Source organism: Dolomitihabitans soli, assembly GCF_022213955.1.
GTDB classification, from domain to species: Bacteria; Actinomycetota; Actinomycetes; order Streptosporangiales; family Streptosporangiaceae; genus Streptosporangium_A; species Streptosporangium_A soli.
Map to the genome: position 1 here is coordinate 57,672 of NZ_JAKNTW010000001.1, position 450,680 is coordinate 508,351.

At 70.7% G+C, this 450,680-nt stretch carries 418 protein-coding genes, 2 tRNA genes and 1 pseudogene (2 of these 421 cut by a window edge); 211 read left to right on the forward strand and 210 right to left on the reverse strand.

The window, feature by feature from the left end; genetic code table 11:
• The 5 genes from MBA17_RS00235 to MBA17_RS00255 form a co-directional block, all read right to left on the reverse strand.
• Positions 1 to 291, reverse strand: the start of a protein-coding gene (locus tag MBA17_RS00235; protein ID WP_455432660.1) for an acetate--CoA ligase family protein. Its footprint begins 1,713 nt before the window's first position; the window shows 291 of its 2,004 coding nt (coding positions 1-291); its start codon is at positions 289 to 291; the stop codon falls past the left edge of the window.
• A gap of 78 nt (positions 292 to 369) precedes the next feature.
• On the reverse strand, positions 370 to 1,932 hold the full coding sequence (locus tag MBA17_RS00240; protein ID WP_238494136.1) for a class I adenylate-forming enzyme family protein: 1,563 nt from the start codon (positions 1,930 to 1,932) through the stop codon (positions 370 to 372).
• Positions 1,933 to 1,947: 15 nt separating this feature from the next.
• On the reverse strand, positions 1,948 to 2,289 hold the full coding sequence (locus MBA17_RS00245) for a VOC family protein (RefSeq protein WP_238494137.1): 342 nt from the start codon (positions 2,287 to 2,289) through the stop codon (positions 1,948 to 1,950).
• Complete coding sequence (locus MBA17_RS00250) at positions 2,286 to 2,648, reverse strand: Zn-ribbon domain-containing OB-fold protein (protein WP_238494138.1); 363 nt, start codon at positions 2,646 to 2,648, stop codon at positions 2,286 to 2,288. Before MBA17_RS00250 ends, MBA17_RS00245 begins: the two co-directional genes overlap by 4 nt.
• 26 nt (positions 2,649 to 2,674) lie before the next feature.
• Positions 2,675 to 4,672 carry a protein kinase domain-containing protein gene (locus MBA17_RS00255; RefSeq protein WP_238494139.1) on the reverse strand — a complete coding sequence of 666 codons (1,998 nt, stop codon included), beginning with the start codon at positions 4,670 to 4,672 and terminating at the stop codon, positions 2,675 to 2,677.
• Between the two features lie 211 nt (positions 4,673 to 4,883).
• On the opposite strand from MBA17_RS00255, the gene MBA17_RS00260 reads away from it, so the two are divergent.
• The gene (locus tag MBA17_RS00260) at positions 4,884 to 5,624 is read left to right on the forward strand and encodes an SDR family NAD(P)-dependent oxidoreductase (protein ID WP_238495004.1); all 741 of its coding nucleotides are present in this window, start codon (positions 4,884 to 4,886) and stop codon (positions 5,622 to 5,624) included.
• Positions 5,625 to 5,641: 17 nt separating this feature from the next.
• Here MBA17_RS00260 and MBA17_RS00265 read toward each other — a convergent pair whose 3' ends face one another.
• Positions 5,642 to 6,829 (reverse strand): serine hydrolase domain-containing protein, encoded by a 1,188-nt coding sequence (locus MBA17_RS00265; protein WP_238494140.1) that lies wholly within the window; start codon positions 6,827 to 6,829, stop codon positions 5,642 to 5,644.
• Positions 6,830 to 6,860: 31 nt separating this feature from the next.
• Here MBA17_RS00265 and MBA17_RS00270 point away from each other — a divergent pair, with 31 nt between their 5' ends.
• The gene (locus MBA17_RS00270; protein WP_238494141.1) at positions 6,861 to 7,772 is read left to right on the forward strand and encodes a cyclase family protein; all 912 of its coding nucleotides are present in this window, start codon (positions 6,861 to 6,863) and stop codon (positions 7,770 to 7,772) included.
• A 20-nt stretch (positions 7,773 to 7,792) separates the two neighbouring features.
• On the opposite strand, the gene MBA17_RS00275 is transcribed toward MBA17_RS00270, so the two are convergent.
• The 4 genes from MBA17_RS00275 to MBA17_RS00290 form a co-directional block, all read right to left on the reverse strand.
• The gene (locus MBA17_RS00275) at positions 7,793 to 9,289 is read right to left on the reverse strand and encodes an AMP-binding protein (protein ID WP_238494142.1); all 1,497 of its coding nucleotides are present in this window, start codon (positions 9,287 to 9,289) and stop codon (positions 7,793 to 7,795) included.
• A 17-nt stretch (positions 9,290 to 9,306) separates the two neighbouring features.
• Positions 9,307 to 10,365 carry an LLM class flavin-dependent oxidoreductase gene (locus MBA17_RS00280; protein WP_238494143.1) on the reverse strand — a complete coding sequence of 353 codons (1,059 nt, stop codon included), beginning with the start codon at positions 10,363 to 10,365 and terminating at the stop codon, positions 9,307 to 9,309.
• 103 nt (positions 10,366 to 10,468) lie between these two features.
• Complete coding sequence (locus tag MBA17_RS00285) at positions 10,469 to 10,672, reverse strand: DUF397 domain-containing protein (RefSeq protein ID WP_238494144.1); 204 nt, start codon at positions 10,670 to 10,672, stop codon at positions 10,469 to 10,471.
• 1 nt (position 10,673) lies between these two features.
• Complete coding sequence (locus MBA17_RS00290; RefSeq protein WP_238494145.1) at positions 10,674 to 11,531, reverse strand: helix-turn-helix domain-containing protein; 858 nt, start codon at positions 11,529 to 11,531, stop codon at positions 10,674 to 10,676.
• A gap of 116 nt (positions 11,532 to 11,647) precedes the next feature.
• Between MBA17_RS00290 and MBA17_RS00295 the strand changes: the two genes are divergently transcribed.
• A complete protein-coding gene (locus MBA17_RS00295) occupies positions 11,648 to 12,046 on the forward strand; it encodes an ATP-binding protein (RefSeq protein WP_238494146.1) in 399 nt (132 codons plus the stop codon).
• Here MBA17_RS00295 and MBA17_RS00300 read toward each other — a convergent pair.
• Both MBA17_RS00300 and MBA17_RS00305 read right to left on the reverse strand, forming a co-directional pair.
• Positions 12,043 to 12,714 carry a MerR family transcriptional regulator gene (locus MBA17_RS00300; protein ID WP_238494147.1) on the reverse strand — a complete coding sequence of 224 codons (672 nt, stop codon included), beginning with the start codon at positions 12,712 to 12,714 and terminating at the stop codon, positions 12,043 to 12,045. The two genes, MBA17_RS00295 and MBA17_RS00300, sit on opposite strands and share 4 nt — an antisense overlap.
• Before the next feature lie 15 nt (positions 12,715 to 12,729).
• Positions 12,730 to 13,347, reverse strand: coding sequence for an HAD family hydrolase (locus tag MBA17_RS00305; RefSeq protein ID WP_238494148.1), 618 nt, complete (start codon positions 13,345 to 13,347; stop codon positions 12,730 to 12,732).
• A gap of 150 nt (positions 13,348 to 13,497) precedes the next feature.
• On the opposite strand from MBA17_RS00305, the gene MBA17_RS00310 reads away from it, so the two are divergent.
• Positions 13,498 to 14,586: a thiolase C-terminal domain-containing protein gene (locus MBA17_RS00310; protein ID WP_238494149.1), complete on the forward strand. Its 1,089-nt coding sequence runs from the start codon at positions 13,498 to 13,500 to the stop codon at positions 14,584 to 14,586.
• Here the strand turns inward: MBA17_RS00310 and MBA17_RS00315 are convergent.
• From MBA17_RS00315 to MBA17_RS00330, 4 genes are read right to left on the reverse strand one after another with little or no spacing between them, the layout of a single operon-like run.
• A complete protein-coding gene (locus MBA17_RS00315; RefSeq protein WP_238494150.1) occupies positions 14,551 to 15,450 on the reverse strand; it encodes a FadR/GntR family transcriptional regulator in 900 nt (299 codons plus the stop codon). The genes MBA17_RS00310 and MBA17_RS00315 overlap by 36 nt on opposite strands.
• A 1-nt stretch (position 15,451) precedes the next feature.
• Complete coding sequence (locus MBA17_RS00320) at positions 15,452 to 16,591, reverse strand: L-talarate/galactarate dehydratase (protein ID WP_238494151.1); 1,140 nt, start codon at positions 16,589 to 16,591, stop codon at positions 15,452 to 15,454.
• A 32-nt stretch (positions 16,592 to 16,623) separates the two neighbouring features.
• Positions 16,624 to 17,382 (reverse strand): sulfite exporter TauE/SafE family protein, encoded by a 759-nt coding sequence (locus MBA17_RS00325; protein ID WP_238494152.1) that lies wholly within the window; start codon positions 17,380 to 17,382, stop codon positions 16,624 to 16,626.
• 3 nt (positions 17,383 to 17,385) lie between these two features.
• Positions 17,386 to 18,213 carry an IclR family transcriptional regulator gene (locus tag MBA17_RS00330; RefSeq protein ID WP_238494153.1) on the reverse strand — a complete coding sequence of 276 codons (828 nt, stop codon included), beginning with the start codon at positions 18,211 to 18,213 and terminating at the stop codon, positions 17,386 to 17,388.
• A 107-nt stretch (positions 18,214 to 18,320) separates the two neighbouring features.
• Between MBA17_RS00330 and MBA17_RS00335 the strand changes: the two genes are divergently transcribed.
• The 5 genes from MBA17_RS00335 (at position 18,321) to MBA17_RS00355 (ending at position 23,685) form a co-directional block, all read left to right on the forward strand.
• The gene (locus MBA17_RS00335; RefSeq protein WP_238494154.1) at positions 18,321 to 19,262 is read left to right on the forward strand and encodes a 5-dehydro-4-deoxyglucarate dehydratase; all 942 of its coding nucleotides are present in this window, start codon (positions 18,321 to 18,323) and stop codon (positions 19,260 to 19,262) included.
• Positions 19,263 to 19,285: 23 nt separating this feature from the next.
• Complete coding sequence (locus tag MBA17_RS00340; RefSeq protein WP_238494155.1) at positions 19,286 to 20,578, forward strand: glucarate dehydratase family protein; 1,293 nt, start codon at positions 19,286 to 19,288, stop codon at positions 20,576 to 20,578.
• Positions 20,579 to 20,643: 65 nt separating this feature from the next.
• The gene (locus MBA17_RS00345) at positions 20,644 to 21,651 is read left to right on the forward strand and encodes a Bug family tripartite tricarboxylate transporter substrate binding protein (protein WP_238494156.1); all 1,008 of its coding nucleotides are present in this window, start codon (positions 20,644 to 20,646) and stop codon (positions 21,649 to 21,651) included.
• On the forward strand, positions 21,648 to 22,181 hold the full coding sequence (locus MBA17_RS00350) for a tripartite tricarboxylate transporter TctB family protein (protein ID WP_238494157.1): 534 nt from the start codon (positions 21,648 to 21,650) through the stop codon (positions 22,179 to 22,181). The genes MBA17_RS00345 and MBA17_RS00350 overlap by 4 nt, the downstream gene beginning before the upstream one ends.
• A 16-nt stretch (positions 22,182 to 22,197) precedes the next feature.
• Positions 22,198 to 23,685 (forward strand): tripartite tricarboxylate transporter permease, encoded by a 1,488-nt coding sequence (locus MBA17_RS00355; RefSeq protein WP_238494158.1) that lies wholly within the window; start codon positions 22,198 to 22,200, stop codon positions 23,683 to 23,685.
• A 194-nt stretch (positions 23,686 to 23,879) separates the two neighbouring features.
• On the opposite strand, the gene MBA17_RS00360 is transcribed toward MBA17_RS00355, so the two are convergent.
• On the reverse strand, positions 23,880 to 24,860 hold the full coding sequence (locus MBA17_RS00360) for an N-acetylglucosamine kinase (RefSeq protein WP_238494159.1): 981 nt from the start codon (positions 24,858 to 24,860) through the stop codon (positions 23,880 to 23,882).
• 80 nt (positions 24,861 to 24,940) lie between these two features.
• Here MBA17_RS00360 and MBA17_RS00365 point away from each other — a divergent pair, with 80 nt between their 5' ends.
• The 5 genes from MBA17_RS00365 to MBA17_RS00385 are packed head-to-tail and all read left to right on the forward strand — an operon-like array spanning position 24,941 to position 29,888.
• Positions 24,941 to 25,813 carry a MurR/RpiR family transcriptional regulator gene (locus tag MBA17_RS00365; protein WP_238494160.1) on the forward strand — a complete coding sequence of 291 codons (873 nt, stop codon included), beginning with the start codon at positions 24,941 to 24,943 and terminating at the stop codon, positions 25,811 to 25,813.
• 5 nt (positions 25,814 to 25,818) lie between these two features.
• Positions 25,819 to 26,571 (forward strand): sugar isomerase domain-containing protein, encoded by a 753-nt coding sequence (locus MBA17_RS00370; RefSeq protein ID WP_238494161.1) that lies wholly within the window; start codon positions 25,819 to 25,821, stop codon positions 26,569 to 26,571.
• A 36-nt stretch (positions 26,572 to 26,607) separates the two neighbouring features.
• Positions 26,608 to 28,035 (forward strand): N-acetylglucosamine/diacetylchitobiose ABC transporter substrate-binding protein, encoded by a 1,428-nt coding sequence (gene ngcE, locus MBA17_RS00375; protein ID WP_238494162.1) that lies wholly within the window; start codon positions 26,608 to 26,610, stop codon positions 28,033 to 28,035.
• A gap of 42 nt (positions 28,036 to 28,077) precedes the next feature.
• The gene (locus MBA17_RS00380; protein ID WP_238494163.1) at positions 28,078 to 28,968 is read left to right on the forward strand and encodes a carbohydrate ABC transporter permease; all 891 of its coding nucleotides are present in this window, start codon (positions 28,078 to 28,080) and stop codon (positions 28,966 to 28,968) included.
• A gap of 11 nt (positions 28,969 to 28,979) precedes the next feature.
• On the forward strand, positions 28,980 to 29,888 hold the full coding sequence (locus MBA17_RS00385; RefSeq protein WP_238494164.1) for a carbohydrate ABC transporter permease: 909 nt from the start codon (positions 28,980 to 28,982) through the stop codon (positions 29,886 to 29,888).
• Here MBA17_RS00385 and MBA17_RS00390 read toward each other — a convergent pair.
• Together MBA17_RS00390 and MBA17_RS00395 are read right to left on the reverse strand one after the other, a co-directional pair.
• Positions 29,881 to 30,564 (reverse strand): DNA alkylation repair protein, encoded by a 684-nt coding sequence (locus MBA17_RS00390; RefSeq protein WP_238494165.1) that lies wholly within the window; start codon positions 30,562 to 30,564, stop codon positions 29,881 to 29,883. The two genes, MBA17_RS00385 and MBA17_RS00390, sit on opposite strands and share 8 nt — an antisense overlap.
• On the reverse strand, positions 30,561 to 31,238 hold the full coding sequence (locus MBA17_RS00395) for a TetR/AcrR family transcriptional regulator (protein ID WP_238494166.1): 678 nt from the start codon (positions 31,236 to 31,238) through the stop codon (positions 30,561 to 30,563). The genes MBA17_RS00390 and MBA17_RS00395 overlap by 4 nt, the downstream gene beginning before the upstream one ends.
• Positions 31,239 to 31,410: 172 nt before the next feature.
• Here MBA17_RS00395 and MBA17_RS00400 point away from each other — a divergent pair, with 172 nt between their 5' ends.
• The 3 genes from MBA17_RS00400 to MBA17_RS00410 all read left to right on the forward strand — a co-directional run bounded on the left by MBA17_RS00400 (position 31,411) and on the right by MBA17_RS00410 (position 35,375).
• Positions 31,411 to 32,805, forward strand: a complete 1,395-nt coding sequence (locus MBA17_RS00400; RefSeq protein WP_238494167.1) for an alkaline phosphatase D family protein — start codon at positions 31,411 to 31,413, stop codon at positions 32,803 to 32,805.
• Positions 32,806 to 32,879: 74 nt separating this feature from the next.
• Entirely contained in the window at positions 32,880 to 34,424 is a 1,545-nt protein-coding gene (locus MBA17_RS00405) for a glycoside hydrolase family 3 protein (RefSeq protein WP_238494168.1), read from the forward strand.
• Positions 34,425 to 34,517: 93 nt separating this feature from the next.
• Entirely contained in the window at positions 34,518 to 35,375 is an 858-nt protein-coding gene (locus MBA17_RS00410; protein ID WP_238494169.1) for an ATP-grasp domain-containing protein, read from the forward strand.
• Here MBA17_RS00410 and MBA17_RS00415 read toward each other — a convergent pair.
• The 4 genes from MBA17_RS00415 to MBA17_RS00430 all read right to left on the reverse strand — a co-directional run bounded on the left by MBA17_RS00415 (position 35,324) and on the right by MBA17_RS00430 (position 39,256).
• Positions 35,324 to 36,082, reverse strand: a complete 759-nt coding sequence (locus MBA17_RS00415; protein WP_238494170.1) for an SDR family oxidoreductase — start codon at positions 36,080 to 36,082, stop codon at positions 35,324 to 35,326. The two genes, MBA17_RS00410 and MBA17_RS00415, sit on opposite strands and share 52 nt — an antisense overlap.
• 56 nt (positions 36,083 to 36,138) lie before the next feature.
• Positions 36,139 to 37,440, reverse strand: coding sequence for a DUF2252 domain-containing protein (locus tag MBA17_RS00420; protein WP_238494171.1), 1,302 nt, complete (start codon positions 37,438 to 37,440; stop codon positions 36,139 to 36,141).
• 77 nt (positions 37,441 to 37,517) lie between these two features.
• A complete protein-coding gene (locus MBA17_RS00425) occupies positions 37,518 to 38,720 on the reverse strand; it encodes an acyl-CoA dehydrogenase family protein (protein ID WP_238494172.1) in 1,203 nt (400 codons plus the stop codon).
• A complete protein-coding gene (locus MBA17_RS00430) occupies positions 38,717 to 39,256 on the reverse strand; it encodes a flavin reductase family protein (protein ID WP_238494173.1) in 540 nt (179 codons plus the stop codon). Before MBA17_RS00430 ends, MBA17_RS00425 begins: the two co-directional genes overlap by 4 nt.
• A gap of 131 nt (positions 39,257 to 39,387) precedes the next feature.
• On the opposite strand from MBA17_RS00430, the gene MBA17_RS00435 reads away from it, so the two are divergent.
• The 5 genes from MBA17_RS00435 (at position 39,388) to MBA17_RS00455 (ending at position 43,807) form a co-directional block, all read left to right on the forward strand.
• Complete coding sequence (locus MBA17_RS00435; protein WP_238494174.1) at positions 39,388 to 40,545, forward strand: thiolase C-terminal domain-containing protein; 1,158 nt, start codon at positions 39,388 to 39,390, stop codon at positions 40,543 to 40,545.
• A 2-nt stretch (positions 40,546 to 40,547) separates the two neighbouring features.
• Positions 40,548 to 40,934, forward strand: coding sequence for a Zn-ribbon domain-containing OB-fold protein (locus MBA17_RS00440; protein WP_238494175.1), 387 nt, complete (start codon positions 40,548 to 40,550; stop codon positions 40,932 to 40,934).
• A gap of 468 nt (positions 40,935 to 41,402) precedes the next feature.
• The gene (locus MBA17_RS00445) at positions 41,403 to 42,152 is read left to right on the forward strand and encodes a GntR family transcriptional regulator (RefSeq protein WP_238494176.1); all 750 of its coding nucleotides are present in this window, start codon (positions 41,403 to 41,405) and stop codon (positions 42,150 to 42,152) included.
• Between the two features lie 219 nt (positions 42,153 to 42,371).
• Positions 42,372 to 42,971 (forward strand): GNAT family N-acetyltransferase, encoded by a 600-nt coding sequence (locus tag MBA17_RS00450; RefSeq protein WP_238494177.1) that lies wholly within the window; start codon positions 42,372 to 42,374, stop codon positions 42,969 to 42,971.
• A 155-nt stretch (positions 42,972 to 43,126) separates the two neighbouring features.
• A complete protein-coding gene (locus MBA17_RS00455) occupies positions 43,127 to 43,807 on the forward strand; it encodes a copper homeostasis protein CutC (RefSeq protein WP_238494178.1) in 681 nt (226 codons plus the stop codon).
• 18 nt (positions 43,808 to 43,825) lie between these two features.
• On the opposite strand, the gene MBA17_RS00460 is transcribed toward MBA17_RS00455, so the two are convergent.
• From MBA17_RS00460 to MBA17_RS00480, 5 genes are all read right to left on the reverse strand, one after another.
• Positions 43,826 to 45,019 carry a DUF6986 family protein gene (locus MBA17_RS00460; protein WP_238494179.1) on the reverse strand — a complete coding sequence of 398 codons (1,194 nt, stop codon included), beginning with the start codon at positions 45,017 to 45,019 and terminating at the stop codon, positions 43,826 to 43,828.
• A 282-nt stretch (positions 45,020 to 45,301) separates the two neighbouring features.
• Positions 45,302 to 46,606: an FAD-dependent oxidoreductase gene (locus MBA17_RS00465; RefSeq protein ID WP_238494180.1), complete on the reverse strand. Its 1,305-nt coding sequence runs from the start codon at positions 46,604 to 46,606 to the stop codon at positions 45,302 to 45,304.
• A 126-nt stretch (positions 46,607 to 46,732) separates the two neighbouring features.
• Positions 46,733 to 48,682 (reverse strand): AMP-binding protein, encoded by a 1,950-nt coding sequence (locus MBA17_RS00470; RefSeq protein ID WP_238494181.1) that lies wholly within the window; start codon positions 48,680 to 48,682, stop codon positions 46,733 to 46,735.
• A 115-nt stretch (positions 48,683 to 48,797) separates the two neighbouring features.
• Positions 48,798 to 49,847 carry a phenylacetate--CoA ligase family protein gene (locus tag MBA17_RS00475; protein ID WP_238494182.1) on the reverse strand — a complete coding sequence of 350 codons (1,050 nt, stop codon included), beginning with the start codon at positions 49,845 to 49,847 and terminating at the stop codon, positions 48,798 to 48,800.
• Complete coding sequence (locus MBA17_RS00480) at positions 49,844 to 50,911, reverse strand: LLM class flavin-dependent oxidoreductase (RefSeq protein ID WP_238494183.1); 1,068 nt, start codon at positions 50,909 to 50,911, stop codon at positions 49,844 to 49,846. Before MBA17_RS00480 ends, MBA17_RS00475 begins: the two co-directional genes overlap by 4 nt.
• Positions 50,912 to 51,027: 116 nt before the next feature.
• Between MBA17_RS00480 and MBA17_RS00485 the strand changes: the two genes are divergently transcribed.
• Positions 51,028 to 51,561 carry a hypothetical protein gene (locus MBA17_RS00485; RefSeq protein ID WP_238494184.1) on the forward strand — a complete coding sequence of 178 codons (534 nt, stop codon included), beginning with the start codon at positions 51,028 to 51,030 and terminating at the stop codon, positions 51,559 to 51,561.
• A gap of 215 nt (positions 51,562 to 51,776) precedes the next feature.
• On the opposite strand, the gene MBA17_RS00490 is transcribed toward MBA17_RS00485, so the two are convergent.
• A complete protein-coding gene (locus tag MBA17_RS00490; protein ID WP_238494185.1) occupies positions 51,777 to 52,748 on the reverse strand; it encodes an acyl-CoA dehydrogenase family protein in 972 nt (323 codons plus the stop codon).
• Between the two features lie 132 nt (positions 52,749 to 52,880).
• On the opposite strand from MBA17_RS00490, the gene MBA17_RS00495 reads away from it, so the two are divergent.
• Positions 52,881 to 54,623, forward strand: a complete 1,743-nt coding sequence (locus tag MBA17_RS00495) for a proline--tRNA ligase (protein ID WP_238494186.1) — start codon at positions 52,881 to 52,883, stop codon at positions 54,621 to 54,623.
• Positions 54,624 to 54,664: 41 nt separating this feature from the next.
• On the opposite strand, the gene MBA17_RS00500 is transcribed toward MBA17_RS00495, so the two are convergent.
• The 4 genes from MBA17_RS00500 to MBA17_RS00515 are packed head-to-tail and all read right to left on the reverse strand — an operon-like array spanning position 54,665 to position 58,437.
• Positions 54,665 to 56,152: a tripartite tricarboxylate transporter permease gene (locus MBA17_RS00500; protein ID WP_238494187.1), complete on the reverse strand. Its 1,488-nt coding sequence runs from the start codon at positions 56,150 to 56,152 to the stop codon at positions 54,665 to 54,667.
• A gap of 1 nt (position 56,153) precedes the next feature.
• Positions 56,154 to 56,624, reverse strand: a complete 471-nt coding sequence (locus MBA17_RS00505) for a tripartite tricarboxylate transporter TctB family protein (protein ID WP_238494188.1) — start codon at positions 56,622 to 56,624, stop codon at positions 56,154 to 56,156.
• Positions 56,621 to 57,616 carry a Bug family tripartite tricarboxylate transporter substrate binding protein gene (locus tag MBA17_RS00510; RefSeq protein ID WP_238494189.1) on the reverse strand — a complete coding sequence of 332 codons (996 nt, stop codon included), beginning with the start codon at positions 57,614 to 57,616 and terminating at the stop codon, positions 56,621 to 56,623. The genes MBA17_RS00505 and MBA17_RS00510 overlap by 4 nt, the downstream gene beginning before the upstream one ends.
• Complete coding sequence (locus MBA17_RS00515; protein ID WP_238494190.1) at positions 57,613 to 58,437, reverse strand: alpha/beta hydrolase family protein; 825 nt, start codon at positions 58,435 to 58,437, stop codon at positions 57,613 to 57,615. Before MBA17_RS00515 ends, MBA17_RS00510 begins: the two co-directional genes overlap by 4 nt.
• A 130-nt stretch (positions 58,438 to 58,567) precedes the next feature.
• Here MBA17_RS00515 and MBA17_RS00520 point away from each other — a divergent pair, with 130 nt between their 5' ends.
• A complete protein-coding gene (locus tag MBA17_RS00520) occupies positions 58,568 to 59,665 on the forward strand; it encodes an ArsR/SmtB family transcription factor (RefSeq protein WP_238494191.1) in 1,098 nt (365 codons plus the stop codon).
• Positions 59,666 to 59,669: 4 nt separating this feature from the next.
• Here MBA17_RS00520 and MBA17_RS00525 read toward each other — a convergent pair whose 3' ends face one another.
• The gene (locus tag MBA17_RS00525) at positions 59,670 to 60,191 is read right to left on the reverse strand and encodes a ferritin-like domain-containing protein (RefSeq protein WP_238494192.1); all 522 of its coding nucleotides are present in this window, start codon (positions 60,189 to 60,191) and stop codon (positions 59,670 to 59,672) included.
• Between the two features lie 14 nt (positions 60,192 to 60,205).
• Positions 60,206 to 60,709, reverse strand: coding sequence for a hypothetical protein (locus MBA17_RS00530; RefSeq protein WP_238494193.1), 504 nt, complete (start codon positions 60,707 to 60,709; stop codon positions 60,206 to 60,208).
• A 198-nt stretch (positions 60,710 to 60,907) separates the two neighbouring features.
• Between MBA17_RS00530 and rimP the strand changes: the two genes are divergently transcribed.
• The 8 genes from rimP to truB all read left to right on the forward strand — a co-directional run bounded on the left by rimP (position 60,908) and on the right by truB (position 68,923).
• The gene (gene rimP, locus MBA17_RS00535; protein ID WP_238494194.1) at positions 60,908 to 61,405 is read left to right on the forward strand and encodes a ribosome maturation factor RimP; all 498 of its coding nucleotides are present in this window, start codon (positions 60,908 to 60,910) and stop codon (positions 61,403 to 61,405) included.
• 22 nt (positions 61,406 to 61,427) lie between these two features.
• Positions 61,428 to 62,420, forward strand: coding sequence for a transcription termination factor NusA (nusA, locus tag MBA17_RS00540; protein ID WP_238494195.1), 993 nt, complete (start codon positions 61,428 to 61,430; stop codon positions 62,418 to 62,420).
• On the forward strand, positions 62,404 to 62,709 hold the full coding sequence (locus tag MBA17_RS00545; protein ID WP_238494196.1) for a YlxR family protein: 306 nt from the start codon (positions 62,404 to 62,406) through the stop codon (positions 62,707 to 62,709). Before nusA ends, MBA17_RS00545 begins: the two co-directional genes overlap by 17 nt.
• Before the next feature lie 145 nt (positions 62,710 to 62,854).
• Positions 62,855 to 66,073 (forward strand): translation initiation factor IF-2, encoded by a 3,219-nt coding sequence (infB, locus tag MBA17_RS00550; protein WP_238494197.1) that lies wholly within the window; start codon positions 62,855 to 62,857, stop codon positions 66,071 to 66,073.
• A 78-nt stretch (positions 66,074 to 66,151) separates the two neighbouring features.
• Positions 66,152 to 66,451, forward strand: a complete 300-nt coding sequence (locus tag MBA17_RS00555) for a DUF503 domain-containing protein (protein ID WP_238494198.1) — start codon at positions 66,152 to 66,154, stop codon at positions 66,449 to 66,451.
• A 63-nt stretch (positions 66,452 to 66,514) separates the two neighbouring features.
• On the forward strand, positions 66,515 to 66,991 hold the full coding sequence (rbfA, locus tag MBA17_RS00560; protein WP_238494199.1) for a 30S ribosome-binding factor RbfA: 477 nt from the start codon (positions 66,515 to 66,517) through the stop codon (positions 66,989 to 66,991).
• Positions 66,988 to 68,031, forward strand: coding sequence for a DHH family phosphoesterase (locus MBA17_RS00565; protein ID WP_238494200.1), 1,044 nt, complete (start codon positions 66,988 to 66,990; stop codon positions 68,029 to 68,031). The genes rbfA and MBA17_RS00565 overlap by 4 nt, the downstream gene beginning before the upstream one ends.
• Positions 68,024 to 68,923 carry a tRNA pseudouridine(55) synthase TruB gene (truB, locus tag MBA17_RS00570; RefSeq protein WP_238494201.1) on the forward strand — a complete coding sequence of 300 codons (900 nt, stop codon included), beginning with the start codon at positions 68,024 to 68,026 and terminating at the stop codon, positions 68,921 to 68,923. The genes MBA17_RS00565 and truB overlap by 8 nt, the downstream gene beginning before the upstream one ends.
• 99 nt (positions 68,924 to 69,022) lie before the next feature.
• Here truB and MBA17_RS00575 read toward each other — a convergent pair whose 3' ends face one another.
• On the reverse strand, positions 69,023 to 70,060 hold the full coding sequence (locus MBA17_RS00575) for a TRM11 family SAM-dependent methyltransferase (RefSeq protein WP_238494202.1): 1,038 nt from the start codon (positions 70,058 to 70,060) through the stop codon (positions 69,023 to 69,025).
• Positions 70,061 to 70,199: 139 nt separating this feature from the next.
• Between MBA17_RS00575 and MBA17_RS00580 the strand changes: the two genes are divergently transcribed.
• From MBA17_RS00580 to MBA17_RS00620, 9 genes are all read left to right on the forward strand, one after another.
• Entirely contained in the window at positions 70,200 to 71,153 is a 954-nt protein-coding gene (locus tag MBA17_RS00580; RefSeq protein WP_238494203.1) for a bifunctional riboflavin kinase/FAD synthetase, read from the forward strand.
• Between the two features lie 164 nt (positions 71,154 to 71,317).
• Complete coding sequence (gene rpsO, locus MBA17_RS00585; RefSeq protein WP_238494204.1) at positions 71,318 to 71,587, forward strand: 30S ribosomal protein S15; 270 nt, start codon at positions 71,318 to 71,320, stop codon at positions 71,585 to 71,587.
• Between the two features lie 339 nt (positions 71,588 to 71,926).
• Positions 71,927 to 74,251, forward strand: coding sequence for a polyribonucleotide nucleotidyltransferase (locus MBA17_RS00590; protein WP_238494205.1), 2,325 nt, complete (start codon positions 71,927 to 71,929; stop codon positions 74,249 to 74,251).
• 68 nt (positions 74,252 to 74,319) lie between these two features.
• Entirely contained in the window at positions 74,320 to 75,630 is a 1,311-nt protein-coding gene (locus tag MBA17_RS00595) for a M16 family metallopeptidase (RefSeq protein ID WP_238494206.1), read from the forward strand.
• 23 nt (positions 75,631 to 75,653) lie between these two features.
• A complete protein-coding gene (gene dapB / locus MBA17_RS00600; RefSeq protein WP_238494207.1) occupies positions 75,654 to 76,391 on the forward strand; it encodes a 4-hydroxy-tetrahydrodipicolinate reductase in 738 nt (245 codons plus the stop codon).
• Between the two features lie 306 nt (positions 76,392 to 76,697).
• Entirely contained in the window at positions 76,698 to 77,348 is a 651-nt protein-coding gene (locus tag MBA17_RS00605; protein ID WP_238495005.1) for a GntR family transcriptional regulator, read from the forward strand.
• A 104-nt stretch (positions 77,349 to 77,452) separates the two neighbouring features.
• Positions 77,453 to 78,805, forward strand: coding sequence for an MFS transporter (locus tag MBA17_RS00610; RefSeq protein WP_238494208.1), 1,353 nt, complete (start codon positions 77,453 to 77,455; stop codon positions 78,803 to 78,805).
• Positions 78,802 to 79,746 carry a dihydrodipicolinate synthase family protein gene (locus MBA17_RS00615; RefSeq protein ID WP_238494209.1) on the forward strand — a complete coding sequence of 315 codons (945 nt, stop codon included), beginning with the start codon at positions 78,802 to 78,804 and terminating at the stop codon, positions 79,744 to 79,746. Before MBA17_RS00610 ends, MBA17_RS00615 begins: the two co-directional genes overlap by 4 nt.
• Entirely contained in the window at positions 79,743 to 80,879 is a 1,137-nt protein-coding gene (locus MBA17_RS00620) for a mandelate racemase/muconate lactonizing enzyme family protein (protein ID WP_238494210.1), read from the forward strand. Before MBA17_RS00615 ends, MBA17_RS00620 begins: the two co-directional genes overlap by 4 nt.
• A gap of 316 nt (positions 80,880 to 81,195) precedes the next feature.
• On the opposite strand, the gene MBA17_RS00625 is transcribed toward MBA17_RS00620, so the two are convergent.
• From MBA17_RS00625 to MBA17_RS00655, 7 genes are all read right to left on the reverse strand, one after another.
• Complete coding sequence (locus tag MBA17_RS00625; RefSeq protein ID WP_238494211.1) at positions 81,196 to 82,080, reverse strand: 1,4-dihydroxy-2-naphthoate polyprenyltransferase; 885 nt, start codon at positions 82,078 to 82,080, stop codon at positions 81,196 to 81,198.
• Positions 82,077 to 82,688, reverse strand: coding sequence for a GNAT family N-acetyltransferase (locus MBA17_RS00630; protein ID WP_238494212.1), 612 nt, complete (start codon positions 82,686 to 82,688; stop codon positions 82,077 to 82,079). The genes MBA17_RS00625 and MBA17_RS00630 overlap by 4 nt, the downstream gene beginning before the upstream one ends.
• A 126-nt stretch (positions 82,689 to 82,814) precedes the next feature.
• The gene (locus tag MBA17_RS00635) at positions 82,815 to 83,357 is read right to left on the reverse strand and encodes a CGNR zinc finger domain-containing protein (RefSeq protein WP_238494213.1); all 543 of its coding nucleotides are present in this window, start codon (positions 83,355 to 83,357) and stop codon (positions 82,815 to 82,817) included.
• Between the two features lie 96 nt (positions 83,358 to 83,453).
• A complete protein-coding gene (locus MBA17_RS00640) occupies positions 83,454 to 84,101 on the reverse strand; it encodes a hypothetical protein (protein WP_238494214.1) in 648 nt (215 codons plus the stop codon).
• Between the two features lie 4 nt (positions 84,102 to 84,105).
• The gene (locus MBA17_RS00645) at positions 84,106 to 86,376 is read right to left on the reverse strand and encodes a M48 family metalloprotease (protein ID WP_238494215.1); all 2,271 of its coding nucleotides are present in this window, start codon (positions 86,374 to 86,376) and stop codon (positions 84,106 to 84,108) included.
• 103 nt (positions 86,377 to 86,479) lie between these two features.
• Positions 86,480 to 87,001: a hypothetical protein gene (locus tag MBA17_RS00650; protein ID WP_238494216.1), complete on the reverse strand. Its 522-nt coding sequence runs from the start codon at positions 86,999 to 87,001 to the stop codon at positions 86,480 to 86,482.
• Between the two features lie 581 nt (positions 87,002 to 87,582).
• A complete protein-coding gene (locus tag MBA17_RS00655) occupies positions 87,583 to 88,986 on the reverse strand; it encodes an aminotransferase-like domain-containing protein (RefSeq protein ID WP_238494217.1) in 1,404 nt (467 codons plus the stop codon).
• A 103-nt stretch (positions 88,987 to 89,089) separates the two neighbouring features.
• On the opposite strand from MBA17_RS00655, the gene MBA17_RS00660 reads away from it, so the two are divergent.
• From MBA17_RS00660 to MBA17_RS00680, 5 genes and pseudogenes are all read left to right on the forward strand, one after another.
• The gene (locus MBA17_RS00660; RefSeq protein WP_238494218.1) at positions 89,090 to 90,151 is read left to right on the forward strand and encodes a DMT family transporter; all 1,062 of its coding nucleotides are present in this window, start codon (positions 89,090 to 89,092) and stop codon (positions 90,149 to 90,151) included.
• Positions 90,152 to 90,220: 69 nt separating this feature from the next.
• Positions 90,221 to 91,243 (forward strand): hypothetical protein, encoded by a 1,023-nt coding sequence (locus MBA17_RS00665; RefSeq protein ID WP_238494219.1) that lies wholly within the window; start codon positions 90,221 to 90,223, stop codon positions 91,241 to 91,243.
• A 742-nt stretch (positions 91,244 to 91,985) separates the two neighbouring features.
• Positions 91,986 to 92,492: a GntR family transcriptional regulator gene (locus MBA17_RS00670; RefSeq protein WP_238494220.1), complete on the forward strand. Its 507-nt coding sequence runs from the start codon at positions 91,986 to 91,988 to the stop codon at positions 92,490 to 92,492.
• Positions 92,493 to 92,534: 42 nt separating this feature from the next.
• Positions 92,535 to 92,741: pseudogene (locus tag MBA17_RS49075) on the forward strand (GntR family transcriptional regulator); the annotation flags it as partial.
• 57 nt (positions 92,742 to 92,798) lie between these two features.
• Positions 92,799 to 93,014: a winged helix-turn-helix domain-containing protein gene (locus MBA17_RS00680; RefSeq protein WP_238495006.1), complete on the forward strand. Its 216-nt coding sequence runs from the start codon at positions 92,799 to 92,801 to the stop codon at positions 93,012 to 93,014.
• Here the strand turns inward: MBA17_RS00680 and MBA17_RS00685 are convergent.
• The 3 genes from MBA17_RS00685 to MBA17_RS00695 form a co-directional block, all read right to left on the reverse strand.
• Positions 92,978 to 93,913 (reverse strand): GlxA family transcriptional regulator, encoded by a 936-nt coding sequence (locus MBA17_RS00685; protein ID WP_238494221.1) that lies wholly within the window; start codon positions 93,911 to 93,913, stop codon positions 92,978 to 92,980. The two genes, MBA17_RS00680 and MBA17_RS00685, sit on opposite strands and share 37 nt — an antisense overlap.
• Positions 93,913 to 94,521: a cysteine hydrolase family protein gene (locus MBA17_RS00690; protein ID WP_238494222.1), complete on the reverse strand. Its 609-nt coding sequence runs from the start codon at positions 94,519 to 94,521 to the stop codon at positions 93,913 to 93,915. Before MBA17_RS00690 ends, MBA17_RS00685 begins: the two co-directional genes overlap by 1 nt.
• A gap of 297 nt (positions 94,522 to 94,818) precedes the next feature.
• Entirely contained in the window at positions 94,819 to 95,358 is a 540-nt protein-coding gene (locus MBA17_RS00695; protein ID WP_238494223.1) for a GNAT family N-acetyltransferase, read from the reverse strand.
• 357 nt (positions 95,359 to 95,715) lie between these two features.
• On the opposite strand from MBA17_RS00695, the gene MBA17_RS50165 reads away from it, so the two are divergent.
• Positions 95,716 to 96,231 carry a DinB family protein gene (locus MBA17_RS50165; RefSeq protein WP_455432661.1) on the forward strand — a complete coding sequence of 172 codons (516 nt, stop codon included), beginning with the start codon at positions 95,716 to 95,718 and terminating at the stop codon, positions 96,229 to 96,231.
• Positions 96,232 to 97,054: 823 nt separating this feature from the next.
• Here the strand turns inward: MBA17_RS50165 and MBA17_RS00705 are convergent.
• The 3 genes from MBA17_RS00705 to MBA17_RS00715 form a co-directional block, all read right to left on the reverse strand.
• Positions 97,055 to 98,941 (reverse strand): HNH endonuclease signature motif containing protein, encoded by a 1,887-nt coding sequence (locus MBA17_RS00705; protein WP_455432662.1) that lies wholly within the window; start codon positions 98,939 to 98,941, stop codon positions 97,055 to 97,057.
• 1,335 nt (positions 98,942 to 100,276) lie between these two features.
• On the reverse strand, positions 100,277 to 100,933 hold the full coding sequence (locus tag MBA17_RS00710) for a JAB domain-containing protein (RefSeq protein WP_238494226.1): 657 nt from the start codon (positions 100,931 to 100,933) through the stop codon (positions 100,277 to 100,279).
• A gap of 761 nt (positions 100,934 to 101,694) precedes the next feature.
• Complete coding sequence (locus MBA17_RS00715) at positions 101,695 to 102,429, reverse strand: GntR family transcriptional regulator (RefSeq protein WP_238494227.1); 735 nt, start codon at positions 102,427 to 102,429, stop codon at positions 101,695 to 101,697.
• A 276-nt stretch (positions 102,430 to 102,705) separates the two neighbouring features.
• Here MBA17_RS00715 and dapA point away from each other — a divergent pair, with 276 nt between their 5' ends.
• The 4 genes from dapA (at position 102,706) to MBA17_RS00735 (ending at position 108,087) form a co-directional block, all read left to right on the forward strand.
• Complete coding sequence (gene dapA / locus MBA17_RS00720) at positions 102,706 to 103,629, forward strand: 4-hydroxy-tetrahydrodipicolinate synthase (protein WP_238494228.1); 924 nt, start codon at positions 102,706 to 102,708, stop codon at positions 103,627 to 103,629.
• Positions 103,630 to 103,686: 57 nt separating this feature from the next.
• A complete protein-coding gene (locus tag MBA17_RS00725; protein WP_238494229.1) occupies positions 103,687 to 105,372 on the forward strand; it encodes a ribonuclease J in 1,686 nt (561 codons plus the stop codon).
• A gap of 410 nt (positions 105,373 to 105,782) precedes the next feature.
• Complete coding sequence (locus MBA17_RS00730) at positions 105,783 to 106,559, forward strand: IclR family transcriptional regulator (protein ID WP_238494230.1); 777 nt, start codon at positions 105,783 to 105,785, stop codon at positions 106,557 to 106,559.
• Positions 106,560 to 106,602: 43 nt separating this feature from the next.
• Complete coding sequence (locus tag MBA17_RS00735; RefSeq protein ID WP_238494231.1) at positions 106,603 to 108,087, forward strand: aldehyde dehydrogenase (NADP(+)); 1,485 nt, start codon at positions 106,603 to 106,605, stop codon at positions 108,085 to 108,087.
• 578 nt (positions 108,088 to 108,665) lie between these two features.
• Here the strand turns inward: MBA17_RS00735 and MBA17_RS00740 are convergent.
• The 7 genes from MBA17_RS00740 to MBA17_RS00770 all read right to left on the reverse strand — a co-directional run bounded on the left by MBA17_RS00740 (position 108,666) and on the right by MBA17_RS00770 (position 117,635).
• The gene (locus MBA17_RS00740) at positions 108,666 to 112,055 is read right to left on the reverse strand and encodes a phosphodiester glycosidase family protein (protein ID WP_238494232.1); all 3,390 of its coding nucleotides are present in this window, start codon (positions 112,053 to 112,055) and stop codon (positions 108,666 to 108,668) included.
• A gap of 423 nt (positions 112,056 to 112,478) precedes the next feature.
• A complete protein-coding gene (locus tag MBA17_RS00745) occupies positions 112,479 to 113,678 on the reverse strand; it encodes an ABC transporter permease (protein ID WP_455432663.1) in 1,200 nt (399 codons plus the stop codon).
• Positions 113,675 to 114,382 carry an ABC transporter ATP-binding protein gene (locus MBA17_RS00750; protein ID WP_238494233.1) on the reverse strand — a complete coding sequence of 236 codons (708 nt, stop codon included), beginning with the start codon at positions 114,380 to 114,382 and terminating at the stop codon, positions 113,675 to 113,677. The genes MBA17_RS00745 and MBA17_RS00750 overlap by 4 nt, the downstream gene beginning before the upstream one ends.
• Complete coding sequence (locus MBA17_RS00755; protein WP_238494234.1) at positions 114,379 to 115,419, reverse strand: peptidoglycan-binding protein; 1,041 nt, start codon at positions 115,417 to 115,419, stop codon at positions 114,379 to 114,381. Before MBA17_RS00755 ends, MBA17_RS00750 begins: the two co-directional genes overlap by 4 nt.
• Positions 115,416 to 115,940 carry a hypothetical protein gene (locus MBA17_RS00760; protein ID WP_238494235.1) on the reverse strand — a complete coding sequence of 175 codons (525 nt, stop codon included), beginning with the start codon at positions 115,938 to 115,940 and terminating at the stop codon, positions 115,416 to 115,418. The genes MBA17_RS00755 and MBA17_RS00760 overlap by 4 nt, the downstream gene beginning before the upstream one ends.
• A 13-nt stretch (positions 115,941 to 115,953) precedes the next feature.
• Positions 115,954 to 116,733: an ABC transporter permease gene (locus tag MBA17_RS00765; protein ID WP_238494236.1), complete on the reverse strand. Its 780-nt coding sequence runs from the start codon at positions 116,731 to 116,733 to the stop codon at positions 115,954 to 115,956.
• Positions 116,730 to 117,635: an ABC transporter ATP-binding protein gene (locus MBA17_RS00770; protein ID WP_238494237.1), complete on the reverse strand. Its 906-nt coding sequence runs from the start codon at positions 117,633 to 117,635 to the stop codon at positions 116,730 to 116,732. The genes MBA17_RS00765 and MBA17_RS00770 overlap by 4 nt, the downstream gene beginning before the upstream one ends.
• A 169-nt stretch (positions 117,636 to 117,804) precedes the next feature.
• On the opposite strand from MBA17_RS00770, the gene MBA17_RS00775 reads away from it, so the two are divergent.
• Positions 117,805 to 118,971, forward strand: a complete 1,167-nt coding sequence (locus MBA17_RS00775; RefSeq protein WP_238494238.1) for a sensor histidine kinase — start codon at positions 117,805 to 117,807, stop codon at positions 118,969 to 118,971.
• Positions 118,968 to 119,633, forward strand: a complete 666-nt coding sequence (locus MBA17_RS00780; protein WP_238494239.1) for a response regulator — start codon at positions 118,968 to 118,970, stop codon at positions 119,631 to 119,633. The genes MBA17_RS00775 and MBA17_RS00780 overlap by 4 nt, the downstream gene beginning before the upstream one ends.
• A 6-nt stretch (positions 119,634 to 119,639) precedes the next feature.
• Here the strand turns inward: MBA17_RS00780 and MBA17_RS00785 are convergent, their stop codons facing one another.
• The 8 genes from MBA17_RS00785 to MBA17_RS00825 form a co-directional block, all read right to left on the reverse strand.
• Positions 119,640 to 120,962 carry a pectate lyase family protein gene (locus tag MBA17_RS00785; protein ID WP_238494240.1) on the reverse strand — a complete coding sequence of 441 codons (1,323 nt, stop codon included), beginning with the start codon at positions 120,960 to 120,962 and terminating at the stop codon, positions 119,640 to 119,642.
• 83 nt (positions 120,963 to 121,045) lie between these two features.
• On the reverse strand, positions 121,046 to 122,371 hold the full coding sequence (locus MBA17_RS00790) for an ABC transporter substrate-binding protein (protein ID WP_238494241.1): 1,326 nt from the start codon (positions 122,369 to 122,371) through the stop codon (positions 121,046 to 121,048).
• 97 nt (positions 122,372 to 122,468) lie between these two features.
• Positions 122,469 to 124,427, reverse strand: coding sequence for a DUF6807 family protein (locus MBA17_RS50170; RefSeq protein WP_455432664.1), 1,959 nt, complete (start codon positions 124,425 to 124,427; stop codon positions 122,469 to 122,471).
• A complete protein-coding gene (locus MBA17_RS00805) occupies positions 124,424 to 125,512 on the reverse strand; it encodes a mandelate racemase/muconate lactonizing enzyme family protein (protein ID WP_238494242.1) in 1,089 nt (362 codons plus the stop codon). Before MBA17_RS00805 ends, MBA17_RS50170 begins: the two co-directional genes overlap by 4 nt.
• Positions 125,512 to 126,393, reverse strand: coding sequence for a 5-dehydro-4-deoxyglucarate dehydratase (locus tag MBA17_RS00810; RefSeq protein WP_238494243.1), 882 nt, complete (start codon positions 126,391 to 126,393; stop codon positions 125,512 to 125,514). Before MBA17_RS00810 ends, MBA17_RS00805 begins: the two co-directional genes overlap by 1 nt.
• On the reverse strand, positions 126,394 to 127,299 hold the full coding sequence (locus MBA17_RS00815; protein ID WP_238494244.1) for an NAD-dependent epimerase/dehydratase family protein: 906 nt from the start codon (positions 127,297 to 127,299) through the stop codon (positions 126,394 to 126,396).
• Positions 127,296 to 128,180, reverse strand: coding sequence for a carbohydrate ABC transporter permease (locus MBA17_RS00820; RefSeq protein ID WP_238494245.1), 885 nt, complete (start codon positions 128,178 to 128,180; stop codon positions 127,296 to 127,298). The genes MBA17_RS00815 and MBA17_RS00820 overlap by 4 nt, the downstream gene beginning before the upstream one ends.
• Positions 128,180 to 128,998 carry a carbohydrate ABC transporter permease gene (locus MBA17_RS00825; protein WP_238494246.1) on the reverse strand — a complete coding sequence of 273 codons (819 nt, stop codon included), beginning with the start codon at positions 128,996 to 128,998 and terminating at the stop codon, positions 128,180 to 128,182. The genes MBA17_RS00820 and MBA17_RS00825 overlap by 1 nt, the downstream gene beginning before the upstream one ends.
• Before the next feature lie 346 nt (positions 128,999 to 129,344).
• On the opposite strand from MBA17_RS00825, the gene MBA17_RS00830 reads away from it, so the two are divergent.
• Together MBA17_RS00830 and MBA17_RS00835 are read left to right on the forward strand one after the other, a co-directional pair.
• The gene (locus MBA17_RS00830; RefSeq protein ID WP_238494247.1) at positions 129,345 to 130,328 is read left to right on the forward strand and encodes a LacI family DNA-binding transcriptional regulator; all 984 of its coding nucleotides are present in this window, start codon (positions 129,345 to 129,347) and stop codon (positions 130,326 to 130,328) included.
• A 4-nt stretch (positions 130,329 to 130,332) separates the two neighbouring features.
• Positions 130,333 to 131,358 (forward strand): aldose epimerase family protein, encoded by a 1,026-nt coding sequence (locus tag MBA17_RS00835; RefSeq protein ID WP_238494248.1) that lies wholly within the window; start codon positions 130,333 to 130,335, stop codon positions 131,356 to 131,358.
• A gap of 170 nt (positions 131,359 to 131,528) precedes the next feature.
• Here MBA17_RS00835 and MBA17_RS00840 read toward each other — a convergent pair whose 3' ends face one another.
• On the reverse strand, positions 131,529 to 132,815 hold the full coding sequence (locus tag MBA17_RS00840) for a tetratricopeptide repeat protein (protein WP_238494249.1): 1,287 nt from the start codon (positions 132,813 to 132,815) through the stop codon (positions 131,529 to 131,531).
• A gap of 158 nt (positions 132,816 to 132,973) precedes the next feature.
• Between MBA17_RS00840 and kduI the strand changes: the two genes are divergently transcribed.
• From kduI to MBA17_RS50175, 3 genes are read left to right on the forward strand one after another with little or no spacing between them, the layout of a single operon-like run.
• The gene (gene kduI / locus MBA17_RS00845) at positions 132,974 to 133,777 is read left to right on the forward strand and encodes a 5-dehydro-4-deoxy-D-glucuronate isomerase (protein ID WP_238494250.1); all 804 of its coding nucleotides are present in this window, start codon (positions 132,974 to 132,976) and stop codon (positions 133,775 to 133,777) included.
• A complete protein-coding gene (gene kduD / locus MBA17_RS00850) occupies positions 133,777 to 134,523 on the forward strand; it encodes a 2-dehydro-3-deoxy-D-gluconate 5-dehydrogenase KduD (protein ID WP_238494251.1) in 747 nt (248 codons plus the stop codon). Before kduI ends, kduD begins: the two co-directional genes overlap by 1 nt.
• A 13-nt stretch (positions 134,524 to 134,536) precedes the next feature.
• Positions 134,537 to 135,301: an IclR family transcriptional regulator gene (locus MBA17_RS50175; protein WP_238494252.1), complete on the forward strand. Its 765-nt coding sequence runs from the start codon at positions 134,537 to 134,539 to the stop codon at positions 135,299 to 135,301.
• Between the two features lie 34 nt (positions 135,302 to 135,335).
• On the opposite strand, the gene MBA17_RS00860 is transcribed toward MBA17_RS50175, so the two are convergent.
• Complete coding sequence (locus tag MBA17_RS00860) at positions 135,336 to 136,253, reverse strand: sugar kinase (protein WP_238494253.1); 918 nt, start codon at positions 136,251 to 136,253, stop codon at positions 135,336 to 135,338.
• 67 nt (positions 136,254 to 136,320) lie between these two features.
• On the opposite strand from MBA17_RS00860, the gene MBA17_RS00865 reads away from it, so the two are divergent.
• Positions 136,321 to 136,506, forward strand: coding sequence for a tautomerase family protein (locus MBA17_RS00865; RefSeq protein WP_238494254.1), 186 nt, complete (start codon positions 136,321 to 136,323; stop codon positions 136,504 to 136,506).
• A gap of 64 nt (positions 136,507 to 136,570) precedes the next feature.
• Here MBA17_RS00865 and MBA17_RS00870 read toward each other — a convergent pair whose 3' ends face one another.
• Complete coding sequence (locus MBA17_RS00870) at positions 136,571 to 138,061, reverse strand: sodium:solute symporter family protein (RefSeq protein WP_238494255.1); 1,491 nt, start codon at positions 138,059 to 138,061, stop codon at positions 136,571 to 136,573.
• A gap of 252 nt (positions 138,062 to 138,313) precedes the next feature.
• On the opposite strand from MBA17_RS00870, the gene MBA17_RS00875 reads away from it, so the two are divergent.
• The 7 genes from MBA17_RS00875 to MBA17_RS00905 all read left to right on the forward strand — a co-directional run bounded on the left by MBA17_RS00875 (position 138,314) and on the right by MBA17_RS00905 (position 146,540).
• On the forward strand, positions 138,314 to 139,759 hold the full coding sequence (locus MBA17_RS00875; RefSeq protein WP_238494256.1) for a pectate lyase family protein: 1,446 nt from the start codon (positions 138,314 to 138,316) through the stop codon (positions 139,757 to 139,759).
• A 211-nt stretch (positions 139,760 to 139,970) separates the two neighbouring features.
• The gene (locus MBA17_RS00880; RefSeq protein WP_238494257.1) at positions 139,971 to 142,487 is read left to right on the forward strand and encodes a DNA translocase FtsK; all 2,517 of its coding nucleotides are present in this window, start codon (positions 139,971 to 139,973) and stop codon (positions 142,485 to 142,487) included.
• Positions 142,488 to 142,565: 78 nt separating this feature from the next.
• Entirely contained in the window at positions 142,566 to 143,342 is a 777-nt protein-coding gene (locus MBA17_RS00885; RefSeq protein ID WP_238494258.1) for a helix-turn-helix domain-containing protein, read from the forward strand.
• Positions 143,343 to 143,442: 100 nt separating this feature from the next.
• Positions 143,443 to 144,852, forward strand: a complete 1,410-nt coding sequence (gene rimO, locus MBA17_RS00890; RefSeq protein ID WP_238494259.1) for a 30S ribosomal protein S12 methylthiotransferase RimO — start codon at positions 143,443 to 143,445, stop codon at positions 144,850 to 144,852.
• Positions 144,852 to 145,442, forward strand: coding sequence for a CDP-diacylglycerol--glycerol-3-phosphate 3-phosphatidyltransferase (gene pgsA, locus MBA17_RS00895; protein WP_238495009.1), 591 nt, complete (start codon positions 144,852 to 144,854; stop codon positions 145,440 to 145,442). Before rimO ends, pgsA begins: the two co-directional genes overlap by 1 nt.
• The gene (locus MBA17_RS00900; RefSeq protein ID WP_238494260.1) at positions 145,439 to 145,930 is read left to right on the forward strand and encodes a CinA family protein; all 492 of its coding nucleotides are present in this window, start codon (positions 145,439 to 145,441) and stop codon (positions 145,928 to 145,930) included. Before pgsA ends, MBA17_RS00900 begins: the two co-directional genes overlap by 4 nt.
• A 253-nt stretch (positions 145,931 to 146,183) precedes the next feature.
• Complete coding sequence (locus MBA17_RS00905) at positions 146,184 to 146,540, forward strand: helix-turn-helix domain-containing protein (protein WP_238494261.1); 357 nt, start codon at positions 146,184 to 146,186, stop codon at positions 146,538 to 146,540.
• A 15-nt stretch (positions 146,541 to 146,555) separates the two neighbouring features.
• On the opposite strand, the gene MBA17_RS00910 is transcribed toward MBA17_RS00905, so the two are convergent.
• Together MBA17_RS00910 and MBA17_RS00915 are read right to left on the reverse strand one after the other, a co-directional pair.
• A complete protein-coding gene (locus MBA17_RS00910) occupies positions 146,556 to 147,515 on the reverse strand; it encodes a DNA-formamidopyrimidine glycosylase family protein (RefSeq protein ID WP_238494262.1) in 960 nt (319 codons plus the stop codon).
• A gap of 89 nt (positions 147,516 to 147,604) precedes the next feature.
• Positions 147,605 to 148,054, reverse strand: a complete 450-nt coding sequence (locus MBA17_RS00915; RefSeq protein ID WP_238494263.1) for an RrF2 family transcriptional regulator — start codon at positions 148,052 to 148,054, stop codon at positions 147,605 to 147,607.
• 278 nt (positions 148,055 to 148,332) lie between these two features.
• Between MBA17_RS00915 and MBA17_RS00920 the strand changes: the two genes are divergently transcribed.
• Positions 148,333 to 149,511 carry an ROK family transcriptional regulator gene (locus MBA17_RS00920; protein ID WP_238494264.1) on the forward strand — a complete coding sequence of 393 codons (1,179 nt, stop codon included), beginning with the start codon at positions 148,333 to 148,335 and terminating at the stop codon, positions 149,509 to 149,511.
• Positions 149,512 to 149,528: 17 nt separating this feature from the next.
• Here the strand turns inward: MBA17_RS00920 and MBA17_RS00925 are convergent, their stop codons facing one another.
• From MBA17_RS00925 to MBA17_RS00940, 4 genes are all read right to left on the reverse strand, one after another.
• Positions 149,529 to 150,995, reverse strand: a complete 1,467-nt coding sequence (locus MBA17_RS00925) for a glycoside hydrolase family 3 protein (RefSeq protein ID WP_238494265.1) — start codon at positions 150,993 to 150,995, stop codon at positions 149,529 to 149,531.
• Between the two features lie 158 nt (positions 150,996 to 151,153).
• Positions 151,154 to 152,005, reverse strand: a complete 852-nt coding sequence (locus MBA17_RS00930) for a carbohydrate ABC transporter permease (protein ID WP_238494266.1) — start codon at positions 152,003 to 152,005, stop codon at positions 151,154 to 151,156.
• Positions 152,002 to 153,027: a carbohydrate ABC transporter permease gene (locus MBA17_RS00935; RefSeq protein ID WP_238494267.1), complete on the reverse strand. Its 1,026-nt coding sequence runs from the start codon at positions 153,025 to 153,027 to the stop codon at positions 152,002 to 152,004. The genes MBA17_RS00930 and MBA17_RS00935 overlap by 4 nt, the downstream gene beginning before the upstream one ends.
• 2 nt (positions 153,028 to 153,029) lie before the next feature.
• Positions 153,030 to 154,364, reverse strand: a complete 1,335-nt coding sequence (locus MBA17_RS00940) for a sugar ABC transporter substrate-binding protein (protein ID WP_238494268.1) — start codon at positions 154,362 to 154,364, stop codon at positions 153,030 to 153,032.
• A gap of 228 nt (positions 154,365 to 154,592) precedes the next feature.
• Here MBA17_RS00940 and MBA17_RS00945 point away from each other — a divergent pair, with 228 nt between their 5' ends.
• Together MBA17_RS00945 and MBA17_RS00950 are read left to right on the forward strand one after the other, a co-directional pair.
• Positions 154,593 to 155,807 carry an ROK family transcriptional regulator gene (locus MBA17_RS00945; protein ID WP_238494269.1) on the forward strand — a complete coding sequence of 405 codons (1,215 nt, stop codon included), beginning with the start codon at positions 154,593 to 154,595 and terminating at the stop codon, positions 155,805 to 155,807.
• Positions 155,808 to 155,839: 32 nt separating this feature from the next.
• A complete protein-coding gene (locus MBA17_RS00950; RefSeq protein WP_238494270.1) occupies positions 155,840 to 156,484 on the forward strand; it encodes a M15 family metallopeptidase in 645 nt (214 codons plus the stop codon).
• Positions 156,485 to 157,084: 600 nt separating this feature from the next.
• Here MBA17_RS00950 and MBA17_RS00955 read toward each other — a convergent pair.
• On the reverse strand, positions 157,085 to 159,124 hold the full coding sequence (locus MBA17_RS00955; protein WP_238494271.1) for a cellulose binding domain-containing protein: 2,040 nt from the start codon (positions 159,122 to 159,124) through the stop codon (positions 157,085 to 157,087).
• Positions 159,125 to 159,741: 617 nt separating this feature from the next.
• Here MBA17_RS00955 and MBA17_RS00960 point away from each other — a divergent pair.
• Positions 159,742 to 160,842: a carboxylate-amine ligase gene (locus MBA17_RS00960; RefSeq protein WP_238494272.1), complete on the forward strand. Its 1,101-nt coding sequence runs from the start codon at positions 159,742 to 159,744 to the stop codon at positions 160,840 to 160,842.
• Between the two features lie 348 nt (positions 160,843 to 161,190).
• Here MBA17_RS00960 and MBA17_RS00965 read toward each other — a convergent pair whose 3' ends face one another.
• Positions 161,191 to 161,607 (reverse strand): winged helix-turn-helix transcriptional regulator, encoded by a 417-nt coding sequence (locus tag MBA17_RS00965; protein WP_238494273.1) that lies wholly within the window; start codon positions 161,605 to 161,607, stop codon positions 161,191 to 161,193.
• A 97-nt stretch (positions 161,608 to 161,704) separates the two neighbouring features.
• On the opposite strand from MBA17_RS00965, the gene MBA17_RS00970 reads away from it, so the two are divergent.
• Positions 161,705 to 162,607, forward strand: coding sequence for an NAD(P)-dependent oxidoreductase (locus tag MBA17_RS00970; protein ID WP_238494274.1), 903 nt, complete (start codon positions 161,705 to 161,707; stop codon positions 162,605 to 162,607).
• A gap of 183 nt (positions 162,608 to 162,790) precedes the next feature.
• On the opposite strand, the gene MBA17_RS00975 is transcribed toward MBA17_RS00970, so the two are convergent.
• The gene (locus tag MBA17_RS00975) at positions 162,791 to 167,485 is read right to left on the reverse strand and encodes an ATP-dependent helicase (RefSeq protein ID WP_238494275.1); all 4,695 of its coding nucleotides are present in this window, start codon (positions 167,483 to 167,485) and stop codon (positions 162,791 to 162,793) included.
• A 107-nt stretch (positions 167,486 to 167,592) separates the two neighbouring features.
• Here MBA17_RS00975 and MBA17_RS00980 point away from each other — a divergent pair, with 107 nt between their 5' ends.
• Both MBA17_RS00980 and MBA17_RS00985 read left to right on the forward strand, forming a co-directional pair.
• On the forward strand, positions 167,593 to 168,081 hold the full coding sequence (locus tag MBA17_RS00980; RefSeq protein ID WP_238494276.1) for a VOC family protein: 489 nt from the start codon (positions 167,593 to 167,595) through the stop codon (positions 168,079 to 168,081).
• Positions 168,082 to 168,368: 287 nt separating this feature from the next.
• A complete protein-coding gene (locus MBA17_RS00985) occupies positions 168,369 to 168,563 on the forward strand; it encodes a DUF3046 domain-containing protein (RefSeq protein ID WP_238494277.1) in 195 nt (64 codons plus the stop codon).
• A gap of 37 nt (positions 168,564 to 168,600) precedes the next feature.
• Here the strand turns inward: MBA17_RS00985 and MBA17_RS00990 are convergent, their stop codons facing one another.
• Positions 168,601 to 168,870 carry a hypothetical protein gene (locus tag MBA17_RS00990; protein WP_238494278.1) on the reverse strand — a complete coding sequence of 90 codons (270 nt, stop codon included), beginning with the start codon at positions 168,868 to 168,870 and terminating at the stop codon, positions 168,601 to 168,603.
• A gap of 260 nt (positions 168,871 to 169,130) precedes the next feature.
• Here MBA17_RS00990 and recA point away from each other — a divergent pair, with 260 nt between their 5' ends.
• Together recA and recX are read left to right on the forward strand one after the other, a co-directional pair.
• Positions 169,131 to 170,267 carry a recombinase RecA gene (gene recA / locus MBA17_RS00995; RefSeq protein WP_238494279.1) on the forward strand — a complete coding sequence of 379 codons (1,137 nt, stop codon included), beginning with the start codon at positions 169,131 to 169,133 and terminating at the stop codon, positions 170,265 to 170,267.
• 283 nt (positions 170,268 to 170,550) lie between these two features.
• A complete protein-coding gene (gene recX, locus MBA17_RS01000; protein ID WP_238495010.1) occupies positions 170,551 to 171,210 on the forward strand; it encodes a recombination regulator RecX in 660 nt (219 codons plus the stop codon).
• 252 nt (positions 171,211 to 171,462) lie between these two features.
• Here recX and MBA17_RS01005 read toward each other — a convergent pair whose 3' ends face one another.
• A complete protein-coding gene (locus MBA17_RS01005) occupies positions 171,463 to 172,236 on the reverse strand; it encodes an endonuclease/exonuclease/phosphatase family protein (RefSeq protein WP_238494280.1) in 774 nt (257 codons plus the stop codon).
• A gap of 748 nt (positions 172,237 to 172,984) precedes the next feature.
• Here MBA17_RS01005 and rny point away from each other — a divergent pair.
• Positions 172,985 to 174,604, forward strand: a complete 1,620-nt coding sequence (rny, locus tag MBA17_RS01010) for a ribonuclease Y (protein WP_238494281.1) — start codon at positions 172,985 to 172,987, stop codon at positions 174,602 to 174,604.
• A 47-nt stretch (positions 174,605 to 174,651) separates the two neighbouring features.
• Here rny and MBA17_RS01015 read toward each other — a convergent pair whose 3' ends face one another.
• The 5 genes from MBA17_RS01015 to MBA17_RS01035 all read right to left on the reverse strand — a co-directional run bounded on the left by MBA17_RS01015 (position 174,652) and on the right by MBA17_RS01035 (position 180,157).
• Complete coding sequence (locus MBA17_RS01015) at positions 174,652 to 176,682, reverse strand: S9 family peptidase (RefSeq protein ID WP_238494282.1); 2,031 nt, start codon at positions 176,680 to 176,682, stop codon at positions 174,652 to 174,654.
• A 144-nt stretch (positions 176,683 to 176,826) separates the two neighbouring features.
• On the reverse strand, positions 176,827 to 177,735 hold the full coding sequence (locus MBA17_RS01020) for an amino acid ABC transporter permease (protein ID WP_238494283.1): 909 nt from the start codon (positions 177,733 to 177,735) through the stop codon (positions 176,827 to 176,829).
• Positions 177,732 to 178,400, reverse strand: coding sequence for an amino acid ABC transporter permease (locus MBA17_RS01025; protein ID WP_238494284.1), 669 nt, complete (start codon positions 178,398 to 178,400; stop codon positions 177,732 to 177,734). The genes MBA17_RS01020 and MBA17_RS01025 overlap by 4 nt, the downstream gene beginning before the upstream one ends.
• 75 nt (positions 178,401 to 178,475) lie before the next feature.
• Positions 178,476 to 179,357: a glutamate ABC transporter substrate-binding protein gene (locus MBA17_RS01030; RefSeq protein ID WP_238494285.1), complete on the reverse strand. Its 882-nt coding sequence runs from the start codon at positions 179,355 to 179,357 to the stop codon at positions 178,476 to 178,478.
• Between the two features lie 44 nt (positions 179,358 to 179,401).
• A complete protein-coding gene (locus tag MBA17_RS01035; protein ID WP_238494286.1) occupies positions 179,402 to 180,157 on the reverse strand; it encodes an amino acid ABC transporter ATP-binding protein in 756 nt (251 codons plus the stop codon).
• A 143-nt stretch (positions 180,158 to 180,300) separates the two neighbouring features.
• Between MBA17_RS01035 and miaB the strand changes: the two genes are divergently transcribed.
• From miaB to lpdA, 3 genes are all read left to right on the forward strand, one after another.
• Positions 180,301 to 181,782 carry a tRNA (N6-isopentenyl adenosine(37)-C2)-methylthiotransferase MiaB gene (gene miaB / locus MBA17_RS01040; RefSeq protein WP_238494287.1) on the forward strand — a complete coding sequence of 494 codons (1,482 nt, stop codon included), beginning with the start codon at positions 180,301 to 180,303 and terminating at the stop codon, positions 181,780 to 181,782.
• Between the two features lie 883 nt (positions 181,783 to 182,665).
• The gene (locus MBA17_RS01045) at positions 182,666 to 183,403 is read left to right on the forward strand and encodes a class III extradiol dioxygenase subunit B-like domain-containing protein (protein WP_238494288.1); all 738 of its coding nucleotides are present in this window, start codon (positions 182,666 to 182,668) and stop codon (positions 183,401 to 183,403) included.
• Between the two features lie 9 nt (positions 183,404 to 183,412).
• Entirely contained in the window at positions 183,413 to 184,813 is a 1,401-nt protein-coding gene (gene lpdA / locus MBA17_RS01050) for a dihydrolipoyl dehydrogenase (RefSeq protein WP_274384764.1), read from the forward strand.
• Positions 184,814 to 185,122: 309 nt separating this feature from the next.
• Here the strand turns inward: lpdA and MBA17_RS01055 are convergent, their stop codons facing one another.
• Positions 185,123 to 185,770 (reverse strand): O-methyltransferase, encoded by a 648-nt coding sequence (locus MBA17_RS01055; protein ID WP_238494289.1) that lies wholly within the window; start codon positions 185,768 to 185,770, stop codon positions 185,123 to 185,125.
• Here MBA17_RS01055 and MBA17_RS01060 point away from each other — a divergent pair.
• From MBA17_RS01060 to MBA17_RS01095, 8 genes are all read left to right on the forward strand, one after another.
• Entirely contained in the window at positions 185,769 to 185,924 is a 156-nt protein-coding gene (locus tag MBA17_RS01060) for a hypothetical protein (protein ID WP_238494290.1), read from the forward strand. The two genes, MBA17_RS01055 and MBA17_RS01060, sit on opposite strands and share 2 nt — an antisense overlap.
• Positions 185,925 to 186,067: 143 nt before the next feature.
• Positions 186,068 to 186,472: a DnaJ family domain-containing protein gene (locus MBA17_RS01065; protein ID WP_238494291.1), complete on the forward strand. Its 405-nt coding sequence runs from the start codon at positions 186,068 to 186,070 to the stop codon at positions 186,470 to 186,472.
• Between the two features lie 165 nt (positions 186,473 to 186,637).
• On the forward strand, positions 186,638 to 187,168 hold the full coding sequence (locus tag MBA17_RS01070) for a methylated-DNA--[protein]-cysteine S-methyltransferase (protein ID WP_238494292.1): 531 nt from the start codon (positions 186,638 to 186,640) through the stop codon (positions 187,166 to 187,168).
• Between the two features lie 33 nt (positions 187,169 to 187,201).
• Entirely contained in the window at positions 187,202 to 188,146 is a 945-nt protein-coding gene (gene miaA, locus MBA17_RS01075; protein ID WP_238494293.1) for a tRNA (adenosine(37)-N6)-dimethylallyltransferase MiaA, read from the forward strand.
• On the forward strand, positions 188,104 to 188,913 hold the full coding sequence (gene dapF, locus MBA17_RS01080; RefSeq protein WP_238494294.1) for a diaminopimelate epimerase: 810 nt from the start codon (positions 188,104 to 188,106) through the stop codon (positions 188,911 to 188,913). Before miaA ends, dapF begins: the two co-directional genes overlap by 43 nt.
• A 39-nt stretch (positions 188,914 to 188,952) precedes the next feature.
• On the forward strand, positions 188,953 to 189,702 hold the full coding sequence (locus tag MBA17_RS01085; RefSeq protein ID WP_238494295.1) for an SCO6745 family protein: 750 nt from the start codon (positions 188,953 to 188,955) through the stop codon (positions 189,700 to 189,702).
• A gap of 42 nt (positions 189,703 to 189,744) precedes the next feature.
• Positions 189,745 to 192,027 (forward strand): tetratricopeptide repeat protein, encoded by a 2,283-nt coding sequence (locus tag MBA17_RS01090; RefSeq protein WP_238494296.1) that lies wholly within the window; start codon positions 189,745 to 189,747, stop codon positions 192,025 to 192,027.
• Between the two features lie 131 nt (positions 192,028 to 192,158).
• Positions 192,159 to 192,851 (forward strand): HNH endonuclease family protein, encoded by a 693-nt coding sequence (locus MBA17_RS01095; protein ID WP_238494297.1) that lies wholly within the window; start codon positions 192,159 to 192,161, stop codon positions 192,849 to 192,851.
• Between the two features lie 10 nt (positions 192,852 to 192,861).
• On the opposite strand, the gene MBA17_RS01100 is transcribed toward MBA17_RS01095, so the two are convergent.
• From MBA17_RS01100 to MBA17_RS01110, 3 genes are read right to left on the reverse strand one after another with little or no spacing between them, the layout of a single operon-like run.
• The gene (locus tag MBA17_RS01100; RefSeq protein ID WP_238494298.1) at positions 192,862 to 193,227 is read right to left on the reverse strand and encodes a PepSY domain-containing protein; all 366 of its coding nucleotides are present in this window, start codon (positions 193,225 to 193,227) and stop codon (positions 192,862 to 192,864) included.
• Between the two features lie 36 nt (positions 193,228 to 193,263).
• Positions 193,264 to 194,532 (reverse strand): sensor histidine kinase, encoded by a 1,269-nt coding sequence (locus MBA17_RS01105; RefSeq protein WP_238494299.1) that lies wholly within the window; start codon positions 194,530 to 194,532, stop codon positions 193,264 to 193,266.
• A 31-nt stretch (positions 194,533 to 194,563) separates the two neighbouring features.
• Positions 194,564 to 195,253: a response regulator transcription factor gene (locus MBA17_RS01110; protein WP_238494300.1), complete on the reverse strand. Its 690-nt coding sequence runs from the start codon at positions 195,251 to 195,253 to the stop codon at positions 194,564 to 194,566.
• 93 nt (positions 195,254 to 195,346) lie between these two features.
• On the opposite strand from MBA17_RS01110, the gene MBA17_RS01115 reads away from it, so the two are divergent.
• The 3 genes from MBA17_RS01115 to MBA17_RS01125 all read left to right on the forward strand — a co-directional run bounded on the left by MBA17_RS01115 (position 195,347) and on the right by MBA17_RS01125 (position 198,179).
• Positions 195,347 to 195,832: a hypothetical protein gene (locus MBA17_RS01115; protein ID WP_238494301.1), complete on the forward strand. Its 486-nt coding sequence runs from the start codon at positions 195,347 to 195,349 to the stop codon at positions 195,830 to 195,832.
• Between the two features lie 341 nt (positions 195,833 to 196,173).
• Positions 196,174 to 196,971, forward strand: coding sequence for an SAM-dependent methyltransferase (locus MBA17_RS01120; protein ID WP_238494302.1), 798 nt, complete (start codon positions 196,174 to 196,176; stop codon positions 196,969 to 196,971).
• A gap of 266 nt (positions 196,972 to 197,237) precedes the next feature.
• The gene (locus MBA17_RS01125) at positions 197,238 to 198,179 is read left to right on the forward strand and encodes an SPFH domain-containing protein (protein ID WP_238494303.1); all 942 of its coding nucleotides are present in this window, start codon (positions 197,238 to 197,240) and stop codon (positions 198,177 to 198,179) included.
• On the opposite strand, the gene MBA17_RS01130 is transcribed toward MBA17_RS01125, so the two are convergent.
• The 6 genes from MBA17_RS01130 to aceB all read right to left on the reverse strand — a co-directional run bounded on the left by MBA17_RS01130 (position 198,157) and on the right by aceB (position 204,883).
• Positions 198,157 to 198,387, reverse strand: a complete 231-nt coding sequence (locus MBA17_RS01130) for a DUF2277 domain-containing protein (RefSeq protein ID WP_238494304.1) — start codon at positions 198,385 to 198,387, stop codon at positions 198,157 to 198,159. The two genes, MBA17_RS01125 and MBA17_RS01130, sit on opposite strands and share 23 nt — an antisense overlap.
• Before the next feature lie 65 nt (positions 198,388 to 198,452).
• On the reverse strand, positions 198,453 to 199,187 hold the full coding sequence (locus MBA17_RS01135) for an IclR family transcriptional regulator (protein WP_455432691.1): 735 nt from the start codon (positions 199,185 to 199,187) through the stop codon (positions 198,453 to 198,455).
• 5 nt (positions 199,188 to 199,192) lie between these two features.
• Positions 199,193 to 200,464 carry a (Fe-S)-binding protein gene (locus MBA17_RS01140; RefSeq protein WP_455432665.1) on the reverse strand — a complete coding sequence of 424 codons (1,272 nt, stop codon included), beginning with the start codon at positions 200,462 to 200,464 and terminating at the stop codon, positions 199,193 to 199,195.
• 85 nt (positions 200,465 to 200,549) lie between these two features.
• Complete coding sequence (locus MBA17_RS49090; RefSeq protein ID WP_274384765.1) at positions 200,550 to 201,761, reverse strand: FAD-binding oxidoreductase; 1,212 nt, start codon at positions 201,759 to 201,761, stop codon at positions 200,550 to 200,552.
• On the reverse strand, positions 201,761 to 203,212 hold the full coding sequence (locus tag MBA17_RS01150) for an FAD-linked oxidase C-terminal domain-containing protein (RefSeq protein WP_238494307.1): 1,452 nt from the start codon (positions 203,210 to 203,212) through the stop codon (positions 201,761 to 201,763). The genes MBA17_RS49090 and MBA17_RS01150 overlap by 1 nt, the downstream gene beginning before the upstream one ends.
• A gap of 81 nt (positions 203,213 to 203,293) precedes the next feature.
• The gene (gene aceB / locus MBA17_RS01155; protein WP_238494308.1) at positions 203,294 to 204,883 is read right to left on the reverse strand and encodes a malate synthase A; all 1,590 of its coding nucleotides are present in this window, start codon (positions 204,881 to 204,883) and stop codon (positions 203,294 to 203,296) included.
• 250 nt (positions 204,884 to 205,133) lie between these two features.
• Here aceB and MBA17_RS01160 point away from each other — a divergent pair, with 250 nt between their 5' ends.
• The 4 genes from MBA17_RS01160 to MBA17_RS01175 all read left to right on the forward strand — a co-directional run bounded on the left by MBA17_RS01160 (position 205,134) and on the right by MBA17_RS01175 (position 210,899).
• Positions 205,134 to 205,832 carry a DUF4097 family beta strand repeat-containing protein gene (locus MBA17_RS01160; RefSeq protein WP_238494309.1) on the forward strand — a complete coding sequence of 233 codons (699 nt, stop codon included), beginning with the start codon at positions 205,134 to 205,136 and terminating at the stop codon, positions 205,830 to 205,832.
• A 456-nt stretch (positions 205,833 to 206,288) separates the two neighbouring features.
• Complete coding sequence (gene hflX / locus MBA17_RS01165; RefSeq protein WP_238494310.1) at positions 206,289 to 207,740, forward strand: GTPase HflX; 1,452 nt, start codon at positions 206,289 to 206,291, stop codon at positions 207,738 to 207,740.
• Positions 207,741 to 208,733: 993 nt separating this feature from the next.
• Positions 208,734 to 209,939, forward strand: a complete 1,206-nt coding sequence (hutI, locus tag MBA17_RS01170; RefSeq protein ID WP_238494311.1) for an imidazolonepropionase — start codon at positions 208,734 to 208,736, stop codon at positions 209,937 to 209,939.
• Positions 209,940 to 210,035: 96 nt separating this feature from the next.
• Positions 210,036 to 210,899, forward strand: a complete 864-nt coding sequence (locus tag MBA17_RS01175; protein ID WP_238494312.1) for a DegV family protein — start codon at positions 210,036 to 210,038, stop codon at positions 210,897 to 210,899.
• Between the two features lie 1,171 nt (positions 210,900 to 212,070).
• Here the strand turns inward: MBA17_RS01175 and MBA17_RS01180 are convergent.
• Positions 212,071 to 212,226 carry a hypothetical protein gene (locus MBA17_RS01180; RefSeq protein ID WP_238494313.1) on the reverse strand — a complete coding sequence of 52 codons (156 nt, stop codon included), beginning with the start codon at positions 212,224 to 212,226 and terminating at the stop codon, positions 212,071 to 212,073.
• Here MBA17_RS01180 and MBA17_RS01185 point away from each other — a divergent pair.
• Positions 212,219 to 212,608, forward strand: coding sequence for a ComEA family DNA-binding protein (locus MBA17_RS01185; RefSeq protein WP_238494314.1), 390 nt, complete (start codon positions 212,219 to 212,221; stop codon positions 212,606 to 212,608). The genes MBA17_RS01180 and MBA17_RS01185 overlap by 8 nt on opposite strands.
• Positions 212,605 to 215,028, forward strand: a complete 2,424-nt coding sequence (locus MBA17_RS01190; protein WP_238494315.1) for a ComEC/Rec2 family competence protein — start codon at positions 212,605 to 212,607, stop codon at positions 215,026 to 215,028. The genes MBA17_RS01185 and MBA17_RS01190 overlap by 4 nt, the downstream gene beginning before the upstream one ends.
• A 130-nt stretch (positions 215,029 to 215,158) precedes the next feature.
• Here the strand turns inward: MBA17_RS01190 and MBA17_RS01195 are convergent, their stop codons facing one another.
• The 6 genes from MBA17_RS01195 to MBA17_RS01220 are packed head-to-tail and all read right to left on the reverse strand — an operon-like array spanning position 215,159 to position 220,318.
• Complete coding sequence (locus MBA17_RS01195) at positions 215,159 to 215,929, reverse strand: enoyl-CoA hydratase/isomerase family protein (protein WP_238494316.1); 771 nt, start codon at positions 215,927 to 215,929, stop codon at positions 215,159 to 215,161.
• On the reverse strand, positions 215,910 to 217,400 hold the full coding sequence (locus MBA17_RS01200; protein ID WP_238494317.1) for a tripartite tricarboxylate transporter permease: 1,491 nt from the start codon (positions 217,398 to 217,400) through the stop codon (positions 215,910 to 215,912). Before MBA17_RS01200 ends, MBA17_RS01195 begins: the two co-directional genes overlap by 20 nt.
• Entirely contained in the window at positions 217,397 to 217,849 is a 453-nt protein-coding gene (locus tag MBA17_RS01205; protein WP_238494318.1) for a tripartite tricarboxylate transporter TctB family protein, read from the reverse strand. Before MBA17_RS01205 ends, MBA17_RS01200 begins: the two co-directional genes overlap by 4 nt.
• Positions 217,849 to 218,814 (reverse strand): tripartite tricarboxylate transporter substrate binding protein, encoded by a 966-nt coding sequence (locus tag MBA17_RS01210; protein WP_238494319.1) that lies wholly within the window; start codon positions 218,812 to 218,814, stop codon positions 217,849 to 217,851. The genes MBA17_RS01205 and MBA17_RS01210 overlap by 1 nt, the downstream gene beginning before the upstream one ends.
• The gene (locus tag MBA17_RS01215) at positions 218,814 to 219,197 is read right to left on the reverse strand and encodes a thioesterase family protein (protein ID WP_238494320.1); all 384 of its coding nucleotides are present in this window, start codon (positions 219,195 to 219,197) and stop codon (positions 218,814 to 218,816) included. Before MBA17_RS01215 ends, MBA17_RS01210 begins: the two co-directional genes overlap by 1 nt.
• Complete coding sequence (locus MBA17_RS01220; RefSeq protein WP_274384766.1) at positions 219,194 to 220,318, reverse strand: CaiB/BaiF CoA transferase family protein; 1,125 nt, start codon at positions 220,316 to 220,318, stop codon at positions 219,194 to 219,196. The genes MBA17_RS01215 and MBA17_RS01220 overlap by 4 nt, the downstream gene beginning before the upstream one ends.
• 104 nt (positions 220,319 to 220,422) lie before the next feature.
• On the opposite strand from MBA17_RS01220, the gene MBA17_RS01225 reads away from it, so the two are divergent.
• From MBA17_RS01225 to holA, 7 genes are all read left to right on the forward strand, one after another.
• A complete protein-coding gene (locus MBA17_RS01225; protein WP_238494322.1) occupies positions 220,423 to 221,151 on the forward strand; it encodes a GntR family transcriptional regulator in 729 nt (242 codons plus the stop codon).
• Positions 221,148 to 221,546, forward strand: coding sequence for an FAS1-like dehydratase domain-containing protein (locus tag MBA17_RS01230; RefSeq protein ID WP_238494323.1), 399 nt, complete (start codon positions 221,148 to 221,150; stop codon positions 221,544 to 221,546). The genes MBA17_RS01225 and MBA17_RS01230 overlap by 4 nt, the downstream gene beginning before the upstream one ends.
• Positions 221,543 to 221,905 (forward strand): MaoC/PaaZ C-terminal domain-containing protein, encoded by a 363-nt coding sequence (locus MBA17_RS01235; protein WP_238494324.1) that lies wholly within the window; start codon positions 221,543 to 221,545, stop codon positions 221,903 to 221,905. Before MBA17_RS01230 ends, MBA17_RS01235 begins: the two co-directional genes overlap by 4 nt.
• A gap of 133 nt (positions 221,906 to 222,038) precedes the next feature.
• Complete coding sequence (locus MBA17_RS01240) at positions 222,039 to 223,268, forward strand: homoserine dehydrogenase (protein WP_238494325.1); 1,230 nt, start codon at positions 222,039 to 222,041, stop codon at positions 223,266 to 223,268.
• Positions 223,265 to 224,512, forward strand: coding sequence for a 3-oxo-tetronate kinase (otnK, locus tag MBA17_RS01245; RefSeq protein ID WP_238494326.1), 1,248 nt, complete (start codon positions 223,265 to 223,267; stop codon positions 224,510 to 224,512). Before MBA17_RS01240 ends, otnK begins: the two co-directional genes overlap by 4 nt.
• Positions 224,513 to 225,106: a 3-oxo-tetronate 4-phosphate decarboxylase gene (otnC, locus tag MBA17_RS01250; RefSeq protein ID WP_238494327.1), complete on the forward strand. Its 594-nt coding sequence runs from the start codon at positions 224,513 to 224,515 to the stop codon at positions 225,104 to 225,106.
• Positions 225,107 to 225,188: 82 nt separating this feature from the next.
• Positions 225,189 to 226,166, forward strand: a complete 978-nt coding sequence (gene holA / locus MBA17_RS01255; RefSeq protein WP_238494328.1) for a DNA polymerase III subunit delta — start codon at positions 225,189 to 225,191, stop codon at positions 226,164 to 226,166.
• Between the two features lie 42 nt (positions 226,167 to 226,208).
• Here holA and MBA17_RS01260 read toward each other — a convergent pair whose 3' ends face one another.
• The gene (locus MBA17_RS01260) at positions 226,209 to 226,700 is read right to left on the reverse strand and encodes a MarR family winged helix-turn-helix transcriptional regulator (protein WP_238494329.1); all 492 of its coding nucleotides are present in this window, start codon (positions 226,698 to 226,700) and stop codon (positions 226,209 to 226,211) included.
• Positions 226,701 to 226,770: 70 nt separating this feature from the next.
• On the opposite strand from MBA17_RS01260, the gene MBA17_RS01265 reads away from it, so the two are divergent.
• Positions 226,771 to 227,955 carry an MFS transporter gene (locus tag MBA17_RS01265; RefSeq protein WP_238494330.1) on the forward strand — a complete coding sequence of 395 codons (1,185 nt, stop codon included), beginning with the start codon at positions 226,771 to 226,773 and terminating at the stop codon, positions 227,953 to 227,955.
• Positions 227,956 to 227,996: 41 nt separating this feature from the next.
• Here MBA17_RS01265 and MBA17_RS01270 read toward each other — a convergent pair whose 3' ends face one another.
• The 6 genes from MBA17_RS01270 to MBA17_RS01295 form a co-directional block, all read right to left on the reverse strand.
• A complete protein-coding gene (locus MBA17_RS01270; protein ID WP_238494331.1) occupies positions 227,997 to 228,695 on the reverse strand; it encodes an ABC transporter ATP-binding protein in 699 nt (232 codons plus the stop codon).
• The gene (locus MBA17_RS01275; RefSeq protein ID WP_238494332.1) at positions 228,688 to 229,611 is read right to left on the reverse strand and encodes an ABC transporter ATP-binding protein; all 924 of its coding nucleotides are present in this window, start codon (positions 229,609 to 229,611) and stop codon (positions 228,688 to 228,690) included. The genes MBA17_RS01270 and MBA17_RS01275 overlap by 8 nt, the downstream gene beginning before the upstream one ends.
• 196 nt (positions 229,612 to 229,807) lie before the next feature.
• Positions 229,808 to 232,453, reverse strand: a complete 2,646-nt coding sequence (locus MBA17_RS01280) for an FtsX-like permease family protein (protein ID WP_238494333.1) — start codon at positions 232,451 to 232,453, stop codon at positions 229,808 to 229,810.
• Complete coding sequence (locus MBA17_RS01285) at positions 232,450 to 235,770, reverse strand: ABC transporter permease (protein WP_238494334.1); 3,321 nt, start codon at positions 235,768 to 235,770, stop codon at positions 232,450 to 232,452. The genes MBA17_RS01280 and MBA17_RS01285 overlap by 4 nt, the downstream gene beginning before the upstream one ends.
• A gap of 356 nt (positions 235,771 to 236,126) precedes the next feature.
• On the reverse strand, positions 236,127 to 236,399 hold the full coding sequence (gene rpsT / locus MBA17_RS01290; RefSeq protein ID WP_238494335.1) for a 30S ribosomal protein S20: 273 nt from the start codon (positions 236,397 to 236,399) through the stop codon (positions 236,127 to 236,129).
• A gap of 114 nt (positions 236,400 to 236,513) precedes the next feature.
• A complete protein-coding gene (locus MBA17_RS01295) occupies positions 236,514 to 237,530 on the reverse strand; it encodes a glycoside hydrolase family 18 protein (RefSeq protein ID WP_238494336.1) in 1,017 nt (338 codons plus the stop codon).
• A 71-nt stretch (positions 237,531 to 237,601) separates the two neighbouring features.
• Here MBA17_RS01295 and lepA point away from each other — a divergent pair, with 71 nt between their 5' ends.
• Complete coding sequence (gene lepA / locus MBA17_RS01300; protein WP_238494337.1) at positions 237,602 to 239,440, forward strand: translation elongation factor 4; 1,839 nt, start codon at positions 237,602 to 237,604, stop codon at positions 239,438 to 239,440.
• Between the two features lie 98 nt (positions 239,441 to 239,538).
• Positions 239,539 to 239,865 carry a hypothetical protein gene (locus MBA17_RS01305; RefSeq protein ID WP_238494338.1) on the forward strand — a complete coding sequence of 109 codons (327 nt, stop codon included), beginning with the start codon at positions 239,539 to 239,541 and terminating at the stop codon, positions 239,863 to 239,865.
• 41 nt (positions 239,866 to 239,906) lie between these two features.
• Here MBA17_RS01305 and MBA17_RS01310 read toward each other — a convergent pair whose 3' ends face one another.
• The 8 genes from MBA17_RS01310 to MBA17_RS01345 all read right to left on the reverse strand — a co-directional run bounded on the left by MBA17_RS01310 (position 239,907) and on the right by MBA17_RS01345 (position 247,921).
• Positions 239,907 to 241,298, reverse strand: coding sequence for an extracellular solute-binding protein (locus MBA17_RS01310; protein WP_238494339.1), 1,392 nt, complete (start codon positions 241,296 to 241,298; stop codon positions 239,907 to 239,909).
• A 10-nt stretch (positions 241,299 to 241,308) separates the two neighbouring features.
• A complete protein-coding gene (locus MBA17_RS01315) occupies positions 241,309 to 242,574 on the reverse strand; it encodes an alpha-L-fucosidase (RefSeq protein WP_238494340.1) in 1,266 nt (421 codons plus the stop codon).
• Positions 242,575 to 242,590: 16 nt separating this feature from the next.
• On the reverse strand, positions 242,591 to 243,418 hold the full coding sequence (locus MBA17_RS01320; RefSeq protein ID WP_238494341.1) for a carbohydrate ABC transporter permease: 828 nt from the start codon (positions 243,416 to 243,418) through the stop codon (positions 242,591 to 242,593).
• Positions 243,415 to 244,374 (reverse strand): carbohydrate ABC transporter permease, encoded by a 960-nt coding sequence (locus MBA17_RS01325; protein WP_238494342.1) that lies wholly within the window; start codon positions 244,372 to 244,374, stop codon positions 243,415 to 243,417. Before MBA17_RS01325 ends, MBA17_RS01320 begins: the two co-directional genes overlap by 4 nt.
• 21 nt (positions 244,375 to 244,395) lie before the next feature.
• Positions 244,396 to 245,550: an ROK family transcriptional regulator gene (locus MBA17_RS01330; RefSeq protein ID WP_238494343.1), complete on the reverse strand. Its 1,155-nt coding sequence runs from the start codon at positions 245,548 to 245,550 to the stop codon at positions 244,396 to 244,398.
• 213 nt (positions 245,551 to 245,763) lie between these two features.
• Positions 245,764 to 246,075, reverse strand: coding sequence for a transcriptional regulator (locus MBA17_RS01335; RefSeq protein ID WP_238494344.1), 312 nt, complete (start codon positions 246,073 to 246,075; stop codon positions 245,764 to 245,766).
• On the reverse strand, positions 246,072 to 246,536 hold the full coding sequence (locus tag MBA17_RS01340) for a hypothetical protein (protein WP_238494345.1): 465 nt from the start codon (positions 246,534 to 246,536) through the stop codon (positions 246,072 to 246,074). The genes MBA17_RS01335 and MBA17_RS01340 overlap by 4 nt, the downstream gene beginning before the upstream one ends.
• A 113-nt stretch (positions 246,537 to 246,649) precedes the next feature.
• Entirely contained in the window at positions 246,650 to 247,921 is a 1,272-nt protein-coding gene (locus MBA17_RS01345) for a glycoside hydrolase family 18 protein (protein ID WP_238494346.1), read from the reverse strand.
• Positions 247,922 to 248,789: 868 nt separating this feature from the next.
• Between MBA17_RS01345 and MBA17_RS01350 the strand changes: the two genes are divergently transcribed.
• Both MBA17_RS01350 and hemW read left to right on the forward strand, forming a co-directional pair.
• Positions 248,790 to 249,416: a hypothetical protein gene (locus tag MBA17_RS01350; protein WP_238494347.1), complete on the forward strand. Its 627-nt coding sequence runs from the start codon at positions 248,790 to 248,792 to the stop codon at positions 249,414 to 249,416.
• 39 nt (positions 249,417 to 249,455) lie between these two features.
• Positions 249,456 to 250,679 carry a radical SAM family heme chaperone HemW gene (gene hemW / locus MBA17_RS01355; RefSeq protein WP_238494348.1) on the forward strand — a complete coding sequence of 408 codons (1,224 nt, stop codon included), beginning with the start codon at positions 249,456 to 249,458 and terminating at the stop codon, positions 250,677 to 250,679.
• Between the two features lie 24 nt (positions 250,680 to 250,703).
• Here hemW and MBA17_RS01360 read toward each other — a convergent pair whose 3' ends face one another.
• Genes MBA17_RS01360 through MBA17_RS01370 form a run of 3 tightly spaced genes read right to left on the reverse strand, consistent with a single transcriptional unit; the run spans position 250,704 to position 253,378 of the window.
• On the reverse strand, positions 250,704 to 251,999 hold the full coding sequence (locus MBA17_RS01360) for a DUF4870 domain-containing protein (protein ID WP_238494349.1): 1,296 nt from the start codon (positions 251,997 to 251,999) through the stop codon (positions 250,704 to 250,706).
• Positions 251,996 to 252,832 (reverse strand): DUF3097 domain-containing protein, encoded by an 837-nt coding sequence (locus MBA17_RS01365; RefSeq protein ID WP_238494350.1) that lies wholly within the window; start codon positions 252,830 to 252,832, stop codon positions 251,996 to 251,998. The genes MBA17_RS01360 and MBA17_RS01365 overlap by 4 nt, the downstream gene beginning before the upstream one ends.
• A 27-nt stretch (positions 252,833 to 252,859) precedes the next feature.
• Positions 252,860 to 253,378, reverse strand: coding sequence for a hypothetical protein (locus MBA17_RS01370; protein ID WP_238494351.1), 519 nt, complete (start codon positions 253,376 to 253,378; stop codon positions 252,860 to 252,862).
• 595 nt (positions 253,379 to 253,973) lie between these two features.
• Between MBA17_RS01370 and hrcA the strand changes: the two genes are divergently transcribed.
• From hrcA to MBA17_RS01385, 3 genes are read left to right on the forward strand one after another with little or no spacing between them, the layout of a single operon-like run.
• The gene (hrcA, locus tag MBA17_RS01375; RefSeq protein ID WP_238495012.1) at positions 253,974 to 254,990 is read left to right on the forward strand and encodes a heat-inducible transcriptional repressor HrcA; all 1,017 of its coding nucleotides are present in this window, start codon (positions 253,974 to 253,976) and stop codon (positions 254,988 to 254,990) included.
• 11 nt (positions 254,991 to 255,001) lie between these two features.
• Complete coding sequence (gene dnaJ / locus MBA17_RS01380; protein ID WP_238494352.1) at positions 255,002 to 256,141, forward strand: molecular chaperone DnaJ; 1,140 nt, start codon at positions 255,002 to 255,004, stop codon at positions 256,139 to 256,141.
• On the forward strand, positions 256,138 to 256,869 hold the full coding sequence (locus MBA17_RS01385) for a 16S rRNA (uracil(1498)-N(3))-methyltransferase (RefSeq protein ID WP_238494353.1): 732 nt from the start codon (positions 256,138 to 256,140) through the stop codon (positions 256,867 to 256,869). The genes dnaJ and MBA17_RS01385 overlap by 4 nt, the downstream gene beginning before the upstream one ends.
• A gap of 142 nt (positions 256,870 to 257,011) precedes the next feature.
• Here the strand turns inward: MBA17_RS01385 and MBA17_RS01390 are convergent, their stop codons facing one another.
• Positions 257,012 to 257,686: a hypothetical protein gene (locus tag MBA17_RS01390; RefSeq protein WP_238494354.1), complete on the reverse strand. Its 675-nt coding sequence runs from the start codon at positions 257,684 to 257,686 to the stop codon at positions 257,012 to 257,014.
• Complete coding sequence (locus MBA17_RS01395; RefSeq protein WP_238494355.1) at positions 257,683 to 258,228, reverse strand: SigE family RNA polymerase sigma factor; 546 nt, start codon at positions 258,226 to 258,228, stop codon at positions 257,683 to 257,685. Before MBA17_RS01395 ends, MBA17_RS01390 begins: the two co-directional genes overlap by 4 nt.
• Before the next feature lie 212 nt (positions 258,229 to 258,440).
• On the opposite strand from MBA17_RS01395, the gene MBA17_RS01400 reads away from it, so the two are divergent.
• From MBA17_RS01400 to MBA17_RS01435, 8 genes are all read left to right on the forward strand, one after another.
• Positions 258,441 to 258,785, forward strand: coding sequence for a histidine triad nucleotide-binding protein (locus MBA17_RS01400; RefSeq protein ID WP_238495013.1), 345 nt, complete (start codon positions 258,441 to 258,443; stop codon positions 258,783 to 258,785).
• A 64-nt stretch (positions 258,786 to 258,849) separates the two neighbouring features.
• Positions 258,850 to 259,890, forward strand: a complete 1,041-nt coding sequence (locus MBA17_RS01405; protein ID WP_238494356.1) for a PhoH family protein — start codon at positions 258,850 to 258,852, stop codon at positions 259,888 to 259,890.
• On the forward strand, positions 259,890 to 260,369 hold the full coding sequence (gene ybeY, locus MBA17_RS01410; RefSeq protein ID WP_238494357.1) for an rRNA maturation RNase YbeY: 480 nt from the start codon (positions 259,890 to 259,892) through the stop codon (positions 260,367 to 260,369). The genes MBA17_RS01405 and ybeY overlap by 1 nt, the downstream gene beginning before the upstream one ends.
• Complete coding sequence (locus MBA17_RS01415; RefSeq protein ID WP_238494358.1) at positions 260,366 to 261,670, forward strand: hemolysin family protein; 1,305 nt, start codon at positions 260,366 to 260,368, stop codon at positions 261,668 to 261,670. Before ybeY ends, MBA17_RS01415 begins: the two co-directional genes overlap by 4 nt.
• A gap of 298 nt (positions 261,671 to 261,968) precedes the next feature.
• Positions 261,969 to 262,646: a hypothetical protein gene (locus MBA17_RS01420; protein WP_238494359.1), complete on the forward strand. Its 678-nt coding sequence runs from the start codon at positions 261,969 to 261,971 to the stop codon at positions 262,644 to 262,646.
• Positions 262,647 to 262,684: 38 nt separating this feature from the next.
• Positions 262,685 to 263,011, forward strand: coding sequence for a cytidine/deoxycytidylate deaminase family protein (locus MBA17_RS01425; protein WP_238494360.1), 327 nt, complete (start codon positions 262,685 to 262,687; stop codon positions 263,009 to 263,011).
• Positions 263,008 to 263,922: a GTPase Era gene (gene era, locus MBA17_RS01430; RefSeq protein WP_238494361.1), complete on the forward strand. Its 915-nt coding sequence runs from the start codon at positions 263,008 to 263,010 to the stop codon at positions 263,920 to 263,922. Before MBA17_RS01425 ends, era begins: the two co-directional genes overlap by 4 nt.
• A gap of 84 nt (positions 263,923 to 264,006) precedes the next feature.
• On the forward strand, positions 264,007 to 264,312 hold the full coding sequence (locus tag MBA17_RS01435) for a hypothetical protein (RefSeq protein WP_238494362.1): 306 nt from the start codon (positions 264,007 to 264,009) through the stop codon (positions 264,310 to 264,312).
• A 55-nt stretch (positions 264,313 to 264,367) separates the two neighbouring features.
• On the opposite strand, the gene MBA17_RS01440 is transcribed toward MBA17_RS01435, so the two are convergent.
• The 3 genes from MBA17_RS01440 to MBA17_RS01450 form a co-directional block, all read right to left on the reverse strand.
• Complete coding sequence (locus tag MBA17_RS01440; protein WP_238494363.1) at positions 264,368 to 265,279, reverse strand: saccharopine dehydrogenase family protein; 912 nt, start codon at positions 265,277 to 265,279, stop codon at positions 264,368 to 264,370.
• 166 nt (positions 265,280 to 265,445) lie between these two features.
• Positions 265,446 to 265,916: an SAM-dependent methyltransferase gene (locus tag MBA17_RS01445; protein ID WP_238494364.1), complete on the reverse strand. Its 471-nt coding sequence runs from the start codon at positions 265,914 to 265,916 to the stop codon at positions 265,446 to 265,448.
• A gap of 132 nt (positions 265,917 to 266,048) precedes the next feature.
• Positions 266,049 to 266,420 (reverse strand): DoxX family protein, encoded by a 372-nt coding sequence (locus tag MBA17_RS01450; RefSeq protein ID WP_238494365.1) that lies wholly within the window; start codon positions 266,418 to 266,420, stop codon positions 266,049 to 266,051.
• 385 nt (positions 266,421 to 266,805) lie between these two features.
• Here MBA17_RS01450 and MBA17_RS01455 point away from each other — a divergent pair, with 385 nt between their 5' ends.
• Positions 266,806 to 267,645, forward strand: a complete 840-nt coding sequence (locus MBA17_RS01455) for a class I SAM-dependent methyltransferase (RefSeq protein WP_238494366.1) — start codon at positions 266,806 to 266,808, stop codon at positions 267,643 to 267,645.
• Between the two features lie 119 nt (positions 267,646 to 267,764).
• On the opposite strand, the gene MBA17_RS01460 is transcribed toward MBA17_RS01455, so the two are convergent.
• Together MBA17_RS01460 and MBA17_RS01465 are read right to left on the reverse strand one after the other, a co-directional pair.
• A complete protein-coding gene (locus MBA17_RS01460; RefSeq protein ID WP_238494367.1) occupies positions 267,765 to 268,010 on the reverse strand; it encodes a transposase in 246 nt (81 codons plus the stop codon).
• A 374-nt stretch (positions 268,011 to 268,384) separates the two neighbouring features.
• Positions 268,385 to 269,041 carry a TetR/AcrR family transcriptional regulator gene (locus MBA17_RS01465; RefSeq protein ID WP_238494368.1) on the reverse strand — a complete coding sequence of 219 codons (657 nt, stop codon included), beginning with the start codon at positions 269,039 to 269,041 and terminating at the stop codon, positions 268,385 to 268,387.
• A 374-nt stretch (positions 269,042 to 269,415) separates the two neighbouring features.
• Between MBA17_RS01465 and MBA17_RS01470 the strand changes: the two genes are divergently transcribed.
• Entirely contained in the window at positions 269,416 to 271,035 is a 1,620-nt protein-coding gene (locus MBA17_RS01470) for an ABC-F family ATP-binding cassette domain-containing protein (protein ID WP_238494369.1), read from the forward strand.
• Complete coding sequence (locus MBA17_RS01475) at positions 271,032 to 271,778, forward strand: HEAT repeat domain-containing protein (RefSeq protein WP_238494370.1); 747 nt, start codon at positions 271,032 to 271,034, stop codon at positions 271,776 to 271,778. Before MBA17_RS01470 ends, MBA17_RS01475 begins: the two co-directional genes overlap by 4 nt.
• 53 nt (positions 271,779 to 271,831) lie before the next feature.
• On the opposite strand, the gene MBA17_RS01480 is transcribed toward MBA17_RS01475, so the two are convergent.
• The 6 genes from MBA17_RS01480 to MBA17_RS01505 form a co-directional block, all read right to left on the reverse strand.
• Positions 271,832 to 272,641, reverse strand: coding sequence for an urease accessory protein UreD (locus tag MBA17_RS01480; protein WP_238494371.1), 810 nt, complete (start codon positions 272,639 to 272,641; stop codon positions 271,832 to 271,834).
• Positions 272,638 to 273,315, reverse strand: coding sequence for an urease accessory protein UreG (ureG, locus tag MBA17_RS01485; RefSeq protein WP_238495014.1), 678 nt, complete (start codon positions 273,313 to 273,315; stop codon positions 272,638 to 272,640). Before ureG ends, MBA17_RS01480 begins: the two co-directional genes overlap by 4 nt.
• 94 nt (positions 273,316 to 273,409) lie before the next feature.
• Positions 273,410 to 274,309 (reverse strand): urease accessory protein UreF, encoded by a 900-nt coding sequence (locus tag MBA17_RS01490; RefSeq protein ID WP_238494372.1) that lies wholly within the window; start codon positions 274,307 to 274,309, stop codon positions 273,410 to 273,412.
• Positions 274,309 to 276,024: an urease subunit alpha gene (locus tag MBA17_RS01495; RefSeq protein ID WP_238494373.1), complete on the reverse strand. Its 1,716-nt coding sequence runs from the start codon at positions 276,022 to 276,024 to the stop codon at positions 274,309 to 274,311. Before MBA17_RS01495 ends, MBA17_RS01490 begins: the two co-directional genes overlap by 1 nt.
• Positions 276,014 to 276,340, reverse strand: a complete 327-nt coding sequence (locus tag MBA17_RS01500; RefSeq protein ID WP_455432666.1) for an urease subunit beta — start codon at positions 276,338 to 276,340, stop codon at positions 276,014 to 276,016. The genes MBA17_RS01495 and MBA17_RS01500 overlap by 11 nt, the downstream gene beginning before the upstream one ends.
• Positions 276,337 to 276,639, reverse strand: a complete 303-nt coding sequence (locus MBA17_RS01505; protein WP_238494374.1) for an urease subunit gamma — start codon at positions 276,637 to 276,639, stop codon at positions 276,337 to 276,339. The genes MBA17_RS01500 and MBA17_RS01505 overlap by 4 nt, the downstream gene beginning before the upstream one ends.
• Positions 276,640 to 276,869: 230 nt before the next feature.
• Between MBA17_RS01505 and urtA the strand changes: the two genes are divergently transcribed.
• The 7 genes from urtA to MBA17_RS01540 all read left to right on the forward strand — a co-directional run bounded on the left by urtA (position 276,870) and on the right by MBA17_RS01540 (position 283,893).
• The gene (gene urtA, locus MBA17_RS01510) at positions 276,870 to 278,096 is read left to right on the forward strand and encodes an urea ABC transporter substrate-binding protein (RefSeq protein WP_455432667.1); all 1,227 of its coding nucleotides are present in this window, start codon (positions 276,870 to 276,872) and stop codon (positions 278,094 to 278,096) included.
• Positions 278,097 to 278,189: 93 nt separating this feature from the next.
• On the forward strand, positions 278,190 to 279,056 hold the full coding sequence (gene urtB / locus MBA17_RS01515; protein WP_238494375.1) for an urea ABC transporter permease subunit UrtB: 867 nt from the start codon (positions 278,190 to 278,192) through the stop codon (positions 279,054 to 279,056).
• Positions 279,053 to 280,126 carry an urea ABC transporter permease subunit UrtC gene (gene urtC, locus MBA17_RS01520; protein ID WP_238494376.1) on the forward strand — a complete coding sequence of 358 codons (1,074 nt, stop codon included), beginning with the start codon at positions 279,053 to 279,055 and terminating at the stop codon, positions 280,124 to 280,126. The genes urtB and urtC overlap by 4 nt, the downstream gene beginning before the upstream one ends.
• Positions 280,123 to 280,881, forward strand: coding sequence for an urea ABC transporter ATP-binding protein UrtD (gene urtD, locus MBA17_RS01525; protein ID WP_238494377.1), 759 nt, complete (start codon positions 280,123 to 280,125; stop codon positions 280,879 to 280,881). The genes urtC and urtD overlap by 4 nt, the downstream gene beginning before the upstream one ends.
• Positions 280,868 to 281,560, forward strand: coding sequence for an urea ABC transporter ATP-binding subunit UrtE (urtE, locus tag MBA17_RS01530; RefSeq protein ID WP_238494378.1), 693 nt, complete (start codon positions 280,868 to 280,870; stop codon positions 281,558 to 281,560). Before urtD ends, urtE begins: the two co-directional genes overlap by 14 nt.
• A gap of 315 nt (positions 281,561 to 281,875) precedes the next feature.
• Entirely contained in the window at positions 281,876 to 282,859 is a 984-nt protein-coding gene (locus MBA17_RS01535) for a transporter substrate-binding domain-containing protein (RefSeq protein ID WP_238494379.1), read from the forward strand.
• Positions 282,860 to 282,915: 56 nt separating this feature from the next.
• Positions 282,916 to 283,893, forward strand: a complete 978-nt coding sequence (locus tag MBA17_RS01540) for a hypothetical protein (RefSeq protein WP_238494380.1) — start codon at positions 282,916 to 282,918, stop codon at positions 283,891 to 283,893.
• Positions 283,894 to 284,015: 122 nt separating this feature from the next.
• On the opposite strand, the gene MBA17_RS01545 is transcribed toward MBA17_RS01540, so the two are convergent.
• Together MBA17_RS01545 and MBA17_RS01550 are read right to left on the reverse strand one after the other, a co-directional pair.
• Positions 284,016 to 284,999, reverse strand: coding sequence for a GNAT family N-acetyltransferase (locus tag MBA17_RS01545; protein ID WP_238494381.1), 984 nt, complete (start codon positions 284,997 to 284,999; stop codon positions 284,016 to 284,018).
• Positions 285,000 to 285,041: 42 nt separating this feature from the next.
• Positions 285,042 to 285,290: a DUF2630 family protein gene (locus MBA17_RS01550; protein ID WP_238494382.1), complete on the reverse strand. Its 249-nt coding sequence runs from the start codon at positions 285,288 to 285,290 to the stop codon at positions 285,042 to 285,044.
• A 153-nt stretch (positions 285,291 to 285,443) separates the two neighbouring features.
• Between MBA17_RS01550 and MBA17_RS01555 the strand changes: the two genes are divergently transcribed.
• Together MBA17_RS01555 and leuA are read left to right on the forward strand one after the other, a co-directional pair.
• Positions 285,444 to 285,710 carry a hypothetical protein gene (locus tag MBA17_RS01555; protein ID WP_238494383.1) on the forward strand — a complete coding sequence of 89 codons (267 nt, stop codon included), beginning with the start codon at positions 285,444 to 285,446 and terminating at the stop codon, positions 285,708 to 285,710.
• Between the two features lie 347 nt (positions 285,711 to 286,057).
• Positions 286,058 to 287,743, forward strand: coding sequence for a 2-isopropylmalate synthase (gene leuA / locus MBA17_RS01560; protein ID WP_238495017.1), 1,686 nt, complete (start codon positions 286,058 to 286,060; stop codon positions 287,741 to 287,743).
• A gap of 250 nt (positions 287,744 to 287,993) precedes the next feature.
• Here leuA and MBA17_RS01565 read toward each other — a convergent pair whose 3' ends face one another.
• A complete protein-coding gene (locus MBA17_RS01565; protein ID WP_238494384.1) occupies positions 287,994 to 288,692 on the reverse strand; it encodes a TetR/AcrR family transcriptional regulator in 699 nt (232 codons plus the stop codon).
• Positions 288,693 to 288,810: 118 nt separating this feature from the next.
• Here MBA17_RS01565 and MBA17_RS01570 point away from each other — a divergent pair, with 118 nt between their 5' ends.
• A complete protein-coding gene (locus MBA17_RS01570) occupies positions 288,811 to 289,755 on the forward strand; it encodes an NAD-dependent epimerase/dehydratase family protein (protein ID WP_238494385.1) in 945 nt (314 codons plus the stop codon).
• 16 nt (positions 289,756 to 289,771) lie between these two features.
• Here the strand turns inward: MBA17_RS01570 and MBA17_RS01575 are convergent, their stop codons facing one another.
• Positions 289,772 to 291,100, reverse strand: coding sequence for an FAD-dependent oxidoreductase (locus tag MBA17_RS01575; RefSeq protein ID WP_238494386.1), 1,329 nt, complete (start codon positions 291,098 to 291,100; stop codon positions 289,772 to 289,774).
• A gap of 195 nt (positions 291,101 to 291,295) precedes the next feature.
• Positions 291,296 to 292,177, reverse strand: a complete 882-nt coding sequence (locus MBA17_RS01580; protein ID WP_238494387.1) for a carbohydrate kinase family protein — start codon at positions 292,175 to 292,177, stop codon at positions 291,296 to 291,298.
• 190 nt (positions 292,178 to 292,367) lie between these two features.
• Between MBA17_RS01580 and MBA17_RS01585 the strand changes: the two genes are divergently transcribed.
• Positions 292,368 to 293,144, forward strand: coding sequence for a type I phosphoribosyltransferase (locus MBA17_RS01585; protein ID WP_238494388.1), 777 nt, complete (start codon positions 292,368 to 292,370; stop codon positions 293,142 to 293,144).
• Entirely contained in the window at positions 293,141 to 294,193 is a 1,053-nt protein-coding gene (locus MBA17_RS01590; protein WP_238494389.1) for a thiamine-phosphate kinase, read from the forward strand. Before MBA17_RS01585 ends, MBA17_RS01590 begins: the two co-directional genes overlap by 4 nt.
• On the opposite strand, the gene MBA17_RS01595 is transcribed toward MBA17_RS01590, so the two are convergent.
• Positions 294,187 to 294,381 carry a hypothetical protein gene (locus MBA17_RS01595; protein WP_238494390.1) on the reverse strand — a complete coding sequence of 65 codons (195 nt, stop codon included), beginning with the start codon at positions 294,379 to 294,381 and terminating at the stop codon, positions 294,187 to 294,189. The genes MBA17_RS01590 and MBA17_RS01595 overlap by 7 nt on opposite strands.
• On the reverse strand, positions 294,348 to 295,058 hold the full coding sequence (locus MBA17_RS01600; RefSeq protein ID WP_238494391.1) for a viperin family antiviral radical SAM protein: 711 nt from the start codon (positions 295,056 to 295,058) through the stop codon (positions 294,348 to 294,350). The genes MBA17_RS01595 and MBA17_RS01600 overlap by 34 nt, the downstream gene beginning before the upstream one ends.
• 409 nt (positions 295,059 to 295,467) lie before the next feature.
• Between MBA17_RS01600 and MBA17_RS01605 the strand changes: the two genes are divergently transcribed.
• Positions 295,468 to 296,340 carry a Gfo/Idh/MocA family protein gene (locus MBA17_RS01605; RefSeq protein WP_238494392.1) on the forward strand — a complete coding sequence of 291 codons (873 nt, stop codon included), beginning with the start codon at positions 295,468 to 295,470 and terminating at the stop codon, positions 296,338 to 296,340.
• Between the two features lie 13 nt (positions 296,341 to 296,353).
• Here MBA17_RS01605 and MBA17_RS01610 read toward each other — a convergent pair whose 3' ends face one another.
• Positions 296,354 to 297,241 (reverse strand): trypsin-like serine peptidase, encoded by an 888-nt coding sequence (locus tag MBA17_RS01610; protein WP_238494393.1) that lies wholly within the window; start codon positions 297,239 to 297,241, stop codon positions 296,354 to 296,356.
• A gap of 271 nt (positions 297,242 to 297,512) precedes the next feature.
• Positions 297,513 to 298,799 carry a Glu/Leu/Phe/Val family dehydrogenase gene (locus tag MBA17_RS01615; RefSeq protein WP_238494394.1) on the reverse strand — a complete coding sequence of 429 codons (1,287 nt, stop codon included), beginning with the start codon at positions 298,797 to 298,799 and terminating at the stop codon, positions 297,513 to 297,515.
• Between the two features lie 1,173 nt (positions 298,800 to 299,972).
• On the opposite strand from MBA17_RS01615, the gene MBA17_RS01620 reads away from it, so the two are divergent.
• The 9 genes from MBA17_RS01620 to MBA17_RS01660 are packed head-to-tail and all read left to right on the forward strand — an operon-like array spanning position 299,973 to position 310,829.
• The gene (locus tag MBA17_RS01620) at positions 299,973 to 300,674 is read left to right on the forward strand and encodes an HAD family hydrolase (protein ID WP_238494395.1); all 702 of its coding nucleotides are present in this window, start codon (positions 299,973 to 299,975) and stop codon (positions 300,672 to 300,674) included.
• Positions 300,674 to 301,678, forward strand: a complete 1,005-nt coding sequence (locus MBA17_RS01625) for a Gfo/Idh/MocA family protein (protein WP_238494396.1) — start codon at positions 300,674 to 300,676, stop codon at positions 301,676 to 301,678. The genes MBA17_RS01620 and MBA17_RS01625 overlap by 1 nt, the downstream gene beginning before the upstream one ends.
• Positions 301,675 to 302,856 (forward strand): DegT/DnrJ/EryC1/StrS family aminotransferase, encoded by a 1,182-nt coding sequence (locus tag MBA17_RS01630; protein ID WP_238494397.1) that lies wholly within the window; start codon positions 301,675 to 301,677, stop codon positions 302,854 to 302,856. The genes MBA17_RS01625 and MBA17_RS01630 overlap by 4 nt, the downstream gene beginning before the upstream one ends.
• Before the next feature lie 47 nt (positions 302,857 to 302,903).
• A complete protein-coding gene (locus MBA17_RS01635) occupies positions 302,904 to 303,743 on the forward strand; it encodes a Stf0 family sulfotransferase (RefSeq protein ID WP_238494398.1) in 840 nt (279 codons plus the stop codon).
• On the forward strand, positions 303,740 to 304,900 hold the full coding sequence (locus MBA17_RS01640) for a glycosyltransferase family 4 protein (protein ID WP_238494399.1): 1,161 nt from the start codon (positions 303,740 to 303,742) through the stop codon (positions 304,898 to 304,900). Before MBA17_RS01635 ends, MBA17_RS01640 begins: the two co-directional genes overlap by 4 nt.
• On the forward strand, positions 304,897 to 306,024 hold the full coding sequence (locus tag MBA17_RS50180) for a Gfo/Idh/MocA family protein (protein ID WP_238494400.1): 1,128 nt from the start codon (positions 304,897 to 304,899) through the stop codon (positions 306,022 to 306,024). Before MBA17_RS01640 ends, MBA17_RS50180 begins: the two co-directional genes overlap by 4 nt.
• Positions 306,021 to 307,133: a hypothetical protein gene (locus tag MBA17_RS01650; protein WP_238494401.1), complete on the forward strand. Its 1,113-nt coding sequence runs from the start codon at positions 306,021 to 306,023 to the stop codon at positions 307,131 to 307,133. The genes MBA17_RS50180 and MBA17_RS01650 overlap by 4 nt, the downstream gene beginning before the upstream one ends.
• A complete protein-coding gene (locus MBA17_RS01655; RefSeq protein WP_238494402.1) occupies positions 307,120 to 309,033 on the forward strand; it encodes an ABC transporter ATP-binding protein in 1,914 nt (637 codons plus the stop codon). Before MBA17_RS01650 ends, MBA17_RS01655 begins: the two co-directional genes overlap by 14 nt.
• Positions 309,030 to 310,829, forward strand: coding sequence for an ABC transporter ATP-binding protein (locus tag MBA17_RS01660; RefSeq protein WP_238494403.1), 1,800 nt, complete (start codon positions 309,030 to 309,032; stop codon positions 310,827 to 310,829). Before MBA17_RS01655 ends, MBA17_RS01660 begins: the two co-directional genes overlap by 4 nt.
• Here the strand turns inward: MBA17_RS01660 and MBA17_RS01665 are convergent.
• The 11 genes from MBA17_RS01665 to MBA17_RS01715 all read right to left on the reverse strand — a co-directional run bounded on the left by MBA17_RS01665 (position 310,820) and on the right by MBA17_RS01715 (position 320,778).
• A complete protein-coding gene (locus MBA17_RS01665) occupies positions 310,820 to 311,362 on the reverse strand; it encodes a D-glycero-alpha-D-manno-heptose-1,7-bisphosphate 7-phosphatase (protein WP_238494404.1) in 543 nt (180 codons plus the stop codon). The two genes, MBA17_RS01660 and MBA17_RS01665, sit on opposite strands and share 10 nt — an antisense overlap.
• Positions 311,363 to 311,384: 22 nt before the next feature.
• A complete protein-coding gene (locus MBA17_RS01670; protein WP_238494405.1) occupies positions 311,385 to 311,963 on the reverse strand; it encodes an NUDIX hydrolase in 579 nt (192 codons plus the stop codon).
• Between the two features lie 12 nt (positions 311,964 to 311,975).
• On the reverse strand, positions 311,976 to 312,953 hold the full coding sequence (locus tag MBA17_RS01675; protein ID WP_238494406.1) for an NAD-dependent epimerase/dehydratase family protein: 978 nt from the start codon (positions 312,951 to 312,953) through the stop codon (positions 311,976 to 311,978).
• Entirely contained in the window at positions 312,950 to 313,672 is a 723-nt protein-coding gene (locus MBA17_RS01680) for an NTP transferase domain-containing protein (protein WP_238494407.1), read from the reverse strand. Before MBA17_RS01680 ends, MBA17_RS01675 begins: the two co-directional genes overlap by 4 nt.
• A gap of 2 nt (positions 313,673 to 313,674) precedes the next feature.
• Positions 313,675 to 314,631 (reverse strand): phosphotransferase, encoded by a 957-nt coding sequence (locus MBA17_RS01685; RefSeq protein ID WP_238494408.1) that lies wholly within the window; start codon positions 314,629 to 314,631, stop codon positions 313,675 to 313,677.
• 31 nt (positions 314,632 to 314,662) lie between these two features.
• A complete protein-coding gene (locus MBA17_RS01690; RefSeq protein ID WP_238494409.1) occupies positions 314,663 to 315,616 on the reverse strand; it encodes an aminotransferase class IV in 954 nt (317 codons plus the stop codon).
• Positions 315,609 to 316,823, reverse strand: coding sequence for a glycosyltransferase family 4 protein (locus MBA17_RS01695; protein ID WP_238494410.1), 1,215 nt, complete (start codon positions 316,821 to 316,823; stop codon positions 315,609 to 315,611). The genes MBA17_RS01690 and MBA17_RS01695 overlap by 8 nt, the downstream gene beginning before the upstream one ends.
• 83 nt (positions 316,824 to 316,906) lie before the next feature.
• Positions 316,907 to 317,923 (reverse strand): GHMP family kinase ATP-binding protein, encoded by a 1,017-nt coding sequence (locus tag MBA17_RS01700; protein WP_238494411.1) that lies wholly within the window; start codon positions 317,921 to 317,923, stop codon positions 316,907 to 316,909.
• Positions 317,916 to 318,950 (reverse strand): nucleotidyltransferase family protein, encoded by a 1,035-nt coding sequence (locus MBA17_RS01705; protein ID WP_238494412.1) that lies wholly within the window; start codon positions 318,948 to 318,950, stop codon positions 317,916 to 317,918. Before MBA17_RS01705 ends, MBA17_RS01700 begins: the two co-directional genes overlap by 8 nt.
• An 11-nt stretch (positions 318,951 to 318,961) precedes the next feature.
• The gene (locus tag MBA17_RS50185) at positions 318,962 to 319,597 is read right to left on the reverse strand and encodes a D-sedoheptulose-7-phosphate isomerase (protein ID WP_238494413.1); all 636 of its coding nucleotides are present in this window, start codon (positions 319,595 to 319,597) and stop codon (positions 318,962 to 318,964) included.
• A 110-nt stretch (positions 319,598 to 319,707) separates the two neighbouring features.
• Positions 319,708 to 320,778 (reverse strand): amidohydrolase family protein, encoded by a 1,071-nt coding sequence (locus tag MBA17_RS01715; protein ID WP_238494414.1) that lies wholly within the window; start codon positions 320,776 to 320,778, stop codon positions 319,708 to 319,710.
• Positions 320,779 to 321,351: 573 nt separating this feature from the next.
• Between MBA17_RS01715 and MBA17_RS01720 the strand changes: the two genes are divergently transcribed.
• Positions 321,352 to 322,944 (forward strand): alkaline phosphatase D family protein, encoded by a 1,593-nt coding sequence (locus MBA17_RS01720; RefSeq protein WP_238494415.1) that lies wholly within the window; start codon positions 321,352 to 321,354, stop codon positions 322,942 to 322,944.
• On the opposite strand, the gene rocD is transcribed toward MBA17_RS01720, so the two are convergent.
• The 5 genes from rocD to MBA17_RS49120 all read right to left on the reverse strand — a co-directional run bounded on the left by rocD (position 322,910) and on the right by MBA17_RS49120 (position 327,842).
• Positions 322,910 to 324,136 carry an ornithine--oxo-acid transaminase gene (gene rocD, locus MBA17_RS01725; RefSeq protein ID WP_238494416.1) on the reverse strand — a complete coding sequence of 409 codons (1,227 nt, stop codon included), beginning with the start codon at positions 324,134 to 324,136 and terminating at the stop codon, positions 322,910 to 322,912. The two genes, MBA17_RS01720 and rocD, sit on opposite strands and share 35 nt — an antisense overlap.
• Entirely contained in the window at positions 324,133 to 324,933 is an 801-nt protein-coding gene (ddaH, locus tag MBA17_RS01730) for a dimethylargininase (RefSeq protein ID WP_238494417.1), read from the reverse strand. Before ddaH ends, rocD begins: the two co-directional genes overlap by 4 nt.
• A gap of 111 nt (positions 324,934 to 325,044) precedes the next feature.
• A complete protein-coding gene (locus MBA17_RS01735) occupies positions 325,045 to 325,494 on the reverse strand; it encodes an Lrp/AsnC family transcriptional regulator (RefSeq protein ID WP_238495018.1) in 450 nt (149 codons plus the stop codon).
• 63 nt (positions 325,495 to 325,557) lie between these two features.
• The gene (locus MBA17_RS49115; protein ID WP_274384771.1) at positions 325,558 to 326,271 is read right to left on the reverse strand and encodes a DUF5941 domain-containing protein; all 714 of its coding nucleotides are present in this window, start codon (positions 326,269 to 326,271) and stop codon (positions 325,558 to 325,560) included.
• Entirely contained in the window at positions 326,268 to 327,842 is a 1,575-nt protein-coding gene (locus MBA17_RS49120) for a CDP-alcohol phosphatidyltransferase family protein (RefSeq protein ID WP_274384772.1), read from the reverse strand. The genes MBA17_RS49115 and MBA17_RS49120 overlap by 4 nt, the downstream gene beginning before the upstream one ends.
• 147 nt (positions 327,843 to 327,989) lie before the next feature.
• Between MBA17_RS49120 and recO the strand changes: the two genes are divergently transcribed.
• Complete coding sequence (recO, locus tag MBA17_RS01745) at positions 327,990 to 328,718, forward strand: DNA repair protein RecO (protein WP_238494418.1); 729 nt, start codon at positions 327,990 to 327,992, stop codon at positions 328,716 to 328,718.
• 19 nt (positions 328,719 to 328,737) lie between these two features.
• Positions 328,738 to 329,514, forward strand: coding sequence for an isoprenyl transferase (locus tag MBA17_RS01750; protein WP_238494419.1), 777 nt, complete (start codon positions 328,738 to 328,740; stop codon positions 329,512 to 329,514).
• A 6-nt stretch (positions 329,515 to 329,520) separates the two neighbouring features.
• Here MBA17_RS01750 and MBA17_RS01755 read toward each other — a convergent pair whose 3' ends face one another.
• The 6 genes from MBA17_RS01755 to MBA17_RS01780 form a co-directional block, all read right to left on the reverse strand.
• Positions 329,521 to 330,069 carry a CGNR zinc finger domain-containing protein gene (locus tag MBA17_RS01755; protein WP_238494420.1) on the reverse strand — a complete coding sequence of 183 codons (549 nt, stop codon included), beginning with the start codon at positions 330,067 to 330,069 and terminating at the stop codon, positions 329,521 to 329,523.
• Positions 330,070 to 330,168: 99 nt separating this feature from the next.
• On the reverse strand, positions 330,169 to 330,558 hold the full coding sequence (locus tag MBA17_RS01760) for a Fur family transcriptional regulator (protein WP_238494421.1): 390 nt from the start codon (positions 330,556 to 330,558) through the stop codon (positions 330,169 to 330,171).
• Positions 330,555 to 331,388, reverse strand: coding sequence for a metal ABC transporter permease (locus tag MBA17_RS01765; RefSeq protein ID WP_238494422.1), 834 nt, complete (start codon positions 331,386 to 331,388; stop codon positions 330,555 to 330,557). Before MBA17_RS01765 ends, MBA17_RS01760 begins: the two co-directional genes overlap by 4 nt.
• The gene (locus MBA17_RS01770; protein WP_238494423.1) at positions 331,381 to 332,184 is read right to left on the reverse strand and encodes a metal ABC transporter ATP-binding protein; all 804 of its coding nucleotides are present in this window, start codon (positions 332,182 to 332,184) and stop codon (positions 331,381 to 331,383) included. The genes MBA17_RS01765 and MBA17_RS01770 overlap by 8 nt, the downstream gene beginning before the upstream one ends.
• An 86-nt stretch (positions 332,185 to 332,270) precedes the next feature.
• The gene (locus MBA17_RS01775; protein WP_238495019.1) at positions 332,271 to 333,242 is read right to left on the reverse strand and encodes a metal ABC transporter substrate-binding protein; all 972 of its coding nucleotides are present in this window, start codon (positions 333,240 to 333,242) and stop codon (positions 332,271 to 332,273) included.
• A gap of 46 nt (positions 333,243 to 333,288) precedes the next feature.
• Positions 333,289 to 333,726 carry a DUF6703 family protein gene (locus MBA17_RS01780; RefSeq protein ID WP_238494424.1) on the reverse strand — a complete coding sequence of 146 codons (438 nt, stop codon included), beginning with the start codon at positions 333,724 to 333,726 and terminating at the stop codon, positions 333,289 to 333,291.
• A gap of 148 nt (positions 333,727 to 333,874) precedes the next feature.
• Between MBA17_RS01780 and MBA17_RS01785 the strand changes: the two genes are divergently transcribed.
• From MBA17_RS01785 to ppdK, 10 genes are all read left to right on the forward strand, one after another.
• Complete coding sequence (locus MBA17_RS01785) at positions 333,875 to 334,165, forward strand: antibiotic biosynthesis monooxygenase family protein (protein WP_238494425.1); 291 nt, start codon at positions 333,875 to 333,877, stop codon at positions 334,163 to 334,165.
• An 83-nt stretch (positions 334,166 to 334,248) separates the two neighbouring features.
• The gene (locus MBA17_RS01790; RefSeq protein WP_238494426.1) at positions 334,249 to 335,634 is read left to right on the forward strand and encodes a glycine--tRNA ligase; all 1,386 of its coding nucleotides are present in this window, start codon (positions 334,249 to 334,251) and stop codon (positions 335,632 to 335,634) included.
• A 224-nt stretch (positions 335,635 to 335,858) separates the two neighbouring features.
• Positions 335,859 to 336,035, forward strand: coding sequence for a hypothetical protein (locus tag MBA17_RS01795; RefSeq protein WP_238494427.1), 177 nt, complete (start codon positions 335,859 to 335,861; stop codon positions 336,033 to 336,035).
• Entirely contained in the window at positions 335,993 to 337,015 is a 1,023-nt protein-coding gene (locus tag MBA17_RS01800) for an AAA family ATPase (protein WP_455432669.1), read from the forward strand. The genes MBA17_RS01795 and MBA17_RS01800 overlap by 43 nt, the downstream gene beginning before the upstream one ends.
• Positions 337,015 to 337,926, forward strand: coding sequence for a DUF58 domain-containing protein (locus MBA17_RS01805; RefSeq protein WP_238494429.1), 912 nt, complete (start codon positions 337,015 to 337,017; stop codon positions 337,924 to 337,926). Before MBA17_RS01800 ends, MBA17_RS01805 begins: the two co-directional genes overlap by 1 nt.
• The gene (locus MBA17_RS01810) at positions 337,923 to 338,870 is read left to right on the forward strand and encodes a VWA domain-containing protein (RefSeq protein ID WP_238494430.1); all 948 of its coding nucleotides are present in this window, start codon (positions 337,923 to 337,925) and stop codon (positions 338,868 to 338,870) included. The genes MBA17_RS01805 and MBA17_RS01810 overlap by 4 nt, the downstream gene beginning before the upstream one ends.
• Positions 338,871 to 338,880: 10 nt before the next feature.
• A complete protein-coding gene (locus MBA17_RS01815) occupies positions 338,881 to 339,954 on the forward strand; it encodes a S1C family serine protease (protein WP_238494431.1) in 1,074 nt (357 codons plus the stop codon).
• Positions 339,955 to 339,965: 11 nt separating this feature from the next.
• Positions 339,966 to 340,637 carry a response regulator transcription factor gene (locus MBA17_RS01820; protein WP_238494432.1) on the forward strand — a complete coding sequence of 224 codons (672 nt, stop codon included), beginning with the start codon at positions 339,966 to 339,968 and terminating at the stop codon, positions 340,635 to 340,637.
• Positions 340,634 to 341,845 (forward strand): sensor histidine kinase, encoded by a 1,212-nt coding sequence (locus MBA17_RS01825; protein WP_238494433.1) that lies wholly within the window; start codon positions 340,634 to 340,636, stop codon positions 341,843 to 341,845. The genes MBA17_RS01820 and MBA17_RS01825 overlap by 4 nt, the downstream gene beginning before the upstream one ends.
• A 361-nt stretch (positions 341,846 to 342,206) precedes the next feature.
• Positions 342,207 to 344,837, forward strand: a complete 2,631-nt coding sequence (ppdK, locus tag MBA17_RS01830; RefSeq protein ID WP_238494434.1) for a pyruvate, phosphate dikinase — start codon at positions 342,207 to 342,209, stop codon at positions 344,835 to 344,837.
• Positions 344,838 to 344,896: 59 nt separating this feature from the next.
• Here the strand turns inward: ppdK and MBA17_RS01835 are convergent, their stop codons facing one another.
• Entirely contained in the window at positions 344,897 to 347,575 is a 2,679-nt protein-coding gene (locus tag MBA17_RS01835) for a hypothetical protein (RefSeq protein ID WP_238494435.1), read from the reverse strand.
• 408 nt (positions 347,576 to 347,983) lie between these two features.
• On the opposite strand from MBA17_RS01835, the gene MBA17_RS01840 reads away from it, so the two are divergent.
• Complete coding sequence (locus tag MBA17_RS01840; RefSeq protein ID WP_238494436.1) at positions 347,984 to 348,469, forward strand: hypothetical protein; 486 nt, start codon at positions 347,984 to 347,986, stop codon at positions 348,467 to 348,469.
• A gap of 1,156 nt (positions 348,470 to 349,625) precedes the next feature.
• On the opposite strand, the gene MBA17_RS01845 is transcribed toward MBA17_RS01840, so the two are convergent.
• The gene (locus MBA17_RS01845; RefSeq protein ID WP_238494437.1) at positions 349,626 to 350,885 is read right to left on the reverse strand and encodes an esterase/lipase family protein; all 1,260 of its coding nucleotides are present in this window, start codon (positions 350,883 to 350,885) and stop codon (positions 349,626 to 349,628) included.
• A 666-nt stretch (positions 350,886 to 351,551) separates the two neighbouring features.
• Here MBA17_RS01845 and MBA17_RS01850 point away from each other — a divergent pair.
• Positions 351,552 to 352,781: a deoxyguanosinetriphosphate triphosphohydrolase gene (locus tag MBA17_RS01850; protein ID WP_238494438.1), complete on the forward strand. Its 1,230-nt coding sequence runs from the start codon at positions 351,552 to 351,554 to the stop codon at positions 352,779 to 352,781.
• A gap of 56 nt (positions 352,782 to 352,837) precedes the next feature.
• Here MBA17_RS01850 and MBA17_RS01855 read toward each other — a convergent pair whose 3' ends face one another.
• Positions 352,838 to 353,752, reverse strand: a complete 915-nt coding sequence (locus MBA17_RS01855) for a M23 family metallopeptidase (RefSeq protein WP_238495020.1) — start codon at positions 353,750 to 353,752, stop codon at positions 352,838 to 352,840.
• A gap of 124 nt (positions 353,753 to 353,876) precedes the next feature.
• On the opposite strand from MBA17_RS01855, the gene dnaG reads away from it, so the two are divergent.
• The 4 genes from dnaG (at position 353,877) to MBA17_RS01875 (ending at position 358,979) form a co-directional block, all read left to right on the forward strand.
• Positions 353,877 to 355,784: a DNA primase gene (gene dnaG, locus MBA17_RS01860; protein ID WP_238494439.1), complete on the forward strand. Its 1,908-nt coding sequence runs from the start codon at positions 353,877 to 353,879 to the stop codon at positions 355,782 to 355,784.
• A gap of 206 nt (positions 355,785 to 355,990) precedes the next feature.
• Positions 355,991 to 357,127 (forward strand): RNA polymerase sigma factor RpoD, encoded by a 1,137-nt coding sequence (gene rpoD / locus MBA17_RS01865; protein ID WP_238495021.1) that lies wholly within the window; start codon positions 355,991 to 355,993, stop codon positions 357,125 to 357,127.
• A 92-nt stretch (positions 357,128 to 357,219) separates the two neighbouring features.
• A complete protein-coding gene (locus tag MBA17_RS01870; RefSeq protein ID WP_238494440.1) occupies positions 357,220 to 358,509 on the forward strand; it encodes an amylo-alpha-1,6-glucosidase in 1,290 nt (429 codons plus the stop codon).
• On the forward strand, positions 358,506 to 358,979 hold the full coding sequence (locus MBA17_RS01875; RefSeq protein WP_238494441.1) for a hypothetical protein: 474 nt from the start codon (positions 358,506 to 358,508) through the stop codon (positions 358,977 to 358,979). Before MBA17_RS01870 ends, MBA17_RS01875 begins: the two co-directional genes overlap by 4 nt.
• 33 nt (positions 358,980 to 359,012) lie before the next feature.
• Here the strand turns inward: MBA17_RS01875 and MBA17_RS01880 are convergent, their stop codons facing one another.
• A complete protein-coding gene (locus MBA17_RS01880) occupies positions 359,013 to 359,333 on the reverse strand; it encodes a YtxH domain-containing protein (protein ID WP_238494442.1) in 321 nt (106 codons plus the stop codon).
• Between the two features lie 166 nt (positions 359,334 to 359,499).
• Here MBA17_RS01880 and MBA17_RS01885 point away from each other — a divergent pair.
• Both MBA17_RS01885 and MBA17_RS01890 read left to right on the forward strand, forming a co-directional pair.
• Positions 359,500 to 359,575: transfer RNA gene (locus tag MBA17_RS01885), tRNA-Asn, on the forward strand.
• Between the two features lie 256 nt (positions 359,576 to 359,831).
• On the forward strand, positions 359,832 to 361,079 hold the full coding sequence (locus MBA17_RS01890; RefSeq protein ID WP_238494443.1) for a nitric oxide synthase oxygenase: 1,248 nt from the start codon (positions 359,832 to 359,834) through the stop codon (positions 361,077 to 361,079).
• Positions 361,080 to 361,101: 22 nt separating this feature from the next.
• Here the strand turns inward: MBA17_RS01890 and MBA17_RS01895 are convergent, their stop codons facing one another.
• Positions 361,102 to 362,061 carry a TetR/AcrR family transcriptional regulator C-terminal domain-containing protein gene (locus tag MBA17_RS01895; protein WP_238494444.1) on the reverse strand — a complete coding sequence of 320 codons (960 nt, stop codon included), beginning with the start codon at positions 362,059 to 362,061 and terminating at the stop codon, positions 361,102 to 361,104.
• Between the two features lie 145 nt (positions 362,062 to 362,206).
• Between MBA17_RS01895 and MBA17_RS01900 the strand changes: the two genes are divergently transcribed.
• Together MBA17_RS01900 and MBA17_RS01905 are read left to right on the forward strand one after the other, a co-directional pair.
• Positions 362,207 to 363,562: a carotenoid oxygenase family protein gene (locus MBA17_RS01900; RefSeq protein WP_238494445.1), complete on the forward strand. Its 1,356-nt coding sequence runs from the start codon at positions 362,207 to 362,209 to the stop codon at positions 363,560 to 363,562.
• Between the two features lie 59 nt (positions 363,563 to 363,621).
• On the forward strand, positions 363,622 to 364,395 hold the full coding sequence (locus tag MBA17_RS01905) for an enoyl-CoA hydratase-related protein (protein WP_238494446.1): 774 nt from the start codon (positions 363,622 to 363,624) through the stop codon (positions 364,393 to 364,395).
• Between the two features lie 62 nt (positions 364,396 to 364,457).
• Here MBA17_RS01905 and galK read toward each other — a convergent pair whose 3' ends face one another.
• On the reverse strand, positions 364,458 to 365,579 hold the full coding sequence (gene galK, locus MBA17_RS01910; protein WP_238494447.1) for a galactokinase: 1,122 nt from the start codon (positions 365,577 to 365,579) through the stop codon (positions 364,458 to 364,460).
• A 47-nt stretch (positions 365,580 to 365,626) separates the two neighbouring features.
• On the opposite strand from galK, the gene MBA17_RS01915 reads away from it, so the two are divergent.
• Complete coding sequence (locus MBA17_RS01915) at positions 365,627 to 366,547, forward strand: 1-aminocyclopropane-1-carboxylate deaminase/D-cysteine desulfhydrase (protein ID WP_238494448.1); 921 nt, start codon at positions 365,627 to 365,629, stop codon at positions 366,545 to 366,547.
• Positions 366,548 to 366,663: 116 nt separating this feature from the next.
• Here the strand turns inward: MBA17_RS01915 and MBA17_RS01920 are convergent, their stop codons facing one another.
• A complete protein-coding gene (locus MBA17_RS01920) occupies positions 366,664 to 367,806 on the reverse strand; it encodes an ROK family protein (protein WP_238494449.1) in 1,143 nt (380 codons plus the stop codon).
• Positions 367,807 to 367,910: 104 nt separating this feature from the next.
• Here MBA17_RS01920 and MBA17_RS01925 point away from each other — a divergent pair, with 104 nt between their 5' ends.
• Genes MBA17_RS01925 through MBA17_RS01950 form a run of 6 tightly spaced genes read left to right on the forward strand, consistent with a single transcriptional unit; the run spans position 367,911 to position 372,716 of the window.
• Positions 367,911 to 368,639, forward strand: a complete 729-nt coding sequence (locus MBA17_RS01925; protein ID WP_238494450.1) for an amino acid ABC transporter ATP-binding protein — start codon at positions 367,911 to 367,913, stop codon at positions 368,637 to 368,639.
• 20 nt (positions 368,640 to 368,659) lie between these two features.
• Positions 368,660 to 369,574, forward strand: coding sequence for a glutamate ABC transporter substrate-binding protein (locus tag MBA17_RS01930; protein ID WP_238494451.1), 915 nt, complete (start codon positions 368,660 to 368,662; stop codon positions 369,572 to 369,574).
• Entirely contained in the window at positions 369,574 to 370,218 is a 645-nt protein-coding gene (locus MBA17_RS01935; protein ID WP_238494452.1) for an amino acid ABC transporter permease, read from the forward strand. The genes MBA17_RS01930 and MBA17_RS01935 overlap by 1 nt, the downstream gene beginning before the upstream one ends.
• On the forward strand, positions 370,215 to 371,024 hold the full coding sequence (locus MBA17_RS01940; protein ID WP_238494453.1) for an amino acid ABC transporter permease: 810 nt from the start codon (positions 370,215 to 370,217) through the stop codon (positions 371,022 to 371,024). The genes MBA17_RS01935 and MBA17_RS01940 overlap by 4 nt, the downstream gene beginning before the upstream one ends.
• The gene (locus MBA17_RS01945) at positions 371,017 to 371,967 is read left to right on the forward strand and encodes an asparaginase (RefSeq protein ID WP_238494454.1); all 951 of its coding nucleotides are present in this window, start codon (positions 371,017 to 371,019) and stop codon (positions 371,965 to 371,967) included. The genes MBA17_RS01940 and MBA17_RS01945 overlap by 8 nt, the downstream gene beginning before the upstream one ends.
• The gene (locus MBA17_RS01950; RefSeq protein ID WP_238494455.1) at positions 371,964 to 372,716 is read left to right on the forward strand and encodes a copper homeostasis protein CutC; all 753 of its coding nucleotides are present in this window, start codon (positions 371,964 to 371,966) and stop codon (positions 372,714 to 372,716) included. The genes MBA17_RS01945 and MBA17_RS01950 overlap by 4 nt, the downstream gene beginning before the upstream one ends.
• 270 nt (positions 372,717 to 372,986) lie before the next feature.
• On the opposite strand, the gene MBA17_RS01955 is transcribed toward MBA17_RS01950, so the two are convergent.
• Positions 372,987 to 374,459, reverse strand: a complete 1,473-nt coding sequence (locus tag MBA17_RS01955; protein WP_238494456.1) for a M48 family metallopeptidase — start codon at positions 374,457 to 374,459, stop codon at positions 372,987 to 372,989.
• A 42-nt stretch (positions 374,460 to 374,501) separates the two neighbouring features.
• Entirely contained in the window at positions 374,502 to 375,122 is a 621-nt protein-coding gene (locus MBA17_RS01960) for an HNH endonuclease family protein (protein ID WP_238494457.1), read from the reverse strand.
• 168 nt (positions 375,123 to 375,290) lie between these two features.
• Here MBA17_RS01960 and MBA17_RS01965 point away from each other — a divergent pair, with 168 nt between their 5' ends.
• Positions 375,291 to 375,776 (forward strand): SigE family RNA polymerase sigma factor, encoded by a 486-nt coding sequence (locus MBA17_RS01965; RefSeq protein ID WP_238494458.1) that lies wholly within the window; start codon positions 375,291 to 375,293, stop codon positions 375,774 to 375,776.
• Positions 375,773 to 376,960: a TolB-like translocation protein gene (locus MBA17_RS01970; protein WP_238494459.1), complete on the forward strand. Its 1,188-nt coding sequence runs from the start codon at positions 375,773 to 375,775 to the stop codon at positions 376,958 to 376,960. The genes MBA17_RS01965 and MBA17_RS01970 overlap by 4 nt, the downstream gene beginning before the upstream one ends.
• Positions 376,961 to 377,103: 143 nt before the next feature.
• On the opposite strand, the gene mads6 is transcribed toward MBA17_RS01970, so the two are convergent.
• Positions 377,104 to 378,567 carry a methylation-associated defense system protein kinase MAD6 gene (gene mads6, locus MBA17_RS01975; protein WP_238494460.1) on the reverse strand — a complete coding sequence of 488 codons (1,464 nt, stop codon included), beginning with the start codon at positions 378,565 to 378,567 and terminating at the stop codon, positions 377,104 to 377,106.
• 157 nt (positions 378,568 to 378,724) lie between these two features.
• Between mads6 and MBA17_RS01980 the strand changes: the two genes are divergently transcribed.
• Positions 378,725 to 379,354, forward strand: coding sequence for a DJ-1/PfpI family protein (locus MBA17_RS01980; RefSeq protein ID WP_238494461.1), 630 nt, complete (start codon positions 378,725 to 378,727; stop codon positions 379,352 to 379,354).
• The gene (locus MBA17_RS01985) at positions 379,351 to 379,824 is read left to right on the forward strand and encodes a MarR family winged helix-turn-helix transcriptional regulator (protein WP_238494462.1); all 474 of its coding nucleotides are present in this window, start codon (positions 379,351 to 379,353) and stop codon (positions 379,822 to 379,824) included. Before MBA17_RS01980 ends, MBA17_RS01985 begins: the two co-directional genes overlap by 4 nt.
• A gap of 105 nt (positions 379,825 to 379,929) precedes the next feature.
• Here the strand turns inward: MBA17_RS01985 and MBA17_RS01990 are convergent, their stop codons facing one another.
• The 4 genes from MBA17_RS01990 to MBA17_RS02005 form a co-directional block, all read right to left on the reverse strand.
• A complete protein-coding gene (locus MBA17_RS01990) occupies positions 379,930 to 380,640 on the reverse strand; it encodes a type 1 glutamine amidotransferase (RefSeq protein WP_238494463.1) in 711 nt (236 codons plus the stop codon).
• 70 nt (positions 380,641 to 380,710) lie between these two features.
• On the reverse strand, positions 380,711 to 380,932 hold the full coding sequence (locus MBA17_RS01995; RefSeq protein WP_238494464.1) for a hypothetical protein: 222 nt from the start codon (positions 380,930 to 380,932) through the stop codon (positions 380,711 to 380,713).
• Between the two features lie 63 nt (positions 380,933 to 380,995).
• The gene (locus MBA17_RS02000) at positions 380,996 to 381,733 is read right to left on the reverse strand and encodes an SDR family oxidoreductase (protein WP_238494465.1); all 738 of its coding nucleotides are present in this window, start codon (positions 381,731 to 381,733) and stop codon (positions 380,996 to 380,998) included.
• Entirely contained in the window at positions 381,730 to 382,959 is a 1,230-nt protein-coding gene (locus MBA17_RS02005) for an acyl-CoA dehydrogenase family protein (RefSeq protein WP_238494466.1), read from the reverse strand. The genes MBA17_RS02000 and MBA17_RS02005 overlap by 4 nt, the downstream gene beginning before the upstream one ends.
• Before the next feature lie 77 nt (positions 382,960 to 383,036).
• On the opposite strand from MBA17_RS02005, the gene MBA17_RS02010 reads away from it, so the two are divergent.
• Both MBA17_RS02010 and MBA17_RS02015 read left to right on the forward strand, forming a co-directional pair.
• A complete protein-coding gene (locus MBA17_RS02010) occupies positions 383,037 to 383,708 on the forward strand; it encodes a TetR/AcrR family transcriptional regulator (protein WP_238494467.1) in 672 nt (223 codons plus the stop codon).
• 239 nt (positions 383,709 to 383,947) lie between these two features.
• A tRNA-Ile gene (locus MBA17_RS02015) sits at positions 383,948 to 384,024 on the forward strand.
• 222 nt (positions 384,025 to 384,246) lie between these two features.
• Here MBA17_RS02015 and MBA17_RS02020 read toward each other — a convergent pair.
• The 3 genes from MBA17_RS02020 to MBA17_RS02030 form a co-directional block, all read right to left on the reverse strand.
• Positions 384,247 to 385,545 (reverse strand): M1 family metallopeptidase, encoded by a 1,299-nt coding sequence (locus MBA17_RS02020; RefSeq protein WP_238494468.1) that lies wholly within the window; start codon positions 385,543 to 385,545, stop codon positions 384,247 to 384,249.
• 23 nt (positions 385,546 to 385,568) lie between these two features.
• Positions 385,569 to 389,690, reverse strand: coding sequence for a Pls/PosA family non-ribosomal peptide synthetase (locus MBA17_RS02025; RefSeq protein WP_238494469.1), 4,122 nt, complete (start codon positions 389,688 to 389,690; stop codon positions 385,569 to 385,571).
• A 296-nt stretch (positions 389,691 to 389,986) separates the two neighbouring features.
• Positions 389,987 to 391,321, reverse strand: a complete 1,335-nt coding sequence (locus tag MBA17_RS02030; protein ID WP_238494470.1) for an MFS transporter — start codon at positions 391,319 to 391,321, stop codon at positions 389,987 to 389,989.
• Between the two features lie 111 nt (positions 391,322 to 391,432).
• Between MBA17_RS02030 and MBA17_RS02035 the strand changes: the two genes are divergently transcribed.
• The 3 genes from MBA17_RS02035 (at position 391,433) to MBA17_RS02045 (ending at position 393,437) form a co-directional block, all read left to right on the forward strand.
• Positions 391,433 to 392,239, forward strand: coding sequence for an SAM-dependent methyltransferase (locus MBA17_RS02035; protein ID WP_274384776.1), 807 nt, complete (start codon positions 391,433 to 391,435; stop codon positions 392,237 to 392,239).
• Between the two features lie 105 nt (positions 392,240 to 392,344).
• Positions 392,345 to 393,214: a hypothetical protein gene (locus MBA17_RS02040; protein WP_238494472.1), complete on the forward strand. Its 870-nt coding sequence runs from the start codon at positions 392,345 to 392,347 to the stop codon at positions 393,212 to 393,214.
• 82 nt (positions 393,215 to 393,296) lie between these two features.
• A complete protein-coding gene (locus MBA17_RS02045) occupies positions 393,297 to 393,437 on the forward strand; it encodes a hypothetical protein (protein WP_238494473.1) in 141 nt (46 codons plus the stop codon).
• A gap of 6 nt (positions 393,438 to 393,443) precedes the next feature.
• Here MBA17_RS02045 and glpK read toward each other — a convergent pair whose 3' ends face one another.
• From glpK to MBA17_RS02075, 6 genes are all read right to left on the reverse strand, one after another.
• A complete protein-coding gene (gene glpK / locus MBA17_RS02050; protein WP_238494474.1) occupies positions 393,444 to 394,961 on the reverse strand; it encodes a glycerol kinase GlpK in 1,518 nt (505 codons plus the stop codon).
• 38 nt (positions 394,962 to 394,999) lie between these two features.
• A complete protein-coding gene (locus MBA17_RS02055; protein WP_238494475.1) occupies positions 395,000 to 395,818 on the reverse strand; it encodes an MIP/aquaporin family protein in 819 nt (272 codons plus the stop codon).
• A gap of 337 nt (positions 395,819 to 396,155) precedes the next feature.
• Positions 396,156 to 397,280: an acyltransferase family protein gene (locus MBA17_RS02060; protein WP_238494476.1), complete on the reverse strand. Its 1,125-nt coding sequence runs from the start codon at positions 397,278 to 397,280 to the stop codon at positions 396,156 to 396,158.
• The gene (locus MBA17_RS02065; protein ID WP_238494477.1) at positions 397,277 to 397,909 is read right to left on the reverse strand and encodes a TetR/AcrR family transcriptional regulator; all 633 of its coding nucleotides are present in this window, start codon (positions 397,907 to 397,909) and stop codon (positions 397,277 to 397,279) included. The genes MBA17_RS02060 and MBA17_RS02065 overlap by 4 nt, the downstream gene beginning before the upstream one ends.
• Positions 397,910 to 398,022: 113 nt before the next feature.
• Entirely contained in the window at positions 398,023 to 398,847 is an 825-nt protein-coding gene (locus MBA17_RS02070) for a hypothetical protein (protein WP_238494478.1), read from the reverse strand.
• Entirely contained in the window at positions 398,844 to 400,220 is a 1,377-nt protein-coding gene (locus MBA17_RS02075; protein ID WP_238494479.1) for a Na+/H+ antiporter NhaC family protein, read from the reverse strand. The genes MBA17_RS02070 and MBA17_RS02075 overlap by 4 nt, the downstream gene beginning before the upstream one ends.
• A gap of 236 nt (positions 400,221 to 400,456) precedes the next feature.
• On the opposite strand from MBA17_RS02075, the gene MBA17_RS02080 reads away from it, so the two are divergent.
• Positions 400,457 to 401,263, forward strand: coding sequence for an SDR family NAD(P)-dependent oxidoreductase (locus tag MBA17_RS02080; RefSeq protein ID WP_238494480.1), 807 nt, complete (start codon positions 400,457 to 400,459; stop codon positions 401,261 to 401,263).
• A 2-nt stretch (positions 401,264 to 401,265) separates the two neighbouring features.
• Here the strand turns inward: MBA17_RS02080 and MBA17_RS02085 are convergent, their stop codons facing one another.
• Genes MBA17_RS02085 through MBA17_RS02095 form a run of 3 tightly spaced genes read right to left on the reverse strand, consistent with a single transcriptional unit; the run spans position 401,266 to position 405,061 of the window.
• A complete protein-coding gene (locus MBA17_RS02085; RefSeq protein ID WP_238495022.1) occupies positions 401,266 to 403,467 on the reverse strand; it encodes a xanthine dehydrogenase family protein molybdopterin-binding subunit in 2,202 nt (733 codons plus the stop codon).
• A gap of 2 nt (positions 403,468 to 403,469) precedes the next feature.
• Positions 403,470 to 404,441 carry an FAD binding domain-containing protein gene (locus MBA17_RS02090; RefSeq protein WP_238494481.1) on the reverse strand — a complete coding sequence of 324 codons (972 nt, stop codon included), beginning with the start codon at positions 404,439 to 404,441 and terminating at the stop codon, positions 403,470 to 403,472.
• On the reverse strand, positions 404,441 to 405,061 hold the full coding sequence (locus MBA17_RS02095; protein WP_455432670.1) for a (2Fe-2S)-binding protein: 621 nt from the start codon (positions 405,059 to 405,061) through the stop codon (positions 404,441 to 404,443). The genes MBA17_RS02090 and MBA17_RS02095 overlap by 1 nt, the downstream gene beginning before the upstream one ends.
• A gap of 194 nt (positions 405,062 to 405,255) precedes the next feature.
• On the opposite strand from MBA17_RS02095, the gene MBA17_RS02100 reads away from it, so the two are divergent.
• Positions 405,256 to 406,044 (forward strand): SAM-dependent methyltransferase, encoded by a 789-nt coding sequence (locus tag MBA17_RS02100; RefSeq protein ID WP_238494482.1) that lies wholly within the window; start codon positions 405,256 to 405,258, stop codon positions 406,042 to 406,044.
• Positions 406,045 to 406,301: 257 nt separating this feature from the next.
• Here MBA17_RS02100 and MBA17_RS02105 read toward each other — a convergent pair whose 3' ends face one another.
• Positions 406,302 to 407,393 (reverse strand): amidohydrolase/deacetylase family metallohydrolase, encoded by a 1,092-nt coding sequence (locus MBA17_RS02105; RefSeq protein ID WP_238494483.1) that lies wholly within the window; start codon positions 407,391 to 407,393, stop codon positions 406,302 to 406,304.
• A 94-nt stretch (positions 407,394 to 407,487) separates the two neighbouring features.
• On the reverse strand, positions 407,488 to 408,246 hold the full coding sequence (locus MBA17_RS02110; RefSeq protein ID WP_238494484.1) for an IclR family transcriptional regulator: 759 nt from the start codon (positions 408,244 to 408,246) through the stop codon (positions 407,488 to 407,490).
• A 204-nt stretch (positions 408,247 to 408,450) separates the two neighbouring features.
• Between MBA17_RS02110 and MBA17_RS02115 the strand changes: the two genes are divergently transcribed.
• Positions 408,451 to 409,704: a threonine synthase gene (locus MBA17_RS02115; protein WP_238494485.1), complete on the forward strand. Its 1,254-nt coding sequence runs from the start codon at positions 408,451 to 408,453 to the stop codon at positions 409,702 to 409,704.
• 103 nt (positions 409,705 to 409,807) lie between these two features.
• On the opposite strand, the gene MBA17_RS02120 is transcribed toward MBA17_RS02115, so the two are convergent.
• From MBA17_RS02120 to MBA17_RS02130, 3 genes are all read right to left on the reverse strand, one after another.
• Complete coding sequence (locus tag MBA17_RS02120) at positions 409,808 to 411,280, reverse strand: S1 family peptidase (RefSeq protein ID WP_238494486.1); 1,473 nt, start codon at positions 411,278 to 411,280, stop codon at positions 409,808 to 409,810.
• A 78-nt stretch (positions 411,281 to 411,358) separates the two neighbouring features.
• A complete protein-coding gene (locus MBA17_RS02125; RefSeq protein ID WP_238494487.1) occupies positions 411,359 to 412,318 on the reverse strand; it encodes a LysR family transcriptional regulator in 960 nt (319 codons plus the stop codon).
• Positions 412,319 to 412,358: 40 nt separating this feature from the next.
• Positions 412,359 to 413,441, reverse strand: a complete 1,083-nt coding sequence (locus MBA17_RS02130; protein ID WP_238494488.1) for an LLM class flavin-dependent oxidoreductase — start codon at positions 413,439 to 413,441, stop codon at positions 412,359 to 412,361.
• Positions 413,442 to 413,510: 69 nt separating this feature from the next.
• Here MBA17_RS02130 and MBA17_RS02135 point away from each other — a divergent pair, with 69 nt between their 5' ends.
• From MBA17_RS02135 to MBA17_RS02180, 10 genes are all read left to right on the forward strand, one after another.
• On the forward strand, positions 413,511 to 413,729 hold the full coding sequence (locus MBA17_RS02135) for a DUF6158 family protein (protein ID WP_238494489.1): 219 nt from the start codon (positions 413,511 to 413,513) through the stop codon (positions 413,727 to 413,729).
• A complete protein-coding gene (locus tag MBA17_RS02140) occupies positions 413,722 to 413,967 on the forward strand; it encodes a hypothetical protein (protein WP_238494490.1) in 246 nt (81 codons plus the stop codon). Before MBA17_RS02135 ends, MBA17_RS02140 begins: the two co-directional genes overlap by 8 nt.
• Before the next feature lie 31 nt (positions 413,968 to 413,998).
• Positions 413,999 to 414,763, forward strand: a complete 765-nt coding sequence (locus tag MBA17_RS02145; RefSeq protein WP_238494491.1) for a putative hydro-lyase — start codon at positions 413,999 to 414,001, stop codon at positions 414,761 to 414,763.
• 120 nt (positions 414,764 to 414,883) lie between these two features.
• On the forward strand, positions 414,884 to 415,639 hold the full coding sequence (locus tag MBA17_RS02150) for a GntR family transcriptional regulator (RefSeq protein WP_238494492.1): 756 nt from the start codon (positions 414,884 to 414,886) through the stop codon (positions 415,637 to 415,639).
• Between the two features lie 15 nt (positions 415,640 to 415,654).
• Positions 415,655 to 415,882, forward strand: a complete 228-nt coding sequence (locus MBA17_RS02155) for a 4Fe-4S dicluster domain-containing protein (protein ID WP_238494493.1) — start codon at positions 415,655 to 415,657, stop codon at positions 415,880 to 415,882.
• Positions 415,883 to 415,892: 10 nt separating this feature from the next.
• Positions 415,893 to 416,243: a type 2 periplasmic-binding domain-containing protein gene (locus MBA17_RS02160; RefSeq protein ID WP_238494494.1), complete on the forward strand. Its 351-nt coding sequence runs from the start codon at positions 415,893 to 415,895 to the stop codon at positions 416,241 to 416,243.
• The gene (locus MBA17_RS02165) at positions 416,243 to 418,963 is read left to right on the forward strand and encodes a fumarate reductase/succinate dehydrogenase flavoprotein subunit (RefSeq protein ID WP_238494495.1); all 2,721 of its coding nucleotides are present in this window, start codon (positions 416,243 to 416,245) and stop codon (positions 418,961 to 418,963) included. Before MBA17_RS02160 ends, MBA17_RS02165 begins: the two co-directional genes overlap by 1 nt.
• A 324-nt stretch (positions 418,964 to 419,287) precedes the next feature.
• The gene (locus MBA17_RS02170; RefSeq protein WP_238494496.1) at positions 419,288 to 421,981 is read left to right on the forward strand and encodes a cellulose binding domain-containing protein; all 2,694 of its coding nucleotides are present in this window, start codon (positions 419,288 to 419,290) and stop codon (positions 421,979 to 421,981) included.
• A gap of 253 nt (positions 421,982 to 422,234) precedes the next feature.
• The gene (locus tag MBA17_RS02175) at positions 422,235 to 422,747 is read left to right on the forward strand and encodes a TIGR02611 family protein (protein ID WP_238494497.1); all 513 of its coding nucleotides are present in this window, start codon (positions 422,235 to 422,237) and stop codon (positions 422,745 to 422,747) included.
• A 237-nt stretch (positions 422,748 to 422,984) separates the two neighbouring features.
• Complete coding sequence (locus tag MBA17_RS02180) at positions 422,985 to 423,767, forward strand: TolB-like translocation protein (RefSeq protein WP_238494498.1); 783 nt, start codon at positions 422,985 to 422,987, stop codon at positions 423,765 to 423,767.
• Between the two features lie 251 nt (positions 423,768 to 424,018).
• Here the strand turns inward: MBA17_RS02180 and MBA17_RS02185 are convergent, their stop codons facing one another.
• Together MBA17_RS02185 and MBA17_RS02190 are read right to left on the reverse strand one after the other, a co-directional pair.
• Entirely contained in the window at positions 424,019 to 424,621 is a 603-nt protein-coding gene (locus tag MBA17_RS02185) for a dihydrofolate reductase family protein (protein WP_238494499.1), read from the reverse strand.
• Positions 424,618 to 425,463 carry a metalloregulator ArsR/SmtB family transcription factor gene (locus tag MBA17_RS02190; protein WP_238494500.1) on the reverse strand — a complete coding sequence of 282 codons (846 nt, stop codon included), beginning with the start codon at positions 425,461 to 425,463 and terminating at the stop codon, positions 424,618 to 424,620. The genes MBA17_RS02185 and MBA17_RS02190 overlap by 4 nt, the downstream gene beginning before the upstream one ends.
• A gap of 185 nt (positions 425,464 to 425,648) precedes the next feature.
• Here MBA17_RS02190 and MBA17_RS02195 point away from each other — a divergent pair, with 185 nt between their 5' ends.
• Together MBA17_RS02195 and MBA17_RS02200 are read left to right on the forward strand one after the other, a co-directional pair.
• Positions 425,649 to 426,056 (forward strand): YciI family protein, encoded by a 408-nt coding sequence (locus MBA17_RS02195; RefSeq protein ID WP_238495024.1) that lies wholly within the window; start codon positions 425,649 to 425,651, stop codon positions 426,054 to 426,056.
• 6 nt (positions 426,057 to 426,062) lie between these two features.
• A complete protein-coding gene (locus tag MBA17_RS02200; RefSeq protein ID WP_238494501.1) occupies positions 426,063 to 427,208 on the forward strand; it encodes an RNA polymerase sigma factor in 1,146 nt (381 codons plus the stop codon).
• Between the two features lie 246 nt (positions 427,209 to 427,454).
• Here MBA17_RS02200 and MBA17_RS02205 read toward each other — a convergent pair whose 3' ends face one another.
• Complete coding sequence (locus MBA17_RS02205) at positions 427,455 to 427,940, reverse strand: MarR family winged helix-turn-helix transcriptional regulator (protein ID WP_238494502.1); 486 nt, start codon at positions 427,938 to 427,940, stop codon at positions 427,455 to 427,457.
• A 145-nt stretch (positions 427,941 to 428,085) separates the two neighbouring features.
• On the opposite strand from MBA17_RS02205, the gene MBA17_RS02210 reads away from it, so the two are divergent.
• Genes MBA17_RS02210 through MBA17_RS02220 form a run of 3 tightly spaced genes read left to right on the forward strand, consistent with a single transcriptional unit; the run spans position 428,086 to position 430,808 of the window.
• Positions 428,086 to 429,492, forward strand: coding sequence for a DHA2 family efflux MFS transporter permease subunit (locus MBA17_RS02210; protein WP_238494503.1), 1,407 nt, complete (start codon positions 428,086 to 428,088; stop codon positions 429,490 to 429,492).
• Between the two features lie 57 nt (positions 429,493 to 429,549).
• Complete coding sequence (locus MBA17_RS02215; protein WP_238494504.1) at positions 429,550 to 430,146, forward strand: RNA polymerase sigma factor; 597 nt, start codon at positions 429,550 to 429,552, stop codon at positions 430,144 to 430,146.
• Between the two features lie 5 nt (positions 430,147 to 430,151).
• Entirely contained in the window at positions 430,152 to 430,808 is a 657-nt protein-coding gene (locus tag MBA17_RS02220) for a hypothetical protein (protein ID WP_238494505.1), read from the forward strand.
• A 292-nt stretch (positions 430,809 to 431,100) separates the two neighbouring features.
• Here MBA17_RS02220 and MBA17_RS02225 read toward each other — a convergent pair whose 3' ends face one another.
• Complete coding sequence (locus MBA17_RS02225; protein WP_238494506.1) at positions 431,101 to 432,297, reverse strand: alpha/beta hydrolase family protein; 1,197 nt, start codon at positions 432,295 to 432,297, stop codon at positions 431,101 to 431,103.
• 171 nt (positions 432,298 to 432,468) lie between these two features.
• Between MBA17_RS02225 and MBA17_RS49125 the strand changes: the two genes are divergently transcribed.
• From MBA17_RS49125 to MBA17_RS02235, 3 genes are all read left to right on the forward strand, one after another.
• On the forward strand, positions 432,469 to 432,594 hold the full coding sequence (locus MBA17_RS49125; protein WP_274384778.1) for a hypothetical protein: 126 nt from the start codon (positions 432,469 to 432,471) through the stop codon (positions 432,592 to 432,594).
• A gap of 85 nt (positions 432,595 to 432,679) precedes the next feature.
• Entirely contained in the window at positions 432,680 to 434,503 is a 1,824-nt protein-coding gene (locus MBA17_RS02230) for a glycoside hydrolase family 15 protein (protein ID WP_238494507.1), read from the forward strand.
• 73 nt (positions 434,504 to 434,576) lie between these two features.
• Complete coding sequence (locus MBA17_RS02235) at positions 434,577 to 435,050, forward strand: DUF1203 domain-containing protein (protein ID WP_238494508.1); 474 nt, start codon at positions 434,577 to 434,579, stop codon at positions 435,048 to 435,050.
• 209 nt (positions 435,051 to 435,259) lie between these two features.
• Here MBA17_RS02235 and selD read toward each other — a convergent pair whose 3' ends face one another.
• The 8 genes from selD to MBA17_RS02275 form a co-directional block, all read right to left on the reverse strand.
• On the reverse strand, positions 435,260 to 436,249 hold the full coding sequence (gene selD / locus MBA17_RS02240) for a selenide, water dikinase SelD (protein ID WP_238494509.1): 990 nt from the start codon (positions 436,247 to 436,249) through the stop codon (positions 435,260 to 435,262).
• Positions 436,250 to 436,375: 126 nt separating this feature from the next.
• Positions 436,376 to 436,684 (reverse strand): hypothetical protein, encoded by a 309-nt coding sequence (locus MBA17_RS02245; RefSeq protein WP_238495049.1) that lies wholly within the window; start codon positions 436,682 to 436,684, stop codon positions 436,376 to 436,378.
• Between the two features lie 179 nt (positions 436,685 to 436,863).
• On the reverse strand, positions 436,864 to 437,334 hold the full coding sequence (locus MBA17_RS02250) for a hypothetical protein (RefSeq protein ID WP_238495050.1): 471 nt from the start codon (positions 437,332 to 437,334) through the stop codon (positions 436,864 to 436,866).
• 96 nt (positions 437,335 to 437,430) lie between these two features.
• Complete coding sequence (locus MBA17_RS02255; RefSeq protein WP_238494510.1) at positions 437,431 to 437,589, reverse strand: hypothetical protein; 159 nt, start codon at positions 437,587 to 437,589, stop codon at positions 437,431 to 437,433.
• 251 nt (positions 437,590 to 437,840) lie between these two features.
• A complete protein-coding gene (locus MBA17_RS02260) occupies positions 437,841 to 438,407 on the reverse strand; it encodes a hypothetical protein (RefSeq protein ID WP_238494511.1) in 567 nt (188 codons plus the stop codon).
• Entirely contained in the window at positions 438,397 to 438,909 is a 513-nt protein-coding gene (locus MBA17_RS02265) for a hypothetical protein (RefSeq protein ID WP_238494512.1), read from the reverse strand. The genes MBA17_RS02260 and MBA17_RS02265 overlap by 11 nt, the downstream gene beginning before the upstream one ends.
• Positions 438,906 to 439,640: a hypothetical protein gene (locus tag MBA17_RS02270; RefSeq protein WP_238494513.1), complete on the reverse strand. Its 735-nt coding sequence runs from the start codon at positions 439,638 to 439,640 to the stop codon at positions 438,906 to 438,908. Before MBA17_RS02270 ends, MBA17_RS02265 begins: the two co-directional genes overlap by 4 nt.
• 257 nt (positions 439,641 to 439,897) lie before the next feature.
• Positions 439,898 to 440,218, reverse strand: a complete 321-nt coding sequence (locus MBA17_RS02275; RefSeq protein WP_238494514.1) for a GroES family chaperonin — start codon at positions 440,216 to 440,218, stop codon at positions 439,898 to 439,900.
• Between the two features lie 73 nt (positions 440,219 to 440,291).
• On the opposite strand from MBA17_RS02275, the gene MBA17_RS02280 reads away from it, so the two are divergent.
• Entirely contained in the window at positions 440,292 to 440,930 is a 639-nt protein-coding gene (locus tag MBA17_RS02280) for a DUF1349 domain-containing protein (protein ID WP_238494515.1), read from the forward strand.
• A gap of 28 nt (positions 440,931 to 440,958) precedes the next feature.
• Here the strand turns inward: MBA17_RS02280 and MBA17_RS02285 are convergent, their stop codons facing one another.
• The 3 genes from MBA17_RS02285 to MBA17_RS02295 are packed head-to-tail and all read right to left on the reverse strand — an operon-like array spanning position 440,959 to position 443,716.
• Positions 440,959 to 441,759: an ABC transporter ATP-binding protein gene (locus tag MBA17_RS02285; RefSeq protein WP_238494516.1), complete on the reverse strand. Its 801-nt coding sequence runs from the start codon at positions 441,757 to 441,759 to the stop codon at positions 440,959 to 440,961.
• The gene (locus MBA17_RS02290; RefSeq protein ID WP_238494517.1) at positions 441,756 to 442,775 is read right to left on the reverse strand and encodes a FecCD family ABC transporter permease; all 1,020 of its coding nucleotides are present in this window, start codon (positions 442,773 to 442,775) and stop codon (positions 441,756 to 441,758) included. Before MBA17_RS02290 ends, MBA17_RS02285 begins: the two co-directional genes overlap by 4 nt.
• Positions 442,772 to 443,716 carry a FecCD family ABC transporter permease gene (locus MBA17_RS02295; protein ID WP_238494518.1) on the reverse strand — a complete coding sequence of 315 codons (945 nt, stop codon included), beginning with the start codon at positions 443,714 to 443,716 and terminating at the stop codon, positions 442,772 to 442,774. Before MBA17_RS02295 ends, MBA17_RS02290 begins: the two co-directional genes overlap by 4 nt.
• A gap of 200 nt (positions 443,717 to 443,916) precedes the next feature.
• Between MBA17_RS02295 and MBA17_RS02300 the strand changes: the two genes are divergently transcribed.
• Positions 443,917 to 444,930: an ABC transporter substrate-binding protein gene (locus tag MBA17_RS02300; RefSeq protein WP_238494519.1), complete on the forward strand. Its 1,014-nt coding sequence runs from the start codon at positions 443,917 to 443,919 to the stop codon at positions 444,928 to 444,930.
• Positions 444,931 to 444,943: 13 nt separating this feature from the next.
• Here the strand turns inward: MBA17_RS02300 and MBA17_RS02305 are convergent, their stop codons facing one another.
• Positions 444,944 to 447,349 carry a helicase-associated domain-containing protein gene (locus MBA17_RS02305; protein WP_238494520.1) on the reverse strand — a complete coding sequence of 802 codons (2,406 nt, stop codon included), beginning with the start codon at positions 447,347 to 447,349 and terminating at the stop codon, positions 444,944 to 444,946.
• Positions 447,350 to 447,717: 368 nt separating this feature from the next.
• Entirely contained in the window at positions 447,718 to 448,260 is a 543-nt protein-coding gene (locus MBA17_RS02310; protein ID WP_238494521.1) for an ATP-binding protein, read from the reverse strand.
• 193 nt (positions 448,261 to 448,453) lie between these two features.
• On the opposite strand from MBA17_RS02310, the gene MBA17_RS02315 reads away from it, so the two are divergent.
• The 4 genes from MBA17_RS02315 to MBA17_RS02330 form a co-directional block, all read left to right on the forward strand.
• The gene (locus MBA17_RS02315; protein ID WP_455432692.1) at positions 448,454 to 449,314 is read left to right on the forward strand and encodes a helix-turn-helix domain-containing protein; all 861 of its coding nucleotides are present in this window, start codon (positions 448,454 to 448,456) and stop codon (positions 449,312 to 449,314) included.
• Entirely contained in the window at positions 449,315 to 449,551 is a 237-nt protein-coding gene (locus tag MBA17_RS02320; protein WP_238494522.1) for a DUF397 domain-containing protein, read from the forward strand.
• A 129-nt stretch (positions 449,552 to 449,680) separates the two neighbouring features.
• Complete coding sequence (locus MBA17_RS02325) at positions 449,681 to 449,929, forward strand: hypothetical protein (protein WP_238494523.1); 249 nt, start codon at positions 449,681 to 449,683, stop codon at positions 449,927 to 449,929.
• Positions 449,930 to 449,995: 66 nt separating this feature from the next.
• Positions 449,996 to 450,680, forward strand: partial view of a hypothetical protein gene (locus MBA17_RS02330; RefSeq protein ID WP_238494524.1) — the 5' portion only. Its footprint extends 77 nt past the window's final position; only the first 685 of its 762 coding nucleotides appear in the window; its start codon is at positions 449,996 to 449,998; its stop codon lies off the right edge, out of view.

The window sequence follows — 450,680 nt, forward strand, 5'->3', positions numbered from 1 at the left end:
CAGGCCCACGATCAGCTCCGTCCCCGCGGGCGCCTGCTCCTCGATCAGGAAGCCGTCGGGAGCGATGCCCCGGGCGAGCAGCGCGGCGAGCATGTCGCCGGCCGCGGCGGCCGGGTCGGTCACGTTCAGGCGGACGGCCCCCACGTCTGATTTGTGGACCAGGTCCGGACCGTACGCCTTGACGACCAGCGGCCTGCGGAGATCGTCGGCCGGGGAGAAGTCCGGGTCGCCGGTCGTGATGACGACACCCGTGGGGACCGGGATGCCGGCTTCTCGCAGGAGTGACTTCACCTCGTGCTCGGGTACCACTGGGCGGCCTCTCTCACGGTGCGCGCCGTGGCCGGCGGCGGCATTCAGGGGCGCGCGGGTTCAGGGGGTGGGGTAGAGGGGGCGGAGGGCCTGGCGGAGGAGTTTGCCGGGGCCGCCGGAGGCGTCCTGGGTGTGGGGGAGCCGGTCGGTGACGACGATGTGGTCGGGGTGCTGGTGACGGGGGAGGGAGCCGGTGAGGGCGGCGGCCAGTTCGCCGGGGTCGAGGGCGTGGCCGGCGCGGGGCACCACGGCCAGCAGGATCCGCTGGTCGGCCGCGTCCTGCCCGTCCGTGTGGGCGGGGACGCCGACCGCGCCGGCTTCGGCCACGCCGTCGAGGGCGGTGGCGGCGTCCTCGATGACGGCGGGCTGGGTCCAGTGGCCGTCCTTGAGGATGGAGTCTTCGCGCCGGCCCAGGACCGTCAGGTTGCCGTCGGGGGCGAGCACGCCGAGGTCGCCCCCGACGTACCAGCCGTCACGCAGCACCTCGGCGTTCCTGCCGGGGAGCCCGTCGTAGCCGGCCATCCGGTGCGGCCCGGCGAGGTTGATCTCGCCGGGGCGGCCCACCAGGCGCTCGCCCGCGGGGCCGGTGACGCGGACCGCGCACGAGGTGCGGGCCACGCCGGACGCGCCGAGCGGGGTGCTGCCGTCGTCGACCCGGCCGAAGCAGGTGTAGGGGGCCTCGGTCTGGCCGTAGTAGCAGTACACCCCCGCGCCGGGGAGCCGCTCCTTCATCCGGGCGAGCAGCGCGGCGGGCAGCGGCTCGCCGCCGAGCATGATGACCCGCAGCGAGGAGAGGTCGGCGGCGGCGTGGTCGTCGGAACCGAGCAGGGCCGAGTAGAAGGACGGGATCTGCGAGACGTGGGTGACCCGCTCGCGGGGGACGACCCGCAGGAAGTTCGCCGGGCCCCAGTCCTGCTCCAGCACCAGCCGCATGCCGGCGTAGAGGGCGGGGCCGACGAGGGCGGGGAAGCCGATGCCCCAGATGATCGCGCCGGTGCCGAGCACCGGGTCCGGGCCGCGGGGCACGTCGAGCCAGATCTGCGCGGTGGCCAGCGACCCGGCGTGGGTGTGGACGACGGCCTTGGGCAGGCCGGTCGTGCCCGAGGTGTAGTAGAGCGCGAGCGGGTCGTCGTGGTGCCCGCCGAGCGCGGGCTCCTCCTCGCCCGCCGCGGCGGTCAGCTCGTCGAGGTCGAGCGCGTCCCGGCCGGGTCCGCCGATCTTGATCCAGGTGGTGACGCCGGGGAGCGACGGGCGGATCCGGGCGACGGCCTGCTCGACGGTCGCGTCGTAGACGAACGCGGTGCACCGGGAGTGCTCGACGACGGCCTGGAGCGTCTCGGCGGGCCAGTAGGGGTTGAGCGCGGCGGTGACCGCGCCGAGCTTGGCCTGCGCGAGGTACACCTCCGCCACGTGCAGCGTCTCGTTGAGCAGTGCGGCCACCCGCCGCCCCGGCGAGATCCCGGCCGCGCGCAGCGCGTGCGCCCGCCGGTTGACCGTCCGGTTGAGCCGGTCGTAGGTGAAGCTCCGCTCGCCGCAGTAGGTGAGCGCGACGGCGTCGGGGGTGCGCAGCGCGCCCGCGGTGAGGACGGCGTAGGCGTAGTTGCCGTAGGGGGATGACACCATGGCCTCCAGGGCCTGCTACAACGGCGAGTAGAGCACGAACACGTTCCCCGAGGGGTCGCTCAGTACGGCGCGGATCTCGTGCGGGCCGCTCGAAGGCTCCGCCACCACCGCCGCGCCCGCCGCGGTCAGCTCCTTCACGGTGGCCGCCAGGTCGTCCACCTTGTACGACGGCGCGGTGACCGCCCCCGCCACCTGCTCCTCAGCGGTCACCAGGGCGATCGTCGTCCCGCCGCCGTCGAGCGCCGCGAACCGGTCGCCGTCGCGGAACTTGACCGCCAGCCCGAGGGTCCCGGAGTAGAACGCCAGCGCGGCGTCCAGGTCGGCGACGGGAATCAGCACGTTGCCCAGCTTGCTCATGCGGGTCTCCACACGGGTAGGTCGTTCTCGAACATGACACGGACCCGCATGCCGACGGTCACCCGCTCGGGCGGGCAGCCGACGACGCTCCCGAACGCGCGGGCGCCCTCGGGCAGGTCGATCCAGGCCAGCACGTACGGCTCACGCCCGCGGAAGGCGGGCACGAACGAGCGGTACACGATGGTGAAGGTGTGCACGATACCGTCGCCGCCGACCGGTTCGAAGGGCAGGTCCGTACCGCCGCAACGGGGACATTCCGCGGCCGGCAGGTGGACGCGCGCGTCGCATGCCGTACAGCGCTGGATGGCCAGCTCGCCGCGCCGGCAGGCCGTCCAGTAGGGATCGGGGTCAGCTCCCATCGATGGCCAAGCTAGCGCACGCTTGGTCACTCGGCAAGGGCCCGATCTTGCGCCGGAGACGCGCCCGTGTCCTCCGGCGGCGCGGCCGTCCCGGGGTCGCCTGACGGCTGGACGCCGGTGGGGGAGGGCTGGGGGCAGGCGGGGCCGTCCAGGGCCGCCTCGCTGATCTGCGGGCCGGTCGCCGCCGCGCGGACGGTGCTGACCAGGACCCCGAGGTGCGCCCGATCTCCGCAGGTGATCGCCTCGGGAGCGCGGCCGAACTCGACCGTGTACGTGGTGCGGCCCTTCAGGGTGCGGGTGTCCGTGTGCACGGTTCTGGCCGGGCCGTCCCCCTCCCGCCTGGTGAACGAGACGCCCAGCCGTACGGGGCCCGGGCCGTCCGTGGTGACCCGCGCGGTGCCCGCCGAGCCGTTCCACGACAGCACCCGCACCTCCAGTACGGCGGGCGCCGCGCACGCCGGGCCGCGCACCGTGGCGGTACGGGAGGCGGTGCCGCCGCCGGGAACCGTGGTCACGGTGAGCCGCCGGTAGACGGTCACCTCGCAGGGCGGCGGCGCGAAGGTGTTCGTGACGACGGTGGCGTAGGCCGTCGACCCCGACAGGGTGAACGTCTGCGGGGGCGCGGCCGCCAGGTGGTCGCGGCTCCGGCCCTCGGCGAATCCGGCGGTCACGGTGACCTTCCCGCCCGTCGACGCGGCCACGGCGATGGTGCCCCTGACTCCGTCGAAGCCGGAGACGCGTAACGAGCCGACCCGGTGGGCGACGGGCGATGCCGCCTTGGTCGGGGCGACGGCGGGGTTCTGGGCGGGCTTCTCGGCCGGAGGGCCGGTGGCTGCCTGGCCGGTGTTCGCGGTCTCCGGGGTGCGGACGGGCAGGGTGGGCGGCGGGCCGGCGGCCTCGGTCTCCGGGGAGCGTGGCGGGGTGGCGAGGAAGGTGTCGGGAGAGCCGTCCGCGGGGCCTCTGTCGGAGGTGAGCACGATGGTGGTGACCGCGGCGGCCGCGAGCGCCGCGATGACGGCGAACCGCGGCCTGGCCAGGTGCGCCGGGCGGGTCCTCGGCCGCCGCCGCTCCCCGCCGCCCCTGCCGGGCAACAGGCCGAGGCCGGCGGATCGCGCTCCGGGCGGGCGGGCGTTCCTGGTCCGGGGTCCGGGAGCGGGGCCCGCCAGCGGGAAGTGCAGGGCGAGCGGCGTGGCCAGTTCGGCGAGGTGTCGCCGGCCGCGCTTCTCCCACTCCGCCCCGTACGCCGCCCCGGCCGCGCGCTCCAGCGCCTCGATGAAGTCACGTGCCGTCGCCGGGCGGGCGGCGGGGTCGGGGGAGAGTCCGTCCGCGACCAGTTCGCGCACCGACCCCGGCACCTTTCTGAGCGTGTCGTCCTCCGGTGGCCGCCCGGTCAGGCACTCGACGAACACGCACGTCGCCGCGTACAGGTCGGCCGCCACGCCGCCGTCCGGTGGCGCCTCGGCCACCGTCGGCACGGGGGCCGGCAGGGGGTAGGGTGGTGGCCCCTCGGGGAGGGCGAGGCCGAAGTCGGCGATCTTGCCGGCGCCGTCGGCCTGGACCAGCACGTTCTCCGGCCGGTAGGCCCGATGCGCGATCCCCGCGTCGTGGGCGGCGGCGAGACCGAGCAGCGAGCCGCGCAGCAGGGCCAGGGCGGCCTCCGGGCTGGTCGTGCCGCGCTCGGTGAGAATCGTGCGCAGGGAGACGCCGTCCACCAGTTCCATCACCAGCGCCGCGCTCGTCGGCGTCTCGACGTACTCGTGCAGCCGCACCACGTGCGGGCTCTCCAGCTCGACGAGGCGGCCCGCCTCCTCGCGGAAGCGGGCCAGGAAGCCCGGGTCGGCCCACAGCAGGGGCCGCAGAAACCTGATCGCCACATACGCGCCGGTGGCGGCATAGGTGGCGAGGACAACCCGTCCGGCGCCCCCCGTGCCGAGCCGGCGTACTTCGTGGTATCCCGGAACCATCCGCCCCCCATGGAGTGCCTGTGATCTCTCGACGGTCTCACCCGGGTCGTCGGTTGTCACGATTCCCACTTTTTCGCTATTTGCAGGGCTCTGGGCACTGGACTGTGGCCTCACGGTGATGTCGTGACGCGTGGGGTTCGGGGTGCCGTGTTACGCTCCTGCCGAGCAAGCGCTCGGGCAAGATGGGTCGCCTGCCGGCCGTACGGCGGTGCCGGTCAGGGAGACGCGGCGGGGCGACCTGGCCAGGTTTCCGGAGCTCCGGGAGGCGTGCATGATCGACGGCTGCGGGCTGGCCGGCCGTACGGCGATGGTGACGGGCGGGGCGGGGGCCATCGGCGCGGCCGTCTGCGCCGACCTGGCCGCGCTCGGCGCGCGGGTGATCGTGGCCGACGTGGACGAGGCCGGCGCCGCCGAGGTGGCGGACGGCCTGCCGGGGGCCGTACCCGAGCGGGTGGACCTCGCCGAGCCCGCCTCGATCGCCGAGCTGTGCGCGCGGGCGGGGCGGATGGACATCGTGGTGCACAACGCGGGGATCTCGATCGTCGAACCGTTCACCGGCAGCGACCCGGACGACTGGGACCTGATGTGGCGGGTCAACCTCCGCGCCCCCATGCTGCTCACCAAGCTGCTGCTGCCGGGCATGCTGGCCGGCGAATGGGGGCGGCTGGTCTTCGTCTCCTCAGACGGCGCGCGGGCCGGATCGGGCGGGGAAGGGGCGTACGCGGCGACCAAGGCGGGCCTGTTCGGGCTGGCCAAGACGCTCGCCAGGGAGGCGGCCCCGGCCGGGGTGACCAGCAACGTGGTCTGCCCGGGGCCCACCGACACCCCGATGCTCCGCCGGATCGACGCGGAACGGCCCGGCCTCGTCGCCAAGATCGCCCGAACCATCCCGCTGAGAAGGCTGGGCGCCCCCCGCGACGTGGCGGGTCTCATCGCCTACCTGTGCACCGAGCGGGCCGCCTACATCACCGGCCAGACGCTGTCGGTCAGCGGCGGGATCACGATGCACTGATGGGACCACGGCCGGGATCACAGCGAGTCGTAGACGGCCTCGGCCAGGTGGTAGGCGCGCAGGCTGCCGGTCAGCGCGCGGGCCATCTTGTTCATCACATAGGCCATGCCGAGCCCGTGCTCGGGGTCGCCCAGGCCGAGCGAACCGCCCATCCCGGTGTGCCCGAAGGCGGTCTTCGCGCTCTTCGCCGGGGCGAAGAAGGTCATCGCGGGGCGCATGTAGCCCAGGCCGAACGAGCTGTCGATGATCAGCACGCGGTCGGATCCCGCCACCCTGGGCCGCAGTGCGTCGCGCAGGGTCGTCTCCTTGAGGATCCGCCCGGCGATCAGCTCGCGGTAGAAGGCCGCCAGGCCGCGCGCCGTGGTCACCATGCCGAGCGCCGGCCAGCCCGCGCGCAGGATCACCGGGTGGTTCGCGCTGCCCTTGAGCAGGTGCATCGGCGGGTTGGTCAAGGCCCTGTTCATCAGGCTGTCCTTGTCGGCGGTGGCCCTGGCCAGCTCGTGGGCGGTGTCGCCGGGCTTCCCGGGCAGCTCCGTGACCCCGGTGGCCCCGGTGCCGGCCGTACGCTCGCCGGCGGACAGCCGGGCGGTGCGCTCCACCACGTCGCCGGGGGCGCCGACCCACAGTTCCAGGCCGCAGGGCCCGGCGATGTCGGTCGCCACGATCTCGCCCACGGACTTGCCGGAGACCCTGCGGACCACCTCGCCGACCAGGAAGCCGTAGGTCAGCGCGTGGTAGCCGTGCGCGGTGCCCGGCTCCCAGACGGGGGCCTGCCCGGCCAGGCGGTCGGCGATCGCCGGCTGGTCCTCGAACTCCGTCACCGGCACCTGCTCCTCGATGACCGGCAGCCCGGCCTGGTGGGTCAGCAGGTGTTCGACGGTGATCCGCGACTTGCCGGCGGCGGCGAACTCCGGCCAGTAGTCGGCGACCGGGGCCGTGATGTCGAGATGGCCGCGCTCGGCGAGCGAAAGCAGGACGGTCGCCGTGACGGCCTTGGTGCACGAGTAGGCCAGCACGGGCGTGTGCCGCTCCCACGGCCGGCCGGTGTGCCGGTCGGCCACGCCGCCCCACAGGTCCACGACGGTCTCGCCGTCGTGCACGACGGCGAACGCCGCCCCCAGCTCCTCGCCCTGGGCGAAGTGCCGTTCGAACACCTCGCGCACGGGTGCGAACCGCGGATCGCAGTGGCCGTGGACAACCGTCATGCCAGACCTCCGACTAGAAGGAAGCTCTAGTTTGCCACCCGAGCCTAACAACTGGGGCCGCTTCGGCCCAGACGATCAGCGGGGGACGCTGAACCTCCTCACCCCGCCCGTGGTGCTCGCCGCCCTGGCCGCCGCGACCACCGGCCAGGTGATCAGCCTGGCGATGCCGATCCGCGGCGCCACCTCCTCACCGGCCCCCACCACCGTTCCGCATCTGCGCGGCAGGCCGCTGCCCCAGCACTTCATGTCCGTGGACGGCGGCGACTACGCGGCCGGCGCCCGCGCGATCGGCGCGGGCCTGCGCCTGGCCGACGACGCCCTGGTGGTCACCCCGCACGGCACCACCACCCACATGGACGCCCTCTGCCACATGTGGGCGGGCGAACAGCTCTACAACGGCCACCCCGCCGCTCGCGTCCGCTCCTACGGCGCCACCCGCTGCGGCATCGAGGTGGCGGGCGGCGTCGTGGCCCGCGGCGTCCTGTTCGACGTCCCCCGCCACCTCGGCCTGGACCACCTGCCCGCCGGCTTCAGGATCACGGCAGCGCTGCTGGAGGAGATCCACCCCGAGGTACGGCCCGGCGACGTGGCCGTGGTCCGCACCGGCTGGCCGCTGGTGTGGAACCGGTCGCGGGAGGAGTACTGGTCGGGGCAGCCGGGTCTGTCGGCGGCGGCGGGCCGCTGGCTGGCCGCCCGCGACGTGGCCATGGTGGCCTGCGACAACGCGGCCATCGGCGGCCTCAACGCCGACCAGCTCGCCGACGAGGCCCTCGACGACGACCTGCACCTCATCCTGCTGTGGCGGCACGGCATCCACCTCGCGGAGATGCTCTGGCTGGAGGACCTCGCGGCCACCGCCCGCACCGACTTCCTCTTCACCGCCGCCCCCCTCGCGATCGAGGGCGGCACCGGCAGCCCGATCAACCCGCTGGCGATCCTCTGACCGGGGCGCACCGGGCCGTCTCAGGTGGCTCCTGGGTAGCCGCCGCCACCGTGCGCGGCGTCGAGGAGGTCGTAGTCGGGGAGGTGCCCCTGCTTCGGGATGGAGTCGGTGAAGACGACCTGCCGGGGCTTCTTGTAGGAGGCGACCTGGCCCAGCACGTGCGCGATGAGCTCGTCGGCGGTCGCGTCGCCGGAGCGGACCACGACGGCCTTGACGGACTGGTGCCAGCGCTCGTCCGGGACGCCGATCACGGCTGCGTCCTGGACCGCGGGGTGGGACTTCAGGGCGCGTTCGACCTCGGCAGGGTAGATGTTCTCGTTGCCGGATTTGATCATGCGGAGCAGGGGGCCGATGAAGGTGATGGTGCCGTCGGGTTCGCGGCGGCCGAGGTCGCCGGTGTGATGCCAGCCAAAGGCTGATTTAGCGGCGTTTAGCGCTGGTCTGTTGAAATATCCGGAAAAAAGGGATTTTCCGCGTGCGCAGATCTCGCCCACCTCCCCCTGCGCGACCTCCGACCCGTCGGCCGCCAGCAGACGTACCTGGACCAGCGGTGACGGACGGCCCGCGAACCCGATGGCTCCGGGCGCCAGGCCGAGGAAGGTGAGCATCCCGCCCACCTCCGTCTGGCCGTACCCGCCCATCTTCGACCGGCACCACGGCGAGTCGTCCACGGTGATCATCGCGTCCCACTCGGGCGAATGGGCGACGAAGCGCAGCGAGGACAGGTCGTACGCGCCGTCCGCGTTGGCGGCGGTCACCGCGTCGATCATCGGGCCGAACAGGAACGCCTGGGTGACCCGCTCGGCCTCGACCAGGCGGCACACCTCGGTCGCGTCGAAGGCGGGCGTGATCACGTTGGTGCCGCCGATCTGGAAGGTCGCCAGGCAGAACATCATCGTGCCCACGTGATACAGCGGGCCGTTGCTCAGGAAGATGAAATCCGGCTCCATCTGCCTGACCACCAGCAACGACGCGCCGTGCGCGAGCAGCGCCGCGCTGCTGAGCAGGGCCGCGCGGGGACGGCCGTCGAACGCGGCGGTGTAGAGCGCGAGCACCGGCGCGGAGTCGTCCACCTCGGCGGGATCCGGCTGGACTCCGCCAGGCGGCCCGCCGCCCGCCAGGAGGTCCTCATACGCGGTCCCGGCCGGCACCCAGCCCGGACCCGCCAGCGTCTCCGCCGCCGCCGACTTCTCCCAGACGACCACCTTGGGCGCGAGGTCGTCGACGACGAAGGCCAGCTCACCGGCCGACTGCCGCCAGTTCGCCGGGCAGAAGACCGCGCCGAGCCGGGAGCAGGCGAACAGCAGCTCCAGTACGGCATGCGAGTTCCGGCCGAGCCACAGCACCCGTTCGCCCGCCGTGACCCCCCGGCGGGCCAGCGCCCCGGCGAGCCGGGTGACCCGGGCGTCGAGTTCGGGGTAGCCGAGCCGTACGTCGCCGTCGACGACCGCCGTGCCCCCCGGACGGCTGCGGGCGTGTTCGGCCAGCAGGTCGGACAGCGTGAGGGAGTGGATCATGGAGGCTCCCGGGGGGATCAGCGGAAGGCGGGCATGACCTCGGCCGCGAAGAAGCGCATGACCTGCTTCATCTCGTCGAGGGGGAGCGGGCGGGTGCTGCCGAAGTCGCACAGCAGGTTGCCGAATCCGGCCTCCGCCAGCACGGTGATCTGCTCGATGACGCGTGCGGGGTCCCCGATGACCTCAAGCTGCTCCCAGCGGAAGTCGTTGCTCACCGTGCCGCCCTTGAGATAGCGGTCCTGGTAGTACTCGAAGCCCTGGGCCACGTCGCCGGTGCGCGGGTCGATGGGCGCGCTCCGCTCGTTGAAGATCCGGGCCCGGTCGAACATCGCCTCGAACCTCGCCTGGTCCTCGCGGGCCTGCTCGGCCGTCGGGGCGACGTAGACGCTGCGGGCCACCACGAGTTCGGCGTCGTCCGGGGTGTGACCGGCGGCGGCGGCGGTCTCCCGCCAGGTCGCCGCGGCCTTCACCACCTTGCGGAAGGTCGCGGCGGGGTCGGCGAGGATGGGCAGGCCGCGCTCGCCGTACAGAGTGACGGTCTCGGGGGAGACGGCGGCCACGTGGATGGGCGGGTGCGGGTCCTGGAGGGGGCGGGGGACCAGCGACACCTCGGCGCCGGTCCGGTAGAACTTGCCCTCGTGCCGGTAGACGTCGCTGGTCCACAGGCCGAGGATCATCTCCAGCGCCTCGTTGAACCGGTCGCGCGCCTCGGCGAGGTCGATGCCGAAGCCCTCGAACTCGGCGCTCTGGTAGCCGCGTCCGATGCCGAGGTCGAGCCGGCCGCCGGAGAGCAGGTCGACCTGGGCGGCCTCCTCGGCGACGTGCACGGGGTTGTGCAGGGGGAGCACCACGATGCCGGTGCCGAGCCGCAGCCGGGAGGTGCGGGCGGCGAGGTGGGCGAGCACCGTGAAGAGGTTCGGTGCGACGCCGTAGTCACGGAAGTGGTGCTCGGCCAGCCGTACGCCGTCGAAGCCCAGTTCCTCGGCGAGTTCGGCGAGCTCCAGATGGTAGTCGTAGACCTCCTTGAAGCTCTGGCCGTCGAACCGGTGGAAGAGGTGGAAGGTCGAGAACTTCATCGGCAGCTCCTCCGGAACAAGCGCTCGCTTGGGAGCGTATCACGGCCGACGAAAACCGCCGCCCGCGCCGGTGGGCGCGAGCGGCGGAAGAGGGTGCCGTCGTTCAGCGGTTCAGGTCGAACTCTCCGTCCTTGACGCCGCGGACGAAGGCGCTCCACTCGGGCCCGGTGAAGGCCAGAACGGGCCCGCTGGGATCCTTGGAGTCACGGACGCCGATGGCGGTTCCGGCCTGAGCGACTTCGACGCAGTTGCCGCCGTTGCCGCTGTGCGTGCTCTTGTACCAGTCCGACGAGCTGAAATCTGTCATCTCAACGCTCTTTCAACGTAATTCTCTCGGCCACGTCGCGAATCAGGGCCGCCGAGTCGCCCGTGTTGAACGCGGCCGCGCGCAGATGGTCGAAGACCCGTTCCGCGGTGGTCGCGTCCTCGGACTCCTCGAGATACACGCACCCCATGAGGTGCTCGAGGTAGAGCACATCCGGGTAGCCGTCGAACGTCAGCAGCACGAACGGGCCGTCGATCGCCGCGTGAACTCCCGCACTGTACGGCAGGACCTGTAGCGACACGTTGGCCCGCTCGCCCAGCTCCAGCAGATGCCTGAGCTGCTCGCGCATCGTCTCGGGACCGCCCACCATGCGGTGGAGCGCGGCCTCCTCGACGATCTGCCAGACGTTGAGCGGATTCTCCGCCATGGTGACCCTCTTCTGCCGGGCGAGCCGCACGTTCACGGCGCGTTCGGTCTCGTCCGAGCTACGCAGGCGAGACCCCAGTAACACGGCGCGGGCATACGCGCCGGTCTGGAGGAGCCCGGGGATCACCTGTGATTCGTAGCTGCGGTAGGTCACGGCCTCGGCCTCGAAGCTGAGGAACTGGCTGAAGCCCTCCTTGAGCACGTCACGATAGGGATGCCACCACCCCTGACGCCGTGCCTCGCGGGCGAGCCGGATCAGCTCCTCGCGCTCCGCGCCGTCGACCGAATAGGCCTCGCACAGCTCCATCACCTCACCTGAGGTGATGCGCATGCGCGCGGTCTCCATGCGGCTGATTTTGGACTGGTCCCAGCCGAGCAGTCGTGCGGACTGCTCGCCACTGAGGCCCTTCCCCTCCCGGATGCGGCGGAGCTCATGCGCGAGACGCCTACCACGCACCGTGGGAACGTAAGGCATTGCTTCTCCGCATTATGGTCCGATTCCCTTGCGGCGCCCCTGATGGCGCGACAAGGTGTAACCATACGGCTACGGAGCCGATGCGGGGGCGGTTTCGGCGAGCTCTAGGGGGAGCCATGAGGACGGCCAGGTTGCTGGGATCGTTAGCCATCCCTGGCACGGCTGCCGCGGCGGCGGAGGCGCGCCACTACCTGCGGGCGGTGCTCGACCCGGGACGGCACGCGATCGACGAGGTCACCCTCCTGGCCAGCGAACTCGTCACCAACGCGGTCGTGCACACGGCCTCGGGCAGGGGCGGCACGATCAAGGTGAGCGTCATGGAGTGCCCCGGCGGCATCCTGGTCGAGGTCGCCGACGAGGGCGGGCACACCGCCCCGGTCCTGCGTCAGGCGGACGACTTCGACCTGAACGGCCGCGGCCTCTTCCTCGTCGACACCCTGGCGGCCGACTGGGGCCACCAGGAGGAGGGATGCGGCCGTACGACCTGGTTCCTGGTGGCGTGCGGCCACACTTAGTGCGTCGCGTGAGTGGTCACCGTCGCGGGCCGACCGGTTCGGCCGACTCGTTTGGCCGACTCCGACTCGTGGGCGAGGCGGCGCATGACGTCGAAGACCTTCCCGTAGAGGACCGTGCCCGTCACCAGGTGCTCGACCGCCTTGTCGCGGGGGCCGTCGAAGGGGACGCGGGCCAGCTCGTGATCGGCGACCAGCCGGTGGGCCGCCTCCGCGTAGGGGCGCAGCGCCTCGGCCGAGAAGCCCATGCCGAGCCGGTCGAGCGTCACGATCATCTGGGCCAGTTCCGCGCGGGTGGGCGCGTCGGGGTGGATCTCCCAGTCGAGGCCGGCGATGAAGTCGTCGGCCCGCTCGCGCGCGGCCTGCCAGTCGGCGTCGTCCGGATGCGGCTCGACCTCGGGGGCCAGGGCGTAGTGCGCGACGCCGAGCAACTCGTGAATCCCCAGCTCCTCGTCCTGCACCGCCGCGATCACCCGGTGGATCGTGGCGAGCGGCAGCCGTCCGACTTCGAGCAGGGCACGGATCAGGCGGAGCCTGCGCAGGTGCGACTCGTCGTAGACGGCCCTGGTCGCAGAGGTCTGTTCGCCCTGGGGGAGCAGCCCTTCACGCAGGTAGTACTTGATCGTGGGGATGGGCACCTGGGACGCCGCGCTCAGTTCGGAAATGCGCATAGTTAGATAGTAGCGCTAGCCAATTAGTCCCGCCTGCGGCCGGGGCAGCGCGGGCCGTACGTCGATGACCCGCATTCCGGCGGTCAGCGCGGCGGCCACCCCCTCGTCGGTGTCCTCGTAGGCCACGCACTCGGCGGGCCGGACGCCGAGGCGCTGGGCGGCCAGCAGGTAGATGTCGGGGGCGGGCTTGCCGTGCTGTACGTCGTCCTTGGTGACGATCGCCGCGAACAGCGGGTGGAGGCCGGTCGTGCGCAGGCTGGCCTCGACGGAGACGCGGGCGCCGCCGGAGGCGACGGCCATCGGGACCCGCCCGTGGTTGGCCCGCGCGATGGCGGCGACGGGGGCGTGCGGCAGGACCGTGTCGACCAGCCAGGCGAACGCGTCGAGCGCCGCGGCGCGTACGGCCTGCCGGTCGAGCGGCTCGCCCGTCTCGGTCTCCAGTGCGGTGAGCAGGGCGTCGGCGGACAGCCCCGTCCTCGCCTGGTACCACTCCGGCGTGAGGTCCACTCCGTGGTCGGCCAGCGCCTGCTGCCAGGCCTTCTCGTTGGCCGCCGCGCTGTCGACGAGCGTGCCGTCGCAGTCGAAGATCAGGGCGGAGTACGGCGGGACGGGGTGGAGTCGAGGATCGAGCATGGCTGCCTTAAGGAGGGGCTAGGGATCACCCGATCCTATAGAACGGCGGGGACGATCATTGCTGAGCAAGCGCTTGCTGAGTGTCGGGGTACCGGGCTAGCGTGATGGCGGGCCGGCCCACCGGAGCGGGCGGCTGTGAGGGAGCCGGCCGTGCAGGGTTTCGCGGGCAGGGCCGCGATCGCGGGAATCGGCCTGACCGAGCTCACCCGGCGGTCGGGCCGTACCGAGCTGGAGCTGGCGGTACACGCCGCCCGGCTCGCCCTCGGCGACGCCGGGATGCCGCCCGCCGCGCTGGACGCCGTGCTCAGCTACCACATGAACGACTCGGCGCCGTCGCTCCAGGTCGCCCGGGCCCTGCGGCTGGAGACGATCGGCTGGCACAACGACATCTCCGGAGGCGGCTCCCAGACGGCCTCCATCCTGGGGGACGCGGCCATGCTGATCGCGAACGGCGTAGCACGAAATGTCCTGATCTATCGGGCGATGAACGGCCGCTCGGGCACCCGGATGAACACCGCCTCCACCGGCCCGCAGGAACACTTCACCCTCCCGTACGGCATGGCCGGGCCCATCCCGATGTTCGCCCTCGCCGCCACCCGCTACCTCCACGACACCGGCCTCACCGCCGAGCACCTGCACGCCGTCGTCGCCCAGTCCAGGCAGAACGCCGCCGCCAACCCGCGCGCCCTCAGGCGCGCCCCGCTCTCCCTCGACGAGTATCTGGCCGCGCCGTACATCAGCGCGCCGCTGCGGGCCGCGGACTGCTGCCAGGAGACCGACGGCGCGTGCGCGCTGGTCCTCACCGACGCGCGGCTGGCGCCGGAGGCACCGCGCGTGCGGGCCGTGGTGCGCGGCGGCGGGCCGGGCTGCTCGGCGATGGACCGGGCGCCCGACGTGAGCGCGATCTTCTCCGGCACGGTCGCCCCGATGCTCTGGGCCGCCTCCGGCATGCGACCGGGCGACGTGGACGTGGCTCTGCTCTACGACGCCTACTCCTGGCTCGTGCCCCGCCAGCTCACCGACTTCGGCCTGGTCCGCCCCGCCGGCCTGGGCGACTTCCTACTCGCGCGCGGGCACGCCGGGGTGAACCCGCACGGCGGGCTGCTCTCCGAGGGCTATGTGCACGGGCTGAACAACGTGGCGCAGGCCGTACGGGAACTGCGCGCGGGGCGGGAGACGGCGCTGGTCACCGGTTTCGGCGGCTCATACGGCAGCGCCGCGCTGCTCACCCGTGCCTGACGACCGTGGCCGTTTCGGAGAACCGCCCCGAGCCCGCCCCGAGGATCCCCTCGCACCCTCGCGCCCGCCGCCCCCGTCGCCGCCCTCGCGCCCGTCGCCGGCCTCGCCCCCGTCACCGGCTTTGTCCGTGGCCCGGCTGATGGCGTCCGTGCTCTTGTCCGTGGCCTCGCCGGGGGAGCCGTCGGTGGTGGTGGCGTGGGCGCTGAGCAGGCGGGCCTGGCTGTTGCCGAGGTGGACCCGGGCGGCGGCGCGGGCGCCTTCCGCGTCCTGGCGCTCGATCGCGGCATGGATGTTCTCGTGCTCGGCGACGATCGTGGCGAAGTGCTCCTCCCGGCCGGGGAGCAGCCGGTCGCGGGGGACCACGATCATGGCGGCGCCGAGCGACTTCAGCAGGTCGGCGAAGTAGCGGTTCTCCGTCGCCAGCGCGATCCTGAGGTGGAAGCGGAAGTCGGCGGCCACGGCCGCCCCGGGGTTGCCGGCGCACCCGGCGAAGTCGTCGAGCGCCTCGCGCAGCGCGCGCAACCGCGGCTCGCTCCGCCGGGCCGCCGCGATCCCGGCCGCCTCCACCTCGAACGCCGTGCGGAAGGCGAGCAGGTCGAGGGCGTCCGGCAGGGTCAGCCCGGCCGACCGGTCCGGCGCGAACGTGGTGGAACTCGGCCGGGCGAGGACGAAGCTGCCGCGCCCCTGGTGGGTCTCGATCAGCCCGGCCGCCTGGAGCCGGGAGATCGCCTCGCGGACCACGGTCCGGCTCACGCCGTACGTCTCGACCATGCTGTTCTCGGTCGGCAGGCGCTCGCCCGGCCGGATCACACCCTCCTGGATGTGCGCCGTCAGGCTCTCGACGAGCCGCTGGGTCAGGCTCATGTCAGCCCGTGCGGGTGCCGAACTCGGATCGTTCCGTGGTCCACTTGGCCGCCTGCTCACTCGGGGTCACGCCGAGCCCGGGGCGGTCCGGCACCACCATCCTGCCCTCCCGGATCTCCAGGCGCTCCTCGAAGAGCGGCTCCAGCCACTCGAAGTGCTCCACCCAGGGCTCCAGCCCGTACGCCGCGGCGAGATGCACGTGGATCTCCATCGCGAAGTGCGGGGCCATGTGCAGGCGGTTGTGCTCGGCGAGCGACGCCAGGCGCAGGAAGGGGGTGACGCCGCCGATCCGCGGCGCGTCGGGCTGGACGATGTCGGCGCCGCCCGCGCGGATCAGCTCGGCGTGCTCGGCGACGCTGGTGAGCATCTCGCCGGTGGCGATCGGGGTGTCGAGCGAGGCGGCGAGCGCGGCGTGGCCGGCGTTGTCGTAGGCGTCGAGCGGCTCCTCGATCCACACCAGGCCGAACTGCTCCATGACCCGGCCCATGCGCTGGGCCGTGGCACGGTCCCACTGCTGGTTGGCGTCGACCATCATCGGGACGCCGTCGCCGAGGTGCTCGCGCACGGCCCCGACCCTGGCCAGGTCGACGCGCGAGTCAGGGTGGCCCACCTTGAGCTTGATGCCGCCGATGCCGCGTTCCAGCGAGGCCGTCGCGTTCTCGATGACCTGCTCGATGGGGGTGTGCAGGAACCCGCCCGAGGTGTTGTAGCACCGGACGGAGTCGCGGTGCGCGCCGAGGAGCTTGGCGAGGGGCAGGCCGGCCCGCTTGGCCTTCAGGTCCCACAACGCGATGTCGAGTGCCGCGATGGCCTGCGTCGCGAGCCCGCTGCGCCCGACCGAGGCGCCGGCCCAGACGAGCTTCTCCCACAGCCGCGCGATGTCGTTCGGGTCCTCACCGAGCAGTTCGGGGGCGATCTCCCTGGCGTGCGCGTACTGTCCCGGGCCGCCGGCCCGTTTGGAGTAGCCGAAGCCGAAGCCCTGGTGGCCGCTCTCCGCGCCGATCTCGGCGAACAGGAACGCGATCTCCGTCATCGGCCGCTGCTTGCCGGTGAGCACTTTGGCGTCGCTGATCGGCGTGCTCAGCGGCAGGTAGACCGAGGACAGCCGCACCCAGGCGATGCGGTCGGCGGAAGTCGTCACGAAGGCTCCTCATCGTATGAATCGTGCAGTCATCATACAAGTTGAGTCGCGGAAAGCCAGAGGTGGACCGCCAGCCCCAGCCCGGCCAGGGCGATCGCGATGCGCAGCGGCTTCTCCGGGAGCCGCCGCACGACCATCGGGCCCAGCCAGCTCCCGGCCAGGCAGCCGACCGCGAGCACGCCGGCGGCGAGCCAGTTCACCGGGGCGAAGAAGGCGTAGGCCACCCCGGCCGTGGCGTTGGCCGCTCCGGTGGCGAGGTTCTTGACCGCGTTGGTCACCGGCAGCGGCTCGGTCACCGACACGGACAGTACGGCGAGCATCAGCACACCCGCCGCCGCGCCGAAGAAGCCGCCGTACAGGCCGACCACCACGACCGCCCCCGCGAGCGGCAGCGCCGGGCTCGCCGCACGGGAGTCGGCCAGTCGCCGCAGCGGGTCGCGGGCCAGCAGCAGCACGGACCCCAGCGCGATGAGCCAGGGCACGACGAGCTCGAACGTCGAGGACGGGGTGCTGAGCAGCAGCAGCGCCCCGAGCGATCCGCCCGCGGCGGCCAGGACGACCAGTTTGATGACGCGGCGCCGCTGCCCCTTGAGCTCGGCGCGCGATCCGGCGGCGGCGCCGACCGTGGTCGAGAACAACGCGACCGTGTTGGTCACGTTGGCCACGATCGGCGGCATCCCGAGGGCCAGCAGCGCCGGGTAGCTGAACAGCGACGCCAGGCCGGCGATCGAGCCGGCCAGGCCGGAGGCGACACCGGCCAGTGCGAGCAGGGCGGTGGAGGCGGGATCCAACCGTCAGATTCCGGCGGTGGCGGAGAGATCCATCGGGGCCATCCGCTCGATGGCCTGCTTGGTGCGCTTCATCGCCTCGACGATCTCCTGCGTCCGGCCCTCGGTGAGATTGGAGATGGGCACCGAGCAGCTGATCGCGTCGGTGGCCGGGCTGGAGTAGTGCAGGGCGAACGCGAAGCACTTCACCCCGGCGTAGTTCTCCTCGTTGTCGATCGCGTAGCCGCGTTCCCGGGTCAGCCTCAGGTCGCCGACGAGCGCCTCGTGGTCGGCCAGCGTGTTGGGGGTCAGCGGGGTGAGCTGCGCCGGGACGTGCGCCCCGATCCCGGTCTCGATCCGCTCGGCCAGCAGCGACTTGCCCATGGCCGTGCTGTAGGCGGGAAGCCTGCGCCCGACGCGGCTGAACGGCCGGAGGTACTGGCTCGACTCCTTGGTGGCCAGGTAGACCATGTCCTCCCCGTCGAGCCGGCCGAAGTGGATGGTCTCGTCGAGACGTACGCTGAGGTCGTTGATGTGCGGCTGGACTATGCGCAGGTAGGGGTCGGTGTCGAGGTAGGTGGTGCCCGCGAGCAGTACGCGTATGCCGATGCTGTAGAGCGTGCCGGTCGGATCCACCCGGACCCAGCCGTGCTCGACGAGAGTGCGGATGAGGGCGTAGACGCTGCTCCTCGGCGCGCCCAGCGCGTCGCTCAGTTCCCGCAGACGGGCGGGCCGGTTCTGCCGGGAGGCGAGTAGTTCCAGGATCTCGACGGTGCGCGCCGCGGACTTCACTCCCCGCACGCCGGTCTGCGTCTCGACGCCGGCGCCACTCGTGGAGTCTTCGGGAAGGGTCATCGCACCTCATCCATTTGTTACCAATTTATTTCCCAGAGTGTTGACACCTTACCAACTGTGAAGCAAGACTGCTCGCCACATGTCAAGCATCTACATATGGAGACGGGTTGGCGACTACGTATACAAGTGCCAAGGAGCGGCTCAGCCAAGGCATGGCCGCCGCGGTCCTGTCTTTCCCGCTCACGCCCTTCGACGCTGACGGCCGGATCGACACCGACGCCTTCCGGACGCACCTCCGCGACCAGGTCGCGATGCGCCCCGGCGCGCTGTTCCCCTGCTGCGGCACGGGCGAGTTCTTCTCCCTGGCGGAGGACGAGTACGAGACGCTCATCCGCGCCGCCGTGGAGGAGGTGGCCGGCGCCGCCCCCGTAGTCGCGGGCGCCGGGTACGGCTGGGCCCAGGCCACCCGGTTCGCGGCCATCGCCGAGAACGCCGGGGCCGACGCCCTGTTGCTGATGCCGCCCTACCTGGTGGACGCTCCCCAGCACGGCCTGGTGGAGCACGTGCGCCGGGTCGCCGAGAGCACCACGTTGCCGATCATCGTCTACCAACGGGCGCAGATGAAGATCGAGCTGTCGAGCATCGCCGGGCTCGCCTCGATCCCGAACGTGATCGGGTTCAAGGACGGCCACTCCGATCTCGACCGGTTGCAGCGGCTCAAGCTCGCCGCCCCGAGTGACTGGCTGTTCTTCAACGGCGCCACCACGGCCGAGATGCAGGCGCGGGCCTACCGGAGCTTCGGCATCCCCGCCTACTCCTCGGCCGTGCACGCCTTCGCGCCGGAGATCGCGCAGTCGTTCTTCCGCGCCTTCCACGACGACGACCACGAGCGCATGGACCTCCTGCTGCGCGAGTTCTACGTCCCCTTCGTGGAACTGCGCGACCAGGGGATCGGCTACGGCGTCTCGCTCATCAAAACCGCGGCGAGGCTGCGCGGGGCGAAGGTCGGCTCGGTACGCGCGCCGCTCGCCGACCCGTCGCCGGAGCACGTCGAGGAGCTCGACGCCCTGCTGACCAAGGGACTCGCCCTCGTGGGCGTCCAACGCTGACGGTTTGAGAAAGAAGGAGTTCCATGTCCCGCCCCATGCCCACGATCGTCAGGGCGACCGTGACCCCGATCCTGATCAGCGACCCGCCGCTGCTCAACGTGCTCGGCGTCCACCAGCCCTACACCCCGCGTTCCATCGTCGAGATCGAGACCGACACCGGCGTCGTGGGGATCGGCGAGACGTACGGGGACAGCGACTACCTCGCCGTGGCCCGCGCGCTCGCGAAGACGGTCGTCGGCCGGCCGCTCACGTCGCTGAACGGGCTGAGTGACCTGGCCTACGAGTCGGCCGGCCTGACGGTCGAGGCGGGCAAGGAGTTCGACCCCGCCGGACTGCGCGGCAGCCGTACGAACGAGAAGCTCATCCGGAGCGTCGTGTCGGCCTTCGAGGTCGCGAGCCTGGACGCGCTGGGCGTCACGCTCGGCCTGCCCGTGCACGCGCTGCTCGGCGGCAAGGTCAGGGACCGCGTCGACTACAGCGGTTACCTGTTCTACCGGTGGGCCGAGCACCCGGTCGACGACGCTCCCACCGACACCTGGGGGGCCGCGCTCGATCCCGAGGGCATCGTCCGCCAGGCGCAGCGCTTCGCCGACGACTACGGCTTCACCTCCTTCAAGCTCAAGGGCGGCGTGTACGAGCCCGAGCAGGAGGTCGCGGCCATCAGGGCGCTGGCCGAGGCGTTCCCCGGCTATCCGCTGCGGCTGGACCCCAACGGCGGCTGGTCGGTCGACGCCGGCGTGCGCGTCGCCGAGGAGCTCGGGGGTCTCCTCGAATACCTGGAGGACCCGACCACCGGCATCGACGGGATGGCCGAGGTGCGCGCGCGGACCGGGGTCATGCTGGCGACGAACATGTGCGTGACCACGTTCGGCGAGATCCCCGAGGCGTTCGCCAAGGACGCCGTGCAGGTGGTGCTCTCCGACCACCACTACTGGGGCGGGCTGCAGGCCACCCGTGAGCTCGCGGCGCTCTGCCGTACCCACGGGGTGGCGCTGTCCATGCACTCCAACACCCACCTGGGCGTGAGCCTGGCCGCGATGACCCACGTGGCGAGCGTGATCCCCGACCTCGAGTACGCCTGCGACAGCCACCGCCCCTGGCAGACCGAGGACGTCATCACCGAGCCGCACACCTTCAAGGGCGGCGCCATCGAGGTCTCCGACGCGCCGGGGCTGGGCGTCACGCTCGACCGTGACGCGATGGCCGCCCTGCACGAGCGGTGGGTACGGCTCGGCGTGCGCGACAGGGACGACGTGGCCGCCATGCGGAAGGCCGATCCCACCTGGGTGCAGCCGCCGCTTCCCCGCTGGAAATGACGACCGGTACAGACGACCGATACTGACGACCGGCCCTGACGACCGGCACTGACGAAGGAGAACTGATGATGGTTGGCACAACCGGCCGCATCCGCCGCCGGGTCGGCGGCGTGCTGCTCGCCGCGGTGGCGCTCACGGCCTCCGCCTGCTCCGTCCAGGGCGGCAGCGCCGGCGACGGCGCGGCCTTCCCGAGCAAGGCCGTGGAGTTCACGGTCCCGACCGAGCCGGGCGGCAGCACCGACCTGGTCACCCGTGCCCTGGCCAAGAGCATCGAGGAGCCGCTCGGCGCCCAGGCCGTCGTGGTCAACAAGCCGGGGGCGAACGGCAAGATCGCCGGCAAGGACGTCTTCAACAGCAAGCCGGACGGTTACCGGATCGCCGTGATGCCGCAGTCGCTGTTCGCGATCGGCCCGCTGATGGTCGAGGACCCCGACGCCATCAAGCTGGAGGACATGACCTTCATCAAGGGACTGGCCGTGGAGGACTACGTCCTCGTCGTCCCGGCGAGCTCGAAGTACAAGACGCTCAAGGACCTGGTCGCGGCCGGCGACGTCAAGTACGGCACCACGGGCGCGGGCACCGGCAGCCAGCTCTCCCAGGCGCTGCTGTTCGGCTCGGCGAAGATGGACTCGACCCCCGTGCCCTTCGACGGCGGCGGGCCCACGCTCACCGCGGTCATGGGCAGCAAGGTCGACGTGGCCTCCGTGCAGATCGCCGAGGCCGCCAAGCAGGTCGAGGCGGGCAAGCTCCGGGCGCTGGTGGTCTTCTCGGGCAAGCGGCTGGAGGCGTTCCCCGACGTGCCGACGGCCACCGAGGCCGGTTACGGCGTCGTCGTCGACCAGCGCAGGTTCGTCGCCGGTCCGGCCGGAATGCCGAACGACGTGCGCGACAAGCTGGCCGCCTCCATCGACAAGGCCGTGGCCTCCAGCGAGTACGGCGACCTGCTGAAGAACAACTACATCGGCCGCTGGGACGTCAGCGGTGACGAGGTCGCCGCGCAGCTCACCAAGAGCCAGGAGACGTTCAAGGCCCTGATCGCCAAGCTGGGCATCGACCTCACGGGACAGCGATGACCGCTGACGACGCGCAGCGGACCGAGATCTCCGGGATCCGCCCGGAGCCGGTCGGCGGCGACGACCCCCCCGCCCCGCCCAGCGCGTCGTACGCGCGCCGGCAGAATCTGCTGGCCGCCGCGATACCGCTGGTGATCGGAGTGATCGCCGGGATCATGTCCTGGCAACTGGGGGTCGGCGGCCTCGCCGACCCCGGCCCGGGGCTGTGGCCGCTGACCGTCAGCGTCGCCATGGTGGTCGTCGCGGTGGTGCTCCTGTTCCAGTCGCGGCCGACGGGCGGTGAGGAGGCGTTCACCAAGGAGGCCAGGCTCGTCGTCGTCGCGGTCGTCTCCCTGGTCGGGTACGCGCTGCTGTTCGAGACCGCCGGGTTCGAGATCCCCACGGTCGCGCTGCTGGTCCTGTGGCTGAAGGTGCTCGGCCGCGAGAGCTGGTGGATGACCGTCTCCGTCGCGCTCGGCACGACCGCGGCCCTGTACCTGATGTTCGTCATCGGGCTCGGAGTGTCGTTGCCCCACCGCCTGTCCTTCTGAACGAGGCCATCTGACCATGGATTTCTTCTCGCCGGTGATCGCCGGGTTCGGGGTCGTCTTCCAACCCGAGAACCTGATCTACTGCCTGCTCGGCGTCACGCTCGGCATGCTGGTGGGCGTCCTGCCCGGCCTCGGGCCCGCGGCCACGATCGCCGTGCTGTTGCCGATCACCTACACCATCGAGCCCACCGCCGCCATCATCATGCTCGCCGGAATCTTCTACGGCGCGCAGTACGGCGGCACGATCACCTCGGTGCTGCTGCGGCTGCCGGGTGAGGCCTCAAGCGTGGTCACCGCGATCGACGGCCACGAGATGGCCAAACAGGGCCGGGCGGGCTCCGCGCTGGGCATCGCGGCGATCGGCTCCTTCATCGGCGGCACCGTGTCGATCCTCGCGCTGACCTTCGTCGCCCCCCTGGTGGCCGGGGCCGCGCTGGACTTCGGTCCGGCCGAGTACACCGCGCTCGCCCTGCTCGGCATCATGATGGTCGCCACGCTCGGCACCGGAGCCCCGGTCAAGAGCATCCTGATGGCCACCCTGGGCCTGCTGCTGGCGACGATCGGCCAGGACCCGCTGGCCGGCACCTCCCGGTTGACGTTCGGTAGCGACCAGCTTCTCGACGGCATCGACTTCGTGATCGTCGCGATGGGGTTGTTCGGCGTCGGGGAGATCCTCTACAACCTGGAGTCCCTGCGCAGGAAGACCCCGCCGCCGACCCCGGTGGGCTCGGTCTACCCGTCGCGCGCCGAGATCAAGGAGTCGAAGGGCGCGATCTCGCGCGGCTCACTGCTGGGTTTCCTGCTGGGCATCCTCCCCGGCGGCGGCGCCACGATGTCCTCGATGGTGGCGTACGCGGTGGAGCGGAAGGTCACCAAGCAACCGGCGAAGTTCGGCAAGGGTGCCATCCAGGGCGTCGCGGGGCCGGAGACCGCCAACAACGCGGCCGCCACGTCGTCCTTCATCCCGCTGCTCACGCTGGGCATCCCGGCGAACGCCACGATGGCCGTCATGTTCGGCGCGCTGCTGCTCCAGGGCATCACGCCGGGCCCCCTGCTGGTGCAGGAGAAGCCCGACCTCTTCTGGGGCGTCATCAACTCGATGTACGTGGGGAACCTGCTGCTGCTCGTGATGAGCCTGCCGTTGATCGGGCTCTTCGTGCGCATCCTGAAGATCAGGCCCGCGATCCTGGCCCCGCTGACGATCCTGATCACGATGATCGGCGTCTACACGGTGCGCGGGAACGTCTTCGACATGTATCTGATGATCGGCCTGGGCGTGCTCGGGTACCTGATGAAGAAGGTCGGCTTCGAGCCCGGCCCGCTGGTGCTCGCCTTCGTGCTCGGCAGCATTCTGGAGTCGTCGTTCAGGCGCTCGATGCGCATCTTCGACGGGCAACTGACCGGCTTCCTCACCCAGCCGATCGCCGCGGTCCTGCTGGGCGCCCTGCTGCTCATCCTCGTCGGGCCCCCGGTGATCCGCGCCCTGCGCTCGCGCGCCACCTGACCGGCGTCCGGTCCGGGCCGTCCGCGCCGTCCGGACCGCGGCGCCGCCCGGCGCGCGGCCGTTCCGGCGTCTCGCGGCCCGTGCGGACGTGAGCCGGTAGGACGTGGACCGGCAGGACGTGAACCGGCAGGGACGTGCCACCTGACCGGCGCCGCTCAGCACGGCGGCCGGCGGGTGGCCGCGGGTGCGACCCGTCAGGTGGCGGGCCGGACGAAGACCTTGTGGGAGGGGACGGCACGGTCGCCGAGGATCTGCAGGGCGGCGAGCCAGGCGGCGGCGCCCGCGCCGTCCCCCGCCACCGCGACCGGTGCGCTCCAGCGGTCCCGCAGCAGGCCGGTCACGGCCTCCTGCACGGGGCCGGCGGTGGTAAGCACGCTGCCGGCGAGCACGATGGGGGTGTCCTCGTCGAGGTCGCGCGCCGCGGCGACGGTGCCGACGAGCAGCAGCGCCGCCTCCGCGACGATGTCGCGGGCGACCGGGTCTCCCTCCGTGGCGGCCTGGCTGACCAGCGGGCCGAGGGCGGCCAGCGTCAGCGGGGGACGGCTCTGGGCCACGCCGATCAGCCGGTTGGCCAGGTCCCTGCCGCCGCCTGCGTTCTCCCCGGGGAGGAGCGCCTGGACGACGAGCCGGGTGAGCGGACCGTCGGCCAGGCCCATGGCGAGGCGGTGCACGACGGCCTTGGCGGCCTGGTGGCCGAGCCAGTAGCCGGAGCCGTGGTCGCCGAACAGCCAGCCGAGGCCGTCGGCGAGCCTGCCGCGCTCGCGGCCGGTGATGCCCGCGGCGACGGCGCCCGTGCCGGAGATGAGCACGGTCCCTGACGGTTCGGGCGTGCCCGCCGCGAACGCCACCAGCACGTCGCCGATCACCTGGGGCGGGGCGGCGACTCCCAGCTCGGCGAAGGCCGCCTCGACGACGGATTTGCCATGGCCGTCGAGGAACGCCTCGCTGCCCGCGACGCCCACCACTCCGGCGAGCACCGGGGCCTCTCCGTACTCCCGCAACGCCTGTCCGGCGGCGGTGGCCAGGGCGGTGGTGGCGGCGGCGATGCCGTGCGCGGTCGGGTTGCCGCCGCCGGCTCGGCCACGGGCGATCCGCGTGCCGTCGAGCGAGGCGACCACCGCGCGGGTGGACGTGCCTCCCGCGTCAATCCCAAGAACAACCCCGGCGTCAGTCACAAGGCCATCTTGGGTCTTGACTCCTGCGCCTTGCAAGAATAATTTTCACCCTATCGCTCGTTCGGTGAAAGGAATTGCCTGTGGCCGGCGGTGCGCTGGGACGTATCAAGACGGAATTACCCGGGCTGCCCGAGGCCGTGCGCAGGGTCGGCGAGCAGATCCTCGCGGATCCGGGTGAGGCCGCCCGATCGACGATCATCGCGCTGGCCGAGCGCAGCGGCAGCTCGCCCGCGACGGTCACCCGATTCTGCCGGATGTTCGGCTTCGCGGGGTACGCCGAGCTGCGGGTGGCGCTGGCCACCGAGACCGGCCGCGCGGCGCAGGCGGGCTGGGGAGCGGGGATGGGCCGGGAGATCGGCCCGACCGATCCGCTGGACACGGCGATCGAGATGATGGCCGCCGCCGACGCGCGGCTGATCCAGGAGACCGCGGCGCAGCTCGACGCCGACGTGGTCGCGAAGGTCGCCGACGCCGTCGTCGCCGCCAACCGGGTGCTGCTGTTCGGCGTCTCGATCAGCGGGGCCGTCGCGGGGATGCTGGAGGCGCGGCTGCGCCGGATCCGGGTCCCGTGCTGGAGCTACACCGACGCGCACGAGGCGCTCGCCGACGCGGCGCTGCTCACCGCCGCCGACGTGGCGATCGGCATCTCGCACCGGGGGCGCACCCGGGAGGTGCTGGAGGCGCTGGGTGAGGCGGGCGGCCACGGCGCGACGCTGGTGGCGGTGACCTCGTTCGCCCGCTCGCCGCTCGCCGAGCTGGGCGACCTGGTGCTGACCACCGCGGGCCGCCACGTGGAGACGTTCCGGCCGGGCGGACTCGCCGCGGTCCACTCGCAGCTCTTCGTGCTCGACGCGGTCTACGTGGGCGTCGCGCAGCGGACCTACGAGCGGGCCAGGAACGCCTACGACCTGACCATCAACGCCGTCGAGAGCCATCGCGTGGGAAGGAGCTGACGAACGTGGACATCGGGGCGCCCGCTTACGTGCGGCGAATCGAGAGCCTGATCGCCGAGGTCGCGGAGTCGCAGGCGAAACCCGTCGCGCAGGCCGCCGCACTGATCACCGCGGCGCTGCGCGCGGACGGAATGATCAACGCGTTCGGCTCCGGCCACTCGGAGGCGATCGCGATGGAGATCGCCAACCGGGCGGGCGGCCTGGTGCCGGCCAACCGGCTGGCCCTGCGCGACCTGGTCCTGTACGGCGGCGCGCCGATCGACGTGTTGCGCCCCGGCGAGCTGGAACGGGATCCGTTGGTCGCCCAGCGGGTCTACGACCTGGCACCGATAGAGCCGCAGGACGTGTTCGTGCTGATCTCCAGCTCCGGGGTCAACGGCTCGGTGGTGGAGCTGGCCGGCATCGTCAAGGACCGCGGCCACCCGCTGATCGCCATCACCTCGGTGCGGCACAGCACGGAGATGACCTCCCGCCATCCCTCAGGGCGGAAGCTGCTCGACCTCGCCGACGTGGTGCTCGACAACGGCGCGCCGTACGGGGACGCGATTCTGCCGTTGCCCGGCGGGGCCGCGGCCGGCGGGGTGTCGACGATCACGTCGGCGCTGCTCGCCCAGATGATGGTCGCGGAGGTCGTCCGCGAGCTGATCGAGGCGGGCGAGGACCCACCGCTCTACCTGTCGGCCAACGTGGCCGGCGGCGACGAGCACAACCGCGCCCTGGAGGGCCGTTACGCCGGCCGGATCCGCCGGAGCGCCTGACCTACCTGCTCTACCTCAGCACACGAGGAGTACCCCATGGCCCACACCCCCCTTACCCGCCGTGAGCTGCTTCGCAGCGCGGCGCTCGCGGGCATCCTGCTGCCCGCGGCCGGTGCCCTGTCCGCCTGCGCGACCCCAGCCGGGAACACCGGCGCGCCGACGGCCCCGACCGCGGGCGCCAAGAGCGCGACCAATCCCCTCGGCATCGCCGATGACAAGCCGTTCGAGGTCGTGATCTTCGACGGCGGCCTCGGTGACGCCTACTTCACCGACATCCACCAGCCGCTGTTCAAGACCAAGTACCCCAAGATCGAGATCAAGCACTCGGCGACCAAGGAGGTCGCCAAGACGCTCCAGCCCCGGCTGGCGGGCGGCACCCCGCCCGAGGTCATCCACAACCAGGGCGCCAACGCCATGGACACCGGCGCGCTGGTCCAGGACGGCCAGCTCTTCGACCTGACCACGCTGCTCGAAGCGCCGAGCTGGGACGACCCGAACGTCAAGGTCCGCGACACGATCCTGCCCAGCGCGATCGAGCTGGGCACCTACGACGGCAAGTACAGCGTGCTGACCTACACCAGCGGCGTCTGGGGGATCTGGTACTCCAAGAAGCAGTTCGACGAGAACGGCTGGCAGGCGTCGCCCAAGACGTGGGACGAGTTCCTGGCGCTGCTGGAGACGATCAAGAAGTCGGGCAAGTGCGCGCCCTTCACCTACGCGGGCAAGCACCCCTTCTACGTCTACGAGACCATCCTCACGCTCGCCGCCAAGATCGGCGGGATCGACGTGCTGAAGCGGATCGACAACCTGGAGGACGGCGCCTGGAAGGCGGAGCCGGTCAAACAGGCCGCGACCGCCTTCGCCGAGATCGGTGCGAAGTACCTCATGCCGGGCACTGCCGGTCTCGACCACGTCCAGACCCAGACCGCGCAGAACAAGGGAAAGGTCGCGCTGCTGCCCTGCGGCGTGTGGCTGGAGAACGAGCAGAAGGACAGCACCCCGGAGGGCTTCGACTACGCGGTCTTCCCGCTGCCCGACTTCAGCGCCTCCGACGCCATGCCGTACGGCACCGTGCACGCCCGGCCCGGTGAGGACTTCTTCGTCGCCGCCAAGTCGGCCAACCCGCTGGCGGGCGTGGAGTTCATGCGGGGCATGCTCTCCAAGGAGGCGGCGGGCAAGTACGTCGAACTGGTCAGCACGCCGTCGGTGGTGAAGGGCGCGGCCGAGGGCCTCCAGCTCAAGCCCGGTCTGACCAGCGCCAACGCCATGCTCAGCGCGGCCGGTGACAACACCACCTACTTCCGCTTCCGGCAGTGGTACCTGCCGATGCACGACGAGGTGGCCGCCGCGACCGGGCAGCTCATGAACGGCAGGCTGACCGTCGAGAAGTGGATCGAGCGGATCGAGAAGAAGGCGGCGGACATCAAGGCCGACTCCTCGGTCAAGAAGTTCACCAGGACCTGAGGACCTGATGGGACACGGCGGAGCGGCGGCGGGGAGCGCCCGATGAGGTATGGCAGTTCGCGGTTCATCATCGGGTTCCTCGCCGCCCCGGTTCTGATCTACGCGATCTACGTGATCGCACCGTACGCGCAGGCGTTCTACATCGCGCTGACCAACTGGCGGGGGGTGAACGCGACCCCCGAGTTCATCGGCCTGGAGAACTTCCGGCGGCTGTTCGGCGACGGCATCTTCTGGAAGGCGGTCGGGCACAACGCCCTCCTGCTGGTCCTGCTGCCGGTGCTGACCCTCGGCATCGCGCTGTTCTTCGCCTTCCTGCTGAACGTCGGCGGCAAGTCGGGGGTCAGCGGGATCTGGGGCTCGAAGATCTACCGGGTGGTGTTCTTCTTCCCCCAGGTCCTGGCGATCGCCATCGTGGCCGCCCTGTTCCAGCAGGTCTTCAGGCCCGACTCCGGCGGCATGATCAACTCCGTGCTGCCGGAGCCGGTGGGGTTCCTCTCCGACCCGGACATCGCGCTGTGGTCGATCCTCGGCGTGCTGGTCTGGCAGGCCGTCGGGTTCTACGTCGTGCTGTTCTCCGCGGGCATGGCCTCGATCCCCAAGGACCTGTTCGAGGCGGCGGCGATCGACGGGGCGAGCCGGGTGAGCCTGTTCTTCCGGGTGACGCTGCCCCTGCTGTGGGACACGATCCAGGTGGGCTGGGTCTACCTGGGCATCGCCGCGCTCGACGTCTTCGCCATCGTCTGGGTGATGACGGCCGAGCACGGCGGGCCCGACTCCTCCACCACGGTGATGGCCGCCGAGATCTACCGCAACGCCTTCCACTACTTCCAGTTCGGCTACGCCTCGGCCATGGGCGTCGTGCTGTTCTTCTTCACCGTCGGCTTCGCGGCACTGGCCCTGCGCCTGTCGCGACGCGAGCGGGTCGAGTTCTAAGGGGCATCGTGGTGTCAGACAGCGTGCCGATCTCCCGGTCGGAGGCGCGCGCGATCCGCAAGAGCGTCCTCGGCCCCGCGTGGTGGGCGACGTCGCAGATCGTGCTGCTGGTGTGGACGGTGCTGGTCGCCGTCCCGATCGTGTGGACGTTCCTCGCCTCGATCAAGACCGAGGTCGAACTGGACGACGCGTGGTCGCTGCCGGCCGTGCCGCGGTTCGACAACTACGCCAGAGCCTGGGAACAGGCCCATATCGGGCAGTACATGCTGAACAGCATCCTGGTCGTCGCCTTCGGGGTGGCCGGGACGATGCTGCTCGGCTCGATGGCCGCCTATGTGCTGTCCAGGTACCGGTTCCGCGGCAGCAGGCTGCTCTACCTGCTGTTCGTGTCGGGTCTGGCCTTTCCCGTCTACCTGGCGCTGACCCCGTTGTTCTTCGTCGTGCAGAACATGGGCACGGTCCCGGTGATCGGCCAGTTCATCGGCCTGAACTCGCACGGCGGGCTGGTCCTGGTCTACATCGCCTACTCGCTGCCGTTCACGGTCTTCTTCCTCGCGGCGTTCTTCCGCACGCTGCCCACGGCGGTGGCCGAGGCCGCGCTGGTGGACGGGGCCTCGCACACCCGGGTCTTCTTCCAGATCATGCTGCCGATGGCCAAACCGGGGATCGTCAGCATCACCATCTTCAACATCCTCGGCCAGTGGAACCAGTACCAGATCCCGCTGGTGCTGCTCGCCGGGGCCAAGGAGAAGTGGGTGCTTACCCAGGGCATCGCCGACATCTCCACCGCGGCGGGCTACGACGCCGACTGGGCGGCGCTGTTCGCCGCGCTGAGCATGGCGATCCTGCCCATGCTGATCGTCTACACGATCTTCCAGCGGCAGATCCAGGCCGGGCTCACCGCGGGCGCGCTCAAGTGACCGGCAGGTTGCGCAGCGCCTCGCGGCGGCTCAGCCCGCTGATGCCCTTGTGGTCGGCGTAACGGACGACCTCGTCCGGCTTCACCTTGGCGTACTCCCGCAGGGCCCAGCCGATGGCCTTGCGGGCGAAGAAGTCGGTGTCGGAGAGGCTGGGCTCGATGCAGGCGTAGAGGAGACCGGTGTCGGTGCGCTCCTTGAACCTGTTCTGGCAGAGGATCGAGGTGCGCCGCTTCCACAGGTCATCGCCGCGGGCCCAGTCCAGCATGAGCGGGCGCATCGTGTCGGGGAAGGCGCCGAGCAGCCCGCCCACCCGGTGGACCGCGAGTTCGTCGACGTAGTCCCACCAGGCGCCGGTGACGATCATCTCCTCGTACATCGGGATCGTGTAGAGGGTCTGCCACGTCTTGTACAGGCGGAAGCCGGTCAGCTCGATCGCCGCGTAGCGTTCCTCGCGGTACTCCGCCTCGCGCCACAGGCCGAGCACGGCCCTGCGCCACTCGGGCGCGGCGCCGAGGCGGTGGCCGGTGAAGACCTTCTTCAGCGCGGCGCGGCGGGGCGACGCCTGCACTCCGAGGAACGGCATCTCCGACTTCATGTAGGCCCGCATGACCTCGGCCTTGGCGGGCTCGGCGGCCGCCGAGAGCGCGAGCCGTACGGCCTGGTGGAGGGGGCTCATGCGCGCTGGCTGCTCCGCTCGCCGGTGGCGACTCCGTCGAACAGGACCGTGATGTAGTGCTCGGCGAGGCCCGCGGTGTTGAGCTTGCCGCCGGGCCGGAACCAGCGCACCGCGACCCAGATCGTGTCGCGGATCATCCGGTAGGTCAGCTTGGGGTCGACGTCGGCGCGGAACTGGCCCTCGGCCTGGCCGCGCTTGATCTGCTCGATCCACAGGCGCTCGACCTCGTCCTCGGCCTTGACCAGGTAGTCGAAGCGGTCGCCGGGCAGGGAGCGGAGGTAGCTCCAGTCGTTCTGCATCACGGTGATCGCCGCGCGGTGGGGCTCCAGGGTGCCGAAGCCGATGCGCACCATCTCCGACAGCACCGTGCGGGGGTCGCCCCCCCGCTCCAGGGCCGCGCGGTAGCGGCCGAGCAGGTCGCGCAGGAAGTCGGAGAGCACTTCATCGACGATGGTCTCTTTGGAGTCGAAGTGGTGATAGAGACTTCCGGAGAGAATGCCCGCCTCGTTGGCGATCTCACGGACCGTCGTGGCCTGGAAGCCCTTGCGAGCGAAGATCTCGGCGGCGAGTTTGACGAGATGGTCGCGGCGCTCCGAGGCGGCGCCTGAGGCGGGCACGCGCTTGGCGCTCTGGCGCTTCGTCGCGGTGCCACCGGAGTTCTTTCGCGTGTTCACGTCCTCCATTATGGGCCCTTGCTCAATCGCTTGTTCACATTACGCGCCCAGCTCACCGCCGCCCTGGAGCGTGACCAAGCGCTTGATACAATCAACCGGCGGCCGTACCGTGGACGCTCTTCCTCACCGGCAGGACACTGGACAATCGGCGCACACGGGCGTTGTGTGGGGCATGGCGAAGCTCGGTTATCCGTTCACCCTGGGGGTCGCGTCGGGGGAGCCCGCGCCTGACGGGGTCATCCTGTGGACCCGGCTGGCGCCGGTCCCGTTCGACCCCGATCCCGCGCGGCCGGGCGGCATGCCCGCGCGGTCGGTGCCGGTGCGCTGGCAGGTGGCGGAGGACCCCGCCTTCGCCCGGATCGTCCGGCAGGGCACCGCGTCGGCCGCCCAGGCGTGGGCGCACAGCGTGCACGTGCGCGTCGACGGGCTGCGGCCCGCCACCGACTACCACTACCGCTTCTCTGTCGGCGCCCCGTTCGGCGCGGAGACCAGCCCGGCCGGCCGTACCAGGACCGCGCCCGCCCGCGACTCCACCGCGCCCGTCAGGTTCGCGGTCGCGTCCTGCCAGCGTTACGAGCACGGCCACTTCACGGCGCACCGCCACCTCGCCGCCGAACTCCCCGACGTGGTCTTCCACCTCGGCGACTCCATCTACGAGTACGGCAGGCCCGCCGTCCCCAAGCCGGGCCGCTACGTCAGGCCGCTCGAACCGCCGGAGCGCGAGTGCCTGTCGCTGCACGACTACCGCAACCGGCACGCGCGTTACCGCACCGACGCCGACCTGCGGGCCGCGCACGCCGCCGCGCCCTGGGTGGTCACCTGGGACGACCACGAGGTGGACGACAACTACGCGGGTGTCCGCCCGGCGGACGGCTCGCCCCCGGCCGCGTTCCTGCGCCGCCGCACGGCCGCGTACCGGGCCTACTACGAGCACATGCCGCTCAGGGTCAGGCCGGTGGGCGAGGAACTGCGCATGTATCGGTGGCGGCCCTACGGCGGGGTGGCCGACTTCCTGGTGCTCGACGCCCGGCAGTACCGCGCGGGGGCGGACATGCTCGGCCCGGCGCAGGAGCGCTGGCTGCTCGACCGCCTCAGGAGCGCTCGCGCCCGCTGGAAGGTGCTCGTCCAGCCGCTCTTCTTCGCCAGGCGGGCGTTCCCCGGGCCGCTGGGGCCGACGTTCAGCACGGACGCCTGGGACGGGTTCGCCGAGCAGCGCGCCCGGGTGCTCGCGGCGGCCGGGGAACGGCTGGTGGTCCTCAGCGGCGACGTCCACAACAACTGGGCCTGCGACCTCGACGACGACGCGGGGCGGCCGGTGGGCGTGGAGTTCGTCGGCACCGCGATCACCAGCGCGCCGTCCGGCGCCGGCGGCGGGCCGATCCTCGCGGCCAATCCGCACATCAAGTTCTTCGACGATCACCGGGGCTACCTGGCGGGGACGGCGGGGCCGGCCGGGTTCGAGATCGCCTACCGGGTGGTGGACTTCGTCGACCGCCCGTCCGGGCAGCTGGGCACCGCCGCCCGCTTCGGAGTGCGGGAGGACCGAGTCGTACGGCTGGACGTTTGAAATCCTAAGGTCAGCCTACTAGCAAATAGGAAACTTTCCTATTAGATTGTCGGCATGCTCAAGAGCGGTGACGCATGAGCCGGCGTGAGCACGAGCTGCTTCGCCTGGCCGACACGGTCCTCCTTCCCGGCTTCGAGGGGAAGGCACCACCCGACTGGTTGCGACGACGGCTGGCGCAGGGGCTGGGGGGAGTCGTCCTCTTCTCCCGCAACATCGACGGTCCCGGCCAGGTCGCCGAGCTGACCGAGGCTCTGCGCGCGGAGAACCCGGACGCGATCATCGGCATCGACGAGGAGTCGGGCGAGGTGACCCGGCTGGAGGCGGCCTCCGGGAGCAGCCGGCCCGGCAGCTTCGCGCTGGGCGTGGTGGACGACGTCGAACTCACCCGGTCCATGGCCGGCGGGCTGGGCGAGGACCTGGCCAGGGCGGGGGTGACCGTCAACTTCGCGCCGTCGGCCGACGTCAACTCCAACCCGGACAACCCGGTCATCGGGCTCCGCTCCTTCGGCGCCGACCCCGGGCTCGTCGCCCGGCACACGGTCGCCTGGGTGCAGGGCCTGCAGTCGGCCGGGGTCGCCGCCTGCGTCAAGCACTTCCCCGGTCACGGGGACACGTCCGTCGACTCCCACCACGCCGTGCCGTACGTCGGGGCGACCGCCGGACAGCTGGCGGAGGTGGCGCTGCGGCCGTTCCGCGCGGCGATCGACGCGGGCGTGCGGGTCGTGATGACCGGGCATCTGCTCGTCGCCGCGGTCGATCCCGAACGGCCGGCCACGCTGAGCCGTAAGATCCTCACCGGCCTGCTCCGTGACGAGCTGGGCTTCGGCGGGCTCGTCATCACCGACGCCATCGAGATGTCCGCGGTCTCCGGACGGCACGGCATCGGCGGCGCGTCCGCGCTGGCCATCGCCGCCGGGGCGGACGCGATCTGCGTCGGCGGGGAGAACGCCGACGAGCGGACCGCGGCGCTGGCCCGGGAGGCGATCGTGGCCGCGGTGGTCGAGGGCAGGCTCCCCGAGGAACGGCTGGCGGAGGCGGCCCACCGGGTACACGCGCTCGCCTCGTGGACCGCCGCGTCCAGGCACAGCGGTCCTCCCTCTGCCGGGCACGACGGGCTGGGCGACGGGCCGGCCCTGGGGCTCGAAGCGGCCCGCCGCGCGCTGCGGATCACCCGCCGGTCGGCTGCGGCCGGCTTCCCGCTGGCCGGGCCCGCGCACGTGGTGGAACTCGCCCCGGAGATGAATTTGGCGATCGACAAGGGCACGCCCTGGGGGGTCGGCGGGCCGCTGGCCGAACTGTCGCCCGGCACCACCGTCGTCCGTCTCACGCCCTCGACCGCCACCGGGGGCGCGGTCGAGGGCGTGCTCCGGGAGGCGTCCGGCAGGCCGCTCGTGGCGGTGGTGCGCGACGCCCACCGGCACGCCTGGCAGACGGACGCGCTCGCGCACCTGCTCGCCGCCAGGGCCGACACGGTCGTGGTCGAGATGGGCCTGCCCGGCCGGTGCGACCTCGGCGCGATCCACATCGCCACCCACGGGTCGGCCCGGGTGTGCGGCATGGCCGTGGCCGAGATCCTCAGCGGCAAGGTCGTGGTGGACCTGCCGGTCCCTGCGGGGTGAGCCCTCCGCTGCGGGCCGGTACGGCGCGCAGGTAATCGCTACGTACCATGTATCGGATTATTTCCTGATGAAGGGCGATATATGGGACTCCCCGTGGCATACGTGACGTTCGCCGACCCCGACGGCCATGACGACGAGCGGGAGACCGCCCTCGCCGCGTGGGCCGCGGCCGGGATCGAGGGGAGGGCCGTGCGCTGGGACGACCCGGCGGCCGACTGGGCGGCGTACGAGGCCGCCGTCGTCCGTTCGACCTGGGACTACGTCGAGCGCAGGGCCGAGTTCCTGGCCTGGGCGCACCGGGCCGCCGAGCGGACCCGGCTGCTCAATCCGGCGCCCGTGATCGAGCGCAACACCGACAAGACCTACCTGCGTGACCTGACCGCCCCCATCGTCCCCACCCACTGGACCGAAACCGGGCTCCCCGTCTGGGACGAGTACGTGGTCAAGCCCTCGATCTCGGCCGGCGCCCGGGACACCATCCGCACCCGGGACCGGGGGGAGGCCGAGCGGCACGCCGGAATGCTCCGCGCCCACGGCAGGACGCCGATGATCCAGCCCTACCTCGACATGGTCGAAGCCGAGGGGGAGACCTCGCTGCTGTTCTTCAACCGCAGGTTCAGCCATGCCGTACGCCGGAGCGCCATGCTCGCGGGGGGCGCCACCGCTGCGGACAACGCCGTCTCGACCCCCCGTGACCCCGCCCCCGACCAACTGGAGCTCGCCGAGAGCGTGCTCGCCGGCGTCGAGGGGGACCTGCTGTACGCCAGGGTCGACCTGGTACGCCTGGCCGGCGGCGCGCCCGCCCTGATCGAGCTGGAGCTGACCGAGCCCTACCTCTACCTGAGCAGCAGCCCGGAGGCTCCGGCGAACCTCGCCAGGGCGCTGCGGGAGCTGCTCGGTCAGCGGGTGGAGCTGCCCCCGTCGACCGGGATGACCGCCCCGGTCAGGTAGGAGCCGGCGCGGGAGGCGAGGTAGATCGCGGTGCCCGCCATGTCCTCGGGGCGGCCGATCCGGCCCAGCGGCACATTGGCGGCGATCGACGAGCGGATGCCCGGGTCGTCGAGCGCGAAGGCCATCATCTTGGAGTCGAACGGCCCGGGGGCGATGGCGTTCACCGTGATCGACTCGGTAGCGAGCTGGTGGGCCAGGTGACGGGTGAGCATGTGCACGCCGGCCTTCGCGGCCGAGTAGGCGTAGTTCTCGATGCCGGGCACCCGGAGGCCGTCGATGGACCCGATGTTGATCACCCGGGCCGGGTCGTCGGGGGCCGCCGCCGCCCGCAGCAGCGGGAGGAAGCGCGTGGTCAGGTAGAAGACGCCCTTGACGTTGATCCCCCAGAGCTTGTCGAACGCGTGCTCCGGGTACTCCTCGAGCGGCGCCCCCCACGTCGCCCCCGCGTTGTTGACCAGCACGTCCACCTTGGTCTCCGCGCCCGACACCGCCTCGAACAGCGTGTCGACGCCCGCCCCGGTGGACAGGTCGGCGGGCACGGCGACGCAGCCGAGTTCCGCCGCGGTCTTCTCCACCTCGGGGGCCTTGCGCGAGGAGATGTAGACCGTCGCGCCGGCCTCGACGAAGCCGGTCGCGATCATCTTGCCGATTCCGCGCGAGCCGCCCGTGACGACGACCGTCTTGCCTTCCACCGAGAACAGGTTCATGCGTCCCGATGATGCCGTACGGCTTCCGCCTCGTCCATACCGACTGGTCGGTTTCGTCAGACCCCCGGCAGCCGGCCGTTCCTGAACAGGTCGACGAAGATCTGGTGATCGGCCCTGGACCGGGCCCCGTAGGCGTGCGCGAAGTCGAGCAGCATCGCGACGAACCCCTCCTCCGCGCCGGTCACCGCCGCCACGATCGCCTCCTCCGTCGAGTAGTCGACCAGGTCGTGGCTGGACTCGTCGTCGGCCACCGCGTGCATCCGCGCCACCGCCCGCCCCAGCTCGCCGACCACCGAGGACAGCTCCGCCGGCTCGTCCACCTCGTCCCAGTCGAGATCCGCGGAGTACGGCGAGACCTCGGCGACGAGTTGCCCCACGCCGTGCAGAGTGGTGTAACCCAGCCAGGGATCGGCGTACGCCTGCAGCGCCCGCTGCGACTCGGCGGTCCGGTGCCCCTGGTGCAGGAAGTAGCCGTGCACCTTCTCGTCGTCGATGTAGCGGGCCACGGCGGGCACCTGAGCCTGTTTGATGTAGAGGACGACGTCGTTCTCCAGCGCCTGGGTGGGCCCTTCGAGCAGCAGGTTGTACGACGGCAGCCCGGCGGAGCCGATGCCCACCCCATGGCGCAACGCGACGTCCTTGATGACGTGCTCCACCGGCCGCGCCCCGCCCGGCAGCGTCGTCAGATAGTCGTGGAACGCCTCCTCGACCTCCCGCCTGGCGACCGCGTCGACCGGCCGCCGCCCGGCCATGACCGCGAACCGCCGGTCGTAGTCGTCGATCATGGTCTCCACGTCGAGCAGCGCGACCCGGGTGTTCAGCCGCGCGATCTGCAGCACCCGGTGCAGCACGCCGGTGGTGGTGTCGAGGGTCAGCGCGCCGATCGCGCCGTCCCCGCCCCGCGCGATCGCCGTCAGTTCGGTGAGGTAGGCGTGCGCGAAGCCGGTGACCAGCGCGCCGATCACCTCGTCGGAGAGCGCCTTGGCGTAGCCGATCAGCGCCACGCTGGCCGCGAACCGCTTGAGGTCCCAGGTGAACGGCCCGACGTACGCCTCGTCGAAGTCGTTGACGTTGAACACCAGGACCCCGGAGGCGTTCATGTAGGTGCCGAAGTTCTCCGCGTGCAGATCGCCGTGGATCCAGACCCTGCGGGTGCGTTCGTCGAGGAACGACTCGTCCGCGAACTCGCCCGCCAGGTCCGCGTAGAACAGGCACGCGCTGCCCCGGTAGAACGCGAACGGTGACGCCGCCATCTTCCGGAACTTCCGCCTGAAGGCCGCCGGGTCGCGATGGATCGAGTCGCCGAATTCGGTGAGCAGGACCTCGATGATGTGCGCCGCGCGCCGATCGTCACCCATGGCTCGAACGCTAGGCGCAACGGACCGCTCACACCAGGTCCACTTCCGGCGCGCCGCCCGCCCCGGCCCCGCTCGCCCTACGGCGTGCCCGGTGTGCCTGGTATGCCGGGTGTCCGCGGCTCCTTCGGCAGGCCGAGCGTGCGTTCGGCGATGATGTCCCGCTGGATCTCGCTCGACCCCGCGTAGATCGTGTCCGCGCGGCTGAACAGATAGAGCCGCTGCAGGTCGTTCAGCTCGTACGGCCCGCCGTCCGCGACCAGCCCGGCCCGCCCCTGTACGGCCTGCGCCAGCTCGCCCAGCCGGCGGTGCCACTCCGACCAGTACAGCTTGGCGATCGACACCTCGGGCCCCGGCTCGCCGGCCGACACCGAGGTCATCGTGCGCAGCGCGTTGAAGCGCATGATCTTCAGCTCCAGCCAGGCGCGGACCAGCCGGTCACGCAGCACGGGATCGTCCGCGGCCCCGGTGCGGCGGGCGGTCTCGATCACCGTGCCGAGTTCGCGTCCGAAGCCGATCTGCTGGCCGAGCGTCGAGGCCCCGCGTTCGTGACCGAGGGTGGCCATCGCGACCCGCCAGCCCTCGCCCGGCCTGCCCACCACGTTGGCCGCCGCCGTGCGCGCCCCGTCGAAGAAGACCTCGCTGAACTCGCTGGTCCCGGTGAGCTGGACGATCGGGCGCACCTCCACGCCCGGCCCGGTCATCGGGACCAGCAGGTAGGACAGCCCCTGATGGCGGGTGGAGCCGGGTTCGGTGCGGGCGAGCACGAAGCACCAGTCGGCGACGTGGGCCAGGGAGGTCCACACCTTCTGGCCGGTGATCACCCAGTCGGCGCCGTCGAGCGCCGCCCGGGTGCGGACGCCCGCCAGGTCGGAGCCGGCGTCCGGCTCGGAGTAACCCTGGCACCACAGCTCCTCGCCCCGCTGGATCGGCGGCAGGAACCTGCGCTTCTGCTCCGGGGTGCCGTGGTCGAGGATGGTGGGGCCGAGCAGTCCTTCGCCGATGTGGCCGACCCTGCCGGGCGCGCCCGCCCTGGCGTACTCCTCGTGGAAGATCACCTGCTCCGCCAGGGTGGCGTCGCGCCCGCCGTACTCCTTCGGCCAGCCCAGGCAGGTCCAGCCGGCCCGGCCGAGGTGGCGTTCCCAGGCGAGCCGCACCTCGTGGCCCTCGTGTTCGCGGCCGGGTCCGCCGAGGCCGCGGGCGTGCGCGAACTCGCCGGTCAGGTTGTCCTCCAGCCAGGCGCGGACCTCTTCTCTGAAGGTCGCGGCCGCGCTGAAGGTCACGGCTGGAAGCGGCCGTAGCCGCCGCGGAAGAAGACCAGCGGGCCGCCCTCGGCGTGCGCGTCCAGCTCGTGCACCCGGGCGACGACGATCACGTGGTCGCCCGCCTGGTGCTCCGCCTCGATCGTGCACTCGATCCAGGCCAGCGCGCCGTCGAGCACCGGGTTGCCGCGCGGGGAGTCGCGCCAGCCCAGGCCGGCGAACTTGGCGCCGCCCCTGGCCGCCAGCCGGCCGGAGAGCTCCCGCTGGTGCTCGCCGAGCACGTTGACGCAGTGGGTCTCGGCCGCCCTGACCAGCGGCCAGCTCGTGCTGGTGTGCGCGACGCAGAAGGCGACGAGGGGCGGGTCGAGGGAGACGGAGGTGAAGGAGTTGGCCGCCAGCCCGCACGGCTCGCCGCTGACCGGGTCGATCGCCGTGATCGCGACGACTCCGGTCGCGAACCGTCCGAGCACGGACCTGAAGTGCAGGGGGTCCACGGGTGCGGGGTGCGGGCGCCCGTCGCCGTCCGGCGCGACCAGCCGGGCGGGGTGGGGTGTCATCGTCGCACTCTCCTCATCGGCGGTGCCGTCGCCGCACCGCGCACTAGACCAAGCGCTTGCTTGGACGATAGGGGCGGTCCCGCGGAGGTGTCAAGCTTGCCTTTCGGCCAAGCGCTTGCTTCGATTGCGTGATGAACGGGCTGCGGGACCGCACCGCGCTGGCCGGCGTCGGCTACACCGGGTTCAGCAAGGACTCCGGCGTCAGCACCCTCACCCTGGCCTGCGAGGCGATCCTCGCGGCCCTGTCGGACGCCGGGCTCACCACGGACGACGTGGACGGCATCGCCACGCACCGGGTGGGCGACTCCGCCGCGCCCTCGGTGGTCGGTCCCGCGCTGGGCGTCCACGAGCCGTCGTGGTACCTCGACCAGTTCGGCGGCGGCAGCGTCTCGCACGCGGTGGTGGGCCAGGCGATGCTCGCCGTGGCGGCGGGGGTGGCGCGGACCGTCGTGTGCTACCGGGCGATCAACGCCCGGTCGGAGTTCCGGATGGGCGGCACCGGCCGTGGCGCGCCGCCCGGGCCGGAGGTGCAGTACCAGGCGCCCTACGGCTACGTCGCGCCGCCGCAGCAGTTCGCCATGTATGCGAGAGCCCACATGACGAAATATGGCACAAAAGCTGAGCATTTCGGGCAGTTGGCCGTAACGCAACGCGCGAACGCCGTACGCAACCCCCGCGCCCTGATGCGCACCCCCATCACCATGGACGACTATCTGGCCAGCCGCTGGATCGCCGAGCCGTTCCGGCTGCTCGACTGCTGCCTGGAGACCGACGGCGCGTGCGCGCTGGTCGTCACGACCGCCGAGCGGGCCGCTGACCTGCGCCGGCCCCGCGTGCTCGTCTCCGCGGCGGCCTGGGGCGGCGGCGACTCGTTCCTGTCGGGCGGGCGCGTCGACACCACGGTCTCCGCCGCCGCGGAACTGGCCCCGCGGTTGTACCGGGCGGCCGGGATCGGGCCGGAGGAGGTGGACGTGGCCGAGATCTACGACTGCTTCACCTACTCGGTGATCGTCCAGCTTGAGGACTATGGGTTCTGCGCGAAGGGGGAGGGCGGGCCGTTCGCCGCCTCCGGGGCGATCGGGCCGGGCGGGCGGATCCCGGTCAACACGCACGGCGGATTCCTGTCCGAGGGCTACGTGCACGGTATCAACCACATCGCCGAGGCGGTATCCCAGCTCAGGGGAGACGCCGGCGAGCGCCAGGTGGCGGGGGCGCAGGTGGCCCTGTCCACCGCGCAGCCCGGCTACGTCCTGCCGGCCACCTCGGCGCTGATCCTCAGAAGGGGCTGATCATGCGTCCGGTGCCCGACCGCGACTCCGCCGAGTGGTGGGCGGCGGTGCGGCGGCGCGAGCTGGCCGTACAGGAGTGTGCGGGGTGCGGGACGTGGCGCTTCCCCGCGCGGGCCTACTGCCCGGTGTGCCGGGCCCGGGAATGGCGGTGGCGGGTCACGGACGGCCGCGCGCGGGTGTCGAGCTGGATCGTCGCCCACCAGCGTTTCCATCCGGCTCTCGCGCCGCCGTACACCGTGGTCAGGGTGTGTCTCGCGCAGGCGCCCGGGTGTGTGCTGTACGGGACCTGGGTCGGCGGTGGGGAGCCGGTGGCCGGTGAGCCGGTGCGGGCGGTCTTCACCGAGGTGGACGAGGGGCTCACGCTGATCGCGTGGGAGCCCGCCGGCTAGGCCGACCAGAGGGGCCGATCAGAAGAGGGGAGAGTGCCCTGGCGGGCGTGGGGGACCCGCCAGGACACTTCCCTTTTCCCGGCGCGACGGCGCCAGGACCCCGGCGAGGGATGGGGTCCTGGGCCGTTGGGCCGCGCCGGGAGTCGGTGGGGATGACGGCCGTTGGCCGCGGTCGGCTCGGTGAGATCCGAGAGCACGGACATGTCGTTCGCGTTGCTCTGGTAGGTGTGGGTGAGCCCTGACGGTGTGACGTGTAGCGCAGCGAACGCGTCACCTCGCCGGGGGTCGTGCCAGGGCAGGTACGGCGTACCCGCGCGGACCGGCAGCATTGGCCTTCACCCCCTCGCCGACCTTTCGATGGTTTTGTACCAACGTTTGGATAATGCGGGTCAACAGGGGGCGCGGTCAAGGCCTGAGTTTCACACTAGAACCAGATCGTCTAGATTCGTTGGCACAAAAGGGGTGAATGTGGCACGGTCGACGCTGTACCAGCAGGTGGCCTCAGAGCTTCGCAGGGCCATCTACTCCGGTGACCTGGGTCCCGGGGACCAGCTTCCGACCGAAGCCGACCTCATGCACCTCCACCGGGTGAGCAGGAACACCGTCCGGCTGGCGCTGGGCGAACTGGTCAACGAGGGGCTGGTGACCCGCACCCCCCGGCGCGGCACCATCGTCCGCGACCGCCGCCCGCTGCTGATGTACCCCCAGCGCGAACTCCAGCCCCAGCCGGCCCACTCGCCCAGGGAGGCGTTCGGCTTCGCCGTGTCCCAGGAGGGCCGCGAGCCGAGCCAGAAGATCGAGGTCTCGATCGTGGAGCCGCCGGAGGAGATCGCCATCCGGCTGGAACTGCCCGACCAGGGCCTGGCCGTGGTACGGCGCCGCCTGCGGTTCGTGGACGGCCAGCCGTACAACACCAACGACTCCTACTTCCCGCAGGCGCTGGTGGCCGACTCCGAGATCGTCAGGCCGGTCGACATCATGCGCGGCGCCAATCTGGTGCTGGAGGAGCTCGGCCACCCGCAGGTGCGCGTCGTGGACGACATCTCGGCGCGGATGCCCACCCCGACCGAGGTCCGGCGGCTGGAGCTGGAGCCGGGTACGCCCGTCATCGAGTATCTCCGGGTCGGCTACGACGCCGACGACATTCCGGTCCGGGTGGCGATTTCGGTCCTGCCCGCGGACAAGCACCTGATCAGGTACGAGCTCAAGCGCCCCTGAGCGGCACGCCCTCGCCCCTGACTGGCGTGGCTTCGCACCCCTGACAAGTTCGGCAAACGCACTCCTGACGTGCCACAAGAGTCTCCGATGCCCCGGTGGGCAGGCGCGAAGGGTGTTAGACACTTTCCCAAAAATCCGATTTGTACCACGGATTCCGCCTGCCATCACCTGAACACAGTCCGTGTTCACTTCACCACATTTCGCAACAGGAGGCTCATCATGCACCCCAGTCACGCCCTCAAGCGTCCGACCCTCACCCTCCGTAAGGCGGGGCACGCCGACCTGCCCGCGGCCCTCGCGCTGCTCGCCGAAGCCGCCGAGTGGCTGTACCGCCGCGGCGTGCGCCAGTGGCCGCGCGAGGGTTTCGGTCCCCAGCGCATCGAGCCGCTCATCGACGAGGGAGTCCTTTATCTCGCCGACGACGGTGCCGCGCCGGTGGCCGTGGTCGCCGTCGACGACCACGCCGACCCCGAGTTCTGGGCGTCCGCCGACGATCCCGGCGCCGCCCTGTACGTGCACAAACTGGCCGTATCCCGCAGCCTGGCGGGCCGACGGGTGGGCGACGCGCTGCTCGACTGGGCGGGCCTGCTCGCCCTCGCGTCCGGCAGGCGGTGGCTGCGCCTGGACTGCGCCAAGGACAACCACGGCCTCCAGGCCTACTACCGCAGGTCCTTCACCCACGTACGCACGGTGGACCTGCCGCACCGCGCCTCCGGCGCCCTCTTCGAGCGCCGGGCCGGCGTCTCGGGCGAGGCCACGGGAGTGATTCTGCGCGACCGTACGGCATGGCCGGCCACCCAGGTGCTGGTGGAGGTCTGAATGCGGCCCGAGCGCAGACCCGAGCGGAGGCCGGTGAGAGACAAGTCTGAGAAAAGGCCCAGGCGAAGGTCTGGGCGAAGGGCTGAAGGGAGATACCACGCCTTTTAAGGGTGCAAGCCGTACAGGTGGTAAACCCCACCCGATAGCCTCAAGTCATGACCGGATCGCTGCTTGAGGTGATCGCGCTCGACTTGCGCGACGCCATCGCCGCCGAGGAAGGCGGCGCGGACCGCCTGGAGATCGTCGCCGACATGGCGTCCGACGGTCTCACCCCGGCGGTCGGGACGGTCGCGGCGATCGCCAAGGAGTGCGCGTTGCCGCAGATGGTGATGCTACGGCCGGCCCCGGGGTTCACCGCCACCGACGAGGAGATCGAGGGCCTGCGGCAGAACGCGCGGGCCCTCGCGGAGGCGGGCGCGGCGGGGTTCGTGTTCGGCTTCCTCGACGCCGGGGGAGCCGTGGACCTCGTCGCGACCGAGGCGCTCATCCACGCCGTCGCACCGCTGCCGTGGACCTTCCACCGGGCCGTGGACCACGCCGCCAACGTCCAGGCGGCCTGGCGCGCGGTTCGCCTGCTGCCCAACCTCGCCACCGTGCTCACCGCCGGCTCTCCCGCCGGCGTGGGCGACGGCATGGCCACGCTGAAGACCCGCGCCGACGCGGGCGACGCCCCGCTGATCCTGGTGGGCGGCGGCCTCCGGCGCGAGCACGTGCCCGTCCTGCTCGACTACGGCCTGCGCGCCTTCCACGTGGGCAGCGCCGTACGCGGCTCCTGGGCCGAACCCGTCGACGCGCGGCTGGTCCGCCTGTGGCGCGGATTCATCGACGCTCCTTGAGCGTGCGGGCCCCTGCCGTCAGGCGGGGGAGGAGCCGCGCCGCGAGAGCGCGTGACCGGCGCGGGTGAGAGCCGCCGTCAGGGTCCTGATCGTGGCGGGCTCGTCGAGCACGCCGCCGCCCGCCGTACGCCGATCCTGCCAGGCGCCGACACGGCCGGCGTACTCGTCGCGGTGGGCCAGGTGGAAGGCGTACGTCGCCGCGTACCGGCTCACCAGGTGCGAGGGATGCATGTCCCAGCCCTGGTAGAAGCCGTGCGCCAGGGAGTGGCGGACCAGAGCCGCGTGCCGCCGCCACAGCGCGCGGACGTCGGGACCCGAGGCCGACGCGGGCGAGGCCGCCAGCGAACCGTCGCACAGCTCCACACCCGTCCCCGCGAAGACCGTCTGCATCACGTGCCTGGCGTGGTCGCACGCCGGATGGTCCAGGCGCTGCTCGTGCGGAGGCAGCCCGCAGGCGGCGGTGTAGTCGAAGACCCCGAAGTGGGCCGCCGCCAGGCGCCCGCCGAGCGCGGGCACCAGATCCGCCGAGCGCTGCAGGAACAGCACCGTCTGCGGCGCCTCCACCTGGAGCTCGAACCGCAACGTCCCCCCGGGAAGCCGCAGCCCTTCCTCCAACTCGGCGAGGCAGGCCGCGAACTGGCCCAGATACGCCTCCATGAGCACCTTGGGGAAGGTCACGGTGAACCCGCCGGGCAATTGCCCCACCCGCCGGGTGACGGCCGTCAGGAAGCCGTCCAGGGTCCTGAGGGAGCGCCCGGGATCGCCGTCCGCGAAGGACTTCACCCGCAGGCCCCACCGCCGCGGCAGCCGTCCGGCGGCGTACAGCGCGGCGACCGCCTCCGCCGCCGCCGCGGCGTGCTCGTCCTCCTGCGCGGGATCACGCACGCCGTACCCGTCCTCGAAGTCGATCCGCAGATCCTCGACCGGCTCCGTGTTCAGCTTGTCCGCCACCAGCCGGTGTACGTCCGCGGCCTGCCCGTCCGGCACCTCGAACACCTCCGCCAGGTCGCCTGCGGAGGCCAGATGTACGGCCAGCAGCTCCCGCGCGGCCTCCCCCCACGAGGCCACCGTGTGCACGCCGAAGACGTCGGCCGGCACGTAGACGGTGTGTACCGGCTGCCAGGCGGGCTCCCGCGCGGGAAACCGGCCCGACTGCTCCAGATGAGCCTCCGCGAACCCCTCGACCGGCATTCCACCCAGCGTGACGTCCACCACGATCCTCCCAAAACGAACAACCAACCCCTGAGCCCTGAACCCGGCCCCGAACCCCCGAGCTTCTGCGCCCGAGTCTCCGGGCCGTTCGCGCGCCCGGAACCATGCCCGAAGTCCGGGATCGGCCCGCTTCTGAGCCGCTGTTCCCCGGACCGCTCGCGAGGCCCCGAGTCGGACCGCGTCCCGGGGTGACGGAACCGCTCGCGAGCGCCGCATCTCGGACCGCGTCCGGGGGTTACCGGAACCGCTCGCGAGTTCCGCGGCTCCCTGGACGCCCGTGGACTACTTGCGGCCGCAGGCGGCGAGCATGGCGGCCAGGCCGACGAGTTTCACCCGTTCGCCCCTGCCCAGGGTGCGGGCGAGTGCCGCCTCGGCCTCCTCGATCGCCAGCCACTCCTGGTAGGTCACCGGCTGTACGCCGCGCTCGGCGAGCAGGTCGTCCAGGCTCGTCAGCCCCGCCGGCCGGTCACCTTCGAGGTCGGCGAGCAGGGTGCGGACCGTCTCCGCAGCATCGGACTTGTTGGTGCCGATCACGCCGGTGGGGCCACGCTTGAGCCAGCCCGACACGTACTGCCCCCGGGAGACGCGCCCGGCCTCGTTGGGCACCGTCGAGGTGCCGGCGTCGAACGGCACACCGGGCAGCGGCACGCTCCGGTAACCCACCGAGCGCAGCACCATGCCGACCGGGATCGTCTCGAACTCGCCCGTGCCCACCACCCGGCCGTCGGCCAGCGCCGTACGCTCCAGCTTCAGCGCCTCCACCCGGCCGGACCCGAGGATCTCCACGGGACGCAGCCAGAACCGCACGTCGAGGCGGCGCGGGCGGCCCACCGGCTCGCGCGCCGCCCAGCCGCGCAGCACCTCGACGTTGCCGCGGATCTGCCGTGACAGCGCGGAGACGTCGCTGTCGCCCGCCTCGTCGGGCCGGACCCAGACGTCGGCGTTGCCGAGTTCGCCCAGCTCGCGCAGCTCCTTCAGGGTGAACTTGGCATGCTCGGGCCCTCTGCGGCCGATCATGTGGATCGCCTTGACCTGGCTGTCCGCGAGCCGTGACAGCACCTCCACGGGGACGTCGGTGGAGCTCAGCTCCTCGGCCGTCTTGGCGAGGATCCGCACCACGTCGACCGCCACGTTGCCGACGCCGATCACGGCCACCTCGGGGCTGTCCAGGGTGAACGCGTCAGCGGACATGTCCGGATGCCCGCAGTACCAGTTGACGAAGTCGGTGGCCGCCACGCTGCCGGGCAGGTCCTCTCCCGGGATGCCCATCCGCCGGTCGACCATCGCGCCGGTCGCGTAGACCACCGCGTCGTAGCAGCCGGCCAGGTCCTCGACGGTCACGTCGCGCCCCAGCTCGATCCCGCCCAGGAAGCGGACGCCCGGCAACTCCAGCACCTTCCGCAGGTAGCCGGCGATGGACTTGATCGACGTGTGATCGGGCGCCACGCCGTATCTGACCAGTCCGTACGGCGTTGGCAGGCGTTCGAGCACGTCGACCTCGACCGGGCCCCCGGCCTGCTTGGTCAGCGCCTCGGCCGTGTAGATGCCGGCGGGTCCTGATCCTACGATCGCCACGCGAAGCGGCACGTCGATCTCCTCACGTCTGCACTATCGGCAGGTCACAGTTGCGATTCTGCATCACCGGCACCGTACGCGGCCAGACGTGAGAGACCGTCGTGATCCCCAACGGGTCACAGTTGCGACTCTGACAGGTCAGGTTCGACCGGGGTGGTGGTGAACCGGCCAGTCGTCGACGGGCTGGTCGTGATCTCCCGCCCTGAGCGCGCGCTTGTCGATCTTTCCGTTGGCGTTGGCCGGCAGTTCGGGCAGCACGACGACCCGGCGTGGCACCTTGTGCCCGGACATGTTCTCTCGCGCCCAGGTGATGATCTTGTCCGGCTCTGCCGTCGTACCCTGCCTGGCTACCACGAAGGCCCAGCCGACCTCGCCCAGTCGCCGGTCGGGCACTCCGATCACCGCCGCCTGGGCCAGCGAGCCCTCGCGCAGCAGCAGGCTCTCCACCTCGGCGGGGGACACGTTGAATCCGCCCACGATGAACAGTTCCTTCTTGCGGTCCACGATCGCCAGGTTGCCCGCCTCGTCGAGGGTGCCGATGTCGCCGGTGTGCAGCCAGCCGTCCCTGATCGCCTCGGCCGTCTTGTCGGGTTCGCCCCAGTACCCCCGCATCACCCCGTACCCCCGCTGCAGGATCTCCCCCCGCTCGCCGGCTGGCACCTCCACGCCCCGCAGGTCGACGATCTTGACCTCGATGCCGGGTACGGGCCGTCCGGTACTCGCCGCGATGACCTCCACCGGATCCTCCGCCCTGGTCATCGAGACGACCGTGCCCTCCATCAGCCCGTACGCGTTGATCATCCGCTCCAGGCCGACCTCGTCCAGCAGCCGGTGGATCAGCTCCGCCGGCACCGCCGCCGCGCCGCAGATCGCCACCCGCAACGCGTGCCCGCCGGTGTCGACCTCGTCGAGCAGCCGGTGGAACAGCGTCGGCGGGCCCGCCAGGATGGTGACCCGGTCGCGCTGGATCAGCTCGCGCAGGCCGTCCGGCGTGAAGACGGCGACCGGGATCATCGTCGCCCCGCGCAGCACCGAGGCCACCATCCCGGCGTTGAGCCCGAAACCGTGCGCGAACGGCGCGATGATCGGATACCTGTCTCCCTCGCGCAGCGTGACGATGCCCGCCCAGTCCCAGTAACCCCGCACGACCTGCGCGTGATCGAGCATCACCCCTTTGGGCGTACCGGTGGTGCCGGAGGTGGACATGATCTCGCAAAGATCGTCCGGCCGTACGGCCAGCGCCCGCTCCTCGGCCGTCCGCTCACTGACGGCCGCCCCGCCCGCCAGCAGCCCACCCCGCGTGAGCCTGCCCGCCACGCCCCCTGCCACGGTGCCGGGCAACGAGTCGGGAAGAACCTCCAGCGGGGTGCCGGTCGGGGTGCTCGGCGGTGGGTCAGGTGAGCCGTCGGGTGGTGCGTCGGGCAGCGCGTCGGGCGGAGTGGTTGGCGGGGCGTGGAGCGGGGTGTCGGTCGGGGTGCCGGGTGGGGTGCCCGGCGGTGGATCAGGTAAGCCGCCGGGCAGCGCGTCGGGCGGAGTGGCCGGCGGAGCGTGGAGCGGGGTGTCGGACGGGGTGTCGGACGGGGTGTCGGACGGGGTGCCGGGTGGGGTGCCCGGCGGTGGATCAGGCAGCGGGTCAGGCGGTGGGTCGGGTAAGCCGCCGGGTGGCGTGTCCGGTGGGGGGCCGGGCAGGACGATGTGTTGCACGACGGTGTCGGTCAGCAGGTCGGCGAAGGGAGGTCCGCTCGGGCGTTCCCCGGTGATGAGCACGCGGGTCCCGGTCGCGTCGAGCACGCCGGCCGCCTCGATCCCCTTGTACCGCGACGACAGCGGGACGAGGACCGCACCCGCGTCCCACACGCCGAAGGCGGCGATCACCCAGTCCGGGTCGTTGAGCCCCCAGACGGCGACCCGGTCGCCCGGCTCCACGCCGAGCGCGATCAGCCCCCTGGCGAACGCGCGGGTGCGGTCCAGCAGGTCGCCGAGGGACAGCCGGACGTCTCCCGCCGCGACCACGATCACCTCCGGCCGCCTGGCGGCCCGGTCACGCAGCATCCGGGGGATCGTCCCCCAGCCGGGCACGGGTTCCATGCGTCGCCCTCCCTGCCAGTTCTGCTTGAGCTGCCCGTCCGACCTGGCCTGACCTGCCTGACCCGCCTGACCTGCGCTGCCTGCCCGACCTGCCTGACCTGCGCTGCCTGCGCTGTCAGCCGGTGAGGCCGGTCCGATCGCGGCCCAGGTGGTGTCCTCGCAGGTCGGTCACCGTGCCGGGGCTGGGCGCCTCGGCGATCTCTCCGGCGACCTCCACGGTGATCGACACCGGGGTCAGCGATCTGACCGTCTCCTGGATCCGGCTCCGCCACATCGGGTTGCCGACCAGGCTCGCCCTGCCGAAGGTCACGGTCAGCGTGGCGGCGTCGAGGGTTCCGGGCCTGGACAGCGTCAGGTTCCAGGTGGCGACGCCGTCGATCCTGGACAGGGCGCTCTCCACGCGGGCCAGCGAGAGCCACACGCCGCGCACGAGCACGTGCTCGCCGACCGTGTGCTCGGGCGCGGCCGGTTCACCCGCCGCGCCGACCCTGGCCACCTGCCCGGTGCGCAGCACGGTCTCCCCCCGCGCGATGACCAGCTCCGCGAGCCCTTCGGGGTACGGCGGGCCGGGCAGGAGGTGATCCTTGCCCGGAGCCGCCAGCCCGAGTCCGCTGCCGGTCAGTGGTGTCAGCGCGGCGGACTGCGAGGATCTCCAGGCCAGCGCGCCGCCGTGGAACGGGCTGGCGTAGACCTCGGTCACCTCCGCCCCGAACTCGCCCGCCAGGTGCCCGAGGGTGCGCTTGGTGGCGATCTCGCCGGTCAGGATGAGCTGCCGCAGTCCGAGGTCCAGCGGGTCGAGGAGGAATTCCAGGTGCAGGCGGGCGAGCAGGTCCATGGCGCCGGTCGGCGTGCTGACCAGGGCGGTCGCGCCGAGCACGCGGAGCGCGTGGTGCAGGCGCAGCCGTCCGCGCGGGCCGATCGACGCCGCCGCGGCCGCGGTGCCGGCCGCCGCCTGCGCCCACAGCGGGCCCGCGGGTTCGGCCAGGGCGACCATGACCCGGTCGTTTCCGCCGATCCCGGCGGCTCGGAGGGCGGCGCGGGTCAGTTCGGTGTCCTCCGCCGTGAGCGGCATGACACTGCCCGCGTCGGGGGCCATCAGGAGCAGGCCGCCGGCCGTACGGGCCGTGGCGCACAGGTCGTCGCGGGTCAGCCAGCGCCGGGTCACCGGGCGACCTCGGCCATGAACAGCTCGATCGACGCGCAGACCGCGTCGTGCGGGAGGCCGCCCACCTGGGCCTGCATGATCAGGTCGGTGGCGCCCGCCTCGGCGATCCTGGCCAGGGCCTTGCGTGAGCCCTCCACGTCGTCGATCACCACCATGTGGTGCTCGCGCAGCGTCTCCATGGCCTCCTCGGGCGGGAGCCCGGCGGCGAGCTGCCCGAGCACCCGATGGGTGGCGTGCCGCGCGTCGTAGTAGCCGGGCGGGGTGACCAGGTTGACCTGGCGCCTGATGTACCAGAGGACCGGGTCGGCGGCGACGGCGTACGCCTCCTCCCTGGTGGGCGCCACGAACCAGGGGATCATCAGGGCGATCCGCCGGGTCGCCGGGTCGAAGCCGTGCTCGGCGAGGCGCTCCTTGTATTTGGCGATGTCCTCCGCCACGTCGTCGATGCCCTTGACCATGGTCATGCCGAGCAGGTTGTAGCCGTGCCCGGCAGCCGCGAGATAGCCCTCGAGGGAGGTGGAGGCGACCCAGACCGGGGGATGCGGCACCTGCGCGGGACGCGGGTAGACGGCGACGTCGGGGATCTCGAAGAACTCGCTGGACCGGGTCACCGGCTCACCGTCGGCGTTCCAGATGGCCAGCACGGCCTCCAGGGAGTCCTCCCAGATCTTCCTCGACTGCTCGAAGGGGCGCTGGAACGCCTGGTACTCCAGGGGGGAGGCGCCGCGGCCGGTGCCGAACTCGACCCTGCCGCCGGAGAGCACGTCGAGCGTCGCCACCCGTTCGGCGGTGCGGATCGGCGACTGGAAGGGGAGCAGCACCACGCCCAGCCCCAGCCGGATGCGCCCGGTGCGCTGGGAGATCGCCGCCAGCACCAGGTCGGGGGCGGATGAATGGGAGAAACCCCTGGTGAAGTGGTGCTCCACGAACCAGGCGGTGTCGATGCCCAGCCGGTCTCCCAGGACGACCTGATCGATCACATCGCGGAAGGTCCGCTGTTCGACCTCGCGGGTTCGCCCGCGCACCTCCAGCTCGTAACCCAGGCTGATCCGTAGGGACGTCATCCGCGCCTCCGTCACTGCTTCCTAACAAGCGCTCGCTTGGTGAGATTACCAGTCAGGTGAGAACGCAACAAGCCAGGGCTTGCGGGGAGGGCCTGACGCGATCAGAGTGGGGTTCCGTGACCTCTGGGGCGCAGAACCGGCGAAGAACGGGCGAACGACGCCCCAAGGACGGCACGCCCGCAGAGGCCGGCGCCGGCCCGCCGTCCGGCGAGGACCCTCCGATACCCTCCGCGCCTCGCAAGCCGGTCGATGGGCCCAGGTACGAGGCGCTCGGGCGGGTGATGGCGGTGCTGGCGACCGAGGCCGAGCTGATCGAATCGTGCCGTGACCTGATGTGGTGGCCGGGCCCCGACGGCAGCTGGCACATCGAATGGCGCGACGGGCCGCTCGCCTCCGAGGTCGCCACGCTGCTGGCGGGACACGTCCGCGACCCGGCCCTCGCCGACACCCCGGTCGTCCTCGGCGAACCGGCGGCCCGCGCGTTCGCCGAGGTCGACGTGCTGGGCGTGCGCTTCGTGCTGCGCGCCATCGACCCGCTGGGCCGCGAGCGCGTACTGGCCCGCCGCAGCCTGTGGCGGCTGCGCGAGGCCCTCGACACCACCCGCTCCACCACCGCCCGCCACCCGTGGGAAGAACTGCTCGGCGGCTAGCCGGCACGCATGCCCACGCGGCCGGCAGGGCTCCACAAAACCCGGCTCGCAAGCCCCGACTCACAGACCGGGCTCACAGACCGGGCTCACAGACCGGGCTCACAGACCGGGCTCACAGACCGGGCTCACAGACCGGGCTCACAGACCGGGCTCACAGACCGGGCTCACAGACCGGGCTCACAGACCGAGCTCACAAACCAGGGCTTAAACCCGGTTCACAGACCCGCGGCGCTCGCCAGGCGGGCGCGGTGTGACTGGGGCGGGCCCAGGAGTTGGGCGTCGGAGGTGGCGCGCTTGAACGCGAGGTGGGCGTCGTGTTCCCAGGTGATGCCGAGCCCGCCGTGGATCTGGATGTTCTCGCCGGCGGCGGCGAGGTACGCCTCGGTGCAGTAGGACCCGGCGATCGCGGCCACCACCGGCAGGTCGGCTGGATCCGCGCGGGCCGCCGCGTACGCCGCCGAGCGGGCCGACTCCACCAGCAGCAGCACGTCGGCGAGCTTGTGCTTGACCGCCTGGAACGACCCGATCGGCCGGCCGAACTGGTGCCGCCGCAGGGCGTGGGCCACGGCCGACGCGAGACAGCGCGAGGCCCCGCCCACCTGCTCGGCCGCCAGCCCGGCGACGCCCGTGTCGCGCACCATGGCCGCCGCCGCGCCGTCTCCGGCCCGCCGCGCCGGGACGCCGTCGAAGGTCAGCTCCACCAGCGGACGCGTCCGGTCCAGCGTCACGTACGGCACGCGGCGCGTGGGCACGGCCTCCACCAGGGCGTCGCCCACGAAGGCCAGCACGATCTCGCCGTCGAGCGCGTGCCCGGCGGTTCCGGTGAGCCGGTCGCCCGTGAGGGTCAGATCGGCGTCGGACGGGAGGATCACGGTCGCGGTCGCGGTGCCGGCGGCCAGCGCGGGGAGCAGCCGGGACATCGCGTCCTCATCGCCGCCCGCGACCAGCGCCGACGCCGCGAGCACGACGGTCTGGAGGTAGGGCAGGGGTGACAGGGCGCGGCCCAGCTCCTCGCAGACCACGGAGACCTCGGCGAGGCCGCGGCCCGCTCCGCCGTACCGTTCGGGGATGGCGAGGCCCGCTATGCCCAGGTCGCCGCAGATGCGCTCCCAGGAGGTGCCGGGGCGGGCGTCGAGAAAGGACCTGACGGTGTCGCGCAGTTCGCGCTGGTCGTCGCTCAGCCTCACGGGGAGAGCATAGACCAAGCGAGTGCTTGCTCGTCGCGGCGGAATATCCTCTTCGTGCCCGCCGCCGAGCCGATAACCTGTAAGCCTTCACCGGCCCATGTCAGCGGGCCCGTCAATCCACTGGGAGTAGCCGTGCTACTGCGAATGTCGTCGTTGTTTCTTCGCACCCTGCGGGACGACCCGGCGGACGCGGAAGTGCCGAGCCACAAGCTCCTCGTCCGCGCCGGCTACGTCCGCCGCGTCGCGCCCGGCATCTACTCGTGGCTGCCGCTGGGCAAACTGGTCCTGGAGAACGTCACCAGGATCGTCCGCGAGGAGATGAACCGGATGGGCGGCCAGGAGGTGCTCTTCCCCGCCCTGCTGCCCCGCGACTACTACGAGGCGAGCGGCCGCTGGACCGAGTACGGCGACCTGCTGTTCCGCCTCAAGGACCGCAAGGGCGCCGACTACCTCCTCGGGCCCACCCACGAAGAACTGTTCACCGACATGGTCAAGGGGGAGTATTCCTCCTACAAGGACTTCCCGGTCACGCTCTACCAGATCCAGACGAAGTACCGTGACGAGGCCAGGCCCCGCGCCGGGATCCTGCGCGGTCGCGAGTTCGTGATGAAGGACTCCTACTCCTTCGACCTCGACGACGACGGCCTCAAGCGCTCCTACGAGCAGCACCGCGAGGCGTACATCAAGACGTTCGAGCGGCTCGGCATCGACTACCGGATCTGCTTCGCCATGTCCGGCGCGATGGGCGGCTCCGCGTCGGAGGAGTTCCTGGCGCCCGCGCCGAGCGGCGAGGACACCTTCGTCTCCTGCCACTCCTGCGGCTACGCGGCCAACGCCGAGGCGGTCACCACGCCCGCGCCGCCCGAGGTGACGGGGGAGCGGCCCCCGCTCCGGGTGCTCGACACGCCTGGCACGCCGACCATCGAGACCCTGGTCGACTTCGTCAACGAGCGGTTCGGCCTCGGCGTGACCGCCGCGCACACGCTCAAGAACGTCGTGCTCAAGGTGCGCACCCCCGGCAGCGACAAGGCCGAGACCCTGGTCGTCGGCGTGCCCGGCGATCGGGAGGTCGACTTCAAGCGCCTGGAGGGGGCGCTGGCCCCCGGCGTGCCCGAGATCTTCGAGGCGGCCGACTTCGCGAAGCACCCCGGCCTGGTCCGCGGCTACATCGGCCCGCAGGTGCTCAAGGACCTCGGCATCACCTATCTGGTCGACCCGCGCGTCGTCACCGGCAGCTCCTGGGTCACCGGCGCCAACGAGCCGGGTAAGCACGCCGCCGACGTCGTGGCCGGCCGTGACTTCGTCCCCGACGGCACCATCGAGGCCGCCGAGATCCGGGCCGGTGACGAGTGCCCGCGCTGCGGCTCGCCGGTGTCCATCGACAGGGGCATCGAGATCGGCCACATCTTCCAGCTCGGCCGCAAGTACGCCGACGCGGCCCAGCTCGACGCCCTCGGTCCCGACGGCAAGCAGATCCGGATCACCATGGGCTCGTACGGCATCGGCGTCTCCCGCGCGCTCGCGGTGATCGCCGAGCAGAAGCACGACGAGCTGGGCCTGGTGTGGCCGCGCGAGGTCGCCCCCGCCGACGTGCACATCGTCGCCACCGGCAAGGACAACCAGATCGAGGTCGCGCTCGACCTCGCCGGCGAGCTTGAGGCCACCGGCCTGCGGGTGCTCGTCGACGACCGGAAGGGCGTGTCGCCCGGCGTGAAGTTCAAGGACGCCGAGCTGCTCGGCGTGCCCACCATCGTGGTTATCGGCCGTGGCCTCGCCCAGGGCGTCGCCGAGCTCCGCGACCGGGTGACCGGCGTCAAGGAGGAGATCCCGCTCGCCGAGGCCGCCGCACTCGTCGCCGCCGCCTGCCGTACCTGACGAAACCGGCCCGCCGCCCCGCGAGGGGCGGCGGGCGCGTTCTACTTCTTCGTGCGGCCGCGGCGGAGTACGGCGGGGCCGGCCAGGCAGGCGACCGCGATCAGCAGGATGACCAGCGAGACCGGGCGGGTGAGGAAGACCGTCGGGTCGCCCTCGCTGAACGCCAGCGCGCGCCGGAACTGCACCTCCATCAGCGGGCCCAGCACCGCGCCCAGGATCAGCGGCGCCACCGGATAGCCCGCGCGGCGCAGTACGAAGCCCAGCAGGCCGAACCCGTAGGCGATGAACACGTCGAACACGCTCTGGGAGATCGAGTAGACGCCCAGCGTGGCGAAGGTCAGGATGGCCGGGGTGAGCACCGCCGCGGGCACGCTGAGCAGCTTCACCCAGAGCCGGATCAGCGGCAGGTTCAGCACCAGCAGCATCACGTTGCCGATGTAGAGGCTGGCGATCAGCGTCCACACCAGAACGGGCTGCTGGTCGAAGAGCAACGGGCCGGGCTGCACGTTGTAGATCTGGAAGGCGATCAGCAGCATGCTCGCCGTGGCCGACGTCGGGATGCCCAGGGTGAGCAGCGGCACCAGCACCCCGGAGAACGCCGCGTTGTTGGCCGCCTCCGGCCCCGCGACCCCCTCGATGGCGCCCTCGCCGAACTCCTCCTTGTGCTTGGAGAGCCGCTTCTCGACGTTGTAGCTGAGGAAGGTGGGCAGCTCCGCGCCGCCCGCGGGCAGCGAGCCGATCGGCAGGCCGAACGCGGTGCCGCGCAGCCACGGCTTCCACGACCGGCGCCAGTCCTCGCGGGTCATCCCGATCTTTCCGCTGACCGCGACCGTCCCCGGCCCGTCGGTGTGCCGTCCGGCGGCCGTCGAGACGGCCTCGGCCACGGCGAACAGGCCGACCGCGAGGGCCACCACCGACAACCCGTCGTACAGCTCGGGGATCCCGAAGGCGAGGCGCGGCTGGCCGGTCATCCCGTCGATGCCGACCATGCCGATCGCCAGGCCGAGGAAGAGGCTGGACAGCCCGCGCACGATCGAGGAGCCCATCAGCGAGGTGACGGTGACGAACGCCAGCACCATGATCGAGAAGTACTCGGCGGGCTGGATCAGCTTGGCGATGTTCGACATCGCCGGCGCGAGGAAGGTGATCACCACGGTGGAGATCGTGCCCGCCACGAACGATCCGATCGCCGCCGTGGCCAGAGCCGCCCCCGCCCGGCCCTTCCTGGCCATCGGGTACCCCTCCAGCGTGGTGGGGATCGAGGCCGTCTCGCCGGGGATGTTGAGCAGGATGGCCGTCGTGGAGCCGCCGTACATGCCGCCGTAGTAGATGCCGGAGAACATCACGAAGGCGCCGATCGGATCGAACACGAAGGTGAGCGGCAGCAGCAACGCGATCGTGGTCGCCGGGCCGAGGCCGGGCAGCACGCCGACCAGCGTGCCGAGGGTGACGCCGACGACGGCGAGCAGCAGATTCTGCAGGCTGAGCGCGTGGCCGAACCCGTCGAGCAGGTTACCGAGGACGTCCATCTCAGATCGCCAGCCTGATGAGTCCCGGCGGCAGCGCGATGCCGAGGACCCGGTCGAACACGAAGTAGGTCACCAGCGCCAGCACCAGCGCCACCGCGACGTCGCGCAGCGGCCTGCGGCTGCCCAGGACGCGGGCCACGGCGGCGAAGAAGAGCGTGGTCGCCTGCCAGTAGCCGACCGGCGTGAGGATCAGGGCGTAGACCACCAGCGCGCCGACCAGCAGCAGCACCGAGGGCCAGTGCGTCTCCTCGCCGCCTGCCGTGCCCTCCCTGAACGCCTGCACCACACCGGCCACGGCGACGGCCGCCATGCCTGCCCCGACGAGGAGGGGAAAGGCCCGCGGGCCGACCGCCTGGTACCCGTTCCCCTCCGGGATCATGAACGCCTGGGCCAGCACCACCACGGCGGCGACCAGGAATCCGGCGGCCACGATCCGCCGCGACCGGCCAGGGGCGCCCGCTTCTTCGTTCACTCGCCCAGCCCGAGTTCGCCGAGGATCGTGGTGACCTGCTTGCGCTGTTCGGTCAGGACCTTCCCGAACTCCGCTCCCGGGGTCCAGTCCTCGGTCCAGTTGTTCTGTTCGAGCAGCTTCTTCCAGCACGATGTCTGGCGCATCCTGTCGACCAGCTTGATGACGTCCTGCTGCTGCTCGGGGGTCAGCCCGGCGGGCGCGAGCACCCCGGCCAGCGTCGAGACGGCCTGGTCGGCCAGGCCCAGCTCCTTCATCGTCGGCGCGTCCACGCCGGCGGCCCGCTGGTCGCCGTCCACGGCCAGCACCTTGAGCGTGCCGGCCTCGATCTGCGGGCGCAGCTCCGCCACCGTGTCGATGCCGACCGTGGCGGCCCCGCTGAGCAGCAGGTTCATCGACTCGCCGCCGCCGGCCGTGGGCACGTAGTTGATGTCCTTGGCCGAAATGCCCTGGCTCTTGGCCATCCCCGCCACGGTCATCTGGCCGGGCCCGCCCAGCGACCCGCCGGTCCACTTGACGCTCCGCGGCTTGCGCTTCATCACGGCGAGCAGCTCGGTGAGCTCGCCGTACGGCGAGGCCTTGGGCACCACGATGGCGCTGGGACCCCTGCTCAGCCCGGCGATGGGGGTGAGGCTCGTCAGGTCGACGGGGGAGTCGTTGTTGACGATGCCGCCGAGCATGGTGACGCTGTCCATGACCATCAGCTGGTACGGGTCGCCCTGCTTCTTCGCGAACTGGGCCAGGCCGATCGTGCCGCCCGCCCCGGGGACGTTGGTGACGGTGGCCTCCACGGAGGCGACCTTGCACTGGCTGAGCGCGTTGGCGACGCCCCTGGCACGGGTGTCCCAGCCGCCGCCGGGACTGCCGGGCGCCATGATCGACAACGCCTTGCTCGGGTAGGCGGCGTCGGCCGACTCGGCGGCGTCGCCGACGGCGCAGCCGCTCGCGAGCGCGGTCATCGCGACGGTGACGGCGGCGAAATTCATGATCTTCATGTGAGCTCCCGGGGGGTGAGAATCGAGGCGAAGAAGTCCTGGACCGGCGCGAGCACCCGCATCGGCTCGTGCGCGACGCCGTCGACCATGTCGAACCTGACCCGGATGCCGTGCTCCTCGAAGTTGTCGCGGAGGGCCATGAGCCGTTCGATCCGGGTGCTGCCGTGGGCGTCGGCGCCGTCCATCCAGTTCGAGTCCCCGGCGTTGTTGATCTCCCAGGTCTCGGTGTCCGCAGCGCCCACGACCATCTGGACGGGCACCTCCCGCAACTCCTCCACGCGGGGGGCGCTGCCGAACTCCGCTTCGAATCCCCGTAGCCCGATCCACCACGGGCTACCGCGATCGATGTACGTTATCCGCCCTGGTGCACCAATTGAAACGCCGAGCAGCCGATCCGGGTGCAGGTAGGCGAACCGGTGGGCGAACTGGCCGCCACCGGAGAAGCCGTGCAACAGGAACCTGCCGGTCGCCACGTTGAAGCGCTCTCCCACCTCCTCCACCATGGAAAGCAGCAACCGGTCGAACCTGATGTCGCCGTAGCGGATGAACTTGAAGTTGTGCAGGTCCGCCGGGTCGCCGATGCCGGCCGGGAAGAGCGGCGCGAGCACCATGCACCCGTGCTCCTCGGCCCAGCTCGCGAAGTTGTCCCGGTACTGCGGCCCGCGCCGCCCCGTCCCGTGCTGCAGTACGGCGAGCGGCACCGGGTCCGCCGTGACCGAATGCGCGGACGGCACATAGAGGCAGTAGGAGAAACGCTGGTCATGGCGCGAGGCGAAGATCGTGGTCGCCCCCGCCGAATAGAACCCGGTGGGGTGCTTCACTTGCCCACCCTCAACTGACGCCATTTGTCCGGTCCTCCAAAGTCGCATGTCAGAGGCACACCTTGGAGAACACGGCGGGCCGTCACAAGAGGATTGACGGCAATGCGGTAATCGCCTGCACACTGAGGGGATGACCGTGACGTTGCTGCTCGGGTCGCCGCACGAGCGGTCGGTCCTCCTCCACCAGTCCCCGCTGGCCGAGCTGTGCGCCTGCCTGCACGCGCTCGACGAGCCGGGGCACCATCCGGGCAGCGCGCGCTGGGTCGCGACGGCCCACAGCGAGGTCGACGACACCCTGCTGGCCCGCGCGGTGACCTGGGCGCCGCTGTGGAGCGCGTTCCGCGCCCGCTACCTGCTGCCCGTGTCGGCCGCCACCAAGGCCACCCTCGACGCCGAGCTGGCCGGGATCGAGGCGCTGCCCCCGGCCGACTTCGTCGCGATGACCGTGCAGGCGCTGATCGGCAAGAACGACACCGCGCTCGCCGGCCCCGACCTGAGCGACGGGGTGATGCACCGCCTCTGGCTGATCTCCTCCAGCAGGCTGGAACTGGGCCTGCGGTTGCGGGAGGACCCGGGCGGTTTCCGGCGGCGGCTGCTCGACTTCCTCGCGGACTTCTCCGCCGCCGCCTTCGAACGGGAGTGGCCGCAGGTCAAGCCGTTGCTGGAGCACGACGCCGCGCTACGCCGCCGAGCCCTGCGCCGGCGCGGCCCCCTGGTGCTCGGCGACTTCCCGACGGCCACCACGCACGACGACCCGCCCCGCGTCACCCTCGACAAGCTCTACAACGCCACCGCGCGCATCGACGAGCACCGGCCGTGCATCCTGATCCCCACCGTCCACGGCAGGCCGCACTTCGTGGTCAAGCACTTCCCCGGCTATCCCGTCGTGATCCAGCACGGGATCGAGCACGGGATTCAGCAGGGGGTCGAACACGGCGCCGCCGACGACCCGGTTCCCTCCCTGGAGACCGTACGGCGCCGCCTGGCCGCGCTCCAGGACCCGACCAGGCTCAAGCTCTGCTACGCAATCCTGCGCAACCCCGTGGCGACGGCCGAGCTGGCCACGCAGCTCGGGATGACCGCGCCGCAGGTCTCCCGGCACCTGCGCAGGCTGCGGGAGGCCGGGCTGGTCCACTTCCACCGGCGTGGCCCCGTCGTCTACTACCAGCTCGACGCCGAGGCGATCGGCAGGCTGGGACCGGACCTGCTGTCGGTGCTCTACCGCTGAGCGGTCACCCTCCGGGAGCCGCCGAGGCGGGGGCGTCGGCCGGGGTCGCCTGGGTCGTCGGGGTGGCGGGCGCGGGGGACGGGGTGGCGGGCCGCAGGCCGGGCAACGCGGTGATCTCCGGGCGCAGGCCGTACGACCTCGTGACGGACTCCTGCATGGCCAGGGCGGCGAGCCGGCGCACGGGCCCGTCGTCGACCGCGACCAGCTCCAGGTAGACGGCTGTCACGCCCTCCTCCACGAGGGTGGCCAGGCGCACGGCCTCGGCGGAGGTGCCGGGCCGCAGCGGCAGCGTGTAGGAGGGCTCGGCCTCGACGGGGGTGCCGCCGCGCCCGTTGATCAGCGTGCGGAGCTGGTCGCGCCGGTTGCGATGGGCGGCGTGGGCGGCGGTCAGCAGGGACCGCTGCCGCCCCTCGACGCGGGCCGCGCCGAGACTGTAGGCGTAGACGGCGGCGTGCTCGGCGGCCAGCGCCTTCAGCAATGCCGCCAACAGGGCGTCCCGGGCGCTCACAGTGGTCGTGGCGCTCACAGTGCTCACAGTGCTCAAAGGGGCCTCGACAGGGCTTGGACGTGCGCGGCCTCGCAGGCGCCGATACTGGCCAGGAGCTGGGCGAGTGGCGGGGAGACCGACTGGAGCTGCTTGGGCCTGGCGGCGGCGGCCTTGCGTTCGGTGTCGCGCAGCCGGGTGCGCGACACCTTCCCGGGCGAGGCGCCCCCCGAGGGAGCCGGCGACGCGGTCTGTGCGGTGACCGGTGCAGTCGCCGGTGTGGTGGCGGGCGGGAGCCGGCGCCGGAGCTCCGCCAGATGCACCTTGTGCCGCTCAAGGAACGGGAGAAGGGCGGGCTCGTCGGCCGCGGCCCTCTCGTACAGCGCGATGGTCCGCTCCTTGCCGGCGATGACCTGCCGCAGCAGCTCCACCTGCGGATCGGGTGGGGCGGGGGCCACCGGCTCGGGCTCGTTCGCGGCGCACCCGGCCATCGCGGCGACGGCGGCTCCCATGGCGCCACCGCGGATCAGGGCGCGCCGGGTCAGGCGACGCGGACGCACGGATGGGCCTCCCGGACAAGACGCTGCTGTATCTCTCTGCCGACGCCCTAGCATGGTACGGCCCGCCGCGAGGAGATGGCCGCAGGCGGGCTCGCACGCTGGAGAGTGGCGCTCTTTCCGTCCCAGGGTGTGGATAGGCTGGTTAACCGCATGGGCGAGGTCCGCCCGATTGAGATCGTGACAAAATAGGAGGTCGGCATGGGAAGAGATTCATCCCGTGACCGCCTGATGAAGCTCCTTGATCCCGTGGTCGTGGGTGAGGGGCTCGATCTGGAGGATGTCACGGTCACCCCGGCGGGCAAGCGGCGGGTGCTGCGCGTCATCGTCGACCGTGACGGTGGTGCGAGCCTCGACGACATCGCCGACGTGAGCAGGGCGATCTCGGCGGCGCTCGACGCCGACGACGTCATGGGCGGCACCCCGTACATGCTCGAGGTCACCTCTCCGGGCGTGGACCGGCCGCTGACGGAGCCGAGGCACTGGCGCCGCGCGGCGGGCCGCCTGGTCAAGGCCGAACTCGGTGATGGCACGGAGGCCGAGGGCCGGGTGCTCGTGGCCGACGACTCAGGAGTGGAGCTCGACGTGTCGGGCACACCACGCCGATTTGACTTCAAGGACCTCACCCGTGGCCGGGTGCAGGTCGAATTTCGCCGGCTAGACGACGCTGACGACGGCGACGACGGCGAAGAGGGCTAAGGGGGGCCTCGTGGATATCGACATGAGCGTTCTGCGCAGCCTGGAGCGGGAGAAGGACATCTCCTTCGAGCTGGTGGTCAAGGCGATCGAGGATGCGCTGCTGATCGCCTACTTCCGCACCGAGGGCGCGGCCGCCAAAGCCAGGGCGCAACTCGACCGGGATACCGGTCATGTCACGATCTGGGCGGCGGAGATCGATGAGGGCGGCGAGATCGCCAGAGAGTACGAGGACACTCCGGGAAACTTCAGCCGTATCGCGGCGACCACCGCCAAGCAGGTGATCCTGCAGCAGTTGCGCGACGCGGAGGACGAGGTCAACTTCGGCGAGTTCGCCAGCCGCGAGGGCGAGCTGGTGGCGGGCATCATCCAGCAGGGCAAGGACCCTCGGGTGGTGCTGGTCGACCTCGGCAAGATCGAGGCGGTGCTGCCGCACAACGAGCAGGTGCCCGGCGAGGACTACGTCCACGGCGAGCGGATCCGCTGCTACGTCGTCCAGGTCAAGAAGGGGCACAAGGGGCCGTCGGTGACGCTCTCGCGTACCCATCCCGGCCTGGTGAAGAAGCTGTTCGCGCTGGAGGTGCCGGAGATCGCCGACGGCACCGTGGAGATCGCCGCCGTCGCCCGCGAGGCGGGCCACCGTACGAAGATCGCCGTGCGGTCCCGCAGGCAGGGGGTGAACCCCAAGGGCGCCTGCATCGGGCCGATGGGGTCACGGGTGCGTAACGTCATGACGGAGCTCCACGGCGAGAAGATCGACATCATCGACTGGTCGGACGAGCCCGCCGACTTCGTCGGGAATGCCCTTTCTCCCGCCCGCGTTTCTCATGTTGAGGTGCTGGATGCCGAGGCCCGCGTGGCCAGGGTGACCGTGCCCGACTACCAGTTGTCCCTGGCGATCGGCAAAGAAGGGCAGAACGCCCGGCTCGCGGCACGCCTCACGGGATGGCGGATCGACATCCGTCCGGACACGATGATCGGGGATGCCGCCGGTCCCTACGATGCGTCAACAAGGTAAGCTGAAATATGGTGGCCAGGCGGCCCCGCTGAGAACATGTGTGGGCTGCCGGGTTCGCACGGTCAAGTCCGAGCTGCTCCGCCTGGTGCTGGTCGAGGGTGTTATCGTCCCCGACCTGCGAGGGCGGCTACCAGGTCGAGGTGCGTCACTGCATCGAAACCTCGGTTGCCTGGAGCTCGCCGAGCGTCGCCGAGCACTCCCACGCGCGTTTCGTGTCGCTGGGACGCTCGATGTGACGCGGGTGCGTGCCCACCTGGAGGAGCGAGACGAAGATGGAGGAACCGCGTGAAGGTTGCCAACTGTCATGTAGGACGCCGAGTTGATGGGCGGGTCAGATAGCGATGAGCGCCTGATGAGCATGCGGCGATGAGTACGACTAGGTAGCGACGGTCCGGCGGCACTGCAAGCCTCCCCGGGCCGAGTAAGGGAGTGCAGTGGCGAAGGTCCGGGTCTACGAGCTCGCCAAGGAGTTCGGCGTTGAGAGCAAGGTCGTAATGGCCAAGCTCCAGGAGATGGGCGAGTTCGTGCGTTCGGCGTCCTCGACCATAGAGGCGCCGGTGGTCCGAAAGCTCACGGAAGCGTTCTCGGGCGGGTCCAAGGGGTCGTCCGACAGATCAAGGTCGTCCCATAGGGCGACGCCCCGGCCGGGTGACAGCCAGGCCGGCAATGGTGCTCAGGCACCCAGTAGCAATGCCCCCAAGCCGGGGCCGAGGCCGGGCCCCCGGCCCACCCCGGGTCCGGCGAGTGGGCCGAGTCCCGTGGTGAGCGCGCCGAGTCCGGTGGAGAGCGGGCCGAGTCCCGCGACCCCGGTGCCGCCGCGCCCGCCTGTGCCGATGCCGCACAGCCCGCAACCGCAGGCCGAGCAGCAGCCGGTTCAGCAGCCGCCGGCACCGCAGCAGCGTCCCGAGGCCGTCCAGCGGCCCGAGGCCGCTCGCTCGGCGCCTCCGGCGCAGCGGCAGGGGCCTTCCGGTCCCAAGCCGGGCCCACGCCCCGCGCCGCGTCCCGCCGCCCAGCAGAGTCCCGCGGCTCCGGCCGCCGGTCCGGGTGCGGGTGCCGGTGCGGGCACAGGTGCGGGTGGTGGCCGTCCGGCCGGCGGCGGGAAGCCGGGACCGCGTCCCGGCCCTCGTGGTCCGCGTCCGGGCAACAACCCGTTCTCCTCGAACGCCAGCGGTATGGGCCAGCCCCGTCCGCCGCGCGGTGGCGGCCGTGACAGCGGTCCTCCTCGCGAGGCAGGTGCGGGCGCCGGAGCCGGAACCCGCGAGCCGCGGCGTGACGGCGGCGGTCAGGGCCCTGGTCAGCGTGAAGGCGGCATGCCGCGTCCGCCCGCGGGCCGTACCGGTCCGCCCGGTGCGGCAGGTCCCCGGCCCGGTGCCGGTGGCCCGCGTCCCGGCGGCGGTCCCGGTGCCGGTGGTCCGCGTCCCGGTGGTCCGCGTCCCAACCCGATGATGATGCCGCAGCGCCCTGCCCCCGGCCCCGGTGGCGGTGGCGGTGGCGCCGGTCGTCCTGGTGGCGGCGGTGGTCGTCCTGGTGGCGGCGGTGGCGGCGGTGGTCGTCCTGGTGGCGGCGGTGGCGGCGGTGGTCGTCCTGGTGGCGGCGGCGGCGGTTTCGCCGGTCGTCCCGGTGGTGGCGGCGGCGCCGGTGCTCGCACCGGAACCGGTGGTCCCGGTGGTGGCGGCGGTGGTTTCGCCGGCCGTCCGGGCGGCGGTGGCCGCGGTCGCGGCGGTGGCACGGCAGGCGCGTTCGGCCGCCCAGGCGGTCGGCCCGCGCGTGGCCGCAAGTCGAAGCGGCAGAGGCGCCAGGAGTTCGACAACATGCAGGCCCCGGCGATCGGTGGCGTGCAGGCTCCCCGCGGTGGCGGTCAGACGATCCGTCTCCCGCGTGGCGCCTCCCTGTCCGACTTCGCCGACAAGATCGGTGCGAACCCCGCGTCGCTGGTGCAGATCATGTTGCACCTCGGCGAGATGGTGACCGCCACCCAGTCGGTGAACGAGGAGACGCTTCAGCTCCTGGGCGCCGAGCTCGACTACGTCATCCAGGTCGTCAGCCCGGAGGAGGAGGACCGGGAGCTTCTCGAGTCCTTCGCCATCGAGTTCGGCGAGGACGAGGGCGACGAGGGCGACCTCGCCGCGCGTCCGCCGGTCGTGACCGTCATGGGTCACGTCGACCACGGTAAGACGAAGCTGCTCGACGCGATCAGGAACACCAACATGGTGGCGCGCGAGGCGGGTGGCATCACCCAGCACATCGGCGCCTACCAGGTCGAGACCCAGCATGAGGGACAGGACCGCAGGGTCACCTTCATCGACACCCCGGGTCACGAGGCGTTCACCGCCATGCGTGCCCGTGGTGCCCAGGCGACCGACATCGCGGTGCTGGTCGTCGCGGCCGACGACGGTGTGAAGCCGCAGACGATCGAGGCCCTGAACCACGCGCAGGCGGCGGCGGTCCCGGTCGTGGTCGCGGTCAACAAGGTCGACAAGGAGGGCGCGGACCCGGGCAAGGTGCGGGCCCAGCTCACCGAGTACGGCCTCGTCGCCGAGGAGTACGGCGGCTCGACGATGTTCGTCGACATCTCCGCCAAGAACGGGACCGGCATCGAGAACCTTCTCGAGGCGATCCTGCTCACCGCGGACGCCGAGCTCCAGCTGCGGGCCAACCCGTCGATGGACGCCCAGGGCCTCGCCATCGAGGCGAACCTCGACAAGGGCCGTGGCCCCGTCGCGACCGTGCTGGTTCAGCGCGGCACGCTGCGGGTCGGTGACTCGATCGTCTGTGGCGAGGCCTTCGGCCGCGTCCGGGCGATGCTCGACGACAACGGCGAGGCCGTGACCGAGGCAGGCCCGTCGAGGCCGGTCCTGGTCATGGGTCTGACCGCGGTGCCGAGCGCCGGTGACAACTTCATAGTGGTCACCGACGACCGGATGGCGCGTCAGATCGCCCAGCAGCGTGCGGCACGCCAGCGCAGCGCCGACATGGCGCGGTCGGGTCGCAGGCGCACCCTCGAAGAGCTCTTCAAGGACATGGAGAAGGGCCAGGTCGACGAGCTCAAGCTCATCATCAAGGGCGACGTCTCCGGTTCCGTCGAAGCCCTCGAGGACGCCCTGCTCAAGATCGACGTTGGCGAAGAGGTCAACCTCAGGGTTCTGCACCGCGCTGTCGGTGCGATCACCGAGTACGACGTCAACCTCGCCATCGCCGACGAGAACGCGGTCATCATCGGCTTCAACGTCCGGCCGGAAGTCCGTGCACGCGACCTCGCCGAGCGCGAGGGCGTGGACATCCGCTACTACTCGGTCATCTACCAGGCGATCGAGGAGGTCGAGGCAGCCCTCAAGGGCATGCTGAAGCCGGAGTTCGAGGAAGTCCAGATGGGCACCGCCGAAGTCCGCGAGGTCTTCAAGGTGCCGAAGATCGGCAACGTGGCGGGCTGCCTGGTCCGTTCGGGCACGATCGTCCGCAACAGCAAGGCCAGGATCATCCGCGACAATGCCGTCGTGGCCGACAACCTGACCGTCTCCTCACTGCGTCGTTTCAAGGACGACTCGACCGAGGTCCGCGAGGGCTTCGAGTGTGGTATCGGCGTCGGCTACAACGACATCAAGCTCGACGACGTCATCGAGACGTTCGAGATGCGGGAGAAGCCGCGCGCCTGACGCTTCTCGCACCCGCCGGGGTACGGCTCGCATGCCTACCCCGGCGGGACCGGGAGCGTCTCGCGGGGCGAGGCTGACATGTACGTTGGTGCTCTGACTTTGGACATCCTGCTCGGCGACGTTCACTCGCTGAAGCAGAAGCGCTCGGTGGTGCGTCCCATCATCGCCGAGGTGCAACGACGGTTCCCGGGTGTGGCCGTCGCCGAGACCGGGAATCAGGATCTGCACCGCCGTGCCGAGATCGGGATCGCGGTGGTCTCCGCCTCCGCCGCGAACTGCGGCGAGGTGCTGGAGGGGTGCGAGCGCCTGGTGGCTTACCGCCCGGATATCGAGTTGCTGTCCGCCAAGCGGCGGCTCTACAACGAAGACGAGGATTGACGCCAGACGACCGGCCGGAGCCGCCCTCCGCGCCGGTCGTCTTCGCCAGGAGGGGGAGCGAATATGGACGCCGCACGCGCGCGTAAGCTGGCCGATCGGATCCAGCAGGTGGTGGCGGAGATGCTCGAGCGCAGGATCAAGGATCCCCGGCTGGGGTTCGTGACGGTCACCGACGCACGCATCACCGCCGACCTGCGGGACGCCACGGTCTTCTACACCGTGTTCGGTTCCGACGCGGAACGCGCCGACAGCGCCGCCGCACTGGAGAGCGCCACCGGCGTCATCCGTTCGGAGGTCGGCAGGCAGACCGGGCTGCGCCACACCCCTACGCTGACCTTCACGCACGACCCGCTGCCCGACAGCGCCAAGCACATCGACGGCCTGCTGGCCGAGGCCAAGGCCAGGGACGACGAGATCGCCAAGCGGGCCGAGGGCGCGGTGCACGCCGGCGAGGCCGACCCGTATCGCAAGCCCGGTGAGCCGGAATCCGAGGAAATCGGCGACGAGCCGTCTGACCACGCGGGATACTCCGCAACGTGACGGGAGACGACCGGCTCCACGGCGCCGGCTGCCGGGTGCCGGAGCAAGATTGGGCCAGGGCCATCGAGCTGATCTCCTCGGCGCCCGAGGTCGCTCTCGCCTGCCACGTGTCGCCCGACGGTGACGCGCTGGGCTCGATGCTCGCCACCGGGATGGCGCTGCGCGTCCTCGGCAAGAACGTGGTGGCCTCCTTCGGCGACCAGCGCTTCGCGGTGCCCCGGCTGCTCCGCTTCATGCCCGGCCAGGAGTTGCTGGTCGAGCCCGCCGCCTACCCGGAGTCGCCGGCCCTGATGGTCACGTTCGACGCCTCCACCGTCGACCGGCTCGGCCTGCTGGGCGACAGCGCCGTGAAGGCGAGGGAGCTGGTCGTGCTGGACCACCACCCCTCGAACACGGGGTTCGGCACGATGGGGCTGATCGATCCCGCCGCCGCGGCGACCGCGGTGGTCGCCGAGGAGCTGATCCACCGGCTCGGTGTGGCCGTCGATCGCGACATGGCCGTCTGCCTGTACACCGGCCTGGTGACCGACACCGGTTCGTTCAGACACGCCTCCACCACGCCCGCCGCGCACGCGATGGCGGGCCGGTTGATCGCGACCGGTCTGCGCACCGACGAGATCGCGCGCGAGCTGTGGGACCGTTCCCCGTTCGGCTACCTCAAGGTCCTCGGCGCGGCGCTCGACCGGGTCGTGCTCGAACGGGAGTCGGCCGGCGGCCTCGGCCTGGTGTGGACCTACGTCCCCCGGCTCGACCGGGCGTCGTACGGCCTGCCGTACGACGAGGTGGAGGGGATGATCGACGTCATCCGGCGGACCGACGAGGCCGAGGTCGCCGTGGTCGTCAAGGAGGACGACGAGGGCGCCTTGCAGGTGTCGACCAGGTCCAAGGGCGCGGTCGACGTCGCCCGTGCCTGTTCGGCGCTGGGCGGCGGTGGCCACAGCCGGGCGGCCGGCTTCACGTCGCACCTTCCCGTCGAGGAGACCATGGCCGCGCTGCGTGGCCTGCTCTCCGCCACTCCTGAGGACGTTCGAGATGAGTAGGGCACGTGCCGACAGGGTTCCGCCGCCCAGCGGGCTGATCATCGTGGACAAGCCGTCCGAGTGGACCTCGCACGACGTGGTCGGCAAGCTGCGGGGCTTGGCGGGCACCAGGAAGGTCGGCCACGCCGGCACGCTGGACCCGATGGCCACCGGTGTGCTCGTGGTCGGCGTGGAGAAGGCGACCCGGCTGCTCGGCCACCTCGCGCTCACCGAGAAGGGCTACGACGCGACGATCCGCCTGGGCCAGTCCACCAACACCGACGACGCCGAGGGCGAGATCATCGCCACGGCCGACGCGGCGGGAGTGGCGGAGGACGACATCGTGGCCGGCGTGGCCAAGCTGACCGGACACATCATGCAGGTCCCCCCGCAGGTCAGCGCGATCAAGGTGAACGGCGAGCGGTCCTACAAACGCGCCAGGGCGGGGGAGTCCTTCGAGCTGCCCGCCAGGCCGGTCACCGTCTCCGGTTTCGAGATCGTCTCGATCCGCAGGACCGGGCACACCGTCGACGTCGACGTTTCGGTGACCTGTTCGAGCGGCACCTACATCCGCTCTCTCGCCCGTGACCTCGGCGACGGTCTGGGCGTCGGTGGCCACCTGACCTACCTGCGCCGTACCCGGGTCGGTCCCTACGATCTCTCCCAGGCCCGCACGATCGACCAGCTCGCGACCGAGTGCGTGATCATGCCCATCGCCGAGGCGGTGGACGCGGCCTTCCCGCGCCGGGACCTGACCGCCGAGGAGGCCGCGTCGGTCTCGCACGGCGGGCGGCCCGCCGCGACCGGTCTGGGCTCCGGCCCCATCGGCGCCTTCGCCCCCGACGGCACGCTGATCGCCCTGCTGGAGGAACACGGCAAGATCGCCAAGCCGCTGGTCGTCTTCGTGGCCTGAGCCTCGGACGCCTCGGGCGGGTCGGTTTGATCGGGCGGTGGCAGGTGGCCGGGCCCGATCCGCTGTCCGGCGGACCGGCCCGCCTCGCAAGGCCGAGCTTCAGGCGGGTACGCGGGCGATCAGGATGTCGCGGGTGATGGCCTGGTCGACCCGATGCTCGAAGGCGCGGTAGTCGGCCGAGTCGAGCACGTCGAGCCCGCTCGCTTCCATGATCTTCGCCAGCTCGTCACGGCGGGCGACATAGGTGTTCCAGGAGATGCCCATCGCGCCACCGGGCCGGAGCAGATCGCGCCAGAGCGGGATGGCCGCCTGCAGGAGCTGGAGCGGACTGCGCGACAGGGCGGACCCCGCGCCCCGGCTGCCGTGCTGCACGCCGTACGGGGCGTCGGTCACCAGCAGGTCGAAGGAGTGGGCCTTGAGCAGTTCGCGGCTTCGGAGGGTGTCCGCGTTGATCATGGTGACCTGGTCGACCCGGCCGGCCTTGTAGAGCTCCTTGGTGCGGCCGAGGGTGACGTGCAGGCGTCTGCCGAGCTGGGTGCGGTCGCGCCTGATCGGGGTGATCTCGGCGGAGTGCTTGAGCCGCCGGTTCTTGAGCCAGGTGCGCAGGAAGGTGGCGTAGGCGTCGAAGTCCTTGCCGTCGAGGTCGATCCCGGTGGCGTCGTAGCCGTACATCAGCGCCTGGTTCAGCGTGGTGCCGCGGCCGCACATCGGGTCCAGCACCGACAGCTTTCGGTCCAGCAGGCCGGACGGCCGGTCGGTGGACAGTGCGGTGATGTTCAGCAGCAACCTGGTGAAGTGCTCGTTCGTCTTGCCCGCGTACTTCTGGATGGTGATCAGATCGCTGGCGAACTTGTCGAGCGGATGTACGGCGAGCGGTCTGAGCAGCTCGCCCTCCATCGCGAACAGCGCGTACATCGACGAGAGGTTGGACAGGAACGCGATGTCGGACGCGTCCAGCTCCGACGCCTCGAAGGTGACATAGGGGACACCGCCGATCATGGTCTCCGCGATGTCGCCCGCCTTCCCGCCGAGGGCCGTGCCGTTGAAGACGGCCAGCTCGCTCCTCGTCAGCCGGACGGCGCTTTCGCCGTAAACCCGGTTGAAGGCGGGTAGAATCAGAATCGCGTATCTGGCCATGGACCTGTTATTCGAGTGGGCGACGGGGTTGGCGGCCCGATTATAACGGGCTAGACGCTCCTACCCCGGTGCGGCGCGATGCGTGCGAGCATGGCAGTCTTATGCCGGGAAATCCGTCCACCGGAGGATCGAGGTCAACGTGCGGAGCTGGCACGGACTCGGCGATGTGCCCGCAGGCTGGGGCAGGTCCGTCGTCACGATCGGGGTGTTCGACGGTGTGCACCGCGGGCATCGGCTGATGGCGGAGCGCGCGGTCGCGATGGCGCGGGAGATGGGCGTGCCCTCGGTGGCCGTCACCTTCGACCCGCATCCGGGCGAGGTGGTCAGGCCCGGCACCCATCCACCCCGGCTGACCTCACCCCGGCACCGCATCGAGCTGCTGGCCGCCCTGGGCGTCGACGAGGTGTGCGTGCTGCCCTTCACCCTGGAGTTCTCCCAGATGACTCCGGACGAGTTCGTGCAGACGGTGCTGGTCGACCGGCTGCACGCGGCGGGCGTCGTGGTGGGCGAGAACTTCAGGTTCGGTCACCAGGCGGCCGGCGACGTCGAGACACTGCACACCCTGGGCGACAAATACGATTTCGTGGCGGAGGCGGTTCCCCTGGTCAGCAACGGCGAGGCGATCTCCTCCAGCCTGGTGCGCGAGCGCCTGGTCGTCGGCGACGTGGCGGGCGCGGCCGACGCGCTCGGCCGCTCGCACCGCGTCGAGGGCGTCGTGGTCCGGGGCTACCAGCGCGGGCGGCAGCTCGGCTTCCCCACCGCCAACGTCGAGTCGCCGCAGTTCACCGCGATCCCCGCCGACGGCGTCTACGCCGGTTGGCTGCAGTGCGTGCCGGTGGGCAACATCCCCGCGCCCTACGCGGGCGAGCGCTGGCCGGCCGCCATCTCGGTCGGCACCAACCCGACTTTCGAGGGCGTGCCCCGCACCGTCGAGGCCCACGCGATCAACCGCGACGACCTCGACCTGTACGGCGCGCACGTCGCCGTCGACTTCGACGCCCGGCTTCGCGACAACCTGAAATTCGACTCCATCGAGGCGCTCGTCGCCCAGATCCACCGTGATGTCAGCGAGGTCGGCCGCCTCACCTCCTGATGGTCTCCGGCTGCGATGCGTGATGGTAGCCTTACATGTCGGCTACACATCGGCGGCGATTGACGCTGCCCGTCTGATGCCACTCGCCACGGCGACTGTAGGTACGCACGGTCGTTCGGGCTATCCCATTTGCGCGTGCCCCTGGAAATAGACAGAGGAGAGCTGTGTCCCTCGACACTGCCGCCAAGAAGACGATCATCGCTGAGTATGCCACCGCTGACGGCGACACCGGGTCTCCGGAGGTCCAGATCGCGCTGCTCAGCAAGCGGATCTCTGAGCTCACCGAGCACATGAAGACCCACAAGCACGACTTCCACAGCCAGCGCGGCCTGCTGCTGCTCGTCGGCCGCCGCCGCCGTCTGCTGAAGTATCTGCAGAACAAGGAAATCGCACGTTACCGTTCGCTCATCGAGCGGCTGGGCCTGCGCCGATAGTGTGAAAGGGGAGCGGCGCTCGCGCCGCTCCCCTTCTACTGTCCCGCGGTGGAGATCCGCCGGGGACCCCGGATTCCGGATTTGGGGATCCGGATAGGGAAAGGCCCGGCGCGTCGCCAGTGGCGGCGCCGGGTCGCTCAGCAAACTGAATAGCCGAGAAAGCCCCCGCGTCCGCACAGCAAGCGCGCCCCGTGGCGTCGGAGGGCCGGTCCTCGGTAGTGGCTTCCGGTGGTGAAGAACGAATGAACCGGGCGCTTCGATCGAAGACCGGCGCTGCACCTGACGGGGAGCCGGCACAATCTGGACGCGGGAGAGACCGACCCGAAGAGGAGGTCCCCCGTGGAGGGTGTCCACAGCACGGAAGCCGTGATAGACAACGGCTCTTTCGGCACGCGAACGATCCGGTTCGAGACCGGGCGCCTCGCGCGCCAGGCGGCGGGTTCGTCCGTCGTCTACCTTGACGACGAGACGATGGTTCTGTCCGCCACCACCGCCTCCAAGAATCCGAGGGAGAACCTCGACTTCTTCCCGCTCACCGTGGACGTCGAGGAGCGGATGTACGCCGCGGGCCGGATCCCCGGCTCGTTCTTCCGGCGGGAGGGCCGTCCCTCCGAGGACGCGATCCTCACCTGCCGCCTGATCGACCGGCCGCTGCGCCCGTCCTTCGTCAAGGGCCTGCGCAACGAGATCCAGGTCGTGGCGACCGTCATGGCGCTGCACCCCGACCACCTGTACGACGTGGTGGCCATCAACGCGGCGTCCCTGTCCACGCAGCTGGCCGGGCTGCCGTTCTCCGGCCCGATCGGCGGCGTCCGCGTCGCCCTGATCGACGGCCAGTGGGTCGGCTTCCCGACCCATCCGGAGCTTGAGCGGGCCACCTTCGACATGGTGGTCGCCGGTCGCGTCCTCGAAGACGGCGACGTCGCGATCATGATGGTCGAGGCCGAGTCCACCCGCGACACGCTCAAGCTGGTCGCGGAGGGCGCGGTCGCGCCGACCGAGGAGACCGTCGCCCAGGGCCTCGACGCGGCGAAGCCGTTCATCAAGGTCCTGTGCGAGGCGCAGGCCAAGGTCGCTCAGGTCGCCGCCAAGGAGACCGCCGAGTACCCGATCTTCCTCGACTACCAGGCCGACGCGTACGACGCGGTGGCCGGCGCGATCACCAGCGAGCTGACCTCGGCGCTGACCATCGCCGGCAAGCAGGAGCGCGAGGCGGAGCTCGACCGGGTCAAGGCCCTGGCCGCGGAGAAGCTGATCGGCGACTTCGAGGGCCGCGAGAAGGAGCTCAGCGCCGCCTACCGGTCGCTGACCAAGAAGCTCATGCGCGAGCGGGTCATCTCTGAGGGCGTCCGCATCGACGGCCGCGGGGTGAAGGACATCCGCCAGCTCGGCGCCGAGGTGCACGTGGTGCCCCGGGTGCACGGCTCGGCGCTGTTCGAGCGCGGCGAGACCCAGATCATGGGCATCACCACGCTGAACATGCTGCGCATGGAGCAGATGATCGACACGCTCAACCCTGAGCGGACCAAGCGCTACATGCACAACTACAACTTCCCGCCGTATTCCACCGGGGAGACCGGCCGCGTGGGTTCGCCCAAGCGCCGCGAGATCGGCCACGGCGCGCTCGCCGAGCGGGCGCTGATGCCCGTGCTGCCCACGCGTGAGGAGTTCCCCTACGCGATCAGGCAGGTGTCGGAGGCGCTCGGCTCCAACGGCTCGACCTCGATGGGCTCGGTCTGCGCCTCCACCATGGCGCTGCTCGACGCCGGTGTGCCGCTGAAGAAGATGGTCGCCGGCATCGCGATGGGCCTCATCCACGAGGGCGGCGACTACGTCACGCTGACCGACATCCTCGGTGCCGAGGACGCCATGGGCGACATGGACTTCAAGGTCGCCGGCACCGACGAGGTCATCACCGCGCTCCAGCTCGACACCAAGCTCGACGGCATTCCCGCCACCGTGCTCGGCGCCGCGCTGAAGCAGGCCAAGGCCGCCCGTCTGGCGATCCTCGACGTGATGCAGGAGGCGATCGACTCTCCGGCGGAGATGAACCCGACCGCGCCGCGCATCATCACGATCAAGGTTCCGGTCGACAAGATCGGCGAGGTCATCGGCCCCAAGGGCAAGATGATCAACCAGATCCAGGACGACACCGGCGCCGAGATCACCATCGAGGACGACGGCACCATCTACATCGGTGCCACGGACGGTCCCTCCGCCGAGGCCGCCCGCAGCTCGATCAACGCGATCGCCAACCCGCACATGCCCGAGGTCGGCGAGCGCTACCTCGGCACCGTCGTCAAGATCGCCGCGTTCGGGGCGTTCGTGTCGTTGCTGCCGGGCAAGGACGGCCTGCTGCACGTCTCGCAGATCCGCAAGCTGCACGGCGGCAAGCGCATCGAGAACGTCGAGGACGTCATGAGCGTCGGCGAGAAGGTCCAGGTGGAGATCGCCGAGATCGACTCGCGTGGCAAGCTCTCCCTGGTCCCGGTCGAGGTCATCGACCAGGAGAGCAGCGAGGTCAGCCAGGACGACGGCGACAGCCGTACCGAGCAGGCCCCGCGGGAGCCCCGCGAGGAGCGTGGCGGCGAGCGGGCCTCCGGGTCCGGCGACCGTCCCAGGCGGACCCGCACCCGAAGCGGGCGTGACGACCGCAACTCGTGACATCCGAGCAGTAACGACGTAGCGGGCGGCCCGGGAGCGGGCCGTCCGCGGAAAGCGTTGAACAGGTTTTGAACACAATCACTCTGCACCCCGGCAAGGACGGCGCCGGGGTCGTGCGGCGCACCGTCCTCCCCGGTGGCCTCCGGGTGGTGACCGAGACCATGCCGACCGTGCGATCCGTCGCGATCGGCATGTGGGTCGGCATCGGCTCCCGCGACGAGGCCCCCGAGCACATGGGAGCCACCCACTTCCTCGAGCACCTGCTCTTCAAGGGCACCCCCAAGCGTGACGCGCTGGAGATCTCCGCGGCCATCGAGGGGATCGGCGGTGAGATCAACGCCTTCACCGCCAAGGAGTACACCTGCTACTACGCGCGGGTGCTCGACGAAGACCTTCCGCTGGCCATCGACGTGCTCGCCGACGTGGTCACCTCCTCCCTGATCACCGAGGAGGACGTCGAGTCGGAGCGCGGCGTGATCCTCGAAGAGATCGCCATGCACGACGACGACCCGTCGGACGTCGTGCACGAGCAGTTCTCCGGCGAGCTGTACGGCGACACGCCGGTCGGCCGGCCCATCCTCGGCACCGTCGAGTCGATCGGCTCGCTGACCAGGGACCGGATCCTGGAGTACTACCACCGTTACTACCTTCCGCCGCACACCGTCGTGTCGGTGGCGGGCAACGTCACCCACGAGGCCGTGGTGGAGCTGGTCGCCACCGCGTACGAGCGGGCGGGGGCGCTGGGCGGCGACGCCGAGCCGGCCCCGCCGCGCCTGTCAGGTCCCGGCGTCGACTCCAACTCGGGCGTCCGCGTGGTGGACCGGCCCACCGAGCAGGCCAACCTGGTGCTCGGCACCACCGGCATCTCCCGGACCGACGACCGGCGTTTCGCCCTCGGCGTGTTCAACGCGGCGCTGGGCGGCGGCATGTCCTCTCGCCTGTTCCAGGAGATCAGGGAGAAGCGCGGGCTGGCGTACTCGGCTTACAGCTACACCTCCCAGTACGCCGACACCGGGCAGTTCGGCATCTACGTGGGGTGCCTCCCCTCGAAGATCGACGAGGTGCTGAAGATCTGCAAGGAGGAGATCGCCCGGCTGCTCGCCCGCGGGATCACCGACGAGGAGATCGCCAGGGGCAAGGGGCAGATGCGCGGCGGGCTCGTACTGGGCCTGGAGGACACGGGTTCCCGGATGTCGCGGATCGGCAAGAGCGAGCTCGTCTACGACCGGCTCATGCCGATCGACGAGGTGCTCGGACGGATCGAGGCGGTCACCCCCGAGGAGATCGTCGAGGTGAGCCACGACGTGCTGCGACGCCCGTTGACGCTCGCCGTGATCGGACCCTACGCGGGCAAGGACTTCTCCTCGGCGATCGGCTGACCCGCAGACGATAGGCTGTGCACGTGATCAGGGTTGGTGTACTTGGGGCGCGTGGGCGCGTCGGTGTCGAAGTGTGCAAGGCCGTCCACGCGGCCGCCGACATGGAACTGGTGGCGGCGGTCGACAAGGACGACTCCATCGAGGCCCTAGGGGCCGCCGAGGTGGTCGTCGACTTCACCCACCCCGACGTGGTGATGGACAACCTGCGCTGGTGCATCGCGCACGGCGTGCACCCCGTGGTGGGCACGACGGGCTTCGACGAGGCCAGGCTCGACACGGTCAGGGAATGGATCGCCGCCACACCGGGCGCCAACGTGCTGATCGCGCCCAACTTCGGGATCGCCGCGGTGCTGATGATGCACTTCGCGCAGCAGGCGGCCAGGTTCTTCGACTCCACCGAGATCATCGAGCTGCACCATCCGAACAAGGCCGACGCCCCCTCCGGCACCGCTCGCCGTACGGCCGAGCTGATCGCGGGGGCCCGGCGCGAGGCCGGGCTGGGCGCGATGCCCGACGCGACGAGCGCGGAGCTCGGCGGGGCGCGGGGCGCCGACATTGACGGGGTGCGCGTGCACGCCGTACGGCTGGCGGGGCTGATCGCGCACCAGGAGGTGCTGCTCGGCGGCGGCGGTGAGACCCTCACCATCAGGCACGACACGATGGACCGCGCGTCGTTCACGCCGGGCGTGCTGCTCGGTGTCCGGCGGGTCCGCGACCTGCCCGGGCTCACGGTCGGCCTGGATCACCTGCTGGATCTCTGACACCTGGTCCCTGACCACACCACGGCCTCACCTGGCGCAGCCGCGGATCGGTCGCGGCGGCGATGGCGCTTGCATGTCCGGGACGCCGCACATATCTGGCTCCGCGAGACCGCCGCACGGGCGGGCGGCATGGCGTGCCCGTGATCGACGCTTCCCGCTGGTAGGAGCCCCGAGCGCGCCCGGCGGCGTGCCGGAGATGTTTCCGCCTCGTCACGCCGCCATTACCTTGCCTTAACGCCCCGCTGGCTCTAGGGTCGCATCTAATATATCGCATATGATGCGCCATCCGAGGAGTCTTCAGTGGCGATGCCAGTCTTCAGTCCCGGTGCGTTGCCGTCTCGTACGGCGCACGTGCTCGAGAGCATCAAGGCGGCGATACTCAACGGCCGGTTCAAGCCGGGCACCTCGCTGGTCGAGACTGATCTGGCCAGCCAGTTCGGCGTCTCGAAGACACCGGTGCGCGAGGCGCTGAAGGCACTCGAGAGCACCGGGCTCGTCGTCATCCGTCCCTACAGCGGCACCACAGTGCGCCAGCTGAGCGACGAGGACGCGATCGGCGTCTATGACATGCGTCTGCTCCTCGAACCGGAGGCCGTACGGCGCAGCGTCGCCGCCGCTGCCGACTTCTCAGAGGTGGTGCGGGCACTCGACCGGGCGTCGCACGCGGCGGACGCGTCGACGCGCAGCACCGCCAACCGCGACTTCCACCGAGGTCTCTACGCGGGCTGCGGAAACCCGCTGCTCATCCGCACCCTCGACGGGCTACGCGACCAGACCGCGCTCGTGTCGGTCTCCTCGTGGTCGCGTACCCCGACGTGGCAGGAGGAGGCCGAGGAGCACGCCGCGATCCTGGCCAAGGCTCGCGACGGCGACGGCGACGGCGCGGCCGTACTCCTCCGCCGGCACATCGAAGGCTTCGTGGCCAGACATCTGGGGAGGGAAGCCCTCACCCGATGAACAGCAAGATGCGGCCCGTTCTCCGCCAAGATCCCGAGCCGCATCTCTGAACACCCACGCTTCCCGTAGGGAGCGTCTCTGTCACCCCCGTCAGAGGAGCAACAATGCCTGATTCTACGCCTGCCAGCGCGCCGTCGGCCCGCCGGCGCAGCCACATGCGATGGACGATCGTCGGATTCTCGTCCCTCGGTCTGACGATCGCCTACCTCGATCGCGCGGCGCTCAGCGTCGCGATGCCGTTCATGTCCGAAGAGTTCGAGATCAGCCCTGCCATCCAGGGAATCCTGCTCTCCTCGTTCTTCTGGACCTACGCCCTGTTCCAGATCCCGTCCGGTTGGCTGCTGGACCGGTTCGGCCCGAGAGTGATCTACCCGCTCGCGGTCGGCTGGTGGTCGATCTGGACGGTCTTGATGGCCGCCACGCAGAGTCTCAGCTGGGTCATCGTGTCGCGCCTCGGTCTGGGCATCGGGGAGGCGCCCGTACAGCCGGCGAACGTCAAGGTCGTCTCGCTGTGGTTCCCCCGCAAGGAGCGTGCGTTCGCCTCCAGCCTGTTCGACATGGGCCAGCAGATCGGCGCCGCGCTCTCCGTCCCGGTGGTGACGGCCCTGGCCGTTCTCGGCAACTGGCGCCTGGCCTTCCTGGTGATCGGAGCCCTCGGCTTCCCCTGGCTCATCGGCTGGTTCCTGGTCTACCGGCATCCCGCGCAGCACAAGCGGGTCTCGGCTGCCGAGCTGGCCCACATCCGCTCCGACCAGGGCGAGTCGGTGTCCGCCGAAGCGGCCGGTGACAAGGTCGTCTGGGGACGGCTGCTGCGCGACAACCAAGTGTGGGCGCTGACGACCGGGTACGTTTTCCGTTCGCTCGCCGGGGCCTTCTTCCTCACCTGGTACCCCAGCTACCTGCTCAATGACCGCGGGTTCAGCGAGGAGGACTTCGGCATGGTGGGCGCGATTCCGGCGCTCATCGCCATCGGTTCCACCGTGCTCGGCGGCATCGTGTCGGACCGCATGCTGGCCTCGGGCATGTCGACGAACCTGGCCAGGAAGATTCCGATCGTCTCCGGGCTCGGCCTGAGCGCCTGCATCGGCTTCGCCCCGTTCATCGAGAGCAACGTCATGCTGATGGTCGTGCTCACCGTCAGCAGCGCCGCTCACTCGTTCGCGGGAGCCGCGATTCTGAGTCTCCCCGCGGAGGTCGCCTCGTCCCCGGCGAGTGTCGGGTCCGTCGCCGGGTTCCAGAACTTCGGCTCGCAACTGGGTAACCTGACCAGCCCGATCGTGATCGGCCTGTTCCTGACCGCCGGCAACGGTTCCTACCTCGGCCCGCTGGTCGGCGCCGCGGCCTGCTGCCTCATCAGCGCGTCCATCTATCTGTTCTGGGTGCGCATCAAGCCCGTCACACGGCCGCAGGACCCGGGGCAGACGACGCCCGCAACCCATGAAAGGACCACTCCGTGAGCACCACTCCGAACTCCGGGGACCTCAGAGAGAGGCTCAGTACCGTCATCGGCATCCCCGTGGTGCCCTATGCCGCCGGTGGCGAGATCGACCACGACCGGACCGTGGTGCTGACCCGGCGCCTGATCGACAACGGGATCTCCGCGCTGACCCCCAACGGAAACACCGGAGAGTTCTACGCGCTGTCCCCGGCCGAACGCCGGGCCGTTCTGACGAGCGTCATCTCCGCGCGCGGCGCCATGACGACGATCGTCGCGGGAGTCGGGCTGGACGCGCAGACCGCGATCGCGGACGCCCGATTCGCCAGGGACGCCGGCGCGGACGCCATCATGATCCACCAGCCCGTGCTGCCGTACCTGTCGGCGCAGGGATGGGTCGAGTACAACGCCTCGATCGCCGCGGCCGTGCCGGACATCGGAGTGTTGCCGTACCTCAGCACCCCCGCGGTGTCCGGCGCCCACATCGCCCGGCTGGCGGACCGAGCACCGAACGTCATCGGGCTGAAGTACTCGGTGCCGGATCCGGTCGTGTTCGCCACGACCAAGGCGCAGGCGGGTGACGGCCTGCTGTGGGTCGCCGGTCTGGCGGAGTCGTACGCCCCCGCCTACTGGCAGGCCGGGGCGCGCGCGTTCACGTCCGGGCTGGTCAACATCGCCCCGGCGGTGTCCCTGGAACTGCTCGTGGCGCTGCGCGACGGCGACTACGACACGGCGGCGTCGGTCTGGCGGCGCATCCGGCACTTCGAAGAGCTGCGCGCCCGCGACCGGGCGGCCGACAACGTCTCCGTGGTCAAGGAGGCGATGCACCAACTCGGCCTGTGCCGGCGCGAGGTACGCCCGCCCAGCCATCCGGTGCCCGCGGCGCTGGCGGCGGAGGTGACCGAGTCGATCAAGCCGTGGCGCTCGGCCGTGCCCGCACTCCAGACGGAGCAGCAGGCGTGAGAATTGCGTCATTGCAGACCTTCCGCCAACGGGTGGGCGACCGCCCCCGCGTCCTGGTGAAGATCACGACCGACGACGGGACGACGGGCTGGTCCGAGGTTTACAATCACGGCCCCGACCTGGCCTACCCGCCGCTGCTCGACTACCTCTTCGAGCAGATCAAGGGCATGGACGCCCGCAGCCCGAACCGGATCAACCAGTTCCTGCTGCAGTCCGCCCGCTTTCCGCAGGGGGCCCTCGGGCTGGCCGCGATCGCCGCGATCGACCTCGCGTTGTGGGACATCGCCGGCAAGGCGCTGGGCGTACCGGTGTACCAGTTGCTGGGCGGCGCCGTACGCGACCGGGTGCGGGTCTACGCCGGCCTGTACTCCGCGCCTGACCTCGCCGAACTTCAGGACAGGACCGCGGCGCTGCATCAGCGCTTCGGGTTCACCGCGTTCAAGCTGAGCCCGTACCGCCGGGACCCGCACCGGACGCGGTTCGGGCTGGTGGCCGACGAACTCGGTGAGTACTTCGGCCAGGTACGCGGGGGGCATCCGGCGGAGTGGGAGTTCGCCTTCGACGCGCACGCCTGCATCTGGCAGCCGCACCAGGCCGTCGAACTCGGTGCCGCCCTAGCCCCCTACCAGCCGCTCTTCCTCGAGGAACCCATCCGGCCCGAACACCTCCCGGCGTGGGGGCGGATCCGTTCGGAGCTGGCCGTGCCGCTGGCGACGGGGGAGTCGCTGTACTCCCCGCACGAGTTCCTCGCGTTGCTGACCGCGCAAGGAGCCGACATCGTGCAGCCCGATATCTGTGTGGTCGGCGGGCTGACCCAGATGCTGAAGATCGCCACCATCGCCGACGCGCACTACGTCCCCGTCGCGCCGCACAACCCGCTCGGCCCGCTCGCCACCGCGGCGAACGTGCATTTCGCCGCGGTGACCACCAACTTCAGCATTCTCGAATTCAAACCCGACGAGGTGTCCTGGTGCCCCGATCCCTACCTGCCGGTTGACGGGCATCTCGAACTACGGCCGGAACGGCCCGGCTGGGGCATCGAGATCGACGAGACCGCCCTCCAGGTCGACGATTGGGTCCACTGGGAACGCAAGGTGCCGACCCGCCCCGACGGGTCCACGGCGTGGATGTGATGAGGGGGATGGCCGCCGGCGAAATCAAGCCCCGACGGCGGCCTGTCCTGAGCGGGGATCGCACGTCGGCGGCCGGGCCGACGGAGGAGAGCAGAACGACCTGGAGGTGAACGCCGACCCGGCGGTCGACCGGATGCGGTCGTAGCAGGAATCGTTGTAGGGGCGCCGTCGTCGGCCATGGTGGTGACAACGCGGACCAGCGATCTTCTTCAGAGCTTCGCACGAGGGCGCTCATGGCGGCTCTGGCCTGAACCAGCCCGGTTCAGGTTCAGGTTCCGGCTCCATGGGTGCCCTTGGTCCGCGGGCGCCGAGCCGCTCAGACGGCCAGCCCGATCGTGAACAGCAGGCCGTACACGAGTTGCAGGCGGCCCGTCTGCTGCAGGCAGGTGATCAGCGCGGGCCCCGCCGCGCCCTGCCGTACGGCCCGCACGGGAGGGAGGGCCAGCGGGAGCGCCAGCAGGGTCAGCGCGGCGAACGGGCGCACCGGGACCAGGAGAAGCGCCACGGCGAAGGGCAGGATCAGGCACCCGGCGTAGAGCAGGCGGGTGCGGGCGTCGCCCAGGACGACGGCCATCGTGCGCTTGCCCGACTCCGCGTCGGTGCCGAGGTCACGGAGGTTGTTGACGACCAGCATCGCGCACGCCAGCAACCCGACCGGGACCGACGCCGCCACCGCGAGCCAGGGCAGCCCCTCGACCTGGACGAAGGTCGTGCCGACCACGGCGACCAGGCCGAAGAAGACGAACACCGAGACCTCGCCGAGCGCGCGGTAGCCGTACGGCCGGGAGCCTCCGGTGTAGAACCACGCCGCGGCGATCGAGGCCGCGCCGACGGCCAGCAACCACCACGCGGCGGTCGCCAGCACCAGCACCAGTCCCGCGACCGCGGCGGCGAGGAAGCAGCCCAGCGCGGCGCGCAGCACCGCACGCGGCGCGGCGACCCCCGAGCCGACCAGGCGCATCGGCCCGACCCGCGCGTCGTCGGTGCCGCGCACGCCGTCGCTGTAGTCGTTGGCGTAGTTGACGCCGATCTGGAGCAGCAGCGCCACCACGAGCGCGAGCAGCGCCCGCCACCACACGGCGCCGCCCGCGGAGAACGCCACGCCGGTGCCCACCGCGACGGGGACCACCGCCGCGGGAAGGGTGCGCGGCCGGGCGCCCGCCAGCCACTGTCCCGGTGTCGCCGAGGTCGTCTCGCTCATCGGCGAATGTCGGTGACCATCCGGACCATCCGGACGGGTCGCCCCATGTCGAGCACGCGGTCCGCGCCGTCCTCGCCCCAACCGGCCGACTCCAGGAAGGCGAGCATGGCGTGGTTGTCGGCGAACACCCAGGTGATCACGGAGACGAACTGGTCATCGAGAAGATGGTCGACCGTGGCGTTGAGCAGCCTGCTGCCGTGCCCGCGGCGGATGTGGTCGGGGTCGACCAGCAGGGCCAGCAACTCGGCGGTGACGGTCGGGTCGGTGTCCGGGTCCTCGGCCGGAGCGTGCGAGGCCAGGCCCACCACGCGCTCGGGCCCCACCGTCGCCGCGGCCGCGGCGATCCCGCCGGGCCCCAGAGCCGGGAACGCGTCGGTGTCGAGGATCCGCTCGATCGCCACCAGTAACCGGTGACGAGGGGTCGGCGGTGCGATGACCGCGTCTTCCCACTGGCGTTGCCACAACTCCTCGGCCGCCGGGCCGGTCATCTGTTCCAACGGCCCCTCGGGCAGGAACTCGCGATATCCGTGCTTCCACGCGCGGATCTGGGTCCTGGTTACCGCCGTTACATCGTCGCGCCGGGCTGCCCGCACGCCTACGTCTGCCATTTCGGCCCGCTCCTTCGCACTGCCGTCATTCCTGTCACCGAGGACCTCGTCCGGCGGGCGTCGCACGAGTGTGAACCGTGGGGGATCCGCGGTGCCAGGCACTCCCACCGTATCGGGGAATCACGGTCATGAACGACGTGTACGGCTCTCGCCCGCCCGTCTTGCCCGGTAAGCGCGGGTTTTAGTCCGATTACCGCAAACCTTCATCGAGCACCACGCCCGCGAACGGTTCTTCGAGGAGTCGATGAACGCCCACAGGCACGTCCCCTCCGCGCACACCTTCAGCCGCCCCCACGTCCCGTCGGCGCGGGTCCCCATCACCGCCACCGCGATCCCGGCCAGCGCACCCCGCGTCCCGCCCGCGACCGGCCGTAACACCGGGCCCTCCCGGCCCATGGAGAGCCGCAGCGGCAACTCCTCCAGCACCGCGTCCAGCACCGCGTCCCGAACCGGATGGTCATCGTCGTGCAGCAACGCCCCGCGCAGCCCTTCACGCAGCCCCACCGCGAGCGCCAGATCATCATCGCCGGCGCGGTCACAGGGCCCAGCCAGATCCCGCTCGCGCAGCCACACGACCAGCTCGCCGGGAGAGGCCAGTTCGTCGTCGTCGTTCTCGACGTCGTACGTGTTCACGAAGTCGCGCACCAGCTCCGCCGGACCCAATTCCACCGCCTCCCCGGTAACCATCGTATGTCAGTTGGGGGTTGTGTCCGGGATGTCGGCACGGGTGTGCCACGCCGACATCCCGAGCCCCGGTGCGGGTCGTCAGCCGGTCGCGCGCATCTTTGCGGCGGCGCGCCGCGCGATGGCGGTCAGGGTGCCCGCGTCCGGAGCCTCGTATCCGAGCTGGCTGAGAATCATGATCTTATTCTTGTGCCGCGCCAGGACCAGCACGTTGGTCAGCACCAGCGACCCTTCGGCGACCGCGATCCCCGCCGCCCACGTCTGGGTGGCCACGGCGGGGAAGCGCACCCCGCGGACGCTGACGGCGACGGTCCTGCGGGGCTTGGGCCTGGTGTAGGTCTGCTCGAAGTCACGGCACTTCCTGAGCTTGGCGACCGCTTGGTCGAACGCCTTCTTCGCCGAGCCGGATCGGTAGCTCCGTAAGGTCTCCATGACCCAGGGGCCGGTCTCTCCCTTGGCGTAGGCGACGGTGGCGTACTGGACGCCGCGCCGCCTGGGCTTGCTGAACTCGAGACCGTCAAGGGTCGACGAGCAGGTCGGGGCGGTGCTGGACTGGTACTTCTGGTAGCTGGGCGTGAAACGTGAGTATCCCGCGGGCAGGTCCGCCCTGGTCAGCAGGCCGCTGCTGAGAGGTGCGGCCGATCCCGCGGGAGCGGCGACGGCGGGCTGGGCGGTCGCCAGCAGGGTGAGGGCCACGGCGGCCGTGACCAGGGTGCGACGGTGGGACATGTGATCATTCCTCCAGGAACGGGAACGGAACCTTGACCTCTGGTGCCCGCGGCGTCGGCGGCGGATAGCGGAGCAGATGGTCGCAGCGCCGTACGAAAGCCCGCCACGCCCTCCTCGCCATGTCGCCGGACCGCTCGCGAGAGCTGCGCACGAACAACGCGCCCGCCTGCCGGAGCAGGGCGTCCTCAAGCCCGGAGAGCTCGTTTCCGAGCCTCAACCGGGCCCCGTGATCACGATCACCGCCCAGCGCGCGAACACCGGCCGTGCGCAGCCACAGGCACCCCGCCACCGGCTGGGAACTCGGCGGGAACGGATCCGGGGCACTGGGAACGGCCGAACCCCACCCCGCCACCACGACCGCCGGTACGGCGAGCAGCACGGCGAGCACGCCACCGGCCGCGAGGGAGAAGATCCGCGCCCCGGGCCCTCGGTCGAAGCGGGCCGTTCCCTGGTCGGCGGTTCCTCGGTTGAAGCGGGCCGGTCTCTGGTCGGTGGTTCTTCGGTTGACGCGGGCCGTTCCCTCGCCAGGGGAAGCCGCTCCTTGGTCGAGGCGGGTTGGCCTCCGGCCGGGGCGGGCTGTCCCCTGACCGAGGCAGACGGCCACCCAGCAGGCGACGGGTGCTGCCGCCAGTCCGTAGCCCGCCTCCGTGGACAGGACTTGGGCGGCCAGGGCTCCGGGGCGCCACGTTTCGGCGGCCGCCAGCCGCGCCGCCAGAAACCACGTGCCGACCGGGATCGCGGACACGACCGCCGCCACGGGGACGGCGAACCGCCAGGAGCCGGCTCCCCAGCGCCGCAGCCACGACTTGGCCAGGACGGCGAGCCACCACACGATCAGGGCCGTGGTCAGGGGCAGGGAGAGGGCGAGCGCGACCGCCGTGGCCGGCGCGGCGTCGAGGATGTTCAACGTCGCCGCGCGCTCCGACGCGGCGGGGGAGACCACGTTCCACTGCGCCGCCGCGCGAGGAGCGGCAAGGGCGCCCGCCACCAGGCCCACTCCCAACGCCAGACCGGGCCCAAGGAACCCGTCCGGCGGTCTGCGCAAACGACCCGCACGGCCCGCACGGCCCGCACTGGGTGAACCTGGTGAACCTGGCCAAATGGGTGAACTGGGTGAACTGGGTGAACTGGGTGAACCGCCGGTGGTGGTGTGACCGGGTTCGGTGGTGTCCGTTGCGCCCGCGTTGTTCGCGTTGTTGATCGCGTTGCCTTCAGCTTCCGATCTGGCCGTCGCCCGCCATACCGCCAGGCCCACGATCCCCGTCATGGTCACGGTGATCGGCAGGGCCGCGAGCCAGTAGGCGAGGACCGGTTCGATCGGCAGTGCCGTCTCCGCGAGCACCGAGAGCTCAAGGATCACCACGCCGGCGGCGAGCCCGGTGCCGAACGACTCGGCCACCGATGCGCGCATGGTGAGACCGGGACGTTCGAGCACCTTCCGGCGCTCCTCGATGGTGGGATGCAGCCGGATCCACCAGGAGCGTTCGGCACTTGCGGCCTTGACGACACGCGTCACCTCTGCGCCCATGGCTCGTCGAGCCCACAGGTCGGCGTCGTGTTCGCGGGCCCTGAGAACGGCGACGAACGTCGCACCGGTCAGCACGGTCAGGACCGCGAGCCGCCAGCACAGCGACCAGTCGAACGCCTCGTTCCAGGCCGACGCGGCGACCACGACCGGCGCCGCCACCACCGGCACGAAGAGGAGTACGGAGAAGACGGCGAGGTAGGAGCGATCGACGTCACGATTCCTGAGATGTCCCAGCTCGTGCAGGAGCGAAACCGCCGAGGCGGCGGATCCTTTGGCCATGCGCAGCGGGAACGCGGTCGGGAGCATGATCCGATGGGCACGAGCCCTGCCGTACGCCAGAGGGGAGGCGCGTCGGGCGCGTGTGGAGATCATGAGGGTCGGCGTCCTGGGCAGGTCGGCGGCTGTCACGATGCTGGTGACCTCGGGTGGCGGGTCGGCCCATCGCCAGGCGTGCTCGCGCCGTTCGAGGAGGCGGGGGGCCGCCAGGTAGGCGACGACGGTGAGCAGGGCGACCAGGGCGGGCCCGGCCATGGGGACCAGCGACTGCTGGAGGTGAAGGCGGTCCGTGCAGTCCAGCAGCGCCGTGATCCCGTCCGTCGCGACCTGCGACGCTTCGGCGCACACCCGGTTCGCGGCAGGCCAGCTCTCCCGGCCGAGGACGAGGAACACGTAGCCGCCGAACGTCGATCCCGCGACCACGGTGAGGAACAGCAGTCGCAGGCGCACCAAACTGGGAGGCGGCAGCACGAACGGATCCACGTCGGGCGTCGGGTCCGTGTCGGTTGCCGTGTCGGTTGTCGTGTCGGTTGGTGGATCCGTGTCGGCCGTGGGGTCCGTGGCGGCCGTCGGGTCAGGCGCTTCCGGGGGTCGCGTCATCGGAACCGTCCGGCGCGGTCTTGTACTCCTGGGCCCTGAGCAGTTCACCGAGCACCGCGTCCGAGAGCAGTACGGCCCGCTCCGGATCGTTCCAGATGGTCAGCGCTTTGACGCGAACCGTTTCGGCGAGCCGGGTGCACGTCTCGGGATCCATGACCGGAACCGGAGCCTCCTGGAGCGCCTGAACGGCTTTCTTGCCCGCTCTGCGGCGTCCGATCAAGGTGAAGAGGGGCTTCATCCGGCCGCGTACCTGCTCGTTGAGTTCATCTTTCACCGCGTCGAGCAGGATCCCGCCGAGAAGGGTGACGACGACGGTCGCCCATTCGACTATCTGCGGCTCCAGCCCGGAACCGAGCATGCTTTCCCGGGCGCGCCGCTGATTGTCGGGAGTATGGATATAGGTCACCCATATCTCCCCCAAATAGGGCAATTCCTCGCTGTCGAGGCGGGCAACGACGGCCTCGACGACCTGGTAGGAGGTGGGACGATTCCCCACGTTATCCCTCTCGCACGTTGCGAGTGCGGCTCCCCGCGACACTCATCCAGATGGCCCTCCCGATGTTATCCCGGCAGCTACGATAAATAACCGACTGATGCAAAGATGACTACCAATAGAAAGATAGCCTGACATAGCGGCAAATGATCTCAGTGCTCTGGCGTCGACTCTCCGCGATCTTGTGTCATGGTCATTCAATTCCAACATCACGTTTGCGGACGGGCGGAAAGCGATTTCCAACTGCCGGTCTCTCCGTCGAATAGGCAGGCGGCGCTTACCGGTCGATGATCAGGGCATGCGGGCCGTGGCTCCGGTTTCCCTCCCCGGTTTCCCTTCCCGCACGGCTTCCAGGCGCACTGCACACCTGCCCCGGCTACGCCGACGATCCCGATGCCGTCCTGACCTTCGCCGATGCCACGACCCTCGCCGAGATCGGGCGCGACCCCGCCGCGTCACTCACCGCCGTCTCCACTGGCCGCCTCCACGTGCGAGGAAAGCCCGACGCTCGTCCCAGCGGCATCCGCCGAGCCCGCTTGGAGCCTGTCGCCGGGCGCTTCCGTCAACCGGGACGCGTCAGCCGCCTATCCGCGCCGGCCGGGCAGCGCCGTGGCCAGGCGGCGGACGCCTTCGGTCAGTTCGGCGTGATGGGTGGCCGCGACGTGGGTGACGCGGATGCGCGGGCCCGGTGGTTCGGCCGGATAGTAGAGCCGGCCGGGGCTGACGAGGACACCCGCCCGTTGCGCCCGGTCCACCAGGGCCGTCTCGTCGACCTCCGGCGGTAGCCGTACCCACAGGTGCAGGCCGCCTGGGGGAATGAGGTGGATCTCGGCTTCGGGGAGGTGCGTGTTGAGCGCGGTCGCCAGTGTGTGGCGTCGTGTCGCGAGCTCGGCGGACAGGGCTTTCAGGTGACGTGGCCACGCGGGGGAGCCGACCAGCTCGACCGCCGTCTCCTGGAGTGGCCGGGCGACGAACAGCGACGCCACGAGATGGCTCGCGCGCAGCCGATGGGCGGCGGGGCCGCGCGCCACCACGCCGGCGATCCGCAGGCTCGGGGCCAGGACCTTGCTGAGCGAGTTGATGTGCACGACCGTGCCATGCGTGTCGAGGGCCACCAACGGCGGTGGCACGGAGTCCGTCGTCAGATAGTGCGCGTAGTCGTCCTCCACGATGAACGCCCCGGCCGCCCGCGCCACGGCGAGTACCTGCTCGCGCCGTTCCAGCGGCAGGACCGCGCCCGTGGGATTGTGCAACGTCGGCTGGCAGTAGAAGACCCGCGCTCCGGTGACCGCGAACGCCTCGGCGAGCAGGTCGGGCCGTACCCCGTCCCGGTCGATGGGCACGGCGATCGCCCGTAGTCCCGCGGCCCGCACCGCCGCCAGCGCCCCCGGATAGCTCGGCGTCTCGACGAGCACCGGGGCGCCGGGCGCCGCGAGCGCGCGCATCGCATGCGTCAGCGCCGCCTGCCCGCCACAGACGACCAGGACCTCGGACGGCGTCACGTCGCCCCCCGCTTCCGCCGCGAACCACCGGCGAAGCTCGCTGATCCCCGACAACGGCGGCATCTCCCAGACCTCCGCCCGCCGTACGGCCCGCGCCGCCGAGGACGCCAGCGCCTTCGACGGCCGCATCACCGGATTGAGGTAACCGACCGTCAGCGGGATGACTCCGTCGGACGGCGGCGCGAGCAGGGCGGTGAGGTCGGAGTCGTCCACCACCCGGTCGCCCAGCGCCACCGTCTGCCACGACACGTCGACGCCATCCGGTCTCGGTTCGGTCCGGTGTGCCACGAACGTACCCGTGCCCGGCCGTGTGACCACCCGGCCCTCCGCCGCGAGCCGGCCGAGTGCCCGTGACACCGTCACCGGACTGACCCCGTGCTGCCGCACCAACTCCCTGCTGGATGTCAGCCGATCCCCCGGCCGCGCCCGCCTGACCTCTTCCCGCAGCACCGAGGCGAGCTTGTCGATACTGCTATCGTCATTCATGAGAGATAAGGATAGCGCTACTGAATCCACCTCGATAGCGCCTCGCCTCGTTCCGGCCCACGTCGCCCAGGACGCCGAACGGAATCGCAGGCAGGAGCGGCGCGTGTCCCTTTCGGGTGACGGGTCCCTTGCGGGCGACGGCGTCGATGAGGGTCATGCCGCCGGCGGGGCCCGCAGCTCAGCAGTGCTGGCGCGGGACGGCGGAGTCGCGGCGGACACCGAGCTGGACACCGGGCGCCGCAGTGCCGAGCGTGCCCCGCACGACGGCGCTTCCCCTGGGGCCGGCGCCGGCGGCTCCCGGCAGGCCCGGCGTGGCACGCTCCTCGCGTTTCTCGGAGTGCTGGCGTTCTCCGGATCGTTTCCGGGCACATTGTTCGCGATGCGGGGGTTCGACCCGTACCTCGTCGGTGTGGGCAGGGCGGTGATCGCCGGGGCCGTGGCGGTCGTCTGCCTGGTCGCCATGCGGGTGCCCCTGCTGCCGCCCCGCCGACATCTGGGCTCCTACGTGGCGATCTCGTTCGGGGTCGTCCTCGGTTTCCCCGTCTTCAGCGGCCTCGCGCTGGACACGGGGGCGAGCGCCTCGCACGCCGCGGTCGTCACCGGGCTCCTTCCCGCGGTGACCGCCGTGTGCGCGGTGCTGCGGGCGGGGGAGCGGCCCAGGGTCCTGTTCTGGATCGCGTGCGCGGCCGGCGCGGTGGCCATCACGGTATTCACCCTCGGCCGTGGCGGCGGTCACTTCACGGTCGCCGACCTGTTGCTGGCCGGCGCGCTGTTGTCGGCCGCGGTGGGCTACACGGAGGGCGGCCGGCTCGCCAGGGAGACCCCCGGCTGGCGGGTCATCTCCTACGCCCTGGTCATCTCGCTCCCGGTCACCGTACCGGTGACGGTCATGCTGGCCGTGACCACCGACGTACGGCCGAGCGCCCCCGCACTGGCCGGATTCGCCTACGTCGGGCTGATCTCCATGTTCCTCGGCTTCGTCCCCTGGTACGCCGGCCTCGCGATCGGCGGCATCGCCCGGGCGGGGCAGATCCAGCTCGCCCAGCCGCTGCTCACCCTGGTGTGGGCGTGGCTGCTGCTCAGCGAGCCGATCGGGATCACCGCAGTCGCCGGAGCGGTCGCCGTACTCGCGTGTGTGGCCGTCACGCAACGGGCACGCTCTTGAAAGATGTGACATCCGGCCGCAGGATGTGGGAAACGGATGTAATAAGTCGGCGGATCCAGGGGTGAGAGCATGGCGGATCTCGTGATTCCGGAGGGCGGATTCTGGCCCGCGCCGGAGATTCCCCAGCCGAACATCTACCCGATGGAGTGGCGGGTGGAGACGGAGAAGCTCGCGGCCATCTACGAGAAGTCCAAGCGGACCCTCTGGAACCCGGCCGACCTGCCGTGGGACTCGCTCGATCCGGCCGATTTCAGCCGCGACCAACGGCTGGGGATCATGTACTGGTTCTCCGTGCTGGCCAACTTCGACGCCAGCGGGCCGGCCGTGTTCGCCCGTGCCACGATCCAGGCGTTCGAGAAGCACGAGGAAGATCCGGTGCGCAAGTGCTTCTTCTCGATCACCCGTGACGAGATGAACCACGAGGAGTGCTGCCAGCGGACCATCGCCAAGCTCTGGCCGGGCGGCCCGCTGGACTGGAGCCCGGCCTCCGACCTGGAGAAGGCCGCGCACAACAACATCGGCTGGCTCTACCACAACGGCGGCCGCTACTGGACCGGCTACAGTTCGGCGGTCGGCAAGTATTCGCTGCCGGTGCTGTTCACCAGCTTCATGATGGGGGAGATGGCGGCGTCCACCCTGTTCCGTGGCATGTCGTCAGGCACGACCCATCCCGTCTTCGGGGACATGTTCCGGCGGATCGGTCGCGACGAATCACGACATCTCCAGATTTGTATGACGATCCTGGAGAACGAGTGGCCCGGCCTGACCGACGACGTCAAGTCCACGATCACCCGGCAGCTCCGGGCGGGCTTCGTGTTCCTCTCGATGATCCTCTGGGAGCCGCCCGAGGGCTTCTGGGAGCTGCCGCCGTACTTCATGACCAACCATCGCGTGCTGATGGACCACGCGCGGGACGGCGGTCTGGGCGTCCTGTCGTATGAGGAGCAGGCGGAGAACTGGCGGATCGCCATGGCCAGGATCCGCACGATCGTGGAACGCTGGGGCATCGAGTTCCCGGCCATCCCCGAACTGGACATCTCAGGGGTGGAGGTCAACTTCATCGACCCCGAAGAGATCATCCCGGTCTTCTAGACGCGCACTACCTCTCGGCCACCTTCACGGATCGCCACCGGCAGAGGGGTACCTGGGCACCTCGGTCGCCTTCACGGATCGTGGTCGGCCGAGGAGCAGCTTGGCACCTCGGTCGCCTTCACGGATCGTCGTCGGCCGAGGAGCAGCGCGACATCTCCGTCGTCGGCCGGCCCTGGGGACCGGTGCCCGCTCCCGATGACCCGCGCCAGTCGGTTCCCAGTTTCAGCAGGCGGGCCCTTCGGCAGTGCCGCCGTCGGGCCCGGTCCCCAGCAGCGCGTTCTAATGCTCAACCGGATTCGATGTGACCGGGCGGGTGGGGGCAGCCGAAGGCCGGATCACCGTGCTGCTCCCGTAAGTAGTGCCTGCCACAGGTCCTCCGTCTGCCGGGACGGCAGCCACGGCGACTCCCACACGCTGATCATCCCCTCGCGCCGGTCCGTCCGCCGGATGAACTTCAGCCCACCCGCCTGGCAGAGCTCATAGAAGGTGGGCCTGCAATCACACGTATGCGCCCTGACCCGCACCCGTGCGGCCCTCGGCTGTTCCGGTCGCCAAGGTATCGGCACATAGATCCGCCCGAGAGATGCCACGTGGATCGACTTGAATCGTCCCGTCCATTTCGGCCAACCGTTCATGCGGTAACGCTAACCCAGTACATATATATAGGTCTAGCTCCCGTACATACATGTTGCCTAGGTGTCTATTTTGTAGGTATACGTTCTGTTCCGTCTATCATGCGGATGTGCTTGACAGGGACGGACCTATACCGGTCTATAAGCAGATCGCGGGGATGATTCGGGAGCGCATCCTCAAAGGCCACTTGGAGCCGGGCGAGGCGGTTCCAAGCGAATCGGAACTCGAGGTCGAGTACGGCATCGCACGGGCGACGGCTCGGCGGGTGGCGCGCGAACTCCGCGAGCAGGGCCTCGCCTACACGGTGCAGGGCGAGGGCACGTTCGTTGGTGAACCGGGCACTCCCCGCCCCGCCGACCGCATCCCGGTGTACCAGCAGATCGCGGCCGACATAAGCCGGCGGATCAGGCAAGGGGAGTTGTTGCCGAACCGGTCGATTCCCAGCGAGAAGAAGCTGATGCAGCAGCATGGCGTCGCCAAGGCCACCGTCCGGCAGGCGGTCGACCATCTCCGCGAGCAAGGATGGGTCTTCACCGTCGCGTACCGGGGAACGTACGTGACTGATCCGGAGAAATGGCCGCAAGAGTCGACCTCAAGCCCTGCTCCGGACGCCTAGAAAGCGCATCCGCGTAGCGTCACCGTCCGTTATCTTTCGTGCGTGCTAGACCATGACGGCGACACTCACCTCTACCTTCAAGTAGCCCGAATTCTCCGGCAGCGGATCATGGCAGGCGAACTCCTTCCTGGAGACGCCGTTCCCAGTGAGGCGAGGATCCAGCGCGAGTTCGGCATCGCCAGGACGACGGCGCGTCAGGCGGTGCGAGTGCTCAGCGATGAGGGACTGGTGCATGCAGTACAAGGCCGTGGCACCTTCGTCGGTCCTTCGGGAACGGCATGCGAACCAGCGCGTGGGCATGCGTACATGAAGGTCGCGAACGAGATCGCCGCCCAGATCCGGGCGGGAACGATCAAGCCTCGCCGGCCGGTGCCCAGCGAGACGCGCCTCGTCCAGCAGTACGGCGTGGCCAGGGAGACCGTACGGCACGCCATGGCGTATCTCCGTGAGCAGGGCTGGATCTATACGGTGCCGCAGCGTGGCAGCTACGCCGGTCCGCCGGAGGGGTGGCCGCCGGGGTGATCGCGGCGGGAGCGGAGGCGGCGGAGCATGCGGGCGTCCTGGAAGCCGACGGCGCGGGCGGCGGAGTCGATCGTGACCCCTTGGCCGATGAGATGTTCCGCCCGTTCGAGGCGGAGGACGGTCTGGTAGCGGAGCGGGGTCATGCCGGTGGCCTGGCCGAAGAGGCGGGTGAGGGTACGCTCGCTGACGCCTGAGGCGGTGGCGAGATCTGTCAGGAGCAGGCGGTCGGCGAAACGGGAGTCGATGAGATCCTGGGTGCGGTGGACGGCGTCGCTGAGATGCGAACGGTGCCGCAGCATGGCGCTGGCCTGCTGCTCGTCGCCGTTGCGGCGGGCGTAGACGACCATCTCGCGGGCGATCCTGGCCGCGGTGCCGGGCCCGTGGCGGGTGGCGACGATGTGCAGGGCGAGGTCGATGCCGCTGGCGATGCCGGCGGAGGTCATCACCCTGTCGTCCGCGACATAGAGGACATCCCGTACTACGGTCGCCCTCGGGTACCGCACCGCGAGTTCCTCCTGGAGGCCGTGGTGGGTGGTGCAGCGCCGGCCGTTCAGGAGCCCGGCCTGGCCCAGTGCCTCGGCGCCGGCGCAGACGCTGGTCACCGTACCCCCGGCGGCGTGGTGGTCTGACAACCGCTGGAGGGTCGGCTCCCGGATCGCGCCGTAGTCGCGCAGCGTCACCGCACGCCAGCCCGGCACCAGCACGATGTCGCCCGGCTCCATGCGCGGCCAGACCGTGTCCGCGCGAAGTGAGACGCTCTGGGCGGTCGGGACGTCCTCCTGCTCTCCCACGTAACACAGCTCATACCCGAGATCCGCCGCGGTGGAGAAGACCTGGGCGGGACCCGCGAGGTCGAGGAGGTGCAGCCGCGGGAGAAGCAGGAAGACGACCTTGGTCACTATCCGGTCACCGCCGCGCGAGTCGGCGGGCCAGTGACCTCGGCCAGCGTCCTGATCGTCGCGAACCGGCCGGCCAGCGCATACTCGGTCCGGGTGGTGATGTCCTCGGTGGACAGCGTCAGGGGATCCGCCAGAATCTCGGCCACCGTACGGCCGGCGGGCGCGTCACGGTGCTCGATGGGGAAAGTCGCCGTGGCCTCGGTCACGAACGTCACCTCGAAGCCCAGATCGGCGGCCACACGGGTGGTCGTCTCACAGCACTGCTCGGTCTGGATGCCGCAGACGACCAGCTCTCTGATGCCACGCGTGGTGAGAAGCTGCTGAAGATTGGTGGTGGTGAACGCGTTGATCGAGGTCTTGGTGACCATCGGCTCCCCTTCGCCCTGGACCAGCTCCGACACCAGGCGGACATACCCGGACGCCGGATCGAAGACGGTGCCGGACCCCGGTGCGGAGTGCAGCACCCATACGACGAGGTCGCCGGCCCTACGAGCCGCCTGCACCAGCTGGTCGACCCGCTCCACGATGTCGGGGCGGGACACGGCCTGCCAGATGGGCCGCTGCTTGAAGGATTCTTGGACGTCGATGACGATCAGCGCTTTGCTCATACGTCGATCATGGCGGTCGAACGGATAACGACATAAGACATTATCGCGCCTCTATGCGGAACGATCCGGTCATGGCTAGGGCTGGCGGTTCGGCTTGATTTACTGCAGTCCCCTCTTCCCTGGTGGCCAGGCTCGGCGGGCGGGTGCGTTCTGAAAGCTGGGCTCGAAAGCTGGGCTCGAAAGCTGGCGCCCGAAAGCTGGGGTCCGGAAGTTGGACCTGAAAGCTTGGCTCGTGAGCTTGGCCCGCGTGAGCTCAGCCTGGCATCTTGGCCAGCGCCGGACAGTCGGGAGCGGTCGTCAGCCGGGCAGGTTCGTTGCGAAGATCCAATCGAAGCCGTCGTAACCGGTTTCGTCGAGGTGTTCCGCTCGGGTCAGGCCGGTGCGGATCGCCACACGTTGGGATGCGATGTTGTCCGGCCGGACTCGGGCGATCAACGGAAGATCGGGAAGTCGCTGGGATGCCCAGGTGACCACTTCGGTCGCGGCTTCGCTGGCCAGGCCATGGCCCCAGGTCGAGGTGGCGAAGCGGTAGAAGAGGTTGAGGACCCGCATGCCGTTCAGTTCCATGGTTTTGAGTCCGCAGAACCCCAGCTGGAGGGGAGAATCGCGGCGTCGGACGACCCAGTACCCGTATCCCCAGCGTTGCCAATGGTCGTTCCAGCGTTGATGGAGCACCTGGGCCTCTACGCGCTCGGTGAGCGCGTCGGAGGGATTGTGGAGACAGGTTCCGGGGTCGTTGTGGATCGCGAAGATCGCGTCGATGTCTGCTTCGGTCGGGCGCCGCAACGACAGGCGGACGGTCTGCAGTTCCTCGTGGGCGAGGCTCCGATCATTCACACAGGGATCGTAGAAGGAGGTCAGGAAGCCTGCATGGCTGTGTCACCGCCGCCGTCGTCGCAGCTGTCATCGCCGCTGTAGCCCGACGTCCGCTTCGGTTGCATCCTGGCCGACTCCCTGGTCTGGGACGCAGTCGGAACGGCGGCGACGCCCACCTTCCGCCCGTGCCCAGCGATCGCCAGTGAAACATCCGAATCCCGACACGGAGGCGGTTGCTGATGTTCGGAGTTGTCGACACTTAGGAACTGTCCGGCGGATCTTTCAGGCCGTGCCGGCGCAAGGCGGTGGTTGCACGCTTGCCTGCGCGGCTTCTAAATCACGCGACACCGCCTCAGAGCTATGGGAGCCTGACCCGCGATGACACAACGAACCGATACACCCCCCACGTGGGACGAACGTACGCAGCTGGCCACCTTTCTGGATTACGCCCGTGACACCGCGCGAGCCAAGTGTGAGGGCGTGTCCGAGGAAGATGCCCGCAAGGCACCGCTCCCGAATTCACCGTTGATGACGATGTGCGGGCTGATCAGCCACCTTCGATGGGTCGAGCATCACTGGGTCCAGGTGATGTTTCTCGGTGAGGAGCCCGAGGGGCCGCTCACGGGGGCGACCGACGACGACCCCGACCCCGAGATGCGGACGGCGGTCGACGTCCCGTTGCCCCAGCTTCTCGCCGAGTACGAGGAACAGAGCGCCCGCTATCGCCGCCTGGTGGCCGACCGCGACCTGAACTCAACGGCCGAGCGTCCTATCGGCGACGGCCGCCACGTGGACCTGCGCTGGGTGGTCCTCCACCTCATCGAAGAGATTTCCCGCCACAACGGTCACCTTGATGTCGTGCGTGAACTCGTCGACGGACAGACCGGCGTCTAGCTTCTGCCTGGCATTCATGGGCGGAGCCAGAGTCTGATCGAGGCGAGGGTGACGGTGCCGTGGAAGATGGGGATCCGGTGCGCCGCCGGCTGCGGACAGCAGTTCGCCGCAGGATCGCGCCGAGCGGGGAACCCAGTGGCGGTTCGCCCCGCGTAGCAGTTCGAGGACGTCGCCGCGCAAGCTGCCGGTGTCGGGAAGCTGGACGGTCGCGGCCAGTTGCCGATTGGCGGCGATGCCGAGCGCGAGGCGGCTCGCCCAGCGGCGGTAGATCGCGTTCTTGTTGGTACCGGGACGTTCGGTGACCCGGTCCATGGCCAGCCCGGTCCATGGCCAGCCCGGTGTATCCCGGAGCGAGTGAGTTCGTCGACCGCGGCGCGCCGGATCGCCTCCTGCAGAGCAGAGCAGAGCCGCCGTGTCTGTCCGGCAGCCGGTTGCTTCATCAGATCGTCTACCCTGGCCTCTTCCCGTAACCGGTACCAGCCGTCCCTGCCGACATTTGATTGACCCTCGATCCATGAAGAGCATTAGGCACAGCAAGTACCTAATGGTCTTTGTCGGCGAGATGCGACGCATGCGCGCCAAGGCATCACCATCTACAGCGATCAGCGGCAAGATCACCTAAGCCGCCGTGCCGCTGGCCCGCGATGACTGAACGCCATTCGACATTGTGTCCCTGGATCTCTACCGATCGGCCTCGGCGTCACGGTGGACGCACGGGGAACCGGCCGCGCCGTCGGCGGGCGGCCCAGAGGTAGTCCTTCAGACCAACAAGTCACGGGGTGGAGGGGCAGAGCAACAAGTCACGGGGTGGAGGGGCAACCGATCATTCTGGTGTGGGTGGCTTCGTTGTGGTGTGCGGCCGGGTGTAGGCGGCGATGTAGGTGTATGCCCAGCGGTCGGTGCCGGTGCGGCGGCGTTGGTAGCGCTCGGGGTGGCGGTAGCGGTCGCGGTTGTGGAACTGGCATGCGGGGCCGAGGTTGGTCAGGTCGGTAGGTCCGTTGTCGATCCAACCGTCTGCGTGGTCGATCTGACACAGAGGTGTGGGGAGTGGGCAGCCGTCCACCCAACATGTGGCGTAGCGGGCTTGGACGGCGCGTCGCTGCGCGGGTGTGGCCAGGCGAACTTCCCGGCCCATGTCCAGGACCTGGCTGTCGGCGTCGATGACGATCCGTACCAAGGTGGAAGTACGGGCCAGGCGGTGGACGTCGGAGACCGGAAGCAGATGACCGGTGGGGAGTAACAAGCCGGGCAGGTTTCTGTTGGGCACGTGTCCGCATCGCCCACATGCCCCCTCAGCAGCGATGTCCGACGTCAACGGACGCTTGGCCGCATCTGGCACATGACGGTTGCGGGTGCGGTCCTTACCGAGGCGTGAGTGTGGCGTGCATAGACGGCAGCTCTCACCAGTCGGCGCGCAATGTCGGCCGTGTTCCGAGGCATTGGCATCGAACCCGCCTCGTACGAATGTCATTTCGTCCTTATCGGCGCCGCTTGTATGTGAACCGAGGTGGACACTGGCCGCCCCATCGCGGCTGTCATCTCTGGGGTCCAGATTGCCGGAGTGGCCAGACACAAGCGTGTGGGTATCTCCCCGGCCGGCGACGATCTCCGTCCACTTCGCCCTCGGGTCGGGAGGGTCTGGATCAGGACGAGCTGCATCAGGGAGAGAGGTGTCAGAGAGAGGGGTGCCGGCGGTTGCTGTGGGTTCGAGGTGAAGCTTGTTACTGGCGAAGTGGTGCGGGACCGGAGAGGGCTCGACACCGCAGGCGGTGCTGGGGACGCAGGGTGTGATCTGGTGGGGAACTGTGTGGCAGGTTGGTCGTCGGGCGGATCGGCGGTTGTTGGGCTGTTGGGCGGCACGCAGGTCAGACCGGTGGAGGTCGGTGGTTTGCGGTTCGGCGTCCGGATCGGCGGGGCCTGGTTCGGTACGGAGGTTGCGGACATCGGTTGGTTGCCGGTTCTCGGTAGGGGTGGGGTTGTCGGGAAGGGACTCCGCGTTGACCATGATGAGGAGTTCGGTGCTGACCTGACGTTCCAGCAGGGCGATGAAGGCGTCGGCGTTGCGGGTGCGTAGGGGGCGGTCATCACTGTGGGCCCGGGGTTTGGCATAGGCGTTCAGGAGTGCCCGCAGGCGGGCCGCGGGCTCTGGTGGGAGCCGGAAGTCGCCCTCGATACCACCTGACTCGGTGGCGCGGACGACAAGGTAACGCTGGTCGTAATCGGTATTCGCGTGCGGTGACTCCCCGTCGGGGCTCAGCGCAGCCTGCAGGTAGCGGCCGGCGGCGGCGATCTGAGCCGGACCGGCGCGTTGGGCAAGCTCCAGCAGAATCGGTTCGGCGAGACGGGCCTGTTCGTCGGTCAGCGGGGCGGTCGCGGAACAGATGGCTGTGACCAGCCCCTGTGTCAAGCGTCCATCGGAGAAACGCAGACGGAGATCGGAAAGCCTTGCGAGCTCCGTCGCGCGGCTGACCGTTTGGGCGGCCGCGCGGGCGCTCATCCCACCGGCCATGCGCAGCCAGGTCGCGGTGGAAGCATGGCCGAGCGTGCGAGCCTGACCCGTGGCGTGTACTCGGGCGACCCTCGCGGAGATCGCGGCGGACAAACGATCCTGAGCGGCCATCAACTCCTCCGCCTCGGCCGAGCACTGAGCAACTGATTCCGGCGACGGAGCCAGAGCCAGCTGCCGCGCACGCTCACCGATGGAGCTCACCAGAGTGTGGGAATCTTCGCTGTCGCTGTCGCTGTCGCTGTCGCTGTCGCTGTCGCTGTCGCTGTCGCTGTCGCTGCCCTCCTGGACTGCTTCGTCGAAGTGATCTTCGAAACGATCGGAGGACTCCCGGCGAATTCGTCCGCCTTGGGAGTCGTGACCAAGCGGTGTCGTACCGGCATCGTCTGAGCTACCGCGCTGGTTACGTGAACCGTCAGGCTGATCGGAGCCGTTTGGTTCGTCTGTGTGGGTGTGAGCGTTCTGAGGGCGGGGTGCGTCTTGGGCGGTTGGATCGGTGTCGGTGTCGGTGTCGGTGTTGCGGTCGGGGTCGATGTCCGTGTCGATGTCAGTGTCGTTCGAGCCTGGGGCTGGTCGCGCGGGTTGTCGGGCTGATGGGAGTCGTTTGGTTTGTCTGCGGAGGTGGGAGTGTGATGAGGGCGAGGTGCGCCTTGGGCAGCCGGATCGCTGGAGGCGCCGCCGTCGGCGTCGTCTGAGACGGCGAGATGTGCGAGTCGGTCCGTGCGTTGAGTGCCTTCAGTGCGTTCAGTGCGTTCAGTGCGTTCAGTGCGTTCAGTGATCGAATGGGTGAACCATGGGTGTTGGCTGCCGTGGATGGTAGGGACATGGATGCCGATGGACGTCGAGCCTGTCCGACGGGACTTGCTCGGAAAGGTGAGGGAAGAAGAGGGACCGAGACCGCCCGTGGCTGCCGGTTGGTGGCTAGTGACGGCTTCGGTCAGCGGCGGTGAGGAGCCGGAAACGTCCTCTGTTGTGTTGGGCGGTCCCTCGCCATGAGTTGCCTCGCCATGAGATGTGTTGCGCGTGGGTCCGCCAGGGGGCATGTCGGACGTTGCGCCGCCACGAGTGTCGAGCCTTGCGCCATGGGTGGCGAGCCTTGCATCGCGCAGAGGCTGGCTGGGGGCGGGGTGGTCGGAGGGCAAAGAGGGCCGCGGGTCGGCACGGGGACAGACGGGCTGTTTCGGCATTACAGGGGCTCCTCGCGCCAGGGGGCAGTGCACGCGCAGTCCACAACGACTGCTCCTTGACGCCCGAAGACGTGAAGGTCTGCATCCTGGCGTCTGGCCACTCTTAGTTGGCCCGCCTCTACGTTCTGTTGCCTCTTGAAGAGAGTAATCGCTCGTACATTCGAGTGCAACCTTGGGTTGCGGCGGCTGAAGGGACACTTCGGCGGTAGGAACGGGGCGCGTGATCGGACGCCGGTGCGGTGCGAGCGAGCGGAGTGTGATGGCCTCTCGGTGCGTGTCTAGGGGCCGGGGGATCATGGTGGTCGTCGAACACGGCAGTGGTTCAGAACGAGTGGTTCAGAACGGCAGTGGTTCAGATGGGAATGCGGCGCCAGGCCTGGTCGGTGATTATGACGTGGTCGAGAAAGCGCAGGCCGACGGTTTGGGCGGCCTGATGGAGCCGGTCGGTGACGTCGAGATCGGCAGGGCTGGGGTCGAGGCAGCCGCTGGGGTGGTTGTGTGCCAGACCGAAGGCGGAGCCGCCCGAGGTGAGGACCGTGGCGACGATCTCGCGAACGGGGGCGGGGCTGTGGTCACTGCCGCCTTTGCTGACGACGGTGGTGCGGAGTATTCGGCCGCCGTGGTCACAGATGACCGCGACGACCTGTTCGTGGGGGAGGCCGCGGAGGAGCGGGGCGGTGACGGCGGCCAGGTCGCCTGAGCCGGTGATCCGGCCACGTCGGGGGGCGGCCTGCGCCCGCCGTACGAGATCGAAGGCGGCGGCGATCCGGGCGGCCTTGGCAGGGCCGATGCCGGGTACGGCGAGCAGGCGGTGAGCCTCCGAGCGGCTGAGAGCTTCGAGGTCGCCGCAGTGGGCGATGAGGAGAGAGGCGAGTTCGACGGCGTTGGTGCCTCTGCTGCCCGAACCCAGGAGGAGGGCAACAAGCTCGCGGTCGGCCAGGGCTCCCGCGCCGTCGGCCAGGAGTCGCTCGCGGGGTTGGTCGGACGTGGGCATGTCCTTGACGCGCATCGACACCTCCGGGTCGGGGAACCCTAGATGGTCTATCAGGCGTGACCGACAGTTAGCGGAGCGTGTGCGTCGTGGGGAGGGCGGGATCCTCTGAAGTGCTTTGGGCTGTGCGACGCGGGGTGAACCGTATCTACGATCACGACGCTGCTGACCTGGGCGTACGCCGCTGAGGCGAGCGGGATGATTCGCCTTGGTGCGGGGTGCGGGGTGCGGGGTGCGGGGTGCGGGGTGCGGGGTGCGGGGTGCGGGGTGCGGGGTGCGGGGTGCGGGGTGCGGGGTGCGGGGTGCGGGGTGCGGGGTGCGGGGTGGCCGGGAGTGCTCCTGGTGGGGAGTGAGCGGAGCGGGTCTGTTCCGCGTTCGGCCGGTGGGATCGGTGGTGGGCAACGGATTTCCCGTGGCAGGCGTTGGTGGGCCGCTGGCTCGTCCGCCTTGATCTCGGCCGGCACGAGCGGCTCGTGCCGTACCGGCTCACGGTGACCGTCATGGTGGTGGCGATGAGCCAAGCCGGCGCGGGTGGGAGTAGGCGGCGGGGCGAGCCGGGTCCAGACGGGTGGCATGTTCGAGGGTGCTGAGACGGGGAGCGGGAGCGGGAGCAGGTGGGGGTGCGGGGCGTAGTCCAGTGCGGATCTGGTTGCGGGAGCCTGGTCAGCGATGGCATCAGCGACGCGCTCGCAGGGTGCGGGGCGTGGTTCAGTTCGGATCTGGTCGCAGGGGTGAGTGTGCGGGCCTGTCCGGGGGCGACGGGATGGGGGTGTCGAGGGTCAGGGGCGGAGGGTGTAGACGAGGTGGAAGGCATCGCCGGGGACGACCGTGTCGCTGGTCTCCAGGGGGCGGCTGCCGGCGTGGTGGGTGCGTTCGAGGTGCAGAATGTGGACGCCTGCGCAGAGGTCGAGAGCGTCGATCTCGGCGGGTTCTGGGACCCGGGTGCGGACGGTCTCGACGATGTCGGTGACGTTGAGACCGACGGCGGCCATCCGGGCGACGACGCTCTTGCGGCTGTCGGTGCCTTCGGCGGGGACGGGTTGACCCTCTGCCAGTTCGGCCGGTTCGTAGGACCAGGTGAGCTGGACGGGTTTGCCGTTGCTTCGGTAGATGTGGCGGGTGCGGACGATGGGCGCGTACTCGGGCAGGCGCAGGCGATCAGCGAGTTCGGGGGTCGCCCGGACGCGCTCGACGCGCCAGACCCAGGAGACTCGTCGGCCCTGGGAATGGAGGTCGGCGGCAAGCGGGGCGTGGTGGTCGTGGAATCGGGACCGGTGCAGAGGGACCAGGGTGGCCCTTTCGCGGACGTAGTGTCCCGATCCGACCCGCCCGAAAATCAGGCCCTCGGTGGTGAGCACGCGCAGCGCGTGGCGGGCGGCCGTCTCTCCCACGCCGTATCTGCGGGTGAGCTGGGCGCGAGAGGGGACAACGGCGCCCGGCGCGAGGGATCCGTTGACGATCTGGCGACGAAGGTCGTCGACGACGCGCAGGTAGACCGGATCCGAACTTGCCACGTGTCCATCCCTGGGTAAGGCGAGGCTCAATCTTGTCTTACCAGCCGGGAGACGCATGATGACGGGCGCAAGTTGGAGCTCCAACTTTGACCCAGGGAAAGCTCGGGGAAAATATCCCAGGAACTCTGTAACGTCCGGGTAAGGACTACCGATTCTCCGGTAGAGGTCGTCGATGTGTGTACCCCCGAGCACATATCGGCGGCCTCTTTCACTTCCCAGTGCCCGGTCAAGGGGCCGGGGGTCCACTGCCATCCGGTATCCGGGTACCGTTCCTCTATGGCATCGCCTACTGGAACCGCAGACGCTCCCTTCGGACGCATGCTGACCGCCATGGTCACACCGTTCGCCGAGGACGGCTCGGTCGACTACGACGGACTGCAGAGCCTGGCCACCTATCTGGTGGACGAGCAGCGTAACGACGGCCTGGTCGTGAGTGGTACGACTGGAGAGTCGCCGACCACCTCCGACGAGGAGAAAGATCGCATCCTGCGGGCTGTGGTCGAGGCCGTCGGCGACCGTGCCACCGTCGTGGCCGGTGCCGGGAGCAACGACACCCACCACAGCGTGGAGTTGGCCCGCGCCGCCGAGCGCGCCGGGGCCCACGGCCTGCTGCTGGTGACGCCGTACTACAACAAGCCGCCGCAGGAGGGGATCCGCCGCCACTTCACCACGATCGCGGACGCCACCGGGCTTCCTGTCATGCTTTATGACATCCCCGGCCGTACCGGTGTGGCGATCGAGCCGGAGACTTTGTGCCGGCTGGCCGAGCATCCGCGGATCACCGCCGTGAAGGACGCCAAGGGCGACCTGTTCGCCGGCTCCCAGGTGATGGCCGCGACCGGCCTGGCGTACTACTCGGGTGACGACGCGTTCACCCTGCCCTGGCTGTCCGTGGGCGCCGTCGGTGTGGTCAGCGTGATCGGGCACGTGTCCGGGGCCGACGTCGCCACCATGATCGACCTGTACCGCGCCGGTGATGTGGCGGGCGCGACGGAGGTGCATCGGAGGCTGCTGCCGGTGGTGACCGGCATCATGACGCGCACCCAAGGTGCGATCATGACGAAGGCGGCGCTGACCCTCGTGGGACGGCGAGGCGGCGTGACGCGGCCTCCGCTGGTGGACGCGACGGAAGAGCAGGTCGCCCTGCTTCGTGAAGATCTGATCGCCGGCGGCGTGAAGCTTGCCGACGGAGTTGTATGAACGAAAGTGACGGGGAGGAAACGAGAGCTTGAGAGCTAGACACGCAGGGGGTACGGCATGAGCCACCCCCATCCTGACCTGGGTCCGCCGCCGCCGTTGCCGGTCAACGGGCTGCGGATCGTCGCGCTCGGCGGGCTCGGTGAGATCGGCCGCAACATGGCCGTCTTCGAGTTCGACGGCCGGTTGCTGATCGTCGACTGTGGAGTGCTCTTTCCCGAGCCCGACCAGCCGGGCGTCGACCTGATTCTGCCCGATTTCGACTACATCCGCGATCGCCTCGACGACATCGAGGCGGTCGTGCTGACCCACGCCCACGAGGATCACATCGGCGCTGTGCCGTACCTCCTGCGCGAGCGGGCCGATCTCCCGCTCGTGGGGTCGAAGCTGACCCTGGCGCTGATCGAGAGCAAGCTCACCGAGCACCGCATCCAGCCGGTGAAGCGGGAGGTCGTCGAGGGAGAGCGGCACAGGTTCGGGCCGTTCGAGTGCGAGTTCTTCGCGGTCAACCACTCGATCCCCGACGCTCTGGCAGTGGCCATCAGGACCGCGGCCGGCATCGTGCTGCACACCGGTGACTTCAAGATGGACCAGTTGCCGATGGACGGGCGGCTGACCGACCTCGGTGGGTTCGCCAGGCTTGGCACCGAGGGTGTCGACCTGCTGATGTCCGACTCCACCAACTCCGAGGTGCCGGGCTTCGTCACCAGTGAGCGGGACATCGCCCCGGTCATCGACGAGGTCTACCGGAACGCGGACAAGCGGGTCATCGTCGCCTGCTTCGCCTCGCACGTCCATCGCGTTCAGCAGGCACTCGACGCGGCGGAGAAGCACGGCCGCAAGGTCGCGCTGATGGGCCGTTCGATGGTCAGGAACATGGGGGTCGCCCGGGATCTGGGCTACCTGCGGGTTCCGCCAGGCCTGATGGTCGACTCCAGGGAGATCGAGGAATGGCCGCCGGAGGACGTGGTGCTGATCTGCACCGGGTCCCAGGGCGAGCCGATGGCGGCGCTGTCGAGGATGGCGAACCGTGATCACCAGATCCGGATCGCCGAGGGCGACACGGTGCTGTTGGCGTCCTCGCTGGTCCCAGGCAACGAGACGGCCGTGAACAAGGTCATCAACGGCCTCACGCGCTGGGGCGCCCGAGTGATCCACAAGGGCAACGCCCGGGTCCACGTCTCCGGGCACGCCGCGGCGGGTGAGCTGCTTTACGTGCTCAACCTGACCAGGCCGTCCAACTTCATGCCGGTGCACGGCGAGTGGCGGCACCTGCGGGCGCACGCCAAGCTGGCCGCACTGACCGGAGTCCCCGACGACCACATCGTGATCGCCGAGGACGGCGTGGTGGTCGACCTGCTCGACGGCCGGGCGAAGATCGTCGGTGCGGTGCAGGCCGGCTACGTCTATGTGGACGGCACGTCGGTGGGAGGCGTGACCGACGTCGCGCTGAAGGACCGGCGCATCCTCGGCGACGAGGGGTTCATCTCGATCGTGCTCGTCGTCGACTCGACCACGGGCAAGCTCACCGGCGGGCCCGAGGTGCACGCCCGGGGCTCCGGCATAGATCTGGACGCCTTCGAGGAGGTCATCCCGCTGCTGGAGAAGTCCCTGCAGGAGGCCGCGCTCGACGGTGTGGCCGATGTCCAGCAGATGCGCCGGCTGGTCCGGCGTACGGTCGGCCGCTGGGTGAGCGACACCTACCGCCGCCGCCCAATGATCATCCCGGTGGTCGTCGAGGTCTGAGACCACGTAGCGCCCCGCCGCGAGTACGGCGGGGCGCTGACTCGGGCGTTCACCCGGGCCGTTCACCCGGGCCTCCCTGCGGGGTGTTCGTTCTGCGGGGTGTTCGTTCTGCGGGGTGTTCGTTCTGCGGGGTGTTCGTTCTGCGGGGTGTTCGTTCTGCGGGGTGTTCGTTCTGCGGGGTGTTCGTTCTGCGGGGTGTTCGTTCTGCGGGGTGCTCGTTCAGCGGGGTGCTCGTTCAGCGGGGTGCTCGTTCAGCGGGGTGCTCGTTCAGCGAGGTGCTCGTTCAGCGGGGTGCTCGTTCAGCGAGGTGCTCGTTCAGCGAGGTGCTCGTTCATGGGCGTGGAATTTGTTCAGAGTTGTGAACGTTGATGCGTCTTGGCAGAATCGCGGGGTAGAGCCAAGGAGCGTGGATGGTGACGGCGGAAGCGATTACGCCCAGGTCGCCGGTCAAATCGGCCGACCGGACGGTCGAGCTGCTCGAAGTCCTGGCGCGGGCCGAGCGCGGGCTGAGCCTGGCCGAGCTGCACCGCGAGCTGGGCTATCCGAAGTCCAGCCTGTACATGCTGCTGCGCACCCTGGCCGGACGGGGCTGGGTCGAGACCGATCAGGCAGGCGTCAGGTACGGCATCGGCGTGCGGGCACTGCTCGTCGGCACCTCCTATCTGGACCGCGATCCGGTGGTCCGGGCGGCCGCCGGTGTGCTCGACGAGATCAAGGCCGAGGTGAACGAGACCGTGCACCTCGCCAGGCTCGACGGCGCCGACGTGGTCTACCTCGCCAGCCGTGAGTCCCAGCACCACATGCGTCCGACCTCGCGGGTCGGGCGCAGGCAGCCGGCCCATGCCACCGCGCTGGGCAGGGCGATACTGGCGGCCAGGCCCGACGCCGAGGCGTTGCTGCCCGCGGAGCTCGCCGCGCTGACCCCGCATACCGTCGTCGATCGCGAGCGCCTGCTCGACGACATCGCGACCGCCCGGTCGAACGGCTACGCCTGGGAACACGAGCAGAACGTCGTCGGCCTGGGCTGCCTCGCCGTGGTCCTGCCGTACTCGTCGCCGGTGACCGACGCGCTCAGCGTGTCGGTGCCGCTGGTCCGCCTCGACGACGCGCACCGCGAGTTGATCCTGGCCACGCTCGTCCGGGCCGCCGAGCGCGTCACCGCACTCCTGCGCAGTCGCGCTATCTGAGATCCGACGCACGCGAACGAACCATGTTGAAAGGTGATTTCTGATGATCCAGGGTTATGACCCGCGTACCGGTGAGCCGGTCGGTGAGCCGCTGGAGACGGCCACCGAGGCACAGGTGGACGAGACCGTTCGGGCCGCGCTCGCGGCGGGCGAGGTGTGGCGTGCGACGCCGGCGGCCGAGCGTGCCGTGACCCTGGACGCCGTGGCCGACGCGCTCGCCGCGCGCGTGGAGGAGTTGTGGGCGGCGGCCGACGCCGAGACCGCGCTGGGGGAGACCCGGCTTCGCGGCGAGGTGGGGCGCGCAGCGGGACAGTTCCGGCTGTTCGCCCAGGTGCTGCGCGACGGCGCGCACGTCTCGGCGGTGGTCGACCACGGCGACCCCGGTGCCACGCCGCCGCGTCCCGACGTGCGCAAGATGAATCACCCGCTGCCGGGCGTCGTCGGGGTCTTCGCGGCCAGCAACTTCCCCTTCGCGTTCTCCGTGGCCGGTGGCGACACCGCGTCCGCGCTGGCCGCCGGGTGCCCGGTCGTGGTCAAGGCACATCCGGGCCACCCGCGTACGTCCGAAATTTCGGCGTCGGTGATCCGGGAGGCCCTGCCCGACCCGGCGTTGCTCGGCCTGATCCACGGGATGGAGGCCGGCGCGTGGCTGGCGCGGCATCCGTCGGTGGCGGCGGTCGGGTTCACCGGCTCCGTCCCCGGGGGGAAGGCGATCCAGGCGTTGATCGGGGAGCGGCCCGACCCGATCCCGTTCTACGGTGAGCTGGGCAGCGTCAACCCGGTGGTCGTACTGCCCTCCGCGCTCAAGGGCGGGCCCGGCGCGCTGGCGAGCGGGTTCGCCGCCTCGCTGACGATGGGCGTCGGGCAGTTCTGCACCAATCCCGGTCTCGTCTTCGTCCCCGAAGACGAAGGTCTTCGCGGGGCGATCGGGGAGGCGGTCGGCGCGACCACGGGCGGGCCGATGCTGAACGGCCGGATCAGCGAGGGCTACCAGCAGGGCATCGGGCGGCTGGCCGAGCTGCAGACGCTGGGCGAGGGCACCGCGGGCGCCGGACCGTGGGCGGCCACTCCCCGAGTCTTCACCATCGACCTGGCCTCGTTCGAGGGCGGCCTGCCCGACATCGCTGAGGAGTGCTTCGGCCCCGCCGCGATCGTGGTGACCTACCGTGACGCCGCCGACCTGCCCGGGGTGCTCTCCCGGCTGCCCGGCTCGCTCACCGCCACCGTGCACGCGACCGACCCCACCGAGGCCGAGGAGATCGTGGGGGTGCTCGGCCGTACGGCGGGGCGGCTCGTCTGGAACGGCTGGCCCACGGGTGTGGCGGTCAACTGGGCCATACACCATGGAGGTCCCTGGCCGTCGTCCACATCGGCCGCCCACACCTCCGTCGGCGCGTCCGCGATCCACCGCTGGCTGGCTCCCGTCGCCTACCAGGACTGGCCTGGGGAACTGCTGCCCGCCGAGCTTCGCGACGACAACCCTCTCGGGCTGCCCCGCCGGGTGGACGGGCACCTCGAACTCCCCTGAGGCTTCCTGAGCCACCCCTGAGGCTCCGCTGTCGCGGGACTGTGAACCGCTCAGGTTCATGGTCCCGTGAGGCGGGTCACCAGCGGCCGCTGGCGCGCGTTCACCGGGGGCGGATGAAGTGTGCGCGCGGTGCGGCCGGGAGTTCGTGGGTGCGTGTCGCCGGTGGCCGGAGGGTGTTGCCGCGCTTCATGCTGGGGGCCCGGGTGAGGTGCGCTGGGTCCGGTCAGGCTTCACCGTCCCGTTGAGCGGCCGCTCGTTATGCGTGGCCGCCTATCGTGCGTGTCTCCCCATCGTGCCTGGCTCCCCATCGTGCCTGGCTCCCCGTCGTGCCTGGCTCCCCGTCGTGCGTGGCCTCAGAGGCTGCCGTTGTGCGCTTCGCGTCGGCCGGTGAAGCGGGCTCGGCCGCACGGGTTCTGTCAAGCGAGTCGCTCGCCGTGCCTGTCGCCGATCGGTGCCGTTGTGGTCCGCCACCGATCGGCGCCGGGTCGCTCGCCGTACCTGTCACCGATCGGTGCTGTTGCGGTCCGCCACCGATCGGCGCCGATGTGGTCCGGCGCCGATCAGTGGGGCGTGGTCGGTCAGGTGATCTTGGTGGTGGCCTCCTTGGTGACGCCGCTGACCGTGACGGAGATGGTCACCGTTCCTCGCCCGCGGGCGGTCAGGGTGCCCGTCGCCGGGTCGAGCGACGCGATGTGGTGGCCGCGGGCCTTGCCCGGGTCGCCTATGTGCAGGTTGCCGCTGCCCTTCCAGACGGTGCTGACCGGGTAGGCGGCCGGGATCTCGCGGGCGCCCTGGGTGAGCGTGGCGGTGACCTTGGCCGAGGTGCCGCGTGGCAGGTCTGCGGGCGCGGTCAGCGCGAGTTCGTCCACGTGCGGCCTGATCTGGGCGGTTAGCCAGGTGGGCCCGCCGGCGAACGGCAGCAGCCGTGCGGCGGCCTGTTCCACCCGGGAGACCGGGTCCACGCCGAGCATGGTCCAGCCGGTGAAGCCGCCCTCACCAGGGGAGGTGGCCGGAGTCTTGCCGGAGTTGCCGTTGATCAGGTACGGCACGCCGTCCACCCGGGAAGCGTGGAAGGTGCCCACGTGCCCGCCGACGAACGCTGCGCCCTTGCCGGTTCGGTGCTGGAAGTCGGCGAGCCATTTCTCGACCAGCGCCGCCTCCTTCCGGTCACCGAGCTGGCTGCCCTTGCCGGGGGTCGGGTCGCGCGGCGGGTGGTGCTCGACGAGGACGAGCGAGCCGACGCCGTCGTCCTCGGCGGCTTCGTCGAGAGCGGTGCGGAGCCGTTCGATCTGGTCGAAACCGCCGCCCCTGATGGTGCCGAGCGAGGTGTCCAGGGTGACGAACCGGGTGCCCTTGTGGTCGAAGGTCCGGTTGGTGTCCCCGAATCGGGCGCGGAAGTTCGCGATGCTCGCCCCCATCACCTCGTGGTTGCCGGGCACGTAGTAGTAGGGCAGCTCTCCCGCCAGCTCCTCGTCGAGGATGCGCTTGGCGAGCAGGAAGTCGGCCTCCGACGCCTCGTCCACCAGGTCGCCCGCGATCAGCAGGAACTCGGGCCGGGCCGCCTTGATCTCCCTGAGCGTACGGCGCGCGGCCACGACCAGCGGCGAATCGGGGACACGGGCGACGAACTGGGCATCCGACATGACGGCGAACCGCCAGTCATCGCGGTCCAGGTCGCCGCCGACCAGCCGATCCTCGACCCGCTTCTCGGGAGGCGCGTCGATCGAGGGCGCCACCTGGGCGTACAGCTCGTCGATCAGCACCTCCCCGGTGTACTGCCGCTCGGCCTTGAGCTCGATCGTGTAGAAGCGGCTGACCGACACCGGCTGCGGCAGTCCGGCGGGCACCGGGATCTCGATCTCCTTCCAGCCCTCCCAGGTGACGTAGGGCCCGTAGACCGAGGTGGCCTTCCCGGCGGCGTCGACGACGGTGAACGCGGTCCATTCGCCCTGGCCGTGGCCGTAGACCGAGATGCCGAACGCGCGCGTCTGGCCGGGCAGCCCCAGCGGCGCGGGCGGGATGGCGTACGCGGTCCGGGTGGCGGTGGCCTGGCTGAAGTCGTAGGACAGCTTCAGCCCGGCCCCCTCGCGCCCGCCGGCGACCGGTTCGACGGTGGCGGTGCCGCGGGCCGAGCCCGCCGTCCACTTGGCCCCGTCGTCGAAGTTCGCCAGCACGCGCCGTTCGACCCCGACGGTGACGGCCACGGTGGCGGTCAGCCCGCCGACCTTGACGGTGACCAGCCCGGCGCCGGACGGCTTCTTCGCGGTGACCCGGTAACCGCCCGCTCCGTCGGGGGCGACGTCCAGGAGCGCGGTGTCGTAGCCGGTGGTGGCGTCGGCGGGTTCGATCGGCGCGGAGTTGCCGTGCTTGTCGTAGCCGACCACGCCGAAGGTCGCGCTGCCGGCTGCGATGTTCACCGACGGATGGGTGACGCCCAGCCTGGCGACGGGCCCGAGGACCTCCAGCGGGACGGTGCCCCGGACGCGGCCCGACTGGGCGGTGACCGTGGCCTTGCCGGGCAGCCCGGCGCGGAAGACGCCCTTGGCGGCGGTGCCGTGGGTGGCCCGCCAGCTGACGTCGCCGCCGGCGGCGGGGCCGTACACCTCGTCGTGGCCGGTGGCGTTCAGCGCGCGGGTGAGCCCGGCGAAGACGCGGTCGGGGCGTCCGCCGGCCACCGGTCCGGTGCCGGGCGCGACCGCCGGATCGATGGCGGGCCGCACCCACAGGCCGCTCAGCTTGCCGCTGCCCTCGGGGCGGTGGACGGCCAGGCCGTTCGGGACCAGCCGCTCGCCGCCGTCGTTGGGCTCGTTCTCGATCCGCACGCGGTCGCCGCCCGGTGTGCGGGTGGCCATCGTGGCGGAGCCGCCGCCGTCGATCTCCAGCCCGGTGTGCGCGCCGAGCTTGACCAGCCGGTCGGCCATCTCCTTCAGCGTCGCGCCCCGGCTGTTGATCGTACGGTTGCCGTCGACGGTGACCAGGAACATCTTCCTGCCGTCGGCGCTGAATCCGAGGGCCATCCTGGCGGCGGCGGTGGTGTCGTTCAGGTTCTGGGCCGTGCCGTCCTTGACCAGCAGGCTCCGGCCGCCGATCGCGGTGACCAGTTCGGCGTCCCCGGCGGCCTTGAGCCGGTAGGAGATCTCGACCGCGTCGCCCGCCTTGAGCTGCGCCAGCCGCAGCGCTCCCGCCTCGCGGCCGAGGAGCACGGTGGCCCCTGCGGGGATGTCGCCCTCACCGGCGCCGGTGGTCACCCGCTCGACCTTGCCGCCGGTGACCAGTACCTCGGTCACCTGGGCGACGTCCGGTACGGCCCGGGCGCGGGTGTGCGCGCCCCAGCGGGAGTCGTAGGCGCCGATGCCGCCCGCGGGCAGGTCGGTGGCGTTGAGACGGGCGAGCGGTACGGCCTCGCCGCCTCCCGGCAGGGTGAGGGCGCCTTCGACCAGGACGTCCAGGATGCGGCCGACACCGGCGGCGTCGATGGCGGCGGCCCGGTTCCAGTCGGCGGAGGGGGACTTGATGAGCTTGCCGCCGGAGATGGCCACGCCGAGCGGCGCTCCGGAGTTGTTGATGTCGAAGAAGTCGCCGTTGACGGCCGCGACGGCACCCGACTTGTCGGCCATCTCGGTGATCTTGCCGGTGGCCGCGATCTTGCCGGTGTCGAGGTAGCCGATCCTCGCGCCCCCGGCCAGGTCGATGGTGAGGGCGTCGGAGCGCTGCCATCCGCGCGGGTCGAGGCTGTCGAGCGAGTCGATGGTCACGCCCGGCGCCACCGGGCGGTCGCTGTGGTAGGTCTCGACGGGCGAACCGGGGCCGGCCGCGCGGGTCGCCGGGCTGCTCGCGAACAGCGGGGTCGCCGCGGGCGGGTAGGACGATGAGCGAAGTGCTTCGAGCGCGGTGTCCGCCACGGGGTCGGCAGGCGCCGCCTTTGCCGTCGCGGAGCTGCCGAGAAGCCCGAGGACGAGGGCCGCCACGAGGGTGACGGCACGTCCCCGGGCCGAGTGATGCCTGGACAGGGGGGACCTCCGGTGGGAGTGAGTTGGGCACCGGAAGTCAACTAGATCACAAACCTTGCGATCCACCCATAGGCGGTGAACGTCTGTTGACGAGATCTCAGCCCCACGACCGGCACCACGGTCGGCCGGGGCCGGGTCGGGTGGGATTGCGGGTCAGGACGGCCAAGGTGGGCGGTGGCCGGTCCGCGGGGCCGCTGCCCAGGCGGCCGGTCCGCTGGGATCCGAGCCCACGGGCCAGGTGGGGTGGCGGGTCATGCGGGGCCGGTCGGGTGGGGTTGCGATCACGCGGGTGAGGGCGGCCAAGGTTGCGGTGGGCGATGGCAGGGTCGGGCGGGTTGCGATCATGGCGGGGTCAGGTGGGTTACAGGTGGGTCAGGTGGGTCAGGTGGTGGACAGGGCTACGGTCGGTGGTAGCCGGGCCGCGCGCATCGCCGGGTAGAGTCCCGCGATCACGCCGACGACCAGGGTCGCGGCCAGTGCGCCGCCGAGTGCCCAGAGCGGTACCACCGGGGGCCACGACTGGGCCCTGGCGTAGGCCACGGTGGCCACCGACCCGAGGACCAGCCCCGCCGTACCGCCCAGCGCCGACAGCAGCAGCGACTCCGACAGGAACTGGACGCGGATCTGCCCGCGGGTGCCGCCCAGCGCCCGCCGCAGCCCGATCTCCCTGCGGCGTTCCAGCACCGAGATCACCATCGTGTTGGCGACTCCCACCCCGCCGACGAGCAGCGCCACCGCCCCGAGGCCCAGCATCAGGCTGGTCAGGGTGCCGGTCGCGGCGGCGCGGGCGGCGAGCGCGTCGGACGGCCGGGAGACGTCGACCTCCTGCGGGTTCTCCGGGTTAACGGTCCGGGCGAGCACGTCGCGCACCGCGATCACCGACTCCTCCGCCGAGCGCTGGTAGATCGTCGTCGGGTGCCCGTCGAACCCCAGATGCCGTGCCGCCGAGGGGAATCCGACGAGCGCCGAACGTTCGATCTCCGGAGCCAGCGGCAGCGCGTCCAGGATTCCGACCACGGTGAACCACCGGTTCCCCAGCCACACCTGCACGCCGGCCCGGCTCACCCCGAGCCGTCCGGCCGCCACCCCGCCGAGCACGACGGCGGGGTGCCGCGCGGTCGCCTCGTTGAGCCACACGCCGGACGCCGTCCGTCCCTTCAGGGTGCCGAGCAGTTCCAGGTCGGCGGCGGCCACGGTGATCCCGCCGGTGATCTCCGCGGGGATCAGGTCGGTCCGCCGGACGGTGGCCCGCACCGACCCGGTGGCCGCGGCGGAGGTGACCGGGCCGATCCGCCTGACCATGCCCACCGCGTTCACCGGCAGCTTCGACTCCTCCCCGAACAGCGTCCTGCCCGGCTCCGCCCGCAGCAGGTTGGTGCCGAGCGTGTCGAGCTGCCGGAGCAACTGCTCCCTGCTGGAGGAGGAGACGCCGATGACGGCCACCATGGTCGCGATGCCGATCGCGATCCCCAGTGCCGAGAGCAGCACCCTCGCCGGGCGCGTGCGCAGCCCCGACATGCCCACCCTGACGACATCGCGCGGGCTCAGCCTGGCCGGTATCAGCGTGTTCGGCGTGTTCACCGCGCCTCCCTGACCAGCGCCTGCACGGTACGGCCCGGCCCGCCCTCGTCGGCGGCGATCCGGCCGTCGCGCATCCGGACACGACGCGGGCACCATTCGGCGATCTCCGGGTCGTGCGTGATGATCACTACGGTGGTGCCGCCGGCGTGCAGCGAGCGCAGCACGTCGAGGACGGCGTCGCCGGCGGCGGAGTCGAGGTTGCCGGTGGGCTCGTCGGCGAGCAGCAGCGGGGGCGCGCCCACGACCGCGCGGGCGATGGCCACCCGCTGCCGTTCGCCGCCGGACAGCCGGCCCGGCCGATGGTCCAGCCGGTGGCCGAGCCCGACGCGTTCCAGCGCCTCCACCGCGCGTGCCCGCCGTACCTTCAGGGGGTGGCCGGCGTACAGCAGGCCGTCGGCCACGTTGTCGCGGGCGCTCAGCCCGCCGTCGAGGTGGAACTGCTGGAAGACGAAGCCGATGTAGCCGCCGCGCAGGGCCGAGAGCCGCCGGTCCGTCAGGGCGGCCACGTCGTGGCCCGCGATGCGGACGGTGCCCGCGGAGGGCAGATCGAGGGTGCCGATGAGGTTCAGCAAGGTGGACTTGCCTGAGCCGGAGGGGCCGACGATGGCCAGCAGTTCGCCCTCCCGTACGGCGAGGCTCACCCCGCGCAGAGCCTGGACCTGGCCGTTGTAGGTCTTGGTGACCCCGGACACGTCGATGATCATTCGAACGGCACCCCGACCTTCATCCCCGCGGCCAGTCCCTCGCCGGAGATCTCGACCCGGCCGCCGCCGTAGGCACCGGTCCGCACCGCCGCGATCCTCCTGCCGCCGTCCGCCACGACCTCTACGCCGAAGCCGCCCTCGCGCAGCGCCAGCAGCGCCTCGACGGGCACCGACAGCACCTTCCTCACCCGCTCGCTCTCCAGCCGTACGGTCACCGGAGCCTGGTCCAGCCGTCCCACCTGTTTGAGCGAGGACAGGGTGACGTCCACCTCGATGGTGCTCGTGCCGTCCTCGGCCTTGACGGCGACCGTCCCGACCCGCGTGATCTTTCCCTTGGCCCGCCTGCCGCCCGGCAGTTCCACGGCCACCTCGGCGTTCTTCCTGGCCAGGTCCTGATCGTCGGCGGGGAGATCGACCCGGACCATTTTCCGGGTCCCGGTCAGGGCCAGCACGCGCCGGCCCGGCGCTACGCGGTCGCCGAGGGCCACTCCGGTGCCCGCGACGCGCACCCTCGCGGGCAGGAAGACCACCTGGTCGGCGGTCACGGCACCGGTCTCCGGCAGACCCCGATCGTCCTGCCAGTCGCGTACGGCCCGCGTGGTCGCCCAGGAGAAGTGGTCGTCCACGGTCAGGCCGGCACCGTGGCCGAGCGCCCGGAGATTGCGTTCGAGCTGCTCGACATCCGGGCCGTCACTCACTCCCTGCTGGAGGGTGCGGTAGAGGGGGAGCCTGCCGTACATCAGGATGATCGGGTCGCGGTCCACGCCGTACAGCGCCCGGCCGCGGCCGACCACCGCACCCTTGGCGGGGACATGGGTGACCGTCCCGGCGCGGGTCGCGTCGATGGTCCGTTCCCCGTCGTAGGCCAGCCGCCCGTCCACCGCCTTCGTGTCGACCAGGTCGCCCCGCATGATCTCGGCCGTCGCCGTGGCGGCCTTCTCCGGCGGGGCGGGGGCCTCGTCGTCGTTCGACATGACGAGGTAGGTCCCGGCCAGGGCGACGACGACGCCGCCCGCGGCCAGCCAGCCGATCCTCACCCCTGCCCACCGCCCGGAAGGTGCTGGTTGCAGGCCTGCATCGCCTTCTTGAACTTCGGGTCGTCAGGGTCGCCGGGCATCGCCTGGGTGAGCATGTCCATGCCGGTGGGCGGGTCCGGCATGTCGAACCCGTTCTTCCGCATGCACGAGACGAACTTCAGCAGGGCGTCGGCGACCTTGGGATCGTTGGGGTTGATCTTGGCGTTTCCGACCTGGATGTACTTCTCGCACGCCTTCATGGCCTTCTGCAGCTTGTCCTTGGGAATGTTCCTGGCGTCGATGCCCATGCCGCCGGCCGTCCCCGGGTCGGACACCTCCACCCCGTTGTCGCGCATGCACTGGGCGAACTTGAGCTGGGCGTCCTCAGGGCTCATCGAGGCGGGCGCCGAGGATCGGGGGGCCGCGGAGGCCGTGCCCTCGCCCGCGGTGGCGACGTTGTCGCCCGCCGGCTCGACCATCGCGCAGGCGGAGGTGGCCAGCAGCAGTGCGGGGACCGTGAGCAGGGCTGATCGGATCTTCATCGGGGTGGCTCCTTCAGACGTCTCGTTTGATGATCAGTAGGGTCCCGGCGGCCAACGGGACGGCGGCGTAGAGCGCCATGGCGACGAGCGCGCCCGCCGGGGAGAGGGCGCCGTCGCCGAGCCGGAAGGACATGTCCTCGCCCGCGATCTGGCTCACCAGGTTGCTCAGCATCACCGAGGACACCCAGGTGTTCCACGGCGCGGGCAGGAGGCCGGTGACCGGCGGCAACACGAACAACAGCGCCACCACGCTGACGAGCGCCCCCGCCGTGGACCGTACGGCGGCGCCGAGCCCGAGCCCGACCAGCGCGATCACCATCACCGACAGGCCGGAGGCGAACAGCCGGGGAAGCTCGCCCGCGACGGGCGCGACGTTGAACCCCATCGTGCGGTCTCCCGCGACCAGCCGTCCGGCGAAGAACGACGCGAATACCACGCCCTGACCGGCGGCCAGGGAGAAGGCGCCCACGACGGCCGCCTTGGCCGCGATCACGGCGGGGCGTCTTGGCACCGCCACGAGGGTGGCGCGGATCAGTCCGGTGGCGTACTCCGAGGTGATCGCCAGGACGCCGAGCACGCCGAGGGCGACCTGCACGATCGGCAGGAAGCCCTCCTCCGGTGACGCGGCGCGGAAGACGGCCTGGCGTTCGGGCGTGGCGTCGTCCCACACGCTGCCCGCGTAGAACACCCAGACGATGCCCACGACGAAGGCCCCGATCACGGCGCCGACGACGTGCTGGGTGGAGGCGACCGAGCGGATCTTCAGCCATTCGGCGGCGAGTATCCCGGTCATCGGACTCCCGCCCGATAGTCGAGGCTGCCCGCGGTGAGCTCCATGTACGCCTCCTCCAGGGAGGCGGTGCGCGGCGTCGCCTCGTGGATCGGGATGCCGTGCCGCGCGGCGAGGTCGCCGATCGCGGCGACCTCCATGCCCTTGACGGAGAGCGCGCCGTCCGGCTCGGCGGTGACGCTCGCGCCGGCCCGTTCCAGCAGCCCGGTGAGTTCCGCGGCCCTGGGGGAGCGCACCAGCACGCCGCGCTGGTAGCGGTCGGTGAGGGCGCGCACCGAGGTGTCGGCGATCAACCGGCCACGGCCGATGATCACCAGATGGTCGGCCGTCAGTGCCATCTCGCTCATCAGGTGGCTGGAGAGCAGCACCGTCCTGCCCTCGCCGGCCAGTCGCCGCATCAGCTCCCGGATCCACCGGATCCCGTCGGGGTCCAGCCCGTTGACCGGCTCGTCGAACAGCAGGACGCCGGGGTCGCCGAGCAGCGCCGCCGCGATGCCGAGCCGCTGCCGCATCCCCAGTGAGAACGCGCCGACCGGCTTGCGCGCCACGCCGGCCAGCCCGACCTCCTCCAGCACGGCCGCCACCCTGTCCGAGCCGATGCCGTTGGTCAGGGCCAGGCAGCGCAGGTGGTTCAGCGCGCTGCGCCCACCGTGTGCCGCGCCCGCGTCGAGCAGCGCGCCCACCTGGTGCATCGGGTGGCGGATGTCGGCGTAGCGCATGCCGTTGACCAGCGCCTCACCGGAGGTGGGGGCGTCCAGGCCGAGTACGGCCCGCATGGTGGTCGACTTTCCCGCGCCGTTCGGGCCGAGGAAGCCGGTCACGTGTCCCGGCTTCACCTGGAACGTCAGGGCGTCGACGGCGACCGTCTCCCCGTAGCGCTTGCTGAGTTCGTGTACTTCGATCATGGCTGCAACGCTCCCGCACGCCCGGGTGGCGGCACATCCGGCCGTGGTCTCGACTCCGGGCTCCGCCCGCACGGCGATGGATCCGGCCGATCAACCCTCCCCGTCGGACCTGGGGATGACGTCCCGGGGTCGGAGGCGGGATCCGGCCAGGCCGGATACGGTACGGAGAATGCACCAACCGGATTCGCGGCCCCCTTTCGCCCGGCGGCTGCGCCGGGGCGAGCTGATCGCGTTCGACTGCCTGGCCGCCCTGGCGTTCGTCACGGTGCTGTCCGCGCTGCCGTTGCTGCCCGCGCCGCCGGTGTCCTCCGTGCCCGGATGGGCCCAGACACTGGTGACGGCCGGGATGGCGATCCCGCTCGCCGTGCGGAGGCTCTGGCCGCGCCCGGTGTGCTGCGTCGTGCTGGCGTTCTCGGTGGCGGCTTTCCTCCTCGGCGTGATGAGCAACCCGTTCGTCGCCGCCGCCTTCGCGCTGTACACCGTGGCGCTCACCGAGCCCCGGCGGTCCTGGGAGCCCACGTCCGCGATCGCTGTGGTCAGCGCGCTCGGCGTGTTCCTGCTGACCGTGGCGGGCATGCCCGTCGGCCTGGTCAACGGAAACGTCCCGCAGATCCTGTTCGGGCTGGCGATCATGGGCGGCACCTGGACGGTCGGCCGGGCCGTACGGGAGCGCAGGGCGCACGCCGGGCGGGAGGCGGAGCGGGCCGTCACCGAGGAGCGCCTGCGGATCGCCCGTGAGCTGCACGACGTGGTGGCGCACAGCATGAGCCTGATCGCGGTCAAGGCGGGCATCGCCAACCACGTCGCCGAGGCCAGGCCGGAGGAGGCGCGGGACGCGCTGCGCGTCATCGAGACCACCAGCCGGGCGGCGCTGACCGAGATGCGCCACATGCTGGGCGTGCTGCGCTCCGAGAACGACCCCGGCGGCGGCCTCGACCTGGGCCCGGCTCCCGGGCTCAGCGGCCTGCCCGAGCTGGCCGAGCGCGCGGCGATGGCGGGGGTCCGGGTCGAGACACAGGTCAGGGGCGCGGAGCGGCTACCGGAGGGCGTCGGGTTGTCGGCCTACCGGATCGTGCAGGAGTCGATCACCAACGTGGTCAAGCACGCCGCGCCCGCGAACTGCCGGGTCGTGGTGGAGGTGGCGGGGGAACAGGTGCGCATCCAGGTGAGCGACGACGGCCCCGGCCACCGGGTCCTCCCCGGGGCGACCGGCGGGCACGGCCTGATCGGGATGCGCGAACGCGTCACGATGTACGGCGGAGCCTTCGCGGCGGGACCGCTGCCGCACGGCGGTTTCCAGGTCAGGGCGTCGCTGCCGATGAAGGGGGTCTCGTGAGCGTCCGGGTGCTCGTGGCCGACGATCAGGCGCTGGTACGGGGCAGCTTCCGGATCCTGGTGGAGACCGCCCCCGGACTGAGCGTGGTGGGCGAGGCGGGCACCGGGGCCGAGGCCGTGGAGCTGGCCAGGCGGATGAGCCCCGACGTGGTGCTGATGGACGTCCGGATGCCCGACATGGACGGCATCCAGGCCACCAGGGTGATCTGCGGCTCGCCGGAGACCGAGGGCGTGCGGGTGCTCATGCTGACCACCTTCGACCTCGACGCCTACGTGTACTCCGCGCTGCGCGCCGGGGCCAGCGGTTTCCTGCTCAAGGACACCCCGCCCGCCGACCTGCTGGCCGCGATCAGGGTCATCGCCTTGGGGGAGGGGCTGCTCGCCCCCAGCGTGACACGGCGGCTCATCGCCGAGTTCAGTCGCAGGCCCGAGCCGGGACAGCAGGTCGCCAGGCAGCTGGACGGGGTGACCGAGCGGGAACGTGAGGTGCTCCTGCTCATCGCGCGCGGCCTGTCCAACACCGAGATCGCCGAACATCTGCACCTCAGCTCCGGCACCGTCAAGACGCACATCGGCCGGCTGCTGGCCAAGCTGCGGGCGCGCGACCGCGCCCAGCTCGTCATCTCCGCCTATGAGTCCGGGCTGGTCACGGCCGCGCGCTGAGCACCGCTAACGCACTTCGCCCACTCCCGCGTGCTGCGAGACGGACAGCCGCACCGAGGCGGCGGGGTCGATCCCGGTGTGCAGCGCCGGGGTCCAGCCCGCGTCGGGGGAGAGGTCGGGGTCCTCGGCGGCGTTGTAGACGGCGACCAGGTCGATCGGCTTGACCGTGCCGCCGACGCGCAGCACGTCATTCCTGGTGGTGATCGCCGTGCCGCCCCAGTCGTAGAGCAGCTTGGCGGGGTCGACGGCGCGGCTCAGGCGGTAGAAGTTGCTCTCGGAGAAGATCTGCGATCCCACGCCGACGCCGAGCGCGTAGACGAAGCTCGCCGCGTCGGGCACCTCGTAGTAGTTGTTGTAGACGTGCACCTTGCCGAACCGCACCCGGGGCAGGCGCTGCAACGCGTTCTCGAAGTGGTTGTGGTGCACGGTGACGTTCAGCTTGCCCGTGTCGGTGGCCGGGTTGTTGGTGGACCCGATCAGCATGGTCTTGTCATGCCCGGTGAACCTGTTCCAGGACGCGGTGACGAGGTCCGAGCCGCTGGTGATGTCCAGCTGCCCGTCGTGGACCTGGTACGGCCGGCCGAAGTGCACCGGCTGGGCCGAGTCCGGGTTGTCACCGTCGGTGAAGGTGTTGTGGTCGGCCCAGACGTGGGTGGAGCCGGTCACCGAGACGTTGTCGTAGAGGGAGTTCCAGTTGCCCTCGTCGCCGTCGGTCGGGTCCCACTGGGGGAAGCAGTCGGCGCTGTCCTCGAAGCGGATGTTCCTGATGATGACGTTGTCGACCTTGTCGACGTGCAGGTTCAGGCCCTTGAGCACGGCGTTCCGGCCGATCCCGACGATGGTGGTGCCGCCCGGGACCTTCAGTTTGATCTGGGCGGTCTGCCGGGCGGCGGACGCGGCCCTGGCGTCCTCCAGCGGGCCGGACGGCTCGGTGTCGCGCCCCCAGACCGCCGGGTCGTAGGCGGCGAGATAGGCGGCCAGGGTGTAGCCGTTCGCGGCGTAGTCGGCGCACTCCAGTTTCGCGCCGGCGGCGTCGGTGTTGCCGTCGATCGTGCCGCGCACCTGGATGATGCGCGGACCGGGCGCGGCGAAGGCCGCGACGAGTTGCGCGCGGGTGGACACGGTGTGCACGTTCGACGCCGGCGCGGCCGAGCCGCCGGTCGTGCCGGTGCCCGCCGAGGCCCAGCCGTCACCGGCCGGGAGCGTCTGGCGGGCCAGCGGCGGATGCGGCGGGTGCGCGGCGGCGGACGCGGATGGCGTGGCGACGGACAGTGTGGCAACCGACAGGGCCGCCGCCAGGCTCGCGGCCGCTCCCGTAGAGAGCTTCATTTTACTTCCTCCGCAGGTCAGGTGCGTGGGGGAAAGGAAGGAGGGCGCCCCGGCGGACAGGGCCGGGGCGCCCGGAACCGGGGTCAGCCGCCGTTGCGCTGCTTGTAGCCGGCCTGCGCCTCGGTCAGCTTCGCGGCCATCGTGTCCAGGAACTCCTTGGCCGTCATGTCGCCGAGCAGGACCTTCTGGAACAGCGGCTCGGTGTCGGTCTTGGTGATCGCGTTGAACTCGGGCAGATAGTAGGGAAGCTGCACGACCTTCGTGCTCGGGTCGTTGAGCACCTTGCTGGCCACCGTGAGGTGCTGCAGCTTGGTCAGCCAGGGCTCGTCGTTGACCTCGGTGTTGGCCGGGAGCACGCCGGTCTTCTCCGACCAGTAGCTGTTCATCGCCTTGGAGGCGGCGAACTCGGCGAACTTGTACGCGGCGTCCTTCTTCTCGCCGGCGGCGAAGACGCCGATGCCGGAGACCGGGTTGGACATGACCACCTGGGTGCCGTCGTCGGACTTCGGCACGGCCATCGCCGCCACCTTGTCCGCACCCAGAGCCTTGATGTGGTCGTTGAAGGACCCGAGGTTGTGCTGCATGACGGCGATGTTGCCGCCGTCGAACTGGGCGACCATCTTGACGTAGTCGTTGTTCACGTCGGCCTCGGGAGTCACCTTCTTGTACATCCCGGCCAGTTTCGTCAGGGCCTCCACGTTCTTCGGGTCGTTCACCGTGGACTTGCCGGTGGCGTCGAAGATCTCCGTCACGCCCGACTGGCCGTACACGATCTCCAGCATCTGCGCGATCGAGCCCGCGCCGCCGCGGATGGTGAAGCCGTAGCGGTTCTCGCCCGCCTTGGTGAGCTTCTCGGCGGCGGTGAAGAACTCGCTCCAGTTCGCCGGGGCCTCCAGCCCCGCCTCCTTGAACCAGTCCGTCCGGTACCAGAAGACGCCCATGTTCGTGGACATCGGCATCATGTAGGTCTTGCCGTCCGGCACGGTCGCCTTGACCGAATCGCCGACCTGGGTGTTCAGTTTGCCGTTCAGCGGGCCGGCGGTGATCTTGTCGTCCAGTGGGTCGAGCGCCTTCTGCGCGACCAGGTTGGCGAGCATCGCGGTGGAGACGCCGCCCACGTCGGGCACTCCGCCGCCGGCGATCGCGGTGTCGTACTTCTGCTGGGCCTGTGCGATCGGAATGCCGACGTACTTGACCTTGATCTTCGGATTCGCCTTCTGGAACTCCGTGATGATGTGCTGCCACACCGGAGTGCGCGCGGGGCCGCCGTTGTCGTCCCAGAACGTGATCTCCGTGGTGCCGTCGGCCGCGGGCCCGGAGTCGGAGCCGCACCCGGTCAGGACCAGGGAGCCTCCCACCACGAGAGCGGACGCGATCGTCAGCAGGCGCCTTGATGGGCGTCCAAGCATTGCCCTCCACCTTTCCTTTGTTGGCCCCCGAATGTGTTCATCAGCGGCGAGACCCGCCGGAACCCGGCAGGCCTCGCCGGGTTCCGGCGGGATCCGCTCACGACAGCGCCTCCGCGGCGAGCCCGGCGGCTCGCGCACGGGTCAGCCTGCCGTCCGCGATCACCGTCACGATGCGCCTGGCCAGGGTGTCCTCGACGACCAGCGCCCGTTCCCAGGCCAGCGCGACCCCCACTCCCGGGTAGTCGGAGATCCGCACGAACCACGGCTCGGGCGTCTCCTCGGCCTGGACGAAGACCAGGCTCCAGGCCGCCTCGCCGTCGTCGCGGGGAGTGGCGGCGGTCAGGGCGAGCCAGGGATCCGTGACGCCGTGCGTGCCGGCCTCGCCCTGCGCGGTGGCGGTGAAGACGTCGCGGCCGGTGGCGCACCCGGGGGCTCGCCAGAAGAAGCCGCCGTAGCCCGCGCCGGGACGACCCTTGACGGCCGAACTGCTGATCTTCAGCGGCCGTCCGGTCGTGTTGGTCAGCGTGAAGGCGAAGTCGAGGGCCCAGCAGCCGGGGAGCGGCCTGGCGGACACCGTTCGCTCCTCCCGCATGATCACCGTGCCGTCGGGCCCGGCCCAGGAGAGGGTCTCGGTGAAGCCGCCGTCCCCGCGTGCGGTGAACCGCTCGTGCAACTGGGCCCCGTGGTCGTCGAGCCAGGCGGGCCCCCGTCCGGGCACGTAGGTCCTGCCGCCCCAGAAGTTCCGCCCGGACACGTCGGCGATCGCCACCCCCGCGCCCAGATGGTGGACATGGTCGGCCGGGCGGACCTCGGTGACCTCTGTGCCCGCCAGGGTGCGCACCGGGTGCAGGTGCGGCCGGGGCGAGAGCGTGACGGGCAGGTCGGGCCGCCACGCGTACCGCGCCACCGTACGGCCCGCCACCCGCAACGCCACTCCCGGCGTCGACCAGGGAACCCCCAGCTCGGAGAAGAGCGCGAGGCGCTCGGCGCTCGCCTCGGTCAGCGCGGCGATCCCCGGCAGCACCCGCCGCTCCACCAGGCCGGCCGCATCGTGGTCGATCTCCTGGAACTCGTCGGGAATGGGCAGCGGATCGGGGGCGCGGCGGATCTCGTCGAGCACCCCCATGAAGCCGGCGCTGCGGTGCAGGGGAACCAGCAGCTCGGCGCCGTCGCGGACGTGCGCGACGAGGTTCTCCAGGAGGTCGGTACGCGGATACCGGACCGGCGGGCCGTCGTCGAGGGTGACCTCGTCGAGGGTGTAGGTCAGGCGGATCCGGCCGGTCTCGCCGTGCACGAGGAGGTACGGCTCGTGGCGGCGGGGGGCGCACAGGGAGACGGCGAGGGTGACGACGGTGCCGTCGGTGAGGTGCAGCCTGACGGCGGAGGTGTCGTCGGCCTCGATCGGGTTGGCGTGGTAGAGCTCGATCTCGGTGGTGGCGACCGGGGCGTCGGTGAGGGCGAGCGCGGTGGCGACGGCGTGCGCGAACGGGTTGGTCAGCGCGCCGTCGACCACCTCGACCCCGTCGATCCTGCGGCGTCCCGACCAGGCGGCGCGGGTGTAGTAGGTGGCGGGCCGTTCCCAGGCGCCCGCGACGCCGATGCCGCGAACCGCGCCGATCGCCCCGTCGGCGATCATCTTGCGCACCGCGGGCACGGCCTGCGACCCCAGGCTCTGGAATCCCACCTGACAGGCGCGCCCGCTCCGGGCGGCGGCCATGGCGATCCGCTCGAAGTCGGCGAGGGTCGCCGCGGGCGGCTTCTCCAGAAGCAGATGGGAACCGGCCGCCAGGGCCTGCACGGCGAGGTCGGCGTGCGTCTGGATCGGGGTCACCACGATGGTGATCTCCGCGCCGGTCCGTTCGACCAGCTCACCCAGGTCGGCGGACTGCTCGGGCCGGCCGAGCCCGGCCAGCCGCTCGGGCGGGACCGGCCGGACGTCGCACACCCCGGCCAGCGTCACCGCTCCCGCGTCCTGCAACCGGCGCAGGTTCGTAAGATGCGCGCCACCGTGGCCGTGCGCGCCGGCCAGTACCACGCGGACGGGCGCGGCCATCATGCACCTTCTGGGTCGGGAGCGAAGAGAAGCCCGTGACCGGCGTGACCGCCCGCCTCAAGAACACCGTTCTTGATCGTGACCGGGTACGGCTCGGCGAGCAGGCCGAGGGCGGCGAAGGAGGCGTCCTCCACGTCCTCGACCATCGCGGGGAACGGCAGCGCGAGGGCGAGCTGCCCGGAGACGTCCGGCAGCAGGTGCGGGTAGACGGGCACCCCGAACGTCCTGGCCAGCTCGGTGACACGGAGGAACGGGGTGATCCCGCCCACCCGCACCACGTTCGGCTGCACGACGTCGCACGCCCCCGCCACCAGCAGGTCGCGGAACCCGTACGTCGTGTGGACGCTCTCGCCGAGCGCGATCGGCACGTCGACGGCCTGGCGCAGCCGTACGTGGGAGGTGATGTCGTCGGCGGGGAGAGGCTCCTCGACCCAGTGCAGGCCGTACGGCTGGAGGGCGGTGATCGCGGTGCGTGCCCGCAGCAGGTCCCAGCGCTGGTTGGCGTCGATCATCAGCAGCGTGTCGGGGCCGATCACCTCGCGGACCGCGGCTATCCGGGCCACGTCCTCGCGCAGGTCGTCCTTGCCCACCTTCACCTTGACCGCCTGGTAGCCGGCCTGTGCCCACCGCCCGGCCTGGGCGACCAGTTCCTCCAGCGAGTAGTGCAGGTTGACGCCGCTGCCGTAGACGGGGACGGTGTCGCGCCGCCTGCCGAGCGTGTCGGCGAGGCCCCGGCCGTCGCAGCGCAGGTCCCACAGGGCGAGGTCGATCGCGGCCAGCGCGATCGTCGGGATCCCCCCGGCGCCGGCCTCGCGCAGATGCCGCCACAACAGGTCCCACACCACCTCGGGGTGCGCGGGCAGGCCGAGCGCCGCGTCGCGGACCTCGGTCTCCAGCAGCGAGCGTACGGCTCCCGCGCCGATCTGCGGCGTCCACCCGAAACCGGTGCCCCGCCGCCCGTCGTCCAGCGTCACCTCGCAGATGATCACATGGTTGGCCGGCACGTCGGAGCCCCACGGCCGGGCCAGCGGCACGGTGCGCGACCACACCGTCACCTCGGCGATCCTGGCGTCTTCCCGGGGGCGCATCAGGCGGCTCCCACCAGTTCGAGGCCGGTCTTGACGATCCTCTCCAGCTCCGCCAGGTGCTCGGCGGTGGGCTCGGTGAGCGGCGGCCGGACCGTGCCCACGTCCAGGCCGCGCAGCCGTACACCCGCCTTGACCAGCGACACCGCGTAGCCGGGGACCTTGCCGCGGAGCCGTACCAGCGGTGCGTAGAACTCGGTGAGCAGCCGTTCGTCACCGTTCAGGTAGGCGACGGCGATCTCCGGCGCGAAGCAGAACACCGCGCTGGAGTAGAGCCGGATGCCCAGGCCCCGGTAGGCGGGCATGGTCAGCTCGGCGGTCGGCAGGCCGTTGAAGAAGGTGAACTCCTCGCCCGCCTCGGCGCGTACGGCGAGCACGATCTGCTGCATGCGGTCGATGTCGCCGAGACCGTCCTTGATCCCGATCACGCCGGGGACCGCGGCCAGCGCCACCGCCGTCTCCGGGTCGAGCACCAGCGGTCCGCGCTGGTAGACGATCACTGGCAGGCCGACGCCGGCGATCTCCCGCACATAGGCGATCAGGCCGCTCGCCGGGCCCTGCGCCAGGTAGGGCGGCATGAGCAGCAGCCCGTCCGCGCCGGCGTCCCTGGCGGCCCGCGCCTGGCTCAGCGCGGCGCCGAGCGGGCCGCCCGCCCCCGCGATCACCGGCACCGCGCCGCTCGTGGTCTCCACCGCGACCCGTACGGCCCGCGCGTGCTCCGCCTCCGACAGCGAGGGGAACTCGCCGGTGCCGCAGGCCACGAAGACGCCGCCCGGACCATGGGCGAGTCCTTGCCCGACATGCTCGGCCAGCACGTCACCGGCGAGCCCGCCGTTCGCGTCGAACGGGGTGACGGGGAAGAAAAGGACTCCGCTGAGCTGCATCTAGATTTCTCCTATCTCGGTTCGCCAGCTTCGCTTGGCCTGCCAGCCGAGGAGGCGCTCCGCCTTGGCGGACGAGAACGCCGGAGCGGTCCCGGTGAGTGCGGCGGCGTGGCCCGCCGTGGCGGGGATGATTCTGGGCAGGACCTCGGCGAGCGGCTCGCGGGCCAGCGCGTCGGCGGCGCCCGCGAAGAACACCTCGCCGTTGTCGAGCTCGGGCAGCCTGTTCAGCAGGGCGAGGACCAGGTCGGAGGCGTCCCGCGCGTCGAGGTAGTTGAACAGGGAGACGCCCGCGATCTTCGGGTCGTCGAGCCGTTCGCGCACGGTGTGGCCCGACTGGGTGGGGGCGCCCTCCCACTCCTCGGGGGCGATCACGAAGCAGGGCCGGACCGCGGCGAACCGGGTGCCGGTCGAGGCCCGCGCGAAGGTGGCCACCACCTGCTCGGCGACCAGCTTGGAGAGACTGTAGGCGTGCCACGGGGCCACCGGGTGCGACTCGTCGATCGGGAGCCGGGCCGGGGTCCAGCCGTGCGGCGCGCCGTACCCTATGACCGTGGGGCTGCTGGCCACCACGACGCGTTCCACGCCGGTCGCGGACGCGGCCTCGCACACGTTGAAGGCGAGCTGGGTGTTGACCCGGTAGGTGAGGGCGTCGGTCCGGCTGAACGGGGTGGCGATCGCGGCCAGATGGACCACGGCCGCCGGTCGGAACCTCGTCATCACCTGGTACGCCTCGCCCAGGTCCGTCAGGTCGGCGGGGAGGGTGGCGGCGCAGCAGGACGGGGTGCCGGGCGCGTTGTCGATGCCGATCAGCTCGTGGCCGGCCTCGGCGAGCGCCCAGACCAGGCTGCGGCCGAACCGGCCCGCGCTGCCGGTGACCAGGATCCGTGATCCCGCTTCCAGGTTCATCCCTTCACCGCCCCGGCGGACATGCCCTGCACGAGGTAGCGCTGGATGAAGGCGAAGACGAGGACGACGGGGACCGCGGCGACCACGCCGCCGGCGGCGAGCGCGCCGAAGTCGACGCTGAACTCGCCCAGGGTGTAGGCCAGCCCGACGGGCACGGTGAACTTCTCCTGGTCGCTGACGAACATCAGCGCGAACAGGAAGTTGTTCCAGCTGTGGATGAAGGCGAAGGAGCCCACCGCGACCAGCGCCGGCCGCAGCATCGGCAGTACGACCGTGAAGAAGGCGCGCAGCCGGGTGCAGCCGTCCACCCAGGCGGCCTCCTCCAGCTCCATCGGGATGTTCTTGATGAAACCGCTGATCAGGATGAGCGAGAGCGGGAGCTGGAAGACGGTCTCCGCGATCACCAGGCTCCACAGGGTGTTGACCAGCCCGAGTGTGCGGAAGATCTCGAACAGCGGGATCAGCATCATCGCGCCGGGGATGAACTGCGTGCACAGCATCGCGACCATGAACACGTTCCGGCCGCGGAACTTGTACCGCGCCAGGGCGTAGCCGCCGGCCAGGGCGACCACGGTGGTGCCCACGAGCGAGGCGACGCCGACCATCAGGCTGTTCTGGAAGAAGATCGCGAAGCCCAGGTCGGTCCAGACCGTCTCGAAGTTCTCGAAGGTGATCGGCCACGGCAGCAGCGAGCTGGATCCCCTGGGCCGGAAGGCGAAGACCAGCATCCAGTAGAAGGGGATCAGGGTGAACAGCAGGTACAGGCCCAGCGGGACGTAGATCTGCCAGCGGCTGACCTTGTCGGCCGTCCGCCGCTTGCCCGGCGGGATCCTGACCGGGGGCGGGAGACTGCTCCGGCGGGTGGTCGTCTGGGTCGTCATCAGCGGGCTCCGAACTTGCTCAACCGCAGGTAGGCGACGGAGAAGAAGGTAAGGATCACGAAGGCGGCGGTGGTGAGGGCCGACCCGTAGCCGAAGTCGTGCGACTGGGCGGCGGTCGTGGCCACGTAGAGCGGCAGTGTGGTCGTCTGGTGCGCCGGCCCGCCCCCGGTGAGGGTGTAGAGCAGGTCCACGTTGTTGAACTCCCACACCGCGCGCAGCAGCGTGGACAGGATGATCGCGTCCTTCAGGTGCGGCAGCGTGATGTGGACGAACCTGCGGATCCGGGTGGCTCCGTCGACCGAGGCCGCCTCGTAGAGATCTCCTGAGATGGTCTGCAGGTCGGCGAGGAGCAGGATGGCGAAGAACGGCACGCCGCGCCACAGCTCCGCCAGCACCGCGGCGGCGAACACCGTATCGGTGTTGGCCAGCGGCGACGCGCCGTAGTCCATCAGCCCCAGGTCGGCGAGATAGCGGGGCACCCCGGCCTGGGAGTTGTAGAGCAGCAGCCAGATGCCCGTGGTGAGCACTCCCGAGACCGCCCAGGGCGAGAAGACCATGGCGCGGGAGAAGGCCCTGCCGATGAAGCTCTCGTTGACGATCAGTGCGAGCGCCAGGCCGAGCAGGAGCTGCAGCACGACCTCGACCACGACCCACTTGACGCTGAACCCGAGGCTCTGCCAGAACAGCGGATCCTCGAAGAGCAGCCTGGTGAAGTTGTCGAGCCCGGCGAAGCCGTTCTCCCAGGGCTTGGTGACGTTGTAGTGCTGCAGGCTGTAGTAGATGACGCTGGCCATCGGATAGACCAGGAACCCGATCATCGCGATTACGGCGGGTGCGATGAGCAGGTAAGGCGCTCGTGACCGATGGCCAGGGCGGCGTCCGCGCCTTATCCGCGACGCCTGGGCGATTGCCATGGCCGGTGACTCCTTAGCAGACGGACGTTTCAGTGAGCTGCAACCGGTTGCAACGAAGATTGCAGTGGTGTGACCGGAACGTCAAGCCCCAGTTTGGTAAACGCTTCCCCGATTGCGACATTTAGTGAAATATCCGGAAAGATTGGTCATTTCGGGTGACACAGTCCCACCTGCGGATACAGGTGCTGGTTGACAGGTGTGCAACCGGTTGCATTAATGTGCATGCCAGAACCCCCTTGGAAGGAGATCGGTGGCCGCGACGATCCGGGATGTGGCACAGGCGTCGGGCGTACACGTCTCGACGGTGTCCCGCGCGTTCTCCGCACCGCACCTGGTCAACGCCGCCACCCGTAACCGGGTGCTGGCCGCCGCCGAGGATCTCGGCTACCGCCCCAACCGGGCGGCGCGCGCCCTCACCACCGGCCGCACCCACAACATCGGGCTGATCGTCGCCGACATCTCCAACCCGTTCTTCCCGCCGTTGATCAAGGCGGCGCAGGCCCACGCCAGGCGGCGCGACTACCACGTCTTCGTGGCCGACACCGACGAGGACCCGTTGGTGGAGGAGGAGCTCATCCAGACCCTCACCAAACAGGTCGACGGCGTGCTCCTGTGCAGTCCCCGGCTGAGCAACCGGGCCATCGAGCGACTGGGCGCCGACGTACCGTTCGTGGTGGTGAACCGCAAGGTCAGGGGCATGTCCACGGTGCTCATGGACGTCGGCCACGGCGCCCGCCTCGCGGTCGAGCACCTCGTCTCCCTCGGCCATCGCCGGGTCGCCCTCGTCGCCGGGCCGAGCGGCTCGTGGACCAGCGGGGAGATGCGCGACGCCGCCACCGCGACCGCCCGCGAGTCCGGGGTCGAACTGGTCATCCTCGGCCCCAACGCACCCACCGAGCTGGGCGGGCTCGCCGCCGCCGCCGACGTGCTCCAGGCAGGCGTCACCGGCGTCCTCGCCTACAACGACCTCGTCGCGATCGGCCTGATCGAGGGCCTCTACGAGCGCGGCGTGCGCGTGCCGTCCGACCTGAGCGTGATAGGTGTGGACGACATAGTGTCGGGCAGGCTGAACAGGCCGAAGCTGACGACGGTCGCCATGCCCACGTCCGCGGCCGGCCGTACCGCCGTCGACCTGCTCCTCGCGTCGGTGGGCGCGGGAGACGGCGCCACGCCCGCACTGGCGACCCTGGAGACCAACCTGGTGATCAGGGAATCCACGGCTCCACCGACGTGAGGCGATGATGAAGAGCGAAGACTTCGGCACCACTGCCGCCGGCGAGCGCGTCGAGCGCTTCCTGCTCGACAACGGCGGCGGGCTGCGGGTGCGCATCCTGACGTACGGCGCGGTCATCCAGTCGATCGAGGTGCCCGGCGCCTCGGGAGACGTGGCCGACGTGGTCCTCGGCTGCGAGACCATGCCCGACTACGAGACGCGCAGCCGTTACTTCGGCGCGGTGGTCGGGCGCTACGGCAACCGCATCGCCGGCGGCCGGTTCACCCTCGACGGCGTGACCTACGAGCTGGCGCGCAACCAGGGGACCAACAGCCTCCATGGCGGGCTGCGCGGCTTCGACAAGCGGGTCTGGACCGCCGAGCCGACCGGCGACGACGTCCTCACCCTCTCCTACGTCAGCCCCGACGGAGAGGAGGGCTACCCCGGCACCCTGCGCGCCTCGATCACCTACACCGTCACGCTGTCCGGTGAGCTGCGCCTCGACTACCGGGCGACGACCGACGCGCCGACCGTGCTCAACCTCACCAACCACTCCTACTTCAACCTGGCGGGAGCGGGCTCCGGCGACATCCTCGACCACGTCGTCACCCTCGACGCGGACCGCTACCTGCCCGTCGACGACTCCAAGATCCCCACCGGCGAGCTCGCGCCCGTGGCCGGCACGCCGTTCGATTTCACCCGGCCGCACCCGGCCGGCGAGCGCATCGGCGCGGACGACCCGCAGATCCGCATCGGCGACGGCTACGACCACTGCTGGGTCTTCAACCCCGGTGACGGGATCAAGGCCAGGGTCGTCCACCCGGGCTCCGGGCGCACGATGGAGGTGCTGACCACCGAACCGGGCGTCCAGTTCTACACCAGCAACTCCCTCGACCCCGCCGCCACGCCGTACGGCAGGCACGCGGCGCTCTGCCTGGAGACCCAGCACTTCCCCGACTCGCCCAACCAGCGCAGCTTCCCCTCGACGGTGTTGCGCCCCGGCGAGGAGTTCAGCTCCACCACGACCTACCGCTTCTCGGTCACGAGCTAGAGGGACCGTTTCAGAAGTGGATCACTCGGGTGATCCACTTCTGAGATCTCCTTGAGTGGGTCGTGGTGATCTGGCTGCCGCTCAGCGGCCGGCCGGAGCTCGCCGTCCGCTATGAGGCCACCGTTCAGATCGCCGGCATCAATGGCTGGCTGACCTGCTTTCAAAGGCCCCTAGCCGGGGAGTGCGGCGGCTTCGGCGCCGGCCGCCGCCGCCTCGTCGACGCGGTCGAGCTGCTGCAGGCAGGCGCTCAGGGTGATCAGGGCGTCGTGCAGGTCCTGCTCGGCTCGCCGGACCTCCTTCCGCGAGGACTTCAGCTCCTCGCGTCGCTGCTTGAGCAGGTACGCCTCGGAGTAGCGGTGATCGTCGTCCCAGCCGTCCTCCGCCTCCAGCTCCCGGTGCCGCTCCTGATGAGCGCGCGCCCTGTCGCGGTAGAGCTGTACGGCTTCCTCAACGGCGGTCAGCGCTGCTTCCGGCGCCTCCAGTGCGAGCAGGCGGACGCTGAGGCTGTGCCAGGCCCTTGCCTGGTTAGTGTCACGCTTACGGCGGCGCAACTTTCTCATCGCCTTGACGATGCACGCGTGCGCCTGTTCGGTCTGCCCGCTCCGGACGAGCCGTTCGCTGCACAGGTCCAGGGTCTGGAGGAACTGAACCGTCGAGTCGGCCTGTTGCCACCAAGCCGCCATGACCTCGGCGCTCACCTCGGCGGCTTCGGCGACGCGGCCGACCTTGTCCAGGCGGTCCGCATAGGCCGTCAACGCGTGGATGAGCTCGAACCTCGCCGATGTGGCCCCGGCGTGCTGTAGCCGCCCGCTGATCTCGGTCACCGCCTCGGCTGCGGACTCCACCGCCTCCTGGTCGCGGCCGAGCCTGGCGAGGAGCAGCGTCCGCCAGTAGCGCGCATCCGGGGCCTCTGCCCGCGCGGATCGGTTGGTTTCCGACAGCCGCAGGAGCTCCTCGACAACCTCGAGTGCTTCCTCATGCCGCTCGCACTCCATGAGGCTGCGGCGTAACGCGGCCAAGGCGTGGACGATCTGGTCACCGAACAGGCCAGGTTGGCCGGCGGACAACGTCTGATAGACCGCCAGTTCCTCCCGGCGAGCCAGGCAGGTGAGATCGTCCCATCCCAGCTCGGTCAGCCACTCGGCGAGTTGGTCCAGCGACTCGGGTAAGGCGGTCGGCCTGGGCCACGTATCCGGGGATCGCCCACGCATCTGCCTGACCTGCTCGAGCTCGTCCGCCGCCCACCGCACGGTCTTGTCCGGCCGGACCACACCCCCGTAACGGGCTGGATCCACTGGACGTTCGAGCATCGCAGGCTGAACCACTTCAGCGTCCAGCTCGTGCATCACCCGTATATACCACCTGCGCGTGGTCGGCGGGGTGGCGGGAACGGCCGGCTCTCGGTAGTCCACGGCGAAGGCCGGGCGCGTGGTCGCCCAGGACGGGCGGTACACCATGAATCCGCTCCATCAGCCGAAACCACCGCCATGGACGTAGATCGTGACGCCTCGACCGTCGAGCGCCTTCCGGCCACCACCCTGGCCTCCCACCTCCGACCCCTGTATCGTTCTATGTAGCAGCGCTATGTCCTATGTAATGAAACACAGGAGTCGGGATGCAGGTACGGCACGCGACGGCGCCCGATCAGGTCGCCGGGATGGACACCGAGGCGCTGCGGCGCAGATTCCTGGTGACGGAGATGTTCGCCCCCGGCGAGGTCAGACTCGCCTACTCGCACGAGGACCGCATCGTGGTGGGCGGCGCGGCGGGCTCGGTCCGGTTGCCCGACCCCGCAGGGCTCCGCGCCGAGCACTTCCTGGAGCGGCGGGAACTAGGCGTGGTCAACGTCGGCGGCCCCGGCACGGTCACCGTCGACGGCGTCGCGTACGACCTGGCTCCCAGGGAGTGCCTCTACGCCGGGCGCGGCTCACGCGAGGTGAGCTTCGACGGCGACGCGTTCTACCTGGTCTCCACCCCCGCCCACGCCACCTTCCCCACCGCGAAGGCCACCCTGGACGACGCGGAGCCCGTACGGCTGGGCGGCCAGGAGGGGTCCAACGACCGCACGATCTACAAGTACATCCACGCCAAGGGCATCCAGAGCTGCCAGCTCGTGCTCGGCGTCACCGTGCTCGAACCGGGCAGCATGTGGAACACCATGCCGTGCCACACCCACGAGCGCAGGACCGAGGTCTACTTCTACTTCGGCCTGCCGCCCGGCGACCGTGTGGTGCACCTCATGGGACGGCCCGAGGAGACCAGGAACCTCATCGTCGCCGACCGGCAGGCCGTGATCTCGCCCTGCTGGTCGGTGCACTGCGGATTCGGCACCCGCAACTACGCCTTCGTGTGGGCGATGGGCGGGGAGAACCAGGCGTACGACGACATGGAACCGGTCGCGATCGGCGAACTGCGCTGATGTTCTCGCTGACGGGAAGGACCGCGCTGGTCACCGGGGCGCGCACCGGCATCGGCCGGGCCGTCGCGCTCGGCCTGGCCGAGGCCGGGGCCGATCTCGTGCTGCACGGTCACCACGACGACCTCGACGAGGTCGAGGCCGAGGTGCGCAAGGCGGGCCGCAGGGCGGAACGCTGGGTCCTCGACCTGTCCGACCCCGGGGCGATCCCCGGGGCGGTGACCGCGCTGCTCGCCAAGCGGCCGATCGACATCCTGGTCAACAACGCGGGCATCATCCGCAGGGCGCCCGCGGTCGCCCACTCCTACGGCGACTTCCGCGAGGTCCTCGACGTCAACCTCGACGCGGTCTTCCTGCTCAGCCAGGCCATCGGCGCGCGGATGCTGGACCGGGGGGAGGGGAAGATCATCATGATCGCGTCGATGCTGTCCTTCCAGGGCGGGCTCAACGTCCCCGCCTACACCGCGGCCAAGCATGGGGTGGCCGGCCTGACCAAGGCCCTGGCCTGCGAGTGGGCGGCGGGCGGGGTGCAGGTGAACGCGATCGCGCCCGGCTACATCGCCACCGGCAACACCTCCTCGCTCCGCGCCGACCCCGAGCGGGAGCCCGCGATCAGGGCTCGGATCCCGGCCGGCCGCTGGGGCTGCCCCGAGGATCTGGCGGGCGCGGCGGTGTTCCTGGCCTCCCGCGCCTCCGACTACGTGAACGGCCACGTCCTCGCGGTAGACGGCGGCTGGCTCGCCCGTTAGTAGGCTCAGGATCGTGGTCAGGGAAGGCAGCTCAATCGACAAGGCGCTGGCGGTGCTCGAGGCGATCGCCGAGCACCACCGCGTGACCGACATCGCCGCGGTGACCGGCGTCTCCAAGTCCACCGTCCATCGCATCCTCCAGTCGCTCGTCGAGTGGGGTTTCGCGCGGAGTGACGGGGCCGGCGGGTACGAGCCGGGCCCGCGCATCCTCACGCTCGCGGGGCGGGTGATGACCCGTTTCGACCCGGCCCGGCAGGCGGCGGGCGCGCTCAGGTCACTCCACGAGCGCACCGGCTACACCACGCACTTCGCCATTCGCAGTGGTGACGAGGCGGTCTACATCGACAAGCTGGAGGGCCGCCGGCCGTACCAGATGCCGTCGCGGGTGGGGATGAGCCTGCGGTTGCACTCCACCGCCATCGGCAAGGCGATCCTCGCGCACCTCACCGAAGACGAGGTGCGCGCCATCGCGGCGCGGACCGGGCTGCCGAGGGTCACGCCCGGCACCCTGACCGGCCAGGCGGAACTGCTGGCGCACCTCGCCAAGATCCGCACGCTGGGCTACGCGATGGACGACGAGGAGAACATGCCCGGCATCCTGTGCGTCGGCGCGCCCGTCTTCGACCACACGGGGCAGGTGCTCGGTGGTATTTCCATCTCGGCGCTGGCCATGGACATGGATCGTGCCGATCTCGAACTCCTCGCCCCCGAGGTGATCACCGCCGCCCGCGAGGTCTCCGTCGCGCTGGGCGCCCCCCTTCCCGCGGCCCCCGTCTAGCCATTGCCCGGTGGTCCGGTGGGTCCGGTGGTTGTCAGCCGGCCAGGTGGCGTTCGATCTCGGCGCGGGTGGCCACCCGTCCGGTGCCGCCCTGGCCGGCGAGGCTGATGGAGGCGGCGGCCGTTCCGGCCCGGACGGCGGTCTCCAGGTCGGCGCCGCGGGCCAGCCAGGCGACCAGGGCGCCGGCGAAGTTGTCGCCGGCCCCCGTCTGGTCGACGATCCGGTCGGCGGCGACGGCCGGGATCGACACCGGCGTCTCGTCCGCCCGCGCGAGCAGCACGCCGTGCTCGCCCTGGGTCACGGCGACGGCGGCGGCGCCCAGGTCGAGGCAGGCGCGGACGGCGGCGTGCGGATCCGCGACGCCGAGCAGCGCGGTGCTGTCCCCGGGGGAGGAGATCTTGATCAGCGCGGCGTGCGGGGCGACGTCGCGCAGGACCGCCGCGGCCTCCTCCGGGGTGGTCAGCCGGGAGCGGAAGTTGGGGTCGTAGACGACCCGGCCCGAGGCGAGTTTCGCGGCGTGCCGTACGGCCTGGGCGCAGGACTCGGAGACGGCGGCGGCGATTCCGCTCAGCAGCACGACCTTCGCGGTGGCGACGGGGGAACGGTCCACGTCCTGCGGGGTGAGGCGGGAGGCGGCGCTGCCGTGCCTGAGGTAGGAGAAGGCGCGTTCGCCCGAGGGGTCCGCGCCGACGGCGTAGGCGCCGGTGTGGCCGTCGCCGGCGGTCATCCAGCGGGTGTCCACACCGTGCGCGGCGGCGAAACGGATCAGGCGCGCGCCGAACTCGTCGGCGCCGACGCGGGTCACCAGGGCGACCTCCGCTCCCTGCGCGGCCGCCGCGACGGAGGCGTTGAGCGCGTCACCGGAGAACGACAGACGGAAGGTGTCGGCCTCGGTCAGCGCCCGGTCGGCGGAGAACTCCACCAGCGGCTCGCCAAGCACCACGACGTCCACAGCAACTCCTTGTTTCATGTAGTGAAATATGATCTCATGACATGCAACACCCGAACTGGAGGACATTATGCCGAACATCACCGTGGAGCTGCTCTCCGGGCGCACCCTGGATCAGCGGAGGGAGTTCGTCGCCGCGGTCACGGACGCCGCCGTGGGCATCCTGAAGGCTCGTCCGGAGGCGGTGCGCATTGTCTTCAGTGAGATCGAGAAGTCGGATGTGGCCAACGCCGGCAAGCTGGAGTCGGACAAATAGCTATACATGCTGACATATAGCAGATAGGGGGCCGGGAAACCGGCCCCCTATCGCGTGTGTGCCGTCAGGCGCGCGCGTGCTCCTGCTCGGGGTCGTTGTCGAGAGTGTCCACCAGCGCGTCGCGCGCCGGCGTGCTCTCCGGCTTCAGCAGCCCGATCGCCACGTAGAGCACCAGCGAGGTGACCAGCGGGATCCCGACCACCATGGCCTGGTCGGCGGACTCCAGGATCCACTTGACGTAGACCCAGACGCTCAGTCCCGCCGCCCACGAGACGATCGCCGCCGTCGGGCCGCACCGCTTGAACCAGGGGAGCATGCCGAGCATCAGCGGGATCGAGATCGGCCCCATCGTCGCCGCCACCAGATCGACCACGATCTTCAGCACCACGCCCTGTCCCTCGGTCGAGATCGCGATCACCATGCTGATCAGCACGAAGGTGAACGTCGTGATCCGGGCGAACAGGAGCTGGGATCCGGAGGTCAGCTCGCGGACCCTGCGGACGATCAGCGGGGCGATGTCCCTGGTGATGACCGAGGAGATCACATTGGCGTCGGAGGCGACCATGGCCATCGTGTGCGAGAAGAACCCGGCGAGCACCAGGCCGACGATCCCCTGGGGGAGAAGCGTCTGCGCCAGCCGTACGTACGCGTCCTCCGCGTTGGCCAGGCCGGGCACGATCAGCGGCGCGGCGAACATCGGGATGAACAGGATCAGCGGCCAGACGAGCCACAGGGCGGACGACAGCAGCGCCGAGCGCTTGGCGTCCGACCCCGAGGGCGAGGCCATGTAGCGCTGGGCCAGGTTCCACATGCCGCCGTTGTACTCGAAGGTCTTGATGAAGAGCAGGGCCAGGAAGAACGTCGTGGTGTACGGCCCGGCGAACGGGTCACCGTGTCCTTCGGGCAGCTTGTCCCACATGGTCCACAGGGTCGAGACGCCGTCCAGGTGCGACATGACCGCGACGAACATGGCGACGCCGGCGATGCCCTGGATGACGAACTGCCCGAAGTCGGTCAGCACGTCGGCCCACAGGCCGCCCGCCGTGATGTAGACGAGCGTGACGGCGCCGGTGAGCAGGATGCCCCACTGGATGGGGATTCCGGCGAAGCCTCGCAGCAGCACCGCGATCGCCACCCACTTCGCGGCGATGTCGACGACCTTGAGCAGCGCGCCGCTGTAGGCGAGCACCTGCTGGGTGGGCAGGTTGTAGCGGCGGGCGAGGTACTCCAGCGGGGAGACGACGCCGAGCTTGGAGCGCATCCGGTTCCACCGGGCGGCCCAGACGAAGGCGCCGATGCCCACGCCGATGCCGATCGTCAGCGCCCACCAGACGTACATGGCCAGGCCGTAGTTGTAGGCGACCGCGGCGAAGGCCACGAACATCACCGCGCTGTAACCCGACATGTGGTGGGAGATCCCGGAGAGCCACCACGGGATCCTCCCTCCCGCGGTGAAGAAGTCGACGACGGTCTTGATCCGTTTCTTCGACCAGACGCCGATACCGATCATCACCAGGAAGTACGCGCCGAGAACGGACCAGTCGAGTGCGGCCATCAGGACTCCTCCTTCACGCAATCACTGGTCAGGAGGTTCCATTACATGGAACGCAATGTCAATACATAGGACGGAAGGGGCTTTTGACGGGAACGTTCCAGTGCGCCACGCGGATCTTTGTTGCGTGGAAGTTTCATGAAACGGAGGCGTGGCGGTGCAGCTCACGGGATTTTCTGCGGGCAAGGTGTTCCATTACATCGAACGCTGTCCTATGTTGTGGCTCCGGTAAGCGCTTTCCGGAAGGAGATCTCCGTGTCGAGAACAACAGTGACCCGGGGACGCTTGATGCTGAGCGTCCTCGTGGCGGCCGTGCTGGCTCTGGCGGCGGCTCTGGTGACCACGGCCGCGGGGGCGATGGCCGCCCCCGCGCCGGGCACCTACCAGCTGGTCAACGCGGGCAGCGGGCTCTGCCTGGACATTCCCGGCGGCAGCACGTCCGACGGGGTCCAGCTCGTGCAGCAGAGCTGCGGGAGCGCCGCCGCCCAGCGGTGGACCATCACCAGCCAGGGCGGCGGCTACCGGGTGGCCTCCGTGCACAGCAACAAGTGCGCGGGAGTCAGGGACGCCAGCACCTCGGCGGGCAAGGCCGTGCAGCAGGAGAGCTGCTCCGGCGCGGCCTCCCAGACCTGGACGCTCACCGAGTCCGGCTCCAGCTACCGGGTGGTCAACGCCAACGGCGGCAAGTGCCTGAACGTCAAGGACAACGCCACCTCGGGCGGCGCGCTGATCCAGCAGAACTCCTGTGACTCGGTCGCCACCAAGCAGTGGACCTTCACTCCCACCTCCGGGCCCACCTCGAACCCGACCATCACGCCGACCATCCCGCCGACCAACCCGCCGGTCGACAACAGCCTGGTCGGCTGGGCCACCCAGGGCGGCGGCACCACCGGCGGCGGCGGCGCCACGGCCATCACCGTGACCAACTCCTCGACGCTGACCAGCGCGCTGTCCGGCACCGGCGCGGCCGTGATCCGGGTCTCCGGCAGCATCTCCTGCTCCGGGATGCTCCGGGTCGGCTCCAACAAGACCCTCCTCGGCAACTCCGGCGCGGCGATCGTCGGATGCGGCCTCAACGTGTCCGGCGCCTCCAACGTCATCATCCGCAACCTGACCTTCAGGGGCTGGGGCGACGACGCGATCAACGTCCAGGAGTCGACGCGGGTGTGGATCGACCACAACACCCTCAGCGACGGCTACGACGGGGCGATCGACGTCAAGCGCGCCAGCGACTACGTGACGATCTCCTGGAACCGGATCTTCAACCACGACAAGTCGATGCTGCTGGGCCACAGCGACGACAACGGCGGCCAGGACCGCGGCCACCTGCGCGTGACCTACCACCACAACTGGTTCGACGGCACCAACCAGCGCCACCCGCGGGTGCGCTTCGGCAACCCGGTGCACGTCTACAACAACTACTACGGCAACGTCGGCGGTTACGGCGTCGCCTCCACCATGGAGGCGGGCGTCCTGGTCGAGGGCAACTACTTCGAGAACACCGACGACCCCTACCACCGCGGCGAGGGCGACTCTCCCGCCGGCAACCTGGTCGCCAGGAACAACCACTTCGTCAGCTCGGGCACCGGTGACGCGGGCGGCAGCGTGGCCTCCATCCCCTATTCCTATCCGCTCGCCGCGGCCAGCACGGTGAAGTCGTCCGTGACCTCCGGTGCGGGCGCGGGGCGGATCAACCCCTGACCGGCGTGACCCGCACAGTCGTGACCTGCGCGGTGACGTGACGGCGATCCACCCAGTGTGACCCGGACGGCCGGCCCTCCTGACCTGGGCCGGCCGTCCGTCCGTCCCCCGGGCCGCCCGAGGCCGCCCGCACCGCCCCGGGTTGTACGGCCCAGCTTCCGTACGGCGCGCCTAGGTGAACCCGGTGCGCCTCGCGCGTAACTTGGTCATCATGGCCACCCGTACGTCCAAGGGCACCCAGCGAGGCACCCAGAAGGGGCCCGCGAAGCGCTCGACGTCGGCCCGCGCGACACCCGCCAAGCGGGCGTCCGGCGGGCGGGCGAGGAGCGCTGCGCCGGCCCGCCGTAAGGGCGCACTGCACCAGGACCCGATCAGCTGGGTCTTCACGATGATCGGCAAGCTGTTCATCGGGGTGTGGCTGCTGTTCGCGGGCGGCGTCGGCAGCGCCGCGCGCGCCCTCGGCCAGGGAGCCAAGGAACTGGACCCCGCCCATCGCCGCGACGGTCTCGGCTTCGCGGTGCTCGCGGGCGCGATCGTGCTCGCCGCGATGATCTGGCGAGAGGCCAAGGGGACGGCGGCCGGCGTCGTCCAGGGCCTGGTGAGCGGCGTCTTCGGCACGCTCGACTGGTCGGTGCCCATCATGCTCGCGCTGCTCGCCTGGCGACTGCTGCGGCACCCCGACCGGCAGGCCGACACCGGCAGGATGGGCATCGGGTGGAGCGCGCTGGTCGTCGGCGTGCTCGGCGTCGTGCACGTCGCGAACGGCACGCCGTACCCGTCGGGCGGGGCGAACGACGGGATGGAGAGGGTGTCGGCGGCCGGCGGCATGGTCGGGTTCATCGTGGCGGCGCCGCCGTCGAGCATCCTGCCGGACTTCATCACGATCCCGCTGCTGCTCATCCTCTCCGGGTTCGGCGTGCTGGTGATCACGGCGACGCCCGTGCACCGGGTTCCCGAACGGCTCGGCGAGATCCAGCACATGCTCTTCCACCGCGAGAGCGACGCGGCGGCGAAGAAGCCCCGCGCGCCCAGGAAGCGGAAGAAGCCGGGCGAGGAGAAGGAGCCGGGCGACAGCGTCCGGCCCTACGACACGCCGGTCATCAGGGAGGGGGAGGACCAGCGGCCCGACCACTCGCCGGAGATCGTCCCCGGGCTCGTCGACGAGGCGGAGCCCGCTCCCGCCGAGACCGAGAAGAAGACGGAGCCGCCGTCGCCGAGTCCGCCCCCGCGCAAGGTCGAACAACTCGTGCTCTCGCCGCAGGCCGGGCCGTACGCGTTGCCCGACCTGGCGATGCTGCGGCAGGGGAGCGCGCCGAAGCCGCAGACCAAGGCCAACACGGTGCTGGTCAACGCGTTGACCAGCGTGCTGGAGCAGTTCGCCATCGACGCGCAGGTGATCGGGTTCACCCGGGGGCCGACGGTCACCCGCTACGAGATCGAGCTCGGGCCCGCGGTCAAGGTGGAGAAGGTCACCGCGCTCGCCAAGAACATCGCTTACGCCGTTAAATCGGCGGATGTCCGGATTTTGTCGCCTATTCCAGGTAAGTCGGCTATCGGGGTGGAGATCCCCAACACCGACAAGGACCTGGTCTCCCTCGGCGACGTGCTGCGTTCGCAGGTGGCCCAGGCCGACCACCATCCGATGATCGTCGGCCTCGGCAAGGACGTCGAGGGCCGCACCATCGTCGCCAACCTGGCCAAGATGCCGCACCTGCTCATCGCGGGCGCGACCGGCGCGGGCAAGTCCGTGTGCGTGAACGGGCTGATCAGCTCGATCCTGATGCGCGCGACGCCCGACGAGGTGCGGATGGTGCTCGTCGACCCCAAGCGCGTCGAGCTGTCGGTCTACGAGGGCATCCCCCACCTCATCACGCCCATCATCACCAACCCGAAGAAGGCCGCCGAAGCCCTCGAATGGGTCGTCGGCGAGATGGACAGGCGCTACGACGACCTGGCGGCCAGCGGGTTCCGGCACGTGGACGAGTTCAACAAGGCGGTCCGCGCGGGCAAGCTCATCCCGCCCCCCGGCAGCGAGCGGGTCTATCAGCCCTACCCCTACCTCCTGGTGATCGTGGACGAGCTCGCCGACCTGATGATGGTCGCCCCCCGCGACGTCGAGGACTCCATCGTCCGCATCACCCAGCTCGCCCGCGCCGCCGGCATCCACCTGGTGATCGCCACCCAGCGGCCCTCGGTCGACGTGGTCACCGGCCTGATCAAGGCCAACGTGCCCTCCCGGCTGGCCTTCGCCACCTCCTCGCTGTCCGACTCCCGGGTCATCCTCGACCAGCCGGGCGCCGAGAAGCTGGTCGGTCAGGGCGACGCGCTGTTCCTGCCGATGGGCGCCAGCAAGCCGATGCGGCTGCAGAACGCCTTCATCTCCGAGAAGGAGACCAGCGAGGTCGTCACGCACTGCAAGACCCAGATGCAGGTGGAGTACCGCGACGACGTGGCGGCGGCGGCCACGGCCAAACGGGAGATCGACGAGGACATCGGTGACGACCTCGACCTGCTCGTCCAGGCGGCCGAGCTCATCGTGACCACCCAGTTCGGGTCCACCTCGATGCTCCAGCGCAAGCTCCGGGTCGGTTTCGCCAAGGCCGGCCGGCTGATGGACCTGCTCGAAAGCCGGAACGTGGTGGGCCCGAGCGAGGGCTCCAAGGCCCGCGAGGTCATCGTCAAGCCCGACGAACTGCCCGGCCTCCTCGCCGACCTGCGCGGAGAGTGACCCCCGCTGCACAGGAGCCGACCGATTACTGATTGAATGTGAGGCACTACGCAACGTCGGGGGGCGGGGGGCGTTGGTATGAATGTGCGTAGCGAGAGCATCGGGTCGACTCTGGCGGAGGCACGTCGATCGGCGGGGTTGACGGTCGGCCAGCTGAGTTGCCGAACCAAGATCCGGGAAGCGCTGATCCACGCGATCGAGCGCGACGACTTCTCCCTGTGCGGGGGCGACTTCTACGTACGGGGCCATATCCGGAACATCGCCAAGGCCGTCGGGCTCGATCCCGAGGCGATGGTGCACGCGTACGACGAGTCGCACGGCGGGGGGCCGGCCCCGGTGCGGGCGGCGTCAGTCTTCCAGGCGAACAGTGCGATCAAGTTCCGCGACCGGAGATCGCCCAACTGGACCATGGCGCTGGCCATCGCGCTGGCCATCGTGGTCATCTTCGGCGTGGTGCGGGTGATGGGCGGTACGGGCGACGACCGGATGGCCGAGGAGCGGACCGGGCCCGTGCCCAAGCACACCAGCCAGGCGGAGGGGGCGCCGCGCCGCGCCGCCAGCGTCGACGAATCGAAGAAGAAGGCCGAGGAGAGGGCCCGCCGGGCGAAGACGGTCACCGTGCGGGTGACGGCCCGTGAACGATCCTTCGTCAGGGTCCGCGACGCCGCGGGCCGCCGCCTGTTCGCCGGCCGGCTCGACGCCGGCAAGGTCTCCACCTGGGAGTCCACGACTCCGCTCAAGGTGACCGTGGGCAACGCCGGCGGTGTCTCGATCTCGGTGAACGGCAAGGACGTCGGCTCGCTCGGCCGTCCGGGCGAACGGGTCACCAGAATCTTCGAGGCCGACAAACCGTGACCAACGACCAGGAACGACCGGGTCGGGCGTTCCGGAGCGTCCACGAATAAGCAGGGTGGTGGTCAGGTAGTGGGGAACTCCCGATACCGTAGTGTTCACCATGTCATCCCGCCGAACCGCATCGCTGATCACACTGGGCTGCGCGCGCAACGAGGTCGACTCCGAGGAGCTCGCCGCGCGACTTGAGGCTGCCGGTTGGCAGCTCGACGACGACGATCCCGACGTCGTGGTCGTCAACACCTGCGGCTTCATCGAGTCGGCGAAGAAGGACTCCATCGACACGCTGCTCGCGGCGGCCGACTCCGGGGCCAAGGTGGTCGCCGCCGGTTGCATGGCGGAGCGCTACGGCGGGCAGCTCGCCGATGCCCTTCCCGAGGCGTCCGCCGTGTTGTCCTTCGACGACTACACCGACATCGGCGAACGCCTCGACGACGTGGTCGCGGGCAAGCCGCTGGTGCCGCACAACCCCCGTGACCGGCGCACTCTGCTGCCGATCTCGCCGGTCGAGCGGGCCGCCGCCCCCAAGGCCAACATCCCGGGTCACGGTGACCTGCCCGACGGCGTGGCCCCCGCGAGCGGTCCCCGGCCGCTGCGCAGGCGGCTCGACAGCGGGCCGGTGGCCTCGATCAAGCTGGCCTCCGGCTGCGACCGCCGCTGCACCTTCTGCGCCATCCCGGCCTTCCGCGGGGCCTACGTGTCCAGGGATCCAGCCGAGCTGGTCGGCGAGGCCGCCTGGCTGGTCGAGCAGGGCGTCCGCGAGATCGTCCTGGTGAGCGAGAACTCCACGTCGTACGGCAAGGATCTGGGAGATCTCCGGGCGCTGGAGAAGCTGCTGCCCTCGCTCGCGGCCGTCGAGGGCCTCCAGCGGGTGCGGGTCAACTATCTTCAGCCCGCCGAGGTGCGTCCCGGCCTGCTGACCGCGATCGCCGGCACCGAGGGCATCGCCCCCTACTTCGACCTGTCCTTCCAGCACGCCAGCGGTGGCGTGCTGCGCCGGATGCGGCGTTTCGGCGACCCCCGCCGCTTCCTCGACCTGCTGGCGCAGATCAGGGCCGAGGCGCCGGAGGCGGGCGTGCGGTCCAACTTCATCGTGGGCTTCCCCGGCGAGACCGAGGAGGAGTTCGGCGAGCTGGTCGGTTTCCTCGAAGAGGCCAGGCTCGACGTGATCGGCATCTTCGGCTACTCCGACGAGGAGGGCACCGAGGCGGCGTCCATGGCGGGCAAGCTCGACCAGGACGTCGTCGACCAGCGGGTGACCGCGCTCAGCGAGCTGGCCGAGGAGCTCAGCGCGCAGCGCGCGGAGGAGCGCATCGGCACCGAGGTCGAGGTCCTGATCGAGGAGGATCTCGGCGACGGCGGATACGAGGGGCGCGCGGCCCACCAGGGGCCCGAGGTCGACGGATCGGTGACGGTCCAGGGCATCGGGCTGGTCCCCGGGCAGATCGTGCGGGCCGTGGTGGTCGACGCCGAGGGAGTCGACCTGATCGCGCGGATCAAGGCCGGTCCATGATGGAGACGCCAGGCGCGACGTCGTCGGCCAAGGGCCACGGCGTGAGCCCGTGGAACATCGCCAACGTTCTCACGGTCGTCCGTCTGGTGCTCGTCCCGTTCTTCGTCGCCTGCCTGTTCCTGCCCGGCATGGGCTGGCGGGTGGCGGCTCTGGTGGTGTTCGTGGTCGCCTCGCTCACCGACAGCCTCGACGGCGAGCTGGCCAGACGCTACGGCTTGGTGACCGACTTCGGGAAGATCGCGGACCCGATCGCCGACAAGGCGCTGATCGGGGCCGCGCTGGTGAGCCTGTCGCTGCTCGGCGAGCTGCCGTGGTGGGTCACGGCGGTCATCATCTTCCGGGAGCTGGGCATCACCCTGCTGCGCTTCGCCGTGATCAGGCACGGGGTGATACCCGCCAGCTACGGCGGCAAGGTGAAGACCGTGCTGCAGATCCTCGCGATCGGGCTCTACATCTTCCCGCACGTCCCCGACCCGATCCGCTGGGTCACGATGGGGCTGGCCCTGGTCGTGACGGTGGCGACCGGCGTCGACTACGTGGTCCGGGCGATCCGGCTGCGCCAGGTGGCGAGGAGGGCGCGCGGCGAGTGACCCGCCACGCCGACCTGCTGGCGCTCCTGGTACGCCGGGACGCCACGGTGGCCGTGGCCGAGTCGCTCACCGGCGGTCTCATCGGCGCCACCCTGTCGGCCACCCCCGGCGCCTCGGCTGCCTTCAGGGGCGGCGTGATCGCCTACGCGACGGACTCGAAGGAGCGCGTGCTCGGCGTGCCGGGGGAGTTGCTGGCGCGCGAAGGCGCGGTGCACCCGGACGTGGCCGGGGCGATGGCGGCCGGTGTCCGAGACCTCATGGCCGCCACGTACGGCGTGGCCGTGACGGGCGTGGCCGGGCCCGAACCGCAGGACGGCAAGCCCGTGGGCACGGTCCATATTGCGGTCAGCGGCCCGGAGAGCCGCTTCTGGCACAAAAATCTACGGCTGTCCGGATCCAGGGACGAGATCCGGGAAGAGACCACCCAGGAAGCGGTTGATCTCCTACTACACGTGGTGGAGGCGAACATGAAGGAACATTTCGGGTGATTACCGTGTTACGTCACCAGCGAACATGCTCCCTACGGTCTGCCGCCTGGTCGGTGGATGCGGGTACGGTGGAGCTGTGAGTGAGGTCCGTAAGCCATCGGCGAGAAGCGAATACAGCGGGAGCCCGGCCGGCGGGCCCACGGGAACGGTGATGACGGCGAGGAGCATGTACGAGCGACGGACGAAAGATGGGCGGCACGAACCGATCGCGCGGAGCGTGGTGAAACCACCCGCGCCGGGGAGGGAGCGACAGATGGTCCTGCTGCGTCAGCTGCTCGGTGACGTGCTGCGGCGGCTCCGGGTGCGGCAGGGACGCACCCTGAGAGAGGTGTCCACACTGGCCAGAGTCTCACTCGGATACCTGTCCGAGGTCGAGCGCGGTCAGAAGGAGGCGTCCTCTGAGCTGCTCGCGTCGATTTGCGGTGCCCTCGGGGTTCCGTTGTCCCAGGTCTTGCGCGAGGTCTCCGACCAGTTCGCGCTCGCCGAGCTCCAGGTCGCCCCCGTGATGGCCGACGCGCCCGAGCGTGAGCGCCTGCCCATCGGGGAGACCGTGCCCGGTGCGATCTCCGATTCCGTCTTCCCCGAAGTCAAGGACATGGTCGCCGCCTAGAGCACGACCAGGGCCTCAGGCCGGCTGGCAACTGGGACACCAGTAGATCAGTCGTTCCTGGGTCCCCGTCCGGTTGCTCCGTGCCGCGCCGCGGTCCGGGGCAGCCGTGCCGTGTGCCGCCATGTCGCCGCCGCCCGGTTCGTTGCCGCCCGGCCCGCCCCTGTCCGGCCCGCCGCCGTCCGGCCCGAGACGCCGGCCGCCCGTGAACGGTCCTCCCTCTCCGCCCCGCTGAGCGCCTCCTGGACGGCCTCCCAGTTGCCCGCCGTTGATTCGGGTGCCGCAGCGCGTGCACGGCCGCCCCGCGCGGCCGTAGACCCATGTACCGCGTCCTGGGCGGCGGTCCCCGGTCGTCACGACGGCCCCCCGCTCTTTGTTGGCCTCCAGGAGCCGCTGTGCCAGCCCGACGACGGCCCGCAGGTCACTCACCGCGCCGACGGGCCGCCAGGGCCCGATTCCGGACAGGAACAACGTCTCCGCGCGGTAGATGGTCCCGATGCCGGCGAGGTTGCGCTGATCGAGGAGGGCCTCCCCGATCGTGGTCTCCGGATGGGCGGCCAGCCGCCGTGCCGCCTCCTCGGGATCCCAGCCGGGGCCGAGCAGGTCGGGACCGAGATGACCGACGAGCCGGTCCTCCCGCGCGGTGGGCACCAGGTCGACCGCTCCCAGCCGGATCCCGGCCGCCAGCCATTCGGAGTTCGCGAGGACCAGCCGTACGACATCGCCCGGGGGAGGGCGGCGGCCGGCGGGCATGATCCGCCATGAGCCGTCCATCCGCAGGTGCGTGTGGATCGTCAGGCCGCCCTCGACGCGGGTGAGCAGGTGCTTGCCCCGCGAGAGGGTCTCGTGCACGGCGCGGCCCCGCAGATCGGCCGTGGCGTGTGCGGGCACCCGGAAGTCGGATCTGGTGAGCACGCGCCCGTCGAGCGCCCGGCTCAGGCGCCCGGCGGTGCGGTAGACGGCGTCCCCCTCCGGCATGTGCTCCAGGATAGGCAGTGCGCCTGACCGGTTCGTCGCAGGTGGCAGAGCACGTCGGTCGTTCCGGGCAGGCGGGCGCCGGGTGGCGATCAGCCCCAGGCGGCCGGGTCGGCGGCGAGTTTGCGTACGCGGTCGGGCAGGGTGCCGGCGGCGACCGCGGCGAGGGTCACCTCCTCCAGGATGGCTCGCTCGCTGGCGCGCAGGGCGATCCACACCTCCTGGAGGGACTCGGCGGCCCCCCGGTAGCCCACGTGCTCCGGACGCTCGCCGCGGACGTTGGCCAGCGGCCCGTCCACGGCGCGGATCACGTCGGCCAGGGAGATCTCGGTTGCGGGGCGGGCGAGGACGTAGCCGCCCTCGGGGCCGCGCTGACCGCGTACGAGTCCGGCACGGCGCATCTGGAGCAGGATGTTCTCCAGATACTTGGGTGGCATGTCCTGCTCTTTGGCCAGCTCGCCCACTGTCGTCGGGCCGTCACCCGCGGCGGCGAGCTCGGCGGCGGCGCGAAGGGCGTAGTCGACACGAGCGGAAAGGCGCATGTTGTCGATTATCCCGCCTGGGCAACACTGGTTACGCGCCCGGTCGCCGAAACCTGCCGATCGGAGGTGGGAGCGCGCCCGGATCCGGTAACGATCACGGCGTCGCCGACGACACCCAGACAGACCCGGGAGCGCTCCCACGACGGATGGCGAGGAGCACCCCGAGGCTCCCCGCGTGACCCTTTCGCCGGACGCTAAACTAACAGGAAGCCTTATTAATGAATAGGCCCGCTAATCTGCTGGTGAACGCGGGGAAACGCCGACAAGAGAGCGTGAGTATGGAGCGACGTCCTGGAGTGCCCAGGTTGCTAAGGGAGATCAACGACCGGGCCGCTCTGGAGTTGCTGCTCTCCACGGGTCCCCTGACACGCGGCCAGATCGGTGAGATGACGGGGCTCTCCAAGGTCACCGCCTCGCAGACGCTCGCCAGGCTGGAGGAGCGGGGCCTGGTCGAGGTGGTCGGCGAGCTGGCGGGCGGACGAGGGCCGAACGCCGCGCTCTACGCGGTGGTCGCCTCCAGCGCGTACGTCGCGGGGGTCGACGTCGGGCCGGAGTTCGTGACGACCGCGATCGCCGACATCAACGGTGAGATCGTGGCGGAGGTGAGCGTCGACCCCAACAGGCACGACGACCCGGTCGCGATCGTGCACAACGCGGTGGTCAAGGCGTGCCGGTCGGCGAAGGTCTCGCTGGCCAGGTTGCGGGGCGTGGTGATCGGCACGCCGGGCGTGGTCGACCCGCGCTCCGGCGACGTGCGGTTCTCCTTCGACCTGCCGGGCTGGCACGAGGGTGTGCACGAGGCGCTGGCCAGGGATCTGCGCCGCGAGGTCGTGATCGAGAACGACGTCAACCTCGCGGCCGTCGCCGAGCACGCCGCCGGGGTCGCCAAGGGTGTCGACGACTTCGTGCTGGTCTGGGTCGGCCGCGGTCTCGGCCTGGCGGTCATGCTCGGCGGCCGGCTGCACCGCGGGCGGTCCGGCAGCGCGGGCGAGATCGGCTATCTGCCGGTTCCGGGGGTGCCGCTCGCGGAGGACGTCCGCGCGGTCCCCGGCCGGCTGCCCTCGCTCGCCGGCGGCCTGCAGTCGCTGGTCAGCGTCGAGGCGGTGACGGAACTGGCGGAGACCTACGGATTCACCGGAGCCAGCAAGGCCGAGTGCGTGGCGGCCGCCGTCAAGGCCGGTCCGGCCGGCGAGCCGCTGCTCGACGAGATCGCCGCCAGGCTGGCGCTCGGCGTGGCCTCGGTCTGCGTGGTGCTCGACCCGGGGATGGTGGTCCTGGCGGGCGAGGTGAGCCGGGCGGGAGGCACCGCGCTGTCCTCGCGGGTGGAGGAGGCGGTCGCCAGGATCTGCCTGGTCCGGCCGCAGGTGCTGCCGAGCGAGCTGCCCGGCAACCCGGTCCTGCGCGGCGCTGTGATCGCCGCGCTGGACCGGGCCCGGGAGGAGGTCTTCGCCGGCTGAGACGCTCCGGCCGAGGGTCAGACGACGAGGAGTTCCGCCGCCGCCTGGGCGTTCGCCCGGGCGGCGCCGTACGTCGCGATGTAGGCGGCGGCCGTCGGCCGCCAGATCGGCAGGCCCATCTCCACGACCGTGGCGTCCGGTCTGAGGGTGAGCAGCGAGGTGACGAACGTACGGCTGGCCTGGGAGCGGTGCGCGTCCTTGACGACGATCACCAGGGATCGTCCGCCGGCCCGTTCCAGTATCGACTCGGCGGCGACCGTCTCGGGCTTGACGCGCAGGATCTCGGCGTCCGGCAGCCACGGGGCGAGCCCCCACGGCACCTCGCCCACCGCGATCGTCGGGGGCGTCTCCACCTCCACCACGAGCGCGTTGACCAGCGGGGTGGCGGCGCCGTACAGGCTGACCGCGCGGCGGGCCGCGGTGAGGCCGATGGCGGCGGCCGCGGGGGCCGCCTGGCGCGGCACGTTCGCCCAGGCGCGGAGGCGGGCGACCCGATCGGCGGCCTGCTCAAGGCGGGCGAGCGGCAGGTCGCCGTCCTGAACGGCCTGGACGATCCTGCCGATGATCTCTCGCACGTCGTCGTACGTGGGCAGCGGGCCCAGGCAGAGCAGGTCCGAGCCCGCGGCCAGGGAGAGTACGGCGCCGCCGGGGAGGCCGACGCTCTTGGTGATCGCGTGCATGTCCAGCGCGTCCGTGACGACCACGCCGTCGAAGCCCAGCTCCTCGCGCAGCAGCCCGGTGACGGCGGCGGGGGAGAGGGTGGCGGGGGCCGTGCCGGTGAGCGCGGGGACCTGGACGTGGGCCGTCATCAACGCCATGGTGCCCGCCTCGATCGCCGCCTTGAACGGGACCAGTTCGCGGGCCCGCAACAGGTCCAGATCGGCGTCGACCAGCGGGATCTCCAGGTGGGAGTCCTGCTGTGTCGCTCCGTGACCGGGGAAGTGCTTGACGCAGGCCGCGACCCCGGCCGACTGCAGGCCCCGCACGGCGGCCACGGTGTGCCTGGCGACCAGGGCCGGGTCGTTGCCGAACGCCCGCGTGCCGATCACCGGATTGTCGTCGGCGGTGTTGACGTCGGCGTCGGGCGCCATGTCCAGGTTGACGCCGCAACGGGCCAGGTCCCCGGCGATGGACCGGTAGACGGCCTGGGTGAGCTCGACGTCGTCGACGGCGCCGAGCGCCGCGTTGCCGGGATACGGGCTGCCGGTGTGGTAGGCGAGACGGGTGACGTCGCCGCCCTCCTCGTCCAGCGAGATGACCAGGTCAGCGGCGCCGCGGAGGCGGCCGGTGAGGGCGGCGAGCTGGTCGGCGTCGGCGACGTTGAAGCCGAAGAGGGTCACGCCGCCGAGCCCGCCGTCCAGCTCGCGGAGGACCCAGCCGGGGACCGAGGTGCCCTGGAAGGCGACGAGCAGCGTGCCGGCCGCGAGACGGTGCAGCTCCCGATCGCCGGATTTCGCACGTGACCTCGCGGAGAACTCGACCATGGCTCCTCACCTTGGAGTAGGGATGTGATTGGGGGTGTGTGCACGGCTTGCGGACGTCTGTCCGGTAGGCGGCGGCGCAAGCCGTGCCCCAGCGCGAGGGCAGGGTGGTGGAGTACGGCACGGCGTTGTGCGCGCGGCCGTACTCCTTCAGGGGCGGGTCAGCCCTTGACCGCGCCCGCGACCAGGCCGGAGACCATGCGCCGTTGCACCAGCAGGAAGAACACCAGGACCGGGATGGTCATCAGCGTCGAGGCGGCCATGATGCCGCCCCAGTCCGTCGAGCGTTGCCCGATGAAGAACGACAGCGCTCTGGGCATCGTGAAGTTGCCCGAGTCGTTGAGCAGCGTCAGCGCGAAGACGAACTCGTTCCAGGTGGTGATGAAGGCGAAGATGCTGGTCGCGACCAGTCCGGGGGCGACGAGCGGGAAGAGCACCTTCCAGAAGGTGGTGAACCGGCTGGCTCCGTCGATCCAGGCGGCCTCCTCCAGATCCTTGGGCACGGCGGCCACGAAGGTCCGGAGCATCCAGACCGAGAACGGCAGGGTGAGACCGATGTTGATCACGATCAGGCCCAGCAGCTGGTCGTACAGGCCCAGCCGGCGCACCATCAGGAACAGCGGGAGGAGCAGCGCCTCGGCCGGCACCATCTGCACGATGAGCAGCAGGATCAGGAACGACGTGCGGAACCGGAACCGGAACCGGGCCACCGCGGTCGCCGCGAGCAACGCGAAGACCGCGCCGATCGTCACCGCGCCGATCGCCACGATCGCGCTGTTGAGCAGATACTCCCAGATCGAGTGCCCGGCCACCCCCTTGGTGAAGACCCGCTCGACGTGGTCGAGGGTGGGCGAGAGGGGGATCGGCACGAAGTCCGTGGTGAAGATCTCGTCGTTCGGCTTGAAGGAGGTCGCCACCATCCAGTAGACGGGGAAGACCGCGAACAGGAAGACCGCGACACCGGCGGAGTTCAGCGCGATCCTGCCCAGGCGCTTTCGGGCGAGCGGGCTCATCGCACGTCCTCCGTCTTCACGATCTGCCGTACGTACACGAACGTGATCAGCAACAGGATCACGGTGAGCACGACCGCCACGGCCGCGCCCAGGCCCATGTCAGGGGGTGGGTTGAAGGCTTCGATGTAGCTCCACAGCGAGAGGTTGAACGCCTCGCGTGGCATGTTGGTCCCGCCGGCCAGCAGGAAGAGCTGGGTGAAGACCTTGAAGTCCCAGATGACGGAGAGCACCACCAGGACCGAGAAGACCGGCTTGAGCAGCGGGAAGGTGATCTTCCTGAAGGTGCCGAACCCGGTGGATCCGTCGACCTTCGCCGCCTCGTAGAGCTCCGAGGGGATGCTCTTGAGCCCGGCGAGCACGGAGACCGCGATGAACGGGAAGGAGGCCCACACGACGGTGACGATCAGCACCAGGTAGATGGACAGCGCGTCGTTCAGCCACGGCTCGCCCGTCCAGTCGGAACGGCCGAAGGCGAGCTGGGAGAGCCAGTCGGGCAGCAGGTTGAGCGCCCAGTTGATGATGCCGGCGTCGGCGTCGAACAGCCACTTCCAGATGATCGCCGCCGAGGTCGGCGGTACGGCCCAGGCGGCCATGATGCCGACGATCACCACGGTGGACATCTTCCCGCCCAGTTTGTGCAGGAGGAGTCCGACCAGCGTGCCGAGGAGCAGTGTGAACGCCACGGTCACCAGCGCGAACACCACCGTGTTGCGGAGCGATGACCAGAACAGGTCCGACGCGAAGACCTGCGCGTAGTTCTCGCCGCCGACGTACTCGGCGGGCAGCGGGTTCTTCGGCCTGAACTGCCGTAGCCCGACCTTCTGGAAGGACATCTGAACCATCTGGAACAGCGGGTACAGCAGCAGCGCCGCGATCACCACGAGGCCGGGCAGCAGCAGCGCGTAGGGGATCAGCCAGGGCGGAAGGCCGCTGGCCTTCCGGCGTGGAGGCTTCCGTCGGTTGCCCCGCGCCGGGGCGGAGGGATCTCCGCCGCCCCGGGCGATGGTTGGTGTGTGCGCCATGGCTACTGCTGGTTCAGAATCTCTTCGAGTTCCTTGTTGGCCTCGGTCAGGGCGGTGTCCACGTCCTTGTCGCCCTTGATGACCTGGCGTGCCGCGTTCTGCAGGACCGCCTTGGTGTCATTCGCCTCGGCCCAGTTCGGGTCCGCGGGGAAGCCCTTGGCGACCTTGAAGGTGTCGGCGAAGGCCTTCTGCGCCGGGTCGCTCGCGAACTCCGCCAGCGCGTCGGGGTAGAGCGGGAGCAGGCCGTTGTCCTTGGCGTACCGGACGCCGAAGTCCTTGCCGGCGGCGAGTTTGACGAACTCGGCGGCCAGTTCGGGGGCGTCGCTGTCCTTCCAGATGGCGATGTCGTTGCCGCCCTGGAAGGCGGGCGCGGGGCCGCTGCCGTCCTTGGTGGGCAGCGAGAAGAAGCCCATCTTGTCCGCGTCGACCTTGCCCTTGCTCTGCTCCTCGATCGTCGCGATGTCCCAGCCGCCGGTGACGTACATACCGACCTTGCCGGCCGCGAACCGCTGGGAGATCTCCACCGAGTTGAGGTTCAGCCGGGACTTGCCGGACACGCCGTCCTTCGACACCAGCCCGGTGTAGTACTCGAAGCCCTCCTTGAAGGCCGGGTCGGTCAGCTTGCCGACCCACTTGCCGCCTTCGAAGGCGGCGAAGTCGCCACCGGCCGACCAGACGAACGGCGAGAGCGACATGTTGGCGTCGGACCCGCCGTTGAAGGCGAACCCGTCGACGTCCGAGCCCTTCTTCTCGACGATGGTCTTGGCCGCGGCCCGGAGGTCGTCCCAGGTCTTGGGCTCCTCGATGCCGAGGTCCTTGAACCAGTCCTTGCGGTAGAGCACGGCGCGGGTGCCGCCGCCCCACGGCACGGCGTAGATCTTGCTGTCGATCGTCTCGTAGCCCCACAGGTTCTGCGGGATCTGCTGGAAGTCCGGGGCGCCCTTGGCGACCTCGGTGATGTCGGCGAGTGCGTCCTGGGCCACCCACGCGGCGACCTGGTCGTTGCCGAACTCCGTGACGTCCGGGCCCTCGCCGCTGGCCAGCGCGGTGGTCCACTTCTTCTGCGCGTCAGGCCACGGAACCCACTGCAGATCCACCTTGGCCCCGGTGACCTCGGTGAACTTGGTGTTGAGGTCCGTCATGTACTTCTCAAACACCTCGTTGGGCGCACCAAGGCGCCACACGGTCAGTGTCTGTCCGGCGAACTTCGGACCTGAGGCCGAGGCGTCGGCCTTCGGCTTGTCCGCGGCAGGTGTGTCGCTACTACCACACGCGGCAAGGCCCAGGGCGAGCGCGGCCGAGGTGGCCGTCGCTACCGCGATCTTCGAGATCTTCACTTTGGGTCTTTCTCCCTTCCCGGCTTCGCGTCGGGGTCGCGCTCATCGGGGGTGTGAGGCCCTCGCAGCAGACCCCGCACCTGCTCGAAGGCGCCCTCCTGAACGGGTCGGCGCTGTGACATCCCGAGGCCTGATCGCTTGCCTGCGGGGTGACTGCCGCTAAACTAACAAGAAACTTTCTTAAAAGAAACGTCCGTTAGCGGATCGTGACGAGAGGGGGGCCGATCCTTGTCCCGACGCCCGGGGACACCTCGGTTGCTGCGCCAGCTGAACGACCGTGCGGCACTGGAGCTCCTTATCGCAGACGGGCCGCTGACTCGCGCGGAACTCGGGGAGCGCACGGGGCTCTCAAAGGTTACGGCGGGTCAGCTGCTTTCGCGCCTCGAAGGGCGTGGCCTGGTCTCGCCCGTGGGAGAGCAGGCCGGGGGGCGAGGTCCCAACGCCGCCCTCTACGGAGTGGTGCCCTCCAGCGCGTTCGTGGCCGGACTGGAGGTGCTGCCCGACCGCGTGACCGCCGGGGTCGCCGACATCACCGGCCGGCAGATCGCCCAGGTCGCCGTCGATCCCAACGGGGACGACGATCCCGTCACGATCGTGCACAACGCCGTGCGACGCGTGTGCCAGACCGCCAGGGTGGCGATGTCGCAGCTCCGTGCCTGCGTGATCGGCACCAGGGGAGTGGTCGACCCGCGTTCCGGCGACGTCAGGTTCTCGTTCGACCTGCCGTCCTGGCACGAGGGGGTGCTGGCCGCTCTCAGCGCCGGACTCGGCCGTCCGGTGATCATCGAGAACGACGTGAACCTGGCGGTGATCGCCGAGCGCGCGTACGGCGCGGCACGCGCGGAATCCGATTTCGTGCTGGTCTGGGCCGGTATCGGCCAAGGACTCGGGGTGATGCTCGGCGACCGTCTCCACCGTGGCAGCACCGGCGGCGCGGGCGAGATCGGCTGGCTTCCGGTGCCGGGCGAGCCGCTCCCGGCCGATGTCACCGATCCGCAGTCGGGCTCCTTCCAGCGTCTGGTCGGCACCCAGGCCCTCGCCGCGCTCGCCGTCGCCCACGGTCTCCCGCCGGCTTCCCCGGCCGTCCAGATCTCCGTCGCGCTGTCCACGCTGTCAGGCGTCCGCTCCGCCGCCGCCCCCCGCCCGGTCGGCGCACCCGACTACGCGGGGTTCCTCGACGAGGTCGCCGCCCGGCTCGCCATCGGGGTCGCGGCGGTGTCCGTCGTGCTGGATCCCGGTCTGGTGGTGTTGTCCGGGGACATCGGCAAGGCGGGTGGCGCGATGCTGGCCGCGATGGTCGAGGAGGCGGTCGCCAGGATCTGCCCGAGCAGTCCGCACGTCACGGTCACCGAGGTCGCCGGCAACGCGATCCTGCGGGGGGCGCTGCGGGCGGCGCTGGAACTGGCGCGGGAGGAGGTCTTCGACAGCACCACGGACAACTGAGGGCGTGGCGATATATGTGAGAATAAGGCCTCATGCGCGATATCGTCCTCATCTCCGATCCCCGGGTGACCGGCATTCCTGTGGAGGAATCCGGGGATCCGATGCTCGACGTGCGAGGCCGGCTGCTGGTCGACGACCGGCTGGCCGATGACGACGGAGCCTACGCTCGGCTACGCGAAGGGCTCGTCAGCCGCCTGGTCGACGCCGAGCGGCAACTGCCGGACGGGTATCGGCTGCTGGTGGTCGAGGGGTATCGGCCGGTTGGGTTGCAGCGTCGGTACTTTGATGATTACAAGGACACACTTCGTGTGACATTTCCGGATATGTCGCCGGAGGAGTTGCATGTGGCGGCGAGTCGGTACGTGTCGCCGATCGAGGTGGCGCCGCACACGGCCGGGGCCGCCGTCGATCTGACCCTGTGCACCGACGACGGGGTCGAACTCGACATGGGCACCGCCGTCAACGCCAACCCCGAGGAGAGCGAGGGGGCCTGCTACACGGCGGCGCCCAACGTCCCCGCGCCGGCCCGGCGGCACCGCGACATCCTGGGCCGGGCGCTGACGTCCGCCGGCCTGGTCAACTACCCGACCGAATGGTGGCACTGGTCCTTCGGCGACCGCTACTGGGCGATGACCACCCAGGCGAAGGCCGCCGCCTACGGACCACTCACCGACTAGCCCGCCGTCCTCTCCACCTCCCTTCGCGAGCCGTACCCGCCCCGTTCCCTGCGCTTCTCACTGAGAGAGCCCCAGCTTCTCTCTGAGCGGCCCCCAGCTTTCTCCTGAGGCGGGCCCCAGCTTTCTCCCTGAGCGGCCCCCAGCCCGTACGGCAGGCCCAGCCGGCGCCACGCGCCGACGGTGGTCGCGGTCCGTGGGCACATGGCACTCCAGCGCGCGGGGCCGGTCGCCGCGACAAACTCGCCCGCCGGCCATGCCCTTCGGGCCAACCAGGGGGTGAACCCCCGCACCACACCTCTCGGCACAAGAACGGGACCTCTTCGCTGGGTGCCGGGCCGGGCGCCACTGTGCCCGGCTCGGCGTCGGCTACGTCGCATCGACGGCGCCCCCGCTCCCTGACCACTGGTCTTCGCGAGCGAGGACGCTGGTCTTGGCGAGCGAGGAGGCCCCCGGGATCGATCAACGTTCAGAGCTTTGGACGTTGATGACGGCAACGATGAGGGATTCCGTCCACCCGATCCGACGTGTTGGTCCCGGATCTCGCGGTCTGGCCTCGATGTGCGTGCTGGGGCCGTCTGCGAGAGGGCATCCCGAGGGCTGTTATCGGGTCGTGCAGACGGTTCCGTTGAGGGTGAATACGCCGGGTAGCACGTTTGGGCCGTTGTAGTTGCCGACGAAGCCGATCGTGGTCGACGCGCCGGTGGGGAGGGAGCTGTTCGCGGGGTCGTTGACGACCTTGACGTCGGAGCCGTTCTGCGTCCAGCCGGCGTTCCAGCCGCTGCCCAGGTTCTGCCATGTTCTGGGCCAGCTGAAGTTCAGGGTCCAGCCGTTGACGGGCGCGCCGTTGTTGGTGATGTCGATGGCGCCGACGTAGCCGCTCGCCCAGTCGGACTGAATGGTCAGCCGTACGGTGCAGGAGCTGGATGTGGGCGTGCCGGTGGTGAAGGTCAGCGGCTGTGAGGGCCACGAGGGGGCGCCGCCGCCGTCTCGGGCGATCACGTTGAGCGTGTAGCGGGTGCCGGGGTTGAGGTTGTTCAGCGTGAACGAGGTGCCGGTGGTCTCGCCGAGTTGCTCGCTGACGGCTCCGTTCTGGCGGTGGAGCTCGTACTTGACGGCCGGGCGCGCGCCGGGGGTGACGGCGGGCCAGGAGATCGTGGCGGTCTTGTCCGTCACGGCGGCGGCGGTCGGCTGTCCCGGTGTGGCCGGACGTCCGGTTTGGGGCGAGCTGGGGCGCAGGACGATCGTGGTCAGCGAGAGCGGCGGTAGCGTCTGGCTGGTCGCGCTCCCCGCGGTCGAGCTGGTGATGCTCGTGGCCCCGTTGGTGTGGGTCAGCACGGTGGGCGCCCCGGACGCCGGGCTGAAGCCGGAGTAGTCGATCGTGACGGGGTAGGACGCGTCGGACGACGTGTTGATCAGCAGGACGGCCAGATCGCCGTTGGGCCGGCGGGAGGCGTGCGCGGTGACCTTCGCCTGGTCGGTCGCGGCCCGGATGAACTGGTCGCCGGGGCGGGCGAACCTGCTCATCATCTGGAGCGCGTAGTAGGGCGCGAAGGGCGTGTTCAGCGGTGGTTCGCAGACGCTGCCGTCGGAGGTGCACGCCGCGCTCGACAGCAGGCCGAAGTCGCCGTAGTCGGTCTGTCCCTCGACCTGACTGACGGTGCCGATGCCGTTGCGGACGTTCCACCAGTCGACCGAGAACACCCCGCCTGCCAGCAGCGTCGCGTAGGCGTCGGCGGCGGCCAGCGCACCGGGCTGGGTGTTGGTGCCACCGTTGCTGGTCCCCGTGTTGAACTCGGTCATCGCGATGCCGATCCGCTCCGAGCCGGGCCCCGCGTACTTCGCGAGCTGCTCGCGGGTGAGATGGATCATGTCGGGGACGTGGACGGCCTTGTCGAGGGCGCCGGGGTACCAGTGCAGCATCACGAAGTCGATCTTCGATCCGGCGATCGACATGACGACCTTGTTCCAGGTTCCGTCGTCGCCGTCGGCGACTATGCCGTCGGGCCAGTTGGCCGGCGTGGTCAGCACCGCGCCGATCTTGATGGTGGGGTCGACCGCCTTCATCGCGTCGGCGTAGGCCACGACGTGGCGGGCGTACTCGGCCGGGCTCTTGTCAGCGTGGTCGTCCGCCTCCCAGACGGCGCCGTAGTGCCCGTTGCCGTAGTTCTCGTTGCCGATCTCCCAGTACTTGATGCCGTAGCGCTTGACGACGTTGGCCTGGCGCACCCAGGCCGCGGCCTCCTCGGCGGTTCCGGTGCCGTAGTTGGCGGTCACCATCGCCTGGGCTCCGGTACGGCGCACGCCACGCATGAAGGTGTCGAAATCGGTATTGGGCGCCACGTAGCCGCCGGGAGCGGTGTGGTCGGCCCAGTGATAGATGTCCGAGTACGAGCCGCCGGGATAGCGCAGCAGCTTCATGCCTCCGTCCTTGAGCAGGTCGGCGGTCTCGTCGCTGCCCAGGTGCGTATCCCAGATCGCATGATTGGTACCGATGCCGGTTTCGGGGACGGTGGCGAGCCCGGCTCGGGCGTTGACGGTCACCGCGACCGGCGCGACCTCCTCGGCGTGCGCCGTCGGGGCGCTCAGGACGGTCATTGTCAGCAGGACGGCTATCGCTGCTCGTAAGGGGTTTTTCGGCATCGGCGCACCTCACCATGGATAAGCGGTATTCACTCGACGCCTCCTCCTGACCAGAAGGCATCCTGATCATGTGGGGCGGCGCCATGCTCGTCAAGCAGCGATGAAACTTGCATGCGGATGGGCCGCCGCGCCCTGGTGGATGGGTCATCCGCGAATGGTCGTGACGGGGGCGGATGGCCATTTCCCGCTATCGCGTGATCGCAAAGGTGATGGTCGGGGAGACTGGGCGAGCGGGTGCCCGGCGCCGGGTTTGTTCGGGGTGCCCGGGTCAAGCAGTACACCCGTCCCCGCGCTTTCGCCGCAGAACTCCAAGCCCTCGGTCCGTTCGACTGGCGCGGTGCCGTATCTCAAAGGCTTGGCGATTTGATGAAGGCTGCTATTGCGCGGGGAGGATGTCACCGGCGTTGAATAATCGGCCTGTGGCCACGATCGATTCTGCGGGGCCGCCGGCCCTGTGGACCTCGCAAGCCGGCCAATCCGGCGACGTGCCTCCCGGCCGTGTTTCCAGATGATTACGCCTGGTTGCGGTCTTACGCCTCAGGACGGCTGAGACGGGCCCGGACCGGGAACAACGGTGATGAACCTCCCGTTTCGCCGGCGCCGAGAGGTAACGACCGATGATCGAGGCCCTTCCGCTGCTCGGAGTCGAAGAGGAATACCTGATCATTGATCCACTGTCCAGGCACGCCGTGCCCCGCGCCGCCGACGTTCTGCGCGCGGTGGCCCCGGGCCTCGGCGACGACGTGGCGCAGGAGATCACCCGGCTGCAGATCGAGGCGCGCACCGCGCCCTCCACCGACCTCGGCGAACTGGCCGTACGGCTGCGCTGGGCCCGCGAGCAGGTGGCGCTGGCAGCCCGGTCGTGCGGGCTGGCCGTGATCGCCAGCGCCATCCCCATACTCGGCCCCGTGGTACCGCCCCCGCTCAGCGACGGCGACCGCTACCGGCGCGGAGCCGTCATCTACGGCGCGCTGAACGACGAGATCAGCATCTGCGCGTTGCACGTGCACGTCGACGTCCCCGACCCGGAGCACGCCGTGTTCGTCGGGAACCACCTGCGCCCCTGGCTGCCCACCCTCATCGCGCTGACCGCCAACTCGCCGTACTTCGCCGGTCGCGACACCGGCTACGCCTCCTGGCGGGTGATCAGCTGGGGACGCTGGCCGGTCGCCGGCGCCCCGCCGTACTTCTCCTCCTACGCCGACTACCAGCAGACCCTCGCGGTGCTGGCGGACTCGGGCGCCCTGATGGACACGGGCACCGTCTTCTGGGACATCCGGCCCTCGCGGCATCTGCCGACCGTCGAGATCCGGGTGGCCGACGTGCCCCTCTCCATGGAGGACAGCCTGACCGTGATCGGCCTGATCCGGGGCCTCGTCGTCACCGCGCTCACCGCCATCGCGCACGGCGACCTCGGCCCGCCGATCCCCGGCGAGATCCTGCGCGCCGCCTACTGGCGGGCCGCCAGGGACGGCCTGCACGGCGACGGCCTCGACGTCCACCAGGGCACCCTCGTCCCCGCCTGGATCCTGGCCCACCGTCTCCTCGACCACATCCGCCCCGCCCTCGCCGAGATCGGCGACCTCCCCCTCCTCGAACAGGGCCTCGCCTGCCTCCTCACCCGAGGCTCGGGCGCCACCCGCCAACGCCACGCCTACGCCCGCCGCCACAGCCTCCCCGACGTCGTAGACGACCTGATCCATGCGACCATCGCCTGACCCGCCGCGGAGCGGCCGCTCCACGGCATCAGGATCGCCGCGTGCCTGCACGTGACCGCCGAGACCATGTACGGCAAGCCACCCACATCCCACGCGCCGTAGGCGGCTGCGGTCCGCGGGGTCCACGCTCCTCGCGTGTGCGTGCCCGGCCGCCGTGACGCCTGGCCCCTTGACGTGTGTTCTTCGGTCAACCCATGACGAACCGGCACCACCGCTCGCCATCACTGTCCGCGTGACGATCCCCTGAAGCCCCGCTCGTATGCGGGTGGGCCAGGTGGCGGTTCGTCGGCGAGGCTGTGGGCCGGGGCGTGTCCGAAGGTGAGGCTCGTGGGCCGGTCGCCCCGGGACTCATTCGCGCGAGGCCAGGGCGGGCGTTCCGATGGGGGCAGGCGGCGTCCGGGTGCCCGGATCGCTCAGCCCGGCCTCCGCCGGGTAGGCGCCTCCCAGAAGGTTCTGCCGTCCCCATGCGCCGAGCGGAGCCAACGACTCGTTGAGCGAGACGCCGAGCGCGGTCAGCGAGTATTCGACATGGGGCGGTATCTCGTCATACACCTCGCGATGCACGATGCCGTCCTCCTCCAGCTCCCGAAGCTGCGAGGCGAGCACCTTCTCCGTCACCCCCGGCACCAGCCTGCGCAGCTCGCCGAACCGGCACGGCCGCTCGTCGAGGGCCCAGAGGATCAGTACCTTCCACTTTCCGCCGATCACGTCGATCGCCGCGTCGATCCCGCAGTGGTACGCACCCGGCCGTCGTGCCGTCCTCATGTCCCGTCCTTCCCACCTGCTCACTGACCCCGGAGTAACCACCCACCTCAAAGTGCGTACTTGTTCCCCCCGGGGGTTCGCGACCAGCCTAATCAGCATGACCGACAGCATCGCTCAGTCCCGTCCGCTCACTCTCCTCGGGCTCGGTGCCATGGGCACCGCGCTCGCCCGTACCTGGCTCGCCGCCGGGCACCCGCTGACCGTGTGGAACCGCACCTCCGCCCGGGCCGACCCGCTCGCCGCCGAGGGCGCGACGGTCGCCGGGTCGGCAGCCGCGGCGGTGGCCGCGAACCGTCTCGTGGTGCTGTGTCTGCTCGACGACGCCTCGATCGGCGAGGCCCTGGCCGACGCCGATCTGACGGGCAAGGACCTGGTCAATCTCACGACCAGCACCCCGGGCCAGGCACGGGCCCGCGCCGAGTGGGCCGTCTCGCGCGGCGCCCGTTTCCTGGACGGCGGGATCATGGCGGTCCCGCCGATGATCGGCGTTCCGGGCGCGGGCGGCTACGTCTTCTACAGCGGCTCTCCGGACCTCTTCGACACCCATCAGCACACCCTGGCCGTGCCGGCCGGTGCGACCTACGTCGGCGAGGACGCGGGTTTCGCGGCCCTGCACGATGTGGCGTTGCTGAGCGCGATGAGCGGAATGTTCGCCGGCATGGCGCACGCCTTCGCACTAATCCGCAAGGAGGACATCTCGCCGAAGGACTTCGCCCCTCTGCTCGCCGGCTGGCTCAGCGCCATGTCCGCCTCCGCGCACACGGCCGCGGAACAACTCCAGAGCGGCGACTACACCAAGGACGTCGTCTCCAACCTCGCCATGCAGGTCGCGGGGAACGTGACACTCCTGCGCACCGCCGAGGAGCAGGGAGTCAGCCCCGAACTCCTGACTCCCTACCTGGACCTGATGGAGCGCCGCCTGGCCGACGGACACGGCGACGAGGACGGCACCGGAGTCATAGACCTGCTCCTCCACCGACCGGACTCGTCCAGGGCCTGACCGAGCGGCCCCGCCGCGGTCTCCTCCAAGCCCTCGCTCCGGCGCCCCAGGTCTTCCGTTGCCGCACGTGCACGATCGGGGTCGGGTGGGTTGCGGCGGGTGTTTCTGCTCTGGCGTCCGGCTGGGCACCGCGCTGCGCGTGGCCGTAGTTCGCGTGTCGTGCGGGCGGACCGTGTGGGGGTGTCAGGCGCGGATGCGGAGTCCTCGGGGAGTGGGATGGAAGCCGGCGGCCTCCAGGGTGGTGGCGAGCGGGGAGTCGTTGATCGCGGTGCCGTCGGCGCGCTCGACGGTGAGCTTGCCGAGGGCGCCGTCGCGGACGGCCAGGGCGAGGGCGTCCACGGCCGGCTGGACGTGGTCCTCGCCGGCGAAGGACAGCAGCGACTTCCCGCCACGTTCGACATACAGCGCCAGGTGGCCGTCGACGAGCACGACCAGCGCGCCCGCCTTCCGGCCGGGCCGGTGGGACCCCTCGCCCGGCTGGACCGGCCACGGGAGCGCCGCGCCGTACGGGTTGGCGGGATCGGCCGAGGCGAGGACCACCGCTCGCCGCGCCCGCCTTTCGCCGCCTTCGGCCTCCCACGGCTGCTTTCCGCCGCCCTCCCAGGCTCGGCCGCCGTCTGCGGACGCGCCGGTGGGGGTCGCCGCAGGCGAGGGTGCCAGGGCGCGCATCCGGTCGACGGCGCCGGCGAGAGCGAACTGGGCGCCGCCGAGCCCTTCGACGAAGTAACCCCGGCGGCACCGGCCGCTCTCCTCGAACGCACGCAGCACCCGGTAGACGGCTGCGAAGCCGCCGGGCAGCCGCTCGCTGCTCACCGCGCCCCGGGTGATCACGCCGTGCCGTTCGAGCAGGACCTCGGCCTGGGCGTGCGCGCGCTGGGTGGCCTCGGCGGCGGGCTCGGGCAGCAGCCACCACCGCCCGCTGACCGTCGGCGGGCCGCTGCGGGTCGGCAGTACGGCCCGCCGCCTGCGGGTCGACGCGGGACGGTGCGCGGGCCGCCCGGTGCCGAGGGTCGCCCGCAACGGAGCCATCGTGTCACCGGTGATCCTCCCGGCCCACACCAGATCCCACAGGGCGGCCGTCAGCGCCGCATCGTCAGGCACCCCGGCTCCGGCCGGCCGTCTCGCGCCCGGATCACCCGGCGCCGCCGGCTCCCCGGCGGAGATCGCTTCGTCCTGCCCCCGCCGTGCGGACGCCGTCGCCTCGTCGCGGATGGCGGCGGCGGTGAGCCGGTTCGCGAGCTCGCGGAAGAACAGGGCGCCGCCGCCGTCGAGCTGGTCGAGCACCTGCTCGTGCAGCGGCGTCATGGTGATCTCGACGGGGTCGGGCAGCAGCAGCGGGGCCGTGTCGGCGAAGTAGAGGGCCACCCAGCCGTCGCCGCCGGGCAGCGAGCCCTGCCCGGCCCAGATCACCTCACCGGAGGCGGTGAGCTCGTCGAGCAGGGCGGGAGAGTAGCCGGGCACGCGCGAGGGCAGCACCAGGGTCTCCAGGGCGGAGGCGGGCACCGCCGCGCCCTGGAGCTGCTCGATCGCGCCGACCAGCGCGTCCATCGCCCGCCCCGGTGCGGTCGCGCCACTCCGGGAGGAGCCGCCGGGGGAGCCGGTGATGTTGTGCCAGGCGGGGGCGAAGGCGGCGAGGGTCTCGGGCGGGACCGGCTCGACCTCCTTGCGCAGCCGTGCCAGCGACCTGCGGCGAAGGAGCCGCAGCACGCCCGAGTCGCACCACTCCTCGCCCCGTCCGCCCGGCCGGAACTCCCCGCTCACCACCCGCCCGGAGGCCGCCAGCCGGTGCAGGCCGTCGGACACCACGGCGACGCCGAGGCCGAACCTGGCGGCGGCCGTGCTCGCCGGGAAGGGGCCGCGGGTGCGGGCGTGCCGGGCGATCAGGTCGCCCAGCGGGTCGGCCACCGGTTCGAGGAACGCGACCGGCACCCCGACGGGGAGCGGCGCGCCCAGCGCGTCACGCAGCCGGCCGGCGTCCTCGATCGCGGCCCATTGCTCCTCGCCCGCCACCCGGACCCGGATGGCCCGCCTGGCCCGCTCCAGCTCGTCCAGCCAGGCCGGATCGCCCTCGCGGACGCTCACGTCGACGGCCGGCAGCGGCCCGTGCGAACGCAGCAGGTCGGCCAGCGCCTCCACGTCGCGCAGCGGCCGGTCGAGCCTGGCCAGCTCCTGCTCGGTGTCGGCGATCACGTCGGGGTCGAGCAACTCCCGCAGGTCGGCCTGGCCGAGCAGTTCGGCCAGCAGGCTCGTGTCCAGCGCGAGGGCCTGCGCCCGGCGCTCGGCGAGCGGCGCGTCGCCCTCGTACATGAACGCGCCGATGTAGTGGAACAGCAGCGACGCGGCGAACGGCGAGGCCTGCGAGGTCTCCACCTCGACCACCCGCACCCGGCGGGCGGCGATGTCGCGCATCAGCCGCACCAGGCCGGGCACGTCGAAGACGTCCTGCAGGCACTCGCGCATCGTCTCCAGCACGACGGGGAACGAGCCGTAGGCGCTGGCCACGCCCAGCAGGTGGGTGGCCCGCTGCCGCTGCTGCCACAACGGGGTCCGCTTGCCAGGAGTGCGCCGGGGCAGCAGCAGCGACCTGCCCGCGCACTCGCGGAACCTGGCGGCGAACAGCGCCGAGCCGCCCAGCTCCTCCACCACGATCTGCTCGATCTCCTCCGCGTCGAACGTCGCCACGTCGGACGGGGCGCCCTCGAAGGTGTCGGGGATGCGCAGCACGATGCCGTCGTCGGAGTGGACCGCCTGCACGTCGGTGCCGTACCGCTCGCGAAGGCGCCGCCCGATCGCCAGCGCCCACGGCGCGTGTACCCGCGCGCCGTACGGCGAGTGCACCACGACCCGCCAGTCGCCCAGCTCGTCGTGGAAACGCTCCACCAGCAGGGTGCGGTCGTCGGGCACGTAACCGGTGGCTTCGCGCTGCTCCGCCAGGTACGCGGTCAGGTTGCCCACCGCGTAGTCGTCCAGCCCGGCGGCGCGCAGCCGCTCCTCGCCGCCGCCGCGGGACAGCTCGCGCAGGAACGACCCGATGGCCCTGCCCAGCTCGGCCGGTCTACCGAGGGCATCGCCGTGCCAGAAGGGCAGTTTGCCCGGTTGGCCGGGGGCGGGGGACACCAGCACCCTGTCGGCGGAGATGTCCTCGATCCGCCAGGAGGTCGCACCGAGCACGAACACGTCGCCGACCCGCGACTCGTAGACCATCTCCTCGTCGAGCTCGCCGACCCGGGACGCCTTCTCCCCGACGAGGAAGACCCCGAACAGGCCGCGGTCGGGGATCGTGCCGCCGTTGGTGACGGCCAGCCGCTGCGCCCCGGGACGCCCGCGCAGCGTGCCCGTCACCCGATCCCACACGATGCGCGGCCGCAGCTCGGCGAACTCCTCGCTCGGGTACCGCCCCGCCAGCATGTCGAGGGTCGCCTCCAGCGCGGAGCGGGGCAGCGTGGCGTACGGCGCGGCGCGGCGCACCACGGTCTCCAGGTCGTCGACCGTCCACTCCTCCAGCGCGGTCATCGCCACGATCTGCTGGGCGAGCACGTCGAGCGGGTTGCGCGGATAGCGCAGCTCCTCGATCTCGCCCGTCTTCATCCGCTCGGCCACGACGGCCGTCTGGATCAGGTCGCCCCGGTACTTCGGGAAGATCACGCCATGGGACACCGCGCCGACCTGGTGCCCGGCCCGGCCGATCCGCTGCAGGCCGCTCGCCACGCTCGGCGGCGCCTCGACGCACGCCACCATCTCCACGGCGCCCATGTCGATGCCCAGCTCCAGGCTGGAGGTCGCGACCACGGCGGGCAGCCGCCCGGACTTCAGCGCCTCCTCGATCTGGGCCCGTTCCTGTTTCGACACCGACCCGTGGTGGGCGCGCACCACCTCGGGCACCCCGCCCTTGCTCGCGCCCGCCTGGGCCATCATCTCGGCGGGCACGCCCTCGTCGGCCGTCCCTCCGGCGCGCTCGTAGGCGAGCTCGTTGAGCCGGGTGCACAGCCGTTCGGCGAGCCGCCGGGAGTTGGCGAACACGATCGTCGATCGGTGCGCGCCGATCAGGTCGAGCAGCCGCTCCTCGACGTGCGGCCAGATGGAGCGGCGGGTGGACTCCGGCCGCCACGGCTCGGCGTCGTCGGGCCCGGCCTGGCGCGGCTGGGCGTCGAGCTCGGTCATGTCCTCGATCGGGACGACGACGTCGACCTCGATCACCTTGTCGGACGGCGGCTGCACCACCGTGGCCGGGCGGGCGCCGCCGAGGAACCGGGCCACCTCGCTCACCGGCCGGACCGTCGCCGACAGCCCGATCCGTTGCGCGGGACGCTCCAGCAGGGCGTCGAGCCGCTCCAGGCTGAGCGCCAGATGAGCGCCGCGCTTCGTCGCCGCCACCGCGTGCACCTCATCGATGATCACGGTCTGCACGCTCGCCAGGGCCTCGCGGGCCCGGCTGGTCAGCAGCAGGAACAACGACTCGGGCGTGGTGATCAGGATGTCGGACGGCTTGGCGGCGAACCGCCGCCGATCCTCGGCCGGGGTGTCGCCGGAGCGGATCGCCACCGAGATCTCCGGCGCGGGCAGCCCGAGCCGCCGCGCCGTCTGCTTCAGCCCGGTCAGCGGCGTGCGCAGGTTGCGCTCCACGTCGACCGCCAGCGCCTTGAGAGGGGAGACGTAGAGGACGCGGCAGCCGCGCGGCCGGTCGGCCTCCGCGGCCAGCCGGTCGAGCGACCACAGGAACGCCGCCAGCGTCTTGCCCGACCCGGTGGGCGCCACCACCAGGGTGTTGTCGCCGCGCGCGATCGACGCCCACGCCCCCTGCTGCGCGGCGGTCGGCGCGGCGAAGGCACCGGTGAACCAGGTCCTGGTCATGTCGGTGAAGTGGTCGAGCGCGTCCATGGCCCAATGATGCAACGCGCCACCGACAGAACGGTCCGGCCCCCCAGCAGCAGAATGTTTCCCGGATGCGAGGTTGACGCGCACATCGACGGACATAGTGCTCTGGTATGAGCATCGACCACGCTGCCATAGCGGCATCGCGCGACCGCATCAGGGCGGCGCACCTGAGCGAGCACCGCCCGGCCAGCAGCGCGCGCGGCCTGCACCACTTCGCGCTGATCTCCTCCGACGTCGAGCGGACCATCGCCTTCTACCAGGACCTCCTGGAATTCCCCCTCACCGAGATCTTCGAGAACCGTGACTACCGGGGCTCCAGCCACTTCTTCTTCGACATCGGCAACGGCAACCTGCTCGCCTTCTTCGACTTCCCGGGGCTCGACCTGGGGCCCTACCAGGAGGTGGTCGGCGGGCTCCACCACATCGCGATCTCGGTCGACCCGGTCGCCTGGGAGCGCCTGCGCGGCAAGCTGGAGGCCGCGGGCGTGGCCCACCAGATCGAGAGCGGCGCCTCGATCTACTTCCGGGACCCCGACGGGGCACGCCTCGAACTGCTCGCCGACCCCCTCGGCGACATGTACGGCGCGCGGGTGCTGTGACGCTCCCGGCGGCGGGCCTGCCTCGCTTCCCCTGACCGCCCCGCCCGGGCGCCGGCGAGGCGCCCGGGCCCGGCCTCCGCCCCTCTCCGCCGGGGACATCCTGAGCGTGCGTGCCGATATGCGACTCGGCGTGGATCGCCATGGCTAGCGGCGCCGAGCGGGAGCCGGAGACCGGTCAGGGCGGTGCCGCACGGGAAGGGTCCGCTCGCGCGCCGCCGTACGCGATGCCGGTGTCCGGGGCCGGGGCGGTGGCCGATCCACCTGGTGACCGGTCCCATACTTGAGTGATGCGCCTGTCCGAGTTCTGGTACCGGATGAACCTCCACTTCGGTGCGGGGTATGCCGAGTCATGGGCCCATGACTACGTCCTCGCCGAGCTGGGCGGGCGCACGGTCACCCAGGCTCTCGGGGATGGCGTGGCGGCCAAGACCGTCTGGCGGGCCGTGTGCGGAGCCACCGATGTCGACTCGAAACTGCGCTAGCCAGACGATCAACCTGAAGGCGGTCCAGTTGACGCGATCAGGGCCCCGCTGACAGCAGTTTCTCCACCAGCTTGGCGGTCTGCGCGATGTCGTCCGCGCTCTCCTGGCCGTCGGGCGACCACATGAAGAGCCAGCCGTTCCCGGACGGCGTGGCGAAGACGATCGTCTGTTTTCCGGTGCGGGGATGCCAGATCCACAACACGGGATCGTCGTTCCCGAGCATCCGGCCGGCCAGCCCCCGGTCGGGGAGCCGCGCGGCGAGCGCTTCCAGATGGACACGGCGTTGTTCGGTGAACGTGCTTGTCACGTGGGCACCCCAAGGTCGTCTCCCCTCAGGATCACCCCAGGTCAACGTGGTTACAACAGTCCAAGCGGAATGCCCGGGAATGTCGCCTCCAGGATGGGGTGCTGGTGAGCTGGTGGTGCGCGTGTTCCAGAAGCGATCGAACAGCCGTTCGGCTATATTGGTGGCACCGACTTCGGCGCCTGCCGGAAATTGTCGGTGGCACCGCGTAGCTTTCACGCGACGGAAACGACAGACCCACGACACCCTCCCAGGGGGCATCCATGGCAGCCAACGACCGCGAGAAGGCCCTTGAAACGGCACTCGCACAGATCGAGCGCCAGTTCGGCAAGGGCTCGGTCATGCGTCTCGGAGACGAGGCGCGTGCCCCCATCGAGGTGATCCCGACCGGCTCCATCGCGCTCGACGTGGCCCTCGGCATCGGCGGTTTCCCCCGAGGCCGGATCGTCGAGATCTACGGTCCGGAGTCCTCGGGCAAGACCACCGTCGCGCTCCACGCGGTGGCGAGCGCGCAGAAGGCGGGCGGCATCGCCGCGTTCATCGACGCGGAGCACGCCCTCGACCCCGAATACGCGCAGAAACTCGGTGTCGACACCGACGCCCTGCTGGTCTCCCAGCCCGACACCGGAGAGCAGGCGCTGGAGATCGCCGACATGCTGATCCGCTCGGGCGCGGTCGACATCATCGTCATCGACTCGGTGGCCGCCCTGGTCCCCAAGGCCGAGATCGAGGGCGAGATGGGCGACAGCCACGTCGGCCTCCAGGCCCGGCTGATGTCCCAGGCCCTGCGCAAGGTCGCCGGCGCGCTCAGCAACACCGGCACCACCGCGATCTTCATCAACCAGCTGCGCGAGAAGATCGGCGTCATGTTCGGATCGCCGGAGACCACGACGGGCGGCAAGGCGCTGAAGTTCTACGCGTCGGTGCGACTCGACGTGCGGCGCATCGAGACCCTCAAGGACGGCACCGAGCCGGTCGGCAACCGCACCCGGGTCAAGGTCGTGAAGAACAAGGTCGCCCCGCCCTTCCGGCAGGCCGATTTCGACATCCTGTACGGCTTCGGCATCTCCCGCGAAGGCGGGCTCATCGACATGGGCGTCGAGCACGGCTTCGTGCGCAAGGCCGGCGCCTGGTACACCTACGAGGGCGAGCAGCTCGGACAGGGCAAGGAGAACGCGCGTACCTTCCTGAAGAGCCACCCCGACATCTCCAACGAGGTCGAGAAGAAGATCAAGGAGAAGCTGGGGATCGGCCCGCGCGTCGACCTGCCCGCCGACGCCGCCTCATCCTCATCCTCATCCGCCCCGGCCGCCGCTCCCGCGGCTTCGGCCCCGCCGGCCAAGGCGGCTCCGGCCGCCCGGGCGAGCAAGGCGGCCACGCCCAAGCCCGGTGACGTCTGATCGGTAGCGACCGATGATGGCGACTGATCCCCGTGGCCCGTCCGACGAGATCGGGCCACGGGACTGGGGAGCCTGGCCGGAGGCCCACCCGGACGGCTCGCGCGCACCCGGCGACCCCCGGGAGAGAGCGCGGGGCTCGAAGCGGCGCGGTTCGCCGCGGGACCCGGATGGTCCGATGAACCCGGATGGTTCGCTGGACCTGGATGGTTCGCGGGACCTGGATGGTTCGCTGGACCTGGATGGTCCGCTGGACCTGGATGGTCCGCTGGATCCGGATGGTCCGATGGATGCGGCGGAGCGACCGGGGACGGGACGGCGTCGCGGTGCGGGGCGGTCACGGCGCGGGCGGGGGGAACGGCGGTCCCGGGGGACAGGAGACGGTGACGGGTTCCTGCCCGACGGGCCGGTTCCCGGCTCTCCGGCCGACCGGGCGCCGGCTGCCGATCCTGAGGCGGTGGCGCGGGGGATCTGCCTGCGGTTGCTGACTCTGGCGCCACGCACACGGGCTCAACTCGCGGAGGCGCTGCGCAAGCGGGAGGTGCCCGAGGAGGCCGCCGAGGCGGTGCTCGCCCGGTTCTCGGCCGTGGGGCTGATCGACGACGAGGCGTTCGCCGCGGCGTGGGTGAGTTCCCGGCACGCCGGGCGCGGTCTGGCACGCAGGGCGCTGGCGGCGGAGCTGCGTCACCGTGGCGTCGACAACGACACCGTGCGTGAAGCGGTGGATCGCCTCGACCCCGACCAGGAGGCCGATACGGCCAGGCAGCTCGTCGCCCGCAAACTCCGCTCGACCCGCGACCTGGATCCCGCGGTCCGCACCCGTCGGCTGGCGGGCATGCTCGCCAGAAAGGGCTACTCGGCCGGCCTGGCCTTCCGGGTGATCAGAGAGGCGCTGGAAGCCGAGGGCATCGATGCGGCCGATCTACCTGAAGATCCACTCAGCTGACGAATCGAAGTCCGGCCTCTCCCGCCCTGGACGTGTGATCCCTCTCCATCCCTGGACGTGTGATCCCTCTCCCGCCGACGCGATAGTCGACCCGCTCGACTACCGCGCCCGCTCGGCTGTGGCGTGCGGCATCAATCCGGCTCGAACGCCACCGCGCCATCGCTACCAGATACGGCGAATTCGCTGTTCGTTACGAAGCCGCCATCAACGTGGCAGCTGCCAACGACCGGCCCACCCGCCTTTGGAACACGCCTAGGGCCTTTGGAGCTTGATCAGCAGAGCCGGGTGGTCGGTGTGAGCCATCGGAATGACGGTCTTGGACACGAAGTTGACGTTGGCCGCGAACACGTGCTGCACGTCGCCGTCCCCCTTGCGGAAGAATCTGTCCGGCACGCAGTCCTGGACGTCGTACTGCCCATACACCCCGTACTTGAGGTTGAAGTCACCCGCGACCACCGTCGCCTTGCCTTCCTGTTCGCCGTCGCGGCTTGCGATGAGGCCGAGTTCCTCGCACTGGTGGAAGGCGACCCCCGGCGAATCCGACGACAGGTGCGTCACGCAGACCATTTTGCTGGTCCAGTCGACGCACAGGCGTACCCGGCGTTCGTCCGTCTTGTCCTGGAGCTCGTACGGCCCGCCGAAACTCACCGACCCAGGACCCTTGATGATCATCCCGATGCCGTAACGCTCGCCGTTGGTGCAGGTGACGAACCCGCCATCCTTGTGCGGAGCCGCCCTGAAGTCCGAGGCCTCGTAGGAGGCGGGAATGCCAGCCCTGATCCTGTTGAGGTCTCCTTCGCAGATCTCGTTGAGCGTGACGAACTGGGGAAGGTTCTCGTTGATGCGCACCTGCGCCTCGTAGATGGCGCTACCGCCCTTGTAGCAGTGGGTGGCCTTGCCGCTGTTGCACAGATTCATCTGCAGGACATCCATGGGCGTCGCCGCATGCGCGGTCGCGCTGAACGCGAGCGGCGACACGAGGAGTGCCAGAGCCGCCAGAGCGCGTAAGAAGACTGTTCTGAGCACGTTCATTCCCTTCGGTGGCCTGTGGTCTGCCGAAGGTAAAAGAGTCCGCTTTCGATTCGCTTTGGGGCGGAATGTGGGGCCTTACCGGATCTTGCCGGCGCGATCGGCTGATCACCCGGATACGGACTGAGCCGGGCGGCATGGCGAATGCCCCGGCGTACGGCTCGCGCCGGGGCGGGGCGCTCGTGGTGACGCTTCAGCGGCGGTACGGCGGTACGGCGGTACGGCGGTACGGCGGTACGGTGGGCAGGTGGCGAGGTGACGTTGGTGCACGCCCTGGCCATGCGGATCCGACGCCAGGCGGTAGTCCGGCGGATGCCCGAGTGCGAAGCGTGGGTGGTCCGGCGGATGCCCGAGTGCGAAGCGTGTGGCGCGGCCGGGAGGGCCGGATGCCGTTGCCGTCGTCGAATGGGCCGGAAGCGCTGGCGTTTAGGCAGGTGTTCGAAGGGGTAGACGCGCGATCAAAAGTGGCGTGACAGGGCATCTTTGCTTGCTCGTTACCTCTTTGACGCCTAATCTCGACGGCAGTGAGGAGTTACTCCGCGCTGCGCGGATTGCCATAACGGTGAACTACGGACGAGCATGATTCAGGAAGCGGAGCGGCGGGACATCGATCGTGACGGTCGGTGCCTGGGTGCTTGCTGCTTGAAATCTGTCCTGGTAGCGCCACTGGTTGGTTGCTGTTCTGTGCTGCGCGTGTGACCTCTCGCGTGCCTGAGGCCGTGACGCGAGGAGGATGGGGCGCGCAATGGAGACTGCGGTTATGGTCGCGCTGACGGTGGCGGTGCTCGTGTTCGCCCTGGTGGCGATCGCCGCGCTCGTAGTGCTCGTCCGCCGTACCGGAGCGCAGGGCGGCCGCGTCAACGAACCGTCCGCCGAACAGCTCGCGGAGGTCCACTCCGAGCTGGAGGAGGCCAGGCGCGAGGCCGGTGAGATCCGCACCCGGGCCGAGACCGACGCGAACGAGATCATCAGCCGCTCCGAGGCCACCGAGAAGACCGTCACCCAGATGCGCAAGGAGGTCGAGGAAGAGACCCGGATGCTGAAGTCGGAGCTCAAGGAACTGCGCTCCGACTTGGAGCGCAGGGAGAATCGGCTGGCGGAGCGCGAACAGCGGCTCGACGAGGAGGCGCGGCGGCAGGCCGAGCGCGGTCGCGAGCTGGCCGACACGGAGACGGAGCTGACCGGCAAGCGCGAGGACCTGCTGAAAGTCGAGGACGAGCGGCGGGCCATCCTGGAACGGGTGTCCGGCTTCACCTCCGACCAGGCGAAGTCGGAGCTGGTCAAGGAGATCGAGAACCAGGCGAAGCGCGAGGCGGCGCTGATCGTCAGGGAGATCGAGGGCGAGGCCCGCAAGGAGGGCGAGAAACGCGCCTGCAAGATCGTCACGCTGGCCGTTCAGCGGGTGGCGACCGAGCAGACCGCGGAGTCCGTGGTGAGCGTGCTGCACCTGCCGGGTGACGAGATGAAGGGGCGGATCATCGGGCGTGAGGGCCGCAACATCCGGGCCTTCGAGTCGACCACCGGCGTCAACCTCATCATCGACGACACCCCCGAGGCCGTGCTGCTCTCGTGTTTTGATCCGGTCCGCCGCGAGACCGCGCGGCTGACCCTGGAGAAGCTGGTGCTCGACGGCCGTATCCACCCCCAGCGCATCGAGGAGGCCTACGATCGCAGCCGGGCGGAGGTCAAGGACCTCTGCGTCCGGGCCGGTGAGGACGCCCTGGTCGAGCTGGGCATCACCGAGATGCACCCCGAGCTGGTCACCCTGCTCGGTCAGCTCCGCTACCGCACCTCCTACGGGCAGAACGTGCTCAAGCACCTGATCGAGTCCGCGCACATCGCCGGGATCATGGCCAGTGAGCTGCGGATGAACCCGACGCTGCTGAAGCGCTGCACGGTCCTGCACGACATCGGCAAGGCGCTCACCCACGAGGTGGAGGGCAGCCACGCGCTGATCGGCGCCGAGATCGCCCGGCGGTACGGCGAGCACGAGGACGTGGTGCACGCCATCGAGGCGCACCACAACGAGGTCGAGGTGCGCACCGTGGAGGCGGTGCTCACCCAGGCGGCCGACTCGATCAGCGGCAGCCGGCCGGGCGCCAGGCGGGAGTCCCTGGAGGCCTACGTCAAGCGGCTGGAACGGTTGGAGGAGATCGCGCAGTCGTTCGACGGCGTCGAGAAGGTCTTCGCCATGCAGGCCGGGCGGGAGATCCGGGTGATGGTCAAGCCCGAAGCGGTGGACGACATCCAGACCCAGGTGATCGCCCGTGATGTGGCCAAACAGGTCGAGGAGGAGCTGACCTACCCCGGCCAGATCCGCATCACGGTGGTCCGCGAATCCCGATCCACCGAGTTCGCCCGATAGCGCTCCTGCTTCTCATCACCTGACGGGCGGGGGTCGTAGGGGAGGGGTCAGGTGCTGAAGATCTGGTGATAGAAGGCCAGCTCGGCGGCCAGCGCGGCGCTGCGGGTCTCGGTGCGGCGGAAGCCGTGCGACTCGCCCTCGAAGGTGAGGTAGGTGCAGGGGATGCCGCGTTCGGCGAGGGCGGTGGCGTAGGCCTCGGACTGGAGGGGCGGGACGACCGGGTCGTCGAGGCCCTGCATGAGGAGCATCGGGCAGTTCACGTCGTCGACGTGGCCGAGAGGCTCGCGGGAGCCGTACAGGACGGGGTCGTGCGGGCCGACGAGCCACTCGACGTAACGCGACTCGAAGTCGTGGGTGGTGGCGTTGAGCTGGGCCAGGTCGCTGACGCCGTAGTAGGAGACGCCGCCCGCGAAGGTGCCGCCCGTGCCGCAGGCGGCCATCACGGTCCAGCCGCCGGCGCTGCCGCCGCGGATGGCGATCCGGGCCGGGTCGGCCAGGCCCTCCTGGACGAGCCATTCGGCGGTGGCGACGGTGTCCTCGACGTCGACGATCCCCCACTGGCCGCGCAGCAGTTCGCGGTACGCCCTGCCGTAGCCGGTCGAGCCGCCGTAGTTGACGTCGGCCACCCCGATGCCGCGGCTGGTGAAGAACGCCTTCTGCAGGTCCAGGATGGTCGGGCTGTGGGCGGTGGGGCCGCCGTGGACGAAGATGATGTACGGCGCGAGGCCCTCGCCCGCCGCCTCCGGGCTGGCGGGCGGGTACAGCGTGGCGTGGACGTGCCGGCCGAAGCGGCCTTCGATCTCGACACGGCGCGGCGTGGGCAGATAGGCGGAGTCGGGAAGGTCGTCGACGTCCCTGTGCAGGCTCTCGGCCCGCCCGGTCACGGTGTCGACGCGCACGATGGAGCCGGCCACGGCCGCGCCGTACGCGAAGCCGGTGAGGCTTCGGCCGTCCGTGGCCAGGGAGGGGTACCAGCCGTCGTAGGGGACGTCCAGGGCGGTGAGCGTGCCGGTCTCCGGGTCGAGCAGGCTCAGCCGCAGGTCACCCCGGCCGTGCAGGACGGCGAGCCGTCCGTCGGCGAGCACCTGGTACGGCGCGTCGCCGAGCTGCCAGAGCGGTCCGGCGAACTCCTCCTCGGCGGGGCAGAGGGCCTGCGATGAGGTGTCGAAGACGCCGATCCGGTGGAGGTTCCACCAGCCGGATCGGTCGGAGATCACGTACAGGTGGCGGTCGTCCCGCCAGGTGGGGGCGATCACCGACTCGGTGACGCCGCCCCCGACGGTCCAGGACGTGCCGTCGCTGAGCCGGGTGACGCGAACCTCGGTGCCGTCCCAGGGAAGCCGGGGATGGTTCCAGCAGATGTAGGCGAGGTGCTTCCCGTCGGGCGAGATCGAGGGAAAGGCGTAGAAGTCACTGCCCGTCACTCGTTCGCGCGGCTCGGCGAACCCGGAGGACAGGCCGGTCTCGGTCGCGGATCCGTTCTCGAATCCGGCTTCGGCATCGGACCTCACCTCGGAGCCGTTCCCGGACCCCGCGTCTGAGCCGTTCCCGTTCCCGTTCCCGTTCCCGGGGGCGATGCCGGTGTCGCTCAGCGGGATCGAGACGATGGCGCGGACGACCTTGCCGTCTTCGTGGTGCTGCTCCTGGACCGCCCAGATCTGACCGTCGTGAAAGCGCAGGTCGGCGTAGCGCACCCCGGCGGGCCGGTCGGGCTCGGGGGTGATCGCCCGCGGCTCGCCGTCGGGCGGGAGCAGGTAGAGCCGTTGGTCGGACAGGTTGGCGAACACCACTCCCACCCCGGGCACGACCACATAGGCGAGCCCGCCGTACTCGTGGACCCGGGTTCTGGCGCTCCACGGTGCGGCGAGCAGCTCGTGATGGGTTCCGCCCGCGGTGCGGTGCACGATGGTGGTGCGGCCGCCCTCGGAGGGGCGGTCCTCGGTCCACCACACCTCCTCGCCCAGGACCGTGGGGAAACCGAGGCGCACACCCGCGCGGGCGACGTGCGCGGTCGAGATCGGTGAGGGCCAGGCAGCGTACGGCACGACGGGGCGGGTCGACGGGTGCTCGGGGGACATAGCCGAATCCTGCCCCAAAAAGCTGCCGCGCGTAGTCGATTATGCGTTCATCCTGCGTCGAACATGAGGTTAGTACGGTTTCCCGATCACTCCCAGTCATGCCGACGGGCGGCCACCGGAACCGGTGACCGCCCGTCGGGAGCGCTATTTGAGGGTGACGACGTCGCTGGGAGGACCGGCTCCCGGCCCGAGCGACGGGATGGCGCTCGGCGGGGCGATCGGACGGGCGGAGCTCTTGCGGCTGCGCCGGCTGCGCTTCTCCAGCCACTGCGCGAAGGCGCTCAGCAGCATGTTGAGCCCGATGTAGATGATGCCGATGACGATGGCGGCGGGGATCAGGGCACCGGGGAAGTTCGGCGGGATGATTCTGAAGCCCATGCTGAGCAGGTCGACGTAGGAGACGATGAAGCCGAGCGCGGTGTCCTTGAGCAGGACCACGAGCTGGGCGATGATGGCCGGCAGCATCGCCGTGACGGCCTGGGGAAGCAGGATGCGCACCATCACGCCGGTCTTGCGCAGCCCGATGGCGTAGGCGGCCTCCGACTGCCCTCTGGGCACGGAGAGCACTCCGGCCCTGACCACCTCGGCCAGCACCGACCCGTTGTACAGGGTGAGGCCCGCCACCAGCGCGAACAGGATGTAGTCGCCGCCGCCGAGCAGGCTCGGCAGCAGGTAGAAGATGAAGAAGATCAACAGCAGCAGCGGGATCGCGCGGAAGAACTCCACGACGACACCCGCGGGGACGCGGACCCACCGATGGTCGGAGAGCCGGGCCAGGCCGAAGACCGCGCCGAACAGCAACGCGAAGACCGCGGCGAGCGCGGCGGCCTTCAGGGTGCCGATCAGGCCGGGGAGGATGAAGCCGGTCCAGGTCCTCGCCTCGATGAAGGGCTGCCAGATCTCGGGCGCCCACTGGTCCTTCTCGTCGAACCTGACGTAGATGAACCAGGCGATCGCCAGCAGGGCGACCAGCGCCAGGACGGTGAGCGCGTGGTTGCGCAGCCGTGCGCGGGGGCCCGGCGCGTCGAAGAGGAGGGTCGCTTGCGAGCTCATCGGGCCACCGCCAGGCGCTTGGCCAGCCAGCCGGTGAACAGGCCGATCGGCAGGATCACCGCCATGAAGGCGAGGGCGATCCCGATGAAGATCGGGATCGATACGCCGGTGGTGTCGAAGGTGTCCTTCATCTTGAACGCCACGTCGGCGAGGTAACCGGCCGCGATCGCGACCGTGGTGTTCTTGATCATCGCGATCATCACGCTGCCCAGCGGGGAGATGACCGCCCGGAACGCCTGCGGAAGAATGATCATCCTTAGGGACTGAGAGAAGGTCAGGCCGATGGCCCGAGCCGCCTCGGCCTGCCCGAACGGCACGGTGTTGATGCCGGAACGCAGCGCCTCGCAGACGAAGCACGCGGTGTAGGCGGACAGTCCCATCACGACCAGCCAGAAGCCGTTGGTGCTCGGCTCCTCGGAGAATACGAGCCCGATCTGGTCACTGAGGCCGAGCGCGGAGAACGCCAGGATCAGGGTCAGGGGGGTGTTGCGCACGATGTTGACGTAAGCGGTGCCCGCCGCCCGTAGGACCGGTGTCGGGGAGACCCGCATGGACACCAGGATCGTGCCGAGGACCAGCGACAGGACCGCGCATACCGCGGAGAGGCCCAGATTGACCTGGAAGCCCTCCCAGAGGTAGGGGCCGTATTCGATCAGTTCATCCATCGTGCTCCAGCCACGGTGACGGCAGCGGCCGGTGACCCGGAGGCCAGGTCACCGGCCGCTGCGGTGTGCTCAGGACTACGCGCAACCCTCGGCCGGGGGCGCCTCGGTGGGCAGGGTCAGCCCCTCCGCCTTGCCGAACCACTTGTCCAGCAGGGTCTTCGCGGTGCCGTCGGTGTACATCTTGGTGATGGCCGCGTTGACCGCCTCGCAGGTCTTGGTGTCGCCCTTCTTCAGGCCGACGCCGTACTTCTCATCGGTGAACGGGTCGCCGAGGATCTTGAACTTGCCGCTCTGCCCGGCGAAACCGGCCAGGATGAGGTCGTCGGTGGTGACCGCGTCCAGGTTGTTTCCGGTGAGCTTCTGGACGCACTCGGAGTAGCTGTTCGCGCCGACGAGCTTGGCGTCGAGGTCGAGCTCGCCGTCCGGCGGCGGGTCGGTGATCCGCTTGTAGGAGTTGGAGCCCGAAGCCTGGCAGATGCGCTTGCCGGCCAGGTCCTTGGCCTTGGCGATGCCGGTGTCGTCGGCGCGCACCATGGTGTCCTGGTGGGCGACGATGTACGGCCCGCCGAAGGTGACCTTGGCCTTGCGCTCCTCGGTGATGGAGTAGCTGGCGAAGACGATGTCGACCGTGCCGTTCTCCAGGAACGGCTCGCGGTTGTCCGACTTCGTCTCCTTCCATTCGATCTGCACGTTGGGGTCGCCCGCCAGTTCCTTGGCGATGTACGTGGCGACGTCGACGTCGAAGCCCTCGGGCGCGCTGCCGCCGGTGTTCAGGCCCAGGCCCGGCTGGTCCCACTTGGTGCCGATGACCACTCGCTTGGTGTTCTTGGCCTTGCTGACCAGGGAGCTGTCCCCAGGCTTGGCCGTCGTGCCGCCGTCCCCGCCACCACAGGCCGTCAGGCCCAGGGTGAGCGCGCCGGCGGCGGCCAGCACCACACTGAAACGTCGTACCCGCATGTCCGTTACCTCTTCTTCCTACAGGTGGAGCCGCGCCCGCGGGCTCAGTGCGTAAGGATCTTGGAAAGGAAGTCCTTGGCCCGATCCGTCCGGGCGTTGGTGAAGAACTCCTCTGGTGTGTTCTCCTCGACGATCTGGCCGTCGGCCATGAAGACCACCCGGTTCGCCGCTCGACGGGCGAATCCCATCTCGTGCGTGACCACGACCATAGTCATGCCGTCTCTGGCCAGGCCGACCATCACGTCGAGCACCTCCTGGACCATCTCGGGGTCCAGCGCGGAGGTGGGCTCGTCGAACAGGATCATTTTGGGGTCCATGGCCAGCGCGCGCGCGATCGCGGTGCGCTGCTGCTGGCCGCCCGAGAGCTGCGCGGGATACTTCTCCGCCTGGGTGGCGATCCCCACCCGTTCGAGGAGCTCCATTCCGCGCCGTTCCGCGTCCGCCCTGGCCTTGCCACGCACCTTGATCGGCCCCAGTGTGACGTTCTCCAGGATCGTCTTGTGCGCGAAGAGGTTGAAGGACTGGAACACCATGCCGACCTCGGACCGTAGCCGGGCCAGTGCCTTCCCCTCGGCGGGGAGCGGCTCCCCGTCGAAGACGATGGTGCCGCTGTCGATGGTCTCCAACCGGTTTATGGTCCTGCACAACGTCGACTTTCCGCCGCCGGATGGCCCGATGACCACCAGCACCTCGCCCCGGTCGACGGTCAATTGGATGTCCTTCAGCACGTGCAGATTGCCGAAGTGCTTGTTGACGTCTTCCAGCCTGACGAGTGGAGTCGCGTCCCCGTTCTCCGTCATGCCGCCCAAGGTTATGCGTTAATGGGCACCCGTCACTAACCGTGGGGTACCGATCCGGTCACGGCCCGCTCACGCCGGTGGTCCGGCCTTGATCGGGCATGCCGTACGAGGTGGGGCCGTCGCGCGCCTATCCTGGGAGGGCCATGACTGTGACCCAGGAGAGCGCCCGCACCTACGAGGTCCGCACGTACGGGTGCCAGATGAACGTGCACGACTCCGAACGGCTGTCCGGCCTGCTCGAAGACGCCGGATATGTCAGGCCGGGCGACGGCGAGGCCCCCGACGTGGTCGTGTTCAACACCTGCGCCGTGCGGGAGAACGCGGACAACCGCCTCTACGGCAACCTCGGGCATCTGCGCCCGGCCAAGATGAGCAACCCGCGCATGCAGATCGCGGTGGGCGGCTGCCTGGCCCAGAAGGACCAGGGCGAGATCGTCCGCAAGGCGCCCTGGGTCGACGTGGTGTTCGGCACCCACAACATCGGCTCGCTGCCGGTGCTGCTCGAACGGGCCAGGATCCAGGGCGAGGCGCAGGTCGAGCTCAAGGAGTCGCTGGAGGTCTTCCCGAGCACGCTGCCGACCAAGCGCGAGTCCGCCTACGCCGCGTGGGTGTCGATCTCGGTCGGCTGCAACAACACCTGCACCTTCTGCATCGTGCCCGCGCTGCGCGGCAAGGAGAAGGACCGGCGTCCCGGCGACGTCCTCAACGAGGTCCGCACCCTCGTCGACCAGGGCGTGCTGGAGATCACCCTGCTGGGGCAGAACGTCAACACCTACGGCGTCGAGTTCGGCGACAAGCTGGCCTTCGGCAAACTGCTGCGCTCCTGCGGCTCGGTCGACGGCCTGGAACGGGTCAGGTTCACCTCGCCGCATCCGGCCGCGTTCACCGACGACGTGATCGCCGCCATGGCCGAGACGCCCAACGTCATGCACCAGCTCCACATGCCCCTGCAGTCGGGCTCCGACCGCGTGCTGAAGGCCATGCGCCGGTCCTACCGCGCCGACCGCTACCTCGGCATCATCGAGCGGGTCCGCGCCGCCATGCCCGACGCCGCGATCTCCACCGACATCATCGTGGGCTTCCCCGGCGAGACCGAGGAAGACTTCCAGGGCACGCTCGACGTGGTCCGGCGGTCGCGCTTCGCCAACGCCTTCACCTTCCAGTACTCCATCCGCCCCGGCACCCCCGCCGCGACCATGGCGGACCAGGTGCCGAAGGAGGTCGTCCAGGAGCGTTACGAGCGGCTCGTCGCGCTGCAGGAGGAGATCTCCTGGGCGGAGAACAAGAAGCAGGTCGGCAGGGTGCTGGAGGTGCTGGTCGCCGAGGGGGAGGGGCGCAAGGACGACGCCACCCGCCGGCTGTCCGGCCGTGCCCCCGACAACCGGCTCGTCCACTTCGCCCCGGGCGACGAGATCCCGAGGCCGGGCGACACGGTGCGCACCGAGGTCACCTACGCGGCCCCGCACCACCTGGTCGCCGACGGCCCGCCGCACGCCCTGCGCCGGACCCGCGCCGGCGACGCCTGGGCCGCCCGTCAGGCCGCTCCCGCCTCTTCGGGAGTGCTCCTCGGCATGCCCACGATCGGCCGCCCGCCCGCCATCCCCGCCGGTCCCGCCTGCGGCTGACCCGGCGCGCTCACCGGGGGGGCCAGCGTTTGAGCAGTTCGTAGCAGTAGGCGCGGCGCGGGTTGTCGAAGGTCGCGCAGGGGTCGGGACGGGGGTTCCGTGGTTCCGGCCTAGGCTCCGGTCTTGGTACGGGCCGGGGCATCGGCTGGGGTTCGGGCCGGGGTTCGGGGCGTTTGACGGGCGCCGGTGGCCGAGCCTTCTCCGGCTGCGGGGCGGCGGGACGCGGCGGCCTCGGCGCCTGGCGTCTGCCCTTCGGGTGGCCGTCGCGGTTCTCCCGGGGGCTGGAGATCCTTTTCGGGTGACCGGCGGAGGGGACGCGAGCGGACGGGGTGCGCACGCCCGAGCTGGGCAGTTCGACGATGGGAGCCGAAAGCTCGGCCGGGGCCCCGGAATCGCTCGCGGGCAGGGCCGGACGGGGCTGTGGCGCGATTCCCGGTGGATTGCCCGGTGGCAGGTCGGGAGTGGCGGAAATGGCCAGCACGACGCCGATGCCGGCCGTACCGAGGACGGCGAGGACGCCTCCCAGGGCCAGTAGTGGTCGCCGATGACGTGGAGAATCCGGTGGAATAGACGACAAGTCGTGATTCCTTTGTGATCGGTGTGCGTCGATTTCGTTACTGCGGCCAGTGTGGTCCAGCACCCGCGGAAGCCGTGGTGGTTTCACCCCGACGACAGCAAGTTGTCACGCATGCCGGGGCACGTCCGATCTTCGACGGGCCGATCCGATGGGTCCGCACACGTCGAATGGCCCGCCGGGGAGCCGGCCGAAGTGGCGCTCCCTGGATTTCCGGCACGGTTTCCGAGCAGTGACGGAGATCGGCGTTCACCCTGGTGGCCGGTGGGGCACGACCCGTTCACCGGAGAGCCGGGATAGCGTGGCGGAGTGATCGTCGCTGCCGCCGTGTGCCCGCATCCTCCGCTGATCGTGCCCGAGCTGGCGGGATCGGCCGCGCCCGAGCTCGACGAGCTGAGGTCGGCGTGCGCGGCGGCCGTGCGCGGGCTGAAGGGCGCCGGGACCCTGGTCGTGGTGGGCGGCGCGCCCCCTTCGCGTGACGACGGTCCCTGCTGGGCGTATCCCGGTGACGCGGCCGGGTCGCTCGCCCCCTGGGGCGCCGACGTCCGGGTGGGCGAGGGCGAGCCGGTGCTGCCCCTGTCGCTCACCGTGGCGCGGTGGCTGATCGACAGCGCGGGCGCCGGGCCGGCCGCGGGTTACCACGCGGTCGCCTTCGACGCCGCCCCCGACGCGTGCGCGGAGCTGGGAGGACGGCTCGCCGCGTCCGCCGGACGGGTCGCCCTGCTGGTCATGGGCGACGGTTCGGCCTGCCTGACCGAGAAGTCACCCGGCTACCTGGACCCGCGCGCCCAGCCGTACGACCAGGACGTCGCCGGCGCGCTGGAGCGTGCCGACCTCGCCAGGCTGGCGGGGCTGGACCCGGAGGAGGCCGCTGAGCTGTGGTTCGGCGGCAGGGCTGCGTTCCAGGTGCTCGCCGCCGCGGCGCGGGGGAGCCGGTTCGGGGAACGAAGGCTCAGCTACGCCGCGCCGTACGGCGTGGGCTACTTCGTGGCGTCCTGGACGCGCCGGGCGGACCCGGATGACGTTTCCGCCGGTGAGGGAGAATAATGTCTGATCATGAGCACTCACTACGACGTGGTGGTCCTCGGCGCGGGGCCCGGCGGGTACACCGCCGCGGTGCGAGCCGCGCAGCTGGGCCTGCGGACGGCGGTCGTCGAGGAGCGTTACTGGGGTGGGGTGTGCCTCAACGTGGGCTGCATCCCCTCCAAGGCGCTGCTGCGTAACGCCGAACTGGCCCATCTGTTCACGCACGAGGCCAAGACGTTCGGCATCCGCGTGGAGGGACAGGTCACCTTCGACTACGGCGAGGCGTTCAAGCGCAGCCGCAAGGTGGCCGACGGGCGGGTCAAGGGCGTCCACTTCCTGATGAAGAAGAACGACATCACCGAGTACGACGGCCGCGGCTCCTTCACCGACGCCACCACCTTGCGGGTGGACCGCGCCGACGGCGGCACCGAGACGCTGACCTTCGACCACTGCATCATCGCCGCGGGCACCACCACCAAGCTGCTGCCCGGCACCGCCCTTTCCGAGCGGGTGGTGACCTACGAGGAGCAGATCCTCAGTGACGACCTCCCCAAGAGCATCGTCATCGCGGGGGCGGGCGCGATCGGCGTCGAGTTCGCCTACGTGCTCAACAGCTACGGCGTGAAGGTGACGATCGTGGAGTTCCTCGATCGCATCGTGCCGCTGGAGGACGCCGAGGTCTCCGCCGAGCTGGCCAAACGGTACCGGCGGCTGGGCATCGAGGTGCTCACCTCGACGCGGGTGGAGTCGATCGACGACGCCGGCGGCAAGGTCCGCGTCACCGTGGCGAAGGGGGAGGAGCGGCAGACGCTGGAGACCGACAAGGTCCTGCAGGCCATCGGCTTCCAGCCGCGGGTGGAGGGATACGGTCTGGAGAAGACCGGGGTCGCGCTCACCGAGCGTGGCGCCATCGAGGTCGACGGCCGGTGCCGTACCAGCGTGCCGCACATCTTCGCGATCGGAGACGTGACCGCGAAGCTGATGCTCGCGCACGCCGCCGAGTCGATGGGGATCATCGCCGCCGAGACGATCGCGGACGCCGAGACCATGGAGCTCGACTATGTGATGATCCCGCGGGCGACGTACTGCCAGCCGCAGATCGCGAGCTTCGGGTGGACCGAGGCGCAGGCCCGGGATCAGGGCTTCGACGTGAAGGTGGTGAAGTTCCCCTACACCGCCAACGGGAAGGCCCACGGCCTCGGCGACCCGAACGGCTTCGTCAAGATCATCAGCGATGCCCGGTACGGCGAGATCCTCGGCGCCCATCTCATCGGCCCCGAGGTCACCGAACTGCTGCCCGAGCTGACCCTGGCGCAGCAGTGGGACCTCACCGTCCACGAGGTCGCCCGCAACGTGCACGCCCACCCGACGCTGGGCGAGGCCGTCAAGGAGGCGGTCCACGGGCTCGCCGGCCACATGATCAACATGTGACCCGGCCCCGCACACCTGTACGGCGGAGCCACCCCGGCGCCCCCGCCGCCGTCGCCCGCGGTCCGCGGGGTGGACGCCACGCGGGCGCGGCCGGCCGGGCGCCGCGACGCCTCGACCGCCGGCCGTCCCCGCTGGTTCGACACCCGGCCTCACACCGGTCGCACGCCCGGACCCGCCCTGCGGGGTCACCGTTCACGCCCGGACCCGTCTCGCGCGATCACCCATGCCTGGACCCGCCCTGCGGAGTCACCGCTTACGCCTGGACCCGCGCTGCGGGTCACCGCTTACGCCCGGACCCGTCTCGCGGGGTCACCGCTTGCGGGCGAGGGTGACGCCGTCGCGCACGGGGAGCATCACCGAGTCGACACGGTCGTCGTTGACCACGGCCGCGTTCAGCTGACGCATGGCCACATCGGGAGCCTCGTCGAACGTGAGGTCGAGCACCCGTCCCTCGCGCAGCACGTTGTCGAGGACGATCAGGCCGCCGGGCCGGAGCCGGGGGACCAGCTCCTCGTAGTAGACGAGGTAGTTGACCTTGTCCGCGTCGATGAAGGCGAAGTCGATGACCGGGTCGGCGGGGAGCGCCCGGAGGGTCTCGGCGGCCGGGGCGATGCGCAGGTCGATCCGGTCGGTGAGATCGGCGCGGTCCCAGTAGCGGCGGGCGACGGAGGTCCATTCCTCGCTCACGTCGCAGGCGATGAGGCGGCCGTCCGCAGGGAGCCCTCTGGCGATGCAGATCGCGGAGTAGCCGGTGAAGACGCCGACCTCGACCGCCTGGCGTGCGCCGACCAGCTGGACCAGCATGGTGAGGAAGGCGCCCTCGTCCTGGGAGATCTGCATGGGCGCCTGGTCGGGGAGGGCCTTGCGGGTCTCGGCGGCGAGGTCACGCAGCACCTCGTCGGCGGGTGTGCAGTTGTCGAGCAGGTAGTCGCTCACCTGGGGGTGGATGATGTCCATGAAGCTCCGTTCGCAGCGGCAGGGCCCACCGGACGAGGTGCCCCTGACGCCATTCTGCGCCATCTCCGGCTCGGCTCGCGGCAGGCTCGTGCGACCGAGTACGACCGAGTACGGCCGGCGCGGCGATCACTTCCAGGACAGGGCCACCGGATGATCCGCCGGCCGTCGGGAGGCGCGAGATGATCGGTGAGTACGATGTGCCGTAACCGGCCGAACGAGGTGCCGAGGCGCGTCGCGTGATCCCCCGCGCCGGTCACTCCTGAGCCGGAGACACTTCCGGACAGCGGAGGACGGCCCATGACAGAGCGCAAACCACCCGGCGTCAGCTTCGAGTCGTTCGTCGACGCGCAGATCCGCGAGGCGATGGAACGCGGCGCGTTCGACGATCTGCCGGGCGCGGGCAAGCCCATCCCCGGCGCGGGCAAGCCGTACGACGAGCTGTGGTGGGTCAAGCAGAAGCTGCGGGAGGAGAACCTGTCCTTCCCCCTGCCCCGGACGCTCGCCCTGCGCAAGGAGGCGGAGGAGGCGCTCGTCGCGGCGGCGCGGGCGCGCTCCGAGGGTGAGGTGCGGCAGATCGTGGCGGACATCAACGAGAAGATCGTCGAGGCGATCCGGAAGGCCGCCTCGGGGCCCCCGCTCAACCTGATGCCCTTCGACGTGGACGACGTCGTGCGGCGGTGGCGCGAAGGCCGGGAGCCCTGACCGGGCAGCACGCGCGGCGCCCGTAGACGGTGGCCGTCTCGTCGCGGTCGGGGCGTCCGGAAATGAGCATGCCCCCGACCCGGGGTCGAACACACCATCCCAAAGCAGGATCTACGGTGGCGGTAGGCACCGAGGACGACTGGTTCGCGAGGGGACACGGGTGGCATGGTGAGAACGGTGGCCTTCGGCGGCGTGCCGTCGCCGGTGGGGCGGGTGCTGGTGGCCGTCACCGAGGACGGGCTGGCGGCCCTCCATTTCAGTGACACGCCCGGATGGCGCGAGCGGATCAGGGAGCGGCTCGGGCTGGCCGAGGCCCAGGACCCCGATCGCACCGCCGGGGTCATGGCCGAGCTGGCCGCCTACTTCGACGGCGGGCTGAAGGCGTTCGAGGCGCCGCTCGACTGGCGGCTGGTGTCGAAGGTCCAGCGCAAGGTGCTGGGAACCCTGTACGAGCGCGTGCCGTACGGCAGGGCGGTGACGTACGGGGAGCTGGCCGAGCTGAGCGGTACGGGTGTTCCCGCGCGGGCGATCGGATCGATCATGGGATCCAACCCGATACCGATCGTGGTTCCGTGTCACCGGGTGGTGGCGGGCAGCGGGCTGGGCGGGTTCAGCGGTGGCGCCGGGGTGGAGTCGAAGCGGTGGCTGCTGACCCTGGAGGGATATCTGCAGCCGGCGCTCGACTGGGAGATGTGAGGCGTCCTCCAGGTTGTTGACAGACTTGGTCAGGTGGGAAAGCAACCAGTCATCGCCGTAGTGGGTCCGACCGCGGCCGGAAAGTCCGACCTGGCCGTGGACCTGGCCCTCCGGCTCGGGGGCGACGTGCTCAACGCCGACTCCATGCAGCTGTACCGGGGGATGGACGTCGGAACCGCCAAACTCACCGTGCCGGAGATGCGCGGGGTGACCCATCATCTTCTGGGCATCTGGGACGTGACCGAGACGGCCAGCGCCGCCGAATACCAGCGGATGGCGCGTTCCCTGCTCGATCGGCTCCTCGCCGAGGACACCGTGCCGATCCTGGTCGGCGGGTCGGGGCTGTACGTCCGGGCCGCGCTCGACGACCTGGAGTTCCCCGGCACCGACGCGGCGATCCGCACCCGCCTGGAGGAGGAGCTGGCCGGATCCGGGCCCGGACCGCTGCACGGGCGGCTGGCCGGGCTCGACCCGGTCGCCGCCGCCGCGATCCTGCCCAGCAACGGCCGCCGCATCGTGCGCGCCCTGGAGGTGATCGAGCTGTCCGGGCGTCCCTTCTCCGCGACGATGCCCTCCTACGACGCGGTCTACGACAGTGTCCAGCTCGGCGTCCAGGTCCCCCGCCCGGTGCTGGACGAGCGCATCGCGCTGCGGGTGGAGCGCATGTGGGAGGCCGGGCTGGTCGAGGAGGTCCGCGCGCTGACCGCCCGGGGTCTCCCGCGGGGCCGTACGGCCAGCCGCGCGCTCGGGTACGCCCAGGTGCTGCGGCACCTGTCGGGAGAGTGGAGCGAGGCGGAGGCCAAGGCGGAGACCATCCGCGCCACCAGGCGGTTCGCTCGCCGCCAGGAGTCGTGGTTCCGCCGTGATCCACGGGTCCACTGGCTTCCCCAGGATGCCCCGGATCTTCTTGACCGGGCGCTCGATAAGCTAGTCGAATGCGGTTTCTCAAGGGGCACGGCACCGAGAACGACTTCGTGATCCTCCCCGATCCGGACAACGAGCTGGAGGTGTCCGCCGCGCTGGTGGCCACCGTCTGTGACAGGCGCACGGGGCTGGGCGCCGACGGCGTGCTGCACGTGGTGCGCACCAAGCTGGCTCCCGAGGTGGCCGCGCTGGCGGGGGAGGCGGAGTGGTTCATGGACTACCGCAACGCCGACGGCAGCATGGCCGAGATGTGCGGCAACGGGGCGCGTGTCTTCGCCCGCTACCTGGTCGACGCCGGTCTGGCCGCGCCGGGCGAGCTGCCGGTGGCGACCCGTGGCGGCGTCAAGCGGGTGCGGCTGGAGCGGGAGGGCGACGTCTCGGTCGAGATGGGCCCGCCGACGCTGCTCGGCGAGAGCCGTACGAGCGTGGCCGGGCACGACTACACCGGGCTGTGCGTCGACATGGGCAACCCGCATCTGGCCTGCCTGATCGGCGAGCCGGTCGCCCAGCTCGACCTGACCCACCAGCCGGGGTTCGACACGTCCGACTTCCCGGCGGGGGTCAACATCGAGCTGATCAACGTGGTGGGGCCGAGACGCGTGGTGATGCGCGTGTTCGAGCGCGGCTCGGGGGAGACCCGCTCGTGCGGCACGGGGGCGGTCGCGTCGGTCGTCGCGGCGGCGCACCTGGCCGGGGAGAGCCTGGGCACCTGGACCGTGGAGGTCCTCGGCGGCACCCTCACGGTCACCCTCGAGAAGGACACGACCTATCTGGCCGGACCGGCGGTGCTGGTCGCCTCGGGAGAGTTCCTGCTGCCCTGAGACTTGCAGAATCTTGTTCTGTCGGGCGATGCTGGGATCATGGCTGACCCACTTGAGACGGCGCTGGCCGTCAAGGAACCGATCAGCGCCCTCGGCGGCGGTTTCATGATCTCCCGCGAGGTCAAGGCGCTGTGCGAACAGACCGGGCTGGCCCCGCGCGCGATGTACTTCCGCGGTCGCTGCGGCGTGCTCGGCGAGGTCGACGCGGACGTCGTCCTGGCCGCCACCTACTTCTTCCCCGCCCAGCACGTGCGTGAGAGCTGGGAGGGCGGCAGGGCGCTGCCCGCCGACAAGGCGGCCGATCTCTACGCGGGCGCCTGCCACGACTGGGGACGACGCAGGCTGGCCGGGTTCGCCGCGGCGGGCAGGGCGGCCGAACTGCTGGAGCCCGTGGTCAGCGGGGCCGACGTGCTCGGTGCGCCGCTGTTCGCCGGGTGGCGCGCGCTGCCGCTGCCGGACGACGCGCCCGCCCGGCTGGCGCATCTGCTGCACGTCGCCAGGGAACTGCGCGGCGGGCTGCACGGGCTGGCCGTACGGGCCTGCGGGCTCGCTCCGCTGGAGGCGACGCTCGCCGAGACGGGAAGCGGCGGCCCGGTCGGAACCGGCGTCGCCGCGGCCCGTTTCCTGGCCTGGCCAGAGCCGTACACCGAGCCGCCCGCGGCGGTGGCGGAGCGCCGCGCCCGGGCGGAGCGGCTCACCGACGAGCTCGTCGCACCGGCGTTCGCGGCCCTGACGGCCGAGCAGTCCGACGAGCTGATCGAGTTGCTCGGGCGGGCGCGCGGCGGCTGAAGCGTTTGGGGGAGGCCCGCCGACCTGGCAGACTGGCTGCCCATGGACGTGGACATCTGGGCCTGGGTCGGCGACACCCAGCGGCAGCTAAACCAAGCCGGAAACGCCGGGCTTGCCATCGCGCTGGGCGATCTGCCCGCGCAGGCGTACGAGGGCCGCTATCCGCAGCTCGACGTGGTGGCGCCGGCCATCGCGAGCCAGGCGGAGACCATGGAGCTGCCCTGGCTGGAGTTCTACGCCCGCTACTGGCACCTGCTCGGCCGGATCGGCGACCGCGCTCAAGGCGCGGTCGCGCTGGGCGACGCACAGGAGCTCGCGACGTTCGCCGAGCGCGAAGACGTTCGTGAATGCCCCTCGGCCCTCGCGGCCGTGGAGGCGCTCGCGGTGGCGCAGGCCAACGCCGACGGGCCGGGTTACGCAGCCGACCGTCTGGCCCTGCTGGGGGCGGCGCTGAGCGGTGTGGAGCCGCAGGCGCCCGCCTTCTGCGGCCTCACGACGCAGTACGTCGCGGCGCTGCTCGACGCGGGCCGGGCCGAGGAGGCGGTCGCCTACGCGGAGTCCGCCGTCGAGCGGCTCGGCGCGGCCGGCGGTGAGTCGAGCTGGGAGCTGGCCGCCACCTCCGCCCGCGCGCTGCTCACCACCGGGCGGGCCGACGACGCGCTGGCCGCGCTCGACGCGGGCACCGGCTTCAAGGCCGACGACCCGGTGGCCAAGCCGCACCGCGAGGGCGTGGTGCGCGCGCTCGTCCTCGGCACGCTCGGCCGTACGGCGGAGGCGGTCGAGGAGCTGCCCGATCTCGACGTGGTCGGCGACCACCCGCGTTCGTTCGTCGAGTGGGCGCGTACCGTGCACCTGCTCGCCGGATCCGACAAGATCGCCAACAGCTGGCAGCTCGGCCGCGTGCTCCGCCAGTGGATCGACTACTTCGCGATGATGGGCGGCTATCGGGCCAGGGTCGAGCTCGCCCTGGTCGCCGGTGATCTGGCGGTCGCCCGCCAGGGCATCTGGCAGGCCAGGTTCCTCGCCGACCTCGCCGAGACCGGCCTCGCGGAGCTCAAGGACACCACGGGCCTCCCCGAGCGGATCGCCGCGCTCCGGGCCGCCGCCGAGGCCGCCACGCCGCTGGAGGCGCCGGGCCCGCTTGAGGAGCGGGTCGGCCTGTTCGACGCCGCCGACGGGTTCAACGCCGACCCCGAGCGCTGGGTGGAGTGGCTCGCGCCGCTGTCGGGCACCGACCTGGAGGCGACCCGCAGGCACACGACGACCCTCGGCTTCCTCGGCTACCCGGCACGTGGCGCCGACGTCTACTGGACCATGCTCATCGACGGCGGCAGGCTCGCCACGGCCGAGGACGACGACGTCGCCTACCTCGCGGGGCTCCTCATCGAGGCCCGGCAGGACGAGCGGCTGGAGCAGATGGCGGCCCAGCTTCCCGACGCCCAGCGGCACATGAGCCTGGCCCGGCTGCACCGCGCCCGCGAGCGCTGGGCCGAGACCCTCGCGGAGTCCGAGCTGGCGCTCGCCGCCGGGGCGGGCCTCGACGCCCGACGCTTCCTGGCCGGAGCCGCCCAGCAGCTCGACGAGAACGAGAAGGGCGCCAAGGTCCTGCGAGAGGTCCTGGGCGATGACGGCCTCGAAGACGAGGACGTATGGCGGATGATCGTCCTGGCGTCCTGCGCGGAGGACTGGGAGACCGTCAGGGCGGGCGTGGCCAAGATCGGCATGCCGGTGGAGGGCACCGAGGGGCCGATCGAGCAGGAGATGGGCCTGATCCGGGTCATCCTGCCCGCCCCCGACGGCAGCCAGCGCCAGGTGCTCAGCGTCCGCACCGGACCGGCCACCGCCCGTCTGGCCATCCCGCAGCCCCCCGGCATGGAGTACAACGCGGGCGACCTCATCGTCTTCGACCCGCAACTCCTCGAGCCGGTCCCCGATGACCCGGCCGAGCAGGAGGGATTCGTGCCGCCGTTCGCGGCGGTGCAGATGCTCCGTTCCGGCAATTACTCAAGCTGGTTCTTCGACGGCGCCGCGCCCGGCGAGCACGACTGGGCCGAGTTCAACGAGGTGCTGGCCGAGCGGGGTTGGCCGATGTGGGTCTACAGCGACGAGAACTACACGGTGACCCACCCGACCAGCGGCGAGAACCTGCCGGGCGTGTTCGGCTGGGTCGCGGTCCCGCCCGATGTCAGCCCGGTCGAGGTCGACGCGCTGCTCGACGACGCCACCGAGCGCTGGGTGCACCCCCTGGCCTGGCTCGACCTGGCCCGTGAGGTCGACGTCGAGGTCGAGCGGCACGAGCGCATCGTCAAGGAGTACGGCCTCTGACCCGCCGCTGAGCCGCCTCTGATCGGCCCGCTCCCGGCTCGTCGCAGAGCCGGGAGCGGTTTTGTTACCCCTGAAACGCACCGTTTGCGGGTAGTTGCTATACCTAGGGTTTGCACAAACTTGACCTTGGGGTGGCAAAAGTGACGGTGCGCGGCCGGATGATCGCTGTGGGCACGCTGGCGGTGGCGATGCTCGCGGGGTGCGGAGATCTGGAGACGGCGGACGGCGTCAACGGGAGCGGAGACGACGCCGGGAAGTCCGTCGATGTCGGCGAGGCGCGTGAAGAGCTGGCGAAGCTGGAGGTCAAGGGTCGGGCCCCGAAGACCGGATTCGACCGCGACGAGTTCGGCCCGGCGTGGTCCGACGTCGATCGCAACGGCTGCGACACGCGCAACGACATCCTCAAACGCGACCTCTCCAAGGAGACGTTCAAGGACGGCACGGACTGCGTGATCCTCACCGGTACCCTCGACGACCCCTACTCGGGCAAGACGATCGACTTCGAGCGCGGCCAGAGCACCAGCATGAAGGTGCAGATCGACCACGTGGTCGCCCTCGCCGACGCGTGGCAGAAGGGCGCCCAGCAGCTGAGCGCCGTCGAGCGCAAGGAGCTGGCCAACGACCCCCTCAACCTGCTGGCCGTCGACGGCCCCCTGAACAGCCAGAAGGGCGCCGGTGACGCGGCGACGTGGTTGCCGCCGCGCACCGGTTACCGCTGCGCCTACGTCGCCCGTCAGATCGACGTGAAGGTCAAGTACACCCTCTGGGTGACGCAGGCCGAGAAGGAGAAGATGGAGTCGATCCTCGCCACCTGCGAGAAGTAGCGCCGTCCGATCAGTCGTCGTACTCCTTCTTGAACTTCACGATCTTGCCGTCGGCGATGGACACGTAGACGTCGTACTCCCAGCGGCCCTTCTGCAGCTCGACCTTGCAGACGCGCCGGCCGTGCTCCCACTCGCGTTCCACGTCGGTCACCCGGGCGCCCGGCGCCTTCCTCTTGGCGATCTTGACAGCCGTCTTGCAGCTGATCTGCCGGTTCGCGGCGGCGGTGGCATTCGCGGCGGTGGTGGCAGAGGAGGAGGCGGTGGGGGTGGCGGACGGGGAGCTGGCCGCGCCGACCGCGCCGGCGGTGAGTACGCCGGCCGCGAGCACCGCGGCGGCTCCGGCTCCGGCGAGGACGGCCCTGCTGTGTGTTCTCATGCCCGCAAGGGTGCACCCGCCCCCGATAGCGGCGCGCTAGGCGATCGTTAACCGCGGGCTAAGGGTGACCGTGACCCGGGCGCCGCCGGCCGGGCCCCGGCCGAGCGTCAGCGTGCCTCCGGCCGACTCGGCGGTACGGCGGGCGATGTCCAGCCCCAGCCCGGTGGATCCGGCGCCGCTCCTGCCGCGTTCCAGACGGTCGGCGGGGAAGCCGCCGCCCTCATCGGTGATCTCCAGGAGCACGCCCGGCGCGAGCCGTACGGACAGGTTGGTGCCCTCCGGGGTGTGCGCGAAGACGTTGCCGAGCAGCGCGTCCACGCACGCGGCCAGCTCCGCCGCGCCCACCGCCACCGGCAGTGGCCCCGGATGGAGGTCCGCCGTGGTGGTGCGTTCCTGGTCCTCGGCGAGGGCCGACCAGAACGTCACGCGCTCCGCCACCACCGCCGCCGCGTCGCAGTGCCCCCGCTCGCTCGACCGGTGCCGTGCTTCGGTGATCACCCAGGTGACCGCGCGTTCCAGGTCGTCGGCGCGGGCGCCGATCCGGGCGGACTCCTCGGGGTCGCGCAGCGCCTCGGCGTCGAGCCGTAGCCCGGTCAGCGGGGTGCGCAGCCGGTGGGACAGGTCGGCGACGTTCTCACGCTCCTCGGCGAGCAACTCGCCGATCCTCCCGGCCAGCCGGTTCAGCGCGAGCGCGGCGGCCTTGGCCTCGGGCGGCCCGCCCGGCACCGCGCGGGCCGACAGGTCGCCGGCGGCGAGCCGGTGCGCGACCCTGGCGGTCGCCGTCATCGGGCGGATGACGGCCTGCGCCAGCCGGTCGGCGACCACGATGCCCACACCGATCAGCACCAGGCCGAGCAGCAGCATGCCGAGCCAGGTCTCGCGCACTCCGTACGCGAGGTCCGCGTCGGTGAGGAAGGTGCGCACCACGCTGGTGCCGCCGGGCGGCCCCTGCACGGCGACGAGGATCTCCCTGCCGCCGGGAGCCTCCGCCGCCAGGCTGCGCCCGCGCGTCGTCGCCAGGGTGACCGCCGGTGAACGGGTGGCGGGGGAGCCGACGGATCCGCCGTCGGGCAGGAAGACCGTGATCGGGTGCCCGCTCGACTCGGCGGCCTGTTGCACCGTCAGGGCCAGCGTCTCCCGGTCCACCGTGGCCACCGCGATGGCGACCGACTCGGCCTCCCCGGTGGCCCGGGCGACCGCGCCGCTCTCGGCCACCGCGCTCACCAGCAACGCCAGCGGCACCAGCAACGCGATCAGCACCAGCGAGGTCGTCGCCGCGACCAGCACGGCCAGCCATCGCCTCACGGTCGCCTCCCGGCGGGACGCGGCGGCACGTTCACGAACCGGCCGGCGGGGGAGCCAGCTTGACGCCGACGCCCCTGACCGTGAAGAGGTAGCGAGGGGACTGGGCGGTCTCGCCGAGTTTGCGGCGGAGCCAGGAGAGGTGGACGTCCACGGTCTTGTCCGCGCCGCCGTACGGGATCTGCCATACCTGGGTGAGCAGTTCGCGTTTGCCGATCACCTCGCCGGGGCGGGCCGCGAGGTAGTGCAGGAGATCGAACTCGCGGGGGGTGAGATCGAGCGGAGCGCCGTCCAGGGTGGCCTCGCGGCTGCGGGGGTCGAGGCGCAGCGTGCCCACCGTGACGGAGTCGTCGGCGCGGCTGTCGCCCGAACGGCGCAGCACCGCGCGGATCCGGGCGTCGAGCTGGGCCGCGGTGAACGGCTTGACCACGTAGTCGTCGGCCCCCGCGTCGAGCGCTCCCACCATCGCCGGGTCGCCGTCCCGTGCGGTGGCCACGATCACCGGGACCTGGCTGACCGCCCTGAGCATGCGCAACATCTCAAGGCCGTCGAGATCGGGCAGGCCGAGATCGAGCACGACCAGGTCGGGACGGTCGTCGACGGTCCCGCGCAGGCCGTCGAGCGCGGTGGAGGCGGAGGAGACGGCGTGTCCCCGCTCGCGCAGCCCCTTGGTGAGCGCGATGCGGATCGTCACGTCGTCTTCTACCAGCAGGAGGTTCGCCATTTGCCTCCACCGTAGCCTCCCCCGTACGTGCCGCAGTAGCTCGTTATCGTCCTCTTAACCGGCGGTTATCCTGCGATGGGGGAGGGTGCGGGAGTGAAGAAGCGACACATGCTGGCCGTCGCCGGGTGGTTCGCCGCCGCGGCGGCCGCGACGGGCGCGGGCGTCGCCGTCGTCGGGTTCGTCGGCGGCGGGCTGGCCGGCCCGACCGGCCAGGTGCTGTCCGCCGCCGAGGTACGGCAGGCGCTCTCGACCCCGGTCGCCGGCCCCGGCCCGTCGGCCCCGGTTCCCAGCTCCGGCCCGGCGACCCCGGCGCCGTCCAGCGTGTCGCCGTCCGCCCCGCCGAAGCCGCAGGTCACCCAGGTGATCGACACGGCGGGCGGGACCGTGGTCGCGCGATGCGAGGCGGGGCAGGTCACGCTGCGGTCGTGGACCCCGGCCCAGGGGTTCGAGGTGGACGACGTGGAACGGGGTCCGGCGGAGCGGGCCCGGGTCGAGTTCGAGACGGAGCACGACGAGATCAAGGTCGAAGTGCGGTGCGACCCCCGAGGCCGGCCGGTGCACACCCTCAACCGCGACTGAAACCGCCGCCGGCACCTTGAGCCGCGCGGTGGAGGCGACCAGGCCGCCCACCGAGACTCGGCGGCGTCGACCACCACGCCGTGCCCATCCGGGAAGGTGATCTCCGGCTCGAAGGCGGGCTTCTATCGCACCCCCTGTCCCACGGTGGTCCGCCGCGTCCTCCGTCACGGTTTCCGATCAGGAAATCCTCTCGCGAGGACCCTCGCACCCTTCACATCCTTCTCCGCAGCCCCCGCCATACCGGCTCCCTGCCATTCGGCGCACATCCCGCCGCGCTTGTCGCAATCGCTTCCGGGCGACTCGGACGATCATTAGGATCGTTCCCACGGGAGGAGGTCACCATGGTGATGGGACCGGCGCCACGGGGGATCGACCCCAGCATTCCCAGTACCGCCCGCATATACGATCACCTGCTGGGCGGCAAGGACAACTTCGCCGCCGACCGCACGGCGGCGGAGCGGATCCTGGAGATCATGCCCGAGGCGCGGCTGCTCGCCCGGCAGAACCGCGCCTTCCTGCACCGTGCCGTGCGTTACTGCGCCGAGCAGGGGATCGACCAGTTCATCGACATCGGGACCGGCATCCCCACCCAGGGCAACACCCATGAGATCGCCCAGTCGGTGAACGCCGGCGCGCGCGTCGCCTACGTCGACAACGACCCCATCGTGACCGCGCACAGCCGGGCGCTGCTGGAGCGGGAGGGGAGCGTGGTCACGGTCGAGGCCGACGCCTGCAAGCCCGCCGAGATCCTGGGGAGTCCGCTGCTGCGGGAGCTGATCGATCTCTCCCGGCCGTTCGCCGTGTTGTTCGTGGCGATCCTGCACTTCGTCCCCGGCGCCCACGAGGCGGTGCGGCCGATGCGGGACGCGCTGCCCTCCGGAGGGATGTTCGTGCTGACCCACGGGGTGCGGAACACGCGGACCGGCGACGACGAGGCCGCCGAGCTCCAGGCGGTCTACAGCCGGGCCACCTCTCCGGCCGTGGACCGATCCGCCGCCGAGGTCCTCGCCCTGTTCGGCGGCCTTCCCCTGGTCGAGCCGGGCCTGGTCGCCGCCTGGGACTGGCGTCCCGACGACACCCCCTCCCTGGAGGTCCCGACCGGCGGCGGCGTCCTGGCGGGCGTGGCCCGCCGGCCCTGAGCCGGAGGCGTGAGAGGAAGCCCGGCCGAGCCGCCGTGGCCGGTGGCGGTCGTCGGTCGGAAATGGTGCGGGTGAACCGTCGCGACGAACCCGCCGTGGCGGTGACCGTCATCGGATATCCCCGCCCCGGCTTCGGCTCCGCCGCCGGTGGACCCTGAGGGCGGGTGCCTGGTCCTCGTCGCCCCGCCGTACGGTGTTGAACTCCGGTAACTCCGGTAACTCCAGTACCGTGATCCGCCGGGCCGTACAAAGAAGGATGGGGCGGGATGAACACGCGTAAAACCAACGACACCGTAAGCAGTGGGCGGGGGAGGTTGATCAAGTGGCTGGTCGCGGCGGTGGCCGCGGTGGTGGTGCTCGGCATCATGCTGAGCGGATGCTCCCGGGTCAGCACCCAGCCGGACGAGGTGCTGCTGCACTACGCGGGCGGCACGTTCGAGGCGATCAAGTTCGAACGGTGCATCAACCCCTCCAGCGGAGCCACGCTGCTCGGCCCGGGAGACACCTCCTACTCCTACCCGTACGGCCAGCGGACCTTCGACTTCTCCGGGACCGGCGACGCGGAGTCGAAGCCGATCCGGATCGTCTCCAAGGACAACGTGGAGATGTCGGTCGCCGGATCGGCCACGTTCACGCTGAACACCTCCTGCAAGACGCTCCAGCAGTTCCACGAGAAGATCGGCCTGAAGTACCGCGCCTACAACGACGACGATGAGTCCCCGGGCTGGAACCGGATGCTCAACTTCTACTTCAAGCAGCCGCTCGACCGTGCGATGGACGCCGCCTCACAGGAGTTCGAGTGGCGCAAGCTGTTCAACGACCCCGCCGTCAAGCAGCAGTGGGAGACGCGGGTCGGCCAGCTCGCCCGCCAGTTCATCAAGGAGACCTCGGGCGGCGACTACTTCTGCAACCAGAACTACTCGGGCTCAGGCGACTGCGGTGACGTCGCGCTGACGATTCAGAAGCCCGAGCCGCCGAAGTCGCTGGTGGACGCGCTCGCCTCCGAGCAGGCCGCCAAGGCGGAGAACGTCGCGCAGACGCAGCGCAACGCCAAGGTGCGCACCGAGCTGGAGTCCATCAAGGACCTGGTGGGCGTGCTCGGCCCGCAGGGCGCGATCCTGTGGAAGGCGATTCAGGACGGGAAGGTGGAGGTCATCCCCGTGCCGCAGAACGGCAACATCAACATCACGCCGCGGGGCCGCGGGTAGCCGCTCCCCTGACCTGGATCGAGCCGAGCAGGTCGGCGGTGGCCTCCGTCACGGCGGCCACCGCCCGCTCGAACGCCTCGGCGTTGTGCGCGGCCGGCGCCCGGAACCCGGAGATCTTCCGGACGTACTGCAGGGCGGCGGCGCGCACGTCCTCCTCGCTGACGACGTCGGTGAAGGGCGGGCGCAGGGTCTTGATGCTTCGGCACATACCTCCATTTTGGCCCGCCGGGACACCTGGATGGACCGCCATCATGCTGAACCGGCCCGCGGGGGCTACCGCGGAGCGAGTTCGGCCCCGAAGTCGGCGGCGATCGTGCGCATGCCGCGCGCGAGTTCCTCACGGTCGAGCGCGTCGATCCGATCGGCGGGCCCGGAGACCGACATGGCGGCCACCACGCGCGCCCCGTCGTGGACCGGCACCGCCAGGCAGTGCACGCCCAGCTCCTCCTCACCCAGGTCGAGCGCGTACCCCCGGTCGCGCACCAGGGTCAGCGCGCCCAGCATGTCCGCGTGCGCGGTGATCGTGTTGGCCGTACGGCGCGGCATGCCGGTGCGCTCGATCAGCGAGATCACCTCCCGGTCGGGCCGGTCGGCCAGCAGCACCTTGCCCACCGCCGTACTGTGCGGCAGCACCCGCCGCCCCACCTCCGCGAACATCCGCAACCGCCGCGGCGACGGCACCTGCGCCACGTACACGATGAAGTCGCCCTCCAGCACCGCCAGGTTCGCCGTCTCCCCCGACAGCTCGACCATCCGGGCGAGGTAGGGCCGCGCCCACACCCCGACCAGGCGCTCGGCCACCTCGCCCAGCCGCACGACCGCCCCGCCCAGCGCGTACCGCCGGTCGGACTCCTGACGCACGTAGCCACGCGCCAGCAGCGTCCGCAGCAGCCGGTGAATCGTCCCGTACGGCAGGCCGGTCCGGGCGGCCAGCTCCGAGATGCCCGCCTCGCCGCCCCGCTCGGCCAGCGCCTCCAGGACGTCCAGCGCCCGGTCGACGCTCTGCACACCGCTCAAGCTCTCGTCCTCCGTCCCCCCGTGAGCGCGCTCGGCGGCAGCCCTCGCAGGGCGGCGTCGAGGACCTCGACCGTGTGCGCGACCGGGATCTCGTCCATTCCCTGGCGGCGCAGCGACGAGGTGATCTGCATCGTGCACCCGGGATTCGCCGACACCAGCAGCTCGGCCCCGGTCTGGAGCACCCGCTCCGCCTTCCGGTCACCCAGCTCCCTGGCGGCCTCGGGCTGGAACAGGTTATACGTTCCGGCGGAGCCGCAGCAGATCGAGGACTCCGCGATCTCCCGCACCTCGATCCCCGGGATCCCGCCGAGCAGGTCACGAGGCTGCCGCCGGACCCCCTGGGCGTGTGCGAGGTGGCAGGCGTCGTGATAGGCGACCCGCAGGGGCAACGGGTGCCGCTCGGCGGCCGGTCCCAGCTCGGCCAGGAACTCCGCCACGTCGACGGTCCTGATCGCCTTCGCCCTGGCCGCCCACTCCGGCTCCCCGGCCAGCACCTCGGCGTACTCCTTCATGGTGGACCCGCATCCCGCCGCGTTGACCACGATCGTGTCGACCCCGGCCCGCTCGAAGGTCCGGATCGTCCGCTTGGCGAACCTGAGCGCCTGCGCCTCCTGCCCCGAGTGCAACGAGAGCGCGCCGCAACAGCCCTGGCCCGGCGGGATGACCACCTCGCAGCCCTCCATCGCGAGTACCCGTGCCGTGGCCGCGTTGACCTGCGGGAAGAACTCGCCCTGCACGCACCCCGTGAGCATCCCCGCGACCGCGCGCCGGGTGCCCCTGGCCTGGATCCGCCGGGGCAGGCGAACCCGTCTGGTGGCCGGGGGAGCGAGGTCGGCCATCGCCGCCAGCGACGGGTTCACCTTGGCCAGCCGTGGCGCGATCCGCTCCCGCAGCCCCGTGCTGAGCCGCAACGGCCACCGCAGCGCACGCAACCGCCGCGGATAGGGGAACAACGCGAACACCGCGGCCCGCAACGCCCGGTCGTCGGGCTCGCGCACGTGCTCCCGCTCGACCTCGGCCCGCGTCTGCTCGATCAGCCGGTCGTACCGCACCCCCGAGGGACACGCGGTCACACACGCCATGCACCCCAGGCACGCGTCGAAGTGCCCCGCCATCTCCGGGGTGATCGGCGTCCCCTCCACGTGCTGCTTCATCAGGTGGATCCGGCCCCGGGGCGAGTCCATCTCCTCCCCCCAGAGCACGTACGTGGGACAGGTGGGCAGGCAGAACCCGCAATGCACGCAATCCTTGATCAGTTCCGGATCCACACCCATCTCCTCCTCTGTTCACCCGGCCGACCGCACCCGGCCGACCGCACCCGGCCCGGTCTCTTCCCCGAGCCGTGCCCGGCCGTCAGATCCCGCCGACGAATCGTCCGGGACACATCCGGCGGTCCGGGTCGAACCTCTCCTTCACGCTTCGCATCAGGACGATCGCCCCGGTCTCCCCCCACGGATCGGCCACCGGCTCCCCGGCCGCCGACAACACCACCAGCCGACCGTCGAGCCCCTGCCGTACGGCGGGCACGAACGCGTCCAGCCTCGTCCGCGACGAGATCCCGAACACCCCGGACCCCAGCGCCCCCCGCACCGCCACCCCGCCATCCCCCGCCGCCTCCCGTACGGCGAGCAGCGACCGGCCGGCAGCCGCGGGCGGCACCCGCAACTCCAGCAGGACCTCCTCCCCGACCGGCCGCCCCCACCACCCGGGAGCCTCGCCGGAGACCGCGCAGTCCCGCCCGATCAGCTCTTGTACGGCGGCGGCCCGGTCGGCGCACGCCGTGCCCTCGACCAGCGCCGAGACGGTCAGCGGACCCTGGACGTCCGGCCAGTCGAGCTCGATGGCGCTCGGCTCGGACTGGGCGGCGGCGAGCGCGCCGGCCAGCGTCTGGAGGTCGCGGAGGCCGGCCGGGGACCCGGGCAGGGAGAAGGTGACCCAGCGCCGGTTCGCGGCCAGGGGGTGCAGCCGGAAGGTCGCCTCGGTGATCACGCCGAGCGTGCCGTACGAGCCGGTGAAGAGCTTGCCGAGGTCGTAGCCCGCGACGTTCTTGACCACCTTGCCGCCGGACCTGGCGATCGTGCCGTCGGCCAGCACCACGGTGATGCCGATCAGCAGGTCGCGGGCCGTGCCGTACCTCAGCCTGCGGGGGCCGGCGGTCGCGGTGGCGAGCGTGCCGCCCACGGTGGCGCCGTCGAAGGGCACGTCGAGTGCCAGCTCCTGCCCCTTCGCGGCCAGCATCCGTGCCAGGGCCTCCATCGTCACCCCGGCCTGCACCCGCACCACCAGGTCACCGGCGGCGTGCTCGACGACCTCGCTCAGGCAACACGTGTCGATCAGCAGGTCGCAGCGTTCCGGCGGGCGGCCCCAGTGCAGTTTGGTGCCCCCGCCGACCGGCACGACGGCCAGATCGTGCTCCGCCGAGACCCGCATCAACGCCGCGACCTCGCCGGTCGACTCGGGCAGCGCCACCCGGCCCGGCCTGATCCCGGCCGCGTCGTCGTCGGGCCCCGCTTCGCGGATCGTCACGCCGGTCCGCTCCAGCGCGTCGAGCGCCGTGTCGTCCATCAGAAGTGCTCCGCCTCTCCGGCCGCGACGAGCGGGTGGACACCCTTGCGCACGCCGGGGACCTCACCGCACAGCCGCGGCGTCGGGAAGATCTTGCCCGGGTTGGACAGTCCGCGCGGGTCGAAGGCGCACCGGACCAGTTGCATGGTGTCGAGGTCGTCGTCGGAGAACATCCTCGTCATGTAGCGGGACTTGTCCACGCCGACGCCGTGCTCGCCCGTGATCGAACCGCCGTGCTCGATGCACAGGTCGAGGATGTGCCCCGACACCAGCTCGGCCCGCTCGCCCGCGCCCGGCTCGGCGTCGTCGAACAGCACCAGCGGGTGCAGGTTGCCGTCGCCCGCGTGGAACACGTTCGCCACCCGGATGCCGTGTTCGCGGGACAGCCGGTCGATGCCGGCCAGCACCTGGGGGAGCGCGGTGCGCGGCACCACGCCGTCCTGCACGATGTAGGCGGGACTGATCCGGCCCACCGCCGCGAACGCCGACTTACGGCCCCGCCAGATCGCCGCCCGCTCGGCCGGGTCGTCGGCCGTGCGCAGCTCGAACGCTCCGCTCTGCTCGCAGATCCGGGTGACCTCGGTGAACTGGTGGCGCACCTCGGCGACCGGCCCGTCGAGCTCCACGATCAGCACGGCCGCGGCGCCCTCGGGATAGCCGCAGCCCACGGCGGCCTCCGCGGCCTCGATCGCCAGCGCGTCCATCATCTCGATCGCGGCCGGCAGGATTCCCGCCCCGATGATCTCCGAGACGGCCACGCCGCCCGCCTCGATGCCGTGGAAGGCGGCCAGCAGCGTCGTCACGGTCTCCGGGGCCCGCGTCAGCCGTACGGTGATCTTCGTGGTGACGCCGAGCGTGCCCTCCGAGCCGACGAACGCGCCGAGCAGGTCGTACCCCGGATCCCGCGCATCGAGCGTGACGATGTCGCCGCCGGGCGTGACGATCTCCAGGGCCTCGACGTGGTTGACCGTGAAGCCGTACTTCAGGCAGTGGGCGCCGCCGGAGTTCTCCGCCACGTTGCCGCCGATCGAGCAGACCTGCTGGCTGGAGGGGTCGGGCGCGTAGTAGTAGCCCTGGTCGCGGACGGCCTCGGTGATCGCCAGGTTGGTCACCCCGGGCTCGACGACCGCCCGCCGGTTGGGCAGGTCGACCTCCAGGATCCGCCGCATCCGCGAGGTCACGATCAGCACCCCGTCGGTACGCGGCAGCGCGCCCCCGGACAGGCCCGTGCCGGCCCCCCTGGCCACGAACGGCACGCCGTACTCGGCGCAGGCCCGCACGACCGCCGCGACCTGCTCGGCCGTCTCGGGCAGCACCACGACGCCGGGCGTCGCCCGGTGATAGGTCAGGCCGTCGCACTCGTAGGTGCGCAACCGCACCGGATCAGTGATCACCGCGGCCGTGCCGATCTCCCGGCGCAGCCGGTCCGCCAGTTCCTGGAGCGTTGTCACAGTGGCTCTACCTCCTCAAACCCATCCTGCTCCAGTGTCGAGGCCGGCGCACGCGCGAGCCCGGCCCGCCGATCCGGCGTCTCAGGGCATGCGGTCGTACGCGGGGAGGGTGAGGAACTCGGCGAAGTCGTCGTCGAGGGCGACCTCCTTGAACAGGGCGGCGGCCTGCGCGTAGCGAGCCTCGTCGTACCCCGGCTCGGCCTTGATGGCGGTCAGCTCCTCGCCGATGATCCGCTCGACGAGGTCGCGGGTCACCACCTTGCCGGTGTCGGCCAGCTCGATGTCGTTGTGGATCCACTGCCAGATCTGCGAGCGGGAGATCTCGGCGGTCGCCGCGTCCTCCATCAGGTTGTGGATGCCGACCGCGCCGCTGCCGCCCATCCAGGCGGCCAGGTAGCGCAGCGCGACGTCCACGTTGTTGCGCAGCCCGGCCTCGGTGATCTCGCCGGGCGTCTCCGAGACCGCGAGCAGGTCGGCCGCCGAGACCTGGACGTCCGCACGGAGGCGGTCGCGCTGGTCGGGCCGGTCGCCGAGCACGGAGTCGAACACCTCGCGGCAGATCGGGACCAGGTCGGGGTGGGCCACCCAGGAACCGTCGAAACCGTCGCCGGACTCCCGGGTCTTGTCGGCCCGGACCTTCTCCAGCGCGGTGGTGTTCACGGACGGGTCGCGGCGCGAGGGGATGAAGGCCGCCATGCCGCCGATCGCGTGCGCGCCGCGCTTGTGGCAGGACCGGACGAGCAGCTCGGTGTAGGCGCGCATGAAGGGGGCGGTCATCGTCACCGCGTTCCGCTCGGGCAGCAGGAACTCCCGCCCCCGGGTACGGAACTTCTTGATGACGCTGAACAGGTAGTCCCACCGGCCCGCGTTGAGCCCGGCGCAGTGGTCGCGCAGCTCGTAGAGGATCTCCTCCATCTCGAACGCCGCCGGATAGGTCTCGATGAGCACGGTCGCCCTGATGGTCCCGTAGGGGATGCCGAGCAGCTCCTGCGCGCGGGTGAAGACGTCGTTCCACAGCCGCGCCTCAAGGTACGACTCGATCTTGGGCAGATAGAAGTACGGCCCGCGGCCCGCATCGAGCTGGCGCTGCGCGCAGTGGAAGAAGTAGAGGGCGAAGTCGAACAGCGACGCCGAGACCGGGGCTCCGTCGACCAGGAGGTGCTTCTCGTCCAGGTGCCAGCCGCGGGGCCGGACGACGACCGTGGCGAGCTCCGCGGCCGGGCGCAGCGCGTAGGTCTTCTCGCCGGCGGAGAAGTCGATCGTGCGGTCGAGGGCGTCGCGCAGGTTGAGGTGGCCGCTGACGCAGTTCTCCCACAGGGGCGAGTTGGCGTCCTCGAAGTCGGCCAGCCAGACCTTCGCGCCGGAGTTGAGGGCGTTGATGGTCATCTTCTTGTCGACCGGTCCGGTGATCTCCACCCGGCGGTCCTCCAGGCCGGGCGCCGGGTCGGCGACCCGCCAGGTGTCGTCCTCGCGGATCGGCCTGGTCTCCGCCGGGAAGCCGAGGGTGCCCCCCGCGGAGAGCTCCGCCTGGCGGGTGGCGCGCGCGTCCAGCAGCGCCAGACGCCGCGCGCCCAGCTCGCGCTGGAGGGTGGCCACGAAGGCCAGCGCCTCGGGCGTGAGGATTTCCTCGAACCGGTCCAGCACGGGGCCGGTGATCTCAATGCCGTCCATCGAGGTCCCTTTCCATGATGTGGAAAAATACTTCTGAATTATGGAAGTGACGCTACTTCATGCCTCATGGGGGGTCAAAGCCCGGGGGGACCTCAGGGTGTACCCCGGGGCTATCCGGGGGCGTCCCGGATGGGCGCGAGACGCAGCCTCGGCCAAGCTTTTAGACGTGGGCAGGAGCGACCCTCCCTCTTCCAGGGGAGGGTCACAACGGGCCGTCATCGGGAAGTGCCAAGACCGGAAGGCATGAAAAATGAAGAAGATCGTGATCGTTGGGGCGTTGCTCGGCTCCGGGCTCCTGCTCACCGGCTGTGGCCTGGAGAACATCGCCGCGGCCGACAGCGAGGAGGTCGTCGACTACGAGATCACGGAGAAGGTCGCCGAGCTGAGGGTCCGCAGCGGCTCCGGCGAGATCGTGGTGAGCGAGACCGACCGCAGCGGCATCCGGGTCACCGAGACCATGCACTGGCGGGGCGACGACAAGCCCAAGACGAAGCACCCGGTCGTCGCGGAGACGGTGACCCTGAGCTATGACTGCCCCACCAGGGTCGGGTGGAACTCCTGCTCGGTCGACTACAAGGTCGAGGTCCCCAAGACCATGAAGGTGGACGTCGAGACGGGCTCGGGCACGATCACTCTGCGCGCGCTGACCGGCCAGCTCACCGCCAACACCGGTTCCGGCGACATCGAGGCCGGCAGCCTCGGCAGCAAGAAGGCCTTCGCCGAGACGGGATCCGGCAACGTGACGCTGAAGTTCACCACCGCCCCCGAGGACGTCGAGCTGGAGACGGGCTCCGGCGACGCGGCGGTCACCGTTCCTGACGGGTCCTACGCCGTTTCCACCGAGACCGGGTCGGGCGAGGAGAGGGTCGAGGTCACCAATGAGAAGTCGGCTCCGAACAAGCTGGTTCTCACCACCGGTTCCGGCGACGCCTCGGTGCTCAAGTCGTGACGATCGGAGATGCAGTGTGCGGACCCCTGGCTTCAGCCGTGGAGGTAAGCCGTTCTGTCGCATCTTTGAGCGGTAGATAGATCAACGCCGTATGTTGATCTGTGTGGTGGATCGAAAGTCCCGCGAGAGCCAAGCGGTCTTCCGGTGCACCTCGTGCGGCCACACCGAACACGCCGACGTGAACATCCTCCCCGCCGGGAGGGCGGAGCACGCACAACCCCGACCGGGTGGGCGGGCTGGGGCGCGCAAACCACGCGACCACGTGGGCCGGAAGGCGAACCGCCAAGCGACAGCAACCCAGGCCACCGCGCAGACGGAGCCCGAGCCGGCTGGAATCCCCCGACTTCTTTAGTCGTGGGGAGCGCTTCAAAACCAGATGAACCGTCGCCGAGTGACGTGCGACGATCGGGGAAGACACCTGGGTGTTCAGACGTTGACCTCACAGAGATGACTTATATGCATAACGATTCCCGTACTCGATACACACGTGACGAGACCCGGCAGTGGGAGGACCTGGAGCTCCTGGCCCCCGACACCGGCGAGCTGGACCTTGAAGACCGCCAGGCGCTCCGCCGCGTCGCAGGCCTGTCGACGGAGCTCCAGGACATCACCGAGGTCGAGTACCGCCAGCTGCGACTCGAAAGGGTCGTCCTGGTGGGCGTCTGGACCTCTGGGAGCGCGACCGACGCGGAGAACTCCCTGCTGGAGCTCAAGCTCCTGGCCGAGACCGCCGGGTCCGAGGTGCTCGAGGCGCTCATCCAGCGCCGGCAGAAGCCCGACCCGGCGACCTACATCGGCTCCGGCAAGGCCGCCGAGCTGCGCGACATCGTGGAGGCGACCGAGGCCGACACGGTGATCTGCGACGGCGAGCTGGCTCCCGGTCAGCTCCGCCAGCTGGAGGAGACCGTCAAGGTCAAGGTCATCGACCGGACCGCGTTGATCCTGGACATCTTCGCCCAGCACGCCAAGAGCCGCGAGGGCAAGGCCCAGGTCGAGCTCGCCCAGCTGCAGTACCTCATGCCGCGCCTGCGCGGCTGGGGCGGCAACCTGTCCCGGCAGGTCGGTGGCCGCGCTGCGGGCGGTGTGGGCATCGGCGGCCGCGGGCCCGGTGAGACCAAGATCGAACTGGACCGGCGGCGGATCCGCGAGCGGATGGCCAAGCTCCGCCGTCAGATCGGCGAGATGTCCACCGCGCGCGTGACCAAGCGCTATCGCCGCCGCGAACGCGAGGTGCCGGCGGTCGCCATCGCCGGCTACACCAACGCGGGCAAATCCTCCCTGCTCAACCGGCTCACCGGGGCCGGGGTGCTGGTGGAGGACTCGCTGTTCGCCACGCTGGACCCGACCGTCCGCAAGGCCCGCACGTCGGAGGGCCGGCTGTTCACGCTGGCCGACACCGTGGGCTTCGTCAGGCACCTGCCGCACCAGCTCATCGAGGCGTTCCGCTCCACGCTGGAGGAGGTCGGCGACGCCGACCTGATCCTGCACGTGGTCGACGGCGCGCACCCCGATCCCGAGTCACAGCTCGCGGCCGTCAGAGAGGTGCTCGCCGACGTGGACGCCGGCGACATCCCGGAGGTCGTCGTGATCAACAAGGCCGACGCGGCCGACCCCGAGGTGCTGGCCAGGCTCACCGCGAAGGAACGGCACAGCGTCATCGTCTCGGCCCGCACCGGGGCTGGCATCGACGAGCTGAGGTCGCTGATCGAGCGGGAGCTGCCCAGACTCGACCACGAGGTCCGGGTGCTGGTTCCCTACGATCGGGGCGACCTGATCTCACGTGCGCACAAGGAGGGGGAGGTGTTGTCGGTGGAGCACACCGGAGACGGCACCATCCTGCACGCCCGGGTCCTGCCGAGCCTCTCCGACGACCTCGACCGCATCGTCAAGCCGGTCGAAACGGTCTGAACGACCTCCCCGTGCCCGCGGTCCGGGTTGTTGTGCCGCGGCCGCTGTGCCTGCGGGTCGGGTCGTCGTGCCGCGGCCGCTGTGCCGGGGTGCGGTCGCCGTGCCGCAGTCCGGGTTGCCGTGCTGCTTCGGTTGCCGTGCCGGGTGCTTGGATCGCTGTGCTGCTTCGGGTTGCCGTTTCACGGCTCCGGAACCAGTACACGGTCTGCGCGCCGGGTTCCGCGCCACTCGGGCCACCCGCGTCACCACGCGAGCGGTTCGGTGGCGCTCGCAGCGCTCGCGGGCGTGAACCCGCGCTGAGGGCCGCAGGCGACGTGGACCGGGCCGGTGAGCGGCGCGGTCCACGCCGGCCCGGTTCGAGCCGGGCCCGACGGGGGCATGGGCGGGCGATCCACGGTCGAGCGGTCGAGGGCCGAGCCGGCGCCCTCGTACGCAGGCCCGAGATCCGGATCGGCCTCTCCGAAGGCGCCCGCCGCGGCGCGGCCTGCTCGGAGAAGCGACAACTTCCAGAACCATGGCCGTCGCCCTGGATCTCTGCTAGAACTTGTTCCAATAGCTCGCCGGAGCGACTGAACCGCGCATCTTGGTGCAAACGGGACGGTGGTCCGGTAGGACTTGGATTGCTACTATTAGCCAAGCCAAACGACACAATCCTGTCACGGGTTTCTCGTGTTGGCTGATGTGAAACTTGATACAGTTCGAGCAAAATGCGGTCTGAGGTGCGGGAACATCTTCGAAGGTCAGGCGGGAAGATCATCAGCCGGATCATGAGAGGGTGGCGTTCTTCTCGAATCGCCCTGTACGGCAAGCCGACCTGTGAAATAACGTAACTGAACCGAAATCGCCGGTCCAAGATCCCGGCGGTACGGTCACCGCACAACCCGACGCGGATGAGAGCAGGAGACCCCCCAATGTCGTCCGGACTGCGAGCGGACCCCATGGGCGTGGCGCCCGACGATGCTGGGGCCTGCTCTCCATGGGAGCGGTGATGCGATGACCGTTCGCCTGCTGACCAACATCGGTCGGCTATGGACCGGCAACGACGTGTGCAGCAACGCCGCGATCCTGGTGCACAACGACCGGATCGCCTGGGTTGGCCGCGCCGCCGACCTGCCGCAGAGCGTCCCCGGAGTCGTCGACGACATCGTCGACGTCGACCATGTCGAGAACCTGGGCGGCGCCCTCGTCACGCCCGGTCTGATCGACGCTCACACGCACCCCGTCTACGCGGGCAACCGTTACGCCGAGATGGCCATGCGCTCGGGCGGCTCCACATCCAGCGCGATCACCGCGGCCGGCGGCGGCATCGGCTCCACCGTGACGGTCACGCGTGGCACCGATCCCTGGACCCTGTGCAACGGCGTACGTGAGCGTCTGCGTGACTGGCTGCTCAGCGGCACCACCGTCGAGGCCAAGACCGGCTACCACCTCACCCGCGACGGCGAGTTGGCCGACGTCCGCCTGCTCCGCGAGCTCGAGAAAGAGCCGATGATGCCGCGGATCCACGTGACGTTCATGGCCGCCCACGTCGTGCCGCCCGAATACTTCGGCCGCCAGCGCGACTACGTCGAAGCCGTGGGCGCCTGGTGTGCGGACGCCGCCGCGGCCGGTGCCGACAGCGTCGACGTCTACTGCGACGACGGTCACTTCACCACCGAGGAAGCACGCTGGGTGCTCGCCTCCGGGCGCAACGTCGGCCTGATGCCCCGCATCCACGCCGGCGCCTACAGCCGCCGCGGTGCCGTCCAGCTCGCCGCCGAACTCGGCTGCGCCTCCGCCGACCTGCTCCACCACACCTCCGACGAGGACATCGCGGTGCTCGCCCGCTACGGCATCCCCGCCGTCGTCTGCCCCGGCACCGCCATGCAGGGAGGCAGCCTCCCGCCGGTCCGCCGCATGATCGCGCAGGGCGTGCCCATCGCCCTCGGCAGCGACCACAACCCCGGCCACTGCGGCATCACCTCGATGTCACTGGTCATCAGCCTCGCCGTCGCCGCCTTCGGGATGAGCGTCGGCGACGCCCTCCGTGCGGCCACTCTCGGCGGTGCCAACGTGCTCGGCGCTCCCGACCGAGGCGTGCTGGCGCCCGGCCGCCTCGCCGACATCGTCCAGTGGGACGCCGACCACGAGGGCGCCTTCGCCTGGTCCTTCGGCCTCAAGCCGCGCCGGGTCTGGAGCGGCGGCACCCCGGTCCAGTAGCACTCGTCCCTTCCGCTGGTTCCGCCGCCGCACAAGCCGCTGAATGTGGCTGATTTGGCTGCTGGTACGTGATCTATTGATGAGTAATGTCTGGGTATGCCGCCACCAGTCGCCGTTGTCACTGATTCCACCTCTTATCTCCCTCAAGAGGAGGCCGTTCGGCTGGGCATCACGGTGGTGCCGCTTCAGGTGGTCATCGGCGGCAGGCCGTACGAGGACGTGGCCGAGACCGACACCGGGAGCGTGACGGCCGAGCTCGGCGACCGGCCGCCGATCACCACCTCCAGACCGTCACCCCGGCGTTTCCATGACGTCTACGAGGCCGCTGCGGCGGCCGGGTGCGGCGGGGTGGTGTCCATCCACCTGTCGGGTGAGATGTCCGGCACGGTCGAGGCGGCGCGGCTGGCCGCCCGGGACGCGTCCCTTCCCGTTGAGGTGATCGACAGCCGGTCCATCGCGATGGGGCTCGGATTCGCCGTACTGGCCGCCGCCGGCAGCGCCTCGCGCGGCGGCACCCTGGCCGAGGTGACCGCCGCCGCCCACCGGCAGATCGACGCGACCCGAAGCTTCTTCTACGTGGACACTCTCGACCACCTCCGCCGTGGCGGCCGGATCGGCGCCGCCGCGACCCTGGTGGGCTCCGCCCTGATGATCAAGCCGTTGTTGCACATCGAAGGCGGCGCGATCGTTCCGCTGGAGAAGGTGCGCACGGCGGCCAAGGCCGTGGCCCGCCTCGAAGACCTCGCCGTTCAGGCCGCGTCCACCGAGTTGGTGGCCGTCGCCGTCCAGCATCTGTCCGCCCGCGCCAAGGCGGACGCCCTGGCCGAGCGGCTCGCGCGCCGCCTTCCCCAGCTCCAGCGTCTGGAGGTGGTCGAAGTCGGCGCCGTGATAGGCGTACATGTCGGGCCCGGCATGCTGGGTGTGACCGTCACCCCTTCCTTGCCCAGCTCCGGCACCTGACCACGCCCACAGGCGCCACACGCGCACTCCTCGCCGAGCCTGCTCGCCGAGCCGTTTGCGCCGGGGAGGAGGACGACACCGCACCGCCCTCCGCACCGCTCTCCGCACCGCGCTCTCCGTGCTGCGCTCTCCGCACCGCGCTCTCCGCACCGCGCTCTCCGTGCTGCCCTCCGTGCTGCGCTCTCCGCACCGCGCTCTCCGCACCGCGCTCTCCGTGCTGCCCTCCGTGCTGCGCTCTCCGTGCTGCGCTCTCCGTGCTGCGCTCTCCGTGCTGCGCTCTCCGTGCTGCGCTCTCCGTGCTGCGCTCTCCGTGCTGCCCTCCGTGCTGCGCTCTCCGTGCTGCGCTCTCCGTGCCGCGCTCTCCGTGCCGAGCCGCCGGTGCTTGTCCCCAGGCAAGTCGGCGCGGCGCAGGTTTTCCCCAGAGCGTCATTCGGCGGGGAAACGCCTTCGCCGAGGGCCCTAACGTGCGGCTGGTGGGAAGCAAAGAGCAGGCCGCAGCCGAGAGTGTCATAGCCGAGGCAAGGCTGCGTGCACTCCTTCCGGGTCCCGCGCGGGTCCCGCTCGCCGGCGTGGCCGGCGCGGCCGGTTCCGGAGAGGGCGAGGCGCCCCTCCGTTCCGTACCGGGTTCGCCTTCCGTCGTGCATCCGCGATCACACGACGAGCCGGTGTGGCCGCCCGGCCCCGGCGCGGCGTGCCACCCCGGCGACATTCCCGTGCCTTCCGTCGACGAGTGCACGGATGACGTGCCGCACCGGAAGGTCTTCGGGTCCGGAGCGGATGTCGGTGATGGTGCTGGTTCGAATGCGGATCAGGTGGAACGGCCGCCGAGTGACCGCATCGTGCCCTTCCTCGATTTCGGTGAGCGGCGACGCGGTGCTCCTGCGGCGCCCAGACTCCGCACGGGTGTGGAGCGATGGCGAACCGATCCGGAAGGGGATCCGAGTGATCGCGGTGACCGTCGGCCGTCAGTCGATTCTCCCGCCCCTCCAGCGTCGGGAGCCGAGCCCATCCCATCCCGTGACCATGTTCCTGGCGTCCCTGGCGTTCCCGGCCGCTTCTCTTCGGCACTGCGTACGGCTCTCGCCGCACACGGCCCCGCCTTCGACATCGGGCGTCCGGGGTTGCGGGTGCTGCTGTTGATCGGTGTGCTGGCGGCACTCGTCGGCGGCGTCTACGCGTGGCGGAGCCAACCGGTGGCCGAGCCCTTGCCGCCGAGCACCAGGGCGTCCGCTCCGCAGCCCGGCGAGTCGCCCCAGCCGGGGCCGTCCCCGGCAGCGGGGGTGACCGTGCATGTCACGGGAAAGGTCCGGCGGCCGGGTGTGGTCACGCTGCCCGATGGTTCCCGGGTCACCGACGCTGTGGAGGCCGCCGGTGGAGCGACGAGGGCCGCGGCGACACGCTCGCTCAATCTGGCGCGCCGGCTGATCGATGGAGAGCAGGTCATCGTGGGTGCTTCGACGGTTCCCGGCGCTCTGCCCCTGCCCGGCACCGTGCCGGGTGGTGCGATCGGCCCTGGAGCCTTGGTCGACCTCAATTCCGCCACCGCTGAGCAACTGGACGTGTTACCAGGTGTCGGCGAGGTGCTCGCCCGTCGCATCGTCGAGTACCGCGACGGCCACGGTGGCTTTCGCAGCGTGGAGCAACTTCAGGACGTCTCCGGCATCGGGAACAGCAAGTACGCCGACATCAAGGACAAGGTTCGCATATGAGCTTCGCCGTGATCTCACGCCACGGCGCGTCCCCGGCTGCCGGGCCACCACACGAGGATGACCGGCGCGCCGACTCCCTGCGTCTGGTGTTACCGGCGATGACGGCATGGGGCACTGCCCTGATCTTGCTGGGCTGCCCGGTGCGAGCAGGTGTCATCACGGCGGGTGCGGCCGGTCTGGGCGCGGTCATGGTGACCGCCGCCGCCTGGTGGCGAGCCCGTGGCGCGGAGCACTCGGCATGGCTGGGGACGTGGGCGAGGTCGGCTGTGGCGGTGCTGGGATGTGTGGCCGCCGCCGCGGTGGCTGTGGCCTTCAGGGTGGAGTCGATCACGACGGGGCCGATCGCGGAGGGCGCACGGGCGGGAGCGTCGGTTACGGCGCAGATCGTGATCACGGACGATCCCCGGGTGCTGCCCGCCCATGGAGCGGCATTCGGCGGAGAACGCGTGGTGACGCGTGCCACGGTCGAGGTGATCGAGACCGCGGCGGGCAGGATGGCGGTCGACTCGCCCGTCGTGGTGTTCGGCTCCGGGGCGCGGTGGAAAGAGCTGCTGCCCAGCCAGCGGCTGTCGGTGCACGGCAGGCTGGCCCCCGCCGATCAGGCAGAGCTGACAGCGGCGATACTGCTGGTCCGCGGTCCGCCGAAGGCGCTCTCGCCGCCCTCCGGCGTGCAGCGGGTGGCGGGCACGTTGCGCGCAGGGCTTCGCACTGCGGCCGAGCCGCTGCCACCGGACCAGCGGGGCCTGTTGCCCGGCCTCGTGGTGGGCGACGTGTCGCGAATGGACGAACAGGTGAAGGCCGACTTCGCCGCCGCCGGCCTCAGCCATCTCACGGCGGTCAGCGGCGCCAATCTCGCCATCGTGGCAGGGGCGGCCATCGCGTTGGGCAGGGCCGGAGGCATGCCGCTGGCGGTGCGGGCTGCGCTGGCCGTGGCCTCGATGCTGGCGTTCACGGTGGTGGCCAGACCTTCCGAGAGCGTCCTGCGGGCGCTGCTCATGGGCATGGTGGCCGCGATCGCACTCGGGACCGGTCGATCCCGGGATGGCGTGGCGGCCCTTTCCGGTACCGTCCTGCTCCTGATCCTCTTCGATCCCTCACTGGCCCGCTCCTACGGCTTCGCGCTGTCGGTCTGGGCCACCGCGGGCATCCTGTTCCTGGCTCCCCGATGGCGTGACCGCATGGCCGGACGGCTGCCGATCTGGCTCAGCGAGGCGATCGCCATCCCCGCCGCGGCACAGGCCGCCGTGACACCCGTTCTGGTGTTGATGTCCGGTCAGATCACGCTCTCCGCGATACCGGCCAACCTGCTCGCGGGGCCGGCCGTCGCACCGGCGACGCTGCTCGGATTCGCCGCCGCGTTGATCGCGCCGTTGCACATGGAGGTGGCCAGGTTGATCGTCTGGCCCGCGGGGCTGGTCACCGGCTGGATCATCGGGGTGGCCGGGCACGCGGCGGCGCTGCCGCTCGGCGTCGTGCCGTGGCCGGGCGGACTTGCCGGTCTCGCCCTGCTCGCCGTGGCGGCCATCGCCATCCTGGTGCTCCTGCGACATCCGCTCGGCCGCCGGGCAGGTCTGGCGTTGGCCGGCGGTGCCCTCGCCGCGATCCTGGTCATCGGGCCGGCGGTGTCGTCGTGGCCGCCCGGCCGCTGGCTGCTGGTGGCGTGCGACGTGGGTCAGGGCGACGCACTGGTGATCGCAGCGGGAACCGGCAGGGGAGTGGTGGTGGACACCGGCTCCGACCCCCGCCTCGTGGACAGGTGCCTGCGCGACCTCGGAGTCCGCGAGGTGCCGCTGCTCATCCTCACGCACCCGCACTTCGACCACACGGGCGGGATGGCGGGGGTCTTCAGGGGACGCCGAGTGGCCGGGGTCGTGGTCGGCTCGGAAGGGGATGCGTCCCCGGCGGTCAGGCGAATCTCCGGCGACATCGCGAGACACGGCGCGACCGAACGCCTGGCGGTCCCGGGGACGCGGTGGCGGTTCGGGCCTTCTGAAGTGACCGTGCTCGCGCCGTACGGCGACGCCGTCCCCGCGGGGCCGGGGGAGGGGTCGGTCGTGAACAACGCCAGCGTCGTGCTGCACGTGCGTTGGGCGGCAGGCTCCGCGTTGCTGAGCGGAGACATGGAGACCGAGGCCCAGGCGGACCTGCTCCGGCGCGGGTTTCCCCGCGTGGAGATCCTCAAGATCCCGCATCACGGTTCCGCCAGACAGGATCCGGCCTTTGTAGCGGCGACCGGCGCACGGGCCGGGCTGATCAGCGTGGGTTCCGGCAACGACTACGGCCATCCCGCCCCGGCCACGCTCAGCCTGTTGGCATGGCACGGCATACGGATCTACCGGACGGACCGATCCGGCGACCTGGCGGTGATCGACGATCAGGGCCGCCTGGCCATCCTGTCCCGAGGGCAGAACGACGACTGATTCTCCCTGACCGGCATCGTCGATCCACCGGCGCCAGAGGCTGCCGAATCGGGAGCGTCCCCTGATGGCGTCTCCGCGATCCGCGATCCGCGATCCGCGATCCGCGATCCGCGATCCGCGTGGTGCGGACCTAATCGCCCTGCCAGGTGGGCTTCTCCTTGTCCAGGAAGGCGGCGACGCCACGGTGGAAGTCGTTGCTGCCGAAGACGGTGGCGACCAGGTCGTCGCCGTCGGGCAGCGCCGCCGTGCGCAGGCGTCGTACTGCTTCCTTGGCTGCCCACATCGACAGCGGGGCATGGCCGAGCAGCCGATCGATGACCCCGGTGGCGACCGCGTCGAGTTCCTCGGCCGGGCACACCTCGGCGACGAAGCCCGCGGCGTGAGCGTCGTCTCCGGAGAGCATGCGGGCACGCAGCAACAGATCCAGCGTGCGCGCGGGGCCGAGGTGGTGGACGAGCAGTGAGTAGGTGTTCATCGACAGGCAGTTGCCGAGGGTACGGGCGATCGGCACGCCGAAGCGGGAGCCAGGGGTGGCGATCCGCAGGTCGCACACCGAGGCCAAAGCCAGGCCGCCGCCCACGCAGTAGCCGTTGATGATCGCGACCGTGGGGACCCGGACGCGTTCAAGGCGGTCCACGATTCGACCGATCTTGGCTTCGTAGGCGATGCCGTCCTCACCTGAGGAGAAGGTGGCGAACTGCCCGATGTCGGTGCCCGCGACGAACGCGGAATTTCCGGCCCCGCGCAGCGTCATCACCTTGATCTCGTCGGATGAGTCGGCCAGCGCGCAGGCCTCGTAGAGCCCGTCGTACATCGCCCAGGTCAGCGCGTTGTGCTGGTCGGGCCGGTTGAAGACGACCCGGAGGACGGGCCCGTCCTGATCAATGAGCAACTCGTTCAAGCTGCTTCCTCCTTCTACGCAAGAGAGCCGGTACGGCGATCAGCGCCGCCGCGATCGCGAGGATGACCAGCGCCAGCGGGCGCTGGAAGATGAAGGTCAGATCGCCGTCACCCTGTGCCGACGTCTGTACCAACGCTTTCTCGAACAGCGGCCCGATGACCAGCCCCAGCACCAGCGGTGCCATCGGCAGGTCCAGCCGCTTCAGCAGGTAGCCGACGACGCCGAAGACGAACACCAGCCACACGCTGAACATGTTGTTGTCGATCGAGTAGGCCCCGACGAAGCTGGTCAGCAGGATCAGCGGATACATGTAGCCGTAGGGGATCCGCAGCAACTGCGCGAACAGCGGCGCCAGCGGCAGGTTCAGCACCAGCAGCAGCACGTTGCCGATGAAGAACGAGGCGAGCAGGCCCCACACCAGGTCGGGCTGCTCCTTGAACAGCAGCGGCCCCGGCTGGATGCCGTAGACGGTGAACGCCCCGAGTAGCACGGCCGTTGTGCCGCCGCCGGGGATGCCGAGCGCGAGCGTGGGCACGAAGTTGGCGTTGGCGGCCGCGTTGTTGGCGCTCTCAGGTGAGGCGACGCCCTCGATCGCGCCTTTGCCGAACTCGTCGGAATGCTTCGACACCCGCTTCTCGATGCCATAGGCCATGAACGAGGCCAGCGTCGAACCGGCTCCGGGGAGGCAGCCGAGCACGAACCCGATCACGCTGCCGCGCGCGATGGCGCCACGAGAGCGGGCCAGCTCAGCGCGCGTGATCATCAGGTCCCGGAAGCGCGCGCGGAGCGGAGCGACCGCGCCCTGCTTGATCTGGTACAGCACCTCACCGACGGCGAACAGCCCGATCATCACCTGCACGAACGGGATGCCGCCCAGCAGGTCCACCTGGCCGAAGGTGTAACGGGCCACCCCGGAGGCGGCGTCGGAGCCCACGCAGGCCAGCAGGATCCCCGCCGTCGCCATCGACAGCCCTTTGAGCTTGGACTCGCCGGAGAAGCTGACGATGGTGGCAAGCCCGAGGATCATCACCGCGAGGTTCTCCGGCGGGCCGAAGTTGATGGCGAACTGGGCGAACGGCGGCGCGAGCACGACGAGCAGCAGCAATGAGAAGATCGCGGCGACGAACGACCCGATGGCGGCGATCGACAGTGCGGCTCCGGCCCGGCCGTTCCGAGCCATCTGGTAGCCGTCGAACGTGGTCACCACGCTGGCCGCCTCGCCGGGCGTGGAGATCAGCACAGACGTGATCGTGCCGCCGTACTGCGAGCCGTAGTAGATGCCCGCCAGCATGATCAGGGCGGTGACCGGCTCGAAGGTCAGCGTGAGCGGCAGCAGCACCGCCACTCCGGTCGTCGAGCCCAGCCCGGGCAGCAGTCCGATGATCGTGCCGAGCAGCACGCCGACGAAGCACCAGAGCAGGTTCGTCGGCGTGAGCGCGGTCTGGAAGCCGAGGACCAGGTTGTCGATCATGTCGGCAGCGGAATCTCGAGGAACACGACGAAGACCAGGTAGATCGCGGCCACCGAACCCCCGGTGACCGCCAGCGCGGGCACGATCGGTCGCCGCTCGACGAGGGTGGAGATCACCAGGACCAGCAGGCCCAGCGAGAGCAGGAAACCGGCGAGCGGCACCAGCAGCAGTGCGCCGAGCGTCAGCGCATAGACCACCCACAGCATGCGCGTGCGCTGCTTCCCGGTGCGGCCGAAGATGTCGGCCGCGTCGTCTTCGGTGTCGGCTGTGCGGTGCCGTACCTCGTGAAAGAGGAGGACCACGTTGAGCACGGCGAGCAGCCCGCCGGCGACCATCGGCAGAAACCCCGGCCCGACCTGGCCGTGGTCCTGTACGACGCGGTAGCCGAAGGAGGTGGCGAACACCGCTACGCCGAGGCAGGCCAGCACCGCGTACGCGATGGCCTTCATCACTTCACCGACGTGATCTGCTGGTTCAGCTGCTCGAGGGTGGTGGTGAACTGGTCGCCCTCGGCCTGCACGGGCTGCAGGTAGTTGTCCTTGACGTACTTGTCGTATTCGGGGCTCTTGAGCAGGTTTTGCGCCGCCTTGATCCAGTAGGCCTTGGCCTCCGCCGGGATGCCGCCGGGGGCGAGGATGCCGCGGAAGTTGGCGTAGGAGACGTCGATGCCCTGCTCCTTGGCCGTGGCGATGTCCTTGAGCTCGGGGTACTCATAGCGCTTGTCGGTGGTCGCGCACAGCGCCCGCAGGTCGCCCGACCTGAGCTGACCGACGACCTCGCCCGGGTTGAGCAGCGCAGCCTGGATCTGGTTGCCGAGCAGGGCGGTGGTGAGTTCGCCGCCCGACTCGGTCGGCACCCGCTGGAACTCCACCCCCTCGGACTTCTCGATCATCTTGAAGGTGAAGTTGTCGATCCCGAAGGCCGCCGCCACCCCGACGGGTACCCGGGCCTTCTTCGCGGCGTCCACCAGCTCCGCGCAGGTCTTGTACGGCGAAGCCTTCGGCACGACCATGAGCGAGCCGTCCTCGGCGATCTTCATGATCGGGGTGAAGTCCTTGTACGTGAACGTGACGTTCCCGGCCGCGGGCAGGGTGAGCAGCGCGCTCTCGGTGGCGAGCAGTCTGTTGCCATCGCCCTTCTTGGACAGCAGGAAGGAGTATCCGACAGCGCCCGAGCCGCCCTCCCGGTTCTCCACGCTGATGTTGACCTTGGGCGTGGTGGACTTCTCGATCGCGCCGGCCATGGCGCGTCCGGCGATGTCACTTCCGCCACCCGCGCCGAACGGTACGATCATGGTGACGTTGCCGCGCGGCTTCCACCCGGCGCCGCCCGCGTCCGCGGTGTCCGCGGTGTTCGCGCCGCAGCCGGCGAGGGCCAGGGCGAGCAGGCCGATGGCGATCTTGTTGTTCTTCATCAGGAGGCCCCCTTGCTGTTCAGCCGGGCGTCGAACTTGGCGAGATCGATGACGAACCGCTCGTGCGTGCCTTCGCCGATCGTTTCGATGTCGTCCTCGACGACGACGGTGAAGGACACGCGGCGCCGGTCCACCTCCGCGACGGTGGCGGTGGCACGTACCTTCTGTCCCTTCAGCGTGGGCGCGGTGTGCGTGACGTGGACCTTGCTGCCGACGCTGCCCTGCCCTTCGTCCAGGAAGGGGGCGAGCGCCTCGATGGCCGCGTCCTCCAGCAGGTGCACCAGGTTCGGGGTGGAGAAGATGTCGTGCTCGCCGCGGTGCGTGCAGTGCTGCTCCTGCACGGTCCACTCGACGGTGGCGGTCACTCCGGGGGTCACGTTCACAGGTACTCCTCCGTGTCTGCGCCGAGCACCGGTCCTGCGGTGTCGCGCCTGGTGGGGGTGGCGGAGAATCTCATCGGGGAGCCGAGCTGGCGCACCGGGCCGACCACGGGGTGCTCGGCGTCCCAGAAGAAGTCACGCTGGGTCAGGTGCTCGTCGGTGAACACCTGGGCGTAGTCGGCGATCGGCGCGCACGGCACGCCGGCCGCGTCCAGTTTCGCCGTGACCTGGGCGGTGGGCAGGGTGGCGGTGACGGCCTCGATGGCCGGGATGAGCTCGTGGCGCAGGCCGTGCCGCTCGTGCGCGTCATCGTAACGCGGGTCCTGCAGCAGTTCGTCCAGGCCGAGGGCCTGGCAGAAGCCGGTCCAGGTCTTGGGCGAGATCGCGCCGACCGTGCACCATCCGTCGGAGGTGCGGATCGCCTGGTAGGGCGCGGTGCTCTGGTGGGCGGACCCGAGTGGCCTGCCCACCTCGCCGGTGGCGAAGTATCGACCGGCCTCCCAGATCGCGAACGAGACGCCCGCCTCGTAGAGCGAGACGTCGATCTGCTGGCCCTCGCCGGTGCGCTCGCGTGCCTGCAGGGCCGACAGCGAGGAGAGCGCGGCGTAGAGCCCGCAGACCAGGTCGCAGATGGGGACGCCGATCTTGACGGGGGCGCCGTCCTCGGTGCCGGTGATGCTCATCAACCCGCCTCTGGCCTGCGCCATGATGTCCAGCCCCGGCAGGCCGGCCAGCGGCCCGTCCTGCCCCCAGCCGGAGATCGAGACGTACACCAGTCGCGGGTTGATCTCCCGCATGTCCTCGTAGCCGAGTCCGAGCTTGCGCAGCGCGCCGGGTCGCAGGTTCTCGATGAGCACGTCGGCGTCCGCGATGATGCGGCGGAGCGCCTGCTTGCCCGGCTCGGACTTGAGGTCGAGGGCGATGGACTTCTTGTTGCGGTTGAGGCGGAGGAAGGGGGAGCTCTCTCCGTCGACGAAGGGCCCGGTGGAGCGGACGGGATCGCCGCCTTCCGGATTTTCGATCTTCAGGACTTCGGCGCCCAGGTCGGCGAGCTGCATGGCGGCAAACGGTGCCGCCATGTATGCACCGATTTCTACGACGGTGATGCCGGAGAGGGGTGGCATCGTGCAACCTCATGTTTCGATAGCGTTAAACGAGCTGGGGTCTTGTCTACAGAAGACAAAAGCTTGTAGACAAGACCCCGCAGCCTAAAACTTCTCGAGGAGCCATGTCCCAACGCATCGAGCAGCCACCCAGCTTGGTCCAACTCGCCGTCAACGTGCTGCTGCGGATGATGAGCCTCGGCGAGCTCAAGCCGGGCGACCGGGTGATCGAGAACCGGCTCACCCAGGAACTCGGCATCAGCAGGCCGCCGCTGCGTGAGGCGCTGCGCGTGCTCGAACAGCAGGGCATGATCACACAGATCCCGCGCAAGGGCGCGATCGTCACGAACCTGACGCTGCACGATGTCTACGAGATCTACACGCTTCGCCGCGAAGTTGAACGCATCGCCGTCGACCTCGGCGTGCCGGTGAGCGATCCGGTACGGCTGGAGCGGGTCCGCGCGGCTCTCCTCCGGCTGGAGGAGGCGGCGCAGGCGGGTGATCACGTCGGGGTCATCGAGGGTGGATACGAGTACCACGCCGCGGTGATCGGGCTGTCGGGACACCGGCGACTGGAGGACGCCTACCGCTCGTTGCACCTGCAGCTGGTGCTGTGCATGGCGATGAACCGGCGGGTCCGCGAACCCAAGGAGGACTTACTAGGCGATGCGGCGCGGCACCGCCGGCTGCTGGAGGTCATCGAGACCGGTGACCGGAAGGCGGTGCATGAAGCGATCATCACGCACGGAGATCGCGCATTCCTGATCAACATCGAGAACGAGATCGGCGGCCACACCCCGGAATCACTCGAGTGGCTGCGGCTTATCCGTGAAGAGGAGGGCCTCGGGCTGTGACCATCGACAAGCTCCGCGCCGCCGTCGGGTGGACCTATCGGGAACGGGAGGACGTGGTGGAGCGGCGCCATCTGCGCGCCTTCCGCCACGCGATCGGGGAGGATCCCGACGACGAGACCGTGCCGCCGACGTTCACGGCCTGCTTCCTGGACGAGCCGCCCCCCATGCCCGAGGCCGAGGCTTACGGCCTGGGCTGGCTGAACGGCGGTGACCGGTTCGAGTACCACGCGCCGCTGCGGCTGGGCGACGTGATCCGCTCCCGGCTGCGGTTCCAAGATGTCATAGAAAAAGACGGTAAATCCGGAAAAATGGCGATCCTGACCTTCGTGACCGAGTTCCGCCGCCCCGACGGCGAGCTGGTGGTCAGGCATGTCGGAACGAGGATCAGACGGTGAAGCTCGAGGTAACCCCAGATTTGCGGCAGCTCGTGGAGTATGCCGGTGCGTCGGGCGACTTTTACGACATGCATTACGACCTGGACTTCGCCCGCACCCTCGGCCACCCGGACCTGGCCGTCCACGGCCTGCTCAAGGCCGCCTTCCTGGGACGGCTGGTGACCGACTGGCTGGGAGACCGGGGACAGCTGGTCTGGTTCGAGGTCAGCTATCGCGGGATGGACTTCCGCGACCAGCCCTTCACCTGCCACCTGGAGGCCGACGGCACCGCGGTGGAGCTGTACGGCGAGAGCGCCGACGGCAGGCGCACCACGCTCGGCCGCGCCGAAGTCGCCTTTCACACGGGAGTAGACACGTGACCCTCAACGATCTCCGCACTCGCGGGCCGCGCTCGGCCCAGGCCTCCCCCGAGGGACCCACCGCTCGCGAACGGGTACGGCGGGCGGCGCCGGCCGTACCGCTCAGGTCTGAACTCGACCCCGGGCCGGCCCAGTGAACTACCAGCTGCTCTTCGACGGTCTGGGAGATCGGCGGATCAGGATCGCGGTGACGGGTGCCGCCGGGGGTTACGCGCGCTCCCTCCTCGCGCAGTGCCGGATGCTGGCGAACCTGGAGGTCGCCGCGCTCGTCGACCTCGCCCCGGCCGCCGTCATCGAAGCACTGGCCGAGCTCGGCTACGACCCTTCGGCCGTACGGCTCGGCCGTACCGGTGACGAAGCGGACGCGGGCGACATCGTCGTCACCGACGACTACACGGTCCTCGACGACATGGCGCTCGACTTCGTCGTCGAGGCGACCGGTGTGCCCGAGGTGAGCCTGGACATCGCGACCAGGGCGCTGCGCCGCGGCGTCGGCGTGGCGATGGTCTCCAAGGAGACCGACGCCGTCGCCGGACCCTGGCTGGCGCGGCTCGCCGCCGAGCACGACGCGGTCTACACCGTGGCCGACGGCGATCAGCCGGGCAACCTCATCGGCCTGTACACCTGGGCGCGCCTGCTCGGCCTTGAGGTGGTCGCGGCGGGCAAGGCCAGCGAGTACGACATCGTGGTCGACGACCTCACCCAGCGGGACGATCACGGTCCGTGGAGTGCCGCCCCCGACTGTTGCGAGATGAACGTGGTCGCCAACGCGACCGGCCTGCTCCCCGGTGCGGACGGCCTGCTGCATCCGGTGTGCCGGGTGACGGAGCTGGCCGACGTCTTCAACCCGGACAGCGGGATCCTGGGCGGTGCGGGCGAGCTGGCCGTGTTCCGCTCCCTGCGCAGGCCCGACGAGGCGAGCGTCGCCGGCGGCGTGTTCGTGGTCGTCAGGTGCACCAGCCGAGACGTCTGGCAGACGCTCAAGGAGAAGGGGCACGTGGTGAGCAGGTCAGGTGACTATGCGGCCATCTACCTGCCCTATCACCTCATGGGGATCGAAACCCCGCTCAGCCTGTTCTCCGCCGTGCTGTACGGCAGCCCGCCCGCGCCGTCCCGGCAGGCCTTCATGATCGCCCGGACCACCCGGGACTTCCGGGCCGGAGAGCTGCTGGCCATGGGCGGGCACCATCACGAGATCGACGGGATCTCCACCCAGCTCCTGCCCTTCACCTCGGGGCCGGCGCCGTTCTACCTCGCCGCGAACAAGCGTCTCCAGACCGATGTCCCGGCCGGGACGATCATCACGCTGGACATGCTCGACCTGGCCGACTCCGCCCTGGCTGCCGCCTGGCGGGAGACGTGAGCCCGCTGCTCGGGTGCATCGCCGACGACTTCACCGGCGCCACCGACCTGGCAGCCATGCTCGCCGGTGAGGGCATGCGGGTGGTGCAGCACATCGGCCCGGCCTTCGCCGATACCCCGGGCGCGGACGCGCTGGTGGTCGCGCTCAAGTCCCGCACCGCTCCGGTGGAGGCGGCCGTCGCCGAGAGCGTGGCGGCGCTGGACCGGTTGCGGGAGGCGGGCTGCCGGCAGTTCTACTTCAAGTACTGCTCGACCTTCGACAGCACACCCGAAGGCAACATCGGCCCGGTGGCGGACGCGCTGCTCGACCGGCTCGGCGGTGGCCAGGCGGTCGTGTGCCCGGCCGCCCCGGTGAACGGCCGTACCGTCTACCAGGGCCACCTGTTCGTCGGCGACCGGCTGCTGAGCGAGAGCGGCATGCGCGACCACCCGCTCACCCCGATGCGCGACCCTGACCTGGTGCGGGTCCTGTCCGCGCAGACGAGCGGGCGCGTGGGCCTGGTGCCTTTCGAGGCGGTACGGCAGGGCGCCCAGGGCGTCTCGGCGGCGCTGAACGACCTGACGGCACGTTTCGCCGTCGTGGACGCTCTCACCGACGACGACCTGCGCGCGATCGGCACGGCGGTGGCCGACCACCCGCTCGTCACCGGAGCCGCCGGGCTCGCCATGGGCCTGCCGGACAACTTTCGCCGAGCCGGACTGCTGTCCACTCATGATGCGGACATTCCGCCGGCAGCCGCAGGGCGCACCGTGATCCTGGCCGGGTCCTGCTCGCCGGCCACGCTGGCGCAACTCGACGTGCTCCGCGGCCACATCCCGGTCTTCGACCTGGACCTGGAGAACGGCGTGGACGCCGATCACGCGCTGGCGTGGACGCGTGCCCAGCAGGAAGGCGCCCCCCTGGCCATCGCCGCCTCGGCGCCCCCCGAGAAGGTGCGGCGACTCCAGGAACGGTGGGGACGGGCGGCCGCCGGAACCCTGGTCGAGGACACCCTGGCCACGCTCGCCGAGGAACTCGTCGGATCCGGCGTGCGCCGCCTGGTCGTGGCGGGCGGTGAGACCTCCGGCGCGGTGGTGACCCGCCTCGGCGTCAGTTCCCTGCGGATCGGCCCGGAGATCGATCCGGGCGTCCCGTGGACCTGGTCGGAACGCGACGGCGAGCCCTTGCTGCTCGCCCTGAAGTCCGGCAACTTCGGCGCCCCCGACTTCTTCGTCAAGGCGCTCGTGCCCCCGGGAAGGGGATAGATGCGACAACAGATCGTGGAGCTGGGCGCCAGCCTGTTCGCCCGAGGCTACTCCGTGGGCAATGCGGGCAATATCAGCGTCCGCCTCCCGGACGGCTACCTGATGACACCGACGAACTCCTGCCTCGGCCGCCTGGACCCCGCCCGGCTCTCCCGGCTGGATCTCGACTTCCGGCACCTCGACGGCGATCCCCCCTCCAAGGAGATCTACGTCCACCGCGCCTACTACCAGGCACGGAGCGAGGCCGCCGCGGTCGTGCACCTGCACTCCACCTACGCGACCGCGATCAGCTGCCTGCCGGACCCCACGATCCCGCCGCTGACCCCCTATTTCGTCATGCGGCTCGGCCCGCAGGTGCCGGTCGTCCCCTACCGCCGCCCCGGCGACCCCGCGCTGGAGCCGGACGTGGCGAAGGCGGCGGCCACGGCACGCGGGGTGCTCCTCGCCAACCACGGCACCGTCGTCTCCGGTCATTCGCTCGCCGACGCGGTGGCCTCCGCCGAGGAGGTGGAAGAGGCCGCCAAGCTGGCGCTGACCCTGCGTCATCTGGACCCTCGTCCGCTGTCTCCGGACCAGCTTCGCGAGCTCGTCTGACCTTGGTGTTCCTGTCAGGGAGAGGCCGGGGAGCGGCGGACGCGGTTCACGCTATGTCGGTGGGTCGTGGCATGCTCTCCGCATGGCCGTGACTGCTCCAGCGCCCGTGATCCTGGTGACCGGTGATGAGGAACTGCTCGCCGACCGGGCGGTGAGTGCGGTGGTGGCGGCGGCCAGGGCCGTCGATCCGGCCACGGAGACGCAGGATCTGGTCGGCGGCAAGGTGGAGCCGGGGGAGATCACCAAGCTGGCGTCGCCCTCGCTGTTCGGCGACCGGCTGGTGATCGTCATCCGGTCCGCGCAGGATCTGGTCAAGGATGTGGTCGCCGAGGCCCTCGCCTACGCGGCGCGGCCCGCGGAGGACATCGTGCTGGTGTTCGTGCACCCCGGCGGTGTCAAGGGCAAGGCGTTGGTGGAGGGGGTCAAGAAGGCGGGCGCGCAGGTGGTCACGGTGACCAAGCTGACGAAGCCCGGCGAGCGGCTCGACTTCATCAAGTCCGAGGTGAAGCGGGCCGGCCGGACGATCGCGCCCGACGCCGCTCAGGCGCTGCTGGATGCCGTCGGCAGCGACCTCCGCGAGCTGGCGGCGGCGTGCAGCCAGCTCGTCTTCGACACGCCCACGGACAAGAAGGGCATCGATGTGACCGCCGTCGCCCGCTACCATCGCGGGCGGGCCGAGGTCAGCGGGTTCACCGTGGCCGACGCGGCGGTGGAGGGCCGTCTCGCCGTCGCGCTGGAGCAGTTGCGATGGGCGATGAGCACCGGTGTGGCGCCCGTGCTGCTCGTGAGCGCGCTCGCCGGTGGGCTGCGGTCGCTCGCGAAGGTCGGCGGCGCGCCTCGTAACCTGCGCGGCGGTCAGCTGGCCAGTCATCTCGGGATGCCCCCCTGGAAGATCGACCGGGTCAAGCGTCAGCTGAACGGATGGGGACCGGAAGGGCTCTCCCAGGCGCTCCAAGCCATTGCGACGGCTGACGAGCAGGTCAAGGGGGGCGGAGCCGATCCCGGCTACGCACTGGAGCACGCGGTCCAGGTCATCGTCGCCAGCCGTACGGGCCGCTGAGGCACTTCCGTCGTTTCCGGCCCGGTGGGAGCCGGCCTGCCCCTACAGGGTGGATTCGGTGTGGGCGAGCATCTGGTTGAGGAGGGCGGAGAGGGTGTCCTGGTCGGCGGGGGAGAGGGTGCCGACGATGGTCTTCTCGGCCACGGCGCGCAGGTGCATGGCGGAGGTCCAGGCGGCCAGGCCCTTGTCGGTGAGTTCGACGTCGACCCGGCGGCGGTCCTGGGTCCCGCGGATACGGCGGACGAGGTCGTTGCGTTCGAGGGTGTCGAGCCGGCCGGTCATGCCGGCCGGGGACACGACGAGTTCGGCGGCGAGTTCCGAGGGCGTGGCACGCCAGGGGTCACCCCGCGCGACCAGGTGATGCAGGGTCTCGAACTCGAAGTCGCGGATGCCCAACTCGGCGAGGGCGGTCTCCTTGGCCTGGGCGAAGCGCTTGACCAGGAACTGCATCCTGGTGACGATCGCCTCCACCCGCTCGTCGAAGGGCGCCTTGCCCCGCCAGCGCGCCAGGTGCCGGTCCACCGAGTCCTCCATTCACCAAGTAAACCGCACCCCGAAAAACTTAGTTGACGAATAATTCGCTAGCGAAATACTATTCGTCGCCATGACCGTTCAAGCCCCGCCGTACACAGGTATCACCCGGCTTCTCGCCGGGCGGGCCGTCGCCGCGCTCGCCACGGCCCTCATCCCCACCGGGCTCACGCTCGCCGTCATCCGGATCGGAGGTTCGGCCGCCGACCTCGGTTTGGTGCTCGCGGCCGAGATGGTGCCGCTGCTCCTGTTGCTGCCGGTCGGGGGAGTACTGGCCGATCGGTTCGCGCCGTCGAAGGTGGTGCTCGTGGCCGATCTGGTGCGCTGCGCGGCCCAGCTCGCGATCGGGGTGGAGCTGCTGCGCGGGGGGACCTCGGTCGTGGTGCTGGCGGTGCTGGCGGCGATCACGGGGGTGGCGGTGGCGTTCGGGATTCCCGCGGTCCGGCCGCTGATCACCGGGCTGGTCCCGCAGGAGTTCCGGCTGAGGGCCAACGCGCGCATGGGGGTCGCCAACGGGCTGGCCCAGGTGGCGGGGCCGGCGTTGGCGGGGGCGGCGATCCTGCTCGCGGGACCGGGATGGTCGTTCGTGCTCACCGCGGGACTGTTCGCCGGATCGGCGGTGACGCTCGGCGGCTTGCGCAGTACGGCACGCGGCGACGTCACGTCGTTCGTGACCGAGCTGCGCGGAGGATGGCGCGAGGTGCGCCGGCATCGCTGGTTCTGGGTGAGCACCCTCGGCCACGGCGTGTGGCACCTGGCGGCGGGTTTCCTGCTCACCCTGGGCCCGCTGATCGCGGTGCGCGGGCTGGGCGGCGAGCCCGCCTGGGTGATCATCACCCAGGCGGGCACGGTGGGCCTGCTCCTGGGGGTGATGCTGGCGGCCCGGTTGCCCGGCCGGCCCTTGATCGTGGTGGCCGTCGCGGCGTCGCTCTACGCGCTGCCGCTGGTGGCGTTCGGGGTCCAGGCTCCGCTGGCGGTGGTGACCGCCGCCTACTTCGTCGCGATGCTCGGGCTCGGCGTGCTGAGCCCGTTGTGGGAGACCGCCGTGCAGAACAGGATCCCCGCCGAGGCACTGGGCCGGGTCGCGTCGTTCGACTCGCTGATCTCCTTCGCCTCCCGCCCCCTCGGACTCGCGGTGGCGGCCCCGGTCGCGGCGGTCCTGGGCGAGGCGGCGCCGCTGCTGGTCGGGGCGGTGCTGGTCGTCATCGCCAACCTGGTCGTGGTGGCGCTGCCCGAAGTGCGGTCGAACGAGGTCTGAGCCGGGTTCACGGTTTCGGCGCCCACGACGTGGTGACGCGGTCAGGCGGGGGCAGGGAGCCCGGCGGGTTGCAGGGTGCCGTCGCGCATCTCCAGGACGCGGTCGGCGAGTGAGATCAGGCCGGGGTCGTGCGTGGCGACCAGCGCGGTCACGCCCTCGCTGCGGACCAGGGCACGCAGGAGCTGCATGATCTGCCGTCCGGTCTGGGAGTCGAGCTGGCCGGTCGGCTCGTCGGCGATCAGCAGTTCGGGCCGGTTGGCCAGCGACCGGGCGATCGCCACCCGTTGCTGCTGCCCGCCGGAGAGCTCGTAGGGCCGCTGGTTGGCGTGCTGTTCCAGCCCGACGAGGGACAGCAGCATCGCCACCCGCTCGTCCCGTTCGGCGGCGGAGGCCCTGGCCAGGCGCATCGGCACGCCCACGTTCTCCGCCGCCGACAGCACGGGGATCAGCCCGAAGGACTGGAACACGAAGCCCACCACGTCCCGGCGCAGCGCGAGCAGGCCCTGCTCGGGCAGCGAGGTGACCTCCTGCCCGGCCACCACCACCCGCCCCGCGTCCGGCCGGTCCAGGCCGCCGACCTGGTTGAGCAGCGTGGTCTTGCCCGAACCCGACCGGCCGCGTACCGCGATCAGTTCACCCGGGTGGGCCTCGAAGGAGACCTCCTTGAGCGCCACGACCTCCTTGGGGCCGCTGCGGTAGACCTTCCGCAGGCCCTCGACGACGACCAGCGGTTCACTCATCCTCAGATCCCTCCGGCCACACTCCGATGTGGTCACGTTCGAGTTCCAGCCGCACCCGGCGTTCCATGTTGAGCGCGCTGGTGAAGTCGCGGGGGAGTTGCAGCCGGCCCACCCGGTCGAGCACGGCGTACTCCTCGGCGATGGTCCCGCCGTCCTCCGACGCCCGGCGGAGCGTCTCGCTGCTGGTGCGTCCGTCTCGGATGCCCACGGTCCGGTCCACCTGTTCGGACACCAGGTCGTCGTGGGTGACGATCACCGCGGTGACGCCGAGCGCCCGGTTGGCGCTGCGCAGCGCGGCGAACACCTGCTCGGAGGTGTCGCTGTCCAGTTCGCCGGTCGGCTCGTCGGCCAGGATCACCTCGGGGGAGTTGGCCAGCGCGACGGCGATGGCCACCCGTTGTTGCTCGCCGCCCGACATCTCGCCGGGACGCCGGTCGGCGCAGTCGCCCACGCCGAGCAGGTCGAGCAACTCGCCCGCCCGGCTCTTCTGGGCGCGGTTGCCGGCCAGCCGCATCGGCAGCACCACGTTCTCCCGCCCGGTCAGGTAGGGGAGCAGGTTGCGGGCGGTCTGCTGCCAGATGAAGCCGACCGTCTCCCTGCGGTACCTCAGCCGGTCCTTGGCCGTCATCGACAGCAGATCCGTGCCGGCGACCCTGGCCAGTCCGGCGGTCGGCACGTCCAGCCCGGACAGCACGTTGAGCAGGGTCGACTTGCCCGATCCCGAGGCGCCGACGATCGCGATCAGTTCGCCCTTCTCGATGAGCAGGTCCAGCCCCTGCAGGGCGACCACCTCGACGCCCTCGGTCTTGAAGATGCGCACGAGGTTGTCGCACAGGATGTGGGCGGTCTCCCCGAAAGCGGGCCTGCCGCGTACGGCTTGCGCCTCCAGCTCGGACAGCGTCGGCGTCTCGGTCATCGGAACCCTTTCAGCGTGGAGTCCCCGGGCCGGTGATGGCAGGTGGCGATCATCAGGTCCTGCGGCCGGTGCGCGGGCGAGGGGCCGGCGAGGCTGGTGCACGACCTCGACGGAGATCCTTTCGAGCGGGTGACCGGCGGGAATCGCGGCCGGTCAACGGCCGGATCTCCGAGTTTCAGCCGTGCGGACGAGGCGGTCAACTCTCACCTACCCGAAGGACGGAGCCGAGGGCGCGGCGGTGGGAGACGGCGGCGTGCGCGAACGCGCCGAGCACCGCCACCACGGCCACGCCGCCGGCCAGCAGGGCGGGCGTGATCAGATCGATGGGGTAGTCCTTCACCGGCAGGTCTCCGGCGTAGACGCTGAGATCGATGCCGGGTCCGAGGGCGACGGGCAGCACGAGGCCGAGCAGCAGCCCGGCCAGGGTGGTGAGCACGATCATGGGGGCGATCTCCAGCACGGTCAGGCCGCGCGCCTGCCGTTCGGGCATGCCCAGGGTCCGCAGGAACGACAGCGCGGTCCCGCGCTCCGCCGCGCCGATCACCAGCATGATGAGCACCGCGAGCAGCGCGTACGCCGTCAGCGCGGCGGTGACCACCAGCAGCGTCCACTGGACGGTCCCGGCCAGCGGCGTGGCGGTGATCCGGTCCAGTTCCTCCTCGACGGTGACCGACACCGGCGTGACGGCCAGCGCCGCGGCCTCGCTCAGACGGCGGCCGTCCAGCCCGGTCCCCTTGATGAACAGCGTGTTGACCGTGGTACGCGCGCCGACCCGCTCGTTGGCGTCGAACGGGACGACGACCACGTTCCGCAGTTCGCGGCCGAGCACCGGCATCGCCGCCACGATCCCCTTGGGCACCACCGTCATCTGCTTCTGCCAGCCGACCAGCAGCGTGGCGTTGCCGATGAGCTCCGGGCTGACCAGGGCGGGCACCTCGGACGCGGTCGCGGAGGTGGGCGGCTCGGGCACCGAGAGCGGGGTGCCGGCCAGAATGGCCCGGTAGGCGGCCAGGTCCACGGCCAGGCCGGTGCCGACGGTGCCGCCCCGGCCGACCTGCACCGGAGACTTCGACGCCGGGACCACGGCCGTCACGCCAGGCACCCGCCGTACTCGTTCGATCGCCTCCGGGGAGATCTCCACCGTGCTCTCGATGCGCGCGTCGGCGCCGGTGCGTTGCCAGGCGACGTCGCTCTGGGTCGCGTTCAGCCCGCTGGAGATCACCGCCGCGAACACCGACACCGCGAGCGCGGGCAGCAGGATCAGCACGGGCAGCGCGGAGAACGCCCTGGCCCTGGCCGCGAGCGCGAACCCGAGGAACGGTACGGCCGTGCGCCGCCGGGTGACCAGGGCCACGATCAGCCGCAGCGGGTAGGGATAGCAGCGGACCGTGATCAGCGCGGCGGCCACGGTGAGCGCGACGGGGACCATCATGAGGAACGGGTCGGGCTCCGAGGTCGTCAACCCCCGGTTCCGCAGCAGGTAGGCGCCGACCAGCGCGACCACCACCACGATGACCTCCAGCGTCAACCGCCGGATCGACGGGCGGCGCGCGATCATGTCGTCGCGACGGTCGCGCAGCGGCCTGCGGTGGGAGGCGGCCACCTGCGCCGCGCAGAAGACGATCGCGGTCAGCCCGATGACCAGCGGCCCGACGTGGACGATCGGCGTCACGGGACCGGGCACCAGGAAGGCGGCGCCGTAGCCGAGGAGTACGGCGGGCACGGTCACCAGCGCGACCAGCCCGACGCCGGTCCCGACGAGCTGCCCGAGCGACCCGCCACGGGCGCGCATGAGGCTCAGGGCGTGGTGGGTCCGCTCGCCCACCAGCTGCACGGCGAGCGCGATCACCCCCAGCGAGACGGCCAGCAGCCCGCCGAACAGCAGCACGAGCAGCGTCTCGGCGGCTCGCAGGCGGTCGAGGAAGCCGGAGAGCAGCGTGGTCAGCCCGGTCTGCGGTGCGTAGCCGGCCACGCTCCCCTCGATCCGGGCGCGGTCGATGTACCGGGCGACGGAGCCGATGAGCGAGTCGGCGTTCCGCGCGTTCACCGCGGACGACCGCACGGGGATGACCCACTGGTAGGTGAGCAGGCGGGCGCCGCCGGCGAGGCTGAGCAGCGAGTCCGCCGAGGTGAGGGAGGTGATGTGCGTCTCGTCGTCCCCGGAGGGCTTGACCCGTACCGAGACGTTCAGCATGTCCTCGTTGTGATGCCAGTACCTGTCGGTCGCGTCGAGCGGCTCGAAGATGGCGGTGACCCGGGCCGCGACGGGGTTGCTGTGGCCGAGCACCAGCACGGTCCCGATCGGCAGGTTCATCCGCTTCGACGCCTGCTCGACCAGGGCGATGTCGAGCCGCGGTATGTCGGGATGGTCGGGAACGCTGATCCGTCCCGCCGGACCGGGAGGGGTGCCCCGAACGAAGCGGACCCGCCGGTCGGCGTCGGACAGCCAGCCGAGGTTGACGAACTGGCCGGACATGGCGCGCCGTCCGAGAAGGCCCGCGACGGGAGTCCCCGCGGTCTTGGCGTTGTAGTGGGCGCGCGAGCCGGGCCCCTGGTCGGTGACCGCGCGGAGCTCGGGGGGCAGCAGCCGCCACCAGGTCTGGTTCGCCGTGGCGAACTGGGCGGGCTCCGTCAGGACGTCGAGCGTGGTGGCGGGGCTGCGCCCGATCAGCAGATCCGTCTGGGTGGCGGACGTCTGGTCCAGCAGGTGCCCCAGCGCGTCGTCGTAGGCGGCCTGCATCATCCGGGGCAGGCCCGCGATCAGCAGCGAGGCGCTCAGCACCAGGATCGCCAGCACGGCGACGGGGGCCCGGTGCACCCGGGCGAGCAGGACGGCGTTCACCGGTCATCCCCGATCCGCAGGGCGCGATCCAGGCCGTGGCCGCGCAGGTTACGGGCGAGCACCGCGACGATCCCGAACAGCGCCGCGGCCACCACCACCAGCAGCCCCGCCGTGGCGGGCCAGGGTATGTCGAGCAGCACGTCCGGCGTGACCGACGTCGCCTGCCCGGTCAGCACGATGTGCGGCACCACGAGCGAGGCGACCACCACGGCCAGGACCGTGCCGCTCGCCAGCGACAACCCGATCAGGAACGTCTGCTCGACGGTGAGGAGCCCGAGGATCTGCCGCGAGCTCACGCCGAGCGCCCGCAGGATGGCGAACTCCGCCATCCGTTCCCTGGCCGCGACCGCCGCGTTGACCACGAAACCCAGCAACGCGAAGGCGAGCGCGGCGACGAAGCCGAGGACCAGCGCGCCCTGCAGCCCGCTCGCCAGCGGATCGTCGCGCAGTTCACGGCCGAGGGCCTTGAGGTCCACCACCGTCTGGTCCCACTCGGGCCTGCGTTTCAGCTCGGCCGCCGCCGGGGCCGTGTCGCCGCCCCGCGTGCCGATCCACCATTCCGTCACGGTGCGCGGCGACCTGCCCGACGCGAGCTCCCGCGTCTGGAGGGTCTCCCAGTCGGCGAGTACGGCGGGCTGGTCGGAGGTGGTGCCCGGCAGCGCGTCGAGGATCCCGGCCACGGAGATCCGGGTGGGCGTCCGTTCCATGGTGACCATGGCGACCTGGCCCACGGCGAGGTTCTCGCTGGCCGCCAGCTCCTTGGTGATCACTACCGGCAGCGCGCCGAAGATCTTCGCCTGCGGCGCGGTGGGCGGCGCGAACAACTCGTCGTCGCCCTGCTCGGCGGGGGCCGGGAGGACCGTCAGGATCTGCGGGTCCACTCCCTCCACCGACGTGGGCGAGCGCCCGATCGCCACGCTGAACAGCCCGCTCTCGCCGAGCTCGGCGGCGGGCAGGACATCCGGCCGCGACGGCAGCCGGTGCGCCCAGCGGACACCGGCGGGCTGGGCCAGTTCGGGGCCGTCCCCGGTGCGGATCCGCTCCACCGCGAACGTGAAGGCGCTGCCGTGCACCGGTACCGGCACCTCCAGGGAGAAGCCGCGCACCGACAGCGGATAGGTGATCCGCCCGCTGCGCCCGCTGAGGGACGCGAGATCGACCCGGACCTCGTTCGCCCCCCTTTCCAGCGGACCGATCCGGGTCTCCCACCGCACACCGAGCCCGTCCTGAAGCAGCATGCGCACCGGCATCTTCTCGTACGGCGCGGCGGCGTCGGCCTCCTCGACCGTCAGGCGGAGGTCCACCGTCAGCTCGGCGGGCTCGCCCGGCAACGGCAGCGCGGGCAGCGCCGGCCGGCCCGCGACGAGCCGGTCGGCGATCGTGCTCAGGGAATCGGCGGCCAGGTCGGGGCGCAGTCCGGCCAGGCCGCCCACTTTGCCGGCGTCCAGCGCGAGAAGGGTGACCTCGTTGTCGCCGAACTCGCCGCCGGCGCGGTAGGCGGGGCTGAGCGACTCCACCCCCGGCAGGGCCGCGTAGGCCGTGCCCCGCCCCAGCGGGCCGAGTTCGTGCCCCTCCACGGGGCCCGCGACCCGCAGGTCCGCGCCCGCCCGGTGCCTGGCCTGGTCCTCCTGGGAGGCGCGCCAGGTGGTCGCCGTCGCCAGGGACAGCACGCCGATCGCGATGGCCATGGTCAGCAGCAGCGCCGGACCGGAGTAGCGCAGCGGCCGGCGGCTGACCTGCCAGGCTCCCAGCGCGGGCGCGAGCCCGGTCCGCTTCGAGGTGATCCGTTCGGCCAGCCGGGAGATCGGCGACACCAGCCGCAGCCCGAGCATGCCGCCGCAGAGCAGGGCCAGCGCGGGGCCGGTGATGATGAGCGGGTCGATCCCGAGCTCGCCGCCCGCCGTGGCGGTGACCGGCGCGCCGTACGATCGCAGCTGCCAGATGGCCAGCGCCGCGACGCCGAGCACCGCCAGGTCGGCCCCCGCCCGCTGCGCCAGCCCCTTGCGGTCGCCCCGGCCCCGCGCCGACTGCTCCTCCACATACGTACGGCGCGCACCGCGCAACGCGGGCAGCGAGAGCAGCACGGCGCAGCCGAGCGCGACCAGGCCGGACACCACGAAGCCGGCCAGGTCGGCGTTCGGCGCCAGCCGTACGCCGGAGGTCTCGATCCACGGGATGGACGCGACGAGACGCAGTAGCGGCGCGGCGAGGAACGGCGCGGCCAGCGCGCACGGGAGGGCGATGAGCAGGGCCTCGCCCGCGGCCAGCGCCGCCAGCCGTACGCTGCCGGCGCCGCGCGAGCGCAGCAGGGCGACCTCCATCCGCCGGTGGTCGGCGAGCAGCCGGGCGGTCAGCATGAGCGCGTAGGCGGCGAGCAGCAGCAGTTGCAGGACGGGTACGAGCATGGTGGAACGTGCCACGGTGCCGGCGGTGTCGAGCTGGGCGAGCATGTCGGGGAGACGGGTGCGGGCCGTGCAGTCACCGCAGCCGGCTTGGCCGGGCAGGTTCGCCATCGCGGAGCCGAGAGTGGTGGCGAGCTCGTCCATCCGGTCGGGGGCGAGGGCCCGCAGATCCGGCTCGGCGATCCAGGAGACGGACACATCGGTGGTGAACCGTCCCGCGAAGGTGTCGAGCGGCACCATCAGCGGACCGTACGTCGTGAAGTTGCCCCGCTCCACGCCGCGGCTCAGCAGGCCCTCGGCGGTCCAGCGGTCGCCGTTCGGGTCGTTCAGCGTGTAGATCCCGGTGATCTTCACACGGACCGGTGCGTGGTCGAGACGGCCCTCGATGGTGATCTCGCTGCCGGTGGACAGCCCCATCGCGCGGGCGGCGGGCTGGGAGAGGACGGCCTCCACGGTGCCGGTCGTCGTGCCGGTCGTCGTGCCGGTCGGGCCGGCGGGGCGAGCCCAGGCGCCGCTCTGCAGCCGGGCGTGTCCCTCCAACCCCTCGTACACGCCGAACCTGGTCAGCTCGGGGGTCTTGCGTTTCGCCTGGCCGGGCATGGCGTAGGAGTCGGAGCGGGAGCTGACGGTCAGGGTGGTGGGGAGACCGGCGTAGGCCCCGGTCAGCCGGTCGCGGATCGACCGGTCGAACGTGGGGAAGGTCTCCTTGGAGACGGGCGAGGTCACCGTGGCCGAGACGATGCTCGGCAGGGCGGTCTCCATCGCGCGGCGGACGCCGACGTCCACCACCGAGGAGGCGTACATGGTGAGGGCCACCAGGGTGGTCGTCGCCAGGAGGATGGAACCGAAGGCGGCCAGGAGGAGCAGCGGCTCGCTGAACGCGCGCTGCAGCAATAACGGTGCCCGCCCCCGCATGAGTACCGCCTCCCGATGAGCCCCTTACCTTGCAGTACGCACGATTGATCAGTATTCGGCGGGAGGCAATACGCCGGGGCGCTCGGTGATGGACCCGATATGCCGCGGCGACCCGGGCGTGATATCGAAATCGTGACAATTGCCGGTGATGGGCCCGGTGGCGGGCCCGGTGACGGGCTGGGAACGCCGAAACGCCGCACCCCTATGGTCAGGGAGTGCGGCGTGCGGAAAGCCGTGGCCTGCTCGGCTCCCGGCTCGGCCCGCCGGACCGGTGATCGGCCCTGCGTGCCGTGCCGGGCCCTGCTCGGCCCCGGCTGGTCTGAACGATCCTGCTCGGGCCTTACTCGGCCCGGGTGTTACTTGGCGGCAGCCAGGGCGGCGGCGCGCTTGGCGATCGCCGACTTGCGGTTGGCCGCCTGGTTCTTGTGAATGACACCCTTGCTCGCCGCCTTGTCGAGCTGGCGGGAGGCGGTGTGCATGAGCGCCACGGCCTCGGTCGCGTTGCCCTGCTCGGCGGCCTCGCGGAACTTGCGGACCGCCGTCTTCAGGGACGACTTGACCGCCTTGTTGCGCAGCCGGGCCTTCTCGTTCTGTCGGTTGCGCTTGATCTGGGACTTGATGTTCGCCACGAAGAAGCCTCGGTATGAAAGTCGGTGGATGGGGCGCGCGGGCAAACTTCAGAGGGCGCGCCACACGCAGTTGAACAGGCTACCAAGCAGTCGGTGCCTGGCCCAAATCAGAGTCTATCCCGGCCGCACCCAATGCCGGTGATATTCGCCCCAGTCCTCCTCTGTGGCGGCGAAGTCGACGTAGAGGGCCAGGCCGAAGCGCGGGTGCGGGGCGCCCCGGCGGGTCAGGGCCAGGCGGGCCCCCCGGGCGGCGGTGGCGACGCTCTCCGCGGAGTCGCTCCAGCCGGCATCGTGGTCGTGGTAGGCCGGGGCGCCGATGAGGATCGACGTGGTCGCGGGGACCGTCTCCATGGCCAGCGTGGCCTGGCGGAAGACGTGACCGCCGTAGAGAGAGGCGAAGGGGAGGTAGGAGTCGTAGGTCATGATGGCGACCTGGTCGGTGCGCGCGGCGACCTCGCGGAGGTAACCGCGCGACCAGTACTTGTCGTGCCCCACCGCCACGCGGGCGAGCGGGCGCATGCCGGAGTACGGCTCGATCTGGGGGGTCGAGGTCGTCAGCAGCTTGCCGCCGATGAGGGCGCGGGTGCCGCTCAGGAGGTCGAGGAACTCGGTGTCGCCGTCGCCGATCGGCTCGAAGTTGTAGTGGACGCCGTCGAAGCCGAGTTCGATCATGTCGCCCGCGCCGGCGAGCACCCGCCGCCGGGTCGCCGGATCGTCGAGGTCGAGGACGTCGTCGACCCTCTGGCCGAGCCAGGCGGAGACGCGGATCCCGGGGAGCCGCTCCCGCCACCATTTCAGGAAATTTCCAGCGTTGGGGTATTTGTCGGGGTTAAGTGTGCCGTCCGGGTCGAAGGGGCCGGAGTGGACGTACACATCCCGGACCGCCGTCGTGCGCAGCCGTACCGCCAGGGCCTCCAGGTCGCGCTCCGTGCGGCGGCCGTCGACCCACGCGTGGCCGAGCCACAGGGCGTCCTGGCCGCTCGCTTTAGCCCAACCGGCCGGTGGCCCGGTAAACTGCAGATACAGCGCGGCGGCCACTACGCCGGCGAGCAGGCCGGCAAACGTCAGCAGCACGGCCGTCGCCCGTATGAGCAGGCGAAGGCCGTCGCGTACGGCGGTTCGGGTAAGCACCCGGACATGTCACCATGGAAGACGGCTGACCACCAGCCGTAGATCGTACTCAGCTCTCGAAACGGACCCCGGTGCGTACTCAGCCTGGCCAGACCGATCCCGCGGTGCTTCGGAACTTCTGCATCATCGCGCACATCGACCACGGCAAGTCCACGCTTGCCGACCGCATGCTGCAACTCACCGGTGTGGTCGACGATCGGCAGATGCGCGCGCAGTACCTCGACCGGATGGACATCGAGCGCGAGCGCGGCATCACGATCAAGTCGCAGGCCGTGCGCCTGCCGTGGACGGTCAACGGTGTCGGCCACGTGCTGAACATGATCGACACCCCGGGCCACGTCGACTTCACCTACGAGGTGTCGCGGTCGCTGGAGGCGTGCGAGGGCGCGGTCCTGCTCGTCGACGCCGCCCAGGGCATCGAGGCGCAGACGCTGGCCAACCTCTACCTGGCGATGGGCGCCGACCTGCACATCATCCCGGTGCTCAACAAGATCGACCTGCCGGCGGCCCAGCCCGACAAGTACGCCGCGGAGCTGGCCGGGCTGATCGGCTGCTCGCCCGACGACGTGCTGCGCGTCTCCGGCAAGACCGGCGCGGGAGTCGGCGAGCTGCTCGACAAGGTCGTGGCCGAGGTGCCCGCCCCGGTCGGCAACGCCGACGCGCCCGCGCGTGCGCTGATCTTCGACTCGGTCTACGACACCTACCGGGGCGTGGTGACCTACATCCGGGTGATCGACGGTCACCTGAGCAAGCGCGACCGGCTGCTGATGATGTCCACCGGCGTTCAGCACGACACCCTGGAGATCGGCGTGATCTCCCCGGAGCCGACGATCTCGGCCAAGGGCCTGGGCGTCGGCGAGGTCGGCTACCTGATCACCGGCGTGAAGGACGTCCGGCAGTCGCGCGTCGGCGACACCGTGACCTCCGCCGTCAAGCCCGCCACCGAAATGCTCGGCGGCTACGACCACCCCCGGCCGATGGTCTTCTCCGGCCTCTATCCGATCGACGGCGACGACTACCCCGAGCTGCGCGAGGCCCTCGACAAGCTCCAGCTCAACGACGCCGCGCTCACGTACGAACCGGAGACCTCCGCCGCGCTCGGCTTCGGCTTCCGCTGCGGCTTCCTCGGCCTGCTCCACATGGAGATCGTCCGTGAGCGCCTGGAGCGGGAGTTCAACCTCTCGCTGATCTCCACCGCGCCCAACGTGGTCTACCAGGTGAACATGGAGGACGGTAAGGAGTTCGTCGTCACCAACCCCTCGGAGTTCCCCGCCGGGAAGATCGACCGGATCTTCGAGCCGGTCGTGAAGGCCACGGTGCTCGCGCCCTCCGACCACATCGGCGCGATCATGGAGCTCTGCCAGGGCCGCCGCGGCGTCCTCCTCGGCATGGACTACCTCTCCGAGGACCGCGTCGAGATCCGCTACACCCTGCCGCTCGGCGAGATCATCTTCGACTTCTTCGACCAGCTCAAGTCGCGTACCCGCGGTTACGCCTCGCTCGACTACGAGCCCTCCGGCGTCCAGGAGTCGGAGCTGGTCAAGGTCGACATCCTGCTCCAGGGCGAGGCCGTCGACGCCTTCAGCGCCATCGTCCACAAGGACAAGGCCTACGCCTACGGCGTCGAGATGGCCAAGAAGCTGCGCGAGCTGATCCCGCGGCAGCAGTTCGAGGTGCCGATCCAGGCCGCGATCGGTTCCCGTGTGATCGCCCGCGAGAACATCCGCGCCATCCGCAAGGACGTCCTCGCCAAGTGCTACGGCGGCGACATCAGCCGTAAGCGCAAGCTGCTGGAGAAGCAGAAGGAGGGCAAGAAGCGGATGAAGATGGTCGGCCGCGTCGAGGTCCCCCAGGAGGCGTTCGTGGCCGCCCTCTCCACCGAATCCTCGACGGAGAAGGCGAAGAAGTAGCCCACCGGGTACGGCGGGCCGCCTGAACCGTGATCCGGAAAGTGTCGGTGGCGTCACGTAGCTTCTGATCGAACGTGTGTGCGATCCAGGAGGCGACTGTGACCGGAGACGTTGACGAGGCCGACCGATTCCTCCGCGCGGCGATGCTGGGAAGCGCGATGGCGGCGGAGATCCAGCGGATCCTGTCCGCCAACGTGCGGCCGGCGGAGGTCGCGGCCGACGGAACGATCCTGGTGGAGGTGCCGTTCCCCGACTCCACCGTCCTCTACGCGGTGCTCGACGCCGCGGCGGCCTGCTTCGGGAGCCCTAGACGGGACGGCTCGCCCGAGGAGGCGAGACAGGCGGTTCTGGAGCCGGTCCTGCAGCTGGCCGCGCTGCTGGGGGAGCCCGGCGACGGCGGGCGCAGGAGGTCGGAGGTCGGCTAGACCATACCTCCGCACCGGGCCGTCGCCCGCCTTTCACGAGCTCAGCCGGCGGCCTTGAGCAACTCGTTGGCCTTGGCCTCGGCATCCTTGAGCGCCTGGGCGGGGTCCTTCTCGCCCTGCATGGCGAGCTGGACCTCGGCGGCCACGGCCTTGGAGACGGCGGCGCCCCAGGCGGCGGTCTCCGCCTTGCGGGTGGCGATCTGCTCCTCGGTCACCTGGGTGCGCTGCGCCTGCTCGGCGCCCAGCCGGCGGGCGACGGACAACGGGTCGCCGCCTGTCTGGCCGGTGAAGAAGGAGTCCTTCAGCGCGTCGGCGGCACTGGGGAAGATGGCCACCTTCGGGTCCTTGACGAAGCGGAGCTGGCTCTCCGCGTTGGTCACGAACTTGGCGAACTCGGCCGCGGCCGCCGCGTTCTTGCTGGTGCTGGCGACGGAGAGATACTGGCCCTCCCACACGTCGAAGGCCTTGGCCTCCACGGCGGCGGTGACGCCGAGCTTGGGATAGAGCGTGGGGGCGTTGTCCTTGACGTAGCGCAGGAAGCTGGCGTTGCGGTCGCCGAAGACGAGCTTGCCCGCGGCGAAGCGGTTGGACAGCTCGGTGGGCTCGGCCGACAGCGTGTCCCGGGGCAGCGCCCCGGCCTTGTACAGCCCGGCCAGCCGGGTGACCCACTTCAGCGCGGTCGGGTCGGTGGAGAACGCCAGGGTCTTGCCGTCCGGGCCGAAGAATTTCACCCCGAGCGACTGCCAGTCGGTCTTGATGCGCTCGGTCGGGTTCGCGATGGTCGCGTGGTACTTGCCGCCCGACACCTTGGCGATCTGGTCGGCGGCGTCGAACAGCTCGAAGACGTCCTTCGGCGGGTTCGCCGGGTCGAGTCCCGCGGTCTTCATCAGGTCGGTGTTGACCGCCAGGACGTTGAAGCCGCCGTACCACGGCATGGCGGTGTGGGCGGACCCGGCGAACGTGGCGCCCGACCACATGGCGGGGATGAACTGCTTCCCGGCGTCCGGGACCTTGGTGTCCAGGTTGAGCAGGTATCCGGCCTTGGTGAGCGCGATGGCGGTGGCTTCGTTGAGGTTCACCACGTCCGGCATCGTGCAGGCGGCGGCGTTGGCGAGCAGGCGGGGCGTGAACTCCGAGTCGCCCGGGTCGTCCACCCAGTTGACCTTCACGCCGGGGTGTTCCCGCTGGAAGTCGGCGATGATCGGGTCGAAGACCGGGGCGAAGTCGTTCTTCAGGCTGGTCGTCTGGAACGTGATCTCACCCTTGATCTCGCCCTTGAGCGGTCCCGGGCCGACGTTCTCCTTGGGCACCGGGCAGTTGCCCGCCATGGCGGTGTCGCCTCCGGCCGGGGTGTCGCCGCCTCCGGACAGCCCGCAGGCGGCGGTGGTGAGGCCGAGGGTGACGGCGGTGAGCACCAGTTTGCTGATCTTCATGGGGGTCTCCTTACTCAAGGGTGAGCGCGAAGGCGTGCGAGACGCGGTGGCCGTCCGGCAGGCGCACGGTCACCGCGCCGTCCGCCGCGCTCCAGTCGAGGGGGCCGTCGTGGCCGAGCAGCCCGACCTTTCGCGGGATCCGCGTGACGGGCACCCGGACCTGGCGGAGGTCCGTGCGCAGGCCGATCGCGTAGACGGTGTCGCCGCGCCGGGTGAAGACGAGATCCTCGCTCTCGTACGGCTCGCAGGGGCGGGTGCCGTAGACGGCCTCGCCGTGCACGTCCAGCCAGCCGCCGATCTCGGCGAGCCGTTCGTAGACGCGGGCGGGCAGTGCGCCGGTGTGGTCGGGGCCGATGCCGAGCAGCAGGTTGCCGCCGCGGGCGATGATCCGGCAGAGCAGACGGACGACGTCGCCCGCCGTCTTGTACGTCTCGTCCGGGCCGAAGGTGTACCAGAACGGGCCCAGGGTGATGCAGCTCTCCCAGGGGAAGGGCTGCAACTCGGCGGGCACGGTCTGCTCGGGGGTGCGGTAGTCCTCCTGCGGCCCGTGCACGTCGCGGTCCACGACCAGGATGCCGGGCTGCAGGTCGCGGGCGCGGGCGGCCAGGCGTGGCAGGTCCAGGTCCTCGCGCGGCGCCCGTACCCAGCCCCCGTCCAGCCAGAGCAGGTCCACCGGGCCGTAGCCGGACAGCAGCTCCTCGATCTGGCCGTGGGTGAAATCGGCGAACCGCCGCCACCGCTCCGGCTCGTCCTCCGCCCGGTAGTTGGCATAGCGGTCAGGGGTGTCCCGGCCCGGTACCCAGTAGTCCGGGTGGTGCCAGTCGGCCTTGGAGAAGTAGGCGCCGACGCCCATGCCGTGAGCGCGGAAGGCGTCGAACACCGCACCGGCGACGTCCCGGCCGAGGGGGGTGTTGGTGGACTTGTACGTCGACAACTCCGTGTCGTACATCGCGAAGCCGTCGTGGTGCTTGGTGGTGAACACCACGTACCGTATCCCCGCCTCCGCGCACGCCGCGGCCCACTTCTCCGGGTCGAACGCGGGCGCGTCGAAACCCTCGGGGAGCTTCTCGTAGTGCTCGCGATACCCGGCGCGGTCGTGGGCCCACGGGTCGGGGCGGGCCATGAAGTCGTCACCCTCATCGCACAGGGTCCAGCTCTCGAAGACGCCGAGGCGACTGTAGGGACCCCAGTGGATGATCACGCCGAACTTCTGGTCACGCCACCATTCGAGCTTGGCCCGCACAGCGGGGTCGTCCGGCCACACGTACTCGTTCATGTCCGCTCTCCCGTGATCACATTTTCACCGCGCCGGATGCGACGCCGCGGTAGAACCAGCGCTGGGCCAGAAAGAACAGGGCCACGACGGGGATGACGGAGATCATCGACCCGGTCATGATGAGTTTGTCGTCGACGCCGAACGAGCTCGACGACATCCGCGACAGCCCCAGGGTGAGCGTGAGGTTCTCCTCCGACCGCAGCACGATGAGCGGCCACAGGAAGTCGTCCCACGCCGCGATGAAGCTGTTGATCGCGACCACCGTCATCGCTCCCCTGGCCGAGGGCAGGAAGATCCGCCGGAAACGCGTCCACTCGCCCGCTCCCTCCATCAGTGCCGCGTCCTCCACCTCGGACGGCACGGCCAGGAACGCCGCCCGCATGATCAGCACGTTGAAGGCGCCCGCGATGCCGGGCAGCCAGGCCCCGGCCAGGGTGTCGACGAGCCCCATGTCCCGGATGCCGAGGAACAGCGAGATCATGATCGACTCGAACGGGAACATCATCGCCAGGACCAGCAACAGGAACACCGCCCTGCGCCCGCGCCAGCCGGGCCGCGACATCATGTAGCCGCCGAACGAGGCGAAGACCAGGTTGCTGGCGATGGCCAGCGCCGCGATGGTCGCGCTGTTGGCCATGTACGACGCGATCGGCACCGATTCCGCGATCTTCACGAAGTTGTCGAACGTGAGGTTCCTCGGCCACCAGGAGGCGTTGTCGCCGTAGACGTCCTCACCCGGCCCCTTGAGCGCGGTCGAGAGTTGCCACAGGAGCGGCCCCACGGTGATCGCCAGTACGGCGAGCAGCAGGACGTATCTTCCGGCGAGCCTGATCGCGGCCTTCACGAGCCCTCACCTCTGGAGATCTTCTGGCCCAGCAGTGTGAAGCCCACGGTCAGCAGAAAGAGCGCGACGGAGGCGGCGGCGCCGAATCCGGCGTTGCCCGTCACGGGGTCCAGACCCACGTCGCGGATGTAGAACGGCAGGGTGCGTGCCTGGCCGCCGGGTCCACCGGTGGCCCCGCCGAGCGCGAAGACCTCGGTGAAGACCCGGAGCGATCCGATCGCGGTCAGTGTGCCGACGAGCAGCATCGTGGGCCGCACCCCGGGCACCGTGACGTGCCGGAAGCGGTGGAACGCGCTCGCGCCGTCCACCGAGGCGGCCTCGTGCAGTTCCTTCGGAACGTTCCCGAGCGCGGCCAGATAGAGGATCATGTACCAGCCCAGGCCCTTCCACACGGTCATCGCCATCGCCCCGAACAGCACCAGCGTCGCGTCGGACAGGAACGGAACCGGCTCGCCGGCCAGCCCGGTCGCCAGCAGCGCGCCGTTGATCAGCCCGTCGTCGCGCAGCAGCCACTGCCAGCTGAACCCGGCCACGATGATCGAGGCGAGCACCGGCGTGTAGAACGCCGACCGGAAGAACCCGATGAACGGGATCTTCTTCTCCACCAGTACGGCCAGCAGCAGCGGCAGGATGACCATCAGCGGCACCACGACCAGCGCGTACAGCACGCTGTGCCAGGTGGCCGACCAGAAGGCCGCGTCACCCAGCAGGCGCGTGTAGTTCCCCAGCCCCACGAACCCCGACGGCCCGCCCAGCGGCTTGGCGTTCGTGAACGACAGCAGCACCGTGTTGACGAACGGGAACACCCCGAACACGACCGCCGCGGCGATCACGGGAGCACACCACAACCAAGGCATCCACCAGGGACGATGGAGCGCGGCACCGGACTTGGCGGTGACTTGCGGCGCGGGCTCGCGCGAGGGGGGCGGTGCCGCGGGGGAGAGTGTGTTGATCATGATCCATTTCCCGGTCGAGGGTCAGCGGCGCGGGCCGTACAACTCGTCCCGCACCGCCTCCAGCGCCATCAGCACGGCTCCGCGCAGCACCGAGTTGCCTTCCACGGCGGAGGTCACGAGCCGCACCCGCAGCGGGGCCAGCTCGGCGACCTCGGCCTCGATACGCGCGATCAGCGGGCCGCACACGCGCCCCACCTCGCCGGTGAGCACGACGAGCCCGGGATCGACGACGGCGCACACGGCCACGATGCCCACCGCGATCCGCCCGGCCACCTCGGCCAGGAAGTCCTGCCCGCCGTCGCGCAGCACGTCGGGAACCGTCCGGCCGCGTACGTCGTGCTCGCGGGCCAGGGCGAGAACGGCCCGCGAGCCGGCCAGCCCCTGGAAGCCGCCCTTGTAGAGGCCGCTGCGCCGGTGTATCCGCTGCAACGTGGCGCCGTGCAGCGGCAGGTAGCCGACCTCGCCCGCGCCGCCGCCGCTGCCTCTCCGCAGCCGCCCGCCGAGCACGAGCCCCATCCCGACCCCGCTGCCCAGGGTGAGCAGCGCGAAGTCGTCGCGGTCGCGGGCCGCGCCGACCAGGTGCTCGGCCAGCGCGCTGAGGTTGACCTCGTTCTCGAACACGACCTGCCGTCTCAGCTCCTCGCGCAACTGGGTCAGCGAACCGTGGTGCCAGCTCGGCAGGTCGGACGAGAACGCCATGTCGCCGGTGGCCGGATCGACGATGCCGGGCGTGCCGACGACCACGCAGCGCAGATCGTCCACCGTGAGCCCGGCCTTGCTCGCGGCCTCGGCCACGGCATCGCGGACGAGGAGGATCGAGTTGTCCTTCGGGCGAGTGACGATCACCGCCGCGCCGGCCGTACGGCCGGTGATGTCGGCGACGACGGCGTGCACCTCCGTCGCCCGCAGTTCGACCCCGGCCACGTGCGCCCGGTCGGCGATGACGCCGTAGGTCCTGGCGTTGGGGCCGCTGCGTCCTTCACCCGCCTGGCCCGCCTCGGTGACCAGGCCCGCTTCCAGCAGCCGCTCCAGCAGTTCGGCCACGGTCGGCTTGGCCAGCCCGGTGCGCTCGACCAGCTGCGCCCGGCTGATCGGCCCCAGCTCGATCATCAGATCCAGGGCCAGCCGGTCGTTGATCGCACGGATCAGCCCGGCGGACGCCTTCCGGCTGCTCATGTCACTCCCCGTCGGATAGGAAGGTTCCCTTCCAGTTGTCGGCTGACGCTAGAGAGCGCAGCCAGGGCGTGTCAAGAGCCGTCTCGCTGTGATGTTCAGCGAAAAGTCACCATTGCGGCAGCGGGCATCGGCTGCCTAGACTCGCCTAACCGGAAGGGAACCTGTCTATCCCGCCAGTTCGGCGGGGGCCTCTCGTGAGCGGCCGACGCCGCGTCAGTCGCCCGGGTCGCCGACGATGGCCCTGAGTGCGGCGACATGGGCCTGGTAGGCGGTGCGACCGGTTTCCGTGAGGTGCAGCCACACACGTTGCCTGGTGTCGCGGACGGCCTTGTTCTGCGCCACGTAGCCCGCGTCCATCAGGACGCTGATGTGCTTGCTGAGCACCGAGGCGCTCACGTCGAGCTGCTGCTGGACGGTGCCGAACTCGGCCGATTCCACCGCGTCGAGCAGGGCGCAGATCCGCAGGCGGTTGGGCGCGTGGATGGTGGTGTCGAAGCCGTCGGCGGGTTCGCCTGTGGTCGTCATGCCGAGGCGCGCCGGCCGCCGAACAGGCCGATGACGAGGATGGCGACGGCCAGGATCTCGGCGAACGCGATCATCGCCCAGTTCTGGTCGAAACCCAGCTTGAGGACGGCGGCGGCCGTGCCGAGGGCGCCGACGGCGATCATGCACAGCCACACCCTGCGGGTCTGCTCCCGGCTGAACCTGGGGACGAGCCCCGCTCTGCTGATGAAGAGGCGCAGCGTCATGCCGAACGCCGTGAGCCACAGGAGCATGAAGACGATGAAGGCGGTGATCCCGGCGACCGTCGACGGGAGCTGGGTGGCCAGTGGGGAGACGGCCACCAGCGCGGCCAGGCTCGCGAAGTACCACCACGGGGGGCGGAGGGCGGCGGCGGCGTCGGTCTGGGCGCTCTGTGCCGCCTGCAGGGCGGCACGCGCCTCCTCGGGGGTCGGCCGACGACCTGAGGGCTCTTCTGTTTCCATAGTGGAAAGTGAAGCACTGACTTTCCGGTTCGTCAACTGTAGATTTTCCATATTGGAAACTAAAGGGCCGGACGGCGGATCGCGCCCGCCGCCCGGCCTTTGTTCCGGGGTGGTCAGCGAAGGACGGAGTGGAGGGCGGAGGTCAGGGAGGCGCGGGCGTCGTCCTGGTCGAGAGACCACATCATGGAGCCGCCGAGGCCCTTCAGGCGGATGTACGCGGCCTTCTGCACCAGTACGGCGGGGTCGTCATAGGACCAGAACTCGTTGCCGTCGTAGAGCCAGAGCGTGCCGGTGCGCAGGTCGCGATAGCGTTTGCCGGGTTTGGCGGCCAGCTGTTCGTAGTCCTCCGTGCCGGCGGCGAACGTGCCGGGAGCCGGTCCGGTGGCGGGCCGGTAGAGGCCGTCGCCGCCCGCCGTGACGCCGGTCCAGCCCTGGCCGTAGGCGGGGACGCCGACCACGATCTTGCGCTTGGGCGCGCCCCGGCTCAGGAAGTCGCGCACGGTCTGGTCCACGCTGAAGCGGACCTCGTTCGGATCGCGCCTGTCCGTCAGCAGGTTGCCGTTGTGGCCGGTCCGGCTCTCCCAGGAGCCGTGCAGGTCGTACCCCTGGACCGTGGCGAAGTCGAGCGCCCTGAAGACCCTCGGGACCTCGAACCCGGCGTCGATCTTGGCGGCCGCCGCCGGCAGGAACGCCGAGAGGACGCTGCGGCTGTCGAAGGCGTCCATCTGCCTGCGGAGCTCCTCGACGAACAGGGTGAAGTTCTGCTTGTCCTCGGGCCTGATGACGTTCCCGTCGTTTCCGGCGGAGCCCGGCCACTCCCAGTCGAGGTCGATGCCGTCGAAGACGCCGGCGCCCGCGCCCGCGGGGAGTCCGGGAAGCTCACCCTTCAGCCACAGTTCCACGCAGGAGGCGGCCAGCCGGGTCCGCGCCTCGGGAGTGAGCACGGCGTCGGAGAAGTGCTTCGAGAGGGTCCAGCCGCCCAGCGAGACGAGCGCCTTCAGGCCGGGGTGCTTGGCCTTCAGTTCTCTGAGCTGGTTGAGGTTGCCCTTGAGTGGCTGGTCATCGGTGTCTCCCGTGCCGTCCACGCTCTGCTCGGCGGACACCGGCCGCTGCCAGTCGGCCCAGGCGTCCGCTGACGCACATGTACCCTGTGCGGTCACGTCGCTGAAGGCATAGTTGATATGGGTTAGTTTGCCCGCTGCGCCACTGGAGTCGAGGTCTTTGACATGAAAGTCGCGGGCATAGATGCCCCATTGAATGAAGTAGCCCACACGCTTGAAGCGGTCGTCGTGCTGAGGGTGCGTCTGCGCCTGGGCGGGTGCGGCGGCCATGGCCGGCACGAGTGAGAGGGTGGCGATGAGTAGGATCCTGCAGAGTCGGACCACGGTGGCTCCACTGCTCCGAGGGAATACTTATAGGAAAGTTTCCTTTAAGTTTTCCCGGATCGTAGAACCGCGGGAACCGCGAGTCAACGGCCTGGAGGGTTCTTCCCGCCGGACCCGGCCGATTTCGCTACCCTTCCCGTTGGGCGGGTGAGGGCGCATGGCCGAACAGCAAGCATGTCTCCGTTGTGGCGCGCCGGTCGGCGGGCAGTCCAGGTGTCCCCGCTGCGGCACCGCCGTACAGGGTGCCGGCTCGCCGTCTCCAGGCCAGGCGCCGGCCGATCCGCAGGGACAGGCGGCCGGGCGACCCGGCCAGTGGCCGGGCGCACGCCGGGAGGACGCGGGCTCGTGGGCCCAGCGGCCCGGCACGCCGGGGTCGGGCCCGTACGAACCGGCGCCCCCAGGCGGGGGCGAGGAACCACCGACCTCGTACGGCGTGCGGCAGGGCCCGCCCACGGAGCACCCCCGCGAACGGCGGCCCGAGCCCGGCAGGCAGCCCTATCAGAGCCGGCCTGGAGAGAGCCGGCCTGGAGAAGGCGGACGCGGAGAGGGCGGACGCGGCGAGCCTGGACCGGCCGACACGGGACAGGGCTGGCAAGCACAAGGCCCGCAAGGCCCGCAAGGCCCGCAAGCCTGGCAAGGCCGGGAGCAGGGCGGACCTGAGCGGAGTGGACGCGGCCAGGGCTGGGAGGAGCAGGAGCAGGGCGGGTTCGGGCGGGGCCGGCAGGAGCAGGGGCGGGGAGAAGGCGGCCCGGGGCAAGGCGGCGGGCGAGGGCCCGGCGGATGGCAGGAGCCGCCACGAGGACCGGAGCTCTGGGCAGAAGGCGGCGATCCGGCCGAGGGGCGCAAACGGCGGTTATCAACGCCCGTCGTGGCAGTGGCCGTGGGGGCGCTGGTGATCGCCGTGGCGGTCTTCTTCGTCGTGCGCGGCACCGGCGGCGAGACGACCGGAACCACCCCCGTGAGCGCTCCCACCGTGACCGGCGACCAGTCCGAGGATCCGGACCCGTCCTCACCCAAGGAGACGGACCCGGCGGACCCCGGGCAGAAAGACGCGGCGGGGCAGGTCATGGCGATCGACGCGATCCTGTCCGACAGCGGCGGCGCCCGGTCGGGGCTCGGCCCGGCCCTCACCCAGGTGCGGACCTGCGAGGAGACGGAGACCGGCATCAAGACCATCGAGCGGGTCACCGAGGCCCGCCGTGGCCAGGTGGAACAGGTCGCGAAGCTCGGCGTCGGCGCGATCGACGACGGCGCCGCCCTGAAGCAGAGCCTCGCGACCGCGCTCGGCGCCTCCCTGGAGGCCGACGAGCGCTTCCTCGCCTGGGCTCGCCGCCACGCCGCCGACTGCGCCGCCGACTGGACCACCGACCCCGACTACAAGCGCGGCCTGGCCGCCTCCACCAAGGCCACCGCCGCGAAGAAGGAGTTCCTCGCCGCCTGGAACCCACTGGCCACCGCACACGACCTCCCGGAACGCGCCGCGCACGAGATCTGACCGGTCGGGGCACGCGTCCGGCGGCGGCAGACTGGAGGTGTGCCTTCCACCCTTCCCGACGGCGACGCGGTGCCCGTCTCAGGCGAGCTGCCGTCGAGCGCGCTCGACGGCCTCGGCTCCCGGCCGTTCGGCTTCTATGTCCACGTGCCGTTCTGCGTGACGCGGTGCGGCTACTGCGACTTCAACACCTACACCTCCGCCGAGCTGGGGCCGGGCGCGTCGCACCGCGACTACGCGGACACCGCGATCGAGGAGGTACGGCTGGCGCGGCGGGTGCTCGGCGACGCCGCGCCGAAGGTCGAGACCGTGTTCTTCGGCGGTGGCACCCCCACGCTGCTGCCGCCGGGCGATCTGGTCAGGGTGCTCGGCGCGATCGAGGCGGAGTTCGGCATCGCCGAGGGCGCAGAGGTGACGACCGAGGCCAACCCGGAGTCCGTGGACCCCGCCTCCCTGGCGACGCTCAGAGCCGGCGGGTTCACCCGGATGAGTTTCGGCATGCAGAGCGCCAGTGACCACGTCCTGCGGGTGCTGGACCGCCGGCACACGCCGGGCAGGCCCGCGGAAGCCGTACGGGAGGCGCGCGCGGCGGGCTTCGAGCACGTCAACCTGGACCTGATCTACGGCACGCCGGGAGAGACCGACGACGACTGGCGGGCCTCGCTGGAGGCGGCCCTTTCGGCCGGCCCCGACCACGTCTCCGCCTACTCGCTGATCGTGGAGGACGGCACCCGGCTGGCCGCCAGGATCAGGCGGGGCGAGCTGCCGATGCCCGACGACGACGTGGCCGCCGACCGCTATCTCATCGCGGAGGAGCTGCTCGGCGGAGCCGGTCTCACCTGGTACGAGATCTCCAACTGGGCTGTCTCCGAGGCCGCCCGGTGCCGTCACAACCTGCTCTACTGGACCGGCGGCGACTGGTGGGGCGTCGGTCCGGGCGCGCACAGCCACGTCGGCGGCACCCGCTGGTGGAACGTGAAGCACCCGGCCGCCTACGCCGCCCGCCTCGCCGAGGGCGCTTCGCCCGGACACGCCCGCGAGGTGCTCGGCGGCGACGACCGGGCGGTGGAGAAGGTCATGCTGGAACTCCGCCTCGCCTCGGGCGTCGGCCTCGCGGCGGTCCGCCGGGAGGCCCGGCCGGTCATCGACGACGCGACCGCTGCGGGCCTCCTCGAACTCGACCCCCTGACCCGTCGGGACCGTCTGGTCCTCACCCTGAAGGGTCGGCTCCTTGCCGACGGCCTGATCCGTGACCTGACTTTGTAAAGGCGCCCCGCTCGTGGGCGCCGATCAGCTGACGAAGCGGATGTTGATGGGATATCGGTAGTCCTGGCCTTGGTTGGTGGCCACCGCAGCCATGATCATCAGAACCAGGGAGCCGATGCCGACGACGATGAGCAACAGGATCCCGATCAGGATCAACGTCAGCACGGATGACACGAAGTAGGCGATGACCAGGGTGATCTGGAAGTTCAGCGCCTCGGCGGCCTGCCGGCGGACGTAGGGCGACTCGTCCTTCTTGACCAGGTAGAGGATCAGCGGGCCGACGAACGAGGTCAGCAGGCCCAGCAGGTGCGAGAGCATCGCCAGCATGGTGTCGTCGGAGCCCGGGCGCGGGCCGGGGCCGCCGGCCTGGAAGGGGCCGTACCCGGGCGGAGCGCCGTAGCCCGGAGGAGCGCCGTAACCCTGGCCATAGCCGGGTGGAGGGCCGTACCCCGCGCCCTGGGATCGACTGTGACCCGGCCGCGGAGGCGGGAAGTCCTGAGGCCGGCGAGCCCCCTGACCGTAGCTCGGCGGGGGCCCATAGCCCGGACCTTGCGGCGGGCCGTGGCCGGGCGGCGGCGGTGGGGAGCCGTGAGCCTGGCCGTAACCCGGCCGCGGGGACTGGGAGGGCCCGCCGTAGCCGGGCGGAGGTGGAGGTGGGGGTGGAAAGCCGTGGGCCTGCCCATGACCCGGTTGCGGGTACTCGTGGGACCCGCCATAGCCGGGCGGGGGCGGGAAGTCGTGGGCCCGGCCATGACCCGGTTGCGGGGACTGGTAGGGCCCGCCGTAGCCGGGGGGCGGAGTGTTCTGAGCCTGGCCGTGACCGGCTTGCGGGGACTCGTGGAGCCCGCTGTAGCCGGGGGGCGGCGGGGGCGGAAAGTTCTGAGCCGGTTGAGCGGGCTCGTACGGCTGGGCGGAACCGGGCCGTGAAGGCGGGGAGGCCTGCGGCTCGTCGTGGTCGCGTGGCAGGGGCAGGGAGGATTGGGGGATGCCGTAGCCCGGGCGGGGCGGAGGGTAGTCGACCGGACGCGGGGTCTCCGCGGCCTCCGGAGCAATGATCTGCGTGTCCTGCGCGATCTGCTCGTCCTGCTCGTCCTGCTCGTCCTGCTCGTCCTGCGTGTCCCGTGCGTCCTGTACGTCCTGTGTGTCCTGCGCGATGTGCGTGTCTTGCGCGTCCTGGAGTTGAGGGGCGTCCTGCGCGTCGTGGGCCTGAGGGGCGTTCTGGGCCGGTGGAGCGTCCTGGGCCTCGGGGGGCGGCGGCGCGTCCTCGGGAGAAGGCCGAGGGGCGGACGGGTCGCTGTGGTCCTCGGGGCGCTCGCTCAATTCTGCTCCTGGGTCGGACCGGATTCCTCCGGTGTGGTGGTCACGAAGTCGATCAGCTCCTCCACCCGGCCGAGTAGCTCAGGCTCCAGGTCGGCATAGGTGGAGACCGCGGAGAGGATGCGCCGCCAGGCGTCGGGCGGGTCGAGTCGCCAGCCCAGGGCGGCGATGACGCCCTCCTTCCAGGGGACGCCGCGCGGCACCGCGGGCCACGCGGGGATCTTGACGACGGACGGCTTCACCGCCGCCCAGATGTCGATGTAGGGGTGTCCGACCACCAGCACGTGCGGCGAGGTGATCTGGGCGGCGATCCGGCTCTCCTTGGACCCCTTGACCAGATGGTCGACGAGGACGCCGAGCCGTCTGCCGGGCCCCGGCTCGAATTCGGCCACGATCGCGGGGAGATCGTCGACGCCCTCCAGGTATTCCACGACGACACCCTCTACCCGCAGGTCGTGGCCCCAGATCTTCTCGACCAGCGCCGCGTCGTGCACGCCCTCGACGTAGATGCGGCTCTCCCTGGCCACCCTGGCGCGCAACCCCGTCACGGCGATCGAGCCGGAGGCGCTCCGGCCGGGCCCGCTGACAGCCGGCCGGGGGCGCAGCAGGGTGACCGGCTTGCCGTCCAGCAGGAACGCGGCCGGTGCCAGCGGGAACACCCGCCGGCGGCCGAACCGGTCCTCCAAGGTGACGGCCTCCTTGTCGCAGGCCACCACCGCCCCGCAGAACCCGCTGTCGGGATCCTCCACCACCAGATCGCGCTCCGCGGGAATCTGGGGGATCTGGCCTTTCTTCGGCCGCCGCCAATCGCCGGTCAGCACGTCACGCCCGTACATATCAGGTGACGCTAGCAAAACACGCGATCACCCGGTGGCCATGCGGTTGCGCGCGCCCTTCCGCCGTACGAGGACGACGATCGTCACGATGATCGCGAACAGCAGCCCGGCGGCGGGCACCAGGACGAACACGAGCGCGGCCCCGCCGATCGAGCCCGCCAGCGAGCCGAGGTTCCTGCCCACGCCGAAACGGACGTCGCCGGCCTGGTCGGCGGTGCACGCGATCTTGTAACTGCCCGGCTCGGTGATGCCGATGTCGAGGATGTGCGTCCAGGTGGTCCCCGCGCTGGTGACGGTCTGGGAGACGTTCGAGCGGTTGAGTCTGGCCTGCTTGCCGCCGCCGTCGATCGTGCACCGGTAGCTGACGTTGCGGGCGGTGGCGATGTAGACGGCGGCCCCGTCGGCGGGGTCGAGGGCCACCGTCGCGGCCTCACCGCTGCGGAACGCGTTGGCGGGCGCGGCACTGTTCACCCCGGAGACGACCCCGGTGAGGAAGACGACGACGCCGACGACGCCGCACAGGACCGCGATCACCCACGCGATCACCACCCAGGTCAGCCGCGGCCTGATCTGCCGCTTGTCAGGACCGGGGTACTGCCCGCCGTGCTCCGGACCGGCGGCCCCGAACGGCGGAGGCGGCGGCCCGCCGTACTGGGGCTGCCCGTACTGGGGCTGCCCGTATTGAGACTGCCCGTATTGAGATTGAGACTGTCCGTACGAGGGCTGTCCGTACGAGGGCTGCCCGTACGGGGGCGGGTCGTGCTGAGGCTCGCCGTATTGTGGATTGCCGTATTGGGGGGCGCCCTGCGGAGGCGTCCCGTAGGGTGACGGGTTCGACGGGGGCGGATAAGAAGAAGGGGACCCGTACGGCGGTGCGGGAGGGGGCGTGGCCTGCGACGGACGGGGCACACGAGTGGTGCGGTCGTGCTCACCCTCGGGAGGATTGTCGCTCATATCGACGAGTGTGGACCACCTTGCCTGGCGCCGGAAGGCGTCCGGTGCGGCGGTCCTCGGGAGATCGTTACCTGACCGCGTTATCGCGCTGCCTGTGTCGTGGCCGTACACTTGGCACTCGGGAACACAGAGTGCCAGACCTGGCGTTTCTCAGTGGACCGATGCGGATCGCAGGGAGGTGAGCACGTTGGTCGACGACCGCAAGCTCGCGGTGCTCCGCGCCATCGTCGAGGACTATGTGTCCACCAACGAGCCGGTGGGGTCGAAGGCGATAACCGAGCGGCATAATCTGGGCGTCTCGCCCGCGACCATCAGAAACGACATGGCGGTCCTGGAAGAACAGGGTTACATCGCCCAGCCCCACACGAGCGCGGGCAGGGTGCCGACCGACAAGGGATACCGGCTGTTCGTCGACCGGCTCTCACAGATCAAGCCGCTGTCCGGGGCCGAGCGGCGGGCCATCGAGACCTTCCTCGCCGGCGCGGTCGACCTCGACGACGTGGTCATGCGCACGGTGCGGCTGCTCGCGCAGCTCACCCGGCAGGTCGCGGTGGTGCAGTATCCGACGATCACCCACTCCAAGGTCCGCCATGTGGAGTTGGTGCCGTTGACCGACCGCCGGGTGATGCTGGTGCTCATCACCAACACCGGCAGGGTCGACCAGCGGGTGATCGAGCTGCCCGAGGTGATCGACGAGACGCGCATCGCGCACCTGCGCGCGGTGCTCAACGCCTGCCTCGACGGCTGTGGGTTGAACCAGGTCCCCGAGACGGTGGCGGACCTGCCGGAGCGGGTGCCGGCGGAGGACCGGCCGGTCGCGGCGACGATCCTGTCGGTGCTGCTGGAGACGCTCGTGGAGCGGCATGATGAGAAGATCGTCTTTGCCGGGGCGGCCAACCTCGCGGCGGCGGGCGACTTCACCGTCGGCCTGCGCGATGTGCTGGAGGCGCTGGAAGAGCAGGTGGTGTTGATGCGCCTGCTCGGTGAGACCTCCGACACGACCGCGATAACTGTGCGGATCGGGTCGGAGAACCCCTATACCGGACTTCGCGGCACGTCCATCGTGGCCGCCGGATACGGTTCGGGCGGCAAGCAACTGGCCCGGCTCGGAGTGCTGGGCCCGACACGTATGGACTATCCGGTGACGATGGGCGCGGTGCGCGCAGTGGCACGTTACGTCAGCCAGATCCTGGCTGCATCTTAAGAGGTCGATAAGTGGCTAAGAGCGACTACTACGGCACCCTCGGGGTGCGCCGCGACGCCAGTCCGGAAGAGATCAAAAAGGCGTACCGCAGGTTGGCGCGCGAGCTCCATCCCGACGTGAACCCTGACCCCGCCACCCAGGAGCGGTTCAAGGAGATCACCCAGGCCTACGAGGTCCTGTCCGATCCCCAGAAACGCCAGATGCACGACCTCGGCGCCGACCCGTTCGCCGCCGGCGCGGGAGCCGGCGCGGGCGGATTCGGGGCGGGCTTCCCGTTCAGCGACATCATGGACGCGTTCTTCGGCCAGGCGGGCGCCGGCGCCCGGGGGCCGCGCTCGCGGGCCCGCCGTGGCCGCAACGCCACCATCAGGCTGGAGCTGGACCTGCGCGAGTCGGGCTTCGGCACGACCCGTGAGCTGGTCGTGGACACCGCCGTGCTCTGCGAGATCTGCCAGGGCTCGGGAGCCGCCTCGGGCACCCACCCGGACACCTGTGACATGTGTCACGGGCGCGGCGAGGTGTCGCAGGTCACCAGGTCCTTCCTCGGCCAGGTGATGACCTCGCGTCCGTGCCCGCAGTGCGGCGGCTTCGGGTCGATCATCCGTAACCCGTGCCAGGAGTGCTCGGGCGACGGCCGGGTCCGCACCCGCCGTACGATCAAGGTGCGCATCCCCGCGGGTGTGGAGGACGGCACCCACATCCAGCTCGCGGGCGAGGGCGAGATCGGTCCCGGCGGCGGTCCGCCCGGCGACCTGTTCCTGGAGATCGTCGAGAAGCCGCACGACGTGTTCGAGCGGCGGGGCGACGACCTGCACTGCACCGTGCAGATCCCGATGACCGCCGCCGCGCTCGGCACGATCCTCACCGTCGAGACCCTCGACGGGAAGGAGGAGATCGACATGCGCCCCGGCACCCAGTCGGGACAGGTCCTCCCGCTCTACGGCAGGGGCGTGCAACGGCTCAACGAGTCCGGGCGCGGCGACCTCCTGATCCACGTCAACGTGGAGACCCCGCAGCGTCTCGACCCCGAGCAGGAGGAGTTGCTCCGCGAGCTGGCCAAGCTGCGCGGCGAGGAACGGCCGACCGGCAAGTTCGCCCCCGGCCAGCAGGGCTTCTTCTCGCGCCTGAGAGACGCCTTCAACGGCCGATGACCGTGCCCGTGTTCCTCGCCGACGAGGAGCGGCTGGCCCTCGACGAGATCGTCCTCGACGGTCCGGAGGGACGGCACGCCGCGACCGTGCGGCGGCTGCGCGCCGGGGAGCGGCTCGACCTGACCGACGGCGCCGGGCGAGTCGCCGAGTGCGTCGTGACCGACGTGCTCAAGGACTCCCTGCGGCTGGCGGTGTCGCGCCGCTACGAGGTGCCCGCGCCCGCTCCCCGGCTGGTCGTCGTGCAGGGGCTGCCGAAGGGCGACCGCGGTGAGCTCGCGGTGGAGATGATGACCGAGGTGGGCGTCGACGTCATCGTGCCCTGGGCCGCGGCCAGGTCGATCACGCAGTGGAAGGGCGAGCGGGCGGGCAAGGCGCTGGCCCGCTGGCGGAGCACCGCCAGGGAGGCGGGAAAGCAGGCGCGGAGGTTTCACCTGCCGGAGGTGACCGAGCCGGCCACCACCGCGGCGGTCGCCTCGCTGATCTCCGCGGCTTCGCTCGGGGTGGTGCTGCACGAGGACGCGGTCAGCGCCCTGTCGAGCGTGCCGCTGCCGGCCGGGGGAGACATCGTCGTGGTCGTCGGCCCGGAAGGCGGGATCACCGATGAGGAGACCGAGCGGCTGAGCGCCTCGGGCGCCGTGCCCGCGCTGCTGGGCCCGACGGTGCTGCGCACCTCGACGGCCGGGGTCGCGGCGGCCGCGGTGCTGCAGACCCGCACCGGCCGCTGGTGACCGGTCAGCGGCGGCGCGGCGGACTTCGCGTCGGCTGAGGCCGGTCCGGCCTGGTGGTGGCGCACACCCGCGTCGGCCGTTCTGGGGCGCAGGGGAGCCGTCGGCGGGCGGGCCGGGGATGTCACGGGCCCGCGTCGGCCGGTCAGGGAAGCGGAAGCGGCGTGCCGCTGAGACTCATCATCGGCGTCTGCTGCTCCGTCTCCGTCGGTGTGGGGTGGGACGGCGGGCACTCCTCTGGCGGGCAGGAGTCGCCGGGCGTCGGGACCTCCGCCGACGGAGTGGGCGTCGGAGTGGGGGTCGGGGTGGACTCGGTCGGGCACGAGCCGGGTTCGCCGGGGGTGCGTGCGGGGACCTCGGTGGGCTCCGCCGTACCCGTCGGGCACGAGGTGCTCGGGGTGGGGGTCGGCGTCTGCGGGCGGACCGTCGCCGTCTTCGTCCGGCCGCTCGGCGTGGGCTCCGGCGTGGGCGAGACGGGCGGCCTGGGCGCCACGCTCGTGGCCGGCGGCAGCAGCGGGGAACGCGCGGTCGCCCCGATCTCCGGGGCGTTCGTCTCGTCGTCGACCACGGCCACCTCGCTGTTGTTCGGCGGTGACTCCTGGTCGCGGAGCTGGGGGACGGCGATGACGACCGCTGCCGCGACGAGAACCGCGCCGGCCGCGGAGGCGGCGGCCCGCCACCAGATCAGCCCGCGCGCGCCACGTTCGTCGATGCGGGCACGGATGATCTCCAGCCCGTCCGGGGAGGGAACGACCGCGTCCGCCTCCGCACGGAGGGCACGGCGAAGAACCTCGCCGTACTCGTCGGGGGACTCGGTCATGACAACTGCTCCAGACCGGTACGTAGGGCGGCCATGCCGCGGGCCGTGTGGCTCTTCACCGCGCCCTTGCTGATGCCCATCGCGTTGGCGATCTCAGCTTCGGACAGGTCACCGTAATACCGTAGAACCAGGGCTTCTCGCTGGCGTGTCGGCAGTTTTCGCAGTGCTTCGATCACTGCCGTTCTCTCAAGCTCGCCGATCGCTCCGTTCTCCGCGCTCGGCGCGTCGGGTAACCCCTTGGGCGCGTACTTCTCGACCACCGCGCGGTGGCGGAGCACGGAACGGGATCTGTTGACGACCGATTGACGCAGGTAGGCGAGTGCCTTGTCGGGATCGCGCAGTCTGCGCCAGGCGCCGTGAATGGCGACGAAGGCATCCTGCACGACCTCTTCCGCGGTCGCGTTGTCGCGGACGAGCAACACAGCGAGACGCACCAGTGACCGATAGTGCGCACTGTACAGCGCAGTCACGGCCGCGTCGGCATCCCATCCGACGGTCACCGCCCCGAGCGATCTATCGGCCAGAAGGGTCTCGGAGGTCACATCAGTGGGACGCGCGGGGTCCGCAGAGGGTTTACTACGGTCTTCCGGTTCATTAGGGGGCATGACCCAGTCGTGTCCTCGCCGGTGGCCTCGCCCGAATTCTGTTTTCGCTGCGTTGTTGCACAGACACCCTATCCGGATGGATCTTCCCTCGCAGCCCCACGACTGGTTACCGATTGGCAACAGCCCCCGACCGCTAGGCTGTGCACGTGGTGACCGACTGCCTCTTCTGTAAGATCGCGGCCAACGAGATCCCGGCCGAGCTCGTCTACGAGACCGAGCGCACGCTGGCCTTCCGTGATGTCAACCCGCAGGCTCCGACGCACGTGCTGGTGATCACGAAGGCCCATCACGCCGACGCCGCGGCGCTGGCGGAGGCCGACGAGGGGCTGGCCGACGAGGTCGTCAAGACCGCCCATGCCGTCGCCGTGCGGGAGGGGACCGCCGAGTCCGGCTACCGTCTGGTGTTCAACACCGGCCCCGCGGCCGGCCAGACGGTCCCCCATGTGCACTGTCACGTGCTGGGCGGTCGTGATCTGGGCTGGCCGCCGGGCTGAGCGCTACCATGACTCTTGAGAACCGTGCCTAATCCGGGAGGCGAACAGGCCGCCAGGCCTGCCCATGTCCGAGCTAAACGAATCCAGATCGAAGGGCCCGACCCAGACCCAGGCCAAGGTGGTCATCCCCGACGACCATTCCATGGTCGGCCTGCTGGGTTCCCGCGATGAGCTGCTCAGGGTCATCGAAGGCGCCTTCCGCGCGGACATCCACGTCCGCGGTAACGAGATCACCGTCACCGGAAGCCCCGAGGAGAGCGGCGCAGTCGTGCGTCTCTTCGAGGAGCTCGTCGAACTGCTGCGCGGCGGGACGCCGCTGACCGTCGACGCCGTGGAGCGCAGCATCGCCATGCTGCGGATGAGCTCCGACCGGCCCGCTGAGGTGCTGTCCCTCGACATCCTCTCCTCCCGAGGCCGGACCATCCGGCCCAAGACGGTCAACCAGAAGCGCTACGTCGACGCGATCGACAAGTTCACGATCGTGTTCGGCATCGGCCCTGCGGGCACCGGCAAGACCTACCTGGCGATGGCCAAGGCCGTGAAGGCGCTCCAGAACAAGGACGTCAACCGGATCATCCTGACCCGTCCCGCGGTCGAGGCCGGCGAACGGCTGGGCTTCCTGCCCGGCACCCTGTACGAGAAGATCGACCCCTACCTGCGGCCGCTCTACGACGCGCTGCACGACATGATCGACCCCGACTCGATCCCGCGTCTCATGGCGGCGGGCACGATCGAGGTGGCCCCGCTCGCCTACATGCGCGGCCGTACGCTCAACGACGCGTTCATCATCCTCGACGAGGCGCAGAACACCTCGCCCGAGCAGATGAAGATGTTCCTCACCCGGCTGGGCTTCGGTTCGAAGATCGTCGTCACCGGCGACGTGACCCAGATCGACCTGCCGGGTGGCACGCAGAGCGGCCTGAAGGTGGTGCAGGACATCCTCGACGGGATCGGCGACATTCACTTCAGCCGCCTGACCAGCGCCGACGTGGTGCGGCACCGGCTGGTCAGCGACATCGTCGACGCCTACGGGCGCTATGACGTCCTGGTCCAGCAGGCCGAGCCTCGCGCGATCAAGGGCGCCAAGCGTCCCCGGGGGCAGTGATGAGCGTAGAGGTGGCCAACGAGTCGGGCGTCGAGGTCGACGAGCGCGCACTGGTCGGGCTCGCCGGGCACGTGCTGGCGCAGATGGGCATCCATCCGCTGGCGGAGCTGTCCATCGTCATCGTCGACGAGCCGGCGATGACCGAGCTGCACGAGCGGTGGATGGGCGAGCCGGGCCCGACGGACGTCCTGGCCTTCCCGATGGACGAGCTGCGCCCCGGGTCGGGCGCCGGACGGCAGGACGAGGACGCGTCCGCCGATCCGGCCCTGCTCGGCGATGTCGTGCTCTGCCCGCAGGTGGCTGCCAAGCAGGCGGCCGAGGCCGGTCACGGCACGAAGGACGAGCTGGAGCTGCTCTGCACACACGGAATCCTGCACCTGCTTGGTTACGACCATGCCGAGCCCGAGGAGCACGCCGAGATGTTCGGGCTGCAGGGTGAGTTGCTCGAGTCGTGGCGGGGGGTGCGGCCGGAACGGTGAGTTCCGCCAACGGATGGTTGCTCTCGGCCGTCGTTCTCGTCGTGATCGGCGGCCTCATCGCCAGTGCGGAGACAGCGCTGGCGCGGATCTCCAGGGTGCGTGCCGACGAGTTCGCCAGGGAGGGCCGCCGGGGCGCCAAGCGCCTGCAGGCCGTCGTGGCGGATCCGCCGCGCTACCTCAACCTGCTGCTTCTGCTGAGGCTGAGCTGCGAGCTCATCTCCACGGTGATCGCCACGCTGCTCTTCATCGACCTGCTCGGTGACCAGGGCTGGGCGTACGCCTCGGCGGCCGCCCTGATGATCCTGGTCAGCTATGTGATCGTCGGCGTCTCCCCGCGGACCCTGGGCCGTCAGCACGCCGAGCCGATCGCCCTGGCGAGCGCTCCGATCGTGTCCGGGCTGACCCGCATCTTCGGGCCGTTGCCCCAGCTGCTCATTCTGCTGGGCAACGCGCTGACCCCCGGCAAGGGCTTCCGCGAGGGCCCCTTCACCTCCGAGGCCGAGCTGCGCGACCTGGTCGACCTGGCCGAGGAGCGCAGGGTCATCGAGCCGGACGAGCGCGAGATGATCCACTCGGTCTTCGAGCTGGGCGACACCCTTGTCCGCGAGGTGATGGTGCCCCGCACCGACATGGTCTTCATCGAGCGCGGCAAGACGCTCGACCAGGCGCTTTCGCTCGCCCTGCGCAGCGGCTTCTCGCGCATCCCCGTCGTCGGTGAGAACGAGGACGACGTGATCGGCATCGCCTATCTCAAGGACGTCGTCCGCCGCGGCCACGAGGCGGCGGTGGACGGTCCGGCGGAGAAGATCGAGTCGCTCATGCGCCCGGCCACCTATGTGCCGGAGAGCAAGCCCATCGACCAGCTCCTGCGCGAGATGCAGGCCAGGCAGATCCATCTGGCCATCGTCATCGACGAGTACGGCGGCACGGCCGGGCTGGTCACGATCGAGGACGTGCTGGAGGAGATCGTCGGTGAGATCGCCGACGAGTACGACCAGGAGGCCCCCCGCGTCGAATGGCTGGCCGACGGGGCGGTGCGGGTGACGGCCCGGCTGACGGTGAGCGAGCTGGGCGAGCTGTTCGACTGCGAGATCGACGTGGACGACGTCGAGACGGTCGGCGGATTGCTGGCGCACGCGCTCGGCCGGGTGCCGATCGCCGGCTCCGAAGCCGTGGTCGAGGGCCTGACGCTCACCGCCGAGAGCCTCGCGGGGCGGCGTAACCGGATCAGCACCGTGGTGGTGCGCAGGGCGGGTCCGGCATGGCACAACGGGGTCAAGGCAGGCGCGGAGCACGAGTGACCTGGACCGCAACCGTTCTTCAAGCGTTCTGCAAGCGGTTTGGGTGATTCTTTGATCGCAAGGCCCGCCCATCGCGGGTCGTGCGGGGGGATCTGAGTGCCGGAAGGGGTTCGCGGCACAAGGATTCCGGGGGGTAGGGAGCGGCGTCGCGGTCTGCTAGCCGGCCGGGGCGCAGCTCAGTACTAAGGGTGCTCTCTCCTGTGTTGGGCGGGTGAGAGCACCCTAAGCACGTCCCGTGGATTGCCGCGTCGCCGCCGGGGAAGAACTGCGAGCGGGGATCTTCGGGGATGGGGTTGCTGTGCGGATTGCCGGAGTCATCGTGCTCTGTGGGCTGCTCGGGGGTTGCGGCTCGGGGATCGCGGTCTACGCCGGCTCCTCGCCCGCCGTGGAACGGGCCAGGATCCGCGAACTCCTGCACGACGTGCCGAACCTTCCCGACGGATTCTCCGGCCGGGTGCGCGACGGGTGGACGGCCCCTTTCCACGTCGCGAGCAGATCGTGCCGGGTCGCGTTCGACACCGTGGCCGGTCGGCCGCCCAGGCGGTTCCTGCGCACGCACGCCGAGGTGACCTTTCAGGGCAACGGCCTCGGAGAACGCGCGGGCGCGAGCGTGGCCAGCTACTCGGAGGACGCCGCGGCGGGTTTCGAGGCGATCGAGGACGCGCTGCGCGACTGCTCGGCCGTCACGGCCGGCAACGCCACCTCGCTCACCCTCACCAGCCTCCCGATCGCCGAGACCGGTGACGCGATCACGGCCACCCGGCTGCGCGGCCACCTGAAGGGGTACCCGTACGAGATGCACCTCGTCTTCGTCCAGGCCGGCGAGGCGCTGATCTCGGTCGTGCACGCCGCCCTCGGCAGGGCCGACCCGCTTCGCACCGAGCAACTGGTCCATGCCGTGACGGCCACGATGACCGGCGAAGCCCCGGCGACTGCCGCCGTGGCGGGCGCCACGATCGGCGGCGGGGACCGGTGACGGCCAAGGTGAGCGGCGAAGCTTAGTAACCTGGTGCCGTGACTGAGGCGACGCTTCACCCCGAGGACGACAAGATCATTACGCTGGCGCGTGCCGCCCGTGCGCGTACCGGCGCCGCGCAGGGGGCCGCCGTCCGCGACGAGACCGGCCGCACCTACTCCGCCACCGACGTGGCGCTGCCCTCGCTCACGCTGTCCGCCCTGCAGGTCGCGGTGGCGATGGCCGTGTCGAGCGGTTCGGAGTCGCTGGAGGCCGCCGCCCTGGTGACCGCCGGCGCCGGGCCGAGCGAGGCCGACCGCGCCGTCGTCGCCGACCTGGGTGGGTCCACCTTGTACACCGCCGGCCCCGACGGCAAGCTCCGATGATCGAGCCGATCGACAAGGAGTTCCGCGCGGGGTTCGCCTGCTTCGTCGGGCGGCCCAACGTCGGCAAGTCGACGCTGATGAACGCGCTGGTCGGCACCAAGGTCGCGATCACCTCCTCCAAGCCGCAGACCACCCGGCGCGCCATCCGCGGCATCGTCCACCGTCCCGAAGCCCAGCTCGTCATCGTCGACACCCCCGGTCTGCACCGTCCGCGGACCCTGCTCGGCGAGCGGCTCGACAGCCTCGTGCTGTCCACGCTGACCGAGGTCGACGTGATCGGCTTCTGTCTGCCGGCCAACGAGCCGATCGGCAAGGGCGACCGCTTCATCGCGGAGAAGCTCGCCGCCGTGAAGAAGACGCCGGTGATCGCCGTCGTGACCAAGTGCGACCTCGCCTCCCGCGAACAGGTCGCGAAGCAGCTCATGGCGGTGTCACAGCTTTCCGAGTTCGCGGAGATCGTGCCGGTGTCGGCGAAGGCGGGGGAGCAGCTCGACATCCTCGGCGACCTGCTGATCGAGCGGCTCCCGCACAGCCCGCCGCTGTACGTGGGCGGCGAGCTGACCGACGAGCCAGAGCAGGTGCTCGTCGGCGAGCTGATCAGGGAGGCCGTGCTCGAAGGCGTCAGGGACGAGCTCCCCCACTCCATCGCCGTCGTCGTGGAGGAGATGAAACCGCGCGAGGGACGCGACGATCTCCTCGACGTGTACGCGTTCATGTTCGTCGAACGGCCGTCACAGAAGGCCATCGTGATCGGGCACCAGGGCGAGCGGCTCAAGGACGTCGGCACCCGCGCCCGCAAGCAGATCGAGGCGCTCCTGGGCACCCGGGTCTATCTCGACCTCCGCATCAAGGTCGCGAAAGACTGGCAACGCGACCCCAAACAACTCCGCCGCCTGGGCTTCTACGACTGACCCGCGCCGCCCGGCTGGCAGGCTCCATGCCGGCCGGTCTCGTCTGGCATTCTGTGAGACCGGCGATCACGAGGAGATCTGCAGATGGCTCACCCTCCCGGCGCGCAGCCCGCGCCTCGACGCACCCCTCTCAGCACGGATGAGCGGGTCCGAGCCGAAGCGAACTTCGTTCCCCTCGTCGCCGAGCACCTCGCCGCCAGCGGTCGGTTCAGGGTGAGCGCCGACACCCCGGAGATGGTGGAGTTGTTCCAGGGGGTCGCCCGCAGGGTGGGTGACGTGCTCCAGCGGCCCGTGGTCAGCCTCGCCAACGGCAGGTACATCGTGATCACGTTCGGCCAGGAGGAGGCGGCGGGCGTCACCGATCTGGGCGTCCGCTCGGTGCAGGAGTGACTCCCAGCGCCAGGGGCGTTCCCGCGAACCCCGGTGAACCGTTCCGGTCGCCGCGTCAGTCGAACCGGGCCTGGTGCAGGTCGGTGAGACCCATCACCTGGTGCAGGTGGTGGACGCCGGCGGGCAGGTGCGGGGCGGTGCGGGCGGCGATCGCGGCTGTCACGCCGGTGGCCCGAGCCTGGACCCGGCCGGTGAGCCATCGGGTGTGGCCGTCCCGGCTGCGGGCGAGTGCCAGCCACCGGTCGTCGCCGGGGAGGTGGAGAGTGGGCGGGATGGTGGAAGCGCCCGGGATCCAGGTCAGCGTGGCCAGTGCGCCCGTGGCGAGCCGGGAGCCGAGTCCGAAGTAGGTGCGCACGGGCACGCCGAGGTCGCGGCTGAGCACATGCTGGTCGCTGTAGTCGGTCCGGTACAGGCGGCGCAGGCCGTGGCCGGGCAGTTCGAAGCGCCGTGGACGGGTGTAGTTGCGGACCTCCTCGCCGGTCGCGGGGTCGTCGAATCGGCGGCCGAGCAGATGGTAGGCCCAGGTGGCCGAGGCTTTGCCGTACCGTTCGCCGCTGCCGAGCAGGAGCGCGATGTCGATCGGCCCGTGCGGGGCCTTTTCGTGTACGGCGGCGGCGAGCAGGTTGGTCAGGCCGGGGGCGAGTCCGGCGCTGAGGAGGACCGGGGCGGCGGGGGCCGAACTCTCCAGGGCGGCCACGTAGCCGGTGGTGGCGGTGACGTCGACGAAGGCCGCGCCATGGCTGGTGACGTGGTCAACCAGCGCCGGATCCTCGGTGCCGGCGGCATTGACGACCACGTCCACGCCGGTCAGCGCCGCGTCGAGGGTGTGCGGCCGGCGCAGGTCGACGACGAGATCGGCGCGCCGGGGATCACGGCCGGCCGCGAGTGCGACGTCGCCCCGGGCGCGGAGTTCGGTGACGACGTGGACGCCGACCGCGCCGTAGCCGCCGAGCACGAGGGCCTTCACGCCGGCCTGACCACGGGCCGTCTGGTTGTCGCGCCGGTCGTGGGTCGCCCGGCCGGCATGCCCATCGTGGGTCTGGTCGTCACTGCCTTCGCTCCTCTGAGTGTGGTGGAACCCCTCCGGGCTGGTCGATCACACGGAGGGATACGGCAAGCCGTCGGACGGAGCATCAGTAGTAGCGGCTCATCAGTTCGGTCGCCCAGGCCGGCTGGGTGACCGGGTGCCGAGGGGCGAACTCGGTCAGGTACGGCTTGACGTCCAGGATGGGGGAGCCTGAAAGCGCGTCCAAGTCGGCGACGTGCAGGTCCAGGCCGTCCACGGCGAGCAGCCGGCAGCGGGAGACGCCGAGGCGGTTCGGGCGGTACGGCCCGCGATGAGCGAAGACCCCCACGGGTGCCGCGTTCGGATTCCCCCTCGGGGGGCGAGGTTCGGCGGGCACCTCGGCCGGGTTGATCCGATCGAAGAGGAACACGACCTCCAGATGGGAGAAGTGCTCCAGGCCGAGCACCGCCGACGCGGTGAAGGACGCGCCGTCCAGCCGGATCACGGCTCGAACGTCGTGCCAGTCGTCCTCCAGCACCTCGCCGCGACCGCCCACCACCTGGCCGACGGGCCGCAGCGGCACGGTGTTCGATGTCATGGTGATCTCCGTTGTGGCGAGAGGGCTGGGGGAGGTCTGAGCTGATCGGCCAGGGTGTTCAGGGATCTCAGAGGGCGTAGGGGCCGAAGCGGCGTGCTCCGCCATCGGCTTCACCCTCAGCCGCACCAGGTCTCAGAGGGCGTAGGGACCGAAGCGTTCCCAGGCGATGAAGGCGGTCAGCGCGAGCAGGACCACGTTGACGACGACGGCCGGGGCCTCCTTGCGGCGGACGTGGGTGGCGGCGGCGCCGAGCATGATGACGGCCAGGCCGGCGGCGGCCAGCGGAGTGAGGATCGGGGCGATCCCGGTTGCTGCGGGCAGGATCAGACCGAGGGCGCCGAGCACCTCGACCAGGCCGATCAGGCGGACCTGGGCAGGGGTGAAGTCCTTCACCCAGGGAAGCCGGACGGCGAGCTTGTCCGCCGGTTGGGTGGCCTTCATCAGTCCGGAAAGGGCGAAGACGACGGCCATGACGGCCTGCAGGATCCACAGGAAAGTGTTCATGTCTCGTGCTCTCTTGGGCGTGGTCGGGGGCGTGGTCGGGGGTGTGGTCGGGGGGCGCGCGGCCGGGTTCGTCGGCCGCATGAGGGGGCTACAGGCTGATTGTGATCTCACGGAGCACGCCGGGCCACTCGGGGATGGGCGATGCATTCCGCTAGATTTGAACTCTAGAGATAGGTTATGGCCGGGTCAAGGTCAAGAGCGTGGCCCCCATGGATCGCTTCACGGCCTGGATCGCACTCGGTGGCTCGGAGCGCGGGTGTGCCCCAGACCTCGATCCCGTCTCGGGTTCCGGGGTCGGAGCGCCGCGGCCTTGACGCGCCAGTTGCCTGTGCGCTATCACTTTAAACGAACGCTAGAGTTCAACTTCAGTTAGAAAGCAGGAGAGATGACGACGTCTTTCGCCAACGTCCAGCAGGCCGAAGCGTGGAACGGCTGGGAGGGCGAGGTCTGGGCCGAGAACCCGGACTTCTACAACGGGATGCTCGACGGCTTCAACGACGCCCTGTTCGACGCCGCCGCGATCCAGCCCGGAGACCGAGTCCTGGACGTCGGCTGCGGCACCGGCCGAACGACCCTGCTGGCCGCGGGCCGCGCGGCCGGCGGATCCGTCCTCGGCGTCGACCTGTCGGGGCCCATGCTGGCCCGGGCCGGCGCCGACGCGGCTGCCCAGGGTGTGACCAACGCCGTCTTCGAGCGGGGCGACGCCCAGGTGCACCCGTTCCCGGACGGCGGGTTCGACGTGGCCATCAGCCGGGGCGGTGTGATGTTCTTCGCCGACCTCGTCGCCGGGTTCGCCAACATCGCCAGCGGGCTCCGGCCCGGCGGCCGGTTGGCCGTCATCACGGCCATGCCGGGCGCCCCGGACGGCGACTACGCCCGGGCCACGGCCGTACTGCGGGAGCACATGCGCGGACCGTCCCCGGCGGCCCAGGGCATGATGTCCATGGTCGACCCCGCCCGGATCGAGGAGGTCCTGGCCGCCGCCGGGTTCACCGGCGTCACCATGCGCGTCGTCGAGGCCATGGAGGTGCTCGGCCGCGACGCCGCCCATGCGGCCGAGAACATCTGCGCCATGGGACCGGTCCGTTTCAACCTCGCCGACCTCGACGAGGCCGCCGTCCGCCGCATCCGCGCCGAGTTGCGGCAAGGTCTGCTGCCCTTCGAGACCCCGCGGGGAGTCAGCCTGCGGGCCCGGGTCCGCCTGGTGACCGCGACCCGTCCTTGACGGTTCACGGCGGAGGTGTTCGGCCGCGACGTTGCTCGGGCGGCTGAGTGCATCTGCAGCAGCGGTTGGGCATCTACATGTCGGTGACTCCTCCACTCCGTAAACGGGGTGGCTTCTCGCTAGGCCGCTAGTGCGGCTTTGCGGAGGACCAGCCCGGCCCTCTTGACGTTGGTCGCCCCGACTTCGTCTGCGTTGGCGGTATAACCGCACCGGACGTAGACGAAGTCGGCTTGGGTGGTGCGGTTCTCGCCGCTGATGTGCCCGCATTCAGGAGCGGGGCAGGTGCGGGAGGTGCTGGCGGGGTTGACCGGGATCAACTCTCGACCGGCGCTTTCAGCCTTGTGCATGAGGATGCCCAGGAACACCCCCCAACCCGGGTCCAGGATGCATACGGTGTGTTGGGTCGTTCAGCTCTGCATTCTGGGCCGCTGTAGGCGTTCTCTGTGGAAATGGTCGAGAACGAGGGCGATCTGATGTGACGGCGGCCGGCCACTCACGCTGGAGTGGCATGTGCCCACGGACCTTGGCCACCTGCGGCGAGTGGCGCCGACGTGGCTTGCCGTACGAGTTCGGGCGCGTCAGGGTGACGGCGGTGGGGTTTGGTGCGGGTGAGTGGGGTGGCGGCGGCGGTTGCTTTGCGGGGGTTTGGGGCGGGTGAGCGGGGTGGCGGTGGGTGCTTTGCGCGGGGGCGCTTGGTGTGGGCCGGTGTAGGTGGCAAAGGGAAAGCGGGGGGTCGTGGTCAGGGGGATTTGTAGGGGGTGAGGCCGTCGAGTAGGTAGGTCAGGCCGTGGGTGAAGACGGTGTCCCAGTCGTTGGCGAGGGGGGCGCCGTGGGCGGCGAGGGTGGGGTAGAGGTGGCGGCGGGCGTGGAGGTGGCGGTCGGCGGCCCGGCGGTCTTCGGGGTGGTCGTGGTCGAGGGCGGCGGCCTGCATGGTGGCCGAGCCGATGACGTAGTTGGACAGGGCGTAGGCGGCGGCGGTGAGATGCGGGTCGGTGAAGCCCGCCGCGACGAGGGTGGCGTGCAGATACTCGGTGCGGGCGAGGACGTTCGGGCCGAGTAGCGGGCGGTCGAGGACGGTCACCGACCAGGGGTGGCGGAGCATCGTGGCGCGCCAGCCCGTGATGAGCGCGGTGACATCGGCTCGCCAGTCGCCCGCCGGGGTCTGCGGGATGACGGTCTCGCTGAAGATGGCGTCGAGTGCGAGGTCGAGGACGTCGTCCTTGGTCTCGACGTGCAGGTAGAGGGTCGCGGCGGCGGTGCTCAGGCGTTCGGCGAGGCGGCGCATGGTCAGCCGGGCGGCTCCTTCCTCGTCCAGGAGGGCGACGGCGCCCCGCACGATCTGCTCGCGGCTGACGGCCGGCTCGGCCCGGCCCGGACGCGGGGTGCGAAGCCACACGCCTGTCGCCGCGCTCCTGCGTTGGGTTCGCCTGCCAGGTGTCGCGTTCACGGCTGTTCTCGCCTTCGCTGTCCGCCGGGTTCGGAGTTCATGCCCCGGGTCCTGCCCTTGGTCCTTGGTCGGTGTGGTGTTCGTCGCCGTGCTGCCTTCGTGCACCGCGCTGTGGCCGGCGTGCGGGCGATGCTACCGCCGGGCCCGCTGACGACGACGCCGATGGCGGACGCTGAGATCAGCGCGTCGTCAACGGGACCGGTACGCAGGTCGCCCGCCGAGGTGCGGCCGCTTGACGGGTTGTCGCTGGGCTAATGGGTTGTCAGTGGGGCCGATCAATGTTCATAGTGTATGACCAATGTTCTACCAGCAAGGATGTCGTGATGGGACATGTCGAGGTCGATGCCCTGACCTACGTGCTGCCGGATGGCCGGTTGCTGCTCAACGAGGTGTCCTTCCGGGTGGGGCAGGGGGTCAAGGCAGCGCTGGTCGGGCCGAACGGGGCCGGCAAGACCACGTTGATGCGGCTGATCGCGGGTGATCTACGGCCTTCCGGGGGCCGGGTCGCCGGGTCGGGCGGGCTCGGCGTCATGCGCCAGTTCGTCGGTGTGGCCGGGCGGCGGGAGACGGTACGTGAGCTGCTGCTGTCGGTCGCCCCCGAACGGGTGCGGGCGGCGACCGCCGAGCTGGCGCGGGCCGAGCGGGCGCTGCGCGCGAGCGATGAGGAGCCTGCGCAACTCGCCTATGCCCAGGCCATCACCGACTACGCCGACGCGGGAGGTTACGACCTGGAGGTCACCTGGAGCGTGTGCACGACCTCGGCGCTGGGCGTGGCGTTCGAGGAGGTGGCCGGTCGGCAGGTGAACACGCTCTCCGGCGGAGAGCAGAAGAAGCTCGTGCTGGAGGCGCTGCTGCGCGGCCCCGACGAGGTTCTGCTGCTCGACGAGCCGGACAACTACCTCGACGTGCCCGCCAAGGAGTGGCTGGAGGAGCGGCTCCGGGCCACCGCCAAGACCGTCGTGCTCGTCTCCCATGATCGTCGGCTCCTCGCCGAGGCGGCCGACCGGATCGTCACCGTCGAGTCGCGCGGGGTGTGGGTCCACGGCGGCGGGTTCGCGTCCTACGCGCAGGCCCGCAGGGAACGCGGCGAGCGGCTGCACGAGAGGCGACGCCGCTGGGACGAGGAGCACACCCGGCTGCGGAGGCTGCTGGACGACCTGCGCCGGCGGGCGACCGGCAACGACGCGGTGGCCTCCGCCTATCGTGCTGCCCAGACCAGGCTGAACAGGTTCGAGGAGGCCGGCCCTCCGGAGAGCGCGCCCAAGGAGCAGAACATCCGGATGCGCCTCAAAGGCGGCCGAACCGGCAAACGATCGGTCATCTGCGCCTCGCTGGAGCTGACCGGGCTGACGAAGCCGTTCGACACCGAGATCTGGTACGGCGAGCGGATCGCGATCCTCGGTCCGAACGGCTCCGGCAAGTCTCACTTCCTGCGGCTTCTCGCCGAGTCGGAGCCCGGGGCGACCTCTTCGGTCCGGCACACCGGCACGGTGTCACTCGGATCCAGGGTGGTGCCCGGACACTTCGTCCAGACACATGCCCGGCCCGACCTCGCTGGGCGGGCACCGGCCGACATCGTCATGACGGAGCACGCGCTCGGGCTCAACGACGCGATGGCCGCGCTGGCCCGCTACGAACTCGCCCCGGCGGGAAGGCAGTCTTTCGAGACCCTCTCGGGGGGCCAGCAGGCACGATTGCAGATCCTGCTGCTCGAACTCTCCGGCGCCACCCTGCTGCTGCTCGACGAGCCCACCGACAACCTGGACCTGGCCAGTGCGCAGGCACTCCAGGACGGGCTCGCCTCCTTCTCCGGCACGGTGCTCACGGTCACCCACGACCGCTGGTTCGCCGCCGACTTCGACCGCTACCTGATCTTCGATGCCGACGGCGGTGTGCACGAGTCCGCAGATCTTGAGGAAGGTCGTGGCCGGCCAAGGCCATGATCAGCGACTCCGACAGGCCGTCGGCCGTGCGCCAGGTGATGACCGAATCCCGGAGCGCATCGTCGCCGTACATGCTCTCGAAGCGGATGCTCTTCTTGGCCCCAGCGCCCGATGTGCGACGCTTTCACATCGCAAATGGACAAGGTGGACCCATGCCAGCCAATGACTCGACACGTACTCGCCGTCTCGTGCTCAAACAGCGCGACTGGACGGAGGCCGGCGGCTTCGCCGAACAGCGGGGGTGGCCCGAGGTGCCCACTGACGACAGCGGCACAGGAAGGGAGTCCAGGGTCTGGTCCGTCGATGAGAGCACCGTCTTCCAAGTGACCCGGGATCGCGCCTCCGGTGAATTCTGCTGTTTCTTCTACGGCTCGGACCGCGAAGAACTGGTCGGACTGCTCGGTGAAGCGGATCAAGAGTTGGACGTCTGGCGTATCCCCGAACTCCTCAACGAACCCTTCGAGGAGACCGACCCGCGCAGGTTGGTCCGGTCCATCTTCCGGCTGGGGCTGGGCGCACCGCCGGTCCACTCCCTCGAGTTCATGCCTCCGCTGGCGAACGCCCTCGCGCACGAACACTCCATGGTGCGAGCCGCGGCAGCCCGTACCACCGCCTACATGGAGTGGCCGGAACTGTTTCCGATCGTCAAGACAATGGCGGAGAGCGACGCCGACCAACGAGTACGAGCGGAAGCCGAGAAGATCGTGACTGCCTACCATCGAGCCGGGCTCGGTGACGCATGACACCTACCGTGATCAGACGGTAACCCAACACTCACTTGGGCGGGCCGGTGAGGTCAGGAGTGGGTGAGGTGGCGGCGGAGGGTGACGGCGTCGGGGGCCAGGGCGGAGATCAGGGTGCCGGGGCCGGCCAGCGGGAGTACGGCGCGGCCCTCGGTGACGGAGACCTGGTGGGGACGAGGGGCGGCGCCGGCGAGGAGGAGGCTGCCGACGCAGCGGGCGTCGCCGTAGATCGCGGGGCTGCGGTCGAGGGCGGGATCGCCGACGGTGAACTCCTGGCGGAGCAGCGGGCGTCCGGCGACGGTGGCGTCGAAACGGGAGTGACAGCGGCCGGGCGGCTCGCCGTGCCGGCCGAAGACGATCTCCTCGCGCCAGGAGACGACGGCGTCCTCGGCGAGGGCCAGCCGTACGATCATGCGGTGGTGGCAGCCGGTCGCGAGGACGGTGGGCTCGGGGGCGTAGGTGAGGGTGCCGCCCGGTTCGACGGTGGCGTTGACGATCACTACGGACTCGCCGGGGCCCGGCAGCACCAGCGTGCTCGCGATCGAGCCGACCTCCAGCCGAGCGCCCCGGCCTACGCGCAGGTCGAGCCGCAGATGGTCGCCGCCGAGCGGGCCCGCCGCGCTGGCCACGAGGTGCACCCGCTCCGGGCCGGTCTGGCGCAGGGTCAGCGGCGGGGCCGAGCGGAGCGTGGACAGCACGGTCCGGCCTGCGGCGGTGACCTCGGCGACGACCTCCGCGTGCGCGGTCATCGTCCGCGAGGCGGTGCCGCGCGTCGGTGTCGTCCGCGGGGTGGGGTGCGGTGCCGAGAGGTCGGTGCGCGGGCCGTTGCTCTGCGGCCGGGGCGTTGGCCGGAGGGTGGTCACCGGGTGGGGGCGCCTGCGTGGGTGGCGGGCCAGGCGGCGAGCAGGCCGGTCACCCAGTCGGCCACCGAGTGGGCGCCGTGGTGGTCGCGGATCGAGGTGAAGAGGACCGGCTTGCCGTCGCGTACGGCTGCCGCGTCGCGGGACATGACCGTGAGGTCGGCGCCGACCATCGGGGCGAGGTCGGTCTTGTTGATGACGAGAAGGTCGGCCGTGGTCACGCCGGGACCGCCCTTGCGGGGGACCTTGTCGCCGCCGGAGACGTCGAGGACGAAGATCTGCCAGTCGGCGAGGCCACGGCTGAAGGTTGCGGTGAGGTTGTCGCCGCCGCTCTCCACGATCACCAGGTCGAGCGGGCCGAAACGCTCCTCCAGGGTCTCCACCGCGTCGAGGTTGGCGGCGATGTCGTCGCGGATCGCGGTGTGCGGGCAGCAGCCGGTCTGCACGGCGAGGATCCGCTCGGGGGCGAGCACACCCGCCTCCCGCAGGAAGTCGGCGTCCTCGGTGGTGTAGATGTCGTTGGTCACCACGCCCAGGCGGGTCGACGCGCCGAGGGTCCGGCACAGCGCCGATACCAGCGCGGTCTTCCCGCTTCCCACCGGGCCGCCGATTCCCAGGCGTAGCGCCCGGCCGTGGGTGTCGGGTGCGTGGTGGTGATCGGTGTGGTCCGCGCCCATGATCTTTACCGTCCTTCTCACGATGGATGGATGTCGAGGTCGATGATGTCCCGGCCGCGTGCGCCCGGGTCCCGTGCGGGTGAGGCCGGGAGGGTCAGGAGACGAAGAGTCTCGCTTCGGTGTGGCGGTGCCGCTCCGCCAGGAGGTCGAGGGCGGGGGCGGCGCAGGCGGGCATGCCGGGCGGCTCACGGATGGCGCCTGCCGCACGGGCCGTGTGCTCGACGGCGGGGGTGAGGGCGGCGAGGACCGCGTGCACCGCGACCGGGTCCAGGCCGAGCAGGCGTACGGCGGCGGTGGCCGGGCCGGTGATCGCGTGGTAGGCGGTGGCCAGGGCGGCGTCCTCGGGGGTGCAGCCGGTGGTGGCGGCGATCGTGCCGAGGACGACGGGGTGGTGCGGGCTGGGGATGGCGCTCGCGAGGTCGTCGAGGACGGGGGAGGGCCAGATCCGCCGGGCCACCCGGAGCAGGAGGCGTCCCTGGGTGCGTGCCGCCTCCCGCTGGGCGGGTGACGCGGTGCGGGCGTCGGCCTCCGCCTCCAACTCGCTCCACACCTCCTCGCGACTGCCGCCCGAACCGGCGTTCCAGGCATCCTCACGCTGGTGGCCCGGGTGAGTGCTCATGTCCTCGGGCTGGTGGCCCGGGTGTGTGCTGAGCTGTTCGGGCCGGTCGTTCGGATGGGTGCGCATGTCCTCGGGCTGGTGGCCACGGTGGGCGCTGAGGTGTTCGGGCTGGTGGTCCGGGTGGGCGTGGGCGGGACTGGGCCGGTTGGCTGCGCTGGGCGTCGCGGTGGGGGGCGTGGTGATGCGGGCGCAGGTCGTGGCGGCGAGGGAGGCGGCGACCAGGGCGGTGGTGGCCAGGCGGCCGTGCAGGAAGGACGTGAGCGTGGGCAGGTCGTGCACGGCTCCGTCCTTGATCGCCTGTTCGGCGCCGCCGGAGTGCGCGTGGCCGCCGGCGGGGAGCCGGGAGTCGGCCAGGAGCAGCATCGTGGCATTCATCAGAAGAGGAAGTAGCGCTGGGTCAGCGGGAGGGATCGGGCGGGCGAGGGTTCGATCAGTTCGCCGTCGATGCGCACGGCGAAGGTGTCGGCGGCGATGTCGATGCGGGGGAGCGCGTCGTTGAGCGGCATCGCGGACTTGCCCCGCCGGCGTACGTCGGCGACGGGAACCAGGCGGCGCCGTACGGCGAGGCGGTCGGCGAGGCCGTCTTCGAGGGCGAGGGGCGCGACGAAGTGCAGCGAGGTGGCGGCGGCCGTGATGGGGGAGGCGCCGAACATCGGGCGGGGCAGCACGGGCTGAGGGGTGGGGATGGAGGCGTTGGCGTCGCCCATCTGGGCATAGGCGATCACGCCGCCCTTGATCACCAGGTCCGGCTTGACCCCGAAGAACGCGGGCTCCCACAGGACCAGGTCGGCGAGCTTGCCGGTCTCGACGGAACCGATCTCGTCGTCCAGCCCGTGCGCCACCGCCGGGCATATCGTATATTTCGCGACATAGCGGCGGGCGCGGAGGTTGTCCGAGCCGCCGTCCCCCGGCAACGCCCCCCTGCGGCCCTTCATGACGTGCGCCGTCTGCCAGGTGCGGATGATCGTCTCCCCGACGCGGCCCATGGCCTGGGAGTCGGAGCCGATCATCGCGATCGCCCCCATGTCGTGCAGCACGTCCTCGGCCGCCATCGTCGACGGCCTGATCCGCGACTCGGCGAAGGCCAGGTCCTCGGGGATCGACGGGCTGAGATGGTGGCAGACCATCAGCATGTCGAGGTGCTCGTCGAGCGTGTTGATCGTGTGCGGCCGGGTGGGGTTGGTGGAGGAGGGCAGCACGTTCGGGTAGGAGGCGACCCGGATGATGTCCGGGGCGTGCCCGCCGCCCGCGCCCTCGGTGTGATAGGCGTGGATCATCCGGCCGCCGATGGCCTCCAGCGTCGACTCGACGAACCCGGCCTCGTTCAGCGTGTCGGTGTGGATCGCGACCTGCACGCCCGTGGCGTCCGCGACCGTCAGGCAGGCGTCGATCGCGGCCGGGGTGGTGCCCCAGTCCTCGTGCAGCTTGAAGCCCGAGGCTCCGGCGCGGAGCTGTTCGAGCAGGCCCTCGGTGCTCACCGTGTTGCCCTTGCCGAGCAGTGCCACGTTCACCGGGTACTGGTCGAGCGACTCCAGCATCCGGGCGAGATACCAGGTGCCGGTCACGGTGGTCGCCTTGGTGCCCTCGGCCGGTCCCGTGCCGCCGCCGATGATCGTGGTGACGCCCGCGGCCAGCGCCTCGTCCAGGATCTGCGGCGCGATCAGGTGGACGTGCGAGTCGACGGCGCCCGCCGTGAGGATCTTGCCGTTCCCCGCGATGATCTCCGTGGACGGGCCGATCACCAGGCCGGGATGGACGCCGTCCATCGTGTCGGGGTTGCCCGCCTTGCCGATCGCGACGATCCGGCCGTCGCGCACTCCCACGTCCGCCTTGACCACTCCCCAGTGGTCGAGGATCACCGCGCCGGTCACCACCAGGTCGGCCGCGCCCTCGGCCCTGGTCGTGCGGGCCTGGCCCATGGACTCGCGGATCACCTTCCCGCCGCCGAACACGGCCTCGTCGCCGGCTCCCGAGGGGCCCATCGCGAGATCCTCGGTGACCTCGATGAACAGGTCGGTGTCCGCCAGCCGTATCCGGTCGCCGGTCGTGGGGCCGTAGAGGGCGGCGTACCGTGCGCGGTCAACCTGCATGAGGGTTCTCCTCCAGGGGTCCGGCCCACTCGGATCGCAGGCCGGGGACGATGCGGTGACCGGCGAGCGGCACGAGGTCGACGTCGCGTTCGACGCCCGGCTCGAACCGGATCGCCGTCCCGGCGGGCACGTCCAGGCGCCGGCCCCAGGCCGCCCTGCGGTCGAACTCCAGGCCGGGGTTGGCTGCGGCGAAGTGGTAGTGGGAGCCGACCTGGACGGGCCGGTCCGCGGTGTTCGTCACCCGCACGGTGACCCGGTCGCGGCCGGGATTGAGCGGGATGGGCGCCTCGCCGTACACGATCTCGCCGGGGATCACGGGATCGGCCTGTGCACGGTGACGAGCTTGGTGCCGTCGGGGAAGGTGGCCTCGATCTGCACCGACTCCAGCATCTCGGGGACGCCTTCCATGACGTCGTCCCGGCCGAGCACGCCGCGGCCCGCGTTCATGAGATCGGCCACGGTACGCCCGTCCCTGGCCCCCTCCATCAGGAATGATGCGATGATCGCGGTGGCTTCTGGATGATTGAGCCGGAGTCCCCTGGCCTTGCGGTCACGGGCGACGCCGGCGGCCACGTGGATGAGCAGGCGCTCCTGCTCGTGTGGGGTGAGCCGCATGGCCGGACCTTAGAAACCGGCTGTTTCGACCGCGTTTCCGGCGAATGTCGGATGAGTTTCCTGCCCTCCCTGCACGGCGTGATGATCGTCCCGTACGGCGTGCCGTGGCGCCCAGGTGAATTTTCGGTAAAGCGCAATTAACATCCGCGACCTCGCTAAGAAACGTCGCGAAGTCACCTTGTCGGCAGAAAGCTCGTACGGGGGCCGAAATCGGCAAGGAGGAACATTCGTTGCGGAATTCAGCCTGGAGAACCGCGATCCCTCTGGTGGCGCTGGTCGCCACCCTGGGGGCCTGCGGTGCGGAACCGGCGACATCGCAGCAGGCCGGCGGCGGGGAGGACTCGATCAAGGTCGGCATCCTGCACTCGCTGAGCGGCACGATGGCCATCAGCGAGGTCACCGTCCGGGACGCCGAACTCCTCGCGATCGAGGAGATCAACGCCGCAGGCGGCGTGCTCGGCAAGAAACTCGTCCCGGTGGTGGAGGACGGCGCGTCCGACTGGCCCACCTTCGCCGAGAAGGCCACCAAGCTCATCGCCCGCGACAAGGTCGCCACCGTCTTCGGCGGCTGGACGTCGGCCAGCCGCAAGGCCATGCTGCCCGTCTTCGAACGGCGCAAGGCCCTGCTGTGGTACCCCGTGCAGTACGAGGGCCTGGAGAGCTCGCCGTACATCTTCTACACCGGGGCCACCACCAACCAGCAGATCGTCCCCGGCCTTGAGTACCTGAAGGAACAGGGGAAGAAGAAGATCTTCCTGGTGGGCAGCGACTACGTCTTCCCGCGCACCGCGAACAAGGTCATCAAGGCGTACGCGGCGGCGAACGGGATGCAGGTGATCGGCGAGGAGTACACCCCGCTCGGGCACACCGAGTACAGCACCCTGGTGAACAAGGTGGTCCAGGCCAAGCCGGACGCCGTCTTCAACACCCTCAACGGCGATTCGAACGTCGCGTTCTTCAAGCAGCTCAAGAGCGCCGGGGCGACCGCCGAGTCACTGCCGACGATGTCGGTCAGCGTGGCCGAGGAGGAGGTCAAGGGGATCGGCGTGGACAACATCGCCGGACACCTGGTGGCCTGGAACTACTACCAGACGACGGAGAACGCCGCCAACGGCAAGTTCGTCGCCGCCTTCAAGGCGAAGTACGGCGCGGACAAGGTGACGTCCGACCCGATGGAAGCCGGCTACAACGCGGTCTACCTGTGGGCCGAGGCCGTCAAGAAGGCCGGGTCGGTGGAGGTCGAGGCGGTCAGGAAGGCCGCCGGCGGGATCGAGCTGGAGCGTCCCGAGGGCCTGGTGACCATCGACGGCGAGAACCAGCACATGTTCAAGACCGCGCGGATCGGCGTGGTGCAGCCGGACGGGCTGATCAAGGAGGTCTGGAACTCCAAGGAGCCGATCAAGCCTGACCCGTACCTGAAGGGCTATCCCTGGGCGACGGGGCTGGCCCAGGGGTGACCTTTCCCGCCCCGGCGCCAGTTCGCGCCGGGGCGGTCCGCTGGACTCGCCCGCCGGTGCGGAAGAGGCGGGCTGCGTGTGATGGGAGGCGGTATGGAGGGGTTTCTCAACCAGTTGCCGATCGGGTTGTCGATCGGGGCCGTGTTGCTGCTGATCGCGCTGGGACTGACGTTCACGTTCGGCCAGATGGGCGTGATCAACATGGCGCACGGCGAGTTCATCATGGCCGGGGCCTACACGGCCTATCTGTTGCAGGGCTGGACGGGACGGGCGGCGGTGCTGGTCGCGCTGCCGGTGGCGTTCGTGGTGGCGGGGGCGCTGGGGCTGATCCTGGAACGCCTCGCCATCCGGCACTTCTACGGCAGGCCGCTGGACACGCTGCTGCTGACCTGGGGGGTGAGCCTGGTGCTGCAACAGCTCGCCCGTGACCTGTTCGGGGCGCCCAACGTGCAGGTTCAGGCCCCCGAGTGGTTGCAGGGCGGCCCCGGCATCATGCCGTACAGCCGGATGTTCATCCTGGCCCTCGCGATCGGCAGCGTGGTGGCCGTCTGGGCCTACCTGAACCGCACCGGGCAGGGACGGCGGATGCAGGCGGTGATGCAGAACCGGCGGCTCGCGGCGACCAGCGGCATCGACACCGGCCGGGTGGACATGCGCACCTTCTTCATCGGCTCGGGACTGGCCGGGGTCGCCGGTGTGGCACTCACGCTGATCGGGCCGGTCGGGCCCGCGCTCGGCACCTACTACATCGTGGACGCGTTCCTGGTGGTCGTCGCGGGCGGCCTCGGCCAGCTACGCGGCGCGGTGATCGCGGCGGCGGCGCTGGGGCTGCTCAACTCCTTCGCGGAGTTCTGGACCGACGCCAGCCTGGCGAAGGTCATCGTCTTCGTGGCCATCGTCGGATTCCTGCAGTTCCGGCCGCAGGGGCTGTTCGTGCTCAAGTCGAGGGCGCTCACATGACACTCACCACGGAACGTCCCGTCGCGAAGACACCCCCCGCCACCTGGCGCACCCGGCTCCAGGGCCCGGCGGTGTTCGCCACCGTCGCCGTGCTCGCCCTGGTCGTGGCGCCGCTCCTGCTCGAACCCTTCCGGCTGGGCCTGCTCGCCAAGTATCTCGTCTACGCCATCGTGGCGCTCGGCATCGGCCTCGCCTGGGGCCAGGGCGGCATGCTGGTCCTGGGCCAGGGCGTGTTCTTCGGGCTCGGCGGCTACGCGATGGGCATGCACCTCAAGCTCGTCGAGGCACAGGGCGACCTACCCGACTTCATGGTGTGGAGCGGCGTCGAACAGCTGCCCGCGCTCTGGGAACCGTTCGCCAACCCGGTGTTCGCGCTCGCCATGGTCGTGCTCGCGCCGATGGCGCTCGCGACGGCGCTGGGCGCGCTGGTGTTCAGGCAGCGGGTGCGCGGCGCCTACTTCGCGATCCTCACCCAGGCGCTCGCCGCCGCGTTCGTGATCCTGCTGATCGGCCAGCAGGGGCTGACCGGCGGCACCAACGGGCTGACCAACTTCTTCGAGCTGTTCGGCCAGGACCTCGCCCTCGACGAAACCCAGCGGGTGCTCTACATCGTGGTCGCCGTCGTGCTCGGACTGCTCTACCTCGGCGCCCGGCAGCTCGTGAACTCCCGCTTCGGCAGGCTCCTGGTCGCGGTCAGGGACGGTGAGGACCGGGTGCGCTTCCTCGGTTACAACCCGGCCACCGTCAAGACCGTCACCTTCGCGATCTCGGCGGGCATGGCCGGTCTGGCCGGCGCGCTGTTCGTCCCGGTGGTCGGCATCATCTCCCCGGCGCTGCTCGGCGTGGTGCCCTCGCTGGAACTGGTCGTCGCCGTCGCCGTCGGCGGCCGGTTCGCGCTCGCCGGGGCCGTACTCGGCGCGGTCGTCATGGGCTACGCGAAGACGACCTTCAGCGAGCAGTTCGCCGGCGGCTGGCTCTACCTCCAGGGTGCGCTGTTCATCCTGGTCATGACCCTGGCCCCGCGAGGAATCGCAGGCCTCCTGAGACGCAGGCGGAAGGAGACAAGGTGACGGCTCTGCTGGAGATCCGCGACCTGTCGGTCGTCTTCGACGGCTTCACCGCGATCGACGGCGTCGATCTCACGGTCGATCAGGGAGAACTGCGCTTCCTGATCGGCCCCAACGGCGCGGGCAAGACCACGCTGATCGACGTGATCACCGGCCTGACCAAGCCGGCCGCCGGCGCGGTGCGGTTCGGCGCGGACGACCTCACCGGCCGCAAGGAGCACGAGATCGTACGGCTCGGCGTGGGCCGCACCTTCCAGACCTCGGTGATCTTCGAGGAGCTCACCGTGGTGGAGAACCTCGACCTGGCGGCCTCCTTCCGGCGTCCCCTCTGGGCGCTGGCCGGGCGCAGGCGCGGCATCTCCGAGGCCGTCGAACACGCCCTGACCACCACCGGCCTGGACGAGCTGGCGAACGAGCACGCCCGGGTGCTCTCCCACGGCCAGCGTCAGTGGCTGGAGATCGGCATGCTGCTGGCCCAGCGTCCCCGGCTGCTGCTCCTGGACGAGCCGGTCGCCGGAATGTCGCTGGACGAACGCTCGCGCACCGGCGAACTGCTCACCGAGATCGCCAAGGACCACACCGTGATCGTCGTCGAGCACGACATGGACTTCCTGCGCCGCTACGCCTCCCAGGTCACCGTCCTGCACGAGGGCCGCGTGCTGACCGAGGGCTCGGTCGAGGAGGTCCGCGCGAACCCCAAGGTGCAGGAGGTCTATCTCGGCCGGGCACGTGAGGAGGCCGACGATGCTGTCCGTTGAGGGACTCCAGGCCGGGTACGGCGGAGCCCGCGTGCTGTTCGGGATCTCGCTGGAGGTGGCGGCGGGGCAGCTCGTCTGCGTGATGGGCCGCAACGGCGTCGGCAAGACGACCCTGCTCGACACGGTCATGGGCGTGCTGCCGGCCACCGGCGGCACCGTGACCTTCGAGGGCAGGGATGTGACGAGGCTGCGCCCGCACGAGCGGGTCCGGCTCGGCATCGCCTACGTTCCGCAGGGCCACGAGACGTTTCCGCAGCTCAGCGTGTTGGGCAACCTCCAGGTCACGTTGGAGGCGGCCACCCACCGTGATCCGGCGGCGCTGGAGGAGGCGCTGGAGGTGTTCCCCAGGCTCAAGCCGCTGCTGAAACGACGGGCGGGCTTCCTGTCCGGCGGCCAGCAGCAGCAACTCGCCATCGCCCGGGCCCTGGTCACCCGGCCCAGGCTGCTGATCCTCGACGAGCCGACCGAGGGCATCCAGCCGTCGATCATCATCGAGATCGAGGAGGCGATCGAGCGGCTGCACGCCTCCGGTCTCGCCGTACTCCTCGTCGAGCAGTACCTCGATCTGGCCCTGCGGCTCGCGGACCGCTTCGTGATCCTGGACGCGGGGCGGGTCGTGCGCGCGGGCGCGGCCCAGGAGTTGCACGACGCCGAGGTGCGCAGGCTTCTCGCGGTTTGATCTCGGTGTGGGCAGAACCCCTGCCGTGTGCGACACCGGAGACGTAGCCTGCCAGGACGAGACGTGATCGGGGGACGAGTCCGGGGGGCGAGGATGAGCGACAAGCCCGCAGCAGGGGCACGGTCCGGGCCGACACAGCCCAGGCTGGCACAGACCGGATCAGCACAGACCGGATCAGCACAGACCGGATCAGCACAGACCGGATCCGCACAGACCGGATCCGCACAGACCGGATCCGCACAGTCGGGGTCTGCACAGTCCGGGCAGGAACAGTCCGGTGCGCCGGGCGGTGCCGGGCCGGGACCGCCGCCGAGGGTGCGGCGGTTCCGGACGGCCAGGCTGCTGGCCTGGCTGGTGGCGATCGTCGCGGCGGTCGTCGCGGGCGGCTGGATCGTGTTCTCGAACGGCCCGCCGTCCGAGGCCGAGCTGCGCGAGCAGGCCAGGCTGATCGGCAAGGACCGGCTCCGCGTCGGGGTGAAGCACGACACCCCCGGCATCGCGCTGCGCGACGCGGCGACCGGCAAATTCAAGGGCTTCGACATCGAGATCGCCTATCTCATCGCCGCGGATCTCGGTTTCCTGCCCGACCAGGTGGAGTTCCTGTCGATCGAGACCGAGGACCGGGCCCGGATGCGCGCCAAGGACCGCAACGGCGCGTTCGTCACGGTCGATCTGGTCGTGGCGACCTTCAGCGTCACGGACGACCGGACCAAGGACACCTCGGTCGGCCTGTCCACGCCGTACCTGGAGACCGAGCAGTCAGTGATCACCAGGGCCGGGCACCCGCCGGTGACGTCGCTGAGCCAGCTCCGGGGAAAGCAGGTCTGCACCCTGGGCACCTCCACCTCCAGCGGCCCGCTGAAGGACGCCAGGGCGGAGGTCACCGGCGTGAACCAGATCAAGCAGTGCGTCGACGGGCTCCTCGGCGGCACCTACGAGGCGGTGAGCACCGACGCGGGCATCCTTGCCGGGTTCGTCACCGCGTCGGACGGCAAGCTGCTCCACCACGACATCGGGCTGGAGACCAGGGAGAAGTGGGCGGTCAACACCGGCACCAACACCGCCCTCGGCACCCTGGTGGAGCTGGCCCTGCACCGCTCCTACGCCGATCCGCAGGACCGCCGCTGGGAGGAGGCGTACCAGGCCAACATCACCCCCCTGGTCGCCACCAACCCTGACGTCGACATCGCGGCCGAGCAGCAGCCCTGTGTGAACGCCCCCGACGTGCGCCGCCTGCCCTGGGAACGTGGCATCTCCACGCCCGACTGCCAGCGGCCCAGGCCGGGCCCGGCCGGATGACGGTGCGGGGCCGGGCGCCCGACGATCGCCGTCCCAAGGGGGTCACCCGCCGGGTCATGCCCGTCCCGCGGAACCAGGAGTGGCTGTTCACGCTGCTGCCCGCCTTCCCGCTCGTCCTGCTCGTCATGCGGCTGTGGTACGCCAGCCGCCAGGACACCCAGACGTTGCTGCTGCTGGTGCAGCACGTCAGCCCGCTCGGCATGCTCAGCGCGGTGCTGCTGACCGCGCTGTGGGTGGTGCCCGCCGTCGTGCTGGCGCTGCGGGCGCTCGGCTCCCTCTACCGGATCAGCACGGGACGCTCCTCCTGGCTGGTCAGGTCCGCCGACCGGGTGCCCGACTGGGTGGTCGCGCTCGCCGTCTTGGCGGGGCTGCTCGGCTGGCAGCTACGCCTGCTGCCCACGTTGCTGACGCTGGCCCTGGCGGTCGCCGGGCTGACGGTCCGCGACCGGTATCCGGAGCGGCCGGGCCTGGTCCAGTCGGTGTGCGTGGCCGTGCCGGTCACCACGGCGCTGTTCAGCTACGTCGTGCTCCAGCCGGCCATCTGGCAGGCCGCCGCCCAGGGCGACATGGGCACGCTGATCCTCCTCGCGGTCCCGCCCGGGCTCGCCCCGCTGCTGACCGGCCCGGTGCCCGACGTGTCGGCCCGGCTCATCGCCAACGGGGTGGCGCTGACACTGGTCGTACTGCTGCCGCTGATCGCGGGGGTGGTGGTGTTGCGGGCGCCGATCCTGCCGCTGACCGCGATGGAGCTGGCCACCTCGCCCGATGGGGAGCAGGTGGCGGAGGTGGTGGTCGGCCACGTGATCACAAGTGACGACCGGCTCTCGACCCTGCTCGACCGTTCGGGCGCGGTGCGTTTCATCAGGAACGACCGGCTGGTCTCCAAGGTGCTGTGCCCGGACCCCGGTGATGTGCCGCGCAGCCAGGTGCAGCTCCACCGGTGGTACGTCGAGCAGAGCATGATCTCCTGGGTCGCGCCGGATCCGCTGCCCGCCACGGAGGACCCGCGCTGCGAGGGCCGCCCCGCCGGTTGACGGATCAGCTCCGAGCTGGTCACGAGCCTGCCGGTCGGCGGGTCACGGTCCGAGCCGGTCACGAGCCCGACGGTTGGCGGGTCACGGTCCGGGCCGGTCACGAGCCCGGCCGGGTCGGCGGGTCACACCAGGTGTAGCTGCCACTCGTGCCATTCGTCGAACGGCTGGAAACCGAGCTGCTCGTTGATGGCCACCATGGGCCCGTTGGACGCCGCGTTCCAGGTGATCACTCTGTCCAGGCCGGCCCGCCGGTCGCGCAACGCGAGCAGGTTGGCCACCTTGAGCAGCAGGCCGAGCCGGTGGCCGCGGTGCTCGCGCAGCACCACGGTGTCGCCCTGCCTGGCCCAGCCGGCGTGGTCTGCGGCGTAGTAGACGATCCGGGTCAGCCCGGCGGGCTCGCCGGTGGCGGAATGCCGGGCCAGCAGGTGACAACCGGTGAACCCCGACCGTTCGTGTTTCTGCTCCATATCGGCCACCCGCCCGGCGTCCCACCGCTCGTCCTCGATGTCGAGATCGTCGATCGGGGCGTCGTTCATGCCAGTGACCAGCGTCGCCAGGTCGGGGTACAGGCTCTGCGGCGCGGGACCCGTCCACTGCTCCAGCTCGTAGCCCTCCGCGTGCCGTACGGCCTGCGCGTGCAGCTCCGTCACCCGGTCCCAGTCGATCGTCCGCAGGTCGAGCACCCGGCGGGCGTCGGTGGAGGCGGCCTCGAAGCCGTGCGCCTTGGCGAAGGCGGCGCCGGGGCCGGTGGCCGCGCTCTCGCCGATCATCAGACGGCGGCCGTGGGCGCGGGTACGGGCCAGGGCGTGCCGGAGCAGCTCAGAGCCGACGCCGTGCCGGCGGGCGCCGGGGGCGACGAAGAGCTGGTGCAACAAGGTCAGGTGGGTGTTGTCCGTCTCCGGCAAAGCCAGGGTGTAGCCACCGGCCACCGAGCCGTCCCGCACCTCGGCGTAGGACTCGACGGAGCACCCCGAGCTGAACAGCAGCGTGATGGTGAAATGGTCGAGCGACATCGCCGGACCGGGATCGTCGTTGGCCGCCAGATAGACCTCGTGGAGCCGCTCGATGAGAGCGGGTGTGGCGGCGTCGAGCCGTGCGATCGGCATAAGGCCAAGCAAAGCCGATCGGACACCGGTCGCGCGAGCGAATTACTGGCCGTAGGTCTCCACCTCGTCGATCGGGCGGACGCCCGCCTCGTCCGGGTCCTCGCCGAACTCGCGGCGGGCGCGGCGCTGCCGCAGCAGATCCCAGCACTGGTCCAGCGCGCGCTCCAGGGTGACGATGCGGTCGTTCTCGTCCTCGGAGGAGACGTCGCCTTCCGCGAGTTTGCGCCGAAGGGTGTGTTCCTCGTCGATGAGATCGTTGATCCGCGCGAGGATGTCGCTGTCCTGCACCATTGCGTCCCCCTTCAGGAAGCGTCCTTTTGGACTCTATCCACGGGGTGCCGAAACACACTCGGCGGATGGTTCTTCCGAATAAAAGACTCCCTCTTGGGCAGTTATTGATATGGGCGGATGCGTGTTCATTCGACGGCGAAGAGTGGTTTGCGAATGAGTCATGAGATGGTGCACGTCAGCACTGGTGAGGACGGGGCGGAGGAGTGGGCGTGCCCTGCCTGTGGCCGCCGCCTGCTTCTGCGCTGGCCGCCGCGCTACGAGCGGGTGGTGCTGGACCCGGGTGACGAGAGCGTGCCGCATGCCGGGGCGCGTGGTGACGTCGGCATCGCGGCGATGGAGGTCTCCCAGTTCCCCGGGCCGAGCCAGGCCGAGCGGGAATGGCTCAGGGGCAACGGCATGGAGTGGGACCAGGCGTCCTGAGGACGCCGGATGACCTGGAGGAACCGTGCGGTTTCTCCAGGTCACGCATGTCTCGGGCCGGCCGCGCGGCCGGCGGGGGCGGGCCGTCGGACCGGCGCCTCATCAGGCGGTCGTGAGCCGTGGTTCCGCGACGGCCGCGCCCATCGGGAGCACGATGGGATGTGCGGTCATCACGGAGGGTCTGGTAACCTCCCAACCATGCTGCGCGGGCTGCTTCTTATGTGCCGCGGCGGGGGCCTCTGAAGGCCGGCTCCCTCGCCGCGGAGTGAGCCATGCGCGTCGGCCGTTCTCCGACCGACGAGGAGCCACATCCCGTGAGCGAATATCCGCCGCAGCAGCCCAGTGCCATGCCGATCGGCCGCTACCAGGCGTTCCAGCCCGTCAAGCTGGCCGACCGCACCTGGCCGGGCAAAGAGATCACGCAGGCCCCGCGCTGGTGCGCCGTCGACCTGCGTGACGGCAACCAGGCACTGGTCGACCCGATGGACCCGCACCGCAAGCTCAAGATGTTCGAGCTGCTGGTGGCGATGGGTTACAAGGAGATCGAGGTGGGCTTCCCGGCCGCCTCGCAGACCGACTTCGACTTCGTCCGGCAGATCATCGACGAGGGCCGGATCCCCGACGACGTGGTGATCCAGGTCCTGACCCAGGCCAGGCCGGAGCTGATCGAGCGCACCTTCGAGTCGGTGCGCGGCGCCCGGCAGGCGATCGTCCACCTGTACAACTCGACCTCCACGCTCCAGCGCCGGGTCGTGTTCGGACAGGATCGCGACGGCATCACCGCCATCGCCGTCGACGGCGCCAAGCTGTGCAAGAAGCTGGCCGACGCCATGGACGACACGACGATCTTCTTCCAGTACTCACCCGAGTCCTTCACCGGCACCGAGCTCGACTATGCCGTCGAGATCTGCGACGCGGTCAACGACGTCTGGCGGCCGACCCCCGAGCACAAGGTCATCATCAACCTGCCGGCCACCGTCGAGATGGCGACCCCGAACGTCTACGCCGACTCGATCGAGTGGATGCACCGCAACCTGGCCTACCGCGACTCGATCGTGCTCTCCCTGCACCCGCACAACGACCGGGGCACCGCCGTCGCCGCCGCCGAGCTGGGTTACCTGGCCGGAGCCGACCGCATCGAGGGCTGCCTGTTCGGCAACGGCGAGCGCACCGGCAACGTCTGCCTCGTCACGCTGGGCATGAACCTCTTCTCCCAGGGCGTGGACCCGCAGATCGACTTCTCCGACATCGACGAGATCCGCCGTGTCGTGGAGTACTGCAACCAGCTGCCCGTGCACCCCCGCCACCCGTGGGGCGGCGAGCTCGTCTACACCGCCTTCTCCGGCTCCCACCAGGACGCCATCAAGAAGGGCTTCGACCACATGGCCATCGACGCCGGCGCCGCCGGGGTCCCCGTCGACGAGTTCGCCTGGGCCGTGCCGTACCTCCCGGTCGACCCCAAGGACATCGGCCGCACCTACGAGGCGGTCATCCGGGTCAACAGCCAGTCGGGCAAGGGCGGCGTCGCCTACATCATGAAGGCCGACCACCAGCTCGACCTGCCGCGCAAGCTGCAGGTCGAGTTCTCCAAGGTCGTGCAGGCGCGCACGGACGCCCAGGGCGGCGAGGTCACCCCCGCCCAGATGTGGGAGGCGTTCACCGACGAGTACCTCCCCAACCCCGCCAACCGCTGGGGCCGGCTGGGGCTGCTCGCCCACCGCAACACCAGCACGGTCGACGGCAAGGACAAGATCAACGCCGACCTGCGCGTCGACGGCGAGATCCGCGAGGTCGAGGGCGTCGGCAACGGCCCCATCTCCGCGTTCTGCGACGCCCTGCGCTCCGTCGGCGTCCAGGTGCGCGTCCTCGACTACGTCGAGCACGCGATGAGCGAGGGCACCGACGCCAAGGCCGCGTCCTACGTCGAGTGCGACGTCGCGGGGGTCACCCTGTGGGGCGCCGGCATAGACGCCAACACCACCACCGCCTCCCTCAAGGCCCTGGTCTCAGCCGTCAACCGCACCACCCGCTGACCGCCGGCCTCCTTTGACCGCGTACGGCCACGCCGTACGCGCGCGCCACCCATTGACCGGGTACGGCAGGGCTGGGACAGCCTGCCGGACCCTCTGTCGGCCATGCCCACAAGGCGACCGCCGTAGCCGGCCGCTCCGCCCTCGCGATCCGGGGGACGTCCGCGACCGCCCGCCCCGAATACGGGGTGTGCCGTGAGACCTGCCGTCTGCGCTCCCCGTGATCCGGGGGCGCAGGCGGCTTCGTCAGTGATCAGGCGGGCATGCCGAGCAGGGCCGCGTGACGGCGCATGAGGTGGTCGAAGGCCGTGGCGCGGTTCAGGATCGCATTGTTGAACTGGCCGAAGAGCTCGAAGCTGACCCAGCCGAACAGGCCCGTCCACGCGACCAGGGCCTGGGCCACCACGTCGTCGGGGACGCCGGGCATGAGCTCGCGCACGATCGCCGCGTCGCCGGCGAACGCGGCGGGTGGGGCGGGGGTGCCGCCGGGCGGAGTGAGGGCTCCGGCGGCGTAGGCCTCGGAGATGATCCGGCCGTAGACGACGGTGTCGCGGATGGCCGCCACGACGGTGTCCTCGGGAGCCTGGTAACCCGGCACGGGCGAGCCGTACAGCAGCGCGTATTCATGCGGGCGGGCGAGCGCCCATTCCCGCACGGCCCGGCAGACGGCCAGCCATCTGCCGGTGAAATCGTCGCGTGGGCACACCGCGTCGGCGTCTTCGACCGCTTCGCCCAGGGCGTTGTAGCCGTCGATGATCAGGGCGGTGAGCAGGTCGTCGCGGCTGGGGAAGTAGCGGTAGATCGCCGAGGAGACCATGCCCATCTCCCTGGCCACGGCGCGCAGCGAGAGTCCCGGAGCGCCGTCGGTGGCCAGGTGCCGCCGCGCGATGTCGGTGATCTCACGGGTCAGCTCCGCGCGGACTCGCTCTCTGGCAGTACGGCTCGCGTTCATGACCTCACCATAACAGAGCACCAGGAAAATACGAGAGCACCGCTCTTGACACTCTGGGGACTCATGAGAGAGCATTGCTCTCGCAAAGGAACATGGTTCACGAAGAGGGGCAACGCTCATGGGTAAGCATGTCGTCGTGGGAGCCGGTCAGGTCGGATCCGAGGTCGTCAGGGAGCTCGCGGCTCGTGGGCAGGAGGTCGTGGTGGTGAGCAGGTCCGGCTCCGGTCCGGACCTTCCGGGCGTGCGAAAGGTCGCGGCGAACGCGGCCGACAGCGCGGAGCTGATCCGCCTGGCCCAGGGCGCGGACGCGCTCTACAACTGCGTCAACCCCGCCTACCACCGCTGGCTGACCGACTGGCAGCCGATCGCCGACTCGCTGCTGGCCACGGCGGAGGCGACCGGCGCCGGATACGTCATCCTCGGCAACCTCTATGTCTACGGCCCGCCGTCCGGTGTGATGACCGAGAGCCACCCGATGCGGGCGACCAGCGCCAAGGCCGAGGTCAGGGCGCAGATGTGGCGCGACGCGCTCGCCGCGCACGAGGCCGGCAGGATCAGGGTCACCGAGCTGCGCGGCTCCGACTACTACGGGCCGGGCTGCCTCGACCAGTCGCACCTGGGGGAGAGGTTCATGCCCAAGGTGCTCGCCGGCAAGATGGCCCGCCTCACCGGCGACCCCGACCAGCCGCACAGCTGGACCTACGTGCCCGACGTGGCGACGGCCCTGGTCACCGCCGCGCTCGACGACCGCTCATGGGGACGGGCCTGGCACATCCCGACCGCGCCCGCCCTGACCTACCGTGAGATCGCCACCCGGGTCCACGAGCTGGCCGGCACGCCCAGCCCCAAGGTCGGCTCCACTCCCCAGTGGCTCGTCGACGCCCTCGGGCGGATGTCGCCGATGCTCGGCGAGATCAAGCACATCCGCTACCAGTTCGACCGGCCCTTCGTGATGGACTCCACCGCGTTCCAGACCACCTTCGGAATGTCCCCGACGCCGGTGGACGAGGCCCTCGCCGCGACGATCGGCTGGTGGCGGGCGCGGGAACTGGTCGCCGCCTAGCCCTGCCGGCTCGCCGTCAGCCGCTCCCGGACATCCCTCGAACCGCCGGCGCGGTCGACGGCACGGTGCCACCGGTGCCGCGGAACACGCGCAACAGGCAGGCCGGTCGCAGCAGGGCCGACGGCGGATCGAGGAGGTTCGCCACGCGCAGGAAGCGGCGGCCCAGCTCGACGTCGTGCTCGGCGGCGCGGTGGAAGCGCTCCAGGTAGGCGTTGATCACCCTGACCTTGAGGGTACGCCGCCCGCGGACCCCGGGCAGCCGCAGGTCGCCGCTGACCACGATGTCCCACGGCCCGTCGACGACCCGGGCGACCGCCCGGAACAGCTCGCTCGCGGGTCTGTCCCGACGGGCCCACCCGCCCAGCTTCAACGCCTCCACGGCGGCGACGCTCATGCCCTGGCCGTAGATCGGGTTGAAGGCGCACACCGCGTCGCCCAGGACCGCCAGGCCGCGGGGGAAACGGGACAGCCGCTCGTATCGCCGTCGCACGCTGGCCGGTGTGCGGTGGTGGCGACCCTGGTCGATCGGCTCAGCCGAGCTGACCAACTCGTGGATGTCGGGCGCGGGCAAGGTGCTCGCATAGGCCACGAAGCTGTCGTAGTCGGCCGGCGGCGCGTCGCCGTACCCCCCGATGGTGACGATCCACCGGTCACCCTCCATCGCCAGCGCCACCCCGGCCCGGGGGACCGCGCGGGTCGCGGCCATGATGACCACCGAGTCCCCGGCCAGGTCATCGGCACACCTGCGGAACACCCGGGTGGTGTAGGTCAGGTCGATCTCGACTCGCTCCTCCGCCGGCGCGGGGAAACCGAGCTCGCCCAGCCAGACCGGGGCGCGCGACCCACGGCCCGACGCGTCGACGACCAGGTCGGCGGTGATCGTCTCGCCGGAGACGAGACGCACGCCGGTGACCCGGTCGCCGTGGTGAGTGAGGCCGAAGACCTGGCTCTCTCCGAGCACCTCCACCCCGGTGAGCCCGCCCACCTGCCGCCGGATCTGGCCCTCCAAGAGCAGACGGCTGACCAGGAGTCCGGGCATTCCGCCCGGTGCCGGGGCCAGGCGACGCCCCTCGTTGATCCACCGGCAGTCGGCCTGCAGGTCTCCGCCGAACGCCCCGCGTGCCGTCAACTCGGCGGTGAGACCCGGCAGCAGCAGTTCCATGGCCTCCAGACCCCGGGCCAGCAGACCGTGGGCATGCCCGCTCTGCGCCGTGCCGCGGCGATGCACGTCCGCATCGGGTAACTCGTCCCTGTCCAGTACGGTGACCCGGTAGCCGATCCTGCTGAGCGCGGCGGCGGCCAGCAGACCGGACACGCTGGCCCCGATGACGACGGCATGCCTCATGGCCCCTCCGAGGGGAAGCGAGATGGATGTCGTCCTCATGGTCTCCCAGCCCTTGACGGCTCCCCGCCCCTAATCTCGCGGGCTCACCCCTGATCACGCATCCCGATGGCGCTGGTGACCGAAGGCCGGTGAAGGGCGGTGTCGGACGAGAGGGGGCTGGTCTCCCGGTTGTCGGGGCCGGAGGATCCGGCCGGGTCAGCGATGAATGCCGAGTTCGCAGGGGGAATCGGTGGCGTCGCGAGGGTCTCGGGTCTCGGCCCTGATCTCGGAGAGGACGCCGAGAAGCCTGTCGCCGTCGACACCGAACTGTGTGACCTTGGCGGTGGCGGCACGGACCGCCTGCCTGAGAGCCGGTGCGGGCTCGACCCCGGCGGAGCGCAGCGCGAGGAACACCCCGGCCAGGATCTCTCCCGCATGGGTGGTGTCCACCGGCGTGACCGGGACGGTGGCGGCGTGCCAGGTCCGCCCGGCCGCCGAGTAGGAAGCGCCCTTCGGGCCGTGCTTCGTGATGGCGGAGTTCTGCGGCAGCGGACCGTCCGCGAAGAGGATCCGGCGTTCCTCGTCGTTCATGAAGGCGAGATCGCAGCTGTTGAGGGCGACGCGAGACCCCTCCGGATCGAGCTCGGCATAGTGCTCGAACGCATCGGCTGACACGGTCCGGTGCCCGGGGAGCGCCTTCAGGAAGGCCAGCCATTCCTGTTGCTGGGCCGGGGGAGCGGTGCAGATATGCACGTGACCGGCGCTCTCGTACTCCCTGGGAAAGCAGGAGAGGGCGGCGTGCGAGGCCACTCCGAGATCCGTGTCGAACGACCGCCTGCCATCGGAATGCTGAACAATGCGAAAACGAGCAGAATGCCCGTCCAGGATTCCCAGTCCTCGGGTATCGATGCCCAGCCTCCGGAGTGGACCTAGATCGTAATCGGCACCGATCGCCGAGACGAGCCCGACCTGCTGGGGGGCGAGGAGAGCGGCGCCGCGTACGCATCCGTATCCGGCACCGCCTGGACTCCGGGTCTCGCCGTGCGGGGAGTATTCATCGTTTGTTCCGACGTGACCTATGATTACGATATCGACCATTGAAGTCCCCTTTGTTCTGGTTCTTGCAATGCTCAGCGCCTCAGTGTACCGGGTGGCCGTTTTTCGGACTAGCCTTAAATGGAATTATGGATTAGTTGCCTAGTGATCCACGGCTTTGAAGGGGTGGCGGCAGGCTGCTCGAACCGGATATCCTCTGGCCCATCCGCGTGGGAAGAAGCCTGGTGCAGAAGTGGAAGTCGTCATATTCGCTCTCGCCGTGACGGGATCCCTGGTCGGTGCACTGACCTTGTTGGTCAATTTCAGCCAGTACAGGCTGCAAAAGTCGCTTAAGCCTGGAGCGCCCGGCGAGAGAATGGATCCGGTAGAAGCCGGAAAGATACTCCGCGACGTCACTTCCGACCCTGTCAGGATTATTGCCGCGAACCATATCTTCATCGAATCGGAGAAAAAGGGCGTCGGCTATATCGACAAGCAGGAGATCGGGATATATCTAGACATGCACAGCGCCGCCTGTGATCCGGAAAAACGCGAGACCCTGGCGGGGGCGCTGGCGGATTTCGTCCGGCAAACGGCGGGATATCAATCACTCAACGGCGTTTCATTCGCGTCTCCGCGTGAAGGAAATCTCCTTGTGGGGGCCGGTGCGGCACAACGCCTCGGGCTGAACTTCCTGATGATCAGGACCGGCAGGGCTCCGCGGTTCGGATATCCGATCGAAGGGGCCTTCTCTCCGGGATCGACCGCGATTCTGGTGGATGATCTCTGCATGGAGGCGACGTTCCTCACCCGATGCGTCAAACTGCTCCGCAGGTATGGCTTGAATGTGTCCCACTGCGTCTGCCTGTTCGAGAGGCTCGACGGCAATGCCAGGGAGGGGCTCGCCGAGGTTTCGGTCGAACTTCACTCGAAGTACCAGATCGACGACGAAGAGCTGGCTCGATTCAAACAGTACGGTGAATCCGCCCTGGAAGACGATGGGCGACCGGAAGGGACGGAGAAGTCGTGACCGGCGACCTGACATCCTGGGGCGAAAAAGGATTCTTGGCCGACCTGCTTCCCGGGTTGTATGTGGACCCCCTGTTGCTTGGCGGATTCGGGCATGACGCATCGGTGATCGAGTTGCCGGATGCCCCCTTCAATCTCATCCAGAAGATCGATCGGGCTTCGCACCCGGTGGCGCTCAAAGAAGGCTGGTCCGGATATCGAACCTGGGGACGAATGGCGGTCACCGCGAATTGCAGTGACATCCTCGCGTCGGGCGGGCGGCCGATCGCCTGCATGATGGCGGTCATGGTACCCGGTACCGAGAAGGCCGTTAACGTGCGGGACATCATTTTCGGCGCCGCCGACGAATGCCGGGCCAACGGAGTGATCTACGCCGGCGGCGACACGAAGGAGGCTCAGGACCCCCATGTGGTGGGAACCGCCATCGGTATTATCGAAAAGGACGGATTCCTGCCGAGAAACACGGCGGAACCCGGGGATCAGCTGTTCTGCGCCGGATTGGTAGGCGGTTTCGCCGGAGCGTACTTCATGCTGAAGAACGTGCCGCAGGATGAGCGGGACCACACGGTCGACGCCTACATCGAGTATCTCGCCTCACCCATTGCGCAGTGGTGTGCGGCACGGGAGATGAACAAGAGAAAGGCGGCACGCTGCGGCATGGACGCCAGCGACGGTATTTTGGACGTGCTCCAGACGTTCTCGTCGGCGGGCGTTCAGGTCAACCTCGACCTCGCCGAGGTTCCTTACCATGATTTCGCCGTCGAGTGTGCACGAAAGACCGGTATCCCGCTCACGCAACTTATCTTCGGCGGCGGTGACTGGAACATCCTGTACTGCGTTCCCCCTGATCGGGTGGCGGAACTGCGCGAGGTGCGCGGTGTTCCCATCTATCGCATCGGCGAGATCACGGCTGGCAGTGGTGTCGTCGCGCGCGCGGGCGATGGGGCCGAACACATGGTGCGTGGCGTGGTGAACGAACACTTCAAAAGCAGGATCGAGGATGCCACCGGTTTCATGGACAGCATCGAGAAGGGGAGGTTCATTCAGTAAAGCCCACCACGGGCGAGGAATTTCTTGCGATTTATAGTAATTTGGGAGATGGCCTCTCCGACGCCGACCTGGAGAATGCTGTCGCTGTACGTGTAGCCGTGGCCAAGGGCGTCGAAGAAGCGGCCGGCTGGGTCGACCATCGCATAACTGCCGGTCATCGCCTCGTTGTCCTCAGGAATGATCCGCACGCCGTGCGCCTCCACGGATACGCTCCGCGCGACGAATCGTGCGAACTGGTCGGCGGTGACCAGCAAGGGTTCCACCTTTCCTGAGTTCTGTCCCCAGACGGGAGTACCTCGAATATCTTCCAGCGTTCCGGCTGGGCGGCGATGATGAACTCGGTCAGGTCCTCGAAGTGGTTGGCGGTGGTGACCACGGTGTTGATCTTCAGGCGAAAGCCGTTCTCCTTGAGACGCAGGCACAGGTCGAGGTAGTGGGTTTCGCTCGCGGGTAGCGCCGCTGTCACCCGGCCCGTCATGGCCAGGGTGGCGGAGTTCAGGCTGTCGACGCTGATCGTCACCCAGTCGAGGATGCCGCGTAGGCTCCGGAGGGTCTCGGTGCTCAGCAGGCTGCCGTTGGTGACGAGTGCGGTGGTGAGGCCATGGGCGCGGGCGAGCCGGATCAGATCGATGATCCAGGGGCAGAGCAGTGGCTCTCCGCCAGCGAAGGTGATCTTGAGAAACCCGGCGTCCGCGAGCAGGGACACCACCCGTTCCGCATCATTTTGAGTGAGGTGTCCCTCAGGCAGGACCGTGCGCCGCACGTCGCGGAAGGTGGCAAAGCAGAAGCGGCATTTCATATTGCAGGGTTGCCAAAGATGAAAATTAACTGTCTCGACTGGTACGCGCGCGCCTGTTAAGATCATTATAATCTCCATTGGCTATACGTCCCTGTCACGCGAATGTTAGTGTGATTTATCGGACTTGTCAGCTCAGGGGCCGTTTAAAAGTCAGACGCGGGATGATACCCCTTGGACGCAGCGGCGGATCGCTTGAGATCGAATGGCTCAGGGAAAGCATCGGCCTTCGGCAGAACCGTGCGTAACAGCTCCTTTCGTACAGCGCCTCTCGTTGTGATCGCCTGAACACCGTGCCTGACGGGTGAAGAGCCTGAGATCCTTACAGGAGGGGGCTCCGGGTTCCGCAGCACGGCCTGCGTCACCCGCGAGGTGCCGTTCGCCATCCGGGGGGCGGTGCCGCCCCCCGGCCAAGAGTGCGGGAACCAACCGAAGGGGGGCTGGGGCACCGCGCCCCTGACAGCCAATGAGAGTCGCCATGATCGGCCTTGGAGACATCGCCCGCAAGGCGTACCTGCCCGTGCTCGCCCAGGTGCCGGGCATCGAGCTCCATCTGTGCACACGTGACAGGGAGCGGCTCGACCTGCTCGGCGACGAACACCGGATCCCGGCCAGGCACACCTCCGTGGACGAGGTGGTCAAGGCGGGAGTCCAGGCCGCACTCGTGCACGCCGCGACCGTGGCGCACCCCGAGATCGTCGAGCGGCTGCTGCGCGCGGGCGTGCACGTCTATGTGGACAAGCCGATCGCCGACAACCTGGCCGACGCCGACCGGCTCGTACGGCAGGCGCGGGCGGCCGGGTGCTCGCTGATGACCGGGTTCAACCGCAGGCACGCTCCCGGCTACGCGGACCTGCTGGATCTCCCACGTGACCTGGTCGTCATGCAGAAGAACCGGGCGGCGTTCGCGGCCACGCCGCGCAAGGTGGTGTTCGACGACTTCATCCACGTGGTGGACACGCTGCGGTTCCTGACGCCGGGAGAGGCGACCCGGACCGAGATCCGCGCCAGGGTCAGGGAGGGCCTGCTCGAACACGTCGTCCTTGAGCTGTCCGGCGACGGCTTCACCGCGCTCGGCATCATGAACCGGGTCAGCGGAGCGGCCGAGGAGAGCTGCGAGGTCATGGGCGGCGGCATGAAACGGCGGGTGGTCAACCTCGGCGACGTGGTCGACTACGCGGCGGGGGAGACCCTCACCCGCAGGCCCGACTGGACCTCCGTGGCCAGGCAGCGCGGCATCGAGCAGATCTGCCTCGCGTTCCTCGCCGCCGTCCGCGAGGGCCGCGTGATCGACGGGGCGGACGCCCTCCGCACCCACGCGCTCTGCGAGGAGATCGTCGCCGCCTGCTGACCCGGTGGCCGGCTCAGCGGGCGAGCGCGAGCATCCTGGTGAGGCGGTGCGGGGTGAGGCGGGTGATCAGGGTGAAACCGTTGCCCCTGCGGTAGGGGCTGGAGGAGGAGGCGACTCCGGCCACCGCGCCGCCGTACACCACGGGGCCGCCGCTGTGGCCGCCGACGATCTGGCAGTTGCGCGTCATCAGCATGCCCGGTCCGGGCCCGCCCGACTCACCGGCGTCGGCGAGGCAGCGGAACATGTCGTCGCCCGAGTAGCCGACGTCGCCCGGGTAGCCGAGCAGCGTGAGCCCGGACAGCTGTTCGCCCGAGCGGCTGACCAGCGGTCGTAGCCCCGGCCCGGTGACCTTCTCCAGCCGCCGCCCGGCCCGGCCGGCCACGCGGACCACACCGACATCCCACGGGAGCACGCTGGGGGAGTAGGAGCGGGTCCGCCACCTTCTGGGCACCCACAGCCGCTCGGCGGGCCAGACCCCGAGCGGCGTGTCGCCGAGGCCCGTGCTGTTGTACGCGGGCACGAACACGACTCCGTCGTACCAGCGGCGGTTCCGCCCGTAGTTGTCGAACAGGCAGTGCGCCGCGGTGAGGACCAGGTCGCGTCCCGGGGAACGGAGCACGGCGGCCCCGCAGACCCTGTTCCGGCCGGTGAACCGGTCATGCGCGAGCAGCAGCCCGGTCACCCGCTCGGGCGCTTCCGCCGTGTACGGCCTGCGCACCCGGGCGTAGCCGTACCGGTCGCCGCCCGGCGTGATCACCTGCCGTCCCGGCACATCCCGCGTGTGCGGAACGTGCCGGGACGTCCCGGCCCGAGCCCACGCCACCTCCGTGGGTACGGCGGGCAGCGCCGCGGCCGGTAGGAACAGGAGTACCGCGAGGAGGAGACGCCATCCCGTGAACACGTGGATCGGTTACCCGGAGTCACGATCGGTCACGCCTGCGGTAAGGTCCGGAGATCGCAAACGGATCGTCCGCGAACTCCCGCCCACTCCCTGCCCAGCTCTGGTGCCGTGACAATCCGGTGTCCTGCCCAGGTTCGAGCTGCCAAGGTCCGCGCTGACCCGGGTCCGCGCTGTGCAGGGTCGGTGCTGACCAAGGTTCGTGCCGTGGGCTTGCCGTTCAGGGCCGGGTTGTCCAGGTTCTGCCGTTAAGGGTGCGTGAGATCGGGTGCCGTCAGGGATACAGTCCGCGGATTCGGTGTGCTTCGGCGACCCGGCCCACCCCGATGGCGTGGGCGGCCTGGCGGAGGGTGAACCGCTGGGCGGCGGCCAGGGCGCGCACCTCGCCGAACGCCTGGTCCATCATGGCGCGCAGCCGGTCATCCACCGCGTCGGTGCTCCAAGAGCTGGCCTGGGCGTTCTGCACCCACTCCAGGTAGGAGACGATCACCCCGCCGGCGTTGGCCAGGATGTCGGGCACGATCGTGGTACCCGACCCGGTCAGGATCTCGTCCGCCTCGGGCGTGGTCGGGCCGTTCGCGCCCTCGACGATGAGCCGGGCCCGGACCCTCGGCGCGTTCTCCGCGGTGAGCGCGCCTTCCAGCGCGGCGGGCACGAGCACGTCGACGTCGAGTTCGAGCAGTTCGTCGTGGGTCAGGGCGTCGGCGTGGCGGTAGCCGTACAGGCCGCCGGACTCCTTGTTGTAGGCGCGCAGGGCCGTCACGTCGAGCCCGCCGCGGTCGGCGACCGCGCCCGTCGCGTCGGAGACGGCGACCACCCGGCAGCCCGCGTCCGAGAGGTACTGCGCGGCGAGGGCGCCGACCTTGCCGAAGCCCTGGACGGCGACGGTGACGCCGTCGGGGTCGCGGCCGAGCGCGGACAGCGTGGCGATCCGCACGCCGCGTGAGGTGGCGCCGGCCCGGCCGAGCGAGCCGCCGAGCGTCGTGGGCTTGCCCGTGACGACGCCGGGCACCGAGTAGCCCGCGTTCACCGAGTAGGTGTCCATGATCCAGGCCATGGTCTGCTCGTCGGTGCCCACGTCGGGCGCGGGGATGTCCTTCTCGGGGCCGATCAGGGGCAGGATCTCGTTGACGTAGCGCCGGGTGACCCGCTCCAGTTCGCGGGTGGTCAGCGCGCCCGGGTCGACGGCGACGCCGCCCTTGGCCCCGCCGTACGGGATGCCGACCAGCGCGCACTTCCAGGTCATCATCATCGCCAGCGCGGTGATCTCGTGGATGTCGGTGGCGGGATGGAAGCGGACGCCGCCCTTGGCCGGGCCGCGTGAGATGTTGTGCTGGACCCGGTAGCCCTGCACGACGTCCATTCGCCCGTTCTCGCGGCGTACGGGCACCGCGACGGTGAGGGAGCGGCGGGGTGTGGCGAGCATCGTGCGCAGGCCGTCGTCGAGGCCGAGATGGTCGGCGGCCTGGTCGAACTGGAACAGCGCGGAGTCGAGTGCCTGGCGTCCCAGCGGGACGGGTCGGCTGGTGGCCGGCGTCGTTGACGGCACCATGACGGTCATGAAGACCTCCGGATGGGCGGGGCGCCGTTGCCCCGCTCGATGAAGTTGGCCGGATCGGTGCGGGGCGCCGTTGCCCCGCCGCCGATCACGCCTACTGATCCAACCGGGTTCGGGCGGTCAAGGGAACGTGCCAATGTGGCGCGCTTCATCCCTGGAATTTGCCTATCTGTCACACCCGAGGAGGCGGGAGGGCCCGGCAGTCGTCCGCGCCGGCCACGCCCGCGGCTCCGGCGCCCATCGAACGGCTGGAACCGGCCGCCTCGATCGCAGGCGGCCCCACCTTAGGGGGTGTTCGCCGGGGCGAGATCGCCGGCGTCCCCGACCGGGATGGCGGACGACGCCGCACCTTCCGGATATGCGCTCCGCCTGATCGGGGTTTCGCGAGCACGCGGGCCGCCTGCCTCGGCCCTTCTTCGCGGTCGCTCATGGTCTCCGTCGTGAGCGGGGTGAATGGAATCTCTCGGTGTCGACCATTCTTTTGGCCTGCTCCGGCCCTGATCGGATTCACCCGGACCGGACGTTCATGATTGCTCGGTCCTATGACCCCATCGCCCTCTTCCCCATTCCCAGGCGCGGATTTCCCCGCACCAAGTGAGATGGCGTTGACCGGCGGCGAGCCGGCAGATGAAGCCGCTCGCCGGGTTCCGGCCTGACCGCGTTCGGCTCGTCGTCCTGGAGCGGAATCGGGGGGAGGGGCCTCGGTCATATGCCGCCACCTCGGTTCGTGCGGATCCCGGCCGACGTCGCGGCGGTCCCTTGACGGCGCTCGAACACCGAGGTCATGGCCGCCTGAACCCTGCGTTCCCGGTCCGTTCCCCTCGACTGGGCGCGAGTCGGCGAGGCGGTCGACGACGCCGTTCTGTCGCTCCCGGAACAGAGCACGCATGAAGTCGTAGGAGGGTTGTCTCGCACCAGACCGGCGACCTATAGTCATTGACATAAATGATGTTGACAGCGCATGTAATTATTTCATGTCGAGTCATGCTCCTGGTGGATTTACTTTTCCTATTCGGGTTCAGAAATCATAAGCATCTTTCGGATGTCGATTCCATCGTGACGATCCGGCGATGAAGGTCTGCGGTTCTCGCGCGAACCGGCGCCGGTGTTTCCGTGATGACGTGCCGTGTACCCATCGCGTCCGTGCGCGCTCGGCGATCCGGAAGGGAAGTGAGGATGCGGTTGACCGGCACCCGGTTACGACCAGAGCCCGACGCCGTGCTGTTCGACGTCGGGTCCACGCTGATCCACGCCGACCCGGTGATCCTGACCACCTGCCTGACCCGGTACGGCGTGCGGGACGTCGCGCCGGAAGACGCCTCGGCGGCCTTCGTCCTGGCGCTGGAGGCCAGCCGGGAGCTGCTGCCGCGCGGGCTGGACGACATAGCGAAGGAGGCGGCGCGCTGGGGCCAGTTGCTGGGCATCGCGCCGGGCCCGGCGATGGCGGCCTTCCGGGACGTGCTCGACACGCCGGGGCTCTACCGATGCGTCGATCCGGACGCCCTCGTGGTCCTCGACGCGCTGCGTGCCGCCGGGGTGCTGCTGGTGGCCGTGGCCAATGCCGACGGAAACGTGGCGGAGGAGCTCGCCGAGGCCGGATTGCGCGAGTTCTTCGACGTGACGGTCGACTCGGCGGTGCTGGGGGTCGAGAAGCCGCGCCCGGAGATCTTCCACGACGCCTGCCGTCAGGTGGGGATCCCACCTGCCCGGTCGTGCTTCGTCGGGGATGGGCTGATCAACGATCTGCTCGGTGCGTGGGCGGCGGGCATCGGGCGCTGCGTCCTGTACGACCCGCTCGGTCTCCGGCCGGAGCTGCCCGGAGCCCTGCGGATCGGCCGGTTGACCGAGCTGCTCGATGTCACGGGTGAGGAGCGGTGATGGCCGCGCACACGACCGTCCTGGTGGGCTTCGGCCACGTGGCGCGGAACTCCTACCTGCCGGAGCTGGCCGCGAGGGGCGCGCGGGTGCGGGTGGTCGACCCCTCCCCGGCCGCACGGGCGGCGGCCGAGGGGCTCGGACTCGACGCGCTCACCGAGCTGCCGCCCGCGGAGGCCGGAGACCGGGCCCTGATCCTGACGCCCATTCCGAGCCATGCCGCCATGACCAGGGCGGCCATCGAACGCGGCTACCACGTGCTGGTGGAGAAGCCCGCCGCGCCGACCACCCGGAGCTGGGCCGACCTGTGCGGCATGGCCCGCCGGTCCGGGCGGGCGCTGGTGGCCGCGCCGTTCACCGCCTCCGGCTGGGCCGCCGAGGCGATCCGGGCGCTGGTGACGGCCGGCGGGCTCGGCCGGCTCACCTCGATCACCGTCGACTTCGCCAAGTCCGGGCCCTTCGACAACGGGGAGGTGGCTCCCGAACGGGCCTGGTTCCTCGGCCCGGAGGCGGGCCCGGCGCGTGACTTCGGTCCTTATCCCCTGACCCTGCTGGTCGGGCTGTTCGGCCCGCTGGAGCAGGTGCGCTGGACCCGCGAGGAAGGCGCGGACCTGGGCCATGTGCTCCGCGGGCGGTTCGTCGTCGACGGGGTGGCCGTGCCGCTGCGGGCCTGCTTCCGCTACGCGGACGGCCGCGGCGACCGGCCGGTCGTCATCACCGGCACGCGAGGGGAGCTGGTCGTGGACAGCGAACGGGTCGACGGGCCGCTGACGGCTCCGGTGCCGCTGCCCGGGCCATCGGCCCGCCGGTCGAAGTACCAGCTCGCGCTGGCACAGTTCGACCTGCTGACCACCGACCTGCTGACCACCGGCCTGCTGACCACCGGCCTGCCGTCCGTCGCGCCGCCGTCCGCCGGTGACACGGCGCTGGACGCGCACCAGCGGATGGTGGGCGAGGTGATCGGCGTGCTCGAACGAGTCGACCTGGCGGAGAAGGGTGCCGCATGACCGCCGATTACGCTCAGGCCACCTCCACGGTGCCGTCGCACGAGGTCTGGCTCGACGACGACGGCGTCGAGGCGGTGCTGGCACGAATCCGGACGTCGCTGGAGTCCGGGGCGCTGACCTCGGGCCCGCTGGTCGCCGAGTTCGAGTCCGCGCTGCGGCGCCGTACCGGACGGCGTGCCGCGGTCGCGGTGACGAACGGCACCGCGGCGCTGGAGCTGATGCTGCGCGCGCTCGGCGTCGGGCCGGGGCATGAGGTCCTGGTCCAGGCGGGCAGCTTCATCGCCAGCGCCGCCGCGGTGCTCGCGGTCGGTGCCGACGTGCGGTTCGTCGACATGGACACCGGCAGCCTGGGCCCGACCGCCGCCCAGGTGGAACATGCCCTCACACCGGCGACCACCGTCGTCATGGTCACCCACCTGGGCGGGCTGATCAGCGGGCATCTGGACGAGGTCGCCCGGTTGTGCCGCGACCGGGGGATCCATCTGGTCGAGGACGCCGCGCAGGCGCTGGGCAGTACCCACCGGGGCAGGGCCGCGGGGTCCTGGGGGGTGGCCGCCACTCTCTCGTTCTACGCGCGCAAGGTGCTGACCACCGGCGAGGGCGGTGCCGTGCTCACCGACAACCGGGAACTGGCGGACCGGGTCCGCCTGCTCGGCGACCAGGGACGTTCGGCGGACGGCGTGCACCGCCACGCGGGCGGCAACTGCCGGATGACCGAGATGCAGGCCGCGCTCGGACTGGTTCAGCTGGACCGGTTCGAGGAGAGCCTGGCTCGGCGCAGAGCGATCGCCGCGCGGTACGACGCGCACTTCGCGGGCTACCGGCGGCCGTTCGGCGCCGAAGTGGTGGTGAACCACTACAAATACTGGCTGGAGCTGCCGACGAGACAGGCGCGCGACGGCTTCGCCGCGGCGATGGGCGAGCAGGGGATCGAACTGCCGGGGCCCCTCGCCGGGCATGCCGAGCCCATTCACCGGCAGCCGGCGTTCGCCGGCCTGAGGCGGAGCGGGCCGCTGACGGAGACCGGGATGCCGGAGATGCCGGAGACCGAGCGGTTCTCCGGCCGCCATGTCTGCCTGCCGGTGTATCCGGGGCTGTCGGACGGCGGGCTGGAGAAGATCATCACGGCCGGCGCGCACGCGCTGCGCCGATGCGACCCCTCGACGGAGAGTGTGTGACGCATGAGGTGTCTCGACCGGGCGGGCCTGATGATCGGAGCTGGGTGATGGCGACGGGGAACATCGGCTACCTCGTGCTGGGCGCTCCCCGGTCGGGTACCAACCTGCTCTGCCACGCGCTGCACGCCACGGGCGAGGCGGGCGAACCCGACGAGTGGTACGGCCTGTCCCGGCTCCACCGGAGGCTGCTGCGCTGGGGGCTGGCCCACCCGGACTCGCGCCAGGAGGCGCCCCGGGCGACCGACTGGCCGGCCTACCGGCAGCGGCTGGCGGAGCGGGCCGCCGGCGAGGGGCGGTTCGGCGTGAAGGTGTTCCCCTATCACGTGGACCCGCTGTTCCGGTCCGGGCAACTGTCCTCTCCGGTGGATCTGCTGCCGACGGGATATCGCGCGGACATCCGGGTGATCGTGGTCAGCCGCCGTGACGTGGTCGCCCAGGCGGTCTCGATGGCGATCGCGTCCCGGACGGGTGTCTTCGCCGACGTGCCGGGCGACGTGCCGGTCCGGGTGCCCACGAGGGTGGCGTGGTGGCGGGAGGGGCCCCCGCCGGCGCTCGTCCCGGAGGGTCACCGGCTCACCGCCGACGCGTTCGACCCGGCGGAGATCCACCAGATCGTCGCCGGCGTACGGCGGCAGCACGCGGTCTGGGCGGGCTGGCTCGCCGCCACCAGGTTCCCGCGGTTGTCCGTGACGTACGAGGATCTGGTGGACCGGCGGGAGCTCGTGCTGCAGTCCGCCTTCGATCTGCTCGGCATGTCCGCCCGTGCCGTCGACCACCCCGACTCCGGGCTCCGCCGCCAGGCCACCGCCCTCAACGGGGAGATCGGCGAGGCGTACCGGGAGTGGCTCGGCGCCCGGCCGGCCGGCGTCGAGGGGGCGGCCCGATGAGCGGCCGTTCCGGCGGGACGGCCGGCCCCGAGCGCGTGCTGCTGGCGGCCCCCGGCGAGCTGTCCGACTCCCGCGGGGGCGCCCCCATGCGGTGGCGTGCGCTCCACGCCGCGCTGTCCGCCCATGCCACCATCGACTACCTTCCGGTGACCTGTGCCGCTCCGGGACGGACCTGCCCGCATCGCGCCGGGTCCACGCGGCAGGCGCGCGACGACCCTTTCGCGAAGTCCTACTGCCCGGTCCAGAGCGACGACCTGCTGGCCAGGGTGACGGCCGGCAAGCCCGACCTGGTGATCTCCAGTGAGCTTCGGCTGCATCGCTACGCGGAGCGGATCCGGCGGCTCACCGGAGTGCCCGTGGTGGACGACATGCACAACGTGGAGTTCGCGCTGCGCCGCGAACTGGAGAGCGAGCGGCTGTCGGAGCGGTACACCCCCGAGCACGCCCAGCAGGTGTTCGACGTCGAGGAGAAGGTGCTCGCCGAGGCCGCCGGAGTCTGGGTGTGCAGCGAACGCGACCGCGAGCTGCTGCTGTCGCTGCACGGTTCCCGGCACGCGGACCTGGTGCGGGTGGCGAGCAACGCGATCCCGGCGCCGGCGGTCCTCGCCGCGGCCGGCGGGATCGAATCGGTCGTTTTCACCGGGCGGCTGGGCTACGAGCCCAACAGCCAGGCCGTGCGCCTGCTGATCGAGGAGATCGTGCCGCGGCTGCGCCGTGCGCACCCCGGTCTCCCGGTCGTCATCGCCGGTGCGCGCTGCCCGGAATGGGTGCTCCGGGCGGCGGGCACGACACCGGGCCTGCGGGTGATCGCCGATCCACCCGACCTGTCCGAGGTGATCCGGCGTGGCGTGATGGTGGTGCCGCTGCGGGTGGGCGGCGGGACCAGGTTCAAGGTGCTCGAAGCGTTCGCGCTCGGCGCCCCGGTGGTGTCGACCGCCAAGGGCGTGGAGGGGCTGGACCTGGCCGACGGATGCCACTATCTGCGGGCCGAGCGGCCGGAGGAGTTCGTCGAGGCGATCGGGCGGATCCTGGCCGACGGAGGGCTGGCGGCGCGGCTGCGGGCCGGCGGCCACGAGCACCTGCGGCGGCGGTTCTCCTACGAGGCTCTGACCGGCCAGGTCGGGGCCGCCCTCGCGGCGTTGCGGGGAGCGTCGTGAGCGCCTCCCGGGCCGGCATCGCGGTCGTCGGCTGCGGCTATGTGGCGGACTTCTATCTGAACACCCTGGAGGATCATCCGGGGCTCACCCTGGTCGGCGTGCACGACCGGATCGCCGAGCGGGCGGTCCTGGCGGCCGGGAGACACGGGGTGAGGGCGTACGAGGACCTGCCGCGGCTGCTCGCCGACGACCGGGTGTCGATCGTCGTCAACCTGACGAACCCGGCGAGCCACGCCGAGGTCACGCTCGCCGCGCTGGCCGCCGGGAAGCACGTCTACTCGGAGAAGCCGCTGGCCACCCACGTCGCCGACGGGCGGCGCATCGTGGCGGAGGCCGAGCGGCGCGGGCTGCTCGTCTCGTGCGCTCCGGCGAACGTCCTCGGGGAGGCGTTCCAGACGTTGTGGCGGGAGATCCGGTCCGGGGCGGTGGGGGAGCCGCGCCTGGTCTACGCCGAACTCGACGACGGTGCCGTCCACCTCATGGACTACCAGACCTGGAAGAACAGCATGGGCAGCCCGTGGCCGTACCGCGACGAGTTCGCGGTGGGGTGCAACGCCGAGCACTCGGCGTACCATCTGGCGGCCCTCACCACCATGTTCGGGCCGGTGCGCCGGGTGGTGGCCGACCACGGCACGCTGATGCCGGACAAGCTGCCCCCCGGCGAGGACGGGCCGGTCGGTCCGGACTACGTGACCGCCTCGCTGACCTTCGGCTCCGGTGTGATGGCCAGGTTGACGTGCAGCATCGTCGCCCCGGCGGACCGTTCCCTGACGGTGGTCGGAGACGGTGGCGTGCTGCGGCTGGACAACTGCTGGGACTTCGGCTCGGGCCTCACCCTCCGGGCGCCGGCCGGGCGCGGGCACGACTACCTGCTCGGCGCGCGGCCGGTGGATCCCGTCCGGCCGTACGCCTATCGGAAGCGCTACGCGGCCGACCACCGGATGGACTTCCCCCGGGGCGTCGCCGAACTCGCCGCCGCGGCCGGGGAACGGCGGCAGCCGCGGCTGTCCGCCCGGCACGCGCTGCACGTCCTGGAGGTCACGGACGCGATGACCGCGCGCCACGGCAGCACGGAGATCACGTCGGAGTTCGCCGCCCCGGAGCCGATGACGTGGGCGCGATGACCGGCGTGACGACCGGCGCGGCGCCGGGAGCCGGGCGGCGGCCCGCGCTCTCCTGCGCGATCATGGCTCATCCGGCGAGGCGCCGCTCCGCCGAGCGGATCGCGGTACGGCTGGCCGCGCTGTCGCCGACGATCGTGTACGACCCCGATCCCGGCGGGCCCAGGTCGACGCTGCGCACGGCCGTCGCCGCGTGGTCGGCCGTCACGGACGGGGCCACCCACCATCTCGTCGTGCAGGATGACGTCGAGCCGGTGGACGACTTCGTCCCGCGCCTGCGCCACGCGGTGGCCGGCCATCCGGACAAGGTGCTCTGCGCGTTCACCGAGTGGGGCTGCCAGACGGCGACCATGGTCCGCTGGGGGGCCATGCACGGCATCGGCCTGGTGGAGTGCGTCGACAACTACGTGCCCACCCAGGCGACGGTGCTGCCCGCCGCCGACGCGACGGCGTTCGCCGCCTACGCGGCGGAACATCTCTCCTGGGACACGCCCGACGACATCGGCCTGCGCCGGTACCTGGCGGCGGGGGGCCGGTCGGCGTACGCGCTGGCGCCCAACCTGGTGGACCACGACGCGATGGCGAGCCTGGTGGGCAACGAGTCGGACGGCCTGCGTCCGGCCGCCTGGCTGCCCGCCCGCGGCGAGGCTCCGGGTGGGCCGGGCGTGCTGCTCGCGCCGCCCCGCATACCGACGCAGACCTGGAGCAAGGGCCGGGCCCTGTGCTTCAGGTACGCCCCCGAGTCGCTGCGCATGGAGGACTCGGAACCCACCCGCCGGGTGCTGGCCCGGCGGGGCACGGCTCCCCGCCCGATCACCGACCGGCTGGACGCGGCGTTGGACGCGGCGGGCCGGGCCGTGGACCTGGAGCTGCACATCGGCTACGCCCTGCTGCACGAGCTGTGGGTGACCGCGGTCGCCCTCGGTGCGCTGCTGCCCGCCGTGCCGGGGGAGAAGGAGCCGTCTCCGGACCGCGCCGCGCGCCGGGCGCTGAGCACGATGGGGCCGGGGGCGCTGCGGTGCTTCGCCGGCGCCGCGGTGCTCCGGGAGTGCGGACCGGTTCTGACCGATCTGGTCGTCGAGGGGGTGTCCTGCGGACTTGAGACCCGATGAGCGTGGACGATGGAAGGACTCGGTCGCCGTAACGCGGGAGATCGCACGGCTGCTGCCGCAGGCCGGGTGGGCCCCGGTGCTGGCGATGATCGTGACCAACGTGCTGCTCGGCGTGCTGCCGGTGGTGTTCGTGGTCGGCACGAGCGTGCTGCTGGGCCGGGTGTCGGCGGCCGTGGCCGCAGGGACCGCCTCGGCGGAGTGGTCGGCGATGGCGACCGCCTTCCTGGCGGCCTCCGCGGCGTTCAGCGTGCAACAGGCGCTGGCGCCGGTGCAGAACGCGCTGGGCGAACTGGTCGCGCGCCGGATCGACGGGCGGATCTTCGACCGGCTGATCGCCGCCGCGCTGCGCGGTCCGGGCATCGGCCCGCTGGAGGATCAGCGGCTGCTGAGCCACCTGAGCGAGGCCGGCAGCGAGCTGGAACAGGGCGTGCACAGCCCCGGCAGGGCCTGCGCCGGCCTGCTGCACCTGATCACCCGCTCGGTGCAGCTCGCCGGATACGTGGCGGTCATCGGGCTGGCCTTCTCCTGGTGGGCGGGGCTCGGGCTGCTGGTCGCGGTCATGGCCTTCCGGTACGGCCTGCGCAGAGGGCTGCGGGCGTACGCGGAGGTGTTCCCCCGGCTGGCGGCGGAGCGGCGCGAGAGCCGTTATCTGCGGGGCCTGGCCATGGACGCCACGGCGGCCAAGGAGATCCGGGTGTTCGGCCTGATGAAGTGGCTGCTCGCGCGTTATCGCAAGGTCTACCTGGGCTGGATCATGCCGGTATGGCGGGAGCGGCGTCGGCTGCTGCTGTGGCCCTACCTCCGGTACACGGTCTTCGGGCTGCTGGTCACCATGGCGGTGCTGGCGTCGGTGGCTGCGGCCGGAGCCCGGGGGGCGACGCTGACCAGCCTGGCGCTGGTCTGCCAGGCCGTGCTGAACGGCCTGCGCCTGGGCGAGTTCTATCCGGAGGCCGACATGCAGACGCTGCTGGGCATGAACGCCTTCCGGGCGGCGCGGGACTTCGAACAGGGGGTGGCGGAGCACCTGGCGGCCGAGCCGGCGGCCCCGCGAGGGCAGCTCGCCGAGGCCCCCGTCCCGCGCGGGGAGATCCGGTTCGACGGGGTGTCCTTCCGGTACCCGGGCCGGGAGCGGCCGGTGTTCGACGACCTCCGGTTGCGCCTTCCCGCGGGGAAGTGCACGGCGATCGTGGGCCTCAACGGCGCGGGTAAGACCACGCTGGTCAAGCTGCTCACCCGCCTGTACGAGCCGGACACGGGGATGATCACGGTCGACGGCGCCGACGTCCGGTCGTTCGCGGTGGACGCCTGGCGGGCCCGCGTCGCGGTCGTCTTCCAGGACTTCAACCGGTACGAGGTGAGCGCGGCGGACAACATCGGGTTCGGCGCCGCGCCGCACGCCGGCGATCGGGAGGAGATCCGGGTGGCGGCCAAGGACGCGGGCGTCCTCGACGTGCTCGAAGCCCTGCCGCAAGGGCTCGACACGCCCCTGGTACGGCACGTCACCGGCGGGACCGACCTGTCCGGCGGGCAGTGGCAGCGCGTGGCACTCGCCCGTGCGCTGTTCCGGCTGCGGCACGGCGGCGGAATCCTGGTGCTGGACGAGCCGACGGCCAGTCTCGACGTGCGGGCCGAGGCCAGGTTCTTCGACGAGTTCATCCGGCTCACCAGCGGCGCGACCACCATCCTGATCTCACACCGGTTCTCCACCGTGCGGCACGCCGACCACATCGTGGTGCTGGCGGACGGCCGAGTCGGCGAGGCGGGCTCGCATGAGGAGTTGCTCCGCGACGGCGGCCGGTACGCGGACCTGTTCCGGTTGCAGGCCGCCCGGTTCACCGAGCATCGGGCATCCGAGGCGCCGGCCGGTGCCCGAAGCGGCGGCGGCCAGGTGATTCCATGAGAAACCTCGTCCTGGCGGCGGCACGGTTGCTGGCCATGTCGTGGCGGCAGAGCCGGCGGAAGACCGCCGCCGCGACCGTGCTGATGCTGGCCAGCGGCACCGCCGTACCGCTGGCCGGGCTCGGCCTGCGCCAGCTCTTCGACGCGGCGCTCGCCGGGCGGGCCGGCGAGGCGGTGATCGCGGGCGTCCTGGTCGCGGTGCTGCTCATCGCGGGGCTGACGTTCACGCACTTCGCCCACATCGCCTACTTCGAGCTCGCCGAGCTGAACATGCTGCACTACGACGAGGAGTTGATCACCCTTGCCAACGGCTCCCCCGGCCTGGAGGCGCACGAGGACTCCGCCCACGCCAACCGTTTCACCGTCCTGGCGCAGGAGGTGCAGCAGACCCGCAACACGCTCCGGTCCCTGCTGACCTTCGCCGGGCTCGGTGTGGGGATGCTGCTGACCGCCGTACTGCTGGCGATGCTGCATCCGGTGCTCCTGCTCCTGCCCGTGGTGGCGGTGCCGCCGCTGCTGGCGGGACGCAGGTCCGAGCGGCTGGCGGACCGGGCCAGGGAGGCCACGGCCGAGCCGACCCGGCTCGCGCTCAATCTGTTCCGGCTGGCCGGGGACGAGGGCTCCGCCAAGGAGGTGCGGGTCTACCACCTGCAGGACGAGGTACGGCGTCGCCACACGGCGCTGTGGAACCAGGTGAGCACGACGCTCTGGCGGGCGCACCGCCGATCCACCCTGCTGCGGGCCGCCGGCCAGCTCGTGTTCGCCGCCGGATACGTCGCCGCGGTGTTGCTGGTCGTCCGCGAGACCATCGCCGGCCGGCGGACGGTGGGCGACGTGGTGCTGGTGGTCGCGCTCGCCGCCCAGGTGAACGCGCAGGTCGCCCAGACGGTGGCGCTGGTGCCCGATCTGCAGCGCCTGACCGGCGTCGACCGGCGCCTGCGCGAACTGCGCGAAGCGCTCTCACCCGCCTCCGCCGCCGCCCGCACCGCTGATGGGCCCGCCGCCGCGCCCGTGCCGGAGCGGCTGGAACAGGGCATCACCCTGCGGGGGGCGTCCTTCTCCTATCCGGGCACCAGGGCGCCCGCGCTGCGCGACGTCGACCTGCACCTGCCCGCGGGCTCCACGGTCGCCGTCATCGGCGAGAACGGCGCCGGCAAGAGCAGCCTGGTCAAACTGCTGTGCGGGTTCTACCGGCCCGCCGAAGGCGAGATTCTCATCGACGGCATCGACTTGGACCGCATCCCGCTCGGCGGTTGGCGCACCCGGATCGCGGCGGGCTTCCAGGACTTCGTCCGCTACGAGTTCGCGGCCCGGCGGGCCGTGGGCGTGGGCGACCTGCCCCTGGAGGGCTACGAGAAGGCGGTGCTGGCCGCTCTGGACCGGGCCCACGCGGCCGACGTGCTCCCCACCCTGCCCGCCGGGCTGGCCACGCAACTCGGCAGGAGCTACGCCGACGGGATCGAGCTCTCCGGCGGGCAGTGGCAGAAGCTGGCCCTCGGGCGCGCGCTCATGCGCGAGCAGCCGCTGCTGCTCGTCCTGGACGAGCCCACCTCGGCACTGGACCCCGAGGCCGAGCACGCCCTCTTCGAACGCTACGCCGCGCAGGCCGCGCGGGCCGCCACCACGGGCGCGATAACCCTGCTGGTCTCGCATCGCTTCTCCACCGTCCGTACGGCCGATCTCATCGTCGTGGTCTCGGGCGGCCGGGTGACCGAGGTCGGGGACCACGCCGCCCTGGTGCGCGAGGGCGGCCTCTACGCGGAGCTGTACGGACTGCAGGCCCGGGCCTACCGCTGAAGGGCGGTGAGCGCCCAGTCGACGGCCTCCCCTATGTGACGGGCCACGAAGTCCGCCGAGGACTCGGCCACCTCCCGGCCCAGGGGGTGGATGAGGACGGTGGCGGCGCCGACGGCGCGGCCCGCCAGCAGGTCGGACACCGAGTCCCCGACCATGCAGGAGCCCGGCAGGGAGATGGAGTGGTCGGCCGCGGCGCGGGTCAGCATGCCGGGGGCGGGTTTGCGGCAGTCGCAGCGGTCCAGGGGATGGGGGCACACGTAGCCCGCGTCGAGCCGGGCTCCCCGCTCGGCCAGCAGCTCACGCAGACGGGCGTCCACCGCCGCGTACGCGGCGGGGCCGGCCGGGGGGCGGGCGAGCCAGCGCTGGTTGGTGACCAGGACGGCCAGGACGCCGGCCCGGTTGACGCGGCGTACGGCTTCGGCGGCGCCGGGGAGCAGCACCAGTTCCTCGGGCCGGCGGATGTACTCGCCCGGTGGAGCCTTCTCGTTGAGCGTGCCGTCTCGGTCGAGGAACACGGCACGGTTCCGGGACATCGTCTCGGCCACCCCGGCGAGCTCAGATCAGGCCGAAGTGCAGGGCGTGCAGGAGGGCGACGGTGCTCAGCGCCCCGGGCACCCGCCCTTCCTCGATCAGACCGGACAACCGGTCCCGCGAGACCCAGACCCGTGACGAGGACTCGTGCGCGTCGACCGGATCTCCGGCCCGTTCGCCCGCGGTCCCCAGCACGAAATGGAAACGCTGGTCGCTCACGCCGTCGGAGGGGCTGCACGAGAACATCCTGGTCACGGTCCGCAGGGTCCACCCGGTCTCCTCCAGGACCTCCCGGGCCGCCGCCTCCTCGACGGTCTCGCCCTCGTCCACCCCTCCGGCGGGGATCTCCAGCCCGGTGGTGCCGGTGATGAAGCGGTGGCGGTGCAGCAGCAGAACCCCGTGCTCAGGGTGGACCAGCACGACGCCGACGGCGTCGGGCACCCGGACGACGTGGTGGTCGTACGGCTCGCGGCCGGGTGGCGCGACGGTCACCAGATCGAGGCTGACCCAGCGGCTGGTGTAGAGCCGCCGGCTGCCCAGCGCGTCCCAGTGCTGCGAGCTCGGCAGCCGGCCGACGCCGCCTGCCGGGGAAACGATCTCCATCGGTCTTTCCTCTCAGTCGGACGTCACCGGGTGCCGCCGGCCCAGCAGGGCCCGGGCGGTGTGCCGTACGGCTTGCTCCGAGGTCCGCACCGGGCTCCAGCCGAGGCTCCGCAGCGCGTCCGGCCGCAGGCGCAGGGTCGGCACGTCACCTCGCCAGCCCTCCTCTCCGCCGGCGCAGGTGATGCTCGGCGTGCCGTGCGGCGACTCCGCCGCGATGATCTCCGCGACGCGCCGGGCGGTGATCGCGTCGGAGTTGCACACATGGAAGATGGAGAACGGGGCGTCGGTCGTGGACAGGGTCCGCAGCGCGGCGACGCAGTCATCCACGTGCAGGTAGCTGCGGGTCTGCCTGCCGTCGCCGAGGAGCTGTATCCGCTCGGTGCCGTCGTCGAGGCGGTTGACGAGGTCGGAGACGATGCCGCGCCGCATGCCGGGGCCGACGATGTTGGACAGCCGGCCCACGGCCGTCGTGAGCCCGCACTCGTGGGCGTACGCCCGCAGGAACGCCTCGGCGGCGGTCTTCCCCGCGCCGAACCGCGTGGTCGGCCGCGGCACCCCGGTCCGCTCGGTGACCGGGTCACCGTCGGGCGCGGAACCGTACACCAGCTGACTGGACGTCAGCACCACCCTTGTGGGCACACGCGCCGCGCCGGGGGCGGTGAGGGCTTCGAGCAGCGCGACGGTGCCCCCGACGGTGTCGGTGAAGTCGGCGGTACGGCCGGCCCGGTCGCCTCTGTTCTCGGTGTTCGCCGACAGGTGGTAGACGACCTCGGAGTCCGCCAGGAGCGGGCGGAGCCGCTCGGCGTCCCGCACGTCCGCGAAATGGTAGGTCAGGCCGTCGCCGCGGAGCGGGTGCAGCCGGTCGGCCTCCTCCCACGGCACCCGGTCGATCACCGTCACCGGTGTCCCGTCCCGCCGCAGGGCGGTCACCAGGGCCGCGCCGATGAATCCGGCGCCGCCCGTGACGACGGCTCGATCGTGTGAGGTCATCGTCGTGGCTCCTTGGAAGTGATCTGCCGGGTTCTCAGGTGCGTGATCAGCGCGGCGTGCCGTTCGGGCGTCCCGATGTCGAAGAACCGCCGGTCGGTGGTGGTGCCGGCGAGAGCGCCGTGGTCGATGAGCCGTCGGAACAGCACGCCCAGGTCGACGGGTGCCCCGGTGCGCGGGAGCAGGTCGAGCGCCCGGCGGCGCAGGAAGGTGACGCCGGTGTCCACCCACCCGCCGGGCATCCCGCGCTTGTCGTAGCCGGTCACCGTCGTGTCCCGCAGCCGGACGTTGGGCCGCACCTCGCTCGCCGCCCTGGTCAGCACCATCATCCCCAGCATGTCCTCGGGGCACAGGTCGAACAGGCGCCCGTAGTCGATGTCCAGGTAGGTGTCGCCCAGCATGACCAGGAACGACTCGTCCAGGTGGCGGGCGCTGTGCAGCAGGGCGCCCGCGGTGCCGAGTGGGGCGGGCTCGATCTCGCTGGTGATCTCACAGTCGCCGGCCAGGGCCGACAGGTGGCCGGCGACCTGAGCGCCGAGGTGCCCCAGGCAGAAGTGAAACCGCCGCAGACCGCTCGCGCGCACCGGTTCGAGCATCGTGTCCAGGAAGACCCCGCCCTCGACGTCCTGCAGCACCTTCGGCCGGTTCGCGGCCATCCGCCCGAGCCGGCTGCCGAGGCCACCGGCGAGGAGCACCACCTGTTCGCCGCGTCGCGCCGCCATCGTCAGGCCTTCGGCGCCGCGCCGGGCGGTCCGCCCAGCAACGCGCGCACGTCCGGGCGCAGGAAGATGTCCGCGCACCACCGGAAGTGGCCGTCCTGCCCCCGGGGGTCGTAGGCGTTGCTGGTGATCGCCCCGTAGGCGGCGCGGTACAGCGTCATGCGGTGCGCCGGATGGTCGAAGCGTTCGGCGATGGCGGCGTCGATGGAGGTCTCCACCTCACGCGCCTGCGGGCCGTACATGTCGAAGATGCTGGCCGTCACGGCGGCGTCGAACACCGGGTCACCGATCGTGGACAGGAACCCGAAATCGACGACCGCGGTCGGCCGCAGCGCGTCGTCCACGAGGACGTTGCCGGGGACCAGGTCGCCGTGCATCAGGCCGAGCCGTACGTCGGGCAGCGCCGCCACCAGCTCCAGCAGGCGCCGCGCCATGTCGTCGAACCCCGGTACGGCGACGCGGAGCTGGTCGCCGAACAGCTTGAGCCTGCGGGCGGTCAGCTCCGCGAGGGCGTCCGGCCAGCTCCCGCGTCCGGCCCAGAACGGCTCGGCCTCGTCGAGTACGGCGAGCCCGCGCAACGCGGGGGCGTCGGCGACGGAGGCGACCTGTTCCAGCACGTCGAGCATGCACCGCACCGCCACCGGCCATGTCTCCGGCCGCCGGGGTGCCAGGTCCGGCAGCGGAGTGCCGTGCAGCCGGTGTTCGATGGTGACGAACCGGCCGTCCTCGTGCAGCACCCGCTCGATCCGCGGCGTATCGAAGGTCAGGCCGGCCCGGGAGAGCTCGTCGTAGAAGAGTTTGAGCCGCTCCAGCTCCGTTCCTGTGCGGCTGCCCCACACCTTGGCCACCAGCTCGTCGTTCAGCGTGTAGACCGCACCCTCCATGCCGGCCGCGAGCGCGCGGGCGTCGGGGAATCCGTTTGCCGCGAAGTATCGGATCCACTTCTCGTCATGCTGCTGCACGTGCTCTCCACGACCTCTCTGGTCAGATCGTTCACCGGCTCGGCCGGAGCCGCTCGACGGGTATGGGATACAGCATCTCCTGGTCGGGCGGGTCCTCCCGGCCGGTGCAGATGGCCAGATAGAGTTCGCGGACGGCTGTGGTGACCGGCCCCGGCGCGGCGTTCGCGGGCAACCCGTCGATGCTGCCGATGGCGCGTATCTCGTCGAGGGTGCCGCAGACGAACGCCTCGTCGGCGAGGTGCAGCTCCGTGCGCGGCACCGACCTCTCCACCACCGGCACCCCCAGCCGGGAACGCAGCAGATCGATGACGACGCCGCGGGTGATGCCGTCGAGCACGCCGTCGGCCAGCGGCGGGGTGACGGCCGTGCCGCCGCGCAGCAGGAACACCGCGGCGCCGCCGGTCTCCGCGACGGTGTCGCCTGCGTTGAGCAGGATCGCCTCGTCGGCGCCCGCCAGGGCCGCCTCGATCCGGGGCAGACGGAACGCCTGGTAGGCGGCACCCACCTTGACCAGGGGCGAGACGGCGAGATCGGAGGTGCGGCGCCATGAACTGACGATGCACGACATCGGTGCCTCCGAACGGGCGTCGGTGGGGTACCCCGCGATGTAGCTCCCCAGCCTCACCTGGCCCGGCCGCCAGCCGTAGCGTCCCTCTTCGATGTAGAGCGTGGGCCGGAGATAGAGGTCGCCCTGGTGGTTCAGCGCCTGAATGAGCCGCGGCACGCCGTCCAGCAGTTCCTTGACGAGTGCGGCGCTCTCGTCGGCCGGGAACCGGATCAGCCGCGCCGACTGTTCCAGGCGGGCCAGGTGCCGTCGCAGGTACACCACCGCGTGCCGCCGGCGCCCGGGTTGCCAGTACGCCCGGAGTCCCTCGAAGACGTTGGTGCCGCGCGTCGCCACCTCGGAGGTGACGTGCACACGCGCGTCGTCCCACGCCGTCAGCCGGCCGTTCCACCAGATCAGCTCCGGGTCGCGCTCATACATGTCCGGCCTCCTGCGGCTTCGGCGGGTTCACGGTGCCACCGGCGGCCAGGGCCAGCAGGGCCGCCTCGGTCCGTTCGAGCATCCGGTGGCGGGAGAAGAGGTTCCGCACGTGGCGGCGGGCGGCGTCGCCCAGCCGCGCCCGCAGGTCGCCGTCGGCCACCAGGTCGAGCAGGGCGCCCCCCAGCGGTCCCGGTGCGCCCGGCGGCACCACCCGGGCGATGCCGGGAGCGGTGAGGATCTCCCGGATACCGACGATGTCCGTGGTGACGACGGCCCTGCCCGTGCTCATCGCCTCCAGCACCGACATGCCGAGCCCTTCCTCGTGGCTGGGCTGGGCGACGATGTCGGCCGCGGCCAGCACCTCGGGCATCTGGTCGAACGTCACCGTCTCGTCGATGGTCACCACCTCGCCCAGACGTGCCCGGGCGATCTCTTCGTACAGCCGCGCGGCGTAGTCGAGCGACGCGGAGCTGACGCTTCCCACGATGAGCAGCCGGGCTTGCGGGCGGGCGTCGTGGACGTCGGCGAAGGCACGGATCGTCTCCAGGATGCCCTTGCGCGGCTTGAGCCGTCCCGCGCACACGATCACGGTGTCCTGCGGCGTGTATCCGTAGCGCCGCCGCATCGGCCCCCCGTCGACTCCGGGATGGAACCGGCCGGTGTCGACGCCGTGGTAGACCAGCTTCACCGGGACGCCGCCTCCCCAGTGGGCGGCGCGTTCGCTGTAGAAGCGGGAACCCGCCAGCACCAGCGACGGCCGCAGCACGTCGTAGATCAGCCGCAACCGCCCGGCGCCCAGCGGCTCGTCCTGCGGGGAGTGCTCGTGGAAGGCCGCCACCCAGGGGATGTTCCGTTCCAGGGCGACGGTCTTCCCGAGGATGGACGCGTCCATGCTGTTGGTGAACACCAGGTCGGGGCGGAACCGGGTGACGCAGTCGAGGAGTTCCGGCATCAGCCCGTAGGCCATCTGCTCCCAGTAGATCTTGCTGGGGTCGGCGAGGATCTCCTGGTAGTGGTGCAGCCGCCGTACCTCGACCCCGGGAGGGTCTCCCGGACAGGCGTCGCCGGGCTGGTGGCCGCGGGGCACGTCGGTCACGATCAGGACGTCGTGGCCGCGGGAGGCCAGCCCGTCGGCCACGTCCCAGGCGTAGGTCTCGGCTCCGCCGATGACGGGATGGAAGCTGGAGGTGATGAACAGCACTCGCATTCTGGTCCCCGCTGTCGTTCTCGGCTCGTTCTCGGCCCGGAGTGTCGATTTCCCTTCCCGGGCCCGGCTCCGCGTCGGGGGCGTCACAGCGGCAGCCCGACGGCTGTGGAGCCGGTCTCGGAGAGGTCGAAGGGCAGTTCCGCCGCCTCCGCCGCCGCCATCGCGGCGCGCAGCCGCCGCTGGTCGCCGGGCCGGCAGCTCAGCAACAGGAATCCGCCGCCGCCGGCGCCGAGGAGCTTGCCGCCGTCGGCGCCCGACTCCAGGGCGAGGCGGTAGAGCTGTTCGGCACGCGGCACCGACACCGCGTCGCTCAGGCCCGCCTTGGCCCGCCAGTGCGCGTCGAGAAGCGGGCCGATGGAGTCGACCCGGTCCGCCCGCACCGCCGCGAGGAGGGTGTCCGCCAGGGCCCGTATGGTGTGCAGCCGATCCAGCACCTGCCGGTCCCGGTCCCTGGCCAGCCTGTCCTGCGCCGCCAGGGCGTGGCCGGCGTCCCGGCTCACTCCGGTGTGGAACAGCATGAGCCGGTCGGCGACATAGGCCCGCAGGCGGTCGCCGACCGGCAGCGGTGTGTGCTGGACGCCGCCGTCCTTCGCGAACCGCAGGACCCGGAGCCCGCCGAGAGCGGCCATGTAGTGGTCGTGCTTCCCGACGGGGCGCCCCAGATCGACCATCTCCACGGCGCTCGCCTCTTCCGCCAGCCGTACGGGGTCGGGGGGCTGGGCGTCTCGCGCCTGGCGCAGGGCGTGGAGCAGGGCGACCGTGAACGCCCCCGAGCCGCCGAGGCCCCCGCCGCTCGGCGCGTCGGAGAGCGACGCCACCTGCGTGTCTCCCCGTACCCCTGCCCTGCGCAGCACGGCCCTGGCGAACCGGTCGCGCAGCCGGTCGACCTCCTCGACGTCCTCGACGCCGTCGCACAGGGTGCGCAGGCGACCGCCGAACTCCCTGGGGTACGCCGTGACGCAGACGTAGCGGTCGATGGCCATGCTGACGACCAGCCCCCCGAAGCGATCGGCATAGCTCGGGAGGTCGGTGCCGCCCCCGGCGAGTGACACGCGCATCGGCGCCCTGACCAGCACCGCCTGCGGCCGTCGCTCACCCATCGCGCGAGGCGTTTCCGGCGGTTCTGTTCGCTGCCGCTCCGTTTCCCGCCGTGCCGGGTCCGGTCGTTCCGAGTCCGGTCGTTCCGAGCAGGCCGCCGTGGAGGACGGCTCCCGCGGGCACGACCGCCCCGGGCAGCACCACGCTGTCGCAGAGCCAGGCTCCGGCGCCGATCCTCGCCCCGGCGCCGACCACCGCCGGTCCGCCGAACTCCACTCCGGCGGCCAGTTCGGCGGTCGGGTGGACGAACACCGCGGGGCCGTCGGCGGACGCGGGAGAACGCAGGCCGGGCCGGCCGGTGGACAGCCGGGGGATCCTGCCGTTCACCGCGTCGAGGTTGGCGGCCACCAGGGAGGCCGGTGTGCCGATGTCGCGCCAGTATCCGGCGAGGTGGTGGCCGGTGACACGACGGCCCTCCGCCAGCAGGGCCGGGGCCAGGTCGCGGGCGTAGTCGACGCTCGGCGCCCCGGCCAGGAGCAGGTCGGCGATGACGGAGACCAGTGTCGGGGCCAGGCAGTAGGCGCCCGTGCTGATCCAGTGTTCCTCCTCGTCGGGAACGTCGGGTTTCTCGACGGCGGACAGGACGCGGCCGTCGTGATCGATCTCCAGGACGCCGTAACGCCGGGCTCGGCGGGCCCGGGTGACGCCGAAGGTCAGCTCGGCCCGCTGATCGCCGTGCGCCCGCACGAGCCCGTCGAGCGCGCCGCCCACCACGATGTCGCCGGAGACGACGAGTACGGCGTCATAGGCGGCCAGTTCCCCGGCGAAGACCGCGAGAGCCCCGGCGGGGCCGGTCAGCCGGGGCTCGACCCGGTGGCGCACCGGTACCCGGTGCCGGTGCGCCGTCAGGTAGGACGCGACCTGCTCCGCGTGGTGCGCGAGGTTGACGAAGAGCTCCTGCGCGCCCGCCGCCGCGAGCTGGTCCAGGAGGTCGCCGAGCAGCGGCCGGTCGAGCACCGGGAGCAACGGCTTGGGGATGTGGTCGGTGTACGGCGCGAGCCGGCTGCCCGTCCCGGCGGCGAGGACCACGCCCGCGAGTCTCACAGCCGGCCGTCCGGGCCGGGCTGCGCCTCGACGGGAACCCGCCGGTGCGTCGGGGTGGCCGCGTCGGGGCGGTACACATGGGGCACGCCTCCACGAATGGCCCTGACGACGATGTGGTTGACGGCGATGTGCAGATCCTCGACCAGCCCGTAGTCGCCGCCGCCGAGTTCCAGCCACACGTCGCAGTGGTCCACCAGGGGGCCGGCGTGCCCGACGAGCGCCAGCACCTCCATGTTCAGCGTCCTGGCCGTCTTGGCCGCCCGCACCAGGTTGGGCGAGGCGCCGCTGACGCTGAGCAGCATCAGCAGGTCCCCCGGGGAGGCGGACGCCTCGATCTGGTAGGAGAACACCTCCTCGTAGCTCATGTCGTTGGCCAGGGCGGTCAGTCGCGCCGTGTTGTCGGACAGACAGGAGACGCTGACGGGGCCTCCCGGCACACAGGTCGCGGCCGACGCCCAGTCACCCGCCATGTGCGAGGCCGCGGTCGCGCTGCCGCCGTTGCCGGCCAGGAAGATCGTTCGCCGGGCGGTCAGCGCGTCGACCACGGTGCCGACGAACCGGTCGAGCGCCGGCACGTCGACCCGGGTGATGGCGTGCGCCAGGTCGGCCAGGTAGGCGTCGGCCGTACTCACTTCGCCGTAGGGGGCCCCAGCCCAGGTAGCCGGCCCTTGCTGTGCTAAATCGCCTTGTCGCATCGCCTTGTCTCCTCGGGCTGCGTTCACCGTCCGCGCGCTGCTTCTCGTCAGCGGTGACGGGTTCCCGTCGTGGCGCGGGCCGGCCGATAGGCGATCGCGGCGTGCGGATTCGTCGCGAAGATCGTCGTTATCTCCTCGCCCGTCAGACCGATCTGCAGCATGTTCTGGCGCTGCTGCTCGTACCCCAGGGAGCCGGCGGCGACGGCGCCGTCGGAGCGCAGCCACAACTCGTTGTGCTCGGTGCGCTGGAGTTTCTCGTCGGCCATGACGCCGACTTCCGTGTGGTCGGTGAGGGCGATCAGGTTGCCGGCGCCCAGGTAGTCGACGGTCCGGCGGCAGATGTCGAGGTCGACGTGGTAGCCGTCGAAGTTCAGGCAGGGGATGAGGAGTCGCCTGCGTGCCGCCTCCAGCAGTGCGGCGGGGACGGGTCCGAGGACATCGCGGAGGTCGGCCGTCTCCCAGTCAGGCTCCAGCACGCGGCGTAGTTCCTGCTCGCGCCGCGTCCTCTCCTGCGGGGTACGCCAGGCGTGGGTGAATTTACGTGGCATGTCGTTATAAAGGTGGTCAGTCAGAATCAGGTAGGGCGACGACTCGTAGCGGCTGTGCAGGAAGTCGATGACGGAGTCGAGCCTTTCGGCGCTCCGCTCGGGATTGCCCCGGTGAAAGTGCCCGACAGCCAGCCTGAGCCCGTTGGCGTAGAAATCGAGGACGAGGTCGGAGAAGAGCAGACCGTCGCCGACCTCCTCGTCGAGCGCCACGGCATCGGGCGCCATGACCATGTAACGCAGCCCGAGGCGTCCCAGGCCGGACAACGTCTGCCATTCCGCGAGAGACGGGTACCACCTGCCCGACCTCGGGATTCCGCCCTGAGGGCCGAGAAGGGGGCCCTCCACGGCGAATCCGGCGATGTTGGGCAGGGCGCCCGCGCCGCTCAACTGGTGGAAGGCGTCCATCACCTCGCAGAACCTGGGCAGCGCCTCGCGCCGGAGATAGACGGTGGGCAGTATCTCCAGGTCTCTCTCCTGCGCGATCGCCTGGATCTTCTGGAGATCCTCCGGGAGGAGTTCGGAGAAGTCGTACTCGCCGATGCCGTGGAAGTGGTAGAGAAAAGCCTTCATCTTCCCTGCCTTCAGAGTGTAAATCCAGGGCCGAAACCGCCATGGGATGACCTGAAGCAATCGCACTGGCGCACCACTCGCGTCATGGACGCAATAGGCCGCTGGCTGGAGTGTTTTAGTGCGGTTCATCACACTCTATTGACGGGCTTGGCTCCGGCGGGAGTCATGCGGACGGTCTCTGGGGTGGGAAACCCGTTCATAGGGGGCCGGTCGCTTCCCGCATTACTGACGCGCCTGAGGAGGTTTGGACAGCCGTTATTTGATGTTTCGCCATGCTCGTCCATATGCGCGTCGGCGCGTCGAGCGTGTCCCGGACGACGGTTCCCCACCGTCGTCGATCAGACCGTGCGAGGCGATGGGCGTTGGGCCGGTGGATCACGGTGCGGCCGGTGCGCCCGTGGTAGGGGTCGGCGGACGAGGTCGTCCCGGTCGCCGCCCCGCCGTACATCCCGGACATGGCGCGCCCGGCACTCCGGCGGGGGACACTTCGCCGCCCGGGCAGCCGGGTGAGCCTGCCGATGTGGCAGGCTCATTCGTGGAATGTGCCCTTCTGGCAGACATGAGGAGGCGCGGGTGCCCGAACTCGTCGTCGGACCCATGCTCCGTTACGTCGACTCCTCGCGCGTGAGCGTCTGGGTGGAGACGGCCCGCCCCTGCCGGGTCACGGTGTCGGCGGGCGAGGCGCGTGCCGACTCGCCCACGTTCACCGTGCACGGGCACCACTACGCGATCGTCGACCTCGAAGGAACGGGCGAGGCCGGCGCCGCCGTGCCGTACACCGTGGAGCTGGACGGCGTGCGGGCGTGGCCGGAGGAGGGGGCGCGGCCCAGCGTGATCCGGCTGCTCCCGGAGGGCGGACCGGAGCGGGTGCTGTTCGGCTCGTGCCGCACCAGCGTCCCGCACGACGTGGTGCACACGCTGTCGCACGGCGTGGACGTGCTGCGGGAGTACGGCTGCCGCCTGCGCGAGACGCCGCACGCCGAGTGGCCCGACCTGCTGCTGTTCCTGGGCGACCAGGTCTACGCCGACGAGCCCTCGCGGGAGATGCTCGACTACATCGCCGCCCGCCGCGACGGGGCCGAACCCGCGCGGGAGATCGCCGACTTCGAGGAGTACGCCGAGCTCTACCGGCAGGCGTGGACGGAGCCCGAGATCCGCTGGCTGCTGTCCACGGTCCCGTCAGCGATGATCTTCGACGACCACGACCTGCGGGACGACTGGAACACCTCGGCCACCTGGCGCGAGGAGATGTCGCGGGTGCCGTGGTGGCACCGCAGAGTGGTGGCGGGGCTCGGCGCGTACTGGATCTACCAGCACCTGGGCAACCTCTCGCCGGCGGAACGGGCCGCCGAGCCGCTGCTGGAGGAGCTGCGGTCGGCCGGCGGCGACGGGGCCGGCCTGCTCGACGCGTTCGCCGCGCGCGCCGACGAGGACCCGAACGCCATGCGCTGGAGCTACGCCCGCGACTACGGCTCCACCCGGCTGATCATGCTCGACACCCGCTGCGCCAGGCGGCTCACCCCCGGCGACCGCCGCATGATCGACAGGCGGGAGTGGGACTGGCTCAAGGGACAGCTCGCCGGAGCCGCCGGGCACCTGGTCATCGGCTCCTCCATCCCGGTCCTGCTGCCGGCCGGCATCCATCACGTGGAGAGCTGGAACGAGGCGCTGTGCGACGGCGCGTGGGGCGGTGCGATGGCGAAATGGTCGGAGAAGCTGCGCCAGGGGATCGACCTGGAGCACTGGGCGGCCTTCCGCCGATCCTTCGAGGAGCTGTCCCGGCTGCTGTCGGGGGCGCCGGGGACGGTGATCCTGCTGTCCGGCGACGTGCACTACTCCTACCTGGCCAAGGCCAGGAATCTGCCGATCTTCCAGGTGGTGTGCTCGCCGATCCGCAACCCGCTCAGCCGTACGTTCCGCCTGCTCAACGTGGTCGCCTCGTTCGGCCTGGCCACGCTCCTCGGTACCGTGCTCGCCCGCTTGGCCGGGTTGCCCCGGACGCCGTTCCGCTGGCGGATCGCCCAGGGCCCGTGGTTTCAGAACTCGGTGGCCACCCTCACCCTCGGGCAGGTGGCCACTGTCGTCTGGCACGGCGCGACCGGCGTGGCCGGCGAGCACGAGGTGACGGACCTCAGGCGGGCACGGCTCGGCCGGCGAACTCCGTGAGAACGTCGGTGAGCTGGTCCACGGCCCACCCGAGATCCTCCTGGGAGACCACGATGGGCGGCGCGAACCGGATCGTGGAGCCGTGGGTGTCCTTGATGAGCACGCCGCGCCGCATCAGGGCCTCGCAGATCTCCCGGCCGGTCGCCAGGGACGGATCGATGTCGACCCCCGCCCACAGCCCGCGTCCGCGCACCGTCACGACCCCGTGGCCGATCAGCGCGCGCAGCCGCTCGTGCAACAGCGCGCCCAGCTCACGGGCACGGGCCTGATACTCGCCGGTGCTCAGCAGATCGATGACGGCGATGCCGACCGCGCAGGCCAGCGGATTGCCGCCGAAGGTCGAGCCGTGCTGCCCCGGCTTGAGCACGCCCAGCACGCCGGCGTCGGCCGCCACCGCCGAGACGGGCACCACCCCGCCGCCCAGCGCCTTCCCCAGGACGTACATGTCGGGCACCACGCCCTCGTGGTCGCAGGCGAACGTCTCACCGGTACGGCCCAGCCCCGACTGCACCTCGTCGGCGATGAACAGCACGTTGTTCTCCGTGCAGATCTCCCTGATCTGGCCCAGATATCCGTCGGGCGGGACCAGCACGCCCGCCTCGCCCTGGATCGGCTCGATCAGCACGGCGACGGTGGTGTCGTCGATCGCCTCCCTGACCGCGTCGGCCGAGCCGTACTTCACGATCCGGAAGCCGGGCGCGTAGGGGCCGAAGCCGTCGCGGGCGGCCGGGTCGGTGGAGAAGCCCACGATGGTCGTGGTGCGGCCGTGGAAGTTGTCCTCGGCGACGATGATCGTGGCCTGCCCGTCGGGCACGCCCTTGACCTCGTAGCCCCACTTGCGGGCCACCTTGATCGCGGTCTCGACGGCCTCGGCACCGGTGTTCATCGGCAGGACCATGTCCTTGCCGGTGAGGTCGCCGAGTCCGGCGCAGAAGTCCGCGAACTGGTCGTGGAAGAAGGCGCGGCTGGTCAGGGTCAGCCGGTCGAGCTGATCGCGGGCCGCCTGGAGGATCTTCGGGTTGCCGTGGCCGAAGTTCAGCGAGGAGTAGCCCGCCAGGCAGTCGAGGTACCGCTTGCCCTCGACGTCGGTGAGCCAGGCCCCGGTGGCCTCGTGGATCACCACGGGCAGCGGGTGGTAGTTGTGCGCGCTTCTGCGCTCGCTCAGCTCGATGAGCTCGCTCGACTTGCTCATGTCCGGATCTCCAGGGTGCAGCACTTGGGGCCGCCGCCGGCCTTGCGCAGTTCGGACATCTCCACCGGGATCACGTTGAACCCCCGGCGCTTGACGTCGAGCTGCAGGTCAGCGGCCTCACTATTGATAATCACATTCTTTCCGTCACTGACGGCGTTGAGTCCCAGGAATTCCGCGTCGCCCGGGGAGGCGATCACCGCGTCGGGGAACAGGCGCCGCAGCACCTCCCTGCTCCCCGTGGAGAACGCCTCCGGAAGGTAGGCGATGTTCCGCCCGTCCAGCGGGAACAACGCGGTGTCCAGGTGGTAGTAGCGCGGGTCGACGAGCTGGAGGGTGATCACGGGCCGCCCGAGGAACTCCTGCGCCTCCCGGTGCGCGGCCGGGTCGGTGCGGAAGCCGGTGCCCGCGAGCACCAGGTCGTCGAGGGTGAGGAAGTCGCCCTCGCCCTCGTTGGTGAACGCGGCCTCGACGACCCGGTGGAAGCCGTGTTCGGCGAACCACCGCAGGTAGGCGGCGCCCTCCGGGGCTCGCTCCGGGTGGGTGAAGCGGGCGCCGTAGACGTTGCCGTCCACGACCAGTGCGCCGTTCGCCGCGAACACCATGTCGGGCAGCCCGTCGACCGGGTCGATGAGGCTGACGGTGTGCCCGAGCTCCTCGTAGGCGGCCTTGAGCCGCTCCCACTGGCTGACGGCGAGGTCCCGGTCGGCGCCGGCCTCCGGATCCATCCAGGGGTTGATCGCGTACTTCACCGCGAAGTAGTCGGGCCGACACATTAAGTAGTGCCTGGTCTGCGGCATGGGTCGCTCCGTTGCGAAGTGCTGATCGGGGATTCGAGACTCAGCTTAAGAACCGCGTTTGCGCAGGCCAAGTGGGCGATATTGCGTCATGGCGCGGATCGGTTGCGTTGTTCAGCCGATCTGCGGCGATCCGTTGACGAGACGCGTGAGAACGACCGCGCTCTTGGTCCTGACCACGAACGGCTCGGCGGCTATGCGCTCGATGAGCTGCTCGACATGGCGCATGTCGGTGGCCCTGATGTGCAACAACGCGTCCGCCTCTCCGGTGACCGTGCAGGCCGAGATCACCTCCGGATGCCGGGCCACGGCGACTCCGATCTCCGCGGGGGAGGTCTTTCCCCTGCAGAACAGCTCGACGTACGCCTCGGTGGTCCAGCCGAGGGCACGAGGCTCGATTCTGGCTGTGAATCCGGTGATCGCACCCGTCTCCCTCAGCCGGTCTACCCGGCGCTTGACCGCCGAGGCGGACAGACCCACCTGATGCCCGATGTCGGCGTAGGTGGCACGCGCGTCGTCGACGAGCGCCCCGATGATGGCTCTGTCGAGCCCGTCCAAGTCCACAGTGCCTGTCATAGCCGAAAAGGGGGCCGCGTGGAAACGCGACCCCCTTGCCCGGACCGACCGTCAGGCGCGCTCGGTCTCCCCGGTGGCCTGTTCCTGCGCCTCCTCGGGCGACTGTTCGAGGTCGTCGGACTCCTGGCCGCGCGCGGACTCCTTGTCCAGGCGCACCCAGCTCGTCACGCTCTCGATGGCGAACAGCACGCCGAGGTACAGCGTGAGGGCGCCGATGACCCAGGGGGCCCAGCCGAGCGCGGCGCCCGCGCCGATCAGCAGCAGGCGCACCTCCCAGCCGAGGCCCGCCATGAACACCCAGGAGGGCGGCCAGATGCGCTGTCTGGTCCGGTAGACCGTGTCGTAGGTGTGATAGCCCACCACGTAGAGCAGCACGAACAGCAGCCATCTGGGCGCGTCGGCGGCGATGCCGACGAGCAGGATCACCAGGAACTCGGTGCCCCTGATGAGCGGCGGCATCAGCCAGTCGAACCTGCCCAGGTGGTCGCGCGCCGCGGTCGGCACCACCAGGACCACCATGACCAGCACGGGGACCAGCAGGACGGGACCCGGCTCCAGCACGCCCGCGACACCCAGCGCGGCGATCACCACCAGCGCGACGAGCGCGGCGGGCACCGGCGGGAGCCCCCGGCCCAGCACCCCGCGCAGCGCCGCGACCAGCGGCCCGTCGTCGCGGTACGCGAGCAGTCTCGCGGTCTGGATTCGGCGCCGCTCCTCGTCGGGATCGGGCGCGGGCAGTGCGTCGGTCTGCGGCTGGGTGATCATGCGAGAGACCTCATCAGACGTCCGGTGAGCGTGTAGGCGAAGGCGACGGAACCCCAGATGATGAGCGTGAGGAAGGTGACCCGCGGCTCGAAGAAGGCCGCCGTGATCGCGATCGCGCCGAACCGCTCGCCGATGGGGAACACGATCATCTTGCGCGCCCAGTGGACCGGGCGGTACTTGCCGGCCTTGGTCCACATCTTGAGCAGGCCGCGCACCCCGGTGGACCGGGCGGCCTTGCGCTCTTCGAGCGCGCTGCGCAGCTCGGTGTCCGGGCTGACGGTCAGGGCCAGCGAGGGCAACGGCACGGGTTTCTTGTTGCGCCGGTTGGCCGCGCCGAAGGAGAAGTCGAGCAGGTGCTTGATCGACTGCAGGCTCAGCGCGATGAGCGCCAGGGTCCACACGTCGTCCTGCCCGGCCACGGCGGCGCCGATCGCCAGACCGGCGAAGACGACGTACTCCTTGAACCGGTCGAAGGTGGCGTCCAGCCACGCGCCCAGCACGCCGAACTTGCGGGCGTACCTCGCCACCTGGCCGTCGACGCAGTCGAAGACGAAGGCGAAGTAGATGAGCACCGCGCCGGAAACGGCCCCGGTCCTGGTGCCCGTGGCGAAGCAGGCCGCGGCCGCCACGCCCAGGAAGATCGAGATCAGTGTGACCTGGTTGGGCGACAGCCCTCGGCGGGCCGCCCAGCGGGCGATGTAACGCGAGTAGGTGCTGACGAAGTAGGTGGTGAAGAAGCCGTCGGCCCCCTTGACCGCGTTGTTCAGCTTGGCCCGGTCCTCGTTGTACTCCGCCATCGCGGCCTGGGCCTCGTCGGCGATCTCCTGGGAGGGGACGCGGGCGTAGAACAGGTCACGCCGGCCGCGGATGCCGACCGAGACGCCGCGCCGTACGAGGCACAGCACGAGGAGCTGGAGCAGGTCGTCGTCCTCGCCGAGCAGATGGGCCATGTCGGCCAGCTCGCGGGCGGCCTCGGCCAGCGTGGGGGCGTGCTTGTGGTGCAGGTGGAGCGGTCCCAGCAGGATCGCGTTGGGGCGGGTCACCGCGTGGTAGGCGGAGCCGACCGAGATGACCCGCGACTTGCCGATCCTGGTGCGGACCGGCAGTCCCTCGTGGACGTGGTCGCCGATCTCGGGCTCGGCCTCGTCGATGGGGACGTAGTCTTCGGCGTCGATCACCACCCGTTCGCCGTTCTCATCCACCGGCTTGGGTTCCTTGGCGGTCAGCGCAAGGGCGCCGCGCTTGGATTTGGTGAGCTGGTAGATCAGCTCGTCGTGGATCAGTGAGTCGGCGGGCAGGATGAAGAGGTTCTCCGTGGCGTGCTCGACCGCGTCGGCCAGCGCCCGCAGGTCGCCGGCCAGGTCGGACGTCTCGATGAGCGAACCGGGATAACCCCGGTAGTCGGCCGCGTACTCGGCGCGGGCGATGGTGACGGGCTGGGGATCCAGCGAGGCGATCTGGCCGTGCAGGCGGCCGGTGACCGTCGGGGAACCCGGCAGAGCCGCCAGAAGCGGCCGGCCGGCGGAGGGATTCGGGCTGGGGGATGAGCCCAGCAGGACCACGCGGGTCATGACACCCTTTCAGGCAGCGTGCAGGGTCGGTAAACCGTGGCGTGGGTGAGTTCGCCAAGGGGCAAAGTCTAGTGACCCTATGGTCAAGTAAGTCCACTTGAGGTTTACCCGTGATTCATCCGCTACCCGCACTCCTAGACTGAGCAGGTGAGTCTTTACCGTGACGAAGGCGTCGTGCTGCGCACGCAGAAGCTGGGCGAGGCCGATCGCATCGTCACGATCCTCACCAAACGCACCGGAAAAGTGCGCGCGGTGGCCAAGGGCGTGCGCCGCACCACGTCGCGGTTCGGCGCCCGGCTCGAACCCTTCACCCACGTCGACCTGCAGCTCCACGTGGGCCGGTCGCTCGACGTGGTCACCCAGGCCGAGACCCTGCGGCCGTACGGCGAGGCGCTCATCGCCGACTATCCCCGCTACACCTCGGGCAGCGCGATGCTGGAGACCGCCGACCGGCTGACCGTGGGGGAGAAGGAGCCGGCGCTACGGCAGTTCCTGCTGCTGATCGGCGGGCTGCGCACCCTGGTGGAGGGAAATCACGAGGCCCGGTTGGTCCTCGACGCCTACTTCCTGCGTTCGCTGGCCGTCGCGGGATACGCGCCCGCGCTGGAGTCGTGCGCCCGCTGCTCGGCCCAGTCCGTGCGGGCCTTCGCCATCGTGGCCGGCGGCGTGGTGTGCGGCGCGTGCCGGCCCGCCGGAGCCGCCGTCCCCGCCGCGGAGACGCTCGCGCTGATGGTCGCCCTGCTGCGCGGCGACTGGCCGTCCGCCGACGCCTCCGAATCCCGGCACCGCACCGAGTGCAGCGGGCTGGTCGCCGCATACCTGCAATGGCACATCGAGCACGGCATACGCTCTCTTCGGCACGTCGAGCGAGTCTGACCTTCGAAGGAGCACCAGGGTGAACGTCCGTCCTCCCACTCCCCACCCGTCGGGGGCGACCCCGCCACCGATCCCGCGTGACCTGGTGCCCAGGCACGTGGCGATCGTGATGGACGGCAACGGACGGTGGGCCAAGGCCCGCAACCTGCCGCGCACGGAGGGCCACAAGGCGGGAGAGGCGTCCCTGTTCGACGTGATCGAGGGGGCGGTCGAGCTCGGCGTCCCCTACCTCTCGGCCTACGCCTTCTCCACGGAGAACTGGAAGCGGTCCCCCGACGAGGTGCGCTTCCTGATGGGCTTCAACCGCGATGTGATCCGCCGCCGCCGCGACGAGCTCCACGCGCTGGGCGTACGGGTGCGCTGGGCGGGACGGCCGGGGCGGCTGTGGAAGAGCGTGATCAAGGAGCTGCAGGACGCCGAGGAGATGACCCGCGACAACCGGGTCCTGACCCTGCAGTTCTGCGTCAACTACGGCGGCCGCGCGGAGATCATCGACGCCGCGGCCCGCTTGGCGCAGGACATCGCGGCCGGCCGGGTCCGCCCCGACAAGATCAGCGAGAAGATCTTCCACCGCTACCTCGACGAGCCCGAGATCCCCGACGTCGACCTTTTCGTCCGGTCCTCGGGGGAGCAGCGCTTCTCCAACTTCCTGCTGTGGCAGTCGGCCTACGCGGAGATGGTCTTCCTCAACCAGCTGTGGCCGGACTTCGACCGCCGCGACCTGTGGGAGGCGTGTGAGATCTACGCCAAGCGCGACCGCAGGTACGGCGGGGCCCTGCCCAACCAGGTGGGCTGAGCGCCCTCAGGCGCGGCGTCTGGCCCGGTAGGCGGCCACGTGCATGCGGTTCCCGCAGGTACGGCTGTCGCAGTAGACGCGGGAGCGGTTGCGCGACTCGTCGACGAACACGTGGTCGCAGTCGGGCGCCGAGCAGGTGCGCAGCCGCTCCCACTCACCCTCCACGAGGAGGTGGGCGAGCGCGATCCCGCAGTCGGCCGCCAGGTGCTCGGCGATCGAGGAGCCCGGCGCGAAGTAGTGCACGTGCAGCGGATGACCGTCGTGCTCGGCCAGCCGGGGGGTCATCCTGGTCTCGCTGAGCAGCGTGTTCAGGCGGATGACCGCGGTGGCCTGGTCGGGCGCGGTGAAGACGTGGAAGAAGGCCTCGCGCAGCGTGCGGACCTGCGCCACGTCCTCGGCCGCCAGCGCCTCGATGCCGCTCACCTGTCTCCGCTCGACCAACTCCTGGAGTTGACCGGTGTCGGCCAGCGCTTCGTCCCCGCCGGTCGAGGGGGAAGTGTTGATCAGATCCACCACCGTGGCGAGCGAGTGCACCATGTCATGGCCGAATGGCATGTCGACTCCTGTCGGGGCCCTGTTCTGGCGTGTCGTGAAGCGTACAACTCCCCCGTGGCCCACGGGACCACCCACGTGGGCCCGGACCTCGTGACCGGCTCAGCCCGCCTTGATCGCGGCCGCACACGACGCGCATGTGCCGAAGACCTCCACGGTGTGGGTGATGTCGCTGAAACCGTGCTCCCCGCCCACCGTCTCGGCCCAGCGCTCGACGGCGGGGCCCGCCACCTCGACCGTACGGCCGCACCGGCGGCACACCAGGTGGTGGTGATGGTCTCCGCTCGCGCAGGCCCGGTAGACGGCCTCGCCGTCGTCGGTGCGCAGCACGTCTACCTGGCCGGTGTCGGCGAGCGCCTGCAGCGCGCGGTAGACCGTGGTGAGCCCGATCTTGGCGCCGTCGGCCCGCATCTCGGCATAGACGTCCTGCGCGCTGCGGAAACCCTCGCTCTGGCGAAGGATGTCGTGCACGGCATCTCGGCGGTTGCTCATCGAGTCGACTCCCGGGTTCGGCTTCGGCGTACGAATGTACCGACACCGAGGGCCAGGGCGAACCCCGCGAGCGCGAGAAGCACGATCGCCGCGCCGGGCGCCACGTTCACGTAGAACGTGTAGCTCAGCCCGCCGACCGTCGCCACCACGCCGAAGGCCATCGCCAGCGCGAGCGTCGTACGGAAGCCGCGGGTGAGCTGCTGGCTGGCCGCCACCGGCACGACCATGAGCGCGCTGACGAGCAGCAACCCCACGACGCGCATCGCCACGACCACGGTCAGCGCCGCCGTGACCGCGATGAGCAGGCTCAGGAACCGCACGGGCAGGCCGCTCGCCTTGGCGACCTCCTCGTCCTGGCAGAGCACGAACAGCTCCCGGCCGAAGATCGCGACGACGGCGAGCACCCCCGCGCTCAGCGCGCCGATGATCCAGAGGTCCTGCGTGGTGACGCTGCTGATCGAGCCGAACAGGTAGGACATCAGCGTCGCGTTGCTGCCGTTGTCGGACAGCCCGATGAGCAGCACGCCACCGGCGATGCCGCCGTAGAAGAGCAGGGCGAGGGCCACGTCGCCACCCGTCCTGCCGCGTTCGCGTACCAGCTCGATGGCGACGGCCCCGAGTATCGCGACCACCACGGCGGTGAGCACGGGGGCGGTGCCGGTGAGGAAGCCGAGCGCCACGCCGGTGAGCGCCACGTGCCCGATCCCGTCGCCGAGCAGGGCCAGGCGGCGCTGGACGATGAAGGTGCCGACGGCGGGCGCGGCCAGGCCGACGAGCAGCGCGGCGATCAGCGCCCGCTGCATGATGGGGAACTGCAGGAGCTCAAGCACCGGGCACCTCCTTGCTCGCCGGCGGGCCTGGTTCCCAGGTCAGGGGACCGCACTCGGGTGACACCGCGTGCGGGTGCACGTGTTCGTGGCCGGGCAGCGCGTGCACGCCGACCGGCTGGGGCGGGACGCCGTCGTGCACGACCCGGCCGTCTCGCAGCACGATCGCCCGGGTCACCAGGGGCTCCATCGGGCCCAGCTCGTGCGCGACCAGGAGCACGGTCCGGCCTTCGCGCACCAGCGTGGCCAGCGTCTCGGCGAGATGGAGCTGGCTGGCGGAGTCGACCCCCGCGGTGGGCTCGTCCATCACGAAGGTGTCCGGCTCGCCGGCGAGCGCGCGGGCGATCAGCACCCGCTGCTGCTGGCCGCCGGAGAGCGCGTGCACCGGGTCGCCCGCCCGGTCGGCGAGGCCGACGGTCACCAGCGCCCTGGCCACCGCCTCGCGGTCGGCCGCGCTGGTCGGGCGCAGGCGGCGCTGGCGGGCGATCCGGCCGGACGCGACGACCTCGCGGATCGTCGACGGCACCCCGCCGCCGACCGACAGCCGCTGCGGCACGTAGCCGATCCGCCGCCAGTCGCGGAACTTCGCGGGCGGCACGCCGTACAGCTCGGTTCTGCCGCCGGACAGGGGGATCAGGCCGAGCATCGCGCGGACCAGGGTGGACTTGCCGGAGCCGTTGGTGCCGAGGACGGCCACGACCTCTCCGGACCCGATGGAGAGGTCGACGCCGCGCAGGACCGGACGACCCTCCAGGCTGACCTGGCCGCCGGTCATGGCGAACACCGTCTGCTGACTCATACGTGCTTTCCGTTCCTGTCCGTCCGCCGGAACGCCGAACGGCGGCGCAGGGAGTCCCTGGCCGCCGGAGGAGTGGAGTGTTCGGCTCACGTGCATCCCAAAGCGGTGCGGAGAGTGGAGAGGTTCTGGCGCATGGCCGACACGTAGTCGCCGGCCGAGGGCTTGCTCTCAAGCGGGTTGAGAACGGCCGTCTTGGCGCCCACCTCACTGGCGAGGACCTCGGCGACCTTGGGGCTGACGAGGGTCTCGGTGAAAATGGTAGTCACCTTCTCCTGCCGGGCCACCTTGGCCACCTCGGCGAGGCGCGCGGGAGAGGGCTCGCCGTCGGGGTTGATGCCGCTGATGCCGACCTGCTCCAGGCCGTATCGGCCGGCCAGGTAGCCGAACGCCGCGTGGCTGGTGACCAGCGCGCGGCCGGTGCAGTCGCGCAGGCCCTTCTTCAGCTCGGCGTCGAGCGCGGTCAGCTCGGCCGCGGTGGCCGCGGCGCGGTCCCGGTACGCCTTGGCGTGGGCGGGGTCGGCGGCGGCGAGCCGCTCGCCGAGCTTGGTGGCCACGGTGGCGAAGCGGCTGGGGTCGAGCCACAGGTGCGGGTCGTAACTCACCTCGTGCGCGTGCTCCTCCGCCGCCGGCTCGGCGGCCTCGGCCGCCTCCTCGTGCTCGTGCGCCTCGGTCGCGGGCAGCGTCTGTACGGCGGCGGCCGCGTCGAAGCCCTTGTCGGGGGCGTTGTGCTCCACGGCCTCGTCCAGGGACGGCTGCACGCCCTTGATGTAGACCGTCAGGGCGGCGTCGGTCAGGGTCACGACCTGCCGGGGAGTGAGCTCCAGGTCGTGCGGCTCCACGCCGGGCTTGGTCAGCCCGGTGATCGCGACGTCTCCGCCGCCCACCCGCTCCGTGATCCATTGCAACGGATAGAAGGCGGCCATCACCTGCGGCTTCGCCGCGTCCTCACCCGCCCCCCTGGCCTGGTCCGCGCCGCATGCGGCGGTGGCGGTGAGAAGGGCGGCGGCTCCGGCGACGAGACCGGCGGTACGCGTACGAAGACGGGCGAAGTCAGACATCACCCCCCAAGTATGACCCAAAATGAAAACGGTTGTCAAAATCAGCCTAGAAGGCCCCGAATCGATCGGCCGCCAGCAGGAACAGGAACGTGCTCAGCACGACCCGGAGCACCCTCCCCTTGAACCCGAGCGACGGCCACGACATGTAGGCCAGCCAGACCACGAACGCCAGCACGGGCAGCACCGCGAGCCCGCCCCGCCAGTCGGGCAGCACGAAGCCCGCGAGCATCAGCAGGACCATGGCGACCGGCAGGATCCAGCGGGGCAACTGGAACATGAACACCAGCGGCGCCGCGCTGCGCCGCTCCAGCGCCTTGCGCAGCCCGGTGGCCCCGGGCGTCAGGAACTGTTCTCCCGGCGGCAACGGCCGTCGCGCCCTGCCCTGCCCCACGGTGCGCTGGACGGGGCGCTTGGCCGGCTGCCTGGCGAGCGGGTGGGACGGCACGTGCCGCGCCCCCGAGTCTGGGTCACGCTGTTCTGCCACAAGGCCGAGCCTAACGCCGGGTCGCGGGCGGGCGGGAGTCTCCCGGACTCGTGTACGGCTGAGCTCGCCCCCCGCTGCGGGTTCCCGGCGACCGGAGAGCGCGGGTCCCCGCGCGCGGCGGCGGCGGGCGGTCTGGCATGCTGGGCGGATGCTCGCGATCATCCGTTACTCGGTGCCCGAGGGGCGGACCCAGGAGTTCGCCGCCCAGGCGGGGGAGATCCTCGCCCTCTTCGAGGGCCAGCAGGGTTATCTCAGGGGCCAGCTCGCCAGGTCCGTCGACGAGCCGGAGCTGTGGGCGCTGGTGAGCGAGTGGGAGGGCGCGGGGTTCTACCGGCGGGCGCTCTCCGCGGCACGGATGGCGATGTATCCACTGATGACGCTCATGATCAATGAGCCGAGCGCATTCGAGAAGGTCGACACCCTCCCGGCCACGGGTTAAGCGCGCGCGAGGCGTCGGCTGCGTCCCCTAAGCTGGGATCTCATCAATTCTCGCCGACCTCCAGCCGGATGGAGCCCATTCCTATGGCACGCCGTACCGACGTCATGGATACCATCGTCAGCCTCGCCAAGCGGCGTGGTCTCGTTTACCCTTCGAGCGAGATCTACGGGGGTCTGCGGGCGTCCTGGGACTACGGTCCACTCGGCGTCGAGCTCAAGAACAACGTGAAGCGGCAGTGGTGGATGGCCACCGTCCAGGGCCGGGAAGACGTCGTCGGCCTCGACTCGTGCGTCATCCTGGCCCGCGAGGTGTGGGAGGCGAGCGGTCACGTCGAGACCTTCACCGACCCGCTCACCGAGTGCCAGTCGTGCCACAAGCGTTACCGGGCCGACCACCTCGAGGAGTCCTACCAGGAGAAGCACGGCAAGCCCCCGGCGGGCGGCCTGGCCGACATCACCTGCCCCAACTGCGGCAACAAGGGCACCTTCACCGAGCCCAGGCAGTTCAGCGGGCTGCTGAAGACCTACCTCGGCGCGGTGGAGGACGAGTCGGGCCTCGCCTACCTGCGGCCCGAGACCGCCCAGGGCATCTTCATCAACTACCTGAACGTGCAGCAGTCGGCGCGTAAGAAGATCCCGTTCGGCATCGGCCAGATCGGCAAGTCCTTCCGCAACGAGATCACGCCGGGCAACTTCATCTTCCGCACCCGCGAGTTCGAGCAGATGGAGATGGAGTTCTTCGTCAAGCCCGGCACCGACGAGGAGTGGCACCAGCACTGGATCGACGAGCGCTTCCGGTGGTACGTGGACCTCGGCATCGACCAGGACAACCTCCGGCTGTACGAGCACCCGAAGGACAAGCTGTCCCACTACTCCAAGCGGACCGTCGACATCGAGTACCGCTTCGGCTTCAGCGGCAGCGAGTGGGGCGAGCTGGAGGGCATCGCCAACCGCACCGACTTCGACCTGTCCAGCCACAGCAAGGCCTCCGGCACCGACCTGTCCTTCTTCGAGCAGGACACCGGTGAGCGTTACGTCCCCTACGTGATCGAGCCGGCGGCGGGCGTCGACCGCGCCGCCCTGACCTTCCTGATGGACGCCTACACCGAGGACGAGGCGCCCAACGCCAAGGGAGTCATGGAGCGGCGCACGGTCATGCGCCTCGACCACCGCCTCGCGCCGGTCAAGGTGGCGGTGCTGCCGCTGTCGCGCAACGCCGACCTCTCGCCCAAGGCCCGCGACCTCGCCGCCCAGCTGCGCCGCAGGTGGAACGTCGAGTTCGACGACGCGGGCGCGATCGGCCGCCGCTACCGCCGCCAGGACGAGATCGGCACGCCCTTCTGCGTCACCGTCGACTTCGACACCCTGGAGGACCAGGCGGTCACCATCCGGGAGCGCGACTCCATGGCGCAGAAGCGCGTCGCCCTCGACCAGGTCGACGCCTACCTGCGCCAGCACCTGAACGACTGACCCGCCAGACGGCCACAACGGCTGCGATCGCCCCGGCTCCCTCCGGGCGGTCGCAGCCGTTCTCGTTTCGCCCATGAAGCAGCTCGCGAAGTCACTCGCGATGCAGGCAACTCGCGAAGTAGCCCGCGAATCAGTTCGCGAAGCAGGCGGTCCCTTACGTCGGTTTTCGGGGTCAGTTGATGAAGTGTGCGCGAGGGTCAACAGACATCGAGGGAGAAACCCACATGGCACGCACATCACGCTGGAGGACCGTCGCGGGAATCCTCGCTCTGAGCGGCGGTGCTTTCCTGGCGACGGGCAGCACGGCGTTCGCGGATCCGATCCCGGACGGTCTGGAGCTGCGCCTAGTCGTCGACGAGTGCGCCCATCCGACCGGCGACAAGACGGGCGGGCAGCCGTGACCGAGGACACCGGCCGCCTCGAGCGGGCGCTGTTCGAGGTCAAGAGGGTGATCGTCGGCCAGGACCTGATGGTCGAGCGGCTGCTCGTCGCGGTGCTGGCCCGGGGCCACTGCCTGCTGGAGGGGGTGCCCGGCATCGCCAAGACCCTCGCGGCGCAGACGCTGGCCACCGTCGTGGGCGGGTCGTTCGCCCGCGTCCAGTTCACTCCCGACCTGGTCCCGGCCGACATCGTGGGCACCCGGATCTACCGCCCCTCCACCGAGAGCTTCGACATCGAGCTGGGCCCGGTGATGTCGAACATCGTGCTGGCCGACGAGATCAACCGGGCGCCGGCGAAGGTCCAGTCGGCCCTGCTGGAGGTGATGGCCGAGCGCCAGGTCAGCATCGGCGGCCACACGCACCGGGTGCCGGTGCCGTTCCTGGTGCTCGCCACCCAGAACCCGATCGAGTCCGAAGGCGTCTACCACCTGCCCGAGGCGCAGCGGGACCGGTTCCTGATGAAGATCGAGGTGGGCTACCCGACGGAGTCGGAGGAACTGGCGATCCTCTACCGGATGAGCGTCGACGCGCCGGAGCCGAACCCGATCCTCGACACCGAGAGCCTGGTGGCGTTGCAGGAGGCGGCCAGGAAGGTGTTCGTCCACCACGCGGTCGCGGAGTACGTCGTCCGGCTCGTCTACGCCACCAGGGAGCCCGCCAGGTTCGGGCTGCCCGAGCTGGGCGGCCTGCTGGCCTTCGGCGCGAGTCCGCGTGCCACGCTCGGCCTGGTCGCCGGGGCCCGCGCGCTGGCCCTGCTGCGCGGCAGGGACTACGTCCTGCCCGAGGACGTGCGGGATCTCGCGCCCGACGTCATGGCGCACCGCCTGGTGCTGTCCTTCGACGGGCTGGCCGACGGGGTCGAGCCGCGGCGGATCGTGGAGCAGATCCTGGCCACGGTCCCCGAGCCGCAGATCGCCCCCCACCGGAGGGAGGCGGCCTGATGCGCCACCTGATCGCCGAACCCGCCCTGCGGCGGCTGGAACTGACCGTCACGCGCCGCCTGGACGGCCTGCTCCAGGGAGACCACCTCGGGCTGCTACCCGGTCCCGGCACCGAACTCGCCGAGGCCAGGCCGTACGCGATCGGGGACGACGTGCGGCGGATGGACTGGAACGTGACGGCGCGGGCTTCCGAGCCGTACGTGCGGGACGTCACCGCCGACCGTGAGCTGGAGACGTGGGTGCTGCTCGACGCGAGCGCCAGCATGGACTTCGGCACGGGGCAGCTGGAGAAGCGGGAGCTGGCGCTGGCCGCGGTGGCGGCCGTCGGGTTCCTCACCGAGCGGACCGGCAACCGGATCGGCGCGCACCTCCTCTCCGGCGGCGGGGTGCGCAGGCTGCCCGCCCGCACCGGCAGGCCGCATCTGATGGCGCTGCTGCACACGATGTCCGCGCTGCCCCGGGTCGTGCCCGGCGCCCGGACCCGGCCGATCGGCGTCCATGCCGACCAGCTCGGGCGCGGGCTGCGCCGCCGTGGCCTGGTCGTGCTGGTGTCGGACTTCCTCGACGATCCGGCCGGCTGGGAGCGGCCGGTGCGCCGCCTCGCGGTCAGGCACCAGGTCCTGGCGGTCGAGGTGGTGGACCCGAGGGAGCTGACCCTGCCGGACGTGGGCGTGCTGACCCTGGTCGACCCGGAGACCGGCCGGCGCAAGGAGGTGTCCACGGCGAACGCGCGGCTGCGTGAGAGATACGCCGCGGCGGCGGCCGAACAACGGGGCGCGATCGAGTCCGCGCTCCGCCGTACCGGGGCGGGGCACGTGCGGTTGCGCACCGACCGCGACTGGGTCAGGGACCTGGTCCGGCACGTGCTGACGCAACGGCGGATGGCCAGGGCGGGGGGCGGGGCGGCATGAGCTTCCGGTCTCCGATGTGGCTGTTGCTCCTCATCCCGGCTCTCGCGATCGGGGTCGCCTATGTGGTCATGTATCTACGGCGTAGCCGCTATGCCGTGCGCTTCACCAACCTCGACCTGCTGGACAAGGTGGTGCCGAAAGGGCCCGGGTGGCGCAGGCACGTGCCCGCCGCGCTGTTCGGGCTCATGCTCGCGATGCTCGTCACCGGGTTCGCCCGGCCCGAGGCCGAGGTCCAGGTGCCGCGCGAGCGCGCGACGATCATGGTCGCGTTCGACGTGTCCGCCTCCATGCGGGCCACCGACGTCGCGCCCGACAGGTTCGCCGCCGCGCGCGGCGCCGCCCGCGCCTTCGTGGAAGGGCTGCCTGCTCGCTTCAACCTCGGTCTGGTCTCCTTCTCCTCGTCGGCGTCGGTAGCGGTCCCGCCGACGACCGACCGGCCCGCCGTACTGGCCGCCCTCGACCGGCTGACCACCGACTCGGGCACCGCGATCGGGGAGGCCGTCTACTCCTCGCTCGGCGCGATCCGCTCGCTGGACGCCGAGGCCGGGCAGGAACCGCCGCCCGCGCACATCGTGCTGCTGTCGGACGGCTCCAGCACCACCGGCAGATCCGTGGACGACGCCGTCGCCGAGGCCACCACGCGCGGCGTCCCCGTCACCACGATCGCGTACGGCACGCAGGACGGAGTGGTCGATCTCGGTGGCCGCGCCGTGCCCGTCCCGGTGGACGGGCCCGCCCTCCAGCAACTCGCGGAGGCCACCGGCGGCGGCTTCTACGAGGCCGCCTCCGGCGAGGAGTTGCAGGCCGTCTACGACGACATCGGCTCCTCGGTGGGCTCCCGCACCGAGGTCCAGGAGATCTGGCCGTGGTTCGTCGGGGCCGGGCTGGTCGCGGCGATGCTGGCGGCCGGTACGTCGATGCTGTGGTTCTCACGGATGGTCTGAGGAGTTCACCATGCACAACCAGCGGGAACCTGGCGACACGTCGCCCTTCGCGGGACCCGGTGACGCGTCCCACGCGGGACTCGGTGCCGCGTCTCACGCGGGATCTGGTGACCTGTCGCCGTACGCGATGCCGGGTGACGTGACGCCGGGCGCGCACGGTCAGTCGCAGTCGCAGTCGCAGTCGCAGACGGGGACGCTTACACAGGAGCCGGGTGTGCGCGGCCGGTCCGATCTGCTCGGGCTCGGCGCGCCGCGGGGGCCTGACTTCCTGCCGGGAGCGCCCGGGAGGCGGGCGGAACCGCCGCTCGCTGCTCCGCTCGCTGCTCCGCCCGCCGCCCGGCCGGTCACGCCGGGCAGGGGGCGTGTTCTGATGGTCGCCACGCTGGTCGCGGCGGTCGTCGGCGGCGGCGCGGGCGTCGCCGGAGGATGGCTGGCCGGCGGGTCCACGCCGGCTCCCGTGGCGCTGCCCCGCTCGACGGCGGGGCCGGTCGCCGTGGCGGGCGGGCTCAGCGCGATCGCCGCCCAGGTGCTGCCGAGCGTGGTCTCGGTGCAGGCGGGCGGGAGTTCCGGCTCCGGGTTCGTGATCGACGCTGCGGGGCACATTCTCACCAACGAGCATGTCGTCTCGGGCAGCGCCCAGGTCAGCGTGGTCCTGGAGGACGGTCGCCGGCTGCGGGCCGACGTGATCGGCTCCGACGACCGTAACGACCTGGCGGTGCTGGCCGTACCCGCCGGTCAGGGGCTCGTCCCCGCGGTGCTCGGCCGTTCGGGCGATGTCACGGTCGGTGACCAGGTGCTGGCCGTGGGCTCGCCGCTGGGCCTGTCGGGGACGGTGACCTCCGGCATCGTCAGCGCGGTGGACCGGGAGGTGCCGTTCGGGAGGGGAGGGCAGACCACGGCGGTGCAGACCGACGCGTCCATCAACCCCGGCAATTCGGGCGGCCCGCTGGTCAACGCCCGCGGCGAGGTGATCGGCGTCAACACTGCCATCCTGTCCAGAAGGGGCGGCGGATCGATCGGCATCGGATTCGCCATCCCGATCGACCGGGCCGCGAACGTCGCGGAACGAATCATTCGGAACTAGGTTTTCGTGACATGCGCCTGCTAGTGGTCGAGGACGAGGAAGACCTGGTCGACGCGCTCCGGGTGGGGCTCGTGCGTGCCGGATACGCGGTGGACGTCGCCTACGACGTCGCCGACGCCGAGGAGAAGCTGCACGTCAACGAGTACGACCTGGTGCTGCTCGACCTGAACCTGCCGAGCGGCGACGGCTTCGAGCTGTGCCGCGCCGTACGGCAGGGCGGTGGCGGCCAGAGCACCCGGATCATCATGGTGACCGCTCGTGACCGGCTGGAGGACCGGGTCAGGGGGCTCGACGAGGGCGCCGACGACTACCTGGTCAAGCCCTTCGCGTTCCCCGAGCTGCTGGCCAGGGTGCGCGCGTTGCTGCGCAGGGACGCGGCGGGCGGTACGGCGGTGCTGGAGGTGGGCGAGCTGCGCCTGGACACGGCGCGGGTCGAGGCGTTCAGGTCCGGCCACCAGCTGAGCCTCACGCCGAAGGAGTTCGGCGTGCTCCACTATCTGATGACCAGGCCGGGGCACGTCGTCTCCTCCGAGGAACTGCTCGAACACGTCTGGGACGAGCACACCGACCCCTTCACCAACACGGTCAGGGTCACCGTGGGCAACCTTCGCCGCAAGCTCGGCACCGAGGGGATGATCGAGACCGTGATCAGCCGTGGCTACCGCCTGAAGGAGCGCGTGTGAGCCGGCTGCCCGCCTTCGTCCACACGATCCGCTTCCGGCTGACCGTGCTCTACTCCGGGCTGCTGTTCGTGCTGGCCGCCCTGGTGCTCGGCGGCATCTACTACACGATCGCCCTGAGCACCGAGCAGCGGGACTTCACCAAGGAGTACGCCCAGGTCGTCAACAAGCGCGGCGACGTCCTCCGTCAGCAGCAGGTCGTCGTCGTCGAAGAGGTGCAAAACGCGATCAACGTGAAGACGCTCGCCGCCCTGCAGAGATACTCGTTCGTCGCGCTGGGCGGGCTGTTCGTGGCCAGCCTCGGCATCGGCTGGGTGCTGTCGGGGCGGGTGCTGCGCCCGGTCCGGTCGATCACCAGGACCGCGGCCGAGATCCAGGCCACCGACCTGACCAGGAGGATCAGGCTCGAAGGCCCCAAGGACGAGCTGCGCGACCTCGCCGACACCGTGGACACCATGCTCGACCGGCTGGAGGACGGCTTCCGCGCCCAGCGGCAACTCATCGACGACGCCTCGCACGAGCTGCGCAGCCCGCTGGCCATCATCAGGGCGAACGTCGACACCGTGCTCAACTCGCCGGACAGCACCGAGGAGGAGCGGGTGCACGCCGCGGCGATCGTGGACCGGGCGACGACCAGGATGACCCGGCTGGTGGAGGATCTCCTCGCCACCGCCCGCCGTACCGCCCCCGCGCTCGCCGACGCGGACGTCGACGTGGGCGCGGTGGCGGCCGAGGCGGCGGAGGAGTTCAACCGGCTGGCCGAGGCGCGGGCGCTGCGCATCGATCGGCGGCTGGTCTCCGGCCTGGTCACGATCGGTGACCACGACGCGCTCCGCCGCGCGGTGGGCAACCTGCTGTCCAACGCCGTACGGCTGGCTCCACCGGGTAGCGAGATCGGCGTGGCGTCCGGCCGTACCGAGGACTGGATCTGGGTGGCCGTGCGGGACGCCGGACCCGGACTGCCGGATGAGGACCAGCCGCGGGTGTTCGACCGGTTCTGGCGGGGGGAGACGAGCCGGCGGGACAGGCACACCGGGCTGGGGCTGGCGATCGTGCGGCAGATCGTGGAGTCGCACGGCGGGCACGTTCGGTTGTTCTCCCAGGTGGGCGTGGGCAGCACGTTCGTGCTGTGGCTGCCCGGCCGGGGAGCCGGGTCGGGACAACTTCCGGGGCACAACCCCTTCGAACGCGCGGGTGCGGCCCGGCGCTGAGGGCCGGCGACGGCGTGCGGCCATCGGGCCGGTCCGGGTGACCGGCCCTTCCGGCATGCCCGCCGGACACCCTTAGGCGCAGGGCGCGGGGTGTGCCGCCGGAGACCCTGAAGCGCCGGGCGCGGCGGATGTTCCATGTGGGGCCCACGCGACCGAAAGCGGCCGGGAATTGGTTTATACCAATTGGTTTACACCAATTGGTATAAACCATTTTTGTTTGCCATCCCTGTAATTGGATTAGACCGCAGCATGTGGGTTGACCAGGCTAAACACCCTATCTCCCAATGGGTGACGTTTCATTATCTTCTGCCTCGGTAGAGTCCGCAGTAAGGCGTTCATTGGGGTCGAAGAAGGAGCTGCCGTGCCCAAGTTTGTTTACGACTTCACCGAGGGGAACAAGGATCTGAAGGATCTTCTCGGGGGTAAGGGTGCCAACCTCGCCGAGATGACCAACCTCGGCCTGCCGGTGCCCCCCGGCTTCACCATCACGGCGGAGGCGTGCCGCCGCTACCTCGCCGACGGGACCCTCCCCGGCGGCCTCGAAGAGGAGATCGCCGAGCACCTGGCCGCGCTGGAGGCCCAGACGGGCAAGCGCCTGGGCAGCCCCGAGGACCCGCTGCTGGTGAGCGTCCGCTCCGGAGCGAAGTTCTCCATGCCGGGCATGATGGAGACGGTCCTCAACGTCGGCCTCAACGACGAGTCCGTGCACGGCCTGGCCAAGCAGTCGGGAGACAACGACCGCTTCGCCTGGGACTCCTACCGCAGGCTCATCCAGATGTTCGGCAAGACCGTCCTCGGCATCGAGGGCCGCTTCGAGGACGCGCTCGACGAGCTCAAGGGCGGCCGCGCGGACCTCGACCTCGACGCCGCCGACTTCCAGCGCCTCGTCGAGACCTACAAGGGCATCGTGCGCGAGGAGACCGGGCACGAGTTCCCCGCGGACCCGCGCGAGCAGATGCGCCTGGCGATCAAGGCGGTGTTCGACTCCTGGAACGCCCCGCGCGCGATCGTCTACCGCCGTCAGGAACGCATCCCCGCCGACCTGGGCACGGCGGTGACCATCTGCACCATGGTCTTCGGCAACTGCGGCATGGACTCCGGCACCGGAGTCGCCTTCACCCGTGACCCGGGCAGCGGGCAGCAGGGCGTCTACGGCGACTACCTGCAGAACGCGCAGGGCGAGGACGTGGTGGCCGGCATCCGCAACACCGTGCCGCTGCAGGATCTGGCGCGGATCGACGAAGACTCCTACCGGGAACTCCTGTCGATCATGGAGACGCTGGAGAACCACTACCGCGACCTGTGCGACATCGAGTTCACCATCGAGCGCGGCAAGCTGTGGATGCTCCAGACCCGCGTCGGCAAGCGCACGCCGGGCGCCGCGTTCCGGATCGCCGTGCAACTCGTGGACCAGGGGCTGATCGATCTCGACGAGGCGGTGCTGCGGGTCACCGGCGACCAGCTCGCCCACCTCATGTTCCCCCGCTTCGACAGGAACGCCGACGCCAAGCAGATCACCACGGGCATGAACGCCTCACCGGGCGCGGCCGTCGGCAAGGCGGTGTTCTCCTCCGAACGCGCGGTCGAGCTGGCCGAACAGGGCGAGTCGGTCATCCTGGTGCGCCGCGAGACCAACCCCGACGACCTGAGCGGCATGATCGCCGCCCGCGGGGTCCTGACCAGCAGGGGCGGCAAGACCTCGCACGCGGCCGTGGTCGCCCGCGGCATGGGCAAGACCTGTGTCTGCGGGGCCGAGGAACTGGAGGTGTCGGCCCGCGACCGGCGCTTCACCGCGCCGGGCGGCATCGTGGTCGGCGAGGGAGAGGTGATCTCCGTCGACGGCAGCACCGGCGCGGTCTACCTGGGCGAGGTGCCGGTCGTCGACTCCTCGGTGGTGGAGTACTTCGAGCGCGGCTCGGCCGAGGACCCGCTGGTGCGGGCGGTCGACCGGCTGATGGCCCACGCCGACTCGGTCAGGCGGCTGGAGGTGCGGGCCAACGCCGACACCGGTGAGGACGCCGCCCGGGCGCGCAGGTTCGGCGGGCAGGGCATCGGGCTGTGCCGTACCGAGCACATGTTCCTGGGCGAGCGGCGCAGGCTCGTGGAGGACCTGATCCTCGCCGGCGGCGACGAGGAGCGCGAGGCGGCGCTCGGGGCGCTGGAGCCGTTGCAGCGGGCCGACTTCGCGGAGATCTTCGAGGCGATGGACGGCCTGCCGGTGACCATCAGGCTCATCGACCCGCCGCTGCACGAGTTCCTGCCCGACATCGTCGAGTTGTCGGTGCGCGTGGCGCTCGCGGGCGAGGAGGTCTCCGGCCGCGACCGCAGGCTGCTGGAGGCGGTGAAGCGGCTGCACGAGCAGAACCCGATGCTCGGGCTGCGCGGCGTACGGCTCGGCCTCGTCGTACCGGGGCTGTTCGCCATGCAGGTCAGGGCCATCGCGGCGGCGGCGGCACGCAGCCGCGCGGCACGCGCCGAGATCATGATCCCGCTCGTCGGCGCGGTCCAGGAGCTGGAACACGTGCGTGACGAGGCGGCCGGGATCCTCCGCGAGGCCGGCGTCGAGGCGTTGATCGGCACCATGATCGAGGTGCCCCGGGCCGCGCTCACCGCGGGCCAGATCGCCGAGGCCGCCGACTTCTTCTCCTTCGGCACCAACGATCTCACCCAGATGACCTGGGGATTCTCCCGAGACGACGTCGAAGCATCCTTCTTCACGAAATATCTTGATCTGGGGGTGTTCGGTGTCTCGCCGTTCGAGACGATCGACCGCGACGGCGTCGGCCGCCTCATCCGGGTCGCGGCCGAGGAGGGCAGGAGGACCCGGCCCGGCCTGAAGCTCGGCATCTGCGGCGAGCACGGCGGCGACCCGGAGTCCGTCCACTTCTGCCACGAGGTGGGCCTCGACTACGTCTCCTGCTCGCCCTTCCGCATCCCCGTCGCCCGGTTGGAGGCCGCGCGCGCCGCGCTGATCGCCGCCCGTACGTCGTAGGCCGAGGCTCCGCCACCCGCCCGGCGGGGTGGCGGAGCTCCTATGGGGTGGCGGGGCTCCTATGGGGTGGCCTGGGGCACGACGCAGTTGTTCTTCGGAGGTTCGCCCTCCGGCCAGGCGACGCCTTCGAGCCTCAGCTCGTCCGCCGCCGGGTCCAGCCGCACCACGGAGAGGGCCTTGTCGTACGGGTTGCCCGCGTTGGTCAGGCAGATCCAGCCGCTCGCGCCCCGGACCCGGTAGGCCGCGTTCAGGTCCGTGAGGATCTCCCTGACATGCTCGGCCGACGGGACCTCCGTGTTGCTGACCGCCGCGGCCTTCGCCAGCTCCTTCGCCGCGGTCAGGACGACATCGTGAGTGATGATCGTACGGCCGTCCTCCAGCCGTACGTCGCCGATCTTCGCGGCGGCGATGCCCGCCCGCAGTTCGTCCAGGGCCTCCTGCGGCTCGGCGAGATAACGGGGAATGTCCTCCTTTCTGGGCTTCGATCGGTGCCGCGACCATTTCTGGATCTCGACACTCCAGGCGTCGGGGTGCGCCGGCGCCGCGTACTCGACGGAGACGGCGGGTTTGCCGCCGCCGGGATCGCCGCGCAGCAGCCGCCGTTCGTCGTCGTCGAGACGGCTGTCGAGGGTCGTCGCGTCGGACCCGGAGATCACGGTGTAGGACTCCTTGCCCGAGCAGTACGTGCCGGCGAGCTTCTTGACGAAGAGTTTCAGGTGGAAGGCGCGGCCGGCGAAGTAGACGAAGCGCGCGTTGGACTGGCAGATGTTCAGCGCGAAGTCCTCGAATCTGTTCGGCGTGATGCCGGCCTCCTCCAGCCCGGGTGACTCGAAGGTCATGTCCTGAACCCCGGTGCCCTTGTTGCCCTTTCTGGCCTCGGTGAACGCCGCCCGCAGGGAATCGTTGTAGTTGTCCATCGGCCGGGTGTCCACGACCAGCGCGGTTTCCGCGCCGGCCAGTTTCGGGTCGAACTTGAGCAGCGCGTCGGCCTGTTCCTTGGCGGTCGAGACCACTCGCGCCAGGCCGGGAAATGGATCCCCGTCCCGGTCCTGGGTCTCGGGATTGGCGAAATCCCCCGAGGTGACCAGCCCGGCGACAACGGGAATTCGCCGGACCTTCGTCAAATGCGACATGGCGTGCCAGGTATTGCCCAGGCTGAGGTTGAAACCCGCGACGACGCGGAGAGCCGGCTCCTGCTGCGTGAGCTTGTTCACCGTGTGCCGCCACTGCCGGTAATCGCGGCCCGGATTCGCCAGGACGAGGCGAATGGGCGGCATGGCCGCGTCCGGTTTGTTCGCCTGGAGTTGCGCCAGGAAGGCGCCCTGCACCTCACTGAGAATCTGCTCGCGCACCGCCGGGATGTCCGACTCCATGGGGATCATCAATGCGACGGTCGCGTGTTTCCTGGTAGCGATCCGGTTGTTCTCCGCCTCGATGCGGGCGAAGACGTCGCGCATGCCCTCGATGTCCGGCATGAAGACCCCGGTGCCGTCGGAGACGCCCACGCAGTCGGCTCCCACCACCTCCAGCCTTTCGCCACAGCTCTCGGACTCCGGTGGGCCGATCGGCAGTGACAGGCCGTAGCCCAGCGCGCCCGCCATGACCAGCCAGGCCGCCGTGACGGTGACCGGCCCCGGCCCCGGCCGTGCGGAGCGCTGCGTTCCGTCCGGTTCGCGGCCCGAGGGCTCCACGGCCACCTGCAGCAACCGGCTCGGCAGGGGGACGTCCTTGCCGAGTCTCCGCTCCTCGGCGGCCTCCTCCCGGGCGGTGAACAGGGCCGGAATCGCCGCCTTCAGCTCGTCCGCCGTCACGGGCGCGTTCGCGCCTCTCGCGGGTGGCGCACCGTCCGGGGCCGAGGTGGCGATGACGACGGGGTGCGTTCGCAGGTCGCGGCACTTGCCGTCGTAGGCCGCGAGGAGGGTGTCCCTGATCTTCCTTCGCGCGGGGACCCGGTCCACGCCGGGCAGCAGGATGACGGGACGGCGTGCCCGGTTGAGCCGGCGGACGACCCCGTAGTGCGCGTCGATGTCCGCGAGCAGCGCCTCGACCAGCAGCAGCTCCTGCTCGGCGGGCGGTTTCCGCCGCCATCGCCGCAACTCCTTGATGAGCACCCGGGTGGTACGCGGCGGCTGGGTGCCGAACCCCTTCTTCCGGTACCAGCGCACGGTCCTGAAATGCGGGAATCTGAGCGCGCCGAGGAGCCGGATCCCAAGCCCGGCCAGGCCGCTCAGCTGCTGCTCTATGTAGGGATCGCGGGACAACCCGCCGAACCGCTTGCGCAACTCCGGCAGGACGTCGCGCCGTGCCTCCCCGATCGCCTGTTTGACCCTCGTCTCCAGTTCGGCGTCCAGTTCGGCCCTGGTTCCCTCCTCGTCCGGCTGCCAGGCGATGAGGACCGCGTACGCGGCCGCGAAGCGGGGGAAGACGATGGGCAGCCGGTACGCGGGACGCCCGTCGTATCCGCACCCCTGGGCGATGTCCAGCAACTCGTCGGCGACCTGCCGCTCCGGCCCTTCCCGCGGCGCACCCGCCGCGGGAGTCTCACCCGGTTCGTTGATCGGCAGAACACCGGAGTATTTCCGGTAGTACTCCTCCGGCCATGAACGAATCGTGTCATCGGCGGCCTCGAGTTGAAGCACCAGAGGCCCGAACCGGCGCCCATATCGAATCCTTCTCCGGCCGAACCTGTCCCTGATGACCAGCTCCGCGAGCACCGCGTCCAGTTGCCGTTCCACCATCGCCCCCGTCTTGCTTCCGCCGTTCGCCGCGTCGAAAGGCGGGGTCGGCGTAGAAATGAAGGTGGTCTGAACTGTACGGGCTTCACGGTCCGTCCGCCAGAATTCGATAAAGCGCGAACACCCATCCCGGAAACGGCATGCCTGTCAAATGCGCAGGGCCTCTCTCACGCGATCATTCGATGAGTGACATTTCTGGGCAAATCGGAAGTGTAGCAATCTAGATGGAGAGATGGGCATATATCCAGATCTAATATTCTGACTGTCTCTCTAATAAGAGAAAGGCCGATATGAAGCGGCCTGAAGTGAAAGCAGGACAGCGCCACGCCGTCGGCACATCCACTCGATGATCCCGGCGAACGCCCCTTCCCCCAAGGTCGCCTGGCCGTCGTCCAACGAGATCTGGAAGAAGTGCTGTTCCCGCGCCTGGCCGCCGCCCGGGTGCGAACCATCCAGGTCGCCCGGCGAGGCCCGCTGAAGCAGCACGGTGTGACGATCTTGGACGACACCGACCAGCCGACGACATGCTGCACGCGGCCGACCAGGGAGCGGCCCTACTGGACGCTAGGCCAGGAGATGCGGCTGGGCGGCACCATCCCCCAGCTGGCCGGAGCCAAGAAATGCAGCCAGAAAGCGAAAGGAGTCCCCCTCGACGTCATCCGCGAAACCCGGGTGACCTGCGGCCGGCGGTACCTGCACCTGGTGGGTTTCGAGGTCAACGAGGCGCCGCGGATCGCCAAGGACAAGGCGCACGACACCGACCTTCGGTGCGGCTGGTATCCGCTGGCCGAACAAGGCAAGGACCGGGCAGCCTGCCAGGCAGGAATCAAGAACAAGACCGGCCGGGACTGGGGAAAGAGCGCCTGCACATTCTGTGTTATTGCGAATATGCGGTAACGGTGCTGGCCGGTGAGCGGATCTGATGGTGCTCGGGTCGGGCAAGACGGGTGTCGGCTCTGTATCGCGATGGGCCTCTGGCAGGCTGATCGGGTGACAGGGAGTGCATCGGATCCTGGTGGCCGGTTCCGAGACCGGCGCGAACGGAAGTACGGGTACGACTTCATCGACGAGGTGCTGGTGCGCTGTCCTCGGTGCGACGGGTGCGCTGTCGTCTTGGCGCATCCGGGGACGCTTGAGGATGGTGAGGCGGCTTCCACCGGGGTCATGAACTTCCGTCGGCGCTTGCGCTGTAGGGAGTGTGGCTACTTCAAGGACGAGACGGTCGGCTCCGCTGTCGTCGGCGGTCCTGTCGATCCTTTCTTCCAGCGGCCGGTGTGGTTGCAGGCGAGTTGCTGCGGACGTGTGCTGTGGGCCTATAACGTCCGTCATCTCGACTTGTTGGAGGCCTATGTGGCTGCGAAACTGCGCGAACGTGGAGATCTTGTGGCTTGGGCTCCGGCAAGTCTGGTAGAGCGCCTGCCCACTTGGCTCAAGACCGCCAAGAACCGTGCCGAGGTCTTGCGGACGGTCGGGCGCTTGCGCTTGACACTGCCCGCTGACGGATAGCGGGGTCACGAGTCGTCCTCCCCGTCCGGCTGGCTTCTGAGGACGCAGACCGGTTCGAGCGGTTCCCCGGCGAGGGGGCGCTCCCCCTGGCCCTGGAGGAGATCGCGATCCGGCTGAACCCAGCCCAAGGCCTCGCCGGAATGGACAGGCACACCAGGCTGGGACTCCGCCTGCGGGACCTGATGGCCGACCGAGCCGACCTGGCCCCCGTGCTCGCCGAGCACCAGGCCCGGCTCAACCGCACCAGGTGGGAGGTGTATCAGGTCCAGCGCGCGGTGACCGGACCCACGAGTTCAGCTCGGCGGATCCTCGCCTGGTGCCGATCTCGAACGTGCCCTCCTGCCGCGGTTTCCTTGGCGGGGCGGGCTCGCGATGGGCGCATTCGGCGGGGAAGCCGCCGAGGTGGTGGCGCCATTGCCCGTCGGCGTAGAGCGTCGGCCGGTGGCAGTGCGGGCACGCGGAGACGTCGACGATCTCGGTGAAGGCCGGCGGGTGGCCACCGGTGGGGTGGGCGGGCCCGTCGGTGCGGCCTGCCCACCCCGGTTGGTCACCCGGTTGCGACGATCTCGTTCACGATCCATGCTCCGAGTTCTTCGGTCATGGTGGTGTGTCCTTCGTTGCGGCCGGCGCAGGCGAAGGCGTCGAGTTCGCTGTGGTCCGGTGTGATCGGACGGTAGAGCGCCTTGGGGTCGTTGATGTCGCCGGCGGCGGCGGCGCTGATGCTGGGGATGAAGCAGGACGTGCTGATGACGTCCGGGTCCACGGTGTTGCCCAGCAGCGCCATGAGGAGAGCGGCCAGGCCGAAGCTGCCGGTGTCGCCCGTGGGGGAGGCCAGGGTGAACAGGCCTCCGGGAGCGCCGTCGATGTCGGGCAGTCCGTTGGTGCGCACCGAGGTCGGCTGTTCACCTGTCTTCTGCAGGCGCGCGACGACCTGCTCACCCTGGGCCTGGGTCTTGAGCCATGTGTCGTTCAGCGTGGCACCGTTGCACTTGACCGCGGTCGCGTCGGCCTTGACGCCGTTGCCGGTGCCGGTGTCCACGCCGTTGGCGACACCGATCTTGCGGAGGTTTCGCGGCCATCCCCCGAGCTCGTCGAGCGCTTGGAGGAACGTCACCCGCTCTGGTGCTTCCTTCGGGGTGTCGCCGACCTTTTCGATGTGCCAGCGCGCCATCTGCTTGGCGGCGGGGCTGTTGAGCAGCCCGGAGAACTGGCGCAGGACGGGGCCCAGGCCGTCGGTGTCGCCCCAGTTGTCCGTGGCGAAGTGGGTGAATGCCTGAAGGGAGATGGGCAGCCATGCGCCGTTGTGGGGGGTGTCGTAGGAGAGGTAGATGTCCGTCTCGTGGTCGGGAAGCTCGGGGTCTTGCTCCATTTTGGCCAGCGCGTAGCGGGTGACCAGTCCGCCCATGCTGAATCCGCCCACGGTCAGCTTCGCCCTGCCCACCCGCTCGGCGATGGCCCGCCGGATGCAGTCGATGGCGGTGTCGGCGTTGTCCGTGATCGAGGCCGTCCGGTCGTCGTAGCCGAGGATGATCACGTCGCGGCCGGTCGCGTGGAGTTCGGAGACGAAGCGGTAGTCGCCGTTTTCCTCCAGCCCATTCCAGAGCTGGTCGAGGTTGCTCGACCCGACGGAGAAGCCATCGGAGAGGATGACGGGCCTGATGAGCTGCCTGCGGTTCAGCGGGCTGTAGTAGACCCAGGCCGTTCCGCCGGGGAGGGGCCATTCGTCATGTGGTTCTGGCGCGGGGGGAAAGGAGGCACGGGGCCCTGGGGCGACCGGGCCCCAGACGTCAACGACGGGTGCGGACATGATCAGTTGACTCCTTGAGTAGGTCGCGGAGCAACCGAACGACCGGCCCCCGCGCAAGCGCCGCGAGATCGGCACCTCCTACCAGCATAGTCACATAAAGTATTCAATCCAGCACGGAGAGCGACAAGGCTGGTGTCGTCCTCCTGACGGGCTCCACATCTGAAAGACCGCGATGACAGGGAGTTTCACTGACCTGCGGGAACCCCGTTAACGCCGGATTCCGGTCCAAATCTCTCTGCCCCCCGACCCGGAGCACGATGTGGGAGCCGAGCCGTTCCTCGACCGGCCGGCCGGTGTCGGCGTAGATCTCCCGGCCGTGGCTGTCGCGGTGGGTCCTTACGTCGCGGCGGGGGAGCGATGAGAGATGGGCGGGTGCTGGTGTCTTGCGTGGCAGTGGTCATCCAGGCTGCTCCTTGCCCCAGTAGCACCTCATGAACAGAGACAGTGCTGGGCGTGCTCTGCGGCCTCGCGCGACCGGGCGACGTATGCGACCGCGCCGAAGCCGGCGCCGTGGCACAGCCAGACCTGTGTGCACCGCCGGCGAAAGATCTTTAGGGGAACCGGCACGGGATGTGGGCGTGGGGCGCCGGGAATCGGCGGGCTGACCTGGTGCTGTCGCGGGCCATGTGACGATGGGCCGTTCGCGGGGAATAGTCTCAAGTCACTGTGGGACTTTACAGCGAGCACGATCAGGCGAGATGGGTGCCGGAGCCGCCCGGCAACCCCGAGCGCGGTGTGTTCGAGCGCGACCGCGCGAGGGTGCTGCACTCCTCCGCGCTGCGGCGGCTGGCGGCCAAGACCCAGGTGGTCGGGCCGGGCGAGACACTGGGCAACGGGCAGCACATCCCGCGCACCCGGCTCACCCACTCGCTGGAGTGCGCGCAGATCGGGCGCGAGATGGGCAAGGCGCTCGGCCGTGACCCCGACCTGGTCGAGACCGCGTGCCTGGCACACGACCTGGGCCATCCGCCGTTCGGGCACAACGGCGAGGCGGTGCTCGACGAGCTGGCCGCCCCGTGCGGCGGCTTCGAGGGCAACGCGCAGAGCCTGCGGCTGCTGACCAGGCTCGAAGCCAAGGTGGTCACGGAAGACGGTCGCAGCGCCGGGCTCAACCTGACCAGGGCCGCCCTCGACGCCGCCTCGAAGTATCCCTGGCCGCGCGAGTCGCGGCGATCGTACGGCGTCTACGCCGACGACCTGCCCGTCTTCGACTGGCTGAGGGAGGGCGCGCCGCCGGGAAGGGTGAGCTTCGAGGCGCAGATCATGGACTGGGCCGACGACGTCGCCTACTCGGTCCACGATCTGGAGGACGCGCTGCACTCCGGGCACGTCACCCTCGGCGCGCTCCGGTCGCCGGTCGAGCGGGCCGAGGTCTGCGAGCGCACCATCGGGTGGTACGCGCCGGACGCCGGCCTCGCCGAGCTGGAGGCCGCGCTCGACCGCCTGTCCGCCGCGCCGTACTGGCCGCGGCACTTCGACGGCACGCTCGCCGACCTGGCCGCGCTCAAGGGCCTCACCAGCGCGCTCATCGGCAGGCTGTGCAGGTCCGCGCAGCTCGCGACGACGGAGCGGTACGGCGCGCGGCCGGGGCGTTACGACGCCGATCTGGTGGTCCCCAGGGAGACCAGGCTGGAGTGCGCCGTGCTGAAGGGGATCACCGCGCACTACGTGATGTGCAGCGACGACCACAACGCCAAGCAGGCCCGCCAGCGGGAGCTGATCGCCGAGCTGAGTGCGATGATCATGCTCGGCGCGCCGGGCACCCTGGAGCCCGCGTTACAGCCGGCCTTCACCCGGGCGCCCGACGACGCGGGCCGGATCCGGGTGGTCATCGACCAGATCGCCTCGCTCACCGACACCTCCGCGGTGAGCTGGCACAGCCGCCTGACCCGCTGACCCGCGCCCGGGTTCCGTCCGGTGCGGGAGCGCGCCCCCGCACCGGCGAGCCCGGCTCAGTCCGGGGCCGGGCCCGAGCGGAGGCCGGCCGGGTCGCTCGTCACGGGTTCGAGCACGCTCGGCTGCGGTCGCGGCTCCACGGGCTTCGGCGGCTTCCGCTCCTCCGGCTTGTTCGACGGGGAAGTGGCCGGCCTGCTCGCGCACAGCGTCCGGCACTGCGGGGTGGCGCCGGCCTTGCGCCTGATCTTCAGCATCTCGTCCCTGGGCGAGAGCGTGGGGTTGCCGTCGTGCCAGGCGTCCAGATAGTCCCAGGGCTCGACCATGCCCCTGCGCACCCACCACAGACCCGGGCCGGTCTTCCAGGAGATCGCGAAGTAGAGGTTGCTCGCGGTGTCGCGGGCGTTGCCCGAGTTGCCGATCTGGCCGAGAGTCTGTCCCACCTTGACCTTCGTGCCGGGCTTGATCCCGGGGGACACGGAGTCGAGATGGCCGCCCAGGTAGCGCACGCCGTCCTTGCCGATGACGGTCACGAACAGGCCTTCGCGCTGGGCACCCCGGTCGGTGGCGGCCGACCAGCGGTTCTGTGTGTTCACCTCGTCGACCGTGCCGTCCACGGGGGAGACGAAGGCGCAGCCCTTGTCGGCCCAGATGGTGGTCTTGGGCAGGATGAGCAGCTTCCTCGAATAGCTGGCCTTGCAGTCCTTCACCGGGAAGGCGTAGGCGAACTTCGAGATCTTCGGCGGGGGCACCCGTACCGGCTCCTCACCCGCCGGGCGCTGTACGGACGCCTGCGGGCCACCCGAGGGGGTCGCCTGGGGGATGGTGGCGATCACCGAGTCCGGGGCCTGGGCCACCGCCTCGGCGCCCGCCGCGGCAGGCACGCCGGCCACGCCGCCGGCCGTCCCGCAGGCGCTGGTGAGTAACAGCGCGCCCGTCACAACCGCCAGATGCCCGAGATATCCCGATCGCATGTGCTCCACCCGCGTACGTTATCCACATTCAGACCCTCCATTTGTAACCGACTGCCGCATTGGTCATGACCTGTTCAGGGAAGTCCGGGCACGATCTGTCGGACGACGCCAATAGACTCGCGACGTGGCCGGTAGGATCAGTGACGACGACATCGCGCTCGTTCGCGAGCGCTCACCGATCGAAGAGGTGGTCGGCGAGCACACGCAGCTGCGCAACGCCGGCGGCGGCAACCTCAAGGGATTGTGCCCCTTCCACGACGAGAAGAGCCCGTCCTTCAACGTCACGCCCGCCCGCGGCTACTGGTACTGCTTCGGGTGCGCGGAGGGCGGCGACGTCATCACGTTCGTCCGCCGGCTGGAGCACCTGACCTTCTCCGAGGCGATCGAGCGCCTCGCCGCGCGGGCCGGCATCCAGCTCCGCTACGAGCAGGGCGGTTACGTGCCGGGCCGGGAGCACGGCGAGCGCACCAGGCTCATCGACGCGCACCGGGCGGCGGCCGAATACTACGCGGAGCAGCTCGGCGGGGCCGAGGCCGCGCCGGGGCGCAGGTTCCTGTCCGAGCGGGGATTCGAGCGGGTCGACGCCGAGCAGTTCGGGATCGGATTCGCCCCTCCCGACTGGGACCGGCTCGCCAGACACCTGATGGGCCGCGGCTTCTCGGCCGCCGAGCTGATCAAGGGCGGCCTGGCGAGAGAGGGCAGAAGAGGCCCGGTGGACCGGTTCCGGGGGCGGCTGGTCTGGCCGATCCGCGAGATCACCGGCGAGGTGATCGGCTTCGGCGCGCGCAAACTGCTCGACAGTGACGACGGTCCGAAATACCTGAACACGCCCGAAAGTCCGCTCTACCACAAGGGCTCCGTACTCTACGGGATCGACCTGGCCAAGCGCGAGATCTCCAAGCGTTCCCAGGCCGTGATCGTCGAGGGATACACCGACGTGATGGCCTGCCATCTGTCCGGGGTGCCGACCGCGGTGGCCACCTGCGGCACCTCCTTCGGCGAAGACCACATTAAGGTCCTGCGCCGGCTGCTGCTCGACCAGGCGGAGTTCAGGGGCGAGGTCGTCTTCACCTTCGACGGCGACTCGGCCGGGCAGAAGGCGGCGCTGCGCGCGTTCGCCGACGAGCAGAAGTTCGTCACCCAGACCTTCGTGGCGGTCCAGCCCGACGGGCTCGACCCGTGCGACCTGCGGGTCAAGCACGGAGACGCCGCGGTCAGGGAGCTGATCGCGACCAGGGAGCCGCTGTTCGCCTTCGCCGTGCGGAGCATGATCGCCCGCTACGACCTGGCGACCAACGAGGGCAAGCTGGCCGCGCTCGACGCCGCGGCGCCCGTCATCGCCTCGATCAAGGACCGCGCCCTCCGCCAGATGTACGCGGTCGACCTCGACCGCTGGCTCGGCTTCATGAACGAGCGGCTCGTCGTCGAACGGATCACCGAGGTGGCCGCCAGGCTCACTCCGCCGCGCCGGGGCGAGGAGCGCGGGCGGGGTGAGGAACGCGGGCGGGCCGAGGGGCGCGGGCGGGCCAGGCCCGAGCCGAAGCAGCAGGCCGATCCCGCCGATCCGGGCGTCCGGGTCGAGGCGGAGGTCCTCAAGCTGGCCGTACAGCGTCCCGCACTGCTCGGCCCGGGCTTCGACGCGCTCGGCCCGCAGGCGTTCACCCTGCCGGAGCACGTCCGGATCTACGCCTGGATCCTGGGGGCCGGCGGCGTCGCGCAGGCGGGGCCCGGCGGCAGGGAGTGGGTCGACCACCTCCTCAACGGCGTGGAGGACACCCTCCGCCCGGTGATCACCCGTCTGGCGGTGGAAGGACTGCGCGCCGAGGTCCAGAACGAGGAGAGGTACGGCGGGGCCATGCTCGCGGCGCTGGAGGCGATCTCCGTCGACCGGGCCATCGCGCTGGTGAAGTCGCGCCTGCAGCGGCTCAACCCGGTCGAGGAGCAGCAGGACTACAACCGGCTCTTCGGTGAGCTCGTCGCGCTGGAGCAGCAGCGGCGGGTGCTGCGCGACCGCGCGGCGGGCAGCGCCTGACCCGGTCGCCGGGCAGCGGCCACCCTCGGTTCACGGCACGGCCATCGACACTGAACGCGTAATCGGCATTACTTTCCTGCTTATGCCTCTGCCAAACCTTTGACAGATCTCGTTTTGGTAATGACGTGAACCTTACCTTCGGTGACAAAAATAGGTCTGCCGTTTTACACGCCCAATACAGCAGACTGTGTTCCGTGGGTGCATCGGTGCTGCCAAGTGGGCCGCCATCGGTAGACCAGGTGGCGGACCTTGTGGCGAAGGGAAGGGAGCGCGGGAGCGTCACTGTCGAAGACGTGGCCGCCGCGCTTGACCGGTCCGAGTTGCCGTCCGACGCGCTGGAGCGCGTGGTGCGGATGCTCGCTGAGCACGGAGTGGAGGTCCTTGAGCCGCAGGGCGACGAGGAGCCCGCCCGGCCCGATGAGGAGGACGTCAGCAAAAGGGCGCCAACGAGTGATCTCGTACGCATCTACCTGCGGGAGATCGGCAGGGTGCCCCTGTTGACGGCCGAGGAGGAGGTGGAGCTCGCCAAGTCGATCGAGGCGGGGTTGTTCGCGGAGGACAAGCTGGGCGGCGGTGTCGCACGGCTGGCCTTCCCGGAGTTCCGGGAGCTCGTCTGGGACGGCACGCGCGCGAAGCAGCGGCTGATCGAGGCCAATCTGAGGCTCGTGGTGTCGATCGCCAAGCGATATGTCGGCCGCGGGATGTTGTTCCTCGATCTGATCCAGGAAGGCAATCTCGGGCTCATCCGCGCAGTCGAGAAATTCGACTACACCAAGGGTTACAAGTTTTCCACCTACGCCACCTGGTGGATTCGTCAGGCGATCACCCGCGCGATCGCCGACCAGGCGCGCACCATTCGAATTCCGGTGCACATGGTGGAAACGATCAACAAGCTGGTCCGGGTCCAGCGGCAGTTACACCAGGATCTCGGCCGTGAACCCGCGCCCGAGGAGATCGCGCTGGAGATGGATCTGCCGGTCGACCGGGTGGTCGAGATCCAGCGGATCGCCCAGGAGCCCGTCTCGCTGCAGTCGCCGATCGGTGAGGAGGACTCCGACCTCGGAGACTTCATCGAGGACGCGGACGCGGTGGTGCCCATGGAGGCGGCCGCGTTCATCATGCTGCAGGACCAGCTCGACGACATCCTCGCCACGCTCTCGGACCGGGAACAGCGCATCATCCAGTTGCGCTTCGGGCTGTCCGACGGGCATCCGAGGACCCTGGAGGAGGTCGGCAGGGAGTTCGGCGTGACCAGGGAACGGATCCGGCAGATCGAGTCGAAGACCCTCGCCAAGCTCCGGCATCCGACCAGGGCGCAGATGCTCAGGGACTATCTCGACTGAGGTGGGAGCCGCTGTCTCCGGCGCAGGAGACGGCGGCTCCTGAGGATCTCCCAGGGCTGTTCACCCGGGGCGTCACGGCGCAGACTGGGGGGATGGACGCGCGGCCCGCAGTCGACGACGCCGCGCTCGGGCGCGAGGCGCTGGCGGTGCTCGACGCCAACTGGACCGGAACGGGCACCATGCCCGCCCCGGGCTTATACCCGCACCAGTGGAGCCTCGACTCGGCCTTCGTGGCCATCGGCCTGGCCCGCGCCGACCCGGGCAGGGCGCACGCCGAGCTGATCAGTCTCTTCGACGGCCAGTGGCGCACCGGCATGGTGCCGCACGTCGTCTACCACACCGAGGGCGGCTACTTCCCCGGCCCGTCGCTGTGGCGCTCCCGCGACCGGCCGGCGGCTCCGCGCAGGGTGGCCACCTCCGGTCTCGTCCAGCCGCCGCTGGAGGCGTTCGCGGCGTGGTGGGTGTGGCGCCACGCCACCGACTCGGGCTCCGCCGCCGCCTTCGTCCGGCACGTCTACCCGATGCTCGCGGCCCAGCACCGCTATCTGGAGACCGCCCGCGACCTCGGCGGAGCGGGGCTGGCGGCGATCGTGCACCCGTGGGAGTCGGGCATGGACGACAGCCCGGCCTGGGACGAGCCGCTGGGCGCCCTCCCCGCGGTCCGCTACGGCTATCTGCGCGATGATCTGCCCGCTCGCCACCCCGACAACCACCACGACCGCTACGTCTGGCTGGCGCTGCGTTACCGCGACTCCGGCTACGACCCCTCCTACCTTCGCCACGACCATCCCTTCGCGGTCGAGGACCCGATGTTCAACGCCATCTGGCTGGCCTCCTGCGAGGCGATGGCCGAGCTGGCGCCGCTCGCGGGCGCCGACCCCCGGCCGCAGCTGGAGGCGGCCGAGCGGATCAGGCACGCGCTGGCCGCCCGCCTGTGGGACGGCCTCTACTTCGCCCGTGACCTGAGGACGGACAAGCTGATCCCGGTCGCCACCGTGGGCTCCTTCACTCCGTTGCTCGACCCGCGCCTCGCGCCGGAGCACGTCGGCGCGCTGCTGACCACGCTGGAGTCGGGCAGGTTCATGGGCGCGGCCGGCTACCCGGTGCCGAGCTGCGAGATCCGGTCCCCGCGGTTCGACAGGTCCAACTACTGGCGCGGTCCCTCCTGGGTGAACACCAACTGGCTGCTGCGGCACGCGGCGGGCCTGCACGGCCGGCCGGAGCTCGCGCGGGTCCTTTCGGCCTGCACCCTGCGGCTCGTACGGCAGGCCGGTTTCCGCGAGTGCTTCGACCCCTTCGACGGCACCGGCCGCGGCTGCCGTGACTTCTCCTGGTCGGCGGCGCTCACCCTGGATCTGCTCGCCGATAACGTGGAGCCATGAGGTTCCCCTTCGGCTCGCGCCGGCTGCCCGCCGATGTCACGACGGATCCCGGCGACCGGGTGCTCACGCACGGGGCGGCCGCCGGCGGCGGCCACGTGGTGGTCACCGACAAGGCGCTCTACCTGCCAGGGGGCGTCCGCCTGCCGTGGCACACGATCGACCGGGCCGCGTGGGACGAGGACGGCCTGCGGATCTCCACCACCTCGGGCGACCACCACTCGGTGTCGCTGCCCGAGCCCGGCAGACTGCCGGAGGCCGTCCGGGAGCGGGTGACGGCCGCCATCCTGGTCAGCCGCTACGTGCCGCTGACCGATCGCGGGGGAGTGCGGTTCATCGCCCGCAGGACGCCCGACAGCGACGAACCCGTCTGGGACCTGCTCTTCGACCCCGGCCTCGACCCCGCCGACCCCGGCCTGCGCGCGCTCGCCGAGCAGTCGCTGGAGGAGGTACGGCGCAGCATGGGCGTGTGAAGGGCCCGACTCGGGGCCCTTCACACGCCGCCCTCAGAACGGCGTGCTCGGCTCGGCGGTCTTCTCGCTCTTCTCGCCCGGCCAGCCCGTGCCGGTCGGGTCGCCGGCCCGGTCGCCGTTGTTCCGGTGCAGGAACGGCACGCGGTCGCCCAGCACGCCGCCCGCCTTGCTCTTGGCCAGGCCCGCGGCCTTCGAGAGCTGCGCGCCGAACAGGCCCGCGGCCTCCTGAACCGAGGGATTGTCGGCGACACGCCGGGCCGTTCGTTTGATCTGCTCGTAACGCTCGCGTCCGGCCCGGCTGCCCAGCACGTAGCCGACCGCCAGCCCGATGGCGAACATCGCTCGGTAACGCATCTTCTCCACCTCCGCCTGTTGCTGGCCCCCTACCCCGGGTGCGCCGCTCCACCCCGGATCTACCCGGCGGACAATGTGGAACACGCACCCGTGGATGTGCGCTAATCTAGTTCCGCACGCCGCAGGCAGGGCCGAAAGGTTCCAGCCGGCTGGTGGGCAGGTGCGATCCCGTGTAGCTCAATCGGCAGAGCAGCCGGCTGTTAACCGGCAGGTTAGAGGTTCGAGTCCTCTCGCGGGAGCCACACTCGAAGAACCCTTGGGATCTTTCCCAGGGGTTCTTTCGCGTTCCCACCCCTTCTGAACAGCGATTTTATTGGTTTGCACGACAAATCATGGAAAATCACAGAAGATGTCATATGCCACAGGCGTCTCCGCTGGCCCGTGGCCGCCGCGGTAAATGGACATGATCGCAACGGGGGACAAGGCCGTTGCGCGAAGGGTCTCGGCGCCGCCCGGAACGGTGACGCGGCCCGCGAACAGAGTGTGGACGGTTCTTACGTGCTTACCTGGCGAAGGTCCCGGCCCGACGGGTCGGAACCGGCCGAAGGTGATGTCGATGGTGGCCGCGGAGCCGAACCCGCGTGCCCGGTACGCGGGGAGGCGGGGGCGGGTCGACCGCCGGCCGCTCCGCCCGCCGGCGACCGGCCCCCGGGCACGGCCGACCTTGCGGCGGCCGGCGAGTTCCTCAAGCTCTTCTACCTCGAGAACCCGCAGGCCGGCTCGATCAGGCCGCGGGTGCGCGAGGTTCGGGCCCAGATCGACGACACCGGCACCTACACGCACACGCCGCAGGAGCTCGCCTACGGCGCCAGGGTGGCCTGGCGCAACAGCAGCAGGTGCATCGGCCGCCTCTACTGGAAGTCGATGCGCGTGCGCGACCGCAGGCACGTCGACACGCCCGAGGGCATCGCCGTGGAATCGGTCGGCCACCTGCGGGAGAGCGCGACCCGAGGCAAGATCAGGCCGACGATCACGGTGTTCGCCCCGGAGCGGCCGGGCGTCCCGGGGCCGCGCATCTGGAACGAGCAGCTCATCAGGTACGCGGGCTACCGCAGGCGGGACGGCACCTTGCTCGGCGACCCGCGCAACGCCGTCCTCACCGAAGCGGTACGCCGGCATGGCTGGCGAGGCGGCCCGGGCACGCCGTTCGACGTGCTGCCCATGGTGGTCACCGGGGGCGACGGGCGGACCCTGCTGGCCACGATCCCCGGCGACGCCGTGCTGGAGGTCGAGCTGAGTCATCCGTCCTACCCGTGGTTCGCCGGGCTCGGCCTGCGCTGGCACGCCGTACCGGCGATCTCGAACATGGCTCTGGAGATCGGCGGGGTCCGCTACCCGTGCGCGCCCTTCAACGGGTGGTACATGGGCACCGAGATCGGCGCGCGCAACCTGGCCGACGCGGACCGCTACGACATGTTGCCGGTCATCGCCGAGCGGCTGGGGCTGGACACCTCCTCGGAACGCTCGCTGTGGCGTGACCACGCGCTGGTGGAGCTCAACGTGGCGGTGCTGCACTCCTTCGACAAGGCCGAGGTCACGATCAGCGACCACCACACCGAGTCGCGCCGCTTCCTGACCCACCTGGAGCGCGAGGAGCTGGCGGGCCGGGTCTGCCCGGCCGACTGGAGCTGGATCGTTCCGCCGATGTCGGGCGCGGCCACGCCCGTCTTCCACCGGTACTACGACGACGTGCAGCTTTCGCCCGCCTTCGTGCATCATGCGGACGGCCTGCCGTCCGGCATCTGACCGGGCGGCGGCCACGAGGCGCTCAGGACGGCCGTGGCGGCCCTGGCGCGGGTGAGCCCGCCGTGCCGTCGATCACGGCGCCGAAGCCGTCGAGCAGCCGCTGGAGGCCGAACTCGAAGATCTGGTCGAGGTCGAGGCCGAACTCGCCGGCCCGGCCCTTGACGTCGGTGAACGCCGGGAACGAGCCCGAGGCGAGGGCCGCCTCGAACACCGGGCCCTGCGCGCTGAACCACTCTTCGATGGACTGCCCGGTGTCCTGTTCCGCCTCGGCTTCGGACTGGAGGTTCACGGCGGTGCCGCGCACGTAGCTGACCAGGGTGAAGTGCATGTAGAACATCGTGGGCGGATCCAGGCCGAGCCCGTCCAGCGCGCGGATCGCCCACTCGCCGTAGGCGAGCAGGTTGGGCTGTGCCTGCGGGCGGGTCAGCGACAGGAGACTCACCAGCCAGGGGTGCCGCCGGTAGACGCCCCACTGCTGACGGGCGCCCACCTCCAGTCGCTCCCGCCACCCGGCCGGCGGGTCCGGGGGAAAGTCGATCTCGCCGAACGCGGCGTCGGTCATGAGCTCCGCCAGCTCCGCCTTCGTGCGCACGTGGCGGTACAGGGACATGGTGGCGACACCGAGCTCGGCCGCGACGGCGCGCATGGACAGCGCCGTGAACTCCTGGGTGTCGGCGATCGAGATCGCCGCGCGCACGATGCGGTCGCGGCCCAGTTCGCGATCGGTCCTGCGGGCCGGCCGCCGTTCCTCGGGAGGGGCGGCGGGGGTGGCCACCACGGTGCCGGTGCGCGGCACGGTCGTGACGAGACCCTCCTGGCTCAGCGTGGCCAGCACCTTGGTGGCGGTCGCCATCGCGACCCCCCACTCCCGCGTGATGTGGCGGGTCGAGGGCACCCGGTCGCCGGGCCGCAGCTCGCCGGAGACGATCCGGCGCCGGATCTCGCCCACGATCCGAAGGTACGGCGGGTCGGGCCGCGTCATGGCTGTACTAGTGCAGACATGCGATCGAGATTATCAGCACTAGTGCAGTAGGGCAGATTTATGGCCTTTTAACAGCGAATATAGCGAAGGGAGGCAAAGTTATGTACGTTGTACGCATCTGCTGGCAACAAGACGAGGAACCAGGATGAACCGCTATCTGGAAGGCTCTTTCGCTCCCGTGGCCGAGGAGGTGACGGCATACGACCTGCCCGTGACCGGGCGCGTCCCCGCCGACCTGGACGGCCGCTATCTTCGGATGGGGCCCAACCCGATCGGCGTGGAGGACCCCGCCGCGCACGTCTGGGCGCTGGGCGAGGGAATGGTTCACGGCGTGCGGCTGCGCGACGGGCGGGCCGAGTGGTACCGCAACCGCTGGGTCAGGTCCTCACTCGTCGCCGACGCCCTCGGCGAGCCCCGGGGCGCCGTGCCTCCGGGCGGGATGCCGGACCTCGCTCCCAACATCCACGTGCTCCGGCACGCGGGCCGTACGGTCGCCCTCAGCGAGGCGGGGATCCGCCCCTACGAGCTGAGCTACGAACTGGACACCGTGGGCCCGTGCGACCTCGGCGCGATCCCCGGCGGCTTCACCGCGAACGCCCACTCGAAGCATGATCCGCGCACGGGTGAGCTGCACTCCCTCGCCTACATCGCCGGTGTGGACACCGTGTGGCACATCGTCACGGACGCCACGGGGGTGGTCACGGCCTCGACCGCCGTCGAGGTGCCCGGGTCGCCGTTCATGCACGACTTCGCGATCACCGAGAACCACGTGGTCCTCTACGACGTGCCGGTGACCCTCGACATGAAGCTGGCGATGTCCGGGGAGAGCGCGCCGTACTCCTGGAACGAGGGCCATCCCGCCAGGGTGGGGGTGCTGCCCAGGGCCGGCGGCGAGGTCCGCTGGCTGCCGATCGACCCCTGTCACGTGAGCCACACGCTGAACGCCTACGAGGACGGCTCGACGATCGTCGTCGACCTGGTCAGGTTCCACAACCCGTTCGACGTGGCGAACCCGGGCGGCATCCTGCCCACGCTGGACCGCTGGACGATCGACCTCGCCGCGGGCACGGTCGACCAGCGGACGATCGACGACCGCCCGCAGGACTTCCCCCGGGTGAACGACGCCTTCCAGTCGCGCCCCCACCGCTACGGCTACTCCTCGGCCACGGCCCTCTACGACGCCCCCTTCCGGCTCGGCGCGGACCCCTCGGACGGCTACTTCACCAACGCGCTGGTCAAGCACGACCTGGTCCGCGGTGCCACCGAGGTGTACGGCTTCGCCGGGGACGCCGCGGTCGGGGAGGCCGTGTTCGTCCCGCGCGCGGGGGGCGTCGCGGAGGACGACGGCTATCTCATGGCCTACGTGCACGCCCCCGACCGTGGCGCGGCCGACCTGGTGATCATGTCGGCGCAGGATCTCGCGGGCGGGCCGCTGGCGCGGATCCAGCTGCCCGTCAGGGTTCCGCTCGGGCTGCACGGCAACTGGGTGCCGGACGCGTGACCTTCGCCGGTGAGGTGGCGTAATGTAGAACATTATTCGGTAATGGAAGGGGTGCGGGGATGCCGGAGCTGGTGCTCTCCTCGATCGACCAGGGTGTTCGAACGCTGACGTTCAACCGGCCCGAACGGCTCAACGCGTGGACCGAGGCGATGGGGCGGCGCTACTTCGACCTGCTCCAGGAGGCCGACGACGATCCGGCGGTGCGCGCCGTCGTCGTCACGGGGGCGGGCAAGGGCTTCTGCGCCGGCGCCGACTTCCAGACCCTGGCCGCCATCCAGAACGGCGAGCACCGGGCCGAGCCGGACGAACGGCCCAACACCTTCCCGATCTCGTTGCGCAAGCCGGTGGTCGCGGCCGTCAACGGCGCGTGCGCGGGGCTCGGCATGGTCCACGCACTGGTCTGCGACGTCGTCTTCACCGCGGACGACGCGAAGTGGACGACCGCGTTCGCCCGCCGCGGCCTGATCGCGGAGTACGGCCTGTCCTGGATCATGCCCCGGCTGATCGGTCAGGCCAGGGCGATGGACCTGCTGCTGTCCGGCCGTACGTTCAGCGGCGCCGAGGCGGGGGCGCTGGGCCTGGTCAGCCGCTCGGTGCCGGGGGAGCGGCTGGTCGAGGAGGCGACGGCCTACGCGCGCGAACTGGCCGTGCACAGCTCGCCCGCCTCGATGGCGGTCATGAAGCGCCAGATCTGGGGCGACTGGAACGAGACGCTCGACGACGCGACCGCGACGGCCAAGCGCCTCATGGTCGAGTCCTTCAAGCGACCCGACTTCGCCGAGGGCGTCGCCAGCTTCCTCGAACGCCGCGCCCCCGGCTTCCCCGCCCTGTAGAGGCGGTCGGTAGGGGCGGGTCCGTGGGGGCGGTCCGTGGGGGCGGTCCGTGGGGGCGGAGGTCAGGCGAGGCGGCGGGCCCCGGCGGAGGGGGCGGCGGGCAGGAACCTGGGGGCCTTCCAGCCGCGCTCGGCGTAGGCGGCCTCGACGGACTTCCGTACGGCCGGCGCGCGCTCCTCGGCCACGAGGGCGATGGCCGACCCGCCGAAGCCGCCTCCCGTCAGCCTGGCGCCCCGCGCGCCACCGCGGACGGCCGCCTCGACGGCGACGTCGAGTTCGGCGCAGGAGACCTCGTACTGGTCGCGCAGGGACAGATGCGAGGCGTTGAGCAGCGCGCCGATCTCCGCGACCGCACCGGCCCGGAGCAGCCCGATCAGCGCCTCGACCCGGTGCGACTCGGTGACCACGTGCTGAGTGCGCTTGCGCTCGTCGCCGCTCAGCCTCTTCAGCGCCCCGGCCAGGTCGGTCACGTCGCGCAGGGCGTCGACGCCGAGGTGCCGGGCGGCGCTCTCGCAGTCGGCGCGGCGGCGGGCGTACTGCCCGTCGGCCAGGTCGTGGTGCACGCCCGTGTCGATGATCAGGAGTTGCAGGCCGTGCGCGGCCAGATCGAGCGGGATCGTGCGGCTGCCCAGGCTGCGGCAGTCGAGGAACAGCGCCTTGCCCTCCTCGCTCAGCGCCGAGGCCGCCTGGTCCATGATCCCGCACGGCACGCCGACGAAGTCGTTCTCCGCGCGCTGGGCGAGCAGCGCGAGCTCCATCTTGCCGAGACCCAGGCCGTGCAGGTCGTTGAGCGCGGTGGCGACCACCACCTCCAGCGCCGCGCTGGAGGACAGCCCGGCCCCTTGCGGCACGTCTCCGTCGATCAACAGGTCGGCGCCCCCGACGGCGTGCCCGGCCTCGCGCATCGCCCAGAACACGCCGACCGGGTAGCGGGCCCAGCCCTCGGCGGCCTCCAGCTCGGACAGCGTCAGCGGCGGGCCGTCCGCCTGCAGCGACGAGAGTCGCACAATGCCGTCGGCGCGGGGTGTCACGGCCGCCGTCACGCCCCACTGCACGGCGAAGGGCAGCACGAACCCGTCGTTGTAGTCGGTGTGCTCACCGATCAGGTTGACCCGCCCCGGCGCGTGCCATACGCCCTGGGGGTCGGCGCCGAACATTTCACGAAAAGCCTCAATAACGCGCATGAACCAACACTCCTCAACATATGCACCCTGACGTAGATTAGCGTGCTGTGGAGCCTGCATCGCCGGTGGAGATCGTGCGCGACGAGCGCCTGGGCGGAGTCACGCTGATGCTCAAGCGTGACGACCTGATCGATCCCGAGATCACCGGCAACAAGTGGCGCAAGCTCAGGCACAACCTGGGTGAGCTGCGCACCGGCACGCTGCTGACCTTCGGCGGGGCCTACTCCGGGCACATCAGGGCGGTCGCCGCGGCCGGGCGGCGACTGGGGCTCGCGACGATCGGCGTGATCCGCGGCGAGGAGCACCTGCCGCTCAACCCCTCCCTCGGCTACGCCCGGGCGTGCGGGATGTGGCTGACCTACCTGGACCGCACGACCTACCGCGCCAAGCACACCCCCGAGGTGATCGCCCTGCTCCGCCGCCGGTTCGGCGACTTCGACCTGCTCCCCGAGGGCGGCAGCAACGCGGCGGCGGTGCGCGGTTGCGCCGAACTGCCCGGCGAGATCACCGAATCGTTCGACGTCGTCTGCTGCCCGGTGGGGACCGGCGGCACGCTCGCGGGGATCGCCGCCGGGCTCGGTCCCGGGCAACGGGCCCTGGGCTTCGCCGTGCTGAAGGGCGCCGGGTTCCTCGCGGCGGAGGTGGCCCGCCTGCAGACCGAGGCGTACGGCACGGCGCCCGCGAACTGGGAGCTCGACCTGGACTTCCACTTCGGCGGCTACGCCCGGGTGCCGCCGGAGCTCGACGGATTCGCCCGCGACTTCGAGGCCAGGCACGGCCTTCCGGTGGAACGCGTCTACGTGGCCAAGATGCTCTACGGCCTGTACGCGCGGGCCGCCGGATTCGCGCCGGGGACGCGGATCGTGGCGGTGATCACCGGTCGGCCCTCGATCCCGGCCGCCCCCTGCGCGGACCCGGCGGACCCGGCGGGCTTGGACACGGGCTCGGGCTCGGACGGCTCCCGCTGACGCGGCTGGATCGACGGGCACCGCCGCCGATGTGCCGCTCCGGCCGAGCCCGCCTCTTATGAGGGGCTCACTGCCCGCGACGGGAGGGCCGCGCCCTTTCGCGCCCTTCGCGGGCGTCAGGCGAGGACGGCGTCCAGGAGGAGGGAACCGGCGCCGAGGAGGGCCGCGTCGGGGCCCGAGCGGGTGACGGCGATCTCCAGGTCGCGGGTGGCCAGGGGGAGGCAGCGCTCGTAGACGGCGGCACGGATGGAGGAGATCAGCGGCTCGGCCCTGGACAGGTTGCCGCCGACCACGATGGCGTCGGGGTTGAGGAAGTTGACCAGGACGGTGAGCACCTCGCCGATGAGCCGGCCGGCGTTCCTGACCAGGGCGGTGGCCTCGGGTACGCCGTCTTCGGCGAGGGAGACGACGTCGGCGGGGCGGCGCACCGGGATGCCGCGCTCGTTCAGCGCGCTCATCAGCGCCGCGCCGCTCGCGTACGCCTCCAGGCAGTCGGGGTGGCCGCAGGAGCACATGACGGAGGAGTCGGTGGTGACGCGGACGTGGCTGATGTCGCCCGCCGCGCCGCGTCCCCGGTGCAGGCGGCCGTCCATGATGACGCCGCAGCCGATGCCCGTGCCGGCCTTGAGCACCATCAGGTTGTCGCAGCCGGGCCAGGCGCGGGCTTCGCCGACGGCCAGCAGGTTGGCGTCGTTCTCGACGATCACCGGTAGGTCGTAGCGCGCGCCGAGGTGCTCGGCGACGGAGAAGTTGTTCCAGCCGGGCATCCGGGAGGGGGACACGACACGCCCGCCCGCCGGGTCCACGGGGCCGGGGATGCCGGTGCCCACGCCGCGCAGCGGGACTCCGGGCGGACCGTGGGTCCGCAGGAGGTCGTCGAAGGCGGCGGCCATCCAGTCGAGGGTCGCCTCGGGGCCGAGCGCTATGTCGCACGGGCGCTCCTCGACGATTAGCGGGGTGCCGCTGAGGTCGAGCAGGCCGAGCCGGGCGTGATGCGCGCCCAGGTCGGCCACGGCGAGCAGGCCGGCGGTGGGGCTGACCCGCAGCCGCCGGGGACGCCGGCCGCCGCGCGAGGTGCCGGAGCCCTCCTCGACCAGCAGCCCGTTGCCGATCAGCTCCTCCACGCGCAGCGAGACGCTGGAGGCGGCGAGGCCGGAGAGGCGGGCCAGCTCCGCGCGGGACTCGGCGTGGCCGGTGGCGACGAGGCGCAGGAGAGCGCCCTGTGCGCCCAGCACGGGCAACCTCTCTTGACCTGACATGGAGAGAGGAATACCACGCGTTGCCTTACCTCGGCAATATATTGACTTCGCCCAGAATCATCCATTACGGTCCGTTTTATCTTCGATATCGAAGGAAGATGACCATGATCAAGGTGCAAGGGCTGAACAAGTGGTTCGGCGACCAACACGTGCTGCGCGACATCCATCTCCAGGTGGCGCAGGGCGAGGTCGTCGTCGTGATCGGCCCGTCCGGCTCGGGCAAGTCCACGCTGTGCCGCTGCCTCAACCGGCTGGAGACGGCCGGTTCCGGCGACATCCTCATCGACGGCGTGCCCGCCCCGGTGGAGGGCCGCGAGCTGGCCGGACTGCGGGCCGACGTCGGCATGGTCTTCCAGTCCTTCAACCTCTTCCAGCACAAGACCGTGCTGGAGAACGTCATGCTCGCGCCGATGAAGGTGCGCGGCGACGCCCGCCCAGAGGCGGAGCGGACCGCGCGGGAACTGCTGGCCAGGGTCGGCATCGCCGAGCAGGCCGACAAGATGCCCGCGCAGCTCTCCGGCGGCCAGCAGCAGCGGGCGGCCATCGCCCGCGCGCTGGCCATGCGGCCCCGGGTGATGCTCTTCGACGAGCCCACCTCCGCACTCGACCCCGAGATGGTGGGCGAGGTGCTCGACGTGATGACCGCGCTCGCCGCCGACGGCATGACCATGGTCGTCGTCACCCACGAGATGGGCTTCGCCCGCAGGGCCGCCGACCGCGTGGTGTTCATGGACGACGGGCAGATCGTCGAGTCGGCCGAGCCGAACGCCTTCTTCGACGCTCCGCGAACCGACCGGGCCAGGGACTTCCTGGCCAAGGTACTCACTCACTGATCGCAAAGGATGGTGGGCCCGTGGTGTCCATCAAGCGGGTGGCCGCGCTCGCGGCACTCACGATGGTCGGCCTCTCGGCCTGTGGCGGCACGGATTCCGGCAGCCCGGCGGTGCCGGGCGAGAGCAAGAAGAGCGACGTGATCTCCGGCGTGCCGGTGGCCGCCGTCGCGGACATCTTGCCCGGCTCCACGATGGAGAAGATCAAGCAGCGCGGCGAGCTGATCGTCGGCGGATCGCTCGACGCGCCGCTGCTCTCCCAGCAGAACCCGGTGAGCGGCGAGATCGAGGGATTCGACGCCGACATGGGCAAGGCGCTCGCCAAGTACATCATCGGCGAGCCCAAGGTGAAGATCGTCAACTCGGCGTCGGAGACCCGCGAGGCCCTCCTCGCCAACGGCACCGTGGACGTCGTCTTCCAGACCTACACGATCACTCCGGAGCGGGCGAAGCAGGTCGCCTTCGCCGGGCCGTACTACTCCTCCGGCCTCACCCTCGCCGTCCGGAAGGGCACCACGGGCATCGCCAAGCCCGAGGACCTGAACGGCAAGACCGTGATCGCCGGCGCGAACACCCCGGCCATCCCGGCCATCGAGAAGCTCGCCCCGAAGGCCAAGATCGTGACCTTCGGCAGCGACCCCGAATGCATGCAGGCGCTCAAGCAGGAACGCGGCGACGTCTACGTGCAGGACGAGACCCTGCTGATCGCGAACGCCCAGAAGGACCCCTCGGTCCAGCTCGTCGGCAAGCCCTTCACCACCGACCCGTACGGCATCGGCCTCAAGCACGGTGACGAGGACTTCAAGAAGTTCGTGAACGGCTGGCTGACGAAGATCCAGGGCGACGGCAACTGGCAGAAGATCTGGAAGAACTCCATCGGCACGATCGTGCCGGGCGAGGCCACCCCGCCGGAGATCGGCTCGGTTCCAGGTTCCTGATGAGCGCGTTCCTCGATCACCTCCCCCAGTTCTGGCAGGGGCTGGTCGTGACCCTCCAGCTCACCGCGGCGTCCTTCGCGGGCGCCGCGGTCGTCGGACTGGTGATCACGGCCCTCCGGGTCAGCCCGGTCCGCGTGCTGCGCGGGATCGGCACGGCCTACGTGGAGACCTTCCAGAACCTGCCGCTGCTGGTCCTGCTGGTGCTCGCCGTCTTCGGGCTGCCCGAGATCGGGGTCAAGGCCGGGCTGCTGGAGACGGCCATCGTGGTCATCGCGCTGTACGAGGCCGCCTACCTCGCCGAGGCGCTGCGCTCGGGCGTCAACGCCGTGGCCGCCGGGCAGGGCGAGGCGGCCCGCGCGCTCGGCCTGACCTTCAGCCAGTCGCTGCGCCACGTCGTGCTGCCGCAGGCGCTGCGCACGGTGATCCAGCCGATCGGCAACATCTTCATCGCCCTCACGATGAACACCTCACTCGCGGCGGCCGTCGGCGTGGTCGAGCTGACCGCGACGGCCAACCGGGTCAACCTGCTGGAGGCCCAGCCCATCCCGATCTTCGTCGGGGCGGGACTCGCCTACGCGCTGATCGCCGCCTGTGCCGGGTTCGTCACCGGGCGGCTCGAACGACGGCTGGTGATGATCCGATGAGCGACCTGCTCTTCGACGAACCCGGGCCGCGGGCCCGGCGCAGGATCCGGATCGCCACCGTGGCCGGGGCGATCGTGGTCCTGGGGGTGGTGGCGCTGGCCGTACGCCAGTTCGCCGCCAACGGGCAGCTCGACGCGGACCGCTGGCAGCCCTACGCGACCTGGCCGATGTGGCGCTACCTGCTCGACGGGCTCGCCGCTACCGCGCTGGCGGCGGTCGTCTCCGCCGCGCTGGCGATGGCCGGCGGGCTCGCGCTCGCCCTCGGCAGGCTGTCCCGCCGCCGGTGGATCCGGCTGCCCTCCGCCGCCTACGTCGAGGTCGTGCGGACCGTCCCGGCACTGCTGCTCGTCTACATCGTGTTGTTCGCGCTGCCCCGCTACGGGCTCGACCTGCCGTTGTTCTGGAAACTCGTGGTGCCGCTCGCGGTCTCCAACGCGGCCGCCTTCGCGGAGATCTTCCGGGCCGGAATCCTGTCCGTCCCGCGCGGCCAGACCGAGGCGGGCCTGGCCGTCGGGCTCACCCACGGCCGGACCATGCGCATGATCGTGCTCCCGCAGGCCGCCAGGAGGGTGCTGCCCTCGATGGTCAGCCAGTCGGTGGGCCTGCTGAAGGACACCTCGCTCGGCTTCGTGGTCAGCTACGCCGAACTGCTCTACAGCGGCAAGGTGCTGGCCACCTACAACGGGCTGCTCATCCAGACCTACATCATCGTCGCGCTGGTCTATCTGGTGGTCAACGCGTCGCTGTCCAAGCTCGCGCGGGTGCTCGAAGCCCGTCAACCGCGAAGGAGGCTCACCCGTGCCTGATCTGGTCCCGCTCGCCGAGGTGGTGCGGTCCGGATTCGTGGAGAGCGTTCACCACGGTGCCGCCGTGGTGCTCGCGCCCGGCGGTCACGTCGCGGTCGCCCGCGGCCCGGTGGACGCCCCGGTCCTGCCACGCTCCTCCGCCAAGCCGTTCCAGGCGCTCGGCTGCCTGCTCTCGGGCGCCGCCCTGCACGGCCCCCGCCTCGCCATCGCCGCCGGCAGCCACACCGGCGAGGACTTCCACGTACGGCTGGCCGCCGTGATGCTCGCCGAGGCCGGGCTCGGGTTCGACGCCCTCGGCTGCCCGGCCGACTGGCCCGAGGACGAGGCCACCCGGCACGCGCTGATCCGCGGTGGCCGGACGCCCTCGCGGGAACGGATGAACTGCTCGGGCAAGCACGCCGCGATGCTCGCCGCGTCCGTGGCCGCCGGTGAGCCGGTCGGCTCCTACCTCGATCCCGGCCATCCCGTGCAGGTCCGGATCAGGCAGGCGGTCGAGGAACTGTCGGGGGAGAAGGCCGCCCACGTCGCGGTGGACGGGTGCGGCGCGCCGTTGTTCGCGGTGACGCTGACCGGGCTGGCGCGGGCCGTACAGGGGCTGGTTCTGGCGGAGCCCGGGTCGCCGCCGCGGCGGGTCGCCGACGCGATGCGCGCCCATCCCGAGTACGTCGGCGGCACCGGGCACGTGAACACCACGCTGATGCGGGCGCTGCCCGGCGCGGTGGCCAAGGGCGGGGCCGAGGGCGTGCTCGTCGTCGCGCTCGGCACCGGGCACACCGCCGCCGTCAAGGTCATCGACGGGAGCCCCCGGGCCACCACCGCGATCGCGCTGGCGGCACTCGCCGCGGCGGGCGGCGACGTGGCGGCCGCGGCCGAGTACGCCAGGGTTCCGGTGCTGGGCGGGGGAGTCCCGGTCGGCGAGATCCACGCTTTGGGGGAGATATGAGCCTTACCTATGAAATCTGCATCGACAGTACGGCGGGCGCGGTCGCGGCCGAGCGGGCCGGGGCGCACCGGGTGGAGCTGTGCTCGGCGCTGTTCGACGGCGGCCTCACCCCGACCCTCGGCACCGTCGAGGCGACGCTCGCGGCGGTCTCCTCGGTCCGGGTCCATGTGATCATTCGTCCGCGTGGCGGTGACTTCATCTACGACGAGCACGAGATCGCGGCCATGGAACGCGACGTCGCCACGGTGCGGGACGCCGGGGCGCAGGGCGTGGTGATCGGCGTGCTGACCCCGGCGGGCGAGGTGGACACGGAGGTCGCCAAGCGGCTCATCGGCGCGGCCGGAGGGCTCTCGGTCACCTTCCACCGCGCCTTCGACATGGCCGCCGACCCGTTCGCCGCCCTCGACGTCCTCGCGGGCCTGGGCGTGGACCGCGTCCTCACCTCCGGCCAGGACGTCACCGCGCTGGAGGGCGCGCCGCTGATCGCGTCCCTGGTCGAGCGGGCGGGCGACCAGCTCATCGTGATGCCGGGCGGCGGCATCACCCCGCGCAACGTGGGCCGGGTGGTGGCGGCCACCGGGGCGAGGGAGATCCACTTCGCCGCCCTCGTGGACGCGCCCAGCCCCGCGACCCACCGCAACCCGCACCCGTTCATGGGCGGCGAGCTGAGGCGTCCGGAGTACCTTCGCCAGGTCACCTCGGCCGCCCTGGTCGGCGAGGTCATCGCGGCCGGCGGAACGGGCGCCTGACCGGCACGGCCGGCCCGCCAGGACGGGGGTGCCTGGCGGGCCGGTCGGGTCTCGGCGGATGCGCCGGTCTCGGCGGTGCAGTGGGTGCAGTGGGTGCTGCGGGTGCGGCTGGATGTGCGACGCGGGGGTGATGCGCAGCCGGTCGTCGCTTTCTGGATCGGGTAGAGGTCTCCGGGTCGGGCAGGCCTGTCTCCGGGTGTGTGGTCCGGGGTCGGTCGGGGGCGCGGGGTCAGATGGGCGTGTAGTCGGGGGTCGGTCGGGGTCGCGGGGTCAGGCGGGCGTGTAGTCGGGGGCCACGCCCAGCTCGGCGAGCCAGGCGCGCATCCCGGGCACCCCTGAGGGGTCGGCGACGACCTTGGCCGCGTACTGCGCCACCGAGACCTCCTCGCCGTCGGTGAACAGCAGGCGGGCCGGACCCGACCAGGAGAGGGTCCAGCGGGCCTCGCCGTGCTGGATGAGCGTCGCCTCCAGGGCCTGCCCGAGCACCCCGGCGAGCAGCGTGCCCGACGCGTTCCAGCCGAGCTGCCGCAACTCGTGCTCCAGCGCGGCGTGCTGCCCCCTGGCCAGCGCTTCGAAGGAGGCGTCGAGATAGGGCAGCGGGGTGCCCATGACCCGCTGGCCCGCGACGGAGAGATCGTGCAGCGCCTCGGCGTTACGCGCGGCGTACATCCCGTGCGCGACCAGGTCCTCCCAGGAGACGGGCCGCAGCCCGGACAGCGCCTCCTGGGTCCAGATGGTCTGCTCGACGGCCGCCGCCGCGACCGCCGGATCGACCAGCATGGCGGTGGCCAGCCTCGGGTTGGGCGGGTGCCCCGGGTCGGGCAGCAGGGCGATCGCGGCCAGCCGGTCGTGCAGGCCGGGGTGGGAGTCGTAGGGCGAGGTCTCCACCGGCTGCTCGGCCGCGCCGGCCAGTTGCGCCCTCCTGGCGGGGTCGCCGGCCATCGCGTGGAAGCCCGCGAGAACCTGCGCGGGACGATTTCCGCCCGTCCCCGACATCGTCATGTAGTGCTCGGTGAACAGGTCCCAGGCCAGCGCCGTGGCGTGGATCTTGCGAAGCGCGCCGCCCATGGCGTCCCGGCCCGCGATGGCGACCGCGAACGCGTCGGCCTCCAGCTCCTGGCGGCGCGAGACGGCCTGCGACACGCGCAGATAGAGCTTGGCGTACGCGGAGAACAAGCGCTGCACGAACGGGTGGCCGCCCAGCCCCCGGACGGTGGCGATCAGGGCGACCCTGCCCCGGTAGACGGGCGCGCCGAGCCGGGTGTGGGCGCCGCTGTAGTGGCCCAGTTCGTGCCCGAGCACCGCGCGCATCTCATCGACGGTGAGCGTTTCGAGCAGCGGCAGCCCGATGTACATGCGGCGTCGCGTCGCGCGCAGGCCGAGGAACCGGGTGTCCTCGGCGACGGCGGCGTTCACCTCGGCGACGAGCCGGATCTCGTCCGGGGGCGCGGTCCGCACGTGCTGGGCCAGCTCCTCGATGGTCCGCCACAGGTGGGGCTCCTGCTCCCGGGAGACCGCGACCCCCGGCTGCTCGCCGGCCTTCCTGCGGCTGACCATCCACAACGCCCGCACCAGCGCGGCCGCGGCGAGGGTCAGCAGGACGGCGATCTGCACGCCGCGGGCGTGGAAGTCGACGAACAACAGGACGTCGAAGAACACGGCGGCCGCCAGAATGACGCCGACCAGCAGATAGAAGCCGGCGAGCAGGGTGAAGGCCAGCACGGCCCTCAGAGCGGTGGTCATGGAAGATGGGCTCCACGATGAGGGGTCAGATCTGAAACGACCCTAACGGAGCCGGTCCCTGGGATCGTCGGTGCAGAGGTCGAGCATGCCCACCAGTGCCTGCTTCTCGGCGGGGTCGACCGAGAGTCCCCAGCGTGACTTCACCTCGATCCAGGAGCGCGCGTAGATGCAGTAGAAGCTCGTCAGCGGCGGCCGCCACACGGCGGGGTCCTTGTCGCCCTTGGCCTGATTCACGTTGTCGGTGACGGCCCAGAGCTGGCTGGAGTCGAGATCGTTGGCGAACGATCCGCGCCGGCTGGTCGTCCAGTCGTTCGCTCCCGACTTCCACGCCTCCGACAGCGGGACCATGTGGTCGATGTCGATGTCGGAGGCCAGCCGCCAGGTCGCTCCGTCGTACGGCGAGTGCCAGACGCCCCTCACAGCACGGCACTGGTCGTCGACCTGCACGTCCTGGCCGTCGCGGCGCAGCACGGTCTCCCGCGTGTCGCAGGTGCCCTGGACGGTGGCCCAGTGCGGGAACTTGGACCTGCTGTACCCGTCGGAGGTGCCGGGCGCGAGGACGACGAGGGCGTCCAGCTGGGTGCGGGCGATGGAGGCCGGCGGCGGTGGCGGCGGCAGGATCGAGGTGACCGCGACGAGCGCGGTGAGCGTGTATATGATCACGCGCAGACCGTAAAGATCGTCTGCCGCCTACTCTCTTCCCCACGCGGCCGATTGACGATCTTCTAGGACGAGCTTTGCCCGCCCCGTGGATCACCGTCTGCCCGCGGCCGAGCCGGGTGCAACACTTCGGGTCGCTTCTCCGTCTATGTCTGGACGAAGGGGGACCATGTGACCGACGATCCGCTGTTCGAACGCTTCGTGTCCGATCGGGCGGACGCACTCCTGAGATACGGATACATGCTCACGGGAAACCCGCACGACGCCGCCGACCTGGTCCAGGAGGCACTCGTACGGCTCCGCGGCTCCTGGCCGCGGGTCAAGCGGAAACACGACCCGGAGAGCTATGTCCGCACCTCGATGGCGCGGCTGCACATCGGCGCGTGGCGCCGGCGGCAACGCGAGGTCCTCATCGGGGATCCCCCCGACCGGCGGGCGGTCGAGCCGCCGGAGAGGCACGACGACGAACTGTGGGCGGAACTGGCGAAGCTGCCCCGCCGCCAGCGGGCGGTGATCGTGCTGCGTTACTACGAGGACCGGTCGGACCTGGAGATCTCGGCGATCCTCGGCGTCTCCCGCGGCACGGTCCGCAGCCAGGCGTCCCGTGCCCTGGACAAACTTCGTTCGAGCGTTCACCTTGCGGAGAGCCTGCTATGAGAGATCTGGAAGACGCCCTGAGCCGCGCCCTCGACCGTCAGGCGAGCCGTGCCCCCACCGCCGCGCCCGACTTCCTGAACCAGGTGCGCGCCCGGCACTCCCGGCGCCGCCGGCGAGGGGTCACCGTGGCCGCCGCGGCGGCGGTGGCCGTCGTGACCGCCGGTGCCGCGCTCGCGACCGGCCGGCTGGCTCCGCCTGACGGCGAGCCCGCCGCTCGCCCCACCGAGCAGCCGGTGATCGACCCGGCGATGCCGCCGATCGAGAAGGTGTGGCCGCGCGCGGTGCACACCGTCCCGCCGCGGCTGCCCAATGGCCGGCGGTTCGACCCGCAGCTCTTCCTGAACGACCACACGGTTCTCGTCCTGACCAGGAAGGGAGACCACGTCGACCGGCCCGACGGGCTGTGGGCCTATGATCTGGACGCCGGGAGGGCCGCCAGGCTGGTCACGATCGAGGCCCCGCCGGGAACGGTGGTCACCGCCCCGTTCGTGGTGGCGGGCGACGGCCGGTTGGCCTGGTGGACCCTGCGGAAGGACGGCAGCAGGAAGATCGTGGACATCTGGACGGCCCCGATCACCGGCGGACCGCAGCGCAAACTCGTCTCGTTCGACGAGGACCAGGGCATCGACCTGGTGATCGCCGGCCGTAAGGCCATCTGGTCGCGCTGGAAGACGGGCGGCGTCTACCAGATGAGCCTCAACGGCGGGCGTTCCAAGCCGCTGCCCGGCACCACGGGGCACCGCCTGCTCGACTGGCCCTGGACCGCTCCCTATCTGCCGGAGAAGGAGAAGAACGTCGTCCGCCGCTTCGGAACCGCGTACAACGCGGAGACCGGCGAGCGCCGGGAGATGATGAGCGAAGACCGCGGGTGGAACTGCGGGCTCACCTGGTGCCTGCTCGGCAGGAGCGCGCAGCACCGCGACGGTTCGGCAGGGCGCACGATGCCGGGGAGGAGCATGAACACGCCCGCCCTCGACCGGTTCCTCACCCTCTTCCAGATGGGAAAGAAGGGGCTGAGCGGCATGGTGCTGTACGACCTGTCCACCGGGCGTGCCGGTGACCTGGGCATTCGCCCGACGCGCAAGGGCACTCTCCGGGGCGAGCACGTCGACCGCCGTGCCACTGTGTTCCACTACGAATCGCAGGGCAAGAAGGTGATCGTGGACCTCGCCTCGATCAAGTGAGACCGGGCCGCGACCCGGCTTCCGGGGTGGCTTCTCGGCGCCCGGGGTGCCGCATGCAGGTTTTCGGGCGGCTTCCGGGGATCTGAGGGTGTCGCGGGGGCGGCTCTCCAGCGTCCGGAGTCGGTCGGCGAAGGGCGTGGGCCTCAGCGGCCGGCGAGCCGCCTGAGGGTGTCGCGGAGCCGTCCGAACCGCATCGGCTCGGCGGGCTCGGCGTCCTCCTCCTGGACTGGGAACCGCTGGGTGGCCGGATGCGGATTCTGCGGGGCTTGCTGGGGCCGCCCCGCGCGGATCCCGCGTAGGGTGCCGAGGGCTTCCGCCGCGCCGGGGCGCTTGGCGGGGGACTGGTCGCGCATCCAGCGGACCAGGTCCATGACCTTCGCGTCGAGGTCGCCGTCCGCCGTCTCGGCGTCGGGACTGGGCTCGGGCAGCCGGCCGGTCAGGAGCTGGAAGGCGATCACGCCCGCCGCGTACACGTCGGACGCGAAGGTCATCCGCTCCGGGCTGGTCTGGCACTCGGGGGCCACATAGTGCACGTCGAGCAGGCCGGGCAACTCGTTGGCCACGGTGTAGTCGCGCGGGCCCGGCTTGGCGTGGTCGAAGCCGGTCAGCATGGCCCGGCCCGCCTCGGTCACCAGCACGTTCGCGGGGCTGAGCGCGCGGTGCACGACGCCGTTCGCGTGGACGTGCGCCAGCCCGCGCAGGATGTCCTCCACCAGGTCGAGCGCCGGTTCGACCGGGCCGCCGGCGAGACGCAGGTGCAGCGCGTGCCCGTGGACGTCGTCGAGAACCAGGACGAACCGGCTCTCGTCGTCGATGCCGAAGAAGTCGCGCGAGCGGACCACGCACGGGTGCGCGGGAATCTTGGTCAGCGACCGGTACGCGTTGGCGATCCGCTGCCGCTCCGCCTCCCGCTGCTCCGTGATCGCCATCGGATCGGCCTGGTAGACCCGGAGCAGCACCGTCTCCGCGCCCCTGGCGGTCGCGTTCACCGCGCGGTACTCGGTGACCCGGTTGTCGCCCCCGAGTTGCTCCTCCACCTCCCAGTTGCCGAACCTGGGCGGGGTCGTGGAACGCCGCACCGCGCCGTTGAGCGCCTCCAGGATCGCTGTGCCGTACGGCTTGGCGTCGGGGCTGCATCCTCGTCTGACGCGTGAGACGTCGCCCAGCGTGGTGATCAGCCCGGTCAGGGTCGTGACGTTTCGTGAGTCGCGCCCGGCGGGGTCGACCAGGACCGCGTCGGGGGCGGTCAGCACCACCAGGCTGTCGACGTAGACGCGTTCCAGCTCGCGGTGCCGGTCGACGAGGAGGCCCTTGAGCGCCCGCGCGGTGCCTCTGACCTTGGCCACCGGGGATCCGAAGGCGCCGTGGCGCGGGGGGAACCAGCGGGTGCCCGCGACCTGGATCCGGCCGTGCGTCCCCTTGACGTCGATGATGCTGAGCGAGTGCCCGGTGAGCACGATCAGGTCGACCTCGAAGATCTCCTCGCCGCGTGGCACCTCGATGTTGTGCAGCAACAGCCAGTCAGCGGGGGCGCTGTCACGCAGGTGCGCGATGACCCGCCGTTCGGCGTCGTTCACCGGACGTCCGCCGCCGACGATCTGTGCCATCTCTAGCGTTCCGCCCTTCTACGCCGCTGCAGCATCACCTCCCCCCAGTATCGGGCGTTTCCCACCACGTTTGGGTCAAACGACAACATACTGTCAAATTGACAACATATTGCCGATATGCCAATATGTTGTCATATCGGATGAAGGAAGGGCTCTGATGAGTAAGAAGACCGTTCACTTGGCCGTCTACGACACGCTGGCCGACTGGGAGGTGGGTCACGCGATCAGTCACATCCGCAACGGCAGATGGCATCGCGAGCCGGGCGGCCTCGACGTGGTCACCGTGGCGGAGACCCTGGACCCGGTGACCACGATGGGCGGCGTCCGCATCGTCCCCGACCTCACCCTCGACCGGCTCGACCCGGCCGCCAGCGCGATGCTCATCCTCCCGGGGGCCGACGCCTGGGACGCGGGCGCGCTGACCGCCTTCGCCCGCAAGGCGGCCGCCTTCCTCGACGCGGGTGCCCCCGTCGCCGCGATCTGCGGGGCGACCGCCGGGCTGGCCGGGCAGGGCCTGCTCGACGACCGCGACCACACCAGCTCCGCCCTCGACTACCTGCGCTACCAGGAGGGGTACGGCGGGGCCGCGCACTACCGCGACGAACTGGCCGTCACCGACGGCGACCTGATCACGGCCGGCACGACGGCCCCGATCGAGTTCGCCCGCGAGATCCTCGGCAGGCTCGGCGTCTACACACCCGAGGTGCTCGACGCCTGGTACCGGCTGTTCAGCCGGCACGACCCCCAGGCGTACGGCGTGCTCGCGGCGGTGGCGGGGGAGGAGTGAGCGGCGAGGAGGCGGACCTGCTGTCGGGCACGGCGCTGGCGGTCTTCCGGCTCAACGGCCAGTTCCTCGAGGTGTCGGAGAAGCTGGCCAGGCCGGCCGGGCTCACCGCCGCCTGGTGGCAGGTGCTCGGCGCGGTCCTGCGCACCCCGTTGCCCGTGGCCGGAATCGCCCGCGCCATGGGCATCACCCGCCAGGGCGTCCAGCGGACGGCCGACCTCCTCGTCGAGGGCGGCCTGGCCGAATACCGGCCGAACCCGGCCCACCGCAGGGCGAAGCTGCTGACCCCGACCCCGGCCGGGAGAGCCGCCATCCGGAAGATCGATCCCGGCCACCGCCGGCTGGCCGAGCTGCTGGCGGCCGAACTCGGCCTGCCCGCCTTCCGTGACGCCCTGCACGCCCTCGAAACCCTCGTAAGGGCCCTCGACGCGGTCGCCGGTCAGGTGGACGACGGCCCGCCGCCCGGCGGGTGATCGCACCCGGACGGCACGGCCCGACGCGGGTCCCGCAGTTCGGCCGCAGTCGGTTCGAGCGCATCGTGGTGATCGCACCCGGGACAGCACGGCCCGACGCGGGTGTCAGCGGGCCGTGACGACGGTGGCGAAGCGTTCGGCGACCTCGCGCCAGATCGGGGTCGAGGCCGGCTCGTCGGCCACCGCGCGCGCGTGCAGTTCCGCAGGGTCGAGGCCCTGCTCGCGCATCCCCGCCAGGTTCCAGTACGGGATCCGCTCGGGCGTGACCTCGGGGTGGAACTGCACGCCCCAGGCCCGATCGCCCAGGCGGAACGCCTGGTAGGGGCAGCTGTCCGTCTCCGCGAGCCAGACGGCGCCCGGCGGCAGGCCGACGATCGCGTCGATGTGGTGCTCGATCGCGGTGACGACACCGGGCAGGCCGTGGAAGAGCGGGTCGTCCGCCGCCTCGGGCCTGATCGTGATCGGCGTGCTGCCGTGCTCCGGCGCGCCGGCGTCGCCCAGCACCCGACCGCCGGCGACGGAGGCGATCATCTGGCCGCCGAGGCAGATGCCGAACAACGGCACCGAACCGGTCAGGGCCTGCGCGACCAGCGCTCGCGTGGCCGGGAGCCACGGGGCCTTCTCGTCGTCGTCGGGGAGGTAGCCGCCGCCGAGGACGAGCAGCGCGTCGTGCTCCAGCGTCGCGGGCAGGGGAGAACCGTCGAACGGGGTGCACACGTCCACGGCGAGCCCGGCGGTGGTCAGCCACTCGCCGAACCGGCCGGGGCCGCCGTTCACGCCGTTCTGTACGGCCAGCACTCGGAGATCGTCGGGCATGGCCAATCAGGCTACCCGGCGTAGGTCACCCCGCCCCGTCCGGGCCCCCGATCCCGGTCGGTGCCGGCCGTCAGGAGGACTGGGCGGAGAGCCGGTCGAAGAGTTCGAGCGCGGCCTGCCGTACCTCGTCGGGGGTGATCCCGTCGAGGGCGGTCCGGGCCTGGGTGACGTCCCGCGTGGTGGCGCAGGTGATCGCCACTGAGGTGGCGGCGGCGCGGTCGACGGATCCGGCCGGCGCGGTGTCCGCCATCTCCTGTGCGCTCGCCGCGAGGTCGAGGTTGTCTCTGGTCACTGGTGTGCTCCTCGATGGTGTCATGCCGACGCGGAAGTCAAGAGTGGCATACCACCTGTCACCTCAGACTCTCGGGCCCGGGGCGCGCCGGAAATTGAACGGTTCGCTCTCCCGTCCGGGCACGACGAACCAGCACTCGCCGGTGCCCTCGCTGTCGAGCAGGCGCATGAACGCGTCGCCGACGGCGGAGACGGGGAGGATGGGGAAGCCCATCTCCTCCAGCGCGGCCTTGTTCCCGCCGAGGATGGCCGTGTCGGCGAAAGACGGGCACAGGCCCTGCACCTTGATCCCGAGTGGTCGCAGGTTCTCGCCGAGGGAGCGGACGAAGCCGACGACTGCGTGCTTGTTGGCGGCGTAGACGGGATCGGACGGGATGCCGACGATGCCCGCCATGCTCGCGGTCGCCACGATCGTGCCGCCGCCGGCGGCGGTCAGCGCCGGGATCGCCGCGTGCGCGCCGTACACGACGCCGTCGAGGTTGACGCCCATCACCCGGCGGTAGCGCGTCGCGTCGAAGTCGTCGCCCAGCCCGAAGCCCGAGGCGAGGCCCGCGTTGAGGAAGACCAGGTCGAGCCGGCCGTACCGGTCGAGGGCGGTGGCCACGGCCGCCTCGTTGTCGGCCAGGCTCGACACGTCACAACGCACGTACGCCGCGCCGATCTCCTCGGCCGTGGCCTTGCCCGCCACGTCGTCGATGTCGGCGAGCACGATCCTGGCCCCGGTGGCGGCGAGCCGCCGGGCCGCTTCGGCGCCGATTCCCCCGGCGCCACCCGTGATCAGTGCGACTTTTCCGTCGTTCACAGGGGAAGCCCTCCGGTGGCCGCGTTGGTGGAACCGGTGTCCCGGTACGCGGCGATCGTACGCTCGGCGATGCGCATCTGGTGGATCTCGTCGGCGCCGTCGGCGAAGCGGGCCCAGCGGGCGTGCTGGAACATGTTGGCCAGCGGGGTGTCGGTGGAGTAGCCGAGCGCGCCGTGCACCTGGATCGACCGGTCGACGATCCGGTTGAGGCTGTTGGCCACGAAGTGCTTGGCCATCGACACCTCGGTGCGGAAGTCCTCGCCCTTGTCGATCTTCGACGCGGCGTGCAGGACCATGAGCTTGCACTGGTAGAGCTCCATCGCCGAGTCGGCGATGAGCCACTGGACGCCCTGCTTGTCGGCCAGCAGGGAGCCGTGGCTGTAGCGGTTGAGCGCGCGGTCCACCATCATGTCCAGCGCCGTCTCGGCCTGCGAGATCCAGCGCATGCAGTGCGCGAGACGCGCCGGGCCCAGGCGGTACTGTCCGAGCCGGTGGCCGTTGCCGCGCCCGCCGAGGATCTGGCCGTCGGGCACCCGCAGGTCGGTGATGACGATCTCGCTGTGGCCCGTCGAGCCGTGCATCGTCTCGACCTCGCGCACGTCGTTCCACCCCTGCTGCGGGATGTCGACGAGGAACGCGGTGTTGGCGCCGCGCGAGCCCTCGGGCACGTCGGGCTCGGTCCGGGCGATGAGGATGGCGAAGCTCGCCCGCCGGGCGCCGGAGATGAACCACTTGTGACCGTTGATGACCCACTCGTCGCCATCCTTGACGGCGTGGGTGCGGATGAGCGTCGGGTCGGAGCCCGCCACCTCGGGCTCGGTCATCGCGAAGCACGACGTCTTGAACCCCTGGAGCAGCGGCTTGAGGTACTTCTCCCGCTGCTCGTCGTTCGCCCAGTGCAGGAGGGTGTGCATGTTCCCCTCGTCGGGGGCCGAGCAGTTGAACACCCACGGCCCCAGCCGGGTCTTGGCCGCCTCCGACTGCACCATGGCCAGCTCCACGTGGCCCAGGCCCATGCCGCCCCACTCCTTCGGCATGTGCGGCAGCCACAGGCCTTCGTCGCGGGCCTTCTTGCGCAGGTCGAAGATCACTCGGAGGTACTCCTCGCGGGAGGAGCCCTCTCCTTCGAGTCCCTCGACCGCCGGCATGATCGTGTCCCGGACGAAGGTCCGCACCCGCCGGCGGATCTCCTCGTGCTCGGGGGCGAGTGTGAAGTCGATGGCCATAGGACTCCTATCCTTGATGCGATCGCATCATGTTTTCAGGCATCTGCCTGAATACCGTAATCCACTCGGGAGCGCACATGCCACCCAACTCCGGAGCGACCAGCAGGCGACTGCTGGAGGCGGCCGAACGCCTGTTCGCCGAGCGGGGCATCGACGGGGTGTCGCTTCGCGAGATCAACGCCGCCGCCGGGCAGCGCAACTCGACCGCCCTGCAGTACCACTTCGGGGACCGCGCCGGGCTGCTCGGCGCGGTGCTCGCCAAACACCAGCCCGAGATCGAGGTCCGCCGCAACCAGCTCCTCGACGAGTACGAGTCACACGGCGACCTGCCTCTCGCCCAGGCCCGGCGCAGGCTGGCGGGCGCGTTCGTCCGGCCGATGGCGGCCAAGCTCGCCGATCCCGACGGCGGGCGGGCCTATCTGCGGATCATGGAGCAACTCGTTCAGCGGACCGACCTGCGCACACTGCAGGAAACTCAGTCAGGCCGCAGCGTCAACCGGTGGCGCGAACTCGTCGCGCCGCTGCTCCCCGAGGTCGCGGTGCGGGAGCTCCACCAGCGCTTCATGGCCATCCGGGTGACCTATGTGGAGCTGGCCAGGCGCGCGGCGGGGCCCGAGGGCAAGGACGACCGGCTCTTCATCAGCCACCTGGTCGACGTGGTGTCGGCCGTACTGGCGACCGAGGTGTCCGAGGAGACCGCCCGCCTGCTGGCGGAACGCAGCCGCAGGAAGGCCGCCGCCCAGCCCTGACCCAGCCGCGGGCCCTCTGACCTCAGCCGCAGGGCGGGCCGGACCGCGGCGGCACCCGCGTTGCGGCCTCGTCAATACGGCGGCGCGGGAACCTCGCCGAACCGGCGCTCCGCCATGACACGGCGGCGGCCCGGTACCCCGTTGACGGACACACCCTGCCCGGCGCGCACATATGGGTCCCCCACGAATGATGATCTGTGCTGGCTTCGCGCGGTATATATGAGAGACTGCACGTCTGCGGGGCGGTAGCTCAGCTGGTCAGAGCAACGGACTCATAATCCGTCAGCCGTGGGTTCAAGTCCCACCCGCCCTACCACTTATCACCTGGGCGATTCCGGTTGACCTGGGCGTTCATCCGAGCCGCGCCGTACGGCCGTGTGCAGCCACAAGCGGGCAAAAGCAGCCGCATGCCACGGGTCGCGGAACATACGCGGAATGGTTCCGGGGCTCCACGGCACCTGGGGCACGATCCCGCACACCTATGTCCGCCTCACCGCGGCCCGGTCGATTTGCGGGAGAGGCGGGCCGGAGCAGGAGGTCACGGCAGTGGCGGGAGGAGGTGGTCGTGCAGCCAGGCGGTGAAGAACGCCTCCAGCGGACGTCCCGCGTGCCGGGCGGCCAGCGTGGTGAAGCCGCACGTCGTGACGGTGCCGTGCCGGTTGGCGGCGGTCCACTCGCGGAGCAGCGCGAAGAACGCGGCGTCGCCCAGGACGCGCCGCAGGGCGTGCAGGGTCAGCGCGCCGCGCCGGTAGACCCGGTCGTCGAAGATCTGGTGCGGGCCGGGCGCGGCGAGCGCGAAGTCCCGCGGCGCGGCGGTGAGCCTGCGGTGCCAGCGTTCGGCGTGTGCGCCGGCGGGTTCCTCGCCGCACGACTCCGACCAAAGCCATTCGGCGTAGGTGGCGAACCCCTCGTGCAGCCAGATGTCGTTCCAGGCGGCGAGCGTCAGGCTGTTGCCGAACCACTGGTGGGCCAGTTCGTGCGCGACCAGCCGTTCGCTGCCGCGCCGCCCGTCCACGTGGTTCGCCCCGAACACGGACATCCCCTGGGCCTCGACCGGGATGTCCAGCTCGTCGTCGGTGACGACCACCGTGTACGACGCGAACGGGTAGGGGCCGAAGATCCGTGCGAAGGCCGCCAGCATCTGGCCCTGGCGGCCGAAGTCGCGCCGTACCCTCGCGGCGAGGTGCCTTGGGTAGGCGAGCACCTGCGGCGTGGTCCCGCCGACCTCCTCCACCTGGTATCTGCCGATCTGCACGCTCGCCAGGTAGGTCGCCATGGGCGTGTTCTCCTCGTACACCCACGTCGTGGTCGAGGCCGCGCGCCGGGTGCCGGCGGGCCGGCCGTTGCAGATCACGTGGTACGGCGACGCGGTGGTGACGGCGATCCGGTAGGTGGCCTTGTCGCCGGGCCGGTCGTTGCAGGGGAACCACGACGGCGCGCCGATCGGCTGCCCGGCGACCAGCACGCCGTCGTCGAGCTGTTCCCAGCCCAGCCCGCCCCAGTGGCTGGGCACCGGGCGGGGCGAGCCCGAGTAGTGGATCTCGACGGTGAACTCCCGTCCGGCGGTCATCCCGCCGGGCACGGTGACGTGCAGTTTCGCCCCCCGTTGGAGGTGGCGGGCGTTCTTCCCGTCCACCAGCGTCCGGCCGGCCCGCAGGCCGTACAGGTCGAGGGTGAGGGTGTCGAGCGGGGCGGTCGCGACGGCGGTCAGGCGGGCGACGCCCGTCAGCCGGTTGGGGCCGACCTTGTAGTCGAGCGCCAGGTCGTAGTGGCCGACGTGGTAGCGGTCGTCGCCGTGGCCCGGGAAGTACGGGGCGGGGGAGGTGCGGGGAGTCACTCGTGCGCTCGCAGGGCCTCGTGTCAGGCCGACGCCGGGCGCGGCCACGCGGCGATCGGGTTGCCGAACCAGCGGGTGCCGGCGGGCACGGACTCGCCACGCATCACCAGGGATGCCGGGCCGACCGTCGTGTCGGCCCCGACCGTCGCGGCGGGCAGCACGACCCCGTGCGGGCCGAGAGTGGCTCCATCCTCCATGACCACAGTATCGATGCTCATCACGCGGTCGTGGAACAGGTGGGTCTGCAACACGCAGCCCCGGTTGACCGACGCGCCGTCGCCCACCCTGACCAGGTCGGCCTCCGGCAGCCAGTAGGTCTCGCACCACACGCCCCGGCCCACCCGCGCGCCGAGCGAGCGCAGCCACACGTTCAGCGGCGCGGTGCCCAGCCACGGCTCGGCGAACCAGGGCGCGGCCAGCACCTCCACGAAGTTGTCGGCGAGTTCGTTGCGCCACACGAACGAGCTCCACAGCGGCCGGTCGCCCGGTGTGATCCTGCCGACCAGCGCCCATTTGGCGGCCGTCGCCACCGCCGCGGCCGGCACGCCCGCGCCGATCAGCACCAGGCCGCCGAGCAGCGCCGCGACCGCGAAGCCGTACGACGCCGCGAGGGCGGTGAGGGCGGCGGCGACGAGCAGCGCGACCGCGACGGTGCACATCGCCGGGACGAGCCTGCACAACTCCACCGCCGCCCTGGCGACCTTCAGCCCGGTCGGCGGCGCGTAGGTGCGGCTCAGGTCGCCCGCCGCCGCCTTCCTGCGCAGCTCCACCGGCGGCATGCCGAGGTAGGACGATCCCGCCCGGACCTTCTTGGGCGCGGCCGACAAGACCCCGACCAGGCCGTCCTTCGGCACCTTGCGCCCGGGGGCGGTCATCCCCGAGTTGCCGAGGAAGGCGCGTTTGCCGATCCGCACACGATCGACCCGCAGCCGCCCGCCCACCAGCTCGTACGGCGCGACCATCGTGTCGTCGGCCAGGAACGCGCCGTCGCCGACCGAGGTCATGGACGGCAGCGCCAGCACGGTCGACAGCTCGACGTTCCTGCCCACCTTCATGCCCAGCGCCCGCAGCCAGACGGGCGTGGCGGTGCTGGCGTACAGCGGGAACAGCCAAACCCTGGCCATCCCCATCAGCAGCCCGCCGGCCCACGCCTGCCACGCGACCCGGCTGTGCACCGGATGCTCACCGCCGTGCATGCCGACGGCCAGCAGCCGCACGCAGACCAGGACCACCAGCGCGAACGCCGCCATCGAGGTGACCGTCGCGAGCGGAACCCCGGCGAGGGCCGCGCCCAGCGCCCCGGCCGGCGTACGGGCGTCACGCACGGCCAGCCCCAGTACGGCGAGGCCGGGCAGCGCGGCGAGCGCCGGGATCAGGCCGAAGACCAGCGCAGACACGCCGTACACCGCCGCCCATCGCCGGCTCCGCGGCGGGCGGGCGCCGGACGGCGGCTTGCGCGCCCGGCCCTTCCTGGCGGCGGGCACCCCGGCCCACCGCTCACCGGACGGGACCGGCCCGGAGATCGCGGAACCGGGCGCGACCTGGGCGTTCTTCCCGATCTTCGTGCCGGGCAGCAGGGTGGCGCGGGAGCCGACGGTGGCGCCCGCGCCGATCCGGATCTCGCCGACGTGCAGCAGGTCGCCGTCGAGCCAGTGGCCGCTCAGGTCCACCTCGGGCTCCACGGCCGCGTTCCTGGCCAGTCGCAGCATCCCGGTGATCGGCGGCAGCGCGTGCAGGTCGGCGTCCCTGCCGATGGTCGCGCCGAGCGCTCTGGCGTACAGCGGGATCCACGGCGCGTCGGCCATCGCGCCGACGCCGAGCCGCGCCGCGAACTGCTCGGCCGCCCACAGCCGCAGGTGCTCGCGCCCGCCGCGCGGGTAGACGCCGGGACGCAGCCCGCGCAGTACGAGCCGGGCGAATCCGGCGGACAGCCCCAGCCGTCCGGGCGGGGAGACGACCAGCAGCCAGCCCAGCAGCACCCACCACCACGAGACGGCGGGCAGCCACGGCGCCGGGGCGAGGGCGGCGGCGAGGCCGCAGAGCGCGGCGACGCCGACGACCCAGCGCAGCGCGCCGACGGTGAGCAGGGGGATCATGAGCGCGGCCTGCGCCGCGGCGGCCCGGCGGGACACCGGCCGCACGTCGCGTCCGGTGGCCGCCTGGCCCGCCGGGTCGCTCCGGGACAGGTGCGCGGCGAGCCCGCGCCGGGTCGGGTGGTCGTAGACGTCGCCGACCGTGACGCCGGGGTGTTCGGCGCGCAGCGCGGACACCAGGCGGGCGGCGGCGAGGCTGGTGCCGCCCTCGGCGAAGAAGTCGGCGTCCGGCCCGCCGCCGCCGCCGAGCACCGAGGTCCACGCCTCCGTCAGCCACGCGGGGACGCTCGGGTCCGCGGGGGCGGGGGCGTCCGGCAGCGGCCACGGCAGGGCGTTCCTGTCGATCTTCCCGGAGGTCCGGGTGGGCAGGTCGGCCACGATCGCGATCCGCGGCACCAGCGCGGCGGGCAGTGCCTCGCCGAGCCGAGCCCGCGCGCCCGCCTGGTCGAATCCGTCGCCGGGCACGACGTAGCCGATGAGGAGCTGGTTCCCGCCCGGCGTCGTGCGCACCGCGGCGGCGGCGCCGTTGACGCCGGGCAGGCTCTGCAGGGCCGCGTCGACCTCACCGAGTTCGATGCGCCGTCCGCCCAGTTTGACCTGCTCGTCCGCCCGCCCGACGAAGATCAGTCCGGCCGGTTCCGCCTGGACGAGGTCGCCGCTGCGATAGGCCCGGTCCCAGCCGAGGGCCGCCAGCGGCGCGTACTTCTCCGCGTCCTTGGCCGGGTCCAGATAACGGGCCAGGCCGACGCCGCCGATCACCAGCTCGCCGGTCCCGCCCATCGCCACCGGCGCGCCGCCCGGCCCCACCACGGCCAGTTCCCAGCCGTCCAGCGGCAACCCGATCCGCACCGGCCCCTCGCCGGTCAGCAGCGCCGCGCACGCGACGACGGTGGCCTCCGTGGGACCGTAGGTGTTCCACACCTCACGCCCGGGTACGGCCAGCCGCTCGGCCAGCTCGGGCGGGCACGCCTCGCCGCCGAAGATGAGCAGCCGGACGTCGTCCAGCGCCCCGGCCGGCCACAGCGCGGCCAGCGTGGGCACCGTGGAGACGACGGTGATCCCGTTCTTGACCAGCCACGGGCCGAGGTCCATCCCGGTGCGCACGAGGGCGCGCGGGGCGGGCACCAGGCAGGCGCCGTTCCGCCAGGCCAGCCACATCTCCTCGCAGGAGGCGTCGAAGGCCACCGACAACCCGGCCAGCACGCGGTCGCCGGGGCCGATCGGCTCGTCGGGGAGGAAGAGCGCGGCCTCGGCGTCCACGAACGCCGCCGCGTTGCGATGGGTCACCGCGACGCCCTTGGGGGTTCCGGTCGAGCCGGAGGTGAAGATGATCCACGCGTCATCGTCCACCCCGGGACGACTCCCGGGGGCGTGACCCGGTTCGTCCACATCCCCGGCTGGAATATCGACCCGGCCCACTCTCACCTGGGCTTCGTCATCGTGGGAACGGGGGGCGCGGTCCGGCTCGTCGGCACCGGGGAGGCGCGCCGGTTCGTCCGGGCGGGGTGCGAGCGCGTCGCCTGGCTGTTCGGCGGCCGGCTGGGAGCGGTGCTGTCCGGCGGCCCGCTGGGAGCGGTGGGCCGGGCCGGAAACCGGGGTGATGCGGTGGTTCTCGCCGATGACGGCGGAGATCGCGGCCTCGGTGAAGACCAGGGTGGCGCGTTCGTCGGGGTCGTCGGCGTCGACGGGCACGTAGGCCGCGCCCGCGGTGAGCACGCCGAGGATCGCGACGTACAGGTCGGCGGTGCCCGACGGCACGCGCACGCCCACCCGGTCGCCCCGCCGTACGCCCGCCGTGCGCAGCCGCTCCGCCAGTGCGCCGGCCTCGGCCAGCAGAGTGGCGTAGTCGAGGCGGACGTGACCGTCGTCGAGGGCGGCGGCTCCGGGGAATCGGCCGGCCGTCTCGTCGAGCAGGTCCAGCAGCGTGCGCGGCGCGGGCGCCGGGCCGGTGGCGGTGTACACCGCCGGGACCGGCGCCGCGGGCGGCGGCGGGAGGCGGTCCGGCAGGTCCGGCAGGTCCGGTCGGCTGGTGTCCGCTACTGATGTGCGCAAGCTGCTCCCCTGATCCGGGTGATCGGCGGTCGTCGTGAGACCACGCGGCTCGGTGACCCACCCGAGCGATCGTGCCGCCGGGCCGCCCTCTGGGCGCTCGGGTGTCAACGGCTCTCACGCTCGCGAATATTCCGTGAACCCCGTAACCATATGGGTTCCGGGTGGGGAACCATGCTCATGGGGGCAACCGAAATGAGGTCAAGGTGGAGCGTCAGCCATCGAAAAAGCCTCTCCGGAGGCTTCAGGTGGAGAATCTTCCCTAGATCGCCAAGGGGTCGTCCCGCAGGCCGGAGGGGTCAGGGGGCCAGGGCGGACTCCCGCGCGGTGTCGGCTTCGGGCCTGGGCTCCACGCGCCGCCGTACGGCGAGGCCGAAGGCGACCACGAGCAGGCCGAGAACGCCGGAGAGCACGAACGGGCCCGCCGGTCGCCAGGTGTCGTACAGGACGCCCCCGAGGGCGGAGACGGTCATGATGCCGGCGGCGCCGCACAGCGTGTGCACCCCGAAGGCGGAGCCGCGTACCCGGGCGGGGACCTGCTGGGCGAGGAGCGGGCCCGCGGTGGTGATGCCGGCGATCTCGCCGATGCCGATGAGCACCGCGACGAGCATCATGCCCGGCCCGAGCGGATCCTCGATCAGCAGCGTGGAAAGGTAGGCGGCCGCGGCGACGGTCTGGGCGAGGATCACCAGGTCCTGGCGTCTCATCCGGTCGCCCAGCCAGCCGAACAGCGGCGCGCAGAGCAGCGCCACCGTCTGTGAGATCCCCACGACCGCGCCGGCCCTGGCCAGGGCCTCGGCGCTGGACAGGGTTCCCGCCCGGGTCGCGCTGTCGACGATCCACAGGGTCATGAAGGCCACGACGACGGCGAGGTCGGCCCTGGCCACGAACGAGGCGGCGTAGGAGAGGGCGACGCCCGGATCGCGGACGAGCGCGACGCCCTCGCGCACCAGGCGGGGCAGCGGGGTGCGCTCGCCGGTCGTGGTCACCTTCGCCTTGGAGAGGGTGAGCCACAGCACGGCCGCGACCACCAGGATGCCGGCCGCGACCAGCAGGAACGCCAGCCGGGTGGCCGCCACCGGGTCGAGCCCGGAACCTTCGAGGGCGTCGGGCAGGCGGACCATGACCAGTACGGCGAGCACCGCGCCGAGCCCGCCGAAGACGCCGATGAGCCCGTAGGACTTGCCGCGTGACCGGCTGCGCACGTAGTCGATCGCGATCGTCGACAACATGGCGTTCAGGGCGGCGACGCCGAGGCCGAAGATCACCCGGAGCGCGACGAGCGTGGCGGTGTCGCCGGCGAACGGGAACAGGGCCGTGCCGATCGCGGTCAGCACCAGTCCGGCGATCACGATGGGGCGGCGGCCGAAACGGTCGGCGAGCGCGCCGTACCAGGCGAGGCTGAGGATCATGGCGAGTTCGGCGGTGAATCCCAGCAGCCCGACGACCCTGCCCTGCGCCGACTCGGGGACGCCGAGGATCGTGCTCAGGATGTGCGGCTGCGCCGACGGTAGGAACGAGATCACCGCCGTTGCGGCCGTCGCCATGGTCAGCAACGCCCACATGTTGCCCTTGGAGATGCCGTCGGCGAGCTGCGTGCCGAGCACGCGTCGCGAGGGCGGAGTCGCGGCCATGGGACGATCATGGCATGGTACGCGTTCCTTCAACCGTAATTCCCGATATGTGGCGTAATGATGATTTCGCAGTAAGATCGCCTGAGATGCGCTGACCAGGGAAGGGCGGCAATGGATCCGAACGTGATCGGGGGCGGTTTCGACCCCAATATTCCTAATTCGGCGCGAATGTATGACTACTTTCTGGGCGGCAAGAACAACTTCCCGGCCGATCGTGAGGCCGCCGAGAAGGTGTTGCGATATGTCCCGGAGATTCCCCTCGGCGCCAGGGAGAACCGCGGGTTCCTCGCCCGGGCCGTGCGGTTCATGGCCGAGCAGGGAATCGTTCAGTTCCTCGATATCGGCGCCGGCCTGCCGACGCAGCCCAACGTGCACCAGGTGGCGACCGAAGTCGCCCCGGACGCGCGAACGGTGTACGTGGACAACGACGAGCAGGTGCTCACGCACGCCCGGGCGTTGCTCCAGGACAGCGCGAACGTGCTCACCGTCGCGGGTGATCTGCGCAGGCCGCTGCAGATCCTGGCGAATCCGGAGGTGCGGGCGCACCTGGACTTCGACCGGCCGATCGCGGTCCTGATGCTGGCCATCGTCCATTTCATCCCGGACAGCGATGATCCAGCCGGGATCGTCGCGGAGTTCAGGAACGCGCTCGCGCCCGGCAGCCACATGGCGATCTCGCACGCGGTCGTCGACCAGGCTCCCGAGTTCGGGCCCGCGGTGGAGGGGATCTACCAGGCCGCCTCGACGCCGTTCGTCGCGCGGCGGTCGAGCGAGGTCGAGCCCTTCTTCAAGGGACTCGACCTGGTCGAGCCCGGAGTGGTCAACCTGCATGAATGGCGGCCAGACGGGGACTATGTGGTGCCATTGCTGGAAAAGGCGAAAGCCTATTTCCTGTGCGGTGTGGGGAAGATCACGTAGTTTGTGATGGTTGGGGTGAGTGGCGACCGTTTATATGTACTTCGTCATGTCCATGGAGTGGCAGTGGCGTGAAATCGCCGTCATTGCAGGGAGTGGGGTGGGTGCATGGTAAGGGGAAGCTCATGGTGGGGCATCGGTTTCCTGGCGATGGCCGGCGGCGCGGTCGTGCTGGGCTGGGCGGCCGGACTGGAGAGAACCTCCGGCGGGGTGTTCCTGGTACTGGCCCTCGTCATCGTCGCCCTCATCGCCCACACCTACCTGAAGGCGAGGGAGCGGGCGGCGACCGAGGAACATCTGCTCGCCGTGGAGAGAGAACGTGTCAGGCAGTCGATTCTCATGGTCATGGACCCGGCTCTGACCGAGGACGAGCGGCTGGCCGTGGTCGACGGTTTCATCCCGCGGCTACGTGAGGCGGGTCTGCCCGATCCCCGGCACGGTCCCTGCCGCGACCGGTTCGTTCTGGTGGCCGACCTGGCACGGTCGTCGCGCGAGCTGATGGACCGGGCGCGCAAGGCGGCCTTCGCGATCAGGGACTCGAAGGTCACCCGGTTACGCATGCTCGACGGCGTCGCCAACGACCGCCTCCTTCCCCAGCAGATCTGGGAGATCGCCAGGCTGTTGCGGATGCAGTCGGAACTCGCCGTGGAGCAGGCGCAGGCCGTACGGGAAATGGTGACGCCCGAGCTGACGGCGGTCCTCGAACCCCAGAAGGCGGTGCTTCGGCGGTCGGTCGAGGCCGTCTCGGAACGGGTGGCGGCGCTGGAGGGCTACGCGCTCCGGGTCAGGGCCGCGGACGCCGCGCTGCGGGCCCGGGAGGCGCTGGACAACAACGAGAAGTACCGTGAGCTGCTGGCCCACGCGGACGACGCCGCGGAGCTGCGGCAGCTCGCCGCGCACGGCGAGGCGCTGGAGCAGGCGCTGGCCAGCAGCGTCCGCGAGGCGATCGAGGCGGGGCGGACCCTCAGCGTACGGTGACCGGACGTCACCGCGAGGGCAGGTGCCGGGTGGACGGTCACCGCGAGGAGAGCCACCGCGAGGGCAGGTGCCGCGAGGGCAGGTGCCGGTGGACAGCTGCTCGGCCGACTGGAGGCGGGGATCGCCGAGCACCACCGGGGCGATCCCCGCCACCTACCGCGAGCCCCGCACCGAACGGCTCATGGACGAGCTGGAGACGCTGGTGCGGGCGCGCGGCGACTGATCGGAATCAGGAGACGTCGACCCAGTTCAGGGTCCGTTCGACGGCCTTCTTCCAGCCCGCGTAACCATGCTCGCGCTGGTCCTCCGACCACTGCGGCTGCCAGCGCGTGGCCTCGTTCCAGTTCTGCTTGAGCTCCTCGGTCGACTTCCAGAAGCCCACCGCCAGCCCTGCCGCGTAGGCCGCGCCCAGCGCGGTCGTCTCGGCGACCACCGGCTTGGACACGGGCACGCCGAGGACGTCGGCCTGGATCTGCATGCACAGGTCGTTGGCGGTGACCCCGCCGTCCACCCGCAGCACGTCGAGGGTGACCCCGGAGTCCTGCCGCATCGCCTCGACGACGTCGCGGCTCTGGTAGCAGATGGCCTCCAGGGTGGCGCGCGCGATGTGCGTGTTGTCGTTGAAGCGGGACAGCCCGACGATGGCCCCCCGGGCGTCGGACCGCCAGTACGGCGCGAACAGGCCGGAGAACGCGGGCACGAAGTAGACGCCGCCGTTGTCCGCGGCCTGCCTGGCCAGCGCCTCGCTCTGGGCCGCGCCGGCGATGATGCCGAGCTGGTCGCGCAGCCACTGCACGGCCGACCCCGTCACCGCGATGGAGCCCTCCAGCGCGTACACCGGAGCCTCCTCGCCGAAGCGGTAGCAGACCGTGGTGAGCAGCCCGTTCTGTGAGTGCACCAGCTCGGTGCCGGTGTTGAGCAGCAGGAAGTTGCCGGTGCCGTAGGTGTTCTTCGCCTCGCCCACCTCGAAGCAGACCTGCCCGACGGTCGCGGCCTGCTGGTCGCCGAGGTCGCCGGAGAGCGCGACCTCGCCGTGCAGCGGGCCGTTCGCGCGGGTCAGGCCGTACAGGCCGGGGTGGGAGGAGGGCTTGATGGCCGGGAGCATCTGGCGCGGCACGCCGAAGAACGACAGCAGCTCGTCGTCCCAGTCGAGGGTCTCCAGGTCCATCAGCATCGTACGGCTGGCGTTGGTGGGATCGGTGACGTGCACGCCGCCGTCGATGCCGCCGGTCAGGTTCCACAGCAACCAGGAGTCGGTGTTGCCGAAGACGGCCTCGCCCGCCTCGGCCGCCTGGCGCACGCCGTCGACGTTCTCCAGGATCCACTGGATCTTGCCGCCGGAGAAGTAGGTGGCCGGCGGCAGACCCGCCCTGCGGCGGATGATGTCGCCCCGGCCGTCGCGGTCCAGCGCCGAGGCGATGCGGTCGGTGCGGGTGTCCTGCCAGACGATGGCGTTGAAGTACGGCCGGCCGGTGACGCGGTTCCACACCACCGTCGTCTCCCGCTGGTTGGTGATGCCGAGCGCGGCCAGGTCGGCGGCGACCAGTCCGGCCCTGGTCATCGTGGTCTCGATCACCGCACGGGTTCGTTCCCAGATCTCGGTCGGGTTGTGCTCGACCCAGCCGGGCTGCGGCAGGATCTGCTCGTGTTCCAGCTGGTGGCGGGCGATCTCGTTGCCACCGTGGTCGAAGATCATGAATCGCGTGCTAGTCGTTCCCTGGTCGACTGCTCCGACGAAGTCAGGCATGAGATCGGCGCCTCCTCTGGCGTGGTCCTTCGGTCGTTCTACTCATTGGTCGGGGGCGGTACCCTGCCCGCCTCGGGCTGTACCACGGCGGGCAGGAACCGGGCGATCAGGACCTGGTACAGGCCGGCGCCGAGCAGTCCGCCGAGCAGCGGGCCGACGATCGGCACCCAGAAGTAGAGCTGGCCGTACTGATCCTGCCAGGCCGTCTCGTAGCCGGTGAGGAAGGATGCCAGTCGTGGTCCGAAGTCGCGGGCCGGGTTGATGGCGTACCCCGCGTTGGTGCCCCAGGCCATGCCGATGGCCACCACGACCAGGCCGATTACGACCGGCGCCAGGTTGGCCATGGGGGGCGAGCTGTTCATGTCGGTGAGGGCGAGGACGAGGAAGAGCAGGATCGCGGTGCCGATGATCTGGTCGCGGAAGCCGCCCCAGGTGCCGACGGGCAGGGTTCCGTTGCCAGGCAGGGTGGAGAACACTCCCTGGGTCTTGATGGTGAGCCCGGGGTCGGCGTTCTGCAGGACCTCGGTGTAGTTGAAGCGGACGATGAGCGCGGCGACGAACGCGCCGGAGAATTGCGCGGCGCAGTACGGCAGGACCTTGCGCCAGGGAAATCCCTTGAACGCGGCGAGCGCGACGGTGACCGCCGGGTTGAGATGGCCTCCGCTGAGCCGGGCCGCGACGTACACGCCAAATGTGACACCCAGGCCCCAGGCCCAGGCGATGCTGTCATGGTCTCCGATGCCGCCCGCGACGACCTGGGCGACCACCCCGACTCCGAACAGAATAAGGATCATCGTGCCGGCGAACTCGGCCGCCATCTCGCCGAGCAAGCCCTTGATCTTCAGTCGTTCCGCCATATCCGCTCCTCACGGCGCTGTGCGGGTCACCGGGAGATCGAAATCTCACGGTTGCCCGGGACGTTAGGTGCGGAATCGAGCTGGGTCAACGACTACATGACGAGAATGCCGAATGATGGTCAGTATTGCCAGTAAGCAGTACGATTGCCTGACTTTTTGGTGAAGCCATAATCGGATATTTCGTCGGCCCCCAAGTCGATCGGCGGCGGCGTTCCGATGCGCGGGCCCCGCAGACCGACCCTCCGGCCAAGCCCTGCGGCCGACCCTCCGGCCAGGCCGCGTGGCGCCGCGGTCTCGCCGGTCCGGTCGGCGCGGGCCGCCTTCGGACGCCGGCCGGTCACAGCACCCGCTTGGCCCCCGGCAGGGAGCGGACCAGGTAGGCCGCCGCCCAGCAGATCGGCAGGGCGAACGCCGCCACGACGGCGAACTTGACGATCGCCGGCGCGTGCAGGCCGCTGAACGCGTGACCGAGGCCGACCAGCACCACCGGGTGGATGAAGTAGACGGTGTACGCCTGCTGCGAGAGGAACCGCCCGCGCTTCCCCTGCCGGTCGAAGCGGTCACGGAAGAGCACCAGCAGCCCGAGGATGACACCGGTCGCGAAAACCGTCTCCCAGAGCGACTGGACCAGGGTCTGCGCGGCTCCCGGGGGAGTGATCACGACGACGGGCAGCAGCGCCGCCGTGACCGCGCTCGCGACCAGGAACCCGATCCTGCCCGCCCGCCGGGGCAGGCTCGCGAACCAGCCACGGCGATAGGCGACCACCCCGACGGCGAACAGCCCGGCGTACTGCGGGAGATAGGCGGCGGACGGAAGCCCCAGCACCGGCACGTACAGGCCGATGGGCACGACGAGCCGCCACAGGAACGTCACCACGACCAGCCCCGCGGTGAACCCGGCGATGGCGCGCGCTCGCGGCGCGGCGGCCGGAACCTCGCGGACCGGACCGGCGAAGCGCCGGGCGACCGCGTAGACGGCGGCGAACAGCAGCAGCACCTCGACGAACCACATCGGGCCCGGATCCCAGCTGTACAGGTAGAACAGCCAGTACGGCAGGCCGGGGTCGCCCGTGGCGGCCGCCACCGAGGGGTAGGACCCGAAGTTCACCAGCGGGCGCAGCACGAGCAGGAAGACCAGCAGCGGGATGCCCAGCCGGATCAGCCGGTCCCGGAAGAAGGCCCGGCCGCCCTTGCGGTCGAGTGCCCCGGGCGTGAAGAAGCCGGAGACGAGGAAGAAGAAGCCCATGAAGAACGCCTGGTTGAAGCTGACCAGGAGATCGAGCGCGAGGCCCGAGGGGTCTTTCGCCGGCTCGGTGTAGAACCAGAGCGGGATGTTGCCGTACGTCACCGCCACGTGGTGCAGCACGACCAGGACGGTCAGCGCGACCCGCAGGTTGTCGACGTAGTACAGCCGGCCGGAGGAGATGGAGACGGGGGTCGCGGTGGTCTGGGCGGGGGTCATGAGGAGGGCTCCCTGCGGGTGGCGTGCTCGAAGAGGTCGGCCAGTTCACGCGCGTGCGCGTCGAGATCGTGCTCGGGATGGGCCGACCAGTAGGCGAACATGCTGTCGACCGAGGCCGAGTGGCTGATCGCCATCACCCGGATGTCGAACTCCCTGAACTCCCCGGTCTGCTGGCCCAAGAGGTAGATCTGCTCCAGCGACCTGAACAGCTCCTCACTGCTCTCGATGCCGTAGCGGGGGGTGCCGTCGGGCCTGCGGAGGTTGTGGAAGATCTCGTTGAGGGCCTTGAGCCGGGTGCGGTGCCCGCGCATGTGCTCGGCCACGGTGAGGATCTGCGTGCGCAGCAGCCCGAGCGCGGTCTCCTGGTCCGCCATGCGGGCCAGGGCGAACGTCACGACGTCGGCGTAGACCTGGTCGACGACCTCCTCCATCAACTCGTCCTTGCCGGCGAAGTGGTAGGAGATCACGCCCTTGCTGATGCCGGCGTGCTTGGCGATGAGTGCGAGGGACGCCTTGCCGAATCCGGCTTCGGCGATCACCTCGATGGCCGAGTCGATGATCTGGGCGCGTCGCGCCTGTTCGATGAACGACCGTTTCTTCTGGCCGTCTGGTTCATTTTCTGACCGCACGGCCAAAAATTAGTACATGCGGCCAGAAATGGCGAATCAGCCCTACTACGCCGGCTTCGAGAGCGTCTCCACCAGGCGGGCGAAGCAGGTCACGCGCGCCCGGCGGCAGGGTGTCACCGCGCGGTTGCCCGGCGTTCCCGGGCCGCCGCTCCGCCCAGCTCGGCCACGGTGGTGGCGATCAGCCCGCGCAGCAACTCGCCCGCGAGCCTCTCGTGCTCGCCGACGACCGGCTCCCCGCCGGCGACCATCGACCGGTAGGCCGCCCGCTCGCCCTCGTCCGGGTACGGCATCGCGGTCAGCGCGGCGACAACGGCGATCCCGTCACCCGAGGGGGCGACGGCGACGGCGTGGGTGCGCAGCCCGGCCTCGTCCGGCCGGCCGTACCAGCCGCACTTGACGCCCACCTCGGCGGCGGCGCGGCCGAGGCCGGCGGCGACCGTCTCGGCGATGGCGAACGTGTGCTCCGCCTGCCGCATCCACGACAGGGTCGCCTCGGCGGCGGGGTCGCCTCCGGCGGCGGCCAGGGCCAGCGCGCCGTACGCGGTGACGACCTCGTCGGCGGCGGCCTCGACGCCGCCGAACCAGGTGGGGTCGGCGCCGGAGACCTGCCAGGTCACCCCGGTCCGCTCGCGGAGCGTGCCGAGGATCGCCTGCGGGCCTGCCGACCACCACAGGCGGAGGGTGGCGGGGTTGTCGGAGCGGAGCACGGCCGGTTCGGCGTCCGCCCGCCACTTCGCCGGGTCGGCGGCGTAGGGGCCGTGGCAGTGCGCGGCGGCCCAGCCGTACAGCGGCTTGAGGAGGGAGGCGCAGCGCAGCCGGAGGTCACCGGAGCGGGCGCCGGCGGCGCGGGCGGGCGGCCCGCCGTACCCGAGGGTGCGGCCGGCGGCCTGGGCGGAGGCGCCGGGCGGCAGGTCGGCGAACAGCGGATGGAAACTCATGTGTAGACCGCCAGCAGGATGCCGTAGAGGGCGACGACGGGGATCATCACCAGCCAGGACGACAGGAGCTGCCACTTCAGGGAGTTGGACTCCGCCAGGCCCATCTGGCCGATCATGTCGGGGTTCGGGAACGGACCCAGGCCGTCGGTCTGGGCCGTTGCCAGCAGTACCGTCGTCCAGGCCTCTGGGCTGATTCCCAGGCTGGTGGCGACCGGCCCGAAGACCTTGGCGAGCAGGACCGCCTGGGCGGCGGCGGCGCCCGCGATCCCGATCCAGCCGACCAGCAGCACCGAGACGGCGAACAGGTAGGGGCCGAGGGAGGCCAGCCCGTCACCGAAGCGGGCGACGATGTCGTCGTAGGGCTTCATGGTGTCGATGAGCTCGAACAGGATCGCCAGGAACCAGAACAGGAAGAAGATTCCCAGCAGGCGGCCGGCCCCGGCGTACACCCCGTCCATGACCTTCCCCGGTCCCGACCGCGAGGCGAGCCCGACGACGGCGATCATCACGACCATGGCGATCGGCACGAACGTGGCGCCCGCCTGGGTGATCGACGCGAAGACGACCATGACCGCGAAGGTGAACAGGAAGGCGAACGCGGCACGCTTGACCTGGGGGGTCGTCTCGACCGTGTTGGCGGCTGTCGTCCTGCCCTCGGGATAGGCGAAGCGGCCCTCGGTGCGCCGCTGGTTCCAGGCGACGACCAGGAACCCGGCGACCCAGGTCATCAGCGCCACCGGGCCGCCGACCGTGACCACGTAATCGATCCAGCTCACCTTCGACGACTCGAAGACCGCGATCGTGGCCGGTGCGAACGGGCTGAGGATGAGCCCGCCCAGGCCGCTGAAGAAGAACATGGCGGCGGTGGCGGGCGGTGTGTAGCCGACGGCGGCGGCGAGCGGGATGATGATGGGCGCGACGATCGCCACCGACCCGGCCAGCGTGCCCAGCGCGAAGGCCAGCAGGGCGCAGGCGACCATCACCCCGATCCGCACGCGGATCCTCGTGGTCACGCCGATCCGGTTCACGATGCCCGCCACCAGGTAGTCCGCGACTCCCGCGCGGCGGATCACCTCGCCCAGCCCCGCGCCCAGCATGATGATGACGCCGAGCAGGGCGACGAAGTTGCCCAGCGACGAGAGCAGGATGGGTCCGAGGGCTACCGGGCCCACTCCGGCGAGGATGACCGCGCACACGATCGCCCCGAGCGTGGCGAGCACCATGTCGACCCCGAAGAGCGCCAGGAGTGCGTAGACGACCACGGGAACCAGGCCCCACAACCCCGGTCTGTCCGCCCAGAGGTGTACCCCGACACTGGTGAGCAGCGCCAACACGAACAGCGATGAGGCGGCTGCGCGCTGGCGCCCGGTCATCTCCAGCCGGTAGATATTCGCCTGGTCAGGCGGGTTTGCGGATGCAACGTCGGTCGAGGCCATTCATCAGCCCTCTCGCTTCGGCTTGATTATGCGAGCCGACCTTACCCAAACCATGACAAACAGGAAGTAAATCGCTTTGCGTCCGCCAAAACTGCTGGTCCGAATCTCGCCAGTTCTGGATCCTGTGTTCGATCTATGGTCGGTTCATCGACGGACGACAGACAAGGAACATCATGGATCTGCAGCTTTCCGGCCGGGTGGCGGTCGTCACCGGAGCGTCCAAGGGCATCGGCCTGGCCGTGGTCCGGACCCTGCTCGCCGAGGGGGCCCGCGTGGTGGCGGCGTCCCGCAAGGGGAGCCCGGAACTCGACGCCCTGGCCGGCCCGAACCTGGTTCACGTGCCGGTCGACCTGACGGACCCCGAGGCGCCCGCCCAGGTCGTGGCGCGCGCGGTGGCGGCGTTCGGCGGGCTCGACATCCTGGTGAACAACGCCGGCGGCCCGCCGCCCGGAGCGAGCCTGCCGCGCTTCGCCTTCCTCACCCCGACCGATGACGACTGGCGGGACATGTTCGAGTTCAACCTGTTCGCCGTGGTCAGGGCCGTCCGCGCCGCCATCCCCGAGATGCTCGGCCGGGGCGGCGGCGCGATCGTCAACGTCTCCTCGACCAGCGGCCGGCAGCCCGCGCCGATGAACGTCGACTACAACGCGGCCAAGGCGGCGCTGAACAACGTCGGCAAGGCGCTGTCGGAGGAGTACGGCCCGCAGGGCATCCGGGTGAACACCGTGTCACCCGGGCCCGTGCGGACCGCCTGGTGGACCGAGGAGGGCGGCGCGGCCGACATCCTCGCCGCCGCGATGGGCACCGACCGCGACACCGTCATGGACACCACGGCGCCGGAGATGATGAAACTGACGACCGGCCGCCTCGTCGAGCCGCAGGAGGTCGCCGACGTGATCGCCCTGCTCGTCTCGCCCCGCTCGGGGAGCACGACCGGCGTCGACTACGCCGTCGACGGCGGGTTCCTCAAGGAGGTCTGACCTCAGAGCAGCTTGTCGGGAGTGATCGGCAGGCTCCTGACACGTTTTCCCGTCGCGTGGTGGACGGCGTTGGCGACGGACGCGCAGATGCCCACCGCGCAGATCTCGCCGAGTCCCCTGGCTCCGAGCGGGTTGGCGTTGGTGTCGGGTTCCTCCACGAAGATGACGTCGATCTCACCGATGTCGGCGTTGACGGGTACGTGATAGTCGGTCAGGGCGGGTGAGATGAAGCGTCCCGAGACGGGATCGGGGCGCTGGTTCTCCATCAGCGCCGCGCCCAGCCGCATGATGATGCCGCCCTGCGCCTGGTTCCGCGCCGTCTTCGCATTGAGCACCCGGCCGATGGAGAACGCGGCCACGTGGCGGACCACCCGGACCCGGGGCAGGTACCGGTTGATCCGCACCTCGGTGAAATGCACGCCGAACGTGGCCATCGCGTGCTCGGCGTCCTCTCCCTCGGGCTGGAAGTCGCCGTCGCCGCGCAGCGTGTTGATCCGGTTACGGCGGAGCAGCGCGCGGTAGGACTCCCCGTCGCCTGGACGGTCCCGCAGCCGGAGCCCGCCCTCGTGGGCGACGACGTCGTCGGGGTCCGCGCCGTGCAGGGGGGATCGGCGGTCGCCGACGGCCAGGTCGATCGCGGCCCGGAGCGCGTCGGCGGCGGCGAGCTTGACCGCCGATCCGGTGCTGCCGGAGGTCATCGAGCCGAAGGTGGGCGCGGCGGCGGGCAGGGCGCTGTCGCCGTGCTGGAAGGTCACGGCCGCGGTCGGCAGCCCGAGCCCGTCGGCGGCGATCTGACTCAGGGTGGTGAGCCCGCCGCCGCCGATCTCCACCATGCTGCTCCGGATCACCGCGGTGCCGTCGTCGGTGAGGTCGACGGTGGCCTGCGCGGGCCGCTGGTGCTCGGTGCGCTGCCCGCCCGCCATGCCGTAGCCGATGAGGTCGTCGCCGTCGCGGGCCGAGCCGGGCTCCGGGTTCCTCCGGTCCCAGCCGAACCGTTCCGCCGCCTGGTCGTAGCAGGCCAGCAGCTGCTTGCCGCTCCACGGCCGCCCCGACACGGGATCGACGTCGGCGTGGTTGCGGCGCCGCAGCTCCAGCGGGTCCATGCCGAGCCGGTGGGCCAGCTCGTCGAGGGCGGACTCCAGGGCGAACGCGCCCGCGCTGTCCCCCGGGGTCCGCATGGCGCCGCCGGTGCCGGTGTTGACCTTGGTCACCCGGATTCTGGCGTAGAGGTCGGGAACGGCGTAGACGTACGGCGTGATGGCGGAGGCGGTCTCCTGCCTGTCGTCGATGAAGGAGGTCTGGTTCACGCTGTCGTGGATCAGCGCCCGCAGCCGTCCGTCTTGGTCGGCGCCGAGCCGTACGGTCTGGACGGTCGCGGCCATGTGGCCGGTGCCGGTGAACACCTGCTTGCGGCTGATCGTCACCCGCACGGGACGGCGGACGACCCGGGCGGCCATCGGCGCGAGGAAGACGTGCGGCCACGAGTATGACTTGTTGCCGAATCCGCCCCCGACGAGGGAGCAGTACATCCGTACCCGGTCCTCGGGCACGCCGAAGGCGATCGCGACCAGCGGCCGGTGCATGTGCACCGACTGGGTGGAGTCGTAGATGGTCAGCCGGTCGCCCTCCCAGTAGGCCAGCGTCGAGGAGGGTTCGATGGGGGCGTGGCTGAGCGCGGCGGTGCGGTACTCCTCCTCCACCCGCACCGGAGCGGCCGCCAGGGCCGCCTCGGCGTTCCCGCGCCGGTACTCCGAGGGCACCCGGGCGAGCCCGTTCTCACGCGGGATGTACGCCTGGGACAGGGCCGCGTCGAGGGTGGGCACCGGGCTCGTCCGGTGGTAGTCGACCACGACCAGGGTGGCGGCGTGCTCGGCCTGCTCCCTGGTCTCGGCCACCACGACGGCGATGTACTGCCCGGCGTAGTGGATCCGGTCGTCGACCAGCGGCATCCGGCCCTCCGCCGTGTAGGGCGTCGGGGGCACCGCCGCGAAGTCCGGCCGGTTCAGGTGTGTGATCACCGCGAGTACGCCGGGGGCCCGCTCGGCCCGCCGTGTGTCGATGCCCCGCACCCTGCCCGCGGAGATCGCGCTGCCCAGCAGGACCGCGTGCGCCGTCTCGGCGACCCGCACGTCCTCGGTGTAGCGGGCGGCGCCGGTGACCTTGTCCCCGGCCTCCACCCGCGAGATCGCCTTGCCGATCGCCATGGTCACCCCAGCTCGCTCAGGGCCTGGCGCACGACGCGCCTGACCAGCTCGACCTTGTACGCGTTGTGCCGCTGCGGCTGCGCCCCGCGCGCGGCGGCGTCTCCGGCGGCGGCGATCGTCTCCTCGTTCAGCCGGGCGCCGACGAGGGCCTCCTCGGCCGCCTGCGAGCGCCACGGCTTGGCCGCCACGCCGCCCAGGGCGACCCTGGCCGAGCGCACGGTCCCGCTTCGCACCTCGACCGCCACCGCCGCCGAGACCAGCGCGAAGGCGTAGGAGGCGCGTTCGCGGAACTTCACGTAGTGCGAGCGGGCCGCGAACGGGCTGTCCGGCAGCTCGACCCCGACGATTAGCTCGTCGCGGCGTAGCTCCGTCGTCACCTGGGGAGTGTCGCCGGGCAGGCGGAAGAACTGGTCGACGGGGATCCTGCGCCGCCCGCGCGTCCCCTCGGTGAGCACGACCGCGTCCAGCGCCTGCAGGGCGACGGAGAAGTCCGAGGGGTGTACGGCGACGCACTGGGAACTCGCCCCGAAGATCGCCTGGGCATGGCTGTCCCCCTGGAGCGCCGAGCATCCGGAGCCCGCGTTCCGCCGGTTGCAGGCGAACTCGGGCAGCCGGAAGTAGGTGCAGCGGGTCTGCTGGAGCAGGTTGCCGCCGACGCTGGCCCGGTTGCGGATCTGCGGTGAGGCCCCCGAGCGCAGCGCCTCGGACAACACCGGGTAGGCGCGGCGAAGCCGGCTGTCGTTGGCGGCGTTGCGGCACATCGCCCCCAGGCGCACGCCGCCGCCGGGCAGCCAGCGGACCTCGTCGAGGCCCAGCCCGTTGACGTCCACGAGGTGCGAGGGGCCGCTGATCCCGTCGCGCATCAGGGTGACCAGGTCGGTGCCGCCGGCGATGAGCGCCGCCCCCTCGTCCTGGGACAGGATGCGCAGTGCCTCGGCGACGTCGCCGGCACGGGTGTAGTGGAACGGGCGCATCACGACCTGCCTTCGGCGGCCGACTCGACGGCCGCGACGATGTTCGGGTAGGCCGCGCAGCGGCAGAGGTTCCCGCTCATCAGTTCCTTGATCTCCGCCGTCGACGGGCGCGGGTTCTCCGCCAGCAGGCCGACGGCGGAGGTGATCTGGCCGGAGGTGCAGAAGCCGCACTGGAACCCGTCGTGCTCGACGAACGCCCGCTGGACCGGGTGCAGCCGATCGCCGTCCGCGAGTCCCTCCACGGTGGTGATCTCGGCGCCCTCGAACATCACCGCGAAGGTGATGCAGGACAAGATGCGCGTGCCGTCCAGGAGTACCGTGCAGGCGCCGCAGGCTCCCTGGTTGCAGCCCTTCTTGGGGCCGGTGAGCCCGAGGTCCTCGCGCAGCGCGTCCAGCAGGCTGGTACGCGGGTCCGTGCGCAGCGTGCGCCGCCGCCCGTTGACGGTGAGCGACACCGGCAGCGTCTCCGGCGGATCGACGGCGGCTGCGGCGGCGACCGCCGGCGCGGCGGCCGTCGCGGTCCCCGTGCCGCCGAGCGCGGCCAGTCCCGCCCCGGCCGTCAGGCTGCGGGACAGGAAGGCTCTGCGGCTCGGTGGGCTCTCACGGGTCGTCTCGTCCATCTGGCTCCCTTTTCGCCGAGGGGTCAACCGGCTGAGCTTCGCCGGGCAGGGCCCATCTAATGGGGAGGAGTATAAAAACGAGCGAAGGGCGGGGGCAAAGATCGAATCGCTTGCCGGGTGGGGCCCGTGGTGGTGTGCTGACTCCGACAGCGTCCTGAGTCGATGAGAGGTGTCCCGTGACACGCCGTCACCCTGTGGAACCAGCCGAGATCGACACCAGCGTCCCGCACTCGGCGCGGATCTGGAACTACTGGCTGGGCGGCAAGGACAACTATGCGGTCGACCGCGAGGCGGGCGACGCGTACGTGCGGACGTTCCCCGGCATCGTGGACGTCGCCCGCCACTCGCGGGCGTTCCTCGCCCGGGCCGTCAGGCACCTGGCGGGCGAGGCCGGGATCCGCCAGTTCCTGGACGTCGGCACCGGGCTGCCCGCCGTCGACAACACCCACCAGGTGGCCCAGCGGGTGGCCCCCGACTCGCGGATCGTCTACGTCGACAACGACCCGCTCGTGCTGGTCCACGCCCGTGCCCTGCTGACCAGCACGCCGCAGGGCGCCACCGACTACGTCGACGCCGACCTGCACAATCCGGCGGCGATCCTCCGGGCCGCCGCCGCGACCCTCGACTTCGAGCGGCCGATCGGGCTGATGCTGATGGGCATCCTGGGCCACGTCGGCGACTACGACGTGGCCCGGTCGATCGTGCGGCGGCTGCTCGACGGTCTGCCGTCCGGCAGCCACCTGACGCTCTACGACGGCACCAACGCGTTCAACGAGGCGTTCGAGGAGGCCCAGGAGGGCTACGACGACAGCGGCGCGATCCCGTACCGTCTCCGTACGCCCGAGGAGATCACCGGATTCTTCGAAGGGCTGGAGTTACTGGAGCCGGGCGTGGTGTCGGTCGCGCGCTGGCGGCCGGAGGCCGCCCCCTGGGGCGAGCCCGCAGACGTGGACGCCTTCTGCGGCATCGGCCGCAAGCCCTGACCGATCGATGGCGGGGTCCTGACATGTGGTGATCGCGATCCGCTGTTCGGCGCATGGCTGGTCTGCGATCGTCTGGTCACCCCGACACGTCGGAGATCAGCATGTCGTCGAACCGCCGGATCAGCCGGTGAGCCGCCCGCGTGGACAAACGCCGCCTCGTTCAAACCGGCCGCCACCGACAGTCACGGAAACGGCGTGGAGCAGGAGGTCGTCAGGCTGTACGGCGTGCGTTGGCGGCCCCTGCCCGCCGGGGCGGGTCATCGCCCCGGCCCGGCGGGGCAGGGGCGGAAGCGTCCGTCGACCACGGTCGCCACCGGGACCACGAGCCGTTCCGCGGTCCGGCGGGTTCCGGTGGCGTCCTGGTAGGTGCGGTCCGTGCCGGCCAGCCGGAACACGGTCGCGTGCTGTACGGCTCCGGCGGCGGACAGCCAGGGGCCGGGCAGGCGCAGGACGCCCCGCGGGGTCGTGCTGACCGAGGCGACGGCCTCGGCCAGGGGCATGCCGCACATGAGCAGTTTGGTCACCGTGGTGGCGAGGTCGTGCACCGGGCCGCCGATGTTCCTGATGTGCACGTCGGTGCTGATCGAGTGGGGCGGGAAGCCGGCGGCGACGGCGGCGGTCGCGACGTCGAAGCTGAAGCTCGCCGCCCCGTGGCCCACGTCGAGCAGCACGCCGCGGTCGAGCGCGCGGGCCAGCGCGGGCGCCGGGGTGCCGTCCTTCCGCCACGGCCGCCCGATCTTCCCGTGATAGCAGTGCGTGATCACGTCGCCGGCGTCGAGCAGGTCGAGCACGTCCTCGATCAGCGGCGGCGCCTCGCCGATGTGCACGAGCAGCGGCAGCCCGGCCTCGCGCGCGACGAGCCTGCCGAGCTGGAGCGGCTGCAGCCCCATCCCGCCGACGATCGCTCCGCTCGACCGGACCTTCACGCCGCACACCAGGCCGCGGTGGCGCTCGATGGCGGCGAGCGTGGCGTCCACGTCGACGGACCGCGGGTCGGCGGTCTCCCGCAGGTCCACCAGGCCGGTCGAGCCGATGTTCACCCAGGCGCGGACGCCCACCTCGGCCGCCGGCACGACGTACTTCGCGAGCCCGTCCAGCGTGGCCTGGCCGGCGCTGCCCGCGTCGGCCACCACGTGCACGCCGGTGTCCAGGCCGACGCGGTCGGGCGGGACGCCGAGCGAGGTCATCCCGTCGTAGACGTGGGCGTGCAGATCGACCCAGCCGGGACCGACGCACAGGTTTCCCGGCGCGCGGTCGGCCTCCTCCAGCGCCATCGTGCCGTCGGGCCGCCGCGTCAGCCGCCCTGCCCGCTCACCCCGGCCGGGGTCGATGACCCGTACGAGCATCACATTCGATCCGCGTGTGCTCGGGCGACGACCTCCGCGGGATCAACCGTCGTCGGCCCGTTCGTCGGCCCGTTCGTCGGGCCGTTCGTCGGGCCGCTCATCGGCTCGCTCGCGGGGATCCGAGCGCGGCGGAGATGCGGTCGGCGGCCGTCACCACGAGCGGTCCGAGCAGCCCGACGTCCTCGCCGGTCAGCGCGTAGGTCAGCCCGGACACGCTGACGCCCCCGATGGGGGTGCCGTGCCGGTCGCGCACCACGGCTCCGACGCAGCGCACGTCGCGCTCGTTCTCCTGCTCGTCGACGGCGTAGCCGCGTTCCCGTACGGCCGCCAGCTCCGCCAACAGCCGGTCGGGCTCGACGATCGTCGCCGGGGTGTGGCCGATCAGCGGCGAGGTCGCGGCCAGGATCGCGCCCACCTCGTCCTCGTCCAGGCCGGCCAGGATCGCCTTGCCGATCGCGGTGCAGTGCAGCGCCAGTTGCATGCCGACCTTCGACGCCATGTGGTACGGCTGCTGCGACTCCACCTTGGCGAGGTACACCGCCACGGTGCCGCTGCGCACGGCGAAGTGGGCGGTGTGCCGGGTCTGCCGTTCCAGGTTGACGAGGATCGGCCGGGCCACCACGCCGAGGTCGCGGTCCGCCAGCGCCGATCCGGCCAGGGCGACCAGCGCGGGGCCCGACGCGTAGGCGCCGTCGCCGCCGGTCACCGCGTATCCCTCGGCGGTGAGGATCTGCAGGATCCGGTGCGCGGTCGCCTTGTTGATGCCCGTCCGCTGGGCGATGTCGGCGAGCCGCCTGGGCTGATCGGGACTGGAGAGGGCGCGCAGCACGGCCAGCGTCTTCTCGATCGAGTTCATGCGAGCACCTGACAGGGGTTGACCGTCGGGAACAAAGTCCGGCATATTCAACCATATAAGACAGCGTTTCACAGTACGAAACGCGATCACAACGGCACCGCCCCTGTTCGCCACGGCGGGACCGACGTCCCTCGCACCGCTACGCGGCACGTTCGCTTTCCTCCCCGGGGCTGAAGCCCGGGGTCTCCAGCGAAGGAACTCCCGATGAATCTGGCCACCCACTACATCTGCGACGACTGCCACGCCCGCATCCCGCTGGACACCCCGGCGCTGCTCTGCCGGGCGTGCGGGGGACTGCTGGAGATCCACTACGACCTGGGCCGCGCGTCCGGGGAGATCCTGACCCGTGCCGCCGAGCGCCGCGACATCGGCCTGTGGCGCTGGGCCGACCTGCTCCCCGTGCCCCCGGGCACCGAGCCGTTGCATCTGGGCGAGGGCGACACCCCGCTCCTCACCACCCGGCTCCTCGGCGACAAGCTGGGCATCCCCGGCCTGCTGGTGAAGAACGACACCCTCATGCCGACCGGCAGCTTCAAGGACCGGGGCTTCTCCGTCGCGGTCGGCTTCGCCAGGTCCCTGGGCGTCCGCGAGGCGTTCACCTACAGCTCGGGCAACGCCGGAGCCTCGTTCGCGACCTACGCCGCCCGCGCCGGGATCGCGGCCACGGTCCTGGTCGAGGACGTCGCCAACGACTCGAAGGTCGCCGCCATCAGCCTGTACGGCGCGCGTGTGCTCCGGCTCAGGTACCGCTCCAGCCTGGAGATCTTCGCCGGGGTCAGCGCCCTCGCGGAGGCCGGCTTCTACTCCTTCGTCAACTTCATCAACCCGGTCAGGCACGAGGGGATGAAGACCTACGCCTACGAGATCTGCGAGGCCCTCGGCTGGCGCGCCCCCGACGTGATGGTGCACCCGGTCGGCACGGGCGGCGGGTTGTGGGGCGCCTGGAAGGGGTTCCGCGAGTTGAAGCGGCTGGGCGTGATCGACCGGCTGCCGAGGATGATCGGCGTGCAGGCGTCCGCCTCCGCCCCCCTGGTGCGCGCCTTCCAGAACGGGCAGAGCACGGCCGGTCCGCACGGCGACGCCCGGCGCACGGTGGCGCAGAGCATCGCCGGCGACGCGCCGATCCAGGGCGGCGCCCGGGTACTGCGCGCGATCTACGAGTCCGGCGGCCGGGCGGTCGCCGTGGACGACGCCGACCTGTTCGAGGCGATGCGGCTGCTCGGCGCGGAGGGCGTGGCGGCGGAGCCGTCGGCCGCCGCCTCGATCGCCGGCCTGCTGCGGGCCCGCTCCCAGGGCTGGGTGTCGCCGGACGACACCGTGGTCGCGGTGGTGACGGGTTCGGCGCAGAAGCAGCCGGAGGCGCTGGTCCGGGCCGCGCCGCCCACGGACGGTGTGGTCAGCGCGGACCCCGCCGAGTTGCTCGCGCTGTTCGGCGAACCGACGGCGAGCGACCGATGAGCATGAGCGGCGCCGACGTGAGTCAGGCAGCCGGAGCGCCGCCGTCCCAGGGAGGACGGCGGCGCGGTAGGGGTGGCCCGGTCGGCGCTACGCGTGTGGCGGGTTACGGGCGGGTGATGCCCACGGTGTAGGAGCCGGAGCCGCTGTAGGCGTGCACGCGGTAGCGGTAGGTGCCGGCGGTGCCGTTGTAGGACACGGTCTCATCGGGGTTGGGGGAGGTGCCGCTGGCCACGGTCACCCAGGTGGAGCCGCTCAGCTTCTGCAGGTAGAGGTCGAAGTCGACGCCGTTCGGGCCGTCCAGGCAGCCGCGGTGGGTGCCGGAGACGGTCGACTGGTAGGAGCCGCCGGTCGGCTGGTAGACGTTCTGGTTGCTGGTCAGCGAGCCGGTGTAGGTGTTCTGGTAGCCGGTGCAGCCGGTCGGCGGCGGGGTGCCGCCGGTGGCGAGGGTGAGGCCGTAGGCGGTGAGCGCCTCGTTGACCGGCTGGAAGTAGGTGGTGCCGCCGGAGGTGCAGTTGCCGGAGCCGCCGGAGGTCATGCCCTGGGCCTGGCTGCCGGAGATGTAGGAGCCGCCGGAGTCGCCGGGCTCGGCGCACACGCTGGTGCGGACGACCTGGTTCACCGTGCCCTGCGGGTAGGTGACGCTGGTGTTGCGCTGCTGGATGGTGCCGCAGTGCCACTGGGTGGTGGAGCCGGAGCGGCAGACGGACGAGCCGACCGGCGAGTCGGTGGAACCCGCGACGGCGATGATGCCGGCGGTGTAGCCGTTGACGACGCCGGTGGCGGTCCACTGGGAGTTGACCGCGACCCACGCGTAGTCGTTGCCGGGGAACGACGAGCCCTGGAAGGTGCCCTGGGCGACCTGGTTGTAGCCGGTGGTGGCGTTGCCGGTCGAGCCGCAGTGCCCGGCGGTGACGAAGCCGTGGGTGGTGCCGCGGGTCACGCCGAAGCCCACCGAGCAGCGCCCGCCGCCGATGTAGAAGGCGTCGCCGCCGCGTACGTCATAGAGGGGGACGGGCTGCTCGGCCGACTGCTCGATCCGTACGGCGGCGCGGTCGGCGCCGCTGGCCGCGACGAACCGCTCGGCCGCGGCGGTGTCGGAGGCCAGCACCACGACGCTGTTGGTCAGCGTGTCCACGTACCACACCGGCACGGACTTGACCGCCGCCGCCTTGTCGAGCGCCTCCTTGGCGGCGTCGAGCGCGGCGAGGGGCCGGGCCACGACCTTGGCCTGTGCTCCGGCGGAGGTGATCTCGGCGGTCGCGGCGGCGTCCGTGGTGGCCACGACGAGCGCGCCGGTCCTGGTCACCCACGAGCCGCCGAAGCGGTCCCGCAGTTTCTTGCGGAGGGCGGGCTCGACCTGGCGGGCACGGCTCTCGTTGATCAGGCGGGCGGACGCTTCCTCAGCGGTGAGCCCGAGGTCGCGTTGCATCGCCTCGATCACGCCGGGCGGTGGCTTGGCGATCGCGGTGAGAGCCTCGGCTTGCGGAGCGGGTTCCGCCGCCGCGGGTGTTCCGGTGAGGATGAGAGCACTGATCGCGACAGCCGCGCCTGTGATCGACAGGCGGTTTCGGAGCATGAGTTCTCCTCAGGATCGGGGGGTGCCGTCACCGTACGGCCCGGCCCGATCCCAGGGGACATACCAGATGCCCCCTCATCACGGTGGTATGGAGAACTCGGGATTGCGCGCCAGCCAGTCGAGGTAGGTATGGCTGCGCCGTACCGCGTCCATGTGGGCGGCCTTCGCGTGCAGCACGATGCCGGGCGCGGTGCGCGCGGCGGCGGTGTCGGGGTGCCAGCCGAGGACCTGCCGCCAGCGCAGCGGCCCTCCCGCGATCGGCAGCAGCGCCAGGCCGGGGGTGAGGCGGAACGTCGCCTGGCACAGCGCGACGGCCCTGCCCACCTGGGCGAGGTGCACGCAGGTGGCGACGTCCGCCTCGTAGATGGTTTTGGGGGTGAAACCCGCCTTTGCGCAGGCGGCGGCGAAGCAGTCGGCGAAGCAGCCCTCGCCCGGCGCCACCGCCCAGCTCGCCTGTGAGAAGGCGGCGAGGTCGGCCTCCGGCTCGCCGGCGAGCGGATGGTCCTCGCTGACGAGCGCGCAGACCGCGTCCACGGCGACGGTGCGCCAGGCGAGCTGCATGGCGGCAGGGGGGCGGCTCTCCCCGCAGACGCCCACCAGGGCGTAGTCGAGCCTGCCGTTCATCACCATTCCGGCCAGTTCCTCGGCCGACCAGGAGGTGAAGGTGCTGACGGACGCCGCCGGGTGCACGGTGGCGAGCCGGTCGACCAGTCCGCCGAGCAGCGGACTGTTGGTGGCCCCCAGCCGGAAGCGGTGTTCCGTGCCGGAGGAGTTGGCGAATCTGGCGGCTTCCTCCTGTAACTGGCGGGCCGCCGGTAGGAGGACCCTGGCCCGGGTGAGCACTAGTTCCCCGAGTGCCGTCGGCCGGGCCCCCATGTGGTCGCGATCGAACAGGGCTCCCCCGAGCACGCGCTCGATACGCTTGAGCTGGGCGGTCAGTGCGGGTTGCGCGAGTCCAAGCACGGTGGCGGCCTTGGACACGCTGCCCGCCTCTGCCACTGCGCGCACGATCCTGAGATGGCGGAGCTCGAGATCCATAGGCGCAACGTATGGCGGGGATGACCCGCTGCCAATGCGCTTATGTCACGAAGTTTGACGAATCTGTGTCGGGGCTGTCATGAATGTCGCCGGTCATCTTGTGGGCGCGGGCGATGAGTTCGAAGGAACGAAGCCGGTTCGCGCCGCCGTACACGGTCGAGGTGATCATGAGTTCGTCGGCTCCGGTGCGCGCCCGCAGGGCCGCCAGGCCCGCGCGGACCTCCTCCGCGTCGCCGTGCACCACGTTGGCCTCCCAGGACTGGAGGAACTCCTCCTCCACCTCCGAGTAGGGGTGGTTCTCGGCCTCCTCGGGGCTGGGCACGGGGGCCGGCATGCCGCGGCGCAGCTTCAGCATGGCCAGGCTGCCGGTGCGGACCAGCCGCTTCGCCTGCTCGGAAGTGTCGGCGGCGAGCGCGCTCACGCCGATCATGGCGTACGGCCGGTCGAGGACGTCCCCCGGGCGGAAGTTCGTGCGGTAGAGATCGAGCGCCGGCTCGGTGTTGGCGGCGCTGAAGTGGTGCGCGAAGGCGAAGGGGAGGCCCAGGATCCCGGCGAGCTGCGCGCTGAACCCGCTGGAGCCGAGCAGCCAGATCGGCGGCCGGCCGCCGGGGTCGCGCGGCACGGCCCGGATCCGCTCGTACGGATGGCCGGGCTCGAAGGAACCGTCGAGGAACCCGGCCAGCTCGGCGACCTCCTGGGGGAACCGGTCGGCGTCGCCCCTGCGCAGCGCCTGCGCGGTGGCTCCGTCGGTGCCGGGCGCCCGGCCGAGGCCCAGGTCGATCCGGCCGGGGTGCAGCGCGTGCAGGGTGCCGAACTGCTCGGCGATGACCAGCGGCGCGTGGTTGGGCAGCATCACGCCGCCGGAGCCGAGCCGAAGCGTGCGGGTGGCGGCGGCGAGATGCGCGATCAGCACCGCGGGGGAGGAGCTGGCCACGCTGGGCATGCCGTGGTGCTCGGCGACCCACAGCCGGTGGTAGCCCCACTCTTCGCCACGCCTGGCCAGTTCGGTGCTGGTCCGCAGCGCCTCGCCGACGGTGCTCCCGGCGCTGACCGTGGCCAGATCGAGAATGGACAGGGGCACGTCCGCATCGCCTCGTGCGATGCCGCGGATCTGATCGGTCACCTGTGGGACAACCCGGAGACCGCCTCCGGATATTCCGGTGTGCCCTGGGTAGTGAGGACAGTTATGACGATGGGAATCGATCCGCGAGAACTGCCCGAGGAAGACCTGCTCCGGGAGTTGGCGCACGTGCACCTGATGCGCAATGAGACGTTCAGGCACGGCTCCGATGACGCGCTGGACAACCACACCGTCCGCACCAGGGAGCTTGAGACCGAATATCTCAGGCGCCACCCCGAGCGTGAGATCGACCCTTTGCGATTGCGGGAGGGAGCGCGTCAACGTGGCTAGGAAGACCAGGGTCCATGACGTCCAGGCGTTGTCCGGCGCCGAGACCCACGTGTACGAGGCGGTCGCCGCGCTGGCCGTGGACGGGCGCATCGCGCACGTCCCGGACGTCGCCCAGATGACCGACCGCCCGGAATCGGATGTACGGCACAGCCTGCTGGTGCTGGTGGAGACCGGCTGGCTGATACCCAGGGGCGACGGGTTCGCGCTCGGACCCCATGACTGGGGGCTGGATTACTGACCGGGCCGCCCCGGGGGGTCATCATGGGGGGATGACCCCGTCCGCGGCCAGGCAGCTCTTCCGGGACGGGCTGCGCACGCCCACCGCCGGGTGGTGCCGTGGCTGGACCCAGGCCAACCTGCTCGCCGTGCCCAGCTCGCTCGCCTACGACCTGCTGCTGTTCGCCCAGCGCAATCCGCGCGCGTGCCCGGTGCTCGACGTCGGAGAGCCGGGCGCGTTCCGGACCGAGATCTTCGCCGGCGACCTGCGTACCGACCTGCCCGGATACCGCGTCTACGAGGACGGCGTCCCGGTGGCCGACCTGTCGGACGTGACCAGGATCTGGCGGGCCGACCTGGTCCCGTTCCTGATCGGGTGCAGTTTCACCTTCGAGGACGCCCTGCTGCGGGCGGGGGTGCCGATGCGGCATCTGGAGGCCGGCACCAACGTGCCGATGTACGTCACCTCGGTGCCCTGCCGCCCGGCGGGGGCGCTCGCGGGACCGCTGGTCGTCTCCATGCGGCCGGTGCCCGCCGCGCTGGTCGCCACCGCGGTCAAGATCACCTCCCGTTACCCGGCGGTGCACGGTGCGCCCGTCCATGTGGGGGATCCGGCGGCGATCGGGGTGGCCGACCTCGCCGCGCCCGACTTCGGCGACCCGGTGCCGCTGCACCCCGGCGACGTCCCGCTGTTCTGGGCGTGCGGCGTCACTCCGCAGGCCGCGGTGATGGCCGGCGGGATCCGCTTCGCGATCGGCCACCTGCCGGGCCACATGGCGATCACCGACGTCCGGGACCACGAGTTCGACGTGGCTTAACGACCGTGTTCGCCCAGGTCGGCGGGGCGGCCAGGTGGCGCAATCCAGCTGTTATCCACTCTTCCCTACCGGATATGTAGGGTATCTCTCGTCAGGTTCCGACGAGGCCGTGGAGAAGGTATGACTGCGTCGGCCGTACCCCTCTTGACCGATGTGCGCAGGCGGCGGGCCGACCGCGCCAGGCAGGTGGCCGACGTGCTGCGGCGGCAGGTGGTCGGCGGCGAGTTCGGCGATCGGCCGCTGCCGCTGGACAGCGTGCTCGCCCGCAGGTTCGGCACCTCGCGCAACGCCATGCGCGCCGCCCTTGAGCTGCTTCGGGAGGAAGGGCTGGTCGAGCGCTGCCCGGGAGTCGGCACCACGGTGGCGAGGGCGAAGTACCCGCACGGGCTGGATCGCCTGCTCGGGCTGGCCGAGACCCTGCGCGAGCACGGCGAGGTCACCAACGAGGTCAGGACGATGGGGCTGACCGTGCCGCCGCCCGCGGTCGGCGAGCGGCTCGGCCTGCCCGGCGGTGAGCCGGTCGTCTACGTCGAACGGTTGCGCCGCCTCAACGGGCTGCCGCTCTCGCTCGACCTCACGTACCTCGCCCGCGACGTCGGCGAGCCGCTGTTCGAGGCCGACCTGGAGCACAACGACATCTTCGTGCTCATCGAACGGCTCAGCGGGCAACCGCTGGGCCGGGCCGACCTGACGGTGGAGGCCGTCAACGCCGACGCGCACACCGCCGCCGTGCTCCAGACCCCGCCGGGCACGGCGCTGCTGATGGTCGAACGGCTGGCTCACCTGTCCGACGGGCGGCCGGTGGACCTGGAGTACATCCGCTTCCGGGGCGATCGGCTCACCATGCGCGGCCATCTGCTGCGCACGACGGAATGATCAAGGAGAAACGGCATGGCGCTGGCAGGAAACCGGGTCGACGTCCCGGTGACGATCGACGAGTCGCTCTGCATCGAGGGCTGCACGCTCTGCGTGGACGTGTGCCCGCTCGACTCGCTGGCGATCCACGAGGTGTCCGGAAAGGCGTACATGCACGTCGACGAGTGCTGGTACTGCGGCCCGTGCGCCGACCGGTGCCCCGCCGACGCGGTCACCGTCAACATCCCCTACCTGTTGCGCTGAAGGACCCGCGATGATTCGCCTTCCCCGCAAAGCCGCCGCGCTGATCCTCGTCACGGTCGCGACGCTGTCCGGGTGCTCGGTGGCCGGGAACGCGAGCGACGGCGGAGCCGTCAAGGTCGTCGTGGGCTACCAGTCCAAGACCATCAACACGGTGACCGCCGGCACCCTGCTGCGCTCGCTCGGCTACCTGGAACGCCGCCTCGGCCCGAAGTACTCCGTCGAGTGGCAGGACCACGACACCGGCGCACCGATCACCGCCAAGATGGCCCACCGGATCGTGGTGCTCGGCCGTACCGGGGCGCGCACGATCATCGACGAACCCGACGCCGCCTCGCGCGAGCGGATCCTGGAGGCGCTGTGATGGAGATCCCCCCGCTCGAAGACGCCCTGCACCTGTCGTGTGAGGTGCTGGTCATCGGCGGCGGCACGGCCGGCACGATGGCCGCCATCACCGCGGGCGAGGCCGGCGCCGACGTGCTGCTGCTGGAGAAGGCCCACGTACGGCACAGCGGCGCGCTGGCCATGGGCATGGACGGCGTGAACAACGCGGTGATCCCCGGCAAGGCCACCCCCGAGGACTACGTCGCGGAGATCACCAGGGCCAACGACGGCGTGGTCAACCAGCGGACGGTCCGCCAGACCGCCACCCGCGGCTACGACATGGTGAAACGCCTGGAACGCTACGGCGTGAAGTTCGAGAAGGACGAGTACGGCGAGTACGCCGTGCGCCGGGTGCACCGCTCGGGCAGCTACGTCCTGCCGATGCCCGAGGGCAAGGACGTCAAGAAGGTCCTCTACCGGGTGCTGCGGCGGCGCGAGATCAGGGAGCGGGTGCGCATCGAGAACCGGTTCATGCCGGTCAGGGTGCTCACCGAGGGCGGCCTGGCGGTGGGCGCGGCCGGGTTCGACACCCGCAGCGGCGCCTTCGTGACCGTGTCCGCCGGGGCCGTCATCCTCGCCACCGGGGCGAGCGGCCGGCTCGGCCTGCCCGCCAGCGGCTACCTCTACGGCACCTACGAGAACCCGACCAACGCGGGCGACGGCCACTCCATGGCCTACCACGCGGGCGCCGAGCTCAGCGGCATCGAGTGCTTCCAGATCAACCCGCTGATCAAGGACTACAACGGCCCGGCCTGCGCCTACGTCGCCAACCCGTTCGGCGGCTACCAGGTCAACAACCGGGGGGAGCGGTTCGTCGACTCCGACTACTGGTCCGGGCAGATGATGACGGAGGTGGCCAGGGAGATCTCCTCGGCCAGGGGGCCGATCTATCTCAAGCTCTCCCACCTCCCCGAGGAGACCGTGTCCGCGGTGGAGAACATCCTGCACTCCACCGAACGGCCCACCCGTGGCACGTTCCACGCCGGGCGCGGCCACGACTACCGCACGCACGACGTGGAGATGCACATCTCCGAGATCGGCCTGTGCGGCGGTCACTCCGCCTCCGGGGTATGGGTGGACGAGCACGGCGCGACCACGGTGCCCGGCCTCTACGCCGCCGGCGACCTGGCCTGCGTCCCGCACAACTACATGATCGGCGCGTTCGTCTTCGGCGACCTCGCGGGGGCGCACGCCGCCGCCAACCACCAGGCTTCCGCCGACCTCCCCGCCGACCAGGTCGCGGCCGCCCACGAGCTGATCTACCGGCCGCTGCGCAACCCGGACGGCCCGCCCCAGCCGCAGGTCGAGTACAAGCTGCGCAGGTTCGTCAACGACTACGTGGCCCCGCCCAAGACCGACGCCAAGCTGACGATCGCGGTGGAGACCTTCGAACGGATGCGGGAGGAGATCGCCGGGCTCGGCGCCCGCACCCCGCACGAGCTGATGCGCTGCGTGGAGGTCTCCTTCATCCGCGACTGCGCGGAGATGGCCGCCCGCTCCTCGCTGGTCCGGACCGAGAGCCGCTGGGGCCTCTACCACGACCGCGCCGACCTGCCCGGACGCGACGACGCCGCCTGGCTGTACCACCTCAACCTGCGTCAGACCGCCGCGGGCGAGATGGAGTTCGTCAAGCGTCCCGTCGAGCCGTACGTGGTGCCCGTCGAGGGGTTCGACCCGCCCACCGGCGAACCCGTACGGCTCGGCGCCCACACCTCCGGGGCCGTCCGCGCCGTGCCGCGCCGGGCGGCGACCGTCGGTCCGGTGAGCCGCTCCCCGCGGATCCTGGAGCTGCTCGGTCTCGCCGCCGGGCAGCCGTCCCTGGACGTGATCGCCCCCTACCTCGCCGACGAGGACCCCAAGGTGCGCAGGGCCGCGATCGCCACCCTGACCGAGACCGCCCCCGCCGGTGTGGGCCCCGCGCTGGTGACCGCGCTCGACGACCTCAGCGGCACCGTACGGCGGGCCGCCTCGGCCGGGCTGCGCGAACTGGTCGAGGTGCTCCCGGCCACGGCGGAACTGGCGGCGGGGCTGGCTGGCCGGGTGGCGAGCCAGGACCCGGTGGTCCGCGCCACGGCGGTCGACATGCTCAGGGCGCTGCGGCTGGGCGACCGGGCCGTCTTCGAGCGGGCCCTGCCGGACGACGACCACCGGGTGCGGATCGAGGCGATCCGGGCCCTGACGTCGCTCGACGAGGGCGACGCGGTGGCCTCGGCCGCCGGCGACGCCGCCCGCGAGGTGCGCGTCGCCGTCGCCAGGGGACTGGGCACGATCGGCGACCCGGCGGCGGCGGACCCGCTCGAACGGCTGGCCGGGGACCCGGATCCGCTGGTCAGGGCCGCCGCGCTGGAGGCCGCCGGGCAGGTCGGCTGCCCCTTCGAAGGTCTCGCCGTACCCGCGCTCGCCGATCCCGCCTGGCAGGTGCGGGTGGGTGCGGCGCGCTGCCTGGGCGCGGGGGATCCGGTGACGGCGGCGGGCCCGCTGACCACGGCGCTCGGCGACCCGCACCTCGACGTGCGCAAGGCCGCGGGCCTGGCGCTGCACGGCTGGGCCGGCCGTCCGGAGGTGGCGACGGCGCTGCGGCACGCGCTGGGTGACCCGGACGCCGACGTGCGCGCCCACGCCCGCCGGGCCCTTGACACCGCCGGCGTTCGGGTCGGGGACGACGCCGACCTGAGCGCGCTCGCCCGGCAGGCCCGTTAGGACCTGCTCAGGGCCGTCATCAGCCGTCACCAGCCGTCACCAGAGGAACGGGGGCGGAGGCCGTCTCCGTGGGCGGTCGTGCGGGCTCGTCGTGCCGGTTGAAAGTTTCAGCGGGCCCGCTGTGGTCTACCTGTGGCGTTTATTTGTCGGGTAATCAAACTATTGACGGTCCTGCCGGGCCCGTGTGAGCCTTTCGCCGGGCCGGTTCCCGGCTGCGTCCCGGCGGCCCGCGCAATGCACGCGGCGTGGCGGTCGATGGTCAGGATCTCCGTCTCACCTGATCGTGCATGGCGGTTCTCCGTGATAGGCGAAGGAAGGCCGTACATGCGAAGAAAGCTCGTCTGCGCGATCGTGGCCGCCGTGATCGGCTGGGTCGGGGTGGTCAGCGCGGTCAACGCCGGGGCCTCGACCTCAGCCGCCCCCGCCGACCCGTACGCCTGGAAGAACGTGCAGATCGCCGGTGGCGGCTTCGTGCCGTCGGTCGTCTACAACCAGACCGAGAAGAACCTCATCTACGCCAGGACCGACATCGGCGGCGCCTACCGCTGGGAACAGTCGACCAAGTCCTGGACGCCGCTGCTCGACTGGGTCGGCTGGGACAAGTGGGGCTACAACGGCGTCGACAGCATCGCCACCGACCCCGTGCAGACCAACCGCGTCTACGCCGCCGTCGGCATGTACACCAACACCTGGGACCCCAACAACGGCGCCATCCTGCGCTCGTCGGACAAGGGCAAGACCTGGCAGACCACCCAGCTCCCCTTCAAACTCGGCGGCAACATGCCGGGCCGGGGCATGGGCGAGCGGCTGGCCGTGGACCCGAACAGGAACAGCGTCGTCTACTTCGGCGCCCCCAACGGCAACGGCCTGATGAAGAGCACCGACTACGGAGCCACCTGGGCGAAGGTGACCGCCTTCCCCAACGCCGGCAACTACGCCGCGGACCCCGGCGACCCGAACGGCTACCTGAGCCACAAGCCCGGCGTGGTCTGGGTGACCTTCGACCCGTCCAGCGCCACCTCGGGCAACCTCACCCAGCGGATCTACGTCGGCGTGGCCGACAAGGAGAACTCCGTCTACCGCACCACGAACGGCGGCACCACCTGGGAGCGCGTCGCGGGCCAGCCCACCGGCTACCTCGCGCACAAGGGAGTCCTCGACCACAAGAACGGCTTCCTCTACATCGCCACCAGCGACACCGGCGGGCCGTACGACGGGGCCAAGGGCGACGTGTGGAAGCTCAACACCACCACCGGCGCGTGGACCCAGATCAGCCCGATCCCCTCCAGCAGCGCCGACGACTACTTCGGCTACAGCGGCCTGACCATCGACAGGCAGAACCCGTCGACCCTCATGGTCGCCACCCAGATCTCCTGGTGGCCGGACGTCATCTTCTTCCGCAGCACCGACTCGGGCGCCACCTGGACCCGCATCTGGGACTTCTCCTCCTACCCCAACCGCAGCTTCCGCTACAAGATGGACATCTCCGCCGCTCCCTGGCTGACCTTCGGCACCAACCCGCAACCCCCGGAGGTGACGCCCAAGCTCGGCTGGATGACCGAGTCGCTGGAGATCGACCCGTTCGACTCGAACCGGATGATGTACGGCACCGGCGCCACCATCTACGGCACCGAGGACCTCAAGACCTGGGACACCGGCGGCCAGATCACCATCAAGCCGATGGTCAAGGGCCTGGAGGAGACCGCGGTGCTCGACCTGGTCAGCCCGCCGTCCGGCGCGCCCCTGGTCAGCGCGCTCGGCGACATCGGCGGCTTCCGGCACACCAACCTCGACACCGTGCCCCCGATGATGTTCACCGCGCCCAGCTTCACCAGCTCCACCAGCCTCGACTACGCGGAGACCAACCCGAGCGTGATGGTGCGGGCCGGCAACTTCACCGACGCGGACCGGCCCAATGACAGCCACGTCGCCTTCTCCACCGACGGCGGCGCCAACTGGTTCCAGGGCACCGAGCCCGGCGGCGTGAACGAGGGCGGCACCGTGGCGGCGGCCGCCAACGGCAGCCGCTTCGTCTGGGCGCCCAAGGGCGTCACCGTCCACTACTCGGTGGGCTACGGCAACACCTGGACGCAGTCCTCCGGCATCCCGACCGACGCGATCGTCGAATCCGACCGGGTCAACAGCAACAAGTTCTACGGCTTCAGCGGCGGCACGTTCTACGTGAGCACCAACGGCGGCCAGACCTTCGCCGCCACCGCCGCCACCGGGCTGCCCACCACGGGCAAGTTCAAGGCCGTCCCCGGGCGCGAGGGCGACATCTGGCTCACCGGCGACACCGGCCTCTTCCACTCCACCAACTCCGGCGCGTCGTTCACCAAGCTGACGAGCGCCACCAAGGGCGTCAACATCGGGTTCGGCAAGGCCGCCCCCGGCGCGACCTACCCGGCGCTCTACGCGGTGGCCACCGTGGACGGCGTGACCGGCGTCTTCCGCTCCGACGACACCGGTGCGTCCTGGGTGCGGATCAACGACGACCAGCACCAGTACGGCAACATGGGGGAGGCCATCACCGGCGACCCGAGGGTCTACGGCCGGGTCTACCTGGGCACCAACGGCCGGGGCATCCTCTACGCCGACCGCACCGGCGGCCCGACGACCACCCCGACCGTGACCCCCACCGTGACCCCCACGGTCACGCCCACCGTGACCCCGACCGTCACCCCGACCGTGACCCCGACCGTCACCCCGCCGCCCGGCGGCTGCTCGGCCACCTACACGGTGACCAACTCCTGGCCCACCGGCTTCCAGGGCTCGGTGACGGTCAAGAACACCGGCACCGCACCGATCACCGGCTGGACGGTCAAGTGGACCTACGCCAACGGCCAGACGATAAGCCAGATCTGGAACGGCACGCTCACCCAGACCGGGAGCAACGTGTCGGTGAAGAACGTGAACTGGAACGGCAACCTCGCCGCGGGCGGCACCGCCGACTTCGGCTTCACCGCCAACCAGTCCGGCACCAACCCCGTCCCGGCCGTCACCTGCACCACCGGGTGACCTGACGTGCGGCCTCGCGGGAGCCCCGGCGGCCTTCCGCGAGGCGGTGCGACCGGTTGACGTGCGGCCTCGCGGGGCATGCCCGGCGGCTTTCCGCGAGGCGGCGTGACCGGTTGACGTGCGGCCTCGCGGGGAGCGCCCGGCGGCCCTCCGCGAGGCCGTGCAACCATTGGAGGTGACCTCCGAAAAGGGGGACACGCCATTTTGATGGTCCCCCTATCCTTGGACGAAACGGATGTATCGAGGGGGACAGGTGGCTATCTCAGACGGGGTGCGGGGCGCCCAGCCGGGAGACGGCGACCCGGCGGTCTCCGGTCAGGAAGACCCGGCCCAGCCCGCGGTCGGCGACGCGGACACGCTGAAGGTGGAGGCCGCTCGCCGTTCCGGCCTGCGCGGCTGGCGCGACGGTGTGCGGGCGACCCCCAGCGGCCGGCTCGCGGTGAAGATCGTCGTCGGGGTCATCGGGGCGCTCCTGGTGATCGGCGGTCTCATCCTGATCCCGTTCCCCGGGCCCGGCTGGCTCATCGTCTTCGCCGGCCTCGCCGTACTGGCCACCGAGTTCCACTGGGCCCACCGCGTGCTGGAGTTCGGCAAGAAGACCCTCGCCGCCTGGACCGACTGGCTCAGGGACCGGGGCTGGACGATCCGCATCCTCGTCGTCGGCGTCACCCTGCTCGCCGCCGGAGCCATCATCTGGCTCGCGCTCAAGCTGAGCCTGGGCATCGACGTGGTCGCCGAAGCCCAGAAGCTGCTCATCCGCCGCTGACGACCGGCCCTGGCCACAGCGCCACAGTGCTCACAGGGCCATACCAAAATGGGTGATTGGCCAGACCGGTGGCTGTATCTCCCTTAGGCTGCCGCCGTGTCGGTGAATATCGCGGTCGTCGCGCTACTAATGGTGTCAGGTGGGCTCGGGCAGGGCTCCGTGGAGGATGTCCGGTTACCCGGTACGGGGATAACTCTGCACGAGAGTTCCTCGGACGTGTTGACCCTCAAGGCGTACATGACCAGCAAATTGACTTATCTCCGCAGAGCCGATGGCGTCTTCGCCAAACGGGCCCCCCTGAACGAGGTCGCCGTCGCCCCCGGCGGCGCACGCGTGGTGGGCATCCCGACGCTCTACACCACGGGCGGCCGTGACTCCGTGGTCGTCATCGACGGCAAGACCGGCAAGACCGGCAAGACGATCAACACGGTCAAGGAGCCGCTGACCGCCTCCTACCCCTACTGGCACCGAGGCGGCCGGCAGGTGGTGCTGACGGTGGAGAAGAAGGTCGCCAAGAAGTGGAACACCATCGGCTTCACGATCGTCGACACCGTCGCCGGCACGGCCCGCTCGGTGACCGTCCCCGGCGTCGACAAGACCGCGACGTTCCACTGGGCCCCCGACGGCAGGCAACTCGTGGCGAGCCACGGCGATGGCGCCCGCTTCTACGGCATTGACGGCAAGGTCAGGCGCAACCTGACCCAGTCGGGCACCCCCACCGGCGGCGAGGACATCTTCTCCCCCTCGGGCAACCGCCTGTCCGCCTGGTGCCCCGCCCGCTTCCGCGAACACGTCTGCCTCGTCGACCGGGTCTCGGGCAAGGTCGTCAGCAGAGTCCCGATCAAACCTGAGACCATGTGGGGCTGGTGGGACGACACCCACCTCATCGCCGTCCTCCCCACCAAGAACGCCTTCCGCGTCGCCGTCGTCACCACCACCGGCAAGGTAGCCCGCGTCCTCGCCGACATCCCAGCCGCCGACTGGAAAAAAGACCCCTACCTCGCCTACAACCGCCGCTAACCCACCGCCGCCTTCTTTACCAGCTTCACCCCGCTGCACTCTTTTCGTACGGCAAGCCACATCAACTTTCGTACGGCAAGCCACCTCAACGCCACCCGCCGTGGCCAGCACCGCCCGGCGGGTCCATGGCACTCACGAGCGGTGGCTGACCACCGCAACAACGAACCGCCGGCGTGAGTTCTCCGCTCCAACCCCGCGCACGAATCCCGCCGACGCGTCGACCCGGAATCGGTGCCGGAGCCGCATCGCGGTCATCGGCGTGCGCGGTCGTAGACCAGGGCGATCTCGCCCAGGGCGCCGGTCTCCTGGTGGGTGAGCGTCCACTTCGATGCCGGCAGGCCGTCCTCGAACAGTCGCTGCCCGCCCCCGGCGATCTCGGGGAAGATCATGAGGTGCAGCCGGTCGAGCAGGTCTGCCGAGAGGAGCGGCTTGATGATGCTCGCGCTGCTGTTGACGAGGATGTCTCCCGTACCGGTGGCCTTGAGGTCGGTGACGACGTCCGCGGCGGGGGCGTTCACCACGCGGGTGCGTTCCCACGGAGCTTCGGTCAAGGTGGTCGAGAAGACCACCTTCTCTGTGTCGACGAGCCACTTCGCGTATCCGCGATCACGCGGATCGGCGTTCTCGTCTTCGGCGACCGACGGCCAGTACCCCAGGAATCCCTCGGCGTTGAGCCGGCCGAGCAGCGCCGTCGTCGCGCCCTCCCAGATGCGGGTCATGTGGTCCCGCGCGACCTCGGTGGTCACGTAAGGGGCGAACGCCCCGAAATCGCTGGGCCCGCCGGGGCCGTTGTAACGCCCGTCGAGGGTGAGGCTCAGGTTCGCGGTCACCCTGCGGCTGGTCGAGTTGGTCATTTTGTGCCCCTTGTATCGGTGTCGTGCGAGTCTGCGGCAAGGGTCGCCGCGAGCTTGTCGAGGCTCTGGCCGAAGCCGATCTCGATGCCTGCGACGAAGTCCGCGGAGTCGACTGTGCTGTCGGTGATCCGGAAGTGGACGTCGAGGTCTGTGCCGGTGTCGGTGGGCCGGAGGCCGAGGTCGAGGTGGGCGGTGAAGGCGAGGCCGCCGTCGGGAAGCAGTGGGGAGAGCCGGTAGGCGAGGCGCTCACCGGGGCGTACGTCGTCGACGACTCCCTCCGCGCGCCCGGCGACCAGGTCGGAGCCGCCGGTGTCCTCGGCATCGCGGTACTCATGGACGATCCGCCCGCCCGGTCGCGCCTCGAAGACGAGCTCGGAGACGCGCAGGTCGTCGGGCGTCCACCAGTGGGCGAGCAGGGAGGTCTCGGTCAGGTGGCGCCAGACCAACTCGGGGCGCCCCGTCAGTGACCGGAGGAACCTGAACGAGCGGTCGTCGGCCCATCCCGGCTCCTGCGCGGCGAGCCGCTCTGTGTGGAGGCTGAGCCCGTAGCGGTCGTAGGTCTCGCGGGGGCCGCCGACCTGGTCCGCGGTGTCGGCGAGCCGGCTGAGCGCGGCCGCCAGGTCCCGTAAGGGTGCGGTCCGGAGCGCGTAGATGCGGCGCTGGCCGGTGCGCTGGGAGGTGACGACGCCCGCGCGCTCAAGGGCCTGCAGGTGCTTGGTCGTCTGCGGCTGGCGCGCCTCGGCGAGCTGGGCCAGGACGCCGACCGGCCGGGGCCGCTCGGCCAACAGGCTCACGAGCCGCCAGCGGGCCGGGTCGGCCAGTGCGGTGAGGAGTACGTCCATAGGGGAAAGTATTCTCCATAGAGAATATTCGTGTCAAGGAATATCTGCTGTGGCGCCTCGGAGTGCGGGAGTCTTGAAGTCCGCCAGAAAAATGTTGTGGTGGGATGTCGAGAACCCGCGCGCGGCTACGTCCCTGGAGTGAACGCGGCCACAATGGGGGCCGTACCGCACTGAGGGAGAACATGATGGCCAAGTACCTGCTGCTCAAGCACTACCGGGGCGCGCCGGCATCGGTCAACGACGTGCCGATGGACCAGTGGACGCCGGAGGAGGTTTCGGCCCACGTGCAGTACATGCGTGACTTCGCCGCTCGGCTCGAGGGCACCGGCGAGTTCGTCGACGGTCAGGCGCTCTCCTCGGAGGGCACGTTCGTCCGCTCCGACGGCGAGGGGCGGCCGCCGATCACCGACGGCCCGTTCGCGGAGACCAAGGACCTGATCGCCGGCTGGATGGTGATCGACGTCGAGACCTACGAGCGGGCGATCGAGTTGGCCGGCGAGTTGTCCGCGGCTCCGGGTGCGGGTGGGAAGCCGATCCACGAGTGGCTCGAGGTGCGCCCGTTCCTGGGCGCGCACTCGACTGTCACGGAGTGACGCACGGTGGACGAGGCCGTGCTGCGGACCCTCACCCCCACGGTGATCGGTGTCCTCGTCCGTCGCGGAGCTGACTTCGCGGCGGCCGAGGATGCCGTGCAGGACGCCCTGGTCGAGGCCGTGCGCGTGTGGGCGGACGACCGGCCGCGAGACCCCAAGGGCTGGCTGGTCACCGTGGCCTGGCGTAAGTTCCTCGACGCCGCCCGCGCCGACACCTCCCGGCAACACCGGGAGGTACGCGTCGAGGGCGAGCCCATGCCCGGCCCGGGCGAGGCGGTGGACGACACGCTCCAGCTGTACTTCCTGTGTGCGCACCCGTCCCTGACACCGGCTTCGGCCGTCGCGCTCACGCTGCGCGCGGTCGGCGGCCTGAGCACGCGTCAGATCGCGCAGGCCTACCTCGTGCCGGAGGCGACCATGGCCCAGCGGATCAGCAGGGCCAAGCGGACCGTCTCGGGCGTCCGGCTCAACCAGCCCGGTGACGTCGCCACGGTGCTGCGCGTGCTCTACCTGGTCTTCAACGAGGGCTACTCCGGCGATGTCGACCTAGCCGGCGAGGCGATCCGGCTCACTCGCCAGCTGGCGGCCAAGACCAACCATGAGGAGGTCGCGGGCCTGCTCGCGCTCATGCTGCTCCACCACGCACGGCGCCCGGCGCGGACCGGCCCCGACGGCAGGCTCGTGCCTCTTGCCGAGCAGGACCGCAGCCTGTGGAACACCCGCCTGATCGCCGAGGGCGTCGACGTGCTCCAGGCAGCCCTCGCCCGCGACCGCCTGGGCGAGTTCCAGGCCCAAGCCGCCATCGCCGCGCTGCACGCCGACGCCCAGACGGCCGAGGAGACCGACTGGGTACAGATCGTCGAGTGGTACGACGAACTGGTGCGCCTCACCGACAGCCCGGTGGCCCGCCTCAACCGGGCCGTCGCGGTCGGCGAGGCCGACGGCCCGCGGGCCGGTCTGGCCGCCCTGGCGGAACTCGACCCCGCCCTGCCCCGCCACACCGCCGTCGCGGCGTACCTGCACGAGCGTGACGGTGACCCGGTGACCGCGGCACGGCTCTACGCCGAAGCCGCCCGATCGGCGCCCAGCCTCCCCGAACGCGACCACCTCACGCGACAGGCCGCACGGCTCAACGCGCGGCTGCGCGGTTGAGCGGCGGGCATTCACCGACCCGATGGCGACGGCCTGCTCACCCTGTCGGCCGGCCGGACCGCGTCACTTGCCGGTCAAGAGGCCGATATCCCGTGCTCCTCGCTCCTGGCCGGCGATCACCGCAAGAGGAACCCCAACTGGACACTGCAGCGCAATGGCGGCCGCTGACACGTTCCTTGCCGGCTCCCCGACTTCGGACAAGGTGGTGAGAGTCATTCGATAGATGGACGGCATCGCAAGGCGGGATCATCGTCCCCGCTGCCGGATCAGGTGATCACACTCCTCGGTGGCGTCTTCGTAGCTGCTCAGCAGGAAGGTGTGGATCGTCGCCAGTTGGTCAGGAGAGAAGGTGGCCATCAATCGGCGGCTGCGGGCATCGATCCCCTCGTAGAACGAAGCGATTCGTGCGAGTCCTGGGGCCGAAGCCTCGACGAGTACGCGGCGGCGGTCCTGTGGGTCGGGTTGACGTCGGACGTATCCCGCCTTCTCCAGACGGTCGATCATGTGCGTGACCGCGCCGGTGGTGCGCCCGAGTTGGGAACTGAGTGCGCCCGCGGTGGAGGCTCCCGCGCGGTTGAGCGCGTGCAGGCAGAGCAGGTCGGTCTGGGCGATGCCGAGGTGCTGGGCGATCAGGTCGTTCAGACGTCCCAGGGCTCCGGCGAGGTCCGTCATGGACGTGACGATCCGGTCGGCCGGTTCCTCCATGTGATCGTCATGCGGTTTGACGGGCATGCGAGGCTCCATTTATCTTCGCGATTCAGATACTTAGTGATGCAGCTAGTGTATCCGATGCCTACTTCTGCGAACTGGAGAGCCCTCGGTGTCTACCGACGCATCAGCCCCAGCCACCACACCTGTCACCGCCAGAGCGCGGACAGTGGCACTCGCCGTCATCCTGCTGGCGAGCTTCATGGACCTGCTCGACGTCACCATCGTGAACATCACTCTGCCCTCCGTCAGAGCGGAGCTCGATGCCTCGCCCGCGCACCTGCAGTGGATGCTCGCCGGCTACACGCTCACGTTCGCCCTGGGCATCATCACCGGGGCCAGGCTCGGCGACCTGTACGGCTACAAGCGCGTCTTCCTCGTAGGAATCGCGGGCTTCACCGTCGCTTCCGCCCTGTGCGGCGCCGCCCCCACCGCCGAGGTACTGGTGGGCGCCCGCGTCGTCCAGGGCCTCTTCGCCGCGGCGATGGTTCCCCAGGTGCTCTCACAGATCCAGCTCATGTACGCCCCGCACGAGCGCGGCGGAGCCATGGCGGCCTTCTCCTCCCTGTCCGGGCTGGCGGCCGCCACCGGGCCGATCCTCGGCGCGATGCTGCTGGAGGCCGACTGGTTCGGCCAGGGCTGGCGAACCGTGTTCTGGATCAACGTCCCCGTCGGCATCCTGGCATTCCTCACAGCCGCCGCCGTACTGCCGGAGGCACGCAGCACCACACGGCCACGCCTTGACCTCGCCGGCGTCCTCATCTCGTCAGCGGGTCTGGTCCTGGTCCTCTACCCGCTCATCAAGGGCAGCGAGCAAGGCAGCAGCTGGCCCCTATGGGCATACGTGAGCATGATCCTCGGCGTCACTGTTCTGGCCGGCTTCGTCCGGCATCAGTGGCACCTCTCCGGCCGAGGGAAGTCCCCTCTGATCGAGGTCGCGCTCTTTCGGGTGCGCTCGGTCGGCGGCGGCCTCCTGATCCAGTTTCTCTTCTTTCTCCCGGTGATGGGCTTCTTCCTCACCTTCATGCAACTCCTTCAGCCCGGCCTCGGCATGACACCCATGAGCGCCGGACTGACGATCCTGCCGTGGCCGATCGCCACCACCCTCGCAGCCGGACTCGGAGCGGCGGTGCTGCTTCCACGCCTCGGGCGCACCACGGTGCAGATCGGGCTCGTCGTGCTGGCCGCCGGCTTCGTTCTCCTCGCCGTGGCCGCGGACTCCGCCACACCCGCCACGAACTGGGTCAGCTTCCTGCCCGGTGTCGTCGTCGGCGGCCTGGGGATGGGGCTGACCGTGGCGCCGCTGGCCCAACTGACTCTGGACAAGGTCCCCGCCAGCCATGCGGCTTCCGGATCCGGCCTGTTCAACACCGTCGCTCAGCTCGCCGCGTCCGTGGGAGTAGCCCTCTTCGGCACGGTCTTCTTCGCTCGGCTGTCCACCCACGCCGGCGAGCCGACCGGCGGATACACAACAGCCTTCACCGCCACCATCTGGGGCAGCCTCCTCCTGCTCGCGATCACCTTCGCCGTCAGTTTCCTGCTGCCGCGCAAAGGGGCTGTATCCACCCCGGCCTAGGTGCTGACCCCGTCTCGCGAACCTGATCGCGGGCACCGGCAAATAGCAGGTGTGACGATGATGGATCGATCAACCCCACCGGAGATCGAAATCGAGCAAAGTGACACGTCGCTGATCGACCGGTCACTGCGCGAACCAGAGATCTTCTCCCTCGTGTTCGACCGGTACGGAGGTCAGGTACACCGCTATCTGGCGCGGCGGGCAGGACCGGGCGACGCCGACGACCTGATGTCCGAAACGTTCCTGGCAGCGTTCAAACAACGCGATCGCTTCACCTCCAGCCGAAGCCCCACCGGCGCACTGCCGTGGCTGCTGGGCATCGCGACCAATTTGCTCCGCATGCACCAACGATCCGAGGCCAGGCGCTGGGCCGCTTTGGCGCGTACCGGAGCTGAACCGGCGGTACCGGCGCCGGCCGATCAGGTGGTCGCCCGGGTCGACGCGGAAGTCGCCTTCCGGCTGATGGCCGGAGTGCTCGAAGAGCTGGCGGACGGTGATCGCGATGCGCTGTTGCTCTTTGCCTGGGCCGGGCTGACGTACGAGGAGATCGCCGTCGCCCTGGGCGTTCCCATCGGAACCGTCCGGTCACGCCTTCACCGAGCCCGGCTCCGGCTGCGCACCGCGCTCTCCGCCTCCAACGACGAAAAGGAATGACGACCATGGATGAGATCGAGCTGCTGAGCAGCATGGGAACGGATGTGCCGCCGGTGTCCGAGCGGGCTCAGGCCCAGACAAGGTCCGTGTTGCTGGCCGCGGCAACGGACGAACGCGGGAGTGCGGCCGAAACGCTCCTGCCGTCCGCGCCACCTCTGTCGCCCGCCCGCGACGGCCGGTTCCGAACCCGCCGAAGGCTGAAGCTCGGCCTCGTCGCCATTGGGCTGGCCCTCTCCGCGGCGATCATCCTCCCGTTGACGACCGGTACGGAAGACCCCGCTCACGCGGCCTACCTCCTGACCAAGAACCCCGGCGGCACGATCACCATCACGATCAACCAGTTCACTGACGCGAAGAAGCTGGAGCAGGATCTGAGGCAGCTGGGGGTCGCCGCCGTCGTGGACTACGTGCCCGAGGGCAAGCGCTGCCAGGAACCGCGCGCCCGCTATCTGGGCACCCTTGTCAACCGCGTGGTTCAAGCGGACGCGGGCGCGAGCTTCACGCTTCATCCGGAAATGATCGAGACCGGCCAGACCTTGGTGGCCACTGCGACGTTCAACGATCCCACCGATGCCGGCTCGGGCTCGGCGATCGGCTTCGAACTGGCGGAAGGCACGGTCGCGCCGTGCACACAACTCGACAGCGATCAAGCCGCCGAATAGGAGGCCGCCGGTGGCGCGCGGGTAGACGCATCTCAGGTTTCCAGCAGGAGCTTCGGGGCCGGCAGCGGGCCGCCGGGGAAGTGCTGTAGTGCCACCACGGGCTAAGGGCTTGGGGTGTGTGGGCGTTCCAACGCCCACACACCCTCTCCCACCCGGGGAAACCTGTCAGGTGTCCGGACTCAGGCCGACCCGGCGGCGTGACCCGGTGCGGCCGGCTCTCGTCCTGCTCGGCGGGTGGTGTTGCCCGCTACGGTCGTGGAGGACCGTCGGCCTGGCGTTGCAGCTGTTCTCATCAGCAGCCCTTGGCCGGCGGTGAGCAGAATTGGACCTCGGGGTAGCGCGGGGAGGGCTTGTCGAGCAGGGGTTGCGGCTTGCCGCGCAGGTGCAGGTCGAAGAAGGCTGAGACGTACTTGCGGGTGATGTCCATCGAGCGGGTTCCCTTCAGGCCGCCGCCGAGGTCCGCGCCGAGTTGCTGGATCAGCATGTCGTAGTCGGTGAAGGACGGGTGCAGCGCCCCCTCCACCTCCAGCCAGCGTTTCCAACCGGTCATGTGCTCCCAGTCACGTTTCCACGTGTCGTCCTTCTCCTGCGTGCCGAAGATCAAGAACGGTCGTGCCAGTCCGCTCTCCGGGATCGGGAGGAAGAACCTGCCGTCCATGTTGATCCCGGCGCGTACCCGCGAGTCTCGCAGCATGGTCTCAGGGGCGGCGGCGCCTCCGGCGGAGCTGCCCGCCATCGCGATCCGGGACGGATCGATCAGAGCGGCGCCCTTCCACTTGGGGTGTGGACCGGTCAGCTGGTCGAGCACGAAGGAGATGTCGATCACCCGGCTCCGGATCACCTTTCGGCCGAAGTCGTCGGGGTCGGCGTTGTCATCGGATTCGATCTCGCACGCGGCGCAGGTGGTGACACGCCCGTCGGGGAAGGTGGTGGCGAAGTTCTCGTAGGTGTGGTCGATGCTCGCCACCACGTACCCTCGGCTCGCCAGGTCCTCGGCCAGGCCCGTCAGTGAACTGCGCACCCAGGTGAAACCTGGAGACAGCACCACGAGCGGCAGACCGCGCCGGCGCCCCGCCGGCTCGGCGTCGGCGAAGGCGTTCGTCCGGGTCCAGCTCAGTCCCTCGGGCGGTATCTTCTCCAGTTCCTCTATCCCTGAGCCCTTCAAGAGCAGCTCCGACTCCTTGGGCGTGACGTACGGCGCGCGCCGTTCGCCGCGTGCCTGCGTCGGATACCACAGGGAGACCATGAGCTCCCTGGCCTCGGCGGAGGGCACCCACGGGTCGGGGCGCGAGGTGTCCGTCAGGTGCAGGGATGTCGTGCCGACCTGGTGAGGGCCGGTCGGCTCGGGCAGAAACGGCGTGCTGATCGCGGCGGCGGCAGCGGCGGGGGCCGGCGCCGAGAAGGCGGGGGCCACGAGGGCGAGGAGTCCCGCGACCGTGGCCAGAAGCACCGGCTTCTTCCGTGCCGGGCGGGTGTTGTCATGTGGCATGGGTTGATCTTGCGGCTTGGGGATCGCCGCCGGCACCGGTCGAAGGGCCCGTTGCCGCCGTTCCCAGCCGTACTTTCGACCGATTCCAGGCGGGTCGCGGCGGCGGGCTCGGTGGTTCTTCCGGGCCTGCGGGGCCGTTCCGCCCCTCGGCCGCGCGGTGTTCGGGGAGCGTTGAGGCCGCCGCGCCCGGCGGACGCCTTCCTGCGCCTGCTCGACCGGCTCGCCACCACCGGCTGCTCGCGCGTCGCCGTCCACTTCGACAAGCACCGAACGCCGTGCGGCTCCCTACCCTTCTGACCAGCGGGGATCAGGTGTGAGAGGCAGTTGATGGGGGACGGACACACGTGACGGCGCACGCTGAGCGGAGGCATACGGGGTCCCTATGAGCAGCACTCCGATCGCAGATCACGCCCTGCTGTCCGACTGCCACTCCGCCGCGCTCGTCACCTCCGGCGGCTCGGTGGACTGGTTGTGCTTTCCCCGGTTCGACAGTCCGTCGATCTTCGGCCGGCTGCTCGACGACGGTGCGGGGCACTGGTCGATCCGCCCGGCGGCCGACGGGGAGACCTCCCGGCGCTACCTCGACCACACGCTGGTGCTGGAAACGACCTTCCGGACGGCGACGGGCACCGTGCTGCTGACCGAGGCGCTGGCCATGGGGCTGGGGAACTCGGGTCACCGGCTCGGCGAGGGCGCCCCGCACCTGCTGCTCCGCTCGCTGACCTGCACGGACGGCGAGGTCGACGTCGACGTCGAGTATGTCCCGCGGCCCGAGTACGGCATCGTCATGCCCCTGCTGTCGGAGGTGGAGGGCGGCGTCACCGCGCGTGGCGGAGCCGAGTGGCTGGTGCTGTCCACGCCCGTCCCGATGACGCTGGACAACTGCGGCGCGCACTGCCGTACGACGCTGAGGGCGGGAGAAGCCGTCGGCTTCGCTCTGCACCGCTCGACGCTGGAAGCGCTGCCCGCGCGGGTCTGGACGCAGGACGAGATCGCCGCGCTGCTGGCCGCCACCGTGGACGCCTGGCGGTCGTGGTCGGCGCTGCACCAGAACTACGAGGGGCCATGGCGTGAGCTGGTCCACCACAGCGGGCTGGTGCTGCAGGCGCTCACCTACCAGCCCAGCGGCGCCATCGTCGCGGCCGCCACCACGTCGTTGCCCGAGGGGATCGGGGGGATACGCAACTGGGACTACCGTTTCTCCTGGGTGCGCGACGCCAGCTTCACCATGGAGGCGCTGTGGGTGGCGGCCTGCCCCGACGAGGCCGACCGCTTCTTCGCCTTCATGACCACTGCGGCGGCCAGTTCCATGGCGCGCGGGGAGTCGCTGCAGATCATGTTCGGCGTCGGCGGCGAGCACGATCTCACCGAACGGGTGCTGCCGCATCTGGCGGGATGGCGGGACAGCCGTCCGGTGCGGGTGGGCAACGGCGCGTGGAACCAGCGGCAACTGGATGTGTACGGCGAGCTGCTCGGCGCGGCCCATCGCCTGTCCGGCCAGCTCACCTACCTCGACCCGGACCTGCGCGACTTCCTCGTCGCCCTCGTCGACACCGCCGTGCTGCGCTGGGGGGAGACCGACCACGGCATCTGGGAGGTGCCGGGACGGCGCAGGCACTTCGTGCACTCCAAGGTCATGTGCTGGGTCGCGCTCGACCGCGGCATCGCCATGGCTGCCCGTCTGGACGCCGACGGCAGGGTCGCCGAGTGGAAGGCGGCGCGGGAGGAGATCCGGGAGACCGTGCTCCGCGACGGCTGGAACGACACGGTCGGCGCCTTCACCCAGTACTTCGGGTCCGCGGAGATCGACGCGTCCGCCTTGATGATGCCGATCGTCGGGTTCCTGCCCGCCGACGACCCCAGGGTGCTGGCCACGATCGACGCCGTCGCCGATCGGCTCACCGACGGGCACGGCCTGGTCCGCCGTTACCGGAGCGGCGTCGACGGCTTGGCCGGCGAGGAGGGCGCCTTCCTGCTGTGCACCTTCTGGCTCGCGCAGGCGCTGGCCATGTCCGGTCAGCTCGGACGGGCCCGCGTCGTCTTCGCACGAGCCGCCCGCTTCGTCAACGACGTCGGCCTGCTCGCCGAGGAGGTCGATCCGGTGACCGGCGAGTCGCTCGGCAACGTTCCCCAGGCGTTCAGCCACATCGGCCTGGTCAACGCCGCCTGGGCGATCGCCGAGGCCGAAGCGTCACCCCGGGCGTGACGGCACCGCCTGGGTGGTGTGTGAGGTCCGATGACCGCCGGTGCTCGGGAGCCGTCCGGCCGAGGATCGGCCTATGAGTCATGACATCCGGGCCATCGAGCCCGACGTGGTGGGGTCGCTGCTGACGATGGACGACGCTGGGCGGCCGCCGCAGATGGTCGTCGATGACGAGGGGGGCAGTCCGCTGCGTTGCTGCCTGGGCAAGGCACGTCCCGGGGAGCGGATCGCGCTGGTGACCTATGCGCCGTTGCGGCGCTGGGCGGCGGAGACGCGGGTGGACCCGGGCGCGTACGACGAGCAGGGGCCGATCTTCGTTCACCTGACCGGCTGCCCGGGGGCGGAGCCCGGCTGGCCCGGGGCGCACACCAGCCACCGGATGCTCCGTGCGTACGCCGCCGACGGCCACATCCTGGGGGGCCGCTATCTGGCTGAGGGGGCCGACCCCGAGGTGGCGCTGAAGGAGGCGTTCGAGGACGAGGAGGTGGCGGTGGTGCACGTGCGCGCGATCGAGTTCGGCTGTTTCCAGTTCGAGGTACGGCGCGGCTGAGAGCGGGTGTGCCCCACGGCGCGGACCCGTCCGCGGAGGCCGTCGCCGTCGCTGTTCTCGGCGCGGTCCAGCCGGTGGCCGCGTGGGTTCGCGGGCCGCGACGAGTACGGCATGCTGACCACACCCACCACCGCGCGGTCCGACCGGTGGTCGCTTGGGGTTCGCGGGAGTCCCGGTCCGGGGCAGTTGGTCGTGTGCGGGGGCCGGGGTCAGCGGATTTCGAGGGTGTGGGATCGGCGGGTGACCAGTTCGCCGATCACCGGGGCGCCGGGGATCTCGCCGGCGAGCAGGAGGCCGCCCGAGGTCTGGGCGTCGGCGAGGAGGAGGAGGGTCTCCTCGTCGGTGTCGCCGGGATCGGTGTGCGGGGCCACCCAGCCGAGGTTGCGGCGGGAGCCGCCCGGTACGTAGCCCTTGCCGGCGGAGTCGCGGGCCCCCTCGATGAACGGTACGGCCGAGGCGTCGAGCACCGCCGTCACCCCGGAGGCGCGGGCGAGCTTGTAGAGGTGGCCGAGCAGTCCGAAACCGGTGACGTCGGTGGCGCAGCGCACACCGGCCGCGAGGGCGGCGCGGGAGGCGTCGGCGTTGAGGCGGGTCATGGTCTCGATCGCCTGAGGGAAGATCTCGCCCGTCGTCTTGTGCCGGTTGTTCAGCACGCCCGAGCCGATCGGTTTGGACAGCGACAGCGGCAGCCCGGCCCGGCCGGCGTCGTTGCGCATCAGCCGCGCCGGGTCGGCGGTGCCGGTGACGGCCATGCCGTACACCGGTTCGGGGCCGTGCACGCTGTGCCCGCCCGCCAGGTGGCAGCCGGCCTGCCGGGTCACCGCCGCGCCGCCGCGCAGCACCTCCGCCGCGACCTCGTACGGCAGGTCCTCACGTGGCCAGCACAGCAGGTTGAGCGCGACGATCGGGGCGCCGCCCATCGCGTAGACGTCGGAGAGGGCGTTGGCGGCGGCGATCCGGCCCCAGTCGTAGGGGTCGTCGACGACGGGGGTGAAGAAGTCGGCGGTGCTGACGATCGCCTGCCCGTCGCCCAGCCGTACGACCGCCGCGTCGTCGCCCGTCTCCAGCCCCACCAGCAGTTCGCCGTGCGGGTCGACGGGGACGGTGACGCCGAGGCCGGCCAGCACGCCCTCCAACTCGCCCGCCGGGATCTTGCAGGCGCATCCGCCGCCCTGCGCGTAGTGCGTCAGCCGTCGCATGCCCAGACTGTAACCCGCGGCGAACAGATCGTCACGAGCATTGGACGGCCGGTGGGCGGTGCTGCGCGTCGGTGAGTCCGGCGGGTGGGCGGGCGCGGGCATCGGGTGGGCCCGGCCGGTCGGTCGTCACGGGCGGCGGACGAGTTTCTGCCACAGGATTCGCGCGGCGAACGGCAGCGCGGCCGTCCGGCGTCCCGGTGCGACCAGGGCGGCCCCCCGCCACAGCAACCGCATGCCGTACAGCAGTTCCGTCGCGCCGGTGCCGTCGACCGCGACGGCGAGCGGCTTGGCGCACGGGGTCGCACCCGACAGCACGGGGAACTCCCCGGCCAGGTGCGGATCCCGGCACGACCTGACGATGACGGGTACGGCCAGCAGCCCGGCCAGCCGTTCGGCGATCGACGAGCAACCGCCACACGAGCTGTCGTAGACCACCACAAGCCTGGCCGTCGAAGTACCACGCGGGGCCGGGCAAGGGCCGGAGGGCCGGTGGTGAGAGGCAGCGCGGCGCGGGATGTCCGGCGGAGCGGGTGGCGTGGGGAGAGCTGGGTCGGGTGGGCGGAGCGCAGGTGTGGCCGGGGGAGGGGGAGACCGGAAGGGGAGGGGGTGGGGGGTCATGGGAGGAGGGCCAGGGTGAGGGCGGTCGCGGTGGCGGTGGCGGTGGCGAGGGCCAGGAAGCGTTGGTTGGCGTGCCACAGGGTGGTCCAGCTCCCGTCGTCGCTGTGGGCCATGCTGACCGCGGCCATGATCCAGCGCGCCGCCGCGAAACCGGTGCCCGCCGCCAGCGCCCCGGGCAGCGGTACGGCCAGCACCAGCGCGGCCAGCACCAGGTGGGGCAGGGCGGAGGGGGAGTAGGTGCGCATCCCCGTCCCCATCTCGAAGCCGAACTGGATGCCGCCCGCCAGCCGTCCCCGGTTGAGCACGTGCTCGGGGACGAGCCGCCGGTTCTCCGGGACGGGCAGCGAGATCAGCCCCGCCTCACGGAGCAGTACGGCCGCCGCCAGCAGACCGAGGACCGCCAGCCGCAGCGGGGCGGGGAGCAGGGACTGGACGACGCCGCCCGCCACGGCGGCGACGGCCGTCACGGTCCACGCACCCAGCAGCAGCCCCGCGCCGAAGCAGGCCAGGGCACCGGAACCGCGCCAGACCGACGCGCTCAGCAGGAACGCCGAGTTGTGGCTTCAAGTGCTGCCCGAGTTGGCGTATCCGGCGTTGAGCCCGGCCCACAGGAACAGGGCGAGGGCGGGGGCGGACGCGGCGGCGAGCACGGCCACGCCGAGGACGATCGGCAGGGCGACGCTCACGGGATGCAGGGCGAGCCGGGGCAAGGTAGTGATCATGGGCTGGCTGTCGTGACGGCCACGCCGAGGACGATCGGCGGGGCGATGCTCGTGGTGCGCGGTGTGGTGGTCATGGGCGGTGGTGAGGCGATGCTCATGGTGTGCGGTTCATGGGCGGTGGTGAGGAGATGCTCGTGCCCGGGGTGGTGGTCATGGGCGGTGGTGAGGCGATGCTCATGGTGTGTGCGTGTGGTGGTCGTGGGTGGTGCGGTGATGCCCGCAACGTGTGGTGGTCGTGGGACGGGCGCTGCTCACGGAGTGCGGCGTGATGTTCCCAGGCGGCACATCGCGATGGTGATGTCGGTGTATTCGCTCCCGTCCGTCCAGGTCACGGTGGTGACCGCGTCCGAGCAGCGGTAGGTGTTCCCGGCGTTGGACCAGCGCCAGGCGTTCCGGGTGGAGGTCTCGCCGCACGCGGAGTCGATGCGGTAGGCGCTGAACATCTCCTCACCGTCGCTGGAGCTCCGCGAGCCCTCGAAATGCCGTTGGTCCTCGTTGCACGGGTAGTCGCCGACGCGCCAGCCGCCGTAGCAGACGGCGGGGCCCGGTCCCCAGTTCGCCCGCATCTCGGTGTAGCCCTCGGAGTACGCGTCCCGGCAGTTGGGGGCCGTCCACTCGGAGGTGGGGCCGTCGGCGCGGGCCGCGCGCCTGGAGAACACCCAGTCGAACGGCACGAGCGTCGCCGCGACCGCCGAGACCACGAGCCCTTTCAGCAGCGTACGGCGGGCGACCGGGCTGTCGCCGATCACGGTGCGCACCCGGCTCGGGACGGCCCCGAGCGGCGGGGCGTCCATCGTGGGAATGGTGTCAGTGAACACGGGTGCCTCCTTGGGCCGCGGTGACCGGTAGCCGCAGGACCTCGGCCAGCAGGGCGGGGACGTCGGTGTCCCCGTAGACGTAACGGCGGTCGGCGACCGTGCCCGCCGTGTCGACCACGTAGACGCACGGCGTGTAGCCCTCGTACAGGTTCCGCCACAGGTCGGGGTCGGCCAGCGTGGTCCCGCCGCCGAACCGGGAGGCGGTCCGCTCGTCGGGGAGCAGCCCGATCACCCGGATACCGGCGAGATCGGGGGCGGCCTCCCACAGGGTGTGGCAGGTCGAGCAGGTGCCGTCCATCAGGAGGATCAGCGAGTGGGACTGGCCGGGGCCCGGCCACAGCGCGGGCGGCACCTGACGGGCGAGATCTTCCAGCCGGGCGCTCGACGGGTTCAGCGCTGTGTGCTCCAGTTTGCGCAACCGGGCGTAGACGGCGCCGATGGCCAGCACGGCGAAGCCCGATACGAGTACGGCGAGCAGCGAGACGGAGACGGAGAGGTTCATGAATCCCATTCGACTTTCAGCCCTGCCATCACGGCGGTGACGCGGTCACGTTCCTTCTTGTTCCAGAACTCCGCGGAGTCGAGCCGTTGCGGGAAGGCGATGGTGAAGATGCTGGTGGGGCTCGCGTAGATGTAGCGCCATTCGAGTGGGGTGCCGGCGAGCGCGTCGCGTTGCTTCGGGTCGAGGTCCAGGCGTTCCTTCCAGACCTCCGAGTTGCCGATGACCGCGCCCTGCCAGTTCGGCAGGGCGTCGCGGCCGGCTCGCGCGTCCTTGGCCATGAGGAGGAACTCGTGACCGATGCCCAGGACCACCGTGCCGTACTGCTGGACGCCCACCGGATTGCGCGGGGTCAGCTGGGCGCCATCCGCGGAGTCGGTGAACGTCACCGACGTCACGAGGCTGTTGAGCACGGCCGGTTTGGGCACGGGGCCGCCGAACCAGGTGGTCGCCTCGTTGTACGGGCCGGCCCAGATGAGACAGCTGTTGGAGCGGTCGGCGGCCTCGTAGAGGATCAGGTCGAACCCCATCCGGCGGTAGGTCTTCCCGCTGCCTCCGGGGAAGATCTTCGTGGGGATCGCCCGGTGCCTTCCGGCGGGCGCGATGCTGTAGTTGCGTGCAGGTCCCTGCCCGGCGAGCCGGGTATGGCCGTGCCACGCCACCGCGCCCGCCTCCTCCGGCAGGTTTATCCGCACCCGCGCCCCGTCGGCGGAGATGCGCTCGGTCTGAATCATGCGTCCAACCCGGATCGACTGGGGATCATGGCCCGAGTCAGCCTAAAAGGTCGATCGCCTCGTCAGCGCCGTTGGACACGGCCGTCTGGTAAAGGATTGGCGCAGGTCAGGCCATGGGACGGACGCTCAGCAGGTGCGGTCCTGGATGCGGCGGCGATGGAAGGCGAGAGCGGCCCCGGCCGACGCGGCGGTCCGTTCGTCCGCAGTGAGGCTACGGCCGACGAAGGACCGGGGCCGGACGCGTTCGCCATGCCGGATCACAGGTAGAGGCCGGTCCCGTGGTCGGTCTGCTGGGTGGCCACGGCGTGCAGATCGCGTTCGCGCATGACCAGGTAGAGCTGGCCGTGCACCTCGACCTCGTACTGCTCCTCGGGGTTGAACAGCACCTTGTCGCCGACCTTGACCGCGCGCGCGTTGCCGCCGACGCCGCACACCTCGCCCCACACGAGCCGGTTGGCCATCTTCACGGTGGCGGGGATGACGATGCCGGCGGTGCTGCGCCGCTCCTCCGTCTCGTGCTCCACCTTGATCATCACGCGGTCGTGCAGCATCTGGATCTCGAACTTGGGGTCAGCCACAACGAGAGTTTATGCACTCCCCGACTCCCTCCGGCCGGCATCCGGGGACATGGACGGCCGGAGGGGGACGGGCATGGAACGTGAACGGGCCGCCGGGGTCTACCGGCGCGGAGCCGTCTCTTGGCAGGATGGGCGGATGACGATCAGCGCTTCGGGTGCGGACGGCTGGCGATGGGTGAACGAGCCGAGCGAGTGGACGGCGGGTGCGGACGATCTGCGCGTGGTCAGCGACGGGCAGACCGATCTGTGGCGGACCACGCACTACGGCTACATCTATGACACCGCCCACATGTACGGCAGGGAACTGCCTGGAGACCTCCGGCTCACCGTGACGTTCGACGGCGACTACGCCGAGCAGTACGACCAGGCCGGGGCCATCCTGCGGATCGACGAGAAGAACTGGATCAAGGCGGGCGCCGAGTTCGTCGACGGCGCGCTCCAGCTCAGCACGGTGGTCACCCGGGAGATGTCCGACTGGTCGGTGTCCCCCGCGCCGGTCGGCGCCGGGCGCGTCACCTTCGAGCTGCTGCGCGAGGGCGACACGGTGACCGTGCGGTACGGCCTGGACGACGCGGAGCCCGCCGAGATGCTGCGCCTGGCCTACTTCCCGCCCGGCGTCCCCGCGCTGGCCGGTGCGATGTGCGCGGCCCCGGTGGGCAAGGGGTTCCCGGTCCGGTTCACCCGGCTGGACCTGGCGGAGCCCGGCGACTGAACCGGGTGGCTCCGGCGTACGAGCTGTCTCAGGCGGCGGTGCGGGCGCGGCGGCGGCAGTGGGGGACGATCAACGGGGTGCCGCTCTGCGGGTCCTCGACGATCTCACAACGGAGGTCGAAGACGTCGGCGACGAGCCGGGCGGTGACGATCTCCGTGGGGTCGCCCTCCGCGACGATCCGGCCGTCGCGCATGACGATGAGGTGGGTGGCGTAGCGGCACGCCTGGTTGAGGTCGTGCAGCACGGCGACCAGGGTCCTGCCCTGCTCGTGCAGGTCGGCGCAGAGGTCGAGGACCTCGATCTGGTGGGCGATGTCCAGGAAGGTGGTCGGCTCGTCGAGGAGCAGGATCGAGGTCTCCTGGGCGAGCACCATGGCCAGCCACACGCGCTGCCGCTGTCCGCCGGACAGCTCGTCGACGGCCCGTTCGGCCAGGTCGGTGACGTCGGTGGCGGCCATCGCGGCGGCCACGGCCGCCTCGTCCTGCCGCGACCACTGCCGCATCAGCCGCTGGTGCGGGTATCTGCCGCGGGAGACCAGGTCGGCCACCGTGATGCCGTCGGGCACGATCGAACTCTGCGGCAGCAGGCCTAGCCGCCGGGCGACCTCCTTCGACGGCAGCGAGGTGATCACGGAGCCGTCGAGGTACACCGCGCCCGAGCGCGGCTTCATCATCCTGGCGAGGGCGCGCAGCGTGGTGGACTTGCCGCACGCGTTCGGGCCGATGATCACGGTGAACGACCGGTCGGGAACGGTGATCTCCAGGTCGGAGGCGATCACCCGTTCGTTGTAGCCGAGGGTGAGGCCGGTGCCGTGCAGGCGTGCGGTCAACGTCGTTCCTTCCTGAGCAGCAGAGCGAGGTAGGCGCCGCCGAGCGCGGCCGTCAGCACCCCGACGGGGAACTGGATGGCGCCGAACAACCGCTGGGCGGCGAGGTCGGCGAGGACCAGGATCACCGCGCCCATCAACCCGGAGGTCACCAGGGTGACGCCCGGGGAGTGGGTGAGGCGGCGGGCGATCTGCGGGGCGGTCAGTGCCACGAACGCGACGGGCCCGGCCGCCGCGGTCGCCACCCCGCACAGCGCCACCCCGACGGCCATCGCCGCCAGGCGCACCCGCTCCACGGGGATCCCCATCGCGACGGCCGCCTCGTCGCCCATCTCGATCATTCGCATGGGCCGGGACAGCGGCGCGCACAACGGCATGAGCACGGCCAGCGCCAGGGCCACGGGCAGCGCGTGGTCCCAGCCTCGGCCGGAGAGGCTGCCGGTGAGCCAGGCGGCGGCGGTCGCCGCGTCGTTGATGTTCGCCCTGGTCAGCAGGTAGGAGTTGACGGAGACCAGAATGGCGCTGACGCCGATCCCGACGAGCACCAGCCGGTACCCCTGGGAGCCGCGTCTGAAGGCGAGCAGATAGACGGAGACGGCCGCGCCCAGGCTGCCGAGCAGGGCGCTTCCCGCGATCATCCAGGCGGTGCCGCCGGTGATCGTGGCGAGGATGCCGCCGGTGGCCGCGCCGGAGGTGAAGCCGAGGAAGTCGGGACTGCCGAGCGGGTTCCGCGTCAGGCTCTGGAACAGCGCGCCGCTCACGCCGAAGGCGGCTCCGACCAGGAGCGCGGTCAACACCCGCGGCGCGCGGATGTCGGCCACGATGATCCGCGCGGCCGGGTTGCCCTGGCCGGTCAGGGCCGCGATCACATCGGGGATCGGCACCGGGAAGTCGCCCGTGCTGATCGCCAGCAGCCCTCCGGCGACGGCCGTGACGATCAGTCCGGCGCTGACCAGCAGCCCGCGCGGGGAGAGCCGGATCGACAGGTTGCCCGTCCGCAGGGAGGTGATGGGGGTCATAGCGCGGCGAGCCTCCTGCGGCGGACCATGGCGATGAAGACGGGGCCGCCGATCACCGCGCAGACGATGCCCACCTGGACCTCTCCCGGGCTGCCGATCAATCTGCCCACGATGTCGGAGCCGAGCAGCAGGATCGGGGCGAGCAGTGCGGAGAACGGCAGCACCCAGCGCTGGTCGGGCCCCACGACCGCGCGTACGGCGTGCGGCACCGCCAGGCCGACGAACCAGATGGGCCCGGCGGCCGCGGTGGCCGCGCCGCACAGCAGCGTGATCGCGACGGCGGCCAGCACGCGGGTCCGCCCGATGTTCGCGCCCAGGGCCCGGCTCGCGTCCTCGCCGAGCGCCAGCGCGTTGAGCGGCCCGGCCAGGCAGAGCCCGAGCACGATGCCCGCCACCATGAAGGGCACCAGCCGGACGACGACGTCGGCGGTCTGGCCGGCCAGCGACCCGGTCATCCAGAAGCGCATCCGGTCATAGGTCTGCGTGTCGAGCCTGAGCACCGCCGAGGAGGCGGCCGTCAGCACCGCGCCGAGCGCGATACCGGCCAGCGCCAGCCGTACCGGGCTGGTGCCGGTACGGCCGGCGGAGCCCAGCGCGTGGACGGCGGCGAAGGCGACGGCGGCCCCGGCGAAGGCGAACCAGACGTACAGGGCGGGATCGGTGATGCCCAGGATGCCGAGCGCGATCACCACACCGAAGACGGCGCCCTCGCTGATGCCGAGCAGGGCCGGGTCGGCCAGCGGGTTGCGGGTCAGGCTCTGCATCAGCGCGCCGGCCAGCCCGAGGGCGGCGCCGACGCCGAGGCCGAGCAGCGTGCGCGGCAGCCTGAGCTCGCGGATCACCACGTGGTCGCTGATCCCGGTGGGCGCGAAGAGGGCGTCCACGACCGTGGACAGCGGCATCGACCTGGCTCCGGCGGCGATGCTGAGCACGGCGACCACGACGAGCAGGAACAGGCCGGCGACCAGCCCGGCGCTACGGCGGGCGGCGCCGAGGCGGGGTCTGCGCGGCCGCTCGGCGGGAGGGCTGGAGGTGGCCGTGAGGTCGGTGGTGGACAGGGGACCCTCCTTTCCGGTGTGAGTCAGGTAAGGCTAACCTCATGGCTGATAAAAGAAGGTTAGCCTAACCTCATGGAGGCGTCATGAGCAGTTCCGACCTGCCACGCAGGGGATTCCTGGCCGCGATGGCCGGGGGAACCGCCCTGTTCGCCCTCGCCGCGTGCGGTGAGGGATCGGCCGCTCCCACCGCCGGCTCGTCCCCGTCAGGCGGTGCGTGGACCTTCACCGACGACCGCGGCAAGAAGCTGTCGCTGCCGCAGCGCCCCGCCCGGATCGTGGCGCAGTCCGGCGCGGCCGCCGCGCTGTGGGACTTCGGCGTGCGGCCCATCGCGGTCTTCGGCCCGCACAAGCTGAAGGACGGCGGGCGCGACCCGCAGGCCGGCCAGGTGGACATCACCAAGGTGGAGTCCCTGGGCAACGTCTGGGATGAGTTCAACGTCGAGAAGTACGCCACACTCCAGCCCGAACTGCTGGTCAGCGGGATGTACGTCAAGGACGAGCTCTGGTTCGTGCCCGAGAAGTCCAAGGACACCATCGAGGCGATGGCGCCCACGGTGGGAGTCCAGGTGTCGGGCGTTCCGCTGGTCAAGGTGATCGAGAAGTACGCCGAGCTCTCCGCCGCCCTCGGGGCCGACCTCGGCGCTCCCGCCGTGACCGACGCGAAGGCCCGTTTCGAGACCGCCGCCGATCGACTGCCCGAGGCGGCGAAGAAGGGCATGAAGGTGCTGGTCATGGCCGGTGGGCCGGATTCGATGTGGGTGGTGAACCCCAAGGAGCACGCGGGGGTCTCCTACATGCGCGAGCTCGGGATCGACGTCGTGGTCCCCGACAAGCCCGACGAGGGTGGCTTCTTTCAGACGCTCAGCTGGGAGAACGCCGACATGTACCCCGCCGACGTGATCCTCTACGACGACCGGGCGCAGTCGATGACCCTCGCCGACATGAAGAAGAAGCCCACGTTCGCCGATCTTCCCGCGGTCAAGGCCGGCCAGGTGTATCCGTGGCGGGCGGAGGAGCGCTTCAGCTACCTGGGGCACGCGGGAGTCCTGGAGGAACTGCTCGCCAACCTCACCAAGGCGACGCCCGGGGTCGTGTGACGGCCGGGGCGGATCAGACGTGGGTGCCGCGGACCTCGACGATCTCGGCCAGCGGGAACTCCAGGTAGTCGCCGGCCTCCTCGCACCAGGCGTCGAGGTGGCCGCCGCGCAGCTCGCCGTGGCTGATGGTCGCGGTGAGCCCGTCGGTGAGGGTGACGGCCGCGCGGACGCCGCGATCGACGACGAAGCCGAGCAGCGACTGCTGGGCGGTGGGCAGCCGGGTGGCCATCCGCCCGATGATCGCCCAGGTGCGGCCACCCTGGCGGTTGTGCGTGTCACGGGTGGCGAGCAGCCGCTGGGCGTGCTCGCGGGGATCGGGCGGCGGCTCGGCCAGCGGGTACGGCGAGGGCTCCAGCTCGGCGACCCGGCCGCCGGGGAGCAGGATGAGCCGGCCGCCCTGCGGTTCCTCGATCTTCGCCCGGCGGATGGTGATCTCGCCGGTGTCCTCGATCGGCACCGGGGCGTAGCCGTTCTCGCGGAGCGCGGCCAAGGTCTTGTCGGCGGGGGCGGCGCTGGCCAGCACGGTCGGGGCGAGCAGCCGCAGGCCGAGGCGGCCCAGGCGGCGATGGACGGCGATCTCGGCGAGCAGGGCCGGGTCGGACGCCTGGACGATGCACGCCACGGTGCTGACCGTGACCTCGCCATGCCGCCTGGCCACGTCGTGGACGAGGTAACTGAGCGGCTGGGGGACCGTGCCGACCTTGGCGAGGTCGTCGAGCAGCTCGTCAGGGGTGTGCCCGGCGTCCAGCGCCCGCCGTACGCTCGACTGGCTGAAACGCCAGACCGAGGCGGAGGCCGCGCCGCGTGACTCGCGGTCGGCGGCGCGGTCGAGCAGTTCGGCCAGCTCGGTGGACGGCGGCCCGGTCACCACGGCGGTCAGGTCGGCGCCGAACAGCGCGCTGCGCCGCACGCTCGCCAGGGCCCGGGTGGAGCACTCGACCAGCACGGGGTCATGCTCGACGGCGGGCGCCGTGTCGTCGTTCTCGTGGCCCGCGACGTGGTCGAGGGCGGCCAGGGCCCGCCCCAGGTCGGTGATCGCGTTGTGCGCGATGAGCCCGAGCAGCACCGCCTCCTCAAGCGCCGCGGGCGTGACCTCGGCGAGCAGTTCCCGGTCGAGCAGCGGCGCGTGCCAGTGCACGTGCCCGACGAGCCCGTCGCGGTCGGCGTAGGCCGTCGCGTCGGGCAGGTGCGCCAGCACCCCGAGCACCGACCTGCGGATCCGCGCGATGGACGGCCCCGCGGGGTCGTCGCCGAGCACGGTGATGTACTTCCCGTCGACGCGGCGCAGCGACGATCGCTCCATCCGCCACCAGGCGGCTAGCAGCACCCTGAGCCTGGCCGCGCCGTCGTCGAGCCGCCAGTGGTCGAACCGGTCGGTGGGCACCAGGCCGCCGGCCGGCTCGTCCCAGGCCAGCAGCCTGGCCACGGCGCAGATCTCCAGCAGCAGCCGGGTCTCGTCCTCGTCGCAGCCGGTCTCCTTGGCCACCCTGCGCACCTCGCGCACGCCGACCCCGCCGCTCTTGAGCAGGGGCAACGGGTTCTTGGCGGTGTTCTCCAGCAGCGCGGCGCAGCGCTCCACGACGTGCGGCGCGGCCAGCGCCATCAGATGGTCGACCTCTTCGGGATCGACGGGCAGCGTGGCCAGCTCGGGCGGGCCGGCGGTGAGCGGCGGATGATAGCCGGGACCTCGTACGGCCAGCGCGACCTCGCGGGGCATCTCCGCCACGTTCCAGCTCGGCCGGAACAGCAGCCCGTGGTCGGCGGCCCATTTCTCCGGGGAACCGGGGGAGACGAACCGGTCGCCGTCGACGTCGCGGACGGGGCCGTCCCAGGCGAACTGCTCCAGCAGCGGCCGGGCGCCCTCGGGGGCGTCGCCGAGCAGCTCGGTCACGGCGGCGGGGTCGGTGAGGATCTCGGTGGCGCGGCTGATGACACGCCGTTTGGGGCCGTGCGGCGGCAGGCCGAGATTGCGGCCGAGGGCGCGTAACGCGTCGGAGCTGACGGTCCAGGAGTTGAGGTAGTGCGCGAGCGGCTCGCCGAGGCCGCAGGGCGCCGCCCACCAGCGGGACACCGAGGCCGCGAGGTGGATGACGCCCTCGTCGTCGGGCCAGGCGAGCGCGTGGTCGAACAGCCTGTCGAGCCAGGGGACGACCTCGTCCTCGCCCACGCCGAGCAACCGGGCCAGCGAGCCGGCCCTGGCGTCGTCGCCCAGCACCAGGCACGCCTGCGCGATCTCCAGGCAGGGCAGCGGCAGGGTGCGGAGGGCGTCCATCACCGCGAAGCCGTTGCCGAGTCGTTGCGCCAGGGTGTCCAGGCGCCGGGGCCAGGGAGCGGCGATCGCGTCCGGCCGGTTGGCCAGGATGCGGGCGAGGCGATCTTCGTCGAGGATTCTCAACCAGCCGAGCAGGTGATCGTCCATCTCTCAGCTCTCTCAGGGGGTCTCGCGCGGTACTCACCGTGAGCCATAGGCAACCACGGTAATGCAGATCACATCCCCGGCGGGATGAGCGGAGCACAATAGAACACGTCGCATGGGCGCGACTTCGGCATTTTCCAGGCGGACCGGTATGAGCACGGCGTCCCCGCTGACCGGTTCAGCCGGCCGTCCGCGAGAGCCCTCCCGGGACCGGTCGTCAAATGGTCCGTGAAGATCAGGGCGGGCGAAAGGAAAGGCAGGAGCCGGTCGGCTCGGGGACGCCACGCGGGTGGGGAGGGGCGTCCCCGAGCCGTCCGGGGGGCGGCGCCGACACGAGGGGAAGGACGGCGCCTGGGAAATGGCTTATCGAGTTATGGCTGTGGCGCCAGAACCGCCCACACGATCTTTCCGTAGGGCGCGAGGGGGGCCCAGCCCCAGCGCGCGCTGAGCGATTCGACGATGTGCAGCCCGAGTCCGCCCGGCTCCATCGGCCCGGGGTAGCGCAGCACGGGGCCCGTCGAGCCCGGGTCGGTGATCGCGCACGTCACCAGCCGCCCCCTGCGGACCAGGGCGAGCCGGATCGGCTCCAGCGCGCGGGTGGCCGCCAGTCGAAGGCCGTGGCGCAGCGCGTTCGTGGACAGCTCGGAGACGATCAGCTCCATGTTCTCGCCCAGCTCTCCCATTCCCCACCGGTCGAGGGTGCCGATGGCGAGGCTGCGCGAGGTGTGGACGGACTCCGCGCGAGGCGGCAGTACGAACGTGGCACTCGCCGTCAGGCCGGGAACGGCTTCCTCTGGACCGGCGGGAGGGCCGGTCAGAAGATCACGCGCCGAGTCGGGCCACCAGCCAACAGGTGGCCACCAGTCGATCGTCGTCAATGAGCCCCGTACGGGACCGATTTGAGCGGACTGCACAGGATCATGATGGTGCAAACTACCTTGCAGGTGCAAGGGCGGATGCACGTGCAGAAGCACATGACAACCGGTAGCGTTGCCTATGATCCGGCAAATCGGCAGCAAAGGGGATCTCAATCGCAGGCCATGATCTTTCGGCCGCGAAGTGACAGACTGTGAAACAAGGAAACGACCAAGGAGCAGCCACGTGTCGATGGATCCACCCGGAACCGGCTCCACTGTGCGGCGCATCATGCTCGGCGCAAGCCTGCGCCGTTTGCGTGAGGACAAAGGACTCAGCCGGGAGTCGGCGGGATTTCACATCCGCGCCTCCGAGTCCAAGATCAGTCGCATGGAGCTCGGCCGAGTCGGGTTCAAGACCCGTGACGTCGAAGACCTGCTCACCCTCTACGGCGTGCTCGACGACGCCGAACGGCGCGGCCTGCTGGAGATGGTCCGCGAGGCCAACACCCCGGGTTGGTGGCACAAGTACGGCGATGTCCTGCCGAACTGGTTCACCACCTTCATCGGTCTGGAAGAGGCGGCGAACGTGATCCGCACCTACGAGGTGCAGTTCGTTCCCGGCCTCCTGCAGACGGCGGCCTACGCGCGCACCGTGATCCAGCTCGGCTATCCCGACGAGCCGCCGGAGAAGATCGAGAGTCGTTTGCACCTGCGCATGCAGCGCCAGGAGCGCCTCACCAAGAAGGACGGCCTGCGCCTGTGGGCCGTCATCGACGAGGCGGCGCTGAAGCGACCCATCGGTGGACCGACGATCATGCGTGAGCAGCTTCACCACCTGCAGGAGGTGGCCACCCTGCCCAACATCACCATCCAGGTGATGCCGTTCAGATTCGGCATGCACGCCGCTGAAGGGGGCGCCTTCAGCATCCTGCGGTTTCCCGAGTCCGACCTGTCGGACGTCGTATACGTCGAGCAGCTCTGGGGTGCCCTCTACCTGGACAAGCGTGAGGATATCGATCCCTACCTCACGGCGATGGAACAACTGTGCGTGGAGAGCACCACGCCCGGGGGCACCGCCGAGATCCTCGGCGACCTTCTCAGAGAGACATAGATGAAGCACACCTACAACGGCATGCCCGCCCATGACCTGGTCGACGTCAGCTGGCGGAAGAGCCGGCGGAGCAACTCGACCGGCAACTGCGTCGAGCTCGCCGAGCTCCCCGACGGGAGCGTCGCCGTCCGCAACTCGCGTTTCCCCGAGGGTCCCGCGCTGATCTACACCCGCGATGAGATGCGAGCGCTGGTCCTCGGGGTGAAAGACGGTGACTTTGACACACTGCTCGTGTAACGCCGTTTTAACATCCGGCGCGCCCGCTTAACCGGGGTGCGCCGGGTGCGTAACGGGGTGGTGTTGTCGGTCCGGCAGATTCAGGCCCAGTAACCGTCGGTTTCTTGGGGGCTTGACATGCTCGACCAGATGACCCTGTTCCCGGTGGCGGACGATGTGCTGTTCGCGCCGGGTGGCCGTGTCGTGATCAGAACGTACGGCGTGGCCTCCGTCGGGGAGGAGCCGCGGGCTGTCTCCTATCGGACCTGGGTCACGGGGCTGAGGGAGCAGCCGCGCTACTGGCGCTGGGGACATTTCGAGGACGCCCGCCACGGTCACCGCAAGGTGCTGGAATGGCTGACCGGGCGGGGGCCGCAGCCCGGCGTCATCGCGGCCTGAGCCTTTCCCGCGACCTCCTTCTCGACTAGTGTTGCCAAGCAACCGCTTGTTCGAGGAGGATGTCCCGTGCGGCGAGGCGTCTATCTGATCGAAGAGGTCGACTTCCGGCCGATGAACTCCCGCAAGCCACAGGAGTACCTCACCTGGCTCACGGGATACAAGAAGGAGGACGAGACGCTGGAGAACCCCTCGTTCACCGAAGGGCTCTCCATCCGATCCAGGGAGATCGACCTGGTCGGCGCCTTCTACGCGGTCGGCATCACCGGGCACCCCCAGTTCAGGGCCGTCACCCTCTGGGACTGCCACGGCGGCTGGGACGGCGGCTGGCGGCAGATGATGAACATCTACGACGGCGTCGACGGGCGGCTGTTCCTCTCCGACATCGACGACCTGCGCTTCTCCGCCTTCTCCCGCCCGCTCGGCGCCGTCCACGGCAGCCCCGCCCTGGCCGACATCTGCGCCGAGGGCTACGCCGCCCCCTTCTACCTCTTCGAGAGCGCGACCGTACGGCCCGGCGCCGCCCTCGACTACCTCGCGGCCGTCCGCGAGGAACGCGCCGCGATCCTGGCGGACCACGGCCACCGCGCGATCGGCCTCTACGAGGTGCTGTTCTGCGACACCGAGGTCGTCACGATCTGGGGCGTCTCCCTCGACGACCACCTCGCCCTGCAACGCGCCGCCGACGCCGCCCTCGGACTCGACGACGAGGTGGAACCGGACGACCGCCTCCTCGCCTGGCGCGAACGGGCCC

What these genes read in the sequence shown, in the direction of transcription:
- MBA17_RS00240 (WP_238494136.1), bottom strand. Translation starts at nt 1,932, where the DNA reads ATGGTGTCATCCCCCTACGGCAACTACGCCTACGCCGTCCTCACCGCG.
- MBA17_RS00245 (WP_238494137.1), bottom strand. Translation starts at nt 2,289, where the DNA reads ATGAGCAAGCTGGGCAACGTGCTGATTCCCGTCGCCGACCTGGACGCC.
- MBA17_RS00250 (WP_238494138.1), bottom strand. Translation starts at nt 2,648, where the DNA reads ATGGGAGCTGACCCCGATCCCTACTGGACGGCCTGCCGGCGCGGCGAG.
- MBA17_RS00260 (WP_238495004.1), top strand. Translation starts at nt 4,884, where the DNA reads ATGATCGACGGCTGCGGGCTGGCCGGCCGTACGGCGATGGTGACGGGC.
- MBA17_RS00265 (WP_238494140.1), bottom strand. Translation starts at nt 6,829, where the DNA reads ATGACGGTTGTCCACGGCCACTGCGATCCGCGGTTCGCACCCGTGCGC.
- MBA17_RS00275 (WP_238494142.1), bottom strand. Translation starts at nt 9,289, where the DNA reads ATGATCCACTCCCTCACGCTGTCCGACCTGCTGGCCGAACACGCCCGC.
- MBA17_RS00280 (WP_238494143.1), bottom strand. Translation starts at nt 10,365, where the DNA reads ATGAAGTTCTCGACCTTCCACCTCTTCCACCGGTTCGACGGCCAGAGC.
- MBA17_RS00285 (WP_238494144.1), bottom strand. Translation starts at nt 10,672, where the DNA reads ATGACAGATTTCAGCTCGTCGGACTGGTACAAGAGCACGCACAGCGGC.
- MBA17_RS00290 (WP_238494145.1), bottom strand. Translation starts at nt 11,531, where the DNA reads ATGCCTTACGTTCCCACGGTGCGTGGTAGGCGTCTCGCGCATGAGCTC.
- MBA17_RS00295 (WP_238494146.1), top strand. Translation starts at nt 11,648, where the DNA reads ATGAGGACGGCCAGGTTGCTGGGATCGTTAGCCATCCCTGGCACGGCT.
- MBA17_RS00300 (WP_238494147.1), bottom strand. Translation starts at nt 12,714, where the DNA reads ATGCGCATTTCCGAACTGAGCGCGGCGTCCCAGGTGCCCATCCCCACG.
- MBA17_RS00305 (WP_238494148.1), bottom strand. Translation starts at nt 13,347, where the DNA reads ATGCTCGATCCTCGACTCCACCCCGTCCCGCCGTACTCCGCCCTGATC.
- MBA17_RS00315 (WP_238494150.1), bottom strand. Translation starts at nt 15,450, where the DNA reads ATGAGCCTGACCCAGCGGCTCGTCGAGAGCCTGACGGCGCACATCCAG.
- MBA17_RS00330 (WP_238494153.1), bottom strand. Translation starts at nt 18,213, where the DNA reads ATGACCCTTCCCGAAGACTCCACGAGTGGCGCCGGCGTCGAGACGCAG.
- MBA17_RS00340 (WP_238494155.1), top strand. Translation starts at nt 19,286, where the DNA reads ATGTCCCGCCCCATGCCCACGATCGTCAGGGCGACCGTGACCCCGATC.
- MBA17_RS00345 (WP_238494156.1), top strand. Translation starts at nt 20,644, where the DNA reads ATGATGGTTGGCACAACCGGCCGCATCCGCCGCCGGGTCGGCGGCGTG.
- MBA17_RS00350 (WP_238494157.1), top strand. Translation starts at nt 21,648, where the DNA reads ATGACCGCTGACGACGCGCAGCGGACCGAGATCTCCGGGATCCGCCCG.
- MBA17_RS00355 (WP_238494158.1), top strand. Translation starts at nt 22,198, where the DNA reads ATGGATTTCTTCTCGCCGGTGATCGCCGGGTTCGGGGTCGTCTTCCAA.
- ngcE (WP_238494162.1), top strand. Translation starts at nt 26,608, where the DNA reads ATGGCCCACACCCCCCTTACCCGCCGTGAGCTGCTTCGCAGCGCGGCG.
- MBA17_RS00380 (WP_238494163.1), top strand. Translation starts at nt 28,078, where the DNA reads ATGAGGTATGGCAGTTCGCGGTTCATCATCGGGTTCCTCGCCGCCCCG.
- MBA17_RS00390 (WP_238494165.1), bottom strand. Translation starts at nt 30,564, where the DNA reads ATGAGCCCCCTCCACCAGGCCGTACGGCTCGCGCTCTCGGCGGCCGCC.
- MBA17_RS00400 (WP_238494167.1), top strand. Translation starts at nt 31,411, where the DNA reads ATGGCGAAGCTCGGTTATCCGTTCACCCTGGGGGTCGCGTCGGGGGAG.
- MBA17_RS00405 (WP_238494168.1), top strand. Translation starts at nt 32,880, where the DNA reads ATGAGCCGGCGTGAGCACGAGCTGCTTCGCCTGGCCGACACGGTCCTC.
- MBA17_RS00415 (WP_238494170.1), bottom strand. Translation starts at nt 36,082, where the DNA reads ATGAACCTGTTCTCGGTGGAAGGCAAGACGGTCGTCGTCACGGGCGGC.
- MBA17_RS00420 (WP_238494171.1), bottom strand. Translation starts at nt 37,440, where the DNA reads ATGGGTGACGATCGGCGCGCGGCGCACATCATCGAGGTCCTGCTCACC.
- MBA17_RS00430 (WP_238494173.1), bottom strand. Translation starts at nt 39,256, where the DNA reads ATGACACCCCACCCCGCCCGGCTGGTCGCGCCGGACGGCGACGGGCGC.
- MBA17_RS00435 (WP_238494174.1), top strand. Translation starts at nt 39,388, where the DNA reads ATGAACGGGCTGCGGGACCGCACCGCGCTGGCCGGCGTCGGCTACACC.
- MBA17_RS00440 (WP_238494175.1), top strand. Translation starts at nt 40,548, where the DNA reads ATGCGTCCGGTGCCCGACCGCGACTCCGCCGAGTGGTGGGCGGCGGTG.
- MBA17_RS00450 (WP_238494177.1), top strand. Translation starts at nt 42,372, where the DNA reads ATGCACCCCAGTCACGCCCTCAAGCGTCCGACCCTCACCCTCCGTAAG.
- MBA17_RS00455 (WP_238494178.1), top strand. Translation starts at nt 43,127, where the DNA reads ATGACCGGATCGCTGCTTGAGGTGATCGCGCTCGACTTGCGCGACGCC.
- MBA17_RS00470 (WP_238494181.1), bottom strand. Translation starts at nt 48,682, where the DNA reads ATGGAACCCGTGCCCGGCTGGGGGACGATCCCCCGGATGCTGCGTGAC.
- MBA17_RS00480 (WP_238494183.1), bottom strand. Translation starts at nt 50,911, where the DNA reads ATGACGTCCCTACGGATCAGCCTGGGTTACGAGCTGGAGGTGCGCGGG.
- MBA17_RS00500 (WP_238494187.1), bottom strand. Translation starts at nt 56,152, where the DNA reads ATGGACGTCCTCGGTAACCTGCTCGACGGGTTCGGCCACGCGCTCAGC.
- MBA17_RS00510 (WP_238494189.1), bottom strand. Translation starts at nt 57,616, where the DNA reads ATGAAGATCATGAATTTCGCCGCCGTCACCGTCGCGATGACCGCGCTC.
- MBA17_RS00520 (WP_238494191.1), top strand. Translation starts at nt 58,568, where the DNA reads ATGACCGTGACGTTGCTGCTCGGGTCGCCGCACGAGCGGTCGGTCCTC.
- rimP (WP_238494194.1), top strand. Translation starts at nt 60,908, where the DNA reads ATGGGAAGAGATTCATCCCGTGACCGCCTGATGAAGCTCCTTGATCCC.
- nusA (WP_238494195.1), top strand. Translation starts at nt 61,428, where the DNA reads ATGAGCGTTCTGCGCAGCCTGGAGCGGGAGAAGGACATCTCCTTCGAG.
- MBA17_RS00545 (WP_238494196.1), top strand. Translation starts at nt 62,404, where the DNA reads ATGCGTCAACAAGGTAAGCTGAAATATGGTGGCCAGGCGGCCCCGCTG.
- MBA17_RS00555 (WP_238494198.1), top strand. Translation starts at nt 66,152, where the DNA reads ATGTACGTTGGTGCTCTGACTTTGGACATCCTGCTCGGCGACGTTCAC.
- rbfA (WP_238494199.1), top strand. Translation starts at nt 66,515, where the DNA reads ATGGACGCCGCACGCGCGCGTAAGCTGGCCGATCGGATCCAGCAGGTG.
- truB (WP_238494201.1), top strand. Translation starts at nt 68,024, where the DNA reads ATGAGTAGGGCACGTGCCGACAGGGTTCCGCCGCCCAGCGGGCTGATC.
- MBA17_RS00575 (WP_238494202.1), bottom strand. Translation starts at nt 70,060, where the DNA reads ATGGCCAGATACGCGATTCTGATTCTACCCGCCTTCAACCGGGTTTAC.
- MBA17_RS00605 (WP_238495005.1), top strand. Translation starts at nt 76,698, where the DNA reads ATGCCAGTCTTCAGTCCCGGTGCGTTGCCGTCTCGTACGGCGCACGTG.
- MBA17_RS00610 (WP_238494208.1), top strand. Translation starts at nt 77,453, where the DNA reads ATGCCTGATTCTACGCCTGCCAGCGCGCCGTCGGCCCGCCGGCGCAGC.
- MBA17_RS00625 (WP_238494211.1), bottom strand. Translation starts at nt 82,080, where the DNA reads ATGAGCGAGACGACCTCGGCGACACCGGGACAGTGGCTGGCGGGCGCC.
- MBA17_RS00630 (WP_238494212.1), bottom strand. Translation starts at nt 82,688, where the DNA reads ATGGCAGACGTAGGCGTGCGGGCAGCCCGGCGCGACGATGTAACGGCG.
- MBA17_RS00640 (WP_238494214.1), bottom strand. Translation starts at nt 84,101, where the DNA reads ATGTCCCACCGTCGCACCCTGGTCACGGCCGCCGTGGCCCTCACCCTG.
- MBA17_RS00655 (WP_238494217.1), bottom strand. Translation starts at nt 88,986, where the DNA reads ATGAATGACGATAGCAGTATCGACAAGCTCGCCTCGGTGCTGCGGGAA.
- MBA17_RS00665 (WP_238494219.1), top strand. Translation starts at nt 90,221, where the DNA reads ATGGCGGATCTCGTGATTCCGGAGGGCGGATTCTGGCCCGCGCCGGAG.
- MBA17_RS00680 (WP_238495006.1), top strand. Translation starts at nt 92,799, where the DNA reads ATGAAGGTCGCGAACGAGATCGCCGCCCAGATCCGGGCGGGAACGATC.
- MBA17_RS00690 (WP_238494222.1), bottom strand. Translation starts at nt 94,521, where the DNA reads ATGAGCAAAGCGCTGATCGTCATCGACGTCCAAGAATCCTTCAAGCAG.
- MBA17_RS50165 (WP_455432661.1), top strand. Translation starts at nt 95,716, where the DNA reads ATGACACAACGAACCGATACACCCCCCACGTGGGACGAACGTACGCAG.
- MBA17_RS00710 (WP_238494226.1), bottom strand. Translation starts at nt 100,933, where the DNA reads ATGCGCGTCAAGGACATGCCCACGTCCGACCAACCCCGCGAGCGACTC.
- dapA (WP_238494228.1), top strand. Translation starts at nt 102,706, where the DNA reads ATGGCATCGCCTACTGGAACCGCAGACGCTCCCTTCGGACGCATGCTG.
- MBA17_RS00725 (WP_238494229.1), top strand. Translation starts at nt 103,687, where the DNA reads ATGAGCCACCCCCATCCTGACCTGGGTCCGCCGCCGCCGTTGCCGGTC.
- MBA17_RS00730 (WP_238494230.1), top strand. Translation starts at nt 105,783, where the DNA reads ATGGTGACGGCGGAAGCGATTACGCCCAGGTCGCCGGTCAAATCGGCC.
- MBA17_RS00735 (WP_238494231.1), top strand. Translation starts at nt 106,603, where the DNA reads ATGATCCAGGGTTATGACCCGCGTACCGGTGAGCCGGTCGGTGAGCCG.
- MBA17_RS00750 (WP_238494233.1), bottom strand. Translation starts at nt 114,382, where the DNA reads ATGATCATCGACGTGTCCGGGGTCACCAAGACCTACAACGGCCAGGTC.
- MBA17_RS00760 (WP_238494235.1), bottom strand. Translation starts at nt 115,940, where the DNA reads ATGAAGATCCGATCAGCCCTGCTCACGGTCCCCGCACTGCTGCTGGCC.
- MBA17_RS00765 (WP_238494236.1), bottom strand. Translation starts at nt 116,733, where the DNA reads ATGACCGGGATACTCGCCGCCGAATGGCTGAAGATCCGCTCGGTCGCC.
- MBA17_RS00770 (WP_238494237.1), bottom strand. Translation starts at nt 117,635, where the DNA reads ATGATCGAAGTACACGAACTCAGCAAGCGCTACGGGGAGACGGTCGCC.
- MBA17_RS00775 (WP_238494238.1), top strand. Translation starts at nt 117,805, where the DNA reads ATGCACCAACCGGATTCGCGGCCCCCTTTCGCCCGGCGGCTGCGCCGG.
- MBA17_RS00785 (WP_238494240.1), bottom strand. Translation starts at nt 120,962, where the DNA reads ATGAAGCTCTCTACGGGAGCGGCCGCGAGCCTGGCGGCGGCCCTGTCG.
- MBA17_RS00790 (WP_238494241.1), bottom strand. Translation starts at nt 122,371, where the DNA reads ATGCTTGGACGCCCATCAAGGCGCCTGCTGACGATCGCGTCCGCTCTC.
- MBA17_RS50170 (WP_455432664.1), bottom strand. Translation starts at nt 124,427, where the DNA reads ATGATGGCCGCGCCCGTCCGCGTGGTACTGGCCGGCGCGCACGGCCAC.
- MBA17_RS00805 (WP_238494242.1), bottom strand. Translation starts at nt 125,512, where the DNA reads ATGCGCCCCCGGGAAGACGCCAGGATCGCCGAGGTGACGGTGTGGTCG.
- MBA17_RS00810 (WP_238494243.1), bottom strand. Translation starts at nt 126,393, where the DNA reads ATGCAGCTCAGCGGAGTCCTTTTCTTCCCCGTCACCCCGTTCGACGCG.
- MBA17_RS00815 (WP_238494244.1), bottom strand. Translation starts at nt 127,299, where the DNA reads ATGAACCTGGAAGCGGGATCACGGATCCTGGTCACCGGCAGCGCGGGC.
- MBA17_RS00820 (WP_238494245.1), bottom strand. Translation starts at nt 128,180, where the DNA reads ATGACGACCCAGACGACCACCCGCCGGAGCAGTCTCCCGCCCCCGGTC.
- MBA17_RS00825 (WP_238494246.1), bottom strand. Translation starts at nt 128,998, where the DNA reads ATGATCGGGTTCCTGGTCTATCCGATGGCCAGCGTCATCTACTACAGC.
- MBA17_RS00835 (WP_238494248.1), top strand. Translation starts at nt 130,333, where the DNA reads ATGATGAAGAGCGAAGACTTCGGCACCACTGCCGCCGGCGAGCGCGTC.
- MBA17_RS00840 (WP_238494249.1), bottom strand. Translation starts at nt 132,815, where the DNA reads ATGGTGTACCGCCCGTCCTGGGCGACCACGCGCCCGGCCTTCGCCGTG.
- kduI (WP_238494250.1), top strand. Translation starts at nt 132,974, where the DNA reads ATGCAGGTACGGCACGCGACGGCGCCCGATCAGGTCGCCGGGATGGAC.
- kduD (WP_238494251.1), top strand. Translation starts at nt 133,777, where the DNA reads ATGTTCTCGCTGACGGGAAGGACCGCGCTGGTCACCGGGGCGCGCACC.
- MBA17_RS00865 (WP_238494254.1), top strand. Translation starts at nt 136,321, where the DNA reads ATGCCGAACATCACCGTGGAGCTGCTCTCCGGGCGCACCCTGGATCAG.
- MBA17_RS00870 (WP_238494255.1), bottom strand. Translation starts at nt 138,061, where the DNA reads ATGGCCGCACTCGACTGGTCCGTTCTCGGCGCGTACTTCCTGGTGATG.
- MBA17_RS00880 (WP_238494257.1), top strand. Translation starts at nt 139,971, where the DNA reads ATGGCCACCCGTACGTCCAAGGGCACCCAGCGAGGCACCCAGAAGGGG.
- MBA17_RS00885 (WP_238494258.1), top strand. Translation starts at nt 142,566, where the DNA reads ATGAATGTGCGTAGCGAGAGCATCGGGTCGACTCTGGCGGAGGCACGT.
- rimO (WP_238494259.1), top strand. Translation starts at nt 143,443, where the DNA reads ATGTCATCCCGCCGAACCGCATCGCTGATCACACTGGGCTGCGCGCGC.
- pgsA (WP_238495009.1), top strand. Translation starts at nt 144,852, where the DNA reads ATGGAGACGCCAGGCGCGACGTCGTCGGCCAAGGGCCACGGCGTGAGC.
- MBA17_RS00905 (WP_238494261.1), top strand. Translation starts at nt 146,184, where the DNA reads ATGGTCCTGCTGCGTCAGCTGCTCGGTGACGTGCTGCGGCGGCTCCGG.
- MBA17_RS00910 (WP_238494262.1), bottom strand. Translation starts at nt 147,515, where the DNA reads ATGCCGGAGGGGGACGCCGTCTACCGCACCGCCGGGCGCCTGAGCCGG.
- MBA17_RS00915 (WP_238494263.1), bottom strand. Translation starts at nt 148,054, where the DNA reads ATGCGCCTTTCCGCTCGTGTCGACTACGCCCTTCGCGCCGCCGCCGAG.
- MBA17_RS00920 (WP_238494264.1), top strand. Translation starts at nt 148,333, where the DNA reads ATGGAGCGACGTCCTGGAGTGCCCAGGTTGCTAAGGGAGATCAACGAC.
- MBA17_RS00925 (WP_238494265.1), bottom strand. Translation starts at nt 150,995, where the DNA reads ATGGTCGAGTTCTCCGCGAGGTCACGTGCGAAATCCGGCGATCGGGAG.
- MBA17_RS00930 (WP_238494266.1), bottom strand. Translation starts at nt 152,005, where the DNA reads ATGAGCCCGCTCGCCCGAAAGCGCCTGGGCAGGATCGCGCTGAACTCC.
- MBA17_RS00935 (WP_238494267.1), bottom strand. Translation starts at nt 153,027, where the DNA reads ATGGCGCACACACCAACCATCGCCCGGGGCGGCGGAGATCCCTCCGCC.
- MBA17_RS00950 (WP_238494270.1), top strand. Translation starts at nt 155,840, where the DNA reads ATGCGCGATATCGTCCTCATCTCCGATCCCCGGGTGACCGGCATTCCT.
- MBA17_RS00955 (WP_238494271.1), bottom strand. Translation starts at nt 159,124, where the DNA reads ATGCCGAAAAACCCCTTACGAGCAGCGATAGCCGTCCTGCTGACAATG.
- MBA17_RS00960 (WP_238494272.1), top strand. Translation starts at nt 159,742, where the DNA reads ATGATCGAGGCCCTTCCGCTGCTCGGAGTCGAAGAGGAATACCTGATC.
- MBA17_RS00965 (WP_238494273.1), bottom strand. Translation starts at nt 161,607, where the DNA reads ATGAGGACGGCACGACGGCCGGGTGCGTACCACTGCGGGATCGACGCG.
- MBA17_RS00970 (WP_238494274.1), top strand. Translation starts at nt 161,705, where the DNA reads ATGACCGACAGCATCGCTCAGTCCCGTCCGCTCACTCTCCTCGGGCTC.
- MBA17_RS00975 (WP_238494275.1), bottom strand. Translation starts at nt 167,485, where the DNA reads ATGGACGCGCTCGACCACTTCACCGACATGACCAGGACCTGGTTCACC.
- MBA17_RS00980 (WP_238494276.1), top strand. Translation starts at nt 167,593, where the DNA reads ATGAGCATCGACCACGCTGCCATAGCGGCATCGCGCGACCGCATCAGG.
- MBA17_RS00985 (WP_238494277.1), top strand. Translation starts at nt 168,369, where the DNA reads ATGCGCCTGTCCGAGTTCTGGTACCGGATGAACCTCCACTTCGGTGCG.
- recA (WP_238494279.1), top strand. Translation starts at nt 169,131, where the DNA reads ATGGCAGCCAACGACCGCGAGAAGGCCCTTGAAACGGCACTCGCACAG.
- recX (WP_238495010.1), top strand. Translation starts at nt 170,551, where the DNA reads ATGGATGCGGCGGAGCGACCGGGGACGGGACGGCGTCGCGGTGCGGGG.
- rny (WP_238494281.1), top strand. Translation starts at nt 172,985, where the DNA reads ATGGAGACTGCGGTTATGGTCGCGCTGACGGTGGCGGTGCTCGTGTTC.
- MBA17_RS01015 (WP_238494282.1), bottom strand. Translation starts at nt 176,682, where the DNA reads ATGTCCCCCGAGCACCCGTCGACCCGCCCCGTCGTGCCGTACGCTGCC.
- MBA17_RS01020 (WP_238494283.1), bottom strand. Translation starts at nt 177,735, where the DNA reads ATGAGCTCGCAAGCGACCCTCCTCTTCGACGCGCCGGGCCCCCGCGCA.
- MBA17_RS01025 (WP_238494284.1), bottom strand. Translation starts at nt 178,400, where the DNA reads ATGGATGAACTGATCGAATACGGCCCCTACCTCTGGGAGGGCTTCCAG.
- MBA17_RS01030 (WP_238494285.1), bottom strand. Translation starts at nt 179,357, where the DNA reads ATGCGGGTACGACGTTTCAGTGTGGTGCTGGCCGCCGCCGGCGCGCTC.
- MBA17_RS01035 (WP_238494286.1), bottom strand. Translation starts at nt 180,157, where the DNA reads ATGACGGAGAACGGGGACGCGACTCCACTCGTCAGGCTGGAAGACGTC.
- miaB (WP_238494287.1), top strand. Translation starts at nt 180,301, where the DNA reads ATGACTGTGACCCAGGAGAGCGCCCGCACCTACGAGGTCCGCACGTAC.
- lpdA (WP_274384764.1), top strand. Translation starts at nt 183,413, where the DNA reads ATGAGCACTCACTACGACGTGGTGGTCCTCGGCGCGGGGCCCGGCGGG.
- MBA17_RS01060 (WP_238494290.1), top strand. Translation starts at nt 185,769, where the DNA reads ATGAAGCTCCGTTCGCAGCGGCAGGGCCCACCGGACGAGGTGCCCCTG.
- MBA17_RS01055 (WP_238494289.1), bottom strand. Translation starts at nt 185,770, where the DNA reads ATGGACATCATCCACCCCCAGGTGAGCGACTACCTGCTCGACAACTGC.
- MBA17_RS01065 (WP_238494291.1), top strand. Translation starts at nt 186,068, where the DNA reads ATGACAGAGCGCAAACCACCCGGCGTCAGCTTCGAGTCGTTCGTCGAC.
- MBA17_RS01070 (WP_238494292.1), top strand. Translation starts at nt 186,638, where the DNA reads ATGGTGAGAACGGTGGCCTTCGGCGGCGTGCCGTCGCCGGTGGGGCGG.
- dapF (WP_238494294.1), top strand. Translation starts at nt 188,104, where the DNA reads ATGCGGTTTCTCAAGGGGCACGGCACCGAGAACGACTTCGTGATCCTC.
- MBA17_RS01085 (WP_238494295.1), top strand. Translation starts at nt 188,953, where the DNA reads ATGGCTGACCCACTTGAGACGGCGCTGGCCGTCAAGGAACCGATCAGC.
- MBA17_RS01090 (WP_238494296.1), top strand. Translation starts at nt 189,745, where the DNA reads ATGGACGTGGACATCTGGGCCTGGGTCGGCGACACCCAGCGGCAGCTA.
- MBA17_RS01100 (WP_238494298.1), bottom strand. Translation starts at nt 193,227, where the DNA reads ATGAGAACACACAGCAGGGCCGTCCTCGCCGGAGCCGGAGCCGCCGCG.
- MBA17_RS01110 (WP_238494300.1), bottom strand. Translation starts at nt 195,253, where the DNA reads ATGGCGAACCTCCTGCTGGTAGAAGACGACGTGACGATCCGCATCGCG.
- MBA17_RS01120 (WP_238494302.1), top strand. Translation starts at nt 196,174, where the DNA reads ATGGTGATGGGACCGGCGCCACGGGGGATCGACCCCAGCATTCCCAGT.
- MBA17_RS01125 (WP_238494303.1), top strand. Translation starts at nt 197,238, where the DNA reads ATGAACACGCGTAAAACCAACGACACCGTAAGCAGTGGGCGGGGGAGG.
- MBA17_RS01130 (WP_238494304.1), bottom strand. Translation starts at nt 198,387, where the DNA reads ATGTGCCGAAGCATCAAGACCCTGCGCCCGCCCTTCACCGACGTCGTC.
- MBA17_RS49090 (WP_274384765.1), bottom strand. Translation starts at nt 201,761, where the DNA reads ATGGACGACACGGCGCTCGACGCGCTGGAGCGGACCGGCGTGACGATC.
- aceB (WP_238494308.1), bottom strand. Translation starts at nt 204,883, where the DNA reads ATGGACGGCATTGAGATCACCGGCCCCGTGCTGGACCGGTTCGAGGAA.
- MBA17_RS01160 (WP_238494309.1), top strand. Translation starts at nt 205,134, where the DNA reads ATGAAGAAGATCGTGATCGTTGGGGCGTTGCTCGGCTCCGGGCTCCTG.
- hflX (WP_238494310.1), top strand. Translation starts at nt 206,289, where the DNA reads ATGCATAACGATTCCCGTACTCGATACACACGTGACGAGACCCGGCAG.
- hutI (WP_238494311.1), top strand. Translation starts at nt 208,734, where the DNA reads ATGACCGTTCGCCTGCTGACCAACATCGGTCGGCTATGGACCGGCAAC.
- MBA17_RS01175 (WP_238494312.1), top strand. Translation starts at nt 210,036, where the DNA reads ATGCCGCCACCAGTCGCCGTTGTCACTGATTCCACCTCTTATCTCCCT.
- MBA17_RS01190 (WP_238494315.1), top strand. Translation starts at nt 212,605, where the DNA reads ATGAGCTTCGCCGTGATCTCACGCCACGGCGCGTCCCCGGCTGCCGGG.
- MBA17_RS01200 (WP_238494317.1), bottom strand. Translation starts at nt 217,400, where the DNA reads ATGATCGACAACCTGGTCCTCGGCTTCCAGACCGCGCTCACGCCGACG.
- MBA17_RS01205 (WP_238494318.1), bottom strand. Translation starts at nt 217,849, where the DNA reads ATGAAGGCCATCGCGTACGCGGTGCTGGCCTGCCTCGGCGTAGCGGTG.
- MBA17_RS01210 (WP_238494319.1), bottom strand. Translation starts at nt 218,814, where the DNA reads ATGAAGAACAACAAGATCGCCATCGGCCTGCTCGCCCTGGCCCTCGCC.
- MBA17_RS01220 (WP_274384766.1), bottom strand. Translation starts at nt 220,318, where the DNA reads ATGCCACCCCTCTCCGGCATCACCGTCGTAGAAATCGGTGCATACATG.
- MBA17_RS01225 (WP_238494322.1), top strand. Translation starts at nt 220,423, where the DNA reads ATGTCCCAACGCATCGAGCAGCCACCCAGCTTGGTCCAACTCGCCGTC.
- otnC (WP_238494327.1), top strand. Translation starts at nt 224,513, where the DNA reads ATGCGACAACAGATCGTGGAGCTGGGCGCCAGCCTGTTCGCCCGAGGC.
- holA (WP_238494328.1), top strand. Translation starts at nt 225,189, where the DNA reads ATGGCCGTGACTGCTCCAGCGCCCGTGATCCTGGTGACCGGTGATGAG.
- MBA17_RS01260 (WP_238494329.1), bottom strand. Translation starts at nt 226,700, where the DNA reads ATGGAGGACTCGGTGGACCGGCACCTGGCGCGCTGGCGGGGCAAGGCG.
- MBA17_RS01265 (WP_238494330.1), top strand. Translation starts at nt 226,771, where the DNA reads ATGACCGTTCAAGCCCCGCCGTACACAGGTATCACCCGGCTTCTCGCC.
- MBA17_RS01270 (WP_238494331.1), bottom strand. Translation starts at nt 228,695, where the DNA reads ATGAGTGAACCGCTGGTCGTCGTCGAGGGCCTGCGGAAGGTCTACCGC.
- MBA17_RS01275 (WP_238494332.1), bottom strand. Translation starts at nt 229,611, where the DNA reads ATGACCGAGACGCCGACGCTGTCCGAGCTGGAGGCGCAAGCCGTACGC.
- MBA17_RS01285 (WP_238494334.1), bottom strand. Translation starts at nt 235,770, where the DNA reads ATGCGGGGGCGGGCACCGTTATTGCTGCAGCGCGCGTTCAGCGAGCCG.
- MBA17_RS01310 (WP_238494339.1), bottom strand. Translation starts at nt 241,298, where the DNA reads ATGAAGATCAGCAAACTGGTGCTCACCGCCGTCACCCTCGGCCTCACC.
- MBA17_RS01315 (WP_238494340.1), bottom strand. Translation starts at nt 242,574, where the DNA reads ATGAACGAGTACGTGTGGCCGGACGACCCCGCTGTGCGGGCCAAGCTC.
- MBA17_RS01325 (WP_238494342.1), bottom strand. Translation starts at nt 244,374, where the DNA reads ATGATCAACACACTCTCCCCCGCGGCACCGCCCCCCTCGCGCGAGCCC.
- MBA17_RS01330 (WP_238494343.1), bottom strand. Translation starts at nt 245,550, where the DNA reads ATGAGCAGCCGGAAGGCGTCCGCCGGGCTGATCCGTGCGATCAACGAC.
- MBA17_RS01335 (WP_238494344.1), bottom strand. Translation starts at nt 246,075, where the DNA reads ATGACGACCACAGGCGAACCCGCCGACGGCTTCGACACCACCATCCAC.
- MBA17_RS01340 (WP_238494345.1), bottom strand. Translation starts at nt 246,536, where the DNA reads ATGGAAACAGAAGAGCCCTCAGGTCGTCGGCCGACCCCCGAGGAGGCG.
- MBA17_RS01365 (WP_238494350.1), bottom strand. Translation starts at nt 252,832, where the DNA reads ATGTACGGGCGTGACGTGCTGACCGGCGATTGGCGGCGGCCGAAGAAA.
- MBA17_RS01385 (WP_238494353.1), top strand. Translation starts at nt 256,138, where the DNA reads ATGACCGTGCCCGTGTTCCTCGCCGACGAGGAGCGGCTGGCCCTCGAC.
- MBA17_RS01390 (WP_238494354.1), bottom strand. Translation starts at nt 257,686, where the DNA reads ATGACCGAGTCCCCCGACGAGTACGGCGAGGTTCTTCGCCGTGCCCTC.
- MBA17_RS01405 (WP_238494356.1), top strand. Translation starts at nt 258,850, where the DNA reads ATGTCCGAGCTAAACGAATCCAGATCGAAGGGCCCGACCCAGACCCAG.
- ybeY (WP_238494357.1), top strand. Translation starts at nt 259,890, where the DNA reads ATGAGCGTAGAGGTGGCCAACGAGTCGGGCGTCGAGGTCGACGAGCGC.
- era (WP_238494361.1), top strand. Translation starts at nt 263,008, where the DNA reads ATGATCGAGCCGATCGACAAGGAGTTCCGCGCGGGGTTCGCCTGCTTC.
- MBA17_RS01435 (WP_238494362.1), top strand. Translation starts at nt 264,007, where the DNA reads ATGGCTCACCCTCCCGGCGCGCAGCCCGCGCCTCGACGCACCCCTCTC.
- MBA17_RS01445 (WP_238494364.1), bottom strand. Translation starts at nt 265,916, where the DNA reads ATGACATCGAACACCGTGCCGCTGCGGCCCGTCGGCCAGGTGGTGGGC.
- MBA17_RS01450 (WP_238494365.1), bottom strand. Translation starts at nt 266,420, where the DNA reads ATGAACACTTTCCTGTGGATCCTGCAGGCCGTCATGGCCGTCGTCTTC.
- MBA17_RS01455 (WP_238494366.1), top strand. Translation starts at nt 266,806, where the DNA reads ATGACGACGTCTTTCGCCAACGTCCAGCAGGCCGAAGCGTGGAACGGC.
- MBA17_RS01470 (WP_238494369.1), top strand. Translation starts at nt 269,416, where the DNA reads ATGGGACATGTCGAGGTCGATGCCCTGACCTACGTGCTGCCGGATGGC.
- MBA17_RS01475 (WP_238494370.1), top strand. Translation starts at nt 271,032, where the DNA reads ATGATCAGCGACTCCGACAGGCCGTCGGCCGTGCGCCAGGTGATGACC.
- ureG (WP_238495014.1), bottom strand. Translation starts at nt 273,315, where the DNA reads ATGGGCGCGGACCACACCGATCACCACCACGCACCCGACACCCACGGC.
- MBA17_RS01490 (WP_238494372.1), bottom strand. Translation starts at nt 274,309, where the DNA reads ATGAATGCCACGATGCTGCTCCTGGCCGACTCCCGGCTCCCCGCCGGC.
- MBA17_RS01495 (WP_238494373.1), bottom strand. Translation starts at nt 276,024, where the DNA reads ATGCAGGTTGACCGCGCACGGTACGCCGCCCTCTACGGCCCCACGACC.
- MBA17_RS01505 (WP_238494374.1), bottom strand. Translation starts at nt 276,639, where the DNA reads ATGCGGCTCACCCCACACGAGCAGGAGCGCCTGCTCATCCACGTGGCC.
- urtB (WP_238494375.1), top strand. Translation starts at nt 278,190, where the DNA reads ATGGAGGGGTTTCTCAACCAGTTGCCGATCGGGTTGTCGATCGGGGCC.
- urtC (WP_238494376.1), top strand. Translation starts at nt 279,053, where the DNA reads ATGACACTCACCACGGAACGTCCCGTCGCGAAGACACCCCCCGCCACC.
- urtE (WP_238494378.1), top strand. Translation starts at nt 280,868, where the DNA reads ATGCTGTCCGTTGAGGGACTCCAGGCCGGGTACGGCGGAGCCCGCGTG.
- MBA17_RS01540 (WP_238494380.1), top strand. Translation starts at nt 282,916, where the DNA reads ATGCCCGTCCCGCGGAACCAGGAGTGGCTGTTCACGCTGCTGCCCGCC.
- MBA17_RS01545 (WP_238494381.1), bottom strand. Translation starts at nt 284,999, where the DNA reads ATGCCGATCGCACGGCTCGACGCCGCCACACCCGCTCTCATCGAGCGG.
- MBA17_RS01550 (WP_238494382.1), bottom strand. Translation starts at nt 285,290, where the DNA reads ATGGTGCAGGACAGCGACATCCTCGCGCGGATCAACGATCTCATCGAC.
- MBA17_RS01555 (WP_238494383.1), top strand. Translation starts at nt 285,444, where the DNA reads ATGAGTCATGAGATGGTGCACGTCAGCACTGGTGAGGACGGGGCGGAG.
- leuA (WP_238495017.1), top strand. Translation starts at nt 286,058, where the DNA reads ATGCCGATCGGCCGCTACCAGGCGTTCCAGCCCGTCAAGCTGGCCGAC.
- MBA17_RS01565 (WP_238494384.1), bottom strand. Translation starts at nt 288,692, where the DNA reads ATGAACGCGAGCCGTACTGCCAGAGAGCGAGTCCGCGCGGAGCTGACC.
- MBA17_RS01570 (WP_238494385.1), top strand. Translation starts at nt 288,811, where the DNA reads ATGGGTAAGCATGTCGTCGTGGGAGCCGGTCAGGTCGGATCCGAGGTC.
- MBA17_RS01575 (WP_238494386.1), bottom strand. Translation starts at nt 291,100, where the DNA reads ATGAGGCATGCCGTCGTCATCGGGGCCAGCGTGTCCGGTCTGCTGGCC.
- MBA17_RS01580 (WP_238494387.1), bottom strand. Translation starts at nt 292,177, where the DNA reads ATGGTCGATATCGTAATCATAGGTCACGTCGGAACAAACGATGAATAC.
- MBA17_RS01600 (WP_238494391.1), bottom strand. Translation starts at nt 295,058, where the DNA reads ATGATCTTAACAGGCGCGCGCGTACCAGTCGAGACAGTTAATTTTCAT.
- MBA17_RS01605 (WP_238494392.1), top strand. Translation starts at nt 295,468, where the DNA reads ATGATCGGCCTTGGAGACATCGCCCGCAAGGCGTACCTGCCCGTGCTC.
- MBA17_RS01615 (WP_238494394.1), bottom strand. Translation starts at nt 298,799, where the DNA reads ATGACCGTCATGGTGCCGTCAACGACGCCGGCCACCAGCCGACCCGTC.
- MBA17_RS01620 (WP_238494395.1), top strand. Translation starts at nt 299,973, where the DNA reads ATGCGGTTGACCGGCACCCGGTTACGACCAGAGCCCGACGCCGTGCTG.
- MBA17_RS01625 (WP_238494396.1), top strand. Translation starts at nt 300,674, where the DNA reads ATGGCCGCGCACACGACCGTCCTGGTGGGCTTCGGCCACGTGGCGCGG.
- MBA17_RS01630 (WP_238494397.1), top strand. Translation starts at nt 301,675, where the DNA reads ATGACCGCCGATTACGCTCAGGCCACCTCCACGGTGCCGTCGCACGAG.
- MBA17_RS01635 (WP_238494398.1), top strand. Translation starts at nt 302,904, where the DNA reads ATGGCGACGGGGAACATCGGCTACCTCGTGCTGGGCGCTCCCCGGTCG.
- MBA17_RS01640 (WP_238494399.1), top strand. Translation starts at nt 303,740, where the DNA reads ATGAGCGGCCGTTCCGGCGGGACGGCCGGCCCCGAGCGCGTGCTGCTG.
- MBA17_RS01650 (WP_238494401.1), top strand. Translation starts at nt 306,021, where the DNA reads ATGACCGGCGTGACGACCGGCGCGGCGCCGGGAGCCGGGCGGCGGCCC.
- MBA17_RS01660 (WP_238494403.1), top strand. Translation starts at nt 309,030, where the DNA reads ATGAGAAACCTCGTCCTGGCGGCGGCACGGTTGCTGGCCATGTCGTGG.
- MBA17_RS01665 (WP_238494404.1), bottom strand. Translation starts at nt 311,362, where the DNA reads ATGTCCCGGAACCGTGCCGTGTTCCTCGACCGAGACGGCACGCTCAAC.
- MBA17_RS01670 (WP_238494405.1), bottom strand. Translation starts at nt 311,963, where the DNA reads ATGGAGATCGTTTCCCCGGCAGGCGGCGTCGGCCGGCTGCCGAGCTCG.
- MBA17_RS01675 (WP_238494406.1), bottom strand. Translation starts at nt 312,953, where the DNA reads ATGACCTCACACGATCGAGCCGTCGTCACGGGCGGCGCCGGATTCATC.
- MBA17_RS01680 (WP_238494407.1), bottom strand. Translation starts at nt 313,672, where the DNA reads ATGGCGGCGCGACGCGGCGAACAGGTGGTGCTCCTCGCCGGTGGCCTC.
- MBA17_RS01690 (WP_238494409.1), bottom strand. Translation starts at nt 315,616, where the DNA reads ATGTATGAGCGCGACCCGGAGCTGATCTGGTGGAACGGCCGGCTGACG.
- MBA17_RS01695 (WP_238494410.1), bottom strand. Translation starts at nt 316,823, where the DNA reads ATGCGAGTGCTGTTCATCACCTCCAGCTTCCATCCCGTCATCGGCGGA.
- MBA17_RS01700 (WP_238494411.1), bottom strand. Translation starts at nt 317,923, where the DNA reads ATGGGTGAGCGACGGCCGCAGGCGGTGCTGGTCAGGGCGCCGATGCGC.
- MBA17_RS01715 (WP_238494414.1), bottom strand. Translation starts at nt 320,778, where the DNA reads ATGAAGGCTTTTCTCTACCACTTCCACGGCATCGGCGAGTACGACTTC.
- rocD (WP_238494416.1), bottom strand. Translation starts at nt 324,136, where the DNA reads ATGAGCAAGTCGAGCGAGCTCATCGAGCTGAGCGAGCGCAGAAGCGCG.
- ddaH (WP_238494417.1), bottom strand. Translation starts at nt 324,933, where the DNA reads ATGCCGCAGACCAGGCACTACTTAATGTGTCGGCCCGACTACTTCGCG.
- MBA17_RS49115 (WP_274384771.1), bottom strand. Translation starts at nt 326,271, where the DNA reads ATGATCACCCAGCCGCAGACCGACGCACTGCCCGCGCCCGATCCCGAC.
- MBA17_RS49120 (WP_274384772.1), bottom strand. Translation starts at nt 327,842, where the DNA reads ATGACCCGCGTGGTCCTGCTGGGCTCATCCCCCAGCCCGAATCCCTCC.
- MBA17_RS01755 (WP_238494420.1), bottom strand. Translation starts at nt 330,069, where the DNA reads ATGCCATTCGGCCATGACATGGTGCACTCGCTCGCCACGGTGGTGGAT.
- MBA17_RS01760 (WP_238494421.1), bottom strand. Translation starts at nt 330,558, where the DNA reads ATGAGCAACCGCCGAGATGCCGTGCACGACATCCTTCGCCAGAGCGAG.
- MBA17_RS01770 (WP_238494423.1), bottom strand. Translation starts at nt 332,184, where the DNA reads ATGAGTCAGCAGACGGTGTTCGCCATGACCGGCGGCCAGGTCAGCCTG.
- MBA17_RS01775 (WP_238495019.1), bottom strand. Translation starts at nt 333,242, where the DNA reads ATGTCTGACTTCGCCCGTCTTCGTACGCGTACCGCCGGTCTCGTCGCC.
- MBA17_RS01785 (WP_238494425.1), top strand. Translation starts at nt 333,875, where the DNA reads ATGCTCGCGATCATCCGTTACTCGGTGCCCGAGGGGCGGACCCAGGAG.
- MBA17_RS01790 (WP_238494426.1), top strand. Translation starts at nt 334,249, where the DNA reads ATGGCACGCCGTACCGACGTCATGGATACCATCGTCAGCCTCGCCAAG.
- MBA17_RS01795 (WP_238494427.1), top strand. Translation starts at nt 335,859, where the DNA reads ATGGCACGCACATCACGCTGGAGGACCGTCGCGGGAATCCTCGCTCTG.
- MBA17_RS01805 (WP_238494429.1), top strand. Translation starts at nt 337,015, where the DNA reads ATGCGCCACCTGATCGCCGAACCCGCCCTGCGGCGGCTGGAACTGACC.
- MBA17_RS01810 (WP_238494430.1), top strand. Translation starts at nt 337,923, where the DNA reads ATGAGCTTCCGGTCTCCGATGTGGCTGTTGCTCCTCATCCCGGCTCTC.
- MBA17_RS01815 (WP_238494431.1), top strand. Translation starts at nt 338,881, where the DNA reads ATGCACAACCAGCGGGAACCTGGCGACACGTCGCCCTTCGCGGGACCC.
- MBA17_RS01820 (WP_238494432.1), top strand. Translation starts at nt 339,966, where the DNA reads ATGCGCCTGCTAGTGGTCGAGGACGAGGAAGACCTGGTCGACGCGCTC.
- MBA17_RS01835 (WP_238494435.1), bottom strand. Translation starts at nt 347,575, where the DNA reads ATGGTGGAACGGCAACTGGACGCGGTGCTCGCGGAGCTGGTCATCAGG.
- MBA17_RS01845 (WP_238494437.1), bottom strand. Translation starts at nt 350,885, where the DNA reads ATGTCCGCACCCGTCGTTGACGTCTGGGGCCCGGTCGCCCCAGGGCCC.
- MBA17_RS01855 (WP_238495020.1), bottom strand. Translation starts at nt 353,752, where the DNA reads ATGCGATCGGGATATCTCGGGCATCTGGCGGTTGTGACGGGCGCGCTG.
- MBA17_RS01870 (WP_238494440.1), top strand. Translation starts at nt 357,220, where the DNA reads ATGGACGCGCGGCCCGCAGTCGACGACGCCGCGCTCGGGCGCGAGGCG.
- MBA17_RS01875 (WP_238494441.1), top strand. Translation starts at nt 358,506, where the DNA reads ATGAGGTTCCCCTTCGGCTCGCGCCGGCTGCCCGCCGATGTCACGACG.
- MBA17_RS01880 (WP_238494442.1), bottom strand. Translation starts at nt 359,333, where the DNA reads ATGCGTTACCGAGCGATGTTCGCCATCGGGCTGGCGGTCGGCTACGTG.
- MBA17_RS01895 (WP_238494444.1), bottom strand. Translation starts at nt 362,061, where the DNA reads ATGACGCGGCCCGACCCGCCGTACCTTCGGATCGTGGGCGAGATCCGG.
- MBA17_RS01900 (WP_238494445.1), top strand. Translation starts at nt 362,207, where the DNA reads ATGAACCGCTATCTGGAAGGCTCTTTCGCTCCCGTGGCCGAGGAGGTG.
- MBA17_RS01905 (WP_238494446.1), top strand. Translation starts at nt 363,622, where the DNA reads ATGCCGGAGCTGGTGCTCTCCTCGATCGACCAGGGTGTTCGAACGCTG.
- galK (WP_238494447.1), bottom strand. Translation starts at nt 365,579, where the DNA reads ATGCGCGTTATTGAGGCTTTTCGTGAAATGTTCGGCGCCGACCCCCAG.
- MBA17_RS01920 (WP_238494449.1), bottom strand. Translation starts at nt 367,806, where the DNA reads ATGTCAGGTCAAGAGAGGTTGCCCGTGCTGGGCGCACAGGGCGCTCTC.
- MBA17_RS01925 (WP_238494450.1), top strand. Translation starts at nt 367,911, where the DNA reads ATGATCAAGGTGCAAGGGCTGAACAAGTGGTTCGGCGACCAACACGTG.
- MBA17_RS01935 (WP_238494452.1), top strand. Translation starts at nt 369,574, where the DNA reads ATGAGCGCGTTCCTCGATCACCTCCCCCAGTTCTGGCAGGGGCTGGTC.
- MBA17_RS01940 (WP_238494453.1), top strand. Translation starts at nt 370,215, where the DNA reads ATGAGCGACCTGCTCTTCGACGAACCCGGGCCGCGGGCCCGGCGCAGG.
- MBA17_RS01950 (WP_238494455.1), top strand. Translation starts at nt 371,964, where the DNA reads ATGAGCCTTACCTATGAAATCTGCATCGACAGTACGGCGGGCGCGGTC.
- MBA17_RS01955 (WP_238494456.1), bottom strand. Translation starts at nt 374,459, where the DNA reads ATGACCACCGCTCTGAGGGCCGTGCTGGCCTTCACCCTGCTCGCCGGC.
- MBA17_RS01970 (WP_238494459.1), top strand. Translation starts at nt 375,773, where the DNA reads ATGAGAGATCTGGAAGACGCCCTGAGCCGCGCCCTCGACCGTCAGGCG.
- mads6 (WP_238494460.1), bottom strand. Translation starts at nt 378,567, where the DNA reads ATGGCACAGATCGTCGGCGGCGGACGTCCGGTGAACGACGCCGAACGG.
- MBA17_RS01980 (WP_238494461.1), top strand. Translation starts at nt 378,725, where the DNA reads ATGAGTAAGAAGACCGTTCACTTGGCCGTCTACGACACGCTGGCCGAC.
- MBA17_RS01990 (WP_238494463.1), bottom strand. Translation starts at nt 380,640, where the DNA reads ATGCCCGACGATCTCCGAGTGCTGGCCGTACAGAACGGCGTGAACGGC.
- MBA17_RS02005 (WP_238494466.1), bottom strand. Translation starts at nt 382,959, where the DNA reads ATGGCCATCGACTTCACACTCGCCCCCGAGCACGAGGAGATCCGCCGG.
- MBA17_RS02010 (WP_238494467.1), top strand. Translation starts at nt 383,037, where the DNA reads ATGCCACCCAACTCCGGAGCGACCAGCAGGCGACTGCTGGAGGCGGCC.
- MBA17_RS02030 (WP_238494470.1), bottom strand. Translation starts at nt 391,321, where the DNA reads ATGGCCGCGACTCCGCCCTCGCGACGCGTGCTCGGCACGCAGCTCGCC.
- MBA17_RS02035 (WP_274384776.1), top strand. Translation starts at nt 391,433, where the DNA reads ATGGATCCGAACGTGATCGGGGGCGGTTTCGACCCCAATATTCCTAAT.
- MBA17_RS02040 (WP_238494472.1), top strand. Translation starts at nt 392,345, where the DNA reads ATGGTAAGGGGAAGCTCATGGTGGGGCATCGGTTTCCTGGCGATGGCC.
- glpK (WP_238494474.1), bottom strand. Translation starts at nt 394,961, where the DNA reads ATGCCTGACTTCGTCGGAGCAGTCGACCAGGGAACGACTAGCACGCGA.
- MBA17_RS02055 (WP_238494475.1), bottom strand. Translation starts at nt 395,818, where the DNA reads ATGGCGGAACGACTGAAGATCAAGGGCTTGCTCGGCGAGATGGCGGCC.
- MBA17_RS02060 (WP_238494476.1), bottom strand. Translation starts at nt 397,280, where the DNA reads ATGACCCCCGCCCAGACCACCGCGACCCCCGTCTCCATCTCCTCCGGC.
- MBA17_RS02070 (WP_238494478.1), bottom strand. Translation starts at nt 398,847, where the DNA reads ATGAGTTTCCATCCGCTGTTCGCCGACCTGCCGCCCGGCGCCTCCGCC.
- MBA17_RS02075 (WP_238494479.1), bottom strand. Translation starts at nt 400,220, where the DNA reads ATGACCGGGCGCCAGCGCGCAGCCGCCTCATCGCTGTTCGTGTTGGCG.
- MBA17_RS02080 (WP_238494480.1), top strand. Translation starts at nt 400,457, where the DNA reads ATGGATCTGCAGCTTTCCGGCCGGGTGGCGGTCGTCACCGGAGCGTCC.
- MBA17_RS02085 (WP_238495022.1), bottom strand. Translation starts at nt 403,467, where the DNA reads ATGGCGATCGGCAAGGCGATCTCGCGGGTGGAGGCCGGGGACAAGGTC.
- MBA17_RS02090 (WP_238494481.1), bottom strand. Translation starts at nt 404,441, where the DNA reads ATGCGCCCGTTCCACTACACCCGTGCCGGCGACGTCGCCGAGGCACTG.
- MBA17_RS02095 (WP_455432670.1), bottom strand. Translation starts at nt 405,061, where the DNA reads ATGGACGAGACGACCCGTGAGAGCCCACCGAGCCGCAGAGCCTTCCTG.
- MBA17_RS02110 (WP_238494484.1), bottom strand. Translation starts at nt 408,246, where the DNA reads ATGAACTCGATCGAGAAGACGCTGGCCGTGCTGCGCGCCCTCTCCAGT.
- MBA17_RS02115 (WP_238494485.1), top strand. Translation starts at nt 408,451, where the DNA reads ATGAATCTGGCCACCCACTACATCTGCGACGACTGCCACGCCCGCATC.
- MBA17_RS02120 (WP_238494486.1), bottom strand. Translation starts at nt 411,280, where the DNA reads ATGCTCCGAAACCGCCTGTCGATCACAGGCGCGGCTGTCGCGATCAGT.
- MBA17_RS02125 (WP_238494487.1), bottom strand. Translation starts at nt 412,318, where the DNA reads ATGGATCTCGAGCTCCGCCATCTCAGGATCGTGCGCGCAGTGGCAGAG.
- MBA17_RS02135 (WP_238494489.1), top strand. Translation starts at nt 413,511, where the DNA reads ATGGGAATCGATCCGCGAGAACTGCCCGAGGAAGACCTGCTCCGGGAG.
- MBA17_RS02145 (WP_238494491.1), top strand. Translation starts at nt 413,999, where the DNA reads ATGACCCCGTCCGCGGCCAGGCAGCTCTTCCGGGACGGGCTGCGCACG.
- MBA17_RS02150 (WP_238494492.1), top strand. Translation starts at nt 414,884, where the DNA reads ATGACTGCGTCGGCCGTACCCCTCTTGACCGATGTGCGCAGGCGGCGG.
- MBA17_RS02155 (WP_238494493.1), top strand. Translation starts at nt 415,655, where the DNA reads ATGGCGCTGGCAGGAAACCGGGTCGACGTCCCGGTGACGATCGACGAG.
- MBA17_RS02160 (WP_238494494.1), top strand. Translation starts at nt 415,893, where the DNA reads ATGATTCGCCTTCCCCGCAAAGCCGCCGCGCTGATCCTCGTCACGGTC.
- MBA17_RS02165 (WP_238494495.1), top strand. Translation starts at nt 416,243, where the DNA reads ATGGAGATCCCCCCGCTCGAAGACGCCCTGCACCTGTCGTGTGAGGTG.
- MBA17_RS02170 (WP_238494496.1), top strand. Translation starts at nt 419,288, where the DNA reads ATGCGAAGAAAGCTCGTCTGCGCGATCGTGGCCGCCGTGATCGGCTGG.
- MBA17_RS02180 (WP_238494498.1), top strand. Translation starts at nt 422,985, where the DNA reads ATGACCAGCAAATTGACTTATCTCCGCAGAGCCGATGGCGTCTTCGCC.
- MBA17_RS02185 (WP_238494499.1), bottom strand. Translation starts at nt 424,621, where the DNA reads ATGACCAACTCGACCAGCCGCAGGGTGACCGCGAACCTGAGCCTCACC.
- MBA17_RS02190 (WP_238494500.1), bottom strand. Translation starts at nt 425,463, where the DNA reads ATGGACGTACTCCTCACCGCACTGGCCGACCCGGCCCGCTGGCGGCTC.
- MBA17_RS02195 (WP_238495024.1), top strand. Translation starts at nt 425,649, where the DNA reads ATGGCCAAGTACCTGCTGCTCAAGCACTACCGGGGCGCGCCGGCATCG.
- MBA17_RS02205 (WP_238494502.1), bottom strand. Translation starts at nt 427,940, where the DNA reads ATGCCCGTCAAACCGCATGACGATCACATGGAGGAACCGGCCGACCGG.
- MBA17_RS02215 (WP_238494504.1), top strand. Translation starts at nt 429,550, where the DNA reads ATGATGGATCGATCAACCCCACCGGAGATCGAAATCGAGCAAAGTGAC.
- MBA17_RS02220 (WP_238494505.1), top strand. Translation starts at nt 430,152, where the DNA reads ATGGATGAGATCGAGCTGCTGAGCAGCATGGGAACGGATGTGCCGCCG.
- MBA17_RS02225 (WP_238494506.1), bottom strand. Translation starts at nt 432,297, where the DNA reads ATGCCACATGACAACACCCGCCCGGCACGGAAGAAGCCGGTGCTTCTG.
- MBA17_RS02230 (WP_238494507.1), top strand. Translation starts at nt 432,680, where the DNA reads ATGAGCAGCACTCCGATCGCAGATCACGCCCTGCTGTCCGACTGCCAC.
- MBA17_RS02235 (WP_238494508.1), top strand. Translation starts at nt 434,577, where the DNA reads ATGAGTCATGACATCCGGGCCATCGAGCCCGACGTGGTGGGGTCGCTG.
- selD (WP_238494509.1), bottom strand. Translation starts at nt 436,249, where the DNA reads ATGCGACGGCTGACGCACTACGCGCAGGGCGGCGGATGCGCCTGCAAG.
- MBA17_RS02255 (WP_238494510.1), bottom strand. Translation starts at nt 437,589, where the DNA reads ATGATCACTACCTTGCCCCGGCTCGCCCTGCATCCCGTGAGCGTCGCC.
- MBA17_RS02265 (WP_238494512.1), bottom strand. Translation starts at nt 438,909, where the DNA reads ATGAACCTCTCCGTCTCCGTCTCGCTGCTCGCCGTACTCGTATCGGGC.
- MBA17_RS02270 (WP_238494513.1), bottom strand. Translation starts at nt 439,640, where the DNA reads ATGATTCAGACCGAGCGCATCTCCGCCGACGGGGCGCGGGTGCGGATA.
- MBA17_RS02280 (WP_238494515.1), top strand. Translation starts at nt 440,292, where the DNA reads ATGGAACGTGAACGGGCCGCCGGGGTCTACCGGCGCGGAGCCGTCTCT.
- MBA17_RS02290 (WP_238494517.1), bottom strand. Translation starts at nt 442,775, where the DNA reads ATGACCCCCATCACCTCCCTGCGGACGGGCAACCTGTCGATCCGGCTC.
- MBA17_RS02300 (WP_238494519.1), top strand. Translation starts at nt 443,917, where the DNA reads ATGAGCAGTTCCGACCTGCCACGCAGGGGATTCCTGGCCGCGATGGCC.
- MBA17_RS02305 (WP_238494520.1), bottom strand. Translation starts at nt 447,349, where the DNA reads ATGGACGATCACCTGCTCGGCTGGTTGAGAATCCTCGACGAAGATCGC.
- MBA17_RS02315 (WP_455432692.1), top strand. Translation starts at nt 448,454, where the DNA reads ATGGATCCACCCGGAACCGGCTCCACTGTGCGGCGCATCATGCTCGGC.
- MBA17_RS02320 (WP_238494522.1), top strand. Translation starts at nt 449,315, where the DNA reads ATGAAGCACACCTACAACGGCATGCCCGCCCATGACCTGGTCGACGTC.
- MBA17_RS02325 (WP_238494523.1), top strand. Translation starts at nt 449,681, where the DNA reads ATGACCCTGTTCCCGGTGGCGGACGATGTGCTGTTCGCGCCGGGTGGC.